Annotated in this window: 410 protein-coding genes, 5 tRNA genes and 1 pseudogene (2 of these 416 cut by a window edge); 183 read left to right on the top strand and 233 right to left on the bottom strand. The window is 52.3% G+C overall.

Annotated elements, in window-relative coordinates; genetic code table 11:
• Nucleotides 1-246: the 3' end of a diguanylate cyclase gene (locus R2K28_RS07875; RefSeq protein ID WP_316368972.1), read on the top strand. It extends 1593 nt beyond the left edge of the window; 246 of the gene's 1839 nt are visible here — the last part of the coding sequence; its start codon lies beyond the left edge, outside the window; it ends in the stop codon at nt 244-246.
• Between the two features lie 73 nt (nt 247-319).
• On the opposite strand, the gene R2K28_RS07870 is transcribed toward R2K28_RS07875, so the two are convergent.
• Nucleotides 320-1636 (bottom strand): carbohydrate porin, encoded by a 1317-nt coding sequence (locus R2K28_RS07870; protein WP_316368971.1) that lies wholly within the window; start codon nt 1634-1636, stop codon nt 320-322.
• 174 nt (nt 1637-1810) lie between these two features.
• Between R2K28_RS07870 and R2K28_RS07865 the strand changes: the two genes are divergently transcribed.
• Together R2K28_RS07865 and R2K28_RS07860 are read left to right on the top strand one after the other, a co-directional pair.
• Nucleotides 1811-3379 (top strand): BCCT family transporter, encoded by a 1569-nt coding sequence (locus R2K28_RS07865; protein WP_316368970.1) that lies wholly within the window; start codon nt 1811-1813, stop codon nt 3377-3379.
• 273 nt (nt 3380-3652) lie between these two features.
• A complete protein-coding gene (locus R2K28_RS07860) occupies nt 3653-4177 on the top strand; it encodes a MarR family winged helix-turn-helix transcriptional regulator (RefSeq protein WP_316368969.1) in 525 nt (174 codons plus the stop codon).
• 9 nt (nt 4178-4186) lie between these two features.
• Here the strand turns inward: R2K28_RS07860 and R2K28_RS07855 are convergent, their stop codons facing one another.
• Nucleotides 4187-5353, bottom strand: coding sequence for a hypothetical protein (locus R2K28_RS07855; protein WP_316368968.1), 1167 nt, complete (start codon nt 5351-5353; stop codon nt 4187-4189).
• Nucleotides 5354-5920: 567 nt separating this feature from the next.
• Between R2K28_RS07855 and R2K28_RS07850 the strand changes: the two genes are divergently transcribed.
• Nucleotides 5921-7225, top strand: a complete 1305-nt coding sequence (locus R2K28_RS07850) for a gluconokinase, GntK/IdnK-type (RefSeq protein ID WP_316368966.1) — start codon at nt 5921-5923, stop codon at nt 7223-7225.
• A 31-nt stretch (nt 7226-7256) separates the two neighbouring features.
• Here R2K28_RS07850 and R2K28_RS07845 read toward each other — a convergent pair whose 3' ends face one another.
• From R2K28_RS07845 to R2K28_RS07815, 7 genes are all read right to left on the bottom strand, one after another.
• Nucleotides 7257-8294, bottom strand: a complete 1038-nt coding sequence (locus R2K28_RS07845) for a Fic family protein (RefSeq protein ID WP_316368963.1) — start codon at nt 8292-8294, stop codon at nt 7257-7259.
• 380 nt (nt 8295-8674) lie between these two features.
• Nucleotides 8675-9457, bottom strand: coding sequence for a toll/interleukin-1 receptor domain-containing protein (locus tag R2K28_RS07840; protein WP_316368961.1), 783 nt, complete (start codon nt 9455-9457; stop codon nt 8675-8677).
• 119 nt (nt 9458-9576) lie between these two features.
• Nucleotides 9577-10104 (bottom strand): hypothetical protein, encoded by a 528-nt coding sequence (locus tag R2K28_RS07835; protein ID WP_316368959.1) that lies wholly within the window; start codon nt 10102-10104, stop codon nt 9577-9579.
• A 3-nt stretch (nt 10105-10107) separates the two neighbouring features.
• A complete protein-coding gene (locus tag R2K28_RS07830; RefSeq protein ID WP_316368957.1) occupies nt 10108-10629 on the bottom strand; it encodes a TIR domain-containing protein in 522 nt (173 codons plus the stop codon).
• A gap of 384 nt (nt 10630-11013) precedes the next feature.
• Nucleotides 11014-11514, bottom strand: coding sequence for an SRPBCC domain-containing protein (locus tag R2K28_RS07825; RefSeq protein WP_316368955.1), 501 nt, complete (start codon nt 11512-11514; stop codon nt 11014-11016).
• Nucleotides 11515-11548: 34 nt separating this feature from the next.
• A complete protein-coding gene (locus R2K28_RS07820) occupies nt 11549-12436 on the bottom strand; it encodes an alpha/beta hydrolase (protein ID WP_316368954.1) in 888 nt (295 codons plus the stop codon).
• Between the two features lie 11 nt (nt 12437-12447).
• A complete protein-coding gene (locus tag R2K28_RS07815; RefSeq protein ID WP_316368953.1) occupies nt 12448-13284 on the bottom strand; it encodes an oxidoreductase in 837 nt (278 codons plus the stop codon).
• 124 nt (nt 13285-13408) lie between these two features.
• Between R2K28_RS07815 and R2K28_RS07810 the strand changes: the two genes are divergently transcribed.
• Together R2K28_RS07810 and R2K28_RS07805 are read left to right on the top strand one after the other, a co-directional pair.
• On the top strand, nt 13409-14008 hold the full coding sequence (locus R2K28_RS07810; RefSeq protein ID WP_316369703.1) for a TetR/AcrR family transcriptional regulator: 600 nt from the start codon (nt 13409-13411) through the stop codon (nt 14006-14008).
• A gap of 338 nt (nt 14009-14346) precedes the next feature.
• The gene (locus R2K28_RS07805; RefSeq protein ID WP_316368951.1) at nt 14347-15342 is read left to right on the top strand and encodes a transposase; all 996 of its coding nucleotides are present in this window, start codon (nt 14347-14349) and stop codon (nt 15340-15342) included.
• A gap of 220 nt (nt 15343-15562) precedes the next feature.
• Here R2K28_RS07805 and R2K28_RS07800 read toward each other — a convergent pair whose 3' ends face one another.
• The 5 genes from R2K28_RS07800 to R2K28_RS07780 all read right to left on the bottom strand — a co-directional run bounded on the left by R2K28_RS07800 (nt 15563) and on the right by R2K28_RS07780 (nt 18384).
• Entirely contained in the window at nt 15563-15979 is a 417-nt protein-coding gene (locus tag R2K28_RS07800; protein ID WP_316368949.1) for a hypothetical protein, read from the bottom strand.
• Between the two features lie 86 nt (nt 15980-16065).
• Entirely contained in the window at nt 16066-16464 is a 399-nt protein-coding gene (locus tag R2K28_RS07795) for a DUF5412 family protein (protein WP_316368947.1), read from the bottom strand.
• Between the two features lie 402 nt (nt 16465-16866).
• Nucleotides 16867-17184 carry a hypothetical protein gene (locus tag R2K28_RS07790; RefSeq protein ID WP_316368946.1) on the bottom strand — a complete coding sequence of 106 codons (318 nt, stop codon included), beginning with the start codon at nt 17182-17184 and terminating at the stop codon, nt 16867-16869.
• A gap of 101 nt (nt 17185-17285) precedes the next feature.
• A complete protein-coding gene (locus tag R2K28_RS07785) occupies nt 17286-17642 on the bottom strand; it encodes a hypothetical protein (protein WP_316368944.1) in 357 nt (118 codons plus the stop codon).
• A 67-nt stretch (nt 17643-17709) separates the two neighbouring features.
• On the bottom strand, nt 17710-18384 hold the full coding sequence (locus tag R2K28_RS07780) for a hypothetical protein (protein ID WP_316368943.1): 675 nt from the start codon (nt 18382-18384) through the stop codon (nt 17710-17712).
• Between the two features lie 140 nt (nt 18385-18524).
• On the opposite strand from R2K28_RS07780, the gene R2K28_RS07775 reads away from it, so the two are divergent.
• The 3 genes from R2K28_RS07775 to R2K28_RS07765 all read left to right on the top strand — a co-directional run bounded on the left by R2K28_RS07775 (nt 18525) and on the right by R2K28_RS07765 (nt 21357).
• Nucleotides 18525-19916: an integron integrase gene (locus tag R2K28_RS07775; RefSeq protein WP_316368941.1), complete on the top strand. Its 1392-nt coding sequence runs from the start codon at nt 18525-18527 to the stop codon at nt 19914-19916.
• Between the two features lie 431 nt (nt 19917-20347).
• Nucleotides 20348-20887 (top strand): type II RES/Xre toxin-antitoxin system antitoxin, encoded by a 540-nt coding sequence (parS, locus tag R2K28_RS07770; RefSeq protein WP_316368939.1) that lies wholly within the window; start codon nt 20348-20350, stop codon nt 20885-20887.
• Complete coding sequence (locus tag R2K28_RS07765) at nt 20887-21357, top strand: RES family NAD+ phosphorylase (protein WP_316368938.1); 471 nt, start codon at nt 20887-20889, stop codon at nt 21355-21357. Before parS ends, R2K28_RS07765 begins: the two co-directional genes overlap by 1 nt.
• Before the next feature lie 68 nt (nt 21358-21425).
• On the opposite strand, the gene R2K28_RS07760 is transcribed toward R2K28_RS07765, so the two are convergent.
• Genes R2K28_RS07760 through R2K28_RS07750 form a run of 3 tightly spaced genes read right to left on the bottom strand, consistent with a single transcriptional unit; the run spans nt 21426 to nt 26950 of the window.
• Nucleotides 21426-24248 carry an MGH1-like glycoside hydrolase domain-containing protein gene (locus tag R2K28_RS07760; protein ID WP_316368936.1) on the bottom strand — a complete coding sequence of 941 codons (2823 nt, stop codon included), beginning with the start codon at nt 24246-24248 and terminating at the stop codon, nt 21426-21428.
• A complete protein-coding gene (locus R2K28_RS07755) occupies nt 24145-26142 on the bottom strand; it encodes an amylo-alpha-1,6-glucosidase (protein WP_316368934.1) in 1998 nt (665 codons plus the stop codon). Before R2K28_RS07755 ends, R2K28_RS07760 begins: the two co-directional genes overlap by 104 nt.
• The gene (locus R2K28_RS07750; RefSeq protein ID WP_316368932.1) at nt 26135-26950 is read right to left on the bottom strand and encodes an SDR family oxidoreductase; all 816 of its coding nucleotides are present in this window, start codon (nt 26948-26950) and stop codon (nt 26135-26137) included. Before R2K28_RS07750 ends, R2K28_RS07755 begins: the two co-directional genes overlap by 8 nt.
• Before the next feature lie 248 nt (nt 26951-27198).
• On the opposite strand from R2K28_RS07750, the gene R2K28_RS07745 reads away from it, so the two are divergent.
• Nucleotides 27199-28077 carry a phosphate/phosphite/phosphonate ABC transporter substrate-binding protein gene (locus tag R2K28_RS07745; RefSeq protein WP_316368930.1) on the top strand — a complete coding sequence of 293 codons (879 nt, stop codon included), beginning with the start codon at nt 27199-27201 and terminating at the stop codon, nt 28075-28077.
• A gap of 24 nt (nt 28078-28101) precedes the next feature.
• On the opposite strand, the gene R2K28_RS07740 is transcribed toward R2K28_RS07745, so the two are convergent.
• Genes R2K28_RS07740 through R2K28_RS07730 form a run of 3 tightly spaced genes read right to left on the bottom strand, consistent with a single transcriptional unit; the run spans nt 28102 to nt 30049 of the window.
• Nucleotides 28102-28455 (bottom strand): nitrous oxide-stimulated promoter family protein, encoded by a 354-nt coding sequence (locus tag R2K28_RS07740; RefSeq protein WP_316368929.1) that lies wholly within the window; start codon nt 28453-28455, stop codon nt 28102-28104.
• Nucleotides 28445-29452 (bottom strand): response regulator, encoded by a 1008-nt coding sequence (locus tag R2K28_RS07735; protein ID WP_316368928.1) that lies wholly within the window; start codon nt 29450-29452, stop codon nt 28445-28447. The genes R2K28_RS07740 and R2K28_RS07735 overlap by 11 nt, the downstream gene beginning before the upstream one ends.
• A gap of 12 nt (nt 29453-29464) precedes the next feature.
• Nucleotides 29465-30049: a response regulator gene (locus R2K28_RS07730; RefSeq protein ID WP_316368926.1), complete on the bottom strand. Its 585-nt coding sequence runs from the start codon at nt 30047-30049 to the stop codon at nt 29465-29467.
• Nucleotides 30050-30482: 433 nt separating this feature from the next.
• Here R2K28_RS07730 and R2K28_RS07725 point away from each other — a divergent pair, with 433 nt between their 5' ends.
• The 3 genes from R2K28_RS07725 (at nt 30483) to R2K28_RS07715 (ending at nt 37496) form a co-directional block, all read left to right on the top strand.
• On the top strand, nt 30483-34874 hold the full coding sequence (locus tag R2K28_RS07725) for a PAS domain S-box protein (RefSeq protein WP_316368924.1): 4392 nt from the start codon (nt 30483-30485) through the stop codon (nt 34872-34874).
• Between the two features lie 80 nt (nt 34875-34954).
• Nucleotides 34955-35413 carry a response regulator gene (locus tag R2K28_RS07720; RefSeq protein ID WP_316368922.1) on the top strand — a complete coding sequence of 153 codons (459 nt, stop codon included), beginning with the start codon at nt 34955-34957 and terminating at the stop codon, nt 35411-35413.
• A 7-nt stretch (nt 35414-35420) separates the two neighbouring features.
• On the top strand, nt 35421-37496 hold the full coding sequence (locus R2K28_RS07715; RefSeq protein WP_316368920.1) for a putative bifunctional diguanylate cyclase/phosphodiesterase: 2076 nt from the start codon (nt 35421-35423) through the stop codon (nt 37494-37496).
• A 113-nt stretch (nt 37497-37609) separates the two neighbouring features.
• On the opposite strand, the gene R2K28_RS07710 is transcribed toward R2K28_RS07715, so the two are convergent.
• The 3 genes from R2K28_RS07710 to uvrB form a co-directional block, all read right to left on the bottom strand.
• Nucleotides 37610-37686: transfer RNA gene (locus tag R2K28_RS07710), tRNA-Val, on the bottom strand.
• Nucleotides 37687-37804: 118 nt separating this feature from the next.
• Nucleotides 37805-38458, bottom strand: coding sequence for a protein-L-isoaspartate(D-aspartate) O-methyltransferase (locus tag R2K28_RS07705; protein WP_316368918.1), 654 nt, complete (start codon nt 38456-38458; stop codon nt 37805-37807).
• Between the two features lie 183 nt (nt 38459-38641).
• Complete coding sequence (gene uvrB / locus R2K28_RS07700) at nt 38642-40648, bottom strand: excinuclease ABC subunit UvrB (protein ID WP_116447409.1); 2007 nt, start codon at nt 40646-40648, stop codon at nt 38642-38644.
• 130 nt (nt 40649-40778) lie between these two features.
• On the opposite strand from uvrB, the gene R2K28_RS07695 reads away from it, so the two are divergent.
• The 24 genes from R2K28_RS07695 (at nt 40779) to R2K28_RS07580 (ending at nt 64292) form a co-directional block, all read left to right on the top strand.
• Nucleotides 40779-41966: a pyridoxal phosphate-dependent aminotransferase gene (locus R2K28_RS07695; RefSeq protein WP_316368916.1), complete on the top strand. Its 1188-nt coding sequence runs from the start codon at nt 40779-40781 to the stop codon at nt 41964-41966.
• 76 nt (nt 41967-42042) lie between these two features.
• On the top strand, nt 42043-42612 hold the full coding sequence (locus R2K28_RS07690; protein WP_316368914.1) for a GspH/FimT family pseudopilin: 570 nt from the start codon (nt 42043-42045) through the stop codon (nt 42610-42612).
• Between the two features lie 57 nt (nt 42613-42669).
• A tRNA-Asn gene (locus tag R2K28_RS07685) sits at nt 42670-42745 on the top strand.
• Nucleotides 42746-43183: 438 nt separating this feature from the next.
• Nucleotides 43184-43729, top strand: coding sequence for a hypothetical protein (locus tag R2K28_RS07680; RefSeq protein WP_316368912.1), 546 nt, complete (start codon nt 43184-43186; stop codon nt 43727-43729).
• A 959-nt stretch (nt 43730-44688) separates the two neighbouring features.
• Entirely contained in the window at nt 44689-44946 is a 258-nt protein-coding gene (locus tag R2K28_RS07675; RefSeq protein ID WP_316368911.1) for a hypothetical protein, read from the top strand.
• A gap of 299 nt (nt 44947-45245) precedes the next feature.
• On the top strand, nt 45246-45773 hold the full coding sequence (locus R2K28_RS07670) for a Na+/H+ antiporter subunit E (protein WP_316368910.1): 528 nt from the start codon (nt 45246-45248) through the stop codon (nt 45771-45773).
• Nucleotides 45770-46036 (top strand): monovalent cation/H+ antiporter complex subunit F, encoded by a 267-nt coding sequence (locus R2K28_RS07665; RefSeq protein ID WP_116447403.1) that lies wholly within the window; start codon nt 45770-45772, stop codon nt 46034-46036. Before R2K28_RS07670 ends, R2K28_RS07665 begins: the two co-directional genes overlap by 4 nt.
• The gene (mnhG, locus tag R2K28_RS07660) at nt 46033-46350 is read left to right on the top strand and encodes a monovalent cation/H(+) antiporter subunit G (RefSeq protein WP_116447402.1); all 318 of its coding nucleotides are present in this window, start codon (nt 46033-46035) and stop codon (nt 46348-46350) included. The genes R2K28_RS07665 and mnhG overlap by 4 nt, the downstream gene beginning before the upstream one ends.
• Complete coding sequence (locus R2K28_RS07655) at nt 46347-46655, top strand: Na(+)/H(+) antiporter subunit B (RefSeq protein ID WP_116448612.1); 309 nt, start codon at nt 46347-46349, stop codon at nt 46653-46655. The genes mnhG and R2K28_RS07655 overlap by 4 nt, the downstream gene beginning before the upstream one ends.
• Complete coding sequence (locus tag R2K28_RS07650; RefSeq protein ID WP_316368907.1) at nt 46648-47334, top strand: MnhB domain-containing protein; 687 nt, start codon at nt 46648-46650, stop codon at nt 47332-47334. The genes R2K28_RS07655 and R2K28_RS07650 overlap by 8 nt, the downstream gene beginning before the upstream one ends.
• On the top strand, nt 47331-47810 hold the full coding sequence (locus R2K28_RS07645) for a sodium:proton antiporter (protein ID WP_316368905.1): 480 nt from the start codon (nt 47331-47333) through the stop codon (nt 47808-47810). The genes R2K28_RS07650 and R2K28_RS07645 overlap by 4 nt, the downstream gene beginning before the upstream one ends.
• Entirely contained in the window at nt 47807-49282 is a 1476-nt protein-coding gene (locus tag R2K28_RS07640) for a complex I subunit 5 family protein (protein ID WP_316368903.1), read from the top strand. Before R2K28_RS07645 ends, R2K28_RS07640 begins: the two co-directional genes overlap by 4 nt.
• Entirely contained in the window at nt 49279-51156 is a 1878-nt protein-coding gene (locus R2K28_RS07635; RefSeq protein WP_316368901.1) for a proton-conducting transporter transmembrane domain-containing protein, read from the top strand. Before R2K28_RS07640 ends, R2K28_RS07635 begins: the two co-directional genes overlap by 4 nt.
• Nucleotides 51156-52052: a respiratory chain complex I subunit 1 family protein gene (locus R2K28_RS07630; protein WP_316368899.1), complete on the top strand. Its 897-nt coding sequence runs from the start codon at nt 51156-51158 to the stop codon at nt 52050-52052. Before R2K28_RS07635 ends, R2K28_RS07630 begins: the two co-directional genes overlap by 1 nt.
• Before the next feature lie 177 nt (nt 52053-52229).
• Entirely contained in the window at nt 52230-52943 is a 714-nt protein-coding gene (locus tag R2K28_RS07625; protein ID WP_316368897.1) for an NADH-quinone oxidoreductase subunit B, read from the top strand.
• Complete coding sequence (locus R2K28_RS07620; RefSeq protein WP_316368896.1) at nt 52940-53509, top strand: NADH-quinone oxidoreductase subunit C; 570 nt, start codon at nt 52940-52942, stop codon at nt 53507-53509. The genes R2K28_RS07625 and R2K28_RS07620 overlap by 4 nt, the downstream gene beginning before the upstream one ends.
• Before the next feature lie 106 nt (nt 53510-53615).
• Nucleotides 53616-54758 (top strand): NADH-quinone oxidoreductase subunit D, encoded by a 1143-nt coding sequence (locus R2K28_RS07615; RefSeq protein WP_316368894.1) that lies wholly within the window; start codon nt 53616-53618, stop codon nt 54756-54758.
• Nucleotides 54759-54888: 130 nt separating this feature from the next.
• Nucleotides 54889-56745, top strand: coding sequence for an FAD-dependent oxidoreductase (locus R2K28_RS07610; protein ID WP_316368893.1), 1857 nt, complete (start codon nt 54889-54891; stop codon nt 56743-56745).
• A gap of 154 nt (nt 56746-56899) precedes the next feature.
• Nucleotides 56900-57403 carry a ferritin family protein gene (locus tag R2K28_RS07605; protein ID WP_316368892.1) on the top strand — a complete coding sequence of 168 codons (504 nt, stop codon included), beginning with the start codon at nt 56900-56902 and terminating at the stop codon, nt 57401-57403.
• 176 nt (nt 57404-57579) lie between these two features.
• A complete protein-coding gene (locus R2K28_RS07600; protein WP_316368890.1) occupies nt 57580-59007 on the top strand; it encodes a TolC family protein in 1428 nt (475 codons plus the stop codon).
• A 68-nt stretch (nt 59008-59075) separates the two neighbouring features.
• A complete protein-coding gene (locus R2K28_RS07595; protein ID WP_316368889.1) occupies nt 59076-59930 on the top strand; it encodes a phosphate/phosphite/phosphonate ABC transporter substrate-binding protein in 855 nt (284 codons plus the stop codon).
• Nucleotides 59931-60043: 113 nt separating this feature from the next.
• On the top strand, nt 60044-62377 hold the full coding sequence (locus R2K28_RS07590) for a putative bifunctional diguanylate cyclase/phosphodiesterase (RefSeq protein ID WP_316368888.1): 2334 nt from the start codon (nt 60044-60046) through the stop codon (nt 62375-62377).
• 111 nt (nt 62378-62488) lie between these two features.
• Nucleotides 62489-63394: a phosphate/phosphite/phosphonate ABC transporter substrate-binding protein gene (locus tag R2K28_RS07585; protein ID WP_316368887.1), complete on the top strand. Its 906-nt coding sequence runs from the start codon at nt 62489-62491 to the stop codon at nt 63392-63394.
• Entirely contained in the window at nt 63384-64292 is a 909-nt protein-coding gene (locus tag R2K28_RS07580) for a PhnD/SsuA/transferrin family substrate-binding protein (protein ID WP_316368886.1), read from the top strand. Before R2K28_RS07585 ends, R2K28_RS07580 begins: the two co-directional genes overlap by 11 nt.
• 54 nt (nt 64293-64346) lie before the next feature.
• Here R2K28_RS07580 and R2K28_RS07575 read toward each other — a convergent pair whose 3' ends face one another.
• The 4 genes from R2K28_RS07575 to R2K28_RS07560 form a co-directional block, all read right to left on the bottom strand.
• Nucleotides 64347-67769: a PKD domain-containing protein gene (locus R2K28_RS07575; RefSeq protein WP_316368885.1), complete on the bottom strand. Its 3423-nt coding sequence runs from the start codon at nt 67767-67769 to the stop codon at nt 64347-64349.
• Nucleotides 67770-68194: 425 nt separating this feature from the next.
• Nucleotides 68195-69547: an ATP-binding protein gene (locus tag R2K28_RS07570; protein WP_316368884.1), complete on the bottom strand. Its 1353-nt coding sequence runs from the start codon at nt 69545-69547 to the stop codon at nt 68195-68197.
• A 305-nt stretch (nt 69548-69852) separates the two neighbouring features.
• Nucleotides 69853-70545, bottom strand: coding sequence for a response regulator transcription factor (locus R2K28_RS07565; RefSeq protein WP_316368882.1), 693 nt, complete (start codon nt 70543-70545; stop codon nt 69853-69855).
• Between the two features lie 338 nt (nt 70546-70883).
• Nucleotides 70884-71237 carry a hypothetical protein gene (locus R2K28_RS07560; protein ID WP_116444644.1) on the bottom strand — a complete coding sequence of 118 codons (354 nt, stop codon included), beginning with the start codon at nt 71235-71237 and terminating at the stop codon, nt 70884-70886.
• A gap of 171 nt (nt 71238-71408) precedes the next feature.
• Between R2K28_RS07560 and lexA the strand changes: the two genes are divergently transcribed.
• From lexA to R2K28_RS07540, 4 genes are all read left to right on the top strand, one after another.
• The gene (lexA, locus tag R2K28_RS07555) at nt 71409-72005 is read left to right on the top strand and encodes a transcriptional repressor LexA (RefSeq protein ID WP_116444643.1); all 597 of its coding nucleotides are present in this window, start codon (nt 71409-71411) and stop codon (nt 72003-72005) included.
• Nucleotides 72006-72200: 195 nt separating this feature from the next.
• Entirely contained in the window at nt 72201-73424 is a 1224-nt protein-coding gene (locus R2K28_RS07550; protein ID WP_316368879.1) for a DNA polymerase Y family protein, read from the top strand.
• Nucleotides 73425-73476: 52 nt separating this feature from the next.
• Nucleotides 73477-73893, top strand: coding sequence for a hypothetical protein (locus R2K28_RS07545; protein ID WP_316368878.1), 417 nt, complete (start codon nt 73477-73479; stop codon nt 73891-73893).
• Between the two features lie 347 nt (nt 73894-74240).
• The gene (locus tag R2K28_RS07540; RefSeq protein ID WP_316368877.1) at nt 74241-75026 is read left to right on the top strand and encodes a hypothetical protein; all 786 of its coding nucleotides are present in this window, start codon (nt 74241-74243) and stop codon (nt 75024-75026) included.
• Nucleotides 75027-75075: 49 nt separating this feature from the next.
• Here the strand turns inward: R2K28_RS07540 and R2K28_RS07535 are convergent, their stop codons facing one another.
• From R2K28_RS07535 to R2K28_RS07525, 3 genes are all read right to left on the bottom strand, one after another.
• A complete protein-coding gene (locus R2K28_RS07535) occupies nt 75076-76515 on the bottom strand; it encodes a peptidylprolyl isomerase (protein ID WP_316368876.1) in 1440 nt (479 codons plus the stop codon).
• Between the two features lie 200 nt (nt 76516-76715).
• Nucleotides 76716-80171 (bottom strand): hypothetical protein, encoded by a 3456-nt coding sequence (locus R2K28_RS07530; RefSeq protein WP_316368875.1) that lies wholly within the window; start codon nt 80169-80171, stop codon nt 76716-76718.
• A gap of 424 nt (nt 80172-80595) precedes the next feature.
• On the bottom strand, nt 80596-81126 hold the full coding sequence (locus R2K28_RS07525; RefSeq protein WP_316368874.1) for a TlpA family protein disulfide reductase: 531 nt from the start codon (nt 81124-81126) through the stop codon (nt 80596-80598).
• Between the two features lie 378 nt (nt 81127-81504).
• On the opposite strand from R2K28_RS07525, the gene R2K28_RS07520 reads away from it, so the two are divergent.
• On the top strand, nt 81505-83889 hold the full coding sequence (locus R2K28_RS07520; protein WP_316368872.1) for a methyl-accepting chemotaxis protein: 2385 nt from the start codon (nt 81505-81507) through the stop codon (nt 83887-83889).
• A gap of 32 nt (nt 83890-83921) precedes the next feature.
• On the opposite strand, the gene R2K28_RS07515 is transcribed toward R2K28_RS07520, so the two are convergent.
• Entirely contained in the window at nt 83922-84110 is a 189-nt protein-coding gene (locus R2K28_RS07515) for a hypothetical protein (RefSeq protein WP_116476045.1), read from the bottom strand.
• 119 nt (nt 84111-84229) lie between these two features.
• On the opposite strand from R2K28_RS07515, the gene R2K28_RS07510 reads away from it, so the two are divergent.
• Together R2K28_RS07510 and R2K28_RS07505 are read left to right on the top strand one after the other, a co-directional pair.
• Nucleotides 84230-84850, top strand: coding sequence for a DsbA family protein (locus R2K28_RS07510; RefSeq protein WP_316368870.1), 621 nt, complete (start codon nt 84230-84232; stop codon nt 84848-84850).
• A gap of 53 nt (nt 84851-84903) precedes the next feature.
• Nucleotides 84904-85494 carry a class I SAM-dependent methyltransferase gene (locus tag R2K28_RS07505; RefSeq protein ID WP_316368868.1) on the top strand — a complete coding sequence of 197 codons (591 nt, stop codon included), beginning with the start codon at nt 84904-84906 and terminating at the stop codon, nt 85492-85494.
• A 47-nt stretch (nt 85495-85541) separates the two neighbouring features.
• Here R2K28_RS07505 and tcdA read toward each other — a convergent pair whose 3' ends face one another.
• Together tcdA and R2K28_RS07495 are read right to left on the bottom strand one after the other, a co-directional pair.
• Nucleotides 85542-86321, bottom strand: a complete 780-nt coding sequence (gene tcdA, locus R2K28_RS07500) for a tRNA cyclic N6-threonylcarbamoyladenosine(37) synthase TcdA (protein ID WP_316368866.1) — start codon at nt 86319-86321, stop codon at nt 85542-85544.
• Between the two features lie 32 nt (nt 86322-86353).
• On the bottom strand, nt 86354-89299 hold the full coding sequence (locus tag R2K28_RS07495; protein WP_316368864.1) for an EAL domain-containing protein: 2946 nt from the start codon (nt 89297-89299) through the stop codon (nt 86354-86356).
• Between the two features lie 487 nt (nt 89300-89786).
• Between R2K28_RS07495 and R2K28_RS07490 the strand changes: the two genes are divergently transcribed.
• The 3 genes from R2K28_RS07490 to R2K28_RS07480 are packed head-to-tail and all read left to right on the top strand — an operon-like array spanning nt 89787 to nt 92243.
• The gene (locus tag R2K28_RS07490) at nt 89787-90293 is read left to right on the top strand and encodes a Spy/CpxP family protein refolding chaperone (protein WP_316368862.1); all 507 of its coding nucleotides are present in this window, start codon (nt 89787-89789) and stop codon (nt 90291-90293) included.
• The gene (locus tag R2K28_RS07485; protein ID WP_316368860.1) at nt 90271-90945 is read left to right on the top strand and encodes a response regulator transcription factor; all 675 of its coding nucleotides are present in this window, start codon (nt 90271-90273) and stop codon (nt 90943-90945) included. The genes R2K28_RS07490 and R2K28_RS07485 overlap by 23 nt, the downstream gene beginning before the upstream one ends.
• A complete protein-coding gene (locus R2K28_RS07480) occupies nt 90942-92243 on the top strand; it encodes a sensor histidine kinase (RefSeq protein ID WP_316368858.1) in 1302 nt (433 codons plus the stop codon). Before R2K28_RS07485 ends, R2K28_RS07480 begins: the two co-directional genes overlap by 4 nt.
• 145 nt (nt 92244-92388) lie before the next feature.
• Here R2K28_RS07480 and R2K28_RS07475 read toward each other — a convergent pair whose 3' ends face one another.
• The 3 genes from R2K28_RS07475 to R2K28_RS07465 form a co-directional block, all read right to left on the bottom strand.
• Nucleotides 92389-93777: a diguanylate cyclase domain-containing protein gene (locus tag R2K28_RS07475; RefSeq protein ID WP_316368856.1), complete on the bottom strand. Its 1389-nt coding sequence runs from the start codon at nt 93775-93777 to the stop codon at nt 92389-92391.
• Nucleotides 93778-93883: 106 nt separating this feature from the next.
• The gene (locus R2K28_RS07470) at nt 93884-95245 is read right to left on the bottom strand and encodes a deoxyguanosinetriphosphate triphosphohydrolase (protein ID WP_316368854.1); all 1362 of its coding nucleotides are present in this window, start codon (nt 95243-95245) and stop codon (nt 93884-93886) included.
• A gap of 422 nt (nt 95246-95667) precedes the next feature.
• The gene (locus tag R2K28_RS07465; protein WP_316368852.1) at nt 95668-96555 is read right to left on the bottom strand and encodes a DMT family transporter; all 888 of its coding nucleotides are present in this window, start codon (nt 96553-96555) and stop codon (nt 95668-95670) included.
• A gap of 226 nt (nt 96556-96781) precedes the next feature.
• On the opposite strand from R2K28_RS07465, the gene R2K28_RS07460 reads away from it, so the two are divergent.
• The 3 genes from R2K28_RS07460 (at nt 96782) to R2K28_RS07450 (ending at nt 101972) form a co-directional block, all read left to right on the top strand.
• Nucleotides 96782-97429 (top strand): DUF2959 domain-containing protein, encoded by a 648-nt coding sequence (locus R2K28_RS07460; protein WP_316368850.1) that lies wholly within the window; start codon nt 96782-96784, stop codon nt 97427-97429.
• 350 nt (nt 97430-97779) lie between these two features.
• Nucleotides 97780-99306 carry an inorganic phosphate transporter gene (locus R2K28_RS07455; protein ID WP_316368848.1) on the top strand — a complete coding sequence of 509 codons (1527 nt, stop codon included), beginning with the start codon at nt 97780-97782 and terminating at the stop codon, nt 99304-99306.
• Nucleotides 99307-100133: 827 nt separating this feature from the next.
• The gene (locus R2K28_RS07450) at nt 100134-101972 is read left to right on the top strand and encodes a sensor domain-containing protein (protein ID WP_316368846.1); all 1839 of its coding nucleotides are present in this window, start codon (nt 100134-100136) and stop codon (nt 101970-101972) included.
• Between the two features lie 15 nt (nt 101973-101987).
• Here R2K28_RS07450 and R2K28_RS07445 read toward each other — a convergent pair whose 3' ends face one another.
• Complete coding sequence (locus R2K28_RS07445) at nt 101988-102524, bottom strand: hypothetical protein (protein ID WP_316368844.1); 537 nt, start codon at nt 102522-102524, stop codon at nt 101988-101990.
• Nucleotides 102525-102634: 110 nt separating this feature from the next.
• Between R2K28_RS07445 and R2K28_RS07440 the strand changes: the two genes are divergently transcribed.
• The 4 genes from R2K28_RS07440 (at nt 102635) to R2K28_RS07425 (ending at nt 108457) form a co-directional block, all read left to right on the top strand.
• Nucleotides 102635-103441, top strand: coding sequence for an inositol monophosphatase family protein (locus R2K28_RS07440; protein WP_316368842.1), 807 nt, complete (start codon nt 102635-102637; stop codon nt 103439-103441).
• Between the two features lie 41 nt (nt 103442-103482).
• Nucleotides 103483-103559, top strand: a tRNA-Asp gene (locus R2K28_RS07435).
• Nucleotides 103560-104049: 490 nt separating this feature from the next.
• A complete protein-coding gene (locus R2K28_RS07430) occupies nt 104050-106785 on the top strand; it encodes a DUF1800 family protein (RefSeq protein WP_316368840.1) in 2736 nt (911 codons plus the stop codon).
• Nucleotides 106786-106819: 34 nt separating this feature from the next.
• Nucleotides 106820-108457, top strand: a complete 1638-nt coding sequence (locus tag R2K28_RS07425; RefSeq protein ID WP_316368838.1) for a DUF1501 domain-containing protein — start codon at nt 106820-106822, stop codon at nt 108455-108457.
• 77 nt (nt 108458-108534) lie between these two features.
• Here R2K28_RS07425 and metA read toward each other — a convergent pair whose 3' ends face one another.
• A complete protein-coding gene (gene metA / locus R2K28_RS07420) occupies nt 108535-109605 on the bottom strand; it encodes a homoserine O-succinyltransferase MetA (protein WP_316368837.1) in 1071 nt (356 codons plus the stop codon).
• A gap of 12 nt (nt 109606-109617) precedes the next feature.
• Nucleotides 109618-110484: an ATPase gene (locus R2K28_RS07415; protein ID WP_316368836.1), complete on the bottom strand. Its 867-nt coding sequence runs from the start codon at nt 110482-110484 to the stop codon at nt 109618-109620.
• Nucleotides 110485-110654: 170 nt separating this feature from the next.
• Here R2K28_RS07415 and R2K28_RS07410 point away from each other — a divergent pair, with 170 nt between their 5' ends.
• From R2K28_RS07410 to R2K28_RS07400, 3 genes are all read left to right on the top strand, one after another.
• Nucleotides 110655-111446, top strand: a complete 792-nt coding sequence (locus R2K28_RS07410) for a response regulator (RefSeq protein WP_316368835.1) — start codon at nt 110655-110657, stop codon at nt 111444-111446.
• Nucleotides 111447-111804: 358 nt separating this feature from the next.
• Nucleotides 111805-112869, top strand: coding sequence for an HD domain-containing phosphohydrolase (locus R2K28_RS07405; protein WP_116448547.1), 1065 nt, complete (start codon nt 111805-111807; stop codon nt 112867-112869).
• 14 nt (nt 112870-112883) lie between these two features.
• Nucleotides 112884-114770, top strand: coding sequence for a response regulator (locus R2K28_RS07400; protein ID WP_316368833.1), 1887 nt, complete (start codon nt 112884-112886; stop codon nt 114768-114770).
• A 46-nt stretch (nt 114771-114816) separates the two neighbouring features.
• Here R2K28_RS07400 and R2K28_RS07395 read toward each other — a convergent pair whose 3' ends face one another.
• The 8 genes from R2K28_RS07395 to nifV form a co-directional block, all read right to left on the bottom strand.
• Nucleotides 114817-117315: an ATP-binding protein gene (locus R2K28_RS07395; protein WP_316368832.1), complete on the bottom strand. Its 2499-nt coding sequence runs from the start codon at nt 117313-117315 to the stop codon at nt 114817-114819.
• Between the two features lie 291 nt (nt 117316-117606).
• Nucleotides 117607-118884, bottom strand: a complete 1278-nt coding sequence (gene clpX / locus R2K28_RS07390) for an ATP-dependent Clp protease ATP-binding subunit ClpX (protein WP_316368830.1) — start codon at nt 118882-118884, stop codon at nt 117607-117609.
• A 9-nt stretch (nt 118885-118893) separates the two neighbouring features.
• The gene (gene nifM / locus R2K28_RS07385; protein WP_316368828.1) at nt 118894-119763 is read right to left on the bottom strand and encodes a nitrogen fixation protein NifM; all 870 of its coding nucleotides are present in this window, start codon (nt 119761-119763) and stop codon (nt 118894-118896) included.
• Nucleotides 119760-120218, bottom strand: coding sequence for a nitrogen fixation protein NifZ (locus tag R2K28_RS07380; RefSeq protein WP_316368826.1), 459 nt, complete (start codon nt 120216-120218; stop codon nt 119760-119762). Before R2K28_RS07380 ends, nifM begins: the two co-directional genes overlap by 4 nt.
• Nucleotides 120202-120549 carry a nitrogenase-stabilizing/protective protein NifW gene (nifW, locus tag R2K28_RS07375; RefSeq protein ID WP_316368824.1) on the bottom strand — a complete coding sequence of 116 codons (348 nt, stop codon included), beginning with the start codon at nt 120547-120549 and terminating at the stop codon, nt 120202-120204. Before nifW ends, R2K28_RS07380 begins: the two co-directional genes overlap by 17 nt.
• Before the next feature lie 20 nt (nt 120550-120569).
• The gene (locus R2K28_RS07370) at nt 120570-121094 is read right to left on the bottom strand and encodes a hypothetical protein (RefSeq protein ID WP_316368822.1); all 525 of its coding nucleotides are present in this window, start codon (nt 121092-121094) and stop codon (nt 120570-120572) included.
• A gap of 2 nt (nt 121095-121096) precedes the next feature.
• A complete protein-coding gene (gene cysE / locus R2K28_RS07365; RefSeq protein WP_316368821.1) occupies nt 121097-121891 on the bottom strand; it encodes a serine O-acetyltransferase in 795 nt (264 codons plus the stop codon).
• Nucleotides 121888-123042, bottom strand: coding sequence for a homocitrate synthase (nifV, locus tag R2K28_RS07360; protein WP_316368820.1), 1155 nt, complete (start codon nt 123040-123042; stop codon nt 121888-121890). Before nifV ends, cysE begins: the two co-directional genes overlap by 4 nt.
• 444 nt (nt 123043-123486) lie before the next feature.
• Between nifV and R2K28_RS07355 the strand changes: the two genes are divergently transcribed.
• The gene (locus R2K28_RS07355; protein WP_316368819.1) at nt 123487-124023 is read left to right on the top strand and encodes a hypothetical protein; all 537 of its coding nucleotides are present in this window, start codon (nt 123487-123489) and stop codon (nt 124021-124023) included.
• Between the two features lie 284 nt (nt 124024-124307).
• On the opposite strand, the gene R2K28_RS07350 is transcribed toward R2K28_RS07355, so the two are convergent.
• Nucleotides 124308-125333 carry an IS110 family transposase gene (locus R2K28_RS07350; protein ID WP_316368818.1) on the bottom strand — a complete coding sequence of 342 codons (1026 nt, stop codon included), beginning with the start codon at nt 125331-125333 and terminating at the stop codon, nt 124308-124310.
• A 1090-nt stretch (nt 125334-126423) separates the two neighbouring features.
• Between R2K28_RS07350 and R2K28_RS07345 the strand changes: the two genes are divergently transcribed.
• The 7 genes from R2K28_RS07345 to R2K28_RS07315 all read left to right on the top strand — a co-directional run bounded on the left by R2K28_RS07345 (nt 126424) and on the right by R2K28_RS07315 (nt 131291).
• Nucleotides 126424-126927: a hypothetical protein gene (locus R2K28_RS07345; protein WP_316368816.1), complete on the top strand. Its 504-nt coding sequence runs from the start codon at nt 126424-126426 to the stop codon at nt 126925-126927.
• A 90-nt stretch (nt 126928-127017) separates the two neighbouring features.
• Nucleotides 127018-127650, top strand: coding sequence for a hypothetical protein (locus R2K28_RS07340; RefSeq protein WP_316368814.1), 633 nt, complete (start codon nt 127018-127020; stop codon nt 127648-127650).
• A gap of 128 nt (nt 127651-127778) precedes the next feature.
• Nucleotides 127779-128222 (top strand): hypothetical protein, encoded by a 444-nt coding sequence (locus tag R2K28_RS07335; RefSeq protein WP_316368813.1) that lies wholly within the window; start codon nt 127779-127781, stop codon nt 128220-128222.
• Complete coding sequence (locus R2K28_RS07330) at nt 128150-128506, top strand: hypothetical protein (protein WP_442871427.1); 357 nt, start codon at nt 128150-128152, stop codon at nt 128504-128506. Before R2K28_RS07335 ends, R2K28_RS07330 begins: the two co-directional genes overlap by 73 nt.
• 560 nt (nt 128507-129066) lie before the next feature.
• Nucleotides 129067-129462, top strand: coding sequence for a hypothetical protein (locus tag R2K28_RS07325; protein ID WP_316368810.1), 396 nt, complete (start codon nt 129067-129069; stop codon nt 129460-129462).
• Between the two features lie 7 nt (nt 129463-129469).
• Nucleotides 129470-130273: a hypothetical protein gene (locus tag R2K28_RS07320; RefSeq protein WP_316368808.1), complete on the top strand. Its 804-nt coding sequence runs from the start codon at nt 129470-129472 to the stop codon at nt 130271-130273.
• Nucleotides 130274-130547: 274 nt separating this feature from the next.
• A complete protein-coding gene (locus R2K28_RS07315; protein ID WP_316368806.1) occupies nt 130548-131291 on the top strand; it encodes a GNAT family N-acetyltransferase in 744 nt (247 codons plus the stop codon).
• A gap of 26 nt (nt 131292-131317) precedes the next feature.
• Here R2K28_RS07315 and R2K28_RS07310 read toward each other — a convergent pair whose 3' ends face one another.
• Both R2K28_RS07310 and R2K28_RS07305 read right to left on the bottom strand, forming a co-directional pair.
• On the bottom strand, nt 131318-132316 hold the full coding sequence (locus tag R2K28_RS07310; RefSeq protein WP_316368804.1) for an efflux RND transporter periplasmic adaptor subunit: 999 nt from the start codon (nt 132314-132316) through the stop codon (nt 131318-131320).
• 397 nt (nt 132317-132713) lie between these two features.
• On the bottom strand, nt 132714-133184 hold the full coding sequence (locus R2K28_RS07305; protein ID WP_316368802.1) for an aminoacyl-tRNA deacylase: 471 nt from the start codon (nt 133182-133184) through the stop codon (nt 132714-132716).
• Nucleotides 133185-133494: 310 nt separating this feature from the next.
• Between R2K28_RS07305 and R2K28_RS07300 the strand changes: the two genes are divergently transcribed.
• Nucleotides 133495-135579, top strand: a complete 2085-nt coding sequence (locus R2K28_RS07300; RefSeq protein ID WP_316368801.1) for a S8 family serine peptidase — start codon at nt 133495-133497, stop codon at nt 135577-135579.
• Between the two features lie 86 nt (nt 135580-135665).
• On the opposite strand, the gene nifS is transcribed toward R2K28_RS07300, so the two are convergent.
• From nifS to R2K28_RS07285, 3 genes are read right to left on the bottom strand one after another with little or no spacing between them, the layout of a single operon-like run.
• A complete protein-coding gene (nifS, locus tag R2K28_RS07295; protein ID WP_316368799.1) occupies nt 135666-136877 on the bottom strand; it encodes a cysteine desulfurase NifS in 1212 nt (403 codons plus the stop codon).
• 2 nt (nt 136878-136879) lie between these two features.
• Nucleotides 136880-137770, bottom strand: coding sequence for a Fe-S cluster assembly protein NifU (gene nifU / locus R2K28_RS07290; RefSeq protein WP_316368797.1), 891 nt, complete (start codon nt 137768-137770; stop codon nt 136880-136882).
• An 18-nt stretch (nt 137771-137788) separates the two neighbouring features.
• Nucleotides 137789-138112: a HesB/IscA family protein gene (locus tag R2K28_RS07285; protein WP_316368795.1), complete on the bottom strand. Its 324-nt coding sequence runs from the start codon at nt 138110-138112 to the stop codon at nt 137789-137791.
• Between the two features lie 196 nt (nt 138113-138308).
• Between R2K28_RS07285 and R2K28_RS07280 the strand changes: the two genes are divergently transcribed.
• Nucleotides 138309-138581 (top strand): nitrogen fixation protein NifZ, encoded by a 273-nt coding sequence (locus R2K28_RS07280; RefSeq protein ID WP_316368793.1) that lies wholly within the window; start codon nt 138309-138311, stop codon nt 138579-138581.
• Nucleotides 138582-138700: 119 nt separating this feature from the next.
• Here the strand turns inward: R2K28_RS07280 and R2K28_RS07275 are convergent, their stop codons facing one another.
• Nucleotides 138701-139078: a gamma-glutamylcyclotransferase family protein gene (locus R2K28_RS07275; RefSeq protein WP_316368791.1), complete on the bottom strand. Its 378-nt coding sequence runs from the start codon at nt 139076-139078 to the stop codon at nt 138701-138703.
• 172 nt (nt 139079-139250) lie between these two features.
• Between R2K28_RS07275 and R2K28_RS07270 the strand changes: the two genes are divergently transcribed.
• Nucleotides 139251-139526, top strand: a complete 276-nt coding sequence (locus tag R2K28_RS07270; RefSeq protein ID WP_316368790.1) for a hypothetical protein — start codon at nt 139251-139253, stop codon at nt 139524-139526.
• Nucleotides 139526-139711 carry a hypothetical protein gene (locus R2K28_RS07265; RefSeq protein ID WP_116445907.1) on the top strand — a complete coding sequence of 62 codons (186 nt, stop codon included), beginning with the start codon at nt 139526-139528 and terminating at the stop codon, nt 139709-139711. Before R2K28_RS07270 ends, R2K28_RS07265 begins: the two co-directional genes overlap by 1 nt.
• A 50-nt stretch (nt 139712-139761) precedes the next feature.
• Here the strand turns inward: R2K28_RS07265 and R2K28_RS07260 are convergent, their stop codons facing one another.
• From R2K28_RS07260 to R2K28_RS07240, 5 genes are all read right to left on the bottom strand, one after another.
• A complete protein-coding gene (locus tag R2K28_RS07260) occupies nt 139762-140157 on the bottom strand; it encodes a hypothetical protein (RefSeq protein ID WP_316368789.1) in 396 nt (131 codons plus the stop codon).
• A gap of 133 nt (nt 140158-140290) precedes the next feature.
• Nucleotides 140291-141253 (bottom strand): ketopantoate reductase family protein, encoded by a 963-nt coding sequence (locus R2K28_RS07255; protein WP_316368788.1) that lies wholly within the window; start codon nt 141251-141253, stop codon nt 140291-140293.
• Between the two features lie 12 nt (nt 141254-141265).
• Nucleotides 141266-141463: a tautomerase family protein gene (locus R2K28_RS07250; protein ID WP_116445904.1), complete on the bottom strand. Its 198-nt coding sequence runs from the start codon at nt 141461-141463 to the stop codon at nt 141266-141268.
• 125 nt (nt 141464-141588) lie between these two features.
• Nucleotides 141589-142017: a GlcG/HbpS family heme-binding protein gene (locus tag R2K28_RS07245; protein WP_116445903.1), complete on the bottom strand. Its 429-nt coding sequence runs from the start codon at nt 142015-142017 to the stop codon at nt 141589-141591.
• Nucleotides 142017-142943 carry a catechol 2,3-dioxygenase gene (locus R2K28_RS07240; RefSeq protein WP_316368785.1) on the bottom strand — a complete coding sequence of 309 codons (927 nt, stop codon included), beginning with the start codon at nt 142941-142943 and terminating at the stop codon, nt 142017-142019. The genes R2K28_RS07245 and R2K28_RS07240 overlap by 1 nt, the downstream gene beginning before the upstream one ends.
• Nucleotides 142944-143466: 523 nt before the next feature.
• Between R2K28_RS07240 and R2K28_RS07235 the strand changes: the two genes are divergently transcribed.
• Nucleotides 143467-145158 (top strand): sigma 54-interacting transcriptional regulator, encoded by a 1692-nt coding sequence (locus R2K28_RS07235; protein WP_316368783.1) that lies wholly within the window; start codon nt 143467-143469, stop codon nt 145156-145158.
• 12 nt (nt 145159-145170) lie between these two features.
• Here R2K28_RS07235 and R2K28_RS07230 read toward each other — a convergent pair whose 3' ends face one another.
• From R2K28_RS07230 to nifE, 10 genes are all read right to left on the bottom strand, one after another.
• Nucleotides 145171-145584: a hypothetical protein gene (locus tag R2K28_RS07230; protein WP_316368782.1), complete on the bottom strand. Its 414-nt coding sequence runs from the start codon at nt 145582-145584 to the stop codon at nt 145171-145173.
• A 3-nt stretch (nt 145585-145587) separates the two neighbouring features.
• Nucleotides 145588-145962, bottom strand: coding sequence for a hypothetical protein (locus tag R2K28_RS07225; protein ID WP_316368781.1), 375 nt, complete (start codon nt 145960-145962; stop codon nt 145588-145590).
• 44 nt (nt 145963-146006) lie between these two features.
• Complete coding sequence (locus R2K28_RS07220; protein ID WP_316368780.1) at nt 146007-146333, bottom strand: (2Fe-2S) ferredoxin domain-containing protein; 327 nt, start codon at nt 146331-146333, stop codon at nt 146007-146009.
• A 14-nt stretch (nt 146334-146347) separates the two neighbouring features.
• Entirely contained in the window at nt 146348-146692 is a 345-nt protein-coding gene (gene fdxB, locus R2K28_RS07215; RefSeq protein WP_316368778.1) for a ferredoxin III, nif-specific, read from the bottom strand.
• 10 nt (nt 146693-146702) lie between these two features.
• Nucleotides 146703-146918: a CCE_0567 family metalloprotein gene (locus R2K28_RS07210; RefSeq protein ID WP_316368776.1), complete on the bottom strand. Its 216-nt coding sequence runs from the start codon at nt 146916-146918 to the stop codon at nt 146703-146705.
• A gap of 13 nt (nt 146919-146931) precedes the next feature.
• The gene (locus R2K28_RS07205) at nt 146932-147405 is read right to left on the bottom strand and encodes a NifX-associated nitrogen fixation protein (protein ID WP_316368774.1); all 474 of its coding nucleotides are present in this window, start codon (nt 147403-147405) and stop codon (nt 146932-146934) included.
• A 4-nt stretch (nt 147406-147409) separates the two neighbouring features.
• Entirely contained in the window at nt 147410-147910 is a 501-nt protein-coding gene (locus R2K28_RS07200; RefSeq protein ID WP_316368772.1) for a SoxR reducing system RseC family protein, read from the bottom strand.
• A 179-nt stretch (nt 147911-148089) separates the two neighbouring features.
• A complete protein-coding gene (locus R2K28_RS07195; RefSeq protein WP_316368770.1) occupies nt 148090-148575 on the bottom strand; it encodes a NifB/NifX family molybdenum-iron cluster-binding protein in 486 nt (161 codons plus the stop codon).
• Nucleotides 148532-149953, bottom strand: coding sequence for a nitrogenase iron-molybdenum cofactor biosynthesis protein NifN (gene nifN, locus R2K28_RS07190; protein WP_316368768.1), 1422 nt, complete (start codon nt 149951-149953; stop codon nt 148532-148534). Before nifN ends, R2K28_RS07195 begins: the two co-directional genes overlap by 44 nt.
• Nucleotides 149950-151353: a nitrogenase iron-molybdenum cofactor biosynthesis protein NifE gene (gene nifE / locus R2K28_RS07185; protein WP_316368767.1), complete on the bottom strand. Its 1404-nt coding sequence runs from the start codon at nt 151351-151353 to the stop codon at nt 149950-149952. Before nifE ends, nifN begins: the two co-directional genes overlap by 4 nt.
• Before the next feature lie 254 nt (nt 151354-151607).
• Here nifE and R2K28_RS07180 point away from each other — a divergent pair, with 254 nt between their 5' ends.
• Nucleotides 151608-152495, top strand: coding sequence for an alpha/beta fold hydrolase (locus tag R2K28_RS07180; RefSeq protein WP_316368765.1), 888 nt, complete (start codon nt 151608-151610; stop codon nt 152493-152495).
• 30 nt (nt 152496-152525) lie between these two features.
• Here the strand turns inward: R2K28_RS07180 and R2K28_RS07175 are convergent, their stop codons facing one another.
• The 10 genes from R2K28_RS07175 to nifH all read right to left on the bottom strand — a co-directional run bounded on the left by R2K28_RS07175 (nt 152526) and on the right by nifH (nt 160456).
• Entirely contained in the window at nt 152526-153473 is a 948-nt protein-coding gene (locus R2K28_RS07175; RefSeq protein WP_316368763.1) for a hypothetical protein, read from the bottom strand.
• Nucleotides 153470-153706, bottom strand: coding sequence for a hypothetical protein (locus R2K28_RS07170; RefSeq protein WP_316368762.1), 237 nt, complete (start codon nt 153704-153706; stop codon nt 153470-153472). Before R2K28_RS07170 ends, R2K28_RS07175 begins: the two co-directional genes overlap by 4 nt.
• A 7-nt stretch (nt 153707-153713) precedes the next feature.
• Nucleotides 153714-154475, bottom strand: a complete 762-nt coding sequence (locus R2K28_RS07165) for a 4Fe4S-binding leucine-rich repeat protein (protein WP_316368761.1) — start codon at nt 154473-154475, stop codon at nt 153714-153716.
• Entirely contained in the window at nt 154472-154738 is a 267-nt protein-coding gene (locus R2K28_RS07160) for a DUF6129 family protein (protein ID WP_316368759.1), read from the bottom strand. The genes R2K28_RS07165 and R2K28_RS07160 overlap by 4 nt, the downstream gene beginning before the upstream one ends.
• On the bottom strand, nt 154735-155439 hold the full coding sequence (locus R2K28_RS07155) for a dinitrogenase iron-molybdenum cofactor biosynthesis protein (RefSeq protein WP_316368757.1): 705 nt from the start codon (nt 155437-155439) through the stop codon (nt 154735-154737). The genes R2K28_RS07160 and R2K28_RS07155 overlap by 4 nt, the downstream gene beginning before the upstream one ends.
• A gap of 153 nt (nt 155440-155592) precedes the next feature.
• Nucleotides 155593-155787 carry a 4Fe-4S binding protein gene (locus R2K28_RS07150; protein WP_116445879.1) on the bottom strand — a complete coding sequence of 65 codons (195 nt, stop codon included), beginning with the start codon at nt 155785-155787 and terminating at the stop codon, nt 155593-155595.
• Between the two features lie 20 nt (nt 155788-155807).
• The gene (nifT, locus tag R2K28_RS07145; RefSeq protein WP_116445878.1) at nt 155808-156023 is read right to left on the bottom strand and encodes a putative nitrogen fixation protein NifT; all 216 of its coding nucleotides are present in this window, start codon (nt 156021-156023) and stop codon (nt 155808-155810) included.
• Nucleotides 156024-156155: 132 nt separating this feature from the next.
• A complete protein-coding gene (nifK, locus tag R2K28_RS07140; protein ID WP_316368755.1) occupies nt 156156-157727 on the bottom strand; it encodes a nitrogenase molybdenum-iron protein subunit beta in 1572 nt (523 codons plus the stop codon).
• Nucleotides 157728-157980: 253 nt separating this feature from the next.
• Entirely contained in the window at nt 157981-159462 is a 1482-nt protein-coding gene (nifD, locus tag R2K28_RS07135; RefSeq protein WP_316368754.1) for a nitrogenase molybdenum-iron protein alpha chain, read from the bottom strand.
• Between the two features lie 118 nt (nt 159463-159580).
• On the bottom strand, nt 159581-160456 hold the full coding sequence (nifH, locus tag R2K28_RS07130; protein WP_316368752.1) for a nitrogenase iron protein: 876 nt from the start codon (nt 160454-160456) through the stop codon (nt 159581-159583).
• A gap of 189 nt (nt 160457-160645) precedes the next feature.
• On the opposite strand from nifH, the gene R2K28_RS07125 reads away from it, so the two are divergent.
• Nucleotides 160646-161491: an NAD(+)--dinitrogen-reductase ADP-D-ribosyltransferase gene (locus R2K28_RS07125; protein WP_316368751.1), complete on the top strand. Its 846-nt coding sequence runs from the start codon at nt 160646-160648 to the stop codon at nt 161489-161491.
• Between the two features lie 13 nt (nt 161492-161504).
• Here the strand turns inward: R2K28_RS07125 and R2K28_RS07120 are convergent, their stop codons facing one another.
• Both R2K28_RS07120 and R2K28_RS20420 read right to left on the bottom strand, forming a co-directional pair.
• The gene (locus R2K28_RS07120; protein WP_316368750.1) at nt 161505-161867 is read right to left on the bottom strand and encodes a hypothetical protein; all 363 of its coding nucleotides are present in this window, start codon (nt 161865-161867) and stop codon (nt 161505-161507) included.
• A gap of 20 nt (nt 161868-161887) precedes the next feature.
• Nucleotides 161888-162031, bottom strand: a complete 144-nt coding sequence (locus tag R2K28_RS20420) for a DUF3144 domain-containing protein (protein WP_442871433.1) — start codon at nt 162029-162031, stop codon at nt 161888-161890.
• A 334-nt stretch (nt 162032-162365) separates the two neighbouring features.
• Here R2K28_RS20420 and R2K28_RS07115 point away from each other — a divergent pair, with 334 nt between their 5' ends.
• Genes R2K28_RS07115 through R2K28_RS07105 form a run of 3 tightly spaced genes read left to right on the top strand, consistent with a single transcriptional unit; the run spans nt 162366 to nt 163781 of the window.
• Nucleotides 162366-163265, top strand: a complete 900-nt coding sequence (locus tag R2K28_RS07115; RefSeq protein ID WP_442871426.1) for an SIR2 family protein — start codon at nt 162366-162368, stop codon at nt 163263-163265.
• Between the two features lie 24 nt (nt 163266-163289).
• A complete protein-coding gene (locus R2K28_RS07110; protein WP_116445870.1) occupies nt 163290-163520 on the top strand; it encodes a hypothetical protein in 231 nt (76 codons plus the stop codon).
• A 60-nt stretch (nt 163521-163580) separates the two neighbouring features.
• Entirely contained in the window at nt 163581-163781 is a 201-nt protein-coding gene (locus tag R2K28_RS07105) for a hypothetical protein (protein ID WP_316368748.1), read from the top strand.
• Here R2K28_RS07105 and R2K28_RS07100 read toward each other — a convergent pair.
• The 4 genes from R2K28_RS07100 to R2K28_RS07085 form a co-directional block, all read right to left on the bottom strand.
• Entirely contained in the window at nt 163756-164334 is a 579-nt protein-coding gene (locus R2K28_RS07100; protein ID WP_316368745.1) for a hypothetical protein, read from the bottom strand. The genes R2K28_RS07105 and R2K28_RS07100 overlap by 26 nt on opposite strands.
• A gap of 340 nt (nt 164335-164674) precedes the next feature.
• Nucleotides 164675-165265 carry a peptide-methionine (S)-S-oxide reductase MsrA gene (gene msrA, locus R2K28_RS07095; protein ID WP_316368743.1) on the bottom strand — a complete coding sequence of 197 codons (591 nt, stop codon included), beginning with the start codon at nt 165263-165265 and terminating at the stop codon, nt 164675-164677.
• Between the two features lie 229 nt (nt 165266-165494).
• Entirely contained in the window at nt 165495-166403 is a 909-nt protein-coding gene (locus tag R2K28_RS07090; protein ID WP_316368741.1) for a bile acid:sodium symporter family protein, read from the bottom strand.
• A gap of 29 nt (nt 166404-166432) precedes the next feature.
• On the bottom strand, nt 166433-169750 hold the full coding sequence (locus R2K28_RS07085; RefSeq protein WP_316368740.1) for an EAL domain-containing protein: 3318 nt from the start codon (nt 169748-169750) through the stop codon (nt 166433-166435).
• Between the two features lie 428 nt (nt 169751-170178).
• On the opposite strand from R2K28_RS07085, the gene R2K28_RS07080 reads away from it, so the two are divergent.
• On the top strand, nt 170179-171330 hold the full coding sequence (locus tag R2K28_RS07080) for a M23 family metallopeptidase (protein WP_316368739.1): 1152 nt from the start codon (nt 170179-170181) through the stop codon (nt 171328-171330).
• Between the two features lie 28 nt (nt 171331-171358).
• A complete protein-coding gene (locus R2K28_RS07075) occupies nt 171359-172327 on the top strand; it encodes an NAD(P)-dependent alcohol dehydrogenase (RefSeq protein WP_316368738.1) in 969 nt (322 codons plus the stop codon).
• Between the two features lie 388 nt (nt 172328-172715).
• Here the strand turns inward: R2K28_RS07075 and R2K28_RS07070 are convergent, their stop codons facing one another.
• The 14 genes from R2K28_RS07070 to R2K28_RS07005 form a co-directional block, all read right to left on the bottom strand.
• Nucleotides 172716-174170 carry a protein adenylyltransferase SelO gene (locus tag R2K28_RS07070; RefSeq protein WP_316368737.1) on the bottom strand — a complete coding sequence of 485 codons (1455 nt, stop codon included), beginning with the start codon at nt 174168-174170 and terminating at the stop codon, nt 172716-172718.
• Between the two features lie 225 nt (nt 174171-174395).
• Nucleotides 174396-175343: an ADP-ribosyl-[dinitrogen reductase] hydrolase gene (draG, locus tag R2K28_RS07065; RefSeq protein ID WP_316368735.1), complete on the bottom strand. Its 948-nt coding sequence runs from the start codon at nt 175341-175343 to the stop codon at nt 174396-174398.
• A gap of 5 nt (nt 175344-175348) precedes the next feature.
• A complete protein-coding gene (locus R2K28_RS07060; RefSeq protein WP_316368734.1) occupies nt 175349-175924 on the bottom strand; it encodes a nitrogen fixation protein NifQ in 576 nt (191 codons plus the stop codon).
• Nucleotides 175924-176280 carry a 2Fe-2S iron-sulfur cluster-binding protein gene (locus tag R2K28_RS07055; RefSeq protein ID WP_316368733.1) on the bottom strand — a complete coding sequence of 119 codons (357 nt, stop codon included), beginning with the start codon at nt 176278-176280 and terminating at the stop codon, nt 175924-175926. Before R2K28_RS07055 ends, R2K28_RS07060 begins: the two co-directional genes overlap by 1 nt.
• Nucleotides 176281-176305: 25 nt before the next feature.
• The gene (locus R2K28_RS07050; RefSeq protein WP_116446885.1) at nt 176306-176590 is read right to left on the bottom strand and encodes a 2Fe-2S iron-sulfur cluster-binding protein; all 285 of its coding nucleotides are present in this window, start codon (nt 176588-176590) and stop codon (nt 176306-176308) included.
• A gap of 63 nt (nt 176591-176653) precedes the next feature.
• A complete protein-coding gene (locus R2K28_RS07045) occupies nt 176654-177937 on the bottom strand; it encodes an FprA family A-type flavoprotein (protein ID WP_316368732.1) in 1284 nt (427 codons plus the stop codon).
• Complete coding sequence (locus tag R2K28_RS07040; RefSeq protein WP_316368731.1) at nt 177934-178377, bottom strand: ArsC/Spx/MgsR family protein; 444 nt, start codon at nt 178375-178377, stop codon at nt 177934-177936. Before R2K28_RS07040 ends, R2K28_RS07045 begins: the two co-directional genes overlap by 4 nt.
• Nucleotides 178352-178570, bottom strand: a complete 219-nt coding sequence (locus R2K28_RS07035; protein WP_316368729.1) for a hypothetical protein — start codon at nt 178568-178570, stop codon at nt 178352-178354. Before R2K28_RS07035 ends, R2K28_RS07040 begins: the two co-directional genes overlap by 26 nt.
• A 34-nt stretch (nt 178571-178604) precedes the next feature.
• Nucleotides 178605-178883, bottom strand: a complete 279-nt coding sequence (locus R2K28_RS07030) for a ferredoxin (protein ID WP_116446881.1) — start codon at nt 178881-178883, stop codon at nt 178605-178607.
• Nucleotides 178884-178894: 11 nt separating this feature from the next.
• Nucleotides 178895-180400: a nitrogenase cofactor biosynthesis protein NifB gene (gene nifB, locus R2K28_RS07025; protein ID WP_316368726.1), complete on the bottom strand. Its 1506-nt coding sequence runs from the start codon at nt 180398-180400 to the stop codon at nt 178895-178897.
• A gap of 255 nt (nt 180401-180655) precedes the next feature.
• Nucleotides 180656-181351, bottom strand: coding sequence for a type 1 glutamine amidotransferase (locus R2K28_RS07020; protein ID WP_316368725.1), 696 nt, complete (start codon nt 181349-181351; stop codon nt 180656-180658).
• Between the two features lie 20 nt (nt 181352-181371).
• Nucleotides 181372-181851 carry a LabA-like NYN domain-containing protein gene (locus R2K28_RS07015; RefSeq protein ID WP_316368723.1) on the bottom strand — a complete coding sequence of 160 codons (480 nt, stop codon included), beginning with the start codon at nt 181849-181851 and terminating at the stop codon, nt 181372-181374.
• A gap of 61 nt (nt 181852-181912) precedes the next feature.
• The gene (locus R2K28_RS07010) at nt 181913-182353 is read right to left on the bottom strand and encodes a DUF1499 domain-containing protein (RefSeq protein WP_316368722.1); all 441 of its coding nucleotides are present in this window, start codon (nt 182351-182353) and stop codon (nt 181913-181915) included.
• A gap of 39 nt (nt 182354-182392) precedes the next feature.
• On the bottom strand, nt 182393-182908 hold the full coding sequence (locus R2K28_RS07005; RefSeq protein WP_316368720.1) for a VOC family protein: 516 nt from the start codon (nt 182906-182908) through the stop codon (nt 182393-182395).
• Nucleotides 182909-182963: 55 nt separating this feature from the next.
• Between R2K28_RS07005 and tsaA the strand changes: the two genes are divergently transcribed.
• The 3 genes from tsaA to R2K28_RS06990 all read left to right on the top strand — a co-directional run bounded on the left by tsaA (nt 182964) and on the right by R2K28_RS06990 (nt 188054).
• Nucleotides 182964-183416, top strand: a complete 453-nt coding sequence (tsaA, locus tag R2K28_RS07000) for a tRNA (N6-threonylcarbamoyladenosine(37)-N6)-methyltransferase TrmO (RefSeq protein WP_316368718.1) — start codon at nt 182964-182966, stop codon at nt 183414-183416.
• Nucleotides 183417-183735: 319 nt separating this feature from the next.
• Nucleotides 183736-184860 (top strand): efflux RND transporter periplasmic adaptor subunit, encoded by a 1125-nt coding sequence (locus R2K28_RS06995; protein ID WP_316368716.1) that lies wholly within the window; start codon nt 183736-183738, stop codon nt 184858-184860.
• A 26-nt stretch (nt 184861-184886) separates the two neighbouring features.
• Nucleotides 184887-188054 carry an efflux RND transporter permease subunit gene (locus R2K28_RS06990; protein WP_316368714.1) on the top strand — a complete coding sequence of 1056 codons (3168 nt, stop codon included), beginning with the start codon at nt 184887-184889 and terminating at the stop codon, nt 188052-188054.
• A gap of 91 nt (nt 188055-188145) precedes the next feature.
• On the opposite strand, the gene R2K28_RS06985 is transcribed toward R2K28_RS06990, so the two are convergent.
• The 4 genes from R2K28_RS06985 to R2K28_RS06970 all read right to left on the bottom strand — a co-directional run bounded on the left by R2K28_RS06985 (nt 188146) and on the right by R2K28_RS06970 (nt 191024).
• Nucleotides 188146-188310, bottom strand: a complete 165-nt coding sequence (locus R2K28_RS06985; RefSeq protein WP_316368712.1) for a hypothetical protein — start codon at nt 188308-188310, stop codon at nt 188146-188148.
• 105 nt (nt 188311-188415) lie between these two features.
• Entirely contained in the window at nt 188416-189129 is a 714-nt protein-coding gene (locus R2K28_RS06980; RefSeq protein WP_316368711.1) for a DUF481 domain-containing protein, read from the bottom strand.
• A gap of 260 nt (nt 189130-189389) precedes the next feature.
• Entirely contained in the window at nt 189390-190187 is a 798-nt protein-coding gene (locus R2K28_RS06975; RefSeq protein WP_316368708.1) for a DODA-type extradiol aromatic ring-opening family dioxygenase, read from the bottom strand.
• Between the two features lie 96 nt (nt 190188-190283).
• Complete coding sequence (locus R2K28_RS06970) at nt 190284-191024, bottom strand: SDR family oxidoreductase (protein ID WP_116446873.1); 741 nt, start codon at nt 191022-191024, stop codon at nt 190284-190286.
• 110 nt (nt 191025-191134) lie between these two features.
• Between R2K28_RS06970 and R2K28_RS06965 the strand changes: the two genes are divergently transcribed.
• Nucleotides 191135-191746 carry a TetR/AcrR family transcriptional regulator gene (locus tag R2K28_RS06965; protein WP_316368706.1) on the top strand — a complete coding sequence of 204 codons (612 nt, stop codon included), beginning with the start codon at nt 191135-191137 and terminating at the stop codon, nt 191744-191746.
• Nucleotides 191747-192117: 371 nt separating this feature from the next.
• On the opposite strand, the gene nifA is transcribed toward R2K28_RS06965, so the two are convergent.
• Together nifA and nifL are read right to left on the bottom strand one after the other, a co-directional pair.
• Entirely contained in the window at nt 192118-193653 is a 1536-nt protein-coding gene (gene nifA, locus R2K28_RS06960; protein ID WP_316368704.1) for a nif-specific transcriptional activator NifA, read from the bottom strand.
• Between the two features lie 34 nt (nt 193654-193687).
• A complete protein-coding gene (gene nifL, locus R2K28_RS06955) occupies nt 193688-195313 on the bottom strand; it encodes a nitrogen fixation negative regulator NifL (RefSeq protein ID WP_316368702.1) in 1626 nt (541 codons plus the stop codon).
• 365 nt (nt 195314-195678) lie between these two features.
• On the opposite strand from nifL, the gene rsxA reads away from it, so the two are divergent.
• From rsxA to R2K28_RS06890, 13 genes are all read left to right on the top strand, one after another.
• Nucleotides 195679-196254 (top strand): electron transport complex subunit RsxA, encoded by a 576-nt coding sequence (rsxA, locus tag R2K28_RS06950; RefSeq protein ID WP_116446107.1) that lies wholly within the window; start codon nt 195679-195681, stop codon nt 196252-196254.
• 30 nt (nt 196255-196284) lie between these two features.
• Nucleotides 196285-196815, top strand: a complete 531-nt coding sequence (gene rsxB, locus R2K28_RS06945) for an electron transport complex subunit RsxB (protein WP_316369699.1) — start codon at nt 196285-196287, stop codon at nt 196813-196815.
• 140 nt (nt 196816-196955) lie between these two features.
• Nucleotides 196956-198476, top strand: coding sequence for an electron transport complex subunit RsxC (rsxC, locus tag R2K28_RS06940; protein ID WP_316369697.1), 1521 nt, complete (start codon nt 196956-196958; stop codon nt 198474-198476).
• Nucleotides 198470-199555: an RnfABCDGE type electron transport complex subunit D gene (locus R2K28_RS06935; RefSeq protein WP_316368699.1), complete on the top strand. Its 1086-nt coding sequence runs from the start codon at nt 198470-198472 to the stop codon at nt 199553-199555. Before rsxC ends, R2K28_RS06935 begins: the two co-directional genes overlap by 7 nt.
• The gene (gene rsxG / locus R2K28_RS06930) at nt 199555-200205 is read left to right on the top strand and encodes an electron transport complex subunit RsxG (protein ID WP_316368697.1); all 651 of its coding nucleotides are present in this window, start codon (nt 199555-199557) and stop codon (nt 200203-200205) included. Before R2K28_RS06935 ends, rsxG begins: the two co-directional genes overlap by 1 nt.
• Nucleotides 200206-200306: 101 nt before the next feature.
• The gene (locus tag R2K28_RS06925) at nt 200307-200993 is read left to right on the top strand and encodes an electron transport complex subunit E (protein ID WP_316368695.1); all 687 of its coding nucleotides are present in this window, start codon (nt 200307-200309) and stop codon (nt 200991-200993) included.
• A 15-nt stretch (nt 200994-201008) separates the two neighbouring features.
• Nucleotides 201009-201281, top strand: coding sequence for an RnfH family protein (locus R2K28_RS06920; protein ID WP_316368693.1), 273 nt, complete (start codon nt 201009-201011; stop codon nt 201279-201281).
• A gap of 175 nt (nt 201282-201456) precedes the next feature.
• Nucleotides 201457-201927: a thioredoxin family protein gene (locus R2K28_RS06915; protein ID WP_316368691.1), complete on the top strand. Its 471-nt coding sequence runs from the start codon at nt 201457-201459 to the stop codon at nt 201925-201927.
• Complete coding sequence (locus R2K28_RS06910) at nt 201924-203162, top strand: hypothetical protein (protein WP_316368689.1); 1239 nt, start codon at nt 201924-201926, stop codon at nt 203160-203162. Before R2K28_RS06915 ends, R2K28_RS06910 begins: the two co-directional genes overlap by 4 nt.
• A gap of 50 nt (nt 203163-203212) precedes the next feature.
• A complete protein-coding gene (locus tag R2K28_RS06905) occupies nt 203213-203989 on the top strand; it encodes a sulfite exporter TauE/SafE family protein (RefSeq protein WP_316368688.1) in 777 nt (258 codons plus the stop codon).
• A 429-nt stretch (nt 203990-204418) separates the two neighbouring features.
• Nucleotides 204419-205483 carry a GNAT family N-acetyltransferase gene (locus R2K28_RS06900; protein ID WP_316368686.1) on the top strand — a complete coding sequence of 355 codons (1065 nt, stop codon included), beginning with the start codon at nt 204419-204421 and terminating at the stop codon, nt 205481-205483.
• 53 nt (nt 205484-205536) lie between these two features.
• Nucleotides 205537-206580 carry a glycosyltransferase gene (locus R2K28_RS06895; protein WP_316368684.1) on the top strand — a complete coding sequence of 348 codons (1044 nt, stop codon included), beginning with the start codon at nt 205537-205539 and terminating at the stop codon, nt 206578-206580.
• Between the two features lie 60 nt (nt 206581-206640).
• A complete protein-coding gene (locus R2K28_RS06890; protein ID WP_316368683.1) occupies nt 206641-207708 on the top strand; it encodes a GNAT family N-acetyltransferase in 1068 nt (355 codons plus the stop codon).
• A gap of 26 nt (nt 207709-207734) precedes the next feature.
• On the opposite strand, the gene hrpB is transcribed toward R2K28_RS06890, so the two are convergent.
• The 3 genes from hrpB to R2K28_RS06875 are packed head-to-tail and all read right to left on the bottom strand — an operon-like array spanning nt 207735 to nt 212416.
• Nucleotides 207735-210257 (bottom strand): ATP-dependent helicase HrpB, encoded by a 2523-nt coding sequence (hrpB, locus tag R2K28_RS06885; RefSeq protein WP_316368681.1) that lies wholly within the window; start codon nt 210255-210257, stop codon nt 207735-207737.
• 45 nt (nt 210258-210302) lie between these two features.
• On the bottom strand, nt 210303-212222 hold the full coding sequence (locus R2K28_RS06880) for an ATP-binding protein (RefSeq protein WP_316368679.1): 1920 nt from the start codon (nt 212220-212222) through the stop codon (nt 210303-210305).
• Nucleotides 212219-212416: a nodulation protein E gene (locus tag R2K28_RS06875; protein ID WP_116446095.1), complete on the bottom strand. Its 198-nt coding sequence runs from the start codon at nt 212414-212416 to the stop codon at nt 212219-212221. The genes R2K28_RS06880 and R2K28_RS06875 overlap by 4 nt, the downstream gene beginning before the upstream one ends.
• Nucleotides 212417-212915: 499 nt before the next feature.
• Between R2K28_RS06875 and R2K28_RS06870 the strand changes: the two genes are divergently transcribed.
• From R2K28_RS06870 to R2K28_RS06850, 5 genes are all read left to right on the top strand, one after another.
• A complete protein-coding gene (locus R2K28_RS06870) occupies nt 212916-213230 on the top strand; it encodes a hypothetical protein (RefSeq protein WP_316368678.1) in 315 nt (104 codons plus the stop codon).
• Nucleotides 213231-213544: 314 nt separating this feature from the next.
• On the top strand, nt 213545-214147 hold the full coding sequence (locus R2K28_RS06865) for a TetR/AcrR family transcriptional regulator (RefSeq protein WP_316368677.1): 603 nt from the start codon (nt 213545-213547) through the stop codon (nt 214145-214147).
• Between the two features lie 67 nt (nt 214148-214214).
• Nucleotides 214215-216497 (top strand): efflux RND transporter permease subunit, encoded by a 2283-nt coding sequence (locus R2K28_RS06860; protein ID WP_316368675.1) that lies wholly within the window; start codon nt 214215-214217, stop codon nt 216495-216497.
• Entirely contained in the window at nt 216494-217273 is a 780-nt protein-coding gene (locus R2K28_RS06855; protein ID WP_316368674.1) for an outer membrane lipoprotein-sorting protein, read from the top strand. The genes R2K28_RS06860 and R2K28_RS06855 overlap by 4 nt, the downstream gene beginning before the upstream one ends.
• Nucleotides 217274-217826: 553 nt before the next feature.
• Nucleotides 217827-219005: a hypothetical protein gene (locus R2K28_RS06850; protein WP_316368672.1), complete on the top strand. Its 1179-nt coding sequence runs from the start codon at nt 217827-217829 to the stop codon at nt 219003-219005.
• Between the two features lie 6 nt (nt 219006-219011).
• Here R2K28_RS06850 and R2K28_RS06845 read toward each other — a convergent pair whose 3' ends face one another.
• The 6 genes from R2K28_RS06845 to R2K28_RS06820 form a co-directional block, all read right to left on the bottom strand.
• The gene (locus R2K28_RS06845; RefSeq protein ID WP_316368669.1) at nt 219012-220004 is read right to left on the bottom strand and encodes a TIR domain-containing protein; all 993 of its coding nucleotides are present in this window, start codon (nt 220002-220004) and stop codon (nt 219012-219014) included.
• Nucleotides 220005-220026: 22 nt separating this feature from the next.
• Nucleotides 220027-220356: a zinc ribbon domain-containing protein gene (locus R2K28_RS06840; RefSeq protein WP_316368667.1), complete on the bottom strand. Its 330-nt coding sequence runs from the start codon at nt 220354-220356 to the stop codon at nt 220027-220029.
• 428 nt (nt 220357-220784) lie between these two features.
• A complete protein-coding gene (locus R2K28_RS06835) occupies nt 220785-221018 on the bottom strand; it encodes a hypothetical protein (protein ID WP_316368665.1) in 234 nt (77 codons plus the stop codon).
• 146 nt (nt 221019-221164) lie between these two features.
• Nucleotides 221165-223609 carry an EAL domain-containing protein gene (locus R2K28_RS06830; protein WP_316368663.1) on the bottom strand — a complete coding sequence of 815 codons (2445 nt, stop codon included), beginning with the start codon at nt 223607-223609 and terminating at the stop codon, nt 221165-221167.
• A 106-nt stretch (nt 223610-223715) separates the two neighbouring features.
• Nucleotides 223716-224249, bottom strand: a complete 534-nt coding sequence (locus tag R2K28_RS06825) for a hypothetical protein (RefSeq protein WP_316368662.1) — start codon at nt 224247-224249, stop codon at nt 223716-223718.
• A gap of 65 nt (nt 224250-224314) precedes the next feature.
• On the bottom strand, nt 224315-226126 hold the full coding sequence (locus tag R2K28_RS06820) for an RNB domain-containing ribonuclease (RefSeq protein ID WP_316368660.1): 1812 nt from the start codon (nt 226124-226126) through the stop codon (nt 224315-224317).
• A 110-nt stretch (nt 226127-226236) separates the two neighbouring features.
• Here R2K28_RS06820 and ygfZ point away from each other — a divergent pair, with 110 nt between their 5' ends.
• The 10 genes from ygfZ (at nt 226237) to R2K28_RS06770 (ending at nt 237318) form a co-directional block, all read left to right on the top strand.
• Nucleotides 226237-227235, top strand: a complete 999-nt coding sequence (gene ygfZ / locus R2K28_RS06815; protein ID WP_316368658.1) for a CAF17-like 4Fe-4S cluster assembly/insertion protein YgfZ — start codon at nt 226237-226239, stop codon at nt 227233-227235.
• A 51-nt stretch (nt 227236-227286) separates the two neighbouring features.
• On the top strand, nt 227287-228159 hold the full coding sequence (locus tag R2K28_RS06810; RefSeq protein ID WP_316368656.1) for an HDOD domain-containing protein: 873 nt from the start codon (nt 227287-227289) through the stop codon (nt 228157-228159).
• A 24-nt stretch (nt 228160-228183) separates the two neighbouring features.
• Nucleotides 228184-229062 carry an ABC transporter ATP-binding protein gene (locus R2K28_RS06805; protein ID WP_316368654.1) on the top strand — a complete coding sequence of 293 codons (879 nt, stop codon included), beginning with the start codon at nt 228184-228186 and terminating at the stop codon, nt 229060-229062.
• Nucleotides 229063-229075: 13 nt separating this feature from the next.
• Nucleotides 229076-230074, top strand: coding sequence for an ABC transporter permease (locus tag R2K28_RS06800; protein ID WP_116446081.1), 999 nt, complete (start codon nt 229076-229078; stop codon nt 230072-230074).
• A gap of 7 nt (nt 230075-230081) precedes the next feature.
• Complete coding sequence (locus R2K28_RS06795; protein WP_316368653.1) at nt 230082-230558, top strand: nucleoside deaminase; 477 nt, start codon at nt 230082-230084, stop codon at nt 230556-230558.
• A gap of 42 nt (nt 230559-230600) precedes the next feature.
• Entirely contained in the window at nt 230601-232532 is a 1932-nt protein-coding gene (asnB, locus tag R2K28_RS06790; RefSeq protein WP_316368651.1) for an asparagine synthase (glutamine-hydrolyzing), read from the top strand.
• Nucleotides 232533-232746: 214 nt separating this feature from the next.
• Complete coding sequence (locus R2K28_RS06785; RefSeq protein ID WP_316368649.1) at nt 232747-232992, top strand: acyl carrier protein; 246 nt, start codon at nt 232747-232749, stop codon at nt 232990-232992.
• 10 nt (nt 232993-233002) lie between these two features.
• On the top strand, nt 233003-234517 hold the full coding sequence (locus R2K28_RS06780) for a class I adenylate-forming enzyme family protein (RefSeq protein WP_316368647.1): 1515 nt from the start codon (nt 233003-233005) through the stop codon (nt 234515-234517).
• 86 nt (nt 234518-234603) lie between these two features.
• Nucleotides 234604-235599 (top strand): NAD(+) synthase, encoded by a 996-nt coding sequence (nadE, locus tag R2K28_RS06775; RefSeq protein WP_316368645.1) that lies wholly within the window; start codon nt 234604-234606, stop codon nt 235597-235599.
• Between the two features lie 345 nt (nt 235600-235944).
• On the top strand, nt 235945-237318 hold the full coding sequence (locus tag R2K28_RS06770) for an HD-GYP domain-containing protein (RefSeq protein ID WP_316368643.1): 1374 nt from the start codon (nt 235945-235947) through the stop codon (nt 237316-237318).
• A gap of 25 nt (nt 237319-237343) precedes the next feature.
• Here the strand turns inward: R2K28_RS06770 and R2K28_RS06765 are convergent, their stop codons facing one another.
• The 5 genes from R2K28_RS06765 to R2K28_RS06745 all read right to left on the bottom strand — a co-directional run bounded on the left by R2K28_RS06765 (nt 237344) and on the right by R2K28_RS06745 (nt 241823).
• Complete coding sequence (locus R2K28_RS06765; protein ID WP_316368641.1) at nt 237344-237763, bottom strand: GFA family protein; 420 nt, start codon at nt 237761-237763, stop codon at nt 237344-237346.
• Nucleotides 237764-237830: 67 nt separating this feature from the next.
• Nucleotides 237831-238415 carry a GNAT family N-acetyltransferase gene (locus R2K28_RS06760; RefSeq protein WP_316368640.1) on the bottom strand — a complete coding sequence of 195 codons (585 nt, stop codon included), beginning with the start codon at nt 238413-238415 and terminating at the stop codon, nt 237831-237833.
• A 43-nt stretch (nt 238416-238458) separates the two neighbouring features.
• Nucleotides 238459-239373: a polysaccharide deacetylase family protein gene (locus tag R2K28_RS06755; protein WP_316368638.1), complete on the bottom strand. Its 915-nt coding sequence runs from the start codon at nt 239371-239373 to the stop codon at nt 238459-238461.
• Between the two features lie 15 nt (nt 239374-239388).
• Nucleotides 239389-240693: a prephenate-dependent tRNA uridine(34) hydroxylase TrhP gene (gene trhP / locus R2K28_RS06750; RefSeq protein ID WP_316368636.1), complete on the bottom strand. Its 1305-nt coding sequence runs from the start codon at nt 240691-240693 to the stop codon at nt 239389-239391.
• A 14-nt stretch (nt 240694-240707) separates the two neighbouring features.
• On the bottom strand, nt 240708-241823 hold the full coding sequence (locus R2K28_RS06745) for a ChaN family lipoprotein (protein WP_316368635.1): 1116 nt from the start codon (nt 241821-241823) through the stop codon (nt 240708-240710).
• 35 nt (nt 241824-241858) lie between these two features.
• On the opposite strand from R2K28_RS06745, the gene R2K28_RS06740 reads away from it, so the two are divergent.
• Together R2K28_RS06740 and R2K28_RS06735 are read left to right on the top strand one after the other, a co-directional pair.
• Entirely contained in the window at nt 241859-244033 is a 2175-nt protein-coding gene (locus R2K28_RS06740) for a M1 family metallopeptidase (RefSeq protein ID WP_316368633.1), read from the top strand.
• A gap of 19 nt (nt 244034-244052) precedes the next feature.
• The gene (locus R2K28_RS06735; RefSeq protein ID WP_316368632.1) at nt 244053-245294 is read left to right on the top strand and encodes a TIGR03790 family protein; all 1242 of its coding nucleotides are present in this window, start codon (nt 244053-244055) and stop codon (nt 245292-245294) included.
• An 11-nt stretch (nt 245295-245305) separates the two neighbouring features.
• On the opposite strand, the gene R2K28_RS06730 is transcribed toward R2K28_RS06735, so the two are convergent.
• Nucleotides 245306-246286, bottom strand: a complete 981-nt coding sequence (locus R2K28_RS06730; RefSeq protein ID WP_316368631.1) for a glycosyltransferase family 2 protein — start codon at nt 246284-246286, stop codon at nt 245306-245308.
• Nucleotides 246287-246697: 411 nt separating this feature from the next.
• Between R2K28_RS06730 and R2K28_RS06725 the strand changes: the two genes are divergently transcribed.
• Nucleotides 246698-247564: an FAD-binding oxidoreductase gene (locus tag R2K28_RS06725; protein ID WP_316368629.1), complete on the top strand. Its 867-nt coding sequence runs from the start codon at nt 246698-246700 to the stop codon at nt 247562-247564.
• A 171-nt stretch (nt 247565-247735) separates the two neighbouring features.
• Here R2K28_RS06725 and R2K28_RS06720 read toward each other — a convergent pair whose 3' ends face one another.
• The 14 genes from R2K28_RS06720 to R2K28_RS06655 all read right to left on the bottom strand — a co-directional run bounded on the left by R2K28_RS06720 (nt 247736) and on the right by R2K28_RS06655 (nt 258356).
• Nucleotides 247736-248542 carry a class I SAM-dependent methyltransferase gene (locus tag R2K28_RS06720; RefSeq protein WP_316368627.1) on the bottom strand — a complete coding sequence of 269 codons (807 nt, stop codon included), beginning with the start codon at nt 248540-248542 and terminating at the stop codon, nt 247736-247738.
• 66 nt (nt 248543-248608) lie between these two features.
• Entirely contained in the window at nt 248609-249289 is a 681-nt protein-coding gene (gene queC / locus R2K28_RS06715) for a 7-cyano-7-deazaguanine synthase QueC (protein WP_316368625.1), read from the bottom strand.
• A gap of 3 nt (nt 249290-249292) precedes the next feature.
• Complete coding sequence (gene queE, locus R2K28_RS06710) at nt 249293-249934, bottom strand: 7-carboxy-7-deazaguanine synthase QueE (RefSeq protein ID WP_316368623.1); 642 nt, start codon at nt 249932-249934, stop codon at nt 249293-249295.
• Between the two features lie 31 nt (nt 249935-249965).
• Nucleotides 249966-250805: a tol-pal system protein YbgF gene (gene ybgF / locus R2K28_RS06705; RefSeq protein WP_316368621.1), complete on the bottom strand. Its 840-nt coding sequence runs from the start codon at nt 250803-250805 to the stop codon at nt 249966-249968.
• 14 nt (nt 250806-250819) lie between these two features.
• Nucleotides 250820-251356, bottom strand: a complete 537-nt coding sequence (gene pal, locus R2K28_RS06700; protein ID WP_316368619.1) for a peptidoglycan-associated lipoprotein Pal — start codon at nt 251354-251356, stop codon at nt 250820-250822.
• A gap of 26 nt (nt 251357-251382) precedes the next feature.
• Nucleotides 251383-252675: a Tol-Pal system beta propeller repeat protein TolB gene (tolB, locus tag R2K28_RS06695; RefSeq protein WP_316368617.1), complete on the bottom strand. Its 1293-nt coding sequence runs from the start codon at nt 252673-252675 to the stop codon at nt 251383-251385.
• A gap of 12 nt (nt 252676-252687) precedes the next feature.
• Nucleotides 252688-253530, bottom strand: a complete 843-nt coding sequence (gene tolA, locus R2K28_RS06690; RefSeq protein WP_316368615.1) for a cell envelope integrity protein TolA — start codon at nt 253528-253530, stop codon at nt 252688-252690.
• 2 nt (nt 253531-253532) lie between these two features.
• Nucleotides 253533-253958 carry a protein TolR gene (tolR, locus tag R2K28_RS06685; protein WP_116446059.1) on the bottom strand — a complete coding sequence of 142 codons (426 nt, stop codon included), beginning with the start codon at nt 253956-253958 and terminating at the stop codon, nt 253533-253535.
• A gap of 14 nt (nt 253959-253972) precedes the next feature.
• The gene (gene tolQ / locus R2K28_RS06680; RefSeq protein WP_116446058.1) at nt 253973-254647 is read right to left on the bottom strand and encodes a protein TolQ; all 675 of its coding nucleotides are present in this window, start codon (nt 254645-254647) and stop codon (nt 253973-253975) included.
• Entirely contained in the window at nt 254637-255059 is a 423-nt protein-coding gene (gene ybgC / locus R2K28_RS06675; RefSeq protein ID WP_116446057.1) for a tol-pal system-associated acyl-CoA thioesterase, read from the bottom strand. The genes tolQ and ybgC overlap by 11 nt, the downstream gene beginning before the upstream one ends.
• A gap of 295 nt (nt 255060-255354) precedes the next feature.
• Nucleotides 255355-256401 carry a Holliday junction branch migration DNA helicase RuvB gene (gene ruvB / locus R2K28_RS06670; RefSeq protein WP_316368612.1) on the bottom strand — a complete coding sequence of 349 codons (1047 nt, stop codon included), beginning with the start codon at nt 256399-256401 and terminating at the stop codon, nt 255355-255357.
• Between the two features lie 40 nt (nt 256402-256441).
• Complete coding sequence (ruvA, locus tag R2K28_RS06665; RefSeq protein WP_316368610.1) at nt 256442-257050, bottom strand: Holliday junction branch migration protein RuvA; 609 nt, start codon at nt 257048-257050, stop codon at nt 256442-256444.
• Between the two features lie 64 nt (nt 257051-257114).
• The gene (gene ruvC / locus R2K28_RS06660) at nt 257115-257609 is read right to left on the bottom strand and encodes a crossover junction endodeoxyribonuclease RuvC (protein WP_316368609.1); all 495 of its coding nucleotides are present in this window, start codon (nt 257607-257609) and stop codon (nt 257115-257117) included.
• Nucleotides 257610-258356: a YebC/PmpR family DNA-binding transcriptional regulator gene (locus tag R2K28_RS06655; RefSeq protein ID WP_116446912.1), complete on the bottom strand. Its 747-nt coding sequence runs from the start codon at nt 258354-258356 to the stop codon at nt 257610-257612.
• A 238-nt stretch (nt 258357-258594) separates the two neighbouring features.
• Here R2K28_RS06655 and R2K28_RS06650 point away from each other — a divergent pair, with 238 nt between their 5' ends.
• The 9 genes from R2K28_RS06650 (at nt 258595) to murI (ending at nt 270694) form a co-directional block, all read left to right on the top strand.
• The gene (locus tag R2K28_RS06650) at nt 258595-260055 is read left to right on the top strand and encodes an HDOD domain-containing protein (protein ID WP_316368607.1); all 1461 of its coding nucleotides are present in this window, start codon (nt 258595-258597) and stop codon (nt 260053-260055) included.
• A gap of 173 nt (nt 260056-260228) precedes the next feature.
• Nucleotides 260229-260828 carry a TatD family nuclease-associated radical SAM protein gene (locus R2K28_RS06645; RefSeq protein WP_316368606.1) on the top strand — a complete coding sequence of 200 codons (600 nt, stop codon included), beginning with the start codon at nt 260229-260231 and terminating at the stop codon, nt 260826-260828.
• 9 nt (nt 260829-260837) lie between these two features.
• Nucleotides 260838-261755 carry a TIGR01212 family radical SAM protein gene (locus R2K28_RS06640; RefSeq protein ID WP_316368604.1) on the top strand — a complete coding sequence of 306 codons (918 nt, stop codon included), beginning with the start codon at nt 260838-260840 and terminating at the stop codon, nt 261753-261755.
• A gap of 16 nt (nt 261756-261771) precedes the next feature.
• A complete protein-coding gene (ubiU, locus tag R2K28_RS06635; protein WP_316368603.1) occupies nt 261772-262767 on the top strand; it encodes a ubiquinone anaerobic biosynthesis protein UbiU in 996 nt (331 codons plus the stop codon).
• Nucleotides 262768-262769: 2 nt separating this feature from the next.
• Nucleotides 262770-263669: a U32 family peptidase gene (locus tag R2K28_RS06630; protein WP_316368602.1), complete on the top strand. Its 900-nt coding sequence runs from the start codon at nt 262770-262772 to the stop codon at nt 263667-263669.
• 249 nt (nt 263670-263918) lie between these two features.
• Complete coding sequence (locus tag R2K28_RS06625) at nt 263919-266117, top strand: TonB-dependent receptor plug domain-containing protein (protein ID WP_316368601.1); 2199 nt, start codon at nt 263919-263921, stop codon at nt 266115-266117.
• Nucleotides 266118-266129: 12 nt separating this feature from the next.
• On the top strand, nt 266130-267170 hold the full coding sequence (locus tag R2K28_RS06620) for an ABC transporter substrate binding protein (protein WP_316368599.1): 1041 nt from the start codon (nt 266130-266132) through the stop codon (nt 267168-267170).
• Nucleotides 267163-269904, top strand: coding sequence for an ATP-binding protein (locus R2K28_RS06615; RefSeq protein ID WP_316368598.1), 2742 nt, complete (start codon nt 267163-267165; stop codon nt 269902-269904). The genes R2K28_RS06620 and R2K28_RS06615 overlap by 8 nt, the downstream gene beginning before the upstream one ends.
• Nucleotides 269891-270694: a glutamate racemase gene (murI, locus tag R2K28_RS06610; RefSeq protein WP_316368597.1), complete on the top strand. Its 804-nt coding sequence runs from the start codon at nt 269891-269893 to the stop codon at nt 270692-270694. The genes R2K28_RS06615 and murI overlap by 14 nt, the downstream gene beginning before the upstream one ends.
• 22 nt (nt 270695-270716) lie before the next feature.
• On the opposite strand, the gene ubiT is transcribed toward murI, so the two are convergent.
• A complete protein-coding gene (ubiT, locus tag R2K28_RS06605; RefSeq protein WP_316368595.1) occupies nt 270717-271211 on the bottom strand; it encodes a ubiquinone anaerobic biosynthesis accessory factor UbiT in 495 nt (164 codons plus the stop codon).
• Nucleotides 271212-271334: 123 nt separating this feature from the next.
• Between ubiT and R2K28_RS06600 the strand changes: the two genes are divergently transcribed.
• Nucleotides 271335-272225: a TauD/TfdA family dioxygenase gene (locus R2K28_RS06600; protein ID WP_316368593.1), complete on the top strand. Its 891-nt coding sequence runs from the start codon at nt 271335-271337 to the stop codon at nt 272223-272225.
• Between the two features lie 5 nt (nt 272226-272230).
• Here the strand turns inward: R2K28_RS06600 and purF are convergent, their stop codons facing one another.
• The 5 genes from purF to gltX all read right to left on the bottom strand — a co-directional run bounded on the left by purF (nt 272231) and on the right by gltX (nt 277958).
• Nucleotides 272231-273745 carry an amidophosphoribosyltransferase gene (gene purF, locus R2K28_RS06595; RefSeq protein WP_316368591.1) on the bottom strand — a complete coding sequence of 505 codons (1515 nt, stop codon included), beginning with the start codon at nt 273743-273745 and terminating at the stop codon, nt 272231-272233.
• A gap of 16 nt (nt 273746-273761) precedes the next feature.
• Entirely contained in the window at nt 273762-274250 is a 489-nt protein-coding gene (locus tag R2K28_RS06590) for a CvpA family protein (protein ID WP_316368589.1), read from the bottom strand.
• Between the two features lie 99 nt (nt 274251-274349).
• Nucleotides 274350-274425, bottom strand: a tRNA-Ala gene (locus R2K28_RS06585).
• A gap of 387 nt (nt 274426-274812) precedes the next feature.
• Complete coding sequence (locus tag R2K28_RS06580) at nt 274813-276507, bottom strand: glutamine--tRNA ligase/YqeY domain fusion protein (RefSeq protein ID WP_316368588.1); 1695 nt, start codon at nt 276505-276507, stop codon at nt 274813-274815.
• A 38-nt stretch (nt 276508-276545) separates the two neighbouring features.
• Entirely contained in the window at nt 276546-277958 is a 1413-nt protein-coding gene (gltX, locus tag R2K28_RS06575) for a glutamate--tRNA ligase (protein ID WP_316368586.1), read from the bottom strand.
• 446 nt (nt 277959-278404) lie between these two features.
• Between gltX and R2K28_RS06570 the strand changes: the two genes are divergently transcribed.
• Nucleotides 278405-278480 (top strand) — tRNA-Val (locus R2K28_RS06570).
• A gap of 27 nt (nt 278481-278507) precedes the next feature.
• Here the strand turns inward: R2K28_RS06570 and R2K28_RS06565 are convergent.
• The 6 genes from R2K28_RS06565 to R2K28_RS06540 all read right to left on the bottom strand — a co-directional run bounded on the left by R2K28_RS06565 (nt 278508) and on the right by R2K28_RS06540 (nt 284546).
• A complete protein-coding gene (locus tag R2K28_RS06565) occupies nt 278508-279254 on the bottom strand; it encodes an alpha/beta fold hydrolase (RefSeq protein WP_316368584.1) in 747 nt (248 codons plus the stop codon).
• A gap of 17 nt (nt 279255-279271) precedes the next feature.
• On the bottom strand, nt 279272-280645 hold the full coding sequence (locus R2K28_RS06560) for a lysophospholipid acyltransferase family protein (protein WP_316368582.1): 1374 nt from the start codon (nt 280643-280645) through the stop codon (nt 279272-279274).
• A gap of 97 nt (nt 280646-280742) precedes the next feature.
• Complete coding sequence (locus R2K28_RS06555; protein WP_316368581.1) at nt 280743-281654, bottom strand: MotY family protein; 912 nt, start codon at nt 281652-281654, stop codon at nt 280743-280745.
• 221 nt (nt 281655-281875) lie between these two features.
• On the bottom strand, nt 281876-282433 hold the full coding sequence (locus R2K28_RS06550; RefSeq protein ID WP_116447843.1) for a hemerythrin domain-containing protein: 558 nt from the start codon (nt 282431-282433) through the stop codon (nt 281876-281878).
• Nucleotides 282430-284133, bottom strand: coding sequence for a potassium channel family protein (locus tag R2K28_RS06545; protein WP_316368579.1), 1704 nt, complete (start codon nt 284131-284133; stop codon nt 282430-282432). The genes R2K28_RS06550 and R2K28_RS06545 overlap by 4 nt, the downstream gene beginning before the upstream one ends.
• A gap of 29 nt (nt 284134-284162) precedes the next feature.
• Nucleotides 284163-284546 (bottom strand): DUF6394 family protein, encoded by a 384-nt coding sequence (locus R2K28_RS06540; RefSeq protein WP_316368577.1) that lies wholly within the window; start codon nt 284544-284546, stop codon nt 284163-284165.
• Nucleotides 284547-284865: 319 nt separating this feature from the next.
• Between R2K28_RS06540 and R2K28_RS06535 the strand changes: the two genes are divergently transcribed.
• The 4 genes from R2K28_RS06535 to R2K28_RS06520 all read left to right on the top strand — a co-directional run bounded on the left by R2K28_RS06535 (nt 284866) and on the right by R2K28_RS06520 (nt 290430).
• A complete protein-coding gene (locus R2K28_RS06535; RefSeq protein ID WP_316368575.1) occupies nt 284866-285834 on the top strand; it encodes a chemotaxis protein in 969 nt (322 codons plus the stop codon).
• A 120-nt stretch (nt 285835-285954) separates the two neighbouring features.
• On the top strand, nt 285955-286146 hold the full coding sequence (locus tag R2K28_RS06530; RefSeq protein ID WP_116447847.1) for a UTP--glucose-1-phosphate uridylyltransferase: 192 nt from the start codon (nt 285955-285957) through the stop codon (nt 286144-286146).
• Nucleotides 286136-289096 carry an ATP-binding protein gene (locus tag R2K28_RS06525; protein ID WP_316368572.1) on the top strand — a complete coding sequence of 987 codons (2961 nt, stop codon included), beginning with the start codon at nt 286136-286138 and terminating at the stop codon, nt 289094-289096. The genes R2K28_RS06530 and R2K28_RS06525 overlap by 11 nt, the downstream gene beginning before the upstream one ends.
• Entirely contained in the window at nt 289093-290430 is a 1338-nt protein-coding gene (locus tag R2K28_RS06520) for a sigma-54-dependent transcriptional regulator (RefSeq protein ID WP_316368570.1), read from the top strand. Before R2K28_RS06525 ends, R2K28_RS06520 begins: the two co-directional genes overlap by 4 nt.
• A 269-nt stretch (nt 290431-290699) precedes the next feature.
• On the opposite strand, the gene R2K28_RS06515 is transcribed toward R2K28_RS06520, so the two are convergent.
• Complete coding sequence (locus R2K28_RS06515) at nt 290700-292088, bottom strand: diguanylate cyclase domain-containing protein (protein ID WP_316368569.1); 1389 nt, start codon at nt 292086-292088, stop codon at nt 290700-290702.
• A gap of 115 nt (nt 292089-292203) precedes the next feature.
• Nucleotides 292204-292662, bottom strand: a complete 459-nt coding sequence (locus tag R2K28_RS06510) for a tellurite resistance TerB family protein (protein WP_116444512.1) — start codon at nt 292660-292662, stop codon at nt 292204-292206.
• A 529-nt stretch (nt 292663-293191) separates the two neighbouring features.
• On the opposite strand from R2K28_RS06510, the gene R2K28_RS06505 reads away from it, so the two are divergent.
• The 6 genes from R2K28_RS06505 to R2K28_RS06480 all read left to right on the top strand — a co-directional run bounded on the left by R2K28_RS06505 (nt 293192) and on the right by R2K28_RS06480 (nt 300708).
• On the top strand, nt 293192-293446 hold the full coding sequence (locus R2K28_RS06505; protein WP_069126591.1) for a DUF4212 domain-containing protein: 255 nt from the start codon (nt 293192-293194) through the stop codon (nt 293444-293446).
• A 16-nt stretch (nt 293447-293462) separates the two neighbouring features.
• Entirely contained in the window at nt 293463-295247 is a 1785-nt protein-coding gene (locus R2K28_RS06500) for a sodium:solute symporter family protein (protein ID WP_316368565.1), read from the top strand.
• A 181-nt stretch (nt 295248-295428) separates the two neighbouring features.
• On the top strand, nt 295429-297300 hold the full coding sequence (locus R2K28_RS06495; protein WP_316368563.1) for a putative nucleotidyltransferase substrate binding domain-containing protein: 1872 nt from the start codon (nt 295429-295431) through the stop codon (nt 297298-297300).
• A gap of 47 nt (nt 297301-297347) precedes the next feature.
• Nucleotides 297348-297995 (top strand): exonuclease domain-containing protein, encoded by a 648-nt coding sequence (locus R2K28_RS06490; RefSeq protein WP_316368562.1) that lies wholly within the window; start codon nt 297348-297350, stop codon nt 297993-297995.
• Between the two features lie 88 nt (nt 297996-298083).
• A complete protein-coding gene (acs, locus tag R2K28_RS06485) occupies nt 298084-300030 on the top strand; it encodes an acetate--CoA ligase (protein WP_316368561.1) in 1947 nt (648 codons plus the stop codon).
• Between the two features lie 114 nt (nt 300031-300144).
• Nucleotides 300145-300708 (top strand): hypothetical protein, encoded by a 564-nt coding sequence (locus tag R2K28_RS06480; protein WP_116447100.1) that lies wholly within the window; start codon nt 300145-300147, stop codon nt 300706-300708.
• A gap of 10 nt (nt 300709-300718) precedes the next feature.
• Here R2K28_RS06480 and R2K28_RS06475 read toward each other — a convergent pair whose 3' ends face one another.
• The 3 genes from R2K28_RS06475 to R2K28_RS06465 all read right to left on the bottom strand — a co-directional run bounded on the left by R2K28_RS06475 (nt 300719) and on the right by R2K28_RS06465 (nt 304396).
• Nucleotides 300719-301090 carry a hypothetical protein gene (locus tag R2K28_RS06475; protein WP_316368559.1) on the bottom strand — a complete coding sequence of 124 codons (372 nt, stop codon included), beginning with the start codon at nt 301088-301090 and terminating at the stop codon, nt 300719-300721.
• A gap of 177 nt (nt 301091-301267) precedes the next feature.
• On the bottom strand, nt 301268-301759 hold the full coding sequence (locus R2K28_RS06470; protein ID WP_316368557.1) for a protease complex subunit PrcB family protein: 492 nt from the start codon (nt 301757-301759) through the stop codon (nt 301268-301270).
• Between the two features lie 69 nt (nt 301760-301828).
• Nucleotides 301829-304396, bottom strand: a complete 2568-nt coding sequence (locus tag R2K28_RS06465; RefSeq protein ID WP_316368555.1) for a S8 family peptidase — start codon at nt 304394-304396, stop codon at nt 301829-301831.
• Nucleotides 304397-304632: 236 nt separating this feature from the next.
• On the opposite strand from R2K28_RS06465, the gene greB reads away from it, so the two are divergent.
• Nucleotides 304633-305136, top strand: a complete 504-nt coding sequence (gene greB / locus R2K28_RS06460) for a transcription elongation factor GreB (protein ID WP_316368554.1) — start codon at nt 304633-304635, stop codon at nt 305134-305136.
• A gap of 13 nt (nt 305137-305149) precedes the next feature.
• On the opposite strand, the gene R2K28_RS06455 is transcribed toward greB, so the two are convergent.
• Nucleotides 305150-306142, bottom strand: coding sequence for a serine/threonine protein kinase (locus R2K28_RS06455; RefSeq protein ID WP_316368553.1), 993 nt, complete (start codon nt 306140-306142; stop codon nt 305150-305152).
• Nucleotides 306143-306356: 214 nt separating this feature from the next.
• Between R2K28_RS06455 and R2K28_RS06450 the strand changes: the two genes are divergently transcribed.
• Nucleotides 306357-307034, top strand: a complete 678-nt coding sequence (locus R2K28_RS06450; protein WP_316368552.1) for a thiopurine S-methyltransferase — start codon at nt 306357-306359, stop codon at nt 307032-307034.
• A 7-nt stretch (nt 307035-307041) separates the two neighbouring features.
• Here R2K28_RS06450 and R2K28_RS06445 read toward each other — a convergent pair whose 3' ends face one another.
• The 3 genes from R2K28_RS06445 to arfB form a co-directional block, all read right to left on the bottom strand.
• Complete coding sequence (locus R2K28_RS06445; RefSeq protein ID WP_316368550.1) at nt 307042-307581, bottom strand: YaeQ family protein; 540 nt, start codon at nt 307579-307581, stop codon at nt 307042-307044.
• A 36-nt stretch (nt 307582-307617) separates the two neighbouring features.
• Entirely contained in the window at nt 307618-308916 is a 1299-nt protein-coding gene (locus R2K28_RS06440) for a citrate synthase (RefSeq protein WP_316368549.1), read from the bottom strand.
• Between the two features lie 135 nt (nt 308917-309051).
• A complete protein-coding gene (gene arfB, locus R2K28_RS06435; RefSeq protein ID WP_316368547.1) occupies nt 309052-309468 on the bottom strand; it encodes an alternative ribosome rescue aminoacyl-tRNA hydrolase ArfB in 417 nt (138 codons plus the stop codon).
• Between the two features lie 634 nt (nt 309469-310102).
• Here arfB and R2K28_RS06430 point away from each other — a divergent pair.
• Both R2K28_RS06430 and R2K28_RS06425 read left to right on the top strand, forming a co-directional pair.
• On the top strand, nt 310103-311233 hold the full coding sequence (locus tag R2K28_RS06430; protein WP_316368546.1) for a PQQ-dependent sugar dehydrogenase: 1131 nt from the start codon (nt 310103-310105) through the stop codon (nt 311231-311233).
• 278 nt (nt 311234-311511) lie between these two features.
• Nucleotides 311512-312135, top strand: a complete 624-nt coding sequence (locus R2K28_RS06425; protein ID WP_316368545.1) for a histidine phosphatase family protein — start codon at nt 311512-311514, stop codon at nt 312133-312135.
• Here the strand turns inward: R2K28_RS06425 and R2K28_RS06420 are convergent.
• The 4 genes from R2K28_RS06420 to R2K28_RS06405 form a co-directional block, all read right to left on the bottom strand.
• Nucleotides 312111-312974: an NHL repeat-containing protein gene (locus R2K28_RS06420; protein WP_316368544.1), complete on the bottom strand. Its 864-nt coding sequence runs from the start codon at nt 312972-312974 to the stop codon at nt 312111-312113. The two genes, R2K28_RS06425 and R2K28_RS06420, sit on opposite strands and share 25 nt — an antisense overlap.
• A 26-nt stretch (nt 312975-313000) precedes the next feature.
• Nucleotides 313001-313417, bottom strand: coding sequence for a GNAT family N-acetyltransferase (locus R2K28_RS06415; RefSeq protein ID WP_316368542.1), 417 nt, complete (start codon nt 313415-313417; stop codon nt 313001-313003).
• A 90-nt stretch (nt 313418-313507) separates the two neighbouring features.
• Entirely contained in the window at nt 313508-314140 is a 633-nt protein-coding gene (locus R2K28_RS06410) for a YdbL family protein (RefSeq protein ID WP_316368540.1), read from the bottom strand.
• A gap of 297 nt (nt 314141-314437) precedes the next feature.
• Nucleotides 314438-316525, bottom strand: a complete 2088-nt coding sequence (locus R2K28_RS06405; protein WP_316368538.1) for a hypothetical protein — start codon at nt 316523-316525, stop codon at nt 314438-314440.
• A 59-nt stretch (nt 316526-316584) separates the two neighbouring features.
• On the opposite strand from R2K28_RS06405, the gene R2K28_RS06400 reads away from it, so the two are divergent.
• The 3 genes from R2K28_RS06400 (at nt 316585) to R2K28_RS06390 (ending at nt 319494) form a co-directional block, all read left to right on the top strand.
• A complete protein-coding gene (locus R2K28_RS06400; protein ID WP_316368537.1) occupies nt 316585-316779 on the top strand; it encodes a hypothetical protein in 195 nt (64 codons plus the stop codon).
• Nucleotides 316780-317037: 258 nt separating this feature from the next.
• Nucleotides 317038-318579 carry a hypothetical protein gene (locus tag R2K28_RS06395; RefSeq protein ID WP_316368536.1) on the top strand — a complete coding sequence of 514 codons (1542 nt, stop codon included), beginning with the start codon at nt 317038-317040 and terminating at the stop codon, nt 318577-318579.
• A gap of 708 nt (nt 318580-319287) precedes the next feature.
• On the top strand, nt 319288-319494 hold the full coding sequence (locus R2K28_RS06390) for a hypothetical protein (RefSeq protein WP_316368535.1): 207 nt from the start codon (nt 319288-319290) through the stop codon (nt 319492-319494).
• A gap of 48 nt (nt 319495-319542) precedes the next feature.
• Here R2K28_RS06390 and R2K28_RS06385 read toward each other — a convergent pair whose 3' ends face one another.
• Nucleotides 319543-319977: a group II truncated hemoglobin gene (locus R2K28_RS06385; RefSeq protein WP_316368534.1), complete on the bottom strand. Its 435-nt coding sequence runs from the start codon at nt 319975-319977 to the stop codon at nt 319543-319545.
• 98 nt (nt 319978-320075) lie between these two features.
• Between R2K28_RS06385 and R2K28_RS06380 the strand changes: the two genes are divergently transcribed.
• On the top strand, nt 320076-321044 hold the full coding sequence (locus R2K28_RS06380; RefSeq protein ID WP_316368532.1) for a YbgA family protein: 969 nt from the start codon (nt 320076-320078) through the stop codon (nt 321042-321044).
• Nucleotides 321045-321075: 31 nt separating this feature from the next.
• Here the strand turns inward: R2K28_RS06380 and R2K28_RS06375 are convergent, their stop codons facing one another.
• Nucleotides 321076-321570, bottom strand: coding sequence for a Crp/Fnr family transcriptional regulator (locus R2K28_RS06375; RefSeq protein WP_316368530.1), 495 nt, complete (start codon nt 321568-321570; stop codon nt 321076-321078).
• A gap of 439 nt (nt 321571-322009) precedes the next feature.
• Between R2K28_RS06375 and R2K28_RS06370 the strand changes: the two genes are divergently transcribed.
• The gene (locus R2K28_RS06370) at nt 322010-322441 is read left to right on the top strand and encodes a hypothetical protein (protein WP_316368529.1); all 432 of its coding nucleotides are present in this window, start codon (nt 322010-322012) and stop codon (nt 322439-322441) included.
• A gap of 118 nt (nt 322442-322559) precedes the next feature.
• The gene (locus R2K28_RS06365) at nt 322560-323492 is read left to right on the top strand and encodes an NAD(P)H-binding protein (protein ID WP_316368528.1); all 933 of its coding nucleotides are present in this window, start codon (nt 322560-322562) and stop codon (nt 323490-323492) included.
• A 32-nt stretch (nt 323493-323524) separates the two neighbouring features.
• Here the strand turns inward: R2K28_RS06365 and nhaA are convergent, their stop codons facing one another.
• The 3 genes from nhaA to phaE form a co-directional block, all read right to left on the bottom strand.
• On the bottom strand, nt 323525-324751 hold the full coding sequence (gene nhaA, locus R2K28_RS06360; protein WP_316368526.1) for a Na+/H+ antiporter NhaA: 1227 nt from the start codon (nt 324749-324751) through the stop codon (nt 323525-323527).
• A gap of 265 nt (nt 324752-325016) precedes the next feature.
• Complete coding sequence (locus R2K28_RS06355; RefSeq protein WP_442871432.1) at nt 325017-326042, bottom strand: class III poly(R)-hydroxyalkanoic acid synthase subunit PhaC; 1026 nt, start codon at nt 326040-326042, stop codon at nt 325017-325019.
• Nucleotides 326043-326190: 148 nt separating this feature from the next.
• The gene (gene phaE, locus R2K28_RS06350; RefSeq protein ID WP_316368523.1) at nt 326191-327267 is read right to left on the bottom strand and encodes a class III poly(R)-hydroxyalkanoic acid synthase subunit PhaE; all 1077 of its coding nucleotides are present in this window, start codon (nt 327265-327267) and stop codon (nt 326191-326193) included.
• A 259-nt stretch (nt 327268-327526) separates the two neighbouring features.
• Between phaE and R2K28_RS06345 the strand changes: the two genes are divergently transcribed.
• From R2K28_RS06345 to phbB, 4 genes are all read left to right on the top strand, one after another.
• Nucleotides 327527-328711, top strand: coding sequence for an acetyl-CoA C-acetyltransferase (locus tag R2K28_RS06345; RefSeq protein WP_316368521.1), 1185 nt, complete (start codon nt 327527-327529; stop codon nt 328709-328711).
• A gap of 234 nt (nt 328712-328945) precedes the next feature.
• The gene (phaR, locus tag R2K28_RS06340) at nt 328946-329401 is read left to right on the top strand and encodes a polyhydroxyalkanoate synthesis repressor PhaR (protein WP_116446313.1); all 456 of its coding nucleotides are present in this window, start codon (nt 328946-328948) and stop codon (nt 329399-329401) included.
• 196 nt (nt 329402-329597) lie between these two features.
• Entirely contained in the window at nt 329598-329969 is a 372-nt protein-coding gene (locus R2K28_RS06335; protein ID WP_116446314.1) for a phasin family protein, read from the top strand.
• Between the two features lie 246 nt (nt 329970-330215).
• The gene (gene phbB, locus R2K28_RS06330) at nt 330216-330965 is read left to right on the top strand and encodes an acetoacetyl-CoA reductase (RefSeq protein WP_316368519.1); all 750 of its coding nucleotides are present in this window, start codon (nt 330216-330218) and stop codon (nt 330963-330965) included.
• Between the two features lie 617 nt (nt 330966-331582).
• On the opposite strand, the gene R2K28_RS06325 is transcribed toward phbB, so the two are convergent.
• The 7 genes from R2K28_RS06325 to R2K28_RS06295 all read right to left on the bottom strand — a co-directional run bounded on the left by R2K28_RS06325 (nt 331583) and on the right by R2K28_RS06295 (nt 356233).
• Complete coding sequence (locus R2K28_RS06325) at nt 331583-332281, bottom strand: hypothetical protein (protein WP_316368518.1); 699 nt, start codon at nt 332279-332281, stop codon at nt 331583-331585.
• An 83-nt stretch (nt 332282-332364) separates the two neighbouring features.
• The gene (gene lpdA / locus R2K28_RS06320) at nt 332365-334500 is read right to left on the bottom strand and encodes a dihydrolipoyl dehydrogenase (RefSeq protein ID WP_316368517.1); all 2136 of its coding nucleotides are present in this window, start codon (nt 334498-334500) and stop codon (nt 332365-332367) included.
• 225 nt (nt 334501-334725) lie between these two features.
• Nucleotides 334726-336147 (bottom strand): TolC family outer membrane protein, encoded by a 1422-nt coding sequence (locus R2K28_RS06315; protein WP_316368515.1) that lies wholly within the window; start codon nt 336145-336147, stop codon nt 334726-334728.
• Between the two features lie 397 nt (nt 336148-336544).
• Nucleotides 336545-351709: an Ig-like domain-containing protein gene (locus R2K28_RS06310; RefSeq protein WP_316368513.1), complete on the bottom strand. Its 15165-nt coding sequence runs from the start codon at nt 351707-351709 to the stop codon at nt 336545-336547.
• A gap of 174 nt (nt 351710-351883) precedes the next feature.
• Nucleotides 351884-352621: a response regulator transcription factor gene (locus R2K28_RS06305; protein WP_316368511.1), complete on the bottom strand. Its 738-nt coding sequence runs from the start codon at nt 352619-352621 to the stop codon at nt 351884-351886.
• Between the two features lie 4 nt (nt 352622-352625).
• The gene (locus R2K28_RS06300; protein ID WP_316368509.1) at nt 352626-354011 is read right to left on the bottom strand and encodes an HlyD family type I secretion periplasmic adaptor subunit; all 1386 of its coding nucleotides are present in this window, start codon (nt 354009-354011) and stop codon (nt 352626-352628) included.
• Between the two features lie 29 nt (nt 354012-354040).
• Nucleotides 354041-356233, bottom strand: a complete 2193-nt coding sequence (locus R2K28_RS06295) for a type I secretion system permease/ATPase (RefSeq protein WP_316368508.1) — start codon at nt 356231-356233, stop codon at nt 354041-354043.
• Nucleotides 356234-356265: 32 nt separating this feature from the next.
• Here R2K28_RS06295 and R2K28_RS06290 point away from each other — a divergent pair, with 32 nt between their 5' ends.
• Nucleotides 356266-356604, top strand: coding sequence for a hypothetical protein (locus R2K28_RS06290; RefSeq protein WP_316368507.1), 339 nt, complete (start codon nt 356266-356268; stop codon nt 356602-356604).
• Between the two features lie 92 nt (nt 356605-356696).
• Here the strand turns inward: R2K28_RS06290 and R2K28_RS06285 are convergent, their stop codons facing one another.
• The 3 genes from R2K28_RS06285 to ppdK all read right to left on the bottom strand — a co-directional run bounded on the left by R2K28_RS06285 (nt 356697) and on the right by ppdK (nt 362511).
• Nucleotides 356697-358655 carry an EAL domain-containing protein gene (locus R2K28_RS06285; protein WP_316368506.1) on the bottom strand — a complete coding sequence of 653 codons (1959 nt, stop codon included), beginning with the start codon at nt 358653-358655 and terminating at the stop codon, nt 356697-356699.
• A gap of 95 nt (nt 358656-358750) precedes the next feature.
• Nucleotides 358751-359437, bottom strand: coding sequence for a transglutaminase-like cysteine peptidase (locus tag R2K28_RS06280; protein WP_316368505.1), 687 nt, complete (start codon nt 359435-359437; stop codon nt 358751-358753).
• Nucleotides 359438-359742: 305 nt separating this feature from the next.
• Nucleotides 359743-362511: a pyruvate, phosphate dikinase gene (gene ppdK / locus R2K28_RS06275; RefSeq protein WP_316368504.1), complete on the bottom strand. Its 2769-nt coding sequence runs from the start codon at nt 362509-362511 to the stop codon at nt 359743-359745.
• Nucleotides 362512-362676: 165 nt separating this feature from the next.
• Between ppdK and R2K28_RS06270 the strand changes: the two genes are divergently transcribed.
• Both R2K28_RS06270 and R2K28_RS06265 read left to right on the top strand, forming a co-directional pair.
• Entirely contained in the window at nt 362677-365541 is a 2865-nt protein-coding gene (locus R2K28_RS06270) for a valine--tRNA ligase (RefSeq protein ID WP_316368503.1), read from the top strand.
• A 548-nt stretch (nt 365542-366089) separates the two neighbouring features.
• Complete coding sequence (locus tag R2K28_RS06265; RefSeq protein ID WP_316368502.1) at nt 366090-366488, top strand: tautomerase family protein; 399 nt, start codon at nt 366090-366092, stop codon at nt 366486-366488.
• A gap of 107 nt (nt 366489-366595) precedes the next feature.
• Here R2K28_RS06265 and R2K28_RS06260 read toward each other — a convergent pair whose 3' ends face one another.
• The gene (locus tag R2K28_RS06260) at nt 366596-367249 is read right to left on the bottom strand and encodes a protocatechuate 3,4-dioxygenase (protein ID WP_316368501.1); all 654 of its coding nucleotides are present in this window, start codon (nt 367247-367249) and stop codon (nt 366596-366598) included.
• Nucleotides 367250-367703: 454 nt separating this feature from the next.
• Here R2K28_RS06260 and infA point away from each other — a divergent pair, with 454 nt between their 5' ends.
• Entirely contained in the window at nt 367704-367922 is a 219-nt protein-coding gene (gene infA / locus R2K28_RS06255; RefSeq protein WP_108274096.1) for a translation initiation factor IF-1, read from the top strand.
• A 6-nt stretch (nt 367923-367928) separates the two neighbouring features.
• Here infA and clpA read toward each other — a convergent pair whose 3' ends face one another.
• Together clpA and clpS are read right to left on the bottom strand one after the other, a co-directional pair.
• Entirely contained in the window at nt 367929-370202 is a 2274-nt protein-coding gene (gene clpA, locus R2K28_RS06250) for an ATP-dependent Clp protease ATP-binding subunit ClpA (RefSeq protein ID WP_316368500.1), read from the bottom strand.
• 24 nt (nt 370203-370226) lie between these two features.
• Nucleotides 370227-370547 (bottom strand): ATP-dependent Clp protease adapter ClpS, encoded by a 321-nt coding sequence (clpS, locus tag R2K28_RS06245; RefSeq protein ID WP_316368499.1) that lies wholly within the window; start codon nt 370545-370547, stop codon nt 370227-370229.
• Nucleotides 370548-371224: 677 nt separating this feature from the next.
• On the opposite strand from clpS, the gene cspD reads away from it, so the two are divergent.
• From cspD to R2K28_RS06190, 11 genes are all read left to right on the top strand, one after another.
• Nucleotides 371225-371440: a cold shock domain-containing protein CspD gene (cspD, locus tag R2K28_RS06240; RefSeq protein ID WP_116444696.1), complete on the top strand. Its 216-nt coding sequence runs from the start codon at nt 371225-371227 to the stop codon at nt 371438-371440.
• A 248-nt stretch (nt 371441-371688) separates the two neighbouring features.
• The gene (locus R2K28_RS06235) at nt 371689-372270 is read left to right on the top strand and encodes a pseudouridine synthase (RefSeq protein ID WP_116448593.1); all 582 of its coding nucleotides are present in this window, start codon (nt 371689-371691) and stop codon (nt 372268-372270) included.
• A complete protein-coding gene (gene mnmA, locus R2K28_RS06230; protein ID WP_316368498.1) occupies nt 372260-373381 on the top strand; it encodes a tRNA 2-thiouridine(34) synthase MnmA in 1122 nt (373 codons plus the stop codon). Before R2K28_RS06235 ends, mnmA begins: the two co-directional genes overlap by 11 nt.
• A 36-nt stretch (nt 373382-373417) precedes the next feature.
• A complete protein-coding gene (hflD, locus tag R2K28_RS06225) occupies nt 373418-374080 on the top strand; it encodes a high frequency lysogenization protein HflD (protein ID WP_316368497.1) in 663 nt (220 codons plus the stop codon).
• 159 nt (nt 374081-374239) lie between these two features.
• Nucleotides 374240-374650: a hypothetical protein gene (locus R2K28_RS06220; RefSeq protein WP_316368496.1), complete on the top strand. Its 411-nt coding sequence runs from the start codon at nt 374240-374242 to the stop codon at nt 374648-374650.
• Between the two features lie 34 nt (nt 374651-374684).
• Nucleotides 374685-377345 (top strand): aconitate hydratase AcnA, encoded by a 2661-nt coding sequence (gene acnA / locus R2K28_RS06215; protein ID WP_316368495.1) that lies wholly within the window; start codon nt 374685-374687, stop codon nt 377343-377345.
• Nucleotides 377346-377435: 90 nt separating this feature from the next.
• Entirely contained in the window at nt 377436-378803 is a 1368-nt protein-coding gene (gene purB / locus R2K28_RS06210) for an adenylosuccinate lyase (protein ID WP_316368494.1), read from the top strand.
• Nucleotides 378804-378847: 44 nt separating this feature from the next.
• Nucleotides 378848-380026, top strand: coding sequence for a cupin domain-containing protein (locus tag R2K28_RS06205; protein ID WP_316368493.1), 1179 nt, complete (start codon nt 378848-378850; stop codon nt 380024-380026).
• On the top strand, nt 380013-380966 hold the full coding sequence (locus tag R2K28_RS06200; protein ID WP_316368492.1) for a GNAT family N-acetyltransferase: 954 nt from the start codon (nt 380013-380015) through the stop codon (nt 380964-380966). Before R2K28_RS06205 ends, R2K28_RS06200 begins: the two co-directional genes overlap by 14 nt.
• Before the next feature lie 288 nt (nt 380967-381254).
• The gene (locus R2K28_RS06195; protein WP_316368491.1) at nt 381255-382181 is read left to right on the top strand and encodes a hypothetical protein; all 927 of its coding nucleotides are present in this window, start codon (nt 381255-381257) and stop codon (nt 382179-382181) included.
• A 21-nt stretch (nt 382182-382202) separates the two neighbouring features.
• A complete protein-coding gene (locus R2K28_RS06190) occupies nt 382203-383615 on the top strand; it encodes an MBOAT family O-acyltransferase (RefSeq protein WP_316368490.1) in 1413 nt (470 codons plus the stop codon).
• Between the two features lie 80 nt (nt 383616-383695).
• Here the strand turns inward: R2K28_RS06190 and R2K28_RS06185 are convergent, their stop codons facing one another.
• The 7 genes and pseudogenes from R2K28_RS06185 to R2K28_RS06155 form a co-directional block, all read right to left on the bottom strand.
• Complete coding sequence (locus R2K28_RS06185; protein WP_316368489.1) at nt 383696-384109, bottom strand: globin family protein; 414 nt, start codon at nt 384107-384109, stop codon at nt 383696-383698.
• A gap of 40 nt (nt 384110-384149) precedes the next feature.
• Nucleotides 384150-386828 (bottom strand): molybdopterin-dependent oxidoreductase, encoded by a 2679-nt coding sequence (locus R2K28_RS06180; RefSeq protein WP_316368488.1) that lies wholly within the window; start codon nt 386826-386828, stop codon nt 384150-384152.
• Nucleotides 386829-387044: 216 nt separating this feature from the next.
• Nucleotides 387045-387836, bottom strand: a pseudogene (locus tag R2K28_RS06175) (ABC transporter ATP-binding protein); the annotation flags it as partial.
• Nucleotides 387837-388000: 164 nt separating this feature from the next.
• Complete coding sequence (locus R2K28_RS06170) at nt 388001-389029, bottom strand: ABC transporter permease (protein ID WP_316368487.1); 1029 nt, start codon at nt 389027-389029, stop codon at nt 388001-388003.
• Between the two features lie 134 nt (nt 389030-389163).
• Complete coding sequence (locus R2K28_RS06165; protein WP_316368486.1) at nt 389164-390567, bottom strand: CmpA/NrtA family ABC transporter substrate-binding protein; 1404 nt, start codon at nt 390565-390567, stop codon at nt 389164-389166.
• A gap of 491 nt (nt 390568-391058) precedes the next feature.
• Nucleotides 391059-391658, bottom strand: coding sequence for an NUDIX domain-containing protein (locus tag R2K28_RS06160; RefSeq protein WP_316368485.1), 600 nt, complete (start codon nt 391656-391658; stop codon nt 391059-391061).
• A 160-nt stretch (nt 391659-391818) separates the two neighbouring features.
• Entirely contained in the window at nt 391819-392502 is a 684-nt protein-coding gene (locus R2K28_RS06155; protein WP_116447479.1) for a winged helix-turn-helix transcriptional regulator, read from the bottom strand.
• Nucleotides 392503-392678: 176 nt separating this feature from the next.
• On the opposite strand from R2K28_RS06155, the gene R2K28_RS06150 reads away from it, so the two are divergent.
• The 4 genes from R2K28_RS06150 to R2K28_RS06135 all read left to right on the top strand — a co-directional run bounded on the left by R2K28_RS06150 (nt 392679) and on the right by R2K28_RS06135 (nt 394810).
• The gene (locus R2K28_RS06150; protein ID WP_316368484.1) at nt 392679-392894 is read left to right on the top strand and encodes a tautomerase family protein; all 216 of its coding nucleotides are present in this window, start codon (nt 392679-392681) and stop codon (nt 392892-392894) included.
• Nucleotides 392895-392983: 89 nt separating this feature from the next.
• Nucleotides 392984-393235, top strand: a complete 252-nt coding sequence (locus R2K28_RS06145; RefSeq protein WP_316368483.1) for a DUF6356 family protein — start codon at nt 392984-392986, stop codon at nt 393233-393235.
• A gap of 128 nt (nt 393236-393363) precedes the next feature.
• Nucleotides 393364-394479 carry an AI-2E family transporter gene (locus R2K28_RS06140; RefSeq protein WP_316368482.1) on the top strand — a complete coding sequence of 372 codons (1116 nt, stop codon included), beginning with the start codon at nt 393364-393366 and terminating at the stop codon, nt 394477-394479.
• Between the two features lie 127 nt (nt 394480-394606).
• Nucleotides 394607-394810, top strand: a complete 204-nt coding sequence (locus tag R2K28_RS06135) for a putative motility protein (protein ID WP_316368481.1) — start codon at nt 394607-394609, stop codon at nt 394808-394810.
• Nucleotides 394811-394937: 127 nt separating this feature from the next.
• Here R2K28_RS06135 and R2K28_RS06130 read toward each other — a convergent pair whose 3' ends face one another.
• Nucleotides 394938-395108 carry a hypothetical protein gene (locus R2K28_RS06130; protein ID WP_316368480.1) on the bottom strand — a complete coding sequence of 57 codons (171 nt, stop codon included), beginning with the start codon at nt 395106-395108 and terminating at the stop codon, nt 394938-394940.
• A gap of 132 nt (nt 395109-395240) precedes the next feature.
• Here R2K28_RS06130 and R2K28_RS06125 point away from each other — a divergent pair, with 132 nt between their 5' ends.
• Nucleotides 395241-397229, top strand: coding sequence for a sensor domain-containing diguanylate cyclase (locus tag R2K28_RS06125; protein ID WP_316368479.1), 1989 nt, complete (start codon nt 395241-395243; stop codon nt 397227-397229).
• Between the two features lie 49 nt (nt 397230-397278).
• Here R2K28_RS06125 and R2K28_RS06120 read toward each other — a convergent pair whose 3' ends face one another.
• From R2K28_RS06120 to R2K28_RS06040, 17 genes are all read right to left on the bottom strand, one after another.
• A complete protein-coding gene (locus R2K28_RS06120; protein WP_316368478.1) occupies nt 397279-398727 on the bottom strand; it encodes a nickel-dependent hydrogenase large subunit in 1449 nt (482 codons plus the stop codon).
• Nucleotides 398724-399743 (bottom strand): HupU protein, encoded by a 1020-nt coding sequence (locus R2K28_RS06115; RefSeq protein ID WP_316368477.1) that lies wholly within the window; start codon nt 399741-399743, stop codon nt 398724-398726. Before R2K28_RS06115 ends, R2K28_RS06120 begins: the two co-directional genes overlap by 4 nt.
• Nucleotides 399736-401106, bottom strand: coding sequence for a PAS domain-containing sensor histidine kinase (locus tag R2K28_RS06110; protein WP_316368476.1), 1371 nt, complete (start codon nt 401104-401106; stop codon nt 399736-399738). The genes R2K28_RS06115 and R2K28_RS06110 overlap by 8 nt, the downstream gene beginning before the upstream one ends.
• Nucleotides 401107-401140: 34 nt before the next feature.
• Nucleotides 401141-402619 (bottom strand): sigma-54-dependent transcriptional regulator, encoded by a 1479-nt coding sequence (locus tag R2K28_RS06105; RefSeq protein WP_316368475.1) that lies wholly within the window; start codon nt 402617-402619, stop codon nt 401141-401143.
• A complete protein-coding gene (locus R2K28_RS06100; RefSeq protein ID WP_316368474.1) occupies nt 402616-404334 on the bottom strand; it encodes a hydrogenase maturation protein in 1719 nt (572 codons plus the stop codon). Before R2K28_RS06100 ends, R2K28_RS06105 begins: the two co-directional genes overlap by 4 nt.
• Nucleotides 404335-404493: 159 nt before the next feature.
• A complete protein-coding gene (hypE, locus tag R2K28_RS06095; protein ID WP_316369696.1) occupies nt 404494-405543 on the bottom strand; it encodes a hydrogenase expression/formation protein HypE in 1050 nt (349 codons plus the stop codon).
• Nucleotides 405544-405672: 129 nt separating this feature from the next.
• Nucleotides 405673-406812, bottom strand: coding sequence for a hydrogenase formation protein HypD (gene hypD / locus R2K28_RS06090; protein ID WP_316368473.1), 1140 nt, complete (start codon nt 406810-406812; stop codon nt 405673-405675).
• On the bottom strand, nt 406809-407033 hold the full coding sequence (locus R2K28_RS06085; RefSeq protein WP_316368472.1) for a HypC/HybG/HupF family hydrogenase formation chaperone: 225 nt from the start codon (nt 407031-407033) through the stop codon (nt 406809-406811). The genes hypD and R2K28_RS06085 overlap by 4 nt, the downstream gene beginning before the upstream one ends.
• Before the next feature lie 317 nt (nt 407034-407350).
• Entirely contained in the window at nt 407351-408196 is an 846-nt protein-coding gene (gene hypB, locus R2K28_RS06080; RefSeq protein ID WP_316368471.1) for a hydrogenase nickel incorporation protein HypB, read from the bottom strand.
• A gap of 125 nt (nt 408197-408321) precedes the next feature.
• Nucleotides 408322-408663 carry a hydrogenase maturation nickel metallochaperone HypA gene (gene hypA, locus R2K28_RS06075; RefSeq protein ID WP_316368469.1) on the bottom strand — a complete coding sequence of 114 codons (342 nt, stop codon included), beginning with the start codon at nt 408661-408663 and terminating at the stop codon, nt 408322-408324.
• Nucleotides 408663-409844, bottom strand: a complete 1182-nt coding sequence (locus tag R2K28_RS06070; RefSeq protein WP_316368468.1) for a nickel-dependent hydrogenase large subunit — start codon at nt 409842-409844, stop codon at nt 408663-408665. Before R2K28_RS06070 ends, hypA begins: the two co-directional genes overlap by 1 nt.
• Nucleotides 409841-410437, bottom strand: coding sequence for a [NiFe]-hydrogenase assembly chaperone HybE (gene hybE / locus R2K28_RS06065; protein WP_316368467.1), 597 nt, complete (start codon nt 410435-410437; stop codon nt 409841-409843). Before hybE ends, R2K28_RS06070 begins: the two co-directional genes overlap by 4 nt.
• Entirely contained in the window at nt 410434-410661 is a 228-nt protein-coding gene (locus tag R2K28_RS06060; RefSeq protein WP_116447278.1) for a rubredoxin, read from the bottom strand. Before R2K28_RS06060 ends, hybE begins: the two co-directional genes overlap by 4 nt.
• Nucleotides 410658-411527 carry a hydrogenase expression/formation protein gene (locus tag R2K28_RS06055; protein WP_316368466.1) on the bottom strand — a complete coding sequence of 290 codons (870 nt, stop codon included), beginning with the start codon at nt 411525-411527 and terminating at the stop codon, nt 410658-410660. Before R2K28_RS06055 ends, R2K28_RS06060 begins: the two co-directional genes overlap by 4 nt.
• A gap of 284 nt (nt 411528-411811) precedes the next feature.
• Nucleotides 411812-412237 carry a hypothetical protein gene (locus R2K28_RS06050; RefSeq protein WP_316368465.1) on the bottom strand — a complete coding sequence of 142 codons (426 nt, stop codon included), beginning with the start codon at nt 412235-412237 and terminating at the stop codon, nt 411812-411814.
• Between the two features lie 12 nt (nt 412238-412249).
• Complete coding sequence (locus tag R2K28_RS06045; RefSeq protein WP_116447512.1) at nt 412250-412552, bottom strand: HypC/HybG/HupF family hydrogenase formation chaperone; 303 nt, start codon at nt 412550-412552, stop codon at nt 412250-412252.
• A complete protein-coding gene (locus R2K28_RS06040) occupies nt 412552-413271 on the bottom strand; it encodes a HyaD/HybD family hydrogenase maturation endopeptidase (RefSeq protein ID WP_316368464.1) in 720 nt (239 codons plus the stop codon). The genes R2K28_RS06045 and R2K28_RS06040 overlap by 1 nt, the downstream gene beginning before the upstream one ends.
• A gap of 447 nt (nt 413272-413718) precedes the next feature.
• On the opposite strand from R2K28_RS06040, the gene R2K28_RS06035 reads away from it, so the two are divergent.
• Nucleotides 413719-414126 (top strand): bacteriohemerythrin, encoded by a 408-nt coding sequence (locus R2K28_RS06035; protein WP_116447514.1) that lies wholly within the window; start codon nt 413719-413721, stop codon nt 414124-414126.
• Between the two features lie 109 nt (nt 414127-414235).
• Here R2K28_RS06035 and pqqA read toward each other — a convergent pair whose 3' ends face one another.
• Nucleotides 414236-414313 (bottom strand): pyrroloquinoline quinone precursor peptide PqqA, encoded by a 78-nt coding sequence (gene pqqA / locus R2K28_RS20415; protein WP_116447523.1) that lies wholly within the window; start codon nt 414311-414313, stop codon nt 414236-414238.
• A gap of 293 nt (nt 414314-414606) precedes the next feature.
• Nucleotides 414607-415356 carry a c-type cytochrome gene (locus R2K28_RS06030; protein ID WP_316368463.1) on the bottom strand — a complete coding sequence of 250 codons (750 nt, stop codon included), beginning with the start codon at nt 415354-415356 and terminating at the stop codon, nt 414607-414609.
• A gap of 321 nt (nt 415357-415677) precedes the next feature.
• On the opposite strand from R2K28_RS06030, the gene R2K28_RS06025 reads away from it, so the two are divergent.
• The 5 genes from R2K28_RS06025 to R2K28_RS06005 all read left to right on the top strand — a co-directional run bounded on the left by R2K28_RS06025 (nt 415678) and on the right by R2K28_RS06005 (nt 419166).
• On the top strand, nt 415678-416418 hold the full coding sequence (locus R2K28_RS06025; RefSeq protein ID WP_316368462.1) for a MotA/TolQ/ExbB proton channel family protein: 741 nt from the start codon (nt 415678-415680) through the stop codon (nt 416416-416418).
• Between the two features lie 10 nt (nt 416419-416428).
• Nucleotides 416429-417031 carry a hypothetical protein gene (locus R2K28_RS06020; protein WP_316368461.1) on the top strand — a complete coding sequence of 201 codons (603 nt, stop codon included), beginning with the start codon at nt 416429-416431 and terminating at the stop codon, nt 417029-417031.
• Nucleotides 417028-417543 carry a hypothetical protein gene (locus tag R2K28_RS06015; protein ID WP_316368460.1) on the top strand — a complete coding sequence of 172 codons (516 nt, stop codon included), beginning with the start codon at nt 417028-417030 and terminating at the stop codon, nt 417541-417543. The genes R2K28_RS06020 and R2K28_RS06015 overlap by 4 nt, the downstream gene beginning before the upstream one ends.
• A gap of 59 nt (nt 417544-417602) precedes the next feature.
• Entirely contained in the window at nt 417603-418241 is a 639-nt protein-coding gene (locus R2K28_RS06010; RefSeq protein ID WP_316368459.1) for a hypothetical protein, read from the top strand.
• A gap of 331 nt (nt 418242-418572) precedes the next feature.
• Nucleotides 418573-419166 (top strand): hypothetical protein, encoded by a 594-nt coding sequence (locus tag R2K28_RS06005; protein WP_316368458.1) that lies wholly within the window; start codon nt 418573-418575, stop codon nt 419164-419166.
• A gap of 20 nt (nt 419167-419186) precedes the next feature.
• On the opposite strand, the gene R2K28_RS06000 is transcribed toward R2K28_RS06005, so the two are convergent.
• The 5 genes from R2K28_RS06000 to R2K28_RS05980 all read right to left on the bottom strand — a co-directional run bounded on the left by R2K28_RS06000 (nt 419187) and on the right by R2K28_RS05980 (nt 424973).
• Nucleotides 419187-420092, bottom strand: a complete 906-nt coding sequence (locus R2K28_RS06000; RefSeq protein WP_316368457.1) for a c-type heme family protein — start codon at nt 420090-420092, stop codon at nt 419187-419189.
• Between the two features lie 208 nt (nt 420093-420300).
• Nucleotides 420301-420840 carry a TlpA family protein disulfide reductase gene (locus R2K28_RS05995; protein WP_316368456.1) on the bottom strand — a complete coding sequence of 180 codons (540 nt, stop codon included), beginning with the start codon at nt 420838-420840 and terminating at the stop codon, nt 420301-420303.
• A 127-nt stretch (nt 420841-420967) separates the two neighbouring features.
• A complete protein-coding gene (locus tag R2K28_RS05990) occupies nt 420968-421534 on the bottom strand; it encodes an SCO family protein (RefSeq protein ID WP_116449179.1) in 567 nt (188 codons plus the stop codon).
• Nucleotides 421535-423493 carry a cytochrome c peroxidase gene (locus tag R2K28_RS05985; RefSeq protein WP_316368455.1) on the bottom strand — a complete coding sequence of 653 codons (1959 nt, stop codon included), beginning with the start codon at nt 423491-423493 and terminating at the stop codon, nt 421535-421537.
• Between the two features lie 91 nt (nt 423494-423584).
• On the bottom strand, nt 423585-424973 hold the full coding sequence (locus tag R2K28_RS05980; RefSeq protein WP_316368454.1) for a selenium-binding protein SBP56-related protein: 1389 nt from the start codon (nt 424971-424973) through the stop codon (nt 423585-423587).
• A 315-nt stretch (nt 424974-425288) separates the two neighbouring features.
• Between R2K28_RS05980 and R2K28_RS05975 the strand changes: the two genes are divergently transcribed.
• A complete protein-coding gene (locus R2K28_RS05975; RefSeq protein ID WP_316368453.1) occupies nt 425289-425906 on the top strand; it encodes a TetR/AcrR family transcriptional regulator in 618 nt (205 codons plus the stop codon).
• Between the two features lie 46 nt (nt 425907-425952).
• Here R2K28_RS05975 and R2K28_RS05970 read toward each other — a convergent pair whose 3' ends face one another.
• From R2K28_RS05970 to R2K28_RS05935, 8 genes are all read right to left on the bottom strand, one after another.
• Nucleotides 425953-426525, bottom strand: a complete 573-nt coding sequence (locus R2K28_RS05970) for a rhodanese-like domain-containing protein (RefSeq protein ID WP_316368452.1) — start codon at nt 426523-426525, stop codon at nt 425953-425955.
• A gap of 6 nt (nt 426526-426531) precedes the next feature.
• Nucleotides 426532-427479 (bottom strand): quinoprotein relay system zinc metallohydrolase 1, encoded by a 948-nt coding sequence (locus R2K28_RS05965; protein ID WP_316368451.1) that lies wholly within the window; start codon nt 427477-427479, stop codon nt 426532-426534.
• Nucleotides 427476-428159 (bottom strand): quinoprotein dehydrogenase-associated SoxYZ-like carrier, encoded by a 684-nt coding sequence (locus R2K28_RS05960; RefSeq protein WP_316368450.1) that lies wholly within the window; start codon nt 428157-428159, stop codon nt 427476-427478. The genes R2K28_RS05965 and R2K28_RS05960 overlap by 4 nt, the downstream gene beginning before the upstream one ends.
• A gap of 101 nt (nt 428160-428260) precedes the next feature.
• Nucleotides 428261-428836: a hypothetical protein gene (locus R2K28_RS05955; RefSeq protein WP_316368449.1), complete on the bottom strand. Its 576-nt coding sequence runs from the start codon at nt 428834-428836 to the stop codon at nt 428261-428263.
• Complete coding sequence (locus R2K28_RS05950; RefSeq protein ID WP_316368448.1) at nt 428829-429740, bottom strand: substrate-binding periplasmic protein; 912 nt, start codon at nt 429738-429740, stop codon at nt 428829-428831. Before R2K28_RS05950 ends, R2K28_RS05955 begins: the two co-directional genes overlap by 8 nt.
• Nucleotides 429741-429769: 29 nt before the next feature.
• Nucleotides 429770-430198, bottom strand: coding sequence for a cytochrome c-550 PedF (pedF, locus tag R2K28_RS05945; RefSeq protein WP_116447840.1), 429 nt, complete (start codon nt 430196-430198; stop codon nt 429770-429772).
• Nucleotides 430199-430369: 171 nt separating this feature from the next.
• Nucleotides 430370-432136 carry a methanol/ethanol family PQQ-dependent dehydrogenase gene (locus R2K28_RS05940; protein WP_316368447.1) on the bottom strand — a complete coding sequence of 589 codons (1767 nt, stop codon included), beginning with the start codon at nt 432134-432136 and terminating at the stop codon, nt 430370-430372.
• Nucleotides 432137-432413: 277 nt separating this feature from the next.
• Nucleotides 432414-433691 carry an NAD(P)/FAD-dependent oxidoreductase gene (locus tag R2K28_RS05935; protein WP_316368446.1) on the bottom strand — a complete coding sequence of 426 codons (1278 nt, stop codon included), beginning with the start codon at nt 433689-433691 and terminating at the stop codon, nt 432414-432416.
• Between the two features lie 732 nt (nt 433692-434423).
• Here R2K28_RS05935 and R2K28_RS05930 point away from each other — a divergent pair.
• Both R2K28_RS05930 and exaC read left to right on the top strand, forming a co-directional pair.
• On the top strand, nt 434424-436439 hold the full coding sequence (locus R2K28_RS05930) for a sigma-54-dependent Fis family transcriptional regulator (protein WP_316368445.1): 2016 nt from the start codon (nt 434424-434426) through the stop codon (nt 436437-436439).
• 324 nt (nt 436440-436763) lie between these two features.
• Nucleotides 436764-438284 (top strand): acetaldehyde dehydrogenase ExaC, encoded by a 1521-nt coding sequence (gene exaC / locus R2K28_RS05925; protein ID WP_316368444.1) that lies wholly within the window; start codon nt 436764-436766, stop codon nt 438282-438284.
• Nucleotides 438285-438486: 202 nt separating this feature from the next.
• Here exaC and R2K28_RS05920 read toward each other — a convergent pair whose 3' ends face one another.
• From R2K28_RS05920 to R2K28_RS05910, 3 genes are read right to left on the bottom strand one after another with little or no spacing between them, the layout of a single operon-like run.
• Nucleotides 438487-439254 (bottom strand): ABC transporter ATP-binding protein, encoded by a 768-nt coding sequence (locus R2K28_RS05920; RefSeq protein ID WP_316368443.1) that lies wholly within the window; start codon nt 439252-439254, stop codon nt 438487-438489.
• Complete coding sequence (locus tag R2K28_RS05915) at nt 439251-439997, bottom strand: ABC transporter permease (protein ID WP_316368442.1); 747 nt, start codon at nt 439995-439997, stop codon at nt 439251-439253. Before R2K28_RS05915 ends, R2K28_RS05920 begins: the two co-directional genes overlap by 4 nt.
• Nucleotides 439981-440868: an ABC transporter substrate-binding protein gene (locus R2K28_RS05910; protein WP_316368441.1), complete on the bottom strand. Its 888-nt coding sequence runs from the start codon at nt 440866-440868 to the stop codon at nt 439981-439983. Before R2K28_RS05910 ends, R2K28_RS05915 begins: the two co-directional genes overlap by 17 nt.
• A gap of 866 nt (nt 440869-441734) precedes the next feature.
• Between R2K28_RS05910 and R2K28_RS05905 the strand changes: the two genes are divergently transcribed.
• Nucleotides 441735-442919 (top strand): porin, encoded by a 1185-nt coding sequence (locus R2K28_RS05905; RefSeq protein WP_316368440.1) that lies wholly within the window; start codon nt 441735-441737, stop codon nt 442917-442919.
• Between the two features lie 292 nt (nt 442920-443211).
• A complete protein-coding gene (locus R2K28_RS05900; RefSeq protein WP_316368439.1) occupies nt 443212-443646 on the top strand; it encodes a hypothetical protein in 435 nt (144 codons plus the stop codon).
• 28 nt (nt 443647-443674) lie between these two features.
• Here the strand turns inward: R2K28_RS05900 and R2K28_RS05895 are convergent, their stop codons facing one another.
• The 3 genes from R2K28_RS05895 to acuI form a co-directional block, all read right to left on the bottom strand.
• Nucleotides 443675-444466 (bottom strand): DUF2189 domain-containing protein, encoded by a 792-nt coding sequence (locus R2K28_RS05895; protein WP_316368438.1) that lies wholly within the window; start codon nt 444464-444466, stop codon nt 443675-443677.
• Between the two features lie 199 nt (nt 444467-444665).
• Nucleotides 444666-445127, bottom strand: coding sequence for a hypothetical protein (locus R2K28_RS05890; protein ID WP_316368436.1), 462 nt, complete (start codon nt 445125-445127; stop codon nt 444666-444668).
• A gap of 56 nt (nt 445128-445183) precedes the next feature.
• The gene (gene acuI, locus R2K28_RS05885) at nt 445184-446176 is read right to left on the bottom strand and encodes an acrylyl-CoA reductase (NADPH) (protein ID WP_316368435.1); all 993 of its coding nucleotides are present in this window, start codon (nt 446174-446176) and stop codon (nt 445184-445186) included.
• A gap of 134 nt (nt 446177-446310) precedes the next feature.
• Between acuI and R2K28_RS05880 the strand changes: the two genes are divergently transcribed.
• A complete protein-coding gene (locus R2K28_RS05880) occupies nt 446311-447045 on the top strand; it encodes a FadR/GntR family transcriptional regulator (protein ID WP_316368434.1) in 735 nt (244 codons plus the stop codon).
• Nucleotides 447046-447085: 40 nt separating this feature from the next.
• Here R2K28_RS05880 and cybH read toward each other — a convergent pair whose 3' ends face one another.
• The 7 genes from cybH to R2K28_RS05845 form a co-directional block, all read right to left on the bottom strand.
• The gene (gene cybH, locus R2K28_RS05875) at nt 447086-447769 is read right to left on the bottom strand and encodes a Ni/Fe-hydrogenase, b-type cytochrome subunit (RefSeq protein ID WP_316368433.1); all 684 of its coding nucleotides are present in this window, start codon (nt 447767-447769) and stop codon (nt 447086-447088) included.
• Nucleotides 447770-447813: 44 nt separating this feature from the next.
• The gene (locus R2K28_RS05870; RefSeq protein ID WP_316368432.1) at nt 447814-448011 is read right to left on the bottom strand and encodes a hypothetical protein; all 198 of its coding nucleotides are present in this window, start codon (nt 448009-448011) and stop codon (nt 447814-447816) included.
• A gap of 56 nt (nt 448012-448067) precedes the next feature.
• Nucleotides 448068-449864 carry a nickel-dependent hydrogenase large subunit gene (locus R2K28_RS05865; protein ID WP_316368431.1) on the bottom strand — a complete coding sequence of 599 codons (1797 nt, stop codon included), beginning with the start codon at nt 449862-449864 and terminating at the stop codon, nt 448068-448070.
• Nucleotides 449861-450940, bottom strand: coding sequence for a hydrogenase small subunit (locus tag R2K28_RS05860; protein ID WP_316368430.1), 1080 nt, complete (start codon nt 450938-450940; stop codon nt 449861-449863). Before R2K28_RS05860 ends, R2K28_RS05865 begins: the two co-directional genes overlap by 4 nt.
• Before the next feature lie 249 nt (nt 450941-451189).
• Nucleotides 451190-453016 carry an adenosylcobalamin-dependent ribonucleoside-diphosphate reductase gene (locus tag R2K28_RS05855; RefSeq protein ID WP_316368429.1) on the bottom strand — a complete coding sequence of 609 codons (1827 nt, stop codon included), beginning with the start codon at nt 453014-453016 and terminating at the stop codon, nt 451190-451192.
• Nucleotides 453017-453034: 18 nt separating this feature from the next.
• Nucleotides 453035-453694 carry a protein-L-isoaspartate(D-aspartate) O-methyltransferase gene (locus R2K28_RS05850; protein WP_316368428.1) on the bottom strand — a complete coding sequence of 220 codons (660 nt, stop codon included), beginning with the start codon at nt 453692-453694 and terminating at the stop codon, nt 453035-453037.
• A gap of 41 nt (nt 453695-453735) precedes the next feature.
• Nucleotides 453736-454239, bottom strand: a complete 504-nt coding sequence (locus tag R2K28_RS05845) for a BCAM0308 family protein (protein ID WP_316368427.1) — start codon at nt 454237-454239, stop codon at nt 453736-453738.
• Between the two features lie 246 nt (nt 454240-454485).
• Between R2K28_RS05845 and R2K28_RS05840 the strand changes: the two genes are divergently transcribed.
• From R2K28_RS05840 to R2K28_RS05830, 3 genes are all read left to right on the top strand, one after another.
• Nucleotides 454486-456912, top strand: a complete 2427-nt coding sequence (locus R2K28_RS05840) for a Lon protease family protein (protein WP_316368426.1) — start codon at nt 454486-454488, stop codon at nt 456910-456912.
• Entirely contained in the window at nt 456909-457703 is a 795-nt protein-coding gene (locus tag R2K28_RS05835) for a hypothetical protein (protein ID WP_316368425.1), read from the top strand. The genes R2K28_RS05840 and R2K28_RS05835 overlap by 4 nt, the downstream gene beginning before the upstream one ends.
• Before the next feature lie 144 nt (nt 457704-457847).
• Entirely contained in the window at nt 457848-458558 is a 711-nt protein-coding gene (locus R2K28_RS05830) for a cation:proton antiporter (protein WP_316368424.1), read from the top strand.
• On the opposite strand, the gene R2K28_RS05825 is transcribed toward R2K28_RS05830, so the two are convergent.
• Both R2K28_RS05825 and dsbB read right to left on the bottom strand, forming a co-directional pair.
• On the bottom strand, nt 458555-459502 hold the full coding sequence (locus R2K28_RS05825) for an acetoin utilization protein AcuC (RefSeq protein ID WP_316368423.1): 948 nt from the start codon (nt 459500-459502) through the stop codon (nt 458555-458557). The two genes, R2K28_RS05830 and R2K28_RS05825, sit on opposite strands and share 4 nt — an antisense overlap.
• 148 nt (nt 459503-459650) lie before the next feature.
• On the bottom strand, nt 459651-460157 hold the full coding sequence (dsbB, locus tag R2K28_RS05820) for a disulfide bond formation protein DsbB (protein WP_316368422.1): 507 nt from the start codon (nt 460155-460157) through the stop codon (nt 459651-459653).
• A gap of 222 nt (nt 460158-460379) precedes the next feature.
• Here dsbB and R2K28_RS05815 point away from each other — a divergent pair, with 222 nt between their 5' ends.
• A complete protein-coding gene (locus R2K28_RS05815; RefSeq protein WP_116445617.1) occupies nt 460380-460751 on the top strand; it encodes a NifB/NifX family molybdenum-iron cluster-binding protein in 372 nt (123 codons plus the stop codon).
• A gap of 23 nt (nt 460752-460774) precedes the next feature.
• Here R2K28_RS05815 and R2K28_RS05810 read toward each other — a convergent pair whose 3' ends face one another.
• Nucleotides 460775-461373: the 3' portion of an OprD family outer membrane porin gene (locus tag R2K28_RS05810; RefSeq protein WP_316368421.1), read on the bottom strand. The gene runs 463 nt beyond the window's last position; 599 of the gene's 1062 nt are visible here — the last part of the coding sequence; its start codon lies off the right edge, out of view; its stop codon occupies nt 460775-460777.

Below are 461373 nucleotides of genomic sequence, written 5' to 3'. Positions count from 1 at the left end.
ACGCCACTCGACCAAGCCAAAGACCTGGCAGAGCGACTTCGCAAGCGGGTTGCCGATCATCCTATACGTCTGGAGAACAACGAAGAGATCAACTTAACCATCAGTATCGGCGTCGCCACCTACCCGGATCACGCCGAATCCTGGAAAGAGCTGATCAAATCAGCCGATATGGCTATGTATGCCGCGAAAAAAGCCGGGCGCAATCAGGTGAAAACAGCCGACAATGCGAGTGCCGCGCAGGGATAACCTGAACCGTATCTGGTGCTATTGATGTCTTGACTCGCAAGTTAATGGCTCAACCAAGCATATTCAGAACTACCTAAAAGTAGTAACCCAGATTGATATTGAATCGATGCTCGGTATCCCCGCTATCACTCCCCATAGTGCCCCCGATAAAGGGTTGATTCTCAGCGCTGATAAAATCGATATAGGTATAGAGACCACCGGCGGACACAGCGACGCCAAGCACATTCATCCAAGTGTCGTCCAGATTGGCGGACTTATTGGTAATCAGTGAATAATCGTTATAGAAAGTCAGGTTGGTAACCGGTCCCCAGACGACAGGCAGACTGTAGGCGATGTTGGCGGTATAGGTATCGGCTTGTGCCGGAATGGTGTCGTAGAAGCTGTAGGCGCCGACCGCCATCAGATCCGCACCGTCATCCACATCATACTCGTAGGTAGTGGCCTGTAACTGGAGATTCCAAGGGCCGTAATCTCCCACCAGGTGTATCGCATAAGCATTGTGGTCACCCACCTTGTCGCTGCCGTCATGCAATAAACCATATTGGACCGAGCCACCCAGTTCGATGTTGAGTTTGTCGCTCATTTCGAGTTGATAGGCGACTCGGGCATTCCAGGTGTTGTTCTCCGCCAGGATATTGGCCGGCTCATCGAAGGTGCCCTCACCGGCGACCCGGTAACCCACCACATCATACGAGTAACGATCCTCACGATTGTCCACATATCCGTCCGCACCACCCTGTTCATCATTCAGATAGAAGCCGAAGCGAAGGTCCCAGGGCCCCGTTTTATGCAGGAATTTGATACCGGCATCGTAATCGTCCTCCAGACCCACATAGTAGTTGGAGCTGAAGAAAAAATTGTGCGAGTTGTAGGGCAAGACACCAAATGGGACCTTATGTATACCGAGCTGACCCTGGGTCTGCTCGGAAAAGTCGTAACCGAACCAGGCGTGGTGCACCACATTCATATACTGAAACCAGCGCCACTCGGCGGAGAGGATGAGATCCCCGATGGTGCCGTCCAGATTCAACCTGAAGATATCGAAATCGAAGTCGCCGCTACGATCCCGGTTACCTTCGTTGTAACGTTCGTTGCTGTACTGCAAGCGTACAGCACCGCCCACCCTTATACCGTCCGTTGCCGTCTCTGTTGACTCGCTCTGTTCCGCGGCGACTTCTGCATCCGCCTCTTCAGATTCACTCTCGATGTGTTTTTCCCCCTGGCTCTCTTTCAACAGCCTTTCCAGCTCCTGGATCCGCTGCTTCATCGATTCAATCTCCCGGGAAATCTGCTCCGTTTCGCTCCCCGCAAACAGATTGCCGGAGATAAAACATAGAAAAATGGCGCCCAGCAGGGGGGTATGTCTTAGCTGTGGGAGAGTCGGCATCATTATCTCCTTCCTAAAATATAGCTTAGTGATCGAACTAAATTAGCCTCGACTGATATGGGGGCTCATAGGATCGACACTTTGAATTTACCAATAGTTTTGTGGGTAATCGGCAGATTTGAATTTATCGGTCGGATCGTGCATTCTGTTTAGTACACTAAACAATTTGAATCGCCTATGTCAAACGATACGATCGATTACGCTACCGAATACGAGATCGGCCAGGACAATCTCAAGATGTTCGGTATGGACCTGCACAATCCGGTCTTTTTCATCAGCGCCACGCTGATTCTTCTGTTTGTGATCACCACCCTGCTCTTCCCGTCAGATGCAAAGACACTCCTCGACGGCGCCAAGGGCTGGTCGATAGAGAACTTCGACTGGCTCTTCATCTGGAGCGCCAACCTGTTCGTCATTTTCTGCATCGCACTGGTCTTCCTTCCCGTGGGCAAGATCCGCATTGGCGGTGTAGATGCCAAACCGGAGTTTTCCACCCTCTCCTGGTTTGCCATGCTGTTCGCCGCTGGGATGGGCATAGGCCTGATGTTCTGGAGTGTGGCGGAACCGGTCGCCTACTACACCGATTGGTACGGCACCCCCCTGAATGCAGAACCCCACACCGCGGAGGGCGCCCGGGCAGCCATAGGCGCCACCATGTTTCACTGGGGCCTGCATCCCTGGGCAATCTATGCCGTCGTCGCCTTGTCCCTCGCCTTCTTTGCCTTCAATAAAGGCATGCCCCTGACCATCAGGTCCGCCTTCTATCCGATCTTCGGCGAGGCGTGCTGGGGCTGGGTAGGCCACATCATCGATCTACTGGCCGTACTCGCCACCATCTTCGGCCTCGCCACGTCCCTGGGTTTGGGTGCTCAGCAGGCGGCCGGCGGGCTGCAACACCTGTTCGGCATACCCAATGAGATCAATACCCAGATCGCCATCATTATCGGCGTCACCAGTGTGGCGGTTTTCTCCGTGATTCGAGGTATTGAAGGTGGGGTCAAGCTACTCAGTAACATCAACATGGCTTTCGCCGCTTTTCTGCTGCTGTTCGTGTTGATACTTGGACAGGGGCTCGGCTTTTTTTCCAGTCTGGGCCGTACCGCCGGTGCCTATATGGAAAACCTCCTCCCCTTGAGCAACTCGTTCGGACGGGAAGATGACACCTGGTTCCACGGCTGGACCGTGTTCTACTGGGCCTGGTGGATATCCTGGTCCCCGTTTGTCGGCATGTTCATCGCCCGTATCTCAAAGGGGCGAACGGTAAGACAGTTCATCATTGCGGTACTCCTGGTACCGACTGCTGTCACCATGATCTGGATGACGACATTCGGCGGCACCGGCCTGGACCAGGCGATGAACAACGTGGGACAGCTGGGGTCGGGGATCTCCGATGTCTCCCTGGCCATGTTCCATATGCTGGAGAACCTGCCGCTCTCTTCCATCACCTCATTTCTGGGCATTGCCCTGGTGCTGATCTTCTTCGTAACCTCTTCGGACTCCGGCTCATTGGTGATCGACAGCATTACCGCGGGTGGGAAGGTGGATGCCCCGGTACCGCAAAGAATTTTCTGGGCGACCCTGGAAGGGGTGATCGCGGGGACGCTGCTTTATGGCGGCGGCGCGGAGGCGCTCAAGGCGCTCCAGGCGGGCGCCATCAGTGTCGGACTTCCCTTCACGGTTGTCCTGCTGTTGATGTGCGTAAGCCTCTACAAAGGCCTTTCGTATGAGCGTAAAAATGCTCAATAAACATTACCGCCGAATGGATATCAAAGAGAAACACTCGCTCACAGGCAATGGCCTTCTATAGCAGCACCCAGATAACCTGTGTGACTTTTCAGATTAATATTGCGTAATAGCCTAATGGTGGAACACCACCATACAGGCTCACTAATCTGTCGAATATGTTATTGTTGACCATTGAGTTAACTGACAATCACTTCGGTATGCAACACCTGGATCGACACTTTTGCGACATAATCTTAGACTTTGATAGGTCTGTTTATGGTTTACGACAATGAGATGACAGAGAACATCCTGATCGCTTTGAGAAGGGTGATCAGGGCCATCGATCAGCATTCGAGAAACCTGGTGCAAAGCCATGGTCTGACGGGCCCACAGGCACTGTTGTTGACGGAGATTGTCCGTAACGGCTCTCTCACCGGTAGCGAATTGGCAAAACGGGTAAGCCTGAGCCAGGCCACGGTGACGGATGTGGTCAAACGACTGGAAGCGAGGAAACTGCTTGAACGGAAGCGCGATTCAGTAGACAAGCGGAAAGTTCTGCTACGCGCTACGGAACAGGGTGAGATACTGGTCAAACAGTCGGTGCCACTGTTACAAGAAAAATTTCAAAGCCGCCTGAGCGAACTCAAAGACTGGGAACAGAACCAGCTACTCTCTTCCCTGCAAAGAATTGCAGAGATGATGAATGCGGAGGATCTGGATGCGGCACCCATGCTGACCAGTGGCGCGATTACCGCATCTCCCGAGGCCATTGAAGAGGCTGTCACTCCACACAACGAAGATCAAACAGCCAAACCCTGATTTGCTGGTTTATGCAGCCGACCAGTAATCGGTTGCAATACCATCCCCCAGATCGGCCTCGATGAGGCGCCCCCTGACTTCGAGCAACTTCTCCAGCAGTGCCGGTTCGGCCGCGCTATAGGCATCCGCATCAGGCACCCGCTTGACCACCACCCCCAACAGCTCGGTGATGGCGTTGCCGATGGAGTTCTGACTGATGGTAACGATCAGTTTGCCGGCCTCGTTGCGATAGATGAGTTGTTTGAAGGCCGGTTGCCAACGAATGGAGTTGGCATACTTGGCATCCACGATACACTGGTCCCTGACCCGCTTCGCGGTGGCGAGGAAATCGTTATTGAACAACAGCACGTTCTCCACCTGTTGTGGGTAGTAGACATCCTTTGGTATGGGGGCGTTGCGGGTTGATACCTGGCTGAAGAAGGTGCGATAAAAATCGATAAAGCCCTCCAGGATCGCATCGTACTCATGCCAGAAACGGATATTCTGCAATGCCTGCACACCTCCCCGAATCTCCCAACAGGGCAGCCCTTGGGGATAACCGGTCAACTTGATATTCGACTCGTCAGAGCTGATCGGCTTCAACACCTTGAGTTCCAGGGCGCGATCGAAGAACTCCCGATAGACATCCCGCATGTAGGACTGGAACAGGCTGTGCTGTCCCCCATCGGTGAGGTTGGGATTATCCAGATCGGCCAGCTCGGCCTCTCTCAACTGCTGCATGGGGAAGACCATGAAGTGGTTATGCAGCATACGGATACTCGGCACCCCCGGGGAGGTCAATGGCCAGGTGGCATCCAGGCTGGCCTCACCCGCCAGGATCAGGTGGGTAGCGGGATCGGGATAGCGTTCCACCATATAGTCGATGATGATCTGGTTCATGCGATTCCACACATGACGAACGTTTTCCGGCACCTGGGTCCGCCGTACCGGTCGTCCCAGGGGATCGAGGATCACCTGGGAGGTGTTGTAGATAATGGAGGTATCGAACTCGTTGCTGTGACCCAGGGCCTTGCGATAGAGGAGCAGATGCTCCGGATTCATCAGCAGACCGTTGTTGTGCACCAGGTCGTTGAGGTTTTCCGTACTGTTGAAAAACTCATTCGGTTTCATCCCCTCGGGTACGTCCAAGGGTATGGGACGAAAGGGATTGATGATCTCGCGGGGTCCGTACTCCATTCAAGAAGCCTCCTGTCGGTGAACTGCTTAGCGATTCTCGACTGCAGCCGTTGTGCGTTACCCTAAACAGCAGGCTCGATGAAAACAAGATCATAGAAAATCTTATGGGTCTATTGAGTGATTTTACGAAGAATAGATAACCATTTGTTTTCACTACCTTCCCGTTAACTCCCACTCCCTTAAAATTAGGTTAGCTATTATTTTACCCACGTCATTCCGGCGTATGCCGGAATCCAGTGAATACACTCACAAGTTGGATACGGTGACAACCACACATTTCCCAATCTAAATTTGGTTTCAATTTTGTTCCATGGTAGATGCTATTGCAGGCATAGCACCTGGATTCCGGCATTCGCCGGAATGACGAGTAACACATATATGAAGGAACACTTATTCTCTATTTTCATATCCTACATAATCCTCTTCCCTATAAAATTACCTGAGTACACTGAGTTATAAGGAAGTGCCCTTGGGGGTATACTGAAAGGGCTAACCGGCATCCCTGCCGCTTCTCCGAAAGACAACCGTCAGGCGCCTACTACCAATCATTGAGGACGACAGACAAGCGTGATCATTATCCTCATGGGAGTCTCAGGCTCCGGCAAGACAACCATCGGAAACGACCTGGCGCAACGCCTGGGTTGGCGTTTCATTGAAGGTGACGACTACCACCCTGCCGAGAATCGGGAAAAGATGTCGGCCGGTGTCCCCCTCGAAGACAAGGATCGCCAGCCCTGGCTTGATGAGCTGGAGAGGGTGATAACCCAAACCATCGAATCGGGGGACGACGCGGTGCTCGCCAGCTCGGCCTTGAAAGCGCGCTACCGGGAGCAACTGCGGGTGGACCCCGAACAGGTTCGACTGGTCTATCTCTGCGGTTCCTACGAGCTGATCCTGGAGCGGTTGAAACAGCGCATCGGCCACTTTATGAAACCGGAGATGTTGCGCAGTCAGTTCGATGACCTGGAGAGGCCTGCTGATACCCTGGTGATCGACATTCACCAACCCCCGGACAAGATCGTCGATAGCATCATCGAGCAACTCTCCCTGCCTACCACCCGGCTGCTGCTGGACGGCCTGATGTTTCCCGAGGCGCCCCGCTGGCGGGACGGCTGGCTCTGGTTCACCGATCAGCACGCCCAACGCATCGTGCGGGTCTCACCGGAAGGGGAATCCGAAACCATCGCCACCCTGGATGACCTGCCGGGTGGGCTTGGCTGGCTGCCGGACGGCCGCCTGCTGGTTGTATCCATGACCAAACGGCAACTGCTGGTACTCGAAGAGGGCGGAGTCCGGCTTTATGCCGACCTCTCGGATCTCGCTTCTTTCCACTGCAACGACATGCTGACCGATGACAAGGGCCGCTGCTATGTGGGCAACTTCGGCTACGATCTACACGGCGGCGCCGACCAGAGCCCCGCCGAGCTGATCCTGGTGCGTGGTGAGAACGACGCTTCGGTTGTGGCCAAGGAGCTGATCTTCCCCAACGGCTGCGCCCTCACCGCGGACGCTTCCACGCTACTCGTCGCCGAGACTTTTGCCTCGCGTATCAGCGCCTTCGATGTGGCAGCGGATGGCAGCCTCTCCAAGCGACGCATCTGGGCCGACTTGGGTGATGCCTATCCCGATGGCATCTGTCTGGACAGGGAGGGTCTGCTCTGGGTTGCCGCACCCAATCAATCGCTGCTGCTACAAGTACGCGAGGGTGGAGAGGTCGTGCGCAGGATCAAATCCATGGGCGCGCCCTACGCCTGCATGATCGGCGGTAGTGCCGGCGAATATCTCTTTATCGCCAGCTCGGAAACCGATGATCCCGAAGTGGCCAAGCAGCTAAAAGGTGGACGAATAGAAGTCATGGAAATTCAGACTTGATGGCTGATCCTAGCCACCAATAGCAGACGTTTTAAGAAACCCGCACATAGTAAGTGCCACGTCCGGTACCTTTTGATTCAATAAGACCCATCTTGACCAGCTTAACAAAATCCAGCTTTCTCGATGCTAGGCTGCGTGTTGATATCCCGCCATATTCCCTTTGTGTAATAGTGCCATGTTCTTCAATATAAGCGAGAATTTGACGATGATGAGGCTCTAACCGTGGTTTAGGTTTTGATTGATCCGGCAAAGCCTTTCGTACACGGCGAAGCTCATCCAATATCCCATCGGCGAAATACTCTAACCAATCTGAAAAATCTATATCATCTTTCAAATCATAGTAATCGCCCTCAAGACCCACGGCCTTGAAGTAACGCGTGATGTTACGATTGTAATAGTTCTCAAAGCTGAATATCTCAAACAGGTCAAGACCTGCCTTCCCCAAAATAGCAGTGGTTAACAACCTTGTTGTTCTGCCATTGCCATCAATGAAGGGATGAATAATCACGCATTGGCGATGAAAAATACCCGCCAAAATAACGGCATCGATCTTCCCTATATTACGTTCAATGAATTTGAACAAGTCGCCGGTGAGTTTCCGAACATCTTTGCTATCGGGTGGGATAAAGACAACTTCATCAATTATTCGTGGATTATGAATAATGACCGGAGCTTTCCTCAAAGCACCACAGTGTGTTGGGTTGTCAATTAACCCATGAACGACCCGACCCTGAATTTTCTCAAGGGTTTTTATACCCAGCTTGAACTTACCCGAGCGCACATCAGCATAAAGAGATTGCAGCGCTTTATTGTAATTAAGCACCTCACGTTCAGTATCACGCACATGCTCTTTTCGGGTCTTTAGCAGGCGCTTCACATCGGTGAGCGGTAAGGGGTTTCCCTCAATACTGGTGGAAGCGTAGGACGATAACTCCCTGGCCTCAATCTCCAGCTTGGCCAAATCCTGATCGCTCAAATGGCATGATTTAAGCTCCCCCAACGCCTCCCCTATTTCACGGATTGTTGAGAGAAGCTTATTGCTAATTGTGTAATCAGGCGTCCAGCTCATAGCCTTAAATTAGCTGATAATTAGCCGCAAAGCAACTAAATAACAAGCCGCAAACTAGCCTTAAATGAGCCGTGCTATTGACGGGTCTGACCTATGCAACCCATAGATTTCATTCGCGTTTCGTTTCATGACGTTGTGTTTTTCTCGCTTAGAAGGGCTTTTACAGCAACAAAAACACCTATGTAAGCTGCCGATAATGCAAAATAGTAACTGTTGGCCCATCACTTTCTTATACGATAACTTTTCAACTAAAAAATGAGTTTTTAGCCTATTTTTTTGGCCAAATATTGGGCTGTTATCCTCCTAAATCAGTCTGTTATAAAGGTCCGACCCCACACACAAGACCCCACACACAACCGTCAATTTGCCCTGTTAGCCAATCACGGCCAAAGCAACGCTTTTGCGATAAGTCTCTTAAGTTTCGACTTACCATCCACCCAAAATGGATTAATATCGACGCGCCTCTCACTATTTGGAACACCTTGCCCTATTGAAACGTATGCTAATTTGTCAAGTTCTATTACGATTGGTATTGACTCTTCGTCGTTACCCTTTGAATGAGTACAGAAAACAGGGTCTTTACTACTGAGTTCTGTAGCATATTCTCGATACCACGGCCCCCATCTTATTTTGATGGTATGCTTGACGCCATCATTGGCAGGTTCCGCCAAGAAGCGAATCCAAACTGGTCCGTGATAGGCTCTCGGATGATTAAACGTAAAATTGCGACTCGCTTTACCTCTTAGTAATTCTATGAGATTCTGCAAAATTTCTTCTTTATCGTCAAAATGAAGATATTTCTTTGATTTCAGAAACGGGAATGCCGAGAAAAAGTCACTTTGTGAGCAGGAAAGAACCGGAAGAAGTGTCACGGTATCCGTCTCTATTTCTCTTTGAAAGGCCGTCAATATTTCTTTCTTTACCCAAGGGCTCTTCAGCGAGTTCACAGATATAAAAACTACAACAAAGCGAGCAGATTCAATTCCTGAAAAAACACGCTCAATAATGCTCTCACCCCACCCTATATCCATCTTATCAAGGAAAAACTCAACTCCAGAGTTTTTCAGAATACTTACAAAATCTAAAACCTCATCTGAATCGACGGTACTGTAAGATATAAAGACATCTTTAGTAAATTCGTTGATTTCACTGGGATCTGTCATAAGCGATTAATCCTGCAACTATGCCACTTTTCTTCGTGCTATTTCTTGGCTAACATTTAAGCTGTGAACGCTAACGAAGCGCAGCGTAGTTTGCGTGCGAGCGAGCGCTTCGCGAGCTGTTAGTGATGCCCGCCTACATTAACTAACTGATAGACATTAACCAATTCTTGTTGAACATTTCTCAATAGCCACCTTACTGCGCTCCAGTCATTCAGAAATTGCTCTAATTCCGGAAATCCCTTCTGACGCTCAAGCGGATTTAATCTAGGATTGCTTTTGTTCTCCCACCAGTGACGATAGTTCACCTGCCATTTTTCTAAAAACGGCCTAAGAACGTCTTCCATCATCCGATTTATCAATACACCAAGATGATCTTTGTTGTCCCCATCTATCTTTCCGACCGGGAATTCCCGCATGATTGCCCGCGCCTCTTGAAAGAACTTATATAGCGAACTAAGGCTTTCAATATAGAGCTCGCCGCTGAAGTCTGCACATTCCGCATCTCCTGGCTTCCCTGTAACCGCTACTCGTGTAGACAACTCCGTGTAAAGCTCCCACGCACATTGCCTATCATCATCACTTAGATCGGCCCCCAACTTGACGATCCCAAGATTAAGTGAAAATGATCCTTTTTTTAGAACAGCCATATGTCACCCGTTTCTACGACGCATCTGTCGTGAGTTATTGATTAATGTTGGTGGCCTTGAATTAGCCAGTTCGATTGCTTGTGCTATTGCCTGTGTAGTAAGCTCATGCCACTGAAGCCAAACTGCATAGCCAGAGTGGTAATTGTCATTAAATCTATCGGGTACAAAAACACCATTATTGCTTAATATGCTCCCGGGCAGGTTGATCCCAATAAGGCCATGGCACTTATCTAAAGCCGCCTTAATCTCCCAATCCACATATTTTCTCTGCGGAGTTTGAGCGCCGCATAAAACAATTGTGCAAGATGTGCCGGTAATATTGTTTTCTCTAATCCTGCGCATTACATAATCTGGATCATCACTGTCAATCGCTCGATCTAACGAGCTATCTTGAACCACGTCATAGGTGTCACTAAAAATGCGAGAAAATTCATTGTAATACCATTGGTCGCCTCCATGATGGTAACTAACGAATATTTTTCGTTTAGTTGGAATAAAAAGCGACCCTAGTAATCCGTTAGTCATTCTTTAACCCCTCAACCACTTTCCCAGGCTTACGGCAGTATTCTCAAATTATTGACGGGCCGGACCTATGCAATCCACAAATTTCATTCGCATTTCGTTTCATGACATGGTGTTTTTCTCGCTTATAAGGGCTATTACAGTAACAAAACACCTATGTAAGCTGCCGATAATGCCAAACAGTCACTGTTAGCACATTACTTTCTTATAGGATAATTTATTAGCCGAAAAATGAGTTTCTATCATATTTTGTAGCCAAATATTGGGTTATTATCTTTCTAAATCAGTCTGTTATAAAGGTCCGACCCAGCACAAGCTGCAACTATGTCGTATTTCGGCCAATAACGGACTCTCAACATTCATAGATTTTGGCGCGGACTACATCGCTTACTTTGCCAGTTCCATAACGCGAGCTCGCAAGGCTTCGTTGACCCTCTCGTAACTCGGTTGCACCCAACTCGAATCCCAGAATAGCATTGCCAGGCCGTTGTCCACCTCATGCTGGATCACCCGGGTACCCCCGTCGACCGCCTCAAGTCGGTATTCGTGATCGGCGGTCAGAACTCCGCGCAGTCCAGCGAATTGACGAATTCGTCGGCCGGGCTCGATTTCGACGATGGTTGCCTCGAACTCGCTCTGCTTGCCGTTCGGCTGGGTCATCCGGTAGGTCACCTTGCTGCCGACGCTCAGACTGCCCGCGATTGGCACGAGCAACGGATTCCAGTCTGCGTAGCCTGTGTGGTCGGAAAGCACGGCCCAAACCGCTTGCGGCGATGCCGGAATCACGATCTCGGCATGAAAGGTCTTTCGTCCAGCGAAATAGAGCACCGTAAGTAGTATTGCGGCGCCAACTACGGCCCACAGCCATTTGGAGGTCAACAGGGTCATGGTATTTTCCTATGTCGGTCTATTTGACGATCGATTAGTGCGCACCATACATACGGTCATCGAACCAGTCGGTGAATTCCTGAGGGTGCGTGCCAATACGGTCGTAGGCTGCGAAACGGCTTTTGTCCAGGTCGAGCATTTTCAGTTCCTTCTCCACGGTCAGTCGCTGGAAGTAGTCTTCCACCATCGACATTTGTGTCCAGGGGTCGTTGGCATTTTGTACGACGAGCGTTGGTACGCTGATGCTCGCAGCCTGCTCGACGAAGTTGGGACCGGCGATATCGAATCCTAGGCGCTCCACGGAGACTTTTTCACCCGAGCGTCTTGCAAAGCCGGGCATGCCGAGAGCATCGACGAAACAGCTGTACAGCAGCGGCTGCACCGCCACCAATGCCTTGACGCGATCGCGTCCTGAGAGGCCGTCCTCAAGCCCATAGGCGTAGGTCGTCGCCGCCGAGCCCATGCAAATCGACAGCAGACCGATCGAAGCGTTGGCGAAGTCCGAGTGTATGCTGATGTAGTCGACCGCGCCGATGACGTCCTTCGCTTCCTCCGGGCCCCAACTCACCCACGGAATGGGGCCGAGATCGCTCTCACCGTGTCCGCGAAAATCATACATCAGCACGGAATAGCCTTTTTCGACCAGGTATTTCGCCTGGCGCAAAAAGCTGATGTCGTTTTTCCACGGCTTGATCGGGCCTTTGCCTTTCGGGGTCCAGCCACCGCGACTGCACTGCACGCCGAAGTGACTCTGTACGATGACCCGGTCGCTTCCGCCCCGGATCAGCCAGCCGCGCAACAAGGTACCGTCCGTCGCCGGAAATTCCACGTTTTCGTAGTCGAGGCCCCAGGTCTCGGGACTATCGAACAAAGGGGACTGGTAAGGTTTCACCATCATGTTGGAAATCATTGTGCCGAGCATTGCTTTCTTCCTCACTGCACCATCGAGTTGATCACTTTATCGAAGGTTCTATCCGACAGGATTTGCCTCATGACCAGCGTCGAAGTCGAAAACTTGCCAACGGCATACCGTGTTTTGGGCTTACTGGATTCAATAATTTTTTGAATGGTCTTCGATATAACCGACGCAGGTGAACCCGCTCCGTCAATTCCGGATTCCTTCAGGCTGAGATTCGAAACTCGCCTGGCCATATCCCGGTACGGCCCGCTTCCCGAATGATCCATGACCTGTTTGGACATAACTTCGGGGAACTCGGTTTTTATGGCACCAGGTTCCAACACCACCACATTGATTCCGAACGGTTCGAGTTCGAGTCTCAGGCAATCGGAGTATCCTTCTACCGCGTGTTTGCTTGCGTGGTACCAGGCGCCCAGTGGAGCATAAATTTTGCCACCGATGGAGGAGGTATTGATGATCGTTCCTGATCCTTTGTTTCTCATGTGCGGTACGACCAACTGGGTAAGGCGAGCCATTCCGAAAAGATTGACCTCGAACTGATATCTGGCGTCGTCCAGGCTGGTTTCTTCCACCGAGCCGTACAAACCGAAGCCAGCGTTGTTCCAGAGAACATCCACCCGGCCTTCAGTTTCAATTATCTTGTCGACGCAAGAAACGATGTCCTCGTCTTTCGATATGTCCAATGTCATTAGCTTCCCGCCGATTTCTGCCAGATCCTGCATCTTGTCCGTACGCCTGGCGGCGCAATAGACGATATGGCCCTGGTGAATAAGGTCTTTTGCGGTTTCCTTGCCCATTCCTGAGGAGGTACCTGTTATGAGAATTACTTTCATGTCTATGTTATTGCTCATAATTTTCTCTAGATGTGGAAATAAAACAAATTTAATTACACTATACAGTGTAGTGTGATTTGAATGAATAGTCAATATAAATTACACTAATCGGTGTAATTTTTGATTAGAGTTTCATTTGGCTGTGAAAAAAAGAGATACAAGCAAGAAGAGGGATTCCATAGTAGACGCTGCCCTCAAAGCATTTGAGGAACAAGGCTATGAAAAGGCCAGTATGGATTATGTAGCCGAGGTAGCTAACGCCTCGAAGCGAACCGTTTACAATCACTTTCCTAGCAAGGAGTCTCTCTTTGAAGAAGTGTTCGATCGCTTTCTTCAAGAGGTCTTCACCCTGAAACAGATCAAATACGATCCGGAAAAGACTGTGGAGGAGCAATTGGATGAATTTGCCGAATCCAAGATGGTATTGGCAAACAAACCCGAACGACTTGGTCTCATGCGAATGGCCTTTGCCGCTTTTGTTTCCCATCCCGAACTGGCGCAGAGGGCCTACGCAAAGGCCGAGAGTCAGGAAGACAGCTTAGCGGCCTGGCTCAAATCAGCGTCAAACGATGGTCGACTCGAGGTTAAGGAGCCTGATCTTGCCGCGGAGATATTTTGGTCTCTTTTTGCAGGAACTTTCTTCTGGCCGCCGATCTTGCAGGGTCCCGTCGAACCTAAAACTGCCAGGAAACTCAAGAAAGAATTCATTGAAACATTTCTGGCACGATTCAGGAGTGTTTAGTCCCGATTTACAGACGTAACCTAGTACATCGCGAAAGGCCCGCTTTGGGTCGAAAGCAGAAACCCTCTATTCGATCATTCTTTCCTACATAGAGTAATCTAAACATCGATTATGTAAACAAAATGCTTATCAAGCACTCACAAAAAGATGATTATCACGCAGCGATTTCTATAGAAACATGCAACCCTAAACGATGAGCGATATCCACCAGCGTATCCAATCGGAAATCACTGATCTTCCCCTGGCTCAAAGTCTAAACCGGACACCCATTGCTAATTTGCCAAAATTTAATAACTCTGGCAATCTCTAACCCACATCAGCTATCAAGGAGTGATACGATGCCCAAGCCAAGGAAAGCCCTTGTTCTACTGGAAGAAACCCCCTATTACCACTGCGTCTCCCGCTGCGTGCGCCGCGCCTTCCTCTGTGGTGTGGACACCCATACCGGGAAAAGTTATGAACATCGCCGCCAATGGATCGTCGATCGCATGAAACTGCTGACTGATGTTTTCGCCATCGACATCTGCGCCTATGCCGTGATGTCGAATCACTACCACGTCATCCTTCATGTGGATACTGAATGCGCCGTCGAGTGGAGCGAGCGGGAGGTGATCACACGCTGGGAGCGTCTCTTCTCGCTGCCTGTGCTCGTGCAGCGTTATCTTTCACAAGACACCATTACCCGTGCAGAGCAGGAAACGGTTTCGGAACTGCTGACAAAATGGCGCAAACGGCTGCAGGATATCAGCTGGTTCATGCGTTGCCTCAACGAACCGATTGCCCGCCAAGCCAACCAAGAGGATGACTGTACCGGTCGCTACTGGGAGGGCCGATACAAATCCCAGGCCCTACTGGATGAAAAGGCCCTGATGGCCTGCATGGCCTATGTGGACCTCAATCCGGTCAGGGCAGGGCTGGCACAGTCACCGGAGACATCGGAATACACCTCCATTGCTGAGCGTACAGATCAACTCAAACGCGATCAGAAACCTCTCGACGATAATGAAACACCCTCCGGTCTGGCGCCCTTCGTCGGCTACCCTCGCCAGGACATGCCCAAGGGCATGCCGTTTCGGCTCACAGACTATCTTGAACTCATTGATTGGACAGGGCGCGCCATCCTGGGAAACAAACGCGGCTATATACCTGACAACCAACCGCCCATTCTCGAGCGGTTACAGATCGACACCAAGCATTGGCTTTATATGACCCAACATTTCGAGAGCCGCTTCAAAGGGTTTGTTGGGATGAGTCACAGGCTCACCGCAGCATGCCGCAGATTGAAGTATCGACGAACGCCCAATCTCGGGGCTGTGCGAATGCTGCTTACGTAAATAATACTCACCGAGCTAAAACTGACTGCATCAGCGTAAGTTGAGGTACAACCCTGTCTGACACTCTGCAAAAACAGCCTAAAAAACAATTCATCTCTAATCATCAAGCTGTTTTCTCACAGAAAAGCTGTATGACGTAAATATCAGTGACTAAATGAAGCAACCATCTTGCTCAGTGATGCGCGCGGGTTCTTAGATTTTGGGTTGGGTGTCTTGTTTATCATGCATTCTTTTCCAAATATAGTTCTGGGCACATAGCTTGCCACTCATGATTTAAAACACATGCAAATGTTAATTGCTTGTTTGTTACTACACACTCTAATTGATTTAGGATTTCACGGTTTAGCCTTGTAAGATTAGATACAGAATAACCAATCGTTTTGTTCTCGCCTCCACTTTCATAGACTGAGAATAGCTTGTGCTTTGGAGCAGTGAATATATAGCCCTCTAACGGGATCTTAGTTTCTATCTCTTTGAATGCCTCATCACCATGAAGGGACCAATAATTCTCATTGTCAATGAACTCATCTAGGGTAGATAAGACTTTCCTGTATTCTTGATCTGAGAGGTGTTCCCATTTTGACTCGATTGAGTCAAGAAACACTTCAAGCTCTACATTCCTTTTCACGAAGCCCATTATTTATCCTGATGCATAACGACAAGCTTCAGCCGAGCGCGCCTTTGGCGCGTCGGCTGAAAGCGCTTGTTAACTGTTTTTGCGTATTATTCATACCGAATATTCACCCTTCCTAATGAACTTTCCTTCTTGATGGTTTTGGCACCCTGCGTATTTTTTATGAGTAATACATCTGAGTTAACCCAAGATATTTTGAAATTGTTTTTATCTGGATGGCCATCTGCAGTAAGGATATTACCGCCTTTGTTTTCTAATTCCTCATTTGCATCAATAATTGAAATTTGCGTGCTAAATCCTGTTGTTGCCCCACAATCTCTTTGGAAAATGAGAGCTTTATATTTTTTATCAGGCGATTTTGATTCGGTTGCTAAATCATTCCTACACATGTCTGAAAATGCTATATAAATAAACAAATATCCACTCATTAAAGCTATGGACACTATCGATATTGAACCTATGACTATGCGTTTTACCCAGGTCTTCATTTTTTACAGTTAACGTTTTGGGTTAGTGGTGAGCAAACACGGAGCGCAGCGGAGGGTTTGCGATCCACTAGACCCACTGGTTAAGGCACAGGTGTTCGTGTGAAGGTTGAACCCTTGATGTCGCGACACACTCGCTACCTGCACCAAACGACTAGCCTGCAAACTGGCAACACCAAGAAGCGAAGCCACAAAATCGCTGGAAGCTTGCCATCCTTGTTTGCGATTTGATGCATCAGATTCCTTTCTACGGAGCCACTTCATGGAACGAGCCATCCGTTTGCAACTCTCCTTGATTTGTACTCCATACATATTCACTTTCCATTCAAGCCTTAACGTTCTGGGTAAGGGGCCGTAGCGGAGCGGAGGTCCCAGCGACCGCAGGGAGCGCTCTTGACCCGATTGTTATGTGTTTTCCTTAAACATTGCATTCAGAATACCATATACCATTTCGTGTACGGTAGAGCTTCCGCCAAAATGAATTAGCTCATCACTGTCAGATGTAAATAGTAAGTTTGGATAGGCTACATCACCATCAAATTCAATATCGTTGACATTATCTATCATGCAGCCAATTTCAAATGATATTTTACCTGTAAGCTCTTTTAATTCTTCGCCTTTGATTCCTGAACACTCAAGATGGTCAGCTATACGGGCAATCATTTCACCTGTAAAAACCTCTTGCTGTTTTAGATAATTATTGGGGTCAAAAGTTAACTTCATGTTTTTCTCTTACACATAACGCCACAATTAAGGGGCGCTGGTGAAACCAGCGTCCCAGCCCCGAAGGGGCGTCTTGAATGACTGGTTAGGCAATGAACGCTTCACTTAACCACCTTCATTGCAGCTGCAGGTGACTTAGGTGGTAAGTCTTCTGGTGGCGAAGTAAGCTTTTCGGTGTCCCACCGGATAAATCGGCATACTTTTATATTTTCTTCATGCTTCAATATCGCCTCGTCTATACTTTGTCTTATAGTTACTTCGGGATTTTTTATAAACAGTTGTATAAGAAGCTCATTTATATCACTTGGGTCTTCAGCTGCAATGTGCATTGCTACATCATGAATAAATGTTGAAAACTCTGCATCATCAAACGGCATGAACGATTCGCAGGCAAACTCGACCATGACCCCAATACGACCACTGTGATTATAACTTGCGATTCGTTTGCTATTCATCATTATTGTTGCCTAACGCCCGGCCTCAAAGGAGAGCGAACGAAGTGAGCGAATCCTTTGAAGGCCATTGTTAGGCTTTTTGATCAACATAAACATTTGAATTTGGTATTAAAACTAAAGTAGCAGCTGTATAAATTAAAAATGAAATATATGTGACTACTATATTAATAACAATTAATGTTGGCACCAGTGAATATACATTTGTGGATTGCTGCCCCTGTTGCACCAAAATTTGTCCCAATAGGATTTCTACTATAAATATTAAACCCGCAAGAAGAATTAAAGGGATGCTCTTTCTTATATTTTGAAATAAAAACACCAAACCAGTAACAATTGCCAACATATGCTCTTTCTTTAAAAACACGATTGGAAGGACATAGATTGTAATTATAGACATCAGTGTTTTTATAGCTGATTGACTCAAAGCCAAGAACACAGCCGATGTTGATAATATTTTTATGACTTGAATTATAGCTAGTGTTGAAACTCCTATAATGAGCATTACCACGATATAGTTAACCCAGTTTCGTTTTAATATTTCTTTAGCTGGTAATACTTCCTCACCCCTTACTTTTATGGTAATTTGCCCATAAATAATTATACCTATCACAATCGAAGCCAGCATTCCTACAACGGAAATATAGGCAAAAGCGCCATAGTAAAATTGAATTCCAATTACTCCTGAGAGCAAAAGTAATGAGATCTGCTCATTAACTATTCGTATTGATCTTGAAATTAATTCCATCTCTAATTAAGCCTAACAGTGGATTATGTGGACGGCACAGAGAATGACTTATGACGCCGGCACAAGTATTGTATTATGACGCCAAATGTACTATAAATGTTCACATACATGGAAGAACCTTGTTTAGAGTGAGAATTCACATGGAACAAAATGAGACATCCGATCCACGAATTGCCAAATTTTGGCAAAATTATACAACGTTGCTTAAACGTTTCCGTATTCCACCCAAATCCATACCCTGGTATCGACGCCATGTCGAAGGTTTCCTGGCCGATCATCCCAACGTAAGACTCAGATCTCATTCCGCTGAGAATGTTGTACGCTGGCTTGAACGCATAGGCAGGGATACCAACATCGATGCCTGGCAATATCGTCAGAAGGTCGATGCGTTGAGGATTTTGTTCGGTCACTTTTTGCGGCAGCCGTGGTGCAGTGATTTCGATTGGGATCGTTGGTTGAACGGCGCGCGTGCGCTGGAGAGTGACCACGCGACGATTGCCCGCACTTACGAAATGATCGAAAAGTCGGTTGAAGACCCTAAAAACCACCTGGCCAGGACCTTTCCCGACCTCTACCGGCGTTTTTTGGTTGCAATCAGGCTCCCTGACTACTCCATTAACACGGAAAAGAGCTACCTTGATTGGATCAACCGCTACCTTCGCTTTCACAATAATCGGCATCCCTGTGACTGCAATGAACCGGAAGTTGCCTCCTTTCTAGAACATTTGACGCTTCAGCGCAAGGTGGCTAATGCGACTCAGTCGCTCGCACTCAATGCGATTGTTTTCTTCTATGCCCATGTTTTGGAGAGACCTTTAGGCAAAATCGGGCCTTTCTCACGCGCCAAAAAGCCAAAGCGAATACCGACAGTTTTGAGCATCAAGGAAGTAAATTCACTATTAATTCAGACCAAAGGGCTTAATCAGCTGATTCTTCACCTCATGTATGGCACCGGTATGCGGGTCATGGAATGTGTGCGCCTCAGGGTGCTCGACCTGGATTTCGAATATCGAACCATTGTTGTGCGCGCCGGCAAAGGCAAGAAGGATCGTACCCTGCCCATGCCGGATGTATTGATAGCGCCCCTGCAAGCTCAGATCGAGCGGGTAAAGGAGCAACATGATAATGATTTGGCCGGCGGATTCGGGTCTGTTTTTTTACCTGACGCACTGTCTCGGAAATACCCAAATGCCGACAAAGAGTTGCGATGGCAATATCTTATCCCTGCCAGCCGCATCGCGCAGGACCCCAGAACCGGTGTGGTACGTCGTCATCATTTGCATCAGTCCGCAGTTCAAAAGATGGTAAAACGTGCAGCAGAAGCAACCGGCATCCACAAGCGGGTCACCAGTCATACCTTGCGCCACTCATTCGCGACACATTTACTTGAGGCGGGTTCCGATATCCGCACCGTTCAGGAGCTGCTGGGCCATACCGATGTCTCCACCACCATGATCTACACCCATGTGATCGGCAGGGGTGGTCAGGGTGCAAGGAGTCCCCTTGATAGACTCTTAGTGGAATCACCTTGATAGCAATAGCAGCATCCGCCAAGCCACACCGAAGGTGGCAAAGATCTAAACTCCAGGCAAATCCATTCATGCCTCTGCTGTAGCCCTTTTCTCAACGCCTATGTACCCATTCCTGGTGGCGGTTATCTCGGCCATGATGGAGAGGGCGATCTCGGACCATTAACGGGCCGGACCTATGCAACCCACAAATTTCATTCGCATTTCGTTTCATGACATGGTGTTTTTCTCGCTTATAAGGGCTATTACAACAACAAATACACCTATGTAAGCTGCCGATAATGCCAAATAGCCACTATTAGCCCATCACTTTCTTATACGATAATTTTTCAACCAAAGAATGAGCTTCTAGCCTAAATAACTGACTCAAGCCCCCTTTGACCGACCCATAACTAGAGCATATAATAACCATATGGGCATTTTCAGAGGTTCATATGAGCACACAAAAGAAACCCGTCGCCACTCCCAAGAAGGGAACCGTAGCTGGTCATCGTACTGAGCCTGATGCGGCAACAGGCCGTATCACCGATTTTAAGCCCCACAGAAGGAGCAAGAAGGGGAGCCTCCGTCTTGTGCAGAAAGTCACAGGGATTCGCTCTGGCAACCGAGAAAAAATCCTGAACCGCATCAAAAAAGGCTTGAAATATAGTGCCATAACCCAACTCGAGGAGGCACTGCATACCTCGCAAAAGGAGATAGCCCAGGTTTTGTCCATACCACCCTCGACCCTACAACGTCGAAAGAAAGCCGGACTGCTGCAAACGGATGAATCGGATCGGGTGGTTCGGTTGGCCAGCCTTAAGGATGCTTCGGTGGCGATGATGCAGGGGAATGATGAAGCCGCTGTCGCCTGGCTGCATACCCCCCTCGATATTTTGGGCGGCGAATCCCCTTTGGAGCACGCCAGTACAGAACTGGGCGCCAGAGATGTTGAAGACCTGATCGGGCGCTTGCGCCACGGGGTCTTTAGCTGATGCTATCAGGCTGGCGCATCGCCGCCCCTGAGTTTGCTTCGTCCCCCGATGAGATGATGTCCGGTGAAGGGGCCTACTTATTCGGTGGACGGTGGAACAGCAAAGGCGTCAGGGTTGTCTATCTCGGTAGTAGTTTGGCGCAAGCCGCTATGGAGCTCTTGATCCACCTGGGTCGAGCAGACATTCTTAATGATTATTATAAAATGAAGGTCTCTTTTCCCGAGGCGTTGGTGCAACACATCGCACTAGCAGATTTACCGGAGGAGTGGCGAGAACCCACCATGGCCTCATCAGTACAAGCCGTTGGGGATCAGTGGGTCACCGATAGAAGTTCACTTATCCTTCAGGTACCCAGTGCCACTGTTTCTGGAGAATACAACTATGTCTTTAACCCATTGCATCCGGATGCAACCAAAGCCAGGTTCAGTGCCATAACGAAATTCACCTTTGATCCCAGGCTGGTAAAGTAGCTGCGGGATTTAACCAGGCAGTAGCTCCTACTCAGGATTCCGCAGGACGGGAATACCAGTGACCCCAGCTATCTCGCCAACGACTCATCCTCATGCCCGAGAAAGACCGGGATATCCTTGCGATAACGCCGCATCACCAGATTGGCCAGCAGGCCTGTCCAGCCGGTCTGGTGGCAGGCGCCGAGCCCCTGCCCCGTCTCGGCATGAAAGTATTCATAGAAGAGATTGAGATGACGCCAGCTCTCGTCGGTTTGAAAGGGGCTGTCGCGGCGCAGTGCCGGAATGTTGCCTTCCTGGTCCCGCCGGTAGAGATCCACAAGCCGCTCCGAGATGAGTGTGGCGATCTCCCGCAAGGTCAGCTTTTGGCCGTCGAGACAGGGCACGGGATATTTGAAGTCATCACCCAGGAAACGATGGTACTTCTCCAGCGCCTGCACCAAGGCATAGTTGGTGGGCAACCAAATCGGGCCACGCCAGTTAGAGTTGCCGCCGAACAGCCCGCTCTCGGACTCACCTGGCAGATAGTGAATGCTTGTCTGGCCGATACCTGGTAGATGGCCAAGGTCCTGGTAGTGTTCATGCAGCTTGCTCAGACTGCGCACTCCATAGGGTGAGAGGAACTCATCCTCGCTGAGCAGTCGATTCAGGATCCGCGGCAGCATGTTGTGATCGACCAGGGCCAGGAGATGTTCCCCCTGATCGTTCTCCCAATCGGGGCAGGCACAGACATAGCTCCCCTGGAACAGCCCCTTCTTGTGTTTTTTCAGTAACTCCTGGAAACGCGGCACATTCGCCAGCAGGCGCTTGTCCACTACCTCGGTGGCGAACAGGGGAATCAGCCCGACCCAGGAGTAGACATCGAGGCGATGGTGATCCCCGTCGGGGGTGATCAACAGATCCTTGAAGAAGCCCGTCTCCATGTCCCACAGGGACGGGCCGTTGTCGTCGCCGCCGCTGATCGCCTTGGCGATGGCTAGGAACTGCTCATAGCACTGGATGGCGATTGCCTCGTAGTCACTGTCCTCGACCGCCAACTCCAGGGCCATCATGGTCATGTTGAGGGAAAACATGGCCATCCAACCGGTGGCATCCGCCTGTTTCAGGGCATACCCTGGGGGCAGGGGTTTCGAGCGGTCGAAGACCGAGATATTGTCGAGCCCCAGAAACCCACCTTCGAACAGGTTTTGCCCCTGTTTGTCCTTACGGTTGATCCACCAGGCGTAGTTGAGCAGCAGTTTGTGGAACACCCGCTGCAGGAAATTTCTGTCGCCGCTCCCCCGCTGCACCCGCTCGGCGCGGTAGACCTTGAGGGTGCCCCAGGCATGCACCGGCGGATTCACATCCCCGAAGGCCCATTCATAGGCGGGGATCTGGCCGTTGGGGTGGAGATAGTTCTCCCCCAACAGCACCTCGATCTGCTGTTTGGCGAAGTCCACATCCACCAGGGCCAGGGCGACGCAGTGAAAGGCGAGATCCCAGGCGGCGAACCATGGATACTCCCAGGCATCCGGCATCGACAGGATATCCGCCGCACGCAGGTGCCGCCATCGATGGTTACGTCCCTGGCGGCGCTCCCCGGGTGGTTTTACCTGGTCACCTTCCAGCCAACGTTGCACATCGAAATGGAAGAACTGTTTACTCCAGATCATCCCGGCCAGGGACTGGCGCATGATCCGGTGGTCCTCCACGCCGCCCTCCGGCAATAGCTGGTCGTAGAAGATATCCGCCTCGGAACGTCGCTGGGCAAACAGCTTTTCAAACCCATGGAAAGGTCGCTCCAGGGATTGCGCACTGAGCACCAGATCGATCTTTTTCGACTCACCGGCGCTGACCTTGATCTTGTATCTGGCGGCAAACTTGGTTCCCCTGGCCGCGGGATTGACGGCCTCGATCTCACCCGCCACCAGATAGCGGTGGAAGGCGTCCTTCACATAAGCTGAGGATGAGGCTTCTCCCCAGAGGCGTTTGCTGTTGGTCTCATTTTCCGTGAACAGCAGCTCCCCCTCCTGCTCACCATAGAGCCAATACTCCCCCAAGCCAGGATGTTGACACCTGACCCCCCATGTCGCCTCGCTGCTTAGGGCATCCTCTCTATGCAACTCTGGCCTTTCAATTCCATCATCCCCCCATGACCAGGTATTGCGAAACCAGAGTTGCGGCAACAGGTCGATCTCCGCATCGCTGTCAGCGCGATTATGCAGTGTGATGCGGACCAGTATCTGCTCTGCCGAGGCCTTGGCATAACAGATATCCACATCCCAAAACCCTTGCTCATTGAGGACACCGCTATCCAACAGATTGAATGACGGATCGAGCCGGCTGCGGCGACCGTTCTCCTCTACCAGCGCTTGATAGGGGTAGGCCTGTTGGGGATATTTATAGAGATATCGCAGCCAACTGTGGCTTGGTAAGGCGTCGGTATAGAAATAGTACTCTTTGACATCCTCACCCCGGTTACCCTGATTGCCGGTAACACCGAAGGCCCTCTCCTTGAGAAAGGGATCACGCCCATTCCACAAGGCCAAGGCAAAACAGAGCCGCTGTTGCCTGTCACAGATACCGCCCAGGCCATCCTCGTTCCAGCGATAGGCGCGGGAGCGTGCCTGGTCGTGATCGAAATACTCCCAGGCTGTACCCTGAGGACTGTAGTCCTCACGCACGGTGCCCCAACCCCGCTCCGCGAGATAGGGCCCCCACAACTGCCAATCGGCCTCTCCGAGTCGCTGTTGCTCCAGCCGCTTGCGCTCTGCATTCAATTGCTTTTGACCCAAGCCCATGACCGCTCCTTCAGTCCTGTTTCGCCTGTTCGAGACGCCACCAGGCATCCAGGGTACAGGCCACTGACCAGGCTTGGGCCGGTGTTCCCGCCGCTGCGTGGGGCGGGTCGCCATCGAAGATCTCACTGATCGAGCCCAAGCCGCTATCCCATAGATGATCGGCCAGGGGCGCCAACCGCTGCTGAGCCGCTTGTGCATCACCATCGACCCGATACTCCGCCAGGGCATAGTGGCCGAGCAGCCATGCCCAGACCGTGCCTTGATGGTATGCCCCATCCCGATCCGCAACACCTCCCCGATAGTGACCCCGGTAGGCCTTATCGTGGGGACTCAGGGAACGCAATCCATAAGAGCAGAGCAACTCCTTACCGCAGACCTGGACAACATCCCGGCAGGTTGTCTGATCAAGCGCTGTATGCGGGAGGCTGACGGCGAGGATCTGATTGGGACGGATGCTGGCATCATCGCCTGTTGGGCCGTCCAGCAGATCGTAGAGGCCCTGTCCATCTACCCTCTTGAAACGCTTGAAGCTGTCGCCTACTGCGCTGGCAATATCCCGATAGGGTTGCTCCGACCTGCCAAGGCGTAGTGCAAAATCGGCCATGATGGTCAGGGCGTTGTACCAGAGTGCATTGATCTCCACCGGCTTGCCCATGCGCGGTGTCACCACCCATTCACCCACCTTCGCATCCATCCAGGTCAATTGCACACCGGGTTCTCCTGCCCGTAACAGGTGATCATCCGGGTCCACGCCGATGCCGTATCTGGTGCCTTTCAGATGCCAATCGATAATCTTCTCCAGCACCTTAAAACAACGCTTCAGGGCCTTCTCATCCTGAGTAGCATCGACGTAGGCGCGCCACGCCTCGAAGTACCAGAGCGCGGCATCCACCGTGTTGTATTCCGCCTCCTCGCCGGCACCGATGAATCGATTCGGCAGCTGCCCCTGGTCGGCCAGTTCCGCATAACCGAGCAGAATGGCGCGGGCGATATCCGATCTTCCCGTGGCGATAGTCAGGCCGGGCAAGGAGATCATGGTGTCACGCCCCCAGTCACCGAACCAGGGGTAACCGGCAATGATGGAATCACCTGTTTTGTTGGACGGCAGGACTCTTTTGATCAAGAAATCATCCGCTGACAGCAGCAGCCGTCGTATCCAGTCAGGCACCGGGTTGGCAAATTTTCCTTTACCGCTATCTATCAAATTGGCATCACGATCGAAAAATCGCTGCATGGACAGTTCAAGATCAAAGTCGATGCTGTTCTCAAGGGTGACCGCGAATCCCGCCCACTCATCCTGCCTCAATTCAAAGTTGATCCGGCCGACCGAGAGGTTGTTGTCGATTGAGGCGAGCCCGCGCTGCTCCTCGGTAGAGAGTAGAAAGCCTTCGTACCAGTGTTGTAAGGGCTCAAATCTGGCATCAGTGGTGTGAATAGAGAGTCGATCCCCCTCTGGCCATTCAACACAGAGACCGCAATCCGACTCAGTCACCGAAGCGGTGCTATCCCTGACATGCATAATGCCATGGTGATCGCGGCGGTTAGCCAGCATATTCACGTTCAGCCCGGCTACATCCTGCCCGCCAGTCAAGCGATAAGCCACATAAGTGGTAGCCTGCCCATGCTCCATCCAGATGCGCATCTCCAGGCTCATATGACCGATAGCAAAACGCCACACCGGCATCCTGCCGAGCAGGGTAAAACTCTCGAGATAATCACAGCCATGGGGATCGACCACATTGCCATACCAACGATTGGTGAACAACGGCCACTCCCTACCGTCGAACCGCAGGGTGGCATCCGCCTTGGCCATCATGAGGTGGCGATCCAGGGCACCGGTGAGCGGGGCGATCAGCAGACCATGGTAACGACGCGTGAGGCTGGTTGCCATAGTGCCTGCCGCATAGGCACCCTTGCCATTGGTCAGCAGCCACTCGCGCTGTTCGGCCTGGCGCAGGTCGCCACAGATGGCACGCCCGAAACGGACCGCCCGCAAGGACTCAACCACCTTCTCTAAACCCCGGATAGAGGGTCATCCCACCATCCACGAAGAGTGTCGTACCGGTGACATAGTCAGACTCATCCGATGCGAGCCAGACCACTGCCTTGGCGATATCGGCTGGATCGCCAATACGTTCGTATGGGATCAATTTCAACAGGGAAGCTTCCGCCTCAGGGGTTTCCCAGGCAGTGCGATTGATTGGCGTGCGGATAGCACCTGGCGCGATACCATTCACGCGGATCTTCTGATGTGCCATCTCTTGCGCCACGCTCTGCATGAACATCATCACCCCCCCTTTCGATGCGGCATAGTTGACGTGCCCGGCCCAGGGAATGACCTCATGTACCGAGGACATGCAGATAACCTTGCCCGCGGCACAGGATAGATCCGGTACTACCCCGCGTCGGATAAACTCCTTGGTCGCCTCCCGGGTGCAGAGAAACTGACCCGTGAGGTTTACATCCATGACCTTATTCCACTGCGCCAAGGTCATATCGACAAATGGCGCGTCGCGCTGTATTCCAGCATTGTTCACCAGGATATCGATACTCCCCCAAGTTTCAATCATGCGATTGAACATTACCTGCACTTCGCTCTCGTTACTGACATCTGCGTATAAAGCCATTGCAACGCCGCCGGATTTTTCGATTTCGTTGACAAGCTTCAAGGCATCCGCTTCATTCACTACATAATTAATCACCACCTTGGCGCCCGCCATTGCAAGGCCGCGGGCCACGGCAGCACCGATACCTGAGTTGGCGCCTGTGACCAATGCCCGCTGCCCAGCCAACAACTGTGAATTTCTGCTGCTCATACTCCCCTCACTTTATTATCGATTTATTGCCGAATCTCCTTGATGCTCAGGGTGGGAGATCCGAACTCCAGCATAATTTAGACCTGGTCTATTTCCAAATGATGACATCTTGTCTGATCTTTACTCTATTTACTTGCATATATAAACATAGCGAACATATTAAGTTAGCCGGAACCCTGCCGCTAACAATAGATAATCCATGGTTTTACGCATTTACAATTATTTATCAATTAGTTGAAGATTAGATCATGGAACAACGCAAAATAGTGAAACGACTTAGTCCTCACCGGTTCAGGGTCCACCTGGTCCTATTCCTGATCGCTGCCAATCTGGTAACCGGCGTGATGGCCGATCCACTGTTAATCGGTATTTTCCCCCGACGCGACGCCATAGTCACAGCCAATCTGTTTCGTCCCCTATCGAACTATTTGGAAGAACATCTGCAACAGCCGGTCAAGCTCGAATTGTCTGCAAATTTCGATGTCTTCATGCAACGATTGCAGCAGCGTCGATATGACCTGGTGCATCTGAATCAGTTCGAGTATGTCAACGCCCATGAAAAACTCGCCTATGAAGCAATTGTTCAAAACGAGGAGTTCGGGGAGAAGATGATCCGTGGAGCGATCTATGTGCGCCAAGATTCCGGAATCAAGGAACTCGAACAGTTACGTGGTAAAGAGATACTTTTTGGCGGTGGACCCAGGGCAATGATGAGTTATATCGTGCCTACCTATCTCCTTCGACAAGCCGGCTTGGAGGCAGGTGATTACCAGGAGACATATGCCATCAATCCACCCAAGGCAGTGATATCCACCTTTCTCAAATATGCAGATGCAGGTGGTGCCGGTGAGGTGGTACGACGGCTACCCATGGTTAGAAAAAAAATCGATGTGAACGATCTGGCAATAATAGCTGTCAGCGATCCACTCCCGCATCTTCCCTGGGCCGTAAAGGAGGAGATGGATGATGACTTGAAAACACGCATAAAAAATATACTCCTGGGCCTGAAAGCATCTCCACGGGGAAAGGAAATCCTGCGCCAGGCGCGGCTGAGTGCCTTCAATCCTGTAAATGACAAGGATTACGATGCTCACCGCGTCATCATTAATGCCATATATCCCCGTTGATCAAAAAAGCGACCGGTTGATAGCTTATTCTTTTCGCTTTGAAAGCTCTGGTACCTCACGCATTTTGTCGAATAGATGATAAAGGCTCAACAGCGGGTGGCGAAATACCATTCTTGGGCCTGCATAGCGCATCACATCCTGCACTCTTACACGCATGTCTTTGGAATAGCAGTGTACGGTGCAGTGGTTGCACGCTGGCTTTTTCTCCTGGAAGGGACAGCTATCCAGGCGTCTTCGGGCATAATCCAAAAGTTTATCGCAATCTTCACACAGGATGCCGTCGGTATGATGATGGTCTCTGCAAAATATTCTCATCATCGCTGATACAGTCAGCTTTTCCCGCTCGATTCTGTGTTTGACCTGATCGTTATCTGTCATCGAATCTACTTGAATCTTGTAAAAGAATATCAATAAAGACCCTGCCAATTTCCGGGTCTCGCCAGCCATTTTCTATCTCAAGCTTGAGCACCTCGAGAATCTTGTCGACAGGTTGCGCCTTGCTGTAAACACGATCATGTCTCAAGGCGTCATAAATATCCGCATACTGGAATACCCTGGCAACCAATGGAATCCCTTCTCCCGATAGTCCGTCAGGATATCCACTACCGTCCCAACGTTCGTGATGGTGACGTATTATCGGCACCGCGTCACGCACGCTGTTCAACTGCTGACAAAGATCCGCCCCGATTGCAGCATGTCTTTGCATCACCTGCCATTCGTCACTGGTCAGTTCACCGGGTTTCAATAATACGGTATCGGGTACCCCTATCTTGCCTATATCGTGCAGAATGGCCCCCTTGCGCAGCGCTTCCTGATCACTGGCAGAGAGATTCAATGTCTCTCCAAGTATACGGCAGGTATTCACCAGACGATTGCAATGCTCGCCCGTAGTAGGGTCACGTGCCTCAACCATCTTGGCCAGGGTAAAGAGTACAGAGGCCGCATCGTCCAACTGATCCATTAGATGCTTCATCTCAATGGCGGCTCGAGCACGTGATTTGAGCTCAAGCGGGTCATAGGGCTTCTTGATGAAATCATTGGCGCCTATGGAGAGACTATGATGCAGGCTCTGCGATGAACCTGAGCCGGTTACCATTATTACCGGTAGCAGCTGGTTGTTGAGCTCCTGTCGGATCCGATAGCATACTTCGTCTCCATCGATGTCCGGCAACCTTTTGTTCAACAAAACCAGGTCGAAGTTTCCATTTTTGACCAAACCCAGCGCTTTTAAACCCGAGTCAGCGGTGGTTACCTGGGATGGCAGCGTCTGCAGTATATCGACCTGTAGCGACAGGTGCGGCCCGTCATCCTCGACAACAAGGACACGATAAGGCCTATCTGACCTGCCAGTTGAGGAGAAGCCGGAACGGTCCATTCAGGATGAGGATCAGGCGTCCGGGTTGACCAGCCCCATTGCTTGCTTGAGCTGAACATTGGAAAGAGGCTTTGACAAACAGACCTCGGCACCAAGATCCATAATCTGTTTTTGTTGTTGTTTTGAACAATTTCGACACATAGCAATCACTCTAATAAACCTTGTTTGATGGTCATGCTTTATGAAGCTGCATACGTGAGAACTATCGATACCAGGCAGTTTAAGATCCAACAGCACAACATCAGGTTTAAATTGTGTCACCAGGCACCCTGCCATGAAGCAGTCGTGTGCAAGCGCAACTTCAGATATTCCATGTACATCATTCAGCGACTTCTGCATGGCCTCGCCATGTTCGACGTCACTATCAATGATCAACAATCTTACAGACATGAACAGGGATGGCTCTAGATCGACACCCTTCATACGAGCCAGTCTGAACACTTCGCTGACTGGATAGCGCCGATGCCCCCCCCTGGTGGTCTCGGCCCGAATGGCGCCCTTGTTTGTCCACCCCCGCAATGATGCCGGTGTGACCTTAAAAATCTCCGCTGTTTCACCCGGAGATAGATAGTGTCTCTTCCAGGGTTTACGATACATCTTATTAAATCCAATTGCTATCGAATTTAATAATATACGATAAATTCGAAAATACTCCCTTGTTCCTCCATTACACTGATCCGAGTCACTAAATGCGTAAAAAAACACTCTCTTACATCAAGTAATAGACAGTTCCAAAATTCCCGTATGGGTCCGGTTCACCCTACGTTTTTGATGTGTAAATCTTGATCGCTATCGGTATCACTTTTCGTTATTTTGTCTTGGTTGAGGATTACCCTTGGTTTCATCATTTCCTCCATGACATAGGTCAATCCAATCTTGATTGAGGGTCTAAACTTAACCAGTAATGGCACCGACTCCACCAGAGATGCTGCAAATTCTAATATCAATAGCTACCATGAAGATTAGATAAATGATGTTTCGCAAGCAGTCAGTTTCAACTCCATAACGACACGATGATTTCGCTCTCCACATGAATAAAAATCCCACGCAGCACGTACTCACTATTGTATTTATCTATGCTGTACTCTCTGCGATCTGGATCCTCTCCTCTGACTGGCTGATCGAAGTAGTTACCAGTTCACCGAGGCAACAGGCCCTCGCTAATACCCTCAAAAGCTGGTTGTTCTTACTCATGAGTTCCCTGTTACTGTATTGGTTGATACAGCGCCTACAAGGAATCAAAGAGGCGCCACAGGAGAGTTTGCTGCATGGTATAGGTCCTATCTGGCTACCGGCATTGTTAATAGCACTCTTTGTAATACCCCTGACAATCACCCTTGTTTATTCGACTATCCAAGAAAAAAAGACATCTGAAATTAGTCGTCTGCAGGCTATTTCTGATCTAAAATCTGAATATGTGTACAATTGGCTTGAAGAGCGTCACCAGGATTTACGCTTCATTCAATTCAACTCTGCCATACCCACAGCCTTTCAAAACTGGCGCCAGAATAGTGATCAAAATGCCTTTCATCTGCTTAGTGAACAGTTGCAAGAGATAGCGCATATCGGCGAGTTCGAGGGTGTCACACTATTGGATCGAAGCGGTATCAGCCTGTGGAAGAGCACAAACCACCACTCCCAGATAGATGCTGCGGCCATTGAAGCGGTTTTACGCCTGGCAAACTCGGGGGAAGTGGAACATTTTGGGCCCTACAAGGATAGTCAGGGAGAGACGCACCTGGACTTCATCATACCTTTTAGGAAAGAAAAACAGGCAGTAGATTTTGTTCTACTCCTGCACATGGACCCCACCGACCAAATTTTCTCCACCATCAGTGAATGGCCTGTACCAAGCAAGAGCGGCGAGGTGGTACTGTTTCGCCAGGACGGATTAGAGATAGAGTTTCTCAACAATCTGAGACATGCGCCCAACTCAGCTATGCAACTTCGCTGGCCACTCGATGACGAGGTACTGCTGGCGGCACAGTTGGCCCGGGGAGATTGGGCTATGGCGCATGCTGTTGAAGGCAAGGACTACCGCAACGAATCTGTGTTCGGTGTTGGGCGTCGCATACCTGGCACAGATTGGTTCCTATTGGCAAAGATGGACTGGTCCGAAATCTATTACGAAGCCTTACAGGATGCCACATGGATGGGATTTAGCGGATTATTTACGCTGTTGATGGTGATCATTGGGCTCTACCTGTTGCGTCAGCGTCAGCAGCTAGCAGTTGCCAGCGCCACCCACCAGGCACAAGCCGAACGCATCCAGGCATTGAATCTACTTTCCGTCATTGCAGACTCATCTACCGATGCCATTTACGCCAAGGACCTGCAAGGACGCTATCTCTTATTTAACAGGCAGGCTGAGATTTTCACTGGCAAGTCTAAAGATGAGGTGTTGAAGCAGGATGACAGATTTCTGTTTCCACCACATCAGGCAGAGATGGTCATGAATAACGACCGCATGCTCATAGATCAAAACAGGGTCATCACCTTGCATGAGGAGGTGGATACTCAGCTGGGACCCGTTACCTTTCTTGCCACAAAGGGGCCACTGAAAGATGAGAGCGGCGAGGTAATAGGCACCTTTGGAGTGTCCCGTGATATCACGGAAATGCATATGATGGAGCAGGAACTGCGGGAGAAGGAATCGCGTCTTCGCACCCTGTTTCAGACCCTACCCGACCTGATCTGGCTGAAGGATCTTGATGGTGTGTATCTCGCTTGCAATCAAACCTTTGAGCGATTTTTCGGTGCCAAAGAGAGCGACATCCTGGGAAAAACAGACTACGATTTTGTACCTGAAGAACAGGCAGAGTTCTTCCGCGCCAATGACCAGGCCGCTATCGATGCAGGTGAGTCAGTTTCTAACAAAGAGTGGATCACCTTCGCCGATGATGGCCATCGCGCCCTGTTACTGACCACTAAATGCCCCATCATCGACGAATCTGGCCGGTTATTCGGAGTTCTCGGTATTGGTCGGGACATCACATCCCTTCATCAGACCGAGAAGGCCTTGCGTGAGAGTCTGGAGCATTTCCGCCTGTTCTATGAAAACGCACCCGTGGCCTACGAGTCGCTGGATCGAAATGGCAATATAATCGATGTCAATCCCTCATGGTTGGAGTTATTGGGCTTTGATGCTAGTGACCGCGAGCAAGTCATCGGCAGGTCCATTACCGACTTCATCATAGCCGAGCAACACCCACTTTTAGAAAAGCGCTTCACGGAATTTCTATCAACAGGCAAGGTCGTGGGCAAGGAATATGATCTGCTACGCCGTGACGGCAAGATCATCACTGTCTCTGTGGATGGTCGCACCGGACACGATCCAACAGGTATATTTAAACTGACCCATTGTATACTTCACGATATCACCGAAAGGAAACAGCATGATAGGTATATTGAGGTCCAAGCCCGTCGTGCCTCGATTCTCTTGGGATTGCCCCAGATAGCTGAGGATCTCGACGAAACCTCATTCATGCAACATGCCCTGTCACTGACCCAAAAGTTGATTGACAGCCCTATCGCCTTGATCTATTCAGTTAACCAGGATCAGGAAACCATTAAACTGGTCGCCTGGTCGGAACAGACTCAACAGGAGTATTGCCAATCCATACATGACAAGTCTTACCCCATCGAGGATGCAGGCATCTGGGCCGATGCATTCCGTCTGGGAAAACCCGTTATTTTTAACGATTATCAAGAAGTCACCGAGCAGCAAATGCCGCCCAATTGCCAACTCGCTTTTTCCCGCATTATCAGCCTACCGGTGATTGAAAAAGAGCGTGTAGCCATGCTCGTCGTTGTCGGCAACAATGAACGTGATTACACAGACCTCGATGTAGAGACGACACAACTGATAGCCAATGAGATCTGGCATATCGTACAACGGCGTCGAAGCATGAATGCCCTGACCATGAGCGAAGCCCGATACCGTGAGCTGGTGGATAACATGAGTGACGGGGTGGCGGTCTACGAAGCAGTGGATGATGGTGCGGATTTCATTTTTCGAGAGTACAACAAATCTGGAGAACGCATCGGTAAAAACAAACGGGCGGACACCATCGGTCGTCGAGTCACAGAGGTATTTCCTGGCATTGATTCACTGGGTCTACTGCAGATTTTCAAGCGCGTCTGGCAGAGTGGTAAAGCGGAATCCTTCCCAATTAACCAATATCAGGATAATCGCCTGCAAATCTGGGTAGAGAACTATGTCTATCGACTGCCTGGTGGTGAGATCGTTGCAATCTTCAACGATATTACCGACCGTAAATTAGCTGAAGATGCCTTGAAAAAGAGTGAGGAGCGTTACCGCGGTGTAGTAGAGGATACCCCGGTTCTGATCTGCAGTTTTCTGCCGCATGGTGAAATCACCTTCGTCAACAAGGCCTATTGTGACTATTTTCAGAAAAGTTCTGAAGCACTGTTAGGTAGTAACTTTCTGGACCTGATTCCGAACCGGGATAGAGCAACGGTGAAGAGCCATATCGAAGCCCTGACACCCGATTCACCCACCCAGTCACATGAACACCAAGTCATCTCGAAATCCGGGACAACACGCTGGCAGCGTTGGACGAACCGCGCCCTGTTCACCCCTCAGGGAGAAACCATCTCCTATCAATCCATTGGCCAGGATATCACCGAGCGGAAACTCGCCGAACTCAAGGTCAGCCGACTTAACAACGAACTGGAAATACGCGTCAATGAGCGTACCAAGGAGTTGGAATCGGCCAACAAGGAACTGGAATCGTTCGTCTACTCCGTCTCTCATGACCTGCGGGCACCGCTCAGGGCGGTGACCGGATTTGCCCATATCCTTGTCAATCGCCATCTCGACAGCCTGAATGAAGAGGGTCAACACTACCTGAAGAATGTCCTCGAGGCAGGCAACCACATGGGTATACTCATCGATGACCTGTTGCAATACTCCCGTACCGGGCGCGGAACCCTGCAGATGAGACCCATTGAGCTGGCACCGATCATTGAGGGATTGGAGGTCACCTTTGCCGAACTCATGGAAAACAGCAACGCCCAACTGATCATTGAAAAACCACTCGCGACACCCCTGGGTGATGCCACCTTGATTGGTCAACAGTTCAGCAATCTGATTGAAAATGCCCTGACCTACTATCACCCCGACACTGCACCAGTAATACGCATCACTTCGAAACGTCAGGGTAACCAGGTATTTATCAGGGTTATCGATAATGGCATCGGTATTGCGCCAGAATACCATCAGAAGATCTTCAAGGTATTTCAACGTCTGCATGGTCAAGATGATTATCCGGGCACCGGGGTCGGCCTGGCAATCGTGGCCAAGGCTGCCCGCATGATGGAGGGTGAAGTGAAAGTGGAGTCAACCCTCGGCAAGGGTAGTCAGTTCACGCTTATTCTGCCTGCAGCGGAGATACATTAAGGTGTTTATCTCAAAGCCTTCAATTGACATACTACACATCCTAGATCTAACCACCAGAGCAACAATAAAGGCCAAGGATTATGAGTAATTCCGCCATAATTATGCTGGTTGAAGACAATCGTATGGACATCGAACTAACCCTCGATGCATTCAAGGAAGCAAGGCTTTCCAATCGCATCGAGGTTGCCAATAGTGGTAAGAGAGCACTGGATTACCTTCTCGGTAATGGTGAATTTGCAGACCGAATTAAGCATCCGCTACCCGATCTGATACTGCTGGACCTGAAAATGCCGGGTATCGATGGCTTCGAGGTATTGAAACGCATCAAAGATACACCAAAGATCAAGCGCATACCGGTGGTAGTTCTCACCTCTTCAAAGGAACAGGGCGACCGGGCTCTCTCGTATGACATTGGCGCCAACTCCTACCTGGTCAAACCTGTCGCTTTTTCGGGTTTCATCGATGTGGTCCGCCAGATCGAAGACTATTGGCTGACACTCAATGTTGGAGCACCAATGTCAGAAAGTAATTCAAGCTGAACCTGATATGGCGCTACAGGTATTAATAGTCGAGGATCTGCCCTACGATGCCGAGTTGATGGCGCTTAGGCTCAGGGATGATGGTTTTGACCTGGACTACACCCGGGTACAAGGGGAAGTCGCCTTTCTTGAAGCCTTAGCAAATCAGCCTGATCTGATTCTGTGTGATTGGCACCTCCCCCAATTCAGTGGTCAACGAGCCCTCTCTCTACTCCGACAACAGAATCTCGATATCCCATTCATCATCGTCTCCGGCGGTATTGGTGAAGAGGCTGCCATCGATGCCCTGCGACAGGGTGCCAACGACTATGTCTTAAAAGACCGGCCCGCCAGGCTGGGTGAAGCAGTAAAACGTGCTCTGATCGATCAAAAACTGAGAGATGCGCACCGAATTGCCGAGGAGAAGCTACGCCTTGCAGATCGGGCCTTCCAAAATACTGCGGAAGGCATCACGGTGACCGACGTTGATGGAAATATAGTCTCGACCAATCCAGCCTTTGAAGCCATCACCGGCTATTCCAATGAGGAGGTAATGGGCCAGAATCCTCGACTCCTGAAATCGGGTCATCACGAAGACTCATTTTATAGAGATATGTGGAACACATTGTTAAAGACCGGGCATTGGCGAGGAGAGATCTGGAACCGCCGTAAAAACGGCGATGTCTTTCCGGAATGGCTCACCATCAGTACGGTCAAGGACAGCGATGGCGATATCACCCATTACGTAGGCGTCTTCACCGATATTTCCCAGATCAAAGAGGCGCAGGATCAAATCAACTTTCTTGCCCATCACGATGCCTTGACCCAACTGCCCAATCGCGCCCTGTTCCGGGAACGATTCCAACATGCACTGATGCATGCTCGGCGCGAGCACAACTCCATTGCACTGCTGTTTCTCGATCTGGATCGTTTCAAGACAGTCAATGACACCCTTGGACATCCGGTGGGTGATGAAGTGCTTCTTGAAGTCAGTCGACGCATGAATCGAATCATCCGAGCCAGCGACACCCTGGCGCGGCTGGGTGGGGATGAGTTCGTGCTGCTTCTGGAAGAACAGACCGATGCTCAACATGCCGTGGTGGTAGCGCGTAAATTAATTGACCTGTTTTCCAAACCAATGATCATCAGCGAGCATGAACTGGTGGTGACGGCAAGTATCGGTATCACCCTCTATCCCAATGACGGTGAGGATCCGGATATGCTCATCCGGCATGCCGATCGGGCCATGTACGAAGCCAAACAACAAGGCCGCAATACCTACCGCTTCTTTACCCGGGCCTTGAGCGAGGGTGCTTTGGAGCGGCTGGTGATGGAGAATGACCTGCGTCGGGCGATAAGCCGTAACCAACTGATGCTGCACTATCAACCTATTGTGAATCTGCAAACACAGCAGTTACATGGGATTGAGGCACTGGTTCGATGGCAGCACCCTAAACAGGGCCTGATAGCCCCGGGTCTCTTTATCGAGCTTGCCGAAGAGATCGGTATCATCGGAGAGATCGGTCAATGGGTCCTGCGCTCAGCCTGCAATCAGCTCGCCAGTTGGGACAGGGATAATTTCAAGGTGCCTCGCATATCGGTCAACCTGTCGGTACAGCAGATTGATCGGGAAGGCCTGGTCGACTTGGTATCAGAGGAGCTTAAGAACAGCGGCCTATCCCCGGAACGGCTGGAACTGGAGGTGACCGAGTCGATGTTGATGCGCAATCCTGATTTGAGTCGTGCTGTGCTCACTGAGCTCAGGACCATCGGAGTGAAATTTGCCATCGACGATTTCGGTACCGGCTACTCGAACCTGGCCTATCTTAAACTACTCCCCCTGGACCGCCTCAAGATAGACCAATCCTTTGTCCAGGATATCGGTCAGGATGCCAATGACGAGGCAATCGTCCGGGCCATCATCGCCATGTCGAAAAGCCTTGGCCTGGAAGCAGTTGCCGAAGGGGTGGAGAAATCCAGCCAGGCAGATTTTCTGCTCAAATCTGGCTGCGACCTTTCACAGGGCTATCTCTACAGCCGCCCACTACCTGCGGAAGAGATCCTTAATAACTGGGCTCAAGCTGAAAACGCTAAGTCCATCTAGAGCACTTTCTTGATCAATCAATCCAATATGAATATCACCCGAGGGGCTCATATTCGAATCAGGCATGGGCATAAAAAAAGCACTCAGGGCTAACCATAAGTGCTTGTTTTCATTGGTAGGCGCGATTGGAGTCGAACCAACGACCTCTACCATGTCAAGGTAGCGCTCTAACCAACTGAGCTACGCGCCTTTAAGACGGCGCATCATACAGGCTGCTCCGTATCCTTTGCAACCCCGATCATGGCCTGCAAGACTCAGGGTAGTTAACCATTGCGCAGGGTTCCAGACACGGGGAAATCGAGATCGGTTCAACGTGATCCGCTAAGCGGCATAAAGGAGACGGGTAAGAGTCGGGTTTTTATGATCGCCCCGGAAGGGTCTTTCTTCACCAGGATCAGATCCTGACTGTAACTCCGTTCCCCAACCGGTAGCACCAGGCGCCCTCCGGGTGCGAGCTGTTCGACCAGCGGGTGCGGTATCTGCTCCACGGCTGCAGTCACAATTATGGCATCGAAGGGTGCCATATCCGACCAACCGTAGTAACCATCGCCCACCTGGAAAGATATATTGTTATAGCCCTCTTTTTCCAGGCGACGGCGGGATTTTTTAGCCAATTCCGGAATGATCTCGATGCTATAGAGATGATCGACCAGTTCAGCCAACACAGCGGTCTGGTAGCCCGACCCTGTACCCACCTCGAGTACATTGTCACCACGTTTAGGGGCCATAAGATCGGTCATCAAGGCAACGATGAATGGCTGTGAGATGGTCTGGCCCTTGCCGATAGGCAGTGGACTGTTGTCGAAGGCATGGGGCCGAAGGGATTTGCTGACGAAGCGCTGCCTGGGCACTCGTCCCATGGCTGCCAAAACATGGTCATTGAGGTGGTCCAGACCCGACATGCGACAGGCATAGTTTGCCTCCGCCTGGATATCACTGAGCATACCTTGTACATCGCCCATAATCGCTACTACCTGACGCAGTCTCTATGTCTGTTTAAGCCACTAACAGAATATTTGTTTAGAATGAATTTAATTCTAGAAGAAAGTTGAGAGAAATAAAGTATTTAATTTAAATACTTTATATTTCCCTTGTAAATATTGGTGAATCTTGCCTGTGGCTGCGCATCGCTCCCCGGCGAGCAGCTACACCACCAGCCCCCTATCCTGCAGATGTTTGATCTGGTCACGAATCTTGGCTGCCTCCTCAAATTCAAGATCCTGGGCATGGCGATACATCTGCTGCTCCAATTGCTGGATGCGCTTCGCCATCTGGGTTGGCGACAGGCCGGCATACTCCAGCTCCTCCTCCGCCACCCTGGCATAACGTTTGGCACTCACCTGTCCTCCCGGATAGGCGGATTCCATAACGTCCGATATCGATTTCAGGATCGTCTGCGGTGTAATGCCATGGGCCTGGTTGTACTCTATCTGCTTTGCCCGGCGTCGATTGGTCTCATCGATCGCCCGTTCCATTGACCCGGTAACATGATCCGCATACAGGATTGCCATACCATTGGCATTCCGCGCGGCACGACCGATGGTTTGAATCAGGGAGCCCTCCGAGCGCAGAAATCCTTCTTTGTCCGCGTCCAGGATGGCCACCAGGGAGACCTCCGGCATATCCAGCCCTTCACGCAACAGATTGATGCCCACCAGGACATCGAACTCTCCCAGGCGCAGGTCACGAATGATCTCCACCCGCTCCACCGTGTCGATGTCGGAGTGGAGATAGCGCACCCGTACATCGTGATCACCGAGATAGTCGGTGAGATCCTCCGCCATGCGTTTGGTCAGGGTGGTCACCAAGACCCGCTCATTTTTTGCCACCCGCAGACGTATCTCGGATAGCAGATCGTCGACCTGGGTGCTCGCCGGCCTGACATCGAGCTGGGGATCGACCAGCCCGGTGGGACGCACCACCTGCTCGACAATGGCACCCGAGTGATCGATCTCATAGTCCCGGGGGGTCGCACTGACATAGATGGTCTGGGGTGAGCGATACTCGAACTCCTCGAAGCGCAGTGGCCTGTTGTCGAGCGCGGAAGGAAGCCGAAAGCCATACTCCACCAGTGTCTCCTTGCGCGATCTGTCACCCCGGTACATACCGCCGAGCTGCGGGATGGTGACATGACTCTCATCCACCACCAGCAAGGCCTCATCCGGCAGATAGTCGAACAGGGTCGGGGGTGGCTCGCCGGCTGCCCTGCCCGAAAGATAGCGTGAATAGTTCTCGATGCCGGAACAGTAACCCAGCTCGGTGATCATCTCGATGTCAAAGCGGGTGCGCTGATCGAGGCGTTGCGCCTCCACCAGCTTGTTGGCCGAATCCAACTGCCTGAGTCGCACCTGCAGCTCCAGTTTGATCTCATCGACCGCCCGCATCAGCGTCTCCCTCGGTGTCACATAGTGACTCTTGGGGTAGACCGAGTAGCGTGGCACCTTGCGTTTGATCTCGCCGGTGAGCGGATCGAACACGGAGAGATTCTCGATCTCGTCATCGAACAGCTCCACCCGCAGCGCTTCGGCATCGGATTCCGCGGGGTAGATGTCGATCACCTCACCGCGTACACGAAACGTGGCCCGATGCAGCTCCACGTCGTTGCGCTTGTACTGCAGCTCCGCCAGGCGGCGAAGGATGGCCCGCTGATCGATGATCTCGCCACGACTGAGGTGTAACATCATCCCCAGATAGGCGCGTGGATCTCCCAGACCATAGATAGAGGAGACCGTGGCCACGATGATCGTATCCGATCGTTCCAGCAGGGCCTTGGTTGCAGAGAGCCGCATCTGCTCGATATGGTCATTGATGGAGGCATCCTTCTCAATGAAGGTATCGGAAGCCGGGACATAGGCCTCAGGTTGATAGTAGTCGTAGTAGGAGACAAAATACTCCACTGAATTGTCGGGAAAGAACTCCTTGAACTCCCCGTACAACTGGGCGGCCAGGGTCTTGTTGGGTGCCAATATGAGGGTTGGACGCTGTAATTTCTGTATCACATTGGCGATGGTAAAGGTCTTGCCGGAACCGGTGACCCCCAGCAGGGTCATGCCCGCTTCACCGTCTCTCAGACCCTCATCCAGACGCCTGATGGCCTCCGGTTGGTCCCCTGCCGGGGAAAAATTTGCAGTTATTTTGAACGCTTTGCTCATTAGGGGATTCTTCATCGTGCCTGAATTGGCTATTATGACATCCCGACAACGCCATCACCGAATGGCTTTTTTAACCAACCCGTCGATCAGCCGCTTCGCTGATGTTTGAGAACCAGGGATAAAAACAGTAATGAATGCACAACTCTCCAGTCGCGTACAAGCCGTCAAACCCTCTCCCACTCTTGCTGTAACCGCTCGCGCCGCCGAGATGCGGGCCGCAGGAAAGGATGTCATCGGACTGGGTGCGGGAGAACCGGACTTCGACACACCAGACCACATCAAGGCAGCCGCCATCAATGCCATCAATGATGGCTTCACAAAATATACGGCTGTCGATGGCACGCCGGCCCTGAAGCAGGCGATCATCGACAAGTTCCAACGCGACAACGGATTCGACTACGCGATGGATCAGATCCTTGTCTCCTGCGGCGGTAAACAGAGCTTTTACAATCTGGCCCAGGCCGTCCTCGATCCAGGTGACGAGGTGATCATCCCCGCTCCCTATTGGGTATCCTACCCCGACATGTCGATTCTGGCGGGTGGCGTACCGGTACTGGTCTCCGCGGGTGCCTCGCAGAATTTCAAGATCAATGCCCAGCAGTTGGCGGCCGCGATCACTGAAAAGACCAAGCTGTTCGTCATCAACAGCCCATCCAACCCCACCGGCATGGCCTACAGCCGAGAGGAGCTGGTAGCCCTGGGTGAGGTATTGAAAGAACACCCGAGAGTGCTGATTGCCACCGATGATATGTACGAACATATCCTCTGGCCCGGCAACAGCTTCGTCAACATACTCAATGCCTGCCCGGAACTGAAGGATCGCATGCTGGTGTTGAACGGGGTCTCCAAGGCCTATTCCATGACCGGATGGCGCATCGGTTATGCCGGTGGGCCCGCGGATATCATCAAGGCGATGAAAAAGATCCAGTCCCAGAGCACCTCGAATCCCACCTCCATATCGCAGGTGGCGGCACAGGCGGCCATCGAAGGTCCACAGGAGTGTATTCAGGAGATGTTGACCGCCTTCAAGGCACGCCACGATTATGTAGTGGAACGTCTCAACGGCATGCCCGGCATCGACTGTCTGCCCAGCGATGGCACCTTCTACTGCTTCCCGAATGTGGAAGGCGCCCTCGCCTCCATCGACGGTGTCAGCAACGATCTGGAGCTTTCGGAGTATCTGATCACAGACGCCGGCGTCGCCCTGGTGCCGGGCACCGCGTTCGGGCTCTCAGGACATGTCCGCATCTCTATCGCCACCAGCCAGGAAAACCTGGAAAAGGCCCTTGACCGAATAGAAGGCGTACTAAAAACCTGATACTCGCGACTATTTAGGCCGTATAGCGGAGGGTACTGGATGTGCCCTCCCGCAATCTCCAAGGAGGGAGACAAGCATGCAATCAACCCCGGCTCAATCTCATTGCCGATCTTTCGGATTCACCCTGCTCGAGTTAATCGTCACCATGAGCATCGTGGTAATTCTGCTCGGCATGGGTATTCCCGCATTTCGCGCTTTGACCGCAAAGAACCTGCAAGCGAGCGAAATCAACAGCTTTGTTCACCATTTCCATCTCGCCCGCTCCCTGTCGATCACCAATCAGACCCACCATGTACTCTGTCCCAGCCGGGATGGTGTGAGCTGTACAAACAGCGGGGAGTGGGGCCAGGGATATATCCTGTATGAAGACTCCAACCCGAACAGAACCCGGGATCAAAACGAGCAGTTGCAATCCGTACATCGGCCGAACCAAGAGATGGCTATCGACATAGCGTCCAGCCAACACCGCAGATTTGTCGTGTATGGGGGAGATGGGCGGCCCAGCGGCTATAATCTAACCCTCACCTTTTGCGATCCCAGCAGCCAGATACCACCCAAGGCAGTGATCCTAAGCAACCTGGGACGGGTCAGAGTATCCGGCACCCGCTGGGACGGTTCAGCACTCAGCTGCGGGGGGGATATTTAAGGCCGAACTATTGACGCTAAGGCCCAGTCTCATTATTATGCGCCCCTCTTAAGCAATTCCCCGGTAGCTCAGTCGGTAGAGCGGGTGACTGTTAATCACTAGGTCGGCAGTTCGAGCCTGTCCCGGGGAGCCATACAAATCAAGGGCTTACATCATACGGTGTAGGCCTTTTTCTTTTTATCCCATCCTGAAGCTGGTATTCGGAGGCTGTGAATACAACTAGCCATATTCTATTGGCTAGCACCAGTTTCCATGCCTAGGAGATCGCAAATAGCACTTGTTCTGACCACTTGGGCAAAGCGATCGAGTTACCCACTTGAGGATTGAGTCCAACACTATCCCGACAATGAGAGCACTGAATACAGATAGAGATTCTTTAGGAATCTATGTCGGAAAATTTAACAGCCCATTTTGACACTAAATTCCATCTCTTTGATTTCGCTATATATTCATGCATGGGTATAAATATTGCACCAATATAACAATACCCTTCCACTTCACAAAGGTGAGTAACGACTAATTCAAATAAACGTAATCCAACAATAGCGGTATTTAGTGTGTTCTCATAATTATGTTTAACTATTACACTTTTGAAGGACCGATTCTCAATCTGGATGATAACTCAGGCCTTCTTGCTCAAGCTGGTCTATCTGCCAGTGACAAGATCCGATACACCTTTCTAATCAATCGTGAATTGGAAGGCACTCGTATAAAAGGTGACGGATCTACTTTCACCTATGATAATGACAGACTCAGAGTCTATTTTTTCACCAATCTCATCAGTGGCAGTAGAATCCAAACACTGAATCAATATCACTCCCTACAAAATGACTCGGTTGTTACCTACAATCGTGGCTTTGAATCGGACAGGCGGTTCGACCTGCTCTCAGGCTCAAACAAGCATTATGTCAATGTCTGGGGAATATCGATCAATGATTGGCCGAGCGGTCCAACATTGCATGGCCTTGAGTGTGTATATGGCAAGAATAGGAAAAAATCCGTCATATGCTCAAAACTCTCGCTTATATCTATCGCGGATTTCTATTCTCTTCCCATCGAAAATAATAAATCATCAAATATCGGGGCAAGCGGCCTGCAAGAATATTTTCAATCCTGACACGCCTCCCACTGTTAACCGATTCAATCGGGCCCAATCAAAAACCCACTAATATTTAACACCGTCACGTTATCAAAGACTTGTATTGATTATGTGATGACAATCAGTCGTTCGGACCGGAGTCCATAGCTAAGTAAACTGTTTTTATATATCAAAACTAATTATTAGATATATAAAGAGATTTAAAGCATGGATTGATCATTATTAATGCGTGAATGACCGTATATACTGTATTTTATAGATCTATATAAAAGGTTATCGATTTAAGTTGCGAGAAGGGTGTTGTGGACCGCTCAATACAAATTGAAATTGATGCCAGGACCGTTGAGCAAGCCAATCTCTGTAAAGATTGTCATCGCTGTATAAATAACCCCGATTTCCATCTTTGCAGCATTGATTATGTGGCAGCGGATGGCGCCGTTCTTTTCGTATTCAGTGATCAGTGTAAAAAGTGCCCTTATAAGGTCTCTTTTGGTAGTGGCTCAGTCTGTGGATGTCCCGTACGAAGAGAGATCATGGCCAAGTATGGAATTTAATTCCGCACCCTCTGCCAATGTCATCGAAGTTGATAACCTCTATTCGAGGACATTTCTTTTATCTATCTGCACATTGAATCCCATGCTAGCCCATGGAGTGTGCCCGGATTTCGAATGACGCCATAAAAGTGCTTACTATGCTGATTAAGTGCACTGATCTTTAACTACAGAACCGATTAATCCTGTATCGACAACTTCTCTTTGTTTGCACCAGGATTGGGCGAAATAGAGTTAACCTGAGTTACCGATGTCAGAATAAGACTATTTTATTTACTACTTAATAATGTGGGGCTATCAAGTTAATGATTTTGCGCTATGATTTCGACAGGGGACACCACTACCAAGCAACGGCATTGCCTTAACATGACGATAAATCTGTCATCCCCTGGATAGTGGTAAATAGTTATATTTTGGGAAAAAAACATGCACGATGATAAGCGATTAGGGAAGGGACCAATACCAATATCTCCAGAAAGATATATCAACGAGAAACAGGTGGATGGTCTTTCAATACTAAAAAAGTTCGGCTGGAAATTGATCTGCATCAGAAGGCCTTCAGATGGAACCAGCACAACACTGATGAAAAATGGCCAGGCCAAGGAGATTGGCATATTGGGTGAAGATGGCATTCTCAGGGTCAACCCGGAAATTCAGATACGCCAATCCCGTAAGCACGAATAACAAATAGCGTATATCTACCTGGAGGGTGGCAATAGCTGGGCCGGAAGGCCATATGCCTGCTGACTGGCGTCAACAAAACGACATAAAAGAGTAATAATGCGATGTACCTAATTTAGGGTAAAACTCTAGTTCTCAAATCCCAGAACAGTTGTTAGGATACAGAATAAATGGATTTTGTCTGATGGATATCTACTTCTTTGCTCAGAGGTTCAGTCCTGTTTCCGATCCCTCGTTTCCAACACCGAAATATCTTTTTATCGGTACTTGGTAAATGACCATTATTTAAGGTGTATTAGCGGATGTCAGAAAACCCTGCGCCCCATGAACAAGCCCAGTTTTCCCATGGGCTGTTCCTGTTTTTTCTAATATTCCTGCTTTGGATTATGCTTGCCGGCAGTCTCGCTATCGCTGAGGTGGGCATCGGCCTGATGGTGGCTGCGGTAGTCACTCTGACCAGCCGGCCCCATCTTGCGCTATTTTCCGGCCTGCGCCTCTCGATCAGTTCAATCCGGCCCTTTCTCACCTACCTGGGGGTCTTCCTGGCAGCACTGATACGCGCCAATCTGGATATGGCTCGCCGTGTACTCTCTCCCTCGCTACCCCTGCGCCCGGGAGTGGTTGAAGTCAAAACCCAGTTGAAGTCATCACTTGGGCGCCTGATCCTGGCAAACAGCATCACCCTGACCCCAGGCACACTCACTGTCGACCTGGAAGGTGACAGCATCCTGATACATTGGGTCGACATCCCTCCTGGGAGTGATGTGGAAAGCGCCACACGCGATGTCATCAGCCAGTTTGAACCTCACCTATTAGGCTTTGTTAAATGACCCTGACATTAATGGAAACCGTCGCCCTTGCAATGCTGGGCGGTGCGGTACTGCTGAGTCTGCTTAGGTTACTGCTCGGACCGACTGCACCGGACCGGGTTGTGGCGGCGGATACCCTGGCGGTTATTACCACCTCTGGCCTTGCCGTGCTCGCGGCACTGCTCGGGAGCCCTCTCTATCTTGACGTGGCATTGATCTACGGCACCCTCGCATTTATCGGTGTTGTCGCCATCGCCCGTGCCATCGAGGGTAACGGATCATGAGAATGGTAGCGGATCTGATATTGCTTTTGGGAGCGACCTTCACCCTGCTCGGAGCCCTCGGGCTGGTACGCATGCCGGATGTCTACAACCGCATCCAGGCAGGGACCAAGGCGGTAACCCTGGGCGCCCTCTCGCTTCTGCTGGGCATTGGACTGCTCTATCCGGACTGGTGGTCCAAGCTGCTGGTCATTGCCCTGATGATCCTGGTCACCAATCCCATAGGCTCATCCACTATTGCCAGGGCGCTGTTGATGGCAGGGGTGAAGCCTTGGAAAAGCGTCGAAACCACTACCTCTGAGCAGGATAGAGCATGAGTAGTATTGAAATCTGGATTCTGTTGCTCCTGGCAGTGATGATGCTGAGTGCTGCGATGATGGTGTTGCTGGTGAAAAACCATATCGCCGCAGTCGCCGCCGCCTCTGTAGTCTCGCTTGGCCTGGCACTGCTCTTCGTACTCATGAGAGCGCCGGATGTCGCCATGACGGAAGCAGCTGTTGGGGTTGGTTTGAGCAGTCTGATCCTGGCGCTTGCCTTGCGTCGCCTGGGCCTTTGGCAGGTGGACAACGAGCAGGTGAAATACAACCTGCTGAGTCGCGATGGGGAGAACGAGGATGGGTAATCTCACCGGTCTGTTATTTGCCGGGGGTTTGGGTTTCATGTTGCTGGGGATTGCCAGCGGACTCGATTTCGGCGCTCCACCCATGCTCATTGGCAGCGAGATTCAGGCCCAAGCGCCACAGCAGACAGGGGCCGCCAATATTGTCACTTCCGTGGTGCTGGGATACCGCGCCATCGATACCCTGGGGGAGCTCTCGATCCTCTTCGCCGCCGCGGTTTCAGCCGGTCTGGTACTGGGACGCCGTCATACCACCGCGGGCACGCAGAACAAGGGAGGCTTTATACTGGCTACGGGAGGCTCACTGCTCTTTCCATTGATGATGACGATCGGGTTTTACATCATCTTCCACGGCCACCTGACCCCCGGTGGTGGTTTCCAGGGGGGCGTCATCCTGGCAGCGGCCTTCTTTCTGCCCCTCCTCGCCCGCCCCGGCGCCAGACTGCATCACAAGACATTGAGCCTGATCGAAGGCTTCGCCGGTGCCAGCTTCATCCTGATCGGCCTGTTGGCCATGCTGGAGGGCAAGGCGTTTCTACAACCGCTTCTGGTCCAGGACACCCTGGGCCAACTCATCTCCGCCGGCACGCTGCCGCTGCTCTATCTCGCGGTCGGCCTCAAGGTGGGTGCGGAACTGGCCAGCCTGCTTTCGCGTCTGATCCAGACAGAGGCGCCGCAATGATCTCCACAGTCACTCCGGAACTGATTCTCTATACCACTGCGATCGGATTGATAGTGATCGGCCTGGCCGGTGTGGTCATCTCTTCCCACCTGTTTCGCATGGTGCTGGCTCTGGTGATTGCAGAGGCCGGCGCCAATCTGATGCTGGTACTCGCGGGTTATCGATGGGATGCAGTGGCACCTATTCTTACCTCCCTGGCACAACCCGACTCCATGGTCGATCCGGTGCCCCAGGCCCTGGTGTTGACAGCCATCGTCATCGGCGTCGGCATCCAGGCCCTCGCCGTGAGCCTATTGATCCGCATCCACCAGCGTTACGCCACATTGGACCGTAAACAGGCGGTTGAACGAATGGATGCGGAGATCGCCGCCAGTTTTGGTGCCGCAAGGGACGTCAGTCAGGAAGCACCCCTGGGGGAACGCCCAATACCACCTGTTCCCGCGGATGAGGTCGATTTGCGGGGGGATGCATCATGATTGATTATCTGGTGTTGACCATTGCCCTGCCCCTGCTCGGTGCCTTCCTGCTGCCGATTCTGATGCGCAGCTCAATGGCGATCGGTCTCTGGAGCGGACCGGCCATCCTGATCTATGGCTGTTGGAACATCGCAGAGATTTGGCTGCATGGTTCCACAGGACCTTTCTCCATTGCCATTGGTGGATTTGCCCCACCCCTGGGCATCAATCTATATGTGGACTCCATCGCCCTGCTTTTCGCCTTTGCCGTGCAGCTGCTCGGGCTTATCTTCTGGCCCTTCACCATCGACCAGGACAGCCCACGACGCCAAGCCCTGATGTTGCTGCTGGTGGCTGCTTCCACCGGACTCGCACTCTCAGGCGACCTGTTCAATCTCTATGTCTTCTACGAGCTGGCCGCCGTTGCCACCTTCGGCCTGGCCACCGCATCCGGCAGCAGCGCCGCCTATGTGGCAACCATCCGCTATCTGATTCTGAGCGGCATCGGCTCGGTGCTGACCCTGTTCGGCATCGCACTCATCTATAGCAAGACTGGCACCCTCAACCTCGCCCATCTGGCCCAGCTCGCGCCAGAGCAGTTGAACGATAAAATGGGCCTCGCGGCCTTTCTGAGCATATTGATCGGTGTCGGCGTCAAGGCCGAACTCTTCCCGGTCAATACCTGGGTGCCCGAGATCTACGCCACCGCCTCGACACGGCTGTCGGCATTTCTCGCCGGTCTGTTATCCAAGTTGGCCCTGCTGATCATCCTGCGTCTGCTGTTACTGGTCTTCCATCAACCAGAAGCGGCACAGGTGATATTGATTCTCGGCATTCTGGGTGTGGTCAGCGGTGAACTGGCGGCTTGGCGCGCCAAGGAGATGCGGCGCATGCTTGCCTTCTCCTCCATCGGCCAGCTGGGTGTGATGTTCATCGCCATGTCTTTGCCGGATGGCAAAGGGATAGTGGCGGTCCTGGCACTGGCGATTCACCACCTGATCATTAAATCGGGACTGTTCATGCTGGCCGAGGATTGGGGAGGCGCGTTGAAACGGCTGCGCGGTAGCGCCAAATTAGCGCCGCTGGGGGCGGCCCTGTTCGTGCTCTTCTCCCTCTCGCTCGTCGGCATGCCGCCACTGCCGGGATTTTGGGCTAAGTTCACTTTGATCACCGAACTGGCTGGTCAAACCGAGCCCCTCTATCTGATCGGGCTTGCAGTTTTTCTTCTGGCGACTGTGATAGAGGCCAGCTATCTGTTTCGGGTTGCGGCCATACTCTACCAGTCCGCCCCCCCTGAAACCCTCGAGGAGGAGATTCCCAAGAGTCAAGGACTCTCACTGGCCACCGCCACTCTGTTTGGGGTGGGATTGATTACTGCCGCAGTACTGATAGCACCCGTTGGCGATGGCCTGACCGCAATGGCCGCGCAGCTGCAGAATGTGGACCTTTACATCAGTACCGTTTCTCCCGTTAGCCCCGGAGGCAGTCAATGATCCTGACCCTTTTGGACGAACTGCTGCTCTTCTCCGGCGCCACACTTTTAGTGGCTCTGTTCATCGGCCGCGGCCTTGCAGCCGGCTGGATGGTCACTATTCTTTATGCTGGCCAGTTGCTGGCACTGATAAAGATGGCCGCGCTTGGCTATGAAGGTGGCACCATTGCCTCCTCCCTCTCCTTCCAGGTCATGGGTCAGACCCTAAGTTGGCGTTTCGATGCACTAAGCTGGTTCTTCGCCCTGATCACCATCGGTTCCGCCCTGCTCAGCAGTTGGTTCTCCTGCGGCGCCTGGGAGCGCGACTATATCAGACAGGGCGGTAACATCTGGCTCTTCCACACCGCCATGGCATTGAATGTCTTCAGCATGCTGATCCTGCTCGCCAGCGGCGACCTGCTCTCCCTGTTTATCGGTTGGGAGCTGGTCAGCTGGGCCGGCTTTCTACTGATGGCCCTGGCCGGTGGCGTCGCCACCAAGGCGGCGATGCGTTATATCACCTACGCCATGGCTGGTGGCATGGCGATCTTCGGTGGTATAGCCCTGGTCTATAGCGCGTCCGGCTCGCTGCAGCTGGAAGCCATAATCGCCGCCGTCGAACAGATCAGCACCACCAAGCTGTGGTTATTGGTGATCCTGTTTGGCGGTGGTTTTGGCATCAAGATGGGACTCTTGCCCTTTCACCTATGGCAGGCACCCGCCTATGCCGAGACACCTGGACCTGGCAGCGCCTTCCTTGGCGCGATCTCGTCCCGCATGGGACTGTTCGCCATCCTTCTGGTGCTGGTAAAACTGTTTGGCATCGTCAACATCGATAACCTGAAAGTACCCTTTACCCTGATCGATGCACGTGACCTGCTGGCATGGCTCGCAGTGTTGACCATCATCCTCCCCACCTTTACCGCCATGAAACAGAACGACGCCCGCCACCTGCTGGCCTGGCACGGCATTGGACAGGGCGGTTACATGTTGCTGGGTATAGTTGTGGCGGATGCCATGGGTGGTGCCGGCGGTCTGCTGCATGTGTTCAACCACGCCACCTATCAGGCCGCCCTATTCATGGCGGTGACCGCAGTGATCTATCGGACCGGCACGTCGGATCTGAATAAGCTCGGCGGTCTCGTGGTGCGCATGCCACTCTCGTTCATGGTCCTGTTGATAGGCATCATCGGCCTGGCGGGACTGCCGCCAATGAACGGTTTCGTCTCCAAATGGCTGGTCTATCGCTCACTCCTGAATCAGGGCATGCCTCTGCTCTTTCTGGCAGCGGTCATCGGCACTTTGGGCACCATCCTCTCCGTCTATAAATTGATTCACAATATCTTCCTGGGCCAACTGAGAATGGAACATGAGCATGTCACCGAGGCCCCATGGAGCATGATGATCCCGATGCTGATTCTCAGCGCCATCATATTCATTACTGGTCTGATGCCGGGCATACCCCTTGAATGGATAGCAACGGTATTGCAGACAGTCGGTCTGCCGGTGCCGGACTACACCCTGGGTGGCGTGGAATCGAACAGCGGCTCCCTGGACATGATCTGGGTGATCGGCGTGCTGTTTGCCGGGTTTGGTATCGGCGCCGTCATCTTCTACTCCGCCGGCCGCAGCAAACGCGTACACCAACTGGACAACTATGCCGGTGGCCACTTTCTCTCCGCGGATGTGCGTTATCAATACAGCGATAATTTCTATGCCGGCCTGATGCATCTCATCGGCGGTTGGTACCGGGGCAGCTTCCTCTGGGTGGAACGGGGCATCACCTCGATGATTGAATTTCTCTCCCTGGGTATGCAAGGTCTCTACCGACGTGCAAACGCAGAGTTTTATCTCCTGAGTACGGCGCTCTTCCTAATCGCCTGGGTGGTGATCTGATGTCTCCCGTGGAACTGCTCATTGAACTGACCCTGATGCCCCTGGTTGCCTTTATCGTCGGCATGATGATGGTGTTGATGATGCGGCGCATCGCCGCCAAGCTGCAGCGGCGCATCGGCCCCCCCTTCTTCCAACCCCTGTATGACATCGTCAAACTCCACAGTAAAAAGACCCAGGTCTCCCATGGTCTGATCCATGACATCGGTATCGTCATGGCGATGGGGGGCTATATCGCCGCCGAGACCCTGCTCCCGGTACCCGGTATGAACGGCATTGCTGAAAAGGGCGGCATCATCACCCTCCTCTACCTGATGATGATCCCCTCGCTGGGACTGGCATTGGGGGTGGGACAATGCGCCAATCCCAACGGCTCCATCGGCATCGCCCGGGCGTTGACCGCGATGCTGGCCTACGACATCCCGCTGGTGATCGTCATCTTTGGTGTCGCCTACGCCGCAGGCACGACAAATCTTATCGACATCATCGCCACCCAGCAGGCCGGCGGCTTCGAAACCTGGGGTGCGGTGCAGATGCCCCTGCTGGCCATTGCGGGTCTGATAGCCATGCATGCCTCACTGGGCAAGCAGCCCTTTGAGATCTACATCGCTCCGGCAGAGATCGCCACCGGTCCGATGGTGGAAATGGGGGGCAAGTATCTCGGCGGCCTGTTCGTGATGCAGTGTTTTCAGCTCTACACCACCTCCGTGCTCTACGTCAGCCTGTTTCTCGGTGGCGGCACCACCTGGTTCGATTTTCTGTTGAAGAGTTTCCTGGTACTGGCGATCCCGGTCAGCATCGCCTATCTGTTCCCCCGCTACCGCACCGAGGATCTGCTGCGACTGATGTGGAAGTGGCCGGTGATGTTGGGGCTGATTGGCATTGCGTTTGTTATTTGAGACTTAACATAAAGTTTGAGATGAGCATTTGCTAAAGAGTTTTGAGTTTTAAGTTCTTAGTTTTGAGTTGTTGGTGTTCGCTCCGCTCACGCCTTTAAATATAAACGTGCGCATCGCGCACTCATTAACTAAAAACTCAAAACTAAAAACTCGCACCCCAAACCTTGGATATGTACGATGACATCAATAAGCAAGATTCCGGTTATCGAAGCGAAGAAGGGAAACCCGCTATCCCGGGTTTTCGACGACCTCGTCCGCTTCTGCCGCTCCCGTTCCCTGTTCATCCTGCACTACTGTACCGGTTGTGGCGCCATTGAACTGCCACCTGCCATGACCTCGCGTTTCGACATGGAACGCCTGGGTATTCAACCCATGGTCTCGCCCCGCCAGGCCGACATCCTGTTGATAACCGGTTATGTCTCGATCAAGACCCTGAAGCGGGTGATCCTGACCTATGAACAGATGGGCTCACCCAAATATGTTATCGGCATCTGTTCCTGCACCGTCAACGGCGGCATGTATTGGCAGAGCTACGCCACGGCGAAAAAACTCGACGAATATATGCCGGTGGATCTCTATATCGCCGGTTGTATGCCGAGACCAGAAGCGGTCATCACCGGCCTGCAGCAACTGATGGATCGAATCCACTCCGGTGAGGCGAACAGCTGGGAGGACTACTTCCGCAACTACGACTACTACCTCGGCAACCAACAGAAACTGTTTGGCGAGGATTGGCAGACCCCTACCGATATCATCACCGAAGCGAAACACTACGACCTGTTGAGCGAAGGCACCCTGGGTGAACACACCCGCCTGCTGGAGCAGCACCAAAAGCCCTTGGAGGCACTGGATATGCGCCTGGGTCATGACCTGAAGGAGCCTGTCAAATGAGTAAGCAAATCGCCCACTGGCTGGATGATCTGCTGGAGGAGATCGAGGGTATAGTGGTACGCCGTAAGAGCAGCCGCCGGGTGCGCGTGGATGTGCCCGCCGATGCCCTGCCCGCCCTGCTGGAACTGCTGCAGGGACGTGCCGGTTATATTCACCTCTCCGCCATCAGTTGTGTCGACTGGATCGATGATGACGAGTTCGAGCTGGTCTACCATGTCTGGTCCTACGAGAGCCACTCCCTGGTCTCCGCCCACATACGTATTTCCCGTGAGCCAGGAGTCTATCTGTCGGTCTACGACCTCTATCAGCCTGCCGCCTTTTTCGAACGCGATATCCATGAGATGTACGGCATCCACTTCGAAGGCAGCCCGAATATGGAGAAATTCATCCTCACCGAGTGGGACGGTCCGCCACCAATGCGCAAGGAGTTCGACAGCGAAGCCTACATCAACGAACACCTGAGCTGGCAGAACTACAATCCGGAGTGGCTGCAGGAGCTGGTGGCCGAAGGAGGGGGAGTGATTATTCCGCCGGAGGAGCAGCGGTTTAGTCAGAAGAAAAAATAGTCATAAAAGTTGTGAGTTTTTAGTTTGAAGAGCGTGAGCGTAGCGAACACCGACAACTCAAAACTCATAACTAAAAACTCAAAACTTACGAGCACAGCGAGTACAAATGAGACCTGAGAACTACGAAGCCCAACGCCAGCCGCCGAGCAACGAATTCGAGCTCAACTTTGGCCCTAACCATCCCGGCATCGAGGGCAACTATGCCTTGAAGGTGAAGCTGCACGGTGATGTGGTGCTGGAAGCCAAGGCCGATGGTGGCTATCTGCATCGGGGTTTCGAAAAGTTGATGGAACAGCGCCTGTGGATTCAGAACATCGCCCTGGTGCCGCGTATCTGCGTACCCGACCCATCCCCCATGGAGCTCTGCTACTCCATGGCGGTAGAACAGCTGTGCGGCCTGCATGTCCCACAACGGGCTACCTGGATCCGGGTTATGCAATTGGAGCTGTCGCGTATTGCCGCCCATCTTTTTACCTTCGGTGGACATGCCGCCACCACCGGCATGTACAGCACCATGTATTGGGGGGTTGCGGATCGGGATCTGGTCCTGGATTTGTTCGAGGAGTTCACCGGGGGCCGTGTCTACAGTATCTACAACATCCCCGGCGGAGTGCGGCGGGAACTGCCACCCGGCTTTCTGCAACGTGTGAGTGAAACCCTCGACTATATCGAGTCCCGTCTCCCCGACTACGACGACCTCTTCTTCAAGAACCAGGTCTTCGTCAAGCGCGCCAAGGGCGTCGGCGTATTGAGCCAGGAGCAGGCCCTCGCATGGGGTGTAACCGGACCGAACCTGCGCGCCACCGGTCTCGAGTTCGACGTCCGCCGGGACGATCCCTACCTGATCTACGATCAACTGGATTTCGATATACCCACCGAAGAGAGCGGCGATGCCTGGGCCCGCACCCTGGTACGGCGTCATGAATTGATGCAGAGCATCCGCATAGTACGTCAGGTAGTAGAAGCGCTTCCCGATATCCATGGTCCGATTCGCGCCCCCATACCCAACCCGCTGGCCTGGAATGTACCGGCTGGAGAGGTCTACACCCGGGTCGAGTCATCCAAGGGCGAACTCTGTTACTACGTGGTCTCGGACGGTGGTCCCAAACCCTACCGGGTACACGTGCGGGGGCCCTCGTCGATGCATGCGGTACAGGTCCTGGAAAAACTATCGGTGGGGTCGCGTATCGAGGATATTGCACAGACCATGTTTTCGCTAGATGCCTGTCCTCCCGAGGTGGACCGATGAACAGCTCAGTTCCTGAACGGTGCGGCAAGCCGCACCCTACATCACAATCGTCGGTAGGGTGCGGCTTGCCGCACCGGAGCCTATCCAACGGATAGCATCCGTTGTCACAACGAGTCAAGATACTTAGACGATGACAAAGCCAATTCAAAAGTCAAAATTCAATATTCAAAATTCTCCAATCGCACATGGAGATCATGGTTCCATCCTGGCGCCGTTAAAGGCACTCCAGTTCTTCGCCCGCAAGCCCGTCACCGTGCCTCTGGAGCCGAGACCGGCGGCAGCCAACTATCGCGGTTTTCACCTCAATGATCACGAAAAGTGTATCGGCTGCAGCTCCTGTCAGAAGGTCTGCGACAATGCGGCGATTACCATGGTGAAGGTCCCTCACCTGCCCGAAGATCCGATCAACGGCATACGCAACCTGCGTCCTGCCATCGACTATGGACGCTGTTGCTGGTGTGCCCTGTGTGTCGATATCTGCCCCACCGGGTCCATATCCCTCTCCCGGGAGTATGTCCATACCTGTACCCAGGAGGAGATCGACAGCTATTTCATTCTGCCGGACGAGACCGGCATTCATGGTAAATTCTACGGCCTGGGGTGGCAGAAGAGTGTCGACTCCGACATGCTGGACCTGGATCGGCAGCAGATGCAGGAGATGGAACCGGCAGCCAGGATCGATAATTTCAATGAGATCGTGCATGGCTACAGTGAACAACAGGCGGTGATCGAGGCCTCGCGCTGTGTACAGTGCGGCATGTGTAATGATGCCTGCCCGACCCATATGGATGCACCGGAGTATATCCGTGCGATCTGGCAGGGGAAGCCTGAAGAGGCCGTGCGCTGGATCTATAGAAGCAACCCCTTCTCCCATGTCTGCGGTCGTGTCTGTACCCATCGCTGCGAGGATGCCTGTTCCATCGGCCGGCGTGGCGAGCCGGTAGCGATTCGCTGGTTGAAGCGCTATGCCATGGATGCGGTGGATCATGAGCGGATCAAACAGATCGCCGCCGAGGAGAAGGTCGACTATCTGAGCGGCAGACGGATTGCCATCATCGGTGCCGGCCCCGCCGGTCTCACTGCCGCCTACGATCTGGTTCGAAAAGGCCATCAGGTGACCGTATTCGAGGCCAGGGAAGCGGCCGGCGGTATGCCCAGATACGGCATTCCCTCCTATCGCCTGCCCTACGATATGCTCGACCGGGATGTCGATGTCATCACCTCGTTGGGGGTGAAGATCCAGACCAATACCCGGGTCGGCGTGGATATCAGCATGCAGCAGTTGCAGAGCGATTACGATGCCGTGGTGCTGGCGATCGGTCTCCACCTGGGACGCTCTACCCGGATACCAGGGGCGGATCACAAGCAGGTCACAAAAGCGGTGGATCTGCTACGCATGATCACCAATGATGAAAAATTCAAACTACCCAAAAAGGCCGTTGTTATCGGTGGCGGCAATGTGGCCATGGATATCGCCCGCAGCCTGGCCCGGATGCAGAAACGCAAGCATGGCCAGGTGGCCGTAACGGTGACCGCCCTTGAAGACAAGGCCCACTTCCTTGCCGATCCGGTGGAGGTCAAGGAGTGTCATGAGGAGGGTATTGAGATTTTCGACGCACGGGGCCCCCAGGCCTGCATAGTCGAACGAGGCCGTCTGAAAGGTCTGAAGACCTGGAAGGTTCGCTCCATCTTCGATGACCAGGGTCGCTTCGCTCCCGCCTATGATGAAAGCGATGAGCGGATACATGAGGGCGATATGGTGATCGAGGCCATCGGCCAGATGTCCGATGTCTCGATACTCGGAGAGAACCTCAGTGAAGAACTGGAGTGGAACCGGGGGCGTATCAAGATCGATGAAAACGGCCGCACCTCGGTGGAGTGGCTCTGGGCCGCGGGTGACTGTGTCAACGGACCGGATGTGGTGCATGCCGTCGCGGATGGTCATCGTGTGGCGGAGAGCATCGAAACATGGCTAGGGGGAAAGTAGTTTTAGATATTAGTTTTGAGTTTTTAGTTTTGAGTTTTGAGTTGGATGAGTTCGCTTCGCTCACACTTATTTTCTTCATCTATAGAGCGTGCGCGAAGCGCACACTATAACTAAAAACTCAAAACTCAAAACTTACAACATACCGGGGTTGGATATGAACGAAGGACAAAGTAGCGGCCAAGACAGGCTGCAATCAAAAAAGAGCCTCAGCGAGATCCTCGAGGTGGCGATCGAGTTCGAGCGCACTGCGCGGGACTTCTACACCGCCCTGATCCCCAAGGTCAGCAAACAGATCCGCTATCTGGTGGAGGAACTTGCTGACGAGGAGCAGCGCCATTTCGATCTGTTCAACGAGCTCAGGTCACGACCCGATATCGGACAGCATATCCAGGCCATGGTGGAGACCCCGGCCAGTGACAAGCGCTTTTCGGATTGCATCCACCTGCCTGAACTGGGAGATAAACCCGACGATCAGGCGGTTCTTCAATATGCCCTGGGTCGCGAACACGCAGCCATGGAACAGTACCACGCGTTGGCAAAAAGCACCCAACCGGGACCGATCAAGGATCTGTTTCTCTTCCTCGCCAACGAAGAGACCCTGCATAAGAATCAATTGGAAAAAATCTACTACGAGACGATTCATAGTGGTGGCGTTTGATCATCCACGTGGAACATGAGAATTAGCTTATTTGCTACAATTTTAGAATAAATCTAGACTATTATTAATGTAGTAAATGGAACACTACACCTCTCGGTTGGAAACTAAGAGGGACTCTGTTGGCAGCCTGCATTGCGTGTTCATGGCTGGACACAGTCATTGCAGAGGATAATAAAATGACAAAACGACTTACAAGGGAGGCTGCTCAGCCTGTCCCTTTTCTCATTGGGTTTATTCCAGCATTTGCCTTACTACTTTTATTCCTGTTACTCCCCTTAATCAAGCCAGTATCGGCTAATAGCGCCAAGTCCTACACCCTGGACGAGGCAATCGCCACGGCGCTGGAAAACAATCGACTAAAGACCATTTCGCAAAAATCAGTCGCGATTGCGGAGGCCCAGTACCAACAGGCCCGCTCAACCTACTGGCCAACACTCAGCCTGAATGCCAATTTCCTACGTCGGGATGAGACGGCAATTTTCGAGTACCCGGCACAACGTTTCGATGTGGCCCCAGGTATGCTGCCACCGGTGCAAGTACCCGCACTGGATATCGATATGTTGGGCAGGGACACTTCTCACTACTCCCTGGAAATGACTTACCCGCTCTATACCGGGGGCAAACGTTCGAGTCTGATTGAACAGGCGAGGCTCGGGGTCGATATCGCCACCAAGGAGGTACATAGAACCAATCTGCAGATCGTGCAGGATGTAAAACGTTACTACTATACCGCACTCTATACTCAGCAGCTTGCCTCCCTGGCTCAGGATATCACCATCTCCTTCGAAGTATTGAGAGATATCACCCAGGCCTTCTACGATGGTGGTTCCGATTCGGTTAACAAGCTCGATCTACTGCAAAGCAAACTGGCCCATGCCCTGGCGGAATCGACCTATGAAGAGCTGGCAGCCAAAAATCAGGCCGCGTTGGCCGCACTAGCCTTTACCATGGGGCTGGAGTGGCAGGTGCAGATCCAGCTCGGCACAAAAGAGTATCCGAATACCGGGAAAGATCTGCAACTTGACCGACTCATCGAACAGGCACTGAAATTCAATCCCCAGATTGAACAGTTGTCACTGGCCGTGGAGGCCTATGAGGCAAAAGTCGATACTGCCAAAAGTGATCACTATCCAACCATCGGCCTGATGGCCTCGGTGAATGGCTTCGAAAATGACCTGGATGGCGGCCTGAGTGTGGATGAAAACAAACATGCCTGGCATTTGGCAATCGGCATGGAGCTGAAGCTGTTTGATGGCGGCCTGATCAGAAATCGCGTCGCGGCGGCCAAGGCGGAACAGGCACAAAAGGAGCAGCAGAAGCTGCTCCTCAGCGAAAGCACTGCGACACAGATCAAACACCTCTTCCTACAGGCCGGGGCCGCACGGAAACAGATCACCATCACACAGCAAGCGGTCGACACCTCGGAGCAAAACCTCGATCTTAGCAATCGTGCCTACCAGACCGGTGCGGTGAAAACCGAAAAGGTCATCGAGGCAAATCTAATGGATGCCATGGTACGCGCCAACCTTGCCCGTGCCGCCCATGATCAGGCACTTCACCTGGCCGAAATCGCCTACCTCTTGGGAAGCGAGGCGATTGAGTAAAGCGCAATGATTTCAATTCAGTGAACAGAAAGCTTAGGCATCTCCACGGATTGATCGGAATCATAGGAATGTTTTTTTTGGTATCGGTCTCGGCTGCTGCCGATGATCGGACCGTTATTCGTGTCGGTGGCAGTGCGGAATCCACCTATGACATGCGGATCGCTGACCTGGAGATTCTCATAAGTCTACTGTTCAACGAGATGTACAAGGATGAGAATAATCAGCTCAAGATCAAGATCTACGAAACGGACCAGATACTGGAAAACCAGCTTACTTCTGGCAAGCTTGATGCCTCATTCATGAGTCCGGTATTTTTTCTTAACAATATCGAATATCTAAGCAGAGAGCACATCTATGCAATACAACATGGACCATCCATCAAGTCAAAATATATTCTTCTTGTAAGACGTGACAGCGGTATCAATAGTTTAGAAGCACTACGTAACAAAAAACTTATCGTACCTACCGGGCATATGGTTGGCCAGCGGTATCTCGATGTTGAATTGATGCGCGCAGGCATGCCCGTGGCGGCCGAGTTTTTTTCAGAAGTACGTTATACGGCCGAAACCAACGCTGCCATAATCAACCTCTTCTTCGGCCAGGTCGATGCCGCCCTGGTGACAGACTTTTCCTTTGAAGTCGCAAGTGAACTGAATCGTCAAATTCCACAGTCTCTACTAACGATCCTTAGCTCTCCACCATTGATCCACATGGTAATTGGCATGCGGAAAGGATTTTCACCCCATCTAGTTGAGAAGTATCTACCTTTCGCGGAGACACTCAATGACTTTCCCCGTTTGCGATATCTGAAAAAGAACTTTCGTTTTGAGGGGGTAAAAAAGATTACCAATGATGATTTTCGCACTCTGGGTAGACTCAATAAAGAGTACGCAAAACTGAAGAACAAAGTTATATCTCAATGAAACAGACCACGATCTTCAGACATCTCTTTAAACGGATCGCCTTGATTCTGCTGGGTGTCAATATCATTTTTTCCATCATCCTGCTGCCTCTCTATAACAGCAAACTGGTACGAATGATCGCTATTCAAGGGGATACCTTCGCCCATTCAACCATAGCTGCTTGCAGTGAAGCATTATATACAGAGGACTTCAGCTTTGTTATATCCTATGTCAGAAAGGTCTTAAAGCAGTCACCTGAAATATCATTTGTGACATTTACCTCGTCGGACGGCATTAAGATCAAGCTCACCGGTGATGAGTGGACAGTTCATAGTTTGGAACAGCCTTTTGATCGCTCTCTATTAGAATCTACTTCCCCATATACGATCGAACATGTAAAGACTGTCAGTAACGATGATGCTGCCAACGAATTTATTTTTACCACGCCAATCAATATCAGCGGCCTCAACTGGGGTATCTTCACCCTCGGTTTATCTGCCACTGAATATGAAGCCTTAAAATCAAGCTATTACATAAATGTAATGGTATTCAGCTTTATTTTGGTGTTCATATCCCTTTTTCTTCTGCACACCAGCTCATTGAGACTTGGGCAGCAACTGAGCAAACTGCGGGATACAGCCGATAGATTGGCAAATGGCGAATTGACCGCACGCGCGCCCACCGATGCGATTGGTGAAATCAGCGTGCTAGCGAATACTCTAAATGGCATGGCTGAAAGTCTCGACAGTAACACCCGGGATCTGCGTCGTCTTGCACGCCTGGTTGAAGATACCAATGATGCCATCGCCATATTCGATAATAACGATAAGCTCATTTTCGTAAACGCTGCCTTGAAAAATATTATTAATCAAAGTGACGACTACTTCACTGGCATGTCTCTTTACACATTTCTCAATCATTTGAAGGTAGGTAGAAGCAAACAGCACGAAATCACAAATGAATTCTCAAATATCAACCAACACGACTGGTCGACAGATATCACCATCAGCACGATCAATCACGACCTGACCCACATGACCATGCGCATTGAGCGCTTTGATATTGATGAAATGGATAGCGGTGGTTATTTTGTCATACTCTCCGACATTACCCGACGCAAGCAGCTGGAACACGAATTGGAGGTTCTTGCCTATATCGATAAATTGACAAAATTGCCCAATCGTCGCTATTTCATGGACCGCCTCACCGAGGCCGTCGATGAATCGGAAGCATTCAACAGCGGCTTGGCTGTCATTTTTCTCGACCTGGACAACTTCAAGATCATTAACGACTCCCTCGGCCATGAGGTTGGTGATATTGTCCTGAGTGAATCAGGCTGGCGTATCCAGGAGTCCCTGCGTAGCGATGATATTGTCTGCCGACTCGGCGGCGATGAATTTACAGCCATTATAAAGGGGGTCAAAAGCAAGGAATCCATCAGCCAGGTTACCGCTGCCATCCTGAGACGCTTTCAGGTTCCATTCTATTGCAATGACCGTGAATTACGTGTCAGTGCAAGCATTGGCGTAGTGGTCTACCCTAATGACGGCTTAAATACAAAAGAGTTGATCAAGAATGCCGACACAGCCATGTATGCAGCGAAAAAGAGTGGCAAAAATGCATTTCGTTTCTTTTCGGAGGAGATGCACCATGACATACGTGACTATCTTGACATCGAAAGCTCACTCAGAAAGGCGATTGCTACGTCCGGACTCTATATGGTCTATCAACCATTCGTTGATAGCGAAAATCGTGAGATCCACCACTGTGAGGCTCTGCTACGCTGGAAACACCCTGATCGTGGCATGATACCACCAGGCAAATTCATCCCCATCGCTGAACAGGCTGGTTTGATCCGTGATGTTGGTGAGTGGGTTTTTGACAGAGTCTGCCAACAGATCAAAGCATGGGATTTTGATATCACCGTTTCCATCAATGTCTCTGGCAATGAACTACTCGATACTAATTTTACCGAACGACTGCAAAAAACCCTCATCGAGTATGACGTCTCTTCACATCATATTCAGCTTGAGTTTACTGAACACGTACTGGTCAACGAAGAGGGTAAGAATCTTCCTCTCTTAAATCAATTGAAAAGGTTGGGTTTTGGCTTGGCGGTTGACGATTTCGGCACCGGATTTTCATCACTCAGCTATCTTACTGAACTGCCTATCGATGTAATAAAGATCGATAAATCGTTTATCAACAGAATACCTCACGACCGCAAAACGATTGCAGTCTCGAACTCGATTATATCACTGGCCCGTGACCTGGAGATCATCACCATAGGTGAGGGCGTTGAAAATCAAGCTCAGGTAGAGTGGTTGAGAACCCATGGCTGTAAATTGATTCAGGGTTACTACTTCCACAAACCGATGAGTGCTGACGAACTCAAGGCATTAATTAAAAAAACCAATGTAACCTTACTCAATACTCATCGTAAAAAAGAAGGGAGGCAAATAAACTGATTCGGTCACAGCCAAGTTTCACAATCAACAAATTGTGACGATCTGTATTTTTATCCTGACATGAACACTCGATTTTCCATTGCCTGCCTGATGTGCTGTTGCTTGCTTCTTTTGTCAACACATGCCGGCACGACACCCTTATCAGAAAGATATCAGGGCGACATACCCGATATTGGCTATTTCGGCCGCATGGAAAAAGTCTTGTATTCTGCCGATGCGAAAGACACAACCATTGCCACCAATGTTCTTATCAAAGAGATCTTTGGCCAGATAGGCATGAAGTCTGAAATCAAGCTTTATGTGGACGTTGAAAAACTAAAACAGGACTTGTCCAATAATTATATTGATGCAGTATTCATTGACATATTTGACTATTTCAAAATGGAGCATCTACTCAATACCGATTACATACACACAGTACTATTCTCCCCGAATATCCATCAAAAAATACTTCTGATTACGCGAAAAAAAGACCATATCTCTAAAGTTGAGGAATTACGAGGTAAATCTATATCCATCCCAAGTGGGCATTTTCATGGCAACTACTATCTCGATATTGAACTGCTAAAGAGAGGACTTCCACAAAGTGCAAACTTTTTTGCTCACATTGAAGAGGTAAACGATATCAACACAGCAGTAATCGATCTGTTTTTTGGTAAAACAGATTGCGCTCTTGTGACAGATGTTACATATGAACTAGCTGCTGAATTAAACAAGCAGATTCCGAAGAACCTGGAGATACTCTTATCATCCGTCAATATAGTTCCTCAGATTATTGCTATGAATAAAAATATTCCGATTTCCATAACTCAAGAAGTCAGCAGCCATCTCACCAAGGCTAATGAAAACCCGCGTATCAAGAATTTGCTCTCACTATTTCAAGCTAAAAAGTTTGTTAAATTGAAAAAGAGTCAAATACTCGAAAGCCGTCGCTTATTCAGTGAATATCAGGCAATGATGAAACTGCTTGGATCGAGGAAACATGATTACCCTAGCAGCTCAGGCGATGCAAATTAACTCGCACAAAGGGCGACTGTTAATCGGGTTATGCCTGACGTTTTTTTTCATTCATGGAAGTTACGCTAACGACCCTTACGATCGCGATACTGCCATTATCGGTATCATGTCGCGTCTGGTGTTTTCCACCAACCGTATCGATACCAGCATTGCAACCGAAATGATTTTTCTTGATTTCATGAAAAACATTGGCAAGAAGGGGATGTTTATCGACGTTAATTCACCACAGGATGCCATTCAAGATATGCGGCAACATCGGCTCGATGCAGTCCTGACCAACACCCTGGACTACCTCGAAATCGATCACATGATCAACCCATCCTATCGCTACTCGGTCATTATCGGGCCGAATAAATTACAAAATATTATTCTCTTGACCCGGCGCTCAGACAAAATAAAAAACCTGGCGCAACTGAGACAAAAACGTCTGATCCACCCTACAGGGTTCAATCTCGGACTGCTATTTCTCGACGTAGCGCTCATGAAACAGGGGCTTCCCGTTGCCGAGGGTTTCTTTTCAACTTCAAATGCGGTTACTGATATCAACACTGCAATTATTGATCTGTTTTTCAACAAGGCCGATGCGGCCCTGGTCACAGATGCTTCCTTCAGCCTGGCCAGCGAATTGAACACACAAATTTCCCACCAATTGGAGGTCCTGATCGCTTCGGAACCCATGGTCCCCATGGTCATTGGCGTGAATAAATCTGTACCATCCGATTTTACCCGGCACGTTGACCAGATGATGGCCCGGCTGCATGAATACCCAAAAACCATCCACCTGCTATCCCTATTCAAGGCAAAAGGCATGGTAAAAATAACTGATCAGGACCTGCACTCGGCCCGCGTGTTAAAACAGGAGTATGAAGAACTGATATCCGCCAATGGTAGAGAGTGATTGGGATAAAAAAACCCGCGTGTGGGAAGACACGCGGGTAAGTGTAACCACCAATCAATCGTGATTTATCTGATACTCATGACATTCGACACAGCCAACCATATAGCCCTTGGTGAACTCGGCGTTGTTGCCGTCAGGACAGAAGCTGGTGCTGTTGTCACATTCAAGCACACGGTCTGTGGCCATGCGGGAGAGTACGGTACCTAACCCGTCTTCGCCATGACACGCCTTACACTGATCCGAATTACGTTCAACAAGGCTGGCATGACCTCCGTCGGCAAAGCTTGTTGCACCGACAGGATGCATACCGTGCGGACCACCCAGGGTGTCGCCGAGATCGCCTTCATGACAGGTGCTGCACTCTATGATAGTGCCCTTGTGACCCTGTAACTGCCCGGCCGCCACGTTGTCATTGGCCAACTCGTTCTTATTCGGCCAAATGCCATGAGTCGATCCATGACAGGCTTCACAGAAGACCCCTTCATGCCCGGTGCTGACACGATACAACATGGGATTGCCAATGCGTGGATCGTTTGGACCCGACACTGCAGGATTGTCGGCTTCGATGACATTCTCTGCAAAACGCTTATTGGTCGGCACAATCGGGGTAGCCTTGGCATCACCCGAGCGAAAGGCCTGGAAGAGACGGATATTATCCTCATTACCGTCCGCATCGGCAGGATTGACCACGGTTCCGGATGTGCCGGCCAGGTTACTCATGGCATCACCGGTGTGGCAGGAACCGCAACCCGGCTCATTGGCCCAAGGCACACGAGGCTGATCTGCATTGGTGTAGAAATCACCTCCCAGTTCAAACGCACCTGGGGTTGTCGGTGATACACCACGGGTGAAATCGTCACCCACCTGCTCCATATCACCATGGCAATCCTGACAAAGCATGCCGCCGTTGGACATCGCGCCGCGCAGACAGTCGGTACGACGACCTGGATGACACTGATAACAGGTCTCTTCCAAGACCTGTCGGCGTTCTTCATGATTGGCGACGATACCAAACTCATCCTTGATCGCTGCAGGCATATCAGGGAAGAGCTTGTTACCTGCCCCGTCTGTCACACTGCCATGATGGCTATGCATCACGTTTGACATACTCTTGACGTTGCCCTGTCTACGACCATTCGCGGTGGTGCCTACATCCCCGTCCAGCGGTCCAAGCTGGGCAAGATCGAGGGCCGGCGTATAGTGACACTGCTGACAGACGACAGGCGTATTCTCTTCTAGCGTGCCAAAACCCTCGGGATATTTATCACTGTGCTTCAAGTCATGCAAACGCACCAGATTCAAGTCTGCCGCATACTCCTTGCTGACCTCCAGAGGTACAACGCCATATTGCGGATCATCGTCGAAAGCGCTAGCGATATAGGCAAGCTGCCCGGTTGCTGTACCATTGCCACCATCCTCTGCAGCACCATGACAGGCGCCACAGTTGGCTTCACCGGAGATCGGGACGACCGTATCCACAGAGGCAACCACATTCCCAGCAACCTTTGCCTGGACACGATAAAGCGGCCATGGATTCTCTCTGCCGTCATCGTCAAATGCCGTCACGGGAATACCGGGTGCTTCAAACCAGTTCACACCCTCTTTGACATAGCCAAATTGAAATGCCGGATTGATGAAGAAGGGCTGATCCACAACATAGGCTTCGAACTTCTGTTCAGCATTCACGAGATATGGACCATCACGACCAGGCATGTCTTGTTGATCTGCCTCCAATGTCCCGGGACTTGTCAGGTAAAAGAGCTCCACATTCGGCATCGGAAGACCCACATCGAGAATGTCTGCCACTGGTCCATCCGGATAGAAAAGTGAAAGCACACCATCCGCAAAGAATGGTTCAGCCGGATAGAATGGTGCATAGGCCTCTCGCGCCACATCCCAGAAATTGGTCTTGAATACCTCACCTGTAATCGGGTTTCTGCTGGAATAGACTGGGCCGGAACCCGCGGAGTTTTCGCCCGTCAAAATAGGATCATCCGGATTCGATGCCGCTGAATAGTAGACTTCGGCGCCATCATCACGACCCAGGATATTGGGCTCCTGACCACGCTGTATAACCGTCGCATGCAGCACATTGAAGGGTGGCAGGATACTTGAAATACGGGTATCGAAATCTCCGCAATGCATACCCAGGTCATTCACCGCAAACACCTTATAGTCGTTACCATTGATCAGCTGCAGCTCTGACACAGCCGCACCTGTCGGTACACCATTCTGACTGGTGGAGTTGATTGACACACCCGATACTGGCGGTGGCGGCTGATCGTCCTGGATCGTCGCGGTCGTTGAATCGCTGTCTGAGAGCCCATCGGCATCCGCTACAGTCAGGGATACATCGTACACATCAGGGGCATCATAGGTGTGGGTTGGATTGGCCTCGGTACTGCCATTCCCATCTCCGAAATCCCATGTATAAGTCAGTGCAGAATTTTCAGGATCGTTCGAACCCGCGCTGGTGAAACTCACAGCCTCACCGGCCATACCGTCATAAGGACCATTGGCGTTCGCTGTCGGTGGCTCATTGCCCGGTTGTTGATCATCTTCAACGGTAGCGGTTGCGCTGTCACTGTCGCTATCGCCATCATTATCCGTAACCGTCAAGGTTACCGTATAGATGCCTGGATCCGCATAAGTATGGCTGGGGTTGGGGTCACTACTATCATTGCCGTCACCGAAGTTCCAGGCATAGGAGGCAATAGTGCCATCCGTATCACTGGAGCCGGCGCTACTGAAATCGATGGCAGAACCGGTAATGGCGCTATACGGACCATTGGCGTTCGCTGTCGGTGGCCCATTACCCGGTTGTTGATCATCTTCAACGCTGGCTGTCGTGCTGTCACTATCGCTGTCGCCATCATTATCCGTAACCGTCAAGGTTACCGTATAGGTGCCTGGATCCGCATAAGTATGGCTGGGGTTGGGGTCACTACTTTCATTACCGTCACCGAAGTTCCAGGTATAGGAGTCAATAGTGCCATCCGTATCACTGGAGCCGGCGCTACTGAAATCGATGGCAGAACCGGTAATGGCGCTATACGGGCCATTGGCTTGCGCTGTGGGCGGCTCATTTGGGGTGTCACCAGATCCATCATCACAGTTGCTTGGCGCTCGGCTAACATCCTTCTCAACTGTCGTTCCGTCCGATGTGCGAACAGCTGATACCCGACAGGGAACCTGAGCATCATCGGTGATCGTTAGCTTGAATCGCCAATCACGACCTGAGGCGACTGTACCAAGTACCTCCCCTGTCGCTGCATTCAATATGCTCACATCCTGGTTAGTGGCACCTCCTCCCTTAACTACAAGCTGATCTTTCCTGGAATCCCATTTTGCCCGATCGATATCGAAAACGGAGGGTCTCTTCGCGGCAAGAAGAGTGCTTGAAAAGCCGAAAATCAAAGCAGTGCATAGCAGCAGATGCATAGCTCTGCTGGATGGTCGTTTTGTACAGGTACCCATTGAAAAGATCTCCCCAGGTATAGCTGTGAATATGGCTAATACCAGACTGTAGCTGTAGGTGTTTCCCTACTTTCCATTGCGGACTGGTGGCTATCGAAATCAAATTAGCAAGATTATATTAAGGTTTGCTTAAGGCAGGCAGGATGTGCTTCTCATTCAGATAATTTCTCTGCGCCAGGTCGCAAATTCAGATAAAAAAAAACCCGCATGTGGGGAGGACACGCGGGCAAGGGTAAATCGACCAATCGTCTATGATTATTCGTAATATACAAGCCGTTATATTGCCCATTCAGGGTTTGTTAAAGTTCCCGCCATGTGCGAATCTAACGATTATCAATTGGATAATTTCTCTCCGATCCTGGCCGTTTTTTGTCTATAAAAATCAGAGAAATCGTCTTACTAATAGGTAAATTAGCAGGCGATAATTAAGATTTTCTTAAACAAGGAAAGAACAAATTCACAATTAAGCCACTACCCTGTTCAGGATCGCTGAGGGTGATGGATCCTTGATGGATCTCACAGATCTCCTTAACGATGGACAGGCCTAATCCTGCGCCCGCTTCGGTCTCACCGGGCAGACGATTGAGGCGTTCGAACACCCATTTTTTCTTATCATCCGGTATGCCCTGTCCCTGATCTTCCACAATCAGAAGTACACCGTCCCCTACACGGGCAATTTTGATCGTGACACTACTCTTGTTGGGAGTGAATTTGATGGCGTTGCTGACAAGATTGTTGAGTAATATTCCAATCAACTCCCGATTACCTTGCATGGTGACCGATTCACTGCACTCCAGTGCCATTTCGATATCTTTACTCAATGCCTGCGGTGAAATGTCCGCCAGGGTCTCCTGCGCCAATGCCTCAAGATCCAGTTCGTTAAAACCATGACGAATCTTTTCCGGTTCGATGGAGGCCAGCACCAGTAATTGATTTATCACATGGTTGAGACGATTCAATCCTTTCTTGACCTGTGAGAAACCCGACCTGCCCTTTTCCTCCTCAGATTCGTTTGTGCCCGACTGAAGCTGTACGAGCATACCCGCGATCGGCGTGCGTAACTCATGCGCCACATCCGCTGTAAAGCGGCTATTACGATCGATGGATTGTTTCAATCTTGCCAATAGTCTATTCAGCTCATCCACCACTCCAGCAATCTCTTTGGGTACATGGCTTGGCTGAATGGGATTGAGATGAGCATAATCGCGTTCTCTGATCAGACGTGCCACCTCCCGCACCGGTTGCAAACCCTGATGCACGATAAGCCAGAGAATTCCCGACAAAGGTAGGGCGATCAACAGCGGTCTGATGACATCCACAACGAAATCACGCACCAATTGATGGCTTGTCAGATGGCTGCGGGCAACCTGTACCCGGAAATCATGATTTGTCAGGTTCATGGTATAGACACGCCACATCTGACCATTTATATCGCTGTCTGTGTAACCATCAAGAATAGAACTGGACAATGGGAAATCAGGTGCTTCAGGGCCACGTATCATCAACCTGTCTTCATGGGACCAAACCTGAAACAGCAAAGGAAATGTATACTTGGATTCATTTAAGTCGGTTTGATACTCATCCAGGTCGAACTCTTCCGATTCGTGTTCAGTTGCAACCGCCAACAACTGGCCTACCAATGCCAATTCGGCATTGTAGACCTGGTTGATTTCACTGCTGGTTCGCCACCAGGTAAAATAGAGGATCGTGCCCCATAACAGCAATGTCGAAATCAGCAACATCAGCAGCAGGCGCATGCTTAGGGAACGCACGATCATCTATAACTCCTTTGCACGGTGATACTTCAGGACACTGAATCCATCTATTCCTATCCAGTCGATTCGCTACCTGCTTATTCAAAATTGAACCTGAAACCGCTTCCAATCACCATCTGCAACATAACAATCAGCACAGGTCAGGAACTAAAAACAAGGAAAAATCGAGTTTTCGATACATCCATGCTCAACACAGTAAGATACATTGCTGAGATATCGAATCAGGAATGGCTATCAGACCAGAGACCTGGTGTTAACCAAATCGCTTATGGACAGGAACACGAAGCTTTCTGAAGTTCTACGATAAACTAGCGTCTTGCTGATCCACCCATGGGTTTTTCTATGACGTACCCCACTCCCCTCACGGTGCGAATCGGATGTTCTCCCAATTTTTTTCGTAGATGATGGATATGGACCTCGATGGCATTGCTTTCAACATCGTCATCCAGACAGTAGACCTTTTCGCTCAGCTTCCTGCGCGACATGACCCGTCCCATGTTTTCCATCAGACTCTGGAGAATATCGAACTCCTTCACCGACAGTGACACCTCATCATTTTGAATGGTTACCGTATGCGCCGAAGGATCCAGCACCAAATCACCGTGACGCAAAATCTCTTCTTCCAGACCGCTGTGGCGACGGTGCAGCGCGCGAATACGTGCACACAACTCCTCGATATCGAATGGTTTGACCACATAGTCATCAGCACCGCCGTCCAGTGCCTGGACACGGTCGACAACCTCGGAGCGCGCCGTCAACACAAGCACGGGTATCTGATTTCCCTCCGCTCGCAGACGCGCCAAGACCTCCAAGCCGGAGAGCCACGGAATGTTCAGATCCAACAGCAGGACATCATAGCGGACACTCTTCAAGGACTGCATGGCACTGAGACCGTCGCGCACCCAGTCAATGGCTAATCCACGCCGTGCGAGTACGGTCTGGATACCATCACCTAACATTTCATCGTCTTCTACAAGCAGCAAATTTATTCCACTTGTCATAGATCCCCCACGCAACAATTTTGTATGCCAGGCCATTCAGGTGTAAGCGATTCCACGAACACCTCGCCACAGCAGGTTGTTTTCCTGTTCGCGCTGCTCCGTTTCTGCTGAGGCTGATTAACTATAGATTTTAGAATCAATATCTGATTTATCAGCCTAGCTGGACTCTATAATTGGGAATTATATACCAATTTCACCCAATACCAGAAGTTTATTGTTTCGATTTTAGACATATTTAACGAATTCAATTCCCCAATGCCTGCATCAGGGCATGACAGCTACCATGCCAGGTAATGTTTGTTATTGATTTTAATATAGAAAGCAGACAGATATGGCATTTAGACAAGCAAAAAGAAGGCCACAGCGGCAGCGGTTACCAGACTGATAGTGGTGGGCAGGGTCACCAGCATGTCACCGGAACCCAGCATCAGGTAGGCGGTCTCCACCACCAAAATGGCCATGGCGACGCCCAGCGCCCGTGGTGTTTCCAACCAACGGGTAACGCCGGCCAGTGAAATGAAGGCCAATCCCAGCAGGGCGGCCCCCATCATCCCCGCGAAGGCCTGATTGACCGGCTCAACACTGAAATAACCCGCAATCAGGTGGGGATCGACGATCAGGATCACTCCCCACACACTCAACATCACGATAGCGAGAACAAGAGAAAGACGCTGCAGCACCCGGTTAGGCATGGCTATCCCCAAAATATCTTTTATTTATCATGCGAATATAGAGAATTTCTCGACCAATTACAAAACACTTTAGTTTAATTTTGAATTTTCAATTCACAATCCCCCCCTATCAACAGTTCTCCTAATGTTCTACAATCTATGTCACTATGAAGAACATTTGGAGAACTCAATATGCTAACCCCTACCCAGGACCGCACCCTGAGCTTCATCCGCCGCTACCTGAAGAGGCGAGGATACGCCCCCTCGCTGATTGAGATTGCCGAAGGCATAGGTATCACTTCCAAAGGCACCGCCCATCGCCACGTACAGGCCCTGGCCGAGGCGGGCGCGATACGCCTGATCACCGGGCGTAAGCGCGGCATCGAGTTGGTGGACGAGGAGGCGCTGTCGAAAACCAGCCTTCCCCTACTGGGCCGCATCGCAGCGGGCCAGCCCATCGAGGCCATCGCCGGTCAGGACCGCCTCGAGCTGAACGACCTGTTCGGCCCCAACCGCTACGCCCTGCAGGTGAAGGGGGACTCCATGATCGACGCCGGCATCCTCGATGGCGACCTGGCGGTGATCGAACGCTGCGACACCGCCGACGACGGCGCCATCGTGGTGGCCCTGATCGACGACGAGGAGGCCACTCTGAAGCGCCTCAGACGCCTCAAGAGCGGCCGTATCAAGCTGATCGCCGAGAACCCCGGCATCCCCCCCATGATCTATGCGGCAAAGCGGGTGAGGATCCAGGGGGTGTTGGTGTGTCAGCTGAGACGCTACAAGTGAATAGGAAGTTTTTAGTTATGAGTTTTGAGTTTTGAGTTTTGAGTTGATGAGTGTGCTACGCACACGTTTTTTATCCAACGTGAGCGAAGCGAACACCGCAACTAAAAACTCATAACTCAAAACTCTTGAGCAATCATGTATATCGACGACACCCACCCCAAAGCCCACTGGTCCCGCGCCATGATCCTGGTGGACATGAACGCCTTCTTCTGCAGCGTGGAACAGATCGACCACCCGGAGCTGCAGGGACGCCCCATCGGTATCACCAATGGCGCCCAGGGGACCTGCATCATTACCTGTTCCTATGAGGCCCGCGCCTATGGCGTGCATACCGGCATGCGTCTGAAAGAGGCCCAGCGGATCTGTCCCGGGTTTGTCCAGGTGCCGGCCCATCCGGAACGCTATGCCCAGGTCTCCACCCGCATCATGGAGGCACTCTCCAGCATCACCCCGGACATGGAGATCTTCTCCGTGGACGAGGCCTTCCTCGACATCACCCATTGCCAACGCCTGCTCGGTACCCCGCAACGGATCGCCCGGCAGGTCAAGCAGACGGTGCTGGAGGCCTCCGGGGGGGTGCTCTGCTCGGTGGGGGTCAGCGGCGACAAGACCAGCGCCAAGTACGCCGCCAAACTCAACAAACCCGACGGCCTGACCATTATCCCTCCCGGTACCGCGCAGCAGACCCTCGCCAAGGTGCCGGTCACCGAGTTGTGCGGTATCGCCAAGGGCATCGGCCGCTACCTGGCGGAACGGGGCGTCTATACCTGTGGCGACATGTGCCGCCTGCCCATCGGCGAGATCGGACGCCGCTTCGGCAACCCGGGGCGGCGTATCTGGCTGATGACCCAGGGACTCGATCCCGACCCGGTGCACAGTGAGGTCGATGCGCCGAAATCCATCGGCCATGGCAAGGTCATGCCCCCTGACACCCGCCGGCGGGAGGTGATCGAAACCTTCCTCCTGCATATGGCGGAAAAGGTGGCCACCCGGCTGCGCCTGCACCATTTCCGCGCCAGCCACTTCTACATCGGGGTGCGTATCGACGCGGGCTATCTCGCCCGCAAATACCGTTGCAACCCGCCCACCGACCACGGCCCGGAGATCGTCGCCATGTGCCAGGACTTCCTCGACCACCACTGGGCCGGCCAGGGCTGCCACCAGGTGCAGATCACCGCCCTGGATCCCAGGTACGCCGACTACCAGTTCGACTTCCTGCAGCCGAACCAGCAGCGCCAGGACCGCCTCAACCAGGCCATGGACCATATCAACCAGCGCTACGGTGAATTCGCCCTGGCCCCCGTGCGCCTGCTGAACCGCTCGAAAATGCCCAATGTCATCGCCCCGGCGTGGAAGCCGTTTGGGCATAGGGAAACCATCCTGCAACAACCCGCAAAAGTCAGTAGTTATGAGTTTTGAGTTTTTAGTTTTGAGTTTTGGCGTTCGCTTAGCACGCATAGCGGGCTAAGCCATGTGCACCGCCGTCCACTACACCCTCAACGGCCAGGAGTTCCGTACCAAATTCCCCACCGCCGGGGCCTGCCTGCCGGTTAAAAACAGGCACGGCGGCGCCGACCTGCTGCCCTGGGGCCGGCGCAAACATCAGCTCGGCAAGCTGCCGCTGGGGGGTTGGGCGAGGCTCGATGCCATCTACGGCGGTCGCTGGGACCGCTGGCGGCCGATTCCGGTAAAGCTGCTGGTCAGCCAGTTCATGGAGGTGGACATGGAGGGCGCCAGCCACTGGTTCGATGTCACCCCGGGGAAATGGATCCAGGGCCTGGTGGCCCGCTGGGAACAGGAGCGGCGCATCTATGTGGTCACCATCACCCCGGAGATGGAAGACGCCGCCTATGAGCGTTGGCCGCGCATCCTCAGCGACAGTCGCTGAATAAGTGATCAACCCACCGCATGCCTAATGCATGGCCCATCCCCCCCCTGGCCTGCTTGCGGTTTATGGCTAAATGTTCTAAAAAAAAAGGTCTGTTTAGCCTCTCAGCAGTTTTCAAGGATGAGTATTTATACAGAAGTCTTAGCACAGTTTATTTTTGGTGCAATACCTGAACTCTCAATATCAGTGGGGAATCGCATTGTTAAGGTTGTCTTTCCGAATGGATTCATAGAATAAGACAGCATTTTTAGTGCTGCCATTGGTGCCCTGGCAGTGATGTTGTTAGTGGGATTAGCGGTATATCTACTAATCACAGTAATCTAAATCTGTTAGTAGGAAAATTTACCATGTGGAGTCTTTTTCGAAAGAAACCATTACTTTCCGAACAGGATACCCTGTTCCAAATAGAGTGTTTCAAATGGCTACTGACCCATTTTGGTGGGGATGATTTTTACCAGGAAGTACAGCTGGTCCTGCCTACTAAGGAGTATTTTCCTGCCACGGTCGATTCTAAGGAATCTGCTGCCCAGGCAACATTGCAGCAGGTGATGAAACTGGCTGGTATGGAGAATTGGCCCGTCACACTACAGGCGCAAGAGAAAGATCCCAATCTTCATGTTGCTCCCACGTTGATTGTAAAAAATGTAGAACAAAACCCCCTAGGCACCTTTTCAGTAAATGAAAAGAATGAGGCCACGATTACCTACAATCCGAAAATCACGGTTAATCCAACCCAAATGGTTGCGACCTTCGCCCATGAGCTTTCCCACTACCTCACCGGAACCGCACCGGAACCACCACCCGGCGGCTGGGAAAACTGGGAATTCGCAACAGACATCGGTGCAACTTTTTTGGGATTTGGTATTTTCCAAGCCAATGCAGCCTTTAATTTTCAACAATATTCAAGCGCAGGCGTCTCTGGCTGGCAAACATCCGGAGGGGGCTATCTTACCGAGCTAGAACATAGCTACTCACTAGCGATCTTCTTGCTTCTAAAAGAGATATCGCCAAACATTGCCCTTCCTCATTGCGATACGAATGTGAGGAGTTACCTAAAAAAGGCTTTGAATGAGTTAGCAAGAGGGAACATCATCAACGAATTAAAAGAGGTCGCTTATGTGCCGCGGACATAATAAACAGAGTTTAAACCTTTGAGGATAGGTTTAGTATGGACACATCAAACTACTCCACCAGCGCCTTCATATCCTCAAGAATGAGCCTGGCGCGTTCAGGATGCTGCTCCATCTCCCTGCTCTTGGCGGCGATCCACTGCGCCTCCTCCTGCATCAACCGGTTCAGGTTCTCTTCATAGACCACCACTGGATAATCCTGTTTGCGCAGTCCAACCACATACTCGTTGAGGCGCTCCTTGAGCAACAGCCGACGGGTCTGCTGCTGGGTATCGGGATCTTCGATATCGGTATATTTCGATGCCCTTTGGTCGGTTATACGTAGAATATGCCAACCGGCCGGGGTCTCCACCGGGCCTCCCAGTTCACCGATCTCCAGGGCGAAGGCCTCCTCGTCCAAGGCTGGAAAACCGCTGCCCTCCTCTACCCAGCCGAAGTCGCCCAAGGTCTGTTTTGCCCGGGGATCGATGGAGTGGTCGCGCGCCGCCTGGTAGAGGGTGAGTTCTCCCTTTTCCAGTTTTTCCATGATCTCCAGTGCCGTCTGCTCATCCTTCACCACCACCATCTGCAACTTGCGGTGTTCATTGAAGGTGATACCTTTTTTATGCTTTTCAAAATAGTCCCGTACCTCCTGCTCGGTCGGCTCCATGCCTTGCGCCAACGCCTTGCGATGTAGATTTACCAGGCGTGTGAGGCTGAATTCGGCCAGGGCGGCTTTAAAGTCAGGGCCCTGATCCAACCCCGCTTGACGTCCCTTTTTCGCCAACAGATAGTTGTCTATCAGACCGTTCAGGGTCTCCAGGCGTCGCTCGATGTTGATGGAGTTATTCAATGTGGCAAGGTACTTTTTGCTCTCGCCCCAGGTCATTGCAATGCCGTCGAATTCAGCGATCACCTGATCATCACTACGTAGACTGTCCTCTTCGATATCGAGATGACGGGTGTGTATCTTCACGTCCATTCCGGCATGCAGATGTTTGCGCAAGCCCTGTTTGCGGGTGATATATTTTGCCTTTTTTACCTTTGCCTCGATCAGGGGGCGCAAGGTATCGTCCACCTCAATATCCTTGGCGAAGTGCTTTTTTACATAGCCATCGATCTCTTGATCACTGATATCCTGGGCCGCCTTCAAATAGTGTCTGCGATAGAGTCCCGCCAACATGCCATCGGCGTAGGTCTGCAGCTCGCGCTTGAAAACCGGATCCTCCTGCAGGCCCTTGCCGACACCATCCAGATAGAGCAGATTGACGCTGATCGCCTTGTCCAGCAGAGTCAACATGACGGTACGCCTTTCGGGCGTACCCAGGGCCGGCGTGGATAGACCCACCACGGCAGTGCTATTCAATTGGGTGTTCAGCTGGGAGAAGGTGATGATCCGATCGCCAACCCGGGCCAGGACATTGGCATCGGATTGTGCCGGCTCAGCAGCCGTGTCTCCCCATGCGGAAGTGGCCAGAAGACAAGCGGCCATCAGTGTTACAGGAATTCTCATTTTGCCTCCGAATGACCTGTTCCAGCCAACTGTATGCTACATCGGCGATAAGACAGGTCTTTGGATATTTATAATCGTTGAATGATGCTACTCACCCTAAAAATGGCTGACGACTGCGAAGCGATTGGGAGGGGAGACCGAGATCCCCCCTCCCAGATGCAACTGCCATCCGCCAATATGACAGCTGACCTTTCCGCCTGCTACCAACCGCAGGTGGAGCCGGTGCGATCCTGGGAGACATGCTCCCAAACGCTTTCCGACACCCGACCTTCGGAGAGGTGGAGCTTCCACTCCTGACCATCCTCACCGTTACAGGCCACCTCTTGCCATTCATCATCATGGCAACCCTGACAGACGGTGTTGCGGGGATCCGTGGTACCGAATACCTCACCCGAAATAAGTTCCTCCACCTGATCCATGGTCTTGCGCGATACCCGACCCTTCATGGCATGTTCCAGCCACTCGCCTTCTGAGGCACTGACTTCGTCGTTTTCGTTCTCATGACAGTTGACACAGAAGTCTTCACGGGGATCGTGATTATCGGTGAAAGTATGGGCCCAACTGACCGCCGCATCGAAGTCGCTGGCGATCGATCTGCCGTCGAAATGCATACCCTCACCATTATCGCAGTTGCCGCCATCTTCACCCGGCTCACAGACCCGTACAGGAATCTGGGCATCCACATTGTCGGCCAGGGTATCGTACATATGACATGAACCACACTTCAGCGGACCGTGGCTGTCATCGCTGTTGAGATAGGCCGCCTGGGCATAGGTGGTGGCATCCACACCGTCCACACCCGGTCCCTGCTCAAGATGGGGAGCGACCGGATAGAGGCCATGGATCGACTCATGACAACCCTGACAGGTGATGTCCCGATGACCGCGGGAGTATCGCATCAGTCCAGCCTTGCGCGGATAGTTGAAGGGTGGATGGTCATTACCCGGTTGATGACCACTCGGCTCCACATAGGGCGCGGTGTGACAATCGGCGCAATGGGGCTCGCCGGCAGCCAGCCAGTGGTCGCGTCCATCGGTTGCCGCCGAGAAGGGTACCGGGGCCGCCATCGATCCGCTCAGGGTCTGCTGGGCAGCGGTCACACAGTCGTCGGTGGTACAGAAGTCCAGGATGCTGACACTGAAGTCGCCATCCCCATCGAAGCTACCGCAGATCTGGAAATCCGCATTACCATCACCATCACAATCGGGACCTGGTGCCGCTGCACCTGTGGTACATGCGGTGGCGTCACCAGCCACCTCAATGGTGGCCAACTTGGCGTCGATGGCCGGATCGGTACTGCCACCCAGGTAGGCGCAGAGACCCGGATCACGGCGCCAGATGGCCATTGTCTCTTCCGAAGTACGAATTGCACCGTCCTCAGGGAACACATTGGGATCCCGAGGATCGAGCCAGTCCAGGGCCTGCTGTGTATCTACCCCAACTGCAGCGGCAATATCATCCAATGAGGCCAGGGCGCGTATGTTGCTCGCCCCTGGACCGGGTATGCCATCTATCAGGCTCTCCATGTTCTCCTGCTTCCAGATCTCCTGGCTCAGCTGGTTGTGGCAATTGGTGCACCAGATACCCCGGTCGTCGCGATCGCTGCCCGCAAGACCCGCCTGATTACGGGAGACATTATCCCGCAACCATTCACCAATGGCGGTCAAGTGTTCAGGGGTTCCCGCACCGTCGATATCCTTGAATGGATTGGAGTGAACGTCACGGCCGACGAAACAGCCGCCCGCGCCCAGACGGTTATCCGTACTGGCATAGAAGTTGTCGCCACTTTCGGTAATAGGATAACCGGCCATGTCGCCATTGGAACGGTGAGCGGGATGACAGCCCTGGCAACCGCCGAAGCGGCCGAGACTGTCGCTGAAGGCGATGGGGCCACCCTCGCCGACACCGCGATGGGTCTGATGAATCGCCTCGGACATGGGCAGAATCACTTTGCTGCTCCCATCATCATCGGTGAACGATGCCGATTTGACCACCGCAATGACATTGTCCGCATGGCAACGCTGGCAGAGCACGGTGGTATTACCGATACGGGTGCTCTGGGCGAATACGGGACGATTGTTCTCCGCCGACAGATCGGCGGCCAGTGCATCGCACTCCGCCGGTGTGCCGCAGGCCGGGTAGTTGTCCAGGAATCCAGTACCCTGGTTCTTGTCATGCAGGCCGAGAATACTGATGGCGGCACTCTTGAGGCGCGGATACCAGTCCGAGTCGCCTGGCCCTATGTTGTAGTAACTCATCCAAAAGTTATATTCCTGCTGAACCTTGGACCAGATCTCATCACCGCTCTTATGGGGTGAATTGGTGGTATCCACCTCTGAGTGGCAACGTTCGCAGTTGGGGATATCGATGGGCGCGGTGCCGAATCCCTCCACCGGCGCGCCATTCTGCAGCACCGGATCACCCATACCGCCATAGGCATTCTCATCGTAGTGACGCAACCTGGCCTTCATCGCCACGAAAGGACGCACCGAGTCTTCGAACATCGCGCCCGGGTCGGCAAAGAAATTGATGGAGTCCTCGAACGGGGTCAGGGGAAGCCCCAGGGCCTCCCAGATACGTGGCGAGGTGAGGGTGATCGGCAGGTTCTCCAGCACCTTCATCTGGGTATAGACAACGGTGCCGTGCTCGCCGGAGAAGGTCAGTACATTGCCCTTGGAAGCACCGCCGCAATCATTAAGTACAGCAGGATTGGTCGGTACGCCATCCGGGTGGGAGACCGGTCCCATCGGGTGCAGACCGGCACCGCAATCGTCCGGATACTCGATGTGGCCGGTTACGCCAAGCCGGATCTTATCGGACTCAGCCGTCGAACCGGTGGGATTGGAGCCTTCCAGGTCGGCGTAGATATAGAGGTGATTCCAGACCGCATTCCAGTAGTCGTCGGTGGGATCATTGAAATCGCCGTCACCCAGCATGGCGCCGCTGACACCGTTCCAGGTCGGGTTGCCGTCTTGGCCCGAGAGCACCAACGAACCGTCCGGATTGACCGCCGCGGAATCGGCGAGGGTGTTCCACATCAGCAGTGAATTGCCCTCGGTGGCGCTGATCAGTGTCGAAGTCTGGGGTACGACGTTGGGACGAGTTTCCCGTGGTTGTGCTTCATGCCAATACTCGAGGACATATTTCTGGAAATCCCCGTTTGCATCGAGATCGGGATCCCGCAGTACAGTCTGTCGTCCCAGGGCATCGAGACCTTCAGCGGGGTCCCCCTCCAGGAGTCGCGCAAAGGCTGTCTGGCCCTCATCACTCTGCTGCGTCTTCACAACCTGGGCCAGGATCGAGTTATAAGGAGGCAGCACGCAACAATAGGCGAACTCGAAACCGGTACAGTGCATACCGAGTTCATAGTTCATCATGATGTTGAAGGTATTCTTAGGACGCAGCGCCAGGCCGTTGCCACCACCCCCTTCTGAGTTTTCCTCATCTTCAGAATTATCCCTGTCCTCATCCTTGCTGCTCTTATCCTCCTCACTTCTGTACTTCTCGTTGCTGTACCTCTCGTTGTTGTACTCCCGCTCTTCATCATCATCACTTGCCCAGGTATTACCCGTGGCAACAACCAACGTGAGGATTAATGAAATCGCGTATGTTACGAAGCGATAAGTTTTATTGGGTAGTAATTGATTGCACTTCATAACCAAACTCCTCCACTTGCCTGTATGGTTTCTATTACTCGCAGGTTGTCAATCCTGGCGGTCTTGTGCTGTTGTTGTTATTGCACACTACTTGCAATGATCCCCCGACCAATAGCTGCCACTGACTAGTGTGTTCATTCCATCTAATTGTTTTTATGTACTTTTTGTCCGACATCACAGAGACGGCATTTATTAATTTGGGCAGGTTATCCCAAAAAGTAGCAAAGCAAGATTAAGAGTGACTTAAGATGAAGTGATGACTGGGAAATTTATTCCTAGGTAGGTATTAATATGTGATCCAGTTCATATTCTTTTTTTTTTTTAGAAATCGACACGTTATTTCACTTCACATCCTCAACACTCATTTTCGATGCGAGTGATCCCAAAGCTATTCAGCACAACATAGGAAGTTGCCAAACGCACCCTACTCCTGTATCAATTGGTTAACAATCGAAGTGATCTCATCACTATCCCACTCAACCGGACCAATTGCCTTATGGCGTAAGCGCCCCTGGGCATCCACCAGAAAACTGCTGGGAAAGACCTTAACCTTCCATGCATTGCCCGCCTCTCTTTTTGGATCAAGAAGGACAGGGAAAGTAACATTCAAGCGTTTTGCTATGTTACTGACACGACGCTTGTTTTCCTCTACATTGACGGCGAGGATGACAAATTCCTCCTGGCTCATCTCCGCTGCCAGTCTTATCAACGACGGCATCTCTTCAATGCAGGGTGGGCACCAGGTTGTCCAAAAGTTGACTAAAACCGTTTTGCCTTTGAGATCACTTATTCGATAGCTTACCCCGTCCAGATCCTTAAGATTCAATGCAGGTGCAGTATGGACAGTCTCCATTGTCTCAAGCCATCCACCTCTCGCAAGCCCGCCAGCTGAAACCAATAACAAGATCAGTGCTGGTACGAGATAGAGAAAATCCGATCTTTTTAAAAGTCTCATGATGTTGCGTATTACCCAGTCAGTGTCAGCAGCGCGATAGACGGATCCGGCATTTTGCGGAACGCCATTCCTCCTATCGACATAATAATATTCTTATAAAATATCATTAGCTTTATGATATTGAAGTATATTTCATTATTCACAAGGTGTTTTTTTTCAAGCCAACTCGGCCTGCCACACTCTAAAGTTTTAAATTTCGAAGACGATATATCCTGCAACCAAGGAGTATATGGGTTTGATATTGGAGCATCATATTTAACCCCTGGTTCACTGTAATAATTACACAGCTAGCACGTGAACAATGTTTCACAGCGCTATACATATTAAAAAACAGCATATGGATTTGGAGTAGGAATGGTCCATATCAGGGAAAAGATCATGTCAATTCTGCACAACCTATCGATCCGCACAAAGCAGTGGTTTGGCTTCGGGCTCATCCTCTGCGTGCTTGGTGTCTCGTCTATTTTCACCCTCATCAGCTTGAGTAATGTTGAACAGAGTGTGAATGGTGTGGTGCTTAAAAGCCAGCCAAGGTTGATCTTGACTAAAGACCTCGCGAGTAGTTTAAAACAGTCTGTAGAGTCTCTGGGATTCTATCTCCTGACAAAGGAAGATACTCATTTAAAGGATTTTTCAACTAAAAAGGAGCAGACTCATTACATTCTTCAATCACTTATAACAAAAAGTGTAGAGGCGAAGGATAACGTCGCATCTCAACTGCTCGTGCTGCTGAACGATGAAGTAAAGCAGTTCGACCAGACTGCTGAGGCTTTACTCAGCCAGACAGCGACATATGAGGGTAACTTCCCTGGCATTGCCTATGCGAATGAGCATATTAATCCTATCAGCCGTAATCAGATGCAACTCACATCTCAGATGATTATATCTGAAATGGAGGAACCCGCGGACGAAGAACGAAAACAGATTTTGAATGATCTTACCGAGTTGAGGTATGCCTGGAGCAATATCATGAATGGTATCCGGGGCTATCTCGCCTTTCGCAATGAATCAAATATAAACGACCTGAACCTCTACCTTGGAAGAGCAAAAAAACTCGTTGACAAGCTCAATGGGATAAGTGATCTGCTGACCCTGGATCAATATGATTCCATCGAACAATTCACGCATAATCTGGCCCAATTTGATAACCACTATAAAGAGCTTCTAGAGATTCACGGCAGTGATAAGTGGCGCAGTGATGCATGGCTGGTACGCAGCCAGATAACTCCCCTGCTGACAATAATCGATCAACAGCTTGGTCAGCTTGTGGCACACCATGAGTCCACGATTTCACAAACCAGTCAACGTCTGATTGAGGATACAAGTTCAACCACTACACTTGTATCCAGTCTTTTGCTGCTTGGCCTGATAATCGGGCTGTTCATAAGCTGGTTGACGACACGACTCATCTACCATCCGATTCTGGATGCGGTCAGGACCATGCAAGACATAGCCAATGGCAATGGCGACTTGATGAAACAGCTTGATCAGAAAGGCAATGATGAACTTGGATTACTCGCTGCAAGCTTCAATCAGTTTGTCGGCAAGATCCGTATCCTGATACAGCAGACGGCACAATCGACTGAATCGGTTATCAGCGCTGTCGCCCAAACATCAGAAAATACCAGCCACATCAGCCGACGTATCCAGAAGCAGGAACATGAAACAGAACAGGTGGCGACAGCCATGAACCAGATGGCGAACTGTATCTCGGATATAGCGAAAAATGCATCTGTTGCGGAAGAAGCCACCAAAGCAGCCTCCACCGAGGCGCAATCCGGCTGCACGATCGTTAAGCAGACTGCGGATGCAATTCAGGCGTTGGCAGATGAAGTGGAACTTGCAGAGAAAACAATTCTGCAAGTGGAACAGGAAAGCGTGAGTATAGGATCTGTCCTGGATGTGATCAAAAGTATCGCTGAACAGACCAATCTACTCGCCCTCAATGCTGCCATCGAAGCCGCAAGAGCAGGTGAACAGGGACGCGGCTTTGCTGTTGTAGCCGATGAAGTTCGTGGACTGGCCAACCGCACCCATCAATCCACGGGTGAGATTGAGACTATGATACAGGCGTTGCAGAACGGCACGCAACAAGCGGTATCGGTCATGGCCGCCGGCAGAGAGAACGTGGATAACAGGGTGCTGCAGGCATCGGAGACGCTTCACTCCCTCAGCGAGATAAACAAAGCGATCGGGACCATCAACGAAATGAATACCCAAATCGCCACAGCTGCAGAGGAGCAGTGTTCGGTGGTCGAAGAGATAAACCTAAACATCACCAATATCAGTGAAAACAGCAAACAGACATCCCAGAATGCCAAAGACACCTCTGAAACCGCCAACGACTTGGGAAATCTTGCCTCTGATCTACAACGCGTTGTACAACAATTTAAATTTTCCGGTGATTCAAGTTTCGATTTCAGCTCGGCAAAGTCTGCCCATCTGGCATGGAAGGCCAGGGTGCGCTCCTTCCTCGATGGTAAACAATCCCTGACCCACGCGGAGGCTGTCTCACACCATGATTGCGCCCTTGGTAAATGGTACTACTCTGAAGCACTCAGTCGGTATAGCGAAATATCAGAGATCCATGCCATTGAACAGCCTCATCAGCAGCTACATGCCTTGATAAAAGAGATTATCAGCCATATGGAGAGTGGCGACACGGACAGGGCAGAAATGCTCTACAACGAGATCGAACCCCTGTCTGCCAAGATCATAGGACTGCTCAACAGGGTTGAACGACAGATATTGGAAAGCGATTAATGGTTAGGGATCGGCCTGATCGTCAAACAATCTCATTTTTCGCTGTTGCCGCCATGTCTCTGCCATATCAGGACACCGATTGTGGTAACGCCGAGGGCGACACCGGCTGATAGCAACATACGCGCCAACCACTCCGGCCAGGCCGGTTCAGGTGTCAGTAATGCCATGCTGCCGATGACTATCAACCAGAACGATATTTTTGCCAGGAGCGCGGATTTCAACTGAATTCTGCCTTACAGCCAGTGTACTGTCTCATACCATAAAATCTATCGACAATCATAATTCTCGAGTCGGATATACTCTTATAGCATATCCTATAAGCGCTCGAAATAAGACCGGCATGCCTCATCTCTACTATATCCACGATCCAATGTGCAGTTGGTGCTGGGGGTTTCGCCCGGTACTCCAGGCACTTATGGCAGGGCTACCAAATACCATCTCAAGCAGTTACCTGTTGGGAGGACTGGCCGCGGATACCTCTCAACCGATGCCTGACGAAATGCAGACCCGCTTACAGGTCACATGGCGGGAGATAGAGAAGAGAATACCAACTGCTCGATTTAATTTCGATTTCTGGACACGAAATACACCCAGAAGAGCCACATACCCCGCCTGTCGCGCCGTCATCGCTGCCAGAACAATGGATCCTGAAACAGAACAGCCCATGACACTCGCGATTCAGCAGGCCTACTACCTGCAGGCAAGAAACCCCTCGGATGACACTACCCTCATCGCGCTGGCAACGAAGATTGGCCTGGACAAACAGCAGTTTACCCAACTGTTAAAGCACCATTCCACACAGCAGATACTCGAGTCCGAAATAGGACAAGTACAGCGGATGGGGGTGCGCAGCTTCCCTACGCTGGTACTTCAACATGAGAAAAGTCATTGGCCGGTCGCCATTGATTATTTGAATGTGAAGCCGATGCTGACCCTCATCCAGGATATCCTGGTTGACTGATTTAGCCCTGCCGGGATTGACTTGAAGATAGTCTCGGGTAACACTCCGCCACCATGTTGAGCAAAGAGAAACTGAACAGACTGCGTGAAGATATCATCTTTACGGACGAACTGGCGGGTGAGCGTCTGCAATTTCACACCACCTGGGGCATCTTCTCCCCACGCGAAATCGATGAGGGAACCCGGCTACTGGTGGAATATATGCAGATTGCCCCCACGGACGACTGTCTCGACCTGGGTTGCGGTTATGGTCCCATTGGTCTCTACATGGCACGTAAGGCACCGAAAGGAGAGACGTTGATGGTCGACAAGGATTTTATGGCCATCAAATACAGTAATGCCAATGCCGAGCACAATCAATTGACGAATGCCAAAGCCATCCTCAGCAACGGTTTTGAGCATATCGATCCGGCATTACAGTTCAACATTGTAGCGTCCAACATTCCAGCAAAGGTGGGCAAGGAAATGCTATGCCTTATCCTGCATGATGCCATGCACCGTCTTAAAGCTGGTGGAAAGCTCTATGTCGTGACCATCAATGGTTTAAGGCAATATATGAAACGCAATCTTAATGAAGTTTTTGGCAATTACAAAAAGCTCAAACAGGGTAAAACCTATACCGTTGCATTGGCCATAAAACAGTGATTATTTCCGGTTTTTACCCGCCAAGCGAGGGTAATGTCGCCCCACACCTAGCCTGTATTACTTGCCTCGGAGATCCGCCTTAATACATAGGAAACCGCCACCAAACCGAAACTCGCGGTTACCGTCATCACTGAGCCGTATCCTCCACAGTTTAATGAACTCTCAATGTCAGACGGTCGTTCCAGACAAACATCACCCTGGGCATCGGGATAGCACTGCTGCTCAGACGAGAAGACACAGGGAATATTGAATCTGCGTTTGGTGTTACTCGAGAAGCCATACTCCTTGCGCAGCAGTTTGCGACATTTCGCGAGCAGTGGATCCTGCTCACTACGGCTTAGGTCCGCCAAGCGGATTCTGGTTGGATCAGTCTGGCCACCAGCACCGCCGACTGTAATGACCGGGATCTTATTGCTTCGGCAGAACGCGATCAAAGCTGTTTTTACTCTGAAATTATCGACACAATCGATCACATAATCGAATCCACCGTCAAGCAGCATTCCGAATGTGGTTTGGTCAATAAAGAGCTCTACAGGATTGACCTGGCAGTGTGGATTAATAGTCAATACCCGTTCAGCCAGAACTGCCACCTTGGCCTTGCCAAAGTTACCTTCAATGGCATGTAGCTGACGATTTACATTCGACTCCGCAATATGATCGAGATCATACAGCGTAAGCGTACCGATACCACTGCGCGCAAGGGCTTCAACGGCCCAGGACCCCACGCCACCCACGCCTATCACGGCAACATGAGAATCAGAAAACCGTTGTAATGCCTGTTGCCCATAGAGGCGTGCTATACCCCCGAAACGTCTCTCATTGTTCAAGTTGGAACCTTCGGTAACATGACAAGTGAGGATCAATTAAATGAAGATGCCTCTGCTTCAATTTCATCCAGGTTGTCAATTAGACTTATCATTCGCTTGCTCATTGTAATGAGATCATTAACACCCTGCTGAGTATTTTCTATATTACCATTATTTTTAATACTGACTAATTTGTAACCCAGCGCATGGATCTCTTCATGTAGTCTATTGATATCTTTATAGTCAGGCATATTGCCGTACTGAACAAATCCTATCCCATTGAACCAGTAACTGAAGGTACAGTGTTTACTGTCCAGTTTGCTATGATCCAATGACTTGTCCTGAGTAACAAACCCTAATACATTATCCATCCATTTCTGGTGGCTTGATATCGCCAGATCGACACCAACTTGATCGCTTTTCAAGAGTCTCTTCTTGAGATCTTTCCAAAGCTGATCCTCTTCCCACTCTTTTAACCAGGCTGGTATCTTCTCCGCCGGCATCGGTTTTGCGATAGCATACCCCTGACCGAATCGACAACCTAGGGTAAGCAGTGCTGAGGCATGCTCGATTGACTCAACACCTTCCGCTATCACCGGATGTCTGAATGCATGTGCAAGGCGAACCACACTGTCGACTATGGTCAGGTCCTGTGGGTCATCCAGCATAGCCTGTACAAAACTTTGATCGATCTTCAAGGTATCGACCGGAAGGCGATGAAAATAGGCGAGAGAGGAGTAACCTGTTCCAAAATCGTCCAAGGAGATCTTAATGCCAAGTTCATGACAATCGGTCAGGGTATGGTAGATTGCATTGGTGTCCTCGATGGAAGCTGTCTCCAAAATCTCCAATTCGAGCATTTCCGGTTTCACGTTGGGATGTTTTGAAAAGAGTTCCCGCACTTGCTCGGTAAAAATTGGAGACTGAAGATGATACACACCCACATTCACGCTGATCGGAAGCTGGATGCCGTTCCCTTGCCACTCGCTTACCTGCTGCAGCGCCTGATCCATTACCCATTTACCCAACTCCAGCTCCAAGTCAGTTTTTGTGATCAGCGATAGGAATTCGCCAGGCAGGGTGATTCCATATTCAGGATGCATCCAACGAATCAGAGCCTCAACACCGATCACTTCACAACTATACATATCAACCTTGGGTTGATAGTAAATAACAAATTCCTCATTGAGCAATGCATTCTCAAGATGCTGGTAGTTTTCTCGATTCACCTTGACCTGCTTATTTTGGTGCGGATCAAACAGGTGATAACAATTTTTACCCTCCTCCTTCGCCCAATACATTGCCTGGTCTGCATGCCGGATCAGGATATCGGCATCCACTTCATCTTCCGGAAATAGTGTCACCCCTATACTGGCATTCACCTCTAAATTGGTATTTCCTACCTGTATGGGCTCTGCTATCTCCTCCAATATCCTGTCCAGGATCTGTGTACATTGCTGCACACCTGTCAAATCACTCAATATCAATACGAATTCATCGCCACCGACACGCGAAACCGTGTCTTTTTCACGTAATGTGGCTTGTAATCGATGTGAGATTTCGATCAATATCTGATCGCCGGTATCATGGCCGAAGCGATCGTTAATCGGTTTAAAGCCATCAAGATCCAAATAGCAGATCCCTACACTGGCACCATTCCGCTTACTGTTAGCTATCGCCTGACGTAGCCTGTCTATCTTCAAACGCCGGTTGGGCAGGCCAGTCAATGCATCATAATTGGCGATATATTCAAGCTCTGCTTCCGCCTTCTTTCTGTCTGTTACATCATGAATAATAGAGTAGAGAACCTCCTTACCATTCCAGTCGATCGGACCTGAATGCACCTCCACATCTCGAATCTCACCTGACGCCAGGGCATGGCGAAAGTAGAAGTGGTGGCGCTCTTCATTTCGGGCATGTTGCATCTCTAGATCGATATCCTTCTGACTAAGAATATTTATGTCGCTGATTTGCATGCCCAACAGCTTATCCTGATCATATCCGTAAAAATCAACCGCCGCGTTGTTTGCCGCTAGAATAGTGCCTGTATCCGGATCAATCGTAAGCATCACCGCCTTGTTCGCTTCGAATAACATTCTGAAGCGCTCTTCACTATTACGTAGAGCCTCAGACAGTTCCTGTGCTCTCTGCAGTGCCTGCTTCAAGCTCGCATTGCTGGTTTGTAATGTCTCATTGGATTCCGCAAGTTGTTGGGTACGCGCTTCTACTTTCTCTTCCAACTCAATTCCGGAACGCTTGAGTTCGTCGATCTGTTTTTCGATAGTGCTCCCCATGTCTTCCAATGCACTGGACAGGGTACCGATCTCGTCTCCACTATGAAACTTTACTGAGTCTCCGAAGCGGCCGCTTGCAATAGCTGTAGCATACCTGGAAAGTCGCTTGATAGGCTCTATAAGTTGCTTGCGCAAAAAGAAATTGAGAAGTAGCGCAATGATAATAAATGTAATCAATACATTGACCAGAACCTGCCTGATTGCCTGTAACACCTTTTCATCAATGACCTTTGTGGAGAAACCGAGTCTAATTACCCCGATTGGTTTGCCTTCATCAAAGATGGGTACAGCCACATCGTAAAAATACTTCCCATCGGATTGCTGATAGATCTGCCACAGGGGTTGTTTTGAAGACAAGGTCTTGAGTGTCACAGGGTCGCTATATTTCTGCCCTTTCTGTGTATGATCATTGTGAAACAGCACCAGGCCGGTTAGGTCTGTCACACCGGCATACTCTATATGCTGATTATCTTGTGCAATGTCGGAAAGCTTTTTGTCCACGCCAGACAGTGACTCGAGGGTTAAGCCAAGGCCCAGCAGTTCAGTCAGGACGCTCTCAATGCTATGTCCAATACCGAAACTGCCTGTGAGTAATGCATCGGTATAATTTGAACGGAAACTGAATATATTGGCGGCAGAGCTAAGCAGCAAGGAGAATGAAAGCGTGCCGATAGTAATAAGCAGAATTTTCTGGCTTAGTCTCATTTGCTGCAGAATAAAATCTCAACTGATGACAACAAGTAAATTTCCAAATGGGCTTGTTCAAATAGAGCCGGTGCTCCCCGCATCGATCAGACAGATACCAATCTGTTCTCCAATTCACAACAGCCTATTCAACCATAGTTCCATGCATGAAACCCATCTATTCATTCCTGAGGATTTTCAAAGTTTTACCTAATAAGGATATTGTCGGCAAATGATGGCTACTCTGTAATAAACACTACCTTTTATGGTTGAATTTAATAACATTAATCTATATTTAACATTATATAACAAATGCATATCATTGTTTTTATTATATTTTTTAAGGACGAATCGCTTCTGATTGAAACTTAGCGGTGCAACCCTATCCCGGTTACAACTTGTTACATGTGGATACACCACTGAGAGGATCTTCGGCATCGGGCAGTGCAGACTATTACTCAAGGACAAGCGGTCCGAAAACTGTATCGATCATGCTAGGAGATCCATCATGGGAAAGACATTGATAATCACACTTATCGTATTGGTAACGCTGTTGATCAGCGGTGTGGCAATCGCCCGCTTTAAAGGTTATTGCGCAGGCCCCGAGGGACGCATCAGTTGGATGACTGAGCGGATCGGCAAGCAGCTCGACCTCGACGATTCTCAGCACCACCAGCTTACAGCACTTAAAGATCAGATAGTGTTGAGTGTAAATGAGCTAAGAAGAGATAGGTCAAGCTATGTTGACCAGGCTATCGATCTGCTTGAAAGCCCTGATTTCGACCGTGAACAAGCCCGCACCCTGCTGATGCAGAAGCAGGCCCAATTGGCCAGCCTCAGCTCGGATGTCATAGATGCCTTTGCCGATTTCAGTGATAATCTCAATCAAGGCCAACGAGATAAACTACAATCGATGATCAGACATCATCGCGAACATCGCCATTGCAAGTTTGCCTGTGACGATGGTGAGCAATTGAGTATTGGAAATAGTGATGCCCCGCATCTTACTGATTGACGATGACCAGGCCCTGGCTGCACCGCTGAAAGAGTATTTCTCCCGTTACGATTTGACTCTGGAAGCGGTGACGCACCCTTCTGAAGGCCTGAAGCGCATCGAAAATACAAATCCGGACCTGGTGATTCTAGACATCATGTTGCCGGAAATGGACGGCTTTGAGGTGTGCCGTACCATTAGGAAACAGAGCAGTCTGCCAATTCTCATGCTCACCGCTCGGGGTGAGGTGATGGATCGGGTGGTCGGCCTGGAACTCGGAGCCGATGATTATCTGGCAAAACCATTCGAGCCCAGGGAGTTGGTGGCGAGGATACAGAACATCCTCAAACGCAGCCGCTCACAACCAGACACCCGGCAGGAGATCATCCTGGGCAAATTAAGACTCGACCTGGAACGACAGGATGCCTTCGTCGAGGAGCAAAGCCTCAATCTCACAACCCTCGAATACCGCTTACTGGCCCTACTGGCGCAGCATCCCGGTCGCGCCTACAGTCGAGATGAGATTCTGGCTGCAGTAAAAGGTATCGAGGCCGATCTCTATACCCGCTCTGTCGACATCCTGGTGAGTCGTCTGCGTCAAAAGCTAAAACCCCTTGATTACATCAAGACAGTCTGGGGTACGGGATATCGCCTGGTAGGCCCTGCAACATGACCAGACGGCATAGCCTCAGCGGTCGCCTGATCATACTGTTTATCGGTATCAGTATTCTGATCGCACTCACGGTGCGAACCGGCTTCCGCTACGGTATCCAAGGGGAGTTTCGATCCCTCGCCGAACCCCACCTGACTGAATATATCGAACATTTATTGGAAGAGATCGGTTCTCCCCCCGATACCCTGGCAGCAGAAAGATTGGCGCAACGGTTGCAAATCAATATTCAGATCCATACCAAACAACTGACATGGTCCAATCGGGGCGAAATCCTGGATACCCGGCGGCTGAGATTCCATGCCCACCGACTCAGCAATGGACGTCCTATCGAGTTCAATCATGATGAGCATCGATACTTGCTTCGCCTCAGGGACAAGGATAGCACTATCCTGCTGTTGACCCGGGATCGTCTGGATAGTGGCGCACTGGCGCTTGTCATTGGCGCCACAATTGTTACCGTTTTGCTGATCATTGCCCTCACTTACCATCTGGTGAAGCGTCTGTTTCATCCTATCCAGGATATACGCCAGAGTGTTGCCCGATTCGGCTCCGGTGAACTGGACCACCGCATCACTATCCGACGCCGGGACGAATTGGGAGAATTGGCAAACAGCATCAATACCATGGCTGACGAGATCGAGGCGATGATGGAGGCCAAGCGTCAGTTGCTATTGGCCATCAGCCATGAGTTGCGCTCTCCCCTGACCCGTGCGCGCCTGAATGCCGAACTGATGCAGGTCAGTGAGCCCCGCGACCGAATAATTGCGGACCTGCAGTTACTGGAACAGGAATTGGCGGAGTTGCTGGAGACGGAACGCCTCGGAAACCGGCACGCGAAACTCGATCTGCAACCGGTCGACCCGGGGCTGCTCATAGATTCAGTGATTCAACAGCACTTCTCCACGGCAGCCATCAACTGTGAACATGAGAATGACAACCTTCCCATCGAGTTGGATGCGGTGCGCATTCGGCTGCTGATAAAAAACCTGCTGGAGAATGGTTTGAGACATACACCTGAGTCCGCACCCCCCGTCCAGATCAGCAGCCGCATAACAGAGCGGGAATGGCGTGTCGGCGTAAAGGATCATGGTGAAGGCATCCCAGGTGAGCATCTGCCCCACCTCACGGAACCCTTCTACCGGGTTGACAAGGCGCGTCAGCGCGAGACCGGGGGATATGGTCTGGGACTTTATCTCTGTCGGGTCATCGTCGAGGCGCATCGGGGAGACCTGACAATTCAGAGCCAACCGGGAGAAGGCACCCAGGTCAACTTTTCACTGCCAACTTATAAAGATTAGTCCGCAAATGAACGCAAATGGTTATCTTGCGTAGGGTGCGGCTTGCCGCACCAATCTATAAGTATCAGTATGGTACTTGTCTATGCGGATGGTTAAACGGTGCGGCAAGCCGCACCCTACGTATTGAAATAATATTCGCGGGTAGCTACCTATTGAAGTCCATACGATAGACCTTGCCATGTTGTTTGTGTTGATACATCTTTTGATCGGCTGCCTTCAACAGCTTGTCCATATCATCCCCATCATCGGGATAGAGTGCCGAACCGACGCTAGCCCGCAATTCTAGTCGATGACCCTCCACATAGACATCACCTCTAAGGTTCGATAACAGATGATCGAACATCTGTTTAAATCCGCCACTGTCTCTGATTTCATCGGCCAAGACGATGAACTCGTCACCACCGATGCGGGCGACCGTATCATATGCGCGGGTACTGGCTTGCAGGCGTTTAGCCACCTCAAGCAAGAGTCCATCGCCTACCTTATGTCCAAACTGGTCATTGATCCCTTTAAATCCATCCAGATCGATATAGAAAACACCAACCTTGGTTGCTTTGCGCTGATTGCGAGCCAGGATATTTTCAAACCTGTCCTCCAGCAGCCGCCGGTTCGGCAGTCCGGTCAGATGGTCATGTAGAGCCAACAGTTTATTGATCAGGCGCGCCCGCAACAGGGCCGCGATCAGGATCCCGACCAGCAGGGCCGCCAACCACCCGGTGAGCCGCATTGTCCAATACCAGATCTTGTTCACCTGCCATCCGCCAACCGGCCGAGCTCCGATCTGCCAAGATCCGTTTGGAAGAATCACCGGTTGCAGCACAGAGTCCTGTTCAAACAATGCCCGATCACCAAAGATCAATTCACCCTCCTCACCAAGCGAATCACTGCCACGCAAGGCATACTGAATACCATCCTTTTCCACTGCGGCACCAGCCGCAGTGAACAGTGTAGGGATATCGATGACAATAGAGGCCAGCCCCCAGTAGGCAGGTTTATGATCTGCCAGATGTCCACCCAACCCACTGCGTGTATAGATCGGTGTGCGGGCAATAAAGGCCTCCCCCCCCTGAACCAGCGTTACCGGGCCGGCAACAGTGGTGCCACCCATCTCGATGGCGCGCTTGATCGCAGGCCATTGCTCAGGAATTTTTTCATACTCCAAACCCAGGGCGGCCTCGTTCCCAGCCAAAGGAAAAAGGTGAGTGATGATATTATCTCGGGCAAGACCGATATTACGTATATTACGGCCGACAGAGATGATTTCGCTGGCCAACAGATCGAAGGTATTGCCCTCCAGATCCGGATTGATTGCCACATAGGCGATCAATCCTCTGGTAAGGTGGAGCGTGGAATTGATTTCACTTTCCAGACCCGCACGCATCATTGCCAGTCTGTTAACCACTTCGATCCGCTGATGTTCCAGCTGATTCAGACGCATCAATTCCACAATCACTTCGCCAGCGGTGATGACGATTAAAAAAGTAATCACACCACCCACGATATGACCGCGTAAAATAGTCTTTAACAGCTTCATCAACCGCATACTTGAGATTCCGCTCATGTAAAATGCAAATCTATATAACCAAACCTGCCCATCCAGTCACTTTATGCAGCTTGTTTGGCGTCAGACGCCATGGGTTTCACCCCGGCAATGAGATACCCGTGACCTTTTTATACAGGGAAACCGCATAAGAATCGGTCATACCGGAGACAAAATCGGTCAATCTTAAAAGCCGCGTGTAATCATCTTTTGCGGGCATGGCCTGTGGACCGATGAACTGTTCCGGTATCAGCCGGATCATCATCTGGCTGCGTGGACTGGCACGTTCTCCATGGGCTGCCACGTCATCGATGATAGGGATGAAACGCTCCAGCAGTTCGCTGATCACCTGGAATCCCGCAGTCTCGATTTCAATCACCTCCGGGGCGATATAGATCTTTTCATGGGCGACCTCAATCAGACGATCCATCTCCCTACGATGGGGAATCTGACTCATTAACGGCTGATCAAACTGACCTGCAAGGATCGCCTGTTCATAATCGAGAAAACAGCTCAGAATCTCGTTAATCGCCTGGCTGATCACCTTGGCGCGTAAAAACTCGATCTTCTCTTTAGTGCCAGTGATACGCTTCAATCGATTGTGTCGTGCGGGTGAATCAGGCAACACCGCACTGAACAGCTCCATCGCCTCCTGGAAGCTCAGATGCCCCAGGCGATAGCCATCCTCTATATCGATGACCCGATAACAGATATCGTCAGCCGCCTCCACCAGGAAGGCCAGAGGATGTCGATGCCAGATGGCCAATACCGGATCCCGCCGCAACAATCCCACGGTCTCGGCCACCTCACGGAAGAGTGCCTGATCCTCCGCCGTGAAACCGGGCTTTTTCGCACTAACTCCCTGGAAGCGTCCGTTTCCGATATAGGATTCCCGGGGATACTTGGTGAATGCGGCAAGTGTAGCGCAAGTCAGTTGCAAGCCACCGGCATTATCCCTGTTCTGGAGACGGGTCAAGACACGAAAGCCCTGCGAATTGCCTTCAAAGTTGAGGAAGTCCTCACGCTGGCTGCCTTGTAATACGGCAACACGCTGTTTGCCGTATTCGCCGGTTTCCGCCCAGTGACGAATGGCATCTTCGCCGGAGTGGCCGAAAGGAGGATTACCGATATCGTGGGCCAGACAGGCAGCGGCGCAGATATCACCAAAATCGGAGGCTTCATTCTGCTGCAGCTGGTGACGGGCGATGATCTGCTCTCCAACCAGGGTCCCCAGGGAGCGGCCGACGCTGGAAGACTCCAGGCTGTGGGTCAAACGCGTGCGGACATAATCGACTTTAGAGAGGGGAAATATCTGTGTCTTATCCTGCATACGCCTGAATGCGGAGGAGAAAACGATCCTGTCCAGGTCACGCTGAAAATCCGTACGGGAAGTGCTGGCTACTGAGTGATCACTCGAACCGAGGCGCTTATGCGAGAGTAATTGAGACCAGTTCATTGACATGGGGCCATTCTAACCCAGTGACCGCCTGGAAACAGCCTTTGAAAGCAAGATCTAAAGCGGAGTCAGTCCGCAAATGAACGCGAATGGTTATCTTACATAGGAATTAAGCGAAGGTGTTTTATTGCTCATTCCCATGCCAGTCGATTATTGAGTAGGGTGGGGCCCTACCTCACCTTTACAGTCCGATTCCCAGGCAATTTGGTGGGGCAAGGCCCCACCCTACAAGCTACTCGCGACTATTACCTCAATATGTAGGGTGCGGCTTGCCGCACCGTTTAACCATCCGGATCCACAAGTACCATACTGATGCTTATAGATTAGTGCGGCAAGCCGTACCCTACGCAAGACAACCATTTGCGTTTATTCGCGTTCATTTGCGGACTGAAAATCATACCCGGGCATTTCGGCTGAATCAGCATAGGCTAAGGCCGGGTCGGGTCACTCACCAGGGTATCATCGATACGCTCACGAAAGCCTATAGCCAGAAGACCGGCAACCGCAATCAGCAACGCCCCCATGATGAACTGTCCGGTCAAGGTCTCCTGCCAGAAGAGATAGCCATACCCGGCACCGAACAATACGGAGGTGTAGGTCATGGGACTCACCCTGGCCGCCGATGCAATCGCATAGCCACGGGTCAGCATCAACTGACCGAGGGTGCCCAAGAGACCGATCAAGGCCAACCAACCCCATTCAGCCGATGTGGGCTGCTGCCAACTCCAGAACATGGGAATTGATGAGATAATTGTACTCAACAGGGCGAAATAGAACACCACCCGTATGGAGGGTTCACTGCGCCCGAGACGTCTTAATGTCACCTTTGCCAGCGAGGCCAGACAGCCTCCCAACAGGCCGACCAAGGCAATAGAACTGAACTCCCCCTGGGGATTGAGAACCAGAACCACACCGATAAAACCTATGCCTATGGCCAGCAGTATCGTTTGACGTAAGGGTTCGCTGAGCCAGAACCAGGCGATCAGGGGCATAAACAGGGGTGATGTCATTTTCAACAACATACCGTCAGCCAGTGGCAGATTGGCCAGGGCATAGAAAAAACAGTACATCGCCGAAACACCGGCTACCGAACGCAACATGTGCAGATGAAAGATCTCGGTGCGTAAACTGACCCAGCCGTTACTCCAGACCAATGGCATCAACAAGGCTAGTCCGAACAGATTGCGCATGAATACAGCCATATCACTAGGTAAGGTTTGGGTCACAAACTTTACCGTTGCACCCATCGAGGCAAACATCAGCTCCGACAACAGGATGAACAGAGCACCCAATAGGAGATTCTGCTTATACAGCATGCCTGAACCCTTCACTGAGCTGTATATAACCTATTTCAACCATTGAGTACCCTGAATCTTTTCATTACCACTGTATCTGCATAGCTGTCCAATAGCCGTTATTCACTGATTCAGGAGAACCCGGACAGTGTCAGGTCATAAATGTTGACAGACCAAATTATCGCAATACCTGATCACTCTATGGCAGAATTGACCAATCTAACAGATTACGCGGGGAAAAGTTCACATGCTCTCAATACGTCATTACACGCTTTTTGCTCTAATAGTGATTATTTCCGGCTGCTCCAGCGTCTACTACGACACCATGGAGAAGGTCGGGATTCACAAGCGGGACATTATGGTCGACCGGGTGGAATCCGCGCGTGATGCCCAGGCTGAGGCCCAAGAGCAGTTTCAATCTGCGCTGGATCAATTCGCCTCTGTTATCAATCTGGAAGAGAGCGATCTGAAACGGGCCTACGACAGTCTGAATCACGAGTTTGAAGCCAGTGAATCTGCCGCCGCGGAGGTTTCTGAGCGCATCAGCAAGGTGGAGTCTGTCGCCGAGGATCTGTTTGAGGAGTGGCAGGAGGAGTTGGACCTGTATGAGAACAAGAGCCTGAAGGCGACCAGCGCCAAGAAACTCACCCAGACCAAGCGGCGCTACAAATCCATGCTCAGCTCGATGAAAAAGGCGGAAAAGAGCATGCAGCCGGTGCTCAACACCTTTCGTGATAATGTACTGTTCCTGAAGCACAACCTGAATGCCCAGGCGATCGGCTCTCTGCGTGGTGAATTCGGCAACCTCAAGGCGGACATCAATAACCTGATCAATCGCATGAACCAATCCATCAAGCAGTCCGACGAATTCATACGTGGTATGCAGAACTCCTAGGGCCTGTTAACACTAATCCAATGTACTCTGTTGTGCCTGAAAAAGCGCCAATCAAGGCGCACCCCAAGGGCACTTCCTATGGGCGCGAGGAGAGAAGTTTGGTCACTCCAAATGAACGACGAGCAACGCTGAGTGGCGCTTTTTCAGGCGCACCCCAAGGGCACTTCCTTCGGGGCGCAACCCGAAGGGCTGGGGCTGTTTTTGCGCCCAGCGGCGTTATCATTCGCTCATGTAGCCGGGCTACACCACGCTCATTCTGCCTTGCTGGGCGCAAAAACAGTCCCAGCAGAGTGCACCCCAAGGGCACTTCCTGCGGGGCGCATTGGATTAGTGTTAACAGGCCCTAAGGCATGTTGAAGGCCCAGAACCTTACCCTCAACAGCGCGCATCATGCGTTCGCATTACTCTTTCTGCTAGCCATTGGCCTCGGTTATCAATATCTCTACAGTAGTGTCGACAGCAGTTTATTGATGATTCTGGCCGCCATTCTGGGCGGTTATCTGGCCCTGAATATCGGTGCCAATGATGCTGGCAACAATATTGGACCCCTGGTGGGTTCCGCGGTGATCAGCCTGACCGCAGCCATGTTGTTCGCCGCGCTGTTTGAAGCCGCCGGCGCATTTCTTGCGGGCGGCGAGGTAATCAGCACCATCAAACGAGGCATAGTCGATACCCATCAGTTCAGTGACGCGGAAACCATTACCCATGCCATGTTTTCCGCCATGTTGGCCACGGCAATTTGGCTGAATATCGCCACCCTCACGGGCACCCCCGTCTCCACCACACATACCATCGTCGGTGGCGTTCTCGGCGCGGGAATAACCGTTGGCGGGCTGAGTGTCGTCAACTGGCATACCCTGACGACTATTACCATCGGCTGGTTTTTCTCCCCCGTACTGGGGGGTGTCATCGCCGCACTCCTGCTCTATCTTATCAAGCGCACTATCACCTATCAGGAGAAGATGTCACAGGCCGCGGGAAGGGTACTGCCTCTGCTGGTGGGTTTTATGGCCTGGAGTTTCGCCACCTATCTGATGATCAAAGGGGTAAAAGTGAGTTGGCGGGTCGATTTTCTGACTGCCTTGATGTGCGGCTTTGCCATCGGTCTGGGTGTCTACATGGTGACAAAACCCACCATCCTGCAGCGTACCGCCCTGCTTCCCAATACCAAATCAGCCGTCAATAGACTGTTCAATATCCCCCTCATATTCGCTGCCGGGCTGCTCAGTTTCGCCCATGGCTCAAATGATGTGGCGAATGCCATTGGCCCAGTGATCGCAATCAATGAGGCGCTGCTTGTCAACGGTGAGTCCGCACCCGCAAACATCACCATGTGGGGATTATTGATTGGAGCAATCGGTATCCCCCTAGGCTTGGTTCTGTATGGCAAGCGCCTTATCAAGACAGTCGGTAGCGAGATCACTGAACTCGATCAGGTAAGGGCATTCTGCATTGTCATGTCAGTCACCATTACCGTGCTGCTGGCGAGCCAGTTCGGCCTCCCGGTCAGTAGTACCCATACTGCAGTTGGCGCAATATTCGGTATCGGATTCTTACGCGAAATATTGAAGACAAATTATGCCATTCTCCTGGAGACCCTGAGGCGTCAACACCAATACCGGGACCAGACCATGGTCGAATCCTTTATCAGTCAATTTGACAACGCAAGCTTTAACGATAAAGGGCACCTATTGACAGAGCTGAATAGATCGGACAGCCGCTTAAGGCTCAGCACCAAGGAACGAACATCACTACAAAAACTCTACCGACAGGAAATCGTCAAACGCTCCACCTTTGTACGCATCATTCTGGCTTGGGTTGTCACTGTTCCTGTAGCGGCCGCTTTGGCCTCTTTGATCTACCTATTGATTGCTTGAATGATTTTTACTCCAGTTTGCTCTCAGATCTCTAGTGTTTTAGTTGGTCACTACGAGTTTGGTAACACCATTCCCATATTAATACTTCATTAAGATCAAAAATCCCATAAAACTCATTAATTTGTAAAAATGTGCCAGACATAGTAAAAGTCCGGTGTAGTGGCGGAATCGTTAACAGCCAAAAGGAATTATGTATCTAAACTGCAGTTTTAGAGCCAAGGCGTTATTTTTGCATTCATGGCTATATATCGGTCAACGCAATTCGTCTAGTACCTATCCATTGGATCCGCCTGACAAGGCTCGGCTTTTCACCAATTCACCTTATGGCGCTTCGCAATCAATCCATTTGAACAGGCGTGAGACAAGCACTGTCCAAGATGCGATACGGCACTGGCACAGATGCTATAGCCTGGCTCAACTCTCATATGAATAGCAGCCAACACCTACGAGTCAGTCTCGATATGCTGGCTCACAGCCACGTGCTTGCAACTGTATTCATTACCTTGGCGATAATTCTAAACCTATTGATTTTTGCATATTGGCAATTCAGTCTGGAACCTCGATTGACTGCCCAAACCAATGCGATCGCTGAAGCACAGGCAGGTATTTTGGCAAGATTTTTAAGTAATGAAACAGAGTCCAGTACACAAAAATTAGAGCAGGCAATGGATTCGATAATGCTGTTGCGCGATCCCACAACGCAGACACCGATAGTGCAGCGCCTAGAGGTCAGCATTAACAGTGCAACTGTAACTAAGGGAACCGATACGCTCGACTTAGCCCGTGGATTATCATACTGCGAGAACTGCTTGATATCGGAAATCCCCTTGCTGAATGAACAGACAGGTGATGCTGTTGGCAGCGCACGAATCCATCTGAATAGGAACTTTCTCACGGTACTGAAAAATGATTTTCGGGAAATACTATGGTGGTCCGGTGCTATCGTTACATTGATTGTGTTATTTGCCTGGTTATTGATTGAAAATTTCCTGCGTAAGCTGCGCACCAACGAATCTAATCTGCAATCCATAATAGATGGTGTAGCTGATCCACTGTATGTCTACTCCACGGATAGGTCACTGGTGTTGCAAAATCAAGCCGCACATAAACTTACCCTCTCCAATCATGGTATGGAGGAGCAAGCGTTCGAGAAATATATCAATCCCTCGGCACGCTTGGTTCGCGATGTAATCAGGACAAACCGACCAGTAAAAAGCATCCATAACATACCTCAGAAAAGCGACAAACCCCTACGTATGGAACTTCAGGCAAGTCCGTTATCGGATGGCAATGATCGCAACACAGGTATTGTCGTTACCTATAGGGACCTCACTGAACATCTTGAACTGCTGGATGAATTGCGCAGCAATAAACAACAACTGCAGCAACTTGCCGAAAAAGATACCCTGACACAATTACCCAACAGGTTCATGTTTAATCGCCTGTTGGATCAAGCAGTCTCACGGGCAGCAAGAAATCATTCCATGCTCGCCCTGCTCTTTCTCGACCTGGATCGATTCAAAGAAGTGAACGACAGTCTTGGTCATGACGCGGGGGATACACTGCTCGAAGTGGTTGCCAGGCGCCTGCTCAAGGCTGTCCGTAAGGGTGATGTAGTCTCGCGCATCAGTGGGGATGAGTTCGTGATCCTGCTGGCGGATATCAGGCGCCCTGATGATGCCACCTTCGTGGCAGAACACATCATAGAGTCAGTTCACCAGATGGTAATCATCCAGGGTAAACGCCTCCACCCATCCGTCAGCATCGGCATCAGTCTTTTTCCCAATGACGGCAAGACAAGCAAACTACTGCTGCAGAGTGCCGATACAGCTATGTATCGGGCAAAAAGGCAAACCCATAACAGTTATCAACTATACGATCCCAGCATGACGCTGCTGATTCAAGAACGGATGAATACGATCGCAGCCCTGCAGAGCGCGGTCAATGATGACGACTTCCTATTGTTGTACCAACCTCAATATGAACTGCATTCAAGAAAATTGATCGGTGTGGAAGCCCTGCTACGCTGGAATAAGGAGGGCCGTGAACTGGTGTCACCAATCCACTTTTTAGAGTTGGCCGATGATGTGGGTTTGGCTTTCCCCATCGGTCAGTGGGTACTGCACAACGTCTGCAGCCAAATTCAATCATGGCGCAGCATGGGCCTGACCCCGCCACCAATGGCAGTAAATATTTCTGCTAGTGAATTATTGCATAAGGATTTTGTTGACTCGATTCAACATATCCTCAAAGAGACAAACTGCCAGGGAGAGTGGCTGACTATCGAAATCACTGAAAGTCTCTATACCGATCAAATCGAAAGCGCTGCTGAGATACTACAACAGATCAAGGAACTGGGAATCGCCATTGCTATCGATGATTTCGGTATCGAGCACTCTTCTCTGGCGCGATTGAAGCAGCTGCCAATCGACAGATTGAAACTGGATAGGATATTTTTACAAAACATTACCACAGACGAAGCCAATCAGGCGATTATTCAAACCGTCCAGGACTTGGGCCATCGCCTGGGAATCGAAGTGATAGCGGAAGGCGTGGAAACCGCCGAGCAGGAAACTTATCTGATTCTTTCAGACTATCGCATGGCGCAGGGTTACCGCTATGGAAGGCCGATGACAGCGGATAAGTGTGCAAAGCGACTCCACTGAATAGCGGCACCAGGCTCACCCGCTTTGATTTTGTCCAACGACTCCATCCTGAACCGCGGATAGTGTATCAGGTGGTGGCATCCGCTTCACGATACCATCAGGCACCTCGCCTCTCCCCGCCTGATAGATAGACCCCGACTCCAGTACAAAGCAGATCATGACTGTTATAAGCGCCGGAACAACCGCAACCCGCGATATGGCCACCATCATGATATCGCCTTTGGAATCGCCGCTGGTGGCGAGCATTGCCATACCCAAGATGAGTGCACTGATGAGATAACCAATAATCAAGATACGGGTACGATTGGCGGAGAGGCGCCAGTGTGCAGCAACGAACCAGTCTCCGGATGCAGTTTCAGCACCGGCACGAAACCAGATAAAACCGATGACAGAGAGCGACAGCAGCAGCGGAATCAAAAACCCCATAAATCCGATATCCAGCACGATTGCCGCAGGTGCGGCAATCAGGTGACATCCCACCAGATTTATCATCGACAACTCATGGGGTGTCTTGGCCCGCTTGCGAACCGACTCATCTACGTCGAAAATCATTGTATGCTCTCTCCCAGGCATGCGATCGATCTGTGATCGAATATGACACGATTAACCGAGGTTGGCGTTGATATTACGCAAACCGAATAGGGGCGGTAAATAATAAAACCATGACTATTGACACCAAGCTACTGTGTGAATTGCTCGTTGCGAGCGCACGCTCGGAACTGATACCGCGATTCGACAGCTGTGAACGCCAAGTCAAGGCAGATGGGAGCCTCGTCACCCAAGCGGACCTGGCGATACAGCAACGCATAATGATCGAATTAAAGCACCACTACCCACAGATTCCACTATTGGGTGAGGAGATGTCATATGAGCATCAAATGGCAATCATAAATAACGGAAATCAGGGTTTTTGGTGTCTTGATCCTTTGGATGGCACCGCAAACTTTGTATCCGGCATGCCCTGCTTTGCCGTCTCCCTGGCCTATATGATAAATGGCGAGGCAGTGATCGGCATTATCTACGACCCTGTCAGAGATGAGCTCTTCCACGCCGAAAAGGGGTCTGGGGCCTGGTTGAATCAACAGCGGTTGAGCATCAACTGTCGTCTCGATCAACTGCAAGAGTGCGTTGCCATGGTCGATTTCAAGCGCCTCGATCCCCCCCTGGCGACCCGCCTGGCAACCGCCCCACCCTACCGCTCCCAACGCAGTATCGGCAGTGTGGCCCTCGACTGGTGCTGGCTGGCGGCGGGCCGACTCCAGCTCTATCTCCACGGTGGCGCCAGGCTGTGGGACTATGCCGCGGGCACGCTCATCTTTAGCGAAGCCGGTGGCCGCTTCACTCTGAGCGATAAAACCGCCACACAGCCAGATTCGTCTCGCCTCGGACTGGAACCAAAGATGGCAGTCGGCGCGGCCAACCAAAGGCTGTTTGAAGCCTGGCACTCCTGGCTGCAAGGTTTGGGTTGACCTGAGCGCGAAAAACCTTAAACTATCGCGCTCTCAACTACGGAGCGGTAGTTCAGTTGGTTAGAATACCGGCCTGTCACGCCGGGGGTCGCGGGTTCGAGTCCCGTCCGCTCCGCCATTTTTTTTTTAGATCAAGATCCCACCCGCCAGACTGGCGACAGATCCAGCCTCCAGCATCCCAGCCCTCGCTAATGCCTGAACTAGGGCCTGTTAACAGACCCTAGTATTCTAAATCACATTTCAGGAACTATATTCGCGTGCCAAATCAGCTTTCCTGATCTTACGGACTGATCAGAGGGGGATATAACTCAGATGAGAGCTTTCCCATCAGATCCCCGGTGTCGAATGAACAATGTCATTTTTTAGTGGCATTTGTGCAGCACACACAACTCACTGGCTGAGTGAATAATAAAACAGACAAAATATGAAGCACTACTCAATTTCCAGGACAACAACAACCTATTCTTAGCGCCAACAAGCAAACAACAACACGATTCCTGGTTGCCCTGGCAACCACTGCAGAATCCACTGAGCAACGAGAAATGGAAGTGTCGAAAACTGTCTCATCAATCCTACCTGTCCTATTATCCCTTGTCCTGTCCGGATGTTTGGATGAAAACACAGCACCGGTTGCAACTGACGATAGCACCACCCTGGAACAGGGTAGAAGTACGGTCATCGATGTATTGCAGAATGATCGGGATAAGGATCACGATCCATTAGTAATAGTGACCGAAACCGCTCCTTCACACGGAACCATAACCGTCCAAGATGATGGCCTGATCGTCTATCAGCATGATGGCTCGACCGCTACAACTGACAGTTTCACCTATCTTACCTATGATGGTGCTTCCTACTCAGCCCCTGCCCAGGTGGATCTCACCATATTGATTCCACCCTATGTCAATGAGGACCAGGCACCCGTTGCTGTGGATGACCAAGCCAGTGTGGAACTGGGCGGCTCTGTAACACTCCACCTGCTGAATAATGATTCTGCTGGTGAGGGTTCTGTACTCAGAATCGAATCCCTAGGCAACCCCAGGCATGGGGATGTGACGTTGCAGGCCGACGGCAGGGTCACCTATCGTCACGACGGTTCTGCTACAACCTCAGACAGTTTCAGCTATATCATCAGCGATGGGAATTCCCTGTCGGCAAGCGCAAATGTCACTATTACAATAACGTCGGTCAACCGCCCCCCCAGATTTACCCAATCCGGTAACAATGCCCAACTACCCATTGATACACTCTATGCATTGACCGTACAAGCTGAGGATCCCGATGGGGATGAGTTGAGATATTCTGTCTCGCAACTTCCCTATTGGTTACATTTCTCGGCTGATACACAGACCCTGTCCGGACAACCCTCTTGGGCTGAGCTGGGAAATTCATACCCGCTGACAATCACAGCCACCGATGGTGAGTTGAGTATCGAAAACCGCTTTGTCCTCACCGTCGTGGAGCAGCGGCCAGTGACAGATAACATGGCTCACCGCCTATTGACACAAGCCACCTACGGGCCAACCCGGGAAGATATCGAACGGGTCAAGCAAATGGGTGTGGTTGGCTGGATCGATAGTCAACTCTCCATGAGATCCGCATACTCCAGTGCTGGCGATGGCTGGCTGAGCCACCTGCAACGCACCCGCCAGATCGCCCTGCGGGCGGAACCCGATAACGATTGGCTCACCAACGGTGTTTTCAACCAGTCAACCGCAGACCGAACAACCTTGGACTACCAGATGGCCGCATGGTGGGAGAATGCCCTGGGATCATCCAACCAGAGTAACGAGATCGGTTCCGATCAACTGCGTCAGCGTGTCGCCTATGCACTGAGCCAGCTGCTGGTCACCTCGGATAGCGTACCGGTTCTGGCATCCCGTGGCGAAGCCCTGGCCGCCTACTATGACCTGTTGGTGCAGCACGCATTCGGCAACTACCGGAGATTGCTGGGAGAGGTTGCACGAAGTCCCGCCATGGGCGTCTACCTCTCGCACCAGGGCAACCGCAAGGCAGACCTCGCAACCGGTGCCCGACCCGACGAGAATTTCGCCCGGGAAGTGATCCAGCTATTCTCCGTCGGGCTGTATGAATTGAACCTGGATGGCAGTCCGAACCGGGATGGTGACAGCAACAGCTATCCCGATCCCGGTAACGATCTGGTACCCACCTATACGCAAAACGATATAGAAGAGCTGGCCAAGGTGATGACGGGCTGGGACCTGGCGAGAAACAGCAGGTTTGGGAGATTGAACAGTAGAGATGGCGACTACACGCAACCCATGGTGTTTCATTCGGAACACCATGAAGACGAGGCTGCCGCGGGGGGCGACGGCTCTGTCACGCTACTGGGGCAGACCTTCGCCCTCAATGCAGGCAGCGACCAGAGCGGTCTCGACAGGGCACTGGATGTTCTGTTCAGCCATCCGAATGTCGCCCCCTATGTGAGCAGGCATCTGATCCAGCGACTCGTCAGTTCCAATCCATCCTCCGCCTATCTGGCGCGGGTGGCGCAGGTCTTCAACAACAACGGCAACGGTGTAAAGGGTGACCTGAGAGCGGTGGTGCGGGCCATACTCCTCGACCCGGAAGCCCGGGACGATCGTCATCTGATCGATCCGTCCTATGGCAAGGCAAAGGAGCCAATGCTGGCGTATACCCAGCTGCTTCGGGCTGTCCACACCACACCCTTGAACGGCTGGAACAGTCAAGGCGGTGTGGCGATGAACGGCGTGTATTGGATCAGGGCACCGCAAAGACGTTTGGGGCAGGGTCCTCTCCGCTCCCCTTCAGTGTTCAACTTTTACAGCCCGGACCACATTCCGAGAGACAACCGCTTTGTGGCGCATAACCTGGTGGCGCCGGAGCTGCAGATACAGACAGATCAGATGTTGATCGAATACAACAACCTGATCTACAGCACCCTGCACAGGTTTGAAAAAAATTATGTCCTCCACTTGGCAGGAGAGACCCTGGCCGAGTACGGCAGCTCGTTCTACACCTATTCAGAAAAGATATTGTTGACCAATTTCGACACCGAGTTGGCCATTTTCGAGCAGGCCCTGGAGGGTGACAGCAACCGGGACTTCGCATCGATCAATGACAGATCCACGGATAGCCAGGGTGATACGCCCAAGGCGAATGCCGTTGACGCCCTACTCGATCATCTCGACCTATTACTGCTGGGCGGGCAGATGTCATCTGACTACAGGTCCGCACTCAAGCACTATCTGCTGGAAAGTGCCGGCACCAACCACCGTAATTCATTCACCGAGGCCCGCGCTCTGATTCGTGATGCCATCACCATGATTGTCACCTCCAGCAGCTACATGATTCAAAAATAAACCAGGATACGATGCAACTGATCAGGATATTGCAATGAAACGCAGGGATTTTCTTAAACGTACCACAGCCATGGGAGGCCTGAGCCTGTTAGGCCCTCTCGGCCAGCTCGCCTACACCAGGCCGTGTCAGGCCGCCGCACCGGCCTTTTCAGACTACAAGGCAATGGTCTGCGTATTCCTCTATGGTGGCAATGACCCATTCAATATGCTGATACCCTATGCAAGCGCGCCGGGTAGAGGCTATACGGATTATGCCTCTGTAAGAGGGAGTCTGGCAGTCGCTGACACAGACCTTGGCCTCTCCTCGGTGACAAGCGGCAATACCAATCTGAATCAGGGTAGTCTGGGATCTGGCAGCGCCAATCCCTATAACCTGAATCAACGTCATAGTTCCGCCTATACACGAGGCCTCTATCCATTGACGGCCAAGGGGATCGACCTGGCGGTGAACGGTATTATGCCGGAGTTGGCCCAGTTGATTCACGATGACCGGGTAAGCATCGTGGCGAACACCGGCACCCTGGTGGAACCGGTGAGCCGCGCAGACATCCACGCCGGGAGTGCTGAACTGCCGAAGTTCCTGTTCGCTCACGACCATCAGCAGCGGGAGTTGCAAACCGGGCGCGCCGATGATCTCGGCAATATTGGCTGGGCAGGACGTATCGCGGATGCCTGGAATGATATCAACAACAGTAATCCAATTGGACTCAACCTATCCTATTTAAACAGCGCCCTCATGCTGGTCGGCCGAAACAGCTCCCCGCTGGTATTAAAGACCGACAGCCCACCCAGTATTGGTCACCTGAGAACAGGCGTCAGCAATGACAGAGATGATCGGCGGGGATTGTTCAATGCCCTGTCCGGCGTGCAAGGCAATACCGGTCGACTCGATTTCACCGCTGCCAATACGCCGACCACAAGTGACTATTTCAAGGATCTCTACAATCGCCTGTTACTCAAATCCGTATCCACCTTCGATTTTCTGGAGAGCAGCTGGCAGGCAACCCAGATCGATTTTGCCACCACCGATTCCTATGGCCAGGCACTGTTTTCCATTCCTACCAATGAGCAGTTGGGCTTTTCCAGCAATATCAAAGGAACCCTGATCGAGCAGCTTGAATCGGTGACAAAGATGATCCATATGGGGGCCTCCGGGGTTCTGGGACCAGGCTATAACAGGCAGATTTTCCTAGTCCGGATGGATGGATTCGATACCCACGCCAGTCAAGCCCAAAACCATCCCCTGTTGTTGCGGGAGCTGAGTATTGGCCTGTGGAAGTTTCAGAAGGCGCTGGAAGAGCTGGGATATGCCCAGCAAGTCACCACCTTCAGCATGTCCGATTTCGGCCGTACCCTGACCAATAACGGGGATGGCACCGATCATGCCTGGGCCTCGAACCAACTGGTGATGGGGGGAGTCGGTAATCACTCGGCGGGTAGCCTGGACGGGGGCAAACTGTTCGGCACCCTGCCTGATCTGCGGCTTGGCGGTGTCGATGATTACGCTGACAAGGGACGCTACATTCCCACTACTGCCCAGGATCAGGTCAACGCAGCGATTGCCCGCTGGTTCGGCGTCGACGATTCCCTGATGCGATCACTGTTCCCGAATCTGGTGAATTTCCAGACCGGGGCCGATTTCGATTCGGCCTATGCCGATCTGTTTGTCTAGGGACTGCAGTGAGTTAGCGAACCTGCCGGGATCCATTCATTTTCCCTCCGGCAACCCTGGCTACGGACAATGTTTGTTTACTCTTCCAGACCGAGAGGATTGTCCGGATCCACGCCCTCCATAAAGGGGATATTCCGCATGTGGTGGGTGATCTGGTAGACCAATCCTATCCAATTTCCGATCACCGCCTCAGCCGTATCATGCCAGGTATTGTCCAGGGTATCGGTGACCAATGCCTCGGGAAACGGGGGCATTGGCTCCTGGCGTGATTTCGCTGACTCGAGACGCTCGCGATACTCATTGAAAATCGCCTGATTACGCAGGCTGAAATAGTTTTCCGGAAAAGGAGGATAGTCCTCGCGGATACGGTTGAAATAGAGTGTAACCTCTCTTTTATACTCCTTGAGCAGGCTGATGGTGTCGTACTCGGGATGACCCTGGAAGTAGACTACCCTGAAGCCGTCCTGGCTGACTGCCAAATGGACACCCCCCTCTTCACTCTCCACCAGGACCTTGAGTCCGGCCTGTCGGAATTGCTCCCGGGTAATCTGGTTGAAACGGGAGTGGGGCACATCGAAACGGGTGTTGACATCGTTCACCAGGGGGTGTTTCCGGTCCATCACCCGATGGCTGTAGACACCCCAGAGTTTGTTCCCCATATGGGTACGTTTCTGGTTATGATGGGATTGTATAACCGCATGCGTGGCCAGGCAGGAGCAGAGCACGGAGGTGGCATTGTCATGGGCCCAGTCGACCACCTCGGTCAAGGGCTGCCAGAACGCCTCCTGGGCCAGATTCGGGTGCGAAACATTGGCCCCGGTAATGATCAATGCATCCAGGCCATCCCGCTTGATCTGGTCAAAGGTCTCGTAAAAGGCATCGATATGCGCCCTGGCCTTTTCACCCCGCGGCAGTTCATCCAGGGTAAATGGATGGACAAAAAACTGTGCAATGGGATTGGCCTCCCCCACCAAACGGAAGAATTGTCGCTCAGTCGCCTCGATTGCGCTATCGGGCATCATATTCAACAAGCCGATATGCAGCTCGCGTATGTGCTGATGGGTCGCCCTGTCAGGAGAAAGGACATTCTGTCCCTCCTGACGCAGGCGATTGAAGCTAGGTAACTCAGTATGTGCGACCAATGGCATGGCTACTCCCCGTTAAAGCGCTACAGAGCGAGCATTGGATTCCCTATCGATAACTGCTTCCAGCAGCTGCAGGAAATCGGATTCACTCTTGACCATGGACAGCTCCTGCGTCGTCACTGTATAGCCATAATCCCGAGCGATTGCCTCATAACGCGGTATTCGAGTGCGAAACAGGCGCGGAAAAACCCAGCGTGTAAAGTCATATGGATCGATCAGAGAGACATAGTCCAAGGCGTTGATTCGCATGTACTCAGCCAACTGTTCATCGAGGAACGCCTCGCGATAATAGAGGGGCTTTGGACGGGACAGAGAGCGTTCGATCAATGCCGCCTCATCCTTCTCGGAAGCCTTGATATAGAGAATCAGCGAATATTCGCCAAGAAACTCCAATAAACCTGGCTCATCAAGTTCGCACAAGCTTCCACCCACATCATTGATGAATTGGGAATAACCATAGATCATGCGCGACTTGCGGATGAAGCTCGGCACATCGTACATTGCGGCGATCTCAGCCTGTCGATGTAGACCCTGACGTCGCTTGAATTCGCTCAGCGACATCCCGCCAAGCTCCGGATTGCCCAGCATGCCGAGGAAGGTGGAGACAGATTTCAGGTTGTTGAAGGCGATATTGTTGCGAATGAATATAGAATCCGAGCGCAAAAGATCACGCAGCATGGGCACTTGCATGGCCTGCTCTTTGATGCTGTCGAGAATGGGCTCGTCAAGATAGCGGGTACCGATGCGGTAGTCTCCCGAATAGTGAAACCAGTCCTTCCGCCTCAGCAGATTCGATAAACGGGTCTTGCCGACACCGGACATACCCAGCAGGGTTATACATTTCCGGTCCCAGGCACGAAATTGTTCAACACTCAATCTCACGATAGCTACGCTCCAATGCTGTTAGCTGCCAATTCTACGGACAAGCAGGGTGTTAGGAAAGTTGCCATTCACCCGGCACCACTAAACCACTTGCTACATCAACCCCAATAGCTTGCTATGATTCGAGATATATTTGCACAAGGCATAACCCAGACACTGATTGCAAGCGGATGAATATCAAAGACCTGTCAGTCATCCTGGTTGAACCCTCACAGACCCAGCGCAAACTGATTGCCAAGCAACTCGCAGAACTGGGAATCAGTCATATCGAGACCTTCAGCAATGGTTACGACACCCTGCAAGCCCTGCCCTCAAGTAAACCGGACGTTGTCATCAGCAGCCTCTACCTACCTGATATGACCGGGACCGACCTGGTGTTCGAGATGCGCGATGATGAAGAGCTCTTACAGAGCGCATTTATGCTGATCTCCAGTGAAACCAGCCTCTCCTACCTGGATCCGATCCGCCAGGCTGGTGCCGTCGCCATATTGCCAAAACCCTTCACCCGTGACGACCTCTACCTGGCCATGCAGGCCACACTTGACTACGTAGAGACGCCCAATCTGGAACTCCAGGATATCGATACCGAGGGCTTGCGAATTCTGCTAGTCGATGACAGCAGCATGTCCCGCAAGCATATTCGTCGCATCCTGGAGGCCATGGAAATTGAAAATATCTCCGAGGCCTGCGATGGTGCTGAAGCTGCAGATTTGATCAGCCAACACTACTACGACATGGTCATTTCCGATTACAACATGCCAGTGATGAATGGTCAGGAATTGATCGATTATATTCGCACCAAGAGCGGTCAACCCGGTCTCCCAATCCTAATGGTCACCAGTGAGTCCAATGAAAACCGACTGGCGGCAGTACAGAAATCCGGGGTATCAGCAATTTGTGACAAGCCCTTCACAACTGAATCCATTCAACAAATACTGCAACAGATTCTGCAGGATTTGTGAATTTTACCACTCGCATTAAAATCAAAAATAAGTTAACATTTCAGGAAGTTAATTCACATCACTCTAGAAATATTCAGGAACGAAAATACCATACTGTCTATGTCTGATGGATTTGCCATCGATTAACTACAGTAACAAGCAAGGAGTGCTGAATTTCCTGAGGCATACTGATGAGGGTTCATTATATCTACGCAGATTGACGAGATTCATCAAGGATAAGTCAAGCATTGCACAATGATGCCGTTAACGAGTAGGGCCTGTCCATCAAAATATATCTACCATTGCCACAACTGATGGATTCAAATGTGGTATAGATGACCCTAGGGTCCGAGCAATAATTAAGCGAAACCTTGTCATTATGTCTCAAGTACTTATCATTGATGACCAATCCATTACCCGTATGATTTTACAGGAGTTGGTTGGTACTATAGATAAGGATGTATCTTCAACCTGCTTTGCAGACCCCACCCAGGCGCTCGAATGGGCCAAAACCCATGATATCGACCTAGTCATCACAGATTACAAGATGCCGCAGATGGATGGCATTGAATTTATCAAGTGGCTCAGGCGCATACCCCGCTGCAATGATGTCCCGGTGATGATCGTCACCTGCGTGGAGGATCAATCGATTCGCTACCTTGCTCTGGAATCCGGCGCAAACGATTTCATTACCAAGCCTATCGATCACACGGAATGCCGTGCCCGGTGTCACAATATGCTCACCATGAGCCTGCAACGCAAACTGATAAAGGACCGGGCACTGTTGCTGGAGCGGGAAATACGCAAAACAACCCAGGAACTGCATGACCGGGAACAGGAGACCCTGATGCGGCTGGCGAGAGCCGGAGAGTACCGGGACGAGGACACCGGCAACCATATCCTGCGCATATCCCGTTATTCAAAGCTGATCGCCCATCGTCTGGGCCTAACTCATGAACGTTGCGATTTGATCGCCCAGTCGGCACCAATGCATGATATTGGTAAGATTGGCATACCGGATGCCATACTGCTGAAACCTGGTCGATTGACCGCGGAAGAGTTCATGATCATGCAACGCCATACACTGTTGGGCTACGAGATTCTCAAAGACAGCCTTTCAAAGTATATTCAGATTGGAGCAGTGATAGCACTCAATCACCACGAGAAATTCAATGGTGATGGCTACCCAAACGGGCTGAAGGGGGATAACATCCCTCTGGAGGCACGAATTGTCGCCATAGCAGATGTCTTCGACGCCCTGGTAACCGACAGGCCCTACAAAAAGTGCTGGCCTATTGAAAAGGCGATTGAGTATATTAGTGATGAGCGAGGAAAGCACTTTGATCCGGACTGCGCCGAAGCCTTTCTCAGTGAACTGCATGAGGTAGAGTTGATTCATCATGCATTGAAAGCCACCCCCAGAAGGACCGATGCAGAAGCATAACCAGGGATAACCGCATGCCAGCTACAGCAGAGCCATCCACTACAGGAAGTTATTATCACGCTACGGCGCTTATCGTAAGTTGCATCGTGATCTGTTACATGGGAGGTCAATTTCTCTGGCTGACGCCGTCGGCCGATCAGGTAGCAACCCTTACTCTTGCCTCGTTTTACAGCCTGATACGGATGACCCAGCTGATCACCATTCGCAAGCCCTTCCATCTCCCTCTGCATTTGAATGGACCGCTGGTCATTCTTGATCAAGTCTATCTGGGGGTCATGGTATTGGCCGGTCTGCCCGTCGCTTTGATGCTATTTCTGAGTGGATGGCTGCTTTTTATGACAAGACCCCTGGGACAGAGATATGCTCTTATCGCTATCCCGGCAGCTTTCATATCAATGCTTTTTGCCATCACCAGCTTGTCCCAGCTACAACTGGACACAGCAACAGCGGTCGCACTATCCCTATTGATAGTTTTAGCCGCCAGCCTCAATTCAACCTTGCCGCTTTTAAAGGCGGCAATCCGCAAACATAACCATTCAACAACCGGCAATCCAGAAGATAGAGAACCTTTGGATTCTGATTATATTCCGCAACAGGAGCCCCGTTACCTATCCCCAGTCTTGGAGAAGAGTGGGCCGCGAATCCTGATAATATCGAATAATGACAAGCGGCTCGACTTATTGTCCAACTACCTCAACGAGTGGGACTACGACTACACCACCAGTAAAAACTGCGTTCAGGCATTTAGACACATGCTCTCACGCTTTCAGGTCAATAGATTTGTCTCCTACTCGACCCTGATCGTCGATCAGCATGGTTTGGACCTTGATCCAATCTCGCTGGTACAACTCATCAAAGATGAGCCTAAACTTGATGGCATGCGATTGATCTGTTTTAAAGGCCCTACCGCTCTCCATCAACCTTCTCAAAAATTATTTCAAGCAGGCTATGATGCACTAATCGACAGCCCGCTTGATAAGGCCCAACTGTTCAGTACACTCCATGGTGTACAACAGCAGTATCCGGACTACGCCAACGTATTCAGCCTTTCTGAGCATAGAGCGTTTAAAGAGAGTCAGGCGAAACAGGATATTATTCTTCTTGCCGACGCCGTTTCGTCTGAACGGACAAACCTTAGCAAAATACTCATTCAGGCCGGATATCATGTGCGCATGGCAGATGATGGTGATCAAGCCCTTGATGCGCTTGAAGCGCTGCCTATCAATCTTGCGATTGTTAATATCAAACTTCCAATCATGAGCGGCACCCAAGTTCTCAAACTACATCGCTTTACCACACCTCACAAACAGTGGGTACCCTTTCTATTTCTCAGTGATGAGAACAATGCGGATACATTGCAACAGTGCCGCTCGATAGGAGTACATGCCTGCCTCTTTAAACCTGTGGTTGAGAATGATTTACTGGAGATAATTCCCACAATACTCACCCAACAACAGTTAACTGATCGCACCCACGGCAACTACCATAGGCCGTCAGACCAAAACAATGTAAGACAGTTTCAAAACACCAGCTTATTGGATCACATGACACTCCTGCGGTTAGAGCGTCTTGATAGTGGCGTTTCTTTCATTAATGACTTGTTCAAGATTTTTGAGGCTGAAGGGTCTGTCATATTACGCACCATGCATCAAGCGGTGGAGAGAAAACAATTTGGCCTGTTTCTCGATCAGGCACAAATTCTATTGGATAGCGCAGGCCAACTTGGTGCTTTTGCCCTGTATGAACTGAACCGTAACGCAACCAAATTACGGGCATATGAGTTCGAGTATAGAAGCCATGAAGTACTGGAAGAAATAGAGAAAACATTCAATCTCACCTTACAAGCCTACTCCGATTATCTCTCGCAGCGTGCTGCGGCGTTGCAAAACAACCGCGTATAGATCCAACAGCATTCAATACCGATTCAAGATTTGTCATTTGGACATTTTAGGGCCTGTGCTGCAGATAGTGATGTAAGGCTTGACAGGTCACTGAATAGGTCGAGGAAATATTCGCCAACATCATTACCCCGCTGTTTTCGAATTCTGGCTGCTCTATACAGGACGCCGCAGAACAGACTGTCTTGAGTGAGAAGGCCCCCATACCGGAAGCATTGTCTGCGATTGCATGCGCACAATCACGAAATTGCTGAAGCTTTCCGTTCTCTAAAGATTTCTGCATCGTTACCAGCAAAGCATCGCTGTCACGCAAAAAGCTATCTGTTATGCTCTGGAGAAAGCCCGGATCACTACTCAACTTCTCTAAATCAGCAAGCGTCTTATGATCGAGTACCTGGAGACTCTTAACTGAGCCAGCATCTCTTATTGGCTGTTCCATCAATGTGTCGGGAGGAATATTCATCGCCTCTATACCCAACACACGATTTACCACCTCAAGCAGATGGGATGAACGGACCGGCTTTGTCAGATAGGCACTCACGCCAACCTCATCGCACCGTTTTATTGCTTCTGTTGTTGCATTCGCAGTAAGAATCATGAATGGCATCTGAGCCTGATCCACATGCATGGCACGGTAGTGGTTAATAACATCAATGCCACTGACATCAGGCATTTGCAAGTCTATTATTGCCAGATCGTATGACTTTGTATCCAACAGTGCTATCGCCTGCTCTCCATTAGCAGCAACATCAACGACATGGCCCTGCAATTGTAATATTTTCGTTACCACCTTCTGATTTATTATATTATCTTCCGCCAACAATATGTTTGATTGTATGGTTTTACGTTGTAACGACTTAAACACCTTGGTCCCAGCGCCCCCAACGCCTCTGCGTTTCGCATTGAGTACATAATTGAATGCTTGCTTCAGCTTTTCTGTGGTAATGGGAAGTGAAACGACCGCGCAACAACCATCACCATCACTTGTCTTGTCATCATCTCTTACACAAACTATTGAAAGGCTGTCCAGGCTTTTTTCTGCCCTGATTGCACTGACCAGTTCATCGGTTGCAAGACCAGTGTAATTATTGTCTATAATCGCGATATCGAAGGGAGAATCCATCTTTTCCGCATTCAATAACTCCAGGAAGCCATCAGTAACACTGGTGCATACTTTCGTTATCATCTGCAGCTCTTGCAGATGATCGAGAACATGGATCTCGTCTGCTTGCAGATCTGCAAATAAAAGCACCTTGACTTCATCCAGACGTATCCCTTTGTTCGCCAGATCTCCGGGCAGTGCCGGTAATTCAAACCAGAAACGACTACCTGAACCAAGTTGACTTTCGACTTCGATCATCCCCCCCAGTAGCTCAACCAACTGCTTTGTGATCGATGTACCTAATCCAGTACCTGAATAGCGACGCGCCGTTTCATCGTCAGCTTGACTGAAACGATCGAATATCTGTTTTTGCTGAGATTCCGATATACCAATCCCAGTATCGATCACCTCGAACATTAACCAGGAATCGCCAACCTGATGTGGCTTTTCAATGCCGGGAGAGAGTTTCAATGTCACGCTCCCCTTGTCAGTGAACTTAATGGCATTGTTAAGAAGATTGATCAGTATCTGTCTCAATAGTTGTGGATCCGTACGCACCACCGGGGCGATATCCACATCGATCCAGCTCTTCAATTTAATCAATTTAGCGTCGGCGCTGGGCCGCATCATGGCAAGAATATCTTCAATAAATTGACGAATGTCGAGATCTTTAAGGGAAACCTCCACCTTGCCTGCTTCGATTTTCGAAAGGTCCAGAATGTCTTCGATCAGACTCAGCAAAGTCTCGGTTGATGCCTGTAGAGTACGCACGATCTCCCGTTGTTCGATGCCCATCGGGGTTCCCGCTAACAGATCAGTGATGCCGACTACACCGTTCAGCGGGGTGCGAATTTCATGGCTCATATTCGCCAGAAAACGGCTCTTTGCCCTACTCGCCGATTCTGCCTGCAACTTTTCATGTTCGAGACGTCTCAATAGCAGGGTGACATACAGGGTAGTTATCAAGAGCCCGACTAGCAGGCCGCTACTCATAAGCGGGTGTTGCTGCCAAAATTCATTGTTCGTTATTACAATGCCGAACCCGACCATGCTCAGTCCACTGGCCAGAAGCAGTGCAGGCGTACCGAAACGAAAACCATTACCCAGACTGATCCAGAGAAAGAATACATAGAGCATTGCCACATATTCCCCACCTACCAGCATTGCCCAGGTGACCATGCCCACATCGAACAGAATGGTCAGCTGACGACGCAATCGATAACGTTTGGGATCGATGGATATGGCAGCAACAATACAGAACGCGATAAGCAGATATAGTGAACTGATAATGCAAAGTTGTTTAATCCCCTCATCCACAGGTGGGAGGAGTTGCAATGACAGGCAGTAACCAATCATTAGCGTTGCAATCACCACGCGCACAATCGACTGCTCCCATTCCCGGCCAGGGGAGCTCTTCAATCGATTAATTACAGTTTTAATCTGCATGACAATTGCTGCGTCCTGCTTATATGTTTTTGCAAACCTGTGACATCACCGTCAATGTCCCCCGAAAGGTAAGCAAAAGTATTCACCACAAATTATTTGTGGATTCTTATGATATTGGATTATAGGTTACTGCAGCCTCAAGGCCAGAGTAATAGACACTACCACAACAATCGAGCCATCAATAGATGCCCGCTTCCCGACTTGTCGTCAAAACAGCGTACTGCAGTGAGATTTCGTTTCTTATGATATGGATAGCTTATAGAGTGGATTATTAATAAAGTATTTGAGGATTCAAAGCTTGCAGCTCAAGGGCAACGGCTGGTTTTCCTTATTATCCATAAGTTTAACCGTTTTTTCACCATTCACATGTGCCTCGTCGATCTGGCAGTGGACGGCATCTTCAAGCGAAGGCATCTCGAACATCACATTCCGCAGCAGACCCTCCATGACCGACCTTAATCCTCTCGCACCCGTGCCCCGCTGGATGGCGTCTCTTGCCACTGCGGTTAAGGCTTCCGAGGTGAACTCTAGCTTCACGCCTTCGAATTCGAACAGCCTTTGATACTGCCTGAGAAGTGCATTCCTGGGTTCAGTCAAAATCCGCACCAATGCCTGTTCATCAAGGTCATGCAATGCGGTGATAACGGGAAAGCGCCCGATGAACTCGGGTATAAGACCGAAGTGGCGCAGATCTTCCGGTTGCACCTCTTCAAACAGTTGCAGCGGATCATGCTCAGCATCGGATTGGGATGGATCCACGTGGAAACCTATGCCGTTTTTTCCCCGGTTAAAGCGTTTTTCCAGGATAGCCTGCAATCCTTCGAATGCACCACCGGCAATAAACAGGATATTTCGCGTATCCATGGCATGCTCATCATTCTGATCCTTGCGGCCCTTGGCATTCAACTTGACCTTCGATCCCTCAACCAGCTTCAACAGCGCCTGTTGAACGCCCTCCCCGGAAACATCCCGGGTACCATGTGAGGTCTCTCCGGATCGTGCCAGTTTATCGATCTCATCGATATAGATGATGCCCCACTCGGCAAGCTCCATATTTCCATCCGCGCTGTCCAGCAGACGACCGAGGATGCTCTCAACATCCTCTCCCACATAGCCCGCCTGGGTCAGGGTCGTGGCATCGGCGATGACGAAGGGAACACCCACGATCCTGGCAAGGGTGCTGGCGAGCAGGGTTTTTCCGGTACCGGAAGGACCCAGGAGTAAGATATTCGACTTATCTATCTCCACCTGATCGTCGGTCGTCGTCATACCGGTGCGCTCACTCTCCATATTGAGGCGCTTGTAGTGGTTGTAGACGGCAACCGCCAGGGTCTCCTTCGCCAATTGCTGACCGACGATGTAACGATCCAGGTTTGTCTTCAGTTCAATCGGCTTGGGTATCTGTTTAAAGGGCTTTGTGGCGGCACGGCGGCGTCCCCAGCTGGATACGACCCGCGAGGCCAGGCGCACGCAATCCTCACAGATGTGACCATCCACTCCGGCAATCAAAGGGATATCGGCGGTCTGTTCCTGATTGCAAAAAGAGCAGAAGGTCTTGCTTGTGGTCATCGCACCCTCCTATGTATGGGCAACTTTTTGCAGCTTGGCCAGCCAGGCCTTCTGGCAATTGCGCTGATGCCGTTCCTGCAGATGCTGGCGTATGCGTGGATAGGCCTTTGACAGAGGCAGGCGTTTGGCCGGCTTAATCTTTTCACAGTAGAGGATATGCAGTCCCAGCTCAGTTTCCACGATGTCGCTGATTTCGCCTTCCTGCATATTGAAGAGTACCCCATCCAGCTCCTGGTAGAGTTGACCCCGCTTCACATCCCCCAACTTGCCCCCCTCCATGGCAGTCGGACATTCGGAATAGCGTTTGGCGAACTGCTCGAAGCGATTGCCCCTTCCCGCCAGCTTCTCCAGCAACTGCTGTATATGCTGGCATGCGGCTGCCGGTGTATTCTCCGCATACTGCGGATTGATGGTCACCAGGATATGCCTTGCCTGGCGGGTTTCCGGTGTCGAGAATCGGTCATGATGCATCTCATAGAAGAGATGGATATCCAGGTCGCTCACGTCGGCACTGTTGGCGGCGACACGTTGCATCACCCCATCGAACACAAGCTCCCGATAGAGCGCCTTACGCAAACTGCTTTCATCCAGGCCATTTCCCTCCAGATCTTCGATGAATTCATCACGGTTGCCATAGCGTGCAGCCACCTCATCCACCTCCCTGTCGAGCTGTTCCTGGGAGACGACCACACCCTCCGCCTCGGGAGATGCGATTACCAAGGACTCGAGTTCGTAACTCTTGCTCGCCTTGCGATAGATCTCCTGGTACTGCATCGGCTCAAGCTGACTCAGATTTTTCTGATAGTCATTGAGCGCGTTGCGCAACATATGGTAGTTGAACTCAGGCAGGGTTTCCGGTTGCTGCTCAGCCAAGGTCATGGAACCTCCATCGTGTCTGGGCTTAAAAACGCCAAGGCCGTTTCCGGCACCTGCAGGGTCCGCCCACTGAAGCGTACATGGTAGGCGGGGCCGCCCGGATGGTGCTGCAACACCTTTTCGATCTCACCCGGATCACCTGGATTGGCAATGACCTCGCCCTGGATGCCCAAAGGCATGGTCGGTGTCACCTTCTCCCTGAACTCGAAACGGGTTGGAATCCAGGGATCGGTGGCCAGTTGCAGCTCCTGTTCCCGGCAGCCGACCCGTCGGTTGTCATCCAGGAAATCCACTGAATAGATCAGCTGGTCCTGGAGAAAGGTGCCCACGTCGCGCACATAGCCCACACTGCCCCGTCTCACCAGCAGCCGGCCGGTGGGTTCGCCGGGATAGGTGCCATCGTTGCGCAGATTGCGCACCACCCGCACCTGTGCACCATATTCAAACTTTGGGCGCAACGGGGGCCACCTGCTGGGTAAGATCGAGTAACGGCACCGTGACGGTCACCGGCTCATGCATGTGAAAGACCTTGAACACCTTCTCGGTCCGGGCGTCCGATTCGACGAAATCGTAATAGGCACTGCTGAGCATCCCGGCATACAGGGTGTGCTTTTCCTTGTCGCTCTGGGGCATCTGTTCCACCCCATCCAGATAGTCGTGGAAGCGTTGCAGGATATGCAGGCGATTCACATGCACTACGGATGGATCGTAATCGATACCGAAGTACTCGAGAAAATCCTCGGCGCTGCTGAGCTCATCCATATCCAGCTCGAATTCAGTCTCACTCATGGTCGTCTCCCGTTCATCAATTAATGGGTTGTCACACCGCCCTCTTGGCTGAGGGCGTTTCGAACCACTGTTAGCAGAGCCTGTGTACCCAGGCGGTCCTTGGCATCGAGTTCCGCCACCTTCTCCAGGCGTTCCAGGGCGGGTTGATAGCGCCCCAGGCGTAGTTCCAGATAGCCGGCGCCCTTCAGGGCCAGCATATAGAAGCGGATCATGGTCATGGAGATCATCACCCCGCTGCCGATACCCGGCTCGCTCAGGTCCCGCCAATCCTCCGGGAACTCCAGGCGTTTGCCGATCACCTTCAGCACCCGCTCCGCCACCAGCAGCGACTCCTTGAGTCGATGTTGGTAGTAGTAGAAGCGATACAGGGCCACCAGCACCATCGGGTGTTCGGGTTCCAGGAAGTAGGCCCGCAGCAGGGTTGCTTCCGCCCCTTCGGTGCCGTACTCCTGAGCGGCCCGATCGAGACACGCCTTGGCATCTGCATCGATCGGCTCATCGAAGTAGAGCTCCTCGCTGTCGAACTCCAATAGGTCGATACTCATGATCAGTCAACCTCCCTTGTCTCTGGATGGGGTGGCTCACAGACCAGCTTGGCATCGCAGCGGTTACATTCGTCATCCGCGGCCTCGCCTCCGGGGATACAGCCATGCACCCCCACCTCCTGCTCCAGCAGGCGAATGCGCTCCAGCAGGCAACCGATGGCGTCGGCCACAGGATCGGGTATCAGGTGGTGGTTGAGGTCGATCTCGTGGATACCGTCGGTCATACTGCTGCTCGACTTCACCACCTTGCCCGGGATCCCGACCACTGTCTTGCCCGCAGGCACAGGGGTGATCACCACCGAGTTGGCGCCCACCCGGGCCTGTTCGCCGATCTCGATGGGGCCGAGGATCTTGGCCCCGGCGCCCACCACCACCCGGTCACCCAGGGTCGGATGGCGCTTGCCCTTGTTCCAGGAGACACCGCCGAGGGTGACCCCGTGATAGAGGGTCACATCCTCACCCACCTCGGCGGTCTCGCCGATCACCACCCCGGCACCGTGATCGATGAAGAAGCGGCGGCCGATAGTGGCCCCCGGATGGATGTCGATACTGGTCCAGATGCGGCCGATATAGGAGATCAGGCGCGGCAGATAGCGCCAGCCCCGGCGCCACAGCCTGTTGCCCATGCGATAGAGCAGGATGGCGTGGACCCCGGGATAGGTAGTCATGATCTCGAAGCGGGTGCGGGCCGCCGGATCGCGCTCGAAGACACAGCGGATATCCTCGCCTACCTGTTGCCAGAGAGAGAGTGGCTTGGCGGATCTTTCCACCTCGGCGATGGCTTCACTGTTGATCATTGACGCATCCACTCCGACGACTCGGTGTAGATTTCCAGGTAGAAGCGGCGCAGATCCCCTACCGCCGGCGACTGTTTGGTCTGTACGGCATGTTGCCGGACCCGCCGCAACAGGAGTTCGGCCTGCTCCCGGCTCAGGGCCATGCCCATGTCGGCGTAGGCCTGGATCACCGCATGACTGCCGGAGTGCTTGCCCAGGACGAATTCATGATCGCGACCCAGGTCCGCCGGATCCACACCCTGGTAGTTGAGACGGTCCTTCATCAGCCCGTCCACATGGATCCCCGCCTCGTGGGTAAAGACCCCGGCGCCCACCAGGCTCTTCTGCCAGCCGACACTGCGGCCGGAGGCGCGCTCCACCAGTTGAGAAAGCCTGGAATAACGGGTCATATCGATGTCACCGCCCTGGGCGTGAAAACGGCGCAGTCCCATCACCACCTCCTCCAGGGGCGCATTCCCGGCCCGCTCCCCGAGCCCGTGCACCGTGGTGTTGGCGTGAGTGGCGCCGCCACGGATCGCGGCCAGGGTATTGGCGGTGGCGAGACCGAGGTCATCATGGGCATGCATCTCGATCTCGATATCGGTGATGGCCCGCAGATCGCGGATGGTATCGTAGACCTGAAACGGCTCCATGATGCCCACCGTATCCGCGAAGCGAAAACGCCGCGCACCTGCCTTCTCCGCCGCCTCGACCACCTGCCAGAGAAACTCCGGATCGGCCCGGGAGGCATCCTCACCGCCCACGCACACCTCCAGACCGAGATCGAGTGCCTCGTCAATACAAGGCGCGATCTGCTCAAGCACCCACTGCCGTGAGCGCCCCAACTTTTTACCTATCTGTTGATCGGACACAGGCATTGACAGATCCACCATCTGCACCCCCAGATCACAGCAGTGACCGATATCCTGGCTATGCATGCGGCACCAGACCATCAGGCGGGCGTTATCTACGTTCGCAGCGACAGCCCGAATGGCCTCCCGCTCCTCCTCGCCCATGGCCGGAATGCCGACCTCCAACTCCGGCACCCCCAACTCATCCAGGGAGCGGGCAATGGCCAGCTTCTCCTGCAGGGTGAAAGAGACCCCGGCGGACTGCTCGCCATCCCTCAGGGTGGTGTCGTTGATTGTGGCCTTGGTTACTGTCTCGGGCATTGCTGTCTCCTTGTTACAAGGGTAATAGCAATCCCTGTGCCATGAGCTTTTTATTCTATTAATTAAGGAGTTATGATCCTCATGTGGATCGAATGAATGTCGTCTCCGGGGAAATTGTCGGATATGCGACAATCGTCGTTTGAGCTCGAAATGCATGGGTGACTGCTTCAGTGAATGGGTAAAACAGGCTGAAGAGCGGCTTTTACTCAAATAGTGGAAAAGGCTTAGGGATTCCAGGTAGTTGGTGTTAATTCCTGATGTCTATATATTATGGTGATCAAATACGCTATGGATTGATATTCAGGAACCGCAACTTTCGGAGATAGGGATGTACATAGAAATGGATTCAGCCTCACCGCATCTGCGCTGCATAACACAATATTTGTGCCGTCGGCATAAGTCATTATTTGTGACGTCCACATAATCCACTATTAGAAACACACAATGGAAAATCAACTAGCTATTTACGCATCTGCAATTGTACTTGGAATAGTATCTAGTCTTGTCGCGTCAGCAATTTGGCTCTACTTTTTTGCACGTCTTCGTCCAAATATTGAAATCTCTCCCTTTATTTCTATCGGTGAGAATGAAACGGGAAAGTACTACGTAATAAAGCTGGTCAATAAGACTCGGAGACCAATCATAAATATTCGATGCCGGCTCAACTTGGTGCAGCCTAAATCTATTCCTGGCGGCCTTATCTACAGCAACCGAGGAATAAAACTTGAAAGAGAAGAAGTGTTCATGATCGATAAATTCGATGATAGGGACGAAGATGCAAAGTATGCGTGGCGTTTTGTCTGTAGAGAGGACCTGGAAACTGATTGGAATGAGAAACAAGGTGCATATCTAATATTTCGTGTACTCGCTACAGACTCCTTAAGTGGGCTAAGTAAGTATTTTGCGATGCGCTTCTTCACGAAAAGCGATTGCCTGCTTCAAGGAAGTCATGGTTATGGAAAAGACGTCACGGTTAAATGACAACATGTTTCTAAAAATGTATAACGTATATGGACTCCTCCTGTTTGGCAATGTGTTTTGTGGAAAAACGAAATAGTTTGGTTCACGTATATCCGGTCTTGTTTATGGGGAGCTACCCCTGACCTCAACGGTACAATACACCGTTTGCCAGATGCCTTATCGAGACGGTGGCTTCAAGAGCCGTCGTTATACCCAGGTTTTATCCGGCTGACTATTTTGTCAGTTTCCGTTAGTACATTACCTAAACTCGGCCTACAACTGTGTCTTTTGAGATGAATGAAGTGCTACTGCGCGACAGGCGCCCTATATTCATCCCCGCTGATTAAAATAGACCAGGCCATTCTGACTATCTTATTGGCCAATGCCACAGCCGTATTATTTGCATGTTTTGTAGAAAGTTGTTGGCGTACCCAAGCACTCAATCCATCCTTCTTGCCGTGTACTCTATGCAGGGTAGACCGCGCGCCATGCACCAGCAAACAGCGAAGATACTTGTCACCCCGCTTAGTGATTTTTCCAAGCCTATTCTTTCCACCACTTCCGGAATGGGATGGAACCAAGCCCAGACTTGCACTGGCATCTCGACCTCGACGGAAGGCACTGCCATCACCTAAGCGAGCATAGAGCATGCTTGCTACCAGCCAACCGACACCAGGTATCTTTTCGAGTCGTAAACAGGCATCAATTTTCTTTGCGTGATTGACAAGTGTGCTGGTCGTCTCCTCAATGATTTTATCCAGGACCAATAACTGGTTGTATAAATGCCACAAAGCGCTCCTTGCGACGGTCGTTAATTCGTTTTCTGCATCTTCTAAAGCTGAAGTAATCTGCTGGCGCAGTCGATGTAAACCCTTGGAGAAGTTAATCCCATATTCCATGGCAAAGCCTCTGATGCGGTTACCTAACTGTGTCCTTTGTTTGATATAGCCACTGCGTAGTTTATGCTGAATTGCCAGATCCTGTTGCTCCAAGGTACGTATGGTAACAAAGTAGATATTGGGATTCTTGGATGCTTCGTAAATGGCTACGGCATCGTTTTTGTCACTTTTGTTGCCACTACGGTATTTAGCAACCAGATGGGGTGGAATCAGCTGCGCCTTGTAGCCTAATTGCGTGAAACGTCTTCCCCAGTAATGAGCTGATCCGCAGGCTTCCATATAGATACAAGCTTCTGGATGTTGCAATACCAGTTGTACTAATCGCTTCGAATTCATGCCCTTATTGATCAACTTCTTACCATACTTATTAAAAACAGCAACTTGGAACACGTCTTTGGCGAGGTCTATGGTGATTGTGGTAATATTTTTCATGGTATGGGCTCCGTTGGTTTTGGTCGACCTGTCACTTTAGCGAGATTTCAGCTTAAGGTGGAGGAGTCCATACCATTGAGACAATGGGTCTCGTTAATAAAGCTGTTGTGCATATAGACATCATCGAGATAAATAATTATTACGGAAGACATTGTCGCAAGGGTAGCAAGATCAGTCGTTGAAGGCGTAATTCTTGCTATTTTTGGAAGTCGGCGGGGCTGGTGGTGGAAGCCAAATGGCGGGCGCATAATTTGAAACACCTATGTCATCCTTTAAACCCACCCGCAATGGACCCAGGGCATGTTCGTGATCAATTGCTTTCCGTGAACGTAGAGCCACACAACTTCCTCAAATCTGCGAAAGGTGAGGCTACACTTTTTCAAAGAGGTTATGGGGTAAACTGGTTTGCACGGAAAAATACAAAAGAGACATATAGCAACGTTCAGCGACGCTGTTGCTCAGGAATATTGAACTGTTTTGCAGCAAACATCATTACACAAAGCTAAGAAGTAGAGAATAAATGCATAACAAAGCCAGCCAGATGCAAACTGCGCTCCTTCACTGCGTTAATTAGATATGGACAAGTTATTCAAATCATTAATTTTGGTTTCCACTATTTCCTATACGCTATGGTTCTTCCAACCATACAACACAGATGTCATTTTTGATCAAGACAGCTTAACAGCTCTTGAATGGGTAGGTTTTGGAGGGAACTACTACTATCTTTTCTATGTTTCATATCTGTTTCTTATTTTTTATATAGTCTCAGCTATTGGAATGCTCATATATTTGAATTGGGCGAGAACCCTATTTATCGTATTAACTATAGCCTCCATTTTATTATCATCATTAGCAGGGCTCTCGGTGTCCACTACCATAGACAGTATTTTGGGTAATATTATTGGACTATGTGATGGCGCTATAATATTTATGGCCTATTTTTCGTCCGTTTCATCGAAGTTTACAACGCACAACAATTCGTTAAGTGAACAAACATAGTTCCATGAATATATTGAGAGGGAAATCACTATCAGCGCTCTGCATACTCTTGTGCATACCCAACATAGCTTCAGCAAATGCCGGCGTACCCATGATTTTTCTCGTTATGCCAGCATTAGGATTATCAATCATTCCAATAATCCTCATCGAGGCAATGTACCTGAGCAGGAAACTGGGGCTAAAAACTGCCAGTGCTGTAAAGACCACCACTATTTCCAATCTCGTATCAACCTTAGCAGGCGTGCCATTGACTTGGTTGTTATTGGTTCTAGTCCAAATGGTTGCAGGCGGCGGTGGCGCCTTCGGTCTGGATACGATGCTAGGCAAGGTGTTGTCTGTTACTTTTCAGGCTGCTTGGCTGATTCCCTATGAATCCGAGCTGTATTGGATGATACCTGTGGCTGGATTGGTACTTTTGGTGCCGTTCTTTTTTGTCTCTTGGTGGTCAGAATATTTGGTGACAAAGAAGATTCTGCACGATCATCCAGCACAGACCGTAAAGGTGGTGGTGCGCAATGCAAACATTATTACATACACTCTACTTGTACTATGGCCTATAGGATTTTGGGTAATTAACAATACGACAGGTCAATAAAAAGTTAACAAATAACTCCAGCAGGCCTCCAATGATATACGCCGCTAAGATTGAAGTTACAAAGCATCATCAACAGGAAACGTGTTACCAATGAATAAGATATTTTACTTAATCCTTCTACTTGCGGCTTCTTCACTCTCTTATGGGGCGATCACAGCGATCACTGAAAATGGCGACACCGTTATTTTGAAAGAGGATGGGTCGTGGCACTATAAAGATACGAATACAGTCGTAAATGAAACCATTGAAACTAATAAGACCCACTTTATAAAAGGGGAAAAGAGTTCATTCAACCTCAAAAGCAAGATCACCGGCGCCTCCTTTTGGATAGATCCGAAAGAGTGGAGTTTTAAACGCGATGATAGCAGTGAAACCAGTGAATATTCCCTCAAAGCACCTGATACGGACCTGTACGGTATGGTCATATCCGAAGGATTGGAGGTAAAGCCCGAGGAGCTTGTTAAGTTGGCGTTTGAAAATGCAAGGAACGTTGCTGCGGATATGAGAGTAGTCAAGAAGGAGTATCGTATTGTGAATGGTATCAAAGTGATACATATGATCATGCGTGGAACGATACAGAGTATCGATTTTACCTACATTGGGTATTACCACTCAAACAACTCCGGGTCTACGCAGTATTTAACCTATACAGGTACAAATCTCGTACCGAAGTACAAAGACAAAATATATTCACTCTTGAACGGATTTGACGTACAAAAATAGATTTACAACAAGATTATCAAACTGACTGTAGTAATTTTCAGTCGTAGTCGCTGTAGGTCTGATGGAATGACCACAAGCTTGTGCTTGTTCCTGATATTAAAGTGGTATTTGGTCACTAGGGAGAATTAATGAGAAATAGTAAATATGCACTTATTTTCATAGCTTTGTTCACTACTGAGGTAAATGCTGAACAATGCGAAGCTAAGCTGCCTGACTCCTCAATCTATACAGGTGAATGTAAAGACGAGCTATTTAATGGACAGGGAAAGCTCGTTTGGAGTGATGGAACCTACTATGAAGGTGAATTTATTGATGGTTTACTTCATGGACAGGGTAAATATGTACACACTACCGGATGGAGTAGTGAAGGCACTTATTATAAAGGATCTCTAACCGGTAATGGAATTCACATAAACCCAACGATTGGTACTTACGAGGGAGAGTTCAAGAACGATCAATTTCATGGGAATGGGACATTTATAAATATCCATGGAGATAAGTGGTTGGTGCATATAAAAACGGCATCCAGCATGGAAAGGCTACTTGTATCTACAGAGACGGCACCAAAGTGATCGCAGAGTTCAAAGCAGGCATACTCGAAGGAAATGGTATGACACTTTTACCAAACGGCGACAAATACGTTGGGGAATACAAAGCAGGTTTTTGGCAAGGATACGGCATTTATGAGTATGAAAACGGCGACAGGTACGAAGGACAATTTTCCAACGGGATGAAAAACGGCAAAGGTGTTTTTATTTATAGTGACACTGAGGAACGTTTGGAGGGTATATGGAGTAATGATGAGTATCTCGAGTCAAGCCCCATGAACTGCAAACCCACTACAGCACATACTTAATAGTGTTCTTACAAGTAAGCAATCAATTGTCCGCTTCGCTCACTGGAACTCAGGTTTACTCTGTACCGCCATGAGTTTAATGAACCTTAAGATTAAAATCACTTCATCTAAACATTACATTAAGAATAACTTTTATCGAAATCGGGTATCAGGATAAATAATGCAAGTAAAAAACAGGTTAATTTTACTGTGCAACCTATTGATCATTTCTGTGGTAATTTCCCCTGCTTCAGCAGCTGCAAAGAAACAAGGCACTCTGGAGGAATGCCAATATATAAAAAAACGCATCGAGCACTTCACAGAGCTACGTCGTTCCGGTGGTTCGTCCGGGACAATGGAAACCTGGAAAAAACATCGAGCGCGGTACAAGGACGAATACAGTGATCTGCGTTGCACGAAATGGAGAAACAAACTCCGCTAAGCAGCAAACATAAGGCATTGAATCTATGAGTTGTCTCGCGATGGATGGCACCTATTGTACAGGACAGCGCTTTCTAAATGGTTAAGCAACAAATTTTTAGATTGTGGTGAATATCGCTCAGGAGATGTAAGGAGTCATCATGGAAACCAACCCCTATTCGACACCCAAATCAGTGCTGGTGAAAGATACTGATGCTATTTCAATAAGCACAAGCTTTTCTTCACTGAACTTCTGGAGAAAACTATATCTGATATTTTTGTGGACTATCAGTATAGTGATGGCAGTCGTATTCGTTGCGACAATAACCAAGTCAGATACGGCTGATATTCCATTCACAATCGGTCTTGCCGCGCTCGTATTGGGGTTTGCCTACTGGACACACTGGGCTGTTGTAAAAAGAAATGTAGGACACATCACAATATTGGCGATCATAAATCTGATTCCTGGCGGTAACATCATAGGCTGTTTAATCATGTTCTCCATCAGGGGCGTCACTGTCAATGAGCTCAAGCGTTACAATTTGAAGGATACCTAAAACCTGTATGATCAAAACTGTTCACCTTTTCATAGTACTTGTGCTTCTGTTCCCGGGGTTTTCCCAGGCAAAATCGACAGATATCCAGGGGAATAAGCTGCCGGATAAAACCAAACCGACTGATCAGCCTGCACAGCAACCACCCCACAGGCTCAGTCAGTGGCTCACCTATTACTACAAAACCCCTCACTCTGATCGAGACATTGAATACATCACAGAGATCTTTCAGATTGGCCTGTTCAACGCATCCAATTCGACTCCCATGACCATGTTTCTTGCAGAGTTTTTTCGCCAAAATGAAGGCCGGATCCCTAGCTGGGAGAAACAGCTGCAGCAAATTCCACAAACAGAGGACCAGATCCTTCTGCGCTCCCTTTGGCAGGCCAACACCAAAGAAACCTTAAAGGTATTAGCCCATTGGCCAGATACAAATACAGGGAAGATTATCGAACAGGTAAAGCAGACACCACCGATTGATTTGAAAACCACTAATGTGGATTCTCCAGAGATCCTGGATATGTTATGGGCGACATTTTTTGCATCGGGCAATCCATTCTATGTGGAGCGCATCATCGGCGTTCTCGATCTGCCAACCGACACAGGTCAGAAGCAGACCAGAATCAAGAATATGCTCCTGGTGGGAGCCGCGAAGTGGTCCCTCTCCTCGAATGCGGTGCAACATGAGCTGGTCCATGAAACATGCGAGCGATTTACCGATAGTGATAATCCTCTCATAAGCAAAGCCATTGCAGAGATATTGGAGCGGGCAAAGGCAATCAAAGCGCAAAAGAACGAACAAGACAAGGACTAACCCTACAGCTCTATAAACAATGAAAACCAATATGCGAAAGATTATTCCAGCCTTACTAATCTATTTAGGCATCAGTATGTCGGTAGCGCTGGTCATCGCGCTTGTCACATACACCGGATGGCTGATTCCCAAATCAGCCCTTTTTGATCGATTTTTGCGACCACCCTCCGCTTTCCGAATTAAATTCACATTCTGACAGACAAATGTCATGTTGCGCTGCACAATAATCACCTATACTCGTTGCTGAGTAATTTTGCTCCGCGGAGGTATAGCGATGAGCAGCCGACTGATGATCGATGCCACTTACTGTGAACGTATCACCCTGAATTCTGGGGAGAATGTCTGTCTCCGGATGGTTCGCCCCTCGGATAAGGCGGCGATGCTGCGTGCCTTTGCCGAGCTCTCCGGGCCGTCACGCCACAAGCGTTTCTTTGCCGCAAAACAGACTCTCACCGAGAACGATCTACGCTATTTCACCGAGACCGATGGCTGGGACCATTTCGCCCTGGGCGCGGTTGTCATCGATGAGGACGGCCGGGAAGGAGATGGACTTGGAATTGCCCGTTTCATCCGACTGAATGACGACCCCGAATGCGCGGAGGTGGCGATTACCGTTATCGACCGCATGCAAGGGAATGGGGTCGGCCGGGCCCTGCTCGAGCGACTGGTCACCGCCGCTGTCGAACGGGGCATCACCCGCTTTCGTTTCGAGTGCCTGGCGCATAATCAGGAGATGCAACACCTGGTGAAAAAGGTCTGCCGTGTGGTCGAGACCCGCTCTGACGGCGAGATCATCATTGCAGAGACCGACCTGCCCAGCCAGATCCCCCAGAGTCCCCCCTCTGCGCCGGAACACCTGTACCATTTTTATGATCTGTTTCGCGCCATGGCGATCCAATCTGTCGATCTGCAGATGAGTCTTAGCCGTGTCGCCATAAAACGGAGCATGAGGACGAGCTTCATCGGCGCCGATATGCTGAAAAGGATGAAACGCCCTTCCCTGTTCAAGTCGGGCTGAGGCCGTTGCCGAGTGATCGAAATGGATTACTCACCCATCACCTGGAACCGGTCACCCGGTTTTATATCGGGTGAGACCACTCGCACCCAGCCTGCATCAGATCCATTGGAACGTCCCAGATAGACCACGGCAATCTCGCTGCCATCGGGACGTTTCATCCAGTATTGTTCGTAGCGTTGCTGGACCGCGCGCTCAGGCACCAGTACTGCGCCGGAGCGCATGGGAATCTGCAACGGCAGGTCCACCCTTATACCGCCCCGGTAAGCAGGCAGCCCACTGGAGAGTTCGAGCTCAAAATGTATCTTGCGTGACTGCTCATCGAAGGCAGGCGAGATCCTGATCAGACTGGCCGGCAGTTGGGCCTGGAATTCTGGTAGATTGACCTTCAGCCCCAACTCCCGTTGTGCCTGCAAGGCCTCGTACTCCGCAACGCTGAGGGCGAAAGGCGCCACCAGACGACTGTAATCCCCAACCTCCACCACCGGTTCACCGGCGTTGACCCATTGACCCGGTTCCACATGACGTTTGGTAACCCACCAACCAGTTGGTGGGCTGATACAGAGCCGCTGCTTACGCTCTTCCAATATCTCCGCGGCGATAACCAGCGCCTTGATCTGGGTCCGGGTCTTATCCAGATTACGTTGCGCGGTATCCAACTGGCTTTCGGAAGAACTATTCTTTTTCAACAATTTACTGTAGCGAACCACCTCCTTGCGGAAATAGGCCTTATCCACCTTCAATGCATCGCGCTCTGCCTGATTTGCCCGCAGTTCCAGGGTCAGGTAGGTATCATCCAGACAGGCAAATGGCTCTCCCTCCTTGATGGTGTCACCAACATCACCGGTCACGGATAGGACGCGTCCCGCCTGTTCTGCGGAGAGGATCAACCTGGAATGGGCGCGGGTGAAACCTGACTGTATCTCACTCTGCACGGCTGCCCTGGCCTCTATCAGCGTATCCATTGCAGAGAGATCGGAGATATAGACCATCCCGGTGAGAACAGAGAGTAGAACTGGTAGTCTCATAGTAGCGTAGATCCAAAAGCATCAGCACAGATACGGCAATAGAGACCATTATATTGCAATGTTGAAGCGTATCTACAGCTTATATGAGACTACCGGTCACTGCCTTAGGGCCTGTTAACACTAATCCAATGCACTCTGTTGTGCCTGAAAAAGCGCCAATCAAGGCGCACCCCAAGGGCACTTCCTGCGGGCGCGAGGAGAGAAGTTTGGTTACTCCAAATGAAAGACGAGCAACGCTGAGTGGCGCTTTTTCAGGCGCAACCCGAAGGGCTGGGGCTGTTTTTGCGCCCAGCGGCGTTATCATTCGCTCATGTAGCCGGGCTACACCACGCTCATTCTGCCTTGCTGGGCGCAAAAACAGTCCCAGCAGAGTGCATTGGATTAGTGTTAACAGGCCCTAGTGATACCGACTTATATTCACAGCCTCCGCATCACCTAAAAGTTGAGCGAACTCATTCCCTGAAACCTTTATCAGGTGCTCGTGATCTCCCGACTCGAAATAGATCACTGGCCGATTCAACAGGGATCTGTCCACGAATGTGATCAGTTTATATGCCGTACCCAGGGGTGGGATGGCCCCCAGATCGCAATCGGGAAAGAGTTGCGCCAACTCACTCTCGGTGGCAAGACCCACCTCCCTTTCGAGCAACTGATGCAGTTTGCCCAAATGGACATGGTAGTCACTGGGCACGACCACCATCATATAGTCATCTCCCTCTTTCACAATCACCGCTTTGGCAAGATGGCTACTCTTGATGTGGGCGGTGGCGGCGCTCTCCCTGCTGGATTGGGTATGCTTGTGGGTTAGTACTTCGAAGGGTATGGCCTGCCGCTCGATGAAAGACCTTACAGTGTTGGAAATACTCATGGCTCACCTCCAAATGGTTAATCAAATGAAAGGCCACTAGGAACGGTATCAGTTTCGGTGTAGACCGAAATGAGATGTAGCGAATCGATCCGGGTCTACTCAAAGTTTAGTTGATCTACGCTGGAGCGTCGCAGGTGATACCAATCGGGGTTGCATGGATTCTGCATAACCATAAATAATCTGTTGTTTAATTTTTGTAATTAAACAACACAACAAAAAGCGCAATAATCAACCACTTCTTATCGATGCTCTCCCGATTCTAAGAGAGCGGATACCCATGGAAGTATTACCTGTAAATGGAGTTACCAAAATGAAACTATTACGACCTCTTGCTCGTGCAACGCTGGCCTACCTCGTGCTCATAAGCGCGGGAGTATCTGGAATTTCACAGGCTGCGGGCATGCCTGAAGGAATCCCCCTGCAGGGCGGCGCCCAGGCCCAGATGCTTCAGCTCGCGAATGAAACCAATCGCATAATCGTCAAATATCACCAGTCAACCGACGCCACTGCCGCCGTCAGTGCAATCTCCCAGCAGGTGCTGCAAACCACCGGCCATGACATAACCCACCTGGGCACTACCGGCACTGGTGCACAGCTCTTCAAGCTTGACGAGATGCTTCCACTGGAGGAGGTGGAGGGGATTATCGATGATCTTGAAGTGCAACCCGGTATCGCGTATGCGGAAGCTGACAAGTGGGTTTTTCCACTCTATGTACCATCCGATCCACGCTACAACGAACAATGGCACTACTACGAAACCCCCGCTGGCGTCAGGTTGCCCGAAGCATGGGATAGGGCTACCGGCGAGGATGTGATGGTCGCGGTCATCGATACCGGTTACACAGACCATGCCGACCTGGTCGACAATCTACAACTCCCGGGCGCTGACCTGATAATTGACACCAATGTATCCAACGACGGTGATGGGCGTGATCAGGATGCACAAGACCCAGGTGACTGGTCACCGAATTGCGGTTGGAACGAAAGCACCTGGCACGGCACCCACACCGGCGGTACCGTTGCCGCGGTTGAGGGCAACGGCATTGGCGTCACCGGTGTCGCTTTCAATGCCAAGGTACTACCTGTGCGTGTACTTGGCACCTGTGGCGGCTGGCTCTCGGATATAGCCGACGGCATTATCTGGGCTGCCGGTGGCAGTCTGAGTGATATGCCGATCAATCAAAACCCTGCCCAGGTCATTAACATTAGCAGTGGCGCTAACTCCAGTAGCTGTTCACTCTTCATGCAGGAGGCCATCGATACGGCCCTGCAACTGGGCACCACCATCGTAGCAGCTGCCGGCAATACCAATTCGGATGCCGCGGGAACCGAACCCGGAAACTGTGGCGGTGTGATTACCGTTGCCGCCACCGACAGGGCTGGTAACCGTGCCTCTTTTTCCAACTATGGCAGTTTGGTCGATATCGCTGCGCCTGGGGTAAGAGTACTTTCCTCTTCGAACACAGGCGCCACCACACCGGAGAACGACAGCTACGAGTATTATCAGGGCACAAGTATGGCCACACCTCATGTGAGTGGCGTGGCAGCCTTGCTCTATTCCATCAGACCCGACATATCCCCTGGCGAAGTTGAACAGATTCTGAAGGAGACCGCGCAACCCTTTCCAGGTTCATGCAGTGGATGCGGCACCGGCCTCCTGGATGCGGCGGCAGCCGTGGCAGCCACCATCGATACCATCCCGGACCCTGATCCCCAACCCGATTTGGTGATGCTGGAAAATGGTGTTGTCCAAAGCGGTCTCTCTGGTACAGGGGATGAAAGTTTGCTGTTCGCCATCGATCTACCAGCCGACGCCGAGCATCTGAAATTCATCATAAGCGGCGGCAGTGGTGATGCCGATCTGTATGTGAAATTCGGATCCGAGCCCATTTTGAGCAGCTTCGATTGCAGGCCCTACCTACAGGGTAACGCTGAGACCTGCAGAATATCCCATGCCCGGGAGGGCAGGTATTTTGTATTGATTCATGGCTATACCGCCTTCTCCGATCTCTCATTGGTGGCCTCCTATGTTGAGAGCTCAATTCCGGACCCGGACAGCAGGCGATTTGAGAACAGTGATGACTACCAGATTCCGAACTTCAGTTTTCGCGGAGCCAGGAGTCCTATCGATGTACCGATATCAGGTAGCAGTGGCACAGTCGAGGTACAGGTCGAGATCAATCACCCCGTTATGCAGGAAGTCTATATCCGACTGATTACACCCAATGGACAGAGCTTCAGACTCAGTCATGGTCATCGGGGTGAAAACCTCAGTCAAACCTTCGCCCTCAGCCTGGGCGACATTCAAGCATCAGGCAGGTGGACGTTACAGGTGACAGACTTTGGCTTTTATGGTCAAGGCTATATCGACGCCTGGAGTATCGCTTTCCAGTGACAATGGATGCAGCCCGCTTTTTCCATAAAAAAACCGCAGCCAAGGCTGCGGTAAGAACGGAGAGGAGTCGCTATGGAATGAGTGCATCAGGCATAGCTGGGTGCAAAGGCCTTTTCCGGTTCTTCAACCGGGCCCTCGCCACTCCAGTAGGGTGAAAGTTTGCGCAGTTGCGCGACGATGGGCGGCACCGCCTCGATGACCCGTTCGATCTCTTGCATGGTGTTGTAGCGTGAAAGGGACAAACGTACGGAGCCATGGGCCGCGGTAAAGGGTATGTCCATCGCCCGCATCACATGGGAAGGCTCCAGCGAGCCCGAGGTACAGGCGGAGCCGCTGGAGGCGGCGATACCCAGCTTGTTCAACAACAACAGGATCGCCTCGCCCTCGATGTACTCGAAGGCGATGTTGCAGGTGTTGGGCAGACGATTGTTGGGATCGCCGGTGACGAAGCAGTGGCTGACCTGTTCCAGGATGCCCTGTTCGAGTCGGTCGCGCATGCTTTTGACGAAGGTCTTTTCATACTCCATCGCCTCCATCGCCATCTCACAGGCCTTGCCGAGAGCGACCACGGAAGCGGCGTTCTCGGTACCGGCACGACGCCCCCGTTCCTGGTGACCACCGCGTAACAGTGGACGGAAGCGCACCCCGCGGCGCAAGTAGAGCACGCCAATGCCCTTGGGGGCGTGCAGCTTGTGGCCGGAGAGTGAGAGCATATCGATACAGGTATCCTTCAGGTTGATGGGCAACTTACCCACCGCCTGCACCGCATCGGTATGGAACAGGACGCCGGCGGAGCGGGCCATCTCGGCCATCTCCTCTACCGGGAACAGGGTGCCGCTCTCATTGTTGGCCCACATCACGGAGACGATGGCCACATTGTCGGAGAGCAGCTTGTGGTACTCCTGAATATCGAGACGTCCCTTGCTGTCCACCTTCAGATAGTGAACCGTGTAGCCCTCCTTCTCCAGATACTCGCAGAGGGTCAGAACCGCCGGGTGTTCGACAACGGTGGTAATGATCTCCTTGCGATCCGGCTGGGCCTTGAGGGCAGAGAGAATTGCCGTCGAATCCGATTCCGTGCCACAGGAGGTGAAGATGATCTCCGAATCGTGTTCGGCCCCCAACAAGGCCTGAACCTGCTTGCGTGCCTTCTTCAAGGCGCGACCCACCTTGTCACCGAACTGATGCAGGGACGAGGGATTGCCGAACTGTTCGGTGAAGAAGGGAAGCATCTCCTCCACCACCTCGGGGGCCACCATGGTGGTGGCGTTGTTGTCCAGATAGATACCCTCAGCCATGATCAACCCCCCATCGCCGCACGGCGGGCCAGCTCTTCCGCGGGCAGCACCTGAATGAATTCACCCAGACCCTCCGCCAGATGCTGTTGTATACCCCCCAGGGTGGTGGCCGCCATCTGACAACCGGCACAGGCCCCGATCATCTTGACGTAGATATACTTGCCATCCACCTCCACCAGTTCCACATCCCCATGGTCACGCTGCAGATTGGGACGGATCTCCTCCAGCAGCTCCTCGATGCGCTTCATGCGCTGCAGATTGGTCAATCCCGATTGGGGTTTCTTTATCTCACCGGCGACGGCATTCGGATCAAAGGTCTCGCCCTGCTCCGCCAGTACACGGCCCAGGATATCCTCGATGCCCTCGTGACAGGCGGAGCAACCGCCACCGGCCTTGGTATAGTTGGTCACCTCTTCCACGGTACGCAGACCATTGGCGCGCACCGTCTCTTCGATCATCACTTCATCGATGGCGAAACACTTGCAGACCAGGGCGCCCTCTTCATGGTCGTCCTTCCACTCCTCACCACGGTAGTTGGCGACTGCTGCCTGCAGTGCCTCACGCCCCATCACCGAACAGTGCATCTTCTCCGGTGGCAGTCCATCGAGAAAATCGGCAATATCCTGGTTGCTCACACTCAGGGCATCATCGATTTTCATGCCCTTGATGATTTCCGTCAGCGCCGAGCTCGAGGCGATGGCCGAACCGCAGCCGAAGGTCTGAAATCCCGCTTCGAGAATCACCTCGGAGCCGGGATCCACCTTGAGGGTCAAACGCAGCGCATCACCACAGGAGAGTGAACCCACATCGCCCACCGCATTGGCTTCATCCACGGCACCCGCATTGCGAGGATTGAAGAAATGTTCCTGAACCTTTTCGGAATAGTCCCACATTGCTCTGCTCCTCTATGCTTAGGCTGAAAATGAACTGCCGCAACCGCAACTGGCGCTGGCATTGGGATTTTCAAATTTGAAACCGCTGCCATCCATGCTGTCGAGAAAATCCACTGTTACCCCGTTCAACATCGGTGCGCTGTAGGGGTCGACGAATATCTTCAGGCCGCTGACCTCGACGATGGTGTCGTCTTTTTTCGGCGCCTCTTCCAGGGCCAGTCCATACTGCATGCCGGAACAGCCGCCACCGGTTACCGATATTCGCAGTCCTTGCACAGGCGACTCAGCACCTTTGATAAATCTGCCTATCGCTTTCTGGGCGCTCTCTGTGAGTGTGATCATGGTCGTTTCTCCGTGGCAAGTCTCTTGCATCGTTGTCTTTGAACTGAATTCTGCAAAGCCTGTGCCACTTACTGAGATATAGGCTTAACTGCTGAATCAGTTAGTTTTTTCATTAATGCTCAGCTCGGATTTCTGTCGTATCCACGACAATCCGGGGATCGGTGATTAGTAAGATATGCGACAAAGGAAACAAACAGTGACACTGGAACAACTCAATCCTGGAGACATGGTCTATGCGGCCAGCCACATCTATAACGATGGCGGGATACCTGAAATTCCCGACGATGCCCTGTTGGCAAAACCCGGTACCCGTGGCGTCATCGTCGAGACCGGGCATCTGGAGGAGGCACCGGAGAGAGCGATCTTTCTGGTCCGCTTTGAAGACAGCGAATTGAATCTCGGTCCGCCCACCGGATGCTGGCCGGAGGAGCTAAGTCCAAGCGAACTGGATTTTGAAGAAAACCCCTAGTGGGCCAAGCGGGAAGTTCTGTAACTCTCAGCCAGTCCACAAGCCAAGCTGACAAGGCGTGCGAGCGCAGGACTGGCCGTAGCCAACTCAAGTGAGCACAACACGGTCAGCTTGGCCCACTAGCGTGACCAGCGTCTGCGCACGATAGTCTCGCGCCAGACACCGCTGGGTATCACTGCCCTGTCCCTCAGGTTGCCACGATAGAGATAGATCCACGCCTTGCCCCAGGGTGTTGCGATCACTTCTCTTGTGTAGGCATGGGGATAGCCCTCCAACCGGTCCAGGTCCGCCATCTGCTGCGCGTTCACTTGATACACCTCCCCCTCGATACAGCCAGCGCCATTTTTCACCACACCAGGGTAGGCCCCCAAATCGACCATTTTATACTGAGGTGCAGTTACCCATGTGCCACAATAGGACGCCTGCGCAAGGAGGTAGTGATTGACCTCATTCCGACGCAGGGTTCCGTAAACAAAGACTCGTGATAAATAGCTCATTAGATCCAGGTAAGAATCCCAGTGTGAAACCGACACTTCCGTTAGCAATAAAATATATAGAATTAAAGACCACATCACCATCCACTGTGAAGACCCAATCCATCCCCTAACTTGTGTATAGATGTGTGTATGTGTATAATTGAATCATTATCTCAGCGGAGTCATAAGCACCATGGCCACTGCCGAAAATCTGGTTCGCAAACAGATCATGTTGTCCAGCGACAACATTGAAAAACTCGACAAGCTTTCCAAGCAACAGGGTACTTCCGCCGCGGAAATCGTCAGGCTCTCCATAGACTCCTATGATCCCGAAGCAGCGGACATAGAGGAAGGCGAATTACTGGACCTGGTCTCCGAACGCTTGAAAGAGGCGATCAAGGAGACAGCCGGCACCAGGAGGCGCCTTAACAAAGCGCTCAAGAAACTGGAATCAAAAGGAATAGAGTAGTGTCGGGTTTTAAAGAGATGCTGTTGGACGTGCTGCGCTTGACAGATGAAGTTAAGCGCATGAACAAGGACATCGAACGGGTTGAGTCGATCATGCTGGATGTGGACAAACGGGTGGTGCGCCTGGAAACCATTGTCGAGATTGCAAAGGCACAGGGCGGTCAAGCAAAACTGCCGAAGAAATAGGGACCCCTCCCAAGCCGACATCAGGCGAAATCGAAACTATTTTTAACAGACTATGCGGCGTTGTCCGATTGCTGTTCACTCATCGGATAGAGTTGCACCTCAGTGTCGATCCGCTCACCATCGCCCCACGCCTTGACGGCCTTTACCAGCCAACCCTGACGAGTCGGATGGGGGCGAATGACATCCTGCTCAACCAGGAAGCTACCATCGGCATGAAACAGGAGCTGCCCGAGCTTTGCCCCTTGCTCATCCTGCCAATCACCGATTAGGCTGTATTCACTGCTTGATTGATCGCGCTCAAGCCAATAGTTGGCTTCGATCGGCTTCTTAAGCTCAAGCTCATTCTCAGCAAACCCCAGCTTGGCGGTCTCTTCATTCAGTCGATCGATGACTTGATTCGCTAGCGCCCTGATCTTGTGGTAACGGATAGCGATTATCTCGTCCATCACAGACCCTCTCTGGTTTGTCCACTCCACCTGAATGGATTCTGCCGCGATTGTGCCAAAGGTCTGTGTCAATCAGATGAAGCAATCCTTTTGGTTTCTTTACAATCTTACTGAAAATTAAGAGATTAATGATTTAAAGAGAGATACAAGCACCCTCAGCTGCAAGGCGGCTCTCGAGCAGTGCCTGAACCAGTTCAGTAAGTGTCGCCTCCTGCCCCAACTTGCGACAGCGATTGACCACAGCGCCGCTGATGGCATCCAGCTCCAAAGGATTCCCTTTCTCCCGATCCACCAGCATTGAGGTCTTGATGGCGTCGAACTGACAGATCAGTCGATACATCTCATCGATATCGGCGGCTTGCAGACGAACACCGTCAGCGGTGGCGGCAAGGGCTGTCTCCTGCATCAGCCGATAGACGCTTCGGGTAAGCACCGGATGTGCCGTTAAAGCACGTGTATCAAGACCGGTCAGGGCAGAGAGCGGATTCACACCGTTATTGATCAGCAGCTTTCGCCACAATGCCCTCTGGATATCCTCACTCAGGGTTGTCGGGATCGATGCAGCGTTGAAGCAAGCAGCGATTCGCGCCAGCTCTTGCTGCAATCGCGGATGATCCGAGGCGCGCCTCCAGACCCCCATGACGACTTGCGCAGCACCTGTCGCTTCGATGACACCGGGACGGATGATATGGCCACCGATGCGTACCGCGAGGCCGCCGACGGTCCTTTCGCTCCCGACCTGGGATGCGATAGTAATTTCGTTGTCCACACCGTTCTGCAGGGATAGCACCGGTGTATTGGCAATGCAGAGCCAGGGGTGAAGAAATGTCATCACATCTTCGGTTGCACCCGCCTTGATCGTCACAATGACAAGATCGAAACTGTCTACCGCAAGCGTATCGACCAGTTCCATCTGATCCACCGCTTTTACCCTCCCCTCGAAGTTGAAATCCGGATGCTTGACGCACAACCCCTTGGTTCGCAGGGCATCCAGATGATCACCCCTGGCGACAAACACCACCTCATGACCGGCATTCAGCAAGCGTGCGCCATAGTAGGCGCCGATCCCACCGGCACCAACGATCAGAAATCGCATATCGGGCATTTCCTATGGATGAGCCTCGCGTTCAGCCATCGAGACACCGGCAACCGCCCAGTGGGCCTTAGGTACCTCCTGGATGATGACACGCACCTGCTCAGGCTTTACATTCAACGTCTCAACGGCCACCTGGGTAATAGCTGCATAGAACGCCTCCTTCTGCACCTGGCTACGGCCTTCCAGGATGGTTGCCTGAATTAACGGCATGGTTACACCTCATCTAGATTGTTATAGCGGATATGGCTCAAACGATAATACCACTCCAAAGCGCGGCCTAATCCCCTTCTGAAGCCATCGAATAAGATAGGGGTTTAACCAGCTCGTCAGCCCGGTCACTCTCCTATTCCAAGCCGCTGCAGACCCGCCTTGGCACAGATTTCATCCTGCTCTTCCGAGCCGCCGGAGACACCGATGGCGCCGATCACCACTTCGTGCCGGACAATGGGCAATCCACCACCGAAAATCACCAGGCGGTCGCGGTGAACTATACCCTCACGCAGTTGCGGCACATCGCGAATCTCTTCCATCCACTGACGAGTGGGGAAACCAAAGCCAGCAGCCGTGTATGCCTTGTCTATGGCAATACCGATGGAGTGCAGAAAGGCACCGTTCATACGCTGAAAGGCAAGCAGATTGCCCCCCTTGTCCACCACCGCGGCATTGATCTTGATCCCCAGATCCTCGGCCTTCTGGGTGGCGGCGGCCACCGCTTCGGCCGCCGCCTGCCAATGAACCTGCGGTTCGTTGACCGCCAGCTCCATCAGGTAAGAACCGTCAGGAAGCGGTCGTTGAGGGCGCGTTCATAGTAGAAGATGCCCTTGCCCACATGCTCGAAGTCCCAGGTGCGTACGGGATGATCCGGATAGGCCGTGTAGCCACCCGCGTAGACCTCATTCCGATTGCCGCATGGGTCAAAGAAATAGATGGTCTGACCGCGGGTGATGCCGTGACGGGTCGGCCCGATGTCGAGGGATACGTCATTGATAGCGATGATGTCGGCGGCAGCCCCCACTTCGTTCCAGTCCTGCAACAGGAAGGCTACGTGATGCAGCTTACCCGGCTCCTCGTGTTCCACGAAGGCAATATCATGGGCCTTGTTACTGGCGGTCAACCATATGGCGAGGGAGTCCTCGCCTTCCGGCATGTCGACCTTCTCTGGTTGGTAGAAGTCGAGCACATCGCAGAAAAACTCCCTAACCTTACCGATGTTCGGTCCGTAACAGAGCAGGTGATCGAAGCGGCTGGCCCCCATGCCATGGGGCCGTTTTGTATAGATCTCGGGGTTGACCACACCGGGGGCGTCGTCAGAGAGTTCAATCTCGTGGTAAAGCTCGATGCGGTGTCCCGATGGCAGGGTGAAACCGATGCGGGGACCGACACCCGGCTGTTCGCCGGCAGCCACATGATCCACCTCCATTCCCCAAGCGACGATTTTCGGCTCGATCTCCTGCAGATAATCGGCACTGTCGACCTTAAAGGCTACGAAGTCCAGGCCCGCACTCTCCGCGGGTCGCAACACCACACTATGGTGGTCGAACTCGTCCCACCCCTTGAGATATACCCGACCGTCAGACTCCTCGCTGACCACATCGAGGCCAAGTATGTTTTGGTAGTGATTGAGTGCCTCAGCCATCTCAAGCACACGAATCTGAATCAATCCCGGACGGAGTACGCCTTTGAATGCCATGTTGAAAATCCTCTCTTACTTTGTGAATGTCGATTGAGTTATTGGCCCGTGATGAGGCCACAGCATTCGACAGCGGCAAGCCCCTCTCCCCCTATCGAATCGCTCCCGCTTGTGTCGATCCTGTTGTGACACAGTCGGGTTGATCGGCTGCCTTGGGCCAACACAGCGGAAAGGCAGACCTTAGGTGGCTAAGAGCAGAATGCATGCCAATGCATATGAAAATGACCTAAAAGCGCAAAGAGATCGGCGCAGGAGAGAGCGGAACAACCCAGAAAAGTGATCATATAAATGTTTTTTCTTATTATTTGATTCACTGCATAAGGGAATACCCTGGTATATTGTCGTTATAAATTATAATATCGATATATTATATTTTGATCGTTTTTTATTAGTACTATTTGTTCAAAGCCGACTATACTAACTAAAATTTCTTACCAAATAATCACATTATGATTATATGGTTGTTTATTAGCCTGACCATATGATCAACAGTATCTGCTGATCCCAACCACAGAGACGCCCCATGACCATCCATATCGATGTGAGCACACAGTTCAATCTTCCCCCCGAACTGAATCTCTCCTTTGAGGAAGGCAGGATACTGCTCAGTGACCAGCGTATGATCATGCTCCACATCGGCGCCATGGGTTCTCTGCGCAAGGAATTGATCGAAACCCTGGGTATCGAGCGTGCCAGGGGGCTGCTTACCCGGCTGGGTTATGCCTCGGGTACCCGCGACGCCAAGCTCTCCCGCAAACTGATGCCCGACGCCTCGGACGAGGAGCTGATGATGATGGGGCCAAAGCTGCATATGCTGGAGGGGATAGTCAAGGTCTCACCCATCAAGATCGATGTCGACATCGCCAATGGAAAATATTTCGGCGACCTGATCTGGGAGCACTCCTACGAGGCGGATGTGCATATCGAGCAGTTCGGGGTCCACACCGAGTCGGTCTGCTGGACCCAGATCGGCTACGCCACTGGCTATACCAGTGAGATCGTCGGACGCTTCATACTCTATCGGGAGCCGGAGTGTTGCGGCATGGGCGATCGCCACTGCCGGAATGTGGGGAAACCGATCGAGGAGTGGGACGGTAACGTGGAGGAGGATCTCAAGTATTTCAATCCCGATCATATCGCCGACCAACTCCTGAAACTCCAGGAGGAGGTCGCCCATCTGCGCTACTCACTGGATGAAGAGACGGCACCCGGCGACATGGTAGGCAGCACCCCACCCTTTCTTAAAACCTGCGAGATGCTGAAGAAGGCCGGGGAGAGTAATGTCACGGTACTGCTGCTTGGTGAGACTGGTGTGGGCAAGGAGATGTTCGCCCGTGCGCTGCATGGTATAAGCTCCCGCGCCAACCGAAACTTTATCGCCATCAACTGCTCTGCGATTCCCGAGGCATTGATCGAATCTGAACTTTTCGGTGTGGAAAAAGGTGCCTATACAGGCGCCCAACACTCCCGGCCGGGACGCTTCGAACGCGCCCATGGCGGCACCCTGTTCCTGGACGAAGTGGGTGAACTCTCGCCTGCTGCCCAGGCAAAATTGCTGCGGGTTCTGCAGGAGGGTGAATTCGAGCGTATCGGCGACAGCCGTACCCGCAAGGTGAATGTGAGGGTGGTGGCGGCAACCAATGTGGATCTGCAACAGGCAGTGGACGATGGTAAGTTTCGTGCCGATCTCTACTACCGCCTGAATATCTTCCCCATCCTGATCCCCTCGTTGCGGGAGCGGGAGGACGACATCCCCGCCCTGGTCAACCGATTCCTCGAGAAGTTCACCGCACTGCATGGTAAACGCATCACCGGGATTACCGAGCGTGCGCTCATCGCGTTGAAGAATTACGCCTGGCCGGGCAACATCCGCGAACTGGAGAACATGATAGAACGCGGGGTGATCATCGCCGCCAATGACACCCAGATCGACGTCCCCAATCTCTTCCCCAGCCTGAATATCGAGCAGCCTCCTGTGGTCCCGAAACTGAGCGGTCAGATCGTGGAGGGGGCCGCGCCGCAACCATCTCATTCATCCTTCGACCGGATAGTTGATCAGCTACTCGACCAGGACATACCCCTGGCCGAGCTTGAAAACCGGCTTCTCGACAGGGCGATGAACCGGGCCAAGGGCAACCTCAGCTTTGCCGGCCGTATGCTCGGCCTTACCCGACCTCAGATGGCCTATCGCTTGAAGAAGTACGCTGCCCGATAAGTTGTGGAGCCTTTAGCCGCCCAGTACAAGTTCATAGGCACAACGCAACAACTGCAGCTCAATCTCGGGCAATCCCCGTGCCTGGGTCAGATCGATAAAACCGGCACCGTTTTTTTCGGCCTCTGCGAAAGGTGGGTCCACCGTTGTGATCGCCGCAAGTATGACTTGGATGGTCTGCCCGGGAACCTCGACCGTATGTCGATACTCTCCTTCCGCCTTCAAACAGCCAGCAGGAAAATCCAAGCGCCGCTCAGCATCCTGCAAAATCGACGCAGGATGATTGATGGTATTGCTCTCCACTCTATCCAGCAGGGCGGCCGGCATCGGGATAGGATCAAACAGACAGACGCTGCTGTTTTGCAGACGCAGGAAACGTGTGCGGGCACTCGTGGCCTGCTTGTGATAGAGAATGACGCGGTAATCCATTTTTTATTCGGGCATTGCCAATAATCTGGCCTCCGCCTTGATATTGTCTCCCTTGCCCCAGGCGTTGACCGCCTCCACAAACCAGCCACTCTGCTTGGGATGGGGACGCACCACATCCTGCTCCACGAAGAAGCTGCCATCCGCATGGAACAACAGGGTGCCGAGTTTCATGCCCTGCTCACTCAGCCAGTCTCCGACCAGACTGTACTCACAGGTTGCGGGATCGCGTTCCAGGCGATAGCTAGCCTCATGGGGACGTTTCAGGGAGATCTCTTGCGTGCCGAACCCCAGTCTCATGACCTCCTGATAGAGACGATCAAAGATCCGGTCCGCCAGGACCTCGATTTTGTAAAAGCGCACGGCGACAGACTCATCCATCTGGGTTCTCCTCATGATGCAGATGGATGGAGGCTAACATCCACTCATCCCCAAAACTCCTTGGAGACTTGCAGGCGTTCTACTGGCTGATCATTCTGCAGGTGTTCGTCAAAGATGGCCGCCACATCGGCCTTATCGATGCCACCGTACATGACTCCTTCGGGATATACCAGCACCGATGGCCCCTCGCTGCAGGGACCGAGACATCCGGTGGTGGTCACCTGCACCTTGTCGAAGAGCTGACGCTCCTGCAGATGCCAGTAGAACTCCTCCGCTACCTCGATACATCTCTTCTGGCTGCAGGAGGGACGCGGATGACCCGGTGGGCGATTCTGCACACAAACGAATACATGTTTCTGCGGTTTTGGCATAACTGGACTCCTGCTCAGGCCGCGGCGGTCTGGGGCTCGTGGGTGAAACACTTCTTCGGACAGATACGGGCACAGGAGCCGCAGCCGATGCAATCCAGGGCGTCCTTGAGACTCATGACCATGGCGGTGTCATCGGAGAAACCGTCATCATCGTCATCGCCATACATGTCGTCATCATCGTAATCGTCATCATCGGCCAACAATCCCTCGACCTCATCCCGATCGATCAGATCGAAGACCTCACGCGGGCAGACCTTGAAACAGCGGCCGCATCCGATGCAGTTCTGCTGATTGATCTCCATTACGAAGGCAGGCGTATAGGCCTCACCGCCCCGGGTTAATCCTGTAATCATCATCATTGCTATTACCTCAACTCGCTTCGGTTTCAGCCGCTTTGCAGGCAGCATCCGCCTCCGCCCATGCCACACAGGCGTCATAGGTCGCCTGGGCCATGACCGGAATCTCTTCATACGCAGCCGGCAGGCGATCCTCGACCAGATCATGCAGCTCACCCGCCTTCTCTGTTGCAATACGCTTGGCGCGCTTGGCCGCCTTGTTCAAGGCCTTCAACTCTTCAGGGCTCATCAAGGACACCTCCTTACATACCCGCCACTTTCGGGTATTGGCCGATAATCTCCAGGGCCACCGAAAGCAGTTTGTCCGCCTCATCCTTCATCTTTGAAAGACTCGGAAATCCAAAGCGATGCATATCACGCAGGGTCTTATCCATCACCACAAGTTTGCCTACCGTTATGAGTGAGCGACCGAATCCTTCGTGAGTCAGGTTCATCATCGGCACCGCCATCAAGCCACACTCTTTCTCGATCATGGCGGAGATTGCATTATAGAAAGCCTTGACCCGTGCCATGGTGATCTCATCCGGATCACCGATCACCGGAATATCCCGCTTCTTCTCCTTGGTGAGAACAAAGGGCTCGAGGATCTTGCTCACCGGCCAGTTGTCGTATGTGCCATAGGTATCGATGGCACGCATCTGTCTTACCATCTCTTTGGCGAAATCCGTTTCCAGAACCGGATCGTCCTCTAACACGTCCGCGACTGCTTCACTCATTGCTCTAACTCCTAGTTAATGTCGGTAACTTAAGCCGCTGACAGTCACCCGCCACAACCTTCAACAGTCGAGGTTTATAGCGTTGCGACGACCACCCACGGGTTACCCGATAGACTATAAAAAAACCGCAAGCCAACCCGCACAGGGCCAGCAAACTCAACCAGATCGTTGCCAAACCGATGCCATCACCCAGCGCCGTAAAACCCAACATCAATAACAACGGCACCAGGTAGGCCATCACAGAAGCCCGCACCAGCAGTACATCGGGTATACCTATCAAGACTTGGTCCCCCGGCTTGGCACCGAGACTGTTCACCATCACCAGACGATTACGTTTCACACCAAAGAGCTTGGCGACAACAGATGTCGTGCAGCTGCTGCTGGTGCTGCAGTGGTTACAGCCACTGCGGCTCTCGGTCTCCGCCAGCAGCATGCCATCCTTCACATCGATGACCCGTGCGGTCTCTTCGAGCATTGTGGTGCTTTCGCTCATACAATCTGTCATCTTTGCATCCTGTCATGGTGCGGCAAGCCACAGCCTACGCGCATTAATAACTGCCATCGTTGCATCCAGTCATGGTGCGGCAAGCCGCACCCTACGCTCGATTCATATTTTGTTGGTAAACCTACCGTAGGGTGCGGCTTGCCGCACCGATTCCATTTGCGTTCATTTGCGGTCTGGACTCACTCTTCCCAGCCATCGACTTCCATCTGGTCGAAGCGCGAAGGATCGGCAGGCATCGCATTCTGGATCGCCCGCGCCAGCCAACTGCCAGGCCCCTGCCTCAGCTCATCCTGCAGGGTAAGCAGCAGATGGCTGATCACTGCCCCCGGTGAAATCTTTACCGGTTGTATACCCTTGGCCTTCAATTGATTGATGGCGGAAGCTCCAACCGCCTGGCTGTAGACAGCGATGCAGCCGTCCAGGGCTTTTATCTTTGCCGCCAGCTTATCCTCATTACCATCCATATCGAGCTTGCCGAACTCCATCGCCTCGACCAGGCAAATCTTCTCTTGATCGAAGGCATAGATGGCAAAGGACTGGGCAGCGCCGAAGTGCTGATCCACATGTTTCATGTCACTGGTGGCAAAGGCCACCTTGAGCGCGGTCGACATCCACCGATCCTCAGTGTTGCAGCCCACCAGCTGCAGTCGTCTCGTCAGGCTCATGGGCCACCTCCCGGTATTCCGGTTTCTGTGCAAGCAGAGAGCGATAGGGATGAATCTCACCCTTCTCCAGGTTCAGCATGATGTTGGCCAGGTCGAACAGGGTCTGGCGCGTACCCCGGTAGCCGATCCAGGTCTTCTGATAACCACCCAGGGTGTCGTACTGGGGAAAGCCGGCGCGCAGGAGTGGGATACCCAGGCGCTCGGCGCTCTCGACACCGTGGGAGTTGGCGATCAATATCTCGGCACCATTGGCTTCCGCAATTATTTCAAGATCCTCAAGATCACCGATCTTCACCTGTTCCGCCGCGCAGTTCTGCAGTACCGGCGCATTGACCGGAGAGACGGCCGCCACCGTCTCCGCCCCCACACCCGCAAGCAGCTGAGAAAAACCGTTCAACAGATCGGGATCGGCGGCCAGGGCAAAGCGACCCATACCCAGCATGAAGTGGGTATCGAGCATGGCATCCTGCAGTTGGGCCCGTTGGCGCTCCAGCTTTGCCGGCACCGGCTCGCCGGAGATCTGATGCAGGGTTTGAATGAATGAATCGATAGCCTCGAGCCCCATCAGATGATCGAAGCGATAATCGGGCACGCCGCTCAGCTCCTTCAACACATCGGCCGATTTATTCATCGAATGACCGATAACCAGCGAGGCAATCCCGTCACCCAGGGTCAACAGTTCGGAAACCGGAGCACCGCCAATGGTCAGTGGCGAGAAATCCCCTTCATCCAGATGTCCGTCGAGGGAGTCCGACAGATCGGGAATCACCACCGGACGCAGACCGAAGGCCTCGACGATCTCCTTCAACTCTTCCAGGTCGCCGGGGGTCAAACAGGAACCGGCCAGGATATTGACCTGGCGGCGACGGCGCCCCGGCTGGGTACCCGCATCGTCCGCTGCGGGCACAATGGTGCGAATGATCGCCTCCACCGCCTTGGCGAATCCGGTCTCGAGACAGCCGGAGTAGTCGGGGGTGGCGACAGGTACAACGGGGATCCCATCGAACTCCGGATACTTCTGGCGAAATATCTTTACCGCCATGCGCAGATCACTGCCCTGGGTCTCGGAGAGCCCGGTTGTGGGCACGCCCAACAGCGACGGTTGATTCTTGCCGGCGATGGTCTTCAGTCCCTCCACCACGCTATCTTCGGAACCCATGACAGTGGTCACCTGATCCATGGCAGTGGTCTGCAGGGGAATCGGCTCACGGAAGTGACGCACGAAAAAGACCTTGCCGAAGGCGGTGCAACCCTGAGAGCCGTGCAACATGGGAATCGCCCGGTGAAAACCGAGAAACGCCAGTGCCGCGCCAATGGTCTGGCTCGCCTTCAGCGGGCTGACGGAGAGGGCCTTGTTGCGTTTGATGATTTCGGTCATTGGCTCGCCTCCGCTTGAATGGCAGCACTCGCCCAGGGCGCCGGAATCCTGACCTGCTGCCAGATCGGACTCTCGATGGTCAATACCAACTGGCGCGCCAACTCGATCATGCCGGTATAGCCGGCGTAGCCGAACTCACGCTCCTGGTTGATATCGAGAAAGGGGATACGCGCCTTGAGGGCGGTGTACATATTGCGCCCGCCGGCGATCAGCACATCCACGTTGCGCTTGCGCACCATGTCGATCAGCGCCCGAGGATTACCATCCTCCAGCATGACCGCCTCTTCTCCCATCAATTCGCGGATGCGGGCCTTGTCCTCTTCGGTGGACTTCTTGGTGCCGGTGGCCACCACCTCCATGCCGAGATCCTGTAGCGCTGCGATCACCGACCAGGACTTCACCCCACCGGTGTAGAGCAGTACCCTGCGACCCCGCAATTTCTCGCGCCAGGGCTCCAGGGCCTGGTCGATCCTTGTCTCTTCGCGGGCGATCAGGGCCTCGGTGCGTTGAGTCAGGTCATCATCATCGATCAGGCGGGCAAAATCCCGCAGGGCCTGGGAGACATCCCTGACACCATAAAAGCTACCCTCGAACCAGGGGGTGCCGAAGGCATCCTGCAGCTTTCTCGCCACGTTGATCATCGCCTTGGAGCAGACCATCATGTTGGCTTTGGAGCGGTGCATGGTCTGCACCTCGCGGAAGCGGGCATCGCCGGAGAGGGTACAGAGCACCCGCAGACCAAGCTCATCCAGCAGCGGCAGTACATGCCAGAGCTCACCTGCGATGTTGTACTCACCCACCAGGGTGATGTCGTGAATCCTGTGCCCCATCTCTTTCGTCGCTTCGGGCAGGGGATCGGGCTCCCGGGTACCGCAGACATACTTCACCATCGCCTCGCCGGCGATGCGGTTACCCAGGTTCTTGGTGCCGTAGAAACCGGCCGCATCCACCGGCACAACCTTCGTACCCCAGCGCTCCTCGGCCGCTTTGCAGACCGCCTCGACATCGTCGCCGATCAGGGCGGGAACGCAGGTGTTATAAACAAAAACAGCAGCGGGCTCGTGGGTCTCCACGGCCTGCTTGATGGAGTGAAACAGGCGCTTCTCGCCACGCCCCATGATCACATCCTGTTCGGTGAGATCGGTGGTCATGCCGATGCGGAAGAGTCGCGAGCCGCTCGATCTGGTGCCCCGGTTGTCCCAGGAACTGCCGGCACAGGCGATGGAGCCGTGAACGATATGGGCCACATCGGCGATCGGCAGGAGTGCGATCTGAGCGCCATCGAATGCGCAACCACCCGCGGTGGCACCAGGCTTGGGCTTGGCGCAACCGGACTTGGATTTCTTGTTGTGAGAACAGGCCGGCTCGTCCAGCAGGGCTGCGATATCTTTCTGTTTCATGGTTTGGCAATCACTCAAACTGTCTGATGCATACTCTTATGCAATCGATATGCCACCATTCACCCTGTTGTTTTTATTGAATATTTTTTATCTTTGTCTTGTAGCAAACACGACAAAGATAAACGTCGCATTGCTATCTATTCAAATATCCTCCATTCATAGCCTTGATTTTGGGTGCTAAAGACCGGTATGAATCACCCTGTATAGTTCCCGACTGTCATGCATAGCAATAGAGTGAGATCGAGCAAAAGTCGATGAATCGTGAGACGAACCTGGTAAAACTCCCGGATGGTAGGCAACTCGCCTATGCAGAGTATGGAGACCCGCAGGGCATGCCGACTATCTACTGTCACGGCTTTCCAGGCTCCCGTCTCGAGGCGCGTCTGTTTGACCAGCCTGCACGTGAATTCAATCTGCGGGTGATAGCTGCAGACCGGAATGGCCTGGGTCTGTCAGATCCCAAACCCGGACGGCAGCTCATGGACTGGGCGGCGGATACACAGGCCCTGGCCGATATCCTGGAGCTAGAGCGATTCTTTCTGATTGGCGTCTCCGGCGGTGGTCCCTACACCCTGGCCTGTGCGCATCAGAGTAGAGAACGCTTGAACGGATTAACCTTGGTCTGCCCACTGGGTCCTCTGGACCAACCCGCCCTGCTGGATGCCATGCGCTGGCCTGCCCAAATCAATTTCAGATCGATCCGTAACACACCTTGGTTGTCGAACCTCGGCTTCCGCTTCGCAGTCATACCGCTGGCGCAACTCTGGCCCCAGTGGATTTATCAAGCGATGCTTGGCTTTGCACCAGCTGCCGATGCGGCTGTTCTGAATCGTTCCACGGTGCGATCTGCGATTACCGCATCTATTCGTGAAGCCATACGTCAAGGGGCCGATGGTGTATTGCATGAGATGGCCCTCTATACCCAGCCCTGGGGATTCGATCTGGGGGATATCGACATACCCATACAAATTTGGCATGGCTCGGCTGATGAGACTGTGCCTATTCTGCATGGTCGTACACTTGCTGAAAGCTTACCCGAGTGCGAGCTCCACATGGTTGAGGGTGAAGGGCACTTCTCTCTACCATTTGATCGTATGGGAGAGATTCAACAGCAACTTATCGCCAATCGGCTCGACCAATAACTATGCCGGTTCTATACCTTGAATACAGGTTTAGACCCCATAGGGCCGCTCCTCCCATCCTCGCAACACTTTCAGGTCTCGCACCGGCAGGTAATCATAGGCACCCATCTGATCCTTGAGCACCGCTTCCGCCACGCTATAGTTACTCGATTTTCTACTCAGCATATTGAAGAACCAGGCGAATGGGTATCCCACCTCCCGGTCATAACCGTGAATGGCATTGGCCAGTGCGGCACCGGACAGAAGTGCGCCATCCGGCAATTCCGGTAAAGCACCGTGCAGTTTCGCCATGGGCCTTGCATTCAAGCGAGTCTCGCCATACGAGTCCTGATACTCACGCAGCAGCAACACCCATTGACGACAGAATTGATCAGCATCACCAGCGCTGCTGTGTTGCCAATCATTGAAAAAACGGCGTAGGTTGTTTAGATTGCGATCGCTTTCAGCTGGTGCATCCAGCAGCTTGTCCATCTCTATCATGCGTCGGAATCGGTAATAGGGAGGTGTCACCGGTTCGGGTTCCAATTGGGGATAGTCGAGGGGATCCAAAAACTCTTCCAGGCTTTCCGGAAACCAGTCGTGATCGATCAGTGGGCGTGCAATCACCTCTTGCAGTTCTTCAACCTCGATCTGTACAAACTGCTCCGGTCGGTCACCGGTAGGCAGGGTAAAATAGTGACTCTTACCTGCCAGGTGAGTGACGAAATAGCCCCTATCCCGATAGCTATAGATCAGTTCATCAACATCACCACCAGATACATCTTCAGCCCATTGCCGCAGGTTTGATGCAACCGGGGCATACTCCCCATCGACCACGCCACCCCATCGATGCCAGCCACCACGGGTCATGACAGATTTGAGATCATCATCCTCAAGTGCTGACTGCAATGCCTCTTCAAGCTTGGAGGTATCGTTCATGACTTTGACCCGATGACAGAGATCAGACAGATGTTCGTGTTTTTCCAACAGCGGCATCATGACACAACTGCCTCTCGTGTATTGTCACACTGGTGACGTTCGTGCCACCACAGGGTCGCCAAGCGATGAGCTGATTGTTCAGATGCCTCCACACCCAAGGCCTTGATGAGCATGGCCAGGGCGCCGATCACCGCTGCCTCCCCATAGCTGTCTTCGGCCTCATCCTGAGTCAGCGAGCGCATGCCCTTTCGAGCCTTGCCTGAGATTTGAATGTACTTTGCAAATGGGTGCATGGAACAACTACCTGTCCGTTGCCGCTGCAGATATACGGGAGATGACAACCGCTCTCACATCATCATCCTCATCATTGAGCATGCTCGACAAGGCATCGATCGAGACCCGTTGACATGCAGTCAGGCGCACCCGCCAATCGCTGTCATTCAACATGCCTTGTAAAGACTCTTCATCGATACGCTCCGCCACCACCAGGCGAACCTCCGCTGCAGTGTCGTGCATCATCAATCCCATACTCTCGGTGGGCAGTCGTGAGGCAACCGTCTTGCGCACTTCCCTGTCGTTATCGAGAATCATGCGAAACAGCCTGCCGGGAAGAAGCCGCTTGGCAACGGTCTGCCGCACCATGTAATCCTCATCCTCCACCAACTGTTCCAGCTGTTCTACGGGGATCCGGTCGGCTACGGTGATTCTCACCTCCCTGTCGGGATCGCGAACCAGGGTCTGAAGCTGGTCGATGGGCAACCGGTATGCGAGTACCCGCCGTACCACCTCGTCCGGGTCATCCAGCATCTGCAACAGACGCTGTTGCGAGAGATAGCGGGCGGCGATGGCACGCCGTTCCCAAAACTCATCACCCGCATAGTGTTCCGCCAGATCGGGGTTCCTGCTGAAGAAGCGCGCGATCTGTCTTCCACTCATTGCCCGCACACAGACATCACCCGGATTGCAACGTCCCCCCTTCAGCCTGTCTTCCCGATGCGGACATGTTTTGCAATCTGCGGTCGGGACACCGACGCTATCCTTTTCCATTAATTTTACTGTCACGCTGCTTCTATCTCTGCAACGACGATACCTGTCGCCACACTTAAGTCCTGAGTAAAAGAGAGACAATGATTTCGGCTATCGATGAGGTAGAGATTGAAGGACTCTGCCTCGTGCACCGGCTTCGCGGACACCACATCGTCGTCCATGCAGTAGGTGAAATGAATCTCCGGGAAATCTTTTCTTAAGCCACCGACGACAGTGTCGTCCAGGACGACCTTCAACAGTTGATCACCGATCTGATCAATCTGGCTCTGGTTGATCATGCTTCCGCTTCCTGTTCGAAACGGATCCGTTCTTCCGGTGCCTGACCCATAACCTTCGCCAACCAGGGCGGCGCATCATCACCGATCACCTGCTGCAGTGAGGCGATCTCATCCCGCGCCGGTACAACCTGGGGCTTTTTGATCGGATGCACATCGGCCCTCACCACTTTCGCAGCTGCAGGTCCGCCGATAGAACCGACAAAGAGAATCTGACAATCATTGATCAAAGCAGCACGAAAGGCGTTTTTATCGTCCGCATCCTCGCTGTCTTTGGTTGAACGAATGTCGACCAGGCGACACTCACTCTGAGAAACTTGATAGACGAGAAAACGTTGACAGGAACCGAAGTGGCCGTCTAGCATCTCGGCTTTGTTGGATGCTACCGCAACGCGAATGCTGTGGGGCATATCGCCTTCACTATAGGCCTCGATCTCAGACAGCGGGTCTGCAGAGATCTCATTCTCGCCCTTGAGATAGGCAAGCGCGGACTTGATGGCATCGGTATCAATATCGGCGAACTCGCCATCGCAGGCTGACTTCATCTCCTTTACAGAGAGCTTGCCGAGTTTGTTTGCGGTAGGAGGCAGGCCAACCACATCATCCAGTACGCGCAACAAACGTCCGGGATCGGTATCAGGCAACTCGCGGGCCGCCAGGCCGATACGCAGGGCGACCTCGTTGTTAATGGGCGATGCGCTCATAAATCACTCCTGAATAATGTTTCAGCGTGAATGGTGGGGCAGGGCCCCACCCTACGGGTTTAGGTAGCGTGAATGGTAGGGCAGGCCCCCACCCCTACGGGTTTAGGTAGGGTGGGGCCCTGCCCCACCGTAATCTGCCGCAAATTAAAAAACTCAAACTGGAATAATGCAGTCGTCTTCCATGCAGACATCCAGGCATTGAGGCACGTCGTGGTCGTCTTCACACTCTGTGCAGGTCTCAGTTTCGATCTTATACACCCCTTTGAAAGGCACGATCGACTGGGTCGGACAAATCGGTTCGCAATCACCGCATGCGGTACAAATATCTCGGACAATCTGAAGAGCCATGGCAATTCTCCTAGTTACAACTATTCGGCGCGCTTAAAACGCAGGGTCGTGGGAAAAGATGGAGGGGGACTGATTGGATCGATGTAATATTTTGAACCATCGGTCAACTCGACTTCTCCACCCCACTCCGTTTCACTATCTTTTTCCACTTTCGCAATCTCGTCTTCCTGATCCTTTTTCGCTATGTAGAACAGAAGAGCACCATTATCTTTCACACGAATCATTACATTGGGCACAGTGTTACCTCACTTCGTTCGGAGTTTTAAGTTTTTAGTTATTAGTTTTGAGTTAGCGGTGGGCGGAGCCCATCGCTTCTTTTAACTCAAAACTCAACACTCACAACTCAAAACTCGTTGATCCTGAAAGGATCAGCGTACCAGGTCGTAGTTGTAGTCAGTGGTACCCATACCGCGAGTCTCTTCGTCGAGACGCTCAAGTACGGAGTTAACCAACATCCTCAACATGTACATGGCACCTTCGTAACCGAGCGTGGTGTCACGATGCATGTGGTGACGATCAAAGATCGGGAAACCAATGCGGATCAGCGGTACTTCGTGCTCCTTACCCTTGTGCAAGGTATCGCGCTGGATGAACTTGCCGTAGGAGTTACCGATCATGAAGTCAGGCTTGTTGGTGAACATCAGTGAACGGAAGTGCCACAGATCCTTACCAATATGAACCTCGCTGTTCTGACCATAGGGTGAGTCAGCCAGGATCTTCTCCATCGCCTTTCTCCAACGCTTGTTTGCGTGGTTACACAGAACCTGAGTCGGCTCAGCGCCCAGCTCCAACAGGAACTTGGTCATACCCATGACGAAGTCGGCATCACCGTAGAGACCGAACTTCTTGCCATGCAACCAGGCGTGGCTGTCGGTCATCATGTCGACCAGAACACCGCGCTCACGGGTCAGGGACTCGGAGATCGGCTTACCGGTCAGCTCGGAGACCTTCATCAGGAACTCGTCAGTCGCCTCAAGGCCCATGGGGATAGCGATATCGCTCGCAGGCTGTTTCCAGGTGTTCTTGGTGAACTTACGGCTCTTGACTGACTGCCAGGGCTGCAGGTAGAGGGTATCGATGGCGTTAGGCGCATCCTTCACCTCATCGATGGTGGTACCACCATCGTACATACGGAAAGTGCCGTCTGCCGGGGTATCCAGTACATCGGTAGGATCACACAGCAAGCTGTACTCAACACCCATCTCTTCCATCATGCGTTTCATGACACGGTAGTTGCCGAGATAGGTCTCGAAACCGGGCACGATGTTGATCTTGCCGTTGCTGCCAACCTCTTTGTCTTCCATGTAGTTCAGCGTGAAGTAGCGCTGGATACCTTCGAACATGTTGTCCCAGCCGGTGGTATGAGAACCAACGAAGCTTGGGGTATGGGCGAAAGGTGTCGGGAACTCTTGCTCGATGTGACCTTCCTTCTTGGCATTGCCGATGAAGGCGTTCAGGTCGTCACCGATAACCTCGGCCATACAGGTGGTAGAGACAGCGATCATCTCAGGCTTGTAGAGGGCTTTGGCGTTCTCCAGACCGGCGAACATGTTCTTCTGGCCACCGAATACCGCCGCGTCTTCAGTCATGGAGTCGGAGACACAGGCCACCGGCTCTTTGAAGTGACGGTTGAAGTAGGTGCGGAAGTAGGCCACGCAACCCTGTGAACCATGCACGTATGGCAGGGTCTTCTCAAAACCCAGGGCGCAGAGTACCGCACCCAGTGGCTGGCACGCCTTGGCCGGATTAACGGTCAGGGCCTCACGGCTAAAGTTCAGCTCTTTATACTCTTCGGTGGTGGTCCACTGAAAGGTCTGCTGGATCTTGTCATCAGGATGCTTCTCCTCGAAGGCTTCCTGCTTGTTCTTCAGCGTCTCGATGTATTCGTCGGTACGAAACAGCGGATAGCTGGGTTTGATGTCATCGACAACTTGGCTCATGATATTTCTCCTACCGCGCCACTAATCTGTGGACAGACGGCTCAGATTTTTTAATCGGGGTCGGAGGCTGACTCCAACCTATTCGTTCAACCTTACTGGCTCGATGAGCGGGTCTGCTGATCATGCACTGGTGATACATGGCAACTCCGACTCGAAAGGCGCTTACTTGAGCGGTTATCGGTGGGGCATGGCCCCACCCTACCGCTCAATCTCAGGGTGTAGGGTGGGGCCCTGCCCCATCACAAACCACTGATTAAGCACCGGCCGCAGCGGCCTGGGTCTCTTCCTCACCCTTCAACCATGGTGCCTGAATCTTTCCCCAGCAGGGATTGTTCAGGGTCATATCCATATCCCGGGCGAAGATGGCGAAGCCGTCGTAGCCGTGATAAGGACCGGAATAGTCCCAGGAGTGCATCTGACGGAAGGGGATGCCCATCTTCTGAAAGATGTACTTCTCCTTGATGCCGGATCCGATCAGGTCGGGTTTGATCTTTTTGACGAACTCCTCGAACTCGTAGCCGGTGACATCGTCGTAGATCAGGGTGGCGTTACCCATATCCTTGATCGTACGGTCGTAGTCGTCGTTATGAGCGAACTCGTAACCGGTGCCGACCACTTCCATACCCAGGTCCTCATAGGCGCCGATGATGTGACGCGGACGCAGACCGCCCACATAGAGCATCACCTTCTTGCCTTCCAGACGCGGACGATACTTGGCAATCACTGCGTCGTACTCAAGCTTGTACTTTTCGATCACCTTCTCGGCATTGGCCTGGATAGTCTCGTCGAAGAAAGCGGCAATCTTGCGCAGCGACTCTTCGATCTTGGTAGGACCGAAGAAGTTGTACTCCATCCACGGAATACCGTACTTCTCTTCCATGTGGCGGGAGATGTAGTTCATGGAACGGTAGCAGTGGAGCAGGTTCAGCTTGGCCTTGGGAGTGTTCTCCATCTCAGCCAGGGTGCCGTCACCGGACCACTGAGCGATAACACGCAGACCCATCTCTTCCAACAGGGTACGTGAAGACCAGGCGTCACCACCGATGTTGTAGTCACCGATGATGGTAACGTCGTAGTCGGTGCCCTCGAAGCTGGTGTCGTTGTCACGGTTGTGCAGCACCCAATCGCGCACAGCGTCATTAGCGATGTGATGACCCAGGGACTGAGAGACTCCGCGGAAACCCTCACAACGGACAGGAACCACAGGCTTCTCGATCTCTTTGGCAGTCTGCTTGGAGACGGCTTCGATGTCGTCACCGATAAGACCGATAGGACACTCGGACTGTACCGTGATGCCCTTGTTGAGAGGGAACAGCTGTTCGATTTCGGTCATGATCTTGGACAGCTTCTTGTCGCCACCGAAAACGATATCCTTCTCCTGGAAATCGGAGGTGAAGTTCATCGTACCGAAGGTGTTGATGCCGGTGGTGCCCACATAGTAGTTACGACGGCCGGCACGGGAGTACTGGCCACAACCGACAGGACCGTGAGAGATGTGGATCATGTCCTTGATCGGACCCCAGACCACACCCTTGGAACCGGCGTAGGCACAACCACGGATGGTCATCACACCCGGCAGGGACTTTCGGTTGGAGGTAATGCACTTCTTGGACTGCTCCACCTCTTGGTCGTTGACCGTGAGATGTTTGGCGCGGTCCTTCTTCGCATCCTCTGGATAGACTTCGAGCACCTCCTGGATGAGGGCTTCGGTCTCTTCGCGTGTCATAGTTGACATAAAATTCTCCTTCACCTGCCACCACTAATCCGTGGATAGTCAGGCTATGAAAAACGATCTGTTATGTAGACACCGGTCGACTGGCCGACCGGTGTCACCGTTCGCTTATGCGATGGCCTTATGCCTCAGCAGTAGCGGTCTGGCCGATGATGCTCTCGTCTTCTTCATCCATGAGGCCGAAATCCATCAGCAGATCTTCAAGCGCATCCATGGTGATCGGTGTTGGGATGACGAACATCTCGTTCTCAATGATCTTGGTAGCAAGATCACGATACTCTTGAGCCTGCTTGGCTTTAGGATCGTATTCGATAACGGTCATGCGGCGAATCTCAGCACGCTGCACCACGTTGTCACGAGGTACGAAGTGGATCATCTGAGTGCCGAGCTGGCGAGCCAGTTCCATGATCAGCTCGTCCTCACGAGCAGTGTTACGGCTGTTGCAGATCAGACCTGCCAGACGCACACCACCAGAGTTGGCGTATTTCACGATACCTTTAGAGATGTTGTTGGCAGCGTACATAGCCATCATCTCACCGGAACATACGATGTAGATCTCTTGGGCTTTGTTCTCGCGGATGGGCATGGCGAAACCACCACACACTACGTCGCCGAGTACGTCGTAGAATACGAAGTCGAGGTCTTCCTCATAGGCGCCTTCCTCTTCAAGGAAGTTGATAGCGGTGATAACGCCACGGCCGGCACAACCGACACCAGGCTCAGGACCACCGGACTCGACGCACTTGATGTCGCCATAGCCGGTTTTCAGTACATCTTCCAGCTCCAGGTCCTCAACGGTACCGGCCTCGGCAGCCATCTCCATGATGGTGTTCTGCGCCTTGGAGTGCAGAATCAGACGGGTGGAATCCGCTTTGGGGTCACAACCGACGATCATGACTTTCTTACCCAGCTCGGCCAGACCAGCGACCAGGTTCTGGGTCGTGGTAGACTTGCCGATGCCGCCTTTACCGTAGATTGCACATTGACGCAGTGCCATGTTGGATCTCCTTACATATTGTTGAATCAGTAGTGACTAAAGTCGTTTGAGGTCACGTGGACAACTGGTGTTGAGCAAGCGGCGTGCCAAATCCGATAAAACATCGTATACTATTGTTTTTATTGATTATATTATTTGACTCAAAGTGACAAACCGAGGTCGGGTTCGCGACAATCACCCAGCAAGTGTATGGATGAAAACAAACAATCAGTACCAAAGACGACCTCCCTGCCGGCGTATGCGCGCCTATCCATCAATCACTGCAATCTACCCGCGGTAATCCTCGGCAGCCTCACTTTTCAGCAACACCCAGTGCCCCTTATGCTGGATGGCGTACAAGAGCTGCACGATGAGCTTTTTTCCTGTTTGCAGCGGGTGTCCAGCAGACAAGAGAGGGCAATCCACTTCATGGACTATATGCGATCCGGTTTTCTGCTCGATAACCTGGATGAGGCTGGATTTGATGCTGAACAGAGTCGCCTCAAAAGAGACAAGGCGGATTATTTGCGTATCTTGCGCGGCTGGATGTTCGACCCGGATGGGAAGGAAGCAGCGGTATTGAAAAGCTGGGTGGAATCCCGATTCGGTCTGCTACCGAGAAACCATGGCGGCGCCTTGGGTGACTACTCCTCGGCTCGCTACCTGGCCTATTTAAGTGATCGTGCCAAGGGGCTCTACAATACCAATGGATTGGAGGCCCAACTCGATCTCCTTTACACCTATTGTCAGTATGAGGTGAAACAGTGTTATCCGTCGCAGACGCATCTCACACTCTATCGAGGGATAAACCATATCAAGGATCACGAGATTCTAGAGCAGTTGGACAAGCACCAATGCATACTGTTGATGAATAATATCAACTCATTTACCAATCAGCGGGAGCGAGCCGACGAATTCGGAGACTATATCCTGGAAGCGGAAATACCACTTGTTAAGTTACTCTACTTACCTGATCTCTTACCCGACAGGCTAAGAGGTGAAAACGAATATATGGTGATTGGCGGTGTCTATCGTGTCGGCGTCACAACCTTGTGAGCAGATTACCAGTTCATACCCCATACAGTGAATCACGAAAATATTGCTTGAAGTGTTTCATCACCTGTTTAGGGATAGTTGCCTCCACCAATAGACGCAACTCGTGTATCCGATCATAGGAGACACTGCTTCCTATTTTCAATGCCTCATCGATTTCATTATGAATGGAGGGTTCCAATAGCACGCCTTTCCTCTCTTTTACCACCCCATAGACTGCCATCAATGCCATCTGCTGTTCAGGAAGCATTTTGCATTTATTGTCCAGGATCTTCAGCATCACCGCAGTGACACAATCGATTTGAAGAGGATCAAGGGGTGCCGTTTGAGCCCACACGGCGGCAGGATGAGGATTTTCAATGGCTGTCTGAATGTTCATGGAGTAAATCCAATATCTGGTTAAGCCTGAGAGAAGTCATGCATAAACTCCATCAACATCTTTCGATATTGATCGCAATAGTAATCAACGGCCTTGGTCCTATTCTCAGATGCCCCATCCGACGCATAAAAGAAGTGGATATTATACCACGCAGCGGCATACATGAATGCCGCACTAAGGAAGGGTGCCAGATGGATAAAATCAACTGCAACTTCCCGAAAATCTGATTCCTGCATAGTTCGATACTCAATCTGGCCCGTTGAAAGTTAACTACACTATTCATGCCAAATCACTTCAGACTCAGACAACAACAAACATCAGCTGATGATTAACAACACAATAAGCTCGCCAATTTGTTTCCCGGCTTGTAGGAAAACCTACAAAATCGATTGACGGTAAGCACAAGAGTTATATTAACAACCTGTTTCTCTTCGATTTAACTGGTTGGCCTGTGTCTTGCTTTATCTCTATATCAATCTATCAAACTGGAGACTATCAATGTCGGAGATGAATTTTCAGGCACTCAAAGCGGGTGTTGCGTCGGGTGATATAGTGCCCTATCTCGGTGCAGGTGCGCTCAAGGGATCGTCTCATTCTGAGACAGGTGAGCCTATCCCGGCTGATAGTGACAGTCTGATTCTTGCCATGAATGGTGGCAAACCCATGGCACCAAGACTGATGTATGAATTCGCCAGAGCAGCCATGGATGTGGAACTGAAGCGCGGGCGAAATGCGGTGCATCGTTTTCTGGACACGACCTATGCAGAGCAGTCCTGGACCCAATCACCCTTGCATGCCTGGCTGGAATCGATCAAGCCGGCCTATATCGTCGACATCAATAGGGACACCCAACTGCAACAGAGTTACAGCACTACGCCACATACCCTGATCCGCGGTATAGCAAGGATCGGCGGCACCGACTACCGTTTTCGGATTCATCACTATGATGGTGAGAAGTACTCTGCATCCGAGATCGATCAATCGGCAGTCGATACCTCCTTGCCGATCCTGTTCAAACCGATGGGAAGCCCGGCCCCCGATGCGACCTATATCGCCTCGGATGCGGACTATGTGGATTACATCACTGAACTGATGGGTGGGTTCGGGATGCCTAAATTCCTTAAAGAGTATCGCAAAGACAAGCGCTATCTGTTCCTGGGCCTGCGAATGACCCGTGATACCGAACGCATGGTGCTCTCTGATATCATCTATGCCGCAGGTAACCCTGCCGGTTGGGCCTTGATCCCTGAACCAAATGATAAGGAGCGCCGTTTTTGCAAAAAGATGAACCTTGAGATCATTGAAGCCGACATCGATGACTTTCTAGGTAAAAGTGTAACCGCTCCTCCCGAACTGGTGAGCAAAGAAGCCGGTTCGATACAAGACGTTGGATGTTGAACAACCAGGAATATCTAATCAACCATGGCTACATTTACCCCCTGCCAAGGCAAGAATGCATGTCGGGACAATGGCATGCTCTGTCTAACCTGCGGTCGCAAACTCAGCGAAGTCGCCAAGCTGCGCGAACTGATGCAGGAACTGACAGCTCTCGCCATCGATCATGATTACGAAAATGTTGATGAGTATGCTCAATACATCGCCCGAAAGGTGGTCAAAATGATCGACTATCAACGCCAAGAATTGACAAATTGAGTGATGTCCCAACTGATCGATAATTTCAACAACGCTACCTGCTGGGTATAGATGAGATGGATGACACTCATCGTGAATTCGTCACCCTGGTTAACCGGTTGGGAGAAGCTGGTAACTCACACCAGGGAACATTTCACCCAAGGGGAACAGTGGATGAAGGTGTCAGGCTTTCCCGCCATCCACGAACACACCGATCAACATCGGCGTGTGTTGGAAGAATTGGATCGCTTTTCAACTAGAAAAAGTACCTTGCCCCTATAGACAGGGTTTCGTAGTCTCCCCCCATATCGATCTCGACACCGGCAGCGACATTGGGCAAGAAATAGTAGTCACCACCAAGCGTGAAATAGGTGTCGCTGTCTTCGATATCAATGTGGTTCAGACTGGCGCGCACCTCAATCTGGGGTTTGACCATTCCACGAACACCCCCACTCAGCTCATATCCGCTGTCATCAGCATCACCACCCGGCCCATCGGCTTCCGCATCTGCATAGGCCAGGGATACATTGGCATCCCAGACGGCATTGAGAGGATGAATATATCCGGCACCTAGTCTCAACAGGGAAAAATCAACATTACTGTCATCGAGTTCCACGTCATCGTATTTGGCAAAGGCGTAGATTTCATTGGTGACCTGGAAAGAGCCTGCGAAACGAAAACCATCCCCATCATCGTTGACATCATCGAACTCTGCATCGAGAAGAAATCGTCCCTCTATGAATGAGTAATCAATGGCAAACAGAGGTGTTGAGAATCCAGCAACCAAGAACGCCAGCAGGAGTGAGGCAGATATAACATTTTTACGCGTATCCATGTCTTAAAAACTCCAGTATTCAATCGTCGTATAAAACGCGATTGTAGCCAGATCGATTTGGGAATTCCATTCCCATGCGGTAAAACTGTGCAGTTGGTACAAAAATAAACAATAGATAATTATTACCAGTTGGCAGCTATCAAATAGGAGATGAGTCTCTACGGTTCGCTTAAAAAGCAATATCAACAAAACATTGATCAATATGAAACCAACCAAGACCTGGCATGTAAACTGATACCCGTTATGAATAGGTACTTAGAATGAAATACGAATCACATGCAGATCCAAGATCGATAAAAGGAAGAGAATTACCCCCTGTTAGACAAGCTGTAACTTACTATCAGTTTATTGACTCCTCAGCCCATATCTCACTCAAACGCTGATCTCGACCACAATTCCAGCGATAGTATTTGTAACGTATCGGATAGTTTTTGTAGAAATCCTGGTGATGGCTTTCCGCCCCTTGAATGGGATAGAAGGTCGACGTCGGTAAAATCCTGGTGGCAATCTCCTTGTCAGGAAATTGCTTCTCTACCCGCTTCATCGAACGCTCTGCGATCGCTCTCTCTGTTTTATTTGCCACAAAGATTGCGCTTAAGTAGCTGTGGCCTTTATCGCAAAACTGTCCCCGGTCGTCAAAGGGATCAATATTCACCCAAAAGTGATCCAGAAGCTTTTTGTAACTGACCTTATTGGGATCGTAGGTTATCTCCACAGCCTCATAGTGGCCGGTATGATCACCATTATATGTAGGGTTTTTCAGTGTACCCCCGGTAAACCCGGATATTACATCACTGACACCGTCCAGTTTTTCGAAATCGGACTCCATACACCAGAAGCAGCCACCGGCCAATATGGCTTTTGCTCCCATCACATTCGACGTAACACAAATAAGGCCAAGCGCCAACAAACCCATCGTTTTGTATTTCACCAGTATTCTCCAATCACATCACATCTGTGCCATGGACTCTTTTCCAGGTTGATTAAACACTACTTCCTTGTGAGTAGGTTTGCTAGCCGATCACTTCAATCGTTATCGTTTTGTTATAAATTCGCGGCGTATACGACTTCGTCACCCTTGCCGCAGTATCTATAGGGTCTGCAATGCTGCGCAGACTCGATTCCAAGGTGGATATAGTCGCGTACAAGCTACGCATATGCTAAGAATCGCGCCGCGACCAATACCCGGCCAACATCGAGCCGGTTAGGTTGTGCCAGATGGAAAACAGGGCACCAGGCAATGCCGCCGCGGCGGAGAAATATTTCACCGCCAAGGCCACACCCAGTCCAGAATTCTGCATCCCCACCTCGATCGCCAGGGTTCGGCAGATTCGATCATCCATACCCAAAATTCTTGGCAGCCAGTAGCCACTCAAGAGTCCAACCAGGTTGTGCAGCATCACCGCCAAGGCAAGGCTAATGCCCAGCGTAGCAAGGTTGCCTTCATTGAGCGCTACGATTATGGCGATGATCACCACGATGGCCAGTACCGAGACCAGGGGAAAGATATGTTTGACAGCAGCTAGTCTCCGACCGAACAGGGTATTTACAACAACCCCGAACATAACCGGCAACAACACAATCTTGAAGATAGACCAGAGCATACTCACTACAGGTACAGGTACCTTCTGTCCCACGTAGAGCCAGGTGAGTAGAGGTGTGGCAACTATTGCCAGCAAGGTAGAGGCAGTGGTCAGGGTAATGGATAGGGCAACATCCCCCCGCGCCAGATAGCAAACCACATTGGATGCCGTACCGCCGGGACATGCCCCCACCAGAACCAGTCCCGCCATCAGATAGGGTGGTAGACCGAGCAATTCGGCTATCACCCAGGCAGCCAAGGGCATTACCAGATACTGTAACACTACGCCCAAACCTATTGCAGCGGGTCTTTTCAATACAGCAGTGAAGTTTTGCCAGGTCAGGGTCATCCCCATGCCGAACATCACCACACCCAACAGAGGGACTATCGCGGGTTTCAAATCGATGAAAAGGTCTGGCTTGCCAAAAGCCATCAGTGAAAACAGTACTGCCCAAAGAGGAAACAGCCGCGTGATCTGGTTAATCATTTCGGAGTTGATGACCAGAGTGATCAGAATTACGACCGCGAGGGTTCAGCATCATGTGGTTGCCAGCGGCGGAAACCGTTACCACTCAAACGTTCAGGTTCCAGATCCATGAACCTTGTAAAAGCCTCTGTGTCCAGGGGTGGACTGATGAGATAACCCTGAAAGAAATCGCAACCCTGCTGCTGCAGAAAATGATACTGTGCATCGGTTTCAACACCCTCGGCAAGTACGATCAGACCCAGGTTCCTGGCCATCGCAATGATGGTGGATGTGATCTCCATATCTTCCCGTTTGTGGGGTATATCATCGATGAAGGTTTTGTCGATCTTCAATTCATCAAGCGGCATACGTTGCAGATGCGCGAGGGAGGAGTAGCCGGTACCGAAGTCATCGATAGAGAGATGCAGTCCGATCTTGCGCAGTCGATTCAGCACCTCCAGTGCCTCTGTTTCCCGCTCCATAATCGCGCTCTCTGTGACTTCAAACGAGAGCTGCCCCGTAGGATAGCCTGTTTCATCGACGATATTCCGCACCTTTTCCACGAAATCCCCCTGCCGCAGTTGGTGTACAGAGAGATTGACTGCAAGAGAGAGAGGGGGACGGTTTTGTTCCATCCATTGTTTTCCCTGAATGCAAACTTCACGGATCACCCAATCACCGATACGACTGATCAGGCCGGTCTCCTCTGCGACCGGGATAAACAGGTCCGGGGATATATTACCCAGTTCAGGGTCGCGCCAACGCAATAGCGCCTCAGCACCCACGATAGTACCGCTCTCGAACTCTATCTGGGGTTGATAGAAGACACTCAGTCTATTCTCAGCAAGGGCGTGTCTGAGATTGTTATGGATCTCGATGCGTTGCCGGGCGGCCCGGGTCAACTCCTCGGAGAAGTAGCAGAAGCGACCACGACCCTCCTTCTTCGCCTGGTAGAGCGCGGAATCGGCATGTTGCAGCAGGGTTTCAGCAGTGGCGCCGTGTTCAGGGTAGAGACTGATACCGATACTGGTACCGACCTGGAGTTCAAGCCCATCCTTGAGTTGGCAGGGTTCGTTCAGGGTCTGAATGATCTCGCTGGCGAGCAAGGCCGCATCCTCAGGATGATCCAGCCCCTGCATCAGCACAGCAAACTCGTCGCCACCCAGGCGGGTCACCAGATCGCTTTCACGTAAGCGATGGTTGAGACGACCGGCAACGAGCTGCAACAGTTCGTCTCCAATCAGATGGCCATAACTGTCGTTGATATCCTTGAAGCGGTCCAGATCCATGACCAGCAGCGCCACCCTATCCTGCTTTCGATGGGCCGCTTTCAGGCCATATTCCAATTGGGACATTAGCAGGCGGCGATTGGCGAGACGGGTCAATGGGTCATGATGGGCCAGATACTCGAGTTCGGCCTCTGTCTGTTTCAATTGACTGATATCGGAGAAGACACCTACATAGTATTTCAACTCATCCTGATCGTCGTTGACACTGCTGATACTCAATAATTCCGGATAGATCTCACCACTCTTGCGACGATTCCAGATCTCACCCTGCCAGTGGCCACTATTCCGGAGACTGACCCATAGTTCTTCATAGAATAAATGGTCGTGTTTACCCGACTTTAGAATATCGGGCCGCTTACCGATTGCTTCAGATTCTGAATATCCGGTCAGTTTGGTGAACGCCTGGTTTACCATCTGGATGATACCTCTTCCATCCGTCACCATCACCCCTTCATGGGTATTCTCGAACAGGGTGGCATACAGATTTAGCCGGGTTATCTGTTTATGCCGCTCAGTGATATCCTCTATTACCGCAATGTAGTGTGTAACCTCGTCACTGTCGTCCACCACTGGCGTCATGGTGATGGAGGCTTGATAACGCCGGCCATCCCTGTGGATATTGGAGATCTCGCCACGCCAGGTGTTTCTCGAAACAATCGCCTGCCAAATGTCACTCAGTATGGACATATCCTGCTGCTGGGGGTCGATTATCTCGTCGAATGACAGATCGTTGACCTCGTCCTGCGCATAACCTGTCAGTTGATTGAATGCAGGATTGGTCCATTGAATTGAACCGATGTTATCGGTAATCGCAATTGCATTGGGGGTCGCCTCCAATGCCTCTCTAAGCAGCAACAGCCTCTCTTCCTGGCGCTTCACATGGGTTAAATCCCTGGCGACGGCAAGGGAGTAGTCAATCTCCTCATGCCGCAGATATTTCGAATTCACCTCTACAGGAATAAGCGCACCGTCCTGTCTGCGATGCAGGGTGGATTCAGTCGAGCTGCCTTGTATCTTCAAGTTGGCCTGTTCACGCCGCCAGCTGCTCTCATTCTCGATGGCGGCGGATATCTCCCATACCATAAGGATACAAAGCTCATCCCGGCTATAGCCCAACATCTCGCAAGCCTTATCGTTGACCTCGATGATACGCCCCGATTCAGACTCGATAATATAGATAGCATCGTCGATCTGCTCGATCAGATTCAGCAGGAATACCTTCTGCTGGGCTTCACGCAGATTACTCAGGGTGTTCTGCAGATCCCGGCTGGTGCGCACCAGCGTCTCATGCAGATACTCCACATAACGACCCTGCAGAGCCTTGACGATGTCGTGCCGGGTAATAACACCGCACAGATTACCATCTGCCCGGATCACTACCAGGCGACGGATGCGCTTGTTTTCCATCATGCGCGCTGCTTCCTGCATGGGGATTTCCGCATGACAGGTGAACACCGGACTATGCATCACCTGCCCGACAGTGATCTCATCATCCTGATTCAGTGACTGAGCCAGGTGGACGATATCCCGTTCCGTCAATATACCTTCAGGTATTCCATCGATACAGACCACTACACAACTGATCTGGTGCTCGGCCATGAGGCGCACCGCCTTGACCAGTGTATCGCTCGGGTCGAGGGACATCACATGGCGGGTCATGGCCGACTCGACGGTCTTTAGCTCGACCAGATACTCCATTCCCATGTGGTGCAGAAAATCGGCTTCACTGACAAGGCCACTCAGACAACCTTCATCATCGACTACCAGTAGATGGCGATATTTTTTCTCCGACATGATGCGGTAGGCATCGTGGAAATCCATATTCTCAGCTGCCGTCAGAGGAGAGTTGCTCATCACATCGTTCATGCGGATTTCGCGGACGCTCTGTCTCTCCGCCATGATCCTGATTGCATCCTGTTCCGTGAAGATACCGATGGGTCGCCGGTTCTCATCCACGGCCACAAGACAACTGATCTGATTGCGCTCCATCCGCAACAGGACTTTGTCAATTGGAATATCCGCTGAGACAGTCTCGACCTCAGTAGAGAAGATTTGCTTAAGCGTGAGTGCGGACATCATTTGCGGTATGTCACCCAAATGAAAAGAGAGTGGTGTGTGAGCGCCTTATCCAATGGAGATATCAAGGTTCTTCAACTATCTGAGAGTTAGATAACGGCCAACTGGAGGATATCTTAAACGCACCCAGGCAAACTTGATTTGATGCGAATAAGAATATTTTTCATGTTTATCCGTAAGTTGTTGTTATTGCCCTGTCCAAAACATTATTGATTAAAGATCGTCTTCTGATGCAACCCTATTGTAGGACATGCAGACAGCATCATGCCACACTCCACCCCGTATAGGATTCTAGTTCTGATTACAGAAGCTATATCCACATGGATACTATGACTTGATCACTGCACAATCATTCTTCTGTTAACCCGAATAACAGCAAAAAGTGTCTATAATCTCAGATAGAATTGTCATACCAATATGGGCGGTGTTCGATGTATACCCCGGCACCTCAGGCTACCGGTAAAAGACTCTTCCACCTAACGATTACGGGATTGTGCCTGTTGCTATTGACAGCTTGTGGTGGCGGTGGCGGTGGCGGCAGCAGTGACTCACCAGCCAATGAAGTAACCCAATTCTCCCGCTTCGAGTATCCCCCGGTCGACCTCTCCGAAATTGAGTTCATCCTTCCCCTGGGCGGTATGATCGGTAACCACGTAACGCCCATCGATCACCAGTACTATGTATCACCCGATTTTGGTGGTACAGAAACAATAGAGATCGATGTCTATGCACCTGCTGATGGCACTGTAAGCAGTATCCAGCACATGGGGAACTTCAACAATGATGACTATCGGTTTGTCATCGATCATAGCGATACCATCCAATCGATCTACATCCACGTGGATAATCTCTCTGACAAATTGGCGCTTCATGCACCGGCGAATGGTCAATACGTCAACACAGACATCAGCGTATCGGCGGGTGAGATCCTGGGCAGTTATTCGGGCTCGGTGGATTATAATCTGGTTGACAACGATATAACCCTTTCGGGTTTTATCAATCCCGACAGCTACACGGCAGAACCTTGGAAGATTCATACCCCGGATCCCTTTGACTACTTCAATGACACTATACGTCAGACCCTGTTATCCAAGTCCCTGCGCACGGTTGAGCCGGTAGGCGGAAAAATCGATCACGACATCGACGGCCATCTGGTAGGCAACTGGTTCCTGGAAAACACCAATGGTTATGCCGGCCTTGATCCCAATAACTACTGGCTGGGACATCTATCCTTTTCCTACGACTATATCGTTCCCGATCACATTATCGCCTCTTTCGGAGATTATGCGGGGGAACAGCGGCAGTTCGGCGTTCTCGGCAACACACCGGACCCGGCTAATGTCACTCTCTCCAGTGGCTTGGTCAAATATGACCTGGTCAGCTATGAATACTATGACGGCGCTGTACCCTGGGACCGCCTGAGTTTCACCCAGGGCCTGAGCATGGACAACTACAGCTTTATCGATGCGGTTGTACTCGTACAACTTATGGAGACGAGACGGCTAAAGGTCGAGATCTTCCACGGACAGACCTCTTCAGACATCACCGGGTTTACCGACGACGCAAGGTACTACACCAGGTGATGCAGGAAGGAATTGGAAAAAGGATTTCATGAAAGCGATTCTATTCTCTCAATATGGATCACCAGCCGAGTTGCACCTGACAGAGATCCCGACACCCTCCCCCAAAGAGAATGAACTGCTGGTGAAGGTTCATGCCTCCTCGATCAACTCATGGGACTGGGAATACCTCAGCGGCACCTTTCCCAATCGCATGTTCTTTGGACTATTCAAACCAAATCCCCGCAAACAGGTGCTTGGCGCCGACATCGCGGGGACGGTTGAAGAAGTTGGAAGCCGGGTGACCCGATTCAAGCCTGGGGATGAAGTGTTTGGCGACCTGTGGGAGAGCTGGGGCGGCTTTGCGGAATATGCCTGCGCACAAGAGAGCGCCATGCAAATCAAACCCGAAGGATCGACCTTCGCACAGGCGGCCGCTGTTCCCCAAGCCGGCGTCCTCGCCTTGCAGGGGATTCGCAAAGCCCCACCGTTACAACCGGATCAGCGGGTATTGATCAATGGTGCCGGCGGGGGTGTCGGCACCTTTGCCATCCAATTGGCCAAGCTTGCCGGTGCGGAAGTAACCGGTGTCGATGCAGCCCATAAACTGGAGGTTGTCATGGCAACCGGCGCTGACCATGTCATCGATTACAAGCAGACCGATTTCACCAAAACCGGAGAGCGCTACCACCTGATAATCGATTGTCACGGCAATCGCTCCATAGCCGACTATAAGAACGCCCTGTTACCCGATACTACCTACGCCATGATTGGCGGCACAAGGATCATCCCGGTCCTGTTACAGGATTATATTGGTCGAATAACCGGCGAAAGCAGAAAATTCTGCTTGGTGGCTGAGGGTCCCAACAAAGGCCTCGGAGATCTCAGGTCTTATATGGAGGCCGGAAATATCAAACCTGTTATCGACGCAACCTACCCATTGGAGGAGACCCCGGAGGCCTTCCGCTACTTCGATAGTGGGCTGCACAAAGGTAAAGTCATCATTACTATAAAAAATTAGTCGATTCCACTGCGTATCCCAGGGCTTCTTTTCTGATTTCAATTTATGACAGTTTGCTCAGGATTTTGTCAGCATTCAGAGATCAGGGTATGGACAGGCGTACAAACGGAAGTTCGCAGTATCGCCGGGGAGTATGCGGCGCGAGACAGGGTCACTGGCTAATGAGTTGTTGGAATAACCAATGCCAGGATCAAGGATGACCCCATGAATGGTGAATGCCCCTGCTGCAAGGAGTAGCAAAAGATACCAATGCTCAGGGCTGATAATTCCCTTAGTGATGAATCCTAACAGGACTCCCAATGATGTGAGTGCCAGATAAAGTGCTGTAAGCATACTTAGAATGTAGAATGGTTAACTCCATCACCTGGTGGATAGCCATCTATAGGCTTCAAGTACCACAAAACGTCTGATAACCAACATCAGCATCTTCTGGCACAACCTGAAACTGCAATGTCTTATTTGTTGATTGATAGGGGGATCGCAAAACATCCAGAAATACTTCCGCGACACTGGCGTCACCACTCTCCAGGCACTCCTGGATGACCTGCTCCATATGATAGTTTCGGGGGATCACGACAGGGTTGGCCTGTCGCATGCATTCCTGTATTGCCTCACTGTTTTCCTGTTGGCTTTCCAGGCGTTGACGCCAAGCGGGATACCAGCTTCCCAACTCATCAAGCATTTTTTGTTCTACTGATTGGGATGATAAGGATTGAGTCAGGCGATCAAACCCCGTGGTGTAATCGAGCTGTTTCTGTTCAAGTCGATCCAATAGTCCGAATATCAACGCATCATCACTTGACATGATTTGAGAGAGGCCGAGTTTACGACCCATCATCTGCAGATAACGTTGTTTGAATTGCCCGGAAAAGTTTTCCAGGCGGGATCCCAAGGTATCGATGGCCTGCTTTTCGTCCTTGTCTATCAGATGTAACAAGGTCTCCGCGAAACGCGCCATATTCCATTGCACGATGGCGGGCTGATTGCCAAACGCGTAGCGTCCATCCCGGTCGATGGAGCTGAAGACGGTCTTCGGATTATAACTGCCCATCATGGCGCAGGGGCCATAGTCGATGGTCTCCCCTGAGATGGCCGTGTTGTCAGTGTTCATGACACCGTGAATGAAACCCACCCGGAGCCATTCGACCACCAGCTCGATCTGGCCTTCCATGACCTTGTCGAACAGCTGCAGGAAGCGTTCACCACCACCCTCCTGCAGTTCGGGATAGTGACGCTTGATGGCGAAATCGCAGAGTTGCTCAATCGCCTGATGATTTTGTCTTGCGGCGAAATATTCGAAGGTGCCCACACGCAGGTGGCTGGATGCGATGCGAGTCAGTACCGCGCCCGGTTGTACTGTTTCACGATAGACTGGTTCACCCGTTGTGGTCACCGCCAGGCTGCGGGTCGTCGGTATGCCCAGGACGTGCATGGCCTCGCCCATGATGTACTCCCTGATCGCGGGCCCCAGGGCATAGCGTCCGTCGCCGCTACGGGAGAACGATGTCTGCCCGGACCCCTTTAACTGGATATCTCTTCTTTCACCGGAGTGATCGGCAATCTCGCCGATGATATGGGCGCGTCCGTCGCCAAGTTGGGGCACGAAGTGACCGAACTGGTGGCCTGCATAGGCCAATGCGATAGGCTCTGAACCCGGTAGGAGTTTGTTGCCCGAGAATAGCTCTGCCAATTCCTGTTCCGATAAGTTTAATTCTTCCAGTAATGGCAGTTCTCCGGCCAGGCTGCTGTTCCAAAGAAACATCTTGGGATCATTTACCGGTTCCGGCTGAGTGCTTTCATAAAAGTTCTCGCCCAGGCGGACGTAGCTGTTGGTGAGTTTCATTCTTTCAACATAGCATAACCCCAGGTTGACTTAATCCATGTAGGATGTGGGATAAACCATCCCCGAATTGCTCAATATCATGAGCAATGATTGCGGTGCGGCAAACCATACCCTACGCTTCGATAGCCTATAAATCCTAAGGGGTAAAGTCCTGCTCAATAGTGAACAGTTGATCGAGCAGGATCGACATGGCATCGATATCCACTGCTGTTGCTTGGCGAATATTCACTGTTTTGGAGTGGGAAATTGCTGCTTGCCTGCTGCCAACAGTTTGAGCGCCTGATTTCGACACTCCATCATCACCTTGACATCCAGACCCTTGTGCCAACGTACAGGTATTAGGTTTTGACCATAGTAAGCCCCCGCCAACATACCGGCAATGGCCCCGGTAGTGTCAGCGTCCCCACCCCGGTTGACCACATCGATGAGAATATCTTCAAAGCTGTCATTGGCAAACAAGGCCTGAAAAACGACCTGCAAGGTCTCCACGATATAACCACTGGGATTCTCCACCCGCCGCCTGTCGTATCGATAGAGAGGAAACCGGGTAACCAGTGAGGCTGCCATCTCCTCGAGGCGGGATTTGTGCCAGCCCTTCAGTGCGGCGACAACCATCTCCACCACTGTCTCGGTACCGGCATCCGCCATGGGGTTGTTATGTGTGATATGGGATTGAGCACGGGAGGCCTCCAAGCGCTCTCTTTGCGGGGCATCGCAGTAAAAAAGTGATATGCCCAGGGAACGCATGCAGGCGCCGTTTCCGGCATCGAACTCGTTCACTGCTACCGCGGTCTCTCCCGAATTGCGGTAGTGGACAATCCCACGCCTGACAGTGTTGCCGATGTCCACCGGTTTTTTACGCATCCATTGGCTGAATGCCTCTGCCACTGCCTTTGCCTCGACCCCCTGGTGGTCGAGTATCGATTCACCCAGCGCCAGGCTCATCTCCGTGTCGTCGGTAACCCGCCCGGCCTTCAGGCGCAGCCATCCGCCGCCAATGATCTTGTCATGGACACCATGTTTTTCCTTGATCTCCCGGGGCGTGAGAAACTCGGTGGTAGCGCCCAGCGCATCACCCACGGCAAGACCGATATAGGCACCCATGGCCCGCTGCTCACTGGTCAGTAGCGCTGGATCTGGCTTCGTCTGCGTGAGGCCGATCAAGGGTGACATCAAAACTACTCTTCACTGCCGAAGCAGTTGTCATAGTCCACGCAGACCTCGCAACTGGGAGAACGGCAGGTATAGATCCCCTCGGTTTCGCAGAGCTGTTTATAGAGGAACTTCTTCCATTTCATGTCACGGTCGTTACGTTTTGCCAGCGGCCTGAAGCAGGTCAGCATCAGCTGCGACAGATCGGCACGCTGCCATAGTCCCAGGTCCTGCCACATATGGTCACTGCCCATGCATCCGGCAACCAGGATATCCGCCATCCAGGTCTCCGACGACGAGATACCGCTGCGATTGACCAGCAAGAGTTTTTTCAGGTCATCCATCTCGTCCTGGCGCTCGGGATCCATAGCCTGTGCCCGCTCCATCAAGGCATGGGCATCGAAGCCGGGAAAGTGGTAGGCCATCATACGGCGATACTCCACTTCACCCAGGCCCAGCCATAGGGGCATAGCACCCTCGCCCAAGGCCCAGGAGGAGAGCATGCGCGCCAGGATCTCCTCGACAGGTTCACCACGACGCGCATCCATCAGCCTGGCATGGAGATCGCTCAGGGTCTCGCTTGCCAAAGCAGGCATGGCCATCAGACTGCCTCGTACTCGACGACGATATCCTCATCCCTGGGGATAAACTGACAGGCCAGGCGCCATTCGCTGGGGAGATCGTCCACGATCATCTTCTCCAACTCCTCCTTGCTGACCTTGCCCAGTTCGCGCAGCACCTTCTTCTCCTTCTCTTCCAGGTGATAGCCCATCGGTTCGGTGTCGCCGATGTATTTCACACGGATGACGCAGCTGCCGCAGTCACCATCTCCACAATCGAAACTGATCGGGATCTTGTTGGTCTTGGCAATCTTAAGGACTGTCTCGGTAAAACTGCCGGCCACGGCATATACCGTCTTGTCCTTGTATTCGGGATTGGTAAAGGTAATTAAAGGCATCTTGCTTTCTCTCGGTTTCGGTTATTTAGGCAGGCTTGACTTTACAGTCACCCAGAACCTGTGCCTGACAGGCCAGACGGTCGTGACGGCTCGCCATGTTCTCCTTGAGGATCTTCTCCTCCAGGACGGAGGGTTCGGTCAGGTTGTTCCACCCATCTGTGACATGCATCATGCAAGTCCCGCAGTCGCCTTCGCGACAGCCGTAAATGATGCCTGCACCGATTTTTTCCGATACCTCGATCACACGGGTACCCGCAGGTACATTCACCGTCTGTTCGATATCCTCGAATGTTACTTTTGCTTTAGCCATAGCTTTTCACCTTAAGGGTTAACGTTAAAATTCATTTCATGATTGTTTTGTTTCAAAGAGGTCTCAAACAAGATCCGCAAAGTCGATCACCGCCTTCTCCTGATGCTTGCCTATCAGCACCTCTGCTATCTGCCGACCGAAGGAGTGGCAGCCCTGCAACTCCTCATCGGTAGGTATCAACTTGACCCGCATCCCTTCATGGGGGATATGCATCTTCAGCCCACGCATGCGATCCTCGATCATGCGCACCGCCTCCCCGCTCCAGCCGAAGGATCCGAAGGCGCCGCCGATCTTTCCTTTCAGGTTGACCACGGCCAGTGACGAGAGCAGATCCCAAACCGGCTTTACCGCATCACCGTTGATGGTGGGGGAACCGAACAGCAGGGCATCCGCCTCCTCGATAAGATCGACAAAGGGATCGGTCTCCCCGCCCTCCAGGTCGTAGATCGAGACACGCACCCCCTCCACACTGCCTGCGCCTGCACTGATCTCCTCGGCCATGCGCGCTGTATTGCCATAGGAGCTCATGTAGAAGATCACCAGCGAGTGGTCATCCGATCCGATCTCCCGGGTCAGACTGGATGTGGAGAGTTCCCGGTAGTGGGTGACGTAACGCCTGGGCCGCTCGCGAAGAATCGGTCCGTGGGTGGGTGCAATCTGTTTCAGGGTCAGAGGTTCGATAAGCTTCAACGCATCCATCACATGCTTTTTGAAGGGACGCATAATGTGGGCATAGTAGTAATCGAAGGAAAAGCGGAAGTCCCCGACCCGGTCGTTGAACAGGCGCTTATCGCAATAGTGACACCCAAAGACATCCCCGGAAAAGAGAATCCCCTCCTCTTCCAGATAGGTGCACTGGGTATCGGGCCAATGTAGAAAGGGTGTATGCAGAAAGCTCAGGGTACGATCACCCAGGCTAACGCTATCACCGGTATTGACCGTCGTATACTCGAAGGATTCGTTGGACGGTTTCAACAGGGCCTTCAACATCGAGGTGGCCCGTTGTGAAATGTAGAGTTTTGCCTGGGGTGCCCGACGCATCAATTCAGGCAGTGCGCCGGTGTGATCCGGCTCCAGGTGATTGAGCACGATGACCTTGATCTCGCTGTAGTCCACTTCAGACTCCAGCCGCGCAAAGAACTCATCACTGAAGTTCTCCTTCACCGTGTCGACAACCGCAACCCCCTCACTGCCGCGGATAAGATAGGCATTATAGGTGGTGCCATTGGCGGTGCTGAGGATGATATCGAAGGTCCTGAGGGTTGGATCGAGCGCACCTATCCAGTAGACATCGTCGGCAAGTTCGACGGCCTTGCGATGAGTGGAAACATCGATATTGTTGTTCATCCTGGTGCCTCGCATGCAATGGACACTTCATCCTGCATGGGACAATCCTGCAGCTTCTCAGCGGCATTCAAGACGACACCCAATGCCTGCAGAACAGATCCAGCTTCAAAGCCTGACTGTCTGAGCTCGCCAAATTCGAGCAGGGGCCGACGGATGAGGATCGGGTCGGCGATCATCAGCGCCAATGCCTCTGCTTCACTCAATGCATCGATAGGGAGCTCCCCTGACTTCACTCTGGGCGACGTAGTGTTGAACCACTCCGCTACAGGCTTATCGCAGAAATAGGGGCGCAGCCGCTGCCCCGACCAGGCTTCGCTGATCAGGTCACGCACCACAAAATCGACACCCTGGCTGCGCAGTAGCTTCTGTTGTCTCAGGTTCCCCACACAACCGGGTTTTGCATAGAAAACCAGATCAGTCATCGACTCGTTTACAATCATGCAGACTCATCAAGAGCGCTGAGTTTCGCCGCCACACCCGGTCGGGCAGATGTACCCAATCGGGCTTACCCTGCAGTGCCGGATGGGCACACTGCATCACTATCTGGCTGAACCAACGCCGACCTGGATTGATGCCACTGTCCCTCGGTACAGTTATCAACTGGAGTTGTGGATCATGATCTGGGTAACGCATGTGCTTCTCCTTAAATACAAAATCGGTTATACCGCTATCGCGCCTGGATCTCGGCCATCACCTCCGCCAACTTCTCCGGCGGAATACCGGTCAGGGATCCAGGGGGATTGGCCGCCTCGCCAATGCCGTTAAGAATGGCCCCTTCGATGGGACAGATGCTGACGCACTGGGGATCGGCGTGATCCCCCTCGCACTCTGTGCACTTCTTGGCATCGATCAGAAAGTGGGGACGCGCTTCAAAGATCGCCTTGCTCGGGCATAGCGGTTCACAGGCCCAGCAGTTGACACAGGTTTCGATAATCGCGTAAGCCATGATTGCTCTCCTCAGGTAGCGGCCTGCAGTTGCTCGGACACCCTGGGTTGATCCAGTTGACCGTTGTCAGCCATTTCCGCATAGACCGCGGCTACCGCTTCCTCGATAGGCTCCATGGCATGCTCCCCATTGGGTTGGATACCTGCCTCTTCCAACTGCTCCCAGGGTTCGTAACCGATCTTGGAACAGAGCACCGCCTCGCAACCCTCCAGGGCACGGATGATCTTCTGCAGGGTGGTTTCCGCATCGCCGCAGGTGTCGCCTCCGCTACAGTAGAGATCGACCTTGCGATGACCGATGAAGCGCACATCGGTAGCAGAGGCCTCGTAGACAAGGAACTCCTTGGCATGGCCGAAGTGCTGGTTGATGACGCCACCACCGCTGGTAGCCACCGCCATCAACACCGGACGGGTCTGTTTCTTATTCACCTTCAGGGAAGAGAGAGAGACGAAACTTTCGCCGGTGTTGTTACGCTGCGCCTCCAGGGTCGCCAGGGCAGCCGCCTGATACTCGGCCCGCTTCGCCATGGCCGCTTCATAGTCCACATCCATGCTCTCCACCTTGTCCATGGTGAATTCATCACCCCGGTCCTCGCCAAGCATGCCCACCGCATCGGCGCGGCACTGACGGCAGTGGCGCATCATGTTCATGTCGCCGGCGCACTTGTCCTGCAGGGTCTGCAGTTCGTCGTGAGTGGGACCACGCTGACCCATGACACCGTAGAAGGTGCCGTGCTCCGCCTCAGCGATGAGCGGCATCACATTGTGCAGGAAGGCGCCCTTGGCCTTCACCACCTTACTCACCTCTTCCAGGTGCTGGTCGTTGACACCGGGGATCATCACCGAGTTGACCTTCACCAGGATGCCCTTCTCAGTCAGCATCTCGAGCCCCTTCTGCTGCTGCTCGATAAGAATCCTGGCGCCCTTCTTGCCCTTGATACGGCGGTTGTTCCAGAAGATCCAGGGATAGATCTTGGCACCTATCTCCGGGTCCACGCAGTTGATGGTGATGGTGACATGGTCGATGTTGTGCTTGCTCAGCTCTTCCACTTGGTCAGGTAGGGAGAGGCCATTGGTGGAGACACAGAGTTTGATATCGGGGGCCTTCTCGGTGAGCTGACGGAAGGTCTCGAAGGTGCGCTCCGGATTGGCCAGAGGATCACCGGGACCGGCGATGCCAAGTACCGTCATCTGCGGAATATTGGCAGCCACCGCCATGACCTTTTTCACCGCCTGGTCCGGGGTCAGCAGTTCGGAGACCACCCCGGGACGGGACTCGTTGGCGCAGTCGTACTTGCGGTTGCAGTAGTGACACTGGATGTTACAGGCCGGCGCCACCGCTACGTGCATGCGTGCGAAATGGTGGTGGGCGTCCTCCGAGTAACAGGGATGATCCTGGACCTTTTGGCGTATGTTCTCCGGCAGATGCGAGAGCTGGTCGCTGGAGCCGCCACATCCGGAAGAACTACAGCCGCTCTCGCTTGGCGCCGCACTTTGACCAATCACCTTCAATTCCATCACTTTGCCTCCAAATCATGACCCATACGGGTTAATGTCGGTTTCAAGAGGCTAGATGCAATCCGCGTGCCGCCTTTGCTCGATGGTCGTATCTTATTGAGTTAATTGATTTTATCGAAAGTACAGTTGGGTAAATGTCGGATTGGATACAGAGTGATGGAGGGTTCCTGTCGTATCCATTACAGGGGAGAAATCCTCCTAGGCAGTCATGAAGTCCTTCTCTCTATCTGTTGCTATCTTCAGGCTGGCAATCTGTTAACAGTTATCCCTTGTGATGTATTCAAGGACTCTCTCCATGAGACCGTTTATCGAGTGATATAGCTCTGGCGAAGCGGCTAATATCTCTGTTTCAGTTTGAATATATTCGCCATCAACCAACTCAGCAGCACAATGCTCAACTATCGCTTGTGCTGAAGCGGGGGTTGTTTCGAGGTGAAATTGAAGTCCGATAACATTTGCGCCAATCTGAAAGGCCTGGTTTCTGCAGACCTTGCTTGCAGCGATTTGGGTTGCCCCTGAAGGTAGATCAAATGTCTCACCATGCCAATGAAATACTACTGCTTCTTCAGGAAACTGGAATAACGCCTTGTTATCAGACCTTACCGCCTGAATGGGAAACCAACCGATCTCCTTCACTGAATTAGAATAGATATCAGCCCCCAAGGAACTAGCGATAAGTTGTGCACCTAAACATATACCTAAAACCGGCTTGCCTGAATCAATTACACTCTTTATAAATTCCTTCTCTTTTACGAGCCAGGGATAGTCAGTTGTATCGTTGACACTCATGGGCCCGCCCATGATCACAAGCAAGTCAACCTCATCGACCTCCGGAAGTTCGTCTGATTCATATAACCTGGTGTTTGTTATCTCGCAACCCGCACTCTGTAACCATATTTCGATACTGCCCAAGCCTTCGAAAGGAACATGTTGTAAATAGAGTGCACGCATTTTCTATACTTTATCTGATACTACTTGTTTAGCAGCAAATCACTTTCTATTGCTTGGTACTTTGATGCTGCATTGATTAACGCTGACGCTGTCAATTGAGGGACCCCATATACCTCTACGGAATTACCATAGGCCGTTCGCAACTTTTCAACCAACAGAGCAAAATCCCCATCCCCTGAAACCAACACTACAATGTCGGACTCTTTTCCATGTTCCATGGCATCGATGGTTATACCAACATCCCAATCACATTTAGCGGAACCATCGGATCTTTGGATATAGGATTTTAATTTAACTTCAAAGCCAATAGCCTTGAGTATATTTTGAAACTGTCGTTGTTTCTGATCACCCTTATCACATGAGTAAGCTATTGCCTTTATCACCTCCCGACCTGAGGTTGCCTTTCTCCAAAACAGATTGTAATCAAAATTCCGGCCATAAGCTTGTTTGGTTGTGTAATAGATATTTTGAACATCAACAAGTATGGTAACTTTTTGCATAAACACTCAGTTCGAGATCGATATAATGCAGAGATCCCCTGCATTTGCGTTCATTCGCGGACTACTTCAATTGACTTCGGATCTGTTCAATTCGTTTTCGGTTGACGCCAAAGTCTGAATACCCTACACGGGAAGCAGAACGGACATGTATGACTGTTTCATCCGCTTTTATCGATGACAAATAAAACTCCACATCATCAACAAATCGAAATATCATGGATGCAAACTCTGCTCGAATATATTCTTCCTGAGTCACTATGATCTTTGTTCTCTTCCATGTTTCAAGCATCTTCAAGAGAGCGCCTTGCGCCTCTTGCTGTGTGCCCATAAACTGGATGGGTTGAATGTAATGCTGTTCATCTGTTGCCTGACTGCTAACGCAGTTTGGCGTTTCCGGGCATTGCATCAGTCGGCCGTTATTTACACCCAATTTTGGCATGGTTCCTGAGCATCCTGTTAAAATTATCAAAACCACCAAAACAACGGGTAGTCTCTTTTTCACCACTCATACCCCTTTATAATCATTTGGATATAATCCATATTACTTCATGGAATGCAGGCCAAACATATTGCCCTCAGTATCTATCGCGAGAGATATGAAGCCATACTCACCAATCGACATCTTCGCTTGATGGATTTTCCCACCTGCAGCTTCAACTCGAGACTCTTCAACTGCACAGTCCTCACAAGAGAAGTAGACCAAGGTGCTGTTACCTCCAGCGGCAAAGCCATCCATTTTCACCAGGGCACCAGTAGCTCCATATTCCTGTACATCAGACGGAAAAGACCACATTTCGATGCCCGAATCATTCGGATCATTCAGCTTTTCCAGATCAACCGCAAGAACAGATTCGTAAAACCTTTTGGCTCTTTTCATTTCGTTTACGTATATTTCGAACCAAGCCACTGGATTGTCGGCCATGATGATCTCCTTGCCTAAAGGCGATTTGAATTGCCTGGCATGCAGGCATCCCTTTGTTTGAATCGAAACTACAATAGAACATTTCTTGGAGCATTTTACCAGAATGCGCAGGCTATCTGCTGGATCCTCAAACATACTATAAATGTTGAGTTATAATGCTCTCCGTCATATCCAATATGGAACCTGATCTATGACGCCCACAAGACTATTGATACTAATCCTATCCGTTATGCCGCTCTGTCTGGCAGACAGCAGTGCTGATGATGATACCTTTCACCAAGACCACTCCCCTTCCTACGAGGTTTGGCCCATCGGCTGGGTTCGCAAGCAGGGAGGCAAAACGGTTATCGAGGTGGATGAGGCATATATGCCTGCGCTACTCGGCCTGGATCAGTTCGACGCCATCTGGGTGCTCTACTGGTTCGATCGCAACGATACACCGAAGCAGCGCAGGATCCTGCAGGTCCACCCCCGCGGCAATCCGGATAACCCCATGCGTGGCGTCTTCGCCACCCGTGCACCGGTCAGGCCTAACCTGATCGCCCTAAGCCGTTGCCGTATTATTTCTATACAGGGCAACAGGATTGAGATCGATGAAATCGATGCCTTTCCAAATACCCCGGTACTCGACATAAAACCCTAAATTGGCATGGCATGGACACAGAGAAATCTGGTCTATTAGATAGTGATGCTGTAAGGTATTGTACAGCGTAGCCACTATCTTCTCTGAAGATGGTTCAGGGATGCATTATCGCGTTCCACTCCTATGTCAAATCCAAGACAGGCATCTCTTTGATCACAATGTTTTTATTGTGATTAATGAAATATCTGATAGTGGGTGGAACTTGGCGCTGAAAACAAAGTCATCTCTCATGTTGCCTGTATAATCCCTAGCAGACTATAGAGATTGTCGCCAATCCAACCATTAGGTGCCCAGTGAATCGTGCACGGATGTTAACCATATGTTAAAGAAACTGGCTTTCACGTTGATAGGTCTAGCTATCCTGATTGGGGTACCGACCGTCATCAAGCTGAAACAATTCGAAACCATGGGCGCGGCGCAGATGGAGATGCCCCCCGAGACAGTGACCTCTGATCAGGTCCGCAGCGTGCGCTGGCCCAACACCGTGAGCGCCACCGGCTCACTGGTGGCAGTGCAGGGGGTAACTGTCTCCGCGGAACTGGGTGGTAAGATCGAGGAGATCGCCTTCAAGTCGGGTGATCGGGTTGAGAAAGGCGATCTGCTGGTGCGAATCGACATCACCGCAGAGCAGGCACAGCTCCGTTCAGCAGAGGCGGCAGCCAAGCTGGCGCGGATCAACCTGGACCGCAACCGGGACTTGCGTGCCAACAAGACTGTCTCCCAAGCCGACCTCGACAGCGCCGAGGCCAACTATAAACAGGCCACCGCCCAGGTCGACAATGTACGTGCCACCATTGCGAAGAAGACCCTGCGAGCGCCCTTCGCCGGTCAGCTTGGTCTACGTCAGGTCAACCTGGGTCAGATTATCGAACAGGGCACACCTGTTGTGACCTTGCAGACAATCGATCCCATTTATGTGGACTTCTCTTTTCCCCAACAGCAGTACTCCATCCTGATCCCTGGCACCAAGGTACACATCAGAACCGATGCGGCCCCAGACCAGGTCTTCAGTGGCAAGATTCTCGCGGTGAATCCCGAAATCGACCAGATGACCCGCAGCGTGCGTGTCAGGGCCAAGTTCTCCAATGAGGGTGAACTGCTACGGCCCGGCATGTTCGCCAATGTGGAGGTATTGCTTGCAGATGATGAGGAGGTACTTGCTATCCCGGCCACAGCCGTCCTCTATGCCCCCTATGGTGACACGGTATTCGTGATCGACGAGGTGGAGGATGAAGCCAGTGGCAAAAAACAGCAGGTGCTGCGCCAGCAGGTGGTTCGCCTGGGTGACACCCAGGGGGATTTCGTTGCCGTGGTCACTGGACTCAACGAGGGTGATAGCGTCGTCACCAGCGGCGTCTTCAAGCTACGGCCGAAGATGGCGGTGGTGGTGAATAACACCCTGGCACCGGATGCACAGATGGAACCCAACCCCGCCAATGAGTAACCGGACCCTGACAAAAGGATATTGAGATGGCCAGGATGAAAGCCTTTACCGATCTGTTTATCCAGCGCCCGGTGGTTGCGATTGTGATCAATCTGCTGATCGTCATCGCCGGTATACAGGCCTGGAACAGTCTCAATATCCGTCAATATCCCCGTAGCGACAACGCCACCATCAACATCTCCACGGTCTACGTGGGCGCCAGCGCCGAGTTGGTACGCGGATTCATCACCACACCCCTGGAACAGGCCATAGCATCGGCCGACGGTATCGACTATATCGAATCCAAGAGCCTGCAGGGCTTCTCCATGATCAACGCCCGCCTCAAGCTCAACTATGAGCCCACCAAGGCGTTGGCGGAGATCACTGCCAAGGTTAACCAGGTACGTAACGAGCTGCCCGCCGAGGCCCAGGTACCGGCGATCTCGGTGCAGTCGGCCGACTCGGAGTTCGCCGCCGCCTACATCAGCTTCGCCTCCGACATCCTCTCCCAGGCGGAGATCACCGACTATCTGATCCGGGTCATCCAACCCCGCCTGGCCGCTGTTGCGGGGGTGCAGCGGGCTGAAATATTCGGTGCCCGCACCTTCGCCATGCGCATCTGGCTGAAACCGGACAAGATGGCCGCCTATCATGTCAGCCCGGCCCAGGTGCGCCAGGCCCTGGCCGCCAACAACTTTCTCGCCGCCGTCGGCACCACCAAGGGCTCTCTGGTCCAGGCCACCCTGACCGCCAACACCGATCTGCACACGGTGGAGGAGTTCGAGCACCTGGTGATCCGGCAGCATGACGATGCCATCGTGCGTCTGCGGGATATTGCCGAGGTCACCCTCGGTGCGGAGGATTACGACACAACGGTCAGCTACCTGGGCCAGACCGCCGTCTTCATGGGTATCTTCCCCCTACCCAATGCCAATACCATCGATGTCATCAAGCGGGTGCGCACCGAGATCGACGCCATCGCCCGCGACCTGCCGTCAGGCCTCGAGGTTGAACTCGGCTATGATGCCTCTGAATATATCGCCAACGCCATCACCGAGGTCACCAAGACCCTGGGCGATACCCTGATGATCGTCATCCTGGTCATCTTCCTCTTTCTGGGTTCCATGCGAACCGCCCTGGTGCCCATGTTCGCGATACCGGTTTCCCTGATCGGCAGTATCTTTCTGATGCAGGTCTTCGGCTTCTCCCTCAACCTGCTCACCCTGCTGGCCATCGTGCTCTCCGTGGGCCTGGTGGTGGATGACGCCATCGTCATGGTGGAGAATATCGAACGCCATCTGCGGGAGGGTCGCAGCAAACTGGATGCGGCCCTGCTCGGTGCACGGGAACTGGTGGGTCCAATCATCGCCATGACCATCACCCTGGCGGCAGTCTACATTCCCATCGCCCTGCAAGGTGGGCTTACCGGCGCCCTCTTCCGCGAGTTCGCCCTGACCCTGGCCGGTACTGTCACCATCTCAGGCATCGTCGCTTTGACCCTGTCACCAATGATGTGTTCGCAAATGCTGCGCGATGCCGCGGATGAGGAGAAGGGCTTCACCGGCTGGGTCAACCACCACTTCGACCGCCTGCGCCTGGCCTACGGCCGCATGATCGGCAACACCCTGAACGCCCGCCCCTTCGTCTACGTGATATGGCTCGCTGTCGCTGCGGCTGCCTTCCCCCTCTACAACATGTCGCCCAAGGAGTTGGCACCAGGAGAGGATCAGAGTGTAATCTTCGGCATCATCAATGCACCGGCCAACGCCACCGCCAATCAGAAGGCGTTTTACGGCAAGGCGGTGGAGGAGGCATTTCTCAGTATTCAGGAGGTGGATCTGACCTTCCAGATTCTGCTCGCGCCCTCGGTCGGCGCCCTCTATGACACCGACGGCTTCTCCGGCATGGTGGTCAAGCCCTGGCACGATCCCCGTGAACGCACCGTGTTCGAGATCGTGCCCGATATCCAGGCCAAGCTGTCGCAGATCCCGGGATTCCAGATCTTCGCAACCACGCCCCCCGCCCTGCCCGGCGGTAGCAACTTCCCGGTGGAGTTCATCATCGCATCCACCGGGGACGCCAAGCGACTGCTCGACTTTGCCCAGCAGATACAGACCAAGGCCACGGAAAGCGGCATCTTCCACTTTCCGCCGCTGATCGATCTCAAATACGATCAGCCCCAGGCCCAGGTGGTATTGGATCGGGACAAGATCGGCGCCCTCGGGCTCGATCTCAACCAGGTCGGCAACGACATGGCCGCGGCCCTGGGTGGCGATTACGTCAACCGCTTCAACATTGCGGGGCGCAGCTATAAGGTGATTCCACAGATCGAACGTAGCCAACGACTCAACCCGGATCAGCTTACCGAGATCTACATAAACGGCCCTGAAGGCGAGATGATCCCACTGAATAGCGTGGCGAAGATCGAGAACAGCACCGTACCCCGCTCCCTCAACCGCTTCCAGCAGCTCAACTCGGTGAAGCTCTCGGGCATGACCAACCGCACCCTGGATGAGGCACTCACTGTACTAGAAGAGGCGGCGCGGGAGATCCTGCCCCCCGGTTACACCATGGACTACACCGGTGAGTCGCGCCAGCTGCGCCATGAGGGGAACAAGTTCCTGCCGGCCTTCACCCTGGCCATCGTGATGATCTTCATGGCGTTGGCAGTACAGTTCAACTCATTCCGCGACCCGCTCATCATTCTCCTGGGCTCAGTGCCATTGGCCATGTTCGGCGCCCTGATGTTCACCTTCCTGAAGATGCCCAATCCCAACATGCCCTTCTGGACCAGTGGCTGGACCACCACCCTCAACATCTATGCCCAGGTGGGCCTGGTCACCCTGGTCGGCCTGATTGCCAAGAACGGCATCCTCATCGTCGAGTTCGCCAACAAACTGCAGGAGCAGGGAGAGTCGAAGATCGATGCGGTGCGTGAGGCGGCGATGACTCGCCTGCGTCCGGTGTTGATGACCACGGTGGCAACGGTTGCCGGCCATTTTCCCCTGATCCTGGTAACCGGCGCCGGGGCGGCGGCACGAAACTCCATCGGACTGGTTTTGGTCGGCGGCATGGCCATCGGTACCCTCTTCACCCTCTTCGTGCTGCCGTCGATCTATGTCCTGCTGGCAAAGGAGCATACTCACATGCCACAAGATGACGAGGCTCCCAGCGAAGCACCCGAGAATGCGGTACCGGCACTCAACAGTGATTGAGACTTAGAGCCAACACCAGAGACAGGTTGTACTTTAAATGGATGAGATATTCAGGCTGGACATCATAGTGTACAGCGATCCCAAAGGTCCTTCATATCTCCCTGGCGACGTCCACTACCTCTCCGACGAGGCCCTTTATCGAGTTCGAACCTGATAAGCTCCCGACGATCGGCTTTTTTTCTACGCTGCTCAATACGCCGTTCAGGCCCAGTGTATGGCAATTTCTCGCGTTCCATTCAAACTCCTTTTTGAACATAGTATGCCTGCTAGTTTAGCACTCTTTTTAGCCAATCCTATGAACAGCCGCTGCTTCGCGTTAGGCGCTGGGGGCCTTGCCCGATGTCTCACCAGTAACCAAGGCTCAAAGCCCCCACACCAGAGAGAGATTGTACTTGAAATCGCTTCGCTCGGTGCCGGGTGCAGCCAGTGAATCGTACTCGTTGATCAGACCGATCTTCATCGCCAGCTTACCCTGCTCCGACATGGCCATCTTCCAATTGAAGGCGGTAATGTTGCGGTATTCACCCCCCTCCTCCAGGCTGGGATAGAAGGTGGTCTTGAAGTCAACCGACTCCCGCTCCGAGATGGCCCAGGCTGCATCCAACCCAAGGGTAGCCTCTTGGGTAAACTCCTCATCCACATCCCCATAGGTCTTGTTACCACCGAGACCGATACGGCCAACCAGGTACCAGTTGTCGTCGTTGAAGAATTCATAACCGACACCGGTCGAACCGGAAAGCCTGTAATCCCAATCCTTGAACTCATCCCAATCGTAGCGACCCTGGGCAAAGGCGAACCAGGGATTGTCATTCCAGTACCAATCCTTCAGCAGGTCGGCGAAGAACTGATTTCTCGATACCACTCCGTCGCTCTTTGCCTTGTCATAGGCGGTGACCAGTTTCCAGCCATGGTCCTGGTCCTTGTAACTGCCGGTGTACCCGGCATGCAGACTTATGGATTCGGAATTGCCGGTGGAGCCGTTGATGCCCATTTCGACATCTTGTTTCCACCTTTCTCCCTCGGCAAAGAGGGAAGTGGAGATCGTGGCGAACAAGCATAATGTCAGTCTGGTCAAGTGATCTCTGTAAGGCATAAGCGAGGCGTATTCCAATTTGTTCTCATGTTTGAATTGCGTTAGGCACCTGATGCTGCAAACCATCAGGTTGGCTCAGCGCGACATTAAACCCGGCTATGCCAACCTGTTGCAAGCTATGACCACGCTGTATGCTCAAAAGCACACTAAATCTGAGCCCACATCCATGAAATTGAGAAATGTCTCCATATTTGAACATGACAACCCTTGGCATAAATCCTCGACATTCCCCTGTTAGGGCCTCACCATAGATACATGCTCGATTTTTTATTCAGGATCTCGAGTTCATAATAGTCTGAGCATGCAGATCGGGCGAAGCCGTAGCAAAGGTGCAGCGGAAGCAGATGTTCCTCTCTGGGATGGCAATAGCGAGCATAGGGTGCGTTGAGCCAATCGTTAAGCCGTTGCGCTCTCTCATTTTCATCGAGCGCTTTGTTGGAACAGGTATCGACCAACCAGGCCTCGAAGGATTCATTCATTCGCCTCGACTCAGCGGTGTCAGGTGAAAAAAAGGCCCTCATGTTATGAAACGAAAAGCCCGAGCCAATGATGAGTAGATTCTCGTTTCTCAACCCCCGAAGCGCCTCACCGATCCTGATATGCTGCATTGGGTCCAGGCTGTTCACCAGAGACAGCTGAACACAGGGAATATCAGCATCCGGATAGATGATTTTCAGTGGCACAAACAGGCCGTGATCGAAACCACGCTGATCATTGAGTTCGGCTTCCATACCGGCCTTCTGCAACAGCTGCTGGATCCGGCCTGCCAGCGAGGGTTCCCCGGGACAAGGATATTCAATACTGTAGGACTGTTGCGGAAATCCATAATAATCATAAATCAGTGGTGGGTTCCTAGCTGAGGTTACAGTTGGGACTGCCTCTTCCCAGTGAGCGCTCACAACGATGATTGCCGATGGCTCTTCCATAGCCTTTGCAATCTCCTTCAAGCACTCCACCATCTCTTTATGCCCATCATCGCCAAGCAGGGGCAAAGGTCCACCACCGTGAGATATAAAAATTACGCGTGAGTTTTTTTTCAACGATTATCCCTGCCGAATATATTTGCTCCCGGATGGCAGTCCACCTTGCCCGGAGGGCAAGGTAACGCCAGACGCTCTTCAATATAGAATTCCCAATCAGCCCTCCATCAGATTCGCTTCCACGATGTTGCTCGCAAAGTCTCTGTAGACAGCGCCAATCTGCTTGGCCATGGTGTCCGGGAATGCATGGAATTCACCCGATTCGAGGGCGTCGATAATCGCCTGGGCAACGAGCTCAGCCGGTTCCGCAATTTCACCCAACCCGGCACTGTTCGCCATGTCCGTGGCGATGGGTCCAGGGTGTACGCTGATCACCTGGGTGCCCTGCTCCTGGAGCACATCACGCAGACCCTGCGTAATGGAGTAAGATGCCGCCTTCGACGCCGAATAAGTGGCGAAGTCGGCGAAATTTTTCATCGATGCGACAGAGTTGAGTTGTACAAAGGCGCCACCGCCGTTCGCTTTCAGAATTGGTGCAAACGCCTGGGCCATACGCATCAAACCATAGACATTGACCTCCATTTCGTCCTGCATCGCTGCCACGGCATTACTGGCCAGAGGGTTGGCGATGTTCAACATGCCGGCATTGTTGATCACGATCCCGACGTCCGCTGCCTGCTTTGCGGCGACGGCGATGCTGCCCGGTTCATTCATGTCGATGTGGAGTGGTGCAATGCGGTCACCATAGGCATCGCTCAAGGGCTTTATAGACTCCGGATTACGGGCGGCTGCATAAATTTTACCTGCACCGGCACGCAGAAATTCCTCGACAATGCTCTTTCCGATACCTCTGTTTGCACCTGTTACGAGGACGACTCGGTCTTTTACTGATTGCATGGGATAGCTCCTGTAGATATTTTGATTATATACCGATCGGTACATATTTGAATTATTGTACCATTCGGTACATAATGTCAAGTAGAAATATTGAATGGAGCGAGAGAGCGATGAGTGCGGGCAGGAAACGAACCTTCGATAAGTCGGATGCGCTGGACAAGGCGATGCGTGTATTCTGGAGAAACGGCTATTCAGGAACCTCCGTAACCGACTTGACTGAGGCATTGGGCATCAATAAACCCAGCCTGTATGCCGCCTTCGGTAACAAGGAACAGCTCTTTGGCGCTGCATTGGAACACTACACCTCGCACTATGGTGCGCCGATTCTTGAGCGGCTTACCGAACCGCCAGAGGCACCGGTTACTGAGCGCATTCGGGCCTATATGCTGGGCATCACCGACCTGGTCAGCAACAAGGCACTGCCAAAAGGATGTTTCATCGTCAAAAGTAATTGTGAGGCAGGGGGTAGTGCCATACCTGATGAAATCTCTCTTTCGTTACAGAGCATGAGATCGGCTCACCAGCAGGCGCTGAGAAAAGTTGTGGAGACCGAACAGAAAAGAGGCCTTTTACAGCAGACAAACAAACCGGGTGATATCGCCGAATATCTGTTATCTGTGCTGTATGGAATCTCAGTTCTTGCGAGACAAGGCAAGTCGAGAAAAGAGTTGCTCAAGGTTGTCGATATCGCAATCAATGCCCTGCCACTACCTGTGAGGTAGTGGCAGGTGTTGAGACAGCATGTTAAATAGTGACTAGGGCCTGTTAACACTAATCCAATGCACTCTGCTGGGACTGTTTTTGCGCCCAGCAAGGCAGAATGAGCGTGGTGTAGCCCGGCTACATGAGCGAATGATAACGCCGCTGGGTGCAAAAACAGCCCCAGCCCTTCGGGTTGCGCCCCGTAGGAAGTGCCCTTGGGGTGCGCCTGAAAAAGCACCACTCAGCGTTGCTCGTCGTTCATTTGGAGTCACCAAACTTCTCTCCTCGCGCCCCGAAGGAAGTGCCCTTGGGGTGCGCCTTGATTGGCGCTTTTTCAGGCACAACAGAGTGCATTGGATTAGTGTTAACAGGCCCTAGGCGATAACTGAGATTAGATCTGACGAACCTTTATATTCAGCGTCTGTATCCGGTAGCCTATCTGCCTCGGTGTCATACCCAGTAACCGCGCTGCCTTGGCCTGGACCCAACCGGCCTGCTCCAGGGCGGCGATGACCCGTTCCCGTTCATCCAGGTTGGGATCGTCGATATCCACATTGGCAACACTGCTGAGGCTCGCCGGACCGGGTTGCAGACTGCCCTCCAGACCGGTGAGATTGATTGCCTTTTTATCGATCAGGCCCGCCTCGCTCATCACCGCTGCACGTTCCAGACAGTTCTCCAGCTCCCTTACATTGCCGGGCCAGTCGTAGCGCATCAATAGACCGATTGCGCCATCATCGATCTCCAGCTCACGCCCCTGGCTCTTTGCGATCTTGCCCACCAGAAAACGCGCCAGATCGGATATATCCTCTCTCCTTTCCCGCAGGGCAGGCATGTTTATCGGCATCACATTCAAGCGATAGTAGAGATCCTCGCGGAAACTTCCCTCCTGCACTTCCGACTCCAGGTCCTTGTTGGTTGCCGCCACAACACGCACATCCACCACCTGGGTCTTGACCCCGCCGACCCGCTCGAACTCACCCTCCTGCAATACCCGTAACAATTTGGCTTGAAAGGCCGGGCTGATCTCACCGATTTCATCGAGAAAGATGGTGCCGCCATGGGCCTGTTCGAAACGTCCCTTGCGTTGACTCACCGCGCCGGTGAAAGCGCCTTTCTCATGACCGAACAGCTCTGACTCAAGCAGGGTGTCGGGCAAGGCCGCACAGTTGAGCTTGATGAATGGACCGTTTGCCCTGGGCGAGTTGTAGTGGATGGCATTAGCGATCAACTCCTTGCCCGTGCCTGACTCGCCGCGCACCAGCACTGTAGTGTTCCACTTGGCCACCTGACGCACCTGCTCGAACACCAGACGTATACTGCGCGTATGTCCCACCATATTGGAGAAGCCATGCTCGCCACGCACCTTGCGCCGCAAGGAGTCGCGCTCGTGCTTCAATGCCAGCTGTTCGTCCTCGACCTTCTTCCCCAGGCGCACGCTCTGACCGACCAGGTTTCCTACCATCTGTAAAAAACGATTCTGCCGCTCAAGCAGGTTCAAACTACCTGAAGGCTGTGCCGCCAACACACCCGCCGTTTGATCGCCAATCGGAATCGGCACGCCGATAAAGGGAAGATCGGGATCATACACACCCAGCCTGTCGAGGAAGCGATCCTCATCAGAGATACGCTGCACGACCAGGGGCTCGCCACTCTCCAGGATAGTACCCACGACACCCTCACCCGGTTTGTAGCGAACCGCATTGAAAGGTTCGGGGTTTTCATGCAGCGCACTCACCAGCAGGTCGCCGCTCTGTTTATCAAACAGACAAATCATACCGTGACGCATGTTGCCGCTATCATTCAGCGTCTTCAGAAGCTCCATCAGGGTCTCGCGAAAGTCGAGGGAGCGGCTGAGTACCTGGCTTACCTGATATAGGCTTTCCAGTTCCGACTCCATCACAGAACTGGTGTGACTTCCTGTCATAGCATCATGTTTAATGTCGTGTGAAACCATAAAATCATTCGCCTCCAGACCCATTAAGGGGCAGTCTCACAAATATGCGGCAACCACCTAGAAAGTCCGCATCGATCTCAACGCTGCCTCCATGCCCGATGGCAACCTCCTGTGCCATGGTCAATCCCATGCCTGCATGCTCTTTTGCCTGTGTCCAACCACAGAAGAATGGTTCAAAGGCCTTGAGTCGATGTGCCCTGGGTACACCCGGTCCGTTGTCCATCACTTCGATAACCAGCTCCAGCCCATCCACTCGCGTCTCCAAACGGATCTCCCGGTAATCCCGATCCGACTCACTCAGGGCCTGGATGGCATTGTCCAAAAGATATTTCAGGAGACCCCGCAAGGCATTGGCGCGGCCGGTAATGCCGGGCAATACCGTTGCGGGACGCCAATCGATAATCACACCACCCGCCAACATCTTTTCAGTGGAGAGCTTTATCACCTCATGCAAGAGCTCATTGATATTCACCACTGTTGCCTGCTCGGAGGTGGGGCTGGGAAGTGCGCCATGCAGGCTTTCCATCGCCTCGTCACCACTCTCGAGAGCCTGCTGTAACACCTTACGCAATCCATTCTGACTCGCTGAAGAATCAGGCATCGAGAGGGCTGCCTTAATCACATTCAGCGGTGCCTGAAGCTTGTAGATGGAACCGGATATGGCCTCGCGCATGGTCTGTACCATCTGCTGCTCAGCCATGCTTGCACGAATCATATTCAGTCGCGCCTCATTGATGCGATTTCGGCTACCGGTGATCTCGTTGGCGATCAGCAACAGGCAGCAACGCGCCACATCTGATTGTTTGAAGTAATTTTGCGCGGCCTCATCCAACTCTGCGACACGCACCCCGGAACAGGCGAACCAGCGCGGATTACTGCTGCCGGGTGGATCGAGTCGCACCTCGATATTGGTAAAGCCTTCACCGATCTGACAGACGTTGCCAAGATCGAAGCCGATCTGCTGTTCCAGGGCATCGAGAAAGAGAGTGGCGGGTTCAGTGCCTCTGAAGTCACCAATGAGTACCTTATAGGCATGGTTGTCGAGTAGAACCTTTCTATCCGCACCGACCATGGCCACCACCATGGGTGCCGCATCCAAGGCTGCCTCGGTGAGACTCTTCTGGAACTTTAGCTGCTGTTCAAGTTGGTGCATGGATGTCACATCACGGTGCATGCCCAGGTAGTAAGCAATCGATCCTTTCGGATTGAGAACAGGTGATATGGTCAGCTCGGCAAGATACTCCTGCTGATCTTTGCGGTGGTTGACCAGCTTGCCACGCCAGACATTACGCTGCTGAATCGTCTCCCATAGATCCTGGTAGACCTCGATGGGTGTGGAGTTACTCGACAGGACCGACTCGTTCTTCCCGATCAACTCATCCCGGGGATAACCTGTTAATGTTTCAAACGCCTGATTAACATAGAGAATATGGGCAGTCGGATCAGTAATCGAAATAGCGATGGGGGCCTGCTCCACGGTTTCCAGAAACAGCTTGGGTGGCAGATGCTGTGTAGTTCCCGGGGCACTGAAGGCCTCGATCACTTCCGCCGGCGTCCCCTCGGGGGGGGATGCCAGAAAGTTGCTAATCGTGTCTAAGACCTCACCGGATCTGGATTTGCGCTGCATCATAACTGCTCACTTCACTTAATCAGGCTCAAAATGTGGAAATTATCCTGAAATAAGCAAGAGCCATACCACTGCCTTCTGACCGATGAGGATAGGGATCCACAACATCCTATGTCATACACCTAACAGAGATCGGCAGATGGCCTGTCGCAAAGCCTACATGTGGGGGGGTTCTCCCCCACATCTCATCCCACGGCATCACAATCATCGCGCGGGGAAAAGATACACTGGCAGATCTATTTCACTCTTATTTTCAGGATGATAGGGAAGGAGATCACAAAACCAACCGATGCTGGACAGAAGCATAATGGTGAATTGGCATATTTATTGTTGGGTGATTCTCATCGTAGCTTAAACCGACGGGATCCATGGAACTCTTTCTAATCATTCTCTCTACAGCGCTGGTCAATAACGTGGTACTGGTCAAATTTCTCGGCCTCTGCCCGCTGATGGGCGTCTCCAACAAACTCGACTCTGCGCTTGGCATGGGGCTGGCCACCACCTTTGTCCTTACCCTCGCCGCATTCGCCGGGTGGCTATTGGAACACTATATCCTTACTCCCCTCGATCTCGGTTTCCTGCGCATTCTCACTTTTATACTGGTGATTGCCGTGGTAGTGCAGTTCACCGAAATGCTGGTACGTAAAACCTCGCCGGCGCTATATCAGGTACTCGGTATCTTCCTGCCCCTCATCACCACCAACTGCGCTGTGCTTGGTGTTGCATTGCTCAACGTACAGCAAGAGAACGGCTTCTTTGAAAGCCTGCTCTACGGTTTCGGTTCCGCCCTTGGTTTCACACTGGTACTTGTGATGTTTGCCGGTCTGCGGGAACGGCTTGCGCTGGCGAATGTACCTGCTGTCTTCAGCGGCGCACCTATTGCCTATGTGGTGGCCGGCCTTATGTCATTGGCCTTTATGGGCTTTGCCGGTTTGACCAACTAGGGCCTGTTAGCTCTTAGGGAGGGATTAATGATGGTTTCTGCAATCTTCATTGTTACCGGGCTGGGTCTGATGATGGGGGCCCTGCTGGGTGTGGCGTCAAAATATCTGGCGGTGGAAGGTAATCCCCTGCAGGGTGAAATCGAAGAACTCCTGCCTGGCTCGCAATGCGGGCAGTGCGGTTATCCCGGCTGTACACCCGCGGCTGAGGCGGTTGTCAATGGTGAGGCCCCTGTCACCATGTGCCCTCCCGGCGGCAAGGCCCTGGCTGAGGCGCTGGCCGAGAAACTGGGGGTAAGTATCGACCTCTCTGCTGTGGAAGAGAGGGCGCCCACGGTGGCCTTCATCCATGAAAGCCTCTGCGTCGGTTGTACCAAATGTTTCAAGCGCTGCCCCACCGACGCCATCCTGGGCGGACCGAAACAGATCCATGCGGTGTTTGCCGATGCCTGCACCGGTTGTGAAAAGTGTTATGACGTCTGCCCGACCGAATGTATCGAAATGCGCGAGGTTAAACCGACTCTGCAGACCTGGTATTGGCCGCAACCGGCCAAGGCGGCCTAGCCCGCATATTTCACCAGGCGGAGCGTACTAATAGGAATTCTCATGAGCATTAAGCAACTGACCAACTTAATCAAATTTGTGCTGAATAAACACCAAATCCTGATGAGATATGCGGGCTGACCATGGGCGCCGAAAACATCATTAAACTATTCAAGATTCGCGGTGGCGTACATCCCGAGGACCGCAAGCAGCTGAGTGCCGAACAGGCAATTGAACATCTGCCTATGCCACCGCTGCTGCATATTCCCCTGCAACAACATATCGGGGCCGCCGCAGAGCCACTGGTCAGACGTGGCGACATGGTCAAGAAGGGCCAACGCCTGGCCCGTAATCAGGGCGCCATCTCCGCACCGGTGCATGCGCCCACCTCGGGCAGGATCATGGGCGTGGGGGGCTATCCCGCTCACCACCCATCCGGACTGTCGGTCAGGACGATCACCCTGAAACCGGATGGAGAGGATGAGTGGACAGACCAACTTGACCCGGTCCATGCACCATTCAGTCTATCCCTTGAGGAGATAGCACAGCGCGTTGCCGATGCGGGAATCGTCGGTATGGGGGGAGCCACCTTCCCATCGGCGGTAAAACTGAATCTGCGCAAACGTTATGCACTGCATACCCTGGTCATCAATGGAGCCGAGTGTGAGCCCTATCTGACATGTGATGACCGCCTGATGCGTGAAAAATCTGCTGAGGTTCTCGACGGCGTGCGCCTGATGGCACGCGCCCTTGGAGTAGATCGCATCCTGGTTGCCATCGAAAACAACAAACCACAGGCACAGGCCGCCATGCGGCATGCCGCGGAGGCCCATGACCAGGTCAGTGTTGTCGGACTGCCGACCCGCTATCCCATGGGATCTGAGAAACACCTGGTACAGACTCTGATCGGCAAAGAGACACCTGCCCGAGGACTCACCGCCGACATGGGCGTGGTGGTTCACAACGTGGCAACCGCACTGGCGGTACACGATGCCCTCTACCATGGCTGGCCACTGATATCCCGTGTCATGACCATCACCGGAGGCGCTATCCGGGAACCGAAAAATCTGCGTGTGCCTCTGGGCACACCCCTCACCCACTTGATCGATTACTGCGGCGGATATAGCCAACAACCAACTCGATTGATCAGTGGTGGTCCCATGATGGGACAACCGCTTCCCAGCACCAGGGTACCCGCGGTCAAGGGCAGCAACGGCCTGTTGGCACTGACCGCCGACGAAAGCGAAAACGGCGATGAGATGCCATGCATTCGCTGCGCCAGCTGTGTCACTGCCTGTCCCTGTGGTCTGGTACCACTGGAGATGGCAGCCCACATCCGTGCCGGGGGACTCGACAATTCGGTCAAGCTGGGCCTGCTCGACTGCATCGCCTGCGGCTCTTGCTCATATGCCTGCCCATCCCACATCCCCCTGGTGCAGTACTTCAACTATGCCAAGGGCGAGCTGGCCGCCCGCCAGCGCGCTCAGCACAAGCAGGGTGAAACCAAACGTCTGGCGGAGGCACGCAACGAACGCATGGAGGCGATCAAGAAGGCCAAGCGCGAAGCGATGATGAAACGCAAGAAAGAGATGGAAGCGAAGAAGAAAGCAGAGGCCCAAGCCAAGGTTGCCGCGGCGTCCGACTCTCAATCCGACACTAAAACCGGGACTGAGACATGTTAGAAGAGCAGCCCGTCGCCGGCCCCTTTACCCACGCCCGCACCAGTATCAGCCGTACCATGGGGCTGGTCATGCTGGCATTGCTGCCTGCCACCCTGTACAGCCTCTATCTCTTTGGTTGGCCGGCGATCTTTCTTTTTGTCACCACGCTGATCGCTTGTCTGCTGTTCGAGGCCGGCTCCCTGCGCATTGCCGGGAAGCGTGCCCGTCCCTTCCTGCTCGATGGCTCAGCCCTGCTCACCGGTTGGCTGCTGGCCATGACTCTGCCTCCCTGGGCACCCTGGTGGATTGGCGTGGTCGGCGCTTTTCTTGCCATCGTCATCGCTAAGCAGGTGTTTGGTGGTATCGGCCAGAACCTGTTCAATCCCGCCATGGTGGCGCGGGTGGCACTGTTGATCTCCTTTCCCCTGGAGATGACCCTGTTCAATTCACCAGCGCCCCTTTTCTCGACCCAGGCGCCCGGTTTTCTCGACAGTCTCGCCATTACCTTCGGCAGCTCCGGTCAACTGGACGCCATCAGCAGCGCCACCACCCTGGGACATCTGAAGACAGAGCTGGGTCGCGCGGTACCACTGGAGACCGCCAGCAGTGGCATCGATTCCCTGTGGCGGCTCTCCCTGGGTCAGACCAGCGGCAGTCTCGGTGAGACCTCCGCCCTGCTACTACTGCTGGGGGGATTGTTACTGATCTACAAACGGATCATCACCTGGCATATCCCGCTGGCCATGCTGGGTACCCTGACCTTGCTGGCCAGCCTCTTCCATCTTATCGATCCGCAGAGTTACGTCGACCCACTGACCCATCTGCTATCAGGGGCGGCGATCATGGGCGCCTTCTTCATCGCCACCGACCTGGTGACATCACCCGTCTCGATCCGTGGCCAATTGTTGTTCGGTGCCGGTGTCGGCCTGTTGGTCTACGCCATTCGCACCTGGGCCGGCTACCCGGAAGGGGTTGCGTTTGCAGTGATGCTGATGAACGCCTGTACCCCGTTGATCGACCATTACCTCAAACCTCGCATCTATGGCCGCGACCGCAAGGGCGAGCCGCTGAACTATGCGGATGAGGGGGGTGACGCCTGATGGGTACACCACTGGAACCCAAATACCGCAAGCGGGTCGGCTATCAGGCTGTATTGCTGGGCGGCTTTTCCACCCTGGCCACCGCCCTGTTGGTGGCCGGCAATATCGCCACCAAAGAGGCCATCCAGGCGCGTCAGAAAGAGGACCTGCTCGACTCCCTGGCCCAGGTGGTTCCCGATGCGCGATACGACAACGACCTGCTGGCCCATCCCCTCCAGATCATGGATGAAAAAGGTAGGCCGGTAACCATCTATCGCGGCACCATCGGCGCCCAGGTCAACGCCCTCGCCTGGGAGATCAGCGGTCAGGGCTATGCCGGTGAGATGCGGCTGATCCTGGGGCTGGACGCCGAGGGCAAGGTCCTCGGTGTACGGGTGCTCTCCCATGCGGAGACACCGGGTCTAGGGGACAAGATCGAGGTGGCAAAGGACCCATGGATTCTCAGCTTTAACGGCCTGTCACTGGGTGATCCCCCGGATAGCGAATGGGCAGTAAAGAAGGATGGAGGACGCTTCGACCAGTTCAGCGGTGCCACCATCACACCCCGCGGGGTAGTGGGTGCGATCAAGGACGGCCTGGCCTTCTTCAAGCACAACCGCACCGAACTGTTGAATCCACCGGTGATCACCACGGATGTGGTGAAGCGGTAATTAAGTATCAGTCCGCAAATGAACGCGAATAAACACGAATGCTGTCGATGCTTTCCCACACCGTTATACGCAGGGGTGTTCACAGCTGGAGCAACAATTCGATGAGTAATGACTACCGACGCATCGCCAAAGACGGTATCTGGGACAACAACATAGTGTTCGCCCAGGCCCTCGCCCTCTGTCCCTTGCTGGCGGTCACCGGCACCGCCAGCAACGGTCTCGGCATGGGACTCGCATCCACGGCGGTGATGATCGCCTCCGGACTGCTGATCTCCCTGTTCCGCGGCATCATCACGCCACAGGTGCGTATCCCTATCTTCGTTCTGATCATCGCTGTCCTGGTCACCCTGGTGGATATGTCGATGAATGCCTGGGTGCACGATCTGCACAAGGTACTGGGGCTGTTTATCCCCCTGATTGTCACCAACTGCGCCATCCTCGGGCGGGCCGAATCCTTCGCCTCGCGCAACCGGGTGCTAGCTTCGATCTTCGATGGCCTGATGATGGGACTCGGCTTCACCCTGGCCCTGGTGCTGCTGGGAGCCGCCCGTGAGATCCTCGGCAGCGGCACCCTGTTCGCCAACGCCGCCTTGCTGCTCGGATCATGGGCCTCCTTCCTGGAACTTGAATTGATACCGGACTACAAGGGTTTCCTCCTCATCATTCTGCCACCCGGCGGTTTCCTGGTGCTGGGTTTCCTGCTTGCCGGCAAACGTTTGCTTGACCGTGCCCTGGCTGAGCGTGGTACCAAGCGGGCAACCGTCGAAGCCACTGCCTCCAACCAATAGATGGAGTAGAGCGAGATGAATGTAGGTGTGGCCTATGCCGATAAATTCAAACAGGTCTGGCTCAAACTTGAGGTACCGGATGACAGCACTGTACGTCAGGCTATTCAACACTCCGGCCTGCTCAATCAGTTTCCGGAAATCGACCTGGATAAACAGAAGGTCGGTATTTTCGGCAAGATCACCAAGCTCGATGCCAGGCTCGAGGAGGGATCCCGCATCGAGATCTACCGCGTTATCACTGCCGATCCCGAACTGGTGGAGCGCCGGGACCGGGATAACGATGATTGAATGGTTTTACTCAAAATATCGAGTCATGAACCACTTAGGATAATATTTATATGAGAATCTGAAGCGTCTGTGTTATCAACGGGTGATAAAGACTGGATCTGTAGCTGTTGCTATTATATTGGTCATGACAATAAATCAACTACAGCATCTTGCACACAGACACAGGCAAACCACAATGCAATCCAGGCTCTCAATCTTAATCCTGCTGGGATTGTTATTGCTGCCCACTTTCATCCGGGCTGACGCACCAGAAGGCTATCCTTTCCTTCCTTTCGATCAGGCCATAACCCAATCAAGGCACGAATCCAAGCCACTGTTCGTCTATTTTGGCCGATACGGATGCGGCTATTGTGAGAAGACCAATAAAGAGGCGTTTTCCGACCCATCCGTCAGAGAGAGGTATTCAACACACTATGCCCTGGCCTATGTAGATGCTGAAAGCGGTCGCCGTATACGCCTACCCAGTGGGGAACGGATTGCAGAACGTGAACTGGGTACCCGGTATAATGCCCTGGTCACCCCTGTTTTTACCTTTCTCAATCCTGATGGCGACACCCTTTACCGCATGATCGGTGTGCAACGTATCGAGGACCTGATCGAAGCGGATGAAAAGATACAAGCTGCCCTCTCAAAGGCAACTAAGTGACAATCATTAAACTCGCCATCCTTGTGTTGTGGCTTATTCCATCTGCTAGCCTGTTCGCTGCGCCATGGACATTCGAAGGGGCAATCGATGTCTCAGCCGCCGACACCAACAACCACTATTTTCACCATCTCGACTCATCGGGACGACGCAACATTGCCGTCTCAGAGCAGACCATTGCCATCGCCTGGGAAGATGATCGTGACGGTATTCCTCGCATCTATCTGGCCTATAAGCAGACAAACGAAGCCGGCTTTACCCACGAGCAACGAGTCAGCGGGGAGGATGAGGCCTATGAACCCTCACTGATCGCCCTGTCCCGCGGGCGATTTGTGATTGCCTGGGAGGAGTTGGGCCAGATCCATGCGCGGATGGTGTCAGTAGATGGCAGGCTTAGCCTGGGTCCCATTACCAGGATTGACAGTGCACCCTCGGCACAAGTCAATCTGAGCGTCGATGAGGACAGGATAGTCGCAGTCTGGTCGCAGCGAAGCGGGCGCTATGGACGCATCCAAGTGAAGCGGCTAGTCCCCGGAGACAAAGGCAGACTGAAACCGGGCAATGGCTGCGCTGTAGATTCTGTGCCCCCCTCGGATGAGCAACTCTATCCATCAGCTATCATCAGCGACAGCCGCATAATAGTGACCTGGGAGGATCGTCGTCCCAAACACACCATTATCATGGCAGCCGTCGAGCAGCGGAAGAGTGCCTGCGTTTTCAGTGAGCCGATACGCATCAGCGAAAAACCAGAGGGGCGAAACCTTCCATACGGATCGGGGCATGGTGTCTCAAGAGTGGCCCTCGAACGTTACGGCAAGCGAGGTGCTTTTGCTGTTTGGGCGGACAAACGCGATTTTCGTGATGGCTACGATATCTGGGGAGCCCATTTTCTCCCAGTAGAGAACCGGTTCGGTAGCAATGAAAAGGTCCAGGACGATTTTGGCGGTCTGGCAAAACAGCGACATGCGGCAATTACCGGGGACAAGAATGGTACCCTGGTCGTTGCCTGGGACGACGAGAGAGAAGGCGGTAGTGATGTGGTATTGAGCTGGCACGAGGATGGTGAATGGAGCGAAGACTGGATAGTATCTGTTGCATCCGGGGAGGGCCTACAAAGTAATCCCAGCATCCTGTTGGATAGCCAAGGGAACCTGCATATAGCCTGGATTGACCGTCAAAGCATAGGCGGTGCCACTCGGCTTAAATATGCCTTTGGCCGACATCACAAAACGCAGTAAAACAATCATAGTCATTACTGAATTGCATACCCCAAAAGCAGGACCACCCCTTGACTGAATTGGCACCATTAACCTGGGAGCTCATCTGGCTGGCCGCACCCATCATCTTTCTGGCCGGGCTCATACATGGCACCTTCGGCATCGGCTTTCCGATGATCGCAACACCTTTGCTGGCCCTGTTCACCGATGTCTTTACCGCGGTACTGATCTGCGTCATTCCCACCATGTCGGTCAATCTCACGACCATATGGCACGGTGGCAGAGAGCAATTGCGGAATGTTCGTCCTTATCTGATGATTATTCCTTTTGCGTTGATAGGTACGATCACCGGTACTTTTTTACTGCTGTGGTTTGATCCCCGTCCATTTCTCCTCCTGCTTGCCGCCGCTGTATTGCTTTACCTGAACCAGGAGCGTCTTAAAAGGGTTGAATTCTCCTGGGTGAGGAGACATCCCCTGCCGGCCTATATGCTGTTTGGCACCGCTGCCGGACTCATGGCCGGCATGGTGAATGTGATGCTCCCGGTATTGATCATCCTGTTCATGGAGCTGCGTATTGCCACCGCGACAATGGTGGTCCTGTTCAATCTCAATTTTTTCACCGGCAAACTGACCCAGAGCCTGATTTTTTTTCTGCAGGAGATACCCGGTATTGGCAGTTTTCTATTCAGTACTTTGTTTTTGGCCCCGTTTGCGCTGACCGCACTGTTTATCGGTATGCAGTTGCGAAAACGCTTCTCAGCAGAACGCTATCTAAGTCTTTTGCGGGGAGTACTCTGGTTGATGGCAGGCATTTTGATCTTACGATTTTTTTATGCTTATACCTGATTAGTCAGATCTGAATAACCACAATTCAGAGCCAGATCAGGACAATACGAACGGTCAAACACCATTACCCTTCTTTTTCCATCCATGCACCAGAATTGAACATAGCCATATTTCCACTTTGATTCGACAAATCACCCCTCGAGGAGCCTGTAGTATTTCCGTATTCCAATTTCACTACCTAACCCTCTATCTATGAACAAAAACCCTAATTTACATATCAATGATTAGTGGTTATTATAATTAGATGTATTGAACATCACTGACCACACACAACCTGAATAATGATGATTTGGTTCTATTGTTTAATACATACGATATAACATAATATTAATTCTTTCATGTACGATCTAAAATACTATTTATACATTTTCGCTTTAAAGGAATTACAGTCAAGCCTGGAAACTCCTGCTTGTTATGCTTTAGTACCATATGCACATCAAACATATAGTTGATGTTTCCAAACTACCTCTTTCAAACAAGGAGTGGAACGAGCTCGTTTCTCAAAACGAAACCAACACCCTGTTCCAAACTTATGAGTGGTTTTCGTCCTGGTATAAAACCTTCTCTGACACCAACGATCTCTGTTTTCCTGTTGTATATGACGGTGAAACACCAATCGGCTTTGCACCGCTTGCATTATCAAAGAAAAGCAATAAAAGCATAACTTTGCAGCTAATCGGTTATAACAACGCCGACTATCTTGACTTCATCACACCAACACAAAAACATGACGCAGTAAATTTGATCTTCGACTACCTGCTCGAGAGCGTCGAAAACTGGGACCGAATTATACTTAACAATATTCCATACACCTCCTCCACTAGCGGACTAATTGAGGATGCGTGCAAACGACATAACCTTCACTACCTGAAAAACAAGTCCATACGTTGCCCCTACCTCCAAATCGAAGGTCGCCAAGAGGAGGTCGACAAACTACTGAATAAATACAGCAACAAACGTCCACTTAACTATTTTCGCAGACAGGGAGAGTTGGAATACCGCTTGCTTACCGATGAGGAGATCGAAAAGCACCTTCCAGAGTTCTTTTCACAGCATATCCGTCGCTGGGCCGATACACCCTCGCCGAGCCTTTTCAACAACCCTATAAATCAACAGTTTTATATAAACCTTACACAGCAGCTGGTAGATACAGATTGGCTGCACTTCTCCGTTTTGGAACTAGACGGTAAAGCCATTTCATACCATTACGGATTTGACTATGACGGAAAATATTATTGGTACAAACCATCCTTCAATATCGATTATTCCACGCGTTCGCCCGGCTCACTTTTGATACGATTTCTCATACAATCAGCCATGCAGCACAATCGACAAGAGCTGGATTTCACCATTGGCAATGAAGCATTTAAAAAACGCTTCACAAATAAAGTGAGAAACAATGTCAATCTACAAATCTTCAGAAAGAGTAGGACATTTTGGATCCATAAGGCACTCCAACATACTGGCAAGTTAAAGCGTCGTTTCTTTGAGTAACGGGCACACTGACCACAGTACAGCAAGCACACGACTTCCGTCAGGAGTTAGCTATGAAAGTTAGCGTAATTATCCCTACATATAACCGAGCGGAACTTCTGCTAAAAACCGTACAAAGTGTGCTGGCACAAACATATCAGGATTTCGAAATTATTATAATCAATGACGGATCCAGTGATAATACTGAAAGTGTCATCAAGGACTATTCACCTAAGATACGTTACCTGAATCAAGAGAATGCCGGTTTAAATGCGACACGTAATCGTGCACTGAAATTGGCGCAAGGGGAATATATCGCCACCCTGGACGACGATGATATATGGCTTGACTATAAGCTTGCACTTCAAGTCGAACTGCTCGATAAATTTGATTACGTGGGTTTCACCTATTCAAACTTTCACATCCTTAAATCGGATGATATCCGCATACCTGATGGATTAACCACATGGTTAGATGCGCCAATTGACTGGTCTTCCCTTTTCGAGCAAACCTACAGTTACAAAGACCTGTCCCTTGAGTCTCCAATACCTGATGCATCACCTGACGCCATCCAGATACACGTTGGTGACATTTATCACGCTTCCCTGTTTAACCCTCATGTTCTTCCAAGTTCCGCCCTGTTTCGAAGGTCCCTGCTCCCGGACGATATACGTTTTATCGAGCATGACTCCATCTGCGGTGACTGGGACTTCTTTGCACGCCTTTCAAAGGCGCATCAGGCAGTCTTCTTAAATCATGAAACGACACTCAACCGCAGCCATGAAGATGAATTTCGACTCACCAGAACCGATCACAGAATTCAATTGGCAAAAAGAGCTGAATTCATCAAACGAGTATGGAAATCTGATGCTCAGTTTTATCAAAACAACAAGACTGACGTCGACTATACGCTTAACAAAACTCTTCTCAACTTAACCTATCTGCGTATCCTCAACGGTCAGACGGACGAGGCTCGCTCCGCTTTCGAGGAGATCACCCAACCCTACTCGGGACTTAGTAAAAAACAATTATTGGTTGCTGTCATGGGACTGAAAATCCCTGGAGGAACACAGTTAATACAAAACACAAAATCCATGATGCATCACCTGCGCAAATGATCAATTAATCACAATTTCGACTATACTTGGATATATATACACAAAGGAAAGTTTGTAACGATGGATCTAGTCTCCAGTCACCATATCGAAAAAAATGACTGGCCCACCAGCGCAAGCGAGCTTCAGTCACCCACCTATGCGCATGAGTGGTTTTCGGCATGCATAAAAGCATTCCGTGATGACATTGCAATTAATTTTCTCGCAACAACAAAGCATGATCATGTAAACGCGATTGCCCCTTTGTACGCTATAACAAAAAAGGGAATAATCTGGTATGAAATCATTGGCGTATCTAAACTCAATGAACCAGGTGGGCTGATTTACGCGGACAAGGAATCTCTGATTCAGCTATGTAAATCGATAATTAAAAAAGGAAGACCCACACATCTAGGCCGATTACCCGCTGGCGATCTCTCTATCGAAGTATTTGAGAAATTGGCTGCAAAGCATGGGATAATCTTCAAAATTCCTAATACCGGATCCCCGTTTATAGAAATAAATTCTAACTGGGATGACTACTTACTGAAACTACCCTCCCGGCGAAAACAGGATTTCCGACGTGCCCGCAGACGTCTATCCGACCAGGGGGAAGTGTACGTTGATTTTTACTACCCCGATCAAACTGACCTGAACCGGCTTCTCGACAAGGCCTTCGGAATAGAGCAAGCCAACTGGAAGGGCCGGAATAACAGCGCTATAAATTGCCGACCTGACTTGAAGCGATTTTTCACCATTTACTGCAGGTACCTGAGCCAGACGAGGAAACTCGTCATCAGTGCACTCCTGTTAAACGGAGCGATGATAGCGGTGCAGTTGATGGTTCAACATTCAAATCGCTGGTGGGTACTGAAAATCGGTTATGACGAACGCTGGGCAAAATACTCCCCGGGAATACAGCTCATGTTTGAAACCATCAAGGAGGCCTTTAATCGCAAACTCGATGCATTTGAACTACTTGGCACGGAGGAACAGTGGATTAATATCTGGCCCCATAAAACCCATCAATTCACGAGTATCGTCTATTTTCCGTTTAATCTGCGCGGTGTTGGTGCGCTGATTGAGGAAGCCGGTTCTAAGTATCTATCTCCCCTAATGAGCAACCCTTTTATAAAGAAAAACCCAGTGTGAACCGGAATTCCGTGAGCAGAGACGATTCATGATTTTCTTGGCTTAGCCCTGGCGGTTGCTACAGCGTGCATGGGATCGTCCGGCCAATAGTGTTTGGGATAGCGCCCCTTTAACTCTTTTTTCACCTCTGGATAGGTTCTCTCCCAGAATCCTGCCAGATCATCGGTTATCTGCATCGGCCGTTGCGCCGGGGAGAGCAGGTGCAGCATGACTGGCACCCTGCCGGCACAGACTCTGGGTGTATCAGCCAAACCGAACATCTCCTGCAATCTGACCGGGAGGATCGGAGCCGCCTGTATGGTGTAGCGGAGCGGGATCCTGGAACCGCTGGGTACCTTAAGGTGACTGGGGGCATCACGCTCCAATTGCTGTTGTTGTTGCCAATCGAGTCTCGCCTGAAGTATCCCGCGCAGATCGAGACGCTGCAGCTGCTCTCGGCTGTTGATCCCGGACAGCCAAGGCTCCAGCCAGTCTTGGAGATGTGCCGCCAACCACTCATCGGAGAGATCGGGCCAACCAGAATCATCGAGTTGACTTCCAAGCCAGCATACCCGCAGCTGCCATTGACGAAGCTGTTTACTCCAGGGTAGTACAGCCAATCCCATCTCGGAGAGACCCTCCAGCATGGCACTGACGACCAGTTCAGGATCGGGATCGACGAGGGGACGGTAATCCAGGACCACCGCGCCAACCCGTTCTTCAGCAAACGCCTTCACCCGCTGCTCCCGCTTATCCCAAACAACCGACGATGTGGCTTCGATTTGCATATCGGGAAGCTGACGAATCTCCGCTTCAGTGATTGCGGCCGCCAATCGCACCCGACCTTGGATCTCGCCGGCATCCAGTTCTGCGACAACCAGGAAATCCTGTGCCGCCAAAGGATCCGTATCATGCAGTAGTGCTGCACGGCCATTGGAGAGACGAAAGCGGCCATGTCCAGTCCTTTGCCCTAACCGATCGGGATAGGCCAGGGCGAGGAGCTGCGCCATAGACAGATCGGAAGGGTAAGCGCCTGCATCCTGGTGTTGCATGCGCCGGTGCCAATCCCTGCTGATCCTATCGACTCTTTTACAGGCATTCGTATCGATTCCTTTGACATCGCCTCCACGCGCTCGATTTCGCCAAGCTGAAAGAAGATGTAGACGCTGTTCCAGGTCTGCTCCCGGCTGGTTCTCCCGCTGGCGCTGCACGATATCCCGCTCACTCAAGAGTGCCGCCAGGTCACAGGCGAGTCGACGATCGCCCTGATTAGCGTTGACCAGGATATGCGCCAGGCGTGGATGGGCGGGCAGCCTGGCCATGCTTTTTCCTGTTGGCGTAAGCAGACGCCGCGCATCCATTGCGCCGAGACGTTGCAACAGATTGCAGGCCTGATTGTAGGCGGCATGAGACGGTGCATCCAACCAGCGCAGATCCTTGGGATCGGCCACACCCCAGGCAGCGAGTTCCAATGCCAGGGGAGTCAGGTCGGCCTGCAGGATCTCCGCCGGATGATGTTCCGGTAATTGATCCTGGTAGTGTGGGGCCCATAAGCGATAACAGTTACCCGGGCCAAGGCGACCCGCCCTCCCGGCGCGTTGATTGGCGGCAGCCTTTGAAACCGTCACTGTCTCCAGGCGGGTCATTCCGATTGCTGGTATAAATCTTGGTAGCCGTGACCAACCGGAGTCGACCACGGCACTCACCCCTTCGATAGTCAGACTTGTCTCGGCAATGGATGTGGTGAGTACGATACGGCGTCTCTTGTGCTTATCGGGGAGCAACGCAAGATCCTGCTCCGCCTTAGGCAGATCTCCATACAAGGGTGTGATCAAGGGTGGCAGCTCAGACTCGGCAAAGTGGCTCGAGATCAATGCCTGCACTCGTCTGATCTCGGCCACGCCGGGGAGAAAGACCAGGATATCACCCGGCTCCTGATGCCAGATCCTGGTGACAGCCTGCGAAACCTGCTGTGCGATTCTCCTTTTCTCAAGCTGCAACCCAAGATAGTGATGGGTTACAGGATATTGTCGGCCTTCGGCGGTGATAACGGGCGCAGCATTCAACAGAGCGGAGATTCGATCGGTGTCGAGGGTTGCCGACATCACCAGCAGACGCAGATCCTCACGCAGGCCCTGTTGGGCATCGAGCGCCAGGGCCAAGGCCACATCGCTATGCAGGTTGCGTTCATGGAACTCGTCGAAGATCAACAGACCGATCCCTTGCAGTTGAGGATCGTGCTGCAATCGGCGGGTCAAGATGCCCTCGGTCACCACTTCGACACGGGTCCTTGGAGAGACCTTTCTTTCCAGGCGTATGGAGTACCCTACCTGTTCTCCGACAGCCTCACCTAACAATTGGGCCATGCGGGCCGCCGCCATCCTGGCGGCCAGGCGGCGAGGTTCGAGCAATAGAATGGTTTGGCCGTCCAACCAGGCGGCCTGTAACAACTGCAGAGGAACCAGGGTAGTCTTGCCCGAACCGGGTGGTGCACACAACACAGCACTACCGCTAGTCGCCAGCGCATTATCCAGCGCAGACATGATTTGGCTGACTGGTAGATCAGACACCTATAGCCGTAACCCACAACATAATGGATGGCAAGAGATAACAGGCTAGCCCTGTTTCAGCGAAATGGAATCATTCTCTCTGTCACACTGTACATGCATATCGAATTTCAGGTCGTCCGCAAAATCCTGAGCGACAATCCAGATCTGATTCAACTCCTCGCTCAATGTGGGTAGTACGGTGAGTGAACTGCGTGTGCGCTTCTGATCGAAAAAGGCGAACGGCTCATCAAGGAACAGGAACTGACTCCCCTGTATGGCACGATTGACCAACTCCTGGGACAACGCCAGGCGCACGGCCAGCATGATCTGACGCTGGGTGCCGCTGGATATCTCATCCAGATCCATAAAGTCACGCTTTTCGCTGGAAAAGGCTCGCACACTCAAGTCATCATCGATCTGCAGATGTTCATAGCGATTCTCAGTAAACAGTGGCAGGGTCTTGCTCACCAGACCACGCAACTTGTGGTTGAATTTATGCGAGACCTCTTTGGTCGCACCCTGAATCAATTGATCCGCCACGGCGCAGATCTCCATGTGGCGCTGTTTGTCATCGATCTTCTGTTGTAGATTGGTCTTGATCTGATGCAGCTGCTCGGCCCTGTCCAAACGCTCCTGCTCCTGGTCGATGACGGAATCGAGCTGACCCAGGCGGCGCCGGTCCGTCTCCATAACACGCCGTAGTTGGGCCTCTTCCTCTGCCACCCCGTCTCTGACCTCGGCGATAGAGACACTCCAGTCGCTGATCCGCTGACTCAGGCGCTCCCGTGCGGCATGATCCACAACCGCCGGCTCCGCCTCAGTCTGGTCCGGCTGTTCGGCCTCTGTCTCTTCCAGGCTCTCGGTATCCTCATCCACCTGGTTGGAATTCGCTTCATCATCGAGCTCATTGCGGATGACTACAGCGGAGAGACCATCCAGGTCACCCAGGGCCTTCACCAGACCGGCCGCCGCTTCATCGTAGGTCTTTGCGCTGCTCTTTTTAGCGCCTCGACGAATCAACAGGATCACGAACAACAACCCAAACCCACCCGCGCCATAGAGCAACCAGGGGATCATGGAATCCTGCCAGGCTGACAGGTTGTTGCTCAGCATCTGAGTCAACTGCTGGGCAAAGGCATGTTCGGGCAGCTTCGCCAACAGATACCAGGCCCCACCCACAAGCAGTGCAATCAGCAGAAACAGGAATGCCATGAAGCCAGTACGTCCGGCGCTGGAGAGATCCGCCTCCCGTCTTGGCAGGACATCCTGGTAGGTTATGGATGCATTCTCCAACTGCTCAATGAGATCCGTCGAATCCTCCATATGGCGGCTCACCTCATTGTGCTCCCCCTGCAGGGACGGCATCAGGCTGTGATCGATATTGAGCTCATCTATCTGATTCTGCACGCTGATCTGTTCCGATTTACGCTGTTCAACCTCATTCAGGGTGGCGCCCTTGTCCTCCTGGCATGCCTCGTTCACATACTCCAGGGTTACCAACCCAGCCATGGTCTTCACCGCAAAGCTATGGGGATGGGGTGTTGTGATCTCACGTTGCGCCAGATAGAAAGACTCCACGAACTCCTCAAATTCATAACCGATCAGTTCATACACCTTGTCAGCCACCTGCTCCACACCCCGTGCAATCGGTTCTTCATTGCTGTCGGCTGTGGCAATAGATAGTCGGGCACTGTGATTTCCCGCATCATCGAGAAAGCGATCCAGACTATAGCGAACACCGTCCCTCGGCGTGAATTCCAGTTGCGCCGAACAGTGGGTATCGCCCCAGCGGATTACCTTGGTCAGGTCATTCACATCCAGGGAGAAGGTTCTGCCGAAGAGGGCGAAGCAGACCGTCTCACCAATGGTACTCTTGCCCGACTCGTTGGGACCGGATATGGCTATCAGACCCCGCTCAGGAATATCCTTGAGATCCAGGTCGGTATACTTCAGGACATTGTTCGCCTTGATGGAGTTTATGATCATGACCAACCCTCATCCGCAAGCACACGTAATTTGTTGACCACCATTTGTATGGCCTGATCGAATGTCTCCTCGTCGAATGCCTCCCCTGAGTTGAGTCGACGCTCTTTCTCTGCGGCGCAATAGTCGAGAAACTCCTGGGCAGATGCCCCCAGAGACAGGTTCTCCTGATGTGTTGTCTGATCGGACGAAGACATAAAAACTCCCCATTTTTCTTGTGTACCCCCTAAACCGCTCGTACCGATTTAGGTGATGTAGATCTCCCGTAGCGGCAGCCCCGCGATGGCTTGCCGCAAACACCCTCATCTAGGGATTGCTTTGGATAGCAGACCCAGTATAGGGAGTTCTGATCAGCAGGTCATCACCAAAAATGGCCCTCCCCTAGCTCTGCTTTAAGTAATTTATCCCACCATAATCAAGCTGTTAAGAGACTATTGCCTGAGCACATCGAAACACCCCAGCCGGTTCAGGACTAATAATATCAAGGACTTACATTATTGTTTTTTAAATAATCTGAAACCCATCGACTACTACATAACTATGTCGGATATTTTTACACTCGCAGGGCAATTCAAGCTTCAATAAATTGATAGTCAAGCGTATCTTACTGTTTTCAAATAACTTCTATTTCTTTGGCATTTTTATTGTTTATGTAAAAATAACAGCGTATAAAAAACTTTGACAGGTAGACTTCCTGTGGATAGACGTATCGGCATCAGCGCCATACCCTCTGACCCGAAAAGCTATCTCAACGAGCAGCAACTGCTGGGATTGATACACCTGAGAGAGTATGGCTGGACAACCTTCTGTGTGAGGCACCCCTCAGGGGACAGTGCGACCACGATTCTCAAAAACAAGCACAATAAAATGTTGGGAATACTGAGTGAGGACGGCACCCTCAGGCTTGCCCAGCACTTGAGGGTTCGCGACTGCCGGTTCGAGGAGACCACCGACGTGGAAAATATGGTGGATTCAATCAAACAACAGGTAAAGAAATACCCGCTTAAATAACCATTGATCCAGGTTATAGAGTACCCGGGAAACCGTCTCCACTATTCCCATCCCGCAATGACACGGGCACATCCATCTGTGTCATGTTACATCTTGTTACAAGGAGTTACCTCGCGGTAAGGATTTCATCGCTCGCAATGACCAAACTTATCTCCCATCTGTAATCGGGCGTCTCTCAGCGTATATCGAGATCTTCCGCTTTGACTTGCAGATGAGTATTCATTAATGACATCCAAAGCGTCTCGAAACAGAAGATTTGACAGCTCACCAATCAGGATACATACTGGTCGGTATGTTTTATGAAGAACATTCCCATGAGAACACACGCTGACGCCGACACAACCCGACAGTCGCTGCTGGAAGCAGCCTATGAGGAGATCCATCGCTTTGGTTTTCAGGCCGCCAGTCTGAATGCGATCCTGGAGCGGACCGGGGTCACCAAGGGCGCCCTCTACCACCATTTCAGCAGCAAACTGCAACTCGGTTACGCGGTACTGGACGAGCATATCGCCGAAGAGCTGGAGAGGCTTTGGTTTGAGCCCCTGCATCAGCCCGGGCACCCAATCGATGTATTGATGACCACCATCATGCAGATGGGGGAGCACTACCAGTGCGAAGAGATCACCCTCGGCTGTCCGCTCAATAACCTGGCACAGGAGATGTCGGCAATAGACGATGGATTTCGCGACCGTATCGACACCATCTACAGGCGCTGGCAGGCAAGTATTGAATCAATCCTCAGTCAAGGACAGCAGGAAGGCAGAGTGACCTCCTCCATCGATCCGGCAGATACGGCCTATTTCATCCTCGCCTCACTCGAGGGCTGCATGAGCATGGCGAAGAACGCCCAGAGCCAGGAGGAGTTGCTGCGCTGTGGCAAGGGATTGTTGAGTTATCTCAACAGCCTTCGCACATAGATCTGTGAGGAAAGTGAAATGAGAATAAGACAAATCATTATCAATCAAACAGCAACAGGGACAGATCATGAGTGAATCCTTCTTCCGCTTCGTATTGAATAACAGGTTGCTGGTTATTTTCCTTGCCATTGTCATCTCTCTATTGATGGGCAGTGGCGCGCGCCATCTGGAATTCAGCAACGACTACCGGATGTTCTTCAGCGAGGAGAATCCCCAGCTGAAGGCCTTCGATCAACTGCAGAATACCTACACCAAGAATGACAATGTACTGTTTGTCCTCGCACCCAAGGATGGCAAGGTCTTTAGCCGTGAGACCCTCTCCGCCGTAGCGGAGTTGACCAAGGAATCCTGGCAGGTCCCCTACTCCCTGCGGGTCGACTCCATTACCAATTTCCAACACACCCAGGCTGACGGGGATGACCTGATCGTTGAGGATCTGGTGTTGGATCCCTCATCCTTGAGCGACGATGAGCTGGCGGAGAAACAACAGATTGCCACCAGTGATCCGTTACTGGTCAATCGTTTGATATCTCCCACCGCCCATACCACCGGTGTGAATGTCACGGTACAACTGCCGGGTAAGAAACTTAGCGAGGTACCGGAGGTCGCTGAAAAGGCCAGAGAGATGGTCAAGCAGATCGAGGCCAGCTATCCCAACATCGATATATACCTCACCGGTATGGTAATGATGAACAACGCCTTTCCATCCGCCTCCCTGGATGACATGCAGCGCCTCTACCCGATGATGTTCGCAGCGGTGGTACTGGTGCTGATGGTAATGCTGCGCTCCATTCCCGGCACCCTCTCCACCGTGATCATCGTCATCCTGATGATCATCGCCACCATGGGGCTGACCGGCTGGCTCGGCATCAAGATGTCACCGCCCACCACCACGGTACCCATTGTCATCATGACATTGGCGATTGCCGACTGCGTGCATATCCTGGTCAACTTTCTGCATGGCATGCGTGACGGTGAGAGTAAATATCAGGCCATGATGGAGAGCCTGCGCATCAATCTGCAACCCATTTTTCTCACCACCCTGACCACCTCCATCGGTTTTCTCAGCCTTAACTTCAGTGAAGCGCCACCCTTCCGGGACCTGGGCAACATGGCGGCCATGGGAGTGGTGCTTGCCTTCTTTCTTTCCGTTACCTTCCTTCCCGCCATGATGATGCTGCTGCCGGTAAAGGCCCTCTCCGGCGACACCCTGGGCAGTATCGCCATGATTCGTTTTGCCGATTTCGTGGTGCGCTATAAGAAACAGCTGCTATGGGGCATGGGAGTCGTTGTGTTGCTGCTCATATCCCAGATACCCAATAACCGTCTCGATGATCAGTTTGTGAAATATTTCGATGAGACCATCAGCTTTCGTCAGGCAACCGATTTCGCCACCGACAACCTGACCGGCATCTATCTCATCGAATACTCCCTGGAGAGTGGCGAGACCGGAGGCATCAGCGATCCGCAATTTTTGCAACGGGTGGAGGAGTTCGCCAACTGGTATCGACAACAACCCCATGTGCTGCATGTCAACTCCATCACCGACATCATGAAACGTCTCAACCGCAATATGCACGCGGATGAGGATGCCTGGTATCGACTCCCGGATCAACGCGACCTGTCGGCTCAATACCTGCTGTTGTATGAGTTTTCACTCCCCTTCGGGCTGGATCTGAATAACCAAATCAATGTGAAAAAATCGGCCACCCGATTCAGCGTCACCATGCAGAGTATCGCCACATCACAGTTGCTGGACATCGAAGAGAGGGCCCAGGCATGGCTGCAGGAGAATGCACCGGGGATGCGCATCAATGGCGCCAGCCCCACCATCATGTTTGCCCACATCGGCAACCGAAACATCATCTCCATGCTGAAAGGCACCACGCTGGCGCTGGTGATGATATCCATAATCCTGATCTTCGCCCTGCGCTCGTTGCGAGTCGGTGGACTCAGCCTGATCCCCAACCTGGTGCCGATCGGTATGGCCTTTGGCCTGTGGGGCCTGTTCGTGGGTGAGGTGGGACTGGCCCTCTCAGTTGTCGCCGGTATGACCCTCGGCATCGTGGTGGATGACACAGTACACTTTCTCAGCAAATATCTGCGTGCGCGTCGCGAAAAGAACATGGACCGGGAAAATGCGGTACGTTACGCATTCTCCACGGTTGGAACCGCACTCTGGGTTACCTCACTGGTACTGATGGTGGGCTTTGGCATCCTCGCCTTCTCCCATTTCCAGCTCAATTCCGGCATGGGTTTGCTGACTGCCATCACACTCGGCCTGGCACTGGTTGCCGATTTCCTGTTCCTACCCCCGCTGCTGATCTATTTCGGAGGAAAAAAATCATGAAGCCCACCCTTCTACCCCTGCTGTTGTTGCTGACACCGGCACTGACCCTGGCCATGACCGCGGAAGAGCGTGGCCTGGAGATCGCCACGGAGATCGAGACCCGGGATACCGGCTTTCACGACTTCAAGGCCAGTATGACCATGCTGTTGCGCAACAAACATGGGGAAGAGAGCCTGCGTGATATGCGCAACCAGACCCTGGAGGTCGAAAACGACGGCGACAAGACCCTGGTCGTCTTCGATGAGCCCCGGGATGTGAAAGGCACCGCCCTGTTGAGCTTCTCGCATAAGGTGGGGGACGACGATCAATGGCTCTACCTGCCGGCACTGAAACGGGTCAAACGCATCGCCTCGCGCAATAAGTCCGGTCCCTTTATGGGCAGCGAGTTCGCCTACGAGGATATCTCCTCCCAGGAGGTCGAGAAGTACACCTACAAGTACATCGAGGACGGCGAGTACGAAGGCACACCCTGCTTCATCCTGGAACGCTATCCGGTGGATCCAAATTCCGGCTACACCCGGCAGCAGGTGTGGGTCGACAAGGAGCGCTACATAGCCCTCAAGATCGATTACTACGATCGCAAGAACTCGCCATTGAAGACCCTGGTGTTTCGCGGTTATCAACAATACCTGGATCAGTATTGGCGCGCCGACGAGATGTACATGGAGAATCACCAGACGGGAAAGAGTACCCTGCTGACCTGGAAGGAATACAATTTTCGCAGCGGCCTGACCGACGGTGATTTCAATAAGAACAGTCTGAAGCGTGCGAGATAACTAGTGTCCATACAGAAACAACGAGAATATTTCTACCCCTCGGCACCTGACGGTTGTCTTTCTCCGACGCCCCAACACGACATCCCTGTCGTGACGGGGCTTACGCGGCATCCCTGCCGCTACTACGAAAGACAACCGTCAGGCGCCTGGCAGCATCCATAGATTTTTTGGATGGACACTAACAAACCATATTCTTTTACCCAGCGAGAGCCCCTTCTGCATACCCCAAGGGCACTTCCTTCGGGCGCAGGGATGTGACGTTGGGGCGGCGGAGAAAGAGGGATGCCAATCGCCGGACCTAAACAAGTAGTAGCAGCGGCAAGGATGCCGTGTGTGCCCCGTCACGATAGGGATATCATGTATGAGAAGGACAATCGTCAGGTACCAAGGGATAGCAGAGTGTAGGGTGCGGCTTGCCGCACCATTGATTTGAATATCCTCTCGATTTGTTTAATACATAGATCATAATTTATCGGTGCGGCAAGCCGCACCCTACCCAAGCAACCTGTTGGGTGAACACACAGCGAGCTATTCGTTTTAGGGAGTTGGTATTGTGAGAAAATGGTGGTGGGTATTGCTTATGATGCCCGGATTATTGACAGCGGGTGAATGGAGCGGTTTCGTCGAACTGCAAGGTCGCCTTTTCCCTCAGCAGGCAATGGACGGAGATCAATCCGACCAACTGCTGTCGATCGCCATCCAGCCCGAATACTACCAGCGATGGGATAATGGCAAACAGAGTCTGCTATTCACACCCTTTCTGCGCTGGGACAGCGAAGACGACGAGCGTACCCATGGCGATATCCGCGAGCTTATCTGGACCTACGCCGGTGACGGTTGGGAGAGCAAGGCCGGTATCGGCAAGGTCTTCTGGGGTGTCACCGAAGCGCTGCACCTGGTTGATGTCATCAACCAGACCGATCTGATCGAAAATCCGGATGGGGAACAGAAACTGGGCCAACCCATGCTCAAGCTCTCCCTGGAAAAGGATTGGGGCATCATCGATCTCTACGCCCTGCCCGGTTTTCGCGAACGCACCTATCCCGGTAAAAATGGCCGTCTGCGAACCCATCCCAGGGTGGATACAGATATGGCGAGATACCAGTCCGACAGGGAGGATAGACACATCGACCTGGCGATACGCTGGTCCCACTTTATCGGTGACTGGGACATCGGCCTGGCCCATTTTGACGGCACCAGCCGCGACCCCCTGCTGATACCAGGACCCAACAGTAGTGGAGAGATCGTCCTCATTCCCTTCTACCAACAGATGCGGCAAACCAGCCTCGACCTGCAGGCCACCAAAGGTGATTGGTTGTGGAAGCTGGAGGCGATCCATCGCAGCAACGATAGCGACAGCTACAACGCGGCCACCGGCGGTTTTGAATATACTCTGGTGGGTATTGCGGAGAGTGACATTGACCTGGGTTTGCTCGGCGAGTACCTCTACGATGACCGGCGCGACGATGCCACCACACCTTTCGAAAACGATATCTTCATCGGACTGCGTCTAACCGCCAACGATGTGGATGGCAGTGAACTCCTTGCCGGTATCATCAAGGATATGGACGACGACGGCTGGGTGTTCAATCTGGAAGCGAGCCGGCGCATCGGCAATCACTGGAAGACCGCTGCACAGGTGAGATTGTGGTCGAATATCCCCGAAGATGATCCGCTGTTCGCCTTTCACCGGGATGACTATCTGGAAATAACAGTCACCAGGTTTTTCTAGGGCCTGTTAAACCGGTTTACCGCACTGAATACAGAACTTGTTACCGGGCATGATCTCATTGCCACAGTAGATACAGAATGCATTTCTGTTCGACTGCCTGGCCGGCTTGCTTGGTGAAAAGCCCTTCGACATCTCCTTTATCAGGAGATCGACACCGTTATGAAAGAATGGCTCTTCCGGTATCGGGATTGCATTTCGGTATGCCAGGGGCTTTAGCCCTTCAGGCAGCTCCTCTTCATCAGGCATGACACCATTCTTCACCAGCACCGGTATCACCGGGACCTCTTTTTTCAAGGCGGTCTCTATCTCCACCCTTAGATGGTCATTGGGGAGATCCAGCCGTCGTTCACCCTTCCTGTTTTTCGCATCCAACCATTTATCACCTATTATCGCCACCAGCATAGAGCACTGATCGATGGTCTTGTTGATGTGTTTGCGAAAATCCACTCCGGCAGGTATGGAGTCAACATCCCTGAAAATGGCCTGCTTGCCAAATTCGCTGTTCAGCCTGTCACATATCCTGCCTGTGATCTCACGGCTGTCATCACGTCGATAGGAGATAAATACTGTGCAGGATTTTCTAACGGTTTGTGCCTCTTGAGGAGGCTTTACCCTTGGTTTCGGTTTGTGCGGCGTCAGTTGTGACGCGGAGTGACCCACAGGTTGCACGTAAAGATATTGCTTGGGCTTGATCAGGGAGTTTAGTGATTTTTCTATACCCTTTAAGGTAAATGCCTCTTTTATGCTCTCGGGCGATCGATCACCGCACTCAAGATCGAGGGTTTGTTCAGGTTTCAGCTCAATCTGCAGCGGTTGGCTCTTATAGAGGTCAATCTTCACACCGATGGCGTGGGCACCACTGGGAACTTTGAACTGCTTTGTCTCCCCCGACCTGATCTTACCCACCACAGTGTCATCGATTGTGATTGCAAATTGGCGTATTTGATATGAGCTGGTTTTATTTCTTTTTAATGAAATGTAGGCAGCTGGTTTATTCATCCTAAGGCCCTTAGCGGTTGGCTCAAATATCACCACTGATAATCATATACAAGACAATAATCCCTATGCTTCCATACAGCCACAATTTACCAACATCCTTTTTCTCTTCCGATTCCCCCTGCACCAGGTAGATAATACCCATGATCATGCCAATAAAGGGTATGATCAGTGAACCGGCCAGTATTCCATACTTCAACCCATCTGAAACAGCCTTAGGCTCACTGCCGATTTCAACCACAGAACCACCAGGACTATTCTCTGTAGGGCCGGTTTGACCTGAGAGCTGATGCCTGCAGTTTCCGCAGAACCTCGCACCTTCTGGATTTTCAGTTCCACACTCCGGACAAAACATGTCTGACTCTCCTCTGACAGTGACTTTATTCTTCTCCAGCTACCCATTGATAACTTGGGTGTAGCACACCTGAATGCATCTGCAACGCGTAGGGTTTGAGTGCTGTATGTTAATAAAATTGTAGACTAATGCACATATATTTCATCTCTGTACGGTGCATTGTCATAGTTAATTTTGCCACTGGATATTGGGTATTTTTACCGCTGAGAACGAAAATGCAGAAGACAATCGAATCACTTGCGACCTTTAGATCTTGGAACTTTATTACGATGCGGATAGATTATGAATAGCAGCTGCGTTCACATAAATACACATACCGCTTAGGGATAATCCGTATCGCAGTTGTATAGAACGAATCATCCAGATCTACGGACAAGACCAGGGTTCGGATGTTGGCCTGTTGAGCATCGGCGCAAACCGAGCTTGGATTATTCTGAATAGTCGATCAGTTCGCTGATCTGATCCAGGTCTTTTTTCAAGGCCACGGTCAATCCTCGTTCATGGGCGGCGTTCCAGGTCAGGGTGACGGACTGGAAGGTGGTAGTGTTTATCACATTCGAAACCGCGGCAGGCGCTTCGGTATCGGGATTGCTTCCCGACCCACAGGCTGAGAGATAACAGCAAAATAACAGGAGATGGATGGATTTGAGAATGTGAAACATGCGCATGACACCGAACCTGCCCAACCCAAATGATACTGAGAGGATATTAGTACTAGGCAAGTTGATACAAGGCATCATCCCTGAATATGGGAATGCGTTCACTTCTTAGGATGTGAGAATTATTTTAGTAAGTTATGCAAAACAGACTATAGAATGAAAGATTCTATTTTTGAGCTACTCTTCAGCAGTTGGGTGAAATCATCCTCGTTGATTGGCCGACTGAACAGATACCCCTGGGCGTACTCGCATTGCAAATCGCGCAATCGATTGAGTTGACCTTCGGTTTCCACACCTTCTGCCACCACTTCAAGCCCTATGCCATGGGCCATGAGTATGGAGGCATTGACCAGTTCGAAATCCGCCGGGTCGATGGTCAGATCGTTGATGAAACTTCGATCCACTTTCAACACGTCGAATGGGTATTTACGTAAATAACTGAGGGATGAGTAACCGGTACCGAAATCGTCCATGCCCAGGCCTATACCGGCTTCATGCAGTTGAGCTAACGCATATTCGATATCATGCTGCCCACTCATCAACACACCTTCAGTGATCTCCAATATCAGGGCATCCGCCTTCAAACCGCAACTTTCCAGGAGGTCATGTATGAAATCGACCAGTGTGGCATCACGCAGCTGTCTTGGTGACAGATTGATGGCGATCTTGAAATCATGATCGAGCATTTCACCCCAGCGCTGGGCATTGCACACCGCCTGTTGCAGCACATATCTTCCGATGCCCAGAATCACCCCGGTCTGTTCCGCTATCGGAATAAACTCGTCAGGTGATATCGATCCCAGGGCGGGGTTAGTCCAGCGCAACAGGGCTTCAGCGGCGACTATACGGTTGCTTTGCAACTCCACCACAGGTTGGTAGACCACTGAGAACTCGTGCCGTTCCTGTGCTCCGTGCAACTGCTCCTCCACTTCCAAACTGCGGGAAATACTCAGATTCATCTCACTGGTATAAAAGTTGAACGTATTTCTACCCTGCTCCTTTGAGTGGTACATGGCGGTATCGGCGTTCCGTAGCAGTTCGGTGGGGGTAATACCGTCACTCGGATAGACTGCAATACCGATACTGGTGGTAACCACCAATTCCCTTTCATCCAGTTTGAATGGGCGCCGGAACTGGGAAATCAGGCTACTCGCCACCTTCTTGGCATCGGTAAGCTCTCCCAGGTTGCGCAGCAGTACGACAAATTCGTCACCACCGAGGCGGCAGACACTGTCGCCGTCACGTACCGCCGACTGCAGACGACCCGCAGCCTGGACCAACAGACGGTCGCCGGTTTCGTGTCCTAAGGTATCGTTGACCCGTTTGAAACCGTCCAGGTCGAGGAACAGTATGGCGACCTTGTATGCATCTCTCGAGGCCTCTTTAAGCAGTTGAGCCAAACGATCCATGGAGAGGAAACGATTTGGTAGGCCGGTCAGGCCATCGTAATGGGCCTGCTTGAGGATATGCGCCTCCTGGCGCTTCTTTTCAGTAATATCCACATGTGTCCCGACGATACGGTTCGCTTCTCCCCGGGCGTCGCGGACCAGAAAGGCACGGGAGAGGATATCCACCCAATGACCGTGCTTGTGGCGCATCTTGAACTCGATATGAAAGTTATCCCGCTTTCCGTTGATGTAGTCGTTAATCATCTCCCAGGATCGAGCATGATCTGTTTCATCAACCAACTCTTCCCAAGTGGAAAAATCATTGGGCAATTCGTGGTCCTCATAACCCAGCATGCTCTTCCAACGGGGCGAGTAGTAGATTTCGTTGTTCTGGAGATTCCAGTCATAAACACCATCATTGGCGCCACGCATTGCCAGTTCAAAGCGTTCCTCGCTCTTGCGCAGGGCTGATTCGACCAGCTCCCTTCCTGTGATCTCCTTGCTGAGTTCGCTGTTTTTGTCCTCTAATTCCAGGGTGCGCTTCTTGATGACGCTTTCCCTGTTCTTGACCTCTTCGCCCAGATCATTGATCAGCTGACTGTTCTCTACCTGCAGTCTGATGTTTTCCATCAGGTTGCGATTGATGTTACGGGTAAACAGCGTGGTCATTATCAAGTAGACGATGGTTGCACCAGCCAGCGCGTTGTGTCCCGCATCCCCGAAGGCAAACAGCGTACCAGTGAGCGTCAGCACCTGTGGATAAACATAGGCCACAAAAGCCGGAATATATACCGACAGGATAACCACAGCGGATGCGACAATGCCGAATAGCAGCATGCACAAGCCGATGGCGATTGTGAGGCTATTGGCGAGATAGATATAGGGAACGATCAGGCTCCAGGCGATACCCACCAGCAAGCAACCAATCAGATAGCTGCGTTGCCATTGGGCGGTGGTCCTTTTTTGCGGATTTCGCTTGCGCATCAGCCATAGCGCCAGGCGGAAGCTGGCTGCAGCAAACAGGGCCAGAAGCCAGATCTCCAAAATTCCGGAGTTGATATTCGACTTCAATAAGAAGTAAAAGAGTAATGCAACAGAATAGACTGTTATATTGGATATGGGAGCCTGCTGAAAGAGTATCCGGGTCTGCTCTTCGGCAATCAACCTCTTGACACTATCTTGCTGTCCACCCTCGTTTTTTGACATGGTCCGCCTTACCATGAAGGTCACCAGATGTTTGTTTTTTGCCAGGTGGCGTTAGAGATGCACATACAGTATAGCAGTCGGTACGGAGTCTTATCGTGAGAGTATGCTATGTCGCCAACACCAACTCGGCAATCTCCCCCAACGCCTCCCTGATCTCATCAATGGATGGCGGTTCCGCCCGCGATAGGTCGTCGAAGGCGCCTCGACAGGTGATGCGCATGACATCCGGCTGCTGCTCCGAGCTTAACCAGAGATGGTAGCCATGGGTGACGATGGGTGAGCCACGATCGAGTTCTACAGCGAAGAATCTTGGCTTATCAGCATGATTACGCACCACCTCGGTGGTCAATCGCTGAACCCTTTTCACCACGAAGGTATCGGGTTCGATCTGTTGCACCCTATCGCTCAATTTATCCACTTCGAAATTGCAATTGGCGCGATAGCGGTCGAAGTCGCCAAGGGAGGTCGACCTGCCCCGCTGCAGGAAGGTGCGCGTGGTGCCAGGCTCGATCGCCACCCGTTTTAGTAACACAACCTTACTGCCGATCGGTGGCAGATTATAGGGGTAAGCAAGATTGTCGCTGACCATGTAGGATTGAGTGCATGCCGAGAGCAGCAGCAGAATCATTATCCATCGCATCGTTATCCACCTCATTTCTAAAAAACAGCGTTTATAGCTATCCATTGAAAAAGGCTGGCGTAGTGTCAGATGACCCGGAAATAGCAACTCAGATCGGGGATGTCGATCTCCCGGGGTTTGAGTCTGATACTGTCGTTCAACCCTGCATCGCCACGGATGCGCAACTTGGCTTCCATGGCAATCGACGGCAGCAGCACCGTTGCCCGTTCTCCCTCCTTGGCAACGATTACCGCTTCGCCCTGCCAATCGGGATTGTCGCGCAGGTAGATCAGACGCCAGTGGTCATTTGACACCCGTTCGGTCTTGCGGTTCGCCATACTGCCCATCTCGGACTGGGCGATACGTTCGGAGATCAGATGGATATCGAGCACCTCGTCACCCTTGAGATGGGCGCGTAATTGTTGATGGACCAGCAGATCGGAGTAGCGCCGCAAGGGGCTGGTGGAACGGGTATAGACGCTCAGACCCAATCCCGCATGGGGTTCCGGCTGGGTCTTTATCTTGGTCGGCTTGAAGAAACGGCGATAGGCATACATGCCTGCCAGGTCTTGCGGCTGCTCAAGTTGATCCGGTGGTGCCTGGGTTGCAAAGGGAATGGGTATATCCTGGTTCTGGCAGTAGATGGCTATGCCCTCCCCGGCCATCAGCATCAGATCGGTGATCATCTCCCGGCTCTGTAGCCTGGGCAGCGGCTCGATCTCCACCCGGCCTTCGCTGACCTTTAACTTCACTTCCGGCAGCTGTATCGATGCCGCGCCAGCCTGCATGCGCCGTTGCCGGTAACACTGGCTCTTCCCCAACAGGGAAGAGAGAGGGTCCTCCTGCAGACGCAGATCCGCAGCAGCGTAACTGATGCGCTCGACCTTGACCCAACTCGGGTGGATCGCCACATTTTCCACATCCCCCGCAGCAGAGAGATTGAAACCGATCGACAATGCCGGCGACTTCTGCTGCAGGCCGAGGCCGAGCTGGTCTGTCACCTGGGGCGGCAGCATCGGGATCACCCGGTCCGGCAGATAGAGGTTGGCACCGCGGGCGCGGGCATCCAGATCCATCTCGCTGTCCGGGGCAACCAGGGCGGCCACATCCGCCACGTGGACCCAGATACGCTCCCCATCCAGACTCACCGCGTCATCCGGATCCTGGTTGTCTTCATCATCGATGGCGTAGGCTGGAAGATGAGTCAGATCAAGACGCTCCTCCTCCACCAATGCTGGTACCGCACATCCCGGTATGGACTCGTCTATACCCATGCGGCGCGGATAGGGATTTTCGTTGGCTGGCCAGTAACCGGTCTTGAGCAACAGACGGTGGGCATTGACCGGGGTCTCCTGGATCTCCAGGGCCTGCAGGATACGGCTGTTCTCCCGCTTCTCCAGGGCCAGCGCCTCGACCTCGCCCAGGGTCTTGCGATCCTCCTCGATAATCGAACCCGATTGTAAACGCTGTATAAAGCCATCCCAGGCCTCTGCCTCGGCAGCCTTTTTTGCCCGCTCGGCAATCTCTGACGCCACCTGGTCCGCGGAACGCGGGCGGATCGATGAGGGTTCGCCCTCGAAATAGATACCCTCCGACACCAACTCCCAGGCAGCCCAGGCCATGGCGGGGGTATAGTCACCGAACACCAGTTCGCTCAACTCCTTGATATCGGTCTCGGCGCCTTCCAGTAACTCCCAGTTCTCCTCGATCTCACCGCTTTGCGGGGTCAGTTCCTTGAGATCGCTCAGGGGCCCGGGATGCAACAGGACCACATCCTTGTCCCTGACCCGTTTGTTCTTGCCTGTTTCCAGTTCGATGGTGATCTTGTCCGTCACCTCGATGATCCGAGCCGGTCGAATCTTGTAGAGAACCAGGGCGCCTGTCGTGAATGTACTCATGTAACCTACCAAAAAAGCTCATTTCCGGAATTACACAGGGAGTTTCGTCACCTGCGGGATCGGGTATGATACGCACTGTTGAATGTCAAACCCAGGAGCCAGTCCCTGACATGAATAGAGAATGGTCTGAATTCCTCGCCTCCCGCAGCAAGCCGGTCACTGACGGTGCCGACATCAACTGCGCCCTGAATGATCTCTCCCACTATGGCCTGATCCGGGTCGAGGGGGAAGACGCAGAGCAGTTTTTACAAGGCCAGATGACCAACGACATGCGTCAGGTCACCGAGGATCACAGCAACCTGGCGGGCTGGTGTAACGCCAAGGGCCGCATGATAGCCAGCTTTCGCTGCTTTCGCCAAGGCGAAAGCTACTACCTGCAGACTCCGGCCGAGGCCATCCCCGCGATTCTGCCCCGGCTATCCATGTATGTACTGCGTTCCAAGGTGGTTGTCAGCAATGCCAGCGATGATTGGGTCAGGATCGGCCTGACCGGGAATTGCGCCGAAGCCCTGCTGCAGCCCTTTTTCGAAGAGCTGCCCGAGCAAGCCAATAGCGTGCAACAGCAGGACGGGCTGATCCTGATACGTCTGCCTGGCAGCATGCCCCGCTTCGAAGTCATAGGGCCGGTTCCACAGTTGAAGGAGATCTGGCAGACCGCTGAAGGACAGGCCCAACCGGCAAGTAGTGAGCTCTGGTCACTGTATGAGATTCGCGCGGGTATCCCGACCCTCTATCCTCAAACCCGCGAGTCTTTCGTACCGCAGATGGCAAATATGCAGCTTATCGACGGGGTCAGTTTCACCAAGGGATGCTACACCGGCCAGGAGGTGGTGGCACGCATGCAATACCTGGGCAAGCTGAAGCGGCGTATGTATCTGGCCCATGTGGATAGCGATACAGCGCCACAACCGGGTGATGACCTGTTTGCGGAGGGAAGCACATCGGGACAGGGTGCGGGTAAAATCGTGGATGCACAATCAAGTGGCGATGGTTACGAACTGCTCGCCATTATCGAAATCGCCAGTGCCGAGGAGAACCAGGTCAAGTTGGGTGAGAGCGGCCCCAGGCTGGAGATACTCAACCTCCCCTACAGCTATTCTGAAGAGTAAGGACGACTGTTCCCAGCCATTCAGAATGATCGGGATTGACCGTTAACAAGGATGACAACGATAAAGTGGAAACCCAAGCAAAAAATGATCGACGAAAACGAATTTCTTGAAAAGCTAAACGACGCCATCGACCACAACCGCATCACCCTCCCCACACTCCCGGAAGTGGCGCTGAAGGTCAGGGATGCGGTGGAGAGAGAGCAGAGTTCGGCCAACCAGATTGCCGATATCATCGCCTCGGATGCCGCCTTGTCGGCACGGCTTCTGCAGGTCGCCAATAGTCCCCTCTATCGGGGCCGGGTGACCATCGACAATCTGCAGATGGCGGTGGCCAGACTGGGGGTGCGTCTGGTGCGCAGCCTGGTCGTCAGTCTGATCATGCAGCAGATCTTCCAGGCAACCAGCGACCTGCTGGATGCCAAATTCAGACAGGTGTGGGAAGAGAGTGTACAGATCGCTGCGCTCAGCCGTGTGCTTGCCGCCAATACTGACCATCTGGATAAGGAGCAGGCGATGCTGGCAGGCCTGATCCACAATATCGGCGCCCTGCCGATTCTCACCCTTGCGGAGAGTCATGACGAACTGCTTGAGGATGCCCAGGAACTGGATAGGGTGATCGATGCCCTGAGCCCCCAGATCGGTCAACGCATACTCGAGATCTGGGGCTTCTCCGAATCCCTGATCCGGGTACCGGCAAACTTTCGTAACCTTGACTATACCAGCGAGGGGGATATCGATTATGTGGATATCGTGCTGGTGGCACGACTCGAGTCGCAGATGAATGGGGGCGACTCCATCGACCCATCGACCCTGGCGCAGATCCCGGCCTTCATAAAAGTTGGATTGGAACCCGAGGTCAATATCATCGAAATCGAAGGTGTCGCTGACGATATTCAGAATATCGAGGTCATGTTCATATCGTGACCTCCCACCCAGGGCGATCCAATCATGATTGAGGCGGATAACCTCAGCAAGCACTACGCGGGTATCAAAGCGGTGGACGGGGTCAGCTTTTCCATCCCGCGTGGCGTCTGCTTCGGTCTGCTGGGCCCAAACGGTGCGGGCAAGACCACCACCGTGGAGATGCTGGAGGGTATCAAGACACCCTCGTCGGGCCAGATACGCTATAAGGGTGAACCACTGGGGAAACGCTTTCGCGACGAAGCGGGAATCATGTTTCAGCACACCGCGCTGCAGGAGTATATCCGTGTGGACGAGGTGCTGAAGATGTTTCAGCAGTTCTACACCAACATCCGGCCGATTGAAGAGTTGGTGGAGATCTGCGCCCTGGAGGAGTTCCTGACGCGGGATACACGCAAACTCTCCGGCGGTCAGAAACAGCGTCTGCTGTTGGCCATCGCGCTGATCAACGACCCGGAGATAGTGTTTCTCGACGAACCCACCACCGGTCTCGATCCTCAGTCACGACGCAACCTCTGGCATCAGGTACGCCGTATCAAGGCCGAAAACAAAACCCTGGTGCTGACTACCCACTATATGGAAGAGGCATTTGAGCTGTGTGACGAGATCATCATCATGGATCATGGTGTAATCATCGCCCAAGGCAATCCTAAAACACTGCTGGCCAACCATTTCGATAAATCCGTGATCACCCTGCCCCTCTCTGCCCTGCCCAGGGATTTTCAAGCCGACGAGGCCTCTACGCTGCACCCCCAGGAGGGCCACATGGAGATCCTGTCCAAGGATGTGGATAGCACCATGCGCCATCTGACAGCCCAGCAGGTCTCTTTACACGAGCTGCAGGTACGATCCCCAACCCTGGAAGACCTGTTCCTGGAACTGACCGGGCATCACCTGCGCACTTAGGGCCACTCTGACTATGTCTTTACGTCGTTTCTTAGCCGCCCTGCAAGCACGCAACCTGGAGTTTCTGCGTGACCGTACCGCACTCGGCTGGAATCTCATCATGCCGGTATTGATCGTGATGGGTTTCGCCTTTGCATTCACCACCGGACAGGAGGAGCTCTACAAGGTTGGTATTTATGGGGAAGCTGAAGAGAATCGCGCCCTGGAGGATTTCCTGACAATCCGATATGTGGACTTCATTCCGGTGGTGGAGCTGAACAAGATGATCGACAAGGTGGACAGACACCAGATCGATCTATTGCTGGACGTGCAGAACAACCGCTATTGGGTCAACAGTACCTCACCCAAAGGGTACCTGCTTGAACAGTTGTTATTACCCTACAAACTGCAGCGCCAGGCGCTGAGTGGATCGGAGATACGCTATGTGGATTGGGTAATACCCGGCGTCCTGGGTATGAACATCATGTTCAGCGCCCTGTTTGGAGTCGGCTATGTCATTGTTAGATATCGTAAAAATGGCGTATTGAAAAGGCTACGGGCAACCCCGCTCAGCGCTTTCGAGTTTATATCGGCGCAGATCGCATCACGTCTGCTAATGATCGTGGCAGTCACTGTTTTGGTCTATGTGGGGACCGATTTGGTGGTGGATTTCCGCATGGTGGGCTCCTACTGGTTACTCTTTCTGATCCTCATTATGGGCGCCCTGAGTATGATCAGCGTCGGTCTGCTGGTGGCGGCACGCATCACCAGCGAAGAGGCGGCAAACGGTCTGCTGAATCTGATGAGCTGGCCCATGATGCTGCTATCCGGGGTCTGGTTCTCCCTCGAGGGTTCACATCCTTTTGTGCAGAATCTGTCACTGGCCCTGCCCTTGACCCACATGATCGACGCCGCCCGGGTGGTGATGATCGAGGGTGCCGGTTTGATGGACGTGGCATCCCAGCTGCTCATACTCTTCCTGTTTACCCTGTGCTTTGTCATCATAGGTTCGAAAACCTTTCGCTGGGAGTAGACACAGCATGGATCAACAGGATGAGACCTTCATGAACGAGGCCCTGCAGCTCGCACAACGGGGTATAGAACAGGGTGATGGCGGTCCATTCGGTGCAGTGCTTGTGATGCAGGAACGGATTATCGGTCGCGGTTGGAACCAGGTGATAAAGCACAACGATCCTACCGCTCATGCGGAGATATTGGCGATTCGCAATGCCTGCGACCATGCAGCAAGCTATCATCTACCAGGCAGTGTACTCTATACCACGTGCGAACCCTGCCCGATGTGCCTCAGCGCCGCCTATTGGGCTCACATAGATCGTCTGGTCTATGCTGCCACGGCCGATGACGCCGCTGCCATCGGCTTTAACGACAATTTTATCCACAAGGAACTCAACAAACCGATGGGTGAAAGAGGCATCATCACCCAACAACTTTTCAGAGAGCGGAGTCTCACCCTGTTCAGAGCTTGGCATGAGAGCGACAAGCGGGTCGACTATTGAACGATCATGCTTTAAAACAACACAAACAAAGCAAACAAGACAATGTGCGGTATAGCAGGCATCTTAAATCTTAGGGACGGCGTTGCTCCTTCCAGAAGCGAACTGGAGGGTATGATACACGCCGTTCATCACCGCGGCCCCGACGGCTATGGGTATTACTGTCACGACAAAGTGGGGTTGGCCCACGCCCGGCTGAGCATCATCGACCTGGCTGGGGGTGATCAGCCTATCCATAATGAGGACCAGTCTGTACAGGTGGTCTTCAATGGCGAAATATTCAACTATGTGGAACTGACCGAGCAACTGAAGAAACAGGGACATCGCTTCTACACCCATTCCGATACCGAAGTCATCGTCCACCTCTATGAAGAGTATGCCGAGAGATTCGTCGACCATCTGAATGGCCAGTTCGCCATCGCCCTGTGGGACAGTACCAAGCAGAAACTGATCCTCGCCAGGGACAGAACAGGTATTCGTCCGCTGTTCACCATCGAAACCGGAGGCAGGCTCTACTTTGCTTCAGAAGTGAAGTCCCTGTTCGCCCACCCAGCCATTTCCCGGCAGATCAATCTGACCGCCCTGCAGGAGGTCTTTACCTTCTGGACAACCCTGCCACCACACTCACTTTTCGAGTCGGTGGAGGTGGTCCCACCCGGGCATCTTATGGTGATCGAAAACGGCAGTAAACACCTCTCCAGATATTGGGATTGGTCATATCCCAACGAGCATATCGACCACGACAAATCCGTGGCGGACTGGAGTGAAGAGCTAAAGACATTGATGATCGACTCGGTGCGCTTACAACTCAGATCCGATGTGCCGGTGGGTGCCTATCTCAGCGGCGGCCTGGATTCCTCGGTACTGACCTCTCTGATCAAGAACTTTACCGACACCCCGCTCAGGACTTTCTCCATCGGCTTCGAGGATGAAGAGTTCGATGAGAGCGGTTTTCAGAAGGACCTGGTCGACTACCTGGGCACCAACCATACCCATGTGCTGTGTAAGCGATCCGACATCGGCGCTGCGTTTCCGCGGGTCATCTCCCATACCGAGTCCGCCATCGTCAGAACCGCGCCAACCCCACTGATGCTGTTATCCGGTGCGGTTCGAGAGGCGGGTTATAAGGTGGTATTGACTGGTGAAGGGGCGGACGAGGTATTTGGCGGCTACGATATCTTTAAAGAGGCCAAGGTGAGACGCTTCTGGAGCCATGCCCCGGATTCCACCTGGCGACCACTGATACTGCAGCGCCTCTACCCCTATCTGAAACATTCACCCACAACCAGCGGTGCCTTTTCAAAACGCTTCTTTCAACAGGGTATGGAGCACCTCGACAAGCCCTATTTTGCCCATATCCCACGCTGGGCCACGACCCAGCGGATCATGCAGTTCTTTTCCGATGAGGCGCGAGCGGCGGTCAAGCAACCGATAGGATTTGATACGATAAACCGCATCCTGCCGGCGGAGATCGATGCCTGGAAGCCCCTCAATCGGGATCAGTACATCGAGGCCAATACACTCTTGTCAGGTTATCTCCTCAGCTCTCAGGGAGACCGGGTGGCAATGGCCAACTCCATCGAAGGGCGCTATCCCTTCCTCGATCATCGGGTGATAGAGTTCGCGGCAACCCTGCCCAGCCGCTATAAGATCATGGGATTGAATGAAAAGTATATGCTCAAGCAGACCATGCAGGGTCTGATCCCGGAAAGCATCAGAAAGCGAAGCAAACAACCCTATCGCGCACCGGACAGCCAATCCTTCTTCAATGGGGAGACCCCCCTGGAATATGTCGCCTATCTGTTGAGTGAGGAGCGGATTCGCAAAGCGGGTTACTACAACCCGAAAACCGTCAATCTGCTGTTGAAAAAATGCGCCCGGGGCAAGGCCCTGGGATTCGCCGACAATATGGCCTTCGTAGGCATTTTATCCAGCATGCTGGTGGATGAGCTGTTCATTGAGCAAGCGGCAATCTAAGCACAATAGACTGTTTGTATCGGCATCTATTATTCACCACCGGAGCAACTTGGCCGATTCCGATCAGAAATATGAGTGAAAAATTACCTATTTCATTTAAACTTGCCACTTTAGAATAGTGCTCATTGGACTAAACATGTCCATCGATCAGTCGACATACTGAATGGCGAGCATTAATCTCAGTATCAAACTGTCAGAACCTTTGGAAAATTTCATGTCAACAGAAGCAACAATCAGAAACTACATCCTAGAGAATTATCTGTTCACGGAGGATCAATCCGCACTGGACAGCGCAGACTCCTTCCTGGACAAGGGCATATTGGATTCAACCGGTATCCTGGAGGTCATCTATTTTCTGGAAGATGAATTCGGTATTAAGGTTGAAGACACCGAAATGGTGCCCGAAAACCTCGATTCCGTTAACAACATTGTCTCTTTTATTGGAAGAAAAAAGCAATAGTGTGACCCCCATGCCGGCTACCCTGGTCAATCGTTTCAGAGAGAGTGTTGCAAAGCATCCCGACTCTGTCGCCATAGCGGATAGTACCCATCGGGTCTCTTACCGTGAGTTATCTGATGTTGCCGCTAAAGTCTCACACTTCCTGTTGTCATCCGGGCTGCAGAAGGGTGACCGGGTTGCCATGGTCGTCGCCAACTCGGCGGAATATGCCGCTATCTTTTACGGTATCTGGTCTGCGGGCGGGGTTACCGTTGCACTCAATACCCAGGCCAAGGCAAAGGATATCATCAACTGGATGACCCACTCCGATGCCAAGTGGCTGTTCATGGACCAACGTCATCCGGAAAGAAAAGCTGTATTGGAGGCTGGCGGGGAGTTCACGCAAGTTGACGTCAGCAGGGAGGATGCCGGTGCGACTGACAACAACAGTGTGGATTGGCAACAGATAATCGGCATGGAACCCACCGATCGGAAGATTGTGTTAAGCCACTCCGACCTTGCCTCGATCATCTATACCTCGGGTACCACCGGCAATCCCAAGGGCGTAACCCTCAGCCATGGCAATCTCAATGCCAACATCGAATCCATCCTGGCCTATCTTCACCTGACAGCCGCGGATAGCATTCTCAATGTGCTCCCCTTCTACTACTCCTACGGCAACTCCATTCTGCATACCCACCTTGCAATTGGCTCCTCGATAGTACTGGAGAACAGTCTGCTCTATCCCCATCGGGTCATGGAGAAGATGGCAGAGGAGAAAGTAAGCGGGTTTTCCGGCGTGCCTTCAACCTTCGCGTTACTCCTGAGCAGGGTCAACATCGATGATTATGACCTCTCGAGTCTGCGCTATATCACCCAGGCCGGTGGCGCCATGGCGCCCGTGCTGGCTGATAGACTGAGCAACGCCCTGCCCCATACCGAGCTGTTCATCATGTATGGCCAGACCGAGGCCAGCGCCCGCTTGACCTACCTGCCTCCGAATATGCTGGAGCAGAAACGCGGCTCCATCGGCGTAGCCATACCAAACACCACCATTGAGGTGCGGAATAAAGCAGGCGAGGTAATGGCACCAGGCGTGACTGGTGAAATCTGCGCCCATGGCGAGAACATCATGCAGGGCTACTGGAAGGACACGCAGAAGACCGACGAGGTCCTCAAGGATGGCTGGCTATACACCGGCGACCTGGCACATACCGATGCCGACGGCTATCTCTATATCGATGGACGTTCATCCGATATGATCAAGAGCGGCGCCAATCGCATCAGCCCTAAGGAGATCGAAGAGGTCATCCAGGAGCTTGAGGAGGTACAAGAGGTGGCGGTGACCGGTTGTCCCGACGAGTTACTTGGTGAGATCATCAAGGCCTATGTTGTGCCGAAACAGGGGAGCGAACTGAATCAGAGAGTGATTCAGCGTCACTGTAAGAGCAATCTGGCTATTTACAAAATCCCCAAAACCATAGAGTTCATAGAAGAACTACCAAAAACGGCTTCAGGCAAGATAAAGAAGTTTTTGTTGAAATAAGATCATTAAAATGATCAGACGCATCCATATGGCGTGCCGCAGACCGAACATATAATAACCGAGTAGAATCTATCCGGAGAAGACGAATGCAAGCATTAGCAGAACGGTACGAAGCTGAAATCCTCAATTTCGACCGTGATAAAGAAGTCGAAAAAATCTGTGAATCCATGCGGGATATCATGCGTACCAAACTGCGTCGGCGCGGTGTTGTTGTCGCGGTATCCGGCGGAATCGACAGCTCTGTGTCGGCAGCCCTGGCAGTCAAGGCCTTTGGCCCGAAAAAGGCCTTTTTCATTCAACTGCCGGAAGTCGATTCTGCGCAAGACACCCAATCCCGCGGCAGCCAACTGATCGAGCATCTGGGTGTCGATCATACCACCCACAATATCGCCGCTACCCTTGAGGCCATCGGTTGCTACCAGGCCCGGGACGAGGCGATAGTCAAAACCTTTCCCGAGTATGCCGAGGGTTGGAAAAACAAGATCGTCATCAAAGGCGGTCTGGATGGGCAGGTCAATCACTTCTCCCTGGTGGTACAGGATCCTCAGGGTCAGCAATTTGAAAAACGCCTCGATCTCAAGGAGTATCTGCAGATTGTCGCCGCCACCAACTACAAACAACGGATCCGAAAGACTATCGAGTATTATCATGCGGATCGGCTGAACTATGCTGTGATCGGCACACCGAACCGACTCGAGTACGACCAGGGCTTTTTCGTGAAAAACGGTGATGGATCCGCCGACCTAAAACCGATCGCCCATCTCTATAAAACCCAGGTCTACGCCCTGGCGAAGCACCTTGGTTTGCCCGATTCGATCTGTAATGCCATACCTACCACCGATACCTACAGTCTGCCCCAGGGACAGGATGAGTTCTATTTCGCGCTTCCCTATCAGGAGATGGACAAGGCGTTGTGGGCACTCAACATCGGCGCCACTGCAAACGAATTGGCGGAGATGCTCGGAATTACCCAGGAACAGGCGAATTTTGTCTTTCAGGATATTCAAAACAAACGCAAGACCACCCACTATCTGCATGCAAAACCCTATTTGATCGAGGCCTTGCCTGAGCTTGGATTGTAACCAGGAAGAGCTGGCTGTTCCCGGCACCCCGCGCCGCTAAGCCTTGCCGTTCAAGCATAGCGCCCGACAGGTTGGGTGATGGTCTACCCGGGTTGGGCAAGTCCCTTGCTGGTCATCCAGCCATGATCGCCCCAACCCTTCAGTTTTTTTGTAACATTTCAAGAACAACATTCCTATATCATATAATTATATAATCAAGTTTATTTTTAACTGGCCGATTATTGGGACTGGGCCGGAGTTTAAATGCAGACTCCAGTAAACGCACGATTGAGAATAAGAATTAGTAAGTTATGGATAGTATCTCACTTGTTAAAAAATACCGCGTAGCAATGGAGCATAGGAGTAATGGAAGAGTTAATTCAGGAGTATACGGACCAGGCCAAAAACGGTTTCTACTCTGTTCACCTGTCAGAGATCTCAAAAAAGGGAAACCAGGCGTTCACCACTTCTGATATTCACAATCACAAAGGCGTACTCCTGGCACGCAAGGGCGTCAACATTGACCAGGGTGTACGGCAACAGCTGATCAAACACAAGCTGCTGAAACCTCTGGATAATCACATCGGTCTGGAACATCAGGCGGATACCCAGACACTGATCAATGAATTCAGGCGTCTTTTAGATAATTATCCTGATATGCATGCGGTGAATGAGGCCCTGAATTTTGGACCCGAGTTCGAAAAACTGCTTCAACTCGAAAAACTGCATCCCCTGATAACTCAAAAACTCACTGTGCTCGAGACACAGATGCGCTCAGAGTTTGAAAAAAGCATCTTTGCTGCCTGGTTCTCTACCATGATCGCCCGGGAGATGGGACTGAGCATGAATGAGAGGCGTGATACCCTGGTAGCGGCCCTAATCCACGATATCGGCCTGCTCCATTTGGACCCTGACATTATCTGTAGCAACAGGAAACTCTCCGCTGAGGAGTGGAGGACGGTACGCGCTCATGTCATAGTGGGTAAGATCATCGCTGACTCTATACCTGGCATATATCCAGAGATTTCCCGCGCCGTTATAGAACACCACGAGGACTGTTTCGGAGCAGGATATCCTTTAGCCTTAAATGAGAAGCAGCTTGGAATACCTGGAAAGATCATCAACATGACCGACAGTATTCATTCCATCAGGGTCAAATCGTTTAGCAACAGTCAACGCACCCTCGGCGATATTAAGCCATACCTTCAACTTAACCCTACTACCAATGGTTATGAAGTGTATCGTGCAACTATGTCTATTATCAAAAAGTCCGGTCTGCGACCGGTCAGACTGAGGCCTGATGATTGCCCGAAAGATTATGCGAAGAATCTTGGGAAACAGATCGATATCCTTGGAGAGGCAAAGCAAGCCCTTGACGATATTCACGAGAATCTATTAGAGCTTAGGGACAGAATAGACCAGCATGATGTTAAGCAGCTATCCGCCATGGCTGCAATCACCAATAGAATATGCTCGACCATAGATGAGTCCGGTTTGTTGAGCAGTGAAATTGCCGAGTGGCTGCAGAAGGAAAGAGTTCTATCCGATGTTGATGAACAGGTCATGGGTGAGTTCAATGAGATCGAACTACTGATCAAAGAGCTAACCTGGCAGATACGCAATACTGTCAGGATGTTCCATAGTTACAACGATTCCGACACCACTCAAGATACGATGATGATGGAACAGATTGAGACATCGATACAATCGATCCAGGATATCTTTGACCGGCTCAGTTAGGTGGACTCGCATTGCCCTTAGTCGTTTATTTTTTTACCGGAAGTTCGTCATAGGATGGCAGCTCCCCGGGATCTTGGTACCAGACCGCCCGGGAGGCGCAATAGATATTCTGGATCGGCTTGATATGGGGATCACCATCGAGGGTACCTGCCGGCACCACCACACTCCTTCCGCTTTGAGCCAGCCAGGGCAGTGAAGATCCGCACTTTTTACAAAAACATGTGGCGAAATGTCTAGCCTCTTTCAATTCGTACCTGCCTACAAGTACCTCTCCCTGCAACCATTCAAAGTCATCAGGCTTGACTAGCAGGTTGGAAGCAAAAGCGCTGCCGGTGAACTTTCGGCAACGGGAACAGTTGCAATATTGAAATATCCCCAGGTTACCCTTGATGACATAGCTGACCTCACCACATAGACAACTGCCGGTAACTCGTTTTGCTGCCATCGCATATCCTCATCAACTAGCCGATTCTATTTCTCTCTATAATAGCTGATAAAGCAGAACCGAAAATTTAATATTTCTCTTTCCATACCTTCCTGGAAATCGCATACAGCACATGCTTCGATAGAGGATGATCAGGCACCAATGCAGGGTGATCGAAATCTTGATTTTTATTGACCATACCAAGACGCTCCATTACCTCTCTGGATCGTTGGTTGGTTGATGTGGTAAAAGCTACCACTTCATTCAGCATAAGCGCTTCAAAGGCGAACCGTAACGCCCTGCTTCCTGCTTCTGTGGCATAGCCTTTACCCCAGTGCCTATAAGCAAGCCGCCATCCAACCTCAATACAGGGTGAGCATGGCAACCGATCCTGTGGCGCATTCAGGCCGACTATGCCAATGAAGTCACCATAGCCCTTCAACTCAACTGCCCAAAAACCCCAGCCTCTCTCTGTGATCAACTCACGGCACCTGTTGGCCAATTCATCACTCTCATCACGGGACAGTAATTGCGGAAAAAATTCCATTACCCTGGGGTCGTCATTGATGCGTGCGAATGGTGCGTAGTCCTCATCAAGCCATTGGCGGAGTATCAATCTATCGGTCTCCAATGCCAACCGCTTCTCTGGGTACCTGGTGATAGTTATATTCATCGATGGAACTTTCCTTGTAACAGTGCATGTGACAGGTATCAAATCACACCTGACGGGAATGGGCTAGCCGCTCTGCGGATGCCTCCAACTCCACACTCTGAGTCGCATAATAGACATTCCCAGTCTGTTCTTGCGCCCATCCGACCTGGTGTCTTGGTATTCGTAGCAGGTCGACATCCTCCATCAGTTGGCCCAGTGTCTGAATACCCCCCGGCATGCCTTTCCACATCACGATCAGTTTCTCCATCAGCGGCAGGTGGACCATCCCCTCCATCTCCGCATCGCAGGAGTAGACATGACCCTGAGGTAGAATATGCTGACTCTCCGCATAGAGGTACTGGTGTACGTTATCTATTGTGATATCACCACCCTGATCCAACAATTCACTCAGGGTCGGCAGTGTCGTCGGTACCTGTGGGCAGTTCGATTCCACATCCTGCAGGCGGGGATAGAAGATGCTTTTACCCCTGACATCACTGGCATAGCTGAAGCCGTTGCCCTGTTGCAGCGCCAACAGGTGAGGATTGATCTGCCAACCGGCGGCGGCCATATATTTCGGTTTTTCACCGAACACGGCACAATAGGCCTCGATTGCCCTGTTCAGTTCCTCCCGGGTCCATGTCTCATCGGCATGGGCGATAGTGTCCAGCCAGACTGATCTGTCATGACACAGAATGCCCGTTTCATGTCCGGCGGCCGCGACTGAACGCAGTGCCTCTGCCGCCCGTTGATGGATCAGCGGCGGTTGCAGGATTATGCCGTAGAGGCGTGAAGCGATATTGAGAGTAGGATACCAAGGCTGCAGGGTATGGCCGATGCGCCGGCCACTTTTGTCTGCGCCGGTGGCGAAGAAGAAGCTGGCCCTGATCTTATATTCATCGAATAGCTTCAACAGTGCAGGCACCCCCACCAGGGCGCCGTGCAGGGTATTGACGCATACTCTCAGTCCTACCTTCATCGCTGCAGGTTGTCGTTACGCTGGCTCAAGGTAACGACACAACAGGGCGTTTTCGACCTCATGGGTGGGTAGCTCGACTCTGACCCGGTAACCACCCCCAGGCGCCTCCTGCATAGGATTGCCATTTTGATCCTCCATCCTTTGTAGCTCAAAACTGCGGTTCCCAGCAGGCGTCATCAATTCGAGCCGGTCTCCCACGCGAATCTTGTTTTTAACGTCCAGATCGATCAGTCCGGTGTCATCATCGACACCTGTCACTTCCCCCACGAACTGTTGGCGTTCAGTCTGCGAGCTTCCGTAACGATAATTCTGCAGCTCCTGGGATTCATGCCGTTGATAGAATCCATCCGTATAGCCCCTGTTGGCCAGGCTCTCCAGATCGGCCATCAAGCCCACTTGAAACGGTCGTCCGGCAACGGCATCATCGATCGCCTGCCGATAGACCTGGGTGGTGCGGGCGGTATAGTAGTGGGACTTGGTACGGCCCTCGATCTTCAGGCAATCCACCCCGACATTCACCAGCCGGGCCACATGCTCCACCGCCCGCAGATCCCTGGAGTTCATGATATAGGTGCCATGTTCATCCTCGAACATCGGCATCGGCTCACCGGGCCTGCCCCGCTCCTCGATATAGTAGGTCTGGTCGGCCTCGTCGTGGCGTGCCACCCCCGCTGGCCCCAGGTTGACTGTCGGCGGCTGCACCGCTTGTGACACCTTGTAGTCCCAGCGGCAGCTGTTGGTACAGGTACCCTGATTGGCATCCCGATGGTTGAAGTAACCCGACAGCAGACAACGGCCCGAGTAGGCAATACAGAGCGCACCGTGGATAAACACCTCCAGCTCCATATCCGGGACGGCCTGCCTGACCTCCTCCACCTCTTCCAGGGAGAGTTCACGGGAGAGGATCACCCGGCTCAATCCCTGCCGCTGCCAAAATCGCACCGCTTCCGCGTTTACCGTATTGGCCTGCACCGAGAGGTGGATCGGCATCTCCGGCCAGGCCTCCCTAACCATCAGGATCAATCCCGGATCGGACATGATCAAGGCATCCGGCCCCATGGCGACAATCGGCTCGAGATCCTTGATAAAGGTCTTCAGCTTGGCATTATGGGGCATCACATTACAGGCGAGATAGAAGTGGCGTCCCAGGCTATGCGCCTCGGCGATGCCGATCGCCAGATTATCCTGCATAAAGTCATTGTTCCTGACCCGCAGACTATAGCGAGGCAGACCAGCATAGACGGCATCGGCGCCATAAGCGAAGGCGTAACGGGCATTTTTCAAGGTACCCGCAGGTGAAAGAAGTTCCGGTGGTTTCATACTCTCTATCGAAATCAGCGCAGGGTGACCTGCAGGGTCTCCGTAATGGTACCAAGAAGCAGACGCTCTCTCTCCACCTGCAGATCGACCTTGTCCCCAACCTCCCTATCCATCAGGGCGATACGGATGTCGGCATAGCTCTCGATCGGCTGACCGTCGATGGCGAGCAGTCGATCCGATTTCTCAACCCCCGCCTCCCTGGCCCCGCTGTTATTTACAAAACCGGTGATACTGGGTGGTGAACTGGTGGTGTCGAGCAGAACCCCAAGCTTACCGGCGGCTGGCAGGTCATGCTTCTCAGCCAGAATCAAATAGTCAGCCATCTTCTGATCCAACTCCGCGGCCGTATCCACATTGAGGATGATTGCCTGGCTCGCGTCGATACGCCGCGACAGCCGCTTGGGAATCCCATCGCCATACATGAGATGGCCGACCCCCGCCAGAATCACCAGATGGGATTCGGGATTGCGCTGCATCCACTCCGCTGCCCGCTGTGCCATTCCCTCGTCCCAAAGCAGCTGGGCCTCAAGGAAGTTCTCGAAACTCCTCCCATCCTTATGGGGATGGGCATCGAAGATCGACTGCAGGCGTTGACGGTAACCCTGGTTATCCCTGTCTATCTCATCGGGCAGTCTCTGTTTCAGCTCCTCGGAGAGACTCTCGATGCCTTCCTTTCCCACCTGGCGGGTGATCTCACTCTCCAGGTTGAGGGCAATCAATGGAATTCCATGCTCCCTGGCGTATTGGAAAATGGGCCGGTAGAGCCGATAATCGAAGCGCCAGCGACTGAAGTACTCCGACTGTCGAATCAGGTCGGCTTCATCGATCTCTCCGGCGACATAGCGATCGAGGACATCCTGGTAGGGCTGAAAAAAGAACTCCAGCCCGATTCCCAGGTCTGAGTGCTTGGCATGCAGTCCCTTGATGATGGCCAGTTGATTGAGATGGTGTTGATACTGATCATGGGTTTCGCCGACGAACACCACCTGGCGGTCGGAGACCTTCTCAATCAGGCTCGATACATCCATCATCGCTGCCAGGTCGATCACAGGATCAGGCGCGAGTTCATGAGCCCGGGCGCCTGTCGTCGCGCAGACCAAGATGAAAAACAGCAAACGAAAATAGAGCACTACATTCTCCCATTACCATTGACCCAATGCGCCTTATGACCAATAAATCCACGATCTGTTACATCCTGCTGGGGCTGGCACTATTTTGCAAACCACTCTTTGCCGTCCCCAGGGTCCACCATGCACTGCAGGTCTCACTCGATCCAAGCGGTCAAAAGCTGCAGGTGACAGACCGGATCGACCTCGCCTCCCGGCAGCAAGTTGATGCCACGCAGCCTGCCAACGATCATCAGGGTCGGTTGCGATTTCTACTGCATCGCGACCTCAGTCCACAAAGTATCACCAGGGGTGTATCCCTGAAAGAGATCGGGCCTATCAGCGACACTGGACCGTTGATCGAATACCAGCTCAGCATGCCTGAAGATCAGCACCATTTCACCCTGAAGTATGGCGGGAAGATCGCGCATCGGCTGACCACACTGAGTGAGAGTCCGGGGCGTGTCAGTGAACGCCTGAGGGGAACCATATCGGAGAAGGGAGTCTATCTGGATGCCAGCACCGGCTGGTATCCCTACTTTCCCGATGCACTGCGCACCTTTGACCTGCAGGTGGAGCTTCCCGCAACCTGGCTGGCAGTGAGTCAGGGTGAAGGTCCGGAGATCCAGCAGGAGCAAGAGAGAAACATCATCCGTTGGCATGAAACATCACCGCAGGATGATATATATCTGGTCGCCGCCCCCTACCACCTCACCCGTAAATCCTTGGATGGCATCGAGGCACAGGTGTTTCTACGCCAGCAGGATCCCGCCATAGCGGAACGATATATACAGGCAACCGAGCACTATCTGGCGCTCTATCAATCCCTGATTGGGCCCTATCCCTATGCCAAGTTCGCCTTGGTCGAGAACTTCTGGGAGAGCGGTTACGGCATGCCCTCCTTCACCCTGCTGGGACCCCGTGTGTTGCGCCTGCCCTTTATTCTGCACACATCCTACCCCCATGAGATCCTTCACAACTGGTGGGGAAACAGCGTCTACATCGACTACCAGAGCGGCAACTGGGCGGAGGGACTGACCAGCTATCTGGCCGACCATCTCCTGGCCGAACAGCGGGGACGGGGCGCCAATCACCGGCGCACGGCACTGAAACGCTATGGGGATTTCGTGCGCAGTGAAAACGACTTTCCACTGACAGGTTTCAGGGCCCGCCATACAACCGCCAGCCAGGCTGTAGGCTATGACAAGAGCCTGATGTTTTTTCATATGCTGAGGCGCCACCTGGGTGATCAGGCCTTCATCGAGGGCCTGCAGATCTTCTTCCGGGAGAACCGTTTCAAAACAGCCGGGTATGCCGATCTGAAGCTGGCCTTCGAGAAGGCCGGTGGCAAGACTCTGGATAACTTGTTTCAACAATGGACCGGGAGAAACGGCGCCCCACGGCTGAAGGTCAGCGATCTTGCCGTGGAACAGGTGGGTGACGGTTTCCACATCCGTGGTACCCTGCAGCAGACCCAGCGAGACGCACCCTTCCCCTTGGAGATCCCCATGCTCACTCGCTTGACGGATGGAAGTGTTTCCCAGACAACCCTCACCTCCCATGAGAGAGAGACCCCCTTCCAACTCAAGCTGGACAGGGAACCGCAACAGCTGGCAATCGATCCCTGGTTCGATCTTTTCAGACAACTCGATCAGGCGGAAACCCCGGCGACCCTGAGCCGTCTGTTTGGCAGCCAGCGGGTATTGATCGTACTCCCAGCCAGAACCGACAAAGGGATGCTGCAGGCTTATCGCGCATTGGCTCAACAGTGGAGCAGTGGCTATGATGATGCGGAGATCCGTCTCGACAGCGAACTGGAACGGCTGCCACAGGATCGTCCAATCTGGCTGCTTGGCTGGAATAATCGCTTCCACCCTGGATTAGTGACACAACTATCCGGCCTGCCCTTTTCCCTGGAGCCTGATGGCATCAGCCTGGCTGACAGCCGTTATTCAACCGGCGAGAATAGTTTTGTACTTAGCCAGCACAATCTAAACAAAGATCAAACTATGGCATGGGTCGTCGGCAACTCAGCGGCAGCTATAACGCGACTGGCGAGAAAACTTCCCCACTACGGGAAATACAGTTATCTTGTATTCGAGGGAGACAAGGCACAGAACCTACTCAAGGGGGAATGGCCAATCACCCAATCACCGCTGCAGTTCAGCTTTTCCAAGGATGGGAAGCTAACCGAAATAGCTGAACCCGGACCACTTATTTCAATGCCCGAGTGATTATGGCCGCTGTTGTTCTGTGAACATCCACTGTCGAGTCTATCTCAGGTTACTACTCCTCAGTCTGCTATTGCCTTCAACCACTGTTGCGGCGGAAGTCCATCTCTCTCTGCCGAAATATCGAATACAGCCGGACGAACTGGCGGTAGTGGTGAATGACCGGGACCCACTCAGTGTCAGGATCGGCGAATACTATATGCAGGTGCGTATGCTACCGCGGGAGAACCTGCTGCATCACTCTTTCAATCCCCATGCAACATCACTCCCGGTAGATGAATTCAACTCGCTCCGCGAGGCATTGCTGAAACAAACCCCGACCCATACCCAGGCCTATGTCCTGACCTGGCTCCAGCCCTATCGCGTCGGCTGCATGTCCATGACCTCAGCCATAACCTTTGGCTTTGACAAGACCTGGTGCTCACAACGGCGCTGCGCCACCACCCGACACAGCCCCTATTACAACTACCCGGGCGCTGATCCCCTTAAGGATCTCTCCCTGCGTCCCTCCATCAGCATCGCTGCCGAGAACTTCGCTGATGCCAAACAATTGATCGACAGAGGTCTGCTGGCAGACAACAGCCTGCCCCAGGGCACCGCCTATCTATTGAGCACCAGCGATAAACAGAGAAATGTACGGGCGATAGAATTTCCCCGCATCATAAACCGGATGCGTGGCTGGATAGATACAGCGATCCTGCGTCATGACAGCCTGCGCCAGCGCAACGATGTGCTGTTCTACTTCACCGGCAGATCCCAGGTCAGTGGTCTGGATACACTGAAATTTCGACCCGGTGCGATCGCGGACCATCTCACTTCAGCCGGAGGCCAGTTGTCGGGAAGCCGGCAGATGAGCGCCATGGAGTGGCTCAAAGCAGGCGCCAGCGGCAGCTATGGCACCGTGGTCGAGCCCTGCAACCATAGAGGCAAGTTCCCCAGCCCATCCCTGGTGATGGAGCACTACGGCAGCGGCAGCACCCTCATCGAGGCCTATTGGAAAAGCGTGCAACAACCGGGCGAAGGGATCTTCATCGGTGATCCATTGGCTGCACCCTTCGACCATGTGGAGATCATTCATGAAGCTCGACAGACTAAAGTGCGGACACGCAACCTGAAGCCTGGCAACTACCAACTGACCCATGCACTCAGCCCGATCGGGCCCTACACCCCGATCTCAAATCTAGTGGTAAGGTACCATCAAAAAGAATTGTCGCTGCCGAGATTGGGAGAGGGTTTCTATCGTTTACAGTTAGTTGGGCAGTAGGTGAATTTGATTCATCTCCTGCTGTGGGTGGCCATGGATAGGTCATCCAAATAGACTGGATAGCCAATCAACCCACCACCCAATAGACCTACGCCTATCCCCTTCACCGCCGCCCAGAGCTTACCCGTCTTCGACTCTTCGAACATCAGGATACGAAACAGATCGTGCAGGCTGGCGAGAAAATCGTAGATGACAAACCCGGGAAAGCTGAACAGATTTTCCCGCCAGATGCGGGTGCGGTTGCGATAGATGGTGTAGCGGCGCCTGGGGGAGTGATTCCATGCCAGGAATCGACGGCCGAACAGGCGGTGTTCCGACTGCGCTCCCAACTGATGGTAGAGCACCGCATCGGCCACCGCCATGATCCGGTACCCCCCGCGCAGGGCACGCAGGCTGAAGTCCACATCGAGGTAATCGATGCTGAAGGATTCGCGGATCAGGCCTATCTCACGGAACAGTGATGCCCTGATCAGACTGCCGGAGCTGATGGCGAATAACAGATGAGAGAGCGTTGATGCGTTGGAGAAGTCCTGAATCGTGAAACGCGGGCTGCCATAGGCACCCTGGGGTGCGGTCACATAGCGCGCATCCCTGGTGACGCCCTGCTCATCGTACCGGGGTGCGAAAATAGCAACATCCGGTTCTTGTTGCAGAGCAGTCCGTAACAGTTCTGACACCATGTCCGGTGCGGCCCGGCTGTCGTCGTCCATCAGCAGCAGCCAGGTCGCCCCCCCATCCAGGGCTGCACGTATACCTATATTCTGTGCCTTGCCAAGCCCCAGGTTTTGCCCGTTTTGTATCAGCTTCACCCGTTCGCCTGCGGAATAGACAATCTCAGCCAGCCACTCCCTGCTGTTTGGATCAGTGCTGTTATCGACAATGATGACCTGTGCGACCTGATCCAAATAGCTCTGCAAGGCGTCCTCAAATCCCCTATCCACGTTGTAGGTGACGGTAACTGCAACGATATTTTCGGCTTTATCAATAGACATGAGAGCATTCTCGCCGATCTGCCCATTGTTAGTCACATTTCATTTCAGCTTAGTGGTATCTCTGGATCCACCCACCAAGAATTCGGTTTATGACAGCACCTGATAGCGTCAGTCAAGAAACGCTAGAGACGCGGGTAGGCGCCTGACGGTTGTCTTTCGCAGTAGCGGCACGGATGCCGCGTAAGCCCCTTCACGACAGGGAAGTCGTGTCGGGGCGTCGGAGAAAGACGACCGTCAGGCGCCGAGGGTTGGAAATAGGCTTTTTCTCTGCACCGACATTAGGTGTCAGCAAGTAACTTGGTATATCTATTGCGACTGGAGCGTTGCAGAATTTCTCTTTATAATGCATCCATGCTGCACCGAACAAACATTATAATTAATTGTTATTAAAAGAATTAATGGGAATTTACCATGTCTGACAGCGCTGACGAAATCCTTCTAGAGAGCAGTTGTGTTGCCACGCTCAAATCAACCACACGCATCACACCGGAGACAACGGACGAGGTACGCCAACTGATACTGCAGATCGATGAGCCCTCTTTCCGCTATGCCGCCGGTCAGTCGATCGGTGTCCTGGTACCCGGCCCTCATCAGTTCGGCAACGAGTTTCACCATCGTCGCTACTCGATAGCCAATCCGGTGGAAACCGGCGCCAGCCAGAACGTGGAGTTGGAACTGCTGGTAAGACGCTGTTTCTATCTGGACGAGATCTCAGGGGAGCAATACCCGGGCATCGCTTCAAACTACCTGTGTGATGCCAAGGTGGGTGACAAGATCAAGATCACCGGCCCCTACAAGAGTCCCTTCAAGATACCGACCGACACCTCCAGCAATCTGCTGATGATCGGTACCGGTACCGGTATCGCTCCCTTTCGTGCCTTCGTGCGTCAGATCTACGATCAGCATGCCGGCTGGAAAGGGGATGTCAGACTATTCTACGGCGATCGCGGGGGCATGAACCTGCTGTATATGAATGATCAGCAGAAAGACCTGACCCAATTCTACGACGATCAGACCTTCAAGGCCTTCAGTGTATTGACAGACCGCCCCCTCACCGGTGCCGAACAGGGCCTGCAGGAGAGTCTGCAAGCCCATATCGATGAGTGCGCCCGTCTGATACGCGATCCCAACACCTATATCTATCTGGCCGGCCAGGATAAGGCTGCCGAGGTATTTGACAAAGTAATGGCCGAGACATTCGGCTCGGCAGATGCATGGGACAAAGCCAAAAGCGACTTGGTTGAATTAGGTCGTTGGGCGGAGTTGCTCTATCACTAAGTTTGGGTCGTTAAAAAACCAAGTCACTGCAGTTAGGCAATCAGACAAATGAGAGCTCGCAACCGGACCCGGAACTTCGATTCCTGCTGTTTACTATCTGGTGAAACCGGGAAACGAGATCCTCCGCTCATAGATCGTTTACAGATAATTCCTATACATCGCGTAAGTCAATTAAAAAGTCACCACCGCGTATAGGGTATCGGCATTCAGTTCGAGACCAGGATCATCAGATAACGCCTGAATCTCTGCAAGGTGCTCTTGCTTGAATCGTTCGAGGCTTTTTTTATCCAATTTATCAAGCAGTGATTTAAATCCAGCACTGTTTAATAAAGCCCACCAATCGTTAATGCTGATAGGATATCGAATCGGCTCATGTATCACATCGACTGCGCGAAATTCACTGCCGGCCACTAACGCCTCGATCTGCTGTTTCGTCTTGAGTCTCTCTCTCAATCGTGATGGCGGTTCAACACTGTAACCATGCTCCAGTCGTCGCAGAAATAGTTCGGCATGGGGATTGAAGGCTTGCTCGGTAAATGATGAAAATAAAAACCTGCCACCAGGTTTGATGGTTTTACAAATCGCCTGGTAAGTCGCCTCCATATCTGGATAGAAGAAGAGGCCGTAGCCACAAGTAACGATATCAAAAGTATGCTTGTCGTATGCGATAGAATCCACATCGCACTGTATGAACTCTATGTTGGATATCCCTTTCTCCCGTGCCTTTGATATGGCTATCTCCAGCATCCCCTGGGACAGGTCGATGGCATGTATGTGGGCACTCGGGTGTTTGTCGACAACTTCAAGAGCAACGGCCCCAGTACCAGTCGAGAGATCAAGTATGCTCAAACTTTCAGCTGGCGGGACCAGCTCTGCCATTTTCGCTGCAGAGATGGCAAAGAATCTGTTTTCATCATAGCGATGTGAAACATCATTGAATGTTGCCTCAACACCCTTCTTGTATTCATCCCTGTCCATGTCAACCACTCCACTCAGCAACATTCCCTTGCAGTAACCCATCCAATGGAGACCGAGTTGTTGCCATCAATCTAAATTCAGGTAGCGGGTAGGATCGACAATTCCGGCGTCGCTAAAGCCTTTTGCACGCAGACGGCAGGAGTCGCAGACACCGCAGGCCTCTCCCGCTTCGCTGGCCTGATAACATGAGACAGTCATACTGTAGTCCACGCCCAGCTCCACTCCTCGTCGGATGATTTCCGCCTTGGTCAGATTGATCAGCGGTGTATGTATTTTATAGGTGCCGCCCTCATCAGCCGCCTTGGTGGCCAGATTGGCGAGGTTTTGAAAGGCCTCGATGAATTGCGGTCGACAGTCAGGGTAACCTGAGTAGTCCACCGCGTTGACGCCGATGAAGATATCCTGGGCATCCAGAACCTCGGCCCACCCCAGGGCCAGGGAGAGAAATACCGTGTTTCTCGCCGGTACATAGGTCACTGGAATGCCATTGCCCATCTCTTCCGGGACCTGTATGGAACGGTCCGTCAATGCAGAACCCCCGATGTCATCGAGCCCGATATGCACCACTTTGTGGGCCTCTGCCTTAAGCGATGCGGCTACCCGTGATGCGGCCGCCAGTTCAGCAGCGTGGCGCTGACCATAGGCCATGCTGAGGGCATGGCAGGCATAACCCTGGCTGCTGGCGAGCGCCAACACCGTTGCCGAATCCAGCCCCCCCGATAGCAACACCACCGCGCGTCTACTCATTGTTCATCTTCCCGGCTGGTTGCCCCACAACAGTTTGTGCAGCTGCAACTGCATCCTGGCCAGCACCCGATCCTCCACCATCCAGTCTGCCAGTTGGGTGGGATTCATCTGATCCTGGGCAGGAGAGAAGAGTACTTCACACCGATCCATGATCCGGAACTGCTCCAATTGCTCACAACTCCATTCGTAATCGGCCCGGTCGTTGATAACAAACTTGACCTGATCTCGGACTCTCAGGGAATCGAGATTCAACATCCTGTTGCGGGTCATCTCCCCCGAACCCGGCGTCTTCAGATCCATTACCCTGCTAACCCGCGGGTCCACGTCGCTGATATCGAGGGCACCGCTGGTCTCAAGGGAAACCTTATAACCCGCATTGCACAGGGCGCTCAACAGGGGCAGGCAATCTGCCTGTGCCAGCGGTTCACCACCGGTCACGCAGACATGATCCACATGGAAGTCAGCGACCTGCTGCAGGATCTCATCGATGGAGTGCCACTCACCGCCACTGAAGGCATAGGCAGTATCGCAGTAGTGGCAACGCAATGGGCAGCCGGTCAGGCGAACGAAAACGGTGGGGAATCCTGCACTCCTCCCCTCCCCCTGCAGGGAGAGGAAGATCTCGGTTATTCGAAGTCGAGACATACTCAGATACGGGAAACGCTAGCGTCTCCGCTCAATGCCCCTCTTTGGTGAGTCGTTGCAGGCGCTTCTGCGCCAGGCGCGATTCGGTCGTGGTGGGGTAGTTGTTTATCAACTCATTCAGGATATTTCTGGCATCCGTCCAGTTCTTCTTTTCGTAGTGGATATAGCCCATCTTTAACATCGCACCCGGAATCTTGGGACTGGATGGATACTTTTCCGGTATCTTGGTGAACTCTCCCAGGGCGGTATCGAAATCCCGATTGACGTAGCTGGCCTCTGCCAACCAATACTGGGCATTATCCTCGTAATCCCCCCCGGGGTAGTCCCTCAGGAAATCGGAGAAGGCGGTGATGGATTCCCCGTAGCGCCCCTGCTTCAGCAGATTGAAGGCGGCCTGGTAGGCATCCGACTCCATTTTCGGATCGGGGGGTGCGGTAGTCGCGACCTGCGCCGATGCCCCGAACCCGGGGGACGGTGTCGTGGGTGGGGTAACCGGCTGGCGTACCGGGGCCGCTGCAGAGGGTGGTGTCATCGGGGGTGATATGGGTTGTGGCGAGGGCGGTGCCGCACCACCAGGCTGAAATCGAGAGAGTCTCTGATCGATATCCAGATAGAGATCACGTTGGCGCCGGCTCATGGCATCCATATTGTGCTTTTGCTCCTCCAGATCGCCACGAATCTGCTGCACCTCCTGTCGCAGCTGTTGTACCTGCAGTACCAGGTCGGCAAGACTCTGATTCTGCATGATGCGCTCGATCCGCTGCAGCCGCTGTTCCAGGCTAAGCTTAGCGCCATTCGCAGCGAATACCGGACTCATGACACAGAGCCCCATCAAGGTACAGAGCAAGACCCTTTCGATGATCAACCTCATCACTCTCTCCCGTATCAGTAGACCAGTTCAACCCGTCGGTTAAGTGCCCAGGACTCTTCATTGTGTTCGAATGTCGCAGGTCTCTCTTCCCCGTAACTCACAACCACCAGCTGGTTGTCCGACACACCCTGAGCCAGCATCAGACTACGCACCGAGTTGGCGCGGTTTTCACCCAGTCCCAGGTTGTACTCCCGTGTGCCCTTCTCATCCGCATGACCCTCCAGACGCACGACCACCTGAGGATTGGCTGCCAGATAGTCGGCATGGGCCTGAATCACGTCCAGATACTCCGCACGCACCGCGCTCTGATCAAAATCGAAATAGATCACGCGGGTCGCCAGAAGACTGTTGGGGTTCTCCAAGGGATCGCCCAGCCACTCACCCCCCTCGCTGGCGGCGGAAGTGGATGTACCCGCTTGGCTACCCTCGGCACCGGTGGATTGCTCGGAAACATCCGCACCTTCACCTTCGAGGGTCGGCGTGGATGAACAGCCGACGACCAGCAACAGCGAGAGTAAAATTGGAACCCAGAGGACTAGTACTTTTTTCATTGCATATCTCCTTAGCAGCGGTGTAATTAATTGTTGAAAGGTGACCAGACCGGTTCACGCACATCACCCTCCTGCAGGGCGAGGCGTTGTCGTACACGGCCATCAACCGAGACCGCTGCCAAAACACCACGATGACCCGCCTTGGATGCATAAATTACCATGCTCCCATTGGGCGCGAAACTGGGCGACTCGTCCAGACTCCCTTGGCTGAGCACCTGCATCACACCGGACTCGAGATCCTGAACCGCAATGCGATACTTCCCCTCTTCCCGGGTAACCAGGGCCAGCAGCTTTCCATCGGGTGAAAAGGAGGCTCGAGCGTTGTAGCTATTTTGGAATGTTACCCGTTGCGCCTTGCCGCCGTGGGCCGAAACCCGGTAGATCTGTGGTCTGCCCCCACGATCCGAGGTGAAGACGATAGAGCGCCCGTCCGGTGACCAGGCCGGCTCCGTATCGATGGCATAGTGGCGGGTGATGGTCTTGAGCTTGCGTGTAGTCAAGTCATAAACATAAATATCGGGATTACCCCCTTTCGACAGGGTCAGGGCGAGTTTACGCCCATCCGGCGACCAGGCGGGCGCCCCATTGATGCCCTTGTATGAGGTGACCTTCTTGCGCGTGCCGGTATAGACCCCCTGCACATAGATAGCAGACTGCCCCTCCTCGAAAGAGACGTAGGCTATCTGGCGACCGTCTGGCGACCAGGCGGGGGACATCAATGGCTCGGTGGAAGTGACGATGGTCTCCGAATTATAACCATCCGCATCGGCGATATTCAGTTTGATCTTCATCTCGCCGTCGGCCTGCTTGGTGGAGGTGATATAGGCCACCCGGGTAGCGAAGGCACCCGGAACGCCCAGCAGTTTCTCATAGATCAGGTCAGCAATCCGGTGGGCGGTACTGCGTAGATTCGGCGCCGTGGTGGGGATACTGTAACCGGTCAGCTGCTCACCCCGAAAGACATCGAGTAACTGAAACTGTATCTGGTAGCCACCGGCACCATGGGCCTGTACTTGGCCGATTACCAGATTTTCGATGCCCAGGGCCCGCCAGTCCTTGAATTCAACCCCATCCACCGATGTTGGCCTGGCCAGCATATCCTCCCGTGGCAGTGTCTTGAAACGACCGCTGCGTTGCAGGTCACCGTTGATCACGGCGGCAATATCCTCTGGAGGGGTTCCCTTGCCCTGCCAGCTGAAAGGTACCACAGCGATGGGCAGTGCCCCCTCGACACCTTCGGTGATCTCAATGGTCAACTCGGCATAGAGCGCCGGTTGCCAACACAGTAACAAAACCAGGATAAGTAGATTGTTTTTCATAATGACGACTATTCAGCTACTCGGCTTAAAATTCAGTTTCAAGGTACGGAAGGACTCGAACAAGGGTCCACTCGGCACCTGCAGTGGCGCGGCTTTATACACGGCCGACTCCACCGATCGATCAAATGCCGAGTTACCGCTGCTCCTGACGATACTTACGCCACCAGGCACCACATCCCCCCCCGGTATCAGGCGTACCTGAACAACACAGGAGAAATCCTTGCCTGCCTGTCCCGGTTTCAGCCAGTTGCGTTCGATCTGCTGCTTGATCACCGCCACATAGCGATCGATTTCGCGACTATTCTGCTCCGCCGCCAACTGCTCTTGCAAGGCACGTTCACGCTCGGCCTGGGCTGCGGCTTCCGCTTTTCGCTTCGCTTCTGCCTTCCTTTTGGCTGCTAACTCCGCCTTGCGCTTCTTCTCCAGTTCAGCCTTGCGTTTGGTTTCCAGCGCCGCCAACCGTTTGGCTTCGGCCTTGCGCTTGGCCTCTTTCGCCTCCCGCTCCTTTTTCAATTTGGCCTGGCGCTTGCGCTCAACCTCGAGCTTCTGCTTTTCCGCCTTCTCCTTGGCGATGCGTTTCTGTTCCAGTTGCTGCTGGCGCTTTTTCTCTTCCGCCTGCTTTTGCTTTAGCTCCTGTTCGCGCTGCTTCTCCCGCGATGCGGCTTTCTCTTTCTCCTTGGCCTGATCGAGCTGCTTGGCATCCACGGTATGCGCCTTCACCACATTCGCATTAGGCGTAGCGGGTTTGTGCACTTTCGACCAGTCATAGCCGAATATCAGAAATACCACGATCAACACATGCAGCAGAAGTGCCAATACGACTGAAACCGGATTTCTTTTAAGAACTGAGAACAACGCTAAGACTCCGGCGATTCGGTAATCAGGCCAACACTGGGCGCACCACCGGCCTGCAATAGCACCATCGCCTCCACCACTCGTCCATAGGCAACCCCCGCATCACCGCGCACCATAATCGGGGTCTTCGGTTTATGTTTGAGGACAGCCTGCACCCTTTTGACCAGGGTATCGGGTTCAATCGGCTGATCCTTGCCCTGACCGATATCGATGAACATCTCACCCGCTCGATTGACCGTCACCACCAGCGGTTCATCCGCCTCTTTCGGCAACGGCTCCGCATCGGCCTGTGGCAGTTCCACCTTGACCCCCTGGGTCAGGAGTGGCGCGGTGATCATGAAAATCACCAACAGCACCAGCATCACGTCGATATAGGGTACGACATTGATCTCCGACATGGGACGGCGGCGGTTTTTCTGACGACTCATCGCAATCCGCCGGTTTAGCTGACAGCCTGACGTTGCAGGATGGTGGCAAACTCCTCGACGAAGTCGTCGTAGCGGTTGTTTAACCGCTCCACATCGTGGGAGTAGCGATTGTAGGCGACAACCGCGGGTATCGCGGCAAACAGACCGATTGCCGTGGCTATCAACGCCTCGGCGATTCCCGGGGCAACCAGCGCCAGGGTCGCCTGCTTCACATTTCCCAGGGCGGTGAATGAATTCATAATCCCCCACACGGTACCGAACAGTCCAACATAGGGGCTGGTGGAGCCAATCGTGGCCAGGGTTGAGAGATGGTGTTCCAGGAAATCGACCTCGCGATTGAGAGAGACCCGCATGGAGCGCTGTGCCCCCTGCACCATTGCCATGGGATCTTTATGCCCCTTGGTGCGCAAGCGGGCAAATTCGCGAAATCCGGCACGGAAAATCGCTGCCATGCCCGACTCATCATCGGTCTCCCTTTCGATCTGACGGTAGAGTTCCGCCAAATCGCCGCCTGACCAGAATCGACCCTCAAAGTCATCCGCTGCGCGCCCGGCACTCTTGAGGGTGCGCATGCGATCGAAGATCATGCTCCATGAGCTGAGGGATGCGAATACCAACAGGGCAATCACAAACTGAACCACCGGACTGGCATTCAGAATCAGATGGGTAATGGTCAGGTCAGTCGACATCCGGTATCTCCATCAATATTTTCTTTGGAATGGGGGTGGGGCTCATTGTTTTCATATCCACGCAAGCAATCTTTACATTTCCCCTGCACAGCAGCTGAGAATCCGACGCTTTTACAACCTCTTGATACAGGGTGAGACTGGCACGTCCTCGCTTCGCCAGCCTGACATGGATCTCGAGGAGATCATTAAAACGGGCTGGCTGATGGTAACCCACTTCCACATGGCGAACTGCGAAGATGATCCCGTCCTGTTGTAGCAGCAGATCCTGCTCGAAGCCCAGAGAACGTAACCACTCGGTGCGTGCCCGTTCCATAAATTTCAAGTAGTTGGCATAGTAGACAACACCACCGCTATCAGTATCCTCGTAATAGATCCTGACCGGCCAGACAAAACTCGGCGACTCGTCGTTCATACCTCTATCCAGCTCCGAATCACTGTTCCGCTAACATCATGATGTGGCATACAAATAATCGAGTAATCATACTTAGCTTCGTATACCGATGGTAGTGAAAATACACAATCCCCTGCATGAATCCCAATCTATGAGTGTGTGATTTGAGAGGAGTTCCCGGAATGGCCTGGTTGAAGCTCTCAGAATTTGACATCCATGCTGGCGAGCCGTGAACTCAAGCTGGAGTAAAACTGATCGGGCTCGAAGAGAGCAGAGGGGCCAGATTATCCGAATTCAGGAAGAGACCCTCTGTCACCTACTCCTCACGGAACAGATCATCCTCTGTCGGCACGTGTTCGCCCGGTTTCGGTGACAAACCAAAGTGCAGATAGGCAGCCTGGGTCGCCACTCTGCCCCGTGGTGTGCGCATCAGAAATCCCTGCTGGATCAGAAAGGGCTCCAGGACATCCTCGATGGTACCCTTCTCTTCACCGATCGCCGCAGCCAGATTATCGACCCCCACAGGCCCGCCTTCGAACTTTTCGATGACTGCCAGCAACAGACGCCGATCCATATTGTCAAAACCGTTGCCATCGACCTTGAGCATGCCCAAGGCGCTGTCGGCGACCGCCTGGCTGACATGGCCATCCTGTTTGACCTGGGCGTAGTCGCGCACCCGCCTCAGCAGCCGGTTGGCAATCCTCGGCGTACCCCTGGAGCGGCGCGCGATCTCTGCGGCCCCATCCGCATCCATACCGATGTTGAGTATCTCCGCTGAACGGGTGACTATCCGGGCCAGATCCTTGCTGTTATAGAACTCCAACCGCTGCACGATACCGAAGCGGTCCCTCAGAGGAGAGGTCAGAAGACCGGCGCGGGTGGTGGCCCCAACCAGGGTAAAGGGCGGCAGTTCCAGCTTGATCGAACGGGCGGCCGGCCCTTCACCGATCATGATATCGAGCTGAAAATCCTCCATTGCCGGGTAGAGCACCTCCTCCACCACCGGGCTCAGACGATGGATCTCATCCACAAATAGCACATCATGGGGTTCCAGGTTGGTCAGCAACGCCGCCAGATCCCCCGGCTTTTCCAGCACCGGACCTGAGGTCTGCCGCAGATTGACCTCCATCTCATTGGCGATGATATGGGCCAAGGTGGTCTTACCCAACCCGGGAGGACCGAAGATCAGGACGTGATCCAGGGCCTCGCCCCGCGCCTTGGCCGCCGGGATGAAGATCTCCATCTGCTCGCAAACTGCGGGCTGCCCTACATAGTCACGCAAGCGCTTGGGCCGGATTGCCCGGTCCAGGGCGGCGTCTTCGCCTGTGGCATCGCCATTGATCAGTCTGGGTTCGCTATTCATTGCCCGATCCGGTCAGAATTATCCACGCTCAACAGCCCCACTATTGCTGCACCGCGCTTTGCAGTGCAGCCCGTATCAGGGCCTCGCTGTCCATCCCGTCCTCCGCCACTGCCTTAACCATACTGCCGGCCTCCTGAGGTTTATAGCCCAGGGCCACCAGTGCGGCCACGGCATCGGTTGTAGCGCCACCGCGGCTTTTGGCCTGAGTGCTTTGCTGCGGAGCGAGAGCCGGCGTCAAATCGTCCAGCTTAGCCAATCTGTCACGCATTTCCACAATCAGTCGCTGTGCCGTCTTGCGGCCGATTCCCGGCAAGCGTACCAGTGACGCCACATCCTCGACCTCCACGCAGCGACTGAACTCCTCGGCACTCATGCCGGAGAGTATCGCCAACGCCATCTTGGCTCCGACACCACTGACCTTCAGCAGGCTGCGAAACAGGGCCCGCTCCGATTCTGTGGCGAAGGCATACAGGACATGGGCATCCTCGCGTATCGCAAGATGAGTGAAAAGGATTACCCCCTGGCCGGACTCCGGCAGGGTAAAGAATGTCGAGAGCGGCGCTTCAAGCTCATAGCCCACACCATTGACATCGATCAGGAGGTGGGGCGCCTGCTTGTGCACAAGCTCCCCCTTTAAACGGCCTATCATCCTGGGTTGTTATCCGGTTGACGATTCAAGCCGTGATTATTACATGGATGGGACACTGTGATCCTCATTTTCCGCGGCCGGACTGGTGCATAAGGGTGGTATGGGTGTGGGCATGGCTCAGGGCCACTGCCAAGGCATCCGCGGCATCAGACTGAGGTTTCTCACCCAGTCCCAAGATCATCTGCACCATATGCTGAATCTGCGCCTTATCTGCGCGCCCCGTACCCACCACCGCCTTTTTGATAAGGGTGGGGGTATATTCAGCCACACTCAATCCCCCATGTACCGCTGCACAGATGGCTGCGCCTCTGGCCTGCCCCAGTTTGAGGGCTGAGGAGGGATTCTTGGCGACGAAGACCTGTTCGATGGCCATCACATCCGGCCTGTGTTCATGAATCAAAGCAGTTATCGAGGCGAATATCTCCCCGAGCCTGGGAGGCAGGGGTTCACCGCTCAGTTTTATTACACCGTGGGACAGATAGACCGAATGCATGCCGTCGGAGTCGATCAGGCCATAACCTGTGAGACGCGAGCCGGGATCGATGCCGATGATGCGCATTCAATCAATGGCATCCAAGATCTCATCGGAAATCTCGGCATTGGTGTAGACGTTCTGCACGTCGTCCAGGTCCTCCAGCATGTCGACCATTCGCAGCAGCTTCTCCGCATCGTTCTGATCAAGGGCTGCGTTGGTTGAGGCATTATAGGTGATTTCATCGGTATCGGGATTCAAACCGGCGGCAACCAGGGCATCCTTGACTTGGGAGAAATCCTCGGGACTTGCTATGACATCGACTGAACCATCATCGTTGCTGACCACATCCTCGGCACCCGCCTCCAGGGCCGCCTCCATCAAGGCATCCTCATCGACGCCCGGGTTGTAACTGATCATTCCCTGCTTGTTGAACAGGTAGGAGACAGAGCCATCTGTACCCAAATTACCCCCCAACTTGCTGAAAGCGTGGCGCACCTCGGAGGCGGTACGATTACGATTATCGGTCATACAGTCGACCATGACCGCCGTACCGCCCGGACCATAGCCTTCATAACGGATCTCGTCATAGTTATCTCCCTCGGCGCCTCCCGCACCCCGCTTGATGGCACGTTCAATGGTATCCTTGGGCATATTTGCACCAAGCCCTTTGTCAACAGCCAGCCGCAGACGCGGATTGGCATTGATTTCACCCCCTCCTATGCGGGCAGCCACGGTAATCTCCCGTATCAGTTTGGTCCAAATCTTTCCGCGCTTTTTGTCATTGGCGGCTTTCTTATGCTTGATATTGGCCCACTTACTGTGTCCTGCCATACAAACCTCTCAAAACTGTAAATTCAAATATCGCATTTTAGCATCCACCCGATCTCGCAGAAACAGAGGAATAATGACAGCTTAAGATTCACTGTAAAATGCCGATCTGTTGAGTACAATTCGATGGTATCAAACAGGCGTCCGTTTCAGCTTAGGGAACCGGCGCCTGTTGCCTCCGGGTGGTACGCAAAGGCAAAACTGATTTGGCAACAATTATCGTTTCAATGAGCAGTCCCCGATGACCCAGACTGTCCAAGAATGGACCCGCATGCTCTCTGCTGAGCCACTCTTTGTCATGCAAAGGACCCTGACTCAGGTCAAGGACCTGCTGCAACAATCGAGTGTCAACCATAGCAGGTTATCAGAAGTCATCTCCCGGGACCCCGGTTTCAGCCTGCATCTCATGCAGCAGCTGAACAACCTGCCGAGCCCGCCGAAAGAGCCCGTCACCAAGATATCCCTGGCCATACCCCTACTGGGTATGGATGCCATTGAACGTGCGAGTCGGACCCTGCCATCTCTCGAGGGAAAACTCAAAGGTCCACCCAGGCGCGGTTTGATCGATTGCTACAGCCGCGCTGCCCATGCCGCCATTTACGCCCGCAGCATTGCTGAGCGACGGGGGTGGCAGGAGGCCGATTCACTCTATACCGCAGCAATGCTCCACGACATTGGGGAGATGGCCTTATGGGCAATGGCACCGGATCAGATGCGGGCGATCCACACTAAAATCAGCCAAGGAGCCGCCCGCGAGAGCGTGGCGCGGGAGACACTGGGTGTCACCCTGGAAGAGCTCAGTGCGGAGTTGAGTCTAACCTGGCAGCTGCCGGAACTTATTCAAGATTCCCAGGGGGCCTCCAACAGTTACCAGCCAAAGCCTCTCTCCGTGATACTGGCCTCCGTGCTGGCCAGAGAGAGCTGTTTAGGCTGGTATCGCGGCAAATTGGCTACTGATATAGAGTTGTTGGCGGAGTTTCTTGATATATCCCATGATGATGCCACTGCCTATCTGCACCGCCTGTCATCGAAAGCGGCACGGGATCTGTGCGGGCTGCCCCTACCCTTGCCAGCCTTCTATCTCATCCCGGCGGATACGGAACCCCAGCAGACCCAGGCAGTGGATGTTACAGATCGAGCCGATGCGGCCCAGCCGAAGGTGACTCATACCTCCGAGACTCCAGCCGCTGCGAAACCGACACCACAAGCGCCCAAAGAGACCAGGCCAGAGCCCGCTCAACCCCCACCCAAGAAGCGTGCCAATCCGTTACAGGAGTTGCTCAACAACGCCTTACAACAGATGCATGAAGAGCTGGGTTTAAGCCGGGCAATGTTTGCCATGCTCAGCCCGGACAAAAGCGCCCTCAGGGCTCGGTTCGTGGTGGAGTCGGAACAGCAACTCTCCCTGAAAGGCTTCATGATGAATATGAATAAACCCAATTTATTCAAAACCTTAATGAACAAACCACAAGCAATCTCACTGCACAAAGATAATGCGGAGAAATACCTTCCGATGATTCCGCAATCCGCCTTGGAACAGATCAACAACAGCGGATTCGTCTCCATGTCGGTCTTTATCCGGGGCAAACCCGTGGGGCTCTTCTATGCCGATAACGGCATCAGTGGTCCTGGTGTGACTCGCCAGCAATACGATAATTTCAAGGTAATCTGCCAGAAAACGGTGCAATCGATCGCTCCCTGACAGGATTCGATGCCAGCCCCTGTTATCATAAGAAGCTGCTGATTGATTGCCCTGCACAAATGTCACACTTAGTGACAATCGATTTCCCAGCCCGATTGCTTTGACCAAAGTCATTGTTTCAGCCACTTCAAACGCTAGGATGTCACTTCCTATTTATATGCCCAGGGTAGAAAGTGCAACAGCAGATAAGTTATCAAATTGGCAACAACCTCTATCTCAGTATTACTGATCGCTGCACATTGGAGTGTGAGTTTTGTCCAAAGACCTACGGTGACATGAAAGTAAAAGGATATGACCTCACCTTTGATCATCGCCCTACAGCAGAAGAGATTATTGCCTCGATTGATGACCCGGCCCGTTATGACGAGGTGGTATTTTGCGGCTATGGTGAACCTACTCTGAGATTAAATCTGCTCCTCGAGGTAGCCAGATATATCAAACAGCAGGGTGGCCGGGTGCGCCTGAACACCGATGGCCTGTGCAACTTGATACACAAACATGACACCCTGCCCGATCTCGGGGAGTGCGTGGATGCACTATCGATCTCGTTGAATGCCCAGAACAAGGAGATCTATGACCTCCACTGCAGACCAAATCTGCCTGGCTCCTATGAGGCGATGCTGGAATTTCTGCGCCGGGCCCCGGAATATGTTGCCGATGTAACAGCTACAGCAATCGATGGCCTGGAGGGAGTCGACATAGCCGAATGCGAAGTGATAGCAAAATCGATGCAGGTAAATTTCCGGCGGCGTATCCTGAACGAGGTCGGTTAGCGGATCGCAATGACAACCCTGTCGGAACAAGTACCCACATTTGGACAATACCTGCTGAAACGTCATGGTGAGCGTGTGCATAAAATCGCACTCGATGCTGCATTCACCTGCCCCAACCGGGATGGCAGCAAGGGACTCGGTGGCTGCACTTTCTGCAATAACGTCTCATTCAGCCCAAACGGACGCCAACCCAGGCCCATCAAGGAACAGTTGGCATCGGGCCGGCGGGTGATCCGCAAACGCACCGGTGCGCGTAAGTATCTTGCCTATTTCCAGGCCTATACCAATACCTATGATGAAATTGAGCACCTGTCTGCCCTGTATGACGAGGCATTGGCTGATGAGGATGTCATCGGTCTCTCCATCGGCACCCGTCCAGACTGCCTGCCGGATGGGGTCATCGATCTGCTGGCGGGTTATCAGGACCAGGGCTATGAGGTGTGGCTGGAACTCGGTCTGCAATCAGCCTTCGACGAAACCCTGGCAAAGGTCAACCGGGGACACGGATTCGCCGAATATGCCGATAGCGTCTATCGCACAAGAGACCGAGGACTCAAGGTCTGCACCCACCTGATCGCCGGGCTCCCCGGGGAGACTGCATATCATGTCACAGAAACACTGCACAGGGTATTGGAGCTGGGCACGGACGGATTGAAACTCCACCCCCTGCATGTCGTCAAAGGAACCCAGCTGGCCAATGCCTGGCGTCAGGGAGAGTATCAGCCTCTCACCCTTGAGGCCTATGTCAATATTGCAGCGGACCTGGTGGAACAGACCCCCTCGAACGTGGTCTGGCACCGTCTTACCGGCACCGCTGCAGAAGCAATCCTGCTGGCCCCTCTCTGGTGTGCCAGGAAATGGCTTGTCCTGAATGCTATAACCACCGAACTGCATCGACGACGCGCAGCGTGCCGACAGGTCGCCTGAACGGGTATGAATGATTATGGAACTGGTTTGTCCTGCAGGTAACCTACCCTCGCTGAAGGCTGCCGTGGATGGTGGCGCGGACGCAGTCTACTTCGGTCTGCGCAACGATACCAATGCGCGCCATTTTCCCGGATTGAATTTCAATGAAAAACGCGCACGGGAGGGTATCGCCTATGCCAAATCCCGTGGCAAACGTGTTTTCATGGCGATCAACACCTACCCTCGGCCTGACGGCTGGGAACGCTGGCGTAAAGCAGTGGACAGCGCCGCTGGGTTGTCGGTTGATGCTCTGATCTGCGCTGACATAGGCGTACTGGACTATGCCAGCCGGCACTGGCCCGACCTCAACCTGCATCTCTCGGTGCAGGCATCGAGCACCAACTATGAGGCGCTCGCCTTCTATCACGAATCATTCGGCATCAAACGCGCAGTGTTGCCACGTGTACTGTCACTCAGCCAGGTAAAGCATGTGGTAGAAAATACCCCGGTTGAAATAGAAGTCTTCGGCTTCGGCAGCCTGTGTGTGATGGTGGAAGGACGCTGCATCCTCTCATCCTATGTCACAGGTGAATCACCCAACACCCACGGCGCCTGTTCACCGGCTCAGTTCGTTGAATACCGGGAGACGCCGAGGGGTCTGGAGTCACGCCTGGGTGGTCTATTGACTGACCGATACCAAAAGCATGAAACAGCCGGTTATCCGACGATCTGCAAGGGAAGGTTTGCAGTAGGCGACAACACCTACTACGCCATTGAGGAACCCACCTCACTGAATACCCTGGCACTGCTTCCGGAGCTGTTACATTCCGGCATCAAGGCAATCAAGATCGAGGGCCGCCAGCGTACCCCGGCGTATGTGGCTCAGGTGACCAAAGTCTGGCGTGAAGCGATAGACCACTGTTTGCAGGATCCCGACAGGTTCGAAGCAACTTCTGCTTGGAACGATATTCTCGACCGGGTCTCGGAAGGGGCGAGTACAACATTGGGCCCATACTACCGGCCTTGGCAATAAAGATGCGTATGAATCCGAAACTCTCACTCGGCCCGGTACTGTATTATTGGTCGAGGGATACACTATTTGATTTCTATGACCAAGTCGCACAAATGCCGGTGGATATCATCTATCTGGGTGAGACTGTCTGCTCCAAAAGACGCAGTCTTAGCAGCAGTGACTGGCTCGACCTGGCGAATAAATTGAGCGAACAAAGCGATAAGGAGATTGTACTCTCTTCGCTTGCCTTGATTGAGGCGGAGTCGGAACTCAAGACCCTCAGAAGACTATGTGACAACGGGCGTTTCATGATCGAGGCCAACGATATCGGTGCTGTTCAGATCATGAGTAAAAAAGGGCTCCCTTTTGTAACCGGTCCCAGCGTCAACATCTATAATGCGGCGACGCTCAATCTATTGGCATCGAAGGGACTGAAACGCTGGGTACTACCGGTAGAACTCTCAAATCGGACACTGCAACAGATCCACTCGATTCGAGCAGACGGGGTCGAAACCGAAGTCTTCTCCTATGGACGTATGCCATTGACCCTATCGGCCAGATGTTTTACCGCTCGCTCCCACAATCTTCCGAAAGATGATTGCCAATACAAATGTATCGACTATCCCGATGGTCGTTTGCTTTCCACTCAGGAGAATGAGCCCTTTCTTGCATTAAACGGCATCCAGACCGTTTCGGCAAAGACCTGCAATCTACTCACTGAGCTACCTTTACTCAAGCAGTTAGAGGTCGATGTTCTGAGGATTAGCCCGCAATCCAGATTTACTGAAAAAATTGTGGTCGCCTTCCACAACGCCATTAATCATGAAAGCCTGACTGATCTCAGTAGATATATGCCACTCGGGGCATGTAACGGATATTGGCACGGAACGAGCGGCCAAGATGAATTTAATTCCCCCGACTAAATCTCAAAATCATACCTGCAAACCGCCATCCTGAGGTTTACCCATAACTCCAAACGCTGGTGCTGGTCAGCTGACCTTGCAGGTGTATCCGGATTATCTCCCGCATAGGGATATAACGCCCACACGCGTGTGGTGTATCATAATCAATGAAGACAACAGAAGTCGGGGGACGCTACTTCGCAACCTATGCGAACTGGCTGACAAAACCTCTGAATTGCTAAGAATTTTCATACATCACAAGGTTCGCGTATGTCTCATTCTATATACCGCAAATTTCAACTGATCCCGTTTGGATTGATATTTGTCATCTTTTATAGCACCGCCAACAGTAGTGATGACAACCTGGCTTTCACTGAAAGCTATTTCTATGATGATTTACCGGTCGTACTCTCGGCGTCCAGACTTTCTCAGGCACAATCCGATACCCCGACCGCAATGACTGTCATAGACCGAAAAATGATTCAGGCCAGCGCTGCTTTGAACCTGCCAGATCTGCTCAGGTTGGTCCCCGGATTCACGGTCGGTTTTTTTTCGGGCACCAGTACTACAGTCAGCTACCATGGGCATGCGGATGAATATGCCAGAGACATGCAGGTTCTAATTGACGGAAGGTCAATATACGATCCCCTGTTTGGCGGCATCCCTTGGACTGAAATATATTTAAGCCTGGATGAAATACTGCGCATCGAGGTCATCCGCGGTCCGAATGCCGCGGCTTACGGTTCGAACTCCTATGCAGGTGTCATCAATATTGTAACCGAACACCCAGCCGATCTTCCCGGTACGATGCTATCGGTCACAACAGGATATGAAAAAACCCGATATGTGGAGGCGGCCTATTCAGACAGTGTCGGCAAATTGGATTACCGGCTTTCGACGAGTTACAAAGAGGGTGAAGGTTTCGACAATAGGGACGACTCATCACGAGCCAAGTGGCTTAAGCTGGACAGTGACTATAATATCGATATAAACAATTCGATTCGTACCACCGTAGGTGCTGCTTACGGTAATTATGATGAAGGCCTGCCTAGCCTGCTACAGACGGAACGCGAGCTCGACAATCAGTACAACTATCAGTTCATCGAGTGGAATCGAGTATTATCTGAAAAAAGCAAGGTAAGCCTGCAATTCTATCACAACTACTACTCTGTCGATGACCTGAATCACCTGCCACGCCTGTCTGATCAGATCAATTCCCTCGATGATTTGCAAGGTTTTGATGAATCGATCAGAGCAGATCTCTTCGCCGCCGCGCTATCTGGTGGCGTTTACGATTTTGATGCATTGTTAAGCGCCTTGAACCTAACCGACTCACCTATGCTTTTTTCATGGATCGGACTGAAATCCCATCGTTATGATCTGGAATTCGAGCACACCTCAGAACCAATAGACAACTTGAGAGTTGCCTGGGGAGTTGGTGCAAGACACGATCGTGGTGAAAGCTATTTTCTGCTCCAGGAGGATGAACCAATCTCAAGAGATCTTTACAGATTGTTTCTGAATGCTGAATTTTATGCTTCCCCTTCCACGGTTATCAATGCCGGAGGCATGCTTGAGAAGTTTGAGGGTAAAGACAATGTCTTCTCTCCTAGATTGGGCGTTAACTATCACTTATCACCTACGAGCACCTTCAGAATAAGCGGCTCCAGAGCCTTTCGCATGCCGACCATCTATGAGGACAATGCTCATCTCTCCGTATATCTTGGCTCACAGGATGACGAACTTAACACCTGGGTTATAAACACTGAAGAGCTCGACCCACAACAGATAGAACGCGTTGAACTTGGATATTTTGGAAACTTCACAGAGTATGGAGTCAACTTTGATTTATGCCTATTTCATGAGAAATATTCCAATATTATCGATCAATACATTCACTTTGATATTGCTGATCCTGATCGAGGCATCACGGATGAATTAGCTCTCGAAGTACTGGATCAACTGAACCGCCTATATCAACGTGGTGCGTTTACCTATACAAACTTCGGCGAAGTTGAAATTAAAGGTATCGAATTTGAGATCGACTTTCGTCCGACAAACAGAGACTTGATATATATGGGTCTCAGTTATCTGGATATTAGTGGCAACGAATTAAAAAGGATCAAGGATGGCGTTCCCAGTTTTCGTGAAAATGCCGCCGAGAAGATCCCGAAAAGAACATTCAGCCTTATTGCCAGCCACAGCTTTGACGATGGATTTTCTGCAAGTAGCGCCTACTACTTTATCGACGAAATGGAATGGCCTGGTGAAGGCGATGCCGTTCCCAACTTCAGCCGTCTTGATTTAAAGCTGAATAAACACATCACCATCCCAAGAGGCAACATCGACATTTCCTTGATTTTGCAAAACCTGCATAACGAAAACTTCGACTTTTATCATAATGATCGCATCGCTGCCCATAACGTATGGGAACGGCGCATCTATCTTCAAGGAAAAGCTTCTTTCTAGAATACTACTACCATGCGACGACTTGACGGCAATCACTTGACTGTATGTCACTCTCATAGTGACTTCACCAATGATGGTGCATCAGGACTTCGCTTCGTCCGCAGTAAAATATACCTATGTCTATTTGTACTTTTCTGCCTACTCACCCATACGGTTAACGCAATCGCAGTTGACAGTAATATACTCATCCTTCTTAGTGACAATGACGACGTCTACCTTGATGTAGCAACGACAATCGCCAATGCCACCATCAAGATGTGCAGAAATCGAGATCTTGATTGCCAGGATACAAATTTCGAGATCAGCCAAATATCTTCACTGAATTACGAACATCCTCACAATCATAAAGTAATTGTAACATTGGGAATTAAAGCCGCTGTTTATGCAAAAATGCATCTTAACAATAAGATTATCTTTTCAGCGCTCATTCCAAAAAATAGTGAAGCATTAGAAACCAGTGGCAGCATCCATCCTAATCAACACTTTTTGTTTTTAGACCAACCGTTAGTCAGAAGCATGCTTCTAATAAGCGCACTGTCCGATAGTTTCAAAAATATCGGAGTCATGATCAGTAAGCATGATGCAGTGACAAAAAATATATTGACCAAGTCTGCCTCCGAGCTAGATCTTAGTCTGAATATTGAAATGGTCGAAAGCGCTGATCAAATAGGCGCGTCCCTTAATCGACTGCTATATAATGCTGATATTCTATTGGCAGTACCAGATACAAAAATACATAACAAATCCACTGTTTCCAACATTCTGATTTCGGCCTATAGAAAGCGCACACCACTTGTTGGCTTTTCATCTGCTTACGTTAAAGCAGGCGCCTTGGCTGCCGTCTACTCCTCTCCTGAGGACATCGCCTTCCACGTCAGGGACAATATAGTCGAACTATATTTGGATGGGAGAATTGAAGATAGAGAGCAGATGGCGAAGTATTTTTCAATTTTGTTAAATACTGAAGTAGCAAGATCGTTGGATTTTCCTAATACTTCCGTATCTGAATTGGAAAGCACAATGAACAAGAAATCCATAAACGAGCATGATTAAATTAAAATCATTACGCTTTCAAGCATTGATGATTGGCTTATTACCAGCCTTTATCCTTGCCTTCATATTGACAGTCTATTTGATCAGCAGTCAGCTCGACAGATTGAATGAGTCATTTAATGAAAGAGGTGTGTCGATAGCCAACCAATCTGCTTCCATTAGCGTCTACGGCATATTCACCCGCGACAAGTCTATATTAGAGATGAGCCTGAGACCCGTATTCCTGCAAAACGACGTCTACAGTATTGAAGTATATGATGCTTCCGGCCTTCTCCTGTCCAGCATGACAAAGCAGTATAGTGAAAGTTCAAAAAATCTTGCCGAATTTTCCGCACCCGCAATATACGTAATTGAAGACATCGATATTCTCGACTACCCGGATCAGGATTTAAACAATCGAGATAACGTAAATCGCAGCATGGGAATGGTCACACTGACCCTGAGTAAAACGCGCCTCGCCAACAATAGGCTAAGAATTATTCGTAACTCGTTCTTGATGCTGGTTGGCGGTCTGATAAGTACTGCTATCTTTTCATTAGCCTTGAGTCGATCCGTCATCAGGCCTATAGACAGATTAACCCAAGCCGTCTCTCGTATGCGCGATGGCGACCTGACTGCGCGTGTACCAGAAGTATCCAAGGGTGAGATACGAAGCCTTGAAGAAGGCTTTAATGCCATGACCAGCCAGATACTTCGCTCTCACGAAACCATGCAGCAACAGATCGACCAGGCAACCTCAGAGCTCACTGAAACGATGGAAGCACTGGAAATTCAGAATGTAGAGCTGGATCTGGCAAAAAAGCGTGCATTGTCAGCGAGCAAGGCCAAATCAGAATTCCTTGCTAACATGAGTCATGAAATCCGCACCCCTATGAATGGAGTGTTGGGGTTTACCAATTTGTTACTAAAGACCAACCTGACAAGACAACAGCGCGATCTAGTCAACACCATCTCAAAATCCGCCAGCAACCTGCTGGAAATAATCAATGAGATTCTTGACTATTCAAAGCTCGAATATGGCAAACTCGAGCCTGAAACCACACCGTTTCAAGTACATGAGTGTTTTGAAGAGCCTACTGTATTACTGTCACCTTCCGCTCACGACAAAGGGCTTGAACTCATCCTTCTTGTTTACTCTGATGTTCCAAACACACTCATCGGCGATGAGACTCGTATTCGACAAATATTGGTTAATTTAATCAGCAATGCCATAAAGTTCACCCATCAGGGTGATGTCATTATTCGAGTGATGATCGATGATGAAAGTAAAACCAGATGCATGCTGAAGTTTTCGGTCACCGACACAGGTATTGGCATCGAGAAGAAAACCCAGGAAACCTTGTTCGAATCTTTCCAACAGGCGGATTCATCAACAAGCCGAGTATACGGTGGAACAGGTCTCGGTTTAAGTATTTGCAAAAAACTTGCCCAGTCGATGAACGGTGATATTGAGCTTATCAGCAGTCCTGGTAAAGGATCTAATTTTATTGTAACAATACCACTGAACAAACCTTCACTGAGCCTCACTCAACCTCACACTCCCTATATCAGTGGCAAACAGGCACTTATTTGTGATAATCATAAATTATCATTTCTTGCAATTAAACATATCTTGGAATCCTTAGACATTTCAACCTCAGTTTGCGAGTTTCCGGTTGAGCTTGACGATCATTATGATGTGATTGTCATGGGATTCGAGAACAGTGAAATAGAATCCGGATATGCCGAAAAAGAAATTCGCAGATTACGTGCCCTCTGTAATATACCTTTCCTGGTGCTACTCAGTGCCTCTGAGCGAATTATAATAGAAAAATTTCAGACAATCAGTGATGACATTTACCTATCCAAACCATTCAGCACAACCAAATTGGCTGACACACTTGACAGAATCATCTCTGGAACTCATCGTAGTTCAAAGAGCATCTCAGATCAGAGTAAAAATTTAACCGATCCCGGTCTGGATAATTACAATATCCTCGTTGTAGATGACAATGACATCAATCTCAAACTTATTAGTACAATTATGCGCAACAACGGTGCCAACGTCACGGAAGCCTGTGATGGATTAAGCGCAATCTCGCAGACATTACTCCAGGATTTTGACCTGATATTGATGGATATTCATATGCCGAAAATGAAAGGTACAAAAGCTGCTGAGGTGATTCGACATAACGAAGGCAATAACAAACACACACCAATCATTGCCTTGACCGCTGACGTTGTTCCAGCCACTCGGATTCAGATAAAAGAATCCGGTATGGACGGCTACCTGCTAAAACCCATTGACGAAAGGCAAATGTGGTCTGTAATCAAGAATATTTTTGACAAACAGACACCCCTTGGTTATTACGAATCACAACCGGGCGACGAGTATAGTGTATATAATGCAAACGATCTTCTTATCATAGATAACAAAAAAATACTCAGTATTACCGGTGGCGACCAGGCCCTGGCAAAGGAGATGTTCAATCAACTGTGTAGTGAATTACCGCAACAACTTGAGGATATCGAAAAATACATACAGGAACAGGACTGGGTTAATTTGCAGGAAATTGTGCATAAGATACGCGGTTCGACATCCTCATGCGGTGTACCAGCACTGGACTTCTCAGTGCATAGACTTGAGCAAGCCACTATATTTAAACAGTCTGAAATACTAGTTGAAAAGTTCAAATCAGTGGAGAAGGAACTCGAAAGGATGTTGAAGGCCAGGGAAACCAATGACGTCGTCTAATTCACCTGTCGGTATTTTCGACTCGGGTATTGGCGGACTCTCTGTGCTACGCCATATTCGCGATCTGATGCCAGCTGAAGACCTGATGTATGTTTCTGACAGAGCCCATCTCCCTTATGGAAACAAGGCCAGCAGCTTTATCCTCGATCGCAGTGAATACATCGTAAACTTTCTGATACAGCAAAATGTCAAGGCAATCGTCATCGCCTGTAACACTGCAACCGCAATCGCGGTTGCTCATTTACGTGACAAATTCTCTCTGCCTATTATCGGCATGGAACCTGGGGTAAAACCGGCAACCGTGAAAAGCCGTAATGGCCTGATCGGTGTTCTAGCCACTGAAGGAACACTGGTTAGCGGGAAGTTTCAGAACTTGGTTGAGCAGCATGCGAATGGTGCTGATATATTCTATTCACCTTGCCATGGTTGGGTAGAGGCGATTGAAAATAATGGGCCAAGCCACGCTAAAACAGTTGACCTGGTAGAGCAATCACTGATACCGGTGCTTGAAAAGGGTGTGGATACCCTGGTTTTGGGTTGTACCCATTACCCTTTCCTGAAGGAGATCATCGAAAATATAGCCGGGTCTTCGGTGACCATCATCGATACCGGCCAGGCTGTCGCCAATCAGTTGCAACGAAGGTTGTCAGATGAAGCGCTATTGTCATCCAACACACAACCGGGTGAAGAGCGTTATTGGTGTAGCGGTCCAGCAGAAAATACCCGGGATTTAATCGCGAAAATACAAGCTAATCACAGTATCGTCAATCAGTTACCCATACCGGATTGAGGTGATCCCAGGTGAAAGCCGGTTATGTGCGGGCAGTTAGATAGGGCAGATTCTCGTATACCCGGATAAAACGTTCGATATAGGGCCGAATATCGGCTGGTAGGGGTAATTGATCCATCTCGATTGCGGACAACACATTCTTAAGATGAACACCCAATCCAGTATCACCATCCATAATCAAGTGCCTTTGAAAAAACAGGGTATCAGGATCTTCCTTGCCACTGATCAACAACAGGTAATCATAAACTGATCCGGTAATACGAAGATCTGATTTCCCGCTACCAGCTTCTGAAATTGCGCCGTTATTCAATGTCAGGTTGTAATCAAGACCGAGATCACTCACCTTGATATCTACAACCCGCCCCTCGAGAAAATCCAATTCACCATCCACAAGTTCATTGCGAAACACTTTGTTCAGAATAGAGCTCAGGATCAGGCCATGCGCTCTTTTGGGTATCAGTCGCAATGGCAAGCCCAAAGGCCTGGGTAATTTCGGACGTTGCTTGACTGCATGCATGGTTGTGCGCCTCAAAGATTAACTTTCTGAACTCCCATTTTGGATGCTGCCAGGTAAAACACTCTTGTTTTTCCGGCTGCCCTGTTAGGGGTATCATACCAACACTCGACGAAATCTGCGAAAATGGCTGGCATGTCCGATTACCAACGATCACCTTTCCTGCCTGACAATCAGGACGCATATGCGAGATGGCGTGAAACAAAGCTCGACAAATACCCTGATTCGGTAGGACAACTGGTAGTCGAAATTCGCGACCCACGCCAGCTCTCCACATCGGAACATGACAAAATCCTTGCCTTGTGCCGGAAAACCAATATGGCGATATGGGCGGGGCTCTCCGGACATGATGCGGACAAAAGCATTATCGGGGAGCTGGGTTTGGCTTTCGGTCTCAGCCGCCTGGATCACAATATGTGCGCAGACAACGACGCCATCTCCTCGCTGACGGTGCAATCGGATGCCTTGCGTAACGGCTATATCCCCTATTCAAACCGCCCTATAGCCTGGCACACCGATGGCTATTACAACCTCCCCGAGGAGCAGATACACGGGCTGTTATTGCATTGCGTCTATCCCGCGGAACAGGGGGGTGAGAACGATCTGCTCGATCATGAAATCCTGTTCATACAGATCATGGACCGGAATCCAGACTATATTCGCGCCCTGATGCATCCTCAGGCCATGACCATTCCAGCCAATATTGTGGATGGCGAAGAGCTAAGGCCTGCTCGCACCGGCCCGGTTTTTGCCGTCTACCCGGATGGCCATTTACACATGCGATATACCGATAGGAGCCGTAGTATCGAGTGGCTGGATGACCCACTTCTGAAAGAGGCGGTCGCTTATCTGAAATCGCTACTGCACAACCCTTCACGTTGGCAATATCACGCAAAGCTGCAAGCGGGTCAGGGTCTGATCTGCAATAATGTCTTACATACCCGCAGCGGTTTCACGGATGGTGAACAGGCCCGTCTACTCTACCGCGCGCGTTACTACGACCGAATCCGTCAATAACCTGCTTACATATCGTTGTGCAGGTCTAGGATATTCTTATCTGCCGCCTCATCCTTGCTCTTGGCTCCGTCGTTGCGCAACAGTTCCAGCTGTTCCAGATAGGTTTCACTGACATCACCGGTAACATAGTCGCCATTGAATACGCTGGTATCAAAGCGATCGATGTCGGTCTTGCCCTTTTTTTGTACTGCATCGATCAGATCTTTAAGATCCTGATAGATCATGCGGTCCGCACCGATAATACTCTTCACATCTTCCACGCTTCTGTTGTGCGCCACCAACTCACTGGCAGCAGGCATATCGATACCGTAAACATTGGGGTAGATCACCGGCGGAGCGGCTGAAGCAAAATAGACCTTCTTGGCACCCGATTCCCGCGCCATTTGTACTATCTGCTGAGAAGTGGTCCCTCTGACCACGGAGTCATCCACCAGCAGTACATTCTTGCCTTTGAATTCCAGATCGATGGCATTGAGTTTCTGTCTTACGGATTTCTTGCGTACCGTCTGTCCCGGCATGATGAAGGTACGACCGATATAACGGTTTTTTATGAACCCCTCCGTGTAACGCAGTTTCAGTTCATTGGCCAGGGTCAGTGCCGCGGTTCGGCTGGTATCCGGTATCGGAATCACCACATCGATATCGTGATCCGGCCACTCCCGCATAATCTTTTTTGCCAGCTTCTTCCCCATCCTGGAACGGGCCTTATGTACGAAGACATTGTCGATGATGGAGTCGGGACGGGCAAAGTAGACAAATTCAAAGATACAGGGGGATTTTAGGGTGTGGGCAGCACACATCTGAGAATGCAGTACACCTTTCTTACTAATGAAAATCGCCTCACCCGGCTCCAGGTCACGTACCCGTTCGAACCCTATGGCATCCAGGGCAACACTCTCGGAGGCAATCATGTATTCCGTCCCCTGATCGGTCTCACGCTTGCCAAAGACAATGGGGCGGATGGCATAGGGGTCACGAAAACCCAACAACCCGACGCCCGGTATCATGGCTACCGCCGCATAGGCGCCGCGACAGCGGCGATGCACACCAGCGACCGCCTTGAAGATATCCTCAGGGGCAATCCGCAGCTTATTCTGCATCTGCAACTCATGGGCAAAGACATTAAGCAATATCTCAGAATCGGATGAGGTGTTGATATGGCGCAGGTCTTCGACAAACAGATCCCTGGTCAACTCTTTGGTATTGGTCAGATTACCGTTGTGCGCCAGGGTTATACCGTAGGGTGAATTGACATAAAACGGCTGCGCCTCCGCAGAGGATGCGCAACCGGCGGTGGGATAGCGGGCATGGCCGATTCCCATGTTGCCTTTCAGGCGCAACATGTGGCGTGTATGGAAGACATCTCTGGCGAGGCCGTTGGCCTTGCGCAGGAAGAGCTTGCCCTTTTCGCAGGTGACGATGCCGGCCGCGTCCTGCCCCCGATGCTGCAACACCAAAAGTGCATCGTAGAGTGACTGGTTTACCGGTGTCTTACCTACAATTCCCACAATACCGCACATGCTTCAATTCTCCGGATCAGTAGTGGAAGTTTGCAGCAATATCATCAGGCAGATAGCCCTGCAGCCAAAGCGCTATCTCCTTAAAATAGGGGATCAACTGTGACGCTTGCCACCAGTTGTCGTTCGGAAACGGGGTTAAACCTGCCAACAGGATGAGAACTGCCACCACCACAGCGCCCCGTGCAGCACCGAAGAAGATCCCGATTAAACGGTCAGTACCCGTTAGCCCGGTGGTATTGACCAGAACCTTCATGAAATGGTTGACCAGCGCACCAAGGATCAGCACCACTATTAAAATGATGCCGTACGCCACGCCCAGCCGGATCGACTGCACATCGATCCAGGATTCCAGCTCGACCGCCAGGGGTCTGAAAAACAACCAGGCCAGGGTAAAGGCAGCAATCCAGGTGGCGAGAGAGACGGCCTCCTGTACGAAACCGCGAATCAGACTGATTATTGCCGAGAGGGCGATGATTGCGATGATCAGTATATCGATCCAGAGCATAAATCCAGCCTGTCGAGTGATCGCTTTAAGGGGGGTTCCAGGGACATAATGGATGTGGATACCCAGGTCTAATGAATCAGCGCCTGCTGCACAAGAAATTGGTGGAGCCAGGCGGGATCGAACCGCCGACCTCAACACTGCCAGTGTTGCGCTCTCCCAGCTGAGCTATGGCCCCGGAAAGCCGCGAATATTAGGGGATTATGACACTTTTGTCCACTGCTTTTTTTCCCGCTTCTCTGGTTATTATAGAGGTTTGCGCAAGAAAGAATCTAACCGCAAATGGACGCCAATCACCGCCAATTTGCGCAGATAGTATTAGGTCTCAGCCTAGCTTTTTAAAATAGCTTTATTACGTATATTCGCGGTGATTGGTGGGGCAGGGCCCCACCCTACTCGTCCGATCAGGGTGTAGGGTGGGGCCCTGCCCCACCATAATGCGCTTGAAATCCTGAGCTGCGAAAAACAACCGTCAGGCAGCTAACAGCGATCATCTGGTTTTTGCAATCCAACGAACATTTGCCTTTATTAGCGTTCATTTGCGGACTGAATCCGACTTATCTCTTCATCCCCCAGGCTTGTCGATCTTGGCCCAGGAGTCGCGCAGGGTGATGATGCGGTTGAAGACCGGCTCCTCCCTGCTGGCCTCGCGGCTGTCGAGGATGAAATAGCCTTCCCGCTCGAACTGATACTGCTCGCCCGCCGCGGCACTCCCCAATGCCGGCTCGAAGTAGCAATCCGTCAGGGTGCGCAGGGAGTCGGGATTGAGGTTATCGGTAAAACTGCCTCCCTCCTCGACCCTGTCGGCATCGGCCGTATTGAAGAGGCGGTCATAGAGACGCACCTCGCCCTTGATGCCATGCCTCGCGGACACCCAGTGGACAACCCCCCTGACCTTGCGCCCTTCCGGGTTTTTTCCAAGGGTCTCAGGATCGTAGCTACAACGTAGCTCGATGATTTCACCCTGGTTGTTCTTCACCACCTCTTCACATTTGATGACGTAGGCATTGCGCAGGCGCACCTCCCCGCCAGTCACCAAACGCTTGTATTTCTTATTCGCCTGTTCACGAAAATCGGCCTGGTCGATATAGATCTCACCACAGAACTCGATTTCGCGTACCCCCATGGTCTCATCCTTGGGGTGATTTGGCGCCTGCAGGGTTTCGCTCTGATCCTCTGGATAGTTTTCGATCACCAGCTTCAAAGGGTGCATCACCGCCATGCGTCTGGGCGCATGGGCATCGAGATCCTCGCGGATACAGTTCTCCAGCATACCCATCTCCACCAGGCCATCCGCCTTGGTGACGCCGATACGCTGGCAGAATTCACGGATCGATGCGGCCGTGTAGCCGCGCCGCCGCATCCCCGCCAGGGTCGGCATGCGCGGGTCGTCCCAACCCTCCACGAATCCATCGTCAACCAGCTGGGTGAGCTTGCGCTTGCTGACAATGGTGTACTCGAGATTGAGCCGGGAAAACTCGATCTGTTGCGGGTGATTGGGAATCGAGATGTTATCCAGCACCCAGTCGTAGAGGGGGCGGTGATCCTCGAATTCCAGGGTGCAGAGGGAGTGGGTGATCCCCTCCAGGGCATCCGAGACCGGATGGGTATAGTCGTACATGGGATAGATACACCAGGCCTCGCCGGTCTGATGATGGATCACCCCGTGGCGGATGCGATAGAGGGTCGGGTCACGCATGTTCATATTCGGCGACGCCATATCGATCTTGGCCCGCAACACCCGCGCACCGTCTTCGAATTCGCCCGCCTTCATGCGCGCGAAGAGATCCAGATTCTCCTCCACGGAACGGCTGCGATAGGGACTCTCCTGGCCAGGCTCGGTCAGGGTACCGCGATAGGCACGCATCTGCTCCCCATCCAGATCACAGACGAAGGCCTTGTCGGCCCGGATCAGCTCTACTGCAAAGTCGTAGAGCTGTTGAAAGTAGTCGGAGGCATAGAAAAGACGGTCATCCCAATCATATCCGAGCCAGCGCACATCCGCCTGGATACTCTCCACGAACTCGATATTCTCCTTGTGGGGATTGGTATCGTCGAAACGCAGATTACACAGGCCCTGATAGTCCTCAGCGACACCGAAATTGAGTACGATCGACTTGGCATGACCGATGTGCAGATAGCCATTGGGTTCGGGGGGAAAGCGGGTATGCACCCGTCCATCGTGCTTACCCGTCTGCAGATCCTGATCGATGATCTGGCGGATAAAATTGGTCGGTGTGCTGGATTGGGGTTTACTCATGGTCTCTGCTTCTTGTCTCGGTTATGTCCATAACGCCATCAGCCCGCATTCGCTTCACGCTGATCGATATATTCAAGGGCCTTGTCGATGCGCCGCAGACTGGCCTCCTTCCCTACCAGATAGAGGGTCACATCGATCCCGGGAGATGCGGCGCGCCCCACCAGGGCCACACGCAGCGGTTGGGCCACCTTGCCCATCTTCACATCCAGTTCCGCAGCAACCAGATCCACTGCCCGATGCAGGGTCTCCCCTGTCCAATCACCCAAACTGGCCAACGCCTCTCGCATGCGCTGCAGGGGTTCCCTGGCAGCGGGTCGCAGATGTTTCTTGGCGGCCTTCTCCTCAAAGGTCTCGAAATCCCGGTAACAGAAGGCACTCATCTCGGCCATCTCGACCAGGGTGTTGGCACGCTCCTGATGGGCCTCTGCCACGGCCACCAGATCGGGACCCTGGGAGGGATCGATGTCGAGATCCCCCATATGCGGACTCAACAGGTGGGCAATACGCTTTGCACTCTCCTGCTTGATATAGTGCTGATTCAACCACAAAAGCTTGTCTGTGTTGAAGCTGGAGGCAGCCTTGTTTACCGCATCGATATCGAACAGCTCGATCATCTCATCGATACTGAAGATCTCCTGATCCCCATGGGACCAACCCAGACGCACCAGGTAGTTGAGCAGCGCCTCGGGGAGAAAACCCGCCTCCCGATACTGCATCACACTCACCGCGCCATGGCGCTTCGACAAGCGTGAGCCGTCATCGCCCAGGATCATCGGTACATGCCCGTACTTGGGCGGGGTTGCACCCAGTGCCTGCAGAATATTGACCTGCCTCGGGGTGTTGTTGAGATGGTCATCACCACGGATGACATGGCTGATCTGCATATCCAGATCATCCACCACCACGGTCAGATTGTAGGTGGGCGAACCGTCGGTGCGGCGGATGATCAGGTCATCCAACTCCTCATTGTTAAAGCTGACCCTGCCCCGAATCAGGTCATCCACCACCACGATCCCGCTATCGGGATTACGAAAACGGATCACATGGGGTTCGTCGGGACTCACCGCCTGTGCCCTGCAATGGCCGTCGTAACGGGGCTTTTGCTTATTCTTCATCGCCTCATCGCGCAGCCGGTCGAGCCGCTCACGGCTGCAGTTGCAGCGATAGGCCAGCCCCCGGGCCAGCAGATCCTCAATCACCTCATCGTAGCGGTCGAAGCGTTTGGTCTGGTAGAAGGGGCCTTCGTCATACTCCAGGCCGAGCCAGGTCATACCCTCGAGAATGGCATTCACCGATTCCATGGTGGAGCGCTCAAGGTCGGTATCCTCTATGCGCAGCACGAATTTACCCCCGTGCTTGCGGGCGTAGAGCCAGGAAAAGAGGGCGGTACGGGCACCTCCCACGTGGAGATAGCCGGTGGGGCTGGGCGCGAATCGGGTACGGACGGTCATGGTCAGGCAGATAATCCGGTTATTGCAAAACCGCGATTCTAACAGACCCGTTGCGATTCGGAAGCCGCAAATGGTCGCAAATCACCGTGAATTACCGCAAATCCATGTCGGCATTGTAGCCACTGTTTGCGTTCATTTTCGGTGATTCGCATTTATTTGGCTATCCCTTGACGGGTGTTCGTGCAGAACCCAGGTAGGCGGCTGACGGTTGTCTTTCGTAGAAGCGGCTGGGATGCCGCGCTAGCCCCATCAGCACACCCCAAGGGCACTTCCTTCGGGCGCAGGGATGTGCTGTTGGGGCGTCGGAGAAAGAGAACCGTCAGGCGCCGAGAGTAGATCAATGCACTTTTTCTTGTCGAACACTAAGCAATCTGCATAGAGAATTATAAAAGCACTCGTTTGACCCACCCCGATTAGCTCTTTAGAATGCCTCTCTCGCCGTATTCGGGCGCATAGCTCAGCTGGGAGAGCGCTGCAGTCACATTGCAGAGGTCACAGGTTCGATCCCTGTTGCGCCCACCATCATTTCTTTAATAGATCCAGCAACGGTCACTCCACACCATTGCCATCATCGCCCTGCAACAGCCTTGACTGGTCAAACACACCGTGTTTCAGGAAATAGGCTATCTGGCGGATTACTTCATCATCATCCATGATGAAGGTATGCCCCACGTTCACCAGCAGAAAGTCCTTCATCTCGGCAAGCTTGGTGCGCTCCACCGCAACCTTGCCGTCATCCTCACCGGGTATCCCGGGTAGAAACCAGGGCTCGCCGTCGGTCCTGCCCGCGATTATCCCGATCTCACCGGCGATGGGCTTTAGCCTGTTGGGCAGGCTCTTCGCATCTGTACCCAGCTCTTGAGCGGCAGGTCCCATAATGGTCTGGTAGAAAAAGCCATCCTTCATCTCATCGGCCACCTCGCTGCCCCGATTGGGTGGCGCCAACATGACGATGCGGCCCAGTTCAACTATCCGATGGTCCTGCAGATAGTATCTGACAAGAATCCCCCCCAGGGAGTGGGTGACAAAATGGATGCTCTCCGCCTGTTTGCTGCGACAGTAGTCCAGGCCTGCCTCGATGGCGGGAGCGGATAGCTCCTCCACACTTTGGCTCAGACCGGGATAGCTCTTATTCCACACATGATAATGCTGCTTCGCCAATGACACTTCGATCGCACCCATGGAAAAGGCGGAGCGCCCCATGCCATGCAACAGAATCACGCAGTCCGATTGTGCCGCCAGGGACAGGGTCGGCAGAAGCATGGCGTACAGAATCATATGGATCGCAAATTTCATGGCATACAAACCGGGCTTTAGTGATGGGAGAGACGATTGGCGATGCGAACCATGCGCGCCAACTCCTGTTCCAGCTCCTGACGCTTCTGTCGCAAATAGGTCTTGAGGTCCCGTCGACGCAGAAACAGCAGGAACACCCGGGCATTCTCGCGGATTCGCCGCAACTCACCACGCACCATGAGGGCGACCACACTGCTAGCTATGAGAGTGAGAATATACAGAGTCATCCACATCAAACCGAAATAGTGATAAACCAGATAGCTCTGCAACAACCAGAAGATGCTGAAAAAGAGCAGCCCCAAGACCATGTTGGCAGTGTCTGACTGATTCGTCCCCTTGGCAAAATTGCCTGCCAGCCGTTTAGTCAATTGATAGGGAAGATAGCTGTTGATCACACCCCACATAACCACGGGAAAGACCACCAGGGTCATCCAGATCGCACGCAGAATATAGAGCACGATCAGGGTTGGTTTGTACTCGATATTGAGCTGGTAATCCTTCACCCCGCAGTAACGGCAGATCTTCTCAAACTGCTTCAATTGGATCATCAATGCCCGCACCCGATCGGGTTCGTACTCTCTCAACAGGCGTTGCGCATCTATCAGGCGTTGCTGGGCGCGCAGGCGTTGTTGCAGGTTGCGCTGCCGATACTTGCCGTGACGAAAGGCGAAAAATCGCTCCAGCCTGGTAATCAGGTTGACCTCCTCCCAACTCTCGGCATTCAGTGTCAAGGCTTCCAGTCCTTTACGAATCCGTTCGGTCAATTCGATTACACGTTGTTCATCCGCCTCCTCTCCAGAGTGGGCGAACTCAATCGGTTTGCCGAACTGCACCAACACTGAACTGCGGAACTGGCCCTTCTCGGGAAAGGTCAGTCCCACCGGGATAAGCGCCGGCTGCCTGCCAGTCACCCTGGTCGTCTCCAGGGCCAGACGTGCGGCGCCGGTCTTCAATGTCATCAGGCGAGGCACGTCATGACTCTGACCCTCGGGGAATATAATCAGGGTCTCTCCTTCAGCGAGCAGTTCATAACAGCGTGAAAAAGTATCTTTGTTGTTGCTGACATCAGCCCCCGGATCACCGCGCCGGTAGATTGGGACCGCACCGATCAAACCCAGGATAGGCTTGAGCACGGGATTATCGAACAGGCCGCTACGCGCCAGCGGCCGAATCGCCTTTGTGGTGGCCGCCTGAAGTACCACCGCGTCCGCCAGGGCGTTGACATGATTGGCACACAGGATTGTCCCCTGCCCCGCCGGCAGGTTTTCCCTGCCCACAACCTCGAATCGACGATAAAACACCCTGACCACAAGCCGACAGAAGCCCTGCCAGGTTTTTTCAAACCATGTCAATCGGCCTGCATCAGCATCTGATATGGGTTGACTATCCATGATGCTTCAAAGCATACCACGGCATGCTTCCATGAAGCAGAGGGATCAGGGACTATGGCTTAAGGGTATTGCCTGAGATGGATGGCTTTGGATGGATCTATCGCTGTAACTTGATTTCAACCCGTCGGTTGGCCGCCCTGGCGCGCTCAGTGCGTTTTGCTATCTTGGGTCGTGACTCACCGTAGTGCCTTTGGCTCATCATCCCTCCCTTGATCCCCTTGCCGGAGAGATATTTGTAGACACCTGCCGCGCGTCTGGCCGAAAGGCGCTTGTTGTAGCTGGTTGAACCTTGATCGTCCGCGTGCCCCTCGATGGTGATACGCTTGATCTTCTCATCGGCCACAACATAGGCGGCCAACTGGGCAAGCTGCTGCTCTTCTTTGCTATCGAGGGAGTCCACATCCAGGGCGAAATGAACCGTCGAGTGCTGCAAACCGGCAAATCCCCCACTCGCCGGCAGTTGACGTAGACAGCGCTTGAATTCCCGATAGGGTTTTTGAAAATTCACCGGTGACAACTGCACCCTGACCTGTCTGCGATTGTCATCCCAATCGGCAAATGAAAAGCTGCCAATCTGCCCCTTGGTCAAGGAGGTCAGCAGCCACCCGGCCTGCTTCCGCTTTAACGCCATGGGGCGCATCCCGGTTTGTATCAGTATGCTCTGCTGCATGGTATCCGGCGGGGTATGTTCCCAAGCAGGGGAGAGCTCTCTTACAAACCCCGCCACAGACTCTGGCACGGGCTGGAAGCTATCGATGAAAAAATGCAGATTCTCACCCGCGATGCGCCTGAATCGGGCCTCACCGAACTGGGGTATCTCATGTTTCAGTTCACAGCTGTAACCCGATCCGGAAAACACCCAAACAGACTCATGGATGCCCGCCATGTAGAGCTGGTCCTCCAGTGCAGCGCCGTTGAGACTGGCAGGTATGAGCATCGCCACTACCAGCAGGCGCTTTATGAGCGTAGTGAACAGGGAGATGTTTTGCCGGCAATCCGAAAGCATCATAACCATATCGACTTAATAACCAACGACTCTGGAGAGCTTATCGGCCAGTCGATATCTATCCTTAACCTGGCGCTCACCTGATTGCTTAAATTGGTTGTGGAAGAACCGATTCAGCCATGACTGGTGGGGCTGGACCCCACCCTTCAGACCCGTTGTTATGGACAAGAACTATGTAAATTCTGTATTGAAGAAGGATATTGAAGGTAGTTCTGAGTCAGATGCTATTCGTTTTCGTGCGCCTTCAGATAGTCGATAAGACTGCGAAAGCGATTGAAGTCCTGGCGGTGAAACAGGGGATCCTCTCCATGGGAAATCTCCTGCTCCAGTTTCTGCCAATCCTTGTCGTTGAGCACTTTTTCCAGCAGAGGAAAGACCTCATGCTCCTCCAGGTCGATATGTTGACGCTGCAAGGCGACAAACTCCCTGCCCCGTGTCTCTACCTCCTCTCTCAGCAGCACCTCACCCTGCATGGCCCCCTCCAGGGTCTTTCTGTAGTTGCGCGCCAATCCAATCAGCTCCACATGCTCCTTGCATATCCGTTCGTAGAGCGCCTTGTGCTGTTGCATCGATTTCTTGCGAAATGCAACCTTATTGATCTGATCTTCGGTGGGATGGTGCGATTGTTCGGCATAGTGCTCGACGTAGTCCAGCATTTCGATCTTGAGATCGAAGTTTGCTTCATGACCGGCATTCAGGGCATCCAATTCGCTACTCATCAGATCGAGCAGGCGAGCCAGATTGATATGGTCTTTATGGAGTTTTTCCAGTAGCGGTCTCATAGTACCTCTCTTTTTCTCAAGCGCCGCCAGACCCAACCCTCCGGTCTGGCCTCCCCGGTTAAAATATAGTTCAGGGCGTTTTCATTTTGCAGGGTCCAGTCCATACGGTTTTTGGCATAAACAGATCCGCAAAAGAGTAAATGGTCATCCTTTTGCACCTTGAGGTCCATTTCAGGTAGCAATAAGTAGTCATTATGGCGATAGAGCATCAGGGGAATACAGGACAGTTGACTGTCTCTATCCCGGGGGTCCGTCATCAGATCCCCCAGGGTCAGATGGTTCCCCCGTTGAACATGGGCACACACCGCATGGGAATCGTACTCCGAAAAAGCCACCTCCCACACCTCCGGTGCGTGGTGGGTCACCAGGGCGGATATCCTGCTGATCAGCTGACAGGCCCACTCATCATCCTGGTGTAACACAAGCTTCACGAACTGATGCTGCATCGGAGCACCCAACAATACCCGAATGCGGTTGGCAATGATATCGCTGGGAAGCATCACCATGTCCGCCCCGACGGCTGCTATTACCGCATCGTTGTGTTTGAGATTCTGGCGTAGAATCACGAACAGATCACTATTCATGGCCCGTGCAGTCATGATGATGGAGAGATTGTTGGCATCGTTATCGGTGCCCGCCACCAGACCGACCGCCCGCTCTATCTCCGCTTGCTGCAGGGTATCCGCCTCGGTGCCGCGACCCTCTATATAAGGTGATGACGGGGTGCCTGTGGTGTCGGGTTCCGCTTCCACCACGATTACCTCCAATCCCTCGCGCACAAGCTTTTCATAAACGGCCTTGCCGAAACGGCCATAGCCACAAATCACCCAGAGCCCTTTCGCGGGAGGATAGACGGGATCGTTGAGCATATCCCGTCGCCCCAGGGAGAGCCAATCCTGCAACAGACTGAGGCAGGGCGCCTGGATAGCGGTCGCCAGATGCAAGGCGAAGGCATCAAACGGATCGATAATGAAATCGGTGCCGAAGGAGGCCATATTTTTTTCCACGTCATGGGAGTCGGCACGACAGATTACCCCGATCTCGGGATGCAACAATTTTGCGGTTATGGCGATCTTTAGATTGACCTCGTTGGCGTTGGTCAGGGCCACCACCCCCTCGCACAGTGGATGGTTCAGGCCGGCTTCCAGGAGATGGGCTGGCAGACTGGCATCACCGCAGAGACCGGGGACATATTCACGCAGATTTTCCAGCTTGAGCATATTCACGCGATCTTCGAGAATATCGATCACCACCGCATGCTGATTTCTATCGGTCAATGCCTTGACCAGTGCCTCACCGGTCTGGCCATACCCGCAAACAAGATAAAATTCCTCACGCATTCTATTGATTTGTTTAGTAAATCTTCTCTCAGTTAAAGCATTTTGAAAGGTTTCATCCTTGAGCAATGCCAACACCGTACCTATGGAATAGAGCCATACCACAACGGTAAAGAAGATAGAAAAACTGACCCACAATCGCTGCCCTGCCGTGAAGGCGTAGGGTATCTCCCCAAAGCCGATGGTACTGGACATGAAACTGACAAAGTAGAAGGCATGAAAAAAGTCCATGTGCCAGACATTGCCGTCGGGATCCTTGCCGGGAATCAGTACCAGGCCCAGCACGGCGATGGAATAGGTCATGACCAGGGTCAGCAACGGCGCCCGCATGCGCCTGAAGATCAGAAAGAAGATATTGTTCATGTATGCAACAGCACCAAGCCCGGCTGGGATTATCGGCGCAGCATCACGGTTTCGATGATCAACAACACGACGGAAACCACATTCGCCAGCATTGCACCACCGGATAGGGAGACGATACTGGCCATGGTAACCGTGGTCAGACCTGTCTCGGTAACATGCACGGCCACCGTCCATACCAGGGCAGCAGCAAATAGCTGCAAAAGGGCCACCAGACTGGTGGCCAGCAACACGGCACCCATCTGGGTGCGATCACCGAACTTGAGCACGGTAGCAATCAGGTTGACCACGATGACTGCAAATAGCTCATACACATGGTGGTGATCCGGATTGTCCAGTTCGCCCACAAAAAAACCAAAATTCAGGGTCAAGGCAAGTACAATGAAAAAACCAAAAACCACCTTCTCCGGATTCACACCGATTCTCCTCTATTTAGCCCGCAGAATGCCGATCCCTCAGATCTTGGTGTAAAAGTCACTTTTTTTCCAGTTATTTAGCGCTTTCCTATCTAACGAATCATGCTAAATATGGCCAAAACCCTCGCCTGTTGCATCCCGGATATCCCAACCACAGATTCTCAGGCGCCAGAAACGGGATTTGCTGCCCGATTAAGTCCTCTCAGCTAAAGCTTTTTCCTATTCGACCGCTACAAAATGCATATGGAGAAGGGCATCGGCATAGTGACTGCTCTTTTCCTAACATAGAAAACACCCTCTATTTCAGAGCAATAGAACCATGTCTAATTTTATTAAATCTGTAGATGACCGCACGCGCTTAGCGGGTACGAACCGCCTAGAGGTCCTCCTTTTCAGCCTGGGTAAAGATCTCAGAACCGGCCGTGAAGAGACCTATGGTGTGAATGTCTTCAAGGTGCGCGAAGTGATGCTGGTACCGGAGATCACCCATGCTCCGGATATGCCTCCATCAGTAGAGGGAATGGTCAGCCTGCGTGGAAATATGATTCCTGTGATCAATCTGCCCGATTTCTGCGGCATCCAGACAGAAGAGCGACCAAGCATTCTGATTGTCACCGAGTACAACAAGAATGTGCAGGGTTTTTTGGTGCATGCGGTGGATACCATCGAACGCCTGGCCTGGGAAGATGTCAAGGTGCCGCCATCCATGATGGCGCAACAACATGGCGGACTGGTCACCGCCGTCACGGAATTGAAGGATAGCCGTCTGGTCATGATCATGGATGTTGAGATGGTCCTCAGCCAAACATCCGGCTTCGGCCTGGGCTCGGATCTCTTCGATGGCATCCAGCAGATTGGCGAGGGTGACATCACCCTGCTGTTTGCGGATGATTCAGCCGTTGCTCGTGATCAGATCATACGCACCATGGAGCATATGGGTATCAAATATATTGGTACAAAAAATGGCTCGGAGGCCTGGACTAAATTGAGAGAGATTGCTCAGCGGGCCGAAGCGACCGATCACAAACCCAGTGATTTTATCCAGATCATACTCACCGATGTGGAGATGCCTGAGATGGATGGCTATGTGCTGACCAAGAAAATCAAGGAAGACGCTCGCTTCAGTGATATACCCATTATCATGCATTCATCACTCTCGGCGGACGCCAACATGGCCCTGGGCAAGGGTGTGGGCGCCGATGCCTATGTACCAAAATTTGAGCCCACCGAGCTGTCAGGAAAGCTGCATGAAATAATCGACAACATTCATGCTCAGAAGCAGTCCTGATTTAGACATATGAACAGCCAGCGTTAGCCAGGTAATCCGCCTGCAACACTGGCTGCAATTAACCATCTCCAGCCATCCCGAAGGGTTGTTACCGAAGGTAACAACTGCTAGGCTCTAGGGATGCGAGAACCACCACCCGATCGACATATCGACCGCACCGTCGCCCTGGGCCTGCTGATCCTGTTGCTCTTCTCAGCACCCATCATGAACTGGTGGACATCGCCCAACAGCCCCTGGTATCTCCCCTATCTCATCTGGATGGTAGTCATCTGCATCATCGCCTGGATCAATCTGAGACGCCATGAGCCATGATCTCTGGTTACTGTTTGGCATAGGCTTTCTCTACCTGGCGTTGCTGTTTGTCATCGCCTATGCGGGTGACAGCGGACGTATCCCAGAGCGCCTGATACGCCACCCATTCATCTATGTACTTTCTTTGGGCGTATACGCCACATCCTGGACCTACTATGGCAGCGTAGGCTTCGCCAAGACCCAAGGCTATCTCTTTCTGACCATCTATCTTGGCGTCACCCTGGCATTCGCCCTCACACCGATACTGTTTCAACCCCTGCTTCGGCTCACCCGGGAGTATCAGCTCACCTCCCTGGCAGACCTGTTCGCATTCCGCTACCGCAGCCAATTGGCAGGCATCCTGGTAACCCTGTTCATGTTGGTGGGGACCTTGCCCTATATCGCCCTGCAGATCCGTGCGGTTACCGACTCCCTGCAGATGATCAGCCATACCGTGGCACCACGTATCCTGGCCTTGATCTTCTGTTCCGCGCTGGTTGTGTTCGCCATTCTGTTCGGCGCCAGGCACAGCACGAGTCGGGAAAAACATCGTGGCCTGGTATTGGCGATAGCATTTGAATCGATAGTCAAACTGGTGGCCTTACTGGTGGTAGGCCTGGTAACCCTGTATGGGGTGTTCGGTGGATTTTCGGGTCTCAATCAATGGCTTGCGGCACATCCAGAGGTACTCGAGCGACTCTATCAACCCGTCCGAGAGGGACCCTGGTCGACCCTGTTGTTGCTCGCTTTCGCAGCTGCGTTTCTGCTACCGCGACAATTTCATATGCTGTTCGCGGAGAATCTGGAGCCTAAGGCACTGAAGACCGCCACTTGGGGTTTCCCACTCTTCCTGCTGCTTATCAATTTACCCATACCGCTGATTCTTTGGGGAGGAGAGGCCCTCGGACTGACCTTGCCTCCCGACTATTTCGCCCTCGGCATCACTCTCGATCAAGGACCCTCCTGGTTACCGGTTCTTGCCTTTATCGGCGGTATATCCTCAGCCAGTGCGATGATGATAATCACCACCCTGGCGCTGTCATCGATGACCTTGAACCATATCCTGCTGCCTACCAATTTTCCCGATCCACAGGTCAATCTCTATCGCTGGCTACTGTTGGGACGCAGACTGTTGATCGCTCTGATCATCATGGCCGGGTATGGATTCTATGTTTTGTTGGAAAAACATACGGGCCTGGTGCAACTGGGCTTGATCTCCTTTGTCGCCGTGGCCCAGTTCCTGCCAGGCATCATCGGGCTGCTGTATTGGCGTCGCGCTACCCGATTTGGTTTCATCCTGGGTCTGATCGCCGGCATTCTCGGCTGGACAGGGACCTTGCTGATCCCACTACTTGAGAGTTCAGGATTTGTCCGAACCGAGTTCGACATACCCGCTTTGCTGCAAGCATCCGGCATGGACAAGTGGGAATTTGCTACCTTCTGGACACTGACTGTCAACATCCTTTTGTTTGTCTTCGGCTCACTGATGAGTAAGCAGAGTCTGGGTGAAAGGGAGGCTGCACAGGCCTGTTGCAGCGAGTCACTGGTACCCCTGGGGGGCATGGTCAACGCCGTCTCCACCGCCCAATTCACCAAGCAGCTGTCACAGATGCTGGGTGCTGAAGCGGCCCATCGCGAGGTGGACCAGGCGCTCAGGGATCTCAGCCTCCACGTCAACGAGACACGTCCCGCACAACTGCGGCGGCTGCGCGAACGCATCGAGCGAAACCTGTCCGGTCTGCTGGGTCCGCAGCTGGCGCATATGATAATCAACCGAAGACTGCAGCTGGACATCCATACCCAATCGGCCCTGGCTGATTCCATGCGCTTCATCGAGGATCAACTGGAACACTCGCGAACACGACTGCGCGGACTCAGTGCCGACCTCGACAATCTGCGCCGTTACCATCGACAGATTCTGCTCGACCTGCCACTGGGCGTCTGTACCATCGACCGGTTGCGCACAGTGACCATCTGGAATCTTGCCATGGAGGTGATGACCGGCGTGCCCGCCAGGGATGCCATCGGGGTTTCGTTACACCGACTGCCAGCCCCCTGGGGACATCTATTGGCAGGCTTTGCCTCCGCGTCCGATGAGCACATCCACCATCTGGAAGTCACACACCAGGGCAAGAGTCGTTGGTTCAATCTCCACAAGGCAGCCATCCCTGCCCCACTACCGGTTGATCACCCTGTGGAAGAGGCTCGTACCAGCCAGGTCATACTGATGGAAGATCTCACCGACCTGGAGACATTGGAGGCTGAGTTGGCCCATAGCGAACGTCTCGCCTCCATCGGTCGATTGGCAGCGGGTGTCGCACATGAGATTGGCAATCCGGTAACCGGCATCGCATCCCTGGCGCAAAACCTACGCCATGAGGATGATCAGGAGTTGGTGCGGGAGAGCATTGAAGAGATTCTCAAGCAGACCCAGCGTATCACCACGATCGTAAAGACTCTGATGAACTTCAGCCGAGGCGGCGGCATTGGAGGCGATATACGGGATTTCTCCATTCGGGATGTGGCGGATGAGGCGATTCGTCTGGTGAAGTTAACCCGCCACGGACGCCAGGTCCAATGTGAAAACCTGTGTCAATCCGATCTCAATATCACAGCCGATCGCCAGGGCATATCCCAAATCCTGGTCAACATCCTGACCAATGCCTGTGATGCCTCACCCCCCGGGAGCCGGGTTGAGCTGCACGCCCGTGAAATCGATGATCAGGTAAGAATCGAGGTACAGGATCAGGGTGAAGGAATCGAGGAGCAGGATCTAAGTTATATCTTTGAACCCTTCTTCACCACCAAGGCACCTGGGGATGGCACCGGGCTCGGCCTGGCCATCGCCTACAAAATAGTTTCAGACCACCAGGGGGCCATCAGCATAGACTCTGAAAAGGGCAGGGGTACCAGGGTGATCATCGAGCTACCCAAGACTGGCTTAAACGCGATCACTGCGGAGACATCATGAATCAGATACTCATCATTGAAGACGAGGAAGTCATCCGCCGAGCGGTCAAGCGCCTGCTCGAACGCAACGGCTATCAAGTCACGGAAGCGGGTTCGGTTGAGGAGGCCCAATCACGCCCCCTCACCTCCTTCGATCTGATTCTCAGTGATGTCAGGTTACCCGGGGCGCCCGGCACCCAGATCATCGAGACGGCCGCGCCAGTACCGGTTCTGATAATGACCAGCTATGCGAGTATCCGCTCCGCGGTGGATGCGATGAAACTGGGGGCCATCGATTATATCGCGAAGCCCTTCGACCACGACGAATTACTGATGGTCGTGGAACGTGTGATTAAGCAAGATCGTCAGCAACGTCAGCAGGAGTCTCTCAAATCGGAGCTGGAAAAGAGTTATCCGGTGCATGGCATGGTTGGCGACTGCCCGGCAATGATCGATGTATTCAGACGCATCGACAAGGTGGCACCCACAGACGCAACGGTGTTGATCCTAGGGGAGTCAGGCACGGGCAAAGAGCTGGCGGCCCGGGCGTTACATGAAAAGAGTCAACGCAGCCAATCACCTTTTATCGTTTTCAACTGTGCCGCAGTGCCGGAAAATCAGGTGGAGATCGAGTTGTTCGGCCACCAGAATGAGGCTGAAAACAGGCGTGCCGGACTGCTTGCCAAGGCCCACGGTGGAACCCTCTTTATGGATGAGGTCGGCGAACTCTCCATGGCAGCGCAAGCCCGCCTGCTACGGGTATTACAGGGGGATGACTATGACACCCAGCAGGAGACGGCGAACAGTGGCCCCAATATCCGGATTATCGCCGCCACCCACCGGGATGTACGCAAACTGGTCCAGCAACAGACCTTCAGAAGCGATCTCTATTTCCGCCTGCGGGTGGTTGAAATGACCTTGCCTCCGCTGCGGGAGCGGGGCAGTGATATCAAATCATTGGCAAAGTTTCTCCTGGCCAAGTACTGCCGCCAGCTCAATCGCCCCTCATTGAACCTCAGCAGGAGCGCCCTCGAAGCCATTCGACGCTACCATTGGCCCGGCAATGTCAGGGAGTTGGCAAACACCATCGAGCGGGCGGTCATCCTCTGCGAGGGCGACCACATCACCCCGCAGTTGCTGGCCATCGACCACCATATCACCACCAAGCGATTGAACAGCGACAATCCCACCGACAGCCTATCCCTCGAGGAGTACTTTCGTCACTTTGTACTGGACAACCAGGATCATATGACTGAAACAGAACTGGCCAAGCAGCTGGGCATCAGTCGCAAGGCCCTGTGGGAACGGCGCCAGAGGTTTGGCATTCCGCGGGAGAAGAAGGGCAAGAAAAATTGATGATCCAGACCTGTTTCCACCCGTGATGTCTGGCAATGAGCTAAGACCAAACCGCAAATCACCGCAAATTTCGCAACTGGTTAATTCCAATGGAGTGTTTGTAGGGTGCGGCTTGCCGCACCGTTATTCGTTCCCACGCAGGAGAGCTGAAACAATGCGCAGGATGGGGCCCTGCCCCACCCTACAAATAAGACGTTTGCCGGGAGTACATTGAATGGTGCGGCAAGCCGCACCCTACGCTTGTCTGGACAGGCAACAATGAATATTAGTCAGTGCTGGGTCTTTATCAGTTTGATCCAGTTCGATGTCTGCAGCAGGTGTCGCTGCTTGGAAAGCGGGTGAAACCCATGACTGGTCTGGGCATGACGCAACAGATCGTCACTGCTCTCACCGTCTTTCGGAAAGACTGACGACCCGATGGTCAGGTCGAGGGTTATATTCCTACCGTTGACCTCGATCGGATTCGAGAGTCCGATGCGCAGCTTCTCCGAAATATGAATGACCGATTTTTCATCCTGAATATGGGGCAGTAAGAGTGCGAATTCACTGCCGTCAATGCGGGAAAGGATATCGCCCTTGCGGACTTGGCGCTTGAGTCTGGCCGAAATGGTCTTCAGACATTCATCACCAACCGCATGCCCGTAGCGTTCATTAATCTGTTTTAAATCCACCAACACCACATGTAACAGAGAGAGAGGCGTATTCTCCTGTTTGGCCTGTGTCAGGGCAAAGCTGAGATAATCCTCGAACAGCACCCGATTGGGTAATCCGGTCAGGTCGTCATGAAACTCCTGATACTTGTTAAGCTCTTCAATCTTGTTGTATTGGGTGATATCCCGGGCAACCCCATAGGTACCGAAAAATACCCGTTTTTTCCCCTGATGTGTGTAGAGCCTTCTGGATTGCAGGGCCACCAGAATGGTTCTCGGCTTCCTCCCCTGGTGCTTTTGCTCGGACTCTTTACAGCGCAGCCTAAGCTCGACCTCGGGAATCCTGTCCGGTGCGGTGCGGCGCTCTTCAAAGACATGATGCATGCGATCGATTTGGTCCCCTTCGACCAGTGAACTCCAGTGCTTTCCCAATATCTCCTGCTTGGAATAGCCGGTCACCTTGGTGAAGACCGTATTCACCATGCGAAAGTTACCCTTGATATCGAGCAGAAACTGCATATTGGGTGCCACATCGAACATCATGCGATGCAGGCTGCTTTTGATCTCGATCTTACGCTTGACCCCTTGTAGCTGCTCTTCCTTCACCTTCTTTCTCAGGCTCTCGTCTATCGCCTTGAGCAAGTCCACCGGTGTCACCGGCTTACGAATGAAATTATCCGCCCCCTTCTTAAGGGACTTGATCGCATCATCCATCGAGGGATCGCCGGAAACGGTGATGATACGTGTCTTCAAGCCACGTTTCTGAATGAAATCCATCACCTTATAGCCATCAGCCACCGGCATGTGCAGATCCAACAATACCACATCGAACGGCTTGGAAATCAACAGACCCGCTGCCTTGGCTCCATCTTCTGCGGTGTGGACATCATATCCCCAACTAGCCACCATCATGGCCAGGCTGTCCGCATGACGGGGCTCGTCATCGACGATCAATAAGCGTCCTTTAAGGGATGACTTGGGTTTCTTGGAATCTTCTTTTTTTTGCATGGGTGTTGCTTCCATCGGACAACCAACATCAGTTCACAATTTAGAATATATCATGAACCGGCAGAGCCAATTAGGAAATGGAGTCATCAATAGAGATCAATTTATTATTTGAGTTTTAAGAAGAGTTCATAACTCTATGTTTTGCCGCAATGAAATCCATATGTGACACGTGAATTAAATCTGCCAGCCTACGAATGACATGCTCTTCATAATGGTGAAGCTCTTGGTCGGCGAAGGCGACCCGCCAGAATGCCTCCATCACCTTGACCTTCTGTTCCGCCGAGTAGTGCTCATTGATCAGGCGGGTAAACTGAAAATAGTCGGTGGACTCATCATGCTCCTGTTTGGCCAATGCAATCAGCTGTTCAGCCGATACCCTGTTTAAACCAAACTGTTTCTGGATGGCATTCAGAATCGCTTGCCGCTCTGCAGGGGCATCTTCATAATCGGCCTCGGCAATCTCGATCAACAATACCACGACCGCCAACTGAATCGATTGCTGCAACTGCTCTCTGTTTTCCTCACTGTCCGGGATAAGATAACTATCGAAGAAGTCTTTGATTGCCTTGATCATCGGGGTATCCAAAAAAGCTCACACTGACTGATCCTGGTTTTACAATTCTTTGACTGCTTGCATCCCTCTCCAGGCAGGCCAAGGATCAGATGGGGATTATGCTATCACGAGTGGCTAAAAGCATCTTTGGCCCAATCCCCTATCCATCCCGGTGCCTGATCTCAGGGTATCGATTGGGGTGCCTTTTCCCTCCCGCCCGAATCATCGGGAAAAAAAAAGTTTCTTACCGATGGAAACGCACAGCGATTCTTTAGGTTACAACCCACCTGTAGAGATGTTACCCAAGGTAACATGAATGCTGCCATGCAACATGCCTGCGCCATGCTTAAGCCATTGTTTTATTTGACAATATCATGCTTTGCGCCACAAAATAGTGCAGTGTGTGACCGCTATCTGTGCGGTAACACAACGCATTGTTTGTTCACTTCAGGGATAGATCATCTCGCTTCACTCGATAACCGACAGGAGTCATAGCAAGTGACAAACACTCTTATGACAGAACTTATTTATATGGCGGAGTGATCATGACATGAATAAAACTGCTGAACAGTATTGGAAAGCCAATATTCGCCTAGTAAGCATCTTGCTGGCGATTTGGTTTATCTGCTCGTTCCTATTCGGCATCATCTTAGTGGAACCGCTCAATACCATTAAGATTGGCGGCGTCGGATTGGGATTCTGGTTTGCTCAGAATGGCTCGATCTATACCTTTCTGGTGCTGATCTACGTCTACGCTAAACGCATGAATGCTCTGGATGTCGAATTCGACGTCCATGAGGACTAATGGGGGAAACTGACTCATGGATCTGCAAACATTAACCTATGTCGTAGTCGGCGCTACCTTCGCCCTCTACATCGGCATCGCCTTCTGGGCACGTGCGGGAACCACCGGTGAGTTCTATGCGGCTGGCCGGGGTGTACACCCCGTCGCCAACGGTATGGCAACCGCTGCTGACTGGATGTCCGCTGCTTCTTTTATCTCGATGGCCGGTTTGATCGCGTTCAACGGCTATGGTGCTTCTGTCTTCCTGATGGGTTGGACCGGCGGCTACGTGCTTCTGGCACTGCTGCTCGCCCCCTATCTGCGTAAGTTCGGCAAGTTCACCGTACCCGAGTTCATCGGCGATCGTTACTACTCGCGTACCGCGCGTATCGTAGCGGTCATCTGTCTGATCATCGCCTCGATCACCTATGTAATCGGTCAGATGAAGGGTATCGGCGTTGCCTTCTCCCGCTTTCTCGAGACTGAATACGACACCGGCCTCTATATCGGTATGGGCATAGTATTCATCTACGCGGTTATGGGCGGCATGAAGGGTATCACCTACACCCAGATTGCTCAGTACTGCGTGTTGATCTTCGCCTACACGGTACCTGCGATCTTCATCTCCCTGAACATCACCGGCAACCCTATTCCCCAGCTGGGAATCGGTAGCGCCATGGCGGACGGTTCAGGTACCTACATGATGGATCGCCTGGACCAGGTGGTAACGGATCTTGGCTTCAATCAGTACACGACGCAGGTGATGGGCAGCAAACTGAACATGTTTGTCTATACCCTCTCCCTGATGATCGGTACCGCGGGCCTGCCCCACGTCATCATCCGATTCTTCACTGTACCCAAGGTCAAGGACGCCCGTTCCTCAGCCGGTTGGGCACTGGTCTTCATCGCCATTCTCTACACCACAGCACCTGCTGTCGGTTCCATGGCTCGCTTGAACCTGATGAACACCATCCAGACTGGTGAAGTCGGCAGCGCCGAAGGCAATATCGAAATCGCCAAGGTGCCGCAGTGGATGACCAACTGGCAGAAGACCGGCCTGTTGCAGTGGGAAGACAAGAACGGCGACGGCCGCATCCAGTACTACAACGAGAAGAACGCGGAGTTCGCTGCCAAGGCCGAGAGCTTTGGTTGGAAGGGTAATGAGATGACCAAGGTCGACCGTGACATCATGGTATTGGCCAATCCGGAAATCGCCAATCTGCCCAACTGGGTTGTCGCCCTGGTGGTGGCCGGTGGTCTCGCAGCCGCCCTCTCCACCGCTGCCGGCCTGTTGCTGGCGATCTCCTCCTCTATCTCTCATGACCTCTTGAAGGGTGTCTTCGTGCCTGACATTTCAGAGAAGAATGAGTTGATGGCGGGACGTATCGCCATGGCGGGTGCGATCGGTCTGGCCGGTTACTTCGGTCTCCATCCACCGGATTTCGCAGCCGGTACAGTGGCCATCGCCTTCGGTCTCGCGGCAAGCTCCATCTTCCCCGTGCTGATGATGGGTATCTTCTACAAGAAGATGAACCGTGCGGGTGCGATCTGGGGCATGATCTCCGGTATCGGTGTCACCATGCTGTATGTGTTCCAGCACAAGGGCATCATGTTCATTCCGGGTACCTCGTTCCTGGGTGACTTGGGTCCAAGCTGGTTCCTCGGTATTTCGCCGAACGCCTTCGGTGCCGTTGGCGCACTGGTGAACTTCGTCGTCGCCATCATTGTCTCCAAGGTCACCGCTCCACCGCCGGAACATATCCAGCACCTGGTGGAGGATATCCGTGTACCCAAGGGCGCTGCAGGCGCAATCGATCACTAATAAAAAAACATAAAGCTGTAATCAAGTGCCCCGCTTCGGCGGGGCCTTTTTAACTGCAGCAAAGCATCATTGGTGGTGACTATCCACCAGCCTAGCACCAGAGGGCTGCTGAATAGTTACAAAGTTAATTTTTTTCACCATACTACTGGGTTTCAACTCCAGTCGTATGCGAGCCACATCTATGGAAATCGAACTGGTCGAGATTCGCGATTTTCTGGCACAACGCCCCCCCTTCGATGCCCTGCCCGAAGAGCAACTCAATCAACTTCCCAAATCCCTTGAAATTCGTTATCTGCGCAGAGGCAGCCTGTTCCCTCCCGCTGATTCGCTCAAGGGCTTTATCTATATCCTGCGTAGCGGCGCCATCGAACTCCGCGACGATGAAGACAACCTGGTGGAGAAACTGGCTGAGGGCGGCCTCTACACCACGGATTGCCAGTTGATCGATTTCAGCCGGGTCACCCACGGCCTGGCCGTCGAGGACAGCCTGATCTATCAACTCTCCTGCGACGTGCTGAAGATGCTGCGTAAAACAGAACCGGCCTTCGACCGTCACTTTGCCGAATCGATCAGGGATCGCCTGAAACAGGCGGTCCGTACCCTGCAGGATTATGGAGAAGAGAAGAGTCCCATCGCCGAGATGACAGTCGAGGTCTCCGACCTGATCAAAAAGAGACCGGTCACGATCGATATCAACAGCACAATCCGCCAGGCAGCGGAGTTGATGAGCGATAAGAATGTCTCATCGGTGATGATCATGGATGGGACACAGCTGGCCGGCATCATCACCGACCGGGACCTGCGCAAACGATGCATTGCGGCAGGCGTCTCCGTGGATCGCCCGGTGAGCCAAATCATGACCACAAACCTGGAAACCATTCAGGAAAGCACCATGGCGATTCAGGCATTGATGACCATGACCCGACTGCATGTGCATCATCTCCCGGTGAAACGGGGTGAAGATGTTGTCGGCATGCTGACCGCTACCGACCTGGCTCGCCATCAATCCACGAACTCGGCCTATCTGGCAAGCGATATCCGCAAGGCCGCCAGCGTGGATGACCTGTCACTGGTGAGCGAAAGGCTGCCAGACCTGCAGTTCCAACTCGCCAATTCCAATGCCTCGGCACTGCATATTGGCGAGGCCATCTCCTCTATCACGGATTCATTGACGGCACGCCTGATCGAGATGGCCGAGACCGAACTTGGACCGCCGCCAGTACGCTATGTCTGGTTGTGCGGCGGTTCCCAGGCACGCGGTGAACAGACATCTCATTCCGATCAAGACAACGCCCTGCTCATATCGGATGAGATGAAACCAGAACACGCCGACTACTTCGAGACCTTGGCGAAGCGGGTCTCCGACGGTCTTAATGCATGCGGTTTCATCTACTGCCCGGGTAATGCCATGGCGACGAATCCGAAATGGCGCCAGACCCTGCAAATCTGGCGGAAATATTTCAATACCTGGATCAACAAGCCTGAACCCATGGCACTGATGCTGTCGAGCATCTTTTTCGATCTACGCCCGGTATACGGCGAAGTTGAGCTGTTCAACGAGTTACGATCCGACGTTCTCAACAAAACACGCGGACACGGCATATTCACCGCATTCATGGCGGCCAACGCCCTGCAACACCGGCCACCGCTCGGATTTTTCCGCACCTTTGTGCTGATACATGGTGGAAAACATGACGACACATTCGATATCAAACACCGGGGTATCGTCCCCATCACCGATATCGCGCGTGTGTTCGCCCTCGACCAGGGCCTCACGCCGGTGAATACCACAGAACGATTGGAGGCAGCGGCGGAAACCACCGTCCTCAGCCGCGACATGGGAGAAAACCTGGTCGATGCATTGGAGTTCATCGCCAGCATCCGCATCTTTCATCAGGCGGAACAGATCCGCAAAGGCATCAAACCCGACAACTATCTGTCACCAGAAGAGCTGTCGGATCTGGAGCGCAGGCACTTGAAGGATGCCTTCCGGGTAATCCAGGAGATGCAGGATGCGATGGAAAACCGTTACCAGGGCGGACGTTTCGTATAGCTATGCTGACAAAATTCCTCAGTCTTGATTCCTTAAGAAAAAGGGCTTTGGCCCAAGCTGAACCGGGGATTCTGCATGACTATCTATCGACTCCGTTAACCTCCAATAAAACCCAATGTGAGGAGTTGTCGATTGTTTCCCTGGATCTTGAAACCACTGGTCTCGATCCGAAAAAGGACAAGATTCTCAGTTTTGGTCTGGTTGAGATGCATCATATGACCATCAAACTCGAGACGGCACGTCATCAGTTGATCACAGTCGACGAGGATATCCCGGAGGAGTCTGCGGTGATCCACCAGATCACCGATGACCAAGCGGCGACCGGGGTTTCGATTCAGGAAGCCCTGCAGGAGCTCCTGCAACGCATGGCCGGCAAGGTTATGCTGGTGCACTATTCCGCGATTGAACAGAACTTCATCAACGCGGCATGTCAAAAGTTGTTCGGCGCACCCTTCGTGATTCCGATAATCGATACCCTGGTACTCGGGCAACGCATTTTCGAACGCCGGAATCACACCATCCAGCCTGGGGATCTACGCCTGTTCAACCTGCGCCCACGTTATAATTTACCGAATTACAAGGCACACAATGCACTCAGTGACGCTGTCGCCACTGCTGAATTGTTTTTAGCTATGGCATCTGAGATGGTGCCGAAACCCAGCCAGTGCCAACTCAAGCGTTTCCTTACACGCTGACTGGCCATAGAATGGTGTAAATATGGGAATATAAAGACAGAGACATATCTGCTGTTGAGAATGAATAACCACCGTTGAGGAGAATCCAATGTCAGAAATTAAGACCTACCCCGTCCCTGCCGAATTCGCAGCACAGGCAAATATTGATGATGCCCAGTACCAAGCGATGTATCAGCAGTCGATCTCTGATCCGGAAGGCTTTTGGGGGGAACAAGCTGATAAATATGTCACCTGGTTTAAAAAATGGGACAAGGTAATCGATTGGAGCTTCGGCAAAGACGATCTGCATATCGAGTGGTTCAAAGGCGCCACCCTGAATGTCTCCTATAACTGTCTCGACCGCCATCTGGAGAGTCGTGGCGATCAGGTCGCCATCATCTGGGAAGGTGATAACCCGGAAGAGGATCGTAAAATCACCTATCGAGAACTCCATGAAGAGGTCTCTAAATTCGCCAATGTTTTAAAATCACGCGGGGTCAAAAAGGGTGATCGTGTCTCCCTCTATATGCCGATGATCCCGGAGGCCGCCGTGGCCATGCTGGCCTGTACCCGCATCGGCGCCGTTCACTCCATCGTGTTCGGCGGTTTCTCCCCCGACGCCCTGCGCGATCGAATCCTCGATTCAGATTGCCAGGTGGTGATCACCGCGGATCAGTCGATGCGCGGCGGTAAGAAGGTACCCCTCAAGGCCAATGCCGACAAGGCCATCGCCCAGTGTCCCAATGTCCACACCTGCCTGGTCGTGCAACGTGGCGGTGACCCGGTGGAGTGGAACGACGATCGGGATGTTTGGTATCACGAAGCCATGTCCAGCGCCTCGTCCGACTGCCCTGCTGAAGAGGTGGCTGCGGATGACCCACTGTTCATACTCTATACCTCCGGTTCAACCGGAAAACCCAAGGGCGTACTCCACACCACGGGCGGTTATCTGCTGCAAGCGGCAATGACCCATAAACTGGTATTCGACTACAAGGATGGCGAGGTCTACTGGTGTACAGCCGATGTGGGTTGGGTCACCGGTCACACCTATATCGTATATGGTCCGCTGGCCAACGGCGCCATCAGCGTGATGTTTGAAGGCATCCCCACCTATCCCGACATCTCACGTTTCTGGCAGGTGTGTGACAAACACAATGTGGCCACTTTCTACACCGCGCCCACCGCGATTCGTTCCCTGATGGGTGCAGGTGAGGAGCCGGTGAAAAAGACCAGCCGCAGCAGTCTGCGTCTACTGGGCACCGTGGGCGAGCCGATCAATCCCGAGGCCTGGGAGTGGTACTACCGGGTAGTCGGTGATGAGCGCTGTCCTATCGTCGATACCTGGTGGCAGACCGAAACCGGTGCCCACATGTTGACACCCCTGCCTGGTGCCACACCATTGAAACCCGGCTCGGCAACCAATCCCTTCTTTGGCGTGGATCCGGTGCTACTGGATGACCAGGGGGTAGAGATCGATGGCAATCCGGCTGAAGGCAATCTGGCGATCAAACACCCATGGCCTTCCATGATGCGCACGGTTTATGGCGATCACAAACGCTTTTTTGAAACATATTTCGCCATGTATCCCGGCTACTATTTCACCGGCGACGGCGCACGCCGCGACGAGGACGGCTACTACTGGATAACCGGTCGTGTGGATGACGTGTTGAATGTTTCCGGTCATCGCCTGGGCACCGCGGAGATCGAATCCGCCCTGGTGCTGCACGACCAGGTTGCTGAAGCGGCGGTGGTCGGTTACCCCCATGACCTGACCGGTCAGGGTATCTACGCCTATGTCACCCTGATGGCGGGAACCGAAGGGAGCGATGAACTGAAGGCTGATTTGGTGAAACTGGTACGCACGGAGATCGGTCCCATCGCCAAGGTCAACCTGATTCAGTGGTCCCCCGGTCTGCCCAAGACCCGTTCCGGCAAGATCATGCGCCGCATCCTGCGCAAGATCGCCGCCAACGAGCTGGAAAACCTGGGTGATACCTCCACCCTCGCGGATCCTTCCGTGGTTGACAATCTGATCGACAACAGGGAAAACAGGTAGCACCTATAGTCTGGTGTCCAACCCCCTCACCAGGAGCGCCCCATCGGTACCGAATGAATACCAATGGGGCGATTCTCAATCGGGTGTCGCCACTAAAAAAGAATCAATGATTTCATGAATTTCAAAATTCCCTCTTTCTATAAACGTATCCTGGCATTCTTCGTTGTCATCGGACCGATATTCTGGCTGGTCTTCACCGATGATGGCCAGCGTCGCACAGACATCGTTCTGCTGACCCTGTGGGGCGAAGATGAGATCGCCTTGAATCTAAAGGCACTCGACAATCAGGTCAGTGAAGAGGATTTGAAACAGGTCTTTCCCGACATAACCTGGACATGTGAGGATGAATTGAGTAACTTCGGCAATCGCTTATGCGCCTCGCGCATCGGCATATTCAACGATATCCCCGCTCACTATGTAACCATTTTCTTCCTTGATCGCTGGATAAATGGCGTGAAGATCGGTTATCGCGGTCAGTATCATGAAATATTGAAACAACAGCTTTGGCAACAGCTCGGTGCACCGGCCAACAGCAATCCCCAGATTCCAACCATTCAGGGAATGGAATCCGTACTGCATTGGGTTACCGATTCTGGAAATGTCATTCTCAAGGATTCGTTGCAAGAGGACGATGAGGCTGCGTTACTCTGGCTCTCCCTCTCCATCATCCCGAACTAGGGCCTGGCTGTCAGAAACCATACAGGGAATCATGTAGAAAACGCTTGAAATAGCGCATGATCTGCCGGGGGATTGCCCGCTCGGCATGCAGACGAAGTTCATGGATCTCGTCTGTTATCTGCTGATCGTAGGACACCTGGGCACGTTCGATTGCCTGGTGTACCGCCTTTTCCAACACTACACCGTCACGATGCTTGACAACGCTGTATATGGCCATCAGTGCAATCTGTTCTTCCAGTCCCATTTCGCATTGATTGTCGAGGATTGTCAGCATGATCGTGGTAACGCAGTCCACCTGAAGCGGATCCAGGGAGATGGCTTCAGCCCATACAGCCGCCGGATGAGGTGCATCGAATGTAATAGTTGCATTTTCCACTAACACGACTTGTTACCCTTAAGAAACCAATGTAATACCCATAACAACTATGCTAGACCGATTAAAAATATTTACTTGGTATTTTTTCACACAGTTTATAAATATTACAAAATATCACTGTCCGGACAATCGCTTCTCACCACGCTCCAACATGAGCAGGGTATAAGAGTGAGATGATGGCAATCAATTGAGATTCAGGTCGAACCTGACCTCACCATCCTGATCAACGATTTCCAACTGTGAATAGTCGCCCTTGGCAATCTTCAGATAGAGACAGGGATAGGTAAGCGCCTGCATTTGCACACTACCAGGCTTGGGCTGCAACCACTCCAGGGTGACCCTTGCTCTATTGGACGAGATTTCCAGACGGTCGGAGAGTAACCTTAGCCCATATCCACCGCTTGGTTGCTGCCCCATATTGACTCTGATTATCCAGAATTGATCCTGATCCGCACTGCTGTCAGCGCTTTGTTGTGGCGCGTTGCCAATTCTGGCGCTGTCACTCTTTTGCCTGTCACTATCAGATACCAGTTGCACGCCCGCAGGTTGGTTGACACTGCATACATATCCCTTATCAAGCACGCTGATTGCAGAAGAGGCCAGTGTATTACACCCTGAAACAACCAGTAACATCAGCCCAAAGCCGCCCCATCTCTGCCAATTGTATCGCATCATGTATCGTATCATCCTGCCATTCCCCAGTTATTACAGTATTGGAGTTACGCATCTTTGCCTGCTCTGGATTTACTCTACATCCAGGCGTCTTAAAACCAGTGACCGGGTTGTATTTTCGAGGGATTGAGAACTCGGTGACTGGTATTCATAAGAGGTGGTGAAATCCAGATCAACGATATCGCTCGATTCAATAGTGATGATGCTGGGTTGCGAAGCGGTTGCATATGCGCCGCAAGACTCACCAGAATCACAAATGATGCCATCCATATCCATGTCTGACCCGGCAAAGATCAGGTAGTCACCCGCTGCCACCTCGCTAAAACTGTAGCTGACGCTCTCGCCAACCGCTTCCACCTGAAACTGCTGCAACACCTGGTCGGTATCATTATTCACCAGCAGCACATAGTGGATTCCCGCATCACCGGAAATGGAGATGTCCAGCACCTGCATGATGACCTGAACCGTCTCGCTTGCACTCCCGGCGCTGATCTGAATAGTATCCGAATAGGTCCCGGCAGCCAGTCCGGAACGATCGATGATGGCGTTATAACTGCCGTAACCCGAGCCATCCACCTGACTGGCTTGCAGGGTCAGCCAGCTTATGTCTTCAGCGATCTGGACGCTTCCCAGATCGCCACCGATCTGTTCAATGAAAAGTGTGGTGCTCTGCAGATTATGGGAGAAGTTCAGGCTCTGGGGATTGACACTCAATGCAGGATCCACGGGCACTCCGCCCCCTCCCCGCTGTTGTGCCGCGTCCACCGCCTTGAAAGCATCGATCAGGCCATGGCCATAGAGATTGTCTCTTCCCGTATCACCAAGATCGGTGGTGAGTTCTCCCGCAGCCAGCATGGAATCGAACTCGGCAGGGGTCATCGCGGGATATACCGCTTTCATCAGCGCCGCCACCCCGGCGATATGGGGGGCCGCCATGGAGGTGCCGTTATAGAACACCAACTGATAACTGAGTGTGTCGGACGAATCGTCTGCACCCGCACTCAATATGCCATCTGGCCTCGAGTCCCCATTCAGGTCCACACGCAAATCACCACCGGGCGCTGCCACGTCGATCATGGTGCCAAAGTTGGAATAGAATGCGAGATCCCGATTGATGTCCACCGCGCTTACTGAGACCACCCCCGGATAGGAGGCAGGATAGGAGAGCTGGGATGTGCTCTCGTTACCCGACGCGGCAATAATGATCACGCCTTCCGCACGGGCCGCCGCCACCGCTTCCCGGGTGGTCTGGCTGTCGGAATTTCCCCCGAGACTCATATTGATGATATCGGCCGGTTGGGCGGGTGTGGTACCTGAGGCATTGGAAAGCCCGGCCGCATAACGTATCCCTTCCGCGAGATCCAGTGAATTGCCACCGTCCTTACCCAGCACCCGGATCGGCATTATCCTGCTCTCCCAGGCAACACCGGCAGCACCCTGGCTGTTATTACTCCGGGCAGCCACGGTACCGGCTACATGGGTACCATGAAAGGATGAGGAGGTACCATCCTGCAGGGCATCCCCTTCATCATTGGGGTCGCTATCGATACCATCTCCGTCACCGGCACTCTCAGCATCGGAGATGAAATCATATCCCGCCGTGAGCTGGCCGCTCATTTCCGGATGAGTGAGCAGCACCCCGGTATCGATGACCGCCACGATCACGTCAGTGTCCCCTGTCGTGATATCCCAGGCCTGGGGAAGATTGATCTGCGGATAGTGCCACTGCAGCGTGTAGTGCTCGTCATTTGGTATGGCCGAGGGGTGTACGATGTAGTTGGGCTCTGCATAGTCCACGTCATCGCGTTTTCGTAACGCCTTGATCGCGTGCAGGGTATCGAGCTTCTGTTGTTGCAGGTCGGTTAGCTGCATATCGGTAAGCGTGCGGGCGGCCACCACTGCTGCCTGCTCCTTCAATGTCAACCGCTGTACACCACCGCTGTAGTTATCCGTGTCGAACTGGAACTGCTGCAACAGGCTATCCTCGATTCGAGCCTGCACTGAGAGGTCATTGAATCGGACCAATACCTCCTCAGGCAGAAAGTCATCTGATAGCCTGAGTGCACCGGAAGGCAGCGCTGCTAGAGGCGTCAAACCCACTGAAAGCAGGTAGTTGGAGGCACCGGAAACGGCATACACATTCACATAGTACTGCCCATCCTCCGGGATCACCAGTGACTCGAACTTGGTATCCAGCCCGCCCAAAGAGGCGTCAATCAGTTGGCCATTGAGGTCGAAAAGGAACAGATCCAGATCCTCACCGCTGGACAGATCGGCGATATTGAGCAACAACGTCTGGCCCGCCTGCATATCGATGAGAAAGTAGTCATCCGTGTCACCTGAATTGAATGAGAGACCGGCAAAACCCTCGCGAGGCTGATTGACATAACCGCCAATATTGACAGGGTTGGGTACCACCTGCGCGGCGGTCGCGGGATGATTGGGGACTGAGACGGTCTCCACATCGTTGACATCACTGTCGGTAACAACAAAGGAGGGAACGACCAAATTACCACTGACGTTGACCCTGGACTGGGTATCAACATTATCGCCACCACCACCGCCGCCTCCGCAGGCCGCAATCATGGACGCCACTACCAGGGAGAGGCCGGTGATAGTCAGTTTTTCCAATCGAATCATAGTGCCTGCTCCCAGATTTGTCCTTGCTGATTCCCGATAGAGGATAGAACATTCGATTGTAGATGAAGCCCTATCCATTGCAAAGAAGTCAGTTGAAATCTTTAGTTTTTTTTACCTCCAACAAAAAACATCTTGAACAACGTTAGTGTTGACGGGGCATATTGAGTGTGCTCATAGTTGGATTATGACTTAACATTACCCTCAAGTTACCTATCTCACCCTGGTCGAATTGAAACATGGGACGATACAAGCCGCCTGCTCCAGCAAAATCCCCCTATATCACACAAACCGGGTATGCACAGCTCAAACAGGAAGAACAGGGACTATGGGTTCGTCGGCGGGATGTAACCAAGGCGTTGGCCGCAGCAGCTGCCGAGGGGGACCGATCAGAGAACGCGGAATACATCTATCGCAAAAAGGAGTTGCGTGAAATCGACTGGCGTATCCGCTATTTACAGAAGAGACTACCGGCTCTCAAGGTCGTCGATCAACTACCGGGCAATCAACAACAGGTTTTTTTCTCCGCCTGGGTGTGGCTGGAGGACAAAGACGGTAGCGAACAGAGTTATCGGATAGTCGGACCGGATGAGATTGGTATGCAGGCGGATTACATCAGCCTGGATTCCCCCCTGGCACAAGCCCTGCTGGGACGCAGTCTGGACGACCAAATCACAGTCGAGACGCCAAGTGGTATGAGACAGTACTGGATTGTGGATATCCGATATGACGAGGATCGATAGCCTCGTACCGGCCTCACACCGCTATGGGTGGCTCATCCATCTTTGCCAGTTGCTCACGCAGGGTCAGGATATGCTCTTCCCAGAAGGTCATGCTGTCGAACCAGGGGAACGCCCTGGGAAAGGCAGGATCATACCAACGCCGGCCCAACCACCCTGCATAGTGGACCAGCCTCAGGGTACGTAATGCTTCCAACAAGTGGAGTTCCGCGGGATTGAAATCGTAAAATTGACTGTACCCTTCCAGCAGATCCGCCGCCCGTTCGCTCATGTAACCACGATCACCGGAGAGAAACATCCACAGATCCTGGATTGCGGGACCCATTCTGGCATCATCGAAATCGACAATTTGCGGCCCTTCGTCTCGCCACAGGATATTCCCGGGATGGCAGTCGCCATGCAATCGAATCGTTTTGAAGGCCCCGGCGCTGGCATAGCAGGACTCGATCCGGTCGATCAGATCAGAGAGCAGGGTTTCATAGGCAGTGACCAGGTGAGCAGGGATAAATCCATGCTCCAGAAGATAGCTACTAGGCTGATGCAGGAAGCTCTCCAGGTCGATGCCTGGCCGATACTCGAAGTCACAGGTGGAACCCAACAGGTGTATCCTGGCGATAAAACGGCCCAATTGAAGCAGATGACTGGGGTCATCCAACTCCGGTGCGCGCCCACCCTTGCAGGGATAGAGGGCAAAGCGGCTCTGCTCATGGTACAACAGGGTCTTGCCATGCTCGTCAATGATGGGGGCGATGACCGGTATCTCCTGCTGGGCCAATTCAATGGTGAATTGGTGCTCCTCCAGGATCGCCTCATCGCTCCAGCGATTGGGGCGATAGAACTTGGCCACCAATGGCGGCCCGTCATCCAGGCCAACTTGATAGACCCTGTTTTCATAACTGTTGAGGGCCAGCATCTGTCCACTACAGCTGACACCGGTCGATTCCACGGCATCCAGTAGTGCATCGGGTGTCAGTGTGGCAAACGCCTGCTCTTGCGAATCTGCTTCCATCTCTTATCTGATACTCTGAATTGAACTGTGGTTATTTTGTTTGACGCCAATCATCAACAGTAGTGCCTTAACTTGGAACGCCGGGATTCTTGCAGTCTTGCACTTGACCCATTAAAGTTCCTGGTTAATAACAGCCCGGGCAACGAGCTGCCTAAGACCACACTTCAAATGAATATTTACGGCCTCACCGTTATGTGACTAAACAGGCAGCATCATGACACCAATGGACGACAGACTCAAAGCACCAAACGACAACTGGCTGCAGCGCTGGAAAGAAAACAACATCGGTTGGCATCATGTGGAGTTCAACCAACATCTGTTGAACCATTGGCACGCCCTGTATCTACCCCAAGGCTCAATGGTATTGGCCCCGCTCTGTGGTAAAAGCAGGGATATGGTCTGGCTGGCCAGTCATGGATACCGTATCCGTGGAGTCGAATTGAGCCCGTTGGCGATTGAGGCCTTTTTCAAAGAGCATGCCCTTCAGCCCAGAATTGAGTACTTAGGTGACTTTGAGTGCTGGCGTGACGGACCCTTCGAGATCTATTGTGGCGACATATTTGACCTTGAACAGATCGATAACAGTGACGTCAATGCAGTCTATGACCGGGCCTCCCTGGTAGCACTGAATCCAGATCAGCGTATCCACTACGCACAAATGCTGGAGCGTTTTCTCCCCGAGCAGGCAAAGGTTTTATTGATCACCATGGAGTATCCCCAGGGAGAGATGGACGGCCCTCCCTTCAGTGTTTCAGATGATGAAGTCAGAGCCCTGTTCAAGCAACGTTTTTCCATCCAGCACCTGCATAGCTTGAATATCCTGCAGGATACCGACCGCTACCGGGAAAAAGGCGTCAGCCAGATGTTGGAGCATGTCTATCTATTAAAGTAGCCGGATCTCATGGAAACCAGTTTTGGATATCGATGGTTACCGATTGCTGATCGTCAGATAACCAGACCTGATTATCCTGAATCGTGGCATGCAGGGACATGTTCCGCTGAGCAAGAGATTCAAGCTGGCTATCCCCAACCACAGATAACATGACTATCTGCAAGTTTGAAAATCGCTGCACCATCTCCTGCTGCTGGGACCACCATACAGACGCACTGCGTTCTGCATAGAGATAGACAATGACCTGTTTCGCCAAACCACAGGCACGCCGCAGACGCTTCTCATCCAGTTGCCCCAATTCGATCCATAATTCGATCTCATTGCTCAGGTTCTTGTGCCACAGCTCTGGTTCGTCATCGGTAGACAACCCCCTGGTGAAGTTGAGAGCCTGGTCGGCATTTAGCGCAAATGCAAGCAGGCGGATCAACAGCCTCTGATCCGTCTCGGAGGGATGTCGCGCCAAGGTCAGGTTGTAAGTCTGGTAATGCCCTCTCTCCATATCGGAGATCTGGAGCTCTGCTTTAAAAATGGTTGCCTTCAGGGCCATAACTACCTTTATTGTGCTTGTTGATCTCTCAAACCACTATGATCGCTCATCCAGCGGAACGAAGTCACGGCGAGGTGAGCCCATATAGATCTGGCGGGGTCGGCCAATTCTCTGCAACGGATCGCTCATCATCTCCAGCCAATGGGAGACCCAACCGACGGTACGTGCAATGGCAAACATCACCGTAAACATATTATTCGGTATGTTCAATGCCCGATAGATAATGCCTGAGTAGAAATCCACATTCGGATACAACTTACGCTGCAGGAAATATTCATCCTTCAGGGCAATCTCTTCCAGCTTGAGCGCCAGTTCAAACATGGGATTATTACTGTCCGCAAGCTCATTAAGCACCTTTGTGCACATTTCACGCAGGATATTGGCGCGTGGATCGTAATACTTATAGACACGATGCCCGAACCCCATCAATCGAAACGGGTCCTTCTTGTCCTTCGCCTTGGCGATATACTTATCGATGTTGGAGAGGTCTCCAATCTCGGTCAGCATGTTCAACACCGCCTCATTGGCGCCACCATGAGCGGGACCCCATAGTGATGCAATACCTGCGGCAATACAGGCGAATGGATTGGCCTGCGAACTGCCAGCCAGCCTGACGGTTGAAGTGCTGGCATTCTGTTCATGATCGGCATGGAGGATGAACAGAAGATTTATTGCCTCAACCGCGAGTGGATTTGGTTGGTATTGTTCGCAGGGGGTTGCGAACATCATTTGCAACAGATTGGCACAGTAGGAGAGGTCATTGTCCGGATAGACAATCGGCTCGCTTATATTGTGCTTATAACTGGCAGCGGCAATCGTCGGCATCTTTGCAATCAGACGATGGGCTGAGATTTCACGATGCCGGGGATTGTTGATATCCAATGAGTCGTGATAAAAAGCCGATAGTGAACCGACCACACCGACCATGATCGCCATCGGGTGTGCATCATAGTGGAAACCACCAAAGAAATCCTTGAGATTCTCATTCAGCATGGTGTGATGGGTGATGATGTGATCGAACTCTAGCAGTTGGCTTCGATTCGGCAACTCCCCATACAGCAGAAGATAGGCAACCTCGAGGTAGTCCGCCTGTTTCGCCAGCTGCTCGATGGGGTAACCTCGATACTCCAGAACTCCGGCTTCTCCATCGATATAGGTAATACTACTTTCGCAGCTTGCCGTTGACATGAATCCGGGATCATAAGTCAGTATTCCCTGATCCCGATAGAGCTTTGTCACATCAACGGCCAGTGGTCCCTGAACCGGTTTCATAACTTCAAGATCGATTTTCTTCTGTGCTGTATCCTCTTGAATTAAATAATGTTTTTCTGTCATTTGTTATTCTCCCGAAGTGTTACGGGCACGACCCGAGTTCTTACAAAAACGCATAATATGCGCCATGGCAAGGGGGCTGTTGTGTTAGACAGATGGCAGTTGTTGATGTTCTATTGCAAGCAGTAGTGACAAACTTTATTCATCCACTTTACGCCGCAATGCCTTCTGTCTTCCACGTTTGGTTTTACTCTCCAGTCGACGATGATTGGATGCCTTTGTCGGTTTAGTTGGGATACGTTTCTTAGGTTTTTCTATAACACGCCTAATTAACAATAGAAGTCTTTCCAATGCATCCTGTCGATTTCTTTCCTGATCTCTGTAGCGTTGTGCTTTGATTATGACAACGCCATCTTTATTGATTCTTTTATCATTCAGTTTCAAAAGCCGGTGGCGATAGTGATCAGGTAGCGAAGAGCTGAATATGTTAAAACGCAAATGAATGGCAGATGCCACTTTGTTGACATTCTGCCCACCCGCTCCTTGTGAACGAATAGCACTGATTTCGATCTCATTCTCAGGGATTGAGACATGCTTGGATATTTTCAGCGCCATGGGACCAACCACCAAATGATTAATTTCTTTTTATATGCATAGTAGAATCTTCTCTATACTAGCACCTCGGATCTCATGATCCAGAGGCCAGTCACCTAATACTGAAGAAAATTATGGATATTTTCTCAATGCTGTCCCGTTAACTTCGGCCATTATGGTGTTAACAGGTTAATCCTACTTGATTTCTCTTGTCGAGTGAGGTTTGAGACATCAAAAACAGTAGGCAGGACAAGATGATGGACTGAAGAAAACATAAATACATCAGGGTGGCAAATACACGGGGAGAGTAACCCCCCTCTCCCCCTGGCGGGAGAGGGGCCGGGGGAGAGGGGGTATAATCAATACCATCATCTGCTTCAATAATCAGCATCATAGGTATTGATGGGTGAATGCTGTTTACGCTTCAATTTTATCAAGCGCTTGACGCACACCCTCTCCCCAACCCCTCTCCCGTCAAGGGAGAGGGGCGTTTACGACTGGTTCTGGAGTAAACGAAAGTTAACGAGACAGCAGTGATATTTTCTACCTATACTCGTATCAGGCCTAAATAACAATTTTGCCGGTCATCTGATTTTTTCTGAAATTAATTCAACCCATCTGTTTAGACAATACACTTTCAATAACGAGGCTCGGAATGAGATACCACCATAAACTAGTTGTTCTCCTTACCGCGCTGCTTTTGTCGATATCTATCAATGCCTCAGCAGCCGCCATCAATACGGAAAAACACCTCATCGACTATGAAACCCTGGTTGAAGGACTATACAAGCCTTGGTCTGTCGCTTTTCTTCCTGACGGTGGCATGCTCATCACTGAAAAGCGTGGAACGCTTCGTTATGTCAATCGCCAAGGCGAACTGGAGGCGAAACCAATCACGGGTCTTCCAAGGATTAGAGAGCATGGACAGGGCGGCCTGCTTGACGTCGTCTTGCACCCGGACTTCAAGCATAATCGTTGGGTCTATTTCTCCTACGCCGAACCGGATGGTGGGACCTACGGTACCACTGTGGCCAGGGGCAAGCTGCAAGGACGTTATCTGGAACAGTTACAAACTATTTTCCGCATGAGCCGAAAAACCCCAACACGTAACCATTTCGGATCGCGCCTGGTGTTTGATCGTCAGGGGCAGCTGTATATCACCCTTGGTGATCGTGGCGATCGCCCCCGCGCCCAGGATCTCAGTGATCACGCGGGTTCTGTAATCCGAATCAATGATGATGGAAGCGTACCACCACAGAATCCATTCATTGGCCAAGGCGACAAGTTGGCAGAGATCTACAGCTATGGACATCGTAATATTCAGGGAGCGGCCCTGCACCCGGAAAGTGGCAAGCTGTGGACCCACGAACATGGTCCTCAAGGCGGTGACGAGTTAAACATACCCGACCCCGGTGCCAACCACGGCTGGCCTGTTATCACCTATGGTGTGAACTATGTCATCGGGACAAAAATCGGTGAAGGCACACACAAGCCAGGCATGGTTCAGCCTATTCACTATTGGGTTCCCTCCATTGGGCCTTCAGGCATGACCTTCTATACGGGTGAAAAATTCAAGCACTGGAAGCACAACCTGTTTATCGGTTCACTCAAGTTCAACCAACTCGTAAGGCTGGAACTGGATGGCGAAACCGTTACCCATGAAGAGCGCCTCGTAAGCGATGAGTTTGGCAGAATCCGGGATGTGCGACAGGGACCAGATGGTCTTATCTACCTGTTAGTCGATGCAAATAACGGAAAGCTCATTCGATTATTCCCCAAACCTTAGTGCATACCAATATACGCTTCACAGTTACATTTTTAACGAGCCTCCTGTCTTGCGATGCAGTCCTTTGTCCAAACCGGTGTAAAAGATAATTACCTTGTCTATGCTCGAGAACAATCACCAGCATCGGGACTCATTCCCATAGGCACATGTAAAGTTTATAGGGGCACCAGAAGAGCATGATTTACAAAATTCAAAATCATCGGCTCGGGATTCTTTGCTGCGGCATGCTGCGGTCACCCACCAGTGCGAAGCTGTCTGGAAAATTCCTGGTTTTTTTGATGCTACTTGTCTGCCTCGGCCCGAAAGCGGTCATTGCAGTCGATGAAACCGAGTTGCTCGCACAATTGCGCAGCGGGGGTTACACACTCTATTTTCGGCATGTGGCCACTGATTGGTCGAAGCAGGATCGCGTCACAAAGGCCGGGGACTGGTTGAGTTGTGATGTCAGCCAAATGCGGCAACTTTCGGACAGCGGTCGTGCTGAGGCGAGAGCTATCGGAGAGGCGATGCGCGACCTGGGAATTCCGGTGGGACAGGTATTGGCAAGCCCCTATTGCAGGACGATGGAAACAGCAAAGCTGTTCGATGTCGGGCCTGTAGTCTCGACTACTGTTGTCATGAACCTGCGGAGTGCCGGTTATTTCGGTGGGCGCGACAAAATCGTTGCGAGTGCGCAACGCCTGCTATCGACACCGCCTGCTGCTGGCGCTAACAGGGTCGTCGTGGCCCACGGAAATGTTGCTCGAGAGGCGACACCGGTCTACCCGGATGAGGGCGAGGGTGTGGTGTTTCTTGCCGATGGCAAGGGTGGATTCGATGTGATTGCACGCATCCCCCCTGAGCGCTGGCGCCGGATGCTCGAGGTCGATATGCGACCTCAGGGTGACAGCCTCAAACGGTAACGAAGGATGCGGTCGTTGCCGGAATCCGACAGCCAAAGATCGGTTCCGCGTACTTCCACCCCTTCGGGGGTTGTAAACTTGTTGGCGCCGAACCCTGGTTTACCATCACCGAGCACCAGGCCAAGCCTGCCATCGGGTGTGATGAACTTGATCTGGTGGTTATTCTTGTCCGCCGCGACCAGGCTACCATCATCGAGCAGATCCATGTAGCGCACACCATCGAAATTGTAGGTGTCACCGGACCATTCTCTTTTCACCGCAAGCTCTGAAGATAGCAACAGTATGCGGTCATTGCCCGCATCAGCCAGCCAGATGTCCAATCCATTGGCCGCGAGTTCGAGATCGTGCGGTGATGACAATCCGCGAAGTTCATCCACCACCACACCGTTTTCAAACACCACCAGGTTATTCGACCAGGCACCAGCTACATAGATACGACCATTGGGGTGGGCCAGGACTCCTTCAGGGCCCCTGATACCTGTTGACAGCTCACCGACCTGGTTGGCATTTGTATCACTTATCGAGTAGATGATTACGCGGTTATTGTGGGTATCGGCGACATAGGCCCGGCCCATGCTATCGAAGTCGATGTCGTGAGTGCCGGATTGATGGTCTTCGCCAAATGCATCGATCAATTCGAGTGTTTGCGGGTCGAGGATGGCGATGCGATTGTTACCCACGTCAGAGACGAATAGATAGCTTCCATCGGGAGACAATTTAAGGTCATGTGGGTTTGACAGTATCGGCCTACTCGCCTGCACTAACGTTGCCGAGACCTCGGCGTACAGCGGCCATACTATCAAGCTCAACAGTAATGTGGCAGCAAACTGTAATTTCATGTCAAATGATCGTATTCGATGTGATGTTATGTTGCCCTATACATCCGCCTTAAACTTTTAACCATCAAGACTGCCGCTTCAACGCCACTGTAATAGTTCTTATCCTCATCCATCACTGAATAACCTATACTTTCATAGAACATAACCGCGCCAGTGTTTCTCGTTCTTACTTGAACAAATACATTAAATACGCCAGCCGTTACGGCAACCTTCTCCAACCACTCTACAATATGAGAACCTACCTTCATGCGTCGGAAGTTTCGTTTGACCGCTAAAAGATCCAGGTTAGATTGGTCTTCCTGATAGGTCATTACCCCAAAGCCAACCAATTCAGAATCCCTTCTAGCCACCACGACATTTTTCGAACTACTTAGAATAAGTTTTGCAACCCTATCCGGCGTGTATCGCCAGCCCAGGCCATATTCGATATCATTTTTTGACATCAACCCGATTTCAACGGCATCGGATATCTTCGCAAACGCTATATTCGTCCTGTCTACTATCACGGTTATTGGGCTGGCATTGTTTGCGAGCTACTTTTGGCGCCAATTGCCCTTGCCATCCTGGTACCAATATCCCTTAGGCGCCTCTTCCACCCATACCCGGGCGAAGGTATCACGGATATTTTTTTCCCATTGGGGTTGTCCATTGGCGCGGGCAATCTCCGCATACAGTGCTTTACGATCGCCATTTTCATCCGCCACCAGTTTCTTCACTCTATTTCGCTCACGCAGAGGTATCAGCTTCAGGTCCCGGACGGCCACCGATCCGTTGTTGGTGAAGCCAAGGGCGCCAGACCGGTAGTGGCCTGCCAGACCGCTCTGTCTGTCGGACATGGATGCCCGCAGTTTACGTATGGCCGGCGATTCAATATCGATATTCGGTTGCGCCGCCTGGGCTGGCGGTACCAGGAAATCCACCACCCCGGTCAAGGTGTGCGACAGGGTCGATTTTAGAATATCCTGTGAAGACTGTTTATCATCCTTTGTCGATTCTTGTTTCGGTGCCGGTTTCTCTTGTTCAGGCGCTGCCTCCTCACCAAGCACATCGCGCACGATGGTGCGTGCTGCCTCTTCAGCGGCAGCGGCGGGAAAATAGATATTGATTGTTACACAGGCAACCAGACCCAGTGCCATAAAGGGATAAGCTAGAAAACGCTTCAGCATCGTTTGATTCCTTAGATATAAATAATTCGGCTGTCAAAAAATCGATGTAGTCACCAGTATCCATCCAGTCACAATACGAACATTGGTAGGCGCCTGACGGTTGTCTTTCGCAGTAGCGGCAGGGATGCCGCGTAAGCCCCGCCAGCACAGGGATGTGCTGTCGGGGCGTCGGAGAAAGACAACCGTCAGGGGCCGGGGGCTAGAAAAAAATACTCGTTGTTCCCCGACGGACACTAAGTATGACTATAAATGACACTGATAAAAGTGCCAAATCGGTCCCATGAGGCCACTCACACACTACCTCATCTCCATCCCTTCGACACGAATATTTTTCAGGCGTTCCAAGAGAGTCTTCCAGGCAACCTGCCGGTTCCTCGCAATCACGTCGATCCTTGGCAGGCCTGAACCTTTAACCAGGTAGTAGCCGCCATCCGCATGATCCATCCCACCTAACTCTGCGGTATTTCCATCGAGTTTAGCCCGTAACTCTATTCGGTTATATCGAAACTCCTTGAAGATGCCGAGAAAGGTACTGGACAGGCCACTGCCCACGCCATTGCCCAATGAAGTCAGATTATCCACCGCCCGTTGACTGATGCGATGGGGTGTCTGGTCATTGTCCGGCGTGTTGAAGCGCGCATTAAAGGCAATCGGCTCCCAACTGGCGAGGTGCAGATCGGCAATCTCCCCTTCGAGACCCCCCTGGATATGTCCGAATGAGAAGGTTTGTGTAATCTGAGCCAGATCCAGACCGGACAGCTGCAGCTCTGCAAAAAGCTCCGGTACCCGGCCCAGGGGCTCTTCGATCAATAGCTTGCCCATTCGAATCGTGCCACCGAATACGTCGATTACCAGTTCTCCATCCATGCCCATGCGTTTCTGCTGATAGTGAACATTTGGAATGCTGCCATGCAGTTTCCCTTCCATGGGCGGCCAGTCAAAGGCCTCGGCCAGTGCCTGAAGAGAGATATCTTTAACCTGGGCGCTGGTGGTCCACTGAGGTGCGTCGATAAGCAACCCCTGGGAATGCAGCTGGTCGATTTGCAGCGTTCCATGCAAAAGAGGCAGATCAACCGGTTGTTCCAATCTGACCTCCCCCTGTTGCGCATGGGCATGGATATCCACAGGTCCAAAATCGATGCGGTAGAGTTGCCCCCCCTGAATCGATATGTGTGACCTGTCGGGATGGCTCTCTCTGTTCCATGCCAACCGGCCATTCACCCCATACAGTGCGAACAGACCCTGTCGGTCGTCCAGGTTGATATCCTCGAGGGTGGCGCGCACACCTTGCAGCTGTCCATTTTTCAATCCTATTTGTGTATGCAACATTCCGGAGGCCTCGACATCATCCGCCAAGCTGCCTATCAGCATCGGTTGCAGGAATAGGTTATACAGGCTGCCCACGCGATCGCTGTGTAGATCTATCTCGGCGCTCAATATCTCGCCCGTAGACATATCGACCCTGGCACTACCCTGTGATTGCATGACCTGTGGCACAACGACCTTTGCGGCATGGATCAGCAACAAATCTGCGGAAGGCCTCCATTGGCACTGACACTCAACCGATAGCGGCTCTTTGGTCACCTCCACATAAAAAGGATCTGAATAGAACTGACCATTGCTTAATGAAAGCCTGGTATCCCCCCGCCAGTCAGAACCTTTTCGCTGAGCCTTAAGGTCCAACCTGAACTCTCCATCCTCGGCAACCCGCAGCCCCTCCACATCCGCATACGCGAACTTGGCAACCTGGAGGGTCAAATCGAGCCTCTCAGGATCAGCCTTGAAACCTGACAGTTGTGCGACCATTTTTGCGTCACCGGAGAGATCGGAGTCTTTAGGCAGGAGATCCGCAGCAAATTGTCGGCCCAAGCGCTGCAATTTCAAACGCTCGCCCTGCAGCGCAAGATCCCAGCGTCCCTGGTTCAATTCGAGTTCAACGTCTATTTCGCCCTGCGCCAACTTCACGCCATGAGCATTGATTGTCAGGTGTTCACTATCCACAAACTCGCCACTGACCTTAAGCTCCTGTGGTCCATACGGGGATTTGGCGATGCTCAAACGTCCATCACTGCATTGATAGGTTTGTTGCTTCAGTTGCAACGGACAATCCAGGCGAATACCCTCAACCCCCCCAGGCAGTGCATCGTGTTTGAATGAAGCGGCAGTCAGATGAACGGTTAGCTGTGCAGCACCAACCAAACCAAGGTCAATTTTGATATCCTGCATGGCCCATCCGCTGGCACTCAATCTTTCAATTGACAGACCCATCCGCAAATCCGCATCCGTACGCAGCGGAAGCGTCAGCAACAGAATCAGCCCGCCAAACCCTAAATAAAGTATGTGATATTTACCCATGGAAATCGTGTTGCCTGGAGTAAACTCCATATTACACCCCATTCCAGATCTTTCTTTCCTTTGGATGGGGCTGATTGGAGATTTATTACATGTTCACCCCGAAGAACGTCGCCATCGTCTTGATCCTGGTTTTCATCGTGAGTCTTGCGTCATGGTCGAAACTCCGCTTCGTCGATGAAAACGATCATGTTGAGCAGCGCTGGCGTGTGGAAGATTACCCCGGTTTTTCAGATAAAGGCCACGCAAGTGAAGACCATACAGGTAGCATCAACACCAGCCACTAGGCCCATGGGTTAGCCATGTAGCTAAAATAACAGCCATCCTGTCAGAGCTGAGCCCCCCATAAAGCTCAAAATATCGCCTTATTTCTGTAATTTCTCCCTAATTTCAATGAGTTATTATCCACTCTATAGTTCTGTGAATAATCCTCTAATAAATCAAATTATCTATCTATATTATAATATGCTAATTTACCGTACCTAAGGATTCTCATTCGTATGGAATCAGCATGCATGTTCGGCGCAGAAACAAGGGGTAATTTCATGGCTAAAAGATCTTCAGCAAGTAAAAAAACAATCACCTCGACATCATCCGATAATCCCAAACAGAAAGAGAACCTGATTGAATTGGAAGGCACAGCCTCATCTCCATCGCTACCGAACGAACTGAACAATAAAATCGGCAAGATCGACACAGACCTGGATGATCTCAGAAGCGAGTTGAGTAAGACCAATCGCAGCGTCAAAAGCAGCCTCTCCCACCTCAGTGACAAGGGAAGCGATTTGACTTCAAAGGTCTCTGAAACCTATCAACAACTAGGCGCCCTCGATGATGCCTATAAATCCCTATCGGACAAGTCCGCCAACATCAGCAAGAACATAAAGGCGATCTCCAAGCAGATCAATCAGGTCAGTGATAAATCCGACTCCGACATAGGATTGCTCAGCGACGGCTATCAAGCACTGATCGCACGTACCGATGAACTGGGAAAAAAATCAAAACAGACCTCTCAAACCCTGAACAAAAGCATCAAAGACAATGCCAGGATGCTGCAGGATCTGGAAAACGCACTGGTGGCAGAGATTGACAGCCTGGCAAAAAGCAGCGAGGAGCGGGACCAAAACCTGGCTGATGAAAATATAGAGATCAGCAAGAACCTCGACCGGGCTGAAGAGGAGATCAAATCCAGCCAGGCGCGGATGCTGAAATTACAGGCGGTGGATCAGGCCCTGGAGAAACGCGTAGCCGAAGTGGAGGGTTCCGCTGGAGAGCTGACCAAGAAGAGCCGGGAGCTGTCAAGGTCGACAACAATGCTGACTAAGCGCAGTTCCGAGCTATCCGATGCCATCGACGATCTGCGTGAACGTAGTGAAGAGCACAGCGGTCAGATCAGTGATCTTCAAGAGCGTGTTGAAAGAGGTGCCAAGGCCCTGGTTTCATTGATTATGTTGGAAAAGCGTCATTTTCGCATCCTGGGTGGAATGATTGCATTGCTGGTTCTCGCCTTTGTTGCTTTCATGGGCACTGAATATAGCAATTGGCGTTCCGAATCCCAGACCAATACCGCTTTGCAATCCGGGATCAACTCAACCAATAATCAGCTTGCCGCGACCGATTCACAACTTGGCCTGCTCAGCAAACAGACAGCGGAATCACAGCAAGTCGTAAACAATGAAATCTCCGCTATCAATGACCGTCTGGTCACTATAGGCGACCAGGTTGAAACCCTGGATGGTCGCGTCACCAATATGCGTCCACATAAGACATTCGGTAATGGCAATGTCATTCACGGATCCAAATGGGTTGCCAACCAGCCTGCCGAGAACCATACGATTCATATTGCAACCGTCAACGACAAGCAAGAGATGTATAAACTGGCGGAACGCTATCACACCTATTTGGATGACGAGCTTGCTTACCTGCCGGTTAGCGTTAAAAGTACCCGCAAATATGCATTGATCTACGGTAACTTTCCCGCTGCGAATGATGCTTCATCAGCATTGAACAGGCTGCCGAAGATGATTCAACGTCACCGGCCATCGGTACACTCCATGCAACAGGTGCAATCGTTTATCACAGAGTAACAGGCTCAAGAACCCTGGGGTGAGGGGAATCAGTGCCAGCCGGCACAAACCCCTCACCCGACCTACCCTGCTTTACCTGCTCTGCACACTGGCTTATTTTGCACCTCGATTCCAGGCCCTTGTCTCACTAGGGCCTGTTAACACTAATCCAATGCACTCTGCTGGGACTGTTTTTGCGCCCAGCAAGGCAGAATGAGCGTGGTGTAGCACCGCTACATGAGCGAATGATAACACCGCTGGGCGCAAAAACAGCCCCAGCCCTTCGGGTTGCGCCTGAAAAAGCGCCACTCAGCGTTGCTCGTCGTTCATTTGGAGTGACCAAACTTCTCTCCTCGCGCCTTGATTGGCGCTTTTTCAGGCACAACAGAGTGCATTGGATTAGTGTTAACAGGCCCTAGCAGTAGAGCAAGAATAAATCCACATCACTGAGGATTGTCATTGTCCCTGTTCGAGCGCTCTGTGTAGCCTTGGACCACAAGTGGAGGGCAAATGATGAGTCTTGATCGAGGTACTAAAATCTATGCGGCCATCCTAGCGGGGATATGTCTTAGTCTGCTGTTTGCGTGGTTAGTGACATTGGACTTCCGCGTCGGCGAGATAGATACCATGCTAAAACAGGATTCGCAGATATCCTCTTATCCCTATCCCTTCAGGGCACTGGAAATACAGGGAAACACTGCGGTCATGTCATCTCCCAGATCAAGAGAGATGCCTGCTGTGAGATTTATCGGTCTGATCAGGCCCGACCTCAAAAGCCTAAACGATCAACACCCAAAACTTATCGAGGCACAGCAGGAGCTGGCAGCAGTTCAATCCAAGGTCCGTAAACTGGTCCTTAGTCGGGAGGATATCGACCAGGTTAACTGGCGTATCGATAAGGAGTGGTTTGCGGGAAAAGGAATCTGGCTGGAGTAAACTGCTAAGGCCTTGATCAACATAGGAGTAAGTATATCGTTTTCTCTGTTATTGCTCACCAGCAGGCAATATCTTGAAGGTCTTGTCCTGATCCGCTTCCTGCCGGTTGCGCATGAAATCAGCTGTTCTGAAAAATGCCTGATCTAGCTTTTGTTGCAATCCCGCATCCAATCCCACATCCGACATCGCCTGGCGCATACAATGCATCCATTGATCCCTCTCCTCGATACCGATACTGAATGGCAGGTGCCTGGCACGGAGCCTAGGATGACCATACTTTTGCACATAGAGATCCGGACCGCCGAACCACCCGGATAGAAATAGAAACAGTTTTTCCCGGGACACTTTCAGGCTTTTAGCATGTAATTGGCGTAATTTTTCTACCTCTGGTTGCTGGTCCATCAGATCATAGAATCTGTCAACCAGTTGCCGAACAGTTTTTTCGCCACCCATTTTTTGGTAGGCCGTTTGATGCTGATTCATCAACCTTTACCTTAATAACTACAATTGTGGATGGTAAATCTTTTGTAAAAGATAGGATATAAAGGGAGTCTAACCGCACACACGGTGAGAATTCAAGAATGACAGATAACACCCCATTTGCAGCCCAGCCAAGAGTTGCTATCAGTGCCTGTCTACTCGGGCATAATGTTCGTTATGATGGTGGACATAAACAGGATCGATATATTATCGAGACCTTGGGTAAGTATATTGAGTTTTTACCGATCTGCCCTGAAGCTGAAATCGGCCTCGGCGTCCCTCGTCCCACGATCCGGCTTATGGGTGACCATGTACATCCTCGCCTGGTGGGAGTCGCTGATCCCAACTGGGATGTCACTGACAAAATGGAACAATTCGCTGCTAAAAAGGCAGATGAGTTACGGGATATCAGTGGCTATATATTGAAAAAAAACTCTCCCAGTTGTGGTATGGAACGGGTCAAGGTCTACTCAGAAACCAGTCACCAGAATTTGCGAAAGGGTACAGGTGTATTCGCCAGAATAGTGATGCATCATCAGCCCCTGTTACCTGTTGAAGAGGAGGGCCGGCTGAATGATTATGTGCTCAGAGAAAACTTCATTAATCGTGTCTATGTCTATCATCGATGGAAAAGGCTATTAGTTTCCGGACTCACTCCCGCTACTCTTATCGCCTTTCACACTGATCATAAATATCTGGTTATGGCCCATTCGCAGGCAGCCTACCAACGCCTTGGCAGACTACTCTCTAACCTCTCTGACATGGATCTGAGCACAATAGCCGACGACTATATTCAAGAATTGATGCCGACATTGAAACGGCGTGTCACCCGAAAAAGGCATGCCAATGTTCTGCAACATATCATGGGATATCTGAAAAAACTTATCAGCAGCGATGACAAAAGGGAGTTGGCTGCCAGTATAGAGGCCTATCGCCGAGGCGAAACACCACTCATCGTCCCGATAACCCTGTTCAGGCACTACTTCAGACACCATCCGGACAGTTACATGTCAAGGCAAATCTATCTACATCCGCACCCGGACTCCCTTGGACTAAGAAACACTATTTGAAAACCCAATCTCATTCTCGGGCTATGTCTTATCAGCCTGGTGCGGCTCCACTGTTTTTCATGCTCTCTCTTGATTCGATATCGTGTATGAACAGCCGGGAATCGGCATCTCTCAGACGCCGGCAAACCTCTCTCCCCAGGTTCATATAGATCAATGTATACTGTTCCGAATTGGAGACATAGAGTTCGGCCAACTGTGCGGCTGTCACCTGAATCGCACTACTGTCTGAGAGTGCCACCACCTCCGCACTGCGGGGTTTACAGTCCATTAGCGCCATCTCTCCAAAACAGTCCCCCTCGCCCAGCTCCCGGAGTTTGTAGCGCTTTTCATTCGAATATCGATACACCGCCACCTGACCCTGCTCAATGATATAGATTGAATTATCCAGATCACCTTCACGAAAAAAGTAACCGCCTATCTCCACCTTGACGATCCTGGCCTTGTCAAGTATTGACTTGAGAGAGGCTTCGTTTACACCGCCGAAGATCGGCATCTCCTGCAGGATTTTCAATCTGCCAGATAACATAGTGTAGCCTCGTCAGAGTGTTGCTCAGCCATCAGCGCGTGAACGGTTTAGACGATAACGAACCCCCAATCCAAGATGACTACTTCTCGGATAGTATGTCAATTAGGATAGACCAGATACCAAAGTATAAACAGACAGCAAAATCGTGGAGACACCCCCCAGTGGAGTTTGCTATAACAGTGTTACATTAGCCAAGAATCTGCTCCTTCACATCCATGAAGGCAGGATGCGGACATGCCGTATACCAATGAGATTAGAAAAGTACCGTGAACAGATCGTTTGGACTTATCATCATCGGCGATGAAATACTCCTCGGGGGCAGAGAGGACAGGCATTTCGCCTATTTCCGAGAATTACTGGATCACAGGGGACTACACCTAGGGCCTGCGCCGCGCAAGCAGCTGGGGTTGAACTGGATTATCATCCTGAGGCGGTAGCTTTGATTGAAAGGCGCTATGGCGAAGAGGCCTATCCAACCCGGGTAGAGATGGCCAACCTGCCGAGGGGGGCCGAACTCATTCCCAATCCCTATAACCAGATTCCAGGATTCTCGATTAATCAGCACCATTTTTTACCCGGATTCCCGCAAATGGCCTGGCCCATGGCCGAATGGATCCTGGATCAGTTATACCCCTCATCAAGTCAACAGCTTAGTGAACTATCCCTGCAAGTCATAGATACCCCTGAGAGCGCGCTTGTGGCTATTATGGTGCAGTTCAATGAACGTTTTCCCGAGCTAAAGACATTCAGTCTTCCCACCCTGGGTGCGAATAGTTATATTGAATTCGGTATTCGTGGCAGGGGGGATATCAAGCAGGCATTTCATGAACTGCAAATGACCTTACGAGAACAACAGATTCCGTTTCGGTAAGTCACTTGCCGGGAAAAATTATGCAATGTGATTTTTTGTAACCTTATTCTTTGCAACGGAAAAACTTATATCTATTACAATACAATAATTACCAATAGTAACAAGAGGGAGAGACGTCATGAAAGTGGCACTATTGGGCGGCACTGGCTTTGTCGGTCACTATTTGACGGAGAAACTGCTACAACATGGTCATACACCCAGACTATTGGTTAGAGAGGACTCTTCTCACTCATTCAAACCAACCCAACCTTTCGAGTGGGTAAGCGGGGATATCGAAGATAATAAATCACTTAGGCGTCTACTGACCGGGGTCGACGCGGTGATCTACAACATCGGTATCCTCAGGGAATATCCCTCCAAGGGAATCACCTTCGACAAACTTCAGCACGAGTGGGTCATCAAAACCGCTTCTGTGGCAAAAGAACAGGGGATCAAACGTTTTCTCCTGATGAGTGCCAACGGTGTCGAACTTGGTCTGACGCCCTACCAGAAGACCAAATTGGCCGCGGAAAACCACCTCCCAGGCAGTGGCCTTGATTGGACTATTTTCCGCCCTTCCGTAATCTTCGGCAATCCCCATGGAAGGCTTGAATTCGTCACCATGCTGAAGCGGGATATCATCGACTCTCCCCTACCCGCACCACTATTTTATGAAGGCCTGATCCCCTCCAAACCCGGTGGTTTCGAGCTCTCTCCGGTACACGTGGAGGATGTGGCCGAGTCCTTTGTTTTATCACTTGACAGGCCAGAGACCTACAGTGATATCTACACCCTGGGCGGCCCGCAAAACCTCACCTGGCGAGAGATATTGAAAACCATCGCTGAAACCCTTGGTAAGCACAAGCTCATGCTTCCGGTACCGGCATTCGCCCCTTCATTGGCCGCAGCCGCACTCGATAGATTCCCATGGTTTCCCATCAGTCGAGACCAGATTCGCATGTTACTGAAGGGAAATGTCTGCAGTGGCGAAAAGATATTCAACCTCTGCCAGATACAACCGCACAGCTTTGACAAAGAGAGCCTCGGCTATATCGTGGAAAACGGGGGCTGATCAGTGCTATCCCGTAATTAAAAAAAGCAAACTTAGTCAGACCTCGATCCTCCCTCGGCGATTGCGGGATTCAACATTTTCAGAATCAGAAACCCAACCACGGCGGAAAGTGCGGAGCCAAGCAGGATACCTAGGCGGTCTCCCATGATAATAGTGCTGGTACCTCCCTGTTCAAAGGCCAGCGATGCAATAAAGAGACTCATGGTGAAACCGATGCCGCACAGTATCGTGGTCGCATAGAAACCCGACCAGCTGGCACCGCTGGGTAGCTTGGCAAAACCAAGCATGATGGCTACACCACAAAACAGCATGATACCGATCTGCTTACCGAGAAAGAGACCCGCGGCTATGCCCAGTGGTATCGGCTCAAGCAATGACTCAAAGGTCAGACCCGAGAGGGATACACCCGCATTGGCAAATGCAAATATGGGTACAATCAACAGCGCCACCCATTGATGCAGTCCATGCTCCACCTCCTTGAGAGGAGAACGTTGACTGTTGTTTGCATCCTTGAGAGGGATCATGAGTCCGAGGATCACGCCTGCCAAGGTGGCATGTACGCCAGATTTCAATACCGCAATCCAGAGAATCACTCCCACCAGCACATAGGCTGAAACCCGGGACACGTTCATTATGTTCAAGACAAACAGCACCACAATTGCCACCAGGGCGATGATCAGGCTGGCAAAGGATAGGTCCGCGGTATAGAAGATGGCGATTATGATTATCGCCCCCAGGTCATCGAAGATTGCCAGTGCCATCAAAAAGACCCGCAGGGAAACAGGCACACGCCTGCCTAACAGGGATATAACCCCAAGGGCAAAGGCGATATCCGTGGCGGCGGGGATCGCCCAGCCGTTCAAGGCTGCCGGATCGCCGTGATTCAACCAGTAATAGATGGCAGCGGGTACCAGCATGCCACCGATCGCACCCAATCCGGGCAGAATGATCTGGTCCGGGCGGGAGAGCTCTCCCTCAAGAAACTCCCGCTTCACTTCGAGCCCGATCAACATAAAAAATACCGCCATCAAACCGTCGTTGATCCACAGCAACAGGGGTTTGGCAAGTTGCAGCTCACCGATGCGAATCTCAACGGGCGTATCAAGCAGGGCATCATAGAACCAACTCAAGGGTGAGTTCTCAAGCACCAAGGCCAATACAGCGGCAATAATCAAAAGTATGCCACTGGCGGAATCCTGGCGGATAAAATCCTGCAACCATTTCGATATTTCGTTCGAGTATTCTCTTTCTTGTGCCATTTGCCGATAATTCCACTGGTGGGTGAGGATTCAAACAACCATCCACTAATCCTAACACTGCTCCTGAAAAAGGATGATATTTTTCAGGCGAGACATCAACAAGCTATCAGTATATGGATAAAGGAGCGACAATTTTCAGCACAATAGATATGGCTTCTGAGTAAACAGACGTTGGCTATCCAATCTGGAAAAAAAAAGGGGTGCCAGGCGGCACCCCTAAAAAACCGGTAGAGACTACCGGCGGAGGATCATTCAATGCAATCTGTCAGGAACGTTCGTCCAACCACTTGCCAATTGCGGGCGGCACCTGCTTTTGCGCCTTACCGCTGACATAGATACCGATATGTCCACCAGGGAAGGAGAGCTCGGTATAGTCCTTGGTGCCGGTCAGATTACGCAGTGCTCGGGAGGAATCAGGGGGCACCAGGTGGTCCTGCTCCGCATAGATATTGAGCACAGGACAGGTAACGTTCTTCAAATCCACAGGGCGGCCACCAATTGTTACACCGCCTTCCAGAAAACCGTTGTTCTGATAAAAATCCTTCACGAATTGCCTGAAGGTCTCACCCGCTTGATCGGGACTGTCGAAAATCCACTTCTCCATACGCAGGAAGTTCTTCAGCTTATCCTCATCCTCCAGCACATCCACCATGCTCAGATACTTCTGGCCGGTGAGACTGAAAGGTTTGAGTGAGAGAAAGGTCCAGTTAAGGAGCTCACCCGGCACATTACCCAGGGTGTCGATCAACAGATCCACGTCCATATGCTGAACCCAGGCGGAAAGCATATTGTCCGGGGTCTTGAAATCCACCGGTGTGACCATGGTAATTAGATTCTTGACCTTATCGGGATGCAACGAGCTGTAACAGAGGCTGAAGGCACCACCCTGACAGATGCCCAGAATATTGATCTTATCGAGTTTATGACGTTTGCGGATCACATCCACGCAACGGTCCATGTAACCGTTGATATAGTCATCCATGGTCACCGCCCGATCCGCCTCATCGGGATATCCCCAATCTATCAGGTAGACATCCTGCCCCGCCGCCAGAAGATTGCGTATGGTGGAGCGATTCTCCTGAATGTCCGTCATATAGGGTCGATTCACCAAGGCATAGACAATCAAGGTCGGTACTGAATTCTGAACCACATCGGCGGGCGATTCATAGCGGTAGAGACTCAATTTGTCTTCCTGGTAGACCTCTACCTTTGGGGTTACACCGGTATCGATCTTTTCGGAATTCAATAGGTTCTCAACCCCCTTACCCAGTTTACGGCTGTAGTCGAACATCTCTTCGGCTAGCTGGTCGGGGCGTAAATTAAATGGTTGCACGTCTATTCTCCTCAAATCCTCAGTCTGCTCGCACGGCACTTCAGCAAACAGGCTAACTATTCATCTCACTCGGATGGATTCATTTACCCTTGTCGCTGCTGTCAGCCTAGGCCTTCTTGGCAGCCACTCTTTTTTTCGCCACTGCCTTTTTCTTCGGCGCAGAACTCTTCTTCGTCTTGGCCGCACTCGCCTCTGGCTTGCTAGTCGCCAGATTGCGCATTTCGATGAGCTGCTCTTTCAGCAGTTCGATCTCGGCTCGCATGGCCTTGGTGTCGCGGCGTGATTCCTGGAGACGATCCTGCAGGGTGCGCAGCTCCCTGCGGGTTGGCATATTCAAACCACCCAGCGCCTCATCCACCAACTGACCAAGCTTCTGTTTCAGCCCCATCAGGCTGTTCACCAGGCGACCGTGAATCTTGGCATATTCAGGAGTCATCACCTGTTCACCGTAGACCTCTTCGCTACTGCCGACCCAGAGATCATAGAGTCCACGGGCGCTATCCACCTGTTTGCCCTCATCCATCAGCGAATCGATCTTCTCTTTCAAGCGATTGGCCGAAAGCAGACCCAGGTTGGAAAAGAATCCCATGTATTCGCCCAGGCAACGCTGGTATTCCACGACACGCTGCGTCAGCTGCTTGTACTGTCTCTCCTCTTCCCGGGTATAACCGAGACCGGGAGCGCTGAGAAAACGATCCAGACCACCGCTATGGGGCATGTTGCGCAGCAGATCGCCGGGCATCAGGGAGAGTGAGGAGATCATCCGCTGCCAGTTATCCATCGGCATCTCCCAGAAGGCCATCATCTTATGCAGGGCATCGTCGCCAGCGGCCTCGGAGTTGCCGAAAACACTCTCCATGTTCCCGCTAAACAGCTTCTGCAGATCGGCAACTGTGCGATTGGCCGTATCCATCCAGCTCTGGCTATCACCGGCATTCTTGTAATAACCCTCGGCCATACGGAAATAACTTTGGGTCTGGGCCATCATCTTGTTCATAAAATCACGGGTCATGTCATTGGTCCCGGGTGACAGGCCCTGCCACCAGTGCTCCATTGCACTCTCCATAGGTGACTTCACCGGCTGCTTCATTCCCATTGCCTGACGGCTCATATCGGTCCAGTTTTCCCAGTATTTCTGCTGGGTCTTCATCCAGTCCTCGTTCCAGAATGCAGATTCACTCATGGTTTAGTCCCGTGTTAGCGACATAGTGTCGATTGGTGTCATTGATTCATCATGTGTCGAGACGGAAAAAAACCTAAACTCAACACTCATGCCTCAATAAGCTAGCAATAAAATTTGTGCGCTGCAACATTTTTTGCTAAAACATAGGCTGCAGTCAGCGTTCGCATGTTCCGAAAGCAGATGTGAAACGCCATACATTGTCCGTTTTGAGCCTGTTGACGGGCCATTTAATAAACATAAAACATGAGGATTAGCCAACGTGAGTGAGAATATCGTCATCGTCGACGCAGCCCGAAGCGCTATCGGTACATTTGGTGGCAGCCTTGCTGGTATCCCTGGCCATCAGCTCGGCGCAAATATTATCAAGGGTCTGCTTGAGCGTACCGGGGTTAAACCGGAACTGGTGGATGAAGTGATCCTTGGCCAGGTTCTGACTGCGGGAAGCGGCCAGAATCCCGCCCGACAGGCAGCCATAGCCGCCGGATTACCGGTTGAAACATCCGCCCTGACCATCAACAAGGTCTGCGGCAGCGGCCTGAAAGCGGTACATTTAGCCATGCAGGCCGTGGCCTGTGGTGATGCGGAGGTGGTCATCGCCGGCGGTCAGGAAAACATGAGCATGGCCCCCCATGTCCTCCCCAATTCGCGCAAAGGCAGCAAAATGGGTGATTGGAAATTGATCGACACTATGATTACCGATGGCCTTTGGGACGCATTCAACAACTACCATATGGGCACCACCGCCGAGAATATCGCTGGGAAATTCAATCTCAGCCGTGAGGACCAGGATGCCTTTGCAGCCGTCTCGCAACAGAAGGCAGAGGCCGCCTTGAATGAGAATGTCTTCGCCGATGAGATCATCCCCGTAGAAATCCCGCAGCGCAGAGGCGATCCCATCATCTTCGATCGGGATGAATTTCCCCGCCCGGGTACTACTGCAGAGTCTCTCGGCAAACTGCGCCCCGCTTTTTCCAAAGAGGGTAGTGTCACTGCAGGCAACGCCTCCGGACTCAACGATGGCGCCGCGGTGGTGATGGTAATGAGCGAGACCAAGGCAAAGGAGCTGGGGCTCACCCCTATGGCACGGATCGTTGCCTTCGCATCTGCCGGTGTTGATCCCTCAATCATGGGCACCGGTCCCATACCCGCATCGAGCAAGTGCCTGGAAAGAGCCGGCTGGCAGATCGATGACCTGGACAGGATCGAGGCCAACGAGGCCTTTGCAGCCCAGGCCATGTGCGTGAATCAGGAGATGGGTTGGGATACTGGCAAGGTGAACGTCCATGGTGGCGCCATCGCTTTGGGACACCCGATAGGGGCATCCGGGTGCCGCGTGTTGGTCACCCTGCTGCATGAGATGAAACGCAGTGGCTCGCAGAAGGGCCTGGCCACCCTATGTATCGGTGGTGGCCAAGGTGTCGCCATGGCGGTGGAGAAAGCCTGAAGGCCAACTTGAGATGTCACCAGGTTGGGACTGAAAGTATGGTTCCAGTCTGCCGGTGGGTTGAGTGCGGCTGGGCCGCACCCGGCCCACCAATGGATCTGCACACCACTCATCTAAGCCTAAAAAGAGCATCTGAAACCCGATCTACCCCCTTTTAACGCCTTCTCGATTATTCTCGATGCCAGGTTTGGGGTAAACTGGACGGCGTATACATCCAGGAAAAGTTGCAGGGCCATGTCTGATCGCATTATTAAAAAATATCCCAACCGTCGGTTGTACGATACTGAGCAGAGTAAATACATAACCCTGACCCAGTTGCGCCAACTGATTATCAGCGGTGAATCGATCAAGGTGGTGGATTCCACCTCTGAGGAAGACATTACCCGCAATATCCTGCTACAGATCATTCTAGAGACAGAATCTGGCGGTGAACCCCTCTTCACAGCCAATATGCTCTCCCAGATCATTCGTTTTTACGGCGGCACCCTGCAGGGAATATTCGGCAACTATCTGGAACAGAGCCTCGGTATGTTCACTGCCCAGCAGGAGCAACTGAAAAAGAATATGGGTGAAGACCCATTTACCGCCATGACCAATCTGGCCCAGAACAACATGAAAATATGGACAGATTTACAGAAGGATTTTTTTACTGCGGCAGGTTTTTCCAATACGAAAAAAGATGATTCATAAGGTTTCCATGCCAAGAAAATAATCTTAATTAGTTGATATAATTAGCATTAATTAAGATCATCAACCGCGTTTCCCAGCCATCACACTCAGTAAAAGTATTTTGTGCACCGCACAAATTTCTCTTGACAGCCCCCTCCAGCTGGACTATGCTGCACTGCAACAATGCTGCAATGCACAAACGACAGGAGAACCTATCATGGCTAAAGCGAAAGAGAACATCGAGATGATTAGTGAATTCAACACTGCCGGTTACGAAAGTTTCCGTCAACTGAGCGACATCAGCCTAAATGCCTGGAATCAGGTCATGGATGCACAGATGAGCACCCTGAACACCCTCATGAACACCAGCATGGAACAGATGAAGCTGGTTTCTGAAGCCAAGGACTACCATGAGGTCGTCCGCGGTCAGATGGATCTGAGCCGTAAACTGGGTGAAGATCTGATGGGCAAGACCCGCGAGGCTGTAGAGCTGAGCCAGAAAACCGGCGAAGAAGTACGCGCTTGGTACGAGACCAATCTGGCTGCCGCTAACGAGAAGATCAGCAAGGTCGCGGAAAAGGCTGCTTAATCGCACCTCTCCCCGATCGATCTATCGACAACCGGCGGCACCTGTCGCCGGTTTTTTATGAGCCTGAATCTGCAGCTTGATCAGTGATGAAGCGCCCAGGCACTTTATTCGACTACAGGATGAATACTAAGGGAAGAGTGGCTTATTAGGTTGAATAGAATTGTATGCCTGAATGGTCAATTCGTTGCTTATTGCGAGATGATCACGCTAGAGATTTAGGCTATCAGATATTGAGGAAGTACAAGAATGAGCTGTAAAGACAAACTCGCTGTTGTCACTGGTGGTATGGGCGGTATCGGCACCGCGATCTGTTTGCGCCTTGCCCAAGAAGGGGCAAAGGTTATCGCTACCTGTCACCCGGCAGAAGTTGACCAGGTGGATGCCTGGGTGAAAAGCCAAAAGCAACAAGGTGCAGAAATTGACGTCGTTGCCGGTGATGTTTCCACCCCTGAGGGCGGAACGGCCTTGATGAACGAGATTGTCGAAAAAAATGGTCCGGTGGATATCCTGGTCAATTGTGCCGGCATCACCCGGGATTCGACCATGAAAAAGATGACATCAGAGCAGTGGGATGCGGTCATCGATACCAACCTGAGCAGCGCTTTCTATGTTACCAGTCCGGTTTGGAACAGCATGATCGAACGCGGTTTCGGTCGAGTCATCAACATCTCATCGGTCAACGGACAGCGTGGGCAATTCGGTCAGGCCAACTATTCTGCAGCCAAAGCGGGTATGCATGGCTTTACCATGGCATTGGCCTACGAAGGAGCGGCGAAGGGCGTAACCATCAATACCGTCTCCCCCGGTTACATCGAGACCTCAATGACCGCTGCGATGCGCGACGATGTTCGCGATGCCATCGTCAGTGGCATCCCCATGCGCCGCATGGGTCAGCCTGAGGAGATTGCTCATGCGGTCGCCTTCCTCGCTGATGACAACAGCACCTACGTTACTGGCGCCAATCTGCCCGTCAATGGTGGCCTGTTTATCCATTAATCAAATCACTTCTCCCTCATAAGTGATCATTTATACCCGGCATCCCCTGCCGGGTTTTTTTTGCGTTCTAAAAAAAGCAGCACTCAGTATAGGAAATCATCAGTGACAAATGGCCTTGTCGATACGGGCAGCCTTAGATTTGTGGGGATAGATAGGATGAACAGCAGCGACAGCTGGTGAAGCGACTCAGATGAGATGCATGGGTCTGGCTAGAAAATAGGGTTGCAGGGGACTGGCTATGATCAGGATAGGCCCTTGCCTGATTAACACTCAATGTCGTAGGGATCAGTATCGAATGGGTCGGGCCATGCCGGGTCATCGGGCCATACTTTCAGCTTGCTGTAGTCTTGCCACATATCACTTCTCCTTAAACAACCCTTACTTATTTTCATGCAATAAGATTGCCAAAACAGTAACCTGTTGATTTTTAGAAGACTTATAAGTGATACCTGAAAAACCTGTTGAGCTATTTGTAAAGATAATCGACGCCTAAGGCGTCAAAAAAGCAGCGATTTTCGGTAATATTCAACAACTGTCGTCTATCTTGTTGATTGCAATGCAGCTTGCATCCATTACTACTTGTCAAACAAATCGACACCTAATAGGGCTCCCCTAACCTATTCGCAGGCATTGAAATATTCGGATTCGTCAGCCAGGGCGTCGCGGCATTGGGCGCTGGCATAGGTGAACCCCCCGGGCACACTATGCATATCCTGCAGCTCCATCGAGACCAGCTGGCTAGCGGCATTACAGGCCTCTCTGGATGCACACTGTTTCTCACTCCCACAAACCTTGAGACGGAGTTTTTCACAGGGGGTCTGATGACCGGGTGAACGTCTGTCGCAGGCCTGAAAAAAGGTCTCATTGCCCAATGCCTCCAGGCAGTGGGTGGAGCTTTCAAGTATGTTTCCGGACCAACTACTGTTCAGCTCACTGTGCTCCATTGCGAGCAATTGCCGGGCGGGATCACAGGCAGGGTGGGAATCGCACTCATTATGCATCCCACACACCTTCTTCACCAACTGCATACATGCCGCATTCAGGCGATCACGTTCCTGTTCCCGTTGTGCATCAATTATCACACGGTCTCTTATGGCAACGCCATCGCGGACAATGATCACCGCCCCATTGTCGAGTTTGTGGACACCATCCCAAAGGGGGGTGGTCTCTCCCTCGGTTTCGCGGGTCACTTTATTGGTATTTGGATCGATGGAGATATGGCTGCCATCCTGCAGTTTACCCTGCCATGAGGAGCTATCGGCAAGTGCAACCAGGGGCAAAATAAATACAATTGTGATGATGTGGCGCAACAGCATGCTACTCACCCTGACTAATTCAACTAACTCAGCATCAGAATATCATAAATTATTTCCGCAAACCGAGTCATCCAACCAATCTTCTACCCCCGTCGCCAGGCATGATAACGCTCCACCCATGACAATAGGGTTTCAGGTGTATGGGCACGTTTCCAGGCACCGGCAACATATTTATTGGCCTCGAACAGGGTTGGGTAGATATGTATCGTGCCGAGTATCTTGTTCAAGCCAAAACCATGCTTCATGGCAGCAGTGAATTCACCGATCAATTCACCCGCATTCTCACCGACGATGGTGGCACCGAGAATCCGGTCCTTATCCGGTGGTGTCAGAACCTTCACCATCCCATGGGCCTCTCCCTCCGCGATTGCCCGATCCAGTTCCGAGAGATCGAACCTGGTTACCTCGTATTCGATGCCCTTCTGCTCTGCCTCTTGTTCATTGAGACCCACCCGCGCCACTTCCGGATCGGTAAAGGTTGCAAACGGGATCACTGAGTAATCCACCTTGAAGCGACGAAATACACCAAACAGGCTATTCACAGCCGCATACCAGGCCTGGTGGCCAGCGGTATGGGTGAACTGGTATGGGCCAGCCACATCGCCGCAGGCATAGATGGTGGGGATGGATGTCTGCAGATACTCATCGGTCTCTATGGTGCCGTTTGGATTAAGCGCCACCTTCAACTCCTCCAGGCCAAAACCACTGGTATTGGGTTTTCGACCCACCGCAACCAATACCCGGTCGAATGGTACTTTTGCCTGCTCCCCCTCATGTTCGCAGATCAGCAGATTCTCACCCTCCTGTTTGGTAAACTCCACCGCCTTGTACCCAACCATCAGGTTGATGCCCTCCTCCTTGAAGCGTTGCGTCACCAGATCAGCAACATCTTCATCTTCACGAATCATCAGTCTGGGCATCATTTCCACAATGGTGACCTGGCTGCCGAATCGGGCAAAGGCCTGGGACAATTCACAGCCGATCGGTCCGCCTCCCAATACTAACAGCCGTTCAGGTAATTCACGCAGTTGCCAGAGATTATCCGAGGTCAGGTAGTCGAATTGATCAATGCCGGTTATCGGGGGTACGAAGGGGCCGGCACCTGTGGCGACGATGATGTGGGGGGTTCTTATTTCTATACCGTTAACCTCCACGCTGTAGGGTGACGTGATGCGCGCCTCGCCCTCGATGACCTCCACACCCAGTCCTGTATAGCGCTCCACCGAATCGTGCGGCTCAACCTCTTTGACAACCTTTTGTACCCGTTCCATGATGTTACGGAAGTTGTATTTGACATCGATGGCATCGAAGCCCCACTCCTTGGCCCTGCGGCTCTGGCCCAGGATGCGCGCGCTGCGGATAAGCGCCTTGGATGGTACACAACCTGTATTCAGGCAATCACCGCCCATCTTGTGTTTTTCTATCAGGGTCACCTGGGACTTCACCGCCGCGGCGATATAGGCTGAGACCAGTCCTGCGGAACCACCGCCGATCACCACCAAATTTTGATCGTATGCCTCAGGGCGCTCCCAGTCTTTCAGTACCTTCTGTCGTTTAATTAGATCAACCAATCTTTTTGCCAGCAGCGGAAAGATACCCAGAAGCACAAAAGAACCGATCAATCCGGGTGAAAGGATGCCTGAAGCCGAATCCAGGGTGGCAAGCTGGGTACCTGCGTTTACGTAGACAGCCGTTCCCGCCAACATGCCGAGCTGGCTGACCCAGTAGAAGGTCCAGGTACGGATGGGGGTCAGCCCCATGAGTAGATTGATTACGAAGAAGGGAAATATCGGTACCAAGCGCAAGGTGAAGAGATAGAAGGCTCCATCCTTACGCATCCCATCATTGATCGCCTTCAAACGATCTCCATATCGGTCCTGGACCAGATCCCTAAGCAGGAAACGAGCAATCAGAAAGGCCAGAGTGGCGCCGATGGTGGAGGCAAACGATACCAAGACAAACCCCCACAGAAAGCCGAAAACCGCACCTATTGCCAAGGTCATGACTGCCGCACCCGGCAGAGAGAGCGCCGTCACCGCCACATAAATTACAAAGAAAACCAGGGTTGCCAACACTGGGTTAGAAGCCTTCCATGAGATAATTCCATCCCGCTGGGATTTGAAATAGTCGAGGGTCAGGACCTTGTCCAGATCGAACAGAAAAAAGGCAAACACCAGCAGTGCCACCACTAGCAGGAGAATAAGTTTACGGGGGTTCATAGGTCTCTACCTTACTAAATGCTGTACATTTTTGTTATTGAGCTACGCACAATCCTAGCAGATGGATTCAATATGGTTTTCCCAGGAATCTCACCGAAAGATAACGAATATTGTCAGAATATGAGTTATCGCTGTGGATGCTGGCTTCTAAACCAGGCGGTGGAGAGCGAGGGGTTCATTTAAACACCCCTGACTTAGAGAACGGAGAAACCCGGAATGGATTACTTATTGTAGTGAAACCGGCTCTTGCAAAACCGATCTCAATGGAGCCACCTCTTCCAAAATCGCACTTTTATCAGCGACACCGCTGTAGGCCTTATGCAGCTCATCACCATCATCATTGGTTTCCGGCAGTACAATTCCGAGATGAACTTTCAACTTGTTGATACCGACCAGTAGACGATGCTGGGAGAATTGGTGGTCGTACCAGGTTTTTGTTTTCTCCCTTTTTGCCTCATATAACTCATTCTCCGAGTCCAGCAAATCGAGTAACGAACGCTTACCGAGATTGAACTGCTTGGCATAGGCATCGCGAGCCTTTTCACTGGCAACCACATGCTCCTGCTGATATACCAGCTGCTTCTGAGTGACATCGTAGGCCGACCATGACAATCTGATGCTCTCGACAACCTGGCGATAGGTATTGTTGCGAATCTCCTTGGCCTCGTTGACCAAATGGGCAGTCTGCCTGTTACGCGCCTGGTCCTTACCGCCTGCGAACAGATTGTATCGCATGCGAAGCATTGCCGTGACATCGTCATCGCGCCCTTCCACACCGTCCAGGTCATCACCGTACCTTGCCCCCACTTCAAGATCAAAACGTGGATAGTGAGCACTTTTAGACGCCTTGTACTGGGCCATGGCGGCAGCCACATCGGCATTCGCAGACATCAATGTCGGATGGCTTTCAAGTGCAAGCTGGATGGCCTCATCCTGGGTGGGTGGCAGGGATTCAAGTGCGGGATCAATTTGCTCGAGGGATTTTGGCAGCAGGCCTACAACACGTAGAAAGTTCGTCTCTGCATCCTTGAGATTCACCTCGTCCGATAACATATTCGCAGAGGCAGAAGCGCGACGACCTTTGATCTGCGCCAAATCTGAGTTTCTGCCAACACCGGATCTGCTGCGCAGCTCCACCTGATCATAGATCCTTGCATGAGCCTGGAGGTTTTCCGATGAAAGCGCCATCAGGTCTCGATGCAACAGAACCTGTATATAGGTCTCTACAGCTTTCAATCCGAGTTTTTCACTGGCGCTCTCAAGCACTTTTCGCTGTGCTTCAACCCTTGCGTTTTGCCGATCCACCTCACTCTGGGTGGCGAATCCGTCAAACAGCATCTGGCTCAGGGTCAAACTGGCCTCCTTGCGGGTCAGGGAACGATAGTCATCACCACTGGCCCGGGTAGTATTGTTATCAGTCCGCTCATAGCCTGCTGCAGCATTCAAGTCGATAGATGGCTTATAGCCGGACCGTGCCTGGCCCAACTCCTCAAGCCGGGACAGATGCTGGCTGGACTCAACCAGAACCTCAGGATTCGTTTTGATCGCATGCTCGACCGCTGTACGCAGATTCAAGGCGTACGCCGGGCCAAACACCACAAGCAACAACGCCACCAAACCAGACTTCGTTAAAAAACTGCCAACCATTGGGTACCCTAAATTTACAACCACTACAAAATTATTGTGAGCCAGTTATCACTCTGTATCGGCATATCAGCAACTAACTTAAACCCTGAAAAAGGGTGATTCCGGCAGGTATTCCGTCGTGATTTCAGTGCTCTATCACGGCTTTTGTAACCATCACACACCACCTGTCCAATCCCTTGCCCAGATTCCCACAACCGGCCCAATGTTAGACTATTTATGTTAAAAAACATACAGATATAACTACATCAACAACCTATACAGAGACTATCTGCAATTATCAAGCTGCGAGTTGTAAAACTAAGTGAAATTGTTTTGCCTGCTTGTCGGCGCCACGCCATAAAAAAGGGCCCGCAAGGGGCCCTTAACAACTATAGGCAGACAATTTAGATGCGACTCATCATATGATCGTTACGGTTACCTGATCCTCAATCAACAAGGTAACGCTGTCATCCGCATTGAGATACTCAGTAAAAGTATGACCATTTTGGGTGACACTATTACCGGACTCATGCCAGTCGCTGGACAATTCCACACTATCTGAAGTGTCTCCCAGGATTTCCAGCAAATTATCGCTATCGGTCATGGTCAACACATCGTCAACACTCAGATTCATGATATCGTGATCACCGACTGTCAGGTCTATCCGCTCAATATTGCTGATACTGGATATACTGCTGAAGTCAAGATCGTCATTATCAGGTGCAATCAGCGTATCGAAGCCGGCATCACCGGAAAGAAGCGTATCAGCGGGATCGAAGATCAGGGTGTCATTACCGCTACCACCACTCGATTGATCGCTGCCAGCCCCACCATCCAGGACATCATCTCCACCATTGCCATTCAAGGTATCGTTTCCTTCATAGCCGGCGATGTATTCATTGACCGCGCCGCCGCTCAGGATGTCGGCAACAGGTGAACCGTCAATACTTTGGTAACCGCCGATGGTGATGGTCAAGGTGGCACTGGAGACATCCCCATCCTCATCCGTAATCGAATAGCTGAAGGTTTCATTTATCGTCTCACCGGGGTCCAATCCATCTTTGGTCTCCCGATTCAATTGGAAGGAGTAGTTACCATTGGAATCGACCGTCAGATCACCATAAGGGCTCGATGTATCACCCCAGACAACATCGGTCGATGAGCCATCACCTCCGGTTGAATTCGACACATTTCCTGTGACTACAGGGAGTGGATCGGTGGAAACGATACTACCCATGATATCAAACGGATTCACTGCCTGTTCATCTGTACGGATGGTCGATACGATATTCCCAGTTGTATCCATGAATCCATCCACTCTGACCTCATACTCCTGTCCACCAATGGAAATCGTTACCGCTTGCGCAGGTAGCGTAATGATATCTCGTGGGTCTGCACCATCGTTTGGTGTCTCATCGTGATCCATCAATACATCAAACTGTATTGTAGTGGCATTTCCGTTAACCACCACATCCAGTTCCAGCGTAAGGGTTACACTGTCCAGAGTGGAAGAGTTGGCATAAATGGGCCAGTTGTTATGGGAAAAATCGGCCAGCTTGAATGATTCGCCGATTTGCACGTTAGCACCACTCCCTGTATAGGTTGGGTTATCTACCAACGTATAGCCCGATTGAGATCCGCCACGCGGCGTACGTCCCCACATCAGGTTGTCAGTATATGCATCTGAATCGGTATCCTGCTGGGTTACATATCTCGTACCATTAATGAACACAGGATTGGTCCAGCCGGCTGCGAGATTTTGTATCGATAGGGAATCGACGCCGATATGCATATTAGCGGTGACACTGTTGGCATTTGGAGCATCGTCTTCAATCTGAACAGTCAGAGGTGCAGATGCACTATCGGTACCATCATCCACCGTAACATCCACATCGAAAGAAATAACATCCTCCTGGCCTGCCACAGGGTGATCCACCCTATCCGATAGGGTAACTGAATAATTTCCAGCCGTGTCGATGGATATGCGAACCACTTCGGAACCACCCGCAGATCCTATCAGGGTATCAGTTCCATCACCTGTCCAGGTGATTTGCTGACCATATGAGGTCATAACGGCCCCAGGTTCTGTCAAAGTCACTGTCAAGGTATCTCCATCAGGGTCTGTTACAGACATATTACCGTTAGAAATAACGCTATCTGATATATCTGTAGGTGAACCTACGGAATCGGGTACGCCGTCTATTAGACCCTCTTCAGAAACGGTGGCCGTTGCAGGAGTGATTTCCGGGAGGTCATTCACTTCATTCACAGTGACAGTCACGGTGGCAGTGTCCGTACCCCCATTACCGTCATCAATGGTATAGGTAAAGGTATCAGTACCATTGAAATCCGCATCCGGAGTATACACAGGATTACCTGTCACGGGATCGATAGTGACTGTACCGTTGGTACCCTGGGTCACTGATGTGATTGTCAGTGTATCACCATCCGGATCGCTGTCATTAGGCAGCACATCGACCGTAACAGGAACATCCTCATCCGTATCTATCGTGTCATCTATAGCTACTGGAGTATCGTTCACTGCATCGACTGTCACAGTTACCGTGGCGGTATCAGTACCTCCGTTACCATCATCGATGGTGTAGGTGAAGGTGTCGGTTCCGTTGAAATCCGGGTTTGGGGTGTAAACAGGATTCCCTGATACCGGATCAATCGAGACGGTACCATTGGCCCCTTGGGTTACTGAGGTAACCGTCAGGGTGTCGCCGTCTGGATCACTATCATTCGGTAATACATCTACAGTAACTGGCGTGTCCTCGTTGGTGCCGATGGCATCATCGGTAGCCACTGGGGCATCATTCACTGCACCCACAGTGACAGTTACTGTCGCTGTATCCGTACCACCGTTACCATCATCGATAGTGTAGGTAAAAGTGTCAGTGCCATTGAAATCGGCATTTGGCGTGTAGACTGGGTTGCCGCTAATCGGATCAATAGCCACGGTGCCGTTGGTTCCCTGGGTTACAGAGGTAACCGTCAGGGTGTCACCGTCTGGATCACTGTCGTTGAGTAGGACATCAACAGTAACAGGAACATCTTCATTGGTGCCTACTGCATCGTCAGTAGCAAGAGGCGCGTCATTCACTGCACCTACAGTCACAGTCACTGTGGCCGTATCTGTGCCACCATTGCCATCATCGATAGTGTAGGTAAAGGTATCGGTTCCGTTGAAATCCGGGTTCGGCGTATAGACAGGGTTACCTGATATAGGATCAATGGCAACGCTACCATTAGCTCCCTGGGTCACTGAGGTAACCGTTAGGGTATCACCATCCGGATCACTGTCATTCGGCAGTACGTCAACCGTGACAGGGGTATCTTCATTGGTGCCTACTGCATCGTCTGTAGCAAGAGGCGCGTCATTCACTGCACCTACAGTCACAGTCACTGTGGCCGTATCTGTGCCACCATTGCCATCGTCGATGGTGTAGGTGAAAGTATCCGTACCGTTGAAATCCGGATTCGGTGTGTAAACAGGATTACCACTGACTGGATCAATGGCAACTGATCCGTTGGTTCCCTGGGTCACAGAGGTAACCGTCAGGGTGTCACCATCTGGATCACTGTCATTTGGCAACACATTGACAGTAACCGGCATATCCTCATCCGTGCCTATACTGTCATCCACAGCCAATGGAGTATCGTTCACTGCATCGACGGTGACAGTTACAGTGGCGGTATCGGTACCGCCGTTGCCGTCATCGATGGTGTAGGTGAAGGTGTCGGTTCCGTTGAAATCCGGGTTTGGGGTGTAAACAGGATTCCCTGATACCGGATCAATCGAGACGGTACCATTGGCCCCTTGGGTTACTGAGGTAACCGTCAGGGTGTCGCCGTCTGGATCACTATCATTCGGTAATACATCTACAGTAACTGGCGTGTCCTCGTTGGTGCCGATGGCATCATCGGTAGCCACTGGGGCATCATTCACTGCACCCACAGTAACCGTGACTGTCGCTGTATCCGTACCACCGTTGCCATCGTCGATGGTGTAGGTAAAGGTATCGGTTCCGTTGAAATCCGGGTTCGGCGTATAGACAGGGTTACCTGATATAGGATCAATGGCAACGCTACCATTAGCTCCCTGGGTCACTGAGGTAACCGTTAGGGTATCACCATCCGGATCACTGTCATTCGGCAGTACGTCAACCGTGACAGGGGTATCTTCATTGGTGCCTACTGCATCGTCTGTAGCAAGAGGCGCGTCATTCACTGCACCTACAGTCACAGTCACTGTGGCCGTATCTGTGCCACCATTGCCATCGTCGATGGTGTAGGTGAAAGTATCCGTACCGTTGAAATCCGGATTCGGTGTGTAAACAGGATTACCACTGACTGGATCAATGGCAACTGATCCGTTGGTACCCTGGGTTACTGTGGTAACCGTCAGGGTGTCACCGTCTGGATCGCTGTCATTTGGTAAAACGTCAACCGTGACAGGGGTATCTTCATTGGTGCCCACTGCATCGTCGGTAGCCAAAGGCGCATCGTTAACACCACCTACAGTAACCGTGACTGTCGCTGTATCCGTACCACCATTGCCATCGTCGATGGTGTAGGTAAAGGTATCGGTTCCGTTGAAATCCGGGTTCGGCGTATAGACAGGATTCCCTGATACCGGATCAATCGAGACGGTACCATTGGCCCCTTGGCTTACTGAGGTAACCGTCAGGGTGTCACCGTCTGGGTCGCTATCATTCGGTAGAACCGCAACCGTAACTGGCGTATCTTCATTAGTACCGATGGCATCATCAGTAGCGACCGGTGCATCGTTCACTGCACCCACAGTAACCGTGACTGTCGCTGTATCCGTACCGCCGTTGCCATCATCGATGGTATAGGTAAAAGTGTCAGTACCATTGAAGTCCGGATTCGGTGTGTAGACTGGGTTACCGGTCACTGGGTCGATTGTGACACTACCGTTCGTGCCTTGAGTGACAGCGGTCACTGTTAATGCATCGCCGTCTGGATCGCTGTCGTTGGGTAGGACATCCACGGTAACTGGTGTGTCTTCGTTTGTGCCGATGGCGTCATCAGTCGCCACCGGTGCATCATTCACTGCACCCACAGTCACAGTCACTGTGGCCGTATCTGTGCCACCATTGCCATCGTCGATGGTATAGGTAAAGGTATCGGTGCCATTGAAATCTGGATTCGGGGTGTAAACAGGATTACCACTGACTGGATCAATGGCAACTGATCCGTTGGTACCTTGAGTTACTGAGGTAACCGTCAGGGTGTCACCGTCTAGATCGCTGTCGTTGGGTAGGACATCAACAGTAACAGGAACATCTTCATTGGTGCCTACTGCATCGTCAGTAGCAAGAGGCGCGTCATTCACTGCACCCACAGTAACCGTGACGGTAGCCGTATCCGTACCGCCGTTGCCATCATCGATGGTGTAGGTGAAGGTATCCGTACCGTTGAAATCCGGGTCCGGGGTATAGACAGGATTACCTGTCACAGGGTCTATTGCAACCGATCCATTAGTCCCTTGAGTTACTGAAGTGACAGTCAGTGTGTCGCCGTCCGGATCACTATCATTCGGTAGAACCGCAACCGTAACTGGCGTATCTTCATTAGTACCGATGGCATCATCAGTAGCGACCGGTGCATCGTTCACTGCACCCACAGTGACAATTACTGTCGCTGTATCCGTACCGCCGTTGCCATCGTCGATGGTGTAGGTGAAGGTATCTGTACCATTGAAATCCGGATTCGGCGTATAGACAGGATTACCTGTCACAGGATCTATTGCTACCGATCCATTGGTCCCTTGAGTTACTGAAGTGACAGTCAGGGTGTCACCGTCTGGATCGCTGTCATTCGGCAATACATCTACGGTAACCGGCATGTCTTCGTTGGTGCCTACTGCATCGTCAGTCGCTAAGGGTGCGTCATTCACTGCGCCCACAGTAACCGTCACGGTAGCTGTATCCGTACCGCCGTTGCCATCATCGATGGTGTAGGTGAAAGTGTCTGTGCCGTTGAAGTCCGGATTCGGTGTATAGACCGGATTACCACTAATTGGATCAATGGCCACGGTGCCGTTCGTACCTTGAGTTACTGAGGTAACCGTCAAGGCATCACCGTCTGGATCACTGTCGTTGGGTAGGACATCAACAGTAACAGGAACATCTTCATTGGTGCCAACCGCATCATCAGTCGCTAAGGGTGCGTCATTCACTGCGCCCACAGTAACCGTCACGGTAGCGGTATCCGTACCGCCATTCCCATCATCGATGGTGTAGGTGAAGGTGTCCGTACCGTTGAAGTCCGGGTTCGGCGTATAGACAGGATTGCCTGATATAGGATCAATGGCAACGCTACCATTAGCTCCCTGGGTCACTGAGGTAACCGTTAGGGTATCACCATCCGGATCACTGTCATTCGGCAGTACGTCAACCGTGACAGGGGTATCTTCATTGGTGCCTACTGCATCGTCTGTAGCAAGAGGTGCGTCATTCACTGCGCCCACAGTAACCGTCACGGTAGCGGTATCCGTACCGCCGTTGCCATCATCGATGGTGTAAGTGAAAGTATCCGTGCCGTTGAAATCGGCATCTGGTGTGTAGACTGGGTTGCCACTAACCGGATCAATAGCAACAGTTCCGTTGGTTCCCTGGGTTACAGAGGTAACCGTCAGGGTGTCACCGTCTGGATCACTGTCATTTGGTAAAACGTCAACCGTAACAGGAACATCTTCATTGGTGCCTACTGCATCGTCAGTCGCAACCGGTGCATCATTCACTGCACCCACAGTAACCGTGACTGTCGCTGTATCCGTACCACCGTTGCCATCATCGATGGTATAGGTAAAAGTGTCAGTACCATTGAAGTCTGGGTTAGGTGTATAGACAGGATTACCTGTCACAGGATCTATTGCTACCGATCCATTGGTCCCTTGAGTTACTGAAGTGACAGTCAGCGTGTCGCCGTCTGGATCGCTGTCGTTGGGCAGCACATCAACCGTGACAGGAACATCTTCATTGGTGCCTACTGCATCGTCAGTCGCAAGAGGCGTGTCATTCACTGCACCCACTGTAACCGTGACGGTCGCTGTATCCGTACCACCGTTGCCATCATCGATGGTATAGGTAAAAGTGTCAGTGCCATTGAAATCAGGATTCGGAGTGTAAACCGGGTTACCTGATACAGGGTCGATTGCTACACTACCGTTCGTGCCTTGAGTGACAGCGGTCACTGTTAATGCATCGCCGTCTGGGTCGCTATCGTTGGGTAGGACATCAACAGTAACAGGAACATCTTCATTGGTGCCTACTGCATCGTCAGTAGCAAGAGGCGCGTCATTCACTGCACCCACAGTCACAGTCACTGTGGCCGTATCTGTGCCACCATTGCCATCATCGATGGTGTAGGTAAAGGTATCGGTTCCGTTGAAATCCGGGTTAGGTGTATAGACAGGATTACCTGTCACAGGATCTATTGTTACCGATCCATTGGTCCCTTGAGTTACTGAAGTGACAGTCAGCGTGTCGCCGTCTGGATCGCTGTCGTTGGGCAGCACATCAACAGTAACAGGAACATCTTCATTGGTGCCTACTGCATCGTCAGTCGCAAGAGGCGTGTCATTCACTGCACCCACAGTGACAGTTACTGTCGCTGTATCTGTACCGCCGTTGCCATCATCGATGGTGTAGGTAAAAGTATCGGTGCCGTTGAAATCTGGATTCGGAGTGTAAACCGGGTTACCTGATACAGGGTCGATTGCTACACTACCGTTCGTGCCTTGAGTGACAGCGGTCACTGTTAATGCATCGCCGTCTGGGTCGCTATCGTTGGGTAGGACATCAACAGTAACAGGAACATCTTCATTGGTACCTATCGCATCATCAGTAGCGACCGGCGCATCGTTAACCGCACCCACAGTAACCGTGACTGTCGCTGTATCCGTACCACCGTTGCCATCGTCGATGGTATAGGTAAAAGTGTCAGTACCATTGAAGTCAGCGTTGGGCGTGTAGACTGGGTTGCCACTAATCGGATCAATAGCAACAGTTCCGTTGGTTCCCTGGGTCACAGAGGTAACGGTCAGGGTGTCACCGTCTGGATCGCTGTCATTCGGCAGTACATCCACGGTAACCGGTGTGTCTTCATTAGTGCCTACTGCATCGTCAGTAGCAAGAGGCGCGTCATTCACTGCACCCACAGTAACCGTGACTGTGGCCGTATCCGTACCGCCGTTGCCATCATCGATGGTATAGGTAAAGGTGTCGGTGCCATTGAAATCAGGATTCGGAGTGTAAACAGGATTACCACTGACTGGATCAATGGCAACTGATCCGTTGGTTCCCTGGGTTACAGAGGTAACCGTCAGGGTGTCGCCGTCTGGATCACTGTCATTTGGCAACACATTGACAGTAACCGGCATATCCTCATCCGTGCCTATACTGTCAGCCACAGCCAATGGAGTATCGTTCACTGCATCGACGGTGACAGTTACTGTCGCTGTACCCGTACCGCCGTTGCCATCATCGATGGTGTAGGTGAAAGTATCCGTACCGTTGAAATCCGGATCCGGGGTATAGATAGGATTACCTGTTACAGGATCTATTGCTACCGATCCATTGATCCCTTGAGTTACTGAAGTGACAGTCAGCGTGTCGCCGTCCGGATCACTATCATTCGGTAATACATCTACGGTAACTGGCGTGTCTTCGTTAGTGCCGATGGCGTCATCGGTCGCCACCGGTGCATCATTCACTGCACCCACAGTGACAGTTACTGTCGCTGTATCCGTACCGCCGTTGCCATCGTCGATGGTGTAGGTAAAGGTATCGGTTCCGTTGAAATCCGGGTTCGGCGTATAGACAGGATTCCCTGATACCGGATCAATCGAGACGGTACCATTGGCCCCTTGGCTTACTGAGGTAACCGTCAGGGTGTCACCGTCTGGATCACTATCATTCGGCAGTACATCCACGGTAACTGGCGTGTCCTCGTTGGTGCCGATGGCGTCATCGGTCGCCACCGGTGCATCATTCACTGCACCCACAGTCACAGTCACTGTGGCCGTATCTGTGCCACCATTGCCATCATCGACGGTATAGGTAAAGGTATCGGTGCCGTTGAAATCCGGGTTCGGCGTATAGACAGGATTACCGGTCACTGGGTCGATTGTGACACTACCGTTCGTGCCTTGAGTGACAGCGGTCACTGTTAATGCATCGCCGTCTGTATCGCTGTCGTTGGGTAGGACATCAACAGTAACAGGAACATCTTCATTGGTGCCTACTGCATCGTCAGTCGCAACCGGTGCATCATTCACTGCACCTACAGTCACAGTCACTGTGGCCGTATCTGTGCCACCATTGCCATCATCGATGGTGTAGGTGAAGGTATCTGTGCCGTTGAAATCCGGGTTAGGTGTATAGACAGGATTACCTGTCACAGGATCTATTGCTACCGATCCATTGGTCCCTTGAGTTACTGAAGTGACAGTCAGCGTGTCGCCGTCTGGATCACTGTCATTTGGCAACACATTGACAGTAACCGGCATATCCTCATCCGTGCCTATACTGTCATCCACAGCCAATGGAGTATCGTTCACTGCATCGACGGTCACAGTCACAGTGGCCGTATCTGTGCCACCATTGCCATCGTCGATGGTGTAGGTAAAGGTATCGGTTCCGTTGAAATCCGGGTTCGGGGTATAGACAGGATTACCTGATATAGGATCAATGGCCACGGTGCCGTTCGTACCTTGGGTCACTGAGGTAACGGTCAGGGTGTCACCGTCTGGGTCGCTATCGTTGGGTAGGACATCAACAGTAACAGGAACATCTTCATTGGTGCCAACCGTATCATCGGTGGCCACAGGTGCGTCGTTCACCGCACCCACAGTAACCGTGACGGTAGCCGTATCGGTACCGCCGTTGCCATCATCGATGGTATAGGTAAAAGTGTCAGTACCATTGAAGTCCGGATTCGGTGTGTAGACTGGGTTGCCACTAACCGGATCAATAGCAACAGTTCCGTTGGTTCCCTGGGTCACAGAGGTAACCGTCAGGGTGTCACCGTCTGGATCACTATCATTCGGCAGTACGTCAACTGTAACAGGTGTATCTTCACTGGTACCTATCGCATCATCAGTAGCGACCGGAGCATCGTTAACAGCACCCACAGTAACCGTGACTGTCGCTGTATCCGTACCACCGTTGCCATCGTCGATGGTGTAGGTAAAGGTATCGGTGCCGTTGAAATCCGGGTTCGGCGTATAGACAGGGTTACCTGATATAGGATCAATGGCAACGCTACCATTAGCTCCCTGGGTCACTGAGGTAACCGTTAGGGTATCACCATCCGGATCACTGTCATTCGGCAGGACTGCAACCGTGACAGGGGTATCTTCATTGGTGCCTACTGCATCGTCTGTAGCAAGAGGCGCGTCATTCACTGCACCCACAGTGATAGTTACTGTCGCTGTATCCGTACCACCGTTGCCATCGTCGATAGTGTAGGTGAAGGTGTCGGTGCCGTTAAAGTCCGGATTAGGTGTGTAAACAGGATTACCGCTGACTGGATCAATGGTAACGGAACCATTGGTTCCCTGGGTTACTAAGGTAACGGTCAGGGTGTCACCGTCTGGATCGCTGTCATTCGGCAGTACATCCACGGTAACCGGTGTGTCTTCATTGGTGCCTACTGCATCGTCAGTAGCAACCGGTGCATCATTCACTGCACCCACAGTAACCGTGACTGTCGCTGTATCCGTACCACCGTTGCCATCATCGATGGTATAGGTAAAAGTGTCAGTACCATTGAAGTCTGGGTTAGGTGTATAGACAGGATTACCTGTCACAGGATCTATTGCTACCGATCCATTGGTCCCTTGAGTTACTGAAGTGACAGTCAGCGTGTCGCCGTCCGGATCACTATCATTCGGCAGTACATCCACGGTAACTGGCGTGTCTTCGTTAGTGCCGATGGCGTCATCGGTCGCCACCGGTGCATCATTCACTGCACCCACAGTAACCGTGACGGTAGCCGTATCTGTGCCGCCGTTGCCATCGTCGATGGTGTAGGTAAAGGTATCGGTGCCGTTGAAATCCGGGTTCGGCGTATAGACAGGATTACCGGTCACTGGGTCGATTGTGACACTACCGTTCGTGCCTTGAGTGACAGCAGTCACTGTCAGTGCGTCACCATCTGGATCACTGTCATTTGGTAAAACGTCAACCGTGACAGGGGTATCTTCGTTAGTGCCAATAGCATCATCGGTGGCTATAGGTGCGTCGTTCACCGCACCTACAGTAACCGTTACAGTGGCCGTATCTGTGCCACCATTGCCATCATCGATGGTGTAGGTGAAGGTATCTGTGCCGTTGAAATCGGCATTTGGTGTGTAGACTGGGTTACCACTAACCGGATCAATAGCAACAGTTCCGTTGGTTCCCTGGGTTACAGAGGTAACCGTCAGGGTGTCGCCGTCTGGATCACTGTCATTTGGTAAAACGTCAACCGTGACAGGAACATCTTCATTGGTGCCTACTGCATCGTCAGTAGCAAGAGGCGCGTCATTCACTGCACCTACGGTCACAGTCACAGTGGCCGTATCTGTGCCACCATTGCCATCGTCGATGGTGTAGGTAAAGGTATCGGTTCCGTTGAAATCCGGGTTCGGGGTATAGACAGGATTACCTGTCACAGGATCTATTGCTACCGATCCATTGGTCCCTTGAGTGACAGCAGTCACGGTCAGTGCGTCACCATCTGGATCACTATCATTCGGTAATACATCTACAGTAACTGGCGTGTCCTCGTTGGTGCCGATGGCATCATCGGTAGCCACTGGTGCATCATTCACTGCACCCACAGTAACCGTGACGGTAGCCGTATCCGTACCACCGTTGCCATCGTCGATGGTGTAGGTAAAGGTATCGGTGCCATTGAAATCGGCATTTGGCGTGTAGACTGGGTTGCCGCTAACCGGATCTATTGCTACCGATCCGTTGGTACCCTGGGTTACTGAGGTAACGGTCAGGGTGTCACCATCTGGATCGCTGTCATTCGGCAGTACGTCAACCGTGACAGGGGTATCTTCATTGGTGCCCACTGCATCGTCGGTAGCCAAAGGCGCATCGTTGACACCACCCACAGTAATCGTGACTGTCGCTGTATCCGTACCACCATTGCCATCATCGATGGTATAGGTAAAGGTGTCGGTGCCATTGAAGTCAGCGTTGGGCGTGTAGACTGGATTGCCACTGACCGGATCAATAGCAACAGTTCCGTTGGTTCCCTGGGTCACTGAGGTAACCGTCAGAGTGTCGCCGTCAGGATCGCTATCGTTCGGTAGGACTGCAACCGTGACCGGGGTATCTTCGTTAGTGCCAATAGCATCATCGGTGGCTATTGGTGCGTCATTCACCGCACCTACAGTAACCGTGACTGTTGCGGTATCCGTACCGCCGTTGCCATCGTCGATGGTGTAGGTGAAAGTATCCGTACCGTTGAAGTCTGGGTTCGGCGTATAGACAGGATTGCCTGATATAGGATCAATGGCCACGGTGCCGTTCGTACCTTGAGTTACTGAGGTAACCGTCAGGGTGTCGCCGTCTGGATCGCTGTCATTTGGTAAAACATCAACCGTGACAGGGGTATCTTCGTTGGTGCCTATCGCATCATCGGTCGCGACCGGCGCATCGTTTACACCCCCGACAGTAACTGTGACTGTCGCCGTATCTGTGCCACCATTACCATCGGTGATGGTATAGGTGAAGCTATCTGTACCGGTGAAGTTCGTGTTTGGGGTATAGACAGGGTTACCTGTCACAGGATCAATTGTGACACTACCATTGGCACCTTGAGTGACAGCTGTCACTGTCAGCGCGTCGCCATCCGGATCGCTATCATTCGGCAGGACCGCAACTGTAACAGGTGTATCTTCGTTAGTGCCAGTCGCATCATCAGTCGCCACCGGTGCATCATTTACACCACCCACAGTAACCGTGACGGTAGCCGTATCGGTGCCACCATTGCCATCATCGACGGTATAGGTGAAGGTATCGGTGCCATTGAAATCGGCATTTGGCGTGTAGACTGGATTGCCACTAACCGGATCAATAGCAACAGTTCCGTTGGTTCCCTGGGTCACAGAGGTAACCGTTAGGGTGTCGCCGTCTGGATCACTGTCGTTGGGTAGGACATCAACAGTAACAGGAACATCTTCATTGGTGCCTACTGTATCGTCAGTAGCTAATGGCGCATCGTTAATACCACCTACAGTAACCGTGACTGTTGCGGTATCCGTACCACCATTGCCATCATCGATGGTGTAGGTAAAGGTATCGGTGCCGTTGAATGCTGGATTCGGAGTATAGATCGGATTACCAGTGACTGGATCGATAGATACTGAACCGTTGGCTCCCTGGGTGAACGAGGTCACACTCAAGGTATCACCTTCCGGATCGGTATCATTCGTCAATACAGCTATAGTGACCGGGGTGTCTTCACTTGTACTCGCACTATCACTATTGGCAACAGGCCCATCATTGACGCCACCAGCCACTGTGATCATTACTGTGGCCGAATCATAGCCCCCATTCCCATCACTGACTGTATAGGTAAATGAATCAGTGCCTGTAAAACCGGCATTAGGTGTGTATTGATATGACCCGTTTGAATTTTGCACCAGTGTGCCATTGGATGGTTGGGTATTACTGGTAACTGAGAGCCTATCTCCCTCAGGGTCTGAGTCATTTCCAAGCACAAAGATACCGACTGGAGTATTTTCCTGAGTTGCAACTATGTCATTATCAGCTTCTGGCGGATCATTGACTGGAACAACATGAATTATTGAGACTGCGCTATTACTGTTACCATCACCATCGTTCAGAGTAATGTTAAGAATACGATCAACTGTTTGCGGAAAGTCACTAGTATTAACAAAATGAACAGCCTGAAGGGCTTGTTCGTATTCAGCAAGAGTTGCTGTACCTGTCAATGTCACCGTTGAGTCATCGACAACAGATGCTGTAATACCAAGTGGCAATCCACGAACGATTAAATGATCGAATGACTGATGGTTGGTCAAAACGACAGTTGCACTTTCTATATTTGTATCGTCGACATCTGTAATGACAACATCATCATCCACAACAGAAACTGCCGATCCGTCTTCAATAAAAGTGGTTTCATAACCAGTACCAGTTGCACTGCTGTCATCACCATCCAGATCAATTTCAGCAAGATCGTTTACACCATTGACTTCTATACGGGTTACAGCGATCTCGCTATCGAGCTCTCCGTCATTTACCGTGACTTGGATAATACGAGTCTCGGTAGATGGATTTTGGCTTGTATTCTCAAAGGTGATGGCGCGGATGGCGTTCTGGTAATCAGCCAGAGTGCCTTCACCACTGATTGTGATGCTATTGCCATTGATCGCCGCGGAAAGTCCTGCTGGCATATCACCAAAAGCCAACACATCATCTGCCTGGGGATTGGTCAGAGTTACTGTTGCACTCTGTAATGTCTCACTATCGACATCCGATACTGAAGTATCAATATCGGCAATTGAAATTGCCGCATCGCCTTCAGTAAAGGTTGTCAGGAAGTCATAACCCGTATCGCTAGAATCATTAGCATCAAGATCAACCACGGGGGGATCATTGACTGCCTGAACTGTAACAGTTGTGATTGCAGTATTACTGTCGAACTCACCGTCATTGACTGTTACTTCTATAATACGGGGGGTTTCATCAGGATTATCCGTGGTGTTTACAAATCCAATATCACGGATAGCTTGTGCGTAGACTTGCGGTGTCGCAGATCCACTTAACAACACTGTAATGACGCCAGGCACACTGGTATCCACGACAACATTCAAACCGCTAATCGTCGAAACATCCAACTGATCACCAAGCTGCGCATTGGTCAGCACGATTCTTGCGCTTTCCAGTATCGTGCCATCAGGATTGGAAACCTGGATATCCGCATCGGCTATGGGCAATGGCCCGCCATTCTCCACAAAGTGACTGAGATACCCGACGCCTACCTGTGAATTATCATCGCCATCCAGATCAATGGTGGGCAGGAGATTAATGATCGATGATGTCTCATCGGATTGAGCGAAACTGATAACCAATCCTTCAGTTTCATGTCCGCTGTCAGGTGTGGTTTGAGCACCCGTTCTCTCGACGGTGACAAAACTTGTACCTTCATTGTCTGCCGCAGCTTCACCAGGGCCTGCAGCCGGAGCTTCCTGGATGGCTGTTGGATCTTCGCCCAACAGGATTGCCTCTTGAATCGCATCAATTGAAGCGGCATATTCTGAGCCATCCTCCGGGGTGGTGGTCTGGTAGACATCGGCATCGAGCATGCCCTGCGAGTTACGCCCCAGTGTAAGATTGCCACCGTCATTGAAAACTATTTCAATGCTCCCAAGGTCACCTGTCACTATCTGTTCATCGGCAAACACAAGATCGCCAACCTGCAAGGTTCTGGTGACACCATCACTACCGGTTGCAGTTACTTCACCAATCACTTGACGTACAAAGCCAATAACCTGTCCTGATGCCTGGGTTGCTTGATTAGCCATCTTTGCCTCTACGATTCAGATCAATTTTGTTTGCTTCGAGGATCCGGCAGATGTGCCTGATCACCCTATTATCACTAATTTTCGTCGATTAAGATCGGCCTGCCTATTGTACCTTGGTACAATGCATATCTTATTGAATATATTGGATATTTATGATTCTGACGGGAGCAGCGGTCAAGTATTGATCAACAGGCCGAGCTGGAGGCGGTCTTTAGTCGTTGTCTTCCTAAAAATGGAGCTTAGGTGAGCCTTGACAGTTCTCTCGGTTATGTCGAGTTTTTTCGCAATGACTTTATTACTGTCACCGGCACCCACAAGACGGGCAATTTCACTTTCACGATCGGTAAGCTTAGCCAATTTCGCTTCGATGTCCGCTTTCTTGCCATCATCCGTCAGTTTAGACGGGCTCAGTCTGCTCATCAGCTTGAACAACAGACTTCGACCCACCCACACTTCACCCATCCGTACCAGTTCAACGGCCTTGAGCAGAAGTGCATGGGAAATATACCGATTGCAGTAGCCCTTGACGCCATTAGTGATCAAATAGAGCCCTTCGACATCATTTGGTGCTGCGGAAAGAACTATGAAGGCAACCTTCGGAAACTGTTGGCAGAGTAGCTGTGGTATTTGTTGGTAATCCTCGCCAAATAGATCAAGATCAACAAGTACAATCTCGGTCTGGCCCTTTTTCAAGCTACTTATCAGCGCCTCGGGTGTCGCGACAGACGATGGGTTTTCCACACCATTCAGTGCTTCATGCCAGCGTCTTGCAACTATCTCATCAGAACTACACAGTAAGATTTTTTTGGCCATGGGGATGACCTGCCGTTTAGCATCGGCATTGGGACTTTCATTCCCCTTGGTACGATCACTCGACAACTGATCGGTTTTGGGATTGATCGATAACTGCATCACCTTATCGTTCTCTCAATGCCCTGCCTTTAGCGCGCAATAACGGTTTGAAGAGATACTCGAGGACACTCTTTTTCCCGGTAAGAATATCGACCTCTGCCTGCATACCGGAAATGATCGGCAATGCCTTCTCCTGGGTGCCCAGATCTGTTTTGTCCGTTCTTACCCGTACAAGATAGTAACTATCCTGTTCGTGCTCCTCCTTGATGGTATCGGCACTGATATGCTCAACTTTACCCGTCAGAGCGCCATAGATGGCAAAGTCATAGGCGGTCAGTTTTACGATTGCCTTCTGACCCGGGTGGAGAAACGCAATGTCTTTTGGACCGACCTTCGCCTCAATCAGCAGGGAATCATCCAAAGGCACTATTTCCAGCAACTCCATACCTGGTTGTATAACACCGCCCAGGGTGTTGATCATGACCTGCTTGACCTTACCCTTGACTGGTGAACGCACCGCGGTACGGGTTACCCGATCTTCCAGTGCTATGCTTGTCTCCTGCAGCTGAGAGAGTTCTGCAAGCACCTCATTCAGTTCCACATGGGCCTCGTTCTGAAAACGAATTAAAATCTCAGAGACCTTTTGCTCTGCCTCTTCAAGACGGGATTTCATGCGCGGGATAGTCAAACTGGCTGTCTCGAGTTCCCCCTCCAGCTCACTGACCTCCTTTTCAAGGCGTAGGATTTCGACTTCAGATATTGCCCCAGCCTTCAATAATGGCTTGGATAGATTCAGCTCTTTATTGACTAGTGACAGATTGCGTTTCACTCTTGCGCTTTTCACATTGAGTTCATTGATTTCCTGACGTATCTGTTCAACCTGCTTGGACAGAATCGATCGATTGGTCTGTAACTCTTTTTGGCGTGAATTAAACAGGCCCTGTTCCTGGTTTATCAGGGCTGGATATTTGCCAGCCAGACCAGGAGGTGCCTCGAATGCCTGATTATGGGTCTCAGCCTGCAGCCTGGCGGCTTTTGCCTTCAGTGCCCAGAACTGTAACCGGGTCTCCCTCAAGGAAGAGGAGAAACGCGTGTCATCCAGCTGCATCAATACCTGTCCCTGCTCTACGGTGTCGCCAGCCTGCACATATAGAGCAGAAAGAATCCCCCCTTCTAGATTCTGAATGACCTGGATCTGGCTGGAGGGGATTACCTTACCGACCCCCCTTGTCACCTCATCCAGCTCAGCCCAGCTGGCCCAAACGATGGCCAGAATGAAGATAAAAAACACCATCCATAGTATGGTGCGCCCACCCCGGGGTGTCTGCACCAGCAGCGCTACAGTTTTATCGTCCATGAAATCCTTATCCCCGTTACCTGCCATTTCAGGTTTGAAGGACAGTTGTTCCGCCTGCATGCCTGCTTCTATTTTTTGAGACTGAGTATTCACCCTTTGATCCAATCTACTCTCTATTTCGTTCACTTGGCAGCGATACCACCACGGCTCTGTTTCAGGGCTTCAAGAACTTGCTCCTTCGAACCATCGGCAATGACCCGGCCGGCATCGATAACGATCAGGCGATCGACCAGGTCTAGCAGCGACGAACGATGGGTTACCAGGATCAAGGTTTTATCCTTCGCATACACAGAAAGCTGTCGCTTCAGGAGCGCCTCGGTACTGTTGTCCATGGAGTTGCTGGGCTCATCCAACATGAGCACAGGAGGGTCGAGCAGCAGTGCACGGGCGATGGCGATGGCCTGACGCTGCCCACCAGAAAGCTGTTCACCCCGCTCTCCCACCTGCATATCGAAGCCATGTGGGTGTTGATTGACGAAATCCATCACCCCGGCAATCTTTGCCACCTCCAGTATCTCGTTGTCATCCGCATAGGGGGCACCGAGAACAATATTCTCCCTGACACTGCCATAAAAGAGCATGATGTCCTGCGGCACATAACCGATACTGCGCCGAAGATCTGCGGGATCTACCTGGCGCAGGTCTGCACCATCGATGCGTACAGCACCGGAGTCGGGATCATAGAGACCCAGCATGAGCTTCTCGATTGTGGTCTTGCCCGATCCCACCTTGCCGATGATTGCGACCTTCTCACCGGCGGATATCGTCAAGGAGATATTTCTTAATGCCACCTTCTCTTCACCCGGATAGCTGAAGCTGACATCATCCAGTTCAATATCACCTTGGAACTGCTCCCGGCTGAGGAAGGATTTGTCTTCCGGTCGTTCGATAGGCAGTTCCATCACATTGTTGAGGCTACCCAGTGCGGTCTTCGCCTGATAATAGCGAACAGCCAGATTCGCCACCTGGGCCATTGGAGCCAAGGCACGCCCCACCAAAATCACACCGGCGATCAAGGCCCCCATGCTGAGCTCTCCTTCAGCTATCAGATAGACCCCGAGAACAACAATTCCAACTTGAGACATCTGTTGGAAAAAGGTTGCTACATTGGAAACCGAAGCTGACAGCAGACGGGACCGAACACCCCAGTGGGCGATATGACCAGTCAGTTGCTCCCACTTTCGCTGCACCTCACTCTCGGCACCCAGATGTTTTATTGTCTCAACAGCGGTAAGGGACTCAATCAGTGTCGCCCCCTTTTGCGCCGATGCGCGATAGGTCGCTTCGACCGAACGCCGGAGTGGCGATTGGATCAATATCCCATACACAATCACAATGGGTATGCAGACCAGGGGTACATACACCAATGGCCCGCCGATAAACCAAATGACCAGGAGAAACAGCAGAACAAAGGGTAGATCGACCAGGGTTACAACAGTGGCCGAGGTAATAAAATCCCGGATACTTTCGAACTCGCGCAGATTGTTGGCAAAAGCGCCTACCGAGGGCGGACGCGCCGCCATCTTGATACCGAGAACACGCTCGAACAGCATCGCGGAAAGCAAGATATCCGACTTTTTCCCAGCGACATCGATGAAGTACCCGCGCAGGCTCCGCATAATCACATCAAATGAATAGACGATGGCTATGCCAATCGCCAGCACCCAAAGGGTCTCGATGGCATTGTTCGGCACTACCCGATCATAGACGTTCATAATAAACAGCGGACTCGCCAAAGCGAACACGTTGATAAGAAATGACGAGACCAGCACATCTCGATAGATGCGCCATGATTTTACCAGTGTCCCCCAAAACCAATGGCGTGAGTGTAGTCTCAAAACCTCGGGAGAACGGTCATCGAAGCGGTGCTCAGAACGGATAAAGATCGCATATCCCGAGTATTGCTGCTCGAGTTCATCCAAGGCTATCTGATGCGTGCCTTCACCACTCTCAGGCTGCATAACGGTCAACTGCTCGGCATCTTCACTGCGTTCCATCAAGACACAGCTCTGCCTGTTGTTGAGCAATAACACCGCCGGCAGCACCAGGGAGCTTATTTTCTCTATTGGTCTTTGGACTACCCTGGCACTGAGTTGAGCCCGCTCTGCAGCACGCAGAAAAAGCTCGGGTGTCAGGCGATGATTCTCCAGGGGCAGCCCGGCGCGTAACGCATCATGGGAGTGGACACGCCCATAATAGCGGGTTAAAAAAACCAGACAATCCAATAGCGGATCATCAAATGCAGATCCATCAGTGGGATGTTTCCACTCCTCCGTTACATCCTGTTGCTGTTGTTGTGCTTTAATATCTGACATGGATTGTTTTGTGACACTTGTTAGGAATCTCTATGCTGTATGCTAAACGCGATACCGATGGCAATATCATCAACCTGTCCGATACGCCCACTGCAGATGCGGATGAAGTAGTCAATGCCACCGATGATGAGGTTATCGGGTTTATCTTCAACAACAGCTCCACAACCCTTTCAAAAAAAATACTCTCAGAGACCGATTCAGGGATGATACGTATCGTCGAGGATCTGATTGAACTGCTCATCCAAAAGAATCTGATCATGTTCACCGATCTGCCTAATGCCGCGCAGCAAAAGATCTTGATGCGCAATCAGATTCGCTCAGTATTCCAACCTGGCGATCCACTCCTCGTCGACGATGACGAACTCCTTTGATTGATTAGCGTCACACGAACTAAATTCTTTAATTATCGTGCAGTTGCAGATCAATACAAGCAAACCGCAAGTGACATGCCGAGAAGCAACGATTACTCAGGTTTGGCCAAGAAGTAACCCTGCCCGCCGTCCAGGTTGAGCTGTTGCAGAGTCGCCCAGACCTGTTCCGTCTCCACGGCCTCTCCCACCACCTTGATCTCCAGTCCGTGTGCGATATAGACCAATGCCTGGATAAAAAACTGGTTTTCCGCACTCGCCTGTAGCTCCCTGAGGTAACTGCCATCGATCTTCAGATAGTCGACTTTGATGGTTTTCAAGTAGCCGAATGCACTCTGGCTACGTCCAAAATGGTCAAGGGAGAAGGCCGCGCCATAGCGTCTGATCACTTGGATAAAGGCTCTGACCTCTTCGAGCTGTGAAACAGCGCCATACTCCGGCATCTCAAAGATCAGGCGCCGGGCAACATCCCTATTATCTGCCAACTGCTGCTTTAACCAACCCAATATTCTATTATTTTTCATACAGATAGGTGAAATATTGATGGTGTATCGAGTATTCTCCTTGGCCTCGCCGCGCAGACGCTGAATCACTTTACCGATCACCATCCGGTCGATCTCAGGGGTCAAACCCAATCTATCCGCATGGGGGATAAACAGGCCCGCGGATAGCAGCCGAGTCCCGCCTTGCTCATCCTCCTCCCTGATACGAACATAGACCTCATGATGCAGCACAGATTTGTCACGGCAGGCAAACACCGGTTGGAACTGGAGTACGAATCTGTCATCCCGCAATGCGTGCAGGATCGTCGACTTCCAATCCGATCCCCCTCTAACCTTGGATATCTCGAGCTCACCCGGCATGTAGAGATGCCATGAATTAGCACCCTCGCTTTGTGCCGTACGCAGTGACATATCCGCTTGTGACAACAACTCTGAGACATTCTGTGCACCGTCATAGGAGGCCAAACCTATATGCCACAGATCCTGGCTCTCCCCATGGTTGGGATCGGCAAGACCGGACAATCCGGATGAGAGGGTTTCACCCAGCTTGGATGCATCCGCCAAATGCATATCCTCGACAAACAGTGCGAAGTCTCCTCCAGTCAGATGCGCCAGATGGCCCTTGGCTATGGATTCATTGATCGCCTGCAAGGCGCCAGCGGTCCGCTTCAGCAGGTCATCCCCGGCCTGATAGCCGTGAGTATCATTAATCTCCTTGAGCTTTTCGACTTGGATCAGCGCCAATACGCCGGTGGAACACTCCTCCGGTGAAAGTAAAAGGTTGTTGACGGTATTGAGGAAGAAGCGCTTATTGGTAAGACCCGTCACCGGATGACGGGATGCCTGGCGCTGCAAACCTTCGGTCAACCGCTCCAATCTTTCAATCATCTGCTTGACCTTGGTGGACATCCGGTTCATCGCCAGGACGATGCGCCTCAGATCCAAGGTTTTGGGCAGTTTCTCGATGGTGGGAAATTCCCGATTAACAATGGCATTCGCCTGTCGCTCCACCTGCCTGAGGGGTTTAAGTACCAGCTGTAGGGTGAATACGCCCAGTAACAGCACCACCAATGCACTGATCAGAAACCAGCGGAAGATCTCCACACTGTTCTCCCACAGCTGACGATGGGCAAAACCTGGATGGCTCTGTACCACCACCTTACCGGCCTGCACCCAACCTGACATCACGATGGCTTCGCCGATCGGCGTGCTGAGTGGAAACTGTTCGATAAACCATGGGGGAACTCCCTCAAGGGTGAGCGCCAGTTTACGTTCCACCAGTGGCTCTCCCTGCATATCCTGAATCACCACAAGACGGTAGTATCCCCGATCGAAGATAGCGTCGGTCATGGATGTGACTGTGGCAAGATCCCCCTCAGCCATGTGCTTCGAAATCGACAGTCCCAGTGAGGTCGCCGTGTCCTGGGCATGGGATTCCAATTGTGACTCGAGATAGGCACGCGTATTTTGCACACTGATGAAGAAGGTACCGGTAAACACCAGAATCAACAACACAGTGATCAAAATTATCAATTGTCGTGACAATGTCATGAGCTTTCCATCCTATACCGATCGATGATGACAGCATCGATGTTCTATTGAAAACAAATTATCAAATCCATCTCCGTCCATTGAGTATTTTTCTTTCACCGTTTTGCCTCCTGCTCCATTCTTTTCTTTAACTCCTGCCATAGACTGAGCCGGGTTGAAGGACCCACCTTTTTCCCTTTACCCAAACTTTTCGCCAACCATAGACCGTCGGCATTGAAGCTATACACTGGGGTAAGGTCCAGGCGGTTGCTGGCAGACAGCAGCTGGGGATTGAGATTATCCAACACCTTGGGTATCGAGGATGGTTGAGGATAGTAGGTCAAGACCATGTGGGACTGATTCAACTTAACCGATTTAACATACATGATGCGCAACTTATCTTCCGCCACCCCCATCTCCTTCAAGGTGAAGTATTTGGCGATTGAGTAGTCCTCGCAGTCACCGCCCTCATGCACCAGCAGTTCCAAGGGGGTTGCCCAATAGTCCTCCTTACCCCACAGGTCGGCATCGGATTGATAGGGAATTTGATTAAAGAAATCGTTGACCCGTCTTAACTTCTCGATATCATCGGCCTGATGATTCTCGACCATCAAACGACGCCAGGATGCAACCCGATCCCCTGCCTGATCACCAAAATTCTGTTTCGCCCAAGCGATTACCTCATCCGTCAGATCGATGCTTTCAGCAAAGGCAATCGCCACACCCAGCCAGAGTATCGCAGAGATCAGCAAGGCTGGAATGGATCGTTGTCTATGTTCCTTTAAGCGCAAATAACCCGTCACCAATACACTCGAATTCCAGCGGTTGGCTGTAAGATGGTCCCAGGAGATCCCGGGATTTAGGGCCTGTTAACAGGTCCTTGGGAAGACTTGCGAATAACTGGATATTTCGAAGGTAGGCTCGCCGCGATTTTAATTCTGAATCGCAACAAGGATGCCGCAGAGACTCATTCTGGCACACTCCAGTACTTCCATAGCTTCCATAGGAATATGTCGACTGTCCGATCGATATCTTGATGCTGTGGAAGGGCCTTGGTGCCAATAAGCAACGCCCTCTCGAGGTATGTTGCTTATTGGCATCCAGATCTCTAAGCCTGGGTCAGCAGGCTGGCATGGGCCGCCGCCAACCTGGCGACCGGCACACGAGGCGCTGAGCAGGAGACATAATTGAGCCCGGCACGATGGCAGAATGCGATCGAACTGGGATGACCGCCATGTTCACCACAGATCCCGACGCTCAAATCCTGGTTTTTCTGGCGCCCCCAATCCACTGCCAGCTGCATGAGTTTGCCGACGCCTTTCTCATCCAGCACCTCAAAGGGATTGTCTTTGAGGATATCGTTCTGGTTATACATGGGTAAGAATTTGTTCTCGGCATCCTCCCGGGAGAAGGAGAATGTGGCCTGGGTCAGATCATTGGTGCCGAAGGAGAAGAACTCCGCCTCCTCCACCAGGGAATCGGCCCGCATACAGGCCCGCACCACCTCAATCATGGTACCGAAGCGGAAGTTGATCTTGTGACCATAGTTTTTCTCCACATCGGCGCGAATCTCATCCACCATCACCTTGACCCGCTTCAACTCCTCGGCCGTGCAGACCTGGGGCACCATCATCTGCGGATGCACCTCAAGATCCTTGGCGGCACATTCCGCAGCCGCTTCCAGGATGGCGCGGATCTGCATGCTGTAGATCTCCGGGAACGTGATGCCAAGGCGTACACCACGATGGCCCAGCATGGGATTGGTCTCGGTCAGCACCCGAACCTTGCGCAGCATGGTCTGTTTCTTCTCGATCGCCTGTTCCACCAGGCTCTCATCCACCATATGGCGGAGAGAATCGGCCTCCTGCTTGGCGTGCTCAGGGTCCTGCAACAACATCATGCTGCCGGCAAGCACATTCATGCCGCGTACCGAATTGCGCAGATGATGCAGCTCATCCAGATCGCTCAGCAACTGCTGCTCAGTGGGTAAAAACTCATGGATGGGAGGATCAAGGAGTCGAATGGTCACCGGCCTGGGGGCCATCACCTCGAGGATCTCCTTGAAGTCGCTGCGCTGCATGGGCAGCAGCTTATCCAGGGCGGCCTGGCGTTGCTCCGGGGTTTCGGCGACGATCATCTCGATCACCACCGGCAGACGGTCCACCGCGTTGAACATGCGCTCGGTGCGGCACAGGCCGATCCCCATGGCGCCATACTTCAGCGCCCGGGTGGCATCGGTGGCGGTATCCGCATTCGCCATGACCCGCAGATAGGCGGCTTCATCGGCCCATCTCAGCAAGCGGTTCAACTCCTCGGTGAAATCTGGTTCCACCATGGGAATCTGCCCCAGAAAGACATTGCCGCTGCTGCCGTCGATGGTGATCATGTCGCCCTCGCGGATCACGGTAGCATGGGCCACCGCCTCCCGGCGCTGGACATCGACACTGATGCCCTCGGCCCCGGCCACACAGGGCTTGCCCATCCCCCGCGCCACCACGGCCGCATGGGAGGTCTTGCCGCCGCGGCTGGTGAGTATGCCCTCCGAGGCGAAGAAGCCATGGATATCCTCCGGCTTGGTCTCTTCCCGCAACAGGATCACCTTCTGCCCCTGCTCCTTGCCCATCAGCTCCGCCCGGTCGGCATCGAACACCGCCAGGCCGCTGGCGGCGCCAGGGGAGGCCGGCAGTCCCTGGGCGATCGGTTCGGCCTTGTTTTCATTGTTCAGTCTGGGATAGAGCATCTGTTCCAGATAGGCGGGATCTATGCGCAGCAGCGCCTGTTCCCGGTCGATCAACGCCTCCTCCACCATCTCCACGGAGGTGCGCACCATGGCCGTGGCATTCATCTTGCCGTTACGGGTTTGCAGGCAATAGAGGGTGCCACGCTCGATGGTGAACTCGAAGTCCTGTACCTCTTTGTAGTGATTCTCCAGTTTCTGGCGCAACTCCTCGAGCTGCTCCGCCATCTCCGGCATCTCGTCCGCCAACCGGGCGATCGGTTTCGGGGTGCGGATACCGGCAACAACATCCTCCCCCTGGGCATTCACCAGATACTCGCCAAACAGCTTGTTCTCCCCGGTGCCGGGATTTCGCGTGAAGGCGACCCCGGTGGCGGAGTCGTTACCCCGATTGCCGAACACCATGGTACAGACATTCACCGCTGTGCCATTGGCCATCTCCGGGGTGATGTTGAATTGCTGCCGATAGTCCACCGCACGCTTGCCCATCCAGGAGCCGAATACCGCCTTGATGGCGATCTCCAGCTGATCGTAGGGATCCTCCGGAAACGGCCTACCGGTATGCGTTTCGAACACCTTGAGAAAGCGCTCGCAGATCTCCTCCAGGTCATCCGCGGAGAGACCCACATCCTCGGTGACATGGGCGTTCTGCTTGACCGCCTCGAACTCCTCGTCAAAGGCCTCGTCCGGCACACCCAGGGCAACCTTGCCAAACAGTTGAATAAAGCGGCGATAGGCGTCATAACCGAAACGGTGATCACCGGTCTGTTCGATGACCCCCTGCAGGGTGTTGCTGTTCAGACCGAGATTGAGGATGGTGTCCATCATCCCGGGCATCGACATCGCAGAACCGGAACGCACAGAAACCAGGAGCGGATTCCCTGCATCGCCAAAACCCTTGCCGGTGGCGGCCTCCACCTGTTGCATGTGGACGCGCACAGCGTCCATCAGATTATCCGGCAGGGTCTTGGATTCATTGGCCAGGTAATCGAGACACGCCTCTGTGCTGATCACGAACCCAGGTGGTACATTCAGACCGAACTGGGTCATTTCACAAAGGTTCGCCCCTTTTCCACCCAACAATTTCTTGTCCTTGCCATCTCCTTCGTGAAATGCATAGACATGTCGTTTTTGACTCATTTTATCTTTTCCCCTCTTTTATTATCTGAGCTGGCCTGGACCAGCTCATACCATTTACCGACCACCCTGTCAGCTACTTAACTTCAGGCGATAGATAAGCGCACGCTTTTCATATCAAGCAGGTTATAATACTCCCTTTTTGTTGCTGAACAATTAACGAGATCCATGGAAAAAACCTACGACCCCCACGCCATTGAGCAGCGCTGGTACCAGACCTGGGAAACGCGCGGTTACTTCGCCCCAAGCCAGACCGGCAATGGCAGCTACTGCATCATGATTCCGCCACCCAATGTCACCGGCAGCCTGCACATGGGACATGGTTTCAACAACACCATCATGGATACCCTGATCCGCTACCACCGCATGCAGGGCGACAACACCCTGTGGCAAGCTGGCTCCGATCATGCAGGTATCGCCACCCAGATGGTGGTGGAGCGCCAGCTCGAAGCGGAGGACAAGGAACGCCATGACCTGGGAAGGGATCGATTCATCGAACGGATCTGGGAGTGGCGGAAAGAGTCCGGTGGCAATATCTCCCGTCAATTGCGCCGCCTTGGCTCCTCGCTGGATTGGCAAAACGAACGCTTCACCATGGATGAGGGGCTCTCACAAGCGGTCAAGGAGGTCTTCATCCGTCTCTACGAAGAGGGATTGATCTACCGAGGAAAACGTCTGGTCAACTGGGATCCCAAGCTGCACACCGCTGTCTCAGACCTGGAGGTCCTGTCGGAGGAGGAGTATGGCCACATGTGGCATATGCGCTATCCCCTGACCAACGGCCAGGGTCACCTGAGCGTGGCCACAACCCGTCCCGAGACCATGCTCGGCGACTGTGCGGTGGCGGTAAATCCCAGCGATGAACGCTATAAACACCTGATCGGTGAACTGCTTGAGTTGCCCCTGACCGGACGCCGCATCCCGATCATTGCCGACGAAGAGCATGTGGATCCGGAGTTCGGCACAGGTTGCGTGAAGATTACCCCTGCCCATGACTTCAACGACTATGCGGTCTGGCAGCGTCATCGGGATGAGATCACCATCAGCGAGCAGATCCATGGCGGGTTGATCAATATATTCACCGCGGATGCCGGGATACGGAAAAACGACGAGGGGGAAGGCAGCCTGATCCCGCAGCAATACATCGGTATGGACCGTTATGACGCGCGTAAGCAGATCGTCGCTGATCTCGAGCAACAGGGGCTGCTGGAGAAGATCGACGACCACAAACTGATGGTCCCCAGAGGCGACCGCTCCGGCGCAGTCATCGAACCCTTTCTCACCGATCAGTGGTACGTCAAGATCGCCCCCCTGGCCAAACCCGCCATCGAAGCGGTGGAGAGCGGAAAAATCCGCTTTGTCCCTGATAACTGGAAGAACACCTATTACGAGTGGATGCGCAATATCCAGGACTGGTGTATCAGCCGTCAGATCTGGTGGGGCCATCGTATCCCCGCCTGGTACGATGACCAGGGCAATGTCTATGTGGGCCGCTCGGAAGCGGAAGTCCGTGCCCGGCACAACCTGGATGAGAACTATCCCCTGCAACAGGACGAGGATGTGCTCGATACCTGGTTCAGTTCCGCCCTCTGGCCCTTCTCCACCCTGGGCTGGCCGGAGCAGACCGATCGGCTGAAGAACTTCTACCCCACCAGCGTACTGGTGACCGGCTTCGATATCATCTTCTTCTGGGTCGCGCGGATGATCATGATGGGGATCAAGTTCATGGATGAGGTACCCTTCAAGGAGGTCTATGTGCATGGCCTGGTACGTGACTCCCATGGCGACAAGATGTCCAAATCGAAGGGAAACGTGCTCGATCCTATCGATCTCATCGACGGCATCGAGCTGGAAAAACTGGTGCAGAAGCGCACCAGCGGCATGATGCAGCCACAGCTGGCGAAAAAGATCGAAAAACTGACCCGCAAGGAGTTTCCCGAGGGCATCCCCAGCTTCGGCACCGATGCCCTGCGTTTTACCTTTGCCGCCCTTGCGGCAACAGGCCGGGATATCAAATTCGACCTGGGGCGCATCGAGGGCTATCGCAACTTCTGCAACAAACTGTGGAACGCCACCCGCTATGTCATGATGAATGTGGAGGGGCAGGATTGTGGTGTGCAAGGGGTGAAAACCGGGCACTCCGAACCTGCCGCCGCCCTGGAGCGGTCCGCCGCAGACCGCTGGATCATGTCACGCCTGCAAAAGACCAAGCTGGCCGTGGCGGAGGCCATCGAAGGCTACCGCTTCGATCATGCCGCCCAGGCGATCTATGAGTTCACCTGGAATGAGTATTGCGACTGGTACCTGGAGCTGAGCAAGCCGGTACTCAACGACGACAACGCCTCGGATGCGGCCAAGCGCGGCACCCGTCGCACCCTGGTCAGGGTATTGGAAAACCTGTTGCGTCTGACCCATCCGATCATGCCTTTTATCACCGAAGAGATCTGGCAGCGGGTTGCCCCCATCGCCGGTGTAATCGATGCAGGGCAGGATGGCGCAACCATCATGCACCAGCCCTTCCCCACCCAGCGCGAATCGCTCATCAACGAGGAGGCTGAGAGAGAGATGGCCTGGGTGATGCAGTTCATTCTCGGCATTCGCAAGATCAAGGGCGAGATGAACATCGCCCCCGGCAAACCGGTGCCTGTGATCCTGGCCAATGCCAGTGGGCGTGACAAGGCACTGGCAGAACAACATCGCCATTTCCTCGACTTCCTCGCCCGCACCGAGTCGATCCAAGTCCTGGCCAAAGGTGAGGATGAGCCGGAGTCGTCCACGGCACTGGTCGGCGACATGAAGGTACTGATTCCCCTTGCCGGGTTGATCGACAAGGAGGCGGAGAGCAAGCGTCTGGAGAAGGAGATCGGGCGTATGCAGAACGATGTGGAGCGCATCGAAAAGAAACTGGCCAATCCCAACTTCGTCGACAAGGCGCCTCAGGCTGTTGTGGACAAGGAGCGTGAAAAACTGGCGGATAGCAAAGGCGCCCTTGAAACCCTGCAACTGCAGTTGGAAAAGATCAGAAAGCTGTAGCCATCAACACACCCTCCCCCTAAGGGAGGGTGATATAAAAACCAAGTCGCAATTGAATGCGACTAGACTCAAAATCATACTTGATCATCCACCATGATCAGTCATGCGGTGGTAGCTGCGAGAATTGAGTAGTGGCTTGAAAAGCTATTAAGTTGCGGTGTTCGCTGCGCTCAAAGATTTAATATCCCCCTCTCCCTGGCCCTCTCCCGCGAGGGGAGAGGGAATGCACGGATCAAGGCTGTTCTTGAACAGAAAGCGTGTCTACCAACTGACATGAAACTTTGGATACACTCTATAAGAACGTCCCCTCTCTCTGGCCCTCTCCCGCGAGGGGAGAGGGAATGCACGGATCAAGGCTGCTCTTGTACAGAAAGCGTGTCTACCAACTGACATGAAGCTTTGGATACACTCTAATAAGAACGTCCCCTCTCCCCTCGCGGGAGAGGGCCAGGGAGAGGGGGAACCAACAACCCGTGAACGAAGTGAACTCATTCATTCAGAATTAAAAAAACCATCACCCAATACTGCTGTTAATAAGAGGAGGACCAATGCCCCATCTACAATTCGATATCAACAAAACAGCATCGGATATAGAAAAACAGATAATTGCTTCTGAGGTACGCACCCTGTTTGCAGAGGTGATGGAGACCGGCATGGATCACATTGCGGTTTCGATTCGTGAATTCGGCACCTACAATCTTTCAATCGGCCGCGTGGAAGAGCCGGAACAAGGCGTTGCACTTATTAATGCGGACATTCGAAGCGGTCGCACCCTGCAGCAGCGCAGGGACCTGGCATTGGGCTTTATGGCGATCATCAACAGAACCCTGGCGATACCCCAGGAGCATATCTATGTCACCTTCACCGAACACAAGGGAGAGGATTTCCATCTGTTTGAAAAATATCTGGCAAGTTGGCAGCAGGGAGAGAATCCCCTGGCAGACTAATCGTCAAGCCTCCCTTGATAACATCTTGTTGACGGCGTTGTCGGAATGGTTTTGTGGCCATTCGCGGTAATTCGCGTCCATTTGCGGTGAATATTTCCTTCATCCCACTACATGGTGGGACTGAGCCCAAGCACGATATCGAAGTTGCCGGCCAATGCCCCCGACTCGATCTCAGGCGCCGCCTCAAGAGGTACGATTATCGAATCCCTGGCTTTTCGATTACGCACTCTGTTGAGAATAAAGTCGTTATCGTTTTCCGCCTCCCCTGCCACGTACATCTGAGTGGTGAAGCTCTCGAATCCTATACCTAGCACACGAACGTGGATATGCGGCGTACGACCGGGATAGGCGACGGGTCGGATAGTGCGAAATCTGTAGCCACCGCTGCTGTCCACAAGGGTACGACCGAATCCCTGGAAATTGGCATCGGCAACACCGCCGCGATCCCTCGGGTGGTGGTAGAAGCCAAAGGCATCACACTGCCATATCTCAATCTGTGCATTTCTAATCGGGCGACCACTGGTATCCAGCAGGCGTCCGAAAATGTGGGTTACCTGACCCTCGGCGGGACTCTCACTGCCCTCCACATCGACCAGGTTGTTATCACTGTCCAAGGGTATCCGGGTTGGGTAGAAAGGTCCCGAAGTCTGACGGGGGGTCTCAATCAAAGCTGCGCTGAGGGAGGCTCCGGGGAGCAACGAGAGGGAGGCGAGCGAAGCTGTGTTGAGGAGCAACTCGCGGCGATTGTAGTTGCGTTTCATCTTCTCTCTCCAACTGTAAACAGATTGCCCTGTTGTTATGAGATCTGCAGTCACAACCTCATGTTTCGTATAAATCCGATCCTCTATGCAGGCAAAGAATTCACTTTCGTTTACCAACTATCCAATACACTCTCAGTCTACAAAACATTGGCAGTGCAAATTCCATCCAATCCTAATGTTATTTGGTTAAACCCATGTTTTTTTGAGAGATATTTGCAGCTAATGTTCGATTAGCCATGACCATGTCGCGATTCGTCTGTGTTGCGACACAGGGTTAAGCCGGGAGCCGGCAGCGGAATATCCTCTTCAGGGTGGAGTGATCGACAGCCAGGTAGTGAGAATAATGGACGGAATCACTTGCCATATGCGGAAATATACTGATAATGGCGGGTTTCCCAGCCGGGCCTTGTGCTATAATCCGCCCGGTTTTGTTAACAGGTTGAGCATTTATCGTATGGCGAAAGAAGATTTTATCGAGATGGAAGGCACGGTCATTGAGACCTTGCCAAACACCATGTTCCGTGTGGAACTGGAGAACGGTCACGTGGTGACGGCCCATATTTCCGGCAAGATGCGTAAGCACTACATCCGCATACTCACTGGAGATAAGGTCACAGTGCAGTTGACTCCTTACGATCTGTCCAAGGGACGTATCACCTATCGCGCACGCTGATAACGATCAGTTATCATCCAATGTGGTATCGGGCACCTGCTCCCCGATAATATCAAACTGCAGCTTATCATCCGCCACATCGACCTTGACCACTCCTCCACCGGCCAGCTTACCGAACAACAGCTCCTCCGCCAGGGGTTTCTTGATCTCATCCTGAATCAACCTTGCCATCGGGCGGGCGCCCATCTTCGGATCATAGCCATGTTCCGCTAGCCATACCCTGGCTTCCGCTTCGATCACCAGACTGACATGTTTCTCCTGTAGCTGCCCCTCCAGCTCGAAGATGAATTTATCCACCACCTTGGCGATATGCTCAGGTGTGAGGCCGGCGAACTGGATGATTGCATCCAGACGGTTTCTGAACTCGGGGGTGAACATCTTTTTGATCGCTTCCATGCCGTCGCTACTATGATCCTGCTTGGTGAAACCGATGGACGAGCGGCTCATCTCCTGGGCACCGGCATTGGTGGTCATGATGATCACCACATTGCGGAAGTCGGCCTTGCGACCATTGTTGTCGGTTAGGGTACCGTGATCCATCACCTGGAGTAAAAGATTGAAGACATCAGGGTGAGCCTTCTCGATCTCATCGAGCAACAATACACAGTGAGGATGCTTGGCAATCTCCTCTGTCAACAGTCCACCCTGGTCGAACCCGACATACCCTGGCGGTGCACCGATCAGCCTGGAAACGGTGTGGCGCTCCATATACTCGGACATATCGAAGCGGATCAGTTCCATAGAGAGGATCCTCGCCAGCTGGCGACTGATCTCGGTCTTACCGACACCGGTAGGACCGGTGAAGAGAAAGGAACCAACCGGCTTACCCTCATTGACCAGGCCGGAGCGATTCATGCGGATGGCAGCCGTCAGGGCATCGATGGCCGGATCCTGTCCAAATACGACCAGCTTGAGATCCCGGGTAAGATTGCGCAGGGCCTCGGTATCGGATGTGGAGACCTTCTTCGGCGGAATCCGCGCAATCTTCGCCACAATGGCCTCAACCTCATCCACATCAATGACCTTTTTCCGCTCCTCTTCCGGTTGCAGCTGTACATTCGCGCCAGCCTCATCGATGACATCGATCGCCTTATCGGGCAGATGACGGTCGTTGATATATTTATCCGAGAGTTCCGCGGCGCTGTTCAAGGCATCCTGGGTATACTCGATATGGTGATGTTCCTCGAAACGGGTTTTCAGCCCCTTCAGGATCTCCACCGTCTCAGCCACAGTGGGCTCTTCCACATCGATCTTCTGGAAACGCCGGGCCAGGGCGCGATCTTTCTCAAAGATCCCCCTGAACTCCTGGTAGGTCGTGGAACCGATACAACGCAACTCCCCGGAGGCCAGCACCGGTTTGATCAGGTTCGAGGCATCCATAACCCCACCGGATGCAGCCCCTGCGCCGATGATGGTATGTATCTCATCGATAAACAGCACCACATCCTTTTCCCGTTTCAGTTCCGCAAGCACCGCCTTCAGGCGTTTCTCAAAATCACCGCGGTATTTTGTACCCGCAACCAGGGTCCCAAGATCGAGGGCGTAGATGGTGGCATTGGCAAGTACGTCGGGCACCTCACTATCTACGATCTTCTTCGCCAGACCCTCTGCAATTGCGGTTTTACCTACACCTGCCTCTCCCACCAGTAACGGGTTGTTTTTGCGCCGCCGGCAGAGTATCTGGATGGTGCGCTCGACCTCCTGCAGACGACCGATCAAGGGATCGATCTTGCCCTGTTCCGCAAGTTGATTCAGATTGGAGGCATAACTCTCCAATGGGCTCGTCTGACCATCACCCTTGGACTCACTGGATAGATCGGCTGGTGTCTCTTCCTGGCTTGCGCCGTCGACCTTGGATATGCCATGGGATATATAGTTAACAACATCCAGTCGACTCACATGTTGTTCATTCAGAAAAAACACCGCCTGTGAGTCCTGCTCATTGAATATGGCGACTAGCACATTGGCGCCCGTGACCTCATTTTTACCGGATGATTGGACATGGAATACAGCCCTCTGCAGCACTCGCTGAAATCCCAGGGTGGGTTGAATCTCCCTGTCATCCCCATCGGGTATGAGCGGTGTCGTCTCGTCGACAAAACTGCTGATGTTTTTTCGCATGCTCTCAATATCCGCTCCACAGGCACGCAGCACCGCGACAGCGGTGGGATTGTCCAACAGGGCAAGCAATAGATGATCCACCGTCATGAATTCATGATGCCTTTCTTTGGCATTCTTGAATGCTTGATTCAGGGTAAATTCCAACTCTTTGTTTAACATCTCAGAAACTCCATATAGCTCCGCTCAGGTCTCCTCCATGGTGCACATCAGCGGATGCTGGTTGCTGCGAGAGTAATCATTGACTTGTGACACCTTTGTTTCAGCCACGTCTTTCGTAAATACGCCACACACCCCAACACCGCGGGTATGCACATGAAGCATCACTCGGGTCGCCTTCTCCCGGTCCATGTTAAAGAAGGTTTCCAAAACCAAAACCACGAATTCCATGGGTGTAAAGTCATCATTCAGGATAATAACCTTAAACAATGGAGGTTTTTTGAGTTTCGGTACTGCCTCCTGTAATGCTAGACCGTCTTCGTGTGATGTTTGTTCTCGATTACTCATAATGGCTGATTCTAGCAGGCCAATATGGCCTGAAAAGCGGAATTATATTCGGGATATTTGGTTCAACTCAGAAGATATGGTGGATGCAGTTAGCGAAACAATATCTTAGCGAAATCGAGAATAAGATTCGAATGCCAAGCTGTTTGAAAGTTGCATTCCTGCTTAATGAGCGTAGTCCTCTCTCTTCAGGCCAGTATCCTCTCATTACCACTTATTGGGTATATGCTGCCTAGGGATTCTTCGTATGGATAGACCCGATATATTAGGGAAAACACCAATAACAACCTAATAACTTTTAGAAAATTTACATATTTGTTGACCGATGACGAGAGAACACTATACTTCTCCCTACAGTGTTGATAATAGTTCCCATTTTAGAAGGATCAGCAACACTTTAATTAGGGCTGTTATATTGACGCCCACTGTTTTTAACTAATGGCTGGTACTTGGGCAGGTGGACAGAGCAGTTTCGAGCCTCTCTGCAAAATAACAGGTAGCGGGTTACTGTTGGGATTTTTTTACATTGAGGCTTTGTAGAGACACTTAAACAATCCAATAGAAATCTCTTCTAACCGGTTTTTTTTAATATCTCTCCCTGCCGCATGCGCTCTAAATCTCAACCGCGAAGCTACTACCACTCCACCCTCCCGGGTCTTCGATAGTGAGGAGTAATAGCTATGGCGACTGGAGTCGTAAAGTGGTTTAACAACGCCAAGGGCTACGGTTTTGTAACCCCGGAAGATGGAGAACAGGACGTTTTCGTCCACTTTTCATCAATTGAGATGGATGGATACAAAACCTTGAAGGAGGGTCAGAAGGTCCAATTTGAGATCAGTCAAGGACCCAAAGGACTTCATGCAACCAATATCCAACGGGTTGCAGCAAGCGAATAGACCTGACAATAGCTGATCGCCTGATCAGTAAAAGACGAAGCCGGTTCGGTGATCCCGATCCGGCTTTTTTCATTCCCCAATTCTGACTCGGCCCAAGACCGCTTGATCCGCGGCGCCAATCACCACTCAGGGTCAGCTGTCCGACGCGTGAGGCACATGGGAGAATGACAGGTTCCAGTTTCACCACTGCGGTACTATCATAACGCCTTTTATCCAGGCAAATCGGGATCTACCGCGGTTACCCTAGAATGCTGATTCTTTTCAATAAACCCTATGGGGTCCTGACACAGTTTTCCGACACCGAGGGACGTGAGACCCTTGCCGACTACATCTCCGTAAAGGGGATCTACGCTGCCGGGCGACTCGACCGGGACAGCGAAGGTCTGCTGCTGCTCACCGATGACGGCAGATTACAACACCGCCTGACTGCCCCCAGTCGTAAGCGTTGGAAGCGCTACTGGGTTCAGGTTGAGGGTGTGGCGGATCCCACGGCCATCACTCGACTGCAACAGGGCGTCAACCTGAAAGATGGTCCAACCCTGCCGGCAAAGGTCAAACGGATGGATGAACCCAACCTTTGGCCGAGGAACCCGCCTATACGCCACCGGGCATCAATCCCCACCTCCTGGCTGGAGATTCAGCTTTGTGAGGGACGAAATCGCCAAATCCGCCGTATGACGGCGGCAGTCGGATACCCTACCCTGCGCCTGATTCGTGTCGCAGTTGACCGCTGGCGCCTGAAGAACCTCCAACCTGGTGAGTGGATCATCATCGGTGACAGCGAAGAGAAATCGGATCAAGCCAGAAATAGGCAGAACCATGCCAGATAAAGGCAGAGTCATAGTCGGTCTCTCCGGTGGTGTGGACTCATCCGTCGCCGCCTTACTGTTGCAACAGCAGGGCTACCAGGTCGAAGGTCTGTTCATGAAGAACTGGGAGGAGGATGACAGTGCTGATTACTGTTCCGCGACGGAAGACCTGGCTGACGCTCAGGCGGTGGCCGATTGTCTGAAGATACAACTGCATACAGTCAACTTTTCCACCGAGTATTGGGACCGGGTTTTTGCCTATTTTCTTGCTGAGTATGGCGCCGGCCGAACCCCCAACCCGGATGTGCTATGCAACCGTGAAATCAAGTTCAAGGCCTTTCTCGACCACGCTATGGATCATTTACAGGCGTCCACTATCGCAACCGGGCACTATGCCGCAGTAGCCAGGGATGGGGCGGGCTATCAACTGCAGAGGGCCGCGGATGAGGATAAGGATCAAACCTACTTTCTCTATATGCTGGGCCAAAGAGCCTTGAGTCACAGCCTTTTTCCCCTCGCCCGGTTGAGTAAACATCAGGTCAGGGAGATTGCACAAAAGGCGGGGTTTCCCAATCATAAAAAGAAGGACAGCACCGGCATCTGCTTCATTGGTGAACGTAAGTTCAGGGATTTCCTGCAACGTTTTCTGGCGGCGCAGCCCGGCGATATCGAGGATCCCGAAGGCAATATCATCGGTCGCCACCAGGGTTTGATCTACTATACCCTCGGGCAACGGCAGGGATTGGGCATAGGCGGCCGGCGAGACTCAGTCGAGGCCCCCTGGTTCGTGGCAGCAAAGGATATTGGAAGAAATGTCCTGATTGCGGTACAGGGTCATGATCACCCCTTGCTGATGTGCGATCTCCTCACCGCCAATCAGATGCATTGGGTAGCGGGTCAACCACCAACCGATGATCCCCTGAACTGCCTGGCAAGAATTCGACACCGTCAGCCGCTCCAGTCCTGCCGAGTCTCGGCTGGGGATGATCAACGCTATCAGGTGGAGTTCGATTCACCCCAGCGGGCGGCGACGCCAGGACAGTCGATTGTGTTCTATCACAACAACAGCTGCCTTGGAGGAGGTATCATTGAGGAGACCGAAACCGTGCCAAGTGTGGCAAATACTAACTAAGAACCAGGAATTCAATTTCCAGTAGTGAACAAACAGATGAAATACAGCGACAGTGATCGTGCAATCGCCCTTTCAGGCATATACCAGGCATCAAGCCTGGTTCAACAAGTGGCACGTCGCGGATTGGTTAACGCTGACAGTATTGCAGCAAACATCCATAGCCTGTTCCAGATCGATGCAGACAGTGTGGTGGATGTGTATGGTGGCCTGAAGGGGATCGAGCCTGGTCTTCGGCTAACCTATCGTCAATTGAGTGGTGAAGAGACACGGGATGATGAACTGACCCGCTATCTGCTCGGGATTATCCAACTGGAACGTAAACTCAGTCGCCATCTGGATCGCCTGGAACAGATAAAGCACGGTCTTACAACCATCGCCCAAAGGCTGGTCCACTTCCCAGCCACACACAGTAATATTCTTGGCGCCCTGGCGGAGATCTATGCTGACAATATCAGCCAGCTCTCTCCCAGAATCATGGTGAGTGGAGAGCCTGTTTACCTGCAGAACAGCGACAATGTAAATAAAATCCGCGCCTTGCTGCTGTCCGGCATCAGGGCAGCCACCCTGTGGCGACAGACCGGTGGTAAACGCAGGCAGCTTTTATTTGTGCGCAGACGCTACACCAATGCTTGCAAACAACTCCTTGACAACCTCCAACTGGACTTACAAGCAAACAGCTCATCCAAAAGGGAAAAATAGTCGCGCGTGGTTGCGTAGATCCATGCGATCAATGTGAAAAAAGGTTAACTCATCACACTAAGTGACAGATTATAAGCAGCATTTCAATGTATAAATAGGAACCGCGGTAGTAACCACTGTGGAATTGATTACATATTTGAACATTGAGGGAATATGATTATGAGCAACACCAAACTTGTACTAGCATTAAGTGGCCTGTTCGCCCTGACAGCTTGCAGCCAATCCAGTGATCCGGAATCCTCCTCCACTACCCAAGAGATGAAATACTCTGCAACCAATATCACAGACAAGGTCGCCGAAGCCGGTAAAGAGACATGGGAAAAAACCAAAGAGGTCAGTAAAGACGCGGCGGATGCGGTTGTTGATACCAGCAAGGAGGTCTATGAAAACACCAAGCAGGCCGCCAGCGAGATGGGCAGCGCGGTAAAAGAGGAGACAAAAGAGGTCGTTTCAGCAGTTGGTGAAAAGAGTGCTGAGGTTTATGATGCAGCAAAAACCAAGACAGGCGAGGTGGTGGACGCCACCAAAGAGAAGAGTGCGGAAGTTATGGATAACATGAAAAATGAATAACAACCTTCTGATTTTCAAACCGTAGGAGAGCCTAATGAGTAGCAGCTTTGGTGCGGAAAGTGAACTTTCGGTCAATGGCAACAGCTATCAGATATTTCGTCTGGATAGCCTGAAAAACACACATCGCCTGCCCTTTTCGATTCGCATTCTGCTGGAAAACCTTCTCAGGCATGAGGATGGCGTGACCGTGACCGCCGACGACATCCAGGCTGTTGCAAATTGGGATCCTCAGGCTGAGCCGAACAGGGAGATTCAGTACCGCCCGGCTCGCGTGCTCATGCAGGACTTTACCGGGGTTCCTGCGGTGGTTGATCTTGCTGCCATGCGCGATGCCATGGTGGGCCTGGGCGGTGACGCCTCCATGATCAATCCACTGCAGGCAGCGGAACTGGTCATCGATCACTCTGTGCAGGTTGACCATTTCGGCGATGCCAGTGCCTTCGAACTCAACGCCAAATTGGAATTTCAACGCAACAAGGAGCGTTACCAGTTCCTGAAATGGGGTCAGGGGGCCTTCTCGAGCCTCAAGGTCGTCCCTCCCGATACCGGTATCGTGCATCAGGTGAACCTGGAGTATCTGGCCCGGGTCATCTATGGGGAAGAGAAAAATGGCGTACTCCAGGCCTTCCCCGATACCCTGGTCGGAACCGATTCCCACACCACCATGATAAATGGTATCGGTGTGTTGGGATGGGGCGTGGGTGGCATCGAGGCCGAGGCCTCCATGTTGGGTCAACCGATCTCGATGCTCGTTCCCAAGGTGGTGGGGGTCAAACTCACGGGAGTATTGCCCGAGGGCTGCCTGGCAACCGATCTCGTCTTAACCATCGTGGAGCGCCTGCGTGAACATGGTGTGGTAGGTAAGTTCGTGGAGTTCTACGGACCCGCGATTGCATCCATGCCAATGGGTGATAGAGCAACCATCGCCAACATGGGACCGGAGTACGGTGCCACCTGCGGCCTTTTTCCCATCGATCAGGAGACCCTTGACTATCTGCGATTGACCAACCGCAGTGATGACCAGGTCGCTTTGGTGGAGGCCTATGCCAAGGCGCAGGGGATGTTTCACACCCCAGACTCGCCAGAGGCAGAGTACAGTGAGACCCTGGAGATCGATCTGTCACAGATAGAACCCAGCCTTGCCGGCCCCAAACGCCCCCAGGACCGGATCTCACTGAAAGACGCCAAAGCGGATTTCGTCGAAGCGGTAAAGGTCTTCAACGGTGGTGAATATCAATCGGTCTCCACCAATATCCATGGTGCATCCGCCGATATCGGCGATGGTGCCGTGGTGATCGCAGCGATCACATCCTGTACCAATACCTCCAATCCCACGGTTATGATCGGCGCGGGTCTGCTGGCTCAGAAGGCAATCGCTCATGGCCTCACCGTCAAACCCTGGGTCAAGACCTCTCTCGGCCCTGGTTCCCGGGTGGTGATGCAGTATCTGGAGCAGGCGGAGCTGAACAAGCCTCTGGAGAACCTGGGATTTGACCTGGTGGGCTATGGATGCACCACCTGTATCGGAAACTCCGGCCCCCTGCCGGAGGCGGTCTCCAAGGCGATCAGCGATGGCGACCTGACAGTGGCATCAGTGCTATCGGGTAACCGGAATTTTGAAGGTCGTGTACATGCGGAAGTGCGTATGAACTATCTGGCATCCCCACCTCTGGTGGTCGCCTATGCCATTGCCGGCACCATGAATGTAGACCTCTATAGCGAGCCTTTGGGCACAAGCACCGATGGCAAACCTGTGTTTCTCAAGGATATCTGGCCATCCAGTAAGGAGATAGCCGATTGCATCGCCGCCAATCTGAATCGCGAGGCCTTCTACTGCAGTTACTCGTCACTGTTCGACGGTGACGAGCGCTGGCAAACATTGGAAGCACCCACAGGTGATAGCTTCGAGTGGGATGAAGACTCCACCTATATTCGCCACCCTCCCTATTTCGAGGAAATGTCCCTGGTAATCAAGCCACTTGAGGATATCAGCGCTGCCCGCTGCCTGGCCTGGCTGGGGGACTCCGTCACCACGGATCATATCTCTCCTGCGGGCGCGATCAAGGCCGACAGTCCTGCCGGGCTCTACTTGACCGAGAAGGGGGTCAAACCGGAAGAGTTCAACTCCTACGGCTCCCGCCGTGGCAATCACGAAGTCATGATGCGCGGTACCTTCGCCAACATCCGCCTGCGCAACAAGCTGTTCCCCGGCTCCGAGGGCGGGGTTACCCGCCATCTCCCTTCTGAGGAGGAGATGAGTATCTATGACGCCGCCATGCGCTATCGTGAGGAATCCGTACCTGTGATCATCATTGCCGGCAAGGAGTATGGATCGGGTTCCTCCCGGGACTGGGCAGCAAAGGGACCGGCCCTCCAGGGTGTGCGTGCGGTGATCGCAGAGAGTTATGAGCGCATCCACCGCACCAACCTAGTCTGTATGGGAATTCTGCCACTCCAGTTTCTTCCCGGGGAGAGTGCGGAATCCCTTGGCCTGACGGGCGATGAGAGCTTTGAGATCCCCTCCCCGGGAGATCAGACTGGGCATGAAATTCAGCTCACCGCCAGGTCAGACAGTGGCAGCGAGCGACAATTCTCCGTCAAGGTGCGTATCGATACGCCGAATGAGGTCAACTACTTCAAACACGGCGGCATACTCCCCTATGTGTTGAGAAAAATGATCCAGGAGAGCCAGTAGCGAGCCCGGCTGCAGATGCTGCATGCTGGGTTTTAGACCTCTATCGGGTATAATCCACGCTTTTTTCAACAACCTGGTGGACAGACTCCTATGGAACTCTCCTCGCTTACAGCGGTATCCCCCATCGACGGCCGATATGGCAGCAAAAGTGCCGACCTAAGACCTATTTTCAGTGAATTCGGATTGATCCGTCATCGGGTCTTGGTGGAAGTACGTTGGCTGCAGGCGTTGGCAACACATAATGACCTGCTGGAGGTATCCACCCTCAGTGAGCATGCCATCAACATCCTCGATGCTATCGTCGACAACTTCAGTGAAGAGGATGCCCGAAGGGTAAAGAATATCGAGCGCACCACCAATCACGACGTCAAGGCGGTTGAGTATTTTCTCAAGGAGAAGATTGCCGGGAATGAGGAACTGGAAGGCATCAGTGAATTCTTCCACTTTGCCTGCACCTCGGAAGATATCAATAATCTCTCCCACGCACTGATGCTGCGTGAAGGACGTGGTCAGGTTCTGCTGCCACTGATCGACGATTTGATCAGCAGCATCAGGCAATTGGCTCACCAACTGGCTGATCAACCCATGCTCAGTCGCACCCATGGACAGCCGGCATCCCCGACCACCATGGGAAAGGAGCTGGCAAATGTGGTCTACCGACTGCGTCGTCAACGGGAACAGATCGCATCCACACAGCTGCTGGGCAAGATCAACGGCGCTGTCGGCAACTACAACGCCCACCTGGCCGCCTACCCTGAAGTCGACTGGCAGGGCTTCGCCAAACAGTTCGTCGAGAGTCTGGGCATCGCCTGGAATCCCTATACAATCCAGATCGAACCCCATGACTACATAGCTGAGCTGTTCGATGCCGTCGCGCGCATGAATACCATACTGATCGATTTCTGCCGTGATACCTGGAGTTACATATCCCTGGGGTATTTCAAACAAAAAACCGTCGCCGGCGAGATCGGTTCATCCACCATGCCGCACAAGGTCAACCCCATCGATTTTGAGAATGGTGAAGGCAACCTGGGTATTGCGAACGCGATCTTCGACCACCTTGCCGCCAAACTTCCCATCTCCCGCTGGCAACGGGACCTGACCGATTCCACAGTATTGCGCAATCTCGGGGTGGGCATGGCTCATACCAGCATCGCCCTGCAATCGATACAGCGGGGCCTGGACAAGCTCGAAGCCGATGGCCAGACCATGCTCGACGACCTGGCACAGAACTGGGAAGTGCTTGCGGAACCGATTCAGACGGTAATGCGGCGTTACGACATCGAAAAGCCCTACGAAAAGCTGAAAGAATTGACACGCGGTCAACGCATAACACCTGAACAGCTGCAGCAGTTTGTCGATCAACTGGATATCCCTGAGCATGCAAAGGCAGCGCTGAAGCGCCTGACCCCGATGAACTATACCGGTAATGCCAAGGAGCAAACCGCCGATATATAGCAATCTTCAGCCACTGAAACTACAACAGAACGGATTGAGCACTAATGCAGAACTTGCAATTTCCCGAGGGTATATCGGCACAACAATTTCTTGCCGAATATTGGCAACGCAAACCTCTGCTGCTACACAATCCGCTACCCGGCTTTGAATGCGGTCTCGAAGCGGATGAACTGGCCGGTATGGCGTGCGATGAAAACATCGAGTCCCGCCTGGTACTTGAAAAGGATGGCGCCACACCCTGGGAGGCCCGCTACGGACCATTCGATGAAGCCATCTTCGCCGATCTGCCGGAGAGCCACTGGACCTTGCTGGTGCAGGATGTGGATAAACATCTGCCGGAGATTGCGGGGCTGCTGGACTATTTCCACTTTATCCCCGACTGGCGGCTCGATGATGTCATGGTGAGTTACGCCACCGACCAAGGCTCGGTCGGACCCCACATCGATGACTACGATGTATTTCTCTACCAAACCAAAGGCAGACGTCGCTGGAAAATCCACACCCGGGATGTATCCGAGGAGGAGTTCATTCCCGACCTCGAACTGCGTATCCTGCCGGAGTTCGAAGCGGAACAGGAGTGGCTGCTTGAGCCAGGGGACATGCTCTACCTACCACCCAATGTGGCCCATTGGGGGATAGCCGAGGGCGAGTGCATGACCTGTTCGGTGGGTTTTCGCGCACCCTCGATGCATGAGATGGCGACTGCCTGGTTCGAGGCCGCGCTTGATGATCGCATGCCACCACAGCGCTATCGGGATCCACCCCTGAAACCTCAGACCGCCCCTGGCGAGATACTCCCCTCCTCCCTGGATGAATTCAAGGCACTGCTTGAAGAGTGTCTGCATAGAGGCCGGCAAAACGATCGTTGGTTTGGCCGCTTCGTAACCGAAGCGAAGGAGCATCTGCAGATCTACCCACGCACGAAGCCACTGAATGAAAAGGCCTTTCATAATCGCTTTCGTGAGCAGGCTGTTATCCACCGTCACCACTACGCCCGCATGGCCTTCAGTCGCAATGAACATGACGGCTACGACACCTTGTATGTGAATGGCCAAGACTATACTCTACCCAGTGACACCGGTGATTTTCTGCCGGTCCTTAGCCACTATCGTGTACTCCATTTCGGCTATCTGCAGGAGTGGTTGGAACAACCGGTCTATCTCTCCCTGCTGTGCCGACTCTACAACGACGGACATCTGCAATTTGGCGATGACACAGAGTGACTACACTATAAGAAAGGCGAAATGGCCCGAGGAGCGGGAGTTACTGCGCCAGGTCAGGGAGCCAGTTTTCGTAGAGGAACAGGGTGTCCCACAGGCCATGGAGTGGGATGACGACGATATGATGGCCTATCATCTGCTCGCATTGGATCAAGCGCAACGCCCCATAGCAACCGCACGCCTGCTGGGTAATGGACAGATCGGGCGCATGGCAGTACTCCCGGAATGGCGCAATCAGGGGATTGGTACGGCGTTGTTGTTAACCCTGATTCAACATGCCGACTCAATCGGCTTGCAGAGCCTCTTCCTGCATGCCCAGACCAGTGCAGAGCCCTTCTATGCCAAAGCAGGTTTCACCGCTGACGGGGATCACTTCATGGAGGCCGGTATAGAACATCAGAAGATGGTGCTCTCATTCAACCAGGACATGGCTGAAGAGCTGTTTCTGGCTCAGCTTGGCAAGACCCCTGAACTCTTCCATCTGCATACCGTTGAAGATCACCAGGCACATGCCACATGCATGGTAAGGCAGGCAAAGCGCCACCTGTCGATCTTTACTCGAACACTCGATCCGCAGATCTTTGACACGCCTCCCTTCGTCGATGCCGTCCAACAGTTGGCGACACGCTCGCGTTTCAGTCGCATCCGCATCCTATTACAGGACAACACCCTGGTGGTACAGCAGGGACATCAACTGGTCGAATTGGCGCAACGCCTGTCAACCGCCATTGAAATTCGTATACCTGGCGACGAATATATGGATTATGAAGAAAATTTCATGTTGGTCGATGAATTGGGTTATCTGCATAGAAAACAGGCTGTAAACCTGATCGGCACAGCCTGTTACAACGATCGATACAGGGCCAATAGAATGCAAACCATTTTCAATGAAGCATGGGAATTCGGCACACCGGATCGTGAGCTGGCGAGACTCCACCTCTGAGATTATTGATCCAGATGATTTGATATTATTAGTGTTTCAATATCTTGGGTAAACTCCTGAAAAACCAATATTTCGCTCATGTATACTAGTATCGATTTCCCCGGTATTTTTTAACACAGAGCAGATCAACAAAAGGTTAGAATAGCAACTGTCATCGAGATATAGATCAAACTCAAGATATCACCAGGCAATTTGTCCGTGTTTAAAATTGCGGCATCCTAGATTTCGTGCCGTTTATCTTCGTTTCTCCAGGACTTGCATTCCAGTTAGGCTTGTATGTTTATAACAATGAAAAATTTACCGCCGGTAGCAAAAGCCCTCATAGCATTGCTCGTGATTCTGTTAGCTGCCGAAACCCTGTTACGCTCAGTTGAAGGCACGCTATCCGGTAATGTTGCACATATCGTGGAGATACCTGAACTCGCCGATAATTTAAACAAAAGCAACAAGCCTGGCCTACTCATTCTGGGAAACTCACTGACCAATGATGGAATCGACGCATCCCGGCTACAATCCGGCTTGAACATGCAGGGCCAGGCCGATTCAACAATCGAGAAGATCGTTCCAGATGGAACAACCATCTGGTCATGGACCTGCATCCTGCGCAATCGCATCTATGAATTGAAAAACAAACCTGACACAGTGTTGATTGGATTTGCCTGGGGTCAGCTTGCCGATCAATCACGACTACTGCCCACCAGCCTTGGTGGCTTTTTCTGCTCATACAAAGACCTGATACATATCACCGAGCAAGCGACAATGAACAGCGCGCAAATAGGAGAATTTGTAACTGCCTCCACTTTCCGTTTATTTACTCATCGTGAAGCAATCCGCAATAAAATTCTAAGCATTCTGATTCCCCACTACATGACGTCAACCCAGGAAATCAATCGCAGGTTGCGCGGCACAAATAGTGCAGCAAGCGCTTCTGATACAACTTACCGTGAATTAAGCCTGACCATCGAACAGTTGAAATCATACGGCAAGGATATTGTCTTGATGGCCATGCCAATCCGCAATAATCCCTACAGTTTAGATCCGGAACTGCTCAATACCGTCAAAAACAAAGATATTACCTTGCTGGATTATCGGAACCTTGATTTTATTACAGATGATCTCTTTACCGACGAAATGCATTTGACTAAAGCTGGCAGTGCCTTGTTGACAGCCAGACTGGTTGATGATTTGGCAAAGATTCGCTCAACTCCGCACTAGCTGTGTATAAGGCTTTAATGCATGTTATTCAATAGTTATATTTTTTGGGCCTTCTTCGCTACTGTCATTTTGATCTATTGGCGTCTCGGCCATCGCGGACAGAACTTTTTACTTCTGGTCGCAAGTTATGTTTTTTACGGTTACTGGGATTGGCGCTTCTTAAGTCTGATAGCTTTCTCGACAATTGTTGATTTCATAGTTGCGCAGAATCTGGTCAAGGAGACGCGACAACCGATACGACAACGCTGGCTTCTACTCTCGCTTTGCAGCAATTTGGGCCTATTGGGCTTCTTTAAATATTTCGGATTCTTTTCAAAGGAATTTGCCGTATTGCTCGAATCGCTGGGGTTCTATGTATCAATGCCGACACTCAACATCATTCTTCCTGTCGGCATATCCTTCTATACCTTCCAGACATTGGCCTACACGATCGATGTCTACCGGGGTAAAACAAAACCCACCAGCAATCTCCTGGATTTCTCTGTATACGTCTCATTCTTTCCCCAATTGGTTGCCGGGCCGATTGAGCGTTCCAAAGACCTGTTACCACAAATAGTAAACCGTCGAACCTTTACAAAAGGTGATTTTTCAGAGGGCCTCTATCACATCCTGATTGGTATGTTCAAAAAAGTGGTGATTGCCGACAACATGGCACCCATTGTCAATCAGGTGTTCGCCACCCCGGTCAGCGACTTGAATGGAACTGAAATCCTGATTGGCGTATATGCGTTTGCATTTCAGATATATGGTGATTTTTCCGGCTATTCATCTATTGCCCAAGGTATAGCAAAGTGGCTGGGAATCAATCTGTCGTGGAACTTTCGCATGCCCTATTTCGCCAGGACACCCAGTGAATTCTGGCGGCGCTGGCATATTACCCTATCCTCCTGGCTGAGAGACTATCTCTACATACCACTGGGAGGTAACCGTCACGGGGTCTTCAACACTTTTAAAAATCTTGTATTGACCATGTTTCTGGGTGGTTTGTGGCATGGCGCCAACTGGACTTTTGCCGTATGGGGTCTGGCGCACGGCTTCATCCTGGTCGTTTACCATGCACTGGAAGATGCGACCAAAAAACTTCATATCCCCGGCATTGCCGGTAAAGTCATCGCCGCAATCATCTTCTTCCACCTGGTATGCATCACCTGGCTGCTGTTCCGCGCTGAAAATCTGTCGCAGGCGGTATCCATGTTCGGCCAGCTGTTCCATAGTTTCTCCATGACCGAATTTTCTCTCTATTCACTCGGCATGCTGGTTTTTTTCGTACTACCTATAATCATCCTGGAATTGATCATCGAGCGATCCGGGGACATGCTCTATGTTTTGAAAACCCACTGGTTGGTACAGGCAGTAATTTACAGCTACTTCATCTTTATGTTGATTATCTTTCCGCCGCTCACCCCTCAAGTATTTATCTACTTCCAATTTTAGGACTGTGGCGGCATACCCACTCAGGCGTGAATCAAGACCGCGCCATTCAGCCTTGATTGGCGGGTGGATGGGATTACCTGCTAACGGATATCCGCAGCCCCCAACTTCATCACCGAAGACAACGCAGTATATGTCGTTACCCAGGCCTGTCTCACATCGTCTGTAAAGGCCTCGCCAAGTCCTTGCTCCAAAGTCCAAAGCAATGCATCTGCGACCTTGTCATAATCTTCCGTCTTTACACCATAACCTGCATGACGTTTGCCGGAGTCCCGAATCGCCTCAAGCATAGGTTCAAGATCGTCCAGACTGTTGACTGCCATATCGATCATATTCATCAGCTTCCTTCCCTGTGCCTGCATGTCGCCCTTGAAGTAGGGCTTTACTTCCGGATAGACCTCAAACAGCCGCATATAGAACAGATCGGCGGCCTGCTCGGAGATGGGGACGACTTTTGCCCAGCTCTGTTTGACCGTCATAATCTCATCGGGGGACATACTATGACTCCTGGTTTGACAAAATTATTAGAAACAATGGTTAATTCGCTTTACAGACAGGTTCGTGCACCTGCTCCTCAATCAATGCCTTGATTTCGCATAGGCAGGAACCACAGTTGGTTCCCGCCTTGAGCTGTTCACCGATCGCCTGAGTCGTATTCAGCCCCTGCGCTCGAATGCCATGAATGAGGGTATTGCGACCGACCCCAAAACAGGCACAAACGGTTTTTCCCGCATCCTCCTGGGCATTACCCGGCACACCCGCCAGGAGATGCAGACGCTCCTCACGTGTCAGTTGCGGCCGACTGAAAAGCTGCACCAACCAATCCCGTTTTGGCAACAGATGGTCAGGACCGATAAAGAGGCAGCTTTGTAACCGGCCATTGACAACACTGACGCCACGATAGTATCCGCCTGCACTATCCATCATCTCTGCCCACTGGATCAGATTCTTTGCCGACAACAACAGATCCCTGGCAACCGCTGACCAGTTCTCGTCTGTCTCATCACCGGCAAGTTCATAGTGCCAGAGCCCTTGTCTTTTTGCCTTGGCCCAATAGGTTGCATGTTCAAGCATGACCTTTTCTCTGGTCAAAAGAAATCCGTGCCATGCCGGTCGATAGGGTTTGATGGATACCGGTGTATGTTTGAACTCCGGCTGACCGGAGACAGGATCGAGTGCAGGATTGACCAGGCGGTCGACACAGGCATTACTGGCAAACTGATCATTCCAGTGCATGGGTAGAAAAAGCTCTCCCTTTGATTGACGCTCAGTCAAGCGCGCCCTTACCACCACCTGCGCCAATCGACTACTCACCATGACCAGCTCACCCTCGGCAATATCACCGGCCTGCCCGTCGTCAGGATGGATTTCAGCGAAGGGTTCATGATCATGTCCAAAGAGTCGTGCCGATCTGCCGGTACGGGTCATGGTATGCCACTGATCCCTGACCCGACCGGTATTGAGAACTATCGGATAAGCACTACTCAGCGCCTCACTGGGGGCAGTTGGTATAACAGGAATGAACCGGCCTTTACCCGTAGCTGTAAAGAAACGACCGTCACCAAAAAGACGTGATGTGCCCTTTTCACCAGGCAAAGGTACAGGCCACTGTATTGGTGCCAGCGAGTCATACTGCTGTTGATTCAGATCCGCCAGCCCTGAGATATCGAAATCCCGATCACCCCTATTCCGATAACCGGACAGGCGCGCATACTCATTGAAGATCTCAGAGGAAGAGCGATAGTCGAAACCGGGATAATTCATCCGCTGTGCCACCTGGCTCAACATCCACCAATCCGGACGGGCATTGCCATTCATTGGGAGAAAGCGGCGCTGCCTGGAGATGGTGCGTTCGGAATTGGTCACCGTTCCATCCTTATCCCCCCAGCCCTGGGCAGGCAACAACACATCCGCGTAGGCAGTAGTATCGGTATCCTTAACACAGTCGGATACCACAAGAAATTCACACTTCTCCAGCGCCCGTCTGACCTGTTGCCCATCAGGCAGACTCACCGCCGGGTTGGTAGCCATGATCCAGAGCGCCTTGACGCTACCATCCTCGACCGCACGAAACAGGTCCACCGCTTTCAGCCCCGCAGTCTCGGTTATATTCTCTGTCTGCCAGAAACTGCCCAGCAGCTCCCGATGTGAGGCATTATCGATCTCCATATGACAGGCGAGCTGATTGGAGAGTGCACCCACCTCACGCCCCCCCATGGCGTTGGGTTGACCGGTAATGGAGAAAGGCCCCATACCTGGACGTCCGATACGACCTGTATAGAGGTGACAGTTGATGATGGCATTCACCTTATCAGTACCGCTGCTGCTCTGATTGATACCCTGGGAGTAGAGGGTCACCACCCGCTCCCTGAGCAAAAACCATCGATAAAAGGTCAGCAGATCATCGATGGCCAGGCCACAGAGATCGGCACAGGCAGTGACGGATGGGGCATACCAACGGGCCTGCTGCAGGGCATCGGCCATGCCTTCCGTATGCTCCTCGACAAAGGAGTGATGCTTGGCGCCATTGGTGTCAAGAAAGCTCAACAGTCCCGAGAAGAGCAGGCTGTCGCAGCCTGGCTTTATTCGCAGATGCAGATCGGCAACCTCACAGGTCGCCGTCTCTCGTGGGTCGATCACGACGATCTTGAGTGCTGGATTATTCTCCTTGGCCTGAACGATGCGCCGATAGAGTACTGGATGACACCAGGCGGTATTGGAACCGGTCAGGACAATCAACTCCGCCTGTTCGAAATCCTGGTAACAACCCGGCACCGTATCGGTGCCAAAGGCCCGCTTGTGACCAGCCACCGAAGAGGCCATGCAGAGGCGGGAGTTGGTATCGATATTGCCCGAACCGATAAAGCCCTTCATCAACTTATTGGCAACATAGTAATCCTCTGTCAACAACTGTCCGGAGACATAAAAGGCCACGGCATCGGGACCATAGCGATCGATGGTTTCCCTGAAACGTCGTGCGACCAGCTCCAGTGCGCGATCCCAATCTGCAGGTTTTCCATCAATGTTCGGCCCCGTTACAGGGTTGTCAGACTCGATGGTCTCATCCAGGGCACTTCCCTTGGAACAGAGCCGACCATAGTTGGAGGGATGCTCCGAATCACCCTTGACGATCCAATCTCCCTGCCCATCTTTCTTCACCACCAGACCACAACCGACACCACAGTAGGGACAAGTGGTTTTGACCGTTTCACCCATGTTTTCAAATACCAATCAAATTCAGCGTCTGTTTCATGATTGGCTCGCCTCTTCGGTCAGCTGATGCTTCTCGTGGAGCGTGGACTGAACCGGCAATGACACTGGATTGACCTTTTTCAGGCCACTCGGATCAGAGGCAGAAGCGGTTAAAGGCAGCTGGTCCAGAAGATTTACGACGCTATCCGTCTTCTCAGATGCCGCTGCAGCTTGGGGCTGCTCGTCCTCCGCTCGATGGTGACGCTCATGGAGAAACCTGACCACCTCCGCTCGATAGTGGTTATAGGTAGGATTCTCCGCCAGGGCCAACCTGTTGCGTGGTTTTGGCAAATCGATATGCAATATTTCACCGATGCTTGCCGAAGGACCATTACTCATCATGACGATACGGTCGGAGAGCAGTACCGCCTCATCCACATCGTGAGTGATCATCACCACCGTGTTGTTGAGACGCCCCTGAATCTCCATCAGGGAGTCCTGCATGTGAGTACGGGTTAGCGAATCGAGGGCACCGAAGGGTTCGTCCATCAACAGCACCTTCGGCTCCATGGCGAGGGCGCGGGCAATACCGACACGCTGCTTCATACCACCGGATATCTCGCCAGGCTTAAGATCCAGGGCATGGGACATATGGACCAGCTCCAGATTATGCAGTGTCCAGCTGTGCCGCTCCTGTTTTGTCTTACTCTTCTTGAACACCTGATCCACGGCCAGACGTACATTGTCATAGACCGTCAACCAGGGCAGCAGCGAGTGATTCTGAAATACAACCGCCCGATCCGGCCCCGGCTCGGTGACCTCTTTCTCTTCCAGTATCACACCTCCTTCAGTTGCATTGAGCAGACCGGCAACGATATTCAAGACCGTCGACTTTCCACAACCCGAGTGGCCGATCAGGGAGATGAATTCACCCTGTGTAACCTTCAAATGCACATCCTTTAGCACGTTCAGCGGACCGTTGTCGGTGGGAAAGGTAATGCTGACATGGTCGATATTTAAATAATTATTCATGATGTTCACCTAGCTCTACCTTTTTAAAAAGCTTTGAGTTTTAAGTTTTGAGTTTTGAGTTGATGTGTTCACTGCGTTCACGTCTTTTTAAAAAGGTTGTGCGTAAAGCGCACTCATGAATTCAATACTCACAACTAAAAACTCAAAACTGGTAACGCCTCGCGTTACCGAAGTATTGCGTTCTTGTCCCAGCTGAACATGCGTTGCAACATCAACATGCCACGGTCCAGGAGAAAGCCGATGAAGCCGATCACCAGTACCGCCACCATGATGCGTGCCAGTGAATTGGAACTGCCGTTTTGAAACTCGTCCCAGACGAACTTACCCAGGCCGGGGTTCTGCGCCAGCATCTCAGCAGCGATCAGCACCATCCAGCCGATACCCAGGGATAGACGCAGTCCGGTGAAGATCATCGGTATTGCCGAAGGCAGAATGATCTTTAAGGTCTTGGTAAAAGCATTCAGACGCAACACCCGGCTGACATTGATCAGATCCTTGTCGACACCCGAAACCCCCACCGTGGTATTGATGATGGTAGGCCAGAGACAACAGAGGGTGACGGTAATCGCCGAATTGAGAAATGACTTGGAGAAGGTCGGGTCGTCGGTCACATACAGGGCCGAAACCACCATTGTCACCAACGGCAACCAGGCGAGCGGCGAGACCGGCTTGAATATCTGTATCAACGGGTTGATCGCCGTATACAGGGTAGCGCTCATGCCGCAGACAATACCGATGGGAATGGCAATCAGGGAGGCCACGATAAATCCGGCCATGACAGTTAACAGGCTGGTGAAAATCTGATCGAAAAAGGTCTCCTTGCCGGTGTACTTGCGTGACCTCATCTTGTCGATTCGTTCCTGGGGCTGACCATCGGCAAGGGCTTTCTCGACCCGGGTTTGCATGCGTTCATAGAAGGCAACCGCCTTGGCACGCTCTTCGGTATGCTCCGTATAGAGGGACTGTGTCTGCTCCCAGACTTTGGCCGGGCCCGGTAAGATCCCGAGAGAAGTCTCAACACTTTTGGCGCCTACACTCCAAAGCGCTAGAAAGATCATCAACGCAACAATCGGTACCAACAGCTGCTTGATAAATTGAGTAATGGAACTGCCAACCTGGTCGGTTGCCAGCCGTTGCAGCAGGCCATCCAGCCTGGGCAGATTGAATGTGGTGGATGTGATTGGTGAAGCCATCTCTCGTATCCTGGTCTGCCAATGGGCAGATCGATCAGGTTAATCATTGACAACCCGACACCACTCTGGGAGTCGGGACCGTTTGCAGATCACAGACGTCCACCTCACAACAGGAGGACGCCTGCCATCACTGGTCAGGGTTTTTCGCCGCCCTTGAGGCCGATAGAGAAGCTATCGATATAGGCATTAGGCTTGCTGCCGTCGAATGTCACAGCATCGATAAACTCTGTCTGCGGTGGGCGGTAGCCTGTCTCCTTCTCGAAATCGGGAAACTCGTTGGCCGCGATCCTGCCCTCTGCAATCAACTCCTCTGCCGCTTTACGATAGATATCGGGACGGTAGACCGACTTGGCAATCTTTTGGTACCAACTGTCGGGTTTCTGCTCCGAAATCTGGCCCCAGCGACGCATCTGGGTCAGATACCAGACGGCATCGGAATAGTAGGGATAGGTGGCGTTGTAACGGAAGAAGACATTGAAATCGGGAACCGCCCTTTTATCACCCTTCTCATACTCGAAAGTGCCGGTCATGGAGTTGGCGATGACCTCGTAATCGGCGCCCACGTAGTTGGACTGGGAGAGTATCTTTACCGCTTCCGGTCGATTGGCATTATCATTCTCGTCCAACCACTTGCCGGCCCTGATCAGCGCCTTGACCAAGCGTATCGTGGTGTTCGGATACTTCTCGGTGAACGCCTTGGTCAAGCCAAAGACCTTCTCCGGATTGTCCTTCCAAATCTCATAATCAGTGATGACCGGTACACCTATGCCTTTGAATACGGCCTGCTGATTCCATGGCTCACCCACACAGTAACCGTATATCGTGCCCGCCTCCAGGGTGGCCGGCATCTGTGGCGGAGGCGTCACCGATAGCAGCGCATCGGCCTTCAGCTGGCCGGTGATATCCCCTTTGTGCGGGGCATAATAACCAGGGTGTATACCGCCTGCCGCCAACCAGTAGCGCAACTCATAGTTATGGGTGGAGACAGGGAACACCATCCCCATCTTGAAGGGTTTGCCCTCCTGTTTATACTTTTCGACAACCGGCTTTAGGGCATCGGCCTTGATCGGATGAGCCGGTTTACCGTCAGCCTGTTTCTCCACATGGGGCTTCATCAACTCCCAGATCTCGTTGGAAACAGTGATACCGTTACCATTCAGATCCATGCTGAAGGGGGTGATGATATGTGCCTTGGTGCCGAAACCGATAGTCGCCGCGAGGGGCTGCCCGGCTAACATGTGTGCGCCATCGAGCTGACCATCTATGACCCCATCGAGCAACACCTTCCAGTTGGCCTGGGCCTCCAGGGTGACATAGAGACCTTCATCTTCGAAATACCCCTTTTCGTAGGCGATGGCTAAGGGCGCCATGTCGGTGAGCTTGATAAAACCGAACTTCAGATCCTCCTTCTCCGGATAACCGATCTTGGCCACGGAAGCGGTACTCAAACCGATTCCGGCAGCCAATCCCACGGCCAGCGCCGCCCACTTGATAAACCTTCTGCGGCTGCGATTCCTGATTAAACTTCTTGCACTCATGGATTGAATACCTCTGGTAATGTAAAAAATCTTCTATCCATCGGTGAAAAAAAAACGCCCACCCCCAACCACGATCGAAGATCGTGTGGAGATGGACGCCTTTATCCATTGCCTGTCCAGGTTGACCGGACTGTCACCGATTGTTGGTGATCGCTTCTGCCCGCCATTAGGCCGCGATCAAAGTTAGTAACAGTTCTGCAAACCCTATGCCAAGCGTTCTGATTTATAACTCAGATACTTTTCAGGTTTTTCGTAACCCACTGTTATAAAGAGAAATAACTTAAGAAATATTTGCATCTCATCAAGCGCTGAGAAAACAATTCACTATAACCATAATGGTATTGCAAGCAGTCTGAGCGCACTAAAAACTAACGCACCCGGTACTGTTAATGCTCAACATGAACTAAGTTGGTGCGAAAGAGTCCCAGCAAGTGACGACGCCCTCAAGCAGAGTGTAATTATTAGTGCTGATTAGAAATACAATTTGTATTTTACGTCTTCCACCTTTGCCTTATCTCATCCCGATTGATCACCAACCACTGCAAGGCAATGATGATGCTGGTGGAGTTGGCACGCCCTGTATAGAGCTCCGCGATTGCCGCCTCGGCATCCATCACCACCACCCGGATATCCTCCCCCTCGTGATCGAGTCCATGCACCCCCTCCGCATTGGAGGCATCGACCTCGGCGCAATAGAGTGAAATGCGATCCACCGATATGCCGGGGCTGACCATGAATTCACAGATGTGCTCGATACGGCCTATTTCGCAGTTGGCCTCCTCCATCGCCTCGCGCCTGGCCACCGACTCATCACCCTCCCCATCCGGAGTAAAGCCACCCACTGTCTCCAGCACCCAGGGTACAGATTCCTTTCCCACGGCACCGATTCTGAACTGTTCGACGAGCACCACCTGGTCAAGTTGAGGATCGTAGAGCAAAACCGATACTGCCCGCAGTTGCTCAAGCCGCTCGCGTATCAGTTGCTCGCTTTTGCCCCCCAGATAGAGATCGTGTTGCAGGCGGTAACGATTGATCTTCAGGAAACCCCGATATACCGGGTCTGTCTCGATCAGTTCATAGTGGTATTGCATTAAATCAGCTCTCTCTTCTCGTTTATACACAGCCATTGAATAACGGATAGTATCAGCGATCCCTGGTAGCAGCCGCTTCGTGGCCTCTGTAGTGCCCTTGGCTTAAACAGAACCATCTCTGTACAGATCAAGAGGATGGTTGATTGTCTTATCTTAAGACTCAGATTTCATGGGCAGGACGAATACCGGCAAAGATGCTGTCTGCAAGCCAGCTCTTAACATTGCGCGTCAGGGCTGATGGTCCAACCAGGTTGAGCCGGCCATCCGCAATTGCAGACTGGTATTTTTCATCGCCCATCCAGCAGTCGATCATGGTGCGCAGATTGGAGGTGAAATAGACATCGACCTCCTGACCCGGATCCTCAAGGCAGATATCCACACTCTCGTCCTTGACAATCAACCACCATGTGGCCAGTTTCTTCAGATTGGTGAAGTGGAATTGAATTATAGTCTGATTGCCAGGCAGCTTGTCAGGTTGAACGCTGCGTTGCAGATAGAGCATCAACAGTTCCACATCGAGATCGGTTTCGCGCAGGTCGCCACGGGCCCAGCACATGCCCCATTCGCCTACGATCTTTATTATTGGCAGCGTCTCTTTACCGGCCTGGGTAAGAAAATATTCATACCCTCTCTGCCCGGGTATGCGTTTGCGAAGGATCAGTTCCGCATCCGCAAGATCATTCAGGCGCTTGGTGAGGATGGTGGGTGAGATCAGGCACAGACCTCGCTGCAGCTCACTGAAACGGCTGGCACCCATATGTAGTTCGCGCAAGATCAGAACGGTCCATTTCTCACCGAGAATCTCCATCGCTTTGGCAACCGGGCAGAACTGACCGTATTCCATCTTACCTCCCTTGCAAACCAATTATTCATTATCTGTAGCTGCTTACTACACAAAATGTAGTTGGATACTACAACAACGCAAGTAGTGCGATCCAGCCTGCAGGCCTAACCTGTAATCACCAGGAAACAGTAACACCTGAGACAACAGAAACCTTAACAATTTACAGGAGAGCAGCTATGCCACTTATTACAGTAAACCTGATCGAAAACGTATTTTCACCAGAAGAAAAGGCTGAAATGATCGAAAAGCTGACCAATGCCATGGTTGAAATTGAAGGTGAAAATATGCGTTCGGTGACCTGGGTAAAAATAGAGGAAGTGCCCGAGGGCCAATGGGGTATCGGAGGTAATGCGATGACCGCCGCCATGGTACACGAACTACAAAGTTCATGATTACCCGTTGGTAAAATCCGGGATTTTATAGCACAGGGACGTGCCCACAGTTAAGGCTATAACCTTACTCTATTCATAAGGAGAAATTCATGAAATATTTTACCCAACACCTCCATGATCAAGGCATCAGTTATTTCCAGCATGCAGATTTTGCCCTGGGTATTGCGTTTCGCTTGGGCGCCAGCGTGCTGGTTTTCGCATTGCATGGCCTGTTTCCCTGGATAGGGATCAATAGGCGTCTAGATCTGGAAGCAACTTCTGCATATCTACTCCAGCAGAATGACTGGATTGAGTCAGCCTCAATCGTTGAACTGGATCTGGAAACCATCAACCTTGATTGAAGAGACGGACAATTATATCCTGGTCGATACTGATCATTCGGCTCTACGCTATTAAGCAAGTGTTGCCCAGCAGATCATCCATTTCCTGAAGCACGAGAATTTCAGGCAATAGCAGATGTAGAAATATAGTGAACGATAAATCAAATACGCCACCCTACCAGGAAGGTTTCCTGGTCGCCCTGATAGTTCTGGCCACCGCCGGGCTGATTTGGCTGTTTCTACCCTTTCTGCCGGCACTCTTCTTTTCCCTCATCGTCGCCACCGCCACCTATCAACTGTTTCTGAAGCTTCAAGATCGTTGGAAGCTCACGGATACCCATGCCGCCACCCTGATGAGTATTTTGATTTTCTTCACTGTCATTGCCCCCATCACCTATCTGCTGGTGGAGATTTCATTGCGCGCCGGCGAGCTCTACGGATCAGTGCAAGGCTGGGTGGATGCGCAGGACACGGAGAGTTTGAAAAAGATCTATACCGATACAGCCAAGAAGCTCCCCTTTAATCTGGGCGATCAGACGGCCCTCATTGCTCAGATCGGTGAAAACCTCAATAAGCTGATTTCCGTTGGGAAGAATACAGTTATTTTTCTGTTGCGCAGCGTCCTAGGCAACACAGCGGGTTTTCTTACCTTCGTGTTTCTTTCGGTTTTCGCCCTGTTCTTCTTCTACCGCGACGGCGATGATGTGGCGCGGCAAATCAAGGTGCTCTCGCCGTTACCGAATCGCTACGACGAAATGTTGATGGTACGTTTCAGCAGCCTGGCGACGGTGTTGACCATCAGCGTGGTGATCGTGGCGGTGTTGCAGGGATTGAGTTTCGGTATTCTGATGAGCTTCATGGGACTGCCGGCGTTGTTTCTTGGCATTGGTATTGCCGTTACCTCATTTATCCCGGTTGTGGGCTCCGCCCTTATCTGGATACCGGTAGCTGCCTACCTCTACATTCAAGGCGAGGCATGGCAGGCCGTCCTGGTAGCGGTATGGGGAGCGGTGGTGATGGGATTTGTGATCGACAATATTCTGCGACCGGTGATGATTCAGAAGATCTCCAAGGGCTTGCCTGACGGCGGCAACCTTGGTGCCCTGGATCATACCCTGCTGACCGTGCTCTCCACCCTGGCGGGTTTGATCCAGTTCGGCATCATAGGAATGCTGTTCGGCCCGGTCATTGCAGCCATGGCGATTGCAATCTTCGATGTGTATGAGCAGATGCACGGCGACCGCCTCGACAGGGACAATTGTTGAGGCGCCAACATCCAGATTGGCCATCAAAATGGGGAGGACTCGAGAAGCCCCTTCCCAAACAACGATGCAGTTTCCGCCTGACCAGCCGCTAAAGGTAAGAGAACACACTTTGACCAGGAGTCACCCTATGGACGTTTCTGGAGCCAGCTCACCATCTGCCAGCATGATCGCAACTGTAGCGACCAAGACCGAAACCAGCGTCGCTGTACACAAAAAAGCGATGGAGATGGAAAAACAGACTGCAGAGAAGCTGATCGCTTCCATAGAGCAGAGCGCACCGAAACCGACCAGCACCGGTGCCGTGGGCAGCAATATCGACATTATGGTTTGATCGGTATCAGACTAGTACCCTTTTATTTAACAATTCCTTGTTCGGCGGGATCAGAGAAATTTATTCTGATCCCAGTACTCGTACCATTGCTACCAGCATCCGGATGGGATTTCCGTCTATCCATAGCTTATTCGATAAGCTTGCGTTGGCTCTCTGTCAAAGTCTCGCGAAATTGTGACATCAGCTCAACCCCCAGCAAGGTCAGGTCAGCCAGTGCATGGCCGTAGTCATCCGCCAGGCGGCGGGGCTCTTGCTCATCGTAGCGATCAGCTTTGACCAGCTGCTGCAACGCCTGCATTGATAATCCACGTTTTACATCGCCGGGATATCAGAAAGCAAGCGGTTCATTGATCATTATCAATGGATATCCAAGTGGAATGTCTAGAATGATAGAAGGACTTTAAGCAATATCGCCATTTTCCTGACCATTATGGTTGGTTTAAAATCAGTTTTCGTGAAGCCATTTGTGATTGCTTCACTCTCTATGTCCATGCTGCTGTTATTGATAGTAGGCGGCTTCTTCTACACCGATTTTCAATCCGAACTGCAGATCATCACCGAGCGTGAACGCAGCCAGACAATGCTTGGCGCCAAACTGATCGAGCGAAGACTCGACAGTGTGGCGAGAGATGTGCTGCTATTGGCGAAGTCAGTCAGCCTCAGCCGGTATGGTGACTATGGGGTACAGGAAGCCATACACGATCTTGGTCGGGAATTCCGTAACACATCCTGCCTGAAGGGAAGCTACGATCAAGTGCGTTTTCTCGATGAGTCAGGGAGAGAGCGGGTTCGTGTCAATTACCGTGAGGGGGATTGTCAGCTGGTGGCAGAAAAGGATTTACAGAACAAAAAAACACGTTACTACTTCAACGATACCTTCAAACTTGGCCGGCAACAGATCTTTATCTCTCCCCTTGATCTCAATATCGAGCATGGCGTGATCGAACGTCCTTTGAAACCGATGATTCGTATAGGAACACCGGTATTCAATGAAAAAGGTCAGAAATTCGGCATCATTTTGGTCAATTATTTCGGCAAGGAGTTGATTTCTGATCTAACAACAGAAATGTCAGGATCAGATGGAATCCCCATGCTGCTGAATCGCAATGGTTACTGGTTGCTAGGGGCGGATAGTAGGGATGAATGGGGTTTCATGTTCAAAAACGAGAAGAGGATTGAAAACAAACACCCGGAATCTTGGCGTGAGATGTCCACATCTGAAGCGGGCCAGATCATGACGGCATCTGGATTGTTTACCTGGAGAACGGTCTATCCACTAGCGGTCAATTCAGTCTCAAGCACGGGATCAACTGATGCATCAGGAGCGAGCGCAACATACATCGACCGAGATGATTACTTCTGGAAGGTGGTTACACATATTCCACAGGAGACAATTGAAGGACTACAAAACAGACGTATAAAAATGGCATTGGTACTGCTGTCACTACTGATACTGCTGGCTTTTATCGCCGCATATTTAATTGGCCGCTCCAGAGAAAAAGAGCTACTCTCCATAAGCGCGTTAAAAGTAAGCGAGCACCGGCAAAGGGCGATTACCTCAAAGCTTGCAGAAGGCCTCATGGTGTTGGACAAAGAGGGCAAGTTAATCAATATGAATCCTGAGGCAGAGCGCCTGCTTGGCTGGTCATACGCCATGCTCTCCGGACAAAGAATTCATGACTGGATACACAAGAATGCAAGCGGTAAAAGCGAACATGAATGCCCGATTCTAAATGTAATAAAGGAAGAAAGAATCTATCATGTTGAAGAAGACGTCTTTCGTCGCTCAGATGGAACGGATCTGCCAGTAGCCTACACAGCCAGTCCCTATATCGTGGAAGATGAAGCCAGCGGTGTTATCGTTGCGTTCGAAGATATCTCTGAACGCAAAAAACTCAAGGAAGAGTTAGTGCACCAGGCCACTCATGATGCATTGACCGGATTGCTCAACAGAAGAGAAATAGAGAATCTGCTGGATCACGCATTCAGTCAAGCCATGCGATATGGCCGTGATCTTTCTGTGTGCATGATAGACATTGACCACTTTAAACAGATCAATGACACCTTTGGTCATAGAGCCGGTGATGAGGCACTAAAGAGCTTTGGTCAGGTACTTGATCAGAAAACACGCAGCGCCGACCTGGCTGGGCGTTATGGCGGAGAAGAGTTTGTAGTCGTGTTGACCGAGACGCCACTGTCGGGTGCCATGCGCTGGGCAGAGCAGTTACGCGCAACGATTGAATCCACGCCTATCACCCTAAATGAATCCAGTGGGCCAACGAATTTGACTGTGAGTATTGGTGTTGCATCTATCTCTAATGCAATTGAGAATTCTGATCAGTTGATGGACAGGGCAGATAGCGCACTCTACCTTGCCAAGGGGTCCGGAAGAAACAAAGTCAGCGAAGTTGGCGAATAGATTCCTATTGAAATCAAGTAGCAGTAGAAAAGCAGTGGCAGGCCATATATTAATGCACTGTACACACCATACAGGGATCGAATGACCTGACGATATGCTGTACCGAAACCGGATCCTTCTCCCCCGGCCTTAGTGGCGCATTAACCAGCGCGAGCTCAAGGGCACCCGGTTGACCCTCTCGATCCCGGGGTGAGAAGTTCCAGGTCGTGGGGGCGATGATCTGATAGTTGAGGATGCGGCCCTTTTTGATCTTTATCCAATGGCCCAGACTGCCCCGGGCCGCTTCCACCAGGCCGATGCCCTGGGCCTCCTGAGGGAAAGGCTTATGGTTGCAGATGGCCTCGCCCGGTTTGATCTGCCTGACCCAGGCCTCCATATGCATCACAACCCTGGCGATCTCCAACAGGCGCGCGATGACACGGTTGCGTACATTACCGCCACTCTCGGCGACCAGGGCCCTGATCAGGGGCTGACCATCCACCTGCTGGCGCGCCAGGGCACCCACCTCGACCACCCGGCCATCCACTCTTGGCGCCTTGCACCAGGTGTAGGCCTGTTCCGCATCCGCGTCGGGCAGGGTAATGCCTTCGAAGGGATGCCTGGGATGCTTCTGATTCATCATCCAGCTATGACTGACATCTTCGGTAATGAGGGCGCTATCCAATGCTTGTTCTGCCGCATCCCAAAGACCTTGGCGGAATGTCAGTTCACCCTGTAAACCATAGGCACCGTAACTCATAAAGCGGTCGTTGCCACGCCCCAGCAGATGCAGGTCGAGGGCCATTGCAACCTCGAGGAAACGTCTCAAATCGCTGCTCTCGGGAGGGTGAGCATCGATCCATGCGTCGAGAGCAGCAATCGAATCCAGGGCTGAGATATTCTCCAGCGTATCACCATACAGGGTGCTTTCCAGGTAACGTCTAAAGCCAAACAGGATGGCCTGCAATCGCGCCCGCTCCTGTATTTCGACAGCGCGGGTGGTGCCCCCCGGCTGTATCGCCAGACTATGGGGCCACTTACCCGCCAGCAGCCCCATCAGGTGCATGAATTGCGCCCGGGCCGCTAACATCTCTCTGACTGCACTGCCTGTTTGCGCCCTGAAGCGCGCCTCGATCATGGGGTACCAGGGTTCGTCACGATAGGTCTCACGGGCGAAATCGGGCATGAAGAAGAGATAGAAATGGGTCAGATGATCGGCCAGGTTTTCATTCGCCAGGATCAGATTGATGGCCAGGTCGCCGTTAGGGGGCGGGGTTACTCCCTGCAGATCGGCCAATGCCTGGGCCGCCGCCACCGATTGGGAGACGGAACAGATACCGCAGATCCGCGGTGTATAGACCAGGGCATCCCCCGGCTCCTTACCCTGGAGCATCTGTTCGAAACCGCGATACAGGGATGATGAGACCTGGGCTGACCTGACCCTCTCCTGCTCGATCTCCAGTTCCACCTCCAGATCGCCCTCCACCCGGTTGAAGGGCCCAACGATACGACGACTCATGACTTACCGCCCGGTCGCCGCCTGGGTGGTACCCGGATGTGATCAGCAACCGCGTTCTCTTTCAAACGAGTGGGGGTCGCCGCCTTGGCGAGGGACGCCAGCGCCACAAACCAGGCCTTGGGCATATCCGTGGGCAGACCCACCGGGATACCGGCGATCTTAGGTGTTTCGGTAAAGGCATGTCCGGGCTCTTCAAAGCCAGGCGCGGTACAGTTGATACAGGCATAACCGCCACGTAGACAGGAACCCTCGCCATTCCAAAGCCGGGTGTTGCAATCCGCATGGGCCTGAGTCCCGAGGCAGCCCATATGCTCCATCATGCAACCCAGGTCGGAGGGCTTTTCCGCACTCGCCTTATACTCGTAAAACTCATTCCGGGGGCAGCCGTGATGTACAAGATGGTCGGCATAACTGCGCGGCCGGCCCCACTCATCAAGATGCTCCTGTCCCATCTCACCCGAAACAATCTGAATGAAAGACTCGGTCACCCAGTTGGGATGAACCGGGCAACCGGCGATGTTGATCACCGGTAGCCCCTGTTTATCGGCAAACCCCTTACCCAGCAGCCCGCCCTCGACCGTTTCATCATACTGCAGGCCGCAGGATTCACTGGGATTGCCACCCGCGGCGGTGATACCGCCATAGGCAGCACAGCTTCCCACCGCGATGACATGACCGGCCACGGCGGCAAGTTGTTCCACCCACTTCATCATCGGCTCGCCAGTGCCCGCAAGACGGTGAAACTTGCCACTGCCGTTAGGCCCGCAAACCACTGACCCTTCAAGACACAGCAGATCGAGACGCAGCTCACCCTGGATAATGCTCTGCAGCAGTTCGATGAACTCGGATCCCGATGCCTCACTGATGGAGGGATGCCAGAGGATGTGAATGCCGGCACTCTCCAGGGTGGTGAATAGGTCGGGGCCCTCCGCACAGAGCAGGGAGAGTGTGCAGCCACCACACCCCCCCGATTGCAGCCACAGCAGATTCAACGGTTGACGCTCATGCTCACCCATCGGCTGCCACCCTCAGCGGCATAGTCAAGGTGAAAGCGGCACCACCCTCAGCACTGTTTTCAGCGGACAGATCACCGCCCATATCCCGCGCCAAACCGTAACTGATATAGAGCCCCAGACCCGTGCCCTTACCCACCTCCTTGGTGGTGTAGAAGGGATCGAAGAGCTTGTTCATTTCATCTTCCGCGATGCCTGGCCCATTGTCGTGAACACGAATCCACACATCCTTGTCATTGCGGTTGCAGCTGATGGTGATCTGTTTCTTTTTCTGACCCTCCATTACATCGATTGCATTCTGAATCAGATTGATCAGGATCTGATGAACCTGACCCTGACGTCCTCGGACCACGCAGCTCTCAGGGAGATCGTAATGCACTTCCGGTTTCTCCCTTGATGCCTTGATCACCCATTCTGTTGCTGTCATCACCACATGTTTCAGTTCGAAGGGTTCCGGCTGTTCCTTCTGTATCCCGGAATAGCGACGCAGATCGAGGACGATGTTGCTGATACGTTCCGCACCCTCCATGGTACCGGCGATCAACGGCCCCATATCGGACTCGATCTTGTCGATACGGTATTTCTCTCTTAGCTCCTGATGCAGATCCGTCTCAAGATGCTTACCTACATCGGTGATATAGTCGTTGATGCCTACGCCGTAACGCTTCAGGGCATGCATGTTGCCGAAAACCACACTGATTGGATTGTTCAGCTCATGCGCCACCCCGGCCACCAAGCGACCAAGGGAGGCCATCTTTTCGGAGTGCACCAGATGCTCCTGGGTCTGCTTCAGATCGATATGGGCCTTGTTCAAGGCCTCGTAGGCCCGGCGCAACTCCCCCACAGGACGACCGATCAGTACCATGCCCAAGAGCTTTCCCTTGACGTCATAACGGGAGGAGCAGTTCATGGCCAACGGCATGCTGCTACCCTCCTGGGTAAGCAGATTGACCTCGCAATCGACGATGGCATCATTGCCGAGTTTTTCCGAAAACTGCTCAACCAGGGGTTGCGACTCTAAGCCGAACAGCTCATTGAAGGGACGATGTAGCAGCTCGCTCTCCAATTTACCGGTCAGGTCCTCCAGCGCCTGGTTCACCTGCAGGATCCGGCCGCTGTTATCGCAGACGATCAATACCTCCCGCATCGATTCGAGCACGCTGCGAATAAACTGCTGCGCCTCTTCCAGCTCGGCATTCTTCTGCTCCAGCTCCACCTGGTAGTGCACCAGATCCGCATACACCTTATCCATCTTCTGGATGACATCGATCCACGCGTTCTCGGTGGTCTCATTCAGCTGTAGTGGTCCATCCATTACAACCTTATCGATCAAACTGTTTTTGAGACGCGATTTGGTTTCAGCCATGACTGCTCCCTTTTATCTGGATCAGCAAATAAAACTACCCTGCCATATCCTGGCCTTCGTGCAGCTGCTCGATCTTTTCAAGTCCGTATCGCTCCAGTTTACTGCGCAGACCCACCCGGGAGAGACCAAGCTCTTTCGCTGCCTGACTCTTGTTCCAGCGATTGCGGATCAGGCACTCCTTGAGGATCCGCGCCTCCAGGGATTCGACCCGCTCCTTGAGTGTACCCTCCAAACCGTTCATCACCTTCAGGTCGGCCTCATCCTCTACCGGTGCCGCCTGCAGCACCCGCGGGGAGAGCATGTCGGCACTCAGCTGATCAGTGTCACTCATGACCAACATATGCCGGATTTCATTCTGCAGCTCGCGTACATTACCTGGCCAATGGTAGGCCTGCATACAAGCCAAGGTCTCCTTTGTGAACCCTTCGACACGTTTACCCAACTGGCCCATCGAAGCCTCCAAAATCGACTTTGCAATCAACGGTATGTCCATCCTGCGCTCACGCAATGCAGGCAATTGAATCGTGACGGTGGCGAGCCGGTAGTAGAGATCCTCGCGAAAACGTCCTTCACGCACCTCCAGCTCCAGATCCCGATTGGTGGCGGCGATGATACGCACATCCACCTGCCGGGTCTGACTGCTACCCAGGGGGCGGATTTCACCCTCCTGCAATACCCGCAACAGTTTTACCTGAAAAGCAGCTGACACCTCACCGATCTCATCCAGGAAGACAGTACCACCACTGGCCCGTTCGAAGAGTCCCGCCCGATCTTCCACTGCACCGGTAAAGGCCCCCTTCTTGTAGCCAAAGAGTTCACTCTCCAACAACTCATCTGGCAGAGCGCCACAGTTCTCCACCACGAAGGGTTGGTCCCAACGGGTGCTGTTGTAGTGCAATGCCCTTGCCGCAAGCTCCTTGCCCGTACCCGACTCGCCAGTGAGCAGTACCGATACATCATAGGGCGAGACCCTGCGGATCTTCTCGCACACATCGTTCATACAGCTTTCCGGACTTCGCACGATCTGATCGTCACAGCGGTATTCGTCCCGTAGACACTTACGTTTATGATCCATGGTGGACTGCAGACGGCTTGGTGACATCTTCAGTTCCACCGAAAGGATCTCATTCTTACGCTGCAGCTCGAACAGCTGGGCGGCATTCTTCAATAACAGGATCAGACTATCCGGGTGCCATGGCTTGGTTACAAACTGATAGATGCCCGCCTCGTTGACGGCACTGATGATATCCTCGGAATCGGTATAACCGGAGATGATCATGCGGATCACCTCGGGCCACTGCTCCCGCACCTGCTTGAGAAACTCGACACCGGTGGTCTCCGGCATTCGCTGGTCGCAGAGGATAATCTGCACCCAATCGGTTTCGAGGATTTTTCGCGCCTCATTGACATTCTCCGCTGTCTTTACATCGAACTCGTCCTCCAGGATGCGCTGCAGCGTCTCCAGGCTGCGTACCTCATCATCCACGATCAGGACAGTGGGCAGACTGCTCATGAGACTCTCCTGATGGCTTTGCTCCAACGGTGGTTGGCAAGGGTCAGTGGGGTTCGCGACTTCGCTACCTTGTAGACAAAATTATAACGGGCCACATGATAACTTGGGTCGAATCCGTAGAAATTACGTTTCATCTGTTCCAATTCCTCCTCACGATAGCTGGCCAACGGTTTAACCGCTTCATCAGCCTGCCTTCGTGCATTCTTATAATGTAGACGTTCAGCAAACGCCGGGGTACGAATCATACTGGTTGCCAGTTGACGAGCCTGGTGCACCACATCCGCACCCGATGCATCGATCACCCTGTCAACCAGATTCAGTGCCTGCGCTTCATCGACGCCCATGGGCAAACGGTTCTCGACAATCCGCGCTGCACGCTCATCTCCGCTGTAGCGGGGTAAAAGGTAGGTCCAGTACTCTGAGCCGAATAGATTACCCATATCCTTGTAGTGGGGATTGAGTATCACACCACGCCGAGCCCACACCTCATCCGCGGCCCTGGCCAGGAACACCCCACCGGCACCGGCATTGCCCTGGAGTACAGCCACTGTCAGATGGCTCTCGGTTTGGATGATCTCCCGGGCCAAATCATCCATGGCATTGATGTTGCGCCAGGATTCATCGGCTGCACTGGAGGCCGCTTCGATCATATTCAGATGCATGCCGTTGGACCAGTAATCTGGGCCACCCATCAACAAGATCGCCTGGGTATCCCGGCGCTTCGCGTCACGCAAGGCCGACAACAGGGCTTCGCATTGATCACTGCCCATAGCGCCGTTATAGAAGGGAAAGTGGAGCAGGCCCACACCCTCCACCTCCTCATACCAGATCTCCCGGTAACCTGACGCCGCATCAGCCTCGATCTGCGGAAGGTCGGCGAGCTCCTGTGTCAACAACTGGGTGGCGGGCAGTTTGAAGGGGTGCTCACCCTCTCTCTCGCGCAGATGCCCGATCCAGACCGCGCCATCCACCGTTGCACGACAGATTGCCGCACCGCAGCGGGCGACTGATTCGCCTGGCCTGCCCTTCAGATGCGATTCCGGCCAGGCATCGTAGAGGTAGAACTGCCGTCCAAAGAGTTCATCCAGGACACCAGGCACACCATCGCCACTGCGAATCTTGCGCAACACCATAGCAGTAGTATCAGCTTGCCAATCGATAGCCCTGTCTGTCTGTTTGACCAGGGGTTGCCAGCCACCAGGGTGTGTGGCATCGACCTGATTTTGGGGTTGGGGTCGATAGTCACCCGTCTGAAATCGCTCCACAGCCAAGCTGACAGCCGCCACGGCGGCCTCGGTAACCTGGTTGCGATAGAGACTCCCCTTGCTCGTATCACGCATCTCGAAGGCCACACTGGCCCAGATATCACCCGCATCCATTTCGCCATTGGCCTGGAGCACCGTGACCCCCCAACGCCGCTCACCCTTGAGGATAGCCCAGTCGAGGGATGAGGGACCACGGTCGCCCTCTATTCCGGGATGGACTACCAGGCAGACATGATGACGCCAGATCGATTCGGGGATCGCCCGTTTGAGAAAAGGGGCGATGATCAGGTCGGGCCGATGCAGATCCACCGCCTCCAGCGCCACCGCATCGTTGATGTCGAACTCTACCGACACCTCATGACCCAGGGCACGCAACTCCACATAAAGCCGCTGGGTGAGGCTGTTGAAGGCGTGGGTGAGAAACAGGATGCGCATTTTAGATAAATCCATTCATTGCATTTGGTCCACGGTGCGGCAAGCCGCACCCTACACAGAACACCTGGTAGGGTGCGGCTTGCCGCACCGAAAGATGCCTGGATTTGCGTTCATTTGCGTTCATTTGCGCTCATTTGCGGACTCTTTCTAAATGCCTTGCATCGTTAATCGGTCTCAACAGATCCTCGGCAGCTGTTCGCCGGAGAGCCAATCGACCACCCGGCTGCCACCGAAGAGTGTCTCCATCTGGACAAAATGGTGTTGATCCTCAACCACATCGCCGATGATCCGGCTATCCCGACCCAGGGGATCATCCTGCATCACCGACAACAACCGCTCTGCATCCCCGGCCGCACAGATACAGATGAGCTTGCCCTCGTTGGCCACATAGAGGGGATCGAGGCCCAGCAGTTCACAGGCGGAGGTCACGGCCGCTTTCATGGGGATCTCCGACTCCTGCAGACGCATGCCGACGCCGGACTGCATGGCCAGCTCATTGAGGGTGGTGGCCAGTCCGCCACGGGTTGGATCCCGCAGGCAGTGGATATCGGGAGCTGTCTCGACCATCCTTTTCACCAGACCGTGGAGTGCCGCAGAGTCAGATTCGATTGTTGTCTCGAACTCCAGATTCTCCCGACTCGACATGATCGCCACCCCATGATCACCAATGCTGCCACTGACGATGATCTTGTCTCCAGGCTGGGCGCGATCCCCGGATATGCTGATCCCATCGGGCACCAGCCCGATACCGGTGGTGGTGATAAAGACACCGTCACCCTTACCCTTCTCCACCACCTTGGTATCGCCGGTTACCACCGGCACACCCGCCTCGGCAGCCGCACGCCCCATACTGGCGACGATGCGATCGAGATCCGCCAGGGGGAAACCCTCTTCGAGGATGAACCCGGCCGAGAGATAGAGCGGCCGCGCACCGGACATGGCCACATCGTTCAAGGTCCCGTGTACCGCCAGCGAACCGATGTCGCCGCCGGGAAAGAAGAGCGGCGAGATGACATGGCCATCCACACTCATCACCATGCGTCCCGTTGAGACATCGAAGGCCGCCTGGTCGTTACCCTGCCTCAGCAACTCGTTATCGAAGTGCTTGAGAAACAGCTCCTCTATCAGCTGCGCCATGGCCCGACCGCCGCTGCCATGGGTCATATCGACCCGGGCACCTCGGGTATCGAGACGTAGGGGAAAACGTTTTACCACCGCGTTCATAACAAAATACCTATCTGAATCTGGATTGAATTCAACCTTGATCGGTGCGGCAAGCCGCACCCTACGCTTGATCGAAATGTAGGGTGCGGCTTGCCGCACCGAATGGTATGGACCATTACCCATTTCATCTCAGGCACTGCGCTGCACCGGATCCCGGAAACGCCCATAACTCCAATAGGCCGCGCAGGCACCCTCGGAGGAGACCATGCAGGAGCCCATGGGATTGTCCGGCGTGCAGACCGTACCGAACAGCTTGCAGTCGGTGGGTCGCTTGGCACCACGCAGGATTGCCGGACATTCACACCCCTTCACATCCTTTGCCTGGGAGACGGGTATGCTGAAGCGCTGCTCCGCATCCAGGGATGCGTAGTCCTGTTTGATCTTGAGGGCGCTGTAGGGTACCTGTCCCAGCCCCCGCCACTCGAAGCTTCGCCGCAGCTCAAAGGTCTCCGCCACCAGTCGCTGGGCCTTGCGATTGCCTTCGCGACTCACCACCCTTGTATACTCGTTCTCAACCACGAAACGCCCTTCGTTGAGCTGGCGGATCAGCATCAGGGCCGACTGCATCACATCCAGGGGCTCGAAACCTGCGATCACCACCGGCCGTTGAAACTCCTGGGCAAAAAACTCGTAGGGCCGGCTGCCGATGATGGAGCTCACATGAGAGGGTCCAAAAAAACCGTGGATGGAGACCGATCCCAACTCACGCACTTCCGGTGATTCCAGAATGTTCTGGATCGCCGCAGGAGTCAGCACGTGATTGCAGAAGAGACTGAAGTTGTTCAGCCCCTCCGCCTTCGCCTGACGCAGCGCCACCGCACTGGGAGGCGTGGTGGTCTCGAAGCCGATGGCGAAGAAGACCACCTCCCGGCGGGGATTCTCGCGGGCGATTCGCAGTGCATCCTGGGTCGAATAGACCATGCGCACATCCCCCCCCGCGGCCTTGACACGGATCAGGCTCTTGCGACCGCTGGCCGGTACCCGCAGCAGATCCCCATAGGTGCAGAGGATGACATCGTGGGCCTCCACCAGATGAATGGCTTCATCGATGCGGCCGATTGGCAGCACACACACCGGACAGCCCGGGCCATGCACGAACCTCACATTCTCAGGCATCAAATCCTGCACACCGTAACGGAAGATGGCGTGGGTGTGGCCGCCACAGAACTCCATCAGATGGTATTCCCGGCCCTTGTCCGCCGCCTGATGTATGGCATCGGCCAGCTGTCTGGCCAGCTTGTGCTGGCGGAATTCGTCCACATATTTCATGGCGCCACTCCCGCCTGGGCGAACAGTTGGAGGGTCTTCTCCGCATCCTCCTCGCTCACCTTATTCAGGGCATAGCCCACATGGATCAGCACGAAGTCGTCCACGGAGACATCCTCCACCAGCGCCAGGGAGACCTCCTTCTTCACCTCACCCAACACCACGGTGGCGTTATCGCCCTGCTCGTCGATGGCGACCACTTTTGCCGGTATGGCCAAGCACATGTTCGGTCACTCCTCTGTCGTTTTGAAAGCATGCAATAAAGTAAATTCCTGTGTAGGGTGCGGCTTGCCGCACCATTCTCTTCACTGCGAATTGCCGCCAATGAGATCTTCTCTTTCTTTCATCTGCTCGTATTGTTTGGTGCGGTAAACCACACCCTATGTCTTTCACTGTAGTCAGCCGCCTACCTGCCCAAGTCAATTCATGTCAAACATGCTAAGAACGGTGCGGCAAGCCGCACCCTACGCTTTTTCCGATATCGGATGTGAATCGACAACACCCATAAAATATTCGCATCCATTTGAGGTGAAACATTTAACTAAGCCGGTACCGCCGGGTTGCCGGCCAGCGCCATCTGCCGGCTGGCCGCGATCCACTGATACCAGCCCTGCATCCCCTCGCCGGTCTTGGCGGAGAGTTGCAGCACCTTGATCTTTGGATTGATCCGCTGCGCATAGTCGATACAGCGCTGTACATCGAAATCGAGATGGGGCAGCAGATCGATCTTGTTCAACAGCATCAGGTCGGCGGCGTGAAACATATCCGGATACTTGATCGGCTTGTCCTCACCCTCGGTGACGGAGAGGATCGCCACCTTGTGCGCCTCCCCCAGATCGAAGGCGGCCGGACAGACCAGGTTGCCCACATTCTCGATGAACAGCAGGCTCCCCTGCTCCGGTTTCAACGATTCCAGGGCATGACCGACCATATGGCCATCCAGATGACACCCCTTGCCGGTATTGATCTGCAACGCCTTCGCCCCGGTGGCGCGTATCCGCTCCGCATCGTTCGCGGTCTGCTGATCGCCCTCGATGACACTGATGCCATACTGCGCCTGCAGATCGTCGATGGTACGGGTCAAAAGGGTCGTCTTCCCCGATCCAGGACTGGAGACCAGGTTCAGACTCAATATGCCGTGCTGATGAAAATAGTGGCGGTTGGCAGCGGCATACTGGTTGTTCTTACTCAGAATGTCCTGCTCGATCTGCACCATTCTCGATTGCGACAGTCCCGGGGCATGGGCATGAGCCGGGCCCTGACCATAGTCATGGGTATGCCCATCCTCGCCATGAGCATGAGCATGATGATGGTGATCATGATCATGTTGATGGTCATGACCCTCGATCTTGGTATCGCCTTCGCCACAACCGCAAACTGTACACATAAAACACCCCGAATCTTTTTAAAAAGTTTTGAGTTTTGAGTTTTGAGTTTTAAGTTTTGAGTTAAAGAAAGAAATTGGGAGTTGGGTGCCTTCCAACTCAAAACTCAAAACTTAAAACTCTTCAGCTATTCGACTTCAAGTTCCTTAATCCGCATCTCGTCGCCCCCGGTTACCTGCAACTGATAGCTGCCGCACACCGGACAGGGTTGGTATCTGGCCGATACCTGAACCGGTTTACTGCACTGCATGCACCAGGCCTCACCCGGCAGATGGATGATCTCCAGTCGCGCCCCATCGGCGAGACTCCCTTTCATCACCGCATCGAAACTGAAACGCATCGCCTCCGGCTCCACGCCTGACAGGGAACCGATCTCCAACCAGACCTGTTTGACCCGGCTGTATCCCTGGCTGAGCGCTTGCTCCTCCAGCACATTCAGCACCCCTTCGCAGAGGGACATCTCATGCATCAAACGACCTCGAGCCGATAACCAACACAGGGATCGACGGCGTTGATGAAGAGATCCGCATGCTGCTTTAAGGCGACGATCTCCTTTGCAGGAAGGCTCAACAAGCCTCTGGCGACCACGCCACGGGGATGAAAATTCCACTCCGTGGGCGCCACTATCTGGTAACTGGCAATCACATCCTTGTCCACCACGGCACGGTGTATCAAACGCCCCCTCGCCGCCTCCACCTCACCCAATCCTTGCTGCGCACCTACCCTTGTGGATGCGCTTGCAGGAGCGGTAGGATTCTCCATCAATGCCTGTAATTGGCTGCTCAATCTGCCCGGCAGGGACGCCAGTTCCAACAGTCTGGCCACCATGCGTGTCAACAAACCGAAGCCATAGCGCTCTGCAAGCTGTTGTAATAGTGGATGAGAGGCCATTCTGGTCAATGGCGTGGTCTCGAAAACAGCACCCTTCCAATCGGGAGCAGCGATAAAACCATCCGCATCCTGCTGCGCCAATCGGTGGCACATTGTTGGCGGATCGATAGTGGGCAAGGGGTGGCAACCGGCATCCGCCAGTCGCGCCGATTGGGTGTCCCTCAGGCGCTGCAAGAGTATGGATGCTGGTGTCGATGTCGCTTCGAGCCAGGTATCGAATTCCTCGATAGTGGACTTGGCATACCAGTCCGTAGGGGAGAGCGAGAAGATCGAATCATCAGCTGTTTTCTCTATCTGTTCAATGACAGACGAGAACTTTTCTTGAACCACTTTCGGTCGTGGCTGCAGGGTAAACAGATCACTCTCCTTAAAGCATGCATGTTTAGCTTGTGGCAGCAGATTCGATAGCCCAGCAACCATGGCTCGATTTACCGGGACGTTAACTTGTTTGGACCAGTCTATGAGGATGCGCCAGAGATGCTCACGGGCGGTCTCCACTGTGACCAGCATCATCTCGGCCAACTCGACCTGGGTATTTTCATCTATCTCCATCGCCTGGCGACACGCCTGTACCGCTGCACATGCCTGGGCAGTGGCACATACACTGTAAAGCATAGGCACCAAACCAAGCAGCTCCTTCACCGGTTTACCCTCAAACAGATGGGTTAACTGCAGTGGGCGACTTGAACGGATGGCGACACTTTGTACGCGCTCCTGCTGACAATTGAGCTCAATGAGAATTTCACCCTCAACCTTCACTGCTCTGTATCCTGGCTCTGATTGAGCTTTCCGCGCAGCAGCTCACGTCGACTCAGTGGTTGCTCAAGGCGTTGACTCAGGGCAGGTCTCTCCTCTTCCTCCAAGTCCACCTCCTCATCGACTGCCTGCTCATCGGATTCTCCCTTCCAAAGTCGCTCGATTTCACTTTCACGGGTCGAGACCCCATCCCGATGTTCAGCACACATCAGCGCATCCATCACCGCCTCTGCAGTTGCCACTGCCGTGGCCTGATCGGCAAACTCGAATACCGGAGAAAAGAGTGAACACATCTGATAACGACCTATACCCTCCTCTTCGCAAAGGATGAACTCATAAGGGCCGGAAGGCATATGATGGAGTTGCTTATCGCCGACCCCCATCGTCTCCCAGCTATCCCCTTCCGGTGGCAACAGCATCAGGTTCATAAACCAAGGCGTGATCAAAACACCAAGACAGTATTCGTTCCATTTACAAAACCCAACTGCTTCCACATGTAGGGCGGGATTGAGCAATGGCAGTCCCTGCATGCGCTCCTGCTGTATATGCCGAAACTGGCACTCCAGGCCTTGAATGAGATAGTCAGGACAGATCACGATGCATCCCTCACCACCATGAAGTCACTTTTATTGCCGTCACAATTTGGGCAGCTCCAGTTCGACGGCAATTTTGAAAAAGGCGTCCCGGGTGGGATTTGCCAATAGTCGTCGCCATCTGCGGGATTGTAGACATACCAACAGATCTTGCACTCCAGGAGGCTGTCATCACGGAGTTTGTCATCATTGCCCCCATAGGAACCGGCAAAGAAGGCCTCGCTCACCGGTAGGCCTCCATGATCTCATTCAAGCGCTGGGCACTCTCCTGAATATCTTCCTTGGCGGCAGCAGCGACTGCGGGCACATCGCCTATCTCGAGGGTGTTGAGAATATTCTTATCCTGGGAGTTGAAATACTGTACCCACCAGACATTTTGCACAGCGGTGCTGGTAATACGGCAGTTGCCATAACCACGGGAGAGTATGGTGAGCGGACCGTCACCCAGGCGATCGATCAGGAACGAGAGATCCTGCTCTGTCTGAGGTAACAGGGTGAGATTGATGACATGGCTCTCTCTGCCGGGTCGGTATTCGGCGACCTTGTCATTGATCTCCGCGAACAGAGGCGGGGCATTCAATACGCCTTCGGGTATTGACTGGAGTTGGCTATCGACACGATGCGCCGCATGACTGAAGACATGACGTCGGCATAATCTGGGCACCTGCGCCACCTCGATCGTATCGGCAGTCGTTTCTTGTTGCTGATTGAAGTATCTGACACGCCAGATACCCGCCATCACCGACTCCTGAATTCTGGCACTGCTATCAGTACCCTGGTAGAGCATGCTTACCTCGCCCTCACCGAGTACCTGATCGACCAAGCTGCGGTTATCCCCATCCAGGTGTGATATATCGACCACTTCGGGTTTTATGTCTCTCACCTTTGCCTGTTGTTGCAACACCCTGTCCAACTCGGTTAATGCAAACATGCCTTTGTCGAGACTCTGCACCTGATCCGGCTCCGGCATCTGCGGCATGCTGAAGGTAGACATCTCATCGGGAAGTTGCAGGATGTCGAGCTCCGCACCATCCTCTTCCACCGGTTGGGAACCAGGACCGGTGACAGTTATAGGTATGTCGATTTCATTCATAATTTTACCACTCCTTCTTAGGGCCTGTTAACACTAATCCGATAGGCTCTGCTGGGGCTGTTTTTTCGTCCAGCAAGGCAGAATGAGCGTGGTGTAGCAGCGCTACATGAGCGAATGATAACGCCGCTGGGTGGAAAAACAGCCCCAGCCCTCCGGGTTGCGCCTGAAAAAGCGCCACTCGGCGTTGCTCGTCGCTCATTTGGAACAACCAAACCTCGCTCCTCGCGCCTTGATTGGCGCTTTTTCAGGCACAACAGGGCCTATCGGATTAGTGTTAACAGGCCCTAATGGCACTGCCCGGCGGCACTAACCACAGGAATCTTGAAGCTTGGGGTCGCTTGGGGTTGGGCATTCAAGAGGCGTTCTATCTCTGTCAGGTAAACGTCCCAATCCTGCATCCGGGAGATCGCCCCCACATAGGTGCCATCCCGCAACATTACAAGCGCCGGCCAGCCATCGAAGGGAAAACGCGCATGCAGCTGGTGTTCACAATCACGCTCGACTATGGCCACCTGAAAACGCCCAGCAAATTCATCCATCAGTAGTGGCAGCACCACCGCCACATCATTGCTCTCTGGGAACTGCACCGGGTTCTCGGTGAAGAAGAGCAGTGTATGTTTATGTGCACGGGTAAAATCCTCAAGCGAGTTCTCACTGACTGTTGCAATCCCTTTGCTCTCGACGAGGTCATTGATCAGCGGTGATGACATAGGTCTCTCCTGCTATTTATTCAACCGAAGATGTTCCGGTAATTGTGGTTCGCGATTCACCAGATCATCGAAAAGATGATCTATTTCAGTCTCGCCCTTGATCACGAGGTCGAGGGCCTGCAGTGCCTGCTCAATCTCCCTCGCCCTGGCCGCGCTCAGCACCTCGCGGGCGGTATCGAGAAATACCAATAACCAATTACCCACCGGCTGTTCGCCAACCAGGAGTGTATCCACCCTGCGCCGCTCACCCATCCCTTCACACATGGCATAACCAGGGTGAATGGAGAGGACCTGCATCGGCAGACCGATACACATCACTGATCCCCCTGGTTACGGTACTTATCGAGATGTGTATCCACATCCACACACAGGGCATTCTGCTCAAGGGGAGCCGGACGGTAGGCCAGATCAAACTGTGACGACGTCAGAACCCTTGCGTCTCCAACCCGACAGGCATATTGTTCCGAGGGTCGCTCACTCTCATAGCGCCTGATATCGGAGATAGCACCCTGCAAACCACTGTCGGGTGAGAGTGGTGTTTCACGCCGCTCGACCTCTATGCCAAGCCCTTGCAGATAATCCAGAGCCATGTGGATCGCTGGCCCTATCTGGGCCCGGACAGGCTCCCGCAAACTGCCGCCGTAGTCCTCCAGCTCAACGGGTTGCACACCCACCAGAAGAAGATGTTGGGGATAGTCGCCCAGCATCTCCGCCATGGCGAGCACCTCTTGAAACCCTGTCTGATGCAGACTTACCTTTTTGGCACCCATGAACTTGGGTACCTCATCACCCTCAACTCGTTTCAGGCTGCCACCAGGCAGACCGTAGTCAACCGCATCGAAGACCACCAGTATCTGCGCCTCGCGGATATGCTGAACCAGATAGATACCCTGGGTACCTCCATCCAGAAGACGCACATGGTCAGGGAAACGGTATTGACGCTGCAGCGACTCCACTGCGCGCACCCCAAAACCCTCATCGGCCCAAAGCAGGTTTCCAATACCAAGGATCAGTACATTCGGCAATTCGGGCATATGGGACTCCGGCTGGGGCCAGGGATAATTGAAAACACTATGTGCAAACCACGCGCCAACCTCCTCCATTGGGGTTAGCCATTGTTTTCGATACTATTTTTCCAGATAAGTACGGGTAATGGATAATTAGAATGGAATGTTTCTTATCGTTTATTATAGAATTTGGAAGGTTACTTTCCAGTTTCTATGTATAGCACTCACTGTTTTTGCCTATTTGCACAGAATATCAAGGGTTTTCTACCAATCCGCCCACCAATAGGAAAGCAGCTTTACACCTCACATGCGTCCTGGTTGAAACAGATTAAAATAAAAAATTTCTCTGCTAATGAGGTGCCTATCCTGGAAATGACGCATAATTCGAATGAGCAGCATATGCTATTGGACCATTCTAGGAATGGAGCATGGATATTCGCCTGGTAACATAATTCACATAATTGAGAGAACAATATGCCAATCGTTTCGTGGAGCGACGAATTCAGTGTCAACGTCAAAGTGATAGACGACCAACATCAAGAAATGCTCGATATCGTCAACAATCTGCATACCGCGGTGGAAGGGAGTGAGGATAAAGAGGTCCTGGAAAAATTATTGATCGATTTGAATGAACACACACGAACCCACTTCGCAACAGAAGATGCGTTGATGAAACAATATAACTATCCAGGGTATGAAGAGCATCTACATGAACACAATGTTTTGCTGCAACATCTTGGTAATTTGGTCGCCAGTGTCACACAAGGAAAGAGCCCGACATTCCGCTCCGATTATGATGTCTCCTCTGACTGGGTGCTAATTCATATCTTTAAAAGCGATAAAGAGCTGGGCAACTTTCTCAACAATCAGGGTGTCTATTGAGCCTTCTGGAAACCTGGTCACATGCTGTTACTGAACGAGGCAAATGACCTCCACAACAAAAAGCGGGGGAGCAAAGCTCCCCCGCCACATCTTCTACGCAAGACCGAAGTTATCGCACTTTTACATACAGATTGATCTCAAAACCATAACGCAGGTTTTGATACCTCGGTTTAGACCATTTATGCATCGTGATTCTGTCTCCTATCTGTTGTATATGGTTTATGGAAAAGTCGCCTCCAACTGCCAACAGAGGTAACACGGATTAACTTTCAAGATACATACCAACAGAGTACGCACAACATCCAACTCCATTTGGATCAGTAAATTAGAGATAAATACCTAAAATACTGGGAAAAAAATCACCTATGGATCCTATCCGGCAGCCCCCAATCCGGAGACACTGCTCCAGGTGTGCAGTTTCTGAACACAACCCCGTGAAATCTTTATACACAGTGAAGCAATAGCGAGAGAGGCTCTAGATCACTGACTGGAAGAGCGCATGCCTTTAGGTGGTTCCATGGGTATAGCTACCCCCTTGGTATCGAGGGATAAGATCCAATTTACCAACTCAGCGGCTTCATCCTTTTTCAAGGCCACATTCGGTGGCATGAATTGCATATTGACGTTTTGCCATACCTTTTGATTACCCTGGGTTCCCTCCAGTACCGACTCCAGCAATCTATCCTTACTGTCAGGCCTGTCCCGGTAGTGCGCAGCCACCTCTTTAAATGACGGTGCAAGCGGTATGACACGCATCTCCTTGACCGGATCTACCCGATGACAGATGGTGCAACCGCTGACAGTAGAGAGGGCCAGCATTCTGTCGTGATACATAAGCCGCTCTGCAACCTCAGGATCTATATCCAACTTAAGTATCCAGTGAAGAAGGGAGGAGGCATCCTCTCGAGTGACATTCACGTTCGGCGGCATGAACCGCATTCCGACCTTGCCGCTCCAGGCCTGGTCCCGATAGACCGTGCCATGCAGGACCCGGTCAAGCAGTGGGCTGAACACATCGTTTTCGCCCCTATAGCGTAACGCGATCTCTTGATAGCTCGGTGCGAGTGGAAGATCATCGGGATTGGCTTCTGGTGCTATCTTATGACAGATGAAACAACCGGAAGCATTGGCCAGGGCCAACATTTGCTCATCCTTTGCATGTACAACAGAGACCAGAAAAAATGCGACTGCCGCGATCACAGTGGTTAAAGACAACTTCAACCTAACCATTGTTTGTATCTCCCCTGACTGAAAGGTTACTGATATTTATCGACACGAAATAAGTGAAGTAATAGCAACAACTGTGCCTGCCCCCTTTAGTCACTGCCAGGCAAGGCATCGGCTGGACGCTCACGGCAAGCAATGCCGCCCGTCTCCCGCTGATGGCATCGGGCATTGTTCAAAAACTGCCGACAATGCTCAATATGTGAACACATATTAGGCGCCGATAGATGATTTCCATGATAGATAGGGATAGATACTGGGTACAGGTAAATGGCACGGAGCATGCTTTTTATTCACAGGATTTCGAATAATAACGAGTGCCCAGAATTGCGCTACACAAAAACCCCATATGGCCTTTTCTTACAGTGGCTCCTTCTGCTCGGATTACTGCTGTTTATCAGCTGGATATTCTGGGAAAAAGGCCTGCTGCAAACCGCCCTGCTGTCTGATCCCAGCCGTATCACGCTGATCATCCTGATACTCTTTGTTATCGCTACCTGCCATTGTGCGGCGCGGACACTCTTTTTGTCACAGGAACAGAGCGCCCTCGATCGTATCGTGCTATTCACCTCTGCCAATCCGACTGGTCAAGGCAGCAATCGTTGGTGGATGGACAACCAGCTACCTGCAAGAGACTCCCTCTCCGGTCAGTTGATTGCAGGAGTTGCCGCAATCCACAGCCGGGCTCAATCCAATCAAGGAAGCCAGGATACCCAGCTGCTGGCACAGGTGATGGCGGAACGAACCAGAGGCCAGCACGAAGTTGGTTGGTTCATCTGCGGGCTGCTTGTGAAACTTGGTCTGCTCGGCACTGTGGTCGGATTCATATTAATGCTTGCACCGGTGGCTGAGCTGGAATCATTCGACCTATCCGATATACAGGGCCTGTTGCAACGAATGACCACTGGTATGGGAGTGGCCCTGAACACAACCCTGATGGGACTCAGCTGCAGCATGTTACTCGGGTTGCAGTATCTGATCCTGGATCGCGCCGCGGATCGCCTGGTGTCAGAAGCAGTAGAGTTCACTGAAACACGCCTGTTCAAAGCTGCTGGCAGGGAACAGTGATCAGATGGCCATGTTTCGCAACAGCCGGCAGTTTGATGCGGACCCTTTCACCGACCTGCTGTTCAACGCCCTGCTTGCGTTCACCTTTCTTTTTCTGGTCGCCTTGATGTTTTTAAATCCACCCGCAAAGAGCGGCACCATCACGCCCAAGGCCGATTTCCTGATCTCGGTAACCTGGGCCGATAACAGTCCCGATGATATCGATACCTGGGTCGAAGGACCAAGCGGTGAGTTGATCTGGTTCAAGAACCCCCAGGCAAGTCTAATGCATCTGGATAGAGATGATCGCGGTATGGCCAACGATACCCTGCTGATAGACGGTAAAACGGTGATCAACCCACTGAACCAGGAGATAGTGACCATACGCGGTCGTCCGGCGGGAGAATATGTCATCAACATTCACTATTACAACAGCAAGACACTGCAGCCTGTTGCGGTAACCGTCTATCTGGCGGAGGTCAACCCCGCATTGAAAGTGCTGCACTATGCAACCCACAGGCTCGAACGGGTTGGCGAGGAGAAGACAGCGATACGCTTTACCATCGGTACCGATGGACAGGTCAACAATATCAATACTCTTGAAAAATCGATTGTCCAGGTAGGTAAGATATGAGTGAATCCCTGCTACTGTTGCTACTCGCATATGTCGCTTTGGCCGTGTTGGCAGCCGCGGCATTGATAGCCAGCAGTTTCCCGATCCTGATTAGGGCATTTATCGTTGTATCCGCAACAGCACTCTACTTCATCAGTTATCAGGGGTGGCAAGCGGTCCAGGGCTGGCCCGCAAGGATCGATGTTCCGCAACGCTTTCTTCTGCACGCATCAGTGGTTGATGAACCCGACAAGACAACTGGGTCGCCCGGAACCATCACCCTCTGGGCAACCGACCTCAGCAGTGGTGAGCCGGCGGATGATCCACGTGCCTACAAATTGGAATACAACAAGGAACTTCACTCCAATCTTGACGATGCGTTACGCAATATGCGTAACGGTATAATTCAGCTAGGCAGAAAAACCGCTGTTGCCAAAAAACCAGGGCAACCCCTCGACTTCACCCGCATTGGAGAACAACGGGAGAAGATTGAGATCTACTCCCTTCCCGATCCTGCATTGCCTGAAAAATGAGCATCATCCCTCTCCTTGTTGTGTCAGTGTTGATACTTGCATCCTGCTCCAACGAGCCAATGGATAGTTCGAGCTACTTCCCATTGCAGGAGGGGATGCAATGGGACTATTCCGTTACCACCGACGTTAACGATACCATTCGGCACGCCAATTTTTCTATACGCATGGGAGAGCCAGAATCGATCATGGGTGTACCGCACGCGGTACGCATTACCAGCGACGGCACCCGTTACTATATCGTTGAGAACATTGACGGCATCTATCGCAATGCAAAGCAAACCCTGATCGAGAGTAAACCCACTATCGAAAGTTCCCCCCACTGGATACTCAAATACCCGTTTAGGAGTGGGACACATTGGAGCAATCCCACATATCCATTCGTACTACGCCGCATCTATCCCTATACAGAGCGACTAACCCGGGGAATGAATCTCAAGATGACTTTCCAGATCGTGGCGGAGGATGAAACCGTAGTTGTAACCGCCGGCCGTTTCGATAACTGTATCCGGGTTGAAGGCGAGGCAAACCTCACCCTCTACGCCGATGCAAAGAGTGGTTATGAGGAGATATTGATAAATACGACAGAGTGGTATGCCCCGGGTGTCGGCCTGGTGAAGCTGTTACGGGAGGAGCCCCTGTCGAATGATGTGTTTGCAGGCGGTCAAGTGCTTTATGAGTTGAAGTCATTACAATATTGAACAGGAGCACCTCATCACCTATTTCGTGTGGCTGCAGATCAATACCAACTCCTGGCCCTACACTAATAAACACTATAGCCGATACTCAGCATGCCCGGTCAGGGGGAAGCTGGGTTCTACTGCAATGCCGGGTTAGATGAGCAATTAAACAGTGATTTATTTATAATGCGAGGCATACAATAAATTATCGTGTAATAAAAATTGGTCTCATTATAAAAAACCATAGTTGCAGATCAATTCTAGATATTAGTGTAATTTCATATGGATAACTGGATTAATCATTGCTCATTATATATATTTAAACAAACCTCATTTCTTCGCAGCAATTGGAATGCAAAAAAACCTTCCCTATTCTCAAATACTGGATTTCCTAACCGAACTGGTTGACAAACAGACTACCGGTACTTTGTTTGTCCATTCAGAAAGCAATCGAGCAATCACGATCGCACTGGACAGGGGTCGTATTCATGCGCTCTATTTCGGCGCAAGACGGGGGCGAAAGGCAATCCCCCTGATCAGCAGCATTACCGGTGGCAGTTACCGATTGGAATTATCGGATTTAGTCGAGGCTTTCCACGACCTGCCACCCACGCATGAGATACTCAATCTGCTACGCAACCCACAGATCAACAATAAGCCCAGCCCCACTGTTTCATCCACTAGTACTTCCCACATCGAAGCGATAGAAGAAGAGAAAAAGGAGATCCTGTGCCAAAAACTGAAAAGTCTGTTGGCAGAGCATGTGGGGCCCATAGCTGAGATTGTATTTGATGATACAGCGGAGGAAGTAGGCGACTTCTGCTCCACACCCCAGCTAACACAGGATCTGATCAATAAGTTATCAGAAGAGATCGATAACCCTGACGAGATGGAACAGTTCAAGGACCAAGCCTACGTGACCCTAAGCAAAATCCTGCATAGCTGATCTTTCACGCCCTAACTCAATCAGGATTTACGTTTCATCCGCTTCATGGCGGCAACCAGACTACGCCGCATGAGTTCAAAGGCATTTGCCAGATCTGCGATTTCATCTTTCCGATCTTTTACACGCACCTCGCGGCTGATATCACCATGGCTCACAGCCGTGGCTACAGTGGTAATCTCCGTAATCGGCACCAGTATCAGACGCTTAACGAGTTTATTCACGACGATGAAAAGAACCGCAAACAGCAATGTGATTGCACCGATCACAATTAGACTGCGCTTAAGCGTCAGGGACTGCACATCCTCCAAGGGTACACCCACTACACTGATGCCCACCACCTCACCGGATTGATAGCCAAAGCCGCTCTCTGTACCGTAGGTGACTTTCACATCCTCAGGTGCCGATTCCGGTTTTCCGTGACAGCGCAGGCAGCCTTTTTTACTGATCTTCGGCGCGGAACTTACCAGGTAGCTCTGGCCATCGATTTCACCACTGGTAGTCACTATTGCCAAATTCCGATCATCTCGGAACCGACTCAATAGATCCTGCTCAAGACCTTGAACTATATTATTTGGATTCAATGGGTTGTCAGAAACATTGCTGATGTAGTATTGAGGCTGCTTCTGCTTAAGATATTTGGCAATTCTGGATGTAGCCACAATCCCGGAGAAGGATGGAGAATAGAAAATCTTCTCCTTCATGAAGTGAGGTCGAAGATCGTTAGCAATAAAGTCCTGAATCGATTTCACCACATCGACCAGCAGCACCAGCTCCTGTTCCGCCCGGTTATAGACTTGCTGCTTGGTGATAATATAAACAACTGGTGTTGTTACCAGGACAGTAACGACATACATCAGGATAAGTGACAGGTTGAAACGTTTTGCCAGACTCCGGCGGTTACTCTGCTGTGTCGACTGTGCTGCCACTATGCTGTCCTCTTGCTGCTATTCCATATCAATGCATATGTTGATCACTGCGGAGGGATTTTAACAACAATTGACCGGTTTTTACCATCACCAAGCCGCTTGATCTTAATGAAGCGCGCCCTTGTCAAGGGAGGCTCTCGAGAGCAAGGAGTTGCTTGAAGCCCCTTAGGCGTATGATGGTGAGATGGAAAGGTATTCGGAGATTGGTTTATGTTCCCGGCAACAAGGCCTTCACCTTGCGCAGCAGGACAACATCGTCCCACTCCCGCTCGCCGACCACCCGGTAGACAATTTCCCCTTGGGGATTCAGTACGAAGGTAGTGGGTAAACCCCTAACCTGCCACTCCTGACTGGTACGCCCCTGCTGATCAAGCAGAACTGGAAAATCGATGGGGAAGTCACTCAGGAAATCCTTCACCGCAGTAACCTCATCCCCCAGGTTAATCGCCAACATGGTGATCCCCTTGGTGCTCAATTCTGCCCAGGCCCGATTCATCGAGGGTAACTCCCGACGGCAGGGCACACACCAACTTGCCCAGAAGTTGACAATCACCACCCTGCCCCGATAGTCCTGGAGCTGATGCCTGCCCCCTTGCGGATCGTGCAGGCTGAAGGGAGGCGCAGGGGTCGGGCTGACTTCTGGCAGCACTCCATCATCAGCCGATAGCGTGCATGGAATCGACATGGACACGGCAAAACAGAGGATCGGCCAGGTCAAACCACACCCAAGGCGGCTCACAGACTTCATAATCCGTACCACTTGTCCGCCGTGTTTAAGCGGCCAATCTAATAGGCCGAATCCGGATCGCAGAATTGTATGAAGGCCCATTGTTGTCATCTAATCCTGCCGCCAAGGTTAAGCTTGATGCTTAGTCTCAGCCATCCTCGTTCAATAATCCACGCACCATGTCGAGTACATGCGTCGGCGGCAACCCATAAGGCACCACTGCGGATAGTACTCCCTGGCTGTCGATCAGATAGAGGTTGGCCGAGTGGTCGATACTGTAACTGCCATCCGCCTTTGCATGCCGTCGGTAGTTGACCCGGTACTGTCTCGCCACCTGCGCCACCTCAGCCTCGCTACCGGTCAAACCGACCAACCCTTCGTCGAAATAGCGGACATAGTCGTGCAGTACCTCGGGGGTGTCGCGTGTGGGATCAAGGGTGACAAACAGGCCCTGTACCCGCTCCGCCTGGCCGTCCAACTCATTCAGCACCGCAGCCAGATTCGCCAGCTCGGTGGGACAGATATCCGGGCAGTAGGTGTAGCCGAAGAAAAGCAGCACCAGCTTACCCTGGAGCTGGCGAAGCTCGAAGGGGTTGTTGTTATGATCGGTAAGGCTGAAATCGCCACCAAGCTCCTCGGTGCTGGCCCAGGTGACTGTGACCGAGAGTGTGCTGAACAACAGCAGAAGCAGCAATCGTTTCCCTGGTATTACCATTCAACGTACCTCCACCTCACTACCGTGTACCCAGCTGGGGTCGCCCTTGCGCACATCACCCACAGGTGCCGCGAAGGCATCGGCCACCAGGGTATCCACATTGCTCCCGGTGAGGGATTGCAGAAAGGCGACCAGGTCCTGCTTATCCCTGTCAGTCAGACCCAGCGGACGGATCAGGGGATCGAGCAGTTCGTTCGGGACACCACCCATATCGTAAAAATCGACAACCTCCAACAGGGTGCTGAAGGTGCCGTTGTGCATGTAGGGCGCCGTAAGCGCCACATTACGCAGGCTGGGAGTCTTGTATTTCCAGCGATCGCTTGGATTCTGCGTCACCTCGTAGAGTCCCACGTCGGTGGGGGGTGGCTCGCCCACCTTTTCGATGACCGCACGATCGACCTGTAGGATCACCCCTGGCGCCACCACCACTGGTTGCGTCTCGGGTAGCAGACCCATCGACTCCCTGTAACCGAGACCGGTGTTGTGCAGTTGATCATCGCTGAAGAGGGCATGCTTCTCGCCGATGCGATGGCAGGCCGAGCAACCCGCCTTGCCGGTGAAGAGTTCAAATCCTCTTCGTGCCGATGTTGATAGGGCACTTTTATCTCCAGCGTAATACCAACGATCGAAGGATGAGTCACCTGAAACAAGGGCGCGCTCATAGCTCGCAATAGCCATGCCGAGGGTCTCCATACTCACCCCCCGGCCATCGAAGGCGGCCTCGAAACGACCGTCGTAATCAGCAATCCCGCGAATCTTCTGCAATACATAGCCGACCGAGGGATTGGCCATCTCGTTGTTGGCCAGCAGAGGCCCCCAGACCTGCTGTTCCAGGGTCTGCTCGCGCCCGTCGTGAAACAGCAGATCGGCATAGGCCGTATTGTAGATGGTAGGTGAGTTACGCCGCACGCTGCGCCCCTCTATACCTACCGCCATGGCCAGCTCGTTGCTGGTGAAACCCTGTTCAGGGACATGACACATGGCACAGGAGAAGGTGTCGTTGAGTGATAAGCGGCGGTCATAAAAGAGCTTTCTACCAAGCGCGATCTTCTCACTGGTCAGGGGATTGGAAATCGGCACTGGTACTGGCGGCAGCCCGAGTGGCGGATTGTTGGCTATACCAAGTAGATCGGCCACCTCTCCCCGCCTCGCCTCCAGGTCGAGAGAACGGGTGACATAATCCTCCTGTTCGTATCCCTGCTTATAGTCCCCGGGTTTCGAGAGTTGTGAAGGCCCGGGGATCTTGGCAGCAGCCTTTAACATCTGCCCCTGTTCCGTTTCCTGCAGCAGTAATGTCTTTACATCGTTGATGATCAGATCGTGATGGAGAAAATCGACACTGTAGATATTGCGTATCCTCTTTTCAGGATCGATGAGAAAGACCCGTAGCACATGACTGTATCCCACACTGGCCTTGCCGCTGCTGTCCACCTCCCGTTGAATCACCTGATTGTAGGATTGCAGTATGGGTTGCAGTTGCTGATGTGAAGCGGTGGTGATGAATTGCCACTCCCCGGCACTGCCCGCATAGCGAAAGTTGTTACTGTAGAGATTCATCACCGCCGGGGTATCGACTTCAGGATCGAAGCTCAGACTGATCAACTTCAACCGGCTGGCCAAATCTGCATCCCGCTTCATCGCCGACTTGATCTTATAGAAGACATGAGAGGATAACGGACAACCATTGACATCGTTGCAGGTACTGTAGATAAACGCCATCAGGACATAGCTGTCCGCGAAGAGATCATACAGACCCTGCTGTTTCCCCTGGCTATTGAGCACCACACCGTTCGCCGCCTCACCCAGCGGTGGCAGAGAGTAACTGCCGATCGCCGGCAAGGTGTAACCCAACTCGCCATAACCGGGTGCCGAATCGGACACCTGGCTCACCGGATCGGCTGAAACCGATGTAATCAGGACGATAACAAGGCAAATAGAAGATACAAGGACTCTGTACATTGACACTCCCAGGCAGCGGCGATCCCAGCGGGCAACTGCTCACCGGGATCGCCTGGTTCCGGATATCAATCAGACACCCGGATTGCCTGTATTACTTACGAATGGATTCCAGGCTTGCCACAGAGACATCCCTATCCTCTGGTCTGACTGCCCCGTAAAGGGAATAGGCGCCGAAGCGCATCTGGTGTGCCCGTCCCAGCTTCTCTTTATTGAAGTCGATGGCGAACTTCTCCACCAGCTTCCCGCCGTCCCAATGATAGGCCTTGAAGTACTGCTCATTGTCCTCACCCTTCTTGTCCCAGTTGGCCAATAGCGAAGAGGTGTAGTAGATACGGGTGCTGTCCCAACTGGAGGAAGCCATGTTGACCTGGCGGCCGATCACCTTCTCATAGACCTGCTTCGGCGCATGGGGATCGCGCATATCGAACAGACGGGTCTTGCCATCCATGAAGGTATTGACCCATAGCCTGCTGTCGTCTGAGCTGATGGAGATATCCACCGGTAGCGGCACCTTGGAAGGATCACCGATATCGGCCACTGCCTTGGACTGCCATTCACCCTGATCGTCTTCATAGATCAGCCAGATCTTGGAAGTCAGCGCGGTGGTGGTCACGCACCAGTTGTGGTTGGGCTGCCAGGCGCAGCGGATCTCCAGCGGGGCACCGGGGACGTCGAACACCTTCTTCGGCTTCTTGCTGTGCAGATCCCACAACACCACGGTGTTGCCGAAACGCTTCATCGCCTCCTTGTCCTGCAGCATCTTGCCAAAATCCATCATGTAGTTGGACCAGCCGGTGAAGGAGGAGGTGAGCATGATGTTGCGCCGCGGCAGTACGCGCACATCGTAGTTGTAACCGTCTGCATATTTGCCGGTCTTCTCCGCGCCACGCAGATTCTGATCAGTGGGCATCCAGTGGGTTGCCACATACTCACCCTCGTTGGTGTACTCCACCAGGGCGGTGCGGCCGCCGTGATCCTTGTTGTTTGAGAGCCCGGTGATCATGATGCGTCCCGGCAGGGCATAGGTGGTATGGGGACCGACAACGCCGCCGCTTTTCTCCACGAAATCGGTCACTACCTTGTGTAGCTTTGGCTTGGCGGGATCACTGTGGACATCGAAGATGAACAGCTTGTTGGTATCGAGACCGCCGGCCCATAGGTAGTGGCGGTCATCGGTAAACCCGGAGTGGTGGGCCTCATTCCGTCCACCTACCGAAAGAGTGTCGACGACCTTGCCATAGTTGGATGACTTAGGATTGACATCAATAGTCACCAGCTTGTCCTGACCGTCACCCAATCCCTCTATGCCGAGGGTCCAGACATAGACGAAATCCTCCTGACCGACAATCTTGGCCATGTAGGGAGATTGGCAGGTCTCATCTGCGTGTGTGGGTAAGACGGCACCGAAAAGGGTGGTGCCGAGAGCCAAGGCAGATGCCACGGCAATCGACTTGGCGGGCTTATTTTTAAATAGCCTCATGGTTTTCAACCTCCTGTGGTATTAATTTTTTACTGCAATTTAGCGTTACCTCAGCCCTCCTCCTGCAGTTGGCCTCTCCTGACCCGCACTCCTCCGCGCTGTCCGGATATACTACTCAATACGCTGATTCACCGATGATCCATCGGATTGAAACCGCCTTGACCCTCCTTAGTCCCGCTGCGCTTCAGCTGGTGATGAGGTAAGCGGCTAAAAAAGAAATTAGAACGAATATTCATTCTTGTCAAATTTTTTACTATGATGTTTATAATTGCCGACTAATAAACAAGGGCCTTTGGACAGGCCCCAGGAACCATAATGCCTTATCTGAAAAAAATGACCCCGGCTAATGCCCCTGTCGATAGTCGCATTCTGAGTACCGCCCTGGACCTCTTCGTCGAACGTGGCTTTCACAATGTCTCGGTACATGACATCCAGAAGCTGGCCAATGTGAGCATCGGCTCGATCTATAACCATTTTGGCGGTAAGGAGGGTGTCGCCAAGGCCCTCTACTACCACCTGATCAAGGAGATGGAGAATTTGGTGGAGGATGTCATCGCCGAGGACCTGAGTTTTCGGGAAAGTTGCAACCGCATCATCTACCTGCTGTTTGAATACACCGAGACCAAGCGTAATATCGTCGCCTATGTGCTGCATGCCAAACACCAGGAATTTTTACCCGACGAACCCCCGATCTGTAGCTCCACTCCGTTTAAGACGATGCGAGACATCGTGCAGAAGGGGATAGATTCGGGGGAGATCCGCCCGGGTCATCCCTGGGTCATCGCCTCCGCCATCTTCGGCGGTGCCATCCGTTTGATTCACCTGCGACTGGACCGGGTCATCGACGAACCACTGCCGAATTTATACGACGAACTGATCGACTGTATGTGGCATGGCATGGTGCCGACATCCGTGAGTGAGATAGTTGCATAATCCTATTTCACATAACCAGATCACTTTGACATAAAGACCAGGTGAGTTATTTTGATAGCAGAGGAACCGGAACACCGGGAACCAGTTCCAACCCGGCCTCCTGCCAGCCGTCGCTACCTTCCGCATACCAGTAGAGGTTGCGATAACCCATTGCAGCCACACGCTTGACCGCATTCCAGGACATCCAGCAATCGACCACGCAGTAGAGAACCAGCGCACGATCCCTATCACCTCGGGTGAGGCGCTCCAGATTGCTTTTCAGATAGGCACGCATGCGTGAGTCGAGTTGGCCATATCCCACATTCGGTAGCCAGGTGCTGCCTGGTATATGCCATCTCTGCCTACTGGGCAGCCAGGCGATACCGAACTCCTCCGTCTCCGGCCGAACGGTGACCGCCTGAACATCCAGCAGCAGTGGATCGACCTGCTGAATGAGTTCGACAAGTTGAACTGTGTCCAGGCGTTTTCCCGCTGGCGGTTCAGCTGGAAGTGGTGCGCGATAGCGGGCAATACGGTAACCCTGGGGTGAAAAGAGCGGGCCATCGGCGGCAGATGCAACACAGGGTAACAACAATGGAATGGTGCAGATCATTGTCAGTACAATGGATCGCACTCGCATACCGGGTCACTCTTGTACAACCCTGCCCCGACTCAACACCTTCGCTTCTATCTCCGGAAACAGGTGCACCACAGAGCGTTGATACTCTTCTGGAAATACCGCAAGTCGGGCAATCGAAGGAGGCGCATCCAGTCGCAGCACTTCGGCCATGGTCATTCCCTGCTCGGCGGCAAGAATCAGGCTGGTCACCAACCATTGCAGATAGTCATGTGTCTGAACAACGGCTCGGGTGTCAGCAACCACACCACCATGTCCCGGCACAAGTAGTTTGAAGTCAAGATGGGAAAACTTATCCAATGCCTTCAACCAATGGGCCACATCCGCATGGGGAGTGGTGGGCGTACGCCCATGGAAGACAACATCTGCTGCAAACAGGACCCCTGTCGTCTGGTCCAGAATCACCAGGTCGGCATGGGAATGACCCTGCATCTCGATCAATTGCAGACGATGACCACCTATCTCGAGAATACCCGGTTGCACGGTTTCAGTAGGCACAACCACTCGGGTACCCACCATCCAGGGACCCACTAAGCGGTACATGTTGTCGTTGAAGTTTTCTCCCTGATCACGAATGCCTTCGATTGTCCCCGCCAGGGCGGCAATGGGAATATCCTCAAACGCCTGATTGCCGAGGATATGATCCGGATGCAGATGGGTATTGAAGAGTTTGAGAATCGGCAGCTCTGTAACATTGCCAATGACCTGACGCAGCTGTTCCCCATACAGCCGGGATGGGCCGCTATCGATAACCACCACCCCCGCGTCGGTGACGATAAAGGCGGTATTGACGATATTGCCGCCATTGCGGGAGTTAAAATGCGCATTCTCACCAAGCAATACATAAGTACCAGGTGCTATCTCAACTGGCTTCAGGCCATAATCCTTGGCAGCCCACACGGGCAAGATGACCAGGATAAGCAGTAGGACGACAACTATTCGCAGTTGGATCATCATAGCTCTACCTCATTCAAACCAGTCATAATCCTGGCCTCTACCGGATTACCATTGTTATCCGTCCCGATCACGGTCACTGAATCCCGCTGTGGCAGATCGAGTGTGATGACGGGATTTCCAGAGACCGGTTCATACAGGAAGAGACGGGAGAGGGTCTCCCCTTTTGGGTCGAGAAACTCCAGGCGGTTGATATAGAAGGCCGGAATACCCGGCACCAAACCGGTATCCATGGGATGCATGATACGCAGTCGCAGACGGGTGGAATCCTTATTCGACCAGAGGCGGCCGATCACCTCTCCCATGCGGCTGGCCCAATCACTGTTCTCACTGCCAAGGCTGGGCAGGGTACAGCCACCCCCGGCCGCATCCACTATGCGCCCGCCCACATGCCATTGACCATCCTGTGTCTGCACCGCTGCACGAATCGGCGTGGCCTGCTGAACCTTGATGCGAAATCCTACCAAGGGCTTTGCATGCAGCGGTTCCATCTCCAGTACCTTATGGATGGGATTGAGCTCCGCGAATACAACTATCCTCGAGACTTTTCCCAGTGCCGAAGCATCCACCAACACAGGTACATTCATCGAGTCCTCAGCATCATCGGGGGCCAAGACCCGAACCCTGTCATCGAATACAACCTTGGCACCACCCAAGAGTGAGAGACGCATATCCTCCCACATGGACGATTTCAATGGGTCAACTAGGTTTTGTTGTGCATGGAGTGGATTCGTTGGGCAGCCGAGGACAAATGATACAAGCAGAATGTGAATCGATATCTTCACTAGGACCTGACCTTATCGATAATGATGCGTCGTAGCCAATGCTTGTCGGATGGCTCATACAGGGCATCGGGATCGATGGGGCGCAGATCTCCCTCCTCCGGGGGTGCCTGGAGCACATTCAAATCGGTCTCTCTCAACTCGCCGATAAATCCGTTTGTGCTGCGTTGAAATTTAAAATAGAGACCGTTCCAGGCATTGATGCCATATTCCTGAGGCGTCTTATGCAGAAACAGTAGATCATACTCCAGGTCGGTCAGGTCATCCTCGCTTATCTGGCGTTGGATTTCATAGGGGTAAGGCAGGTGACAGATTAACTGCACAGGATGGGGAAGACACTTGAATGGACGCATGGAGAGAAAGTGGTTTTCGAACTGCCCCTCATCCCATTCGATGCGATAGCTTTTGCCATTCACGCTATCAACCAGTTTTAAGCTTCCAAGCACGACTGATTCTTGCTGCTGATTCTGGCCGAGTATGCGATACAGATCATCTGCTGCTTCCACAGCACTCACTTTCAACACCACAGTCAGAAGAGCAATGACAAACCAGCTACGCCAACCCTGTCTGTTAGTCACGCTGACTGATTCGCCCATTCGATTCAACCCTAACCAGTCTGATTCGGCTGGGTAATTGATAAGTTGAACGGTACTGGGCAAATATCTTGCTTACTGAGCTCTGCTTACGCAGCTGGGTCATCGCCTGCTCCACCGCCTCAGCCAATACACTGTTACCCTGTTTTACCGCAGCCCCCAAATCCCAACCGGAGGTGCGCAAACCCGGCATCTGTATCGGTCCAACCGCATAGTTGTCAGCATGCTCTCCGAGTGCGAACTCAATCTCGCTGCGAGGTCCGGCGACAGCGGCAATCTCACCCTTCTTCAAGGCGGCAACCGCTTGACCAATATTTGAAAAATGAACGACCTGATTGCGGATTTTTCCGTTGTAGGCGGAGAGAAGATAAAAATCGGTCAGGGTATCCAGCTCCACACCTACCTTTTCGCGGCTGAAATAGTCCAATGGGTCAAGATTGGTACCGACCCCTTTCTCCACCGCCACTACAACCTGTTCCCGATAATAGGGTGCAACAAACTGGACCCGATCGTTCTCTTCGGCAAATGCAGCATCATAGGGGACGTGCAACATGACATCTGCCACGCCACCCCCAAGATAGTGGCCTTTCCAAACGTTGTTGCGCAGGTCATCTTCCATGGATTCATCCGCGCCCACCACCCTGATTGCCGCAGAGACTCCAAGGCTTTTCGCCAGCGCTCGTGCAATGTCGGCATCTATTCCGACAATCCTGCCTTTTTCATCACGATAGGAAAAAGGTGGAAAATTGTTGTAAACAGCCACTTCCAGGACGCCCCGTTCACGAATCCGATCCAAGGCACTGGATTCATCCTCGGCCATTGCCGGACTCTGCAGCATAAGAGAGGCCATTGCAGCCGCAAAGATTAAGATGTCTTTGATCCTATACATATCACTCTCTCATTGTTATGTCTCAGTGATTACTCTTCCACAGGCAGAGTCACCAGCCAGGCCCGGATCGACCACAGTGCCTCCTGCGAAAGGATGCCTTCAAACTTCGGCATATAGGTAATTCCGTTACGTATAGCGCCGTTACGGACACGATAGATATACCACTCATCGCCTTCATCTTCAGGTGGCAGCATGCGCAGGTCGGGGGCGATCCCGCCGGAGACAGCACCCAGTCCATGGCAACGCGCGCAGTTCTGATTGTAGGCGGATGACCCGGTGGCCACGGCATCTGTATTGTCTCTGTAAGGATTGACCTCGAGCCAATCCTCACCCAATTGGGGTAGATGCTTGGTATCTACAGCCTGAGGAGATACATTGCCGTGGGCTAAAGCCTTACCCGTAATAATAGTCGATAGCACTATACCGAGTACGACTTTAATAGATGTTGTGCTTTGCATGTGGAAATACTCCAGGTAATCAAACAGAAAACCGAAAGATGATAATCATCCAACAATTTCCCTTTTCGCTATTTATCTATCGAATACTGAGTTGGTTGTTTGTGTAATAAGGTTGCTTGGCCTGAACCAGGGTCGGATATTGCGTGCTATATCCGACCCTGGCCCAACTGATCAGACGTCGGACAGCTTGAAGACCCAGAGCGATCCACCCTGGTTCAGGTACTTGACCTTCTTCGCCACATCACCGCCCCACAGCGGTACCGCGCCACCCCAGCCGGAAGGTACAGCGATGTACTGCTCCCCATCCTGTTCCCAGGTAACCGGACAGCCAACCACTCCGGAGCCGGTCTGGAACTTCCACAGCTCTTTTCCAGATTTGGCGTCAAAAGCCTTTAGGTAGCCTTCCGGAGTACCGGTAAAAACCAGATTACCGGCAGTGGTCATGACACCACCCCAGAGCGGCGCATTATTCTTGTATTCCCATACAATCTTTCCGCTCTTTGGATCCACCGCCCGCAAGGCACCGATGTAGTCATCATTGAGTGGCTTGATGGTAAAACCGGCGCCAAGATAGGCTGCGCCCTTTTTATAAGTAATCGGCTCGTTCCAAATATCCATGCCCCACTCATTGGCGGGAACATAAAAGAGCTCGGTATCTGGACTGTAGGCCATGGGCATCCAGTTTTTTGCACCGAGAAATGAAGGCGCGACAAATACCACGTCACCCTTCTTACCGTCTTTGCTCTTGGTGGGATCTCCGGGACGCACACCCGTTTCGATAGGACGACCGGTCTTGAGATCAACCCCTTTCGCCCAATCGATCTTGTTGACAAAAGGAAAGGCGTTTTTCAACTCGCCGTTAGTACGATCGAGGACATAGAAAAAACCATTCCGATCGGCATGACCCGCCAACTTATCCCCACCGATGTTGAACGAAACCAGTTCATTCACGCCATCGTAATCCCAGCCATCGTTGGGTGTGTATTGATAGTGCCAGGCGATCTTGCCGGTGTCCGGATCGATGGCCAAGGTTGAAGTTGAGTAAAGATTATCACCCGGTCTTAGATGGGCATTCCAGGGTGCGGGATTACCCGTACCGTAAAATATCAGATCGGTTTCATGATCGTAGGTGCCTCCTTGCCAGGTTGCGGCACCACCGGTCTTCCACAAATCACCAGGCCAGGTGGCGTTGGTGTTCCCGGTGAGACCGTTTTCCATCTTCTTATCACCTTTCCATATGTAACCCATATGGCCCTCTACCGAGGGACGAATCCAGCGCAACTTACCGGTCTTCGCATCACGTGCCTCAACACGTCCAATGACCCCGAACTCACCGCCCGAGACCCCGGTGATTACCATGTCCTTGACGATCAGCGGTGCTGCAGTGAACGAGTAACCCGCCTTGTAATCATCAATCTTCGCACGCCAGACCACCTTACCTGTGTCTTGATGGAGAGCGATAATGCGTGCATCCAGGGTGCCGAATATCACCAGATCGTCATACAACGCGGCACCACGATTGACCACGTCACAACAGGGCAGGATGCCATCAGGCAGGCGATGATCATATTGCCACAACTCTTGACCAGTCTTGGTGTCAATCGCATAGAGTCTGGAATATGAGGCGGTAACGAACATCTTTCCATCCTTGATAACCGGTTGTGCCTCCTGTCCACGCTGCTTCTCTCCACCAAAAGAGAAACTCCATGCCGGTACCAGTTTCTTTACGTTACCGGTATTGATTTTTTTGAGCGGGCTGTAGCGCTGACCCTGCTGGCCCATGCCCCAACTCAGGACATCGCCAGTACTTGCTGCATCACCATCTATTTCAGCCTGAGTCGTACGTGCGCTTACCGCTCCGCTAAAAGTGATAGCGGCACTGAGACCGGTTATCACGACCGCGTTGCGGAAAATCTTGTTTCGATGCTGGGAAATCATAATCTCTTCTCCTCCAGGTTCATTGGATTGTTCTGTTCCCGTGACAGTTTGTTGGATAACTCCCATTCCTGGTTAGACGTTTGAGCAAGAAGCAGGCCAAACGGAATTGTTGGCTTTTGTTTATTGTTAAGCGCTTATTTTTATTTAAAAAACAATGAAAACGCTTGGACTGAAAAGAATATTTGGCGGGAAGTGTCTAGCCTGTCTGTGCTGTCATGTTTTTGGGACAGTGATTCAAGACTCAACACAATTGTTGTATTTACAGTGTTCCAGCAAACTACTGTCTGGCACCCTGGGAGAGCGCATGATAAGCCTCACCAACGCGACACGGATCCTGCATGAGCCGCTTTTTCCACCCTTTAAGGGGTAAATTTGAATGAATCAATCTAGGTAGTAGCTGTAGATGTTCAGCATTACCGATACTGGATGCACCGATCAGTCTCTCCTCATCAAACTGGAGATTCAGATATGTGTAGCTGCTTGTTAAGGAATAGACAGCACTCTCACCACCCTGAATTCCATTCCAGGTGCCAAAAGAGCTTGAGACAAGTCCCAGCGTATCAAGCACATTCATGGTGAGACTGCCTGATAATTTTGCCTTGAGACCACACATGTTTGCTGCTGCTATACGGCCATGCTCACTGGCGGTAAGTTGCACGGCTTGCACCCTTCGTCCACCCGTAGAGAAGCCAAGTCCCTGACAAACATCACCGGCGGCAAATACATTCGGCTGGGTTGTGTTGAGGCGCTCGTCCACAAGCACACCATGATCGAAGGCAATCCCTGATCCCTCTAAAAACGTTGTATTCATTTTTGTGCCAGTGGCGAAAATTACCATGTCCGCAGTAATTGATTCACCACTGTTCAGTAACACGGTGAGCTGATTCAAACCCGAACCGGTGCTTTTATTCGTCTTTCTCTTTCTATCAATCGCTTTGACGTCGACGCAGGTTTGTACCGTAATTCCTTTCGCCTCGCACCATGACTGTATGAGACTGCTGGAGTTATCGTCCATCATGTGCGGAAGGACATGCTTACCCTTCTCGATCAGGTTTATCTGCGCACCTGTGCGTGCCAGTGCATCGATGATGACGAATCCGATAAAGCCACCGCCAACAACGACCAAGCGGCTGTTGATACCCAGGTTGCAGATAATCTTCCTTGCATCCTCGAGGGTCCAGCAGTTGACCACACCAGGAAGTTCACTACCGGGTATCTTCGGTTTTTCTGGCCGGCTCCCGGTGGCAATCAATAAACGGTCATATTCCAAGCGGGTGCCATCTGCCAGATTGATTGCATTATTCTGGCTCTCTACCTTGACAACACTGCCTTTGCATACATCGATGGACTGGGATGCAAAATAGTTTTGGCCACATCTGAGATAGGTATCCTTTTCGTCGATCTTGCCTTGCAGAAACCGAGGTATCTCCAGTCGTGAATAGGGCCTTTCCGATTCATTGCTGATTAATGTGACAGTACTGGATTTATCGAATTTTCTAATCGATTCGGCCGCAACCACACCTGCGGGTCCGGCTCCAATGATCACATGCTGCATAGTCTCTATCTCCACTCCCTGAAAGCAAAACACCTAAGGATCAAAGCTGATCGTAAGTGTTTTACAACTACTCCGAACTTCTTCCTGACTGAGCCTTGGACTGTCGTTGTTACAACGCCTGCTGTGTTTGTAATCTTCCAATGTAGAGGGATCACCAGCATCCAATTACCCGCCCAACTTTGTGTGAACTACCCGAAAATTCCAGCCGCCCAATTCCGCACAAAACCGGGATAGATCCCGGACCTTACACAGGATTTCGACCTGAAAATGATTGTGCCTAAAGCCCTCGCAAAAAGCGCGCCACCATGTTGGTATAGAAATTGATGTTATATGAATAGTGTTGGTGGTTTATGCTTGTGACGATTTACCGGGAGATCCTGGAAACAGGCTTGAAACCTGGATATTCCAAGCCGCTGAATCACCGCCGACAAGCCCTGATAAAGAACTATAAATAGACAGTATCCGATTGTTATTGTAAGCATTATTACGAACTGTAATAGCGTGAGACGTGATTAACAATTTGATCTTTGATTTTGCGACGGCACACACGTTGTGCCGGAAAAAGGCAAAATCCAATTTGACTGGCTATGCCATTTTTGAACAATCGATTGTGTCGAAAATGAACACTTTATATACAAAATTGGTTGCATAGCGTCTACAGTTAACTGTTACGACAACAAAAAAATAATAACTAGTGCAGACTGACTGCCATTATGACCGGATGGAGTGAAAATGACCCAAAATCAGAAGCTTCGGCAACATGCTCAGCGCCTCTCTTCAGTGGCGGCGTTGAGTGATGGTGTTGAGGATCTAGGCATTGAGCGTGAGATTGTCAGATCCTGGCAACGCTGTTTGAATGATGATCATTTGGACCCATTCAAGCCCCGCGGCCCGAATGTTCTCGAACCGCAGACCCTGCATGAACTCAGATCCCGTTTCGATGCCTTTATCAGGCTCTCAGAACCGGAGTTGGCCAATCTGGCATCGGCACTATCCGGTAGCGGTTATGCCGTCATATTGACCGATAACAAAGGTCTCATCCTGCATCATCAGGTCGAGGATAATCTGACCGAGGAGTTCAAGAAGGCTGGATTGTGGCAGGGAGCGGACTGGGGAGAGGGGCATGTCGGTACCAATGGCATAGGCACCTGTATATCGGAAAGGCGCCCGGTAACCGTGCACCGTGATGAACATTTTCTCAGACAAAACATCGACCTCTCATGCTCGGCATCGCCGATACTCGACCCGCATGGCAATCTGCTTACCGTGCTGGACGCATCCTGTTGCGGCACGCAGGACTCGCGTGCCTCGCAGATCCATACCCGTGCCTTGGTCGTCAGTTATGCACGCCTGATTGAAGGCCGATATTTTCTGCGTGAATTCCGCAATCAACGGGTATTGCGTTTTCACAGTCGCGTGGAGTGTGTCGCATTGCCGAATGAAGCGATGCTTGCGCTAGGTGAAGACAATAGGATTCTCGCTGCCAACATCATCGCGTTACAACTGCTTGGGATTCACGATAGGAGTATGCTGATCGGCAAGAGCCTGTCTGAACTTGTGGGTAATGATCTCGATAGTTTATTGTTCGCCTCAAAGTCAAATGAAGGTACCGTGCTACCTTTCCGTCACCAGGAGAGCGGTGCGCGCTTTTTCGGCTTCATCTACAAGTACAAGGAACCGGCACCTTTGCGTGGGCTCACGATCAAACCCGCCACCCAAAGTCCCGATGAGTGTCGCGGGGAACTCTGTAACCTGAATAAACTTGCCGGTGAAGATCCGCAGATGCTGGATGCGGCCAAACGTGCACTACGGGTGATTGATAAGCGTATCCCGATTCTATTGCAGGGAGAAACGGGAACCGGCAAGGACCTCTTCTCTCAGGCAATGCACAAGGCAAGTAAGCGCAAGGATAAACCCTTTGTTGCCTTGAACTGCGCCTCAATCCCCGAGTCACTCATCGAAAGCGAACTGTTTGGTTATAAACATGGCGCCTTTACCGGGGCACGCAAAGAGGGACGGCGCGGAAAGCTGATAGAGTCCAGCGGCGGCACCCTGTTCCTGGATGAGATCGGCGATATGCCGCTGAATATGCAATCCAGACTGCTACGCGTACTCGAAACGGAAGAGGTTGTCCCCCTTGGCGCGGAGGAGCTGATCAAGGTCGATCTCAACATCGTGGCCGCGACCCATCGCGACCTTGTACAACTGATCAATGAGGGTGCATTTCGCGAAGACCTCTACTATAGACTCAACGGTATCACTCTCTACTTACCGCCTCTCAGAGAGCGCCAGGATCTGCGCAATATCATCCTCAAGGTCCTCGAGGCGGAAAACGATACCGGCAAGAAACTGCAAATCACCCCGGAAGCCATTTCACATCTGCTGAAATATCCCTGGCCGGGCAATCTGCGTCAACTGCGGAATGTTATACGAACCGCTGTTGCCCTGTGTGATGGGGACGTCATCGATGCATCCCATATCAATCTGCCGACCCTGGTTGGACGGAATATAAAGCCTCCCCTTAGCCAGCCCCAGGAGATGGCTGCACCGACCGTGCAAAGCGAAGAACCCACTCATGTTGAAGCAACCTCAGACAATCCTCTAAGGTCCGCAGAACATATGGTAATTCTGAATGCACTGAAAACCTATAACTGGAACATATCGCGTACTGCGGAAGCCCTCGATATGAGCAGAAACACGCTCTATCGCAAGATCCAAAAACACGACATTAAACAAGACAACCGTTAAATCCCGGCAAACTTTCGCAGCCGCGGTTTCAAGCAGAGACATGGCATGTCCCAAGACATGCCTGGTGATTTCCTGTTTCATTTCATAACAGTTGTTGAGTAATCGTACAGTTCACTCAGTTCGAATCTGTACCCATGCATTCATTTTATTCCACTATTTCTATCTCAGTTTATATCTCGCTGAATATAAACATAAAAGTTAAATCCATCCTCAAGCATCACTTTGGCATGTTCTCTGCTATCTGCATAACGGATCAAGTTTGAAAAATAATCTTTGAGCATAAAGCCATAACGATGTTACTCAATAATCTATGAGGAGAAGTCCATGATCTATGTTGAACCCAACCAACCAGGTAGTAAGATTGAGTTCAAATCCCGCTACGAAAACTATATTGGTGGCGAATGGGTTGCCCCGGTGGAAGGTCGCTATTTCGAGAATATCAGTCCAGTCAACGGTAAGAGCTTTTGCAAAATTCCCCGCTCCTCCGCACTCGATGTGGATTTGGCCATCGATGCGGCACACCGGGCAAAAGACACCTGGGGTAAAACCTCGGTAACCGAGCGCTCCAATACACTGCTCAGGATCGCAGATCGGATTGAACAGAACCTTGAGCTGCTGGCAGTTGCGGAAACCTGGGACAATGGTAAGGCGGTACGTGAAACACTGAATGCGGATGTACCGCTCGCTGTCGACCATTTTCGTTATTTTGCCGGATGTCTGCGTGCCCAGGAAGGTAGCATGAGTGAGATCGATGAAAAAACCGTCGCCTATCACTATCATGAACCCTATGGCGTGGTGGGGCAGATCATACCCTGGAATTTCCCTCTCCTGATGGCAGTCTGGAAACTGGCGCCGGCGCTTGCCGCAGGTAACTGTATCGTACTGAAACCGGCAGAACAGACCCCGGCTTCAATCCTCGTGATGATAGAGTTGATCGGTGACTTGCTACCGCCTGGTGTCTTGAACGTGGTCAACGGTTTCGGCAATGAGGCTGGACAGGCGCTTGCAACCAGCACCCGTATCGCGAAGATCGCCTTTACCGGCTCCACCCCGGTCGGCTCCCACATCCTCAAGTGTGCCGCCGAGAACATTATTCCTTCGACAGTGGAGCTGGGCGGCAAGTCTCCCAACATCTACTTCGAGGATGTGCTGGATCAAGAGGACGAATTCGTCAGCAAGGCGGTAGAGGGTGCGGTACTCGCCTTCTTCAATCAGGGCGAAGTATGCACCTGCCCTTCCCGCTTACTGATTCAGGAATCGATCTATGACGAGTTCATAGAAAAAGTCATCCAGCGCTCACAGCAGATCAAACGGGGTAATCCACTCGATACCGAAACCATGGTGGGCGCCCAGGCATCTCAAGAGCAATATGACAAAATCCTCAGCTACATGAAGATCGGCGTAGAAGAAGGCGCAGAAGTGATCGTCGGCGGCGATACGGAAGCCATGGATGATGACTATAGTGATGGCTATTATATTCAACCAACACTGCTCAAAGGCCATAACAAGATGCGTGTCTTTCAGGAAGAGATCTTCGGGCCAGTGGTATCGGTAGCAACCTTCAAAGACGAGGCGGAAGCACTTGCCATTGCCAACGACACCGAGTTTGGACTCGGCGCCGGATTGTGGACCCGGGACATGAACCGCGCCTACCGCATGGGTAGAGGCATTGAGGCAGGACGGGTCTGGACCAACTGCTACCACCTCTACCCCGCCCACGCGGCCTTTGGCGGTTACAAGAAATCGGGTATCGGTCGCGAAACCCATAAATTGATGCTGGATCACTACCAGCAAACCAAGAACATGCTGGTCAGCTACGACATCAACCCGCTCGGATTTTTTTAAACGATAACACTAACCTCTATGCCTGTTGAGAATGCGCAGGCATGGGGAAAGTGAAAAGTCCGCAAATAAATGCTAATCAACGCATATTGATTCTGCGTTTCTATACCGAAGTATGGAAATACGGAAATCGGGTTATGAAATAAATCCAACCCTGATCGGTGTGGCAAGCCTCAGCCTAGTTTGAATTTTAAAATATTTGCGTTTATTTGCTTTTATTTGCGGACTTATATTTTCTTCCATCCAAGGCAGCTATCCCGGAGAGTATTTCAGGATGGCGCTGCAGCAGGGCTCTAGTCAGCTGATCCGAATCGCGCTCGACTGCAGGATCGATCCTTGACGGCTGTACTACTTCCTCATGGATAATACTGGCAGGCCCCTTTGAGAGGAAGAGCACCTGGTCGGCCAATTCCAATGCCTCATTCAGATTGTGGGTCACCAGCATCACCGCGCTTGAGTGATTCCGCCAGAGCTCAAGCACCATCTCTCTCAGTGACGCTGCTGTTGGGGCATCCAGGGATGATAAGGGTTCATCCAGCAATAGTATATCCGGCTTTATGGCCATCGCTCTTGCCAATGCCACACGCCGTTGCATGCCGCCTGAGAGTTGTCCTGGAAATGCCTCTGACCTGTCATAGAGTTCTACCATTTGCAACAGGTGGTCGATCCATGCACGTTCTTTTTTGGCATCGCTCATAACGAGCTCGACGTTTTCTCTGACAGTCAGCCAGGGCATCAAGCGGGGATCCTGAAAAACATAACTGACACAACCTGGACCCCCACCCACCCACTCCAGGCTGCCATCAAAGTCGGTATCCAATCCGCTGAGAATGTTAAGCAGGGTACTCTTACCGGCACCAGAAGGGCCCACCATACTGATAAACGCGTCGGTTACAATCTCAAACTCGAGATTCTGGATGACCGAGATCTCACCAAAGGACTTCTCTCTTATCTTTACACGGCAACCTTTCACGAGCGCCACCGGGTTAAATAGTTCTCCAAGGGCCGCATCAACAATGACTCGATACTGTAGATCACCAGCACAAATGCCAGGGTGTAGGCGAGGATACTGGTAATGTCAAAGAACTGGAAAAATGTGTTGAGCTGAAAACCCACCCCATCACTGCGCCCAAGCAACTCAACCACTAATACAATCTTCCAGATCAGGGAGAGTCCGGAACGGGCAGCGGTGATTAGATAGGGATAGAGCTGAGGCATGTAGATATGTAACAGGGATCTGACAAGCGGCACCCTGAACACCTCGCCAACCTGCAGCAGTTGTTGGTCGATCGCCCGCACGCCCTCGCGTACCGTCACCGCCACCAATGGCATCTTATTGATCGCAACCGCTGCCACCGCCGCTGCTTCGACCAATCCGAACCAGACGTAGCAAAGTATGATAATCACCAGTGCAGGGATATTTAATCCCATGATCAGAACGCCATCCAGAATGGTGTCAATCAGGGGGAAACGCCCCATCAGAAAGCCCACTACAATACCGACCAGCATAGCCAGGGTAAAAGCCAGCACGACCCGGCGTAAGGTGACAATGATGCTATTCAGCAAATCACCTTCAATCAAGTGATACCAGAGTGATTGCAGGACCGCCAATGGGCCTGGCAGTTGATCGCTCTCCAGCAGATACGCCGCTATCTGCCAGATAAGTATAAAAACAGAGAGAAAAAGCCACCTTCCCCAATTACTGCCCTGCAACATCTTTTTTAATCAACTCCCCGCTGTCCAAAACCTGCCAGAAGGTACCGGCTTGCAACAGCGCCGCCTCACCCACCAACTTTTTACCCCCCTCCTTGGCTAACATATCGAATACCAGGGATGCAACGTTCATTCCATTCTTCTTCAACCCATAGGGTATGCCTGTTCGATAGGCCTGTTTCAGGTTGTTCAGGGTTGCTGCATTCTTTGCCTTTGTCAGTGGTGCGATTATCTCCCACTCCTCGTCACTATCAGCCAATATCCGTTTCGCTGCATATGAGGCATGTATAAATCCCTCGATCAGCGCTTGATGTTCACCTGCCCACTGGGATGAAAAAACCCATCCCAACATGGGAACAGGCTCTTTTATATCAAGACCATTAAGCATCGATTTGACATCGATCAGCGGACGCATTCCTGCCGCTTCAAGGCGCGCACCGTAGTGCCAGAAGTTCAGCACCGCGGGCAGATCGCCTTTGAGCATGAGCTGATTAAGCAGCGGTGGTGCGGCAAACGCTGGCTCTACAGCAGCAGCAATATCCAATCCCTGATTTCGTCCATAGGTCTGCAGCAACAGCCAACTTTTATCGACAGGGCCACCGGCCACACCCAGTTTAAGTTGCTTTAAATCAGACAGCTGATTTATACCTGAATCGGGGCGTACATATAAACCACCAACAGTGAGCGAATAGGGAAAGAAGGTGTAATCCTTTCCTACCGCCCGCTGCCTGTTCACCCAGATCCAATCACTAACAATCACATCGACGGCGCCACCCTGCAGTGCGATGCTGTTGGCATTTTTAGAACTCAATGGCACGATTTTTATCGTGAAACCATTCTTCACATCGAGTTGATGACGGATGATGACATCCATTTCCCAATTCACTGTGCCAAACTGAAGCACTCCTACCCGCAGCTGCTCCATAGCATTAACAGGTAGGCAAGTTGCGAAGAAGAGTAAACAAGCGATGATTCTATACATGTGACTTCACTTCAGAATTGTTGTCAGCAGGAGGCACATTCATAACATGCCGACGTATGCAGTAAGTTTAGAGGATAACAGACTACTATAGACAGACAAACCAATAGCAAACAATTTACAAAGATAGTGAAAGTCTATTTTAAATATGTTGCCGATTGTTTTATGCCAATCCCGCATCCTGGTGTTTCTGTTTTACACTTGTGCCAAAAACCAATTCAGCACAACAGCATTTACAATACTATTGCTCAGACAGAATTAATCGCAAAAATTCAACTTCCATGTAAATACCACACTTACCTATATGGTAGTACCTTTAAAAAACAGCAGTACAACAATAGGGATCAGATGAGATGCAGAGTCCCGGATCTTGCTGACTCCGGTAAAGTATCAATTCACAACAAGGATTGTATCTTTTGATGGCACAAGATTTATAGCATATTGCAACAATCCAAGCGGATTGTGGTCAATAGGTATCTCACCATAACTCCAACAGTTGTCCCACATTAGCACAACTGGTCCTTGGTTAATGTCTTAAAAAAGGGACACTACACCCCATCACAATACTGTCGCTCTGATCAGTAACCCTCCTATCATATTGTTATTTCTATCAATAATCATAGTGGCATAGTGATTGCAGATTCGGCCACACAGAGGAGCTGTGTATTTTTTTTGTAACAGAAAGTGATTCAAGTCGTAACGACAGATACGGCCTTCGACGGCCGTCTATATAAAACCCAATGAGAGGAGCCCAACTCGATATGAACAAATCCAAACTCGTATTGGCAATGCTGGGAGGAGTTTGTCTGGCAGGCGCTGGCACTGCCCAGGCGGTCAACTGGCAGGCCGGAGACTGGACTTTAGGCCTAGGCGGCAATATCAACGCCTTTTACACAGTAACATCATGTGACAGCGGTGATTTTAACTCGGGAGGTACCACCCTGGCCGGACTCGCCTGTGGTTCAACGGATGATGACGCACACACTGTATCCAATGGACTGTTGCCTGCGTCACTCAACTTCAGCGCAACAACCAATCAAAACGGCTATGATTTAGGCGCGCACATCAATGTCTATTATGGCTTGACATCACAGGGTGGGAGTGGAAGCGATGCTTTGGCCTTCTCCACGGTCGATGCCCGTCAGGTCTATCTGACGTTCGGTAACGACGACATGGGTACCGTGACCGCAGGTCGTAACTTCGGTCTGTTTGGCCTGGATGCCATCCTCAACGATATCAGCCTGGTCGGCATTGGTCCTACCTTCACCGCCGACAATCCGGGACATACCACCTTGGGTGGACTCGGTTATGGCTATGTCTATGTTGATCGCCTGGCACAGATCAACTGGACCACACCGGATATGGGCGGTTTCTCCGCTACCATCGGTATCTTCAATCCCATGAACGGTAATGCCACCGGCGGTTCCGCCGCAGGCCAGGATTCTCCAGGCTTTCACGGTAAGGCCAGCTATAAATGGGATGGAGACATGAGCGGTATGGTCTCCGCAACCTTCATTAACCAGGACATGGATCTGGGAGGCGATAACGATAGCACCATGAGAGGCTGGGATATTTTCGGCAAGCTTGGTCTTGGTGATTTTGGCCTGGCCGCCTATATCTACGATGGTGAAGGCATGTCAACTCTGGCCCTCGGCGGTCTGGTATTCCCCGGTTTCGATGCCACAACCGGTGATGCAGAAGAGTCCAGTGGTTACTATCTGCAGGGCACCTATAAGATGGGCAACACCAAGTTGGGGCTGCACTGGAGTGAAAGTGAGCAGGAAAAGCTCACCGAGGTTGAGAATACCCGTATCACACTCGGTGTCTATCATAACCTGACTCCCGCCCTGACCTTGATGGCTGAGTATTCCGATATGGAGAGTGAGACCTCTGTTGGGTCTGATGACACCAATGCCTTAAATGTCGGCGCGATAATGTTCTTCTAAAAGGATTCTTTGCTCGTATTACAACAAAAACATTTCTCTGAGTTGATGGGTTAACAGGCCGGGTGACTTACCCCGGCCTTTTCTTTATGATCTATTGGCATAAAGGGTAAGGCTTATGTTGAATCTCAGTATGTCGGCAAAAAAGACTTTTTTAGCGACCTTCGCACTTCTATTTTTTGTACGAGTAGATGCAGCCCTATTGTTCAGTTCCAGTCTGGCTGAAATTTATTCTGTTGCAGCTGAGAACGAATTACGCAATGCTCACCCAGTCTACGGAGTGGATGAACTCTCATTGGCTAAATTGTTTGCCTCGATTCAGATCAAATCGGATGTGGAACAAGCCACCATCTACCTGATGAGCGAACTGAATGCTGAGCGCCTGGCGACAGAGGTCTTATTGTCGTTAAGACGCCTGCGTGCCAGCCAGGACATGCATCTGGTAATCTATCGAAGCGTAGGCGGATCGATATCGAGAAAACGCCACTCCACCGGTATTCGTGTTTTTGTCGATGCATCCGGTCTGAATCTGATCTTCGGCCAATTGGACACCTTCCAAGATGACTTTCGCGGACCGGATAGAAAGATCGCCCCTGCCGGTTCACGCAATACCTCCCGTCTAAAGGGTGGCTCGATCATTGCCGCTGATTGGTTCGAGTTCAAACAGGGCCGATCCGATTGGATGGTATATCCGTTGCCGAAGCAGCCTAAATCCAGGCTTCGCATGTGAACCTAGTGTACATCTCTCCTGACATTTACTAAGTAGATGGCACCAAAGAACGATAGGCATGCCAGCTAGCGTGCCCAATTATAGGTAGGGCAACAATTAAACCAATGTAGTAGGTAATCAGCCCAAGACCAACGATGAGAACGATCAGAAATGCCCACAGCATCATGGGGAGCATATTGTTCAACACGGACTTAATGCTGATCCGGATCGCGGTGAATCCATCGATCTTGCGGTCGATCAATATGGGTACGGTAATGACACTGATCAAGTAGGCGCAAAAGGCAAAGAAAAAACCGACACAAATACTTGCTAAAGAAAAGAGCATGCCTTTTTCTGTGAGAAATACGTTGCTGATAAAGTTGTGTATCGGTGGAGAAATACCCTTATAGAGCAGGGCAAAAAGTATGAAATTAAAGGCTATCCAAAGCTGCGCAATGATCAAAAATCCAACCGTGATCATACTGATCTGGGTATGATTACTCTTCCAAGCTTCCAGTGCGTTACAGGTTTTGAGCGATTCCCCCCTTTCCAGATGCGCGCTCATTTGATAAAGACCGATACCCAGGAATGGGGCAATCAGAAAAAAGGCCGCTACAAGGAAAGGCAAGAGAAACAAGTTGTCTGTTGCAAACAAGGCGAAGGTTAGCAGGCCGCTGATCAGGACAATTCCCAAACCATACATCAGACTATATCGCCCGGCATCCCGCATATCTTTCCAACCCTTCGTTAACCATTCGAAAGGCTCGGTTAGTTTGATTTTATTAACTACGAGATCGGGCCATCTTGTGCTACGTGTATACGCCGTGGTCTCCATCTTCATTCCTCCAAAGAAGGCGCTCAGGCAAATACTCGAAATGAGATCATACGTCGATTACATGCGCTAAGGCCAGGTTGTTGTATTTAATTGTGCTTGGACTGGTTTATGCAAGATTCGTTATTTTAGTCGTTTATCCAGTTTAGCCGTTTATAGAAGAACGTCTACATTTGATTCAGCTACGCTGCCAGGCTTTATCGGGAGCTCAGGACAAAATGTCTGCCAATTCCTGCTCGGAGTAACCCGCCTCATCACCAAAAGCATCTCTCAGGTCCTGGTCTGCCAATGTCCTTGCCGCCTCCTTGGCTTGTCCATGCTCCAGGTGGTGCTCATATCTATCCCGCAGAAAACCGTGCTTTTTCCATGCGGTTTTTTGTGCAACACCGATGCGCGCAGATTGTTGCGATCGGAGTAGCTTGGCAGCCCCTCCTCTACTTTTCAGCTTCTGATTTTGTTTGTCACTCTTGTCGTTTTTACTCTCTGACTTTTTCAGTCGCTTCTGCAAACCCCCTATCTGGTCGTCCCTATTCTTCAGCTCGGTTTTGAGTGCTTTTATTTTATCGGTCAAGGTCTGAATCAGGGTATCGTCTGAACCTGTGGCAGAATATTTCTGTTTCTGTTTTCCTTTTTTGAGCTTTTTCTTCAGCTTTTTGTCTTTTTTTTTCATATCAAGGGACTCCACACTCAGCGTAAATTCGACATCCATGCCTGTTTGCAAGGAGATCAGCTTGGTATCTTCACAACGGTTCGACCCCGCACCTTCCCTTCCAGTATCGCTTGCGCCGCAGCCGGTAACTCTTCGAAGGGGACCTCGACGATCATCTTCTCCAACTGATCCAGATCCAGGTCCGTTGCCAATCTATCCCATGCCTGTTGACGCTTTTCAATGGATGCCATCACAGAATCTATACCATACAGGGTAACACCCCGGAGAATGAATGGCGCCACCGAGGCGGGAAGATCCATCGATTCCGCCAATCCACAGGCAGCGACGGCGCCACCATATCGTATCTGGCTCAGGACGTTCGCCAGGGTGTTTCCCCCGGCCACATCCACGGCCCCGGCCCAACGCTCCTTTGCCAGGGGCCTGACCTTGCCATTGAATTCGCTGCGATCGATCACCTCATGGGCGCCCAGACCGATGAGATAATCCCTTTGCGATGCCCTTCCACTCGAACCCGTCACCTGAAAACCCAGCCGGGAGAGCAGGGAGACAGCCACGCTGCCGACTCCACCTGCAGCGCCGGTTACCAATAGCTCCCCGCTATCAGGCGTCAGGCCATGCTGTTCCAATGCCATTACGCACAACATGGCGGTATAGCCTGCCGTACCCACCGCCATGGCCTGGCGAGCGCTAAACCCCTTAGGCAGTGCAACCAACCAATCGCCCTTCACCCTGGCCATGCCGGCATAACCACCGGAATGCACCTCGCCCACACCAAAACCGTTCAATACAACCCGGTCTCCCTGCTTGAATCGCGGATGATCGGAACTGACGACACTACCCGCAAAATCGATGCCCGGAACCAGGGGAAATCGTCTTACCACTGGCGCCTTGCCGGTCATAGCAAGACCGTCTTTGTAGTTGAGAGTGGAGTATTCCACCTTCACTGTGACATCACCATCCATCAGGTCGTCAGAAGTAATATTAGTTAATTCAGTAGCTTGGCCACTTTCTGTTTTTGAAATCAAGTATGCTGGAAAGGTGTCAGTCATTGATTATTCTCCGATGAAATAGGCGTATAATGCTATTTGTCTGACAAATAGAAGTCAAACCTTATTGTTTAGTGTTAGGATAGTACCCATCCTGAAACAATTCTCCTGTTATATCACCCAATGCGAGCAACTCCGTGCAAGAGCAGGCAATTATAAAAAGCAGTATTTCCAAACAGATTGCTGAGCAGCTGCGTGCCGCCATCGTCTCCGGTCGTTTCAAGTCAGGAGAGCGCCTGCCTACAGAGGACGAGTTGGCCACACGCTATGGCGTCTCTCGCGCTACAGTGCGCGAAGCCCTGAAACGCCTGGCTGCACAAAACCTGGTACGCTCCAAACGCGGACCTGCAGGTGGTAATTTTGTCAATCAGCCCACCCATGCCGAGCTGGCGGAATCACTCAGTGGCGCCGCGACACTGCTGGTCGGCCTTGGCGCTTTGGATATTGATGAGATCATCGAAGCAAGGCGCCTGCTGCAAGGAAGCTGCCTGAAACTGGCCTCGACCAGCGCAACGCTGACACAGATCAAGGAGGTGGAATCCGCCCTGCTACAGCAGAAGAATCTCTCCCTTTCCGATAAGGCCTTTTGTGATGCTGATGTTGCCTTTCATCGGGCACTGGTGGACGCCTCCGGCAACGGCATGGTGCGCTTCGTCATGTACACCATCATTGAAGCATTGGTCCCGATCACCAACATGGTGGTTGCCTATGTAAAGGATCGACGAGAGATCATCGCCTTTCACGAGGCACTTCTGTCCGCATTGAAACAGCGGGATCAACACATGCTTGCAACGGTATTGGATAACCTGCTCGACTATTTGCACGAGCGGTTTTCAGTAGCCAAAGCCCAGCATGAACAGAAGTCACGCTAGTGTGGTCTTGGGAGCAGGTTAGGTATTCAAGGAATCAACTTCATGGTCTGTCATCCTTGAACATACGCCAACCACTGATCATGGTACTGATCAGACTCTGCCGCGAAACGATGTCCTCCCGGATCGCCACATAGACATGGATGATGACGAAAGCGACAATGATCCACATGCCCCAGTGGTGCCACAGGCGTACATCCTGGCTCTGACCCACCAAGGGTATCAACCAACCGAAGAGCTGATCCTGCCAGCTACCCAAGCCCGTCTGCTCGGCATACAGGGAGAAGCCGGTCAGCACCATGGCGATACCGCCCACGGTGATGATGGCGACCATGGTGAGATGGGCCAGGGGATTGTGACCCACATATTTTTTCGGCTCTTTTTCTATAAATGCATACCAGCGCACTTCATGTAGCAACTCTTTCCAGAACGAGAGACGATAGAAGGGCAGTCTAAACAACTCTTTGGCATGTTCGTTACCGACAAAGGCCCAGTAGATCCGGCCGATAAAACCCACGGTGAAGATATAGGCCGCTGCAAAGTGGGCAAAGCGCATGTAACCCATGAGAAAGTGGTCGCTCGCCTCCCCCGGCATGGTGGGAAGTGGATTGGCTATGAAGTAACCGGTTATGGCAAGCACCGTGATTGTCAATGCGTTGACCCAGTGCCATAACCTGACCGGGGCCTCATAGACGTAGACAGCACTGCGTTTGATGGCTGTTTGCATAAGCGTGACTCCTGATCGTCTATCTGAGATGGCGTGGTGGTGGTTCAGCTGCGAGCTGTTCGCTTCAGGATCAGACCCACTGCAACAACACCCAACAATGCCAGCAGGTAGCCATGCTCGGCCAGCAGGTGTTCAACACCCGACACAAAACCCATAGCCCCATGTTCACCCACATGGGCCGATGATTGTCCACTCAAGACCATGCTAGTTATACCGACTAATCCAACTGCAATCTTTTTCATCTCGTATCCTCTGCATATAACTAAAAACTCACAACTCAAAACTCAAAACTCTTAAGCTACCGGACTTTCACCTTCGCCAACTCCCTCCCCTCCTCACTCATCACATGGGTGGAACAGGCGAGACAGGGATCGAAGCTGTGCAGGGTGCGCAGGATCTCCACCGGCTCTTCCGCCCGCGCCACCTTGGTATTCATCAACGAGGCCTCGAAGGCGCCGATATTGCCCTCGCTGTCCCGGGGAGAGCCGTTCCAGGTAGTGGGGACCACGCACTGGTAGTTGTCGATGCGGGTATCCTTGATGCGGATCCAGTGGCCGAGTGCGCCCCTTGGCGCTTCGCTGATACCCACGCCCTTGGCCTCCTTGGGCCAGGTGGCGGGATCCCAGTTGTCCACGTTGGCGGTGTTCTGATCGCCGGCCTTGATGTTGGCCATCAGCTTGTCCATGAAGTAACGCATCTTGTCGCCGGCCCAGTCGGCCTCCAGGGCACGCGCCGCGGTGCGGCCCAGGGTGGAGAAGAGTGCTGTAAGCGGTACGTCGAGGGTCTTGAGCACGAAGTTGATCTGTTCAGTGATCTCCTCATGGCCCTTGGCATAGCCGACCACGTAGCGGGCCAACGGACCGACCTCCATGGCATGACCACGCCAACGCGGGGCCTTGATCCAGGAGTACTTGGCGTTTTCGTCGATCTGCTCGATGTTGGTCTTGCTCCCCTTGGTATTGGGGCCGAGCTGGAAGTTGTCGTCGGTGACGCCATCCCAGGGATGCAGGCCTTTGACACCGTCCGGATAGTTGTACCAGGAGTGAGGCACGAACTCCTGGATCTCCTCAGGATTGCGCAGGTCGACCTCGTGCACCTCTTTCAGGTTGCCGTTGATAATGGCGCCACTGGGCATCATCAGGTTGCCCGGCGAGTAGTCGTTGGCATGGTCAGGAATGTCACCATAAGCCAGCACACTGGTGCCGGAGAGACCGCCGCCATAGAGCCAACCCTTGTAGAACTGCCCCACCGCCAGGATGTCGGGGATATAGACGTTTTTCACGAACTCCCGCGAGGCCTCGATAATCGAGGAGATCTGGTTGAGGGAGACCATGTTCAGAGCCCCCACCGAACCGACACCATCCACGTTGATCGGACATGGCACTCCACCCACCAACCAGTTGGGGTGGGGATCCTTGCCCCCTAGGATGGTGCGGATCTTCATGATCTCCTTCTGGAAATCGAGGGCCTCCAGATAGTGGGTCACTGCCATCAGATCGGCCTCCGGTGGCAGCAGATAGGCCGGACTGGTCCAGTAGCCGTTTTTAAATGGGCCAAGCTGACCGCTCTCGACGAACTTCTTCAAGCGATTCTGAATATCGCGGAAATAGCCGGGAGACGACTTGGGGTGTTTCGGTGAAACCTTCTGCTGCAGTTCCGAGGTCGCTCTCGGATCCGCCTTCAGGGCATTCACTGGATTAACCCAATCCAGGGCGTGCAGATGATAGAAATGGACCAGGTGGTCGTGAATCTGCAGGGTCAGCTGCATGATATTGCGGATCGAGTTGGCGTTCTCCGGAATCTCGATCTTCAATGCATCCTCCACCGCCCTTACCGACGTCAAGGCGTGGGTACCGGTGCAGACACCACAGATGCGTTGGGTGAAGGCCCAGGCGTCCCGCGGATCGCGACCCTTGAGAATCACCTCGAGGCCGCGCCACATGGTACCGGTGGAGACGGCATTGCGGATAATGTTCTCCTCATCCACATTCACCTCGCAGCGCATATGGCCCTCGATGCGGGTAACCGGATCGACGACGACACGCTGTCCGGAATCATCCAGGTTATAGCCGTTTGGAGTGGTCTTGGTACTCATTGATCCTGGTCTCCTTTCTTCTGTGCATTCTTGATGGCGGTGACAGCGGCATGGGCGGCGGCGCTGGCGCCGACGATCCCGGCGGTGGCCAGGCCAACCTTGTCCGCATTCGCCTCAACCCCGAACTGATGGGTGTCGGTGACGTGCTGATAGAAGCTTCCCTTGTCCCAGAAACCATCCTCTGAACAGCCGATACAGCCATGACCCGCCTGGATCGGGAAGGAGAGCCCGCCATTCCAGCGCACGGTCGAACAGGCGTTGTAGGTGGTCGGTCCCTTGCAACCCATTTTGTAGAGGCAGTAGCCCTTCCTTGCGGAATCGTCATCCCAGGCCTCCACAAACTGGCCCGCATCGAAGTGGGGGCGTCGATAACACTTGTCATGGATGCGTTGGCTGTAGAACATCTTGGGCCGGCCCTGGCGATCCAGCTCGGGAAATTTTTCAAAGGTGAGGATATAGGTCACTACAGCCGTCATGACCTCGGCGATAGGCGGGCAGCCGGGTACCTTGATAATCGGCTTGTTGGCCAGGCCGGGCACCTTATGCACGGGCGTTGCACGGGTCGGATTGGGGCGCGCCGCCTGCACACATCCCCATGAGGCGCAGGATCCCCAGGAGATGATCGCCTTGCAGTGCTCGGCCGTCATCTTCAACTGATCGACAAAGGGTTTGCCACCGATGATGCAGTACATACCATCCTCATCCAGGGGCGGATTACCCTCCACTGCGAGGATGTAGTTACCGCTATACTTTTCGATGGTCTCCTCGATGATCGCTTCCGCTTCGTGACCGGCAGCGGCCATGATGGTGTCGTCGTAATCGAGGGATATCATCGACAACACGACATCCTTCGCCAGCGGATGTGCCGAGCGGATGAATGACTCGGAACAACAGGTACACTCCAGACCATGCAGCCAGAGAACCGGGATACGGGGTTTGTTCTCCATCGCCTCCGCGATCCGTGGCACCAGCGCCGGACCAAGCCCGAGTGCAGAGGCCGTTAGGCTGCAGAATTTCAGGAAACTGCGACGTGTGATTCCCTGACGCCGCATCACGTCATAAAAAGTCTCGGTCATTATCCCGTGCCTCCAGGTCGATAAAAGCCGTTTTAAAAGTCGGCTTGATAGCCGTGCTTAATCTCTGGAGTGCAACACTTATGCCATGTAATTAATTCTATATGTTTCAGGCGCTTGAGTTTCCCACAAAAAAATCAGGGAAAGGATTGGCTGGCTGCTCCCAGTTGCTCTTGAGAGGGCAGATGGAAAGTTACTTACCGGTTTGTGGATGGGTAGCTCAAATCCTATGAGGGTAAAAACAGACCGATTCTAGTCGGCTTCGCAGGCGAAGACTGGACAGTGATGAGCGGCCTCGGCAGCGCTAGATAATATCTCCCCGCTGACCGGATTAGGCCTGAAACTCGTACAACCCTTCAGACCCAGGTCATGGGCCTCTATATAGAGTGACTTGAAAGCTTCATAGGGATAGTCCGAAGGGATGTTGATGGTCTTTGAGATGGCGCTGTCCACATAGGGTTGGATCACCCCCTGCATGCGCAGATGATCCCGGGGTGACAATCCACCACTGGCGACAAAGGCGTCGGGCATGGACTCCCCCGGATGCAGGCCTCGCCAAAGTTGCCAGGCATAGTCGGTCAAATCGTACTCCTGGTATTGACCCGAGACCTGCCTGATCCTACGTCGGTGATTGAATGCAAACACCGGTTCGATGCCACTGCTGACATTGTTCGCCAGCAGGCTGATCGTACCGGCTGGCGCTACGGCGGTCAGGTGACTGTTGCGCATACCATGCCTTGCAATACCCTGCTGTATATCATCGGGTAAGGTACGAATGAATGGGCTCTGCAGATAGGCATCCGCTTGGAAATAGGGGAAGGCACCCTTCTCTTTCGCCAACTCAATGGAGGCCCGATATGCGCTATGGCAGATGCTTGCCATTAGCTTCGCCGCCATATCTCTGGCCACCGCTTCTGCATAATGCAGGCCCAGCATGATCAGGGCGTCTGCCAGACCGGTGATACCCAGACCGATCCTTCTTGTACCCTGGGCCTGTTGCTGTTGGGTTTGCAACGGAAAACCTGACAGGTCGATAACATTATCCAGGAATCGGACCGCCTGTGTGACGGTATGCACCACTGCATCCAGATCAATGCTGGCAGATTCATGAAACGGCGCCTTGATGAAGCGGGTCAGATTCACACAACCCAGATTGCAGGCGCCGTAGGCCGGTAGAGGAACCTCGCCACAGGGATTGGTGGTAGTGATCTGCTCACGGTAGGCAAGATTGTTCATCCGGTTGATCGTATCGATGAACAACACCCCCGGCTCGGCATATTCATAGGTTGCCCGCATGAGGCGCTCCCAAAGCTCACGGGCCTTGACAATGCGCACAACTCTGCAGGGCTCGGCGCAATTTGGGTCGCTCCAGGTACGCTCAATGATGTCACCACTACCCAGGCCATTATCTGCCAGTCCCTGGGTCGGAAATATCAGGGGCCACTCGTCGTCCCCATGCACGGCGGCCACAAATTGATCGCTGATCTGCACCGAGAGATTAAAATGGCGCAACTCTCCAGGTTGTCGCTTGGCCTCGATAAAAGCTTCGATATCGGGGTGGTCGCAGCGCAGGCTCGCCATCATCGCACCCCGTCGCGCCCCACTGGAGATCAACGTGTCACACATGGCATCCCAGATGCGCATAACGGAGACTGGCCCAGATGCGATAGCCCCGACACGCCTTGCCGGTGAGCCCTGTGGAAGCAGATTTGAAAAATCATAACCGACACCACCACCCTGCTGCATGGTCAATGCCCCCTCTTTAAGGGCCTGGAAGATAGCCTCTAGGGAATCCTCCACCTGCCCCATCACAAAGCAATTGAAAAGGGTGACATCATGGGCCACACCGGTGCCCGCCAGGATTCGTCCCCCGGGCAGAAAACTGAAATCTTGCAGGATATTCAAAAAACGTCTGCGCCATGCAGCCTGTTGTTGCAGCTCGATACCGGCAACCCCTTGCACCACTCGCTGCCAAGTATCGTCAATGGTATCGTCGACAGGTCTGCCCTGTTGACGGTAACGATACTTGCTGTCCCAGATGAAACGGGCAATCTCCGAATGAAAAGGAGTTTGAAACATACCTGTCAACCCTCACTGCTATGCCTGTCCGCTGCGGGTCAACGGCACGAATGCCACCCCGAGGATCGTCCTTTCACTGACCTCACCCGAGAGGCTCTTCTCCACCAGGATCAGCTGCTGGTAGTCAAAGGGGTGTCCAATCGGAATCACCAGTCGGCCACCCGGTTTCAGCTGATCGATCAGCGGAGGTGGAATCTCCAATGCGGCGGCAGTGACCATGATGGCGTCGTAGGGGGCGTGTTCAGGCCAGCCATGGAAGCCATCGACACAGCGGCAGGAGACATTGTCGTAACCTAGATGCGTCAGTGTCTCAGCGGCACGCATGGCAAGGGTTTCGATGATCTCCACCGTGTATACCCGCTTCGCCACCCTGGAGAGTACGGCGGCCTGGTAGCCGGAACCGGTGCCAACCTCCAACACCACGGCATCGGCTTCAAGCTCGAGAAGATCGGTCATCAAGGCGACGATATAGGGCTGTGAGATGGTCTGTCCGCAACCGATCGGCAGTGGCCCGTTGTCATAGGCAAAGCGGCGCTCGGTTTCCGGCACAAACGCCTCTCTGGGCACATCACGGATCGCATGCATGACCGAATCGCGCAAGGCTGTGCGGCCGATCATGCGCCGGGTATAGGCCACCTCCCGTTCGATATCCCTAACCATCTGAAGCTGATCTGACATCACTGCACTCCAATGGCCAGCTAATGCTGTCTCTGCCTCCTTTAGCGCGACCAGCTGGCGCGCACCTGCCCGGATTCCTCCGGATAGTGAATCTGAAGCTCTCCCTGGTAGGCGTGTTTGACCGCCTCACCGACACCCTTAGGTAGATGAAACTCAGTGAATGTGATCTCCATTTCACCGGTTTCCATGACATTGGTGTCGATGATCCGCTGCAGTGGATGTTGGATTCTCTGCCTCTCTACATGATTGTGAATCAACCGCATTATCTCCTTTCTATGCTGAGTGAAAAAATCGCCACTGAGTTTGAGATAACCGGCCGGCACCCTGTCATGGATACGCTGGCAGGCCGGGCAACGGGTCTCTTTGGCCTCATCCGGCAAGCTCTCCAGCCACTGCCAACGTCCAGCTGTAAAGACCGCGCCACAGATCTGGCAAAGGGTGGGATCTGGCAGTTTTTTTTCATTTCGATAGGCATCCATACTCCGCTCCTTGAGTAGTCTGTCCCTTCTCTTCATTGATGTGGGGGTTGTCTGTCGAGACATCATAGCGACCTCCTGACGAGATGGCGTGAATGATCTCTTTTTCTTCTTGTTCCATCTTAATTGTAGCTTGTGATGAGCAATCAGTGATCAGCGGTGAATATCGCTGCTGAGTTGGAGGTAGAACTGCGCTGAATCATGTTCCCGCTGCAGCATAGGTCTACAATTTTTATAGGGACTGCATATTCAGGCTGGTTACGAGCCATGCCACGCTGACTTGTATCAGTCTGTGTGTCATATAGGAGTCTATTCATGGTTACTCACGCACTGACACCAGAGGTTCTGTGTCGCCATTGTGATCCGTCACAGTTCAGCTTTGACAATACCGATCAACTGGAGGACCTGGAAGGCTTTATCGGCCAGGAACGGGCCACCCAATCACTGCATTTCGGCCTGGGTGTCAAACACAAGGGCTACAACCTCTATGCATTAGGCCCTGCCGGGGCGGGTAAATCGGCCATGGTTAGGAAATTTCTCCAGGCCCAGGCCGCTGATCGACCTATCCCATCCGACTGGTGTTACGTAAACAACTTCAGCGATGCCCGCAAACCTCAGGCGGTCGCCCTACCCGCCGGAAAAGGGGTGACACTCAAACAGGATATGGAGCAACTGGTCATCGGCTTGCAGGAGACTATACCCCTGGTATTCGAAAGCGATGAATACCACACCCGCAGACAAGCCATGGAAGATCGGCTCGAAGAGCGTCAGGAACACGCCATGGTGACGATGCAGAAAAAGGCGGAGGAGAAACATATCGCTCTGATCAACACCCCCACCGGTTTTACCCTCGGCCCAAAACAGGACGACAAGATCCTCGATCCGGAGCAGTTCCAGAAACTCCCGTCAAAGAAGCAGAATGCGATTGAAAAGGACGTTAAAGAGCTGCAGGAGGAGTTGCGCAAAACCCTGCACGCCATCCCGCAGTGGCAAAAAGAGACCCGCGAGGAGATCAGCAAGCTGAATCGGGAGATGACCGCATCGGCGGTACACCACCTGATAGATGAACTACGGGAGAAGTACCGGGATCTTCAGACAGTCACCGCCTATCTGGACCGGGTAGAGGAGGATGTGATCAATAACTATCAGCAGTTCCTCCCCCGTGATGAACGCAAACCCAGCCTGTTCGGCCTCCACCTGAGCCAACAGGAAGAGGGACCACCCTGGCACTACCGCTATCGGGTCAACCTGCTGTTGGCTCACCAGGCCAATGGCGGCGCACCTATCGTTTATGAAGATCTGCCAGGCTACAACAACCTGGTGGGCCGCATCGAGCACCGCGCCCACCTTGGGGCATTGGAGACAGATTTCACCATGATCAGACCCGGCGCCCTGCATCGGGCGAATGGCGGCTATCTGATTCTCGACGCCCTCAAACTGCTGATGCAACCCTTCGCTTGGGAGACCCTGAAGCGGGTTTTACAATCGGCTGAAATCCGTATCGAATCCCTGGCCCAGATCACCAGCCTGATCAGCACCCAATCCCTTGAACCTGAACCTATCCCGCTGGAAGTGAAAGTAGTGCTGCTCGGCGAGCGTCATATCTACTATCTGCTGCAGGCCCTCGATCCGGAGTTTGACGAGCTGTTCAAGGTGGCTGTGGATTTCGATGATGACCTGGTGCGCGACAGTCAGAATGAACACCACTACGGGCAAATGATCGCCTCCCTCGCACGGCAGCATAATCTGCGCCCGCTGGACAGAATCGCGGTGGCACGAGTGATCGACCACAGCATGCGGCTGGCGGATGATAGCGAGCGCCTCAGCAGCCATATGCGCTCCATCACCGACCTGATCCAACAGGCTGACTACTGGGCGGGTGAACATGACCATACCCTGATTGCCGAAGACGATGTGCAGACAGCCATCGAGGCCCAGATCCACCGTGCAGACAGGATCCAGCGGCGTCTGCAGAGTGAGGTTGTAAGAGGCACCCTGATGATCGCAACCACAGGAGAGGTAGTGGGTCAGGTCAACGGCCTCTCGGTCATGCTGCTCGGCGATCAGCGCTTTGGCCACCCCACCCGTATCACCGCACGCGCTCGTCTCGGCAAGGGTCAGGTCGTGGACATCGAGCGTGAAGTGGAACTGGGAGGTCCGATCCACTCTAAAGGGGTCTACATCCTCTCCGGGTTCATCTCAGGGCGGTACGCCCCCGATTACCCGCTCTCACTCTCCGCCAGCCTGGTGTTCGAACAATCCTACGGCCAGGTGGAAGGGGATAGCGCATCATCCGCTGAACTCTATGCCCTGCTCTCGGCCCTCTCTGGCCTACCCATCAAACAGCAGTTTGCGGTTACCGGGTCGGTCAACCAATTGGGTGAAGTGCAAGCCATCGGCGGGGTCAACGAAAAGATCGAGGGTTTTTTCGATATCTGCCGGAGAATGGGATTGAGTGGTGACCAGGGGGTGCTGATCCCGAGCGCGAATGTCAAACACCTGATGCTGCGCGAGGATGTGGTGGAGGCGGTGAAAACGGGAGCATTTGCCATCTATCCCATCAAAACCATCGATGAGGGCATTGCCCTGCTGACCAATACTCCTGCAGGATCGCGGGATGAAAACGGCCTGTTTCCCGAGGATAGCGTCAACGGCCGTGTGGAAGCGAGTCTTATCCGCTTCTCGAAACGTCTGCAGTCACTGGATGAGATGAGCGTCTTGGTCGAAGGAGAGGAGCAGTGAACTCGCCCGGCCGTCGTCGTATTACCGTCGTGTTGCTGGACAAATCCCAGAGTCGGGAGCTGTTGTCGCTGGGAGCTACCATTGCCTCTTTGCTGCAGGTAGAGATAGAAGCCGTATTCGTTGAAGACGATGCCCTATACCGGCTCACCGGCCTCCCCTTTCTGCGCGAACTACGGGTGGATAGCCGCAATGAGGCACGTCTCGATCCTGCCCGCTTAACCCAGGAGTGGCGTGCGATTGCAAAACAAGCCCGCAAAGCCCTGGAGGATTCGGCCAAGCGTGCGGGATTGAGCTGGAGTTTTCGCGTCTGGCGCGGTGAGTACGATAGCGACCTGAAACAACTGGCGAGCGACTCCGAGTTGCTGTTGATGGGAAGTCAGGGTATCCATGCCGCACGCCGCTTCTCCATCCACTCCAGACAAACCACCCCGGTATCTCAGCCATTGAAGTTGGGGGTTATTCTCGATACGGGCATATCCAGGCAAAAGCTTTTGAAAACGATCACCGAACTTTTGCAGAAACCCGAGATCAGGTTGATCCTGTTTCTATTTCCGGATGAAGACCCATCCTGGGAACAAGCCCTGCAGAGTTACCTCACTGAACATGACCCTGATAATCACATCACAGTCGTACCTCTCACAGACAGCAAGCCCGCAACCCTGGCTACCCAGCTAAAGAGAGCCGCATGCGATTTACTCATGATCAGTGAGCACAGTTCACTGCTACAGGGACCTACCATCAGGCGGTTACTCGAGGGTCTGCCCTATCCCACAGTGTTGGTGCGCCAATAGCGGATGGATAGATCAAACTATGTACGAGACATATGAGTTTCTGTTGACACTGGGCGTGATTTTACTCGCAGGCCTGGCTACAGACGCTATCGGGCGGCACACATTCTTGCCACGCGTCACGCTGTTGCTGCTGAAAAAACACTTTTGATATCCATCAGTACTGCGATCATAACGGTACTGGTGGTAATTACCGGTTTGATGGCGGTTGGGGTACCTGCCGGGTTAGCGATACTGCTGGGGTGCGTCGCTTCGGCGACGGCACCCGCAGCAACATTGGATATCGTGCTTGAGTCGGATGACAAGGGATTCTTTAGCGACCTGTTACTGTCAATCGTTGCCCTGGATGATGTATGGGGCTTGATACTATTCAGCATTGGCGTAGCCGTGGTCATGGCGCTCAGCGGCAATACCACTGAAACATTCCATTATTTCTTCGTGATCAAGGACATAGGCGGGGCATTGCTTCTGGGGCTTGGCCTGGGTTTTCCAGCGGCCTATCTGACCGGAAGAATCAGAAAGGGACAACCGATGTTAATGGAAGCACTCGGGCTGGTTTTTTTATGCGGTGGCCTTGCACTACTGCTGGAAGTCTCTTTTCTAGTGGCATCGATTGTCATGGGATCAGTGGTTGCCAACTTCGCCAGCCACCATGAGTACCCGTTTCATGAGATCGAAAATATCGAATGGCCTTTTATGAGCATATTTTTTGTGCTGGCCGGTGCTTCTCTCGAATTTATCTCAGTCATGGAAATCGGCATGATCGGCATCGTATATATATTGTCACGCATTATTGGAAAGTTGCTTGGCGCCAGAATCGGCGCCGAAATGAGTGGTGCAGAATCACAACAGACTTAATTCAACATCGCCTTGACGACACCATTCCACCCCAGGGCCAAATTGGTTCGGTTATAACCCCCTCCTCCAAGCGCAATAAAACGACCGTTACAGAACTCATCCGCCAGTTTGCTCAATCGACTGGCTGCATATTCATGCACCGCAGGGGTGAACGCCATATGGGTAATCGGATCCCCCTGAATGCTGTCTGCGCCTGCCTGAAGTATGATCAATTCCGGTTTGCCCTGACGAACGAATGACTCAACAGATGGCCAGACCCGATGAAAATGGTTATCGTTGGCCAGAGGCGGCAACGGGACATTCAGCTTTGTACCCTTGGCCTCGCCTTTTCCTGTCTCCTCGACCGCCCCGGTACCCGGATAGAGATAGCGACCATCCTCATGGATATCGGCAAAGATCAGATCCGGATCGGATTCAAAAGCGTAAAACACGCCATCGCCATGGTGGGCATCTATATCCACATAGGCGATACGACGAATGGCATGCTTGAGTCGCAAATTCTCGATCAACACCCCGGCATCGTTAAAGACGCAGAAACCTGCCGCTGAATCCCGCCGCGCGTGGTGCAGACCGGCAATGGGAACAAACACCTTGGGATGACTGCCGGAAAGGATACGTTGCATGCCGTCCAACACCGACCCAACCACCGCACAGGCAGCCTCATACACACCTTCAAAGGCTGGGGTATCACCGGCGTCGAGATAGCCATGGCCACTCTCAGACTGGACCTTGACGCGATTGACATAGGCCTGGCTATGGAATGGGAGTAACAGCGCCTCACCGCATAGCTGCGGGGCAGCGACAGATACTCGTTTGTCCAAACCCTGCTTGATGGTCTCCTGCCAGAAGGCCTGAATGCGATCCGGTCCAAAGGGATGCCCATCACCAAAACCATAATTTCCCAGGGCCTCACCGAAATAGATAGTGACCGGTTTTTCGCTCATAAAACAACTCGCCTTCATACTCAGCCAGATAGAGTGGCCTGTCTGATATCAAGTATAGGCAAGAAACAATGATCACCTTCGACTCAGGCATGGATTGATTACGGATCATGTTAAATAGCAGATACCTGCCCGGGGTATGAAATGTCATTTACCCGCTCAGTTTGGTACGCAATTCAATCGACAGCACCACACCCAGGACAATCAGTTGCAACAGCATGATAATTAACATCCAAAGCGGCATACTCAAGCCGAGAAACTGCCACTGGATATCGCCACAAAAACCCGTCGGCTGGAATACCATCGGTAGCCATTGGTCGAGCTTGAGCCATGCTGGGAACTTGGCATTCACATCACAACTCAGGGATGGCTGAACCATGCCCAACTGCATACCGGAGAGTTCCAACGCCAGATAGAGACACCAGCCGGCTGCCAACCCCCAGCCGGCATAACCGATCATTCTGGCAACTATAGAGCGGGGAGCACTCATACCGATAAGCGCAGAGAAAAAGATACCCATCACCGCAGCCCGCTGGTAGATACAGAGGACGCAGGGATCGAGCTCCAGGCCGTACTGAAAATAGAGCGCCGCAGCCTCCAGGAGAAGTGCGCTTATTGCCAGCAACAGCCACGGCAATCGGGTTTGAATGAATCTCATATGGTTCTCATAGCAATATTCGGAATATCAATATTAGCCTATCCGATGGGCTATCCATATGTGCCATCCGCCAAACAGCTATTGATCATTTTCAATGCCTGACATGACGTGCCTAGAGTAGGCTTCAGCATAGTAACAAGTTAACTGTTAACGGCTACTTGATGCGCAGTCAGCATCTTCCCGGATGTCCAGATATTCGAGGTCTCACCGGATCCCAGGTTTATGAAAATTGCAGTAACCAGCCAAAACTTCCGCACCATCACCCAGCATGCAGGCAAGACCAGACGCTTCCTGATTTTTGAACAGGACCAAACAACGGGAGAGATACACCAGCTCACCCGTCTCAATCTGCCCAAACAGATGTCCATGCACGAGTTCCGGGGGGATGACCACCCTATCTTCAAAATGGACTACCTGATCACCGGCAGCAGCGGACAGGGCTTCGTCCGGCGCCTGAATGACGCCGGTGTCGAGGTCATTCTTACCGGTGAAGAGGACCCCCTTACCGCGGTCACTGCCGTGATCGAAGGTAAACCCCTGCCGCCGCCGGAAGCCCATGAACATAAGCAGATCCAGCAACCGGTCATGCCTTGAGCAGGGATGGCCGGGGATCCAGGTCAGAAGCCGTAATTGGCCATCAGACGTATGAAATCCCCATCCTCGTGCATATCGGTATAGATCAGCTCCAGACCCAACTGTTCATTCACATCGTAGACCGCGTAGTAGTCGGTCTCGTTCGCACCCTGGTCGAAATCCACATGCAACACGCCCACGGCCAGCGCCGCCACACCCCCATACTCGACACCCAAGGCGGTTGCCTCCTGGTCCTCCACACCGTCAATGGTATGGTCATCAGCCGAGGTGAAGTAGGGACCGCCACCGAAACCGTTGGTTACGCTACCCGATACGTCATTGTAAGCAGCGGTGATGGTGAAATCCGCCAGGCTATAGCTCCCGGTAATGCCCCAGACATCACCATCAGGCCCTGAATCGTCGTCTGTATCATCCGATTGAGAGCCAAACTGTATACCGACACTAAAGGCGTCGGCTTCATACATGCCATCCAGATAGAACAGCTTGGCAAAATCACTACCCTGGTAATACCAGCCCTGCACCGTCAATTGCTCGATACCCTCGTATACGGCACCAACCACGGTCACACCGTCGTCGCCGTTCATCTCCTCAAAACTTTCCGGAATATCGGCGTCCACACCGG

This window comes from Candidatus Thiodiazotropha sp. CDECU1 (assembly GCF_963455295.1).
In the GTDB taxonomy this organism is placed as follows: domain Bacteria; phylum Pseudomonadota; class Gammaproteobacteria; order Chromatiales; family Chromatiaceae; genus Thiodiazotropha.
Note: the sequence above shows the minus strand (reverse complement) of the source record. Positions and strands in the feature narration are given on the sequence as shown.

Excerpts from the sequence above, each read along its gene's own strand:
- R2K28_RS06875 (WP_116446095.1), bottom strand. The coding sequence starts at position 212,416 with ATGTCTTCGTCCGATCAGACAACACATCAGGAGAACCTGTCTCTGGGG.
- R2K28_RS05860 (WP_316368430.1), bottom strand. The coding sequence starts at position 450,940 with ATGACCGAGACTTTTTATGACGTGATGCGGCGTCAGGGAATCACACGT.
- R2K28_RS07370 (WP_316368822.1), bottom strand. The coding sequence starts at position 121,094 with ATGAGTATCGACCTATTGGAGTTCGACAGCGAGGAGCTCTACTTCGAT.
- R2K28_RS06170 (WP_316368487.1), bottom strand. The coding sequence starts at position 389,029 with ATGGCTTCACCAATCACATCCACCACATTCAATCTGCCCAGGCTGGAT.
- R2K28_RS07030 (WP_116446881.1), bottom strand. The coding sequence starts at position 178,883 with ATGGCTTACGCGATTATCGAAACCTGTGTCAACTGCTGGGCCTGTGAA.
- R2K28_RS07070 (WP_316368737.1), bottom strand. The coding sequence starts at position 174,170 with ATGAAACTCACCAACAGCTACGTCCGCCTGGGCGAGAACTTTTATGAA.
- R2K28_RS07115 (WP_442871426.1), top strand. The coding sequence starts at position 162,366 with ATGTCGGAGATGAATTTTCAGGCACTCAAAGCGGGTGTTGCGTCGGGT.
- R2K28_RS06135 (WP_316368481.1), top strand. The coding sequence starts at position 394,607 with ATGGACGTTTCTGGAGCCAGCTCACCATCTGCCAGCATGATCGCAACT.
- R2K28_RS06915 (WP_316368691.1), top strand. The coding sequence starts at position 201,457 with ATGCAATCCAGGCTCTCAATCTTAATCCTGCTGGGATTGTTATTGCTG.
- R2K28_RS06840 (WP_316368667.1), bottom strand. The coding sequence starts at position 220,356 with ATGTTTTGTCCGGAGTGTGGAACTGAAAATCCAGAAGGTGCGAGGTTC.
- R2K28_RS07050 (WP_116446885.1), bottom strand. The coding sequence starts at position 176,590 with ATGGCTAAAGCAAAAGTAACATTCGAGGATATCGAACAGACGGTGAAT.
- acnA (WP_316368495.1), top strand. The coding sequence starts at position 374,685 with ATGAGTAGCAGCTTTGGTGCGGAAAGTGAACTTTCGGTCAATGGCAAC.
- R2K28_RS07300 (WP_316368801.1), top strand. The coding sequence starts at position 133,495 with ATGAAACTATTACGACCTCTTGCTCGTGCAACGCTGGCCTACCTCGTG.
- R2K28_RS07605 (WP_316368892.1), top strand. The coding sequence starts at position 56,900 with ATGAACGAAGGACAAAGTAGCGGCCAAGACAGGCTGCAATCAAAAAAG.
- R2K28_RS07180 (WP_316368765.1), top strand. The coding sequence starts at position 151,608 with ATGAATCGTGAGACGAACCTGGTAAAACTCCCGGATGGTAGGCAACTC.
- R2K28_RS07270 (WP_316368790.1), top strand. The coding sequence starts at position 139,251 with ATGGCCACTGCCGAAAATCTGGTTCGCAAACAGATCATGTTGTCCAGC.
- R2K28_RS06160 (WP_316368485.1), bottom strand. The coding sequence starts at position 391,658 with ATGCAATACCACTATGAACTGATCGAGACAGACCCGGTATATCGGGGT.
- R2K28_RS07655 (WP_116448612.1), top strand. The coding sequence starts at position 46,347 with ATGAGTAGTATTGAAATCTGGATTCTGTTGCTCCTGGCAGTGATGATG.
- R2K28_RS05965 (WP_316368451.1), bottom strand. The coding sequence starts at position 427,479 with ATGATGATCCAACTGCGAATAGTTGTCGTCCTACTGCTTATCCTGGTC.
- R2K28_RS06085 (WP_316368472.1), bottom strand. The coding sequence starts at position 407,033 with ATGTGCTTGGCCATACCGGCAAAAGTGGTCGCCATCGACGAGCAGGGC.
- R2K28_RS06450 (WP_316368552.1), top strand. The coding sequence starts at position 306,357 with ATGACACCAATGGACGACAGACTCAAAGCACCAAACGACAACTGGCTG.
- R2K28_RS06830 (WP_316368663.1), bottom strand. The coding sequence starts at position 223,609 with ATGTCAAAAAACGAGGGTGGACAGCAAGATAGTGTCAAGAGGTTGATT.
- R2K28_RS07790 (WP_316368946.1), bottom strand. The coding sequence starts at position 17,184 with ATGAAGTTAACTTTTGACCCCAATAATTATCTAAAACAGCAAGAGGTT.
- R2K28_RS06565 (WP_316368584.1), bottom strand. The coding sequence starts at position 279,254 with ATGAAATTTGCGATCCATATGATTCTGTACGCCATGCTTCTGCCGACC.
- R2K28_RS06150 (WP_316368484.1), top strand. The coding sequence starts at position 392,679 with ATGCCACTTATTACAGTAAACCTGATCGAAAACGTATTTTCACCAGAA.
- nifV (WP_316368820.1), bottom strand. The coding sequence starts at position 123,042 with ATGCCCGAGACAGTAACCAAGGCCACAATCAACGACACCACCCTGAGG.
- hypA (WP_316368469.1), bottom strand. The coding sequence starts at position 408,663 with ATGCATGAGATGTCCCTCTGCGAAGGGGTGCTGAATGTGCTGGAGGAG.
- R2K28_RS06765 (WP_316368641.1), bottom strand. The coding sequence starts at position 237,763 with ATGGCAGCAAAACGAGTTACCGGCAGTTGTCTATGTGGTGAGGTCAGC.
- R2K28_RS06265 (WP_316368502.1), top strand. The coding sequence starts at position 366,090 with ATGCCCCATCTACAATTCGATATCAACAAAACAGCATCGGATATAGAA.
- R2K28_RS05915 (WP_316368442.1), bottom strand. The coding sequence starts at position 439,997 with ATGTTGCAGGGCAGTAATTGGGGAAGGTGGCTTTTTCTCTCTGTTTTT.
- R2K28_RS07285 (WP_316368795.1), bottom strand. The coding sequence starts at position 138,112 with ATGATCACACTCACAGAGAGCGCCCAGAAAGCGATAGGCAGATTTATC.
- R2K28_RS06050 (WP_316368465.1), bottom strand. The coding sequence starts at position 412,237 with ATGTCATCACCGCTGATCAATGACCTCGTCGAGAGCAAAGGGATTGCA.
- uvrB (WP_116447409.1), bottom strand. The coding sequence starts at position 40,648 with ATGAGCAAAGCGTTCAAAATAACTGCAAATTTTTCCCCGGCAGGGGAC.
- R2K28_RS05840 (WP_316368426.1), top strand. The coding sequence starts at position 454,486 with ATGGTTACTCACGCACTGACACCAGAGGTTCTGTGTCGCCATTGTGAT.
- R2K28_RS07495 (WP_316368864.1), bottom strand. The coding sequence starts at position 89,299 with ATGAGACTAAGCCAGAAAATTCTGCTTATTACTATCGGCACGCTTTCA.
- R2K28_RS07485 (WP_316368860.1), top strand. The coding sequence starts at position 90,271 with ATGCCCCGCATCTTACTGATTGACGATGACCAGGCCCTGGCTGCACCG.
- R2K28_RS06900 (WP_316368686.1), top strand. The coding sequence starts at position 204,419 with ATGCACATCAAACATATAGTTGATGTTTCCAAACTACCTCTTTCAAAC.
- R2K28_RS07100 (WP_316368745.1), bottom strand. The coding sequence starts at position 164,334 with ATGGATACGCGTAAAAATGTTATATCTGCCTCACTCCTGCTGGCGTTC.
- R2K28_RS07465 (WP_316368852.1), bottom strand. The coding sequence starts at position 96,555 with ATGCTGTATAAGCAGAATCTCCTATTGGGTGCTCTGTTCATCCTGTTG.
- R2K28_RS07715 (WP_316368920.1), top strand. The coding sequence starts at position 35,421 with ATGGCGCTACAGGTATTAATAGTCGAGGATCTGCCCTACGATGCCGAG.
- R2K28_RS06200 (WP_316368492.1), top strand. The coding sequence starts at position 380,013 with ATGACACAGAGTGACTACACTATAAGAAAGGCGAAATGGCCCGAGGAG.
- R2K28_RS07840 (WP_316368961.1), bottom strand. The coding sequence starts at position 9,457 with ATGACAGATCCCAGTGAAATCAACGAATTTACTAAAGATGTCTTTATA.
- hflD (WP_316368497.1), top strand. The coding sequence starts at position 373,418 with ATGAAATACAGCGACAGTGATCGTGCAATCGCCCTTTCAGGCATATAC.
- R2K28_RS20420 (WP_442871433.1), bottom strand. The coding sequence starts at position 162,031 with ATGTATGCCGCTGCGTGGTATAATATCCACTTCTTTTATGCGTCGGAT.
- R2K28_RS06495 (WP_316368563.1), top strand. The coding sequence starts at position 295,429 with ATGGAAATCGAACTGGTCGAGATTCGCGATTTTCTGGCACAACGCCCC.
- nifW (WP_316368824.1), bottom strand. The coding sequence starts at position 120,549 with ATGAGTGAGACTGAATTCGAGCTGGATATGGATGAGCTCAGCAGCGCC.
- R2K28_RS05845 (WP_316368427.1), bottom strand. The coding sequence starts at position 454,239 with ATGATGTCTCGACAGACAACCCCCACATCAATGAAGAGAAGGGACAGA.
- queE (WP_316368623.1), bottom strand. The coding sequence starts at position 249,934 with ATGTCTCGACTTCGAATAACCGAGATCTTCCTCTCCCTGCAGGGGGAG.
- R2K28_RS07150 (WP_116445879.1), bottom strand. The coding sequence starts at position 155,787 with ATGGCTCTTCAGATTGTCCGAGATATTTGTACCGCATGCGGTGATTGC.
- R2K28_RS06600 (WP_316368593.1), top strand. The coding sequence starts at position 271,335 with ATGGCTGGCATGTCCGATTACCAACGATCACCTTTCCTGCCTGACAAT.
- purB (WP_316368494.1), top strand. The coding sequence starts at position 377,436 with ATGGAACTCTCCTCGCTTACAGCGGTATCCCCCATCGACGGCCGATAT.
- R2K28_RS06295 (WP_316368508.1), bottom strand. The coding sequence starts at position 356,233 with ATGTCAGATATTAAAGCACAACAACAGCAACAGGATGTAACGGAGGAG.
- phaE (WP_316368523.1), bottom strand. The coding sequence starts at position 327,267 with ATGAGTGAATCTGCATTCTGGAACGAGGACTGGATGAAGACCCAGCAG.
- R2K28_RS07645 (WP_316368905.1), top strand. The coding sequence starts at position 47,331 with ATGATCTCCACAGTCACTCCGGAACTGATTCTCTATACCACTGCGATC.
- R2K28_RS07575 (WP_316368885.1), bottom strand. The coding sequence starts at position 67,769 with ATGGGTACCTGTACAAAACGACCATCCAGCAGAGCTATGCATCTGCTG.
- R2K28_RS07260 (WP_316368789.1), bottom strand. The coding sequence starts at position 140,157 with ATGGACGAGATAATCGCTATCCGTTACCACAAGATCAGGGCGCTAGCG.
- R2K28_RS07345 (WP_316368816.1), top strand. The coding sequence starts at position 126,424 with ATGATTTTTCTCGTTATGCCAGCATTAGGATTATCAATCATTCCAATA.
- R2K28_RS07035 (WP_316368729.1), bottom strand. The coding sequence starts at position 178,570 with ATGCGTTACCCAGATCATGATCCACAACTCCAGTTGATAACTGTACCG.
- R2K28_RS05865 (WP_316368431.1), bottom strand. The coding sequence starts at position 449,864 with ATGAGTACCAAGACCACTCCAAACGGCTATAACCTGGATGATTCCGGA.
- R2K28_RS06045 (WP_116447512.1), bottom strand. The coding sequence starts at position 412,552 with ATGTGTATCGGTCTGCCGATGCAGGTCCTCTCCATTCACCCTGGTTAT.
- R2K28_RS06990 (WP_316368714.1), top strand. The coding sequence starts at position 184,887 with ATGGCCAGGATGAAAGCCTTTACCGATCTGTTTATCCAGCGCCCGGTG.
- exaC (WP_316368444.1), top strand. The coding sequence starts at position 436,764 with ATGATCTATGTTGAACCCAACCAACCAGGTAGTAAGATTGAGTTCAAA.
- clpS (WP_316368499.1), bottom strand. The coding sequence starts at position 370,547 with ATGAGTAATCGAGAACAAACATCACACGAAGACGGTCTAGCATTACAG.
- R2K28_RS06580 (WP_316368588.1), bottom strand. The coding sequence starts at position 276,507 with ATGAGTAAACCCCAATCCAGCACACCGACCAATTTTATCCGCCAGATC.
- R2K28_RS06375 (WP_316368530.1), bottom strand. The coding sequence starts at position 321,570 with ATGTTATCTGGCAGATTGAAAATCCTGCAGGAGATGCCGATCTTCGGC.
- R2K28_RS07565 (WP_316368882.1), bottom strand. The coding sequence starts at position 70,545 with ATGACAAGTGGAATAAATTTGCTGCTTGTAGAAGACGATGAAATGTTA.
- ybgC (WP_116446057.1), bottom strand. The coding sequence starts at position 255,059 with ATGAACGACGAGTCGCCGAGTTTTGTCTGGCCGGTCAGGATCTATTAC.
- R2K28_RS05940 (WP_316368447.1), bottom strand. The coding sequence starts at position 432,136 with ATGATTTCCCAGCATCGAAACAAGATTTTCCGCAACGCGGTCGTGATA.
- R2K28_RS06770 (WP_316368643.1), top strand. The coding sequence starts at position 235,945 with ATGGAAGAGTTAATTCAGGAGTATACGGACCAGGCCAAAAACGGTTTC.
- acuI (WP_316368435.1), bottom strand. The coding sequence starts at position 446,176 with ATGACTGACACCTTTCCAGCATACTTGATTTCAAAAACAGAAAGTGGC.
- R2K28_RS06730 (WP_316368631.1), bottom strand. The coding sequence starts at position 246,286 with ATGTCTATTGATAAAGCCGAAAATATCGTTGCAGTTACCGTCACCTAC.
- R2K28_RS06545 (WP_316368579.1), bottom strand. The coding sequence starts at position 284,133 with ATGAACAATATCTTCTTTCTGATCTTCAGGCGCATGCGGGCGCCGTTG.
- R2K28_RS06655 (WP_116446912.1), bottom strand. The coding sequence starts at position 258,356 with ATGGCAGGACACAGTAAGTGGGCCAATATCAAGCATAAGAAAGCCGCC.
- R2K28_RS06395 (WP_316368536.1), top strand. The coding sequence starts at position 317,038 with ATGGCTAAAAGATCTTCAGCAAGTAAAAAAACAATCACCTCGACATCA.
- R2K28_RS06985 (WP_316368712.1), bottom strand. The coding sequence starts at position 188,310 with ATGTTCAAAAAGGAGTTTGAATGGAACGCGAGAAATTGCCATACACTG.
- R2K28_RS06405 (WP_316368538.1), bottom strand. The coding sequence starts at position 316,525 with ATGGAGTTTACTCCAGGCAACACGATTTCCATGGGTAAATATCACATA.
- nifE (WP_316368767.1), bottom strand. The coding sequence starts at position 151,353 with ATGAAACAGAAAGATATCGCAGCCCTGCTGGACGAGCCGGCCTGTTCT.
- R2K28_RS07635 (WP_316368901.1), top strand. The coding sequence starts at position 49,279 with ATGATCCTGACCCTTTTGGACGAACTGCTGCTCTTCTCCGGCGCCACA.
- R2K28_RS06400 (WP_316368537.1), top strand. The coding sequence starts at position 316,585 with ATGTTCACCCCGAAGAACGTCGCCATCGTCTTGATCCTGGTTTTCATC.
- R2K28_RS06920 (WP_316368693.1), top strand. The coding sequence starts at position 201,009 with ATGAATGTAGGTGTGGCCTATGCCGATAAATTCAAACAGGTCTGGCTC.
- R2K28_RS07255 (WP_316368788.1), bottom strand. The coding sequence starts at position 141,253 with ATGCGATTTCTGATCGTTGGTGCCGGTGGGATCGGCGCCTACTATGGC.
- arfB (WP_316368547.1), bottom strand. The coding sequence starts at position 309,468 with ATGGCGCTGAAAATATCCAAGCATGTCTCAATCCCTGAGAATGAGATC.
- R2K28_RS07230 (WP_316368782.1), bottom strand. The coding sequence starts at position 145,584 with ATGGATTACCGCGTCATTCTCTATCACAAGCAGGCCACGAGTGCCCGC.
- R2K28_RS07170 (WP_316368762.1), bottom strand. The coding sequence starts at position 153,706 with ATGCACCCATTTGCAAAGTACATTCAAATCTCAGGCAAGGCTCGAAAG.
- R2K28_RS07795 (WP_316368947.1), bottom strand. The coding sequence starts at position 16,464 with ATGAAGACCTGGGTAAAACGCATAGTCATAGGTTCAATATCGATAGTG.
- R2K28_RS07475 (WP_316368856.1), bottom strand. The coding sequence starts at position 93,777 with ATGAAGCTGTTAAAGACTATTTTACGCGGTCATATCGTGGGTGGTGTG.
- R2K28_RS06390 (WP_316368535.1), top strand. The coding sequence starts at position 319,288 with ATGCCTGCTGTGAGATTTATCGGTCTGATCAGGCCCGACCTCAAAAGC.
- R2K28_RS07275 (WP_316368791.1), bottom strand. The coding sequence starts at position 139,078 with ATGAGCTATTTATCACGAGTCTTTGTTTACGGAACCCTGCGTCGGAAT.
- R2K28_RS05855 (WP_316368429.1), bottom strand. The coding sequence starts at position 453,016 with ATGTTTCAAACTCCTTTTCATTCGGAGATTGCCCGTTTCATCTGGGAC.
- R2K28_RS07335 (WP_316368813.1), top strand. The coding sequence starts at position 127,779 with ATGAGAAATAGTAAATATGCACTTATTTTCATAGCTTTGTTCACTACT.
- R2K28_RS07860 (WP_316368969.1), top strand. The coding sequence starts at position 3,653 with ATGACAGAGAACATCCTGATCGCTTTGAGAAGGGTGATCAGGGCCATC.
- R2K28_RS07005 (WP_316368720.1), bottom strand. The coding sequence starts at position 182,908 with ATGTTTGAGGATCCAGCAGATAGCCTGCGCATTCTGGTAAAATGCTCC.
- R2K28_RS06440 (WP_316368549.1), bottom strand. The coding sequence starts at position 308,916 with ATGACAGAAAAACATTATTTAATTCAAGAGGATACAGCACAGAAGAAA.
- clpX (WP_316368830.1), bottom strand. The coding sequence starts at position 118,884 with ATGACCACAAGCAAGACCTTCTGCTCTTTTTGCAATCAGGAACAGACC.
- R2K28_RS07075 (WP_316368738.1), top strand. The coding sequence starts at position 171,359 with ATGAAAGCGATTCTATTCTCTCAATATGGATCACCAGCCGAGTTGCAC.
- nifH (WP_316368752.1), bottom strand. The coding sequence starts at position 160,456 with ATGGCACTGCGTCAATGTGCAATCTACGGTAAAGGCGGCATCGGCAAG.
- R2K28_RS07820 (WP_316368954.1), bottom strand. The coding sequence starts at position 12,436 with ATGCTCGGCACAATGATTTCCAACATGATGGTGAAACCTTACCAGTCC.
- cybH (WP_316368433.1), bottom strand. The coding sequence starts at position 447,769 with ATGCAAACAGCCATCAAACGCAGTGCTGTCTACGTCTATGAGGCCCCG.
- trhP (WP_316368636.1), bottom strand. The coding sequence starts at position 240,693 with ATGAAACCACCGGAACTTCTTTCACCTGCGGGTACCTTGAAAAATGCC.
- R2K28_RS07085 (WP_316368740.1), bottom strand. The coding sequence starts at position 169,750 with ATGATGTCCGCACTCACGCTTAAGCAAATCTTCTCTACTGAGGTCGAG.
- R2K28_RS07315 (WP_316368806.1), top strand. The coding sequence starts at position 130,548 with ATGAGCAGCCGACTGATGATCGATGCCACTTACTGTGAACGTATCACC.
- R2K28_RS06110 (WP_316368476.1), bottom strand. The coding sequence starts at position 401,106 with ATGGCTGAAACCAAATCGCGTCTCAAAAACAGTTTGATCGATAAGGTT.
- R2K28_RS07540 (WP_316368877.1), top strand. The coding sequence starts at position 74,241 with ATGTGGAGTCTTTTTCGAAAGAAACCATTACTTTCCGAACAGGATACC.
- R2K28_RS06420 (WP_316368544.1), bottom strand. The coding sequence starts at position 312,974 with ATGAAATTACAGTTTGCTGCCACATTACTGTTGAGCTTGATAGTATGG.
- tolR (WP_116446059.1), bottom strand. The coding sequence starts at position 253,958 with ATGAGTCGTCAGAAAAACCGCCGCCGTCCCATGTCGGAGATCAATGTC.
- R2K28_RS07355 (WP_316368819.1), top strand. The coding sequence starts at position 123,487 with ATGGAAAATCAACTAGCTATTTACGCATCTGCAATTGTACTTGGAATA.
- R2K28_RS05985 (WP_316368455.1), bottom strand. The coding sequence starts at position 423,493 with ATGTACAGAGTCCTTGTATCTTCTATTTGCCTTGTTATCGTCCTGATT.
- R2K28_RS07195 (WP_316368770.1), bottom strand. The coding sequence starts at position 148,575 with ATGAGCCTGACGAGACGACTGCAGCTGGTGGGCTGCAACACTGAGGAT.
- R2K28_RS06180 (WP_316368488.1), bottom strand. The coding sequence starts at position 386,828 with ATGGGTGAAACGGTCAAAACCACTTGTCCCTACTGTGGTGTCGGTTGT.
- R2K28_RS06530 (WP_116447847.1), top strand. The coding sequence starts at position 285,955 with ATGCGAGAACCACCACCCGATCGACATATCGACCGCACCGTCGCCCTG.
- R2K28_RS07560 (WP_116444644.1), bottom strand. The coding sequence starts at position 71,237 with ATGCCTAACCGGGTGCTGCAGCGTCTTTCTCTTGTTCTCGCTATCGTG.
- nhaA (WP_316368526.1), bottom strand. The coding sequence starts at position 324,751 with ATGGCACAAGAAAGAGAATACTCGAACGAAATATCGAAATGGTTGCAG.
- R2K28_RS06865 (WP_316368677.1), top strand. The coding sequence starts at position 213,545 with ATGAGAACACACGCTGACGCCGACACAACCCGACAGTCGCTGCTGGAA.
- R2K28_RS06030 (WP_316368463.1), bottom strand. The coding sequence starts at position 415,356 with ATGGTTAGGTTGAAGTTGTCTTTAACCACTGTGATCGCGGCAGTCGCA.
- R2K28_RS07055 (WP_316368733.1), bottom strand. The coding sequence starts at position 176,280 with ATGCCTTTAATTACCTTTACCAATCCCGAATACAAGGACAAGACGGTA.
- R2K28_RS07535 (WP_316368876.1), bottom strand. The coding sequence starts at position 76,515 with ATGAGAATTCCTGTAACACTGATGGCCGCTTGTCTTCTGGCCACTTCC.
- R2K28_RS06895 (WP_316368684.1), top strand. The coding sequence starts at position 205,537 with ATGAAAGTTAGCGTAATTATCCCTACATATAACCGAGCGGAACTTCTG.
- R2K28_RS06470 (WP_316368557.1), bottom strand. The coding sequence starts at position 301,759 with ATGATGCGATACAATTGGCAGAGATGGGGCGGCTTTGGGCTGATGTTA.
- R2K28_RS07870 (WP_316368971.1), bottom strand. The coding sequence starts at position 1,636 with ATGATGCCGACTCTCCCACAGCTAAGACATACCCCCCTGCTGGGCGCC.
- R2K28_RS07525 (WP_316368874.1), bottom strand. The coding sequence starts at position 81,126 with ATGAGACTTTTAAAAAGATCGGATTTTCTCTATCTCGTACCAGCACTG.
- R2K28_RS07425 (WP_316368838.1), top strand. The coding sequence starts at position 106,820 with ATGAAACGCAGGGATTTTCTTAAACGTACCACAGCCATGGGAGGCCTG.
- R2K28_RS07220 (WP_316368780.1), bottom strand. The coding sequence starts at position 146,333 with ATGCCAAAACCGCAGAAACATGTATTCGTTTGTGTGCAGAATCGCCCA.
- R2K28_RS07320 (WP_316368808.1), top strand. The coding sequence starts at position 129,470 with ATGATCAAAACTGTTCACCTTTTCATAGTACTTGTGCTTCTGTTCCCG.
- ubiT (WP_316368595.1), bottom strand. The coding sequence starts at position 271,211 with ATGCATGCAGTCAAGCAACGTCCGAAATTACCCAGGCCTTTGGGCTTG.
- R2K28_RS05910 (WP_316368441.1), bottom strand. The coding sequence starts at position 440,868 with ATGGATGTCATCATCCGTCATCAACTCGATGTGAAGAATGGTTTCACG.
- R2K28_RS07855 (WP_316368968.1), bottom strand. The coding sequence starts at position 5,353 with ATGGAGTACGGACCCCGCGAGATCATCAATCCCTTTCGTCCCATACCC.
- R2K28_RS07235 (WP_316368783.1), top strand. The coding sequence starts at position 143,467 with ATGACCATCCATATCGATGTGAGCACACAGTTCAATCTTCCCCCCGAA.
- ygfZ (WP_316368658.1), top strand. The coding sequence starts at position 226,237 with ATGAATAGAGAATGGTCTGAATTCCTCGCCTCCCGCAGCAAGCCGGTC.
- R2K28_RS06860 (WP_316368675.1), top strand. The coding sequence starts at position 214,215 with ATGAGTGAATCCTTCTTCCGCTTCGTATTGAATAACAGGTTGCTGGTT.
- R2K28_RS07505 (WP_316368868.1), top strand. The coding sequence starts at position 84,904 with ATGTTGAGCAAAGAGAAACTGAACAGACTGCGTGAAGATATCATCTTT.
- cspD (WP_116444696.1), top strand. The coding sequence starts at position 371,225 with ATGGCGACTGGAGTCGTAAAGTGGTTTAACAACGCCAAGGGCTACGGT.
- R2K28_RS07825 (WP_316368955.1), bottom strand. The coding sequence starts at position 11,514 with ATGACCCTGTTGACCTCCAAATGGCTGTGGGCCGTAGTTGGCGCCGCA.
- ybgF (WP_316368621.1), bottom strand. The coding sequence starts at position 250,805 with ATGAGGTTGATCATCGAAAGGGTCTTGCTCTGTACCTTGATGGGGCTC.
- R2K28_RS07325 (WP_316368810.1), top strand. The coding sequence starts at position 129,067 with ATGGAAACCAACCCCTATTCGACACCCAAATCAGTGCTGGTGAAAGAT.
- pqqA (WP_116447523.1), bottom strand. The coding sequence starts at position 414,313 with ATGCATAAATGGTCTAAACCGAGGTATCAAAACCTGCGTTATGGTTTT.
- hypE (WP_316369696.1), bottom strand. The coding sequence starts at position 405,543 with ATGAACGCGGTGGTAAAACGTTTTCCCCTACGTCTCGATACCCGAGGT.
- R2K28_RS06780 (WP_316368647.1), top strand. The coding sequence starts at position 233,003 with ATGCCGGCTACCCTGGTCAATCGTTTCAGAGAGAGTGTTGCAAAGCAT.
- ruvC (WP_316368609.1), bottom strand. The coding sequence starts at position 257,609 with ATGCGCATCATCGGCATCGATCCCGGCTCGCGTCTCACAGGTTATGGC.
- R2K28_RS05950 (WP_316368448.1), bottom strand. The coding sequence starts at position 429,740 with ATGTATAGGATCAAAGACATCTTAATCTTTGCGGCTGCAATGGCCTCT.
- R2K28_RS06270 (WP_316368503.1), top strand. The coding sequence starts at position 362,677 with ATGGAAAAAACCTACGACCCCCACGCCATTGAGCAGCGCTGGTACCAG.
- R2K28_RS07020 (WP_316368725.1), bottom strand. The coding sequence starts at position 181,351 with ATGCGTGCACTCTATTTACAACATGTTCCTTTCGAAGGCTTGGGCAGT.
- R2K28_RS06820 (WP_316368660.1), bottom strand. The coding sequence starts at position 226,126 with ATGAGTACATTCACGACAGGCGCCCTGGTTCTCTACAAGATTCGACCG.
- R2K28_RS06010 (WP_316368459.1), top strand. The coding sequence starts at position 417,603 with ATGGATAGTTCGAGCTACTTCCCATTGCAGGAGGGGATGCAATGGGAC.
- R2K28_RS06285 (WP_316368506.1), bottom strand. The coding sequence starts at position 358,655 with ATGACATTGTCACGACAATTGATAATTTTGATCACTGTGTTGTTGATT.
- R2K28_RS07480 (WP_316368858.1), top strand. The coding sequence starts at position 90,942 with ATGACCAGACGGCATAGCCTCAGCGGTCGCCTGATCATACTGTTTATC.
- R2K28_RS07670 (WP_316368910.1), top strand. The coding sequence starts at position 45,246 with ATGTCAGAAAACCCTGCGCCCCATGAACAAGCCCAGTTTTCCCATGGG.
- R2K28_RS07775 (WP_316368941.1), top strand. The coding sequence starts at position 18,525 with ATGGAACAAAATGAGACATCCGATCCACGAATTGCCAAATTTTGGCAA.
- R2K28_RS06425 (WP_316368545.1), top strand. The coding sequence starts at position 311,512 with ATGCTACTTGTCTGCCTCGGCCCGAAAGCGGTCATTGCAGTCGATGAA.
- R2K28_RS06235 (WP_116448593.1), top strand. The coding sequence starts at position 371,689 with ATGCTGATTCTTTTCAATAAACCCTATGGGGTCCTGACACAGTTTTCC.
- R2K28_RS07730 (WP_316368926.1), bottom strand. The coding sequence starts at position 30,049 with ATGTATCGTAAACCCTGGAAGAGACACTATCTATCTCCGGGTGAAACA.
- R2K28_RS07210 (WP_316368776.1), bottom strand. The coding sequence starts at position 146,918 with ATGAGCCCTGAAGAGTTGAAGGCCTTGAACAAGGCGGCCAAGCGCGCC.
- R2K28_RS06305 (WP_316368511.1), bottom strand. The coding sequence starts at position 352,621 with ATGCAGTTATCGATCAATCCCAAAACCGATCAGTTGTCGAGTGATCGT.
- R2K28_RS06220 (WP_316368496.1), top strand. The coding sequence starts at position 374,240 with ATGAGCAACACCAAACTTGTACTAGCATTAAGTGGCCTGTTCGCCCTG.
- R2K28_RS07060 (WP_316368734.1), bottom strand. The coding sequence starts at position 175,924 with ATGGCCATGCCTGCTTTGGCAAGCGAGACCCTGAGCGATCTCCATGCC.
- R2K28_RS07640 (WP_316368903.1), top strand. The coding sequence starts at position 47,807 with ATGATTGATTATCTGGTGTTGACCATTGCCCTGCCCCTGCTCGGTGCC.
- R2K28_RS07830 (WP_316368957.1), bottom strand. The coding sequence starts at position 10,629 with ATGACTAACGGATTACTAGGGTCGCTTTTTATTCCAACTAAACGAAAA.
- R2K28_RS07650 (WP_316368907.1), top strand. The coding sequence starts at position 46,648 with ATGGGTAATCTCACCGGTCTGTTATTTGCCGGGGGTTTGGGTTTCATG.
- R2K28_RS05980 (WP_316368454.1), bottom strand. The coding sequence starts at position 424,973 with ATGAGGCTATTTAAAAATAAGCCCGCCAAGTCGATTGCCGTGGCATCT.
- R2K28_RS06965 (WP_316368706.1), top strand. The coding sequence starts at position 191,135 with ATGAGTGCGGGCAGGAAACGAACCTTCGATAAGTCGGATGCGCTGGAC.
- pedF (WP_116447840.1), bottom strand. The coding sequence starts at position 430,198 with ATGCAAAGCACAACATCTATTAAAGTCGTACTCGGTATAGTGCTATCG.
- lexA (WP_116444643.1), top strand. The coding sequence starts at position 71,409 with ATGCTAACCCCTACCCAGGACCGCACCCTGAGCTTCATCCGCCGCTAC.
- R2K28_RS07110 (WP_116445870.1), top strand. The coding sequence starts at position 163,290 with ATGGCTACATTTACCCCCTGCCAAGGCAAGAATGCATGTCGGGACAAT.
- R2K28_RS05850 (WP_316368428.1), bottom strand. The coding sequence starts at position 453,694 with ATGTCAGATCAGCTTCAGATGGTTAGGGATATCGAACGGGAGGTGGCC.
- R2K28_RS06315 (WP_316368515.1), bottom strand. The coding sequence starts at position 336,147 with ATGGTTGGCAGTTTTTTAACGAAGTCTGGTTTGGTGGCGTTGTTGCTT.
- R2K28_RS05930 (WP_316368445.1), top strand. The coding sequence starts at position 434,424 with ATGACCCAAAATCAGAAGCTTCGGCAACATGCTCAGCGCCTCTCTTCA.
- ubiU (WP_316368603.1), top strand. The coding sequence starts at position 261,772 with ATGGAACTGGTTTGTCCTGCAGGTAACCTACCCTCGCTGAAGGCTGCC.
- R2K28_RS06550 (WP_116447843.1), bottom strand. The coding sequence starts at position 282,433 with ATGAGACCGCTACTGGAAAAACTCCATAAAGACCATATCAATCTGGCT.
- R2K28_RS07600 (WP_316368890.1), top strand. The coding sequence starts at position 57,580 with ATGACAAAACGACTTACAAGGGAGGCTGCTCAGCCTGTCCCTTTTCTC.
- R2K28_RS06535 (WP_316368575.1), top strand. The coding sequence starts at position 284,866 with ATGTCTAATTTTATTAAATCTGTAGATGACCGCACGCGCTTAGCGGGT.
- R2K28_RS07630 (WP_316368899.1), top strand. The coding sequence starts at position 51,156 with ATGTCTCCCGTGGAACTGCTCATTGAACTGACCCTGATGCCCCTGGTT.
- R2K28_RS06925 (WP_316368695.1), top strand. The coding sequence starts at position 200,307 with ATGAGTAATGACTACCGACGCATCGCCAAAGACGGTATCTGGGACAAC.
- cysE (WP_316368821.1), bottom strand. The coding sequence starts at position 121,891 with ATGATCAACAGTGAAGCCATCGCCGAGGTGGAAAGATCCGCCAAGCCA.
- R2K28_RS07680 (WP_316368912.1), top strand. The coding sequence starts at position 43,184 with ATGTTTAACTATTACACTTTTGAAGGACCGATTCTCAATCTGGATGAT.
- R2K28_RS07765 (WP_316368938.1), top strand. The coding sequence starts at position 20,887 with ATGCTATCAGGCTGGCGCATCGCCGCCCCTGAGTTTGCTTCGTCCCCC.
- R2K28_RS06190 (WP_316368490.1), top strand. The coding sequence starts at position 382,203 with ATGTTATTCAATAGTTATATTTTTTGGGCCTTCTTCGCTACTGTCATT.
- R2K28_RS07440 (WP_316368842.1), top strand. The coding sequence starts at position 102,635 with ATGACTATTGACACCAAGCTACTGTGTGAATTGCTCGTTGCGAGCGCA.
- R2K28_RS07720 (WP_316368922.1), top strand. The coding sequence starts at position 34,955 with ATGAGTAATTCCGCCATAATTATGCTGGTTGAAGACAATCGTATGGAC.
- R2K28_RS06795 (WP_316368653.1), top strand. The coding sequence starts at position 230,082 with ATGGATCAACAGGATGAGACCTTCATGAACGAGGCCCTGCAGCTCGCA.
- R2K28_RS07550 (WP_316368879.1), top strand. The coding sequence starts at position 72,201 with ATGAACGCCTTCTTCTGCAGCGTGGAACAGATCGACCACCCGGAGCTG.
- R2K28_RS06825 (WP_316368662.1), bottom strand. The coding sequence starts at position 224,249 with ATGCGATGGATAATGATTCTGCTGCTGCTCTCGGCATGCACTCAATCC.
- R2K28_RS07800 (WP_316368949.1), bottom strand. The coding sequence starts at position 15,979 with ATGGGCTTCGTGAAAAGGAATGTAGAGCTTGAAGTGTTTCTTGACTCA.
- R2K28_RS07865 (WP_316368970.1), top strand. The coding sequence starts at position 1,811 with ATGTCAAACGATACGATCGATTACGCTACCGAATACGAGATCGGCCAG.
- R2K28_RS06800 (WP_116446081.1), top strand. The coding sequence starts at position 229,076 with ATGTCTTTACGTCGTTTCTTAGCCGCCCTGCAAGCACGCAACCTGGAG.
- R2K28_RS07400 (WP_316368833.1), top strand. The coding sequence starts at position 112,884 with ATGCCAGCTACAGCAGAGCCATCCACTACAGGAAGTTATTATCACGCT.
- R2K28_RS06625 (WP_316368601.1), top strand. The coding sequence starts at position 263,919 with ATGTCTCATTCTATATACCGCAAATTTCAACTGATCCCGTTTGGATTG.
- R2K28_RS07570 (WP_316368884.1), bottom strand. The coding sequence starts at position 69,547 with ATGATCGTGCGTTCCCTAAGCATGCGCCTGCTGCTGATGTTGCTGATT.
- R2K28_RS06620 (WP_316368599.1), top strand. The coding sequence starts at position 266,130 with ATGCGACGACTTGACGGCAATCACTTGACTGTATGTCACTCTCATAGT.
- R2K28_RS06015 (WP_316368460.1), top strand. The coding sequence starts at position 417,028 with ATGAGTGAATCCCTGCTACTGTTGCTACTCGCATATGTCGCTTTGGCC.
- R2K28_RS05890 (WP_316368436.1), bottom strand. The coding sequence starts at position 445,127 with ATGAAAAAAAAAGACAAAAAGCTGAAGAAAAAGCTCAAAAAAGGAAAA.
- R2K28_RS07445 (WP_316368844.1), bottom strand. The coding sequence starts at position 102,524 with ATGATTTTCGACGTAGATGAGTCGGTTCGCAAGCGGGCCAAGACACCC.
- R2K28_RS07040 (WP_316368731.1), bottom strand. The coding sequence starts at position 178,377 with ATGATTGTAAACGAGTCGATGACTGATCTGGTTTTCTATGCAAAACCC.
- nifB (WP_316368726.1), bottom strand. The coding sequence starts at position 180,400 with ATGGAATTGAAGGTGATTGGTCAAAGTGCGGCGCCAAGCGAGAGCGGC.
- R2K28_RS06935 (WP_316368699.1), top strand. The coding sequence starts at position 198,470 with ATGTTAGAAGAGCAGCCCGTCGCCGGCCCCTTTACCCACGCCCGCACC.
- R2K28_RS07240 (WP_316368785.1), bottom strand. The coding sequence starts at position 142,943 with ATGGCATTCAAAGGCGTACTCCGTCCGGGATTGATTCAGATTCGTGTG.
- R2K28_RS06480 (WP_116447100.1), top strand. The coding sequence starts at position 300,145 with ATGAATTTCAAAATTCCCTCTTTCTATAAACGTATCCTGGCATTCTTC.
- gltX (WP_316368586.1), bottom strand. The coding sequence starts at position 277,958 with ATGACCGTCCGTACCCGATTCGCGCCCAGCCCCACCGGCTATCTCCAC.
- tolQ (WP_116446058.1), bottom strand. The coding sequence starts at position 254,647 with ATGTCGACTGACCTGACCATTACCCATCTGATTCTGAATGCCAGTCCG.
- R2K28_RS05825 (WP_316368423.1), bottom strand. The coding sequence starts at position 459,502 with ATGAGCGAAAAACCGGTCACTATCTATTTCGGTGAGGCCCTGGGAAAT.
- pal (WP_316368619.1), bottom strand. The coding sequence starts at position 251,356 with ATGAAAAAAGTACTAGTCCTCTGGGTTCCAATTTTACTCTCGCTGTTG.
- R2K28_RS07615 (WP_316368894.1), top strand. The coding sequence starts at position 53,616 with ATGAGACCTGAGAACTACGAAGCCCAACGCCAGCCGCCGAGCAACGAA.
- R2K28_RS07745 (WP_316368930.1), top strand. The coding sequence starts at position 27,199 with ATGGAACAACGCAAAATAGTGAAACGACTTAGTCCTCACCGGTTCAGG.
- R2K28_RS06005 (WP_316368458.1), top strand. The coding sequence starts at position 418,573 with ATGCAAAAAAACCTTCCCTATTCTCAAATACTGGATTTCCTAACCGAA.
- R2K28_RS06785 (WP_316368649.1), top strand. The coding sequence starts at position 232,747 with ATGTCAACAGAAGCAACAATCAGAAACTACATCCTAGAGAATTATCTG.
- hypB (WP_316368471.1), bottom strand. The coding sequence starts at position 408,196 with ATGTGTACAGTTTGCGGTTGTGGCGAAGGCGATACCAAGATCGAGGGT.
- R2K28_RS06455 (WP_316368553.1), bottom strand. The coding sequence starts at position 306,142 with ATGGAAGCAGATTCGCAAGAGCAGGCGTTTGCCACACTGACACCCGAT.
- R2K28_RS07080 (WP_316368739.1), top strand. The coding sequence starts at position 170,179 with ATGTATACCCCGGCACCTCAGGCTACCGGTAAAAGACTCTTCCACCTA.
- R2K28_RS06130 (WP_316368480.1), bottom strand. The coding sequence starts at position 395,108 with ATGCAGGCGTTGCAGCAGCTGGTCAAAGCTGATCGCTACGATGAGCAA.
- R2K28_RS06995 (WP_316368716.1), top strand. The coding sequence starts at position 183,736 with ATGTTAAAGAAACTGGCTTTCACGTTGATAGGTCTAGCTATCCTGATT.
- tsaA (WP_316368718.1), top strand. The coding sequence starts at position 182,964 with ATGACGCCCACAAGACTATTGATACTAATCCTATCCGTTATGCCGCTC.
- nifD (WP_316368754.1), bottom strand. The coding sequence starts at position 159,462 with ATGTCAACTATGACACGCGAAGAGACCGAAGCCCTCATCCAGGAGGTG.
- phbB (WP_316368519.1), top strand. The coding sequence starts at position 330,216 with ATGAGCTGTAAAGACAAACTCGCTGTTGTCACTGGTGGTATGGGCGGT.
- R2K28_RS07590 (WP_316368888.1), top strand. The coding sequence starts at position 60,044 with ATGATCGCTATTCAAGGGGATACCTTCGCCCATTCAACCATAGCTGCT.
- R2K28_RS06100 (WP_316368474.1), bottom strand. The coding sequence starts at position 404,334 with ATGGATTTATCTAAAATGCGCATCCTGTTTCTCACCCACGCCTTCAAC.
- nifA (WP_316368704.1), bottom strand. The coding sequence starts at position 193,653 with ATGACAGGAAGTCACACCAGTTCTGTGATGGAGTCGGAACTGGAAAGC.
- R2K28_RS06520 (WP_316368570.1), top strand. The coding sequence starts at position 289,093 with ATGAATCAGATACTCATCATTGAAGACGAGGAAGTCATCCGCCGAGCG.
- nifM (WP_316368828.1), bottom strand. The coding sequence starts at position 119,763 with ATGACCTTGGCTGAGCAGCAACCGGAAACCCTGCCTGAGTTCAACTAC.
- R2K28_RS07725 (WP_316368924.1), top strand. The coding sequence starts at position 30,483 with ATGAATAAAAATCCCACGCAGCACGTACTCACTATTGTATTTATCTAT.
- R2K28_RS06325 (WP_316368518.1), bottom strand. The coding sequence starts at position 332,281 with ATGCTGTTGCGCCACATCATCACAATTGTATTTATTTTGCCCCTGGTT.
- R2K28_RS06120 (WP_316368478.1), bottom strand. The coding sequence starts at position 398,727 with ATGAGTCGTCGTATCGTTGGGCCCTTCAACCGGGTGGAGGGCGATCTG.
- R2K28_RS06380 (WP_316368532.1), top strand. The coding sequence starts at position 320,076 with ATGACAGATAACACCCCATTTGCAGCCCAGCCAAGAGTTGCTATCAGT.
- R2K28_RS07520 (WP_316368872.1), top strand. The coding sequence starts at position 81,505 with ATGTCAATTCTGCACAACCTATCGATCCGCACAAAGCAGTGGTTTGGC.
- nifL (WP_316368702.1), bottom strand. The coding sequence starts at position 195,313 with ATGATGCAGCGCAAATCCAGATCCGGTGAGGTCTTAGACACGATTAGC.
- R2K28_RS07105 (WP_316368748.1), top strand. The coding sequence starts at position 163,581 with ATGACACTCATCGTGAATTCGTCACCCTGGTTAACCGGTTGGGAGAAG.
- R2K28_RS06725 (WP_316368629.1), top strand. The coding sequence starts at position 246,698 with ATGTCTGACAGCGCTGACGAAATCCTTCTAGAGAGCAGTTGTGTTGCC.
- R2K28_RS06290 (WP_316368507.1), top strand. The coding sequence starts at position 356,266 with ATGCTGTATGCTAAACGCGATACCGATGGCAATATCATCAACCTGTCC.
- R2K28_RS06125 (WP_316368479.1), top strand. The coding sequence starts at position 395,241 with ATGGTTGGTTTAAAATCAGTTTTCGTGAAGCCATTTGTGATTGCTTCA.
- R2K28_RS07675 (WP_316368911.1), top strand. The coding sequence starts at position 44,689 with ATGCACGATGATAAGCGATTAGGGAAGGGACCAATACCAATATCTCCA.
- R2K28_RS06755 (WP_316368638.1), bottom strand. The coding sequence starts at position 239,373 with ATGAAGGTAGGACTGAGAGTATGCGTCAATACCCTGCACGGCGCCCTG.
- R2K28_RS06055 (WP_316368466.1), bottom strand. The coding sequence starts at position 411,527 with ATGAATGAAATCGACATACCTATAACTGTCACCGGTCCTGGTTCCCAA.
- R2K28_RS07510 (WP_316368870.1), top strand. The coding sequence starts at position 84,230 with ATGCCTCATCTCTACTATATCCACGATCCAATGTGCAGTTGGTGCTGG.
- R2K28_RS06630 (WP_316368602.1), top strand. The coding sequence starts at position 262,770 with ATGCGTATGAATCCGAAACTCTCACTCGGCCCGGTACTGTATTATTGG.
- metA (WP_316368837.1), bottom strand. The coding sequence starts at position 109,605 with ATGCCATTGGTCGCACATACTGAGTTACCTAGCTTCAATCGCCTGCGT.
- R2K28_RS06355 (WP_442871432.1), bottom strand. The coding sequence starts at position 326,042 with ATGTTCGACTACAGCCGTAAACTGGGTAAGGGGGTTGAGAACCTATTG.
- asnB (WP_316368651.1), top strand. The coding sequence starts at position 230,601 with ATGTGCGGTATAGCAGGCATCTTAAATCTTAGGGACGGCGTTGCTCCT.
- R2K28_RS07625 (WP_316368897.1), top strand. The coding sequence starts at position 52,230 with ATGACATCAATAAGCAAGATTCCGGTTATCGAAGCGAAGAAGGGAAAC.
- R2K28_RS07460 (WP_316368850.1), top strand. The coding sequence starts at position 96,782 with ATGCTCTCAATACGTCATTACACGCTTTTTGCTCTAATAGTGATTATT.
- R2K28_RS06880 (WP_316368679.1), bottom strand. The coding sequence starts at position 212,222 with ATGATCATAAACTCCATCAAGGCGAACAATGTCCTGAAGTATACCGAC.
- R2K28_RS07665 (WP_116447403.1), top strand. The coding sequence starts at position 45,770 with ATGACCCTGACATTAATGGAAACCGTCGCCCTTGCAATGCTGGGCGGT.
- R2K28_RS06500 (WP_316368565.1), top strand. The coding sequence starts at position 293,463 with ATGGATCTGCAAACATTAACCTATGTCGTAGTCGGCGCTACCTTCGCC.
- dsbB (WP_316368422.1), bottom strand. The coding sequence starts at position 460,157 with ATGAGATTCATTCAAACCCGATTGCCGTGGCTGTTGCTGGCAATAAGC.
- R2K28_RS05815 (WP_116445617.1), top strand. The coding sequence starts at position 460,380 with ATGAAAATTGCAGTAACCAGCCAAAACTTCCGCACCATCACCCAGCAT.
- rsxA (WP_116446107.1), top strand. The coding sequence starts at position 195,679 with ATGGAACTCTTTCTAATCATTCTCTCTACAGCGCTGGTCAATAACGTG.
- R2K28_RS07015 (WP_316368723.1), bottom strand. The coding sequence starts at position 181,851 with ATGCAAAAAGTTACCATACTTGTTGATGTTCAAAATATCTATTACACA.
- R2K28_RS06155 (WP_116447479.1), bottom strand. The coding sequence starts at position 392,502 with ATGGAATACGGTCAGTTCTGCCCGGTTGCCAAAGCGATGGAGATTCTC.
- R2K28_RS07815 (WP_316368953.1), bottom strand. The coding sequence starts at position 13,284 with ATGAGCAATAACATAGACATGAAAGTAATTCTCATAACAGGTACCTCC.
- nifU (WP_316368797.1), bottom strand. The coding sequence starts at position 137,770 with ATGTGGGACTATTCCGAAAAGGTTCAGGAACATTTCTTCAATCCTCGC.
- R2K28_RS07740 (WP_316368929.1), bottom strand. The coding sequence starts at position 28,455 with ATGACAGATAACGATCAGGTCAAACACAGAATCGAGCGGGAAAAGCTG.
- R2K28_RS07225 (WP_316368781.1), bottom strand. The coding sequence starts at position 145,962 with ATGGATGAGTCTGTCGCCGTGCGCTTTTACAAAATCGAGGTCCTGGCG.
- R2K28_RS07310 (WP_316368804.1), bottom strand. The coding sequence starts at position 132,316 with ATGAGACTACCAGTTCTACTCTCTGTTCTCACCGGGATGGTCTATATC.
- R2K28_RS06890 (WP_316368683.1), top strand. The coding sequence starts at position 206,641 with ATGGATCTAGTCTCCAGTCACCATATCGAAAAAAATGACTGGCCCACC.
- R2K28_RS07750 (WP_316368932.1), bottom strand. The coding sequence starts at position 26,950 with ATGAGCAGCAGAAATTCACAGTTGTTGGCTGGGCAGCGGGCATTGGTC.
- R2K28_RS06505 (WP_069126591.1), top strand. The coding sequence starts at position 293,192 with ATGAATAAAACTGCTGAACAGTATTGGAAAGCCAATATTCGCCTAGTA.
- ppdK (WP_316368504.1), bottom strand. The coding sequence starts at position 362,511 with ATGAGTCAAAAACGACATGTCTATGCATTTCACGAAGGAGATGGCAAG.
- hypD (WP_316368473.1), bottom strand. The coding sequence starts at position 406,812 with ATGAAATATGTGGACGAATTCCGCCAGCACAAGCTGGCCAGACAGCTG.
- R2K28_RS06035 (WP_116447514.1), top strand. The coding sequence starts at position 413,719 with ATGCCAATCGTTTCGTGGAGCGACGAATTCAGTGTCAACGTCAAAGTG.
- R2K28_RS06310 (WP_316368513.1), bottom strand. The coding sequence starts at position 351,709 with ATGGCTAATCAAGCAACCCAGGCATCAGGACAGGTTATTGGCTTTGTA.
- R2K28_RS06555 (WP_316368581.1), bottom strand. The coding sequence starts at position 281,654 with ATGATGCTTTCGGATTGCCGGCAAAACATCTCCCTGTTCACTACGCTC.
- R2K28_RS05995 (WP_316368456.1), bottom strand. The coding sequence starts at position 420,840 with ATGAAGTCTGTGAGCCGCCTTGGGTGTGGTTTGACCTGGCCGATCCTC.
- nifN (WP_316368768.1), bottom strand. The coding sequence starts at position 149,953 with ATGACCGAAATCATCAAACGCAACAAGGCCCTCTCCGTCAGCCCGCTG.
- R2K28_RS05990 (WP_116449179.1), bottom strand. The coding sequence starts at position 421,534 with ATGGTAATACCAGGGAAACGATTGCTGCTTCTGCTGTTGTTCAGCACA.
- R2K28_RS06760 (WP_316368640.1), bottom strand. The coding sequence starts at position 238,415 with ATGAATATAACTATCACCAGGTACCCAGAGAAGCGGTTGGCATTGGAG.
- R2K28_RS06835 (WP_316368665.1), bottom strand. The coding sequence starts at position 221,018 with ATGTTTCACATTCTCAAATCCATCCATCTCCTGTTATTTTGCTGTTAT.
- acs (WP_316368561.1), top strand. The coding sequence starts at position 298,084 with ATGTCAGAAATTAAGACCTACCCCGTCCCTGCCGAATTCGCAGCACAG.
- R2K28_RS05970 (WP_316368452.1), bottom strand. The coding sequence starts at position 426,525 with ATGCGAGTGCGATCCATTGTACTGACAATGATCTGCACCATTCCATTG.
- R2K28_RS07620 (WP_316368896.1), top strand. The coding sequence starts at position 52,940 with ATGAGTAAGCAAATCGCCCACTGGCTGGATGATCTGCTGGAGGAGATC.
- mnmA (WP_316368498.1), top strand. The coding sequence starts at position 372,260 with ATGCCAGATAAAGGCAGAGTCATAGTCGGTCTCTCCGGTGGTGTGGAC.
- R2K28_RS07760 (WP_316368936.1), bottom strand. The coding sequence starts at position 24,248 with ATGGCGACCCGCCCCACGCAGCGGCGGGAACACCGGCCCAAGCCTGGT.
- R2K28_RS07340 (WP_316368814.1), top strand. The coding sequence starts at position 127,018 with ATGAATAAGATATTTTACTTAATCCTTCTACTTGCGGCTTCTTCACTC.
- R2K28_RS06415 (WP_316368542.1), bottom strand. The coding sequence starts at position 313,417 with ATGTCAAAAAATGATATCGAATATGGCCTGGGCTGGCGATACACGCCG.
- R2K28_RS06615 (WP_316368598.1), top strand. The coding sequence starts at position 267,163 with ATGATTAAATTAAAATCATTACGCTTTCAAGCATTGATGATTGGCTTA.
- R2K28_RS07805 (WP_316368951.1), top strand. The coding sequence starts at position 14,347 with ATGCCCAAGCCAAGGAAAGCCCTTGTTCTACTGGAAGAAACCCCCTAT.
- purF (WP_316368591.1), bottom strand. The coding sequence starts at position 273,745 with ATGTGCGGTATTGTGGGAATTGTAGGTAAGACACCGGTAAACCAGTCA.
- R2K28_RS06845 (WP_316368669.1), bottom strand. The coding sequence starts at position 220,004 with ATGAATAAACCAGCTGCCTACATTTCATTAAAAAGAAATAAAACCAGC.
- nifK (WP_316368755.1), bottom strand. The coding sequence starts at position 157,727 with ATGAGCCAAGTTGTCGATGACATCAAACCCAGCTATCCGCTGTTTCGT.
- R2K28_RS05975 (WP_316368453.1), top strand. The coding sequence starts at position 425,289 with ATGCCTTATCTGAAAAAAATGACCCCGGCTAATGCCCCTGTCGATAGT.
- R2K28_RS06115 (WP_316368477.1), bottom strand. The coding sequence starts at position 399,743 with ATGGGTGAGCATGAGCGTCAACCGTTGAATCTGCTGTGGCTGCAATCG.
- R2K28_RS07395 (WP_316368832.1), bottom strand. The coding sequence starts at position 117,315 with ATGCAGATTAAAACTGTAATTAATCGATTGAAGAGCTCCCCTGGCCGG.
- R2K28_RS07350 (WP_316368818.1), bottom strand. The coding sequence starts at position 125,333 with ATGAAAAATATTACCACAATCACCATAGACCTCGCCAAAGACGTGTTC.
- R2K28_RS07125 (WP_316368751.1), top strand. The coding sequence starts at position 160,646 with ATGGATGAAAACAAACAATCAGTACCAAAGACGACCTCCCTGCCGGCG.
- R2K28_RS07245 (WP_116445903.1), bottom strand. The coding sequence starts at position 142,017 with ATGGAGCTGGCGGTCAACGAACCGCAGGTTCATTGGCAGGCGGCGGCC.
- R2K28_RS06145 (WP_316368483.1), top strand. The coding sequence starts at position 392,984 with ATGAAATATTTTACCCAACACCTCCATGATCAAGGCATCAGTTATTTC.
- R2K28_RS07470 (WP_316368854.1), bottom strand. The coding sequence starts at position 95,245 with ATGTCAATGAACTGGTCTCAATTACTCTCGCATAAGCGCCTCGGTTCG.
- nifS (WP_316368799.1), bottom strand. The coding sequence starts at position 136,877 with ATGGCTGAGGGTATCTATCTGGACAACAACGCCACCACCATGGTGGCC.
- tolB (WP_316368617.1), bottom strand. The coding sequence starts at position 252,675 with ATGAAAAACAATCTACTTATCCTGGTTTTGTTACTGTGTTGGCAACCG.
- R2K28_RS06430 (WP_316368546.1), top strand. The coding sequence starts at position 310,103 with ATGAGATACCACCATAAACTAGTTGTTCTCCTTACCGCGCTGCTTTTG.
- R2K28_RS07695 (WP_316368916.1), top strand. The coding sequence starts at position 40,779 with ATGAATGCACAACTCTCCAGTCGCGTACAAGCCGTCAAACCCTCTCCC.
- clpA (WP_316368500.1), bottom strand. The coding sequence starts at position 370,202 with ATGTTAAACAAAGAGTTGGAATTTACCCTGAATCAAGCATTCAAGAAT.
- R2K28_RS06640 (WP_316368604.1), top strand. The coding sequence starts at position 260,838 with ATGACAACCCTGTCGGAACAAGTACCCACATTTGGACAATACCTGCTG.
- R2K28_RS06165 (WP_316368486.1), bottom strand. The coding sequence starts at position 390,567 with ATGAGTGCAAGAAGTTTAATCAGGAATCGCAGCCGCAGAAGGTTTATC.
- R2K28_RS07780 (WP_316368943.1), bottom strand. The coding sequence starts at position 18,384 with ATGGAATTAATTTCAAGATCAATACGAATAGTTAATGAGCAGATCTCA.
- mnhG (WP_116447402.1), top strand. The coding sequence starts at position 46,033 with ATGAGAATGGTAGCGGATCTGATATTGCTTTTGGGAGCGACCTTCACC.
- fdxB (WP_316368778.1), bottom strand. The coding sequence starts at position 146,692 with ATGATGATGATTACAGGATTAACCCGGGGCGGTGAGGCCTATACGCCT.
- R2K28_RS07835 (WP_316368959.1), bottom strand. The coding sequence starts at position 10,104 with ATGGCTGTTCTAAAAAAAGGATCATTTTCACTTAATCTTGGGATCGTC.
- R2K28_RS07405 (WP_116448547.1), top strand. The coding sequence starts at position 111,805 with ATGTCTCAAGTACTTATCATTGATGACCAATCCATTACCCGTATGATT.
- R2K28_RS07705 (WP_316368918.1), bottom strand. The coding sequence starts at position 38,458 with ATGGGCGATGTACAAGGTATGCTCAGTGATATCCAGGCGGAGGCAAAC.
- R2K28_RS06040 (WP_316368464.1), bottom strand. The coding sequence starts at position 413,271 with ATGCCCGAATTGCCGAATGTACTGATCCTTGGTATTGGAAACCTGCTT.
- R2K28_RS05895 (WP_316368438.1), bottom strand. The coding sequence starts at position 444,466 with ATGAAGATGGAGACCACGGCGTATACACGTAGCACAAGATGGCCCGAT.
- R2K28_RS05935 (WP_316368446.1), bottom strand. The coding sequence starts at position 433,691 with ATGCAGCATGTGATCATTGGAGCCGGACCCGCAGGTGTGGTTGCGGCC.
- R2K28_RS07610 (WP_316368893.1), top strand. The coding sequence starts at position 54,889 with ATGACAAAGCCAATTCAAAAGTCAAAATTCAATATTCAAAATTCTCCA.
- R2K28_RS07580 (WP_316368886.1), top strand. The coding sequence starts at position 63,384 with ATGCAAATTAACTCGCACAAAGGGCGACTGTTAATCGGGTTATGCCTG.
- R2K28_RS07120 (WP_316368750.1), bottom strand. The coding sequence starts at position 161,867 with ATGAACATTCAGACAGCCATTGAAAATCCTCATCCTGCCGCCGTGTGG.
- R2K28_RS07160 (WP_316368759.1), bottom strand. The coding sequence starts at position 154,738 with ATGATCAACCAGAGCCAGATTGATCAGATCGGTGATCAACTGTTGAAG.
- R2K28_RS06590 (WP_316368589.1), bottom strand. The coding sequence starts at position 274,250 with ATGCTCTGGATCGATATACTGATCATCGCAATCATCGCCCTCTCGGCA.
- R2K28_RS07205 (WP_316368774.1), bottom strand. The coding sequence starts at position 147,405 with ATGAGTGAAGCAGTCGCGGACGTGTTAGAGGACGATCCGGTTCTGGAA.
- R2K28_RS06365 (WP_316368528.1), top strand. The coding sequence starts at position 322,560 with ATGAAAGTGGCACTATTGGGCGGCACTGGCTTTGTCGGTCACTATTTG.
- R2K28_RS06515 (WP_316368569.1), bottom strand. The coding sequence starts at position 292,088 with ATGCAAAAAAAAGAAGATTCCAAGAAACCCAAGTCATCCCTTAAAGGA.
- R2K28_RS06560 (WP_316368582.1), bottom strand. The coding sequence starts at position 280,645 with ATGGATAGTCAACCCATATCAGATGCTGATGCAGGCCGATTGACATGG.
- parS (WP_316368939.1), top strand. The coding sequence starts at position 20,348 with ATGAGCACACAAAAGAAACCCGTCGCCACTCCCAAGAAGGGAACCGTA.
- R2K28_RS06195 (WP_316368491.1), top strand. The coding sequence starts at position 381,255 with ATGAAAAATTTACCGCCGGTAGCAAAAGCCCTCATAGCATTGCTCGTG.
- R2K28_RS06020 (WP_316368461.1), top strand. The coding sequence starts at position 416,429 with ATGTTTCGCAACAGCCGGCAGTTTGATGCGGACCCTTTCACCGACCTG.
- R2K28_RS07455 (WP_316368848.1), top strand. The coding sequence starts at position 97,780 with ATGTTGAAGGCCCAGAACCTTACCCTCAACAGCGCGCATCATGCGTTC.
- R2K28_RS06510 (WP_116444512.1), bottom strand. The coding sequence starts at position 292,662 with ATGATCAAGGCAATCAAAGACTTCTTCGATAGTTATCTTATCCCGGAC.
- rsxG (WP_316368697.1), top strand. The coding sequence starts at position 199,555 with ATGGGTACACCACTGGAACCCAAATACCGCAAGCGGGTCGGCTATCAG.
- R2K28_RS07305 (WP_316368802.1), bottom strand. The coding sequence starts at position 133,184 with ATGAGTATTTCCAACACTGTAAGGTCTTTCATCGAGCGGCAGGCCATA.
- rsxB (WP_316369699.1), top strand. The coding sequence starts at position 196,285 with ATGGTTTCTGCAATCTTCATTGTTACCGGGCTGGGTCTGATGATGGGG.
- R2K28_RS07155 (WP_316368757.1), bottom strand. The coding sequence starts at position 155,439 with ATGAGCGCATCGCCCATTAACAACGAGGTCGCCCTGCGTATCGGCCTG.
- R2K28_RS07845 (WP_316368963.1), bottom strand. The coding sequence starts at position 8,294 with ATGAGCTGGACGCCTGATTACACAATTAGCAATAAGCTTCTCTCAACA.
- R2K28_RS07490 (WP_316368862.1), top strand. The coding sequence starts at position 89,787 with ATGGGAAAGACATTGATAATCACACTTATCGTATTGGTAACGCTGTTG.
- R2K28_RS07090 (WP_316368741.1), bottom strand. The coding sequence starts at position 166,403 with ATGATTAACCAGATCACGCGGCTGTTTCCTCTTTGGGCAGTACTGTTT.
- R2K28_RS06105 (WP_316368475.1), bottom strand. The coding sequence starts at position 402,619 with ATGAGCAGTCTGCCCACTGTCCTGATCGTGGATGATGAGGTACGCAGC.
- R2K28_RS06260 (WP_316368501.1), bottom strand. The coding sequence starts at position 367,249 with ATGAAACGCAACTACAATCGCCGCGAGTTGCTCCTCAACACAGCTTCG.
- R2K28_RS06205 (WP_316368493.1), top strand. The coding sequence starts at position 378,848 with ATGCAGAACTTGCAATTTCCCGAGGGTATATCGGCACAACAATTTCTT.
- R2K28_RS06410 (WP_316368540.1), bottom strand. The coding sequence starts at position 314,140 with ATGCTGAAGCGTTTTCTAGCTTATCCCTTTATGGCACTGGGTCTGGTT.
- R2K28_RS07690 (WP_316368914.1), top strand. The coding sequence starts at position 42,043 with ATGCAATCAACCCCGGCTCAATCTCATTGCCGATCTTTCGGATTCACC.
- R2K28_RS06465 (WP_316368555.1), bottom strand. The coding sequence starts at position 304,396 with ATGATTCGATTGGAAAAACTGACTATCACCGGCCTCTCCCTGGTAGTG.
- R2K28_RS06720 (WP_316368627.1), bottom strand. The coding sequence starts at position 248,542 with ATGGACAGGGATGAATACAAGAAGGGTGTTGAGGCAACATTCAATGAT.
- R2K28_RS06525 (WP_316368572.1), top strand. The coding sequence starts at position 286,136 with ATGAGCCATGATCTCTGGTTACTGTTTGGCATAGGCTTTCTCTACCTG.
- queC (WP_316368625.1), bottom strand. The coding sequence starts at position 249,289 with ATGAGTAGACGCGCGGTGGTGTTGCTATCGGGGGGGCTGGATTCGGCA.
- draG (WP_316368735.1), bottom strand. The coding sequence starts at position 175,343 with ATGTCACCCTTGATCGGCCTCACGCAGACGAAGCCAGATCCAGCGCTA.
- R2K28_RS07735 (WP_316368928.1), bottom strand. The coding sequence starts at position 29,452 with ATGGACCGTTCCGGCTTCTCCTCAACTGGCAGGTCAGATAGGCCTTAT.
- R2K28_RS05905 (WP_316368440.1), top strand. The coding sequence starts at position 441,735 with ATGAACAAATCCAAACTCGTATTGGCAATGCTGGGAGGAGTTTGTCTG.
- R2K28_RS07250 (WP_116445904.1), bottom strand. The coding sequence starts at position 141,463 with ATGCCGTTAATTCAGGCAACCATCCTGGAAGGCCGTAGCCAGGTGCAG.
- R2K28_RS05870 (WP_316368432.1), bottom strand. The coding sequence starts at position 448,011 with ATGAAAAAGATTGCAGTTGGATTAGTCGGTATAACTAGCATGGTCTTG.
- R2K28_RS06810 (WP_316368656.1), top strand. The coding sequence starts at position 227,287 with ATGACAACGATAAAGTGGAAACCCAAGCAAAAAATGATCGACGAAAAC.
- R2K28_RS07595 (WP_316368889.1), top strand. The coding sequence starts at position 59,076 with ATGTTTTTTTTGGTATCGGTCTCGGCTGCTGCCGATGATCGGACCGTT.
- phaR (WP_116446313.1), top strand. The coding sequence starts at position 328,946 with ATGTCTGATCGCATTATTAAAAAATATCCCAACCGTCGGTTGTACGAT.
- nadE (WP_316368645.1), top strand. The coding sequence starts at position 234,604 with ATGCAAGCATTAGCAGAACGGTACGAAGCTGAAATCCTCAATTTCGAC.
- R2K28_RS06185 (WP_316368489.1), bottom strand. The coding sequence starts at position 384,109 with ATGTCCCCCGATGAGATTATGACGGTCAAACAGAGCTGGGCAAAAGTC.
- lpdA (WP_316368517.1), bottom strand. The coding sequence starts at position 334,500 with ATGAACCCCCGTAAACTTATTCTCCTGCTAGTGGTGGCACTGCTGGTG.
- R2K28_RS06445 (WP_316368550.1), bottom strand. The coding sequence starts at position 307,581 with ATGGCCCTGAAGGCAACCATTTTTAAAGCAGAGCTCCAGATCTCCGAT.
- R2K28_RS06805 (WP_316368654.1), top strand. The coding sequence starts at position 228,184 with ATGATTGAGGCGGATAACCTCAGCAAGCACTACGCGGGTATCAAAGCG.
- R2K28_RS06740 (WP_316368633.1), top strand. The coding sequence starts at position 241,859 with ATGACCAATAAATCCACGATCTGTTACATCCTGCTGGGGCTGGCACTA.
- R2K28_RS06650 (WP_316368607.1), top strand. The coding sequence starts at position 258,595 with ATGACCCAGACTGTCCAAGAATGGACCCGCATGCTCTCTGCTGAGCCA.
- R2K28_RS07175 (WP_316368763.1), bottom strand. The coding sequence starts at position 153,473 with ATGATGCCGCTGTTGGAAAAACACGAACATCTGTCTGATCTCTGTCAT.
- infA (WP_108274096.1), top strand. The coding sequence starts at position 367,704 with ATGGCGAAAGAAGATTTTATCGAGATGGAAGGCACGGTCATTGAGACC.
- ruvA (WP_316368610.1), bottom strand. The coding sequence starts at position 257,050 with ATGATAGGCCGTTTAAAGGGGGAGCTTGTGCACAAGCAGGCGCCCCAC.
- R2K28_RS07410 (WP_316368835.1), top strand. The coding sequence starts at position 110,655 with ATGAATATCAAAGACCTGTCAGTCATCCTGGTTGAACCCTCACAGACC.
- R2K28_RS07530 (WP_316368875.1), bottom strand. The coding sequence starts at position 80,171 with ATGAAGTGCAATCAATTACTACCCAATAAAACTTATCGCTTCGTAACA.
- R2K28_RS07200 (WP_316368772.1), bottom strand. The coding sequence starts at position 147,910 with ATGACAGATTGTATGAGCGAAAGCACCACAATGCTCGAAGAGACCGCA.
- R2K28_RS07045 (WP_316368732.1), bottom strand. The coding sequence starts at position 177,937 with ATGAACAACAATATCGATGTTTCCACTCATCGCAAGGCCGTCGAACTT.
- R2K28_RS06335 (WP_116446314.1), top strand. The coding sequence starts at position 329,598 with ATGGCTAAAGCGAAAGAGAACATCGAGATGATTAGTGAATTCAACACT.
- greB (WP_316368554.1), top strand. The coding sequence starts at position 304,633 with ATGGGACGATACAAGCCGCCTGCTCCAGCAAAATCCCCCTATATCACA.
- R2K28_RS07545 (WP_316368878.1), top strand. The coding sequence starts at position 73,477 with ATGTGCACCGCCGTCCACTACACCCTCAACGGCCAGGAGTTCCGTACC.
- R2K28_RS06385 (WP_316368534.1), bottom strand. The coding sequence starts at position 319,977 with ATGAATCAGCATCAAACGGCCTACCAAAAAATGGGTGGCGAAAAAACT.
- R2K28_RS07785 (WP_316368944.1), bottom strand. The coding sequence starts at position 17,642 with ATGATGAATAGCAAACGAATCGCAAGTTATAATCACAGTGGTCGTATT.
- R2K28_RS06970 (WP_116446873.1), bottom strand. The coding sequence starts at position 191,024 with ATGCAATCAGTAAAAGACCGAGTCGTCCTCGTAACAGGTGCAAACAGA.
- R2K28_RS05960 (WP_316368450.1), bottom strand. The coding sequence starts at position 428,159 with ATGTGGGAGGATATGCGTCTCTCACTCTTGGGTGGTGCCAAGGTTGTA.
- R2K28_RS06855 (WP_316368674.1), top strand. The coding sequence starts at position 216,494 with ATGAAGCCCACCCTTCTACCCCTGCTGTTGTTGCTGACACCGGCACTG.
- murI (WP_316368597.1), top strand. The coding sequence starts at position 269,891 with ATGACGTCGTCTAATTCACCTGTCGGTATTTTCGACTCGGGTATTGGC.
- ruvB (WP_316368612.1), bottom strand. The coding sequence starts at position 256,401 with ATGAATAGCGAACCCAGACTGATCAATGGCGATGCCACAGGCGAAGAC.